This window comes from Allobosea sp. RIT-PG3_2 (assembly GCF_057321085.1).
In genome coordinates this window covers 1-364,090 of sequence record NZ_JBXWCA010000006.1, presented here as the reverse complement: position 1 = coordinate 364,090, position 364,090 = coordinate 1, and the positions used below count along the sequence as shown (strand labels likewise).

Below are 364,090 nucleotides of genomic sequence, written 5' to 3'. Positions count from 1 at the left end.
TGTCACGCCCAACGTCATCATCGTCCGCCTCGTCGGCATCACCCTATTCGAGCCGGGGCAGGCCGCGGTACGCACCGAGTTCCAGCCGCTGATCGAGCGCATCGCCGCCGTGCTGGAGCAGGAGGGCGGCGCGATCAAGGTCATCGGCCATACCGACAACGTGCCAATCCGCACCGCCCGCTTCCCCTCGAACGTCGAGCTCTCGCAGGCGCGCGCCAAGGCGGTCGGCGACGTGCTGAAGACCAAGCTCAGCAAAGCGGATCGCATCAGCTTCGAGGGCAAGGGCGCCGACACGCCGATCGCGCCCAACACCGCCGCCGACGGCCGCGCCCAGAACCGGCGCGTCGAAATCCTGATCCAGCGTCAGGGCTAGGAGGCGCGCATGAACCTCGCCACCTGGCTCCGCATCCTCGCAATCCTCATCGGCGCGCTCGCGCTCGCGGCGCTGGTCTGGTTCGGCGGCCCCTTCCTCGCCTTCGGCGACGTCCGGCCCTTCGAATCCTTCTGGGTGCGCCTGCCCGTCGTCGTGCTGCTGCTGGTCGGGGCGTTCGGCTGGATCGCCTTCGTCGTCATCCGACGCCGCAAGGCGACCGCTGCGCTCTCCGAAGCGCTGGAGAAGGAGGAGACGACCGGCGACGGCGCCGCGATCTCCAATGCGATGCGCGACGCGCTGGCGACGCTCAAGAGCGCGCGCGGCAAGGGCGGCGGCGACTATCTCTACGACCTGCCCTGGTACGTCATCATCGGCCCGCCCGGCGCCGGCAAGACGACCGCGCTGGTCAATTCCGGGCTGAAATTCCCGCTCGCGCGCGGCGCAACGCCGGCCGCCGTCGCGGGCTCCGGCGGCACGCGCTATTGCGACTGGTGGTTCGCCGAGGATGCGGTTCTGATCGACACCGCCGGCCGCTACACCACGCAGGACACCGACACCAGGGCCGAGAAGACGAGCTGGTTCGCCTTTCTGGACCTGCTCAAGACCAACCGCCCGCGCCAGCCGATCAACGGCGTGCTGGTCGCGATCAGCGTCGAGGATCTGCTGACCTCGACGCCGGAGGAGATCGCCGCCCATGCCGACGCGATCCGCTCGCGCCTGCTCGAATTGCACGAGCGGCTGAAGGTCGATTTCCCGGTCTATGCCGTCTTCACCAAGGCGGACCTCATCGCCGGCTTCAACGAGTATTTCGGCGCGCTGACCGAGCCGCAGCGGCGCATGGTCTGGGGCCACACCTTCCAGACCGCCGACAAGACGCGCAACATGATCGGCGACGTGCCGCCGGAATATGACGCGCTGATCGAGCGGCTGAACGAACGTCTCTCAGACCGGCTGCAGGACGAGCACAACCCGACATCCCGCGCCCAGATCTTCGGCTTCCCCAGCCAGATGGCCACGCTGAAGCGCTCCATCGTCGACTTCCTCACCCGCGTCTTCGAGCCGACGCGTTACCACGCCAACGCGACGCTGCGCGGCTTCTATTTCACCTCGGGCACGCAAGAGGGAACGCCGATCGACCAGCTCATCGGCGCGCTCTCCCGCAATTTCGGCTCGGATCATGCCGGCGCCGCCGCCTTCTCCGGCAAGGGCAAGAGCTATTTCCTCACCGACCTCATCCAGAAGGTGGTGATCGGCGAATCCGGCTGGGTCTCGACCGATCTCGGCGCCGCGCGCCGCTCGACCATGCTGCGCATCGCCGGCTTCGCGACGGTCGCGATCTTGTCGCTCGCCGCGCTCGGCCTGTGGTGGACGAGCTTCTCGCGCAACAGCGACCTCATCACCGCGACCAATTACGGCCTGTCCGACTATCGCAGCGCCGCAGCCCCGGTCCTTCAGGAGACCACCGTCTCCGACCGCAATTTCAGCCGCATCCTGCCGCTGCTGCACAAGCTCCGGAACATGCCGGCGGGCTACGCCACCCAGAACGAGCCGACGCCGACGCTCGCCACCCTGGGCTTGAGCCAGCGCGACCGCCTGCAGAACGCGACCGAGATCACCTATCAGCAGGCGCTGGAGCGGATGCTGCGCCCGCGCATCATCTTCCGGCTGGAGGAGCAGCTCGAGGCCAATGCCAACAATCCCGGCTTCGTCTACGAGGCGCTGAAGGTCTACATGATGATCGGCGGCCAGGCTAAGATGGACCGCGACCTCGTCACCTCCTGGATGCGCCTCGACTGGGCCGAGAATCTATTCCCCGGCCCCGCCAACGCCAAGGGGCGCGAGGCGCTGGAGGAGCATCTGGCCGCGATGCTCGACCTCGACGAGGGCTCGGCCGAGCCGATGGTCAAGCTCAACCAGTCGCTGATCGAGCAGAGCCAGCGCACGCTGCGCCGCCTCAGCATCGCCGAGCGCGCCTATGAGCTGCTGCGGACGCAGGCGCGCAGCGAGAGCCAGAAGGACTGGGTCGCATCCCAGCGCGGCGGGTCCGATGTCCGCCTGGTCTTCGAAGGCAGCGGCGGCGAAGACCTCGACCAGATCCGCGTGCCCTATTTCTACACCTATGACGGCTTCCAGACCGCCTTCATCGGCCGGCTCGGCGACATCGGCGACCGAATAGAGAAGGAGCGCTGGGTGCTGGGCGAGAATGTCGACCAGCAGGCGATCACCGCCCAGTACGCGACGCTCTTCCAGGACCTGATGAAGCTCTATGCCCGCGACTATGTCGCCGGCTGGCAGCGCATGCTGAAGCGGCTGAAGCTGCGCCCGCTCAACGCCGACAAGCCGCGCTATGTCGCGCTCAGCGCGATCTCGGCGCCGACCTCGCCGTTCAAGCAGGTGTTAGAATCCCTGCGCGACGAGACACAGCTCACCAAGGAGCGCCCGAACGCGAAGAAAGCCGTGGCGCAGGCCGCCGCCGCTGCTGCGGTGCAGACGCTCGACCAGCGCGCGAGTCAGGCGCTCGGCCGCCTCGGCAGCAATCTCCCGCTTGCCGCGCCGGGGGTCGATCGCGTGCTTGCCGGCGGCACGGACCCGGCGCTGGGAGCCGATATCGAGGGCCAGTTCAAGCCCTTCCAGGTCCTCGTCGACGGCGATCTCGGCCGCCGGCCGGTCGACCAGCTCCTCCAGACCTTCTCAGAGATCAACCAGAATCTTGCCACCGCCGCGACCAATCCGGCGCAGTCGGCGGCGGCAAACGCCGCGCTCGTGCCGCTGATCGCGACCTTGCGCGCCAACTCCTCGCGCTACCCTGCCCCCTTCGACGGCATGATCATCCAGGCTGTCAACGACTTCGAGGGCGATGCCACCGGCGCGACCGTCGCCCTGCTCCGGCAGGCGCTGGCCGAACAGGTCACGCGCATCTGCACCGAGGTGATGAACAACCGCTACCCCTTCACCAAGGCCAGCACCCGCGACGTGCCGCTCGCCGATTTCGCCCGGCTCTTCGCCCCCGGCCAGATCATGGACAAGTTCTACAAGGACCGGCTGGAGCCCTTCGTCGACACCTCCAAGCCGCAATGGAGCTGGCGCGTCGACAGCCGCGTGGCGCGCGCGCTCTCGCCCACGACCTTGCGCGAATTCCAGCGCGCCAGCGAGATCAAGGACGCATTCTTCCCGACCGGCGGCAACCTGCCCTCCTTCCAGATGGTGGTGACCCCGACCGCGCTCTCGGCCGACGCCGCCAACGCCAAGCTCGAGATCAACGGCTTCACGGTGACCAGCCAGCAGGGCGTCAACACGCCGACGCCGGTGATGTGGCCGGGTGGGGGCGTCGGCAAGACGGCGATCACGCTGACGCTCGGCGGCGGCAGCGGCAATTCCGGCGGCATGTTCGGTGGCGGCTTCTTCTCCTCGGGCTCGCAGAATGCAGCGCAGGGCGAGGCCAAGCTCTTCGAGAAGGACGGCACCTGGTCCTTCTTCCGCCTGCTCGATGCCGGCTCGGTGCTGAAGCAGGGCGACAATGTCGGCTTCACGCTGAACGGCGGCGGCCGGCAGGTCGGCTATTCCTTCGGCGTCGGCTCGCTCAAGAACCCGCTGATCCTGCCGGCGCTGCGGGAAATCCGCTGCCCCGCGGGGATCTGACGCGGTGCCCTGCGGCCTTTTCGGCAAGCTCCCCGCCAAGCGCGACTTCATCGCGCTCAACGCCCCCGCAGGCTTCCTGGCCGTCTACGAGAAATGGCTGCAGGGCGGGCTAACCGCGAGCCGGCTCGAACTCGGAAGCCGTTGGCAGGAGGCCTATCTCAACGCCCCAATCTGGCGCTTCTGGCTGGGCGCCGGCCATGGCGGGCAGACGGTGGCCGGCGCCTTCATGCCCTCGGTCGACGGCATCGGCCGCTATTTCCCGCTGACCGTCTTCGCCGTGGCCGCGCCGGGCGCCGCGATCCCCCCGCCGGAACTCGATCCGCAGGACGGATGGTTCGCGGCGATCGAGGATTTCCTGCTGCAGGCCCTGGAACCCGATTCGAGCTACGAGGCCGTCGCACAGCGCCTCGCCGCGCTGCCCGTGCCCAACGACCATCACCTCACCGCCCCACCGCAGGACATGGTGCGGCTCTCGGACGGCACCATCGTCAGCGCCGCCATCTCTTCCGGCTTTCCCGAGCGACTGGCGGCGCTGCGCGTCGAGGATCATTCGCGGGCCTATGCCCATGCCTCATATCTCTGGACCATCGGCGGGCCGAATTTCGAGGCGCTGGCGCTGACCGGCCAGGCCCTGCCCGATCCCTATCTCTTCACCGGCCTGCTGACCGGACGCTTCGATGCCCATCTCGCAGCCGAGCGCGCCGGATAATGAGGGCGATGCCATGAACGATGCTCCGCGCGCGGCCTCCGATTTCGAGACCGGCTGCATCAGCCATACCGGCAAGGTCCGCAAGGCGAACGAGGACAACTTCCTGCTGCGCCCCGAAGTCGGCCTCTGGGCCGTGGCGGACGGCATGGGCGGGCACGAGAACGGCGCGCTCGCCAGCGCCACCGTCGTTGCCGCGCTGGAAGGCGTCGGCGCGACGAACTCGGCATCGGAGCTGCTCGCCATGCTGGAGGGCAGCGTGCTCGAAGCCAACCACACCCTGCGCGAGGAAATCCGCCAGCGCGGCGCGACGATGGGTGCGACCCTCGTTGTCCTGCTGATCCACCAGCGCCATTTCGCCTGCCTCTGGTCGGGCGACAGCCGGATCTATCTCGTCCGCGCCGGACGCATCACGCAGATATCACGCGACCATACCGAGGTGCAGGACATGGTAGATCGCGGCCTGCTGACGCCCGACGAAGCGAAGAACTCGCCACGCCGCCACGTCATCACCCACGCGATCGGCGTGCACGAAACGCCGGAGCTCGACCTCGAAAACGGCGAGATCGCCGATGGCGACGCCTTCCTGCTCTGCTCGGACGGGCTGACCGAGCACGTCGCCGATGCCGAGATCCTGCAGGCCGTCCAGGCTGGCGGCGCGCAGGCCGCCTGCGACACCCTGCTGGCGCTGACGCTGGAGCGCGGCGCGCGCGACAATGTCACCGTCGTGATCGTCCGCTATCGACAGGGCGCGAGCGAGAGAACACGCTGGATGCCGAACCGGCGCGCACCAGGGAGCCCCACGCCATGAGCGACGACTCCGAGCGCACCGTCTTCGCCCCGCGCGCCAATGCCCGCATCGGCACAAGGCTCAACGGCATCTACGAGATCGAGAGCCTGATTGCGGTCGGCGGCATGGGCGAGGTCTACAAGGGCCGCGCCATCCAGACCGGCGACGCCGTCGCGATCAAGATGATCCGCCCCGACATGGCCCGCGACGAGGCCGTGATCGCGCTGTTCCGGCGCGAAGCGGCGGCACTGCACAACCTCTATAACGAGGCCATCGTCCGCTATTACGTCTTCGCCATCGATCCGGTGAGCGAGTCGCCCTACCTCGCCATGGAGTTCGTCGACGGCCAGCCGCTCTCCGAGCGCATCAAGCAGCAGCCGCTGACGATCGAGGAAGCCGATGTGCTACGCCAGCGGGTCGGGCCCGGGCTGCATGCCGCCCATCGCCTCGGCATCGTCCACCGCGACATCTCGCCGGACAACATCATCCTGCCCGGCGGCGATCCCTCCCGCGCCAAGATCATCGATTTCGGCATCGCCCGCTCCAGCCTGCTCGGCGAAGGCACGGTGATCGGCTCCGGCTTCGCGGGAAAATACAACTATGTCTCGCCCGAGCAACTCGGGCTCCATGGCGGCGAGGTCACCGGCCGCTCGGACATGTATTCCTTCGCGCTGGTGCTGGCAGAGGCCGTCACCGGCCGCGCGCTCGACATGGGCGGCTCGCAGGTCCAGATCCTCGACAAGCGCCGCCGCCTGCCCGATCTCTCCGGCGTCGATGCCCATCTGCGCCCGCTGCTCGCACGCATGCTCGCGCCCGACCCCGCAAACCGCCCGGCCGACATGGCCGAGGTCGCCGCCTGGCAATCGCCTGCCGCCGGCAAGAAGGCGGCTGGCCCTGCCGGCCAGAAGACGCAGCGAAAGTCTCCGATGGCGCTCGTCGCGGGCGTCGCGATCCTCGCGCTGCTGGCAGGAGGCGGCTTCTACGCCTGGAAGAGCCTTCAGCCCGAACAGGCGGGCCAGAATGCCCGCCTCCCGAGCGCCGATCCCCCGCCTCTATCCGAGCAGCCTTCCGCAAGCGCCACCGCCAGCAACAACGCGCCATCGCTGACCGAAGCTCCGGCAGAGAAGCCGGCCCAGGCGGCCGCGCCGAGCACCACGGCCCAGACGCCCGCACCGCCGGTCGCGGCCCCGCAGCCCTCGCCACCGCCGCCAGTACCGACCCCGGCGCCTCCCCAGATCGCCACCAACGTCGAGACCGCACCACCGGCGCCGCCTGCGCGCCCGCCCGCAGCCGAGCCCGCCAAGTCTCCGCCGCTACCCGAGGTCAGGCCGGTGGAGAAACCGCCGGTCGCCATCGCAAAACCGCCATCCAGCCCGCCCGTGATCCAGCCCTCGACACAGGCGCCGCCGCCCCCGCAGACCGCCGCGCTCGCGCCGGAGCCTGAGCCGCGCACGCCGGCCGAACGGGTCGAGCGCTACGTTCGCGACTATGACGGCGGCTCCTGTTTCTTCCTGTGGCCTCTGGAAATCGGCGACCGCAAGGCGACGCTGGAAGGCTTCGGGAGCGCATCGGGCCCCTTCGTCACCTTCGACAATGCCTTCAAGGCCGCGCAGGGCTTCGAGGCGCAGATCAATTTGCGCCCCGTCACCAGCGCGCAGTGCCCGATGGTCGAGTTCCTGCGCCAGCCGGGCGTCGGCATCGATCGCTCTCCGCGACTGCAGATCGGCGCGTTCAACATGAAGAGCGGCGAAATCCTCAACGGCTCGGTGGAGGCCGGCGGCGGCCAGAGCCTCGATGTCGTGCTGATCGGCGACGACGGACTCGTCTACAACCTCGAAAGCTTCATGAAGCGCGAGGGCGGCAAGATCACCTTCAACCTCAAGCTCGAATCGACCGGCGGCGCGGCCCGCCCGCAGACTGTGCTCGCCCTCGTCAGCCAGGAACCGTTGCCCGCGCTCGCAGGCCCCAACCCGGCTCCTGCCAGCGAGTTCTTCGCCAATCTCAAGCTCGACCTGGCGCGCCAGCCGGGCAAGCTCGGGCTCGGGATCAAATATTTCCGGATCGAGTGACGGACAGGCGTCATTCTCGGGCCTGACCCGAGAATCTCAGGACCAGCGGGCTCTAGTTCCCGGACGCGCGAGTCAAGCCCCAGCATGACGGAGCATTCGGCTTCGGCCTCTCACTCCTCCCGGTACAGCACGCCCCATTCGTCCTGCCAGACGCCCGCCGCATCCTCGACGACGATCGGTGCCTGGATTTCGTTGGCGAGGCGGATGGCAGTGCGGAAGGCGTCCTTCGCCGCCAGCTCGTCGCTGACGAAATCATTGACGAGATGCCCGCCGGCCAGTTCGGCCGGGCAGAGCACCCGCCCGAAGGCCTCGCCGCTGCGCTCGCTCAGGCTGAGCGTGATCGCGTCGGGCTGCGGCTCGTCGACCTGCTCGAAACGGTTGGCCGGCATGAGCTTTCTCCTCATCGATGCCCGGGAACCGGGCGTGGCTGGCCGCAGGCGGGATCGCGCACGGCGGAAAACGTCATTTCTTCGGTTGCGGCCGGGCGATGCCCGGACCCATCGTCGGCCTGACCGCGCTGTAGCGGTCGAGCCTGACCTTGATCATGTCGTTGAACTTCTTGTGGACCTCGGAGACCGACAGCACCTTCGTCTCGCCGCCGGCATCGGCGTAGAAGATCGGCCGGTTGGCCTGGGCCGGCTTCGGCAGCAGCTCGGCCGCCTTGACGCCCGGCGTCTCCTCCATCGTCTCGATGAAGGTCTGCGCCGCATCCGGCCCGAGGAAGTGGATGAGATAGATCTCGCCGCCGGTGAGGTGGCGCCCCAGAGCGCGCTCCAGCCTCAGCGTGTCGCGCTTCAGCATCTCCGCCGCCAGCAGCGCCGAAACATAGGGTTCGCGCCGCATGTCGAGGATGCGCTGGCGCTCGTCGCCATTGCCGATCGTGAACTGCCTGCCGGAACGGCCTATCAGCTTGGCATCCGCGGCAAGCCCGTGCTTGGCGCCGAACTCGTAGATCACGCCGAGCCAGGTCTGCTCGATGAACTGGTAGAGGCCGGTCGCGGACGAGGTCTTCGCCTTCACCCCGGTGGAGAACGAGGACTCCTTGTCCGCCACCGCCATCAGCAGCGTCGGATCGGCGCCCACGACCTTGCTGGCGCGCACGATCGTATCGACCAGATGCCGGCGGATCTTGATCGGCCCGAAGGTCAGGATCTGGTCGGGATCGCCGCTGGAGATTTGCGGCGGCGGCTGCGGCGCTCCGCTGGGTGCGGTCGGCGCCGTCGGCACGCTCTGCATCTTCGGTGGCACCAGCAGGATGTTGGACGGCAATTGCAGCTGATTGACCGGCACCTGCTGCGTCGGCGCATCCCCCTGCGGCTTGATCGCCGCCAGCGAGGGATCGTTGTCGAGGGCGAACTGGGCCGCCTGCCGCGCCCCCTCCAGATCCTGCTCCACCGAGGACAGGATCAGCGAGGGCCGGGCCGGGCCATCCTTCAGCGCGGGCGCCTCGACCGCCGCGACCTCGTCCGCACCAGCCGGCATGGACCGCTCCGGCTGCTGCAGCCTTGCATAGGCGAGGCCGAGCACGGCCGCCGCCACACAGGCGACGCCCACTCCCACGGCTGCGATCGCCATGCGTCCGGAGAGGCCTTTCCGAGCCGACGAAACCGGATCGAGCGCTTCGCCCGCAGGCATTGCAGACGGCTTATGAGGATGCTTCGGAACGACGGCCGACGGTGGCTGAGCGGCGCCCTGCCGAGATGCAGGCGCAGCACGCGGGCGTCCGGTATCGGGGGTCTTCGCGGGAGGAGCCGCCCCCGCCCTCTCGGTTGCCTTCGCCGGCTGCGCAAGTTGCCGAGCCGGACCGGAAGCTTGCTCCGGTGCAGCAGAGGCGGCACTGTCCGAGACGAGGCGGCGCAGGCCCGCAAGCCAGGCTGCATCGTCGCGCTCGCCTAGCGTCGCAAGCTCGTCGACGAGCCGCTGCGCCGTCATCTGCGGCACGCCCGCGTCCCGCGCGATCATTGCGGCTGCACCCTTGGCGGGATGCTCCGTCACGGTCTTCAGGGCGAAGAACCAGAGCTGGAGCGGCGTGCGCCGGCTTTCCATCGGCGTGCCCGCCGCCGGATGAATCATGTAGTGGCAGTGGTTACAGGCGAAGCCGCGCAGCTTCGGGCGCATCTCGAACGAGGCGGCGCGTCCGCAGGCCGCGCAGGCCATGATCGTGCCGCCATGGCGCAGGCGCATCAATTCGGCGAGGCAAGCCTCCTCCGGAAACAGTGCCTGGAATTGCCGGAAGCGCTCGCTCATTCTGACGGCCCGCGCCTCATCGCCCCTTCCGCAAGGTTACGCCCCGCTCCACGGAGCGACAATCGTCATGCGCGCAGCAAAGCGAGGCGCGCGACATCCCTGAGATGCATCGCCACCTCTGCTGCCGTCGCCCGCTCCGGCAGGTTCGGTACGGCGACGCCGGCGGCCCGCGTCTCGGCCAGGAAGGCGTTCATCTCGTCGAGCAGCATGCGCTGGTCGCGCGAGCCGTCGAGCAGGCTGACGAATTTCCTTACCACGATGCTGTCGAGCTGAACGGTGCGGTGGCGCAGATCCGTCACTTCGAGGGCGGTCGCGGCCTGCCAGCGCGCGATCTCGCTTGCGGCCGGCTTCTCGCTGATTTCCGTCGTCAGCACCGGCGGCTCCAGCCGGATGTCGAGCAGCCCAGCCTTGAAGATCGCGATCAGCGCTTCCTCCAGCCGCCCGATTTCGTGGGCGCGATCGAGCCCCAGCCCATCGCCGACTTCGTCGCAGCAACGCGCGACCAGTTCGTGCCAGGCGATGCTGGCCGGCCAGATCGCGCTCATGACGCCGAGCGCCGCCTTGCACAGAGGCAGATCGACCGAGAGCCGAACCCCCTCGTCGAACTCGAAACGCTCGACGCCGGGCCTTGCATCCTCCGTCACCTGCTGGGCCAGCCGCGCATTGGCGGCAAGGTAATAGGGCCGCAGCGCATCGGGGCGGATGCCCCTTTGCAGGGGCAAATCGGCCCGGCACAGCAACGTCTCGCGAAACGGACGGCCGATCAGCAGATCGAGCGTCTGCTCGCGCCGCGCCACCTCCTCCACCGGAATCTGCGCCAGCAACTGCTGCGCTGGCCCCTTGGCGGCGCCGTAGAGGTTCGGGAACGAGGCCTCCGCCAGGAATTGCAGCCCGTGACGCTCCGCCGTGGACAAGACCTCGTGCAGAGCGAAGGCGCGCGCTCCGGGGTTCAGGTCGTCATGGTAGAAGACGTTGTCGGGAAGCTCGTCGATCTGCTTCAGGCGCTGGCGCAGCGCCGCGCCATGGAAGCTGTCGGGATCGCTGGCTTCGGCGACATCCTTGAGCGCCGCACGCGCCACCCGCACCCGCTCGCGCGGCTCGTCGATATCGCGGACCGCGTAGAGCATGACGTCCCGCGCCAGATCGCGCAGGCGACAGCCCGGCAGCGCGTTGTAGCTGACATAGGCGACGCCCTGCGGCGCCAGCAATTCGCCGAAGAGCGCGACGATGCGCTCCCTCACCGGATCCGGCACCCAGGAAAACACGCCGTGGACGATGATGTAGTCGAAGCGCCCGAGCTCGACCGTCAGCTCCAGGATATCACGCTGCTCGAATGCGACATTCGCAAGTCCGAGTTCGGCCGCGCTGGCGTTCGCCTGGCGGATCGAATCCCCGCTGAGGTCGATGCCGAGGAACTGGCTCCGCGGGTATTGCGCGGCCATCGGAATCAGGTTTCCGCCTCGCCCGCAGCCAAGTTCGAGTACGCGCATGGCGGATGGCAGGGCCGGGCTCATCCCATGGAAATGCGCGATGGTCGCCAACCGCGATGGATGAGTCTGGGAGAATGAATGGCCGGGATAGGCCACGGCGTCATAGGGATTGATCGCTGAAGCGCTCATGGCCGCCTGTCCGCCTCGGTTCGGACCATACCATCCCAGCGACCTCTCCGGCGCCTCCTTCATTTGAAGGAGCGGACGCTCCGGCTGGATTACACCCACTACGATCTCGGCAACCAGAAGCTGACCTTGCAGGACTATACCGGCCTGGCGCCGGGCCAATATGCGCTCATGCGGGCGCGCACCTCCGGCGATATCGTCAAGGCCGGCTTCAACTTCGGCTTCTGAAGCCGATGAGGACCGGGTAACACTGGTCCGGTCGCACCGAGCCGGGCCTCCCATATGCGCAGCAGCAGGATCATCCATGTCGTCGGCTGCCATGCGGCAGGCGAGGTCGGAGACGTCATCGTCGGTGGCGTGCAGCCGCCGCCGGGCGAGACGATCTGGGAACAGTCGCGCTTCATTGCCAACGACGAGACCCTGCGCAACTTCGTCCTCAACGAGCCGCGCGGCGGCGTCTTCCGCCACGTCAACCTGCTCGTCCCGCCCAAGGACCCACGTGCCCAGATGGGCTGGATCATCATGGAGCCGGCCGACACGCCGCCGATGTCCGGCTCTAATGCGATCTGCGTCGCGACGGTGCTGCTCGACACCGGCATCCTGCCGATGCAGGAACCGCGCACCGACCTCGTGCTCGAGGCTCCGGCCGGGCTGATCGAGATCAGCGCCACCTGCCGAAACGGCAAGGCCGAGGCGATCAGCCTGCGCAACGTCCCCTCCTTTGCCGCACGGCTCGACGCGACAATCGAGGTAGCCGGCCTCGGCACTTTGAGTGTCGACATCTCTTATGGCGGCGACAGCTTCGTCATCGTCGATGCCGCCCGCCTCGGCTTCGCGATCGCGCCCAATGAGGCCCGCGAGATCGCCGAGACCGGCATGAGCATCACCCGCGCCGCGAATGAACAGCTCGGCTTCGCCCATCCCGGCGACACCGCCTGGAACCACATCTCCTTCTGCCAGTTCGCCGCCCCGGTCGAGCGCATCGACGGCGTGCTGACCGGCCGCAACGCGGTGGCGATCCGCCCCGGCAAGATCGACCGGTCGCCGACCGGAACGGGCTGCTCGGCGCGGATGGCCGTGCTGCACGCGCGCGGACAGCTCGACGTCGGCGAACGCTTCGTCGGGCTGTCGATCATCGGCTCGCGCTTCGACTGCGAGATCGAAAGCCTCACGCGGATCGGCGAGACCCCGGCGATCATCCCGCGAATCACCGGCAACGCCTGGGTCACCGGCACCTCACAGCTCATGCTCGATCCCGACGACCCGTATCCCGCCGGCTATCGCCTCTCCGATACCTGGCCGAAACTGTGAAGCACGGCGTTTCGGCTGTGGAACGGCGCGGCAGCCCTTGACACCTGCCGGTGCGATAGGGAATTTGGCCGCTGATGCGGGTGTAGCTCAATGGTAGAGCAGCAGCCTTCCAAGCTGAATACCCGGGTTCGATTCCCGGTACCCGCTCCAGCCTTCCTGCATCGTCGCCAATATCGGCCGTGAGTACGGTCTTATTGCACCCCGGAATGGATGCAGCGGCTCATCGAGTTCCTTTCGGATCGGGCTTTCTGACCCCGCTGCGCGGCGGACAAACGGAATTCTCCCGGCAGACGGCCCGCCATGGCGCTTCCACCTACGGCCAGCCCGATCTTTGAAAAGCTGTTTCATTGACCGCAGCCCCCTTCACGGAAACAATCGAAGTATCGAGCGATATTCGTTTCGCTCCTTCGCGGGATTTGCTGGAGCAGCTTGCGCCGCGTCAACAACGCTAAAAGCACCACGATGAAATCGTGGGCTCCGAAGCACGGAGACACGCCGGCGATGCCGATGACATGCACGGTCAATTCTGTCGCGCCACTGCGCAGGCGATGTTCCTGACGGGGTGCCGGCGCGGCTGAGCGCCCGACCACTTCCTTTCCCGGTCTCGTTTTCCCTGCAACGCCGGCCTCCCGGCGAAGGAGGACTCATGTCCCGAGCCGACACCACCGGCAGCCCCGGAACGCGCCACCCGCCTTCGACCGCCACCAGCGGCGGCCAGATCGTCCAGCTGCCAAGGCGCGGCAGCCATCCGCCGATCCACCGGGCACCCGCGCCCGGTACCCCCGATCCGCAGTCCCCTTCAGAGGTTTCCATGGCGCTCGTCTCGCTCGCTTCCCAGGCCCCGCATGCTGTCGGCAGGTCGCCGGCGCGCGTCCAGCCGGCCCTCAACGAGCTGGGGGGCGAGTTCCGTTCGGCGCTGCGTCATCTAGCGGGCGGCGTCTCCGTCATCACCACGGGGCGCGGGGAGGACCGGACTGGCCTCACCGTGACGTCGCTGTCCTCGCTTTCGGCCGAGCCACCGACCGTGATGTTCGGGCTCAACCTGTCGTCCTCCACCTTCCCCGTGCTGAAGCGCCATCGCAGCTTCGGCGTGAACTTCCTGACCGCCGCGCAGAAGGAGGTCGCCGACCGCTTCGCCGGCCGCAACGGCGAGAAGGGCCCCGCCCGCTATGCCGAAGCGCGGTGGAACGAAGGCCGCACCGGAGCGCCGCTCCTCGAAGGCGCATTGGCCGCGCTCGATTGCGAGCTGGAAGAGCTGATCGAGCGGCACTCGCACGCCATCGTCATCGGACGGGTGCGCGAGGTCAGGCTCGGCCGCAACGACGCCGCTCTCCTCTACTGGCGCGGCGATTACGAGCGGCTCGGCTGGATGGCCGAGGAAGCCCGCACCGCGCTCGGCCTCCGCTCCCTCTGACACACTCCCACGGCATCCCGACATGACCTACAGCCTCAGCCTGCTCGACAAGAGCCCGATCCTCGAAGGCGAAACCGCCGTCGCGGCTCTCCAGCGCACCACGACCCTTGTCCAGACAGCCGAAAGGCTCGGCTATCGCCGCTTCTGGCTGGCCGAGCATCACGATTTCCCCGGCCTTGCCAGCTCGGCGCCCGAGGTGCTGGCCGCCTATCTGCTGGCGCGCACCCAGCGCATCCGCATCGGCACGGGTGGCGTCCTGCTGCCGCATTACAGCCCCTATAAGGTCGCCGAGATCTTCAACCTGCTGTCCTCGCTGGCGCCGGGCCGCGTCGATCTCGGTATCGGCAAGGCGCCCGGCGGCCTGCCTCTGTCGACGAAGGCGCTTCGCGTCCTGCACGACCCGGCGCGCGCGCCATCCTTCGAGGCGCTGCTGACCGAGCTCGACGCTTTCCTGACCGCGCCATCCGAGGCGCTCGGCCCACAGGAGAAGGCCCGTGCCTTCCCGGTGCCGCCCGCGACGCCGGAGCGCTTCCTGCTCGGCGCGAGCCCCGACAGCGGCCGCCAGGCCGGCGAGCGCGGCTGGCATTTCGTCTTCGCCGGACATCACAACGGCGACCCCAAGGCGATCGAGGAGAGCCTCGAAGCCTACACCAGGTCCGGCGGCTCATCCGCGCCGCTGCTTGCCGTTGCGGCCTTCGCCGCCCCGACCGCCGAGGAGGCGCTGAGCCTCACGGAGAACCATCGCGTCGTCCGGCTCACGCTCGACAACGGCCAGAACCTCAACCTCGGCAGTGAGGAGCAGGCGGCGGAATATGCCCGCCAGGCCGGCGCCGCCTCCTACCGCACCAAGATCCGCACGCCGCATGTCCTCGCCGGCACGCCCGAGCAGGTGCGCCGCGAGCTGGATGCCCTGCACGCCCGCTTCGGCATCGCCGAGTTCATCATTGAAACGCCGGGCGCCCTCACCGCCAAGCGACTCGCCTCCGTCACGCTGCTCGCCGGCGAGACGCCGGCGCTGGCGGCCTGATCCGCTCTTTTCGAAAGGACGCTCGCATGTCCCGCACCCGCCTCACCTTCGGCCTGATGCTCCAGGGCGCCGGCAGCCACATGAACGCCTGGCGCCACCCGAGCAACCCGCCGGACGCCAGCGTCAATCTCGACTTCTTCATCCGCAATGCCCGCAAGGCCGAGGAGAACGGCATCGCCTTCGCCTTCGTCGCCGACGGGCTCTACATCAACGACAAGTCGATCCCGCATTTCCTCAACCGCTTCGAGCCGCTGACGATCCTCTCGGCGCTGGCCACAACCACCAGCAAGCTCGGCCTCGTCGGCACAGTCTCGACCTCCTACAGCGACCCCTTCACCATCGCCCGGCAATTCGCCTCGCTCGACCTGCTCAGCGGCGGGCGCGCAGGCTGGAACGCGGTGACCTCGCCGCTGGAGGGCTCCGGCCGGAACTACAGCCGCCCGCATCCAGAGCACGCACTGCGCTACGAGATCGCCCACGAATATCTCGACATCGCCAAGGGTCTTTGGGATTCCTGGGACGACGACGCCTTCCCCCGCGACCGCGAGAGCGGCCGCTTCTTCGACCGCGAGAAGCTGCACGCGCTCAACTACAAGGGCCGCTTCTTCCAGGTCGAGGGTCCGCTCAACATCCAGCGCTCGCCGCAGGGCCAGCCGGTGATCTTCCAGGCCGGCGCCTCCGATGCCGGTATCGGCCTCGCCGGTCGCCATGCCGACGCCGTCTTCGCCAACCACGTCCCGCTCGAGGAAGCGCAGAGCTTCTACCGCAGCATCAAGACGAGCGCCGTCGCCCATGGCCGCTTGGCCGAGGAGGTCAAGGTCTTTCCGAGCGCCGGCCCAATCGTCGGGCGCACGCAGGCCGAAGCCGAGGAGAAGTACCGGGCGATCCGAGACCTGATCTCGATCGAGGATGCACTCGCCTATCTCGGCCGCTTCTTCGACCATCACGACTTCAGCGCCTATCCGCTCGACGCGCCCTTCCCGGAGCTCGGCGAGATCGGCAAGAACAGCTTCCGCTCAACCACCGACCGCATCAAGCGCAACGCCGCCCTGAAGGGCCAGACGCTGCGCGAGGCCGCGCTGGAAGCCGCGACGCCGCGAACGGACTTCATCGGCTCGGCCGAGGATGTCGCCGACAGGTTGATCGAGCGTGTCGAGACGCAAGCCGCCGATGGCTTCATCCTCGGCTTCCCGGTGATCGCCCAGGGTCTCGACGATTTCGTCGAGCTTGTCATCCCGGTGCTGGAAGCGCGCGGCGTCTACGACCGCACCTTGCCGGGCGCGACCCTGCGCGACCATCTCGGCTTAGGCCGTCGCGAGAGCCGCTACGCGGTCCCGTCGGATGCGCCCTTCACTCGCCGCGCCGGCTGAGCCGCCCCGCAACGATCTCACGGAAAGGCTCAGCCATGGCCGACGCATTCCTCTACACCACCCCGCTCGATCCGCTCGCCCAGCCGCTGGTCGAGCAGCTCACCTGGGAATACGCCAGCCGCTACGGCGACTATTTCGGCGAGGCGCCCGGTGCCGAGATGAGCCGCTATCCGGCCGAGCTCTTCGCCCCGCCGGACGGCAACTTCGTCCTGCTGCTGCGCGACGGCCGGGCCATCGCCGGCGGCGCCTTCAAGCGCTACGACGAGCGCACCGCCGAAATGAAGCGCATCTGGACCCATAGCGATTTTCGCCGCCAGGGCCTCGCACGTCGCATCGTCATCGAGCTGGAATTGCAGGCCGTGCGGCAGGGCTACGGCAGGATCTTCCTGACCACCGGCTTCCGCCAGCCGGAGGCCAAGGGGCTCTATCTGGAAACGGGCTACACCCCGCTCTTCGACGTCTCGGTCGATCCGGAGACTTACGGCAAGCTGCCTTTTGAGAAGGAGCTCTCCGTCGCGCCGGCTGCGCTGTCGCGACCGCCGGATACTCGCTCGTCGCTCAGCGCTGCCTGACGGCCCGCTCCCTCTCTCACAATAACAAGAGCCAGCCATGACCCTCGCCAGCGACTTCGCGGGCCTGCCCGCGCACGCCCAGACCCCGGCGCCGAACCGCGACTTCAGCCGCTACCGCATCGTTCCGGCTCGTTATCCGGCGCGCATCATCGGCACCATCTTCGCAGGCGTCGTGCTCTTCGCCGTCCTGAACTCGGTGCTTGCGAACCCGCGCTGGGGCTGGGACGTCTTCGCCGAATGGTTCTTCGCCGAGCCGGTGCTGGCCGGGCTCGGCCGCACGCTGCTGCTCACCCTGCTCGGCACGGTCTTCGGCTTCCTGCTGGGCACCGGGCTAGCGCTGGCGCGGGTCTCCGGCTCGCCGCTGCTCGCCTCGCTGTCCTGGGGTTATGTCTGGCTCTTCCGCTCGATCCCCCTGATCGTGCTGCTGCTGATCCTGAACAATCTCGGCTATCTCTACAGCACGGTCTGGCTCGGCATCCCCTTCACCGAGATCACCTTCGCCTCCTGGTCGACGACGCAGCTGATCACGCCCTTCCTCGCCGCCGTGCTGGGGCTGACGCTCAACGCTGCCGCCTTCTCCTCCGAGATCGTCCGCGGCGGCATCCTCTCGGTCGACCAGGGGCAGCTGGAAGCCGCTGCCGCGCTCGGCCTGCCGCGCCGCCGCCAGGTCTCGCGCATCGTGCTGCCGCAGGCGATGCGGTCGATCCTGCCGACCGCCTTCAACGAGGTCATCACCCTCGCGAAAGGCACCAGCCAAGTCTACATCCTCGCGCTGCCGGAGCTGTTCTACACGATCCAGGTCATCTACCGGCGCAATCTGGAGGTGATCCCGCTGCTGATGGTGGCGACGGTCTGGTATCTCGTCATCCTCAGCGTCCTCTCCTTCGTCCAGCATCATATCGAGCGCTATTATTCGCGTGGCGCCCTGCGCAACCCGCCCCCTTCGGTGATCGACAGGGCGCTGCGCTGGCTCGGCCGCAGCCGCGTCCCGGCAGCAGCAGGCAACGGTTTTGCCTCCCCGGCACAGGCGCCGGCCGCGAACGGGGCAACTTCGCTCTCCACGCTCTCCCGGCGCAGCGGCGGCGAGATCCGCATCAGCCACGTCTCGAAGAGCTTCGGATCGCTCAAGGTGCTCGACGATGTCAACCTCGCGCTGCGTCCCGGCAGCGTCACCGCGATCATCGGCCAGTCCGGCTCCGGCAAATCGACCCTGCTGCGCTCGATCAACCATCTGGAGCGGGTGGACGAAGGCTTCATCGCCATCGACGGCGAGCTGATCGGCTACCGGCAGGACGGCGAGACGCTGTACGAGTTGAAAGAGAAGGACATCCTGACCCGGCGCGTCGACGTCGGCATGGTCTTCCAGAACTTCAATCTCTTCCCGCACCTGACCGCGATCGAGAACATCGTCGAGGCGCCGGTGACGGTGCGCGGGCTCTCCCGCGAGCAGGCCCTGGCCGAGGCCCGCGAGCTCCTCGCCCGTGTCGGCCTGGCCGAGAAGGCCGATGCCTATCCGCGCCAACTCTCCGGCGGCCAGCAGCAACGCGTCGCCATCGCCCGCGCCCTCGCCTTGCGGCCGAAGGTCCTGCTCTTCGACGAGCCAACCTCGGCGCTCGATCCGGAGCTGGTCGGCGAAGTGCTCGACGTCATCAAGGAGCTCGCCCGCTCCGGCACGACCCTCGTCATCGTCACCCACGAGATCGGCTTCGCCCGTGAGGTCGCCGACCAGGTCGTCTTCATGGAAGCCGGGCGCATCCTCGAAACCGGCACTCCCGCCCAGGTCTTCGGCAATCCCCATCACCTCCGCACCCGCGAATTCCTCGCCAAGGTGCTCTGACCTTCCGCCCACGCCAGACAAGGAATCCGACCATGATCACGCGACGCGATTCACTGAGCCTCCTCGCCGGCGCCGCCTCGGCTGCCATCCTCCCCGCCCGCACTTTTGCCCAGCAGGCGATCGACCTCTCGCCCGAGCAGGCGGGACGTCCGCGCGCACAGATCGACGAGGCCGCGATCAAGCTCATCGCCAAGGACGCCAAGTTCGTGAAGGACGGCGTCTTCACGATCGCGAACACCGCGGGGCGCCTGCCCTTCGGCAGCTACGCCAACGACACCCGGACGATCATCGGCTCCGAGCCCGATATCGGCCAGCTCATCGCCGATGCGCTCGGCCGCAAGCTCGAGGTCCTGCCGACCGCCTGGGCCGACTGGCCGCTCGGCGTCACCTCCGGCAAATACGACGCCGTCATCTCCAACGTCACCGTCACCGAGCAGCGCAAGGAGAAGTTCGACTTCTCGACCTATCGCAAGGATTTGCTCGGCTTCTACGTGAAGAAGGACAACGAGATCGTCATCCGCGAGCCGCGCGACGTCGCCGGCCTCAAGATCATCGTCTCGGCCGGCACCAATCAGGAGCAGATCCTGCTGCGCTGGAACGAGGCCAATATCAAGGCGGGGCTCAAGCCGGTCGAGCCGCAGTATTACGACGACGACGTCGTGCTCTATCTCGCGCTCGAATCCGGCCGCGCCGACGCCTATCTCGGCCCCAACGCATTGTTGAGCTTCAAGGCGGCGCAGGAGGGCAAGACCCGGCTCGCCGGCAATTTCTCGGGCGGCTGGCCGGTTCTCGCGGAGATCGCGGTGACGACCCGCAAGGGCGCCGGCCTCGCCGACGCGATTACCCACGCGCTCAACGGCCAGATCAAGAACGGCAACTACGCCAAGGCGCTCGCCCGCTGGAACCTCTCGGCCGAGGCGATCGAGGAATCGCGCACCAACCCGCCCGGCCTGCCGAAAGCCTGATCGCCCGCGACCGGCCGCACTTTTTTCAAGAACTGGAGATCACCATGGTTCCGCGACGGACTCTCCTTTCGCTTCTCGTCGGTGCGCTCGGCGTGGCGGGTCTCTCGCCCGCCTTCGCCCAGCAGGCGCCTTTCGACCTCGGCCCCGAACAGACCGGCCGCATCCGCGCCGAGAAGGACCCGGCAGTCGTCGCCGCGGTCCCTAAGGGCTTCAAATTCGTCGAGCCCGGCATCTTCACGGTCGGCATCAGCCCGGGCGGGCCGCCGCTTGCGACCTATGCCACGGACGCGAGGACCGTGGTCGGAGCCGACCCGGACTTCGCCCAGCTCATTGCCGACAGCCTCGGCCTGAAGCTCAACCTCGTGCCGCTCGCCTGGGCCGACTGGCCGCTCGGCCTGACCTCCGGCAAATACGACGCCGTCATCTCCAATGTCGGCGTCACCGAACAGCGCAAGGAGAAGTTCGACTTCTCGACCTATCGCCAGGGCTTGCACGGCTTTTTCGTCAGGGCCGACAGCAAGGTCGCCAGCATCAAGGAGCCGAAGGATGCAGCCGGCCTGAGCTTCAGCGTCGGCGGCGGCACCAATCAGGAGCGCATCCTGGTCGAATGGAGCAAGAGCAACGTCGCCGCCGGCCTGAAACCGCTGGAACTGCAGCTCTTCGACGATGAAGCCGCACGCCTCGTCGCGCTGCGCGGCGGCCGGGTCGATGTCATCGTCCAGCCCCATGCCCAGCTCGTCTTCGTCGCCGCCCGCGACAAGGACATCAAGCGCGTCGGGACGCTCAGCGCCGGCTGGCCGCTGAAATCAGACGTCGCGATCACCACGCGCAAGGGCAGCGGCCTCGTCGATGCACTGACGCTCGCCACCAACAACCTCATCGCCAACGGCAAATATCGCCAGCTGCTCGCACGCTGGAGCCTCGAAGAGGAAGCTCTCGAACGCTCCGAGACCAATCCACCCGGCCTGCCCAAGTACTGAGCCTGCGCAAATACTGACATGACGAAACGACTGACATGACGAAACTCTCGATCAGGCAGATCGCCTTCCTGACTCCCGGCAACTACGACGATGTCGATCCGCGCGCCGGGCTCGAAGACACGCTCAGGCTCTTCGAGCACGGCGAGGCGCTCGGCTTCGACAGTGCCTGGGTGCGCCAGCGCCATCTCGAACCTGGCTTGTCCTCGGCGGCGACCTTTCTCGCCGCCGCGACACAGCGCACCAGCCGGATCGGGCTCGGCACCGCCGTCATCCAGATGGGCTACGAGAACCCGTTCCGGCTGGCGGAGGATCTCTCGCTGGTCGATGTCCTCTCCGGCGGCCGGCTGAACGTCGGGCTCAGCGCCGGGCCGCCACCCTTCGGCAAGCTGCTGGGCGATCGCTTCTTCGACGGTGATCCGGCGGCGATCGACTTCTCGCATGCGCGCGTCGCCAGGCTCGCGGCCAATATCGCCGGCGAGTGGCTCGGCGATCCCGAGACGCGCATCACCTCGGCCGCCGGCGAGCATCGGCCCCGGCTGCGACCGCATGCCCCCGGACTGCGCCAGCGGCTCTGGTATGGCGGCGGCTCGCTGCGCTCGGCGCGCTGGGCCGCCGAGACCGGTTTCCAGCTGCTCGTCGGCAACATCAACACCGGCGAGGAAACGAATGACTTCTTCGAGACGCAAAGGCGCCATATCGAAACGTTCCGCGAGCTTTGGCGCGGCGAAGGAACACCGCGCATCGCCGTCGGCCGGGTCATCGTCCCGCTCGACGGTGCCGATGCGTCAACCCGGCAGCGCTATCGCGACTACGCCGCCAGCCGCCATGCCCGCACCCTCGCCCCGCAGGGCGAGCGGCGGACGCTGTTCGCGCCGGATCTGGTCGGCACCGCGGCCGAGCTGATCGAAAAGCTCGCGGCTGACCCGATCCTGCCGCTCGTCGACACGCTGCGGCTGGAGCTGCCGTATAATTTCCGCATCGAGGATTACCGCCAGATCATCGGCGATTTCGCTAGGCTGATCGCTCCGGCGCTCGGCTGGCGCGGAGGAGCGGAGCTGAAGGGCGCCGCCTGACCGGTCTGGAGCGTCCTGACTATTCTCGGAACCGCGGCGTCATCCCGGGCTTGCCCCGGGAGCCGTCGGAGGGCTCCGAAGCCCCACGATGGATCCCGGATCGGCGCTGCTCTGCAGCTCGTCCGGGATGACGCCCGGTTTCCATCAGAACTCGCCCTGCCCTAGCGCTCCTCGATCGCGAGCACGGCGAAGGTGGCAAGCCAGTGCTCGCCCATATAATCGCCCGCGATATGAGGCAGCCCCGCATCGAGGTGACGCCGCGCGGCGTCCTTGATGATGGGGCGTCGCGCATCGTCCGGCGGCAGGGCCGCGGCGAGCGCGCCCCAGCACCAGGCGCGGCTGAGATTGAGGCCGTCGAGATGCGCGATCTTGCCGTCGGTGCGGTCGGTCACGGTCGCCGGCTTGAACAGGATCGCAGGCTCGCTCCGTGCAAGGTGCGGCAGGAAACGCTCGAACCACGGCAGGAACGCTTCCGGCAGCATCAGGCGGCGCATGCACTCCGCCTCGATCAGGGCGGATGACTGGAAGTCGTCGCCGCTCGGCTCGCCCCAGGCCGGGCAATCGACATCCGCCCCATACCAGCGCAGCGCCGTCTCGCGCAGCAGCGTCAGGAACGCGCCGTCATCGGTCGCCGCCGCATAGTCGGCAGCCATGCGCAGGCCGAAGGCCGTGTTGAAATGCGTGCCGACACGCACCGGATAGGTCGCGATCGGCAGGAAGTCACGGAAGCGCTGGGCGAAGACTTCAGCGAGCGGCGCCAGCGCCCTGCCCCAGCGGCCGTCGTCGAGCCCTTTCAGCTCCGCGGCGAGCTTTAGCAGCCAGCCCCAGCCATAGGGCCGCTTGAAGCCGCGCGCGGTCGGCGCGGCGAGATAGGCGCATTCGATCGCCACCTTGTCCACAACGAGCTGCGCGTCGAACAGCGCCCTGATCTCGGCGGCTGCTTCCATCTTCGGATAGCGCCGCAGCAGGCGGGCCAGCATCCAGTAGCTGTGCACGCAGGAGTGCCAGTCATAGCTCCCGTAGAAGACTGGATGGAGCTCGCTCGGCGTGCGCGCATCCTGCGGCCCGGCCAGCGTATGGTCCGGCTTGTTCGGATATTCCCGGCGGACATGGCCGAGCGCGATCCGGGCGAAGCGGACGGCAATCTCTTCGGTCAAGGCGGAAGCGGTCATGGCTTGGCTGTCTCCGGTTCGGCCCGGCGCATCAGGAAGGCGATCAGGCGTGGGGTCATGTAGATCGGAAACTGCGTCGCCGCGAAGAAAAGCGCCATCGTCGGCGAGGTCGCTGCTCCCATCGCGGACCAGACCAGCCCGACATTGCGGTTGCCGAGGGTCAGCCCGACGGTGAGGCGTTCGCCGAGGCTTCCGGGCGTCAGGACGACGCCTAGCGCCTGCAGCGCGAGGTTGCAGGCGAAGGCCAGCGCGACGCAGGACAATGCCAGCGCCGGGTCCGCCTCGATCTGGGCGCGCACCCCGGCCATCGTCGCGACTGCGAAGACCAGCAAGGCTCCGAAAACGGCTGCATCGACCGCCGCGCCGGTCCGGGCCAGCGCCCGCCTGGCGTAGTGGCGCAGCAGCCCTGCGACCGCTGCGGCTCCGGCGGTCAGGATGAATAGGCGCAGCGCCAGCTCATAGGGATCGAAACCGATTCCGCCGAGCCACTGACCGAGAAGCGGAACCGTCAGCGGCGCAAGCGCCATCGACAGCAAGGTCACGGCCAACGGCAGCGTTGGATCGAAGCCGAGCAGGCGCGCCACCGCCGCGTTTCCCCCGGATGGCGGCGCGCAGACGGAAAGCACCATCGCCAGTGCTAGGTCGGGGCTAAGTCCAGCGCCCCTCGCCGCCGACGTCACCAGCAACGGGCAGACCAGCATCACCATCGCCGGCAGGAAGAGCGAAAGGCGCGGCTGCCGCAGCGTGCGCAGAAAGGCGCTGCCGTCGACCCTGAGCAAGGTGCCGAGAACGATCACGAAGATCGCGACAGCCATGGCCGGACGCGCGGTCTCGGCCAGGGCCGGAAGCGCGATGCCGGTGAACACACCGAAGATCAGCAATGTCGGTCCGCGTGGGATGTAACGCGCAAACGGGAAGGACATCGCACCTGCCGGCAGACCGAGAAGCTCGGGGCAGATCTAGAGGCGAATAGAACATCGTTGAAATCGATTGTTTATATGACCATCATTGGCAGCATGAATTTAGCGGCGGTAGATCTCAACCTGCTCGTGGCGTTCGAGGCGCTGATCGAGGAGCGGCACGTCACGCGCGCAGCCAGCCGCATCGGGCTGGCGCAACCCTCGATGAGCAGCGCCTTGCGGCGCTTGCGCGAGCTGTTCGACGACGAGCTGTTCCTGCGCACCGCGACCGGCATGCATCCGACCGAGAAGGCCCTGGCATTGGCACGGCCGATCGGTGCCGCGCTCGAGCATATCCGGGGAGCGCTCGCGCCGCGGCAGGGTTTCGACCCCGCCACGTCGAAGCGGCGTTTCGTCATCGCCGTGACGGACTATGGCGATCTCGTCGTCGTGCCCGCTTTGGTCAAACGGCTGCGGCGGGAAGCTCCGGGCATCGATCTGGCCGTGCGGCCGATCACCGATGCGCGCGATGCCGTGGCAAGGCTGGAGCGGGGAGAGCTCGATGCGCTGGTCGGCGGCCACCTACCGGATTCGGCGACGGGCATGCGCCGGCGCCTGATCGAGGAGCGCTTCGTCTGCATCCGCGACGCTGCCCATGCCGCAGGATCGGCGGCGCTGAGCCTGAGCGACTACGCCGCCCTGCCGCATGCCTTGTTCTCGGCAGTAGGTGGCGACGGCCTACCGAGCGCGATCGATTCCGCGCTCGATGCGGCCGGGCTGAAGCGCCGCGTCGCCATCACCCTGCCCCATGTGGTGGCGGTGCCCTTCGCGGTGGCCGGGACCGATCTGGTGGCGACGATGGCCGAGCGGGTCGCGCGCCGTTTCGCGGCCGGCGCGGGCGTCGCGGTGTCGCCGCTTCCCTGCAAGGTCCCCGCTTTCGACATCGACCTGCTGCACGCGCGGCGCGCGCTATCGGACCCGGCCCTGCGCTGGTTCACGGATGCGATCGCCGCAGCCCCCGCCCCATAGGCGCAGCATCGCGACCAAGCTCACTCGATCTTCACATTCGCCTTCTGCGCCACCTCGGCCCAGCGCTTCGTCTCGGAGGCGATATGCGCGGTAAACTGCTCCTGGCTCGATCCGACCGGGTCGACGCCGAGCTTCCTGAGCTGCTCGATCACCGCCGGCTCCTTCATGATCGCCTGCGTCTCGATCGAGAGCTTGGTGACGATCTCCTTCGGCACGCCCGAGGGCGCGAAGAAGCCGTGCCAGGAGCTGGCGTCGTAGCCCGGAATGAACTCGGCCAGGGCCGGCAGGTCCTTGGCGACCTCCAGTCGCTTCGGCGTCGCCGTCGCGAGCGCCCTGATCTTGCCGTCCTGCACATGCGGCCAGGCGATGGTGATGTTGTCGAAGGTGATCTGGATCTGGCCGGAGAGCAGGTCCTGCGTCACCTGCCCGCTGGACCGGTAGGGCACATGCGCCATGTCGGTGCCGGTCGCGACCTTGAACAGCTCGGCCGCCATATGGGTCGAGGTGCCCGCTCCGGACGAGCCGAAGGAATACTTGCCCGGATTCTTCTTCAGAAGGTCGATCAGCTCCGGCACCGTCTTGGCCGGCAGGTCGATATTGACCATGAGGATGTTCGGCACGCTCGCCACCTGCGAGATCGGCGCGAAATCCTTGATGTGGTCGAAGGGCAGCCTGGCGTAGACGGCCGGGTTGATCGCATGGGTCGAGACCGTGCCCATGGTCAGCGTGTAGCCGTCCGCCGGGGCGCGGGCCACGGCGGCGACGCCGGTGTTGCCGCCTGCTCCGGCGCGGTTCTCGACGATGAATTTGCCGCCGAGGCGCGCGCCGAGCCGGTCGGCCAGGATGCGCCCGAGCAGGTCGGTCGTGCCGCCCGCGGCGAAGGGCACGACGATGGTCACGACCTGGCCGCCGGGATAGCCGCCCTGCGCGAAGGCAGGGCCTACCGCGGCCAGGCCAGCGGCAACCATCATCGTTCTGCGTGTGATACTCATTGGTTTCGTTCCTCCCGGAGGCGGAAATGCCGCCTTGCGCCTCATGAACGGGCGCTTGTCACGATCGATAGCACAGGATCGCCGTATTGAAATCTGAAATTTCAGATTGCCGTCGAAACCTGATTGTGCTGTTTGATTGCCGACGTTGCTGCGTGGAAGCCGGATCGCGCGGATTTCCGGCCTCGCCATCCTGGAAGGACGAATGCTGCAGGCCGCCATCGAACCCGTCGCGCCCGACCTGCTGCGCTCCCTGCGCGAGCATGTGCATGAGCGCCTTCGCCGCGCCATCGTCGCCGGGCGCTTCCGCGACGGGGAGCGCCTCAACGAGCGCCATCTCGCCGAGATGCTCGGCGTCAGCACCACCCCGGTGAAGGACGCGATCCGCAAGCTCGAGAGCGAAGGGCTGGTCCGAACCGAGGCGCGCAGGGGCGTCTTCGTCGAGTTCTCGGCCCGGCAGGCAATGGAGATGGCGCTCTGCCGCGCCGCACTGGAAAGCGTCATGGCGCATATCGCCGCGAACCGCCTGTCCCAGGGTGGCGAAGCCGAGCTCGCCAGGCTCGTCGCCAAGATGGAGCAGGCGACGGAGCACGGCGCGCTCGAGGATCTGGTCGCGCTCAACGAGGCCTTTCATCGCGCGATCCATCGCATCTCGGGCTGCCCCTATCTGGAGGGCCGCCTCGACGGCCAGCGCATGTATGACCATGCCCAGCGCATCGCGCTGCATTCGCAACCGGCCGAACGCCGCCGGGGCTTCGAGGAACACCGCGCCATCTATGTGGCGCTCGCGGCGCGCGATCCATCGCGGGCCGAACTCACGATGCGCCGTCACATCGTCCGCTCGGCGAAGGCCCATGTTCGGCTGGTCTTCGGCGCGTATGCGGAAGGACTGGACTATGACGAATGACAAGTTGCGGGCCGCGCTGCGCGGCATTTCCGGCGTTCATGTCACCGCCTGGAAGGCCGATGGCGAGGCCGACTGGGCGCTGACGGGCAGGATCGTCCGGCGCATCGCCGAAGCCGGCATCCACAACATCGTCTCGGCCGGCAATACCGGCGAATTCTACCCGATGACGACGGCCGAGGTGGAGCGCTCACACGCCGTTGCAGCCGAGGCCTCCGCCGGCAAGGCGCTGGTCACGGCGGGCATCGGCCGCTCCCTGCGCGAGGCGGTCGCGACGGGCAGGCTCGCGGCCAGGGCCGGCTGCGACGCCGCGATGGTGCACCATCCGCTCGACCCCTTCGCAGCCCCGCAATCCCAGGCCGATTACATCCTCGCCATCGCCGAGGCGCTGCCGCTCCCGCTCGTCGCCTATATCCGCTCCGACGCGATCGGCGTGAAGGACCTGATCCGCATCGCCACCCATCCGAACGTCGCGGGCGTGAAGTTCGCTTCCACCAACATGATGCTGCTCGCCGACTGCGTGCGCGAGACCGAGGGCACCTCGGCCAACTGGATCTGCGGCCTCGCCGAGGGCTGGGCCGCCCCCTTCTATGCGCTGGGCGCGCGCGGCTTCACCTCGGGGTTGATCAATGTCGTGCCCGAACGCTCGCTCGCCGTCTGGCGTGCGCTGGAGGCCGGCGACTACGAGATGGCCCGACGCGAGGTCGATGCCATCGCCGGCTTCGAGAAGCTGCGCACGAAATACGGCAACGGCGCCAATGTGACGGTGGTCAAGGAAGCGCTCGGCCTGCTCGGCACCGATGTCGGCCCGGTCCGCCTGCCGGGACTGCCGGAGCTCAACGAGGCCGAGCGCGCGGAGCTGCGCTGCATCGTCTCGGGCTGGGGTGCCGTGAAGGCCGCGGCCGAGTAGGCTCTCCGTCTTTCCGGGGCTTCGCGTAGCGAAGAGCCCGGAACCCATGAACACTGGCGGCGCAGGATTTGCGCTGCCATCGCCGCGCCCGTCCTCATGGCTCCGTGTTCATGGGTTCCGGGCTCGGCCCTGCGGGCCGCCCCGGAATGACCGAGAGGTTCGCGCGCCAACAACACCGGGAATTCGAGGAAACGCCCATGCCGACCCGCCCCCGCAAGACGCCCGAGACCCTGCGCAGCTGGCGCTGGTTCGGCGCGAGCGACCTGCGCTCCTTCGGGCATCGCTCGCGCGCGCTGCAGATGGGGTTCGGCCATGAGGAGTTCATGGGCAAGCCGGTCATCGGCATCATCAACACCTGGTCCGAGATCAACCCCTGCCACACCCATCTGCGTGACCGCGCCGAGGCGGTGAAGCGCGCGGTCTGGGCCGCCGGCGGTTTCCCGATCGAGATCCCGGTGATGTCCGTCTCCGAGCAATATCAAAAACCTACGACGATGCTCTACCGCAATTTCCTGGCGATGGAGACCGAGGAATCGATCCGCTCGCACCCGCTCGACGGCGCCGTGCTGCTCGGCGGCTGCGACAAGTCCACGCCCGCGCTGATCATGGGCGCCTGCAGCGCCGGCCTGCCCTTCATCTTCGTGCCGGCCGGGCCCATGCTGCGCGGCAACTGGGCCGGCAAGGTGCTGGGCTCCGGCGCCGATGTCTGGAAATACTGGGCCGAGAAGGAAGCGGGCAACATCACCGGCGACCAATGGAAGGACATGGAAAGGGGCATCGCCCGCTCCTACGGCACCTGCATGGTGATGGGCACCGCCGCGACCATGATGAGCCATGCCGAGGTGCTCGGCCTCACCCTGCCCGGCGCCTCCGCCATTCCCGCCGCCGACGCCGCCCATCCGCGCATGGCGGCAGCCGCGGGCAAGCGCATCGTCGAGATGGTCTGGGAAGACCTGACGCCCGACCAGATCCTGACCCGCAAGAGCTTCGAGAACGCGCTGACCGTCCACATGGCCGTCGCCGGCTCGACCAACGCGATCATCCATCTCGTCGCCATGGCCGGCCGCGCCGGCGTGCCGCTCACGCCGGACGATTTCGACGCCTTCTCGCGCAACGTTCCGGTCATCGCGAACCTGCGCCCCTCCGGCGATTTCCTGATGGAGGATTTCTTCTACGCCGGCGGCTTGCCCGCCCTGTTGAAGCAGCTGGAGAGCAAGCTCCACACCGATGCGATGACCGTCACCGGCAAGCCGCTGGCCGAGACGATCGCGCTCGCCAATGTCTATGACGACAATGTCATCCGCCCGCTCGACAGACCCGTATCGACCGCCAACGGCCTTGCTGTGCTGAAGGGCAATCTCGCCCCCGATGGCTGCGTCATAAAGCCCTCGGCCGCCGAGCCCCGCCTGCTCAGGCATTCCGGCCCGGCGCTCGTCTTTGAGGATTACGACGCGATGATGCGGGCCGTGAATGACGAGAGCCTCGACGTCACCGCCGACCACATCATGGTGCTGAAGAATTGCGGCCCGGTCGGCGGCCCCGGCATGCCCGAGTGGGGCATGCTGCCGATCCCGAAGAAGCTGCTGAAGCAGGGCGTGCGCGACATGCTGCGCATCTCGGACGCCCGCATGTCCGGCACCAGCTACGGCGCCTGCATCCTGCATGTCGCGCCGGAAGCCTATATCAAGGGGCCGCTCGCAGCGGTGCGGACGGGCGACATCATCAGTGTCGATGTCGAGGCCCGCAGCATCTCGGTCAACCTGACAGAGGCGGAGATCGCCGCCCGACTCGCGAACTGGTCTCCGCCCGATCGCGATTATCCACGCGGCTGGGGCAAGATGTCGGCCGCCCATATCCGCCAGGCCGACAAGGGCTGCGATTTCGACTATCTGGAAGGCACCGCCAAGGTGCCGGAGCCAGAGATCCATTGACGATGCAGGATATTCGCGACATCGGGCGCGTCGCCATCATCGGCGCCGGCCTGATCGGCAGCAGCTGGGCCGCGCTCGCCATGGCGCACGGGCTGAACGTCTCCGCATACGACCCCGCTCCCGGAGCTGACGAGAAGTTCCGTCAGGCGGTCGAGCGCGCCCGGCTTCAGCTCGCCGAGCTCGGCCTGGCCAACACCGGCCAGTACATCTTCACCCGCGATCTCGACGAAGCGCTGCACGAGGCCGACTTCGTCCAGGAAAACGGCCCCGAGAACGAGGCAATGAAGCGGGAGCTTCTGGCGCGTCTCGACGCCGCTCTTCCAGCGGACATCATCATCGCCAGCAGCACCTCGGCGCTGCTACGCAGCGCGATCGTCGCCGACTGTCGTGACAAGCGCCGCGTCATCGTCGCGCATCCGTTCAATCCGCCGCATCTCGTCCCGCTGGTCGAGATCGTCGGCGAGGATGAGGCGGTCGTTGCGCGAGCCGTCGCGTTCTACCGCAGCCTCGACCGGCGCCCGGTCGTTCTCCAGCGCGAGATGCCCGGCCATGTCGCCAATCGCCTGGCCTCGGCGCTCTATCGCGAGGCGGTCTATCTGGTCGAGCAAGGGGTGGCGAGCGTCGCTGAGATCGACGCCGCGCTCTGCAACGGCCCCGGCCTACGCTGGGCGCTGATGGGGCCGCACATGACCTATCATCTTGGCGGCGGCGAAGGCGGCATCGCCGGCTACCTCGCCCATCTCGGCCCGAGCCAGGAGCGCCGCTGGCAATCTCTCGGGAACCCCTCGCTCGGCCAGGAGGTTCAGCGCCGGATCGTCGACGGCGTCGCCGAGGAAACAGCGGGGCGTTCGATCGCGGAGCTGGAGGAGCGCCGCGACGAAGGGCTGCTCGCCCTGCTGCGCTCCCGCAAGCTCGTCAGCGAGTGAGCGTCACAGCTCGGCGTCGAAGGCGATGGCGTCGAAAGCCGCCCGCACCCGGCCGAGCGCCTGCGCCGTGACATAGGCATAAGCGCGCTCCGGCGATTGCACGAGGACGCCGCGATCGGCGCCCTGCACATTGATCTCCTGCGAGACGGAAAAGCCGACGCTCGGCGTCACCCGCATCGACACCGGCAATCCGATGCTCTGGCGCGACGCAGCGGCGCCAGCCTGATAGGCATCGATCAGCACCTGCCCGTCGGGGCGCCAATGATAGCGCCGGCACAGCATCTGCTCGACGGTGAGCGGGCGCGCCATCCAACCCGTGGCGATCCGGCCGCGTTCGAGCTTGATCCGCGCGAAGCTGACGGCGCCGGCGCTCGGAGATAGCCGGATCTGGAGCGCTCCCGTATCGCCCACGGCCGGCGTCAGCGTCAGCGACCGGCGGCCGGTGCCCGCAGCGATGGTGCCGGTCTGGCTGCCTATCGCGACGGAGAGACTGCCACCGGCCAACTCCTCGACTGACAGCGTCAACGGCAGGCCGGCGAAGGACGACAGGCCCCACAACGCCGGCTCGACCGGCTGAACGACGGCTCCGGAGCTCAAGGTGACGGTGAAGCCGCTGAGCGAGAGATTGGCGCCGCCCGTCGCGGCCTTCCAGCGATCGAAGCCATAAGCGCCCGCCGCCAACACCCCACCGGCGAAGCCACGCTGGTTGATCGCCATGTCGCCATTGACCAGCAGATTCTGCCCGCCGGCCCAGGGTGAGCCCGGCAATGCGACGCCGCCGGTCGCGCGGTCTATGGCGAGCGCATCGTGCCAGGCCGACCCATCCGCGCTGACCTTGACCCGGAAATCGTCGTCGCCGGCAAGGCCGAACTCGGCCCGCCCCGACCAGTTGCTCTGAAACAGCAAGCTGGCCGTATTGCCCGCGCCGGCCTTGTTCAGCTTCAGCCGGTGGTCGCTGCCCGCATGGTTGAACAGGCTGGCCTCGGACGAGACCACGAGCCGATTGGTTGCGTCGGCCGTCGCGTTCACGCCCCAGCGCTCGGCGCCGAGACCGCTGAGCGGGCTGGCGCGGCGCCATTCCGTGCCGGTCCAGAGATTGTGCTCGTTCTCATCGGCCACCCAGGCCTGCCAGCCGCTGCGCGGCGTCAGGAAGGTCCAGCCGCCATCCTCGAAGAGCGCGACCTGATCGGTGCGCCCGGCGAAGACACCGGTGCCGCCGGGTGGCACGATATAGGCGGACAGCTCTGTCGGGGAGGTCGGAGGGGCGGGCTGCGTCCGGCTGCCGACGACGAGATGGATCAGCGCGTCCAGGCGCATCAATGCGTCGTTATGGGTGACGTGTTTCTGCGCCTGGCCGGCAGCGAGCAGCGGCAGCGAAAGTCGGGGCGTATCAGTCATGGAGCCTCGCGGGAGGGGGCAGCGCCATGCTGCCGCGAGGCCGGATTATCCGGCGATACGGACCACCGGGGATAAGTCGGCAGCTTCAAGCGAAACGGCGCGGCCTCAGGCCTGCATGGAACCAGCTGATCAGCGAGTAGATGTCGTAGACCGGCAGCCCCGTCGCCGCCTGCACATCGGCGGCATAGGGCGGCATGTTCGTGCATTCGAGCACGATCGCGCCGACCTCGGGATGCCGTGCGACAAGGGCGAGCGCCGTCTGCACCACATCCTGCCGGGCGAGATCGACATCCATGTCGTCCTTCTCGGCCTTGATCAGCACGCGGAAGAACTCGCGTCCGTTCTCGGTCCCGGCGATCGGCGTATCGAGCGGCACCGCGGCCGCCTCGAGATGCGCCGGCGTCAGGCTCGCAGCCGAGACGGTGACGACCCCGACGCGCTTGCCAAGCGGCAACGTCGCCTGCACCCAGGGCACCTGCATCAGCGACGAGGTCGCGACCGGCACACCGACCGCCGCGGCAAGCTCGCGCTGGAACAGCGAGAGGAAGCCGCAATTGGTGGTGATCGCCTCGGCGCCGAGGCGGACAAGCTCGCGCGCAGCCTCGACGAAATCCGGCAGCAGCCCCGCAGCTCCCTTCAGCACAACCTTCTCGGGACTGGCCCCGCCGACGACGCGATAGAGCACCGGGAAGGGCCAGGTGGTGCCATTGCCCATATCGCCGGGAATACGCGGAAACCGCGCCTCCAGCATCAGTATGCCCAGCGGCACGCCGTAGATCGCCTTGCCGCCCCGCGCGATCCGCGCCGCCGAATCACCCACCATGAAACCTCCCCCGCTCCGGCCGGCATGTTATCCTCGCGCCGGCGCGCCAGCCATCAACTCCCGGGCGAAGGCGCCGCCGATCTCGCCTGTGCCATTGCTTCGCCGTTTTCACCCCGCCATAAGGGCGCAGCCGGGCCTCGGCGCGGCACGATTCTTCCAGTGCTGGCCCACATCTTGCTGAACGTCGCGCCAGCCTTCGGAGCTCCGGTTTGAACGCCTCCCTCGACAAGCTACGCCGTTGCGCCATCATCACGGGCTGGATCGCCCTGCTCGTGATCATCGGCTCGACGCTCTCGCCGATAGACGCCCGGCCCCATCTCTCGGAGCTGGGACCGGATGCCGAACGCTTCCTTGCCTATCTTGCCGCCGGTGCCTTGCTGACCTTCGCCTATCCGCGCCAGCGCTGGCTCGTGCTGCCCGGCCTGGTCGCTCTGGCGGCCGGTCTGGAGTGGCTGCAGACCCTGGAAATGTCCCGTCACGGCATGCCCCATGACGCGCTGGTGAAGATCGCCGGCGCTCTTGTCGGCGCCGCAATGGCAAGTTCTTTCGAATATATGGTCCGGCGCTTCCGCAGCGTCGCCTAAGCTTTGACCGCCCCGATGCCTCGATCCGGTTCAAACGCCGGCGGCATACGCTTTGCCACTTAGCCTTCATTACGGATCCGACGCGATGCCATGTTCCAAAGCGGGACATGCATCGGCCGCGCGGATCGGATCAGAAGGTTGGGATATGAGCGTCAACGATCTGGACGGTGCGCTGCTGGCGACGCCCCAAAGCCGCCCCCGACTCTGGCGGTATTGGCTCGGCCCCTCCACCGCGGCGAGCGACGCGCTCATCGTCGGCACTCTCGTCTATGCGGCGTCGGTCGTCTATCATCTCGCAGTCCAGAACGAATTCGGAATCGATGGCGCGACGCCGGAACTGGCGGCCATGCTGACGACGATCTTCGTCTTCATCAATCTGATGCAGGGGCGCTACCAGCTCGGCAACTACCTCTCGCCGCGTGGGCAGATCGCATCGGCCTTCGTCGTCTGGAACATCACGATGGTCGCGTTCCTGGCGCTGGTCTTCCTCGCCAAGATCGCCGATCACTATTCGCGCACCGTGATCCTCGCGACCTATCTCGCCGGCATTCCCGTCATCGCGCTGTCGCGCTCGCTTCTTGTCCAATGGGTCGCTGCGGGCAGCAAGGCCGGCCGGATCACGGCCGAGCGCGTCTTCCTGATCGGGCGTGAAGAGAACGTCATGTCCTTCGTCGCCCGGCACAAGCCCTGGCATGTCGGCTTCGCGATCGTCGATGTCGCGTTCCTGAGATCGAGCCAGGATGGCAATCCGGCGGACATGGCGGCCGATCTGGCCGCCGCCGCGGCGAATTGCCGGGCCAGGCAGCCCGATGCCGTCTTCATCGTCCTGCCCTGGTCCGAGCAGAAGACGATCGAGGCCTGCGTCGGCGCCTTCACCAATCTCCCGGTCGCCATCCATCTTGCGCCCGAGCCGATCATGGAGCGTTTTGAAACGCCGCATATCGTTCGCACCGGCTCGTTTTCGAGCCTGCGCCTGACGCGCCGGCCGCTATCGGGGGCAGAAATCACCGCCAAGCGCGCCTTCGACGTCGTCGCGGCCTCCCTGGGCCTCGTCCTGACCTTGCCGCTCCTCATCATGATCGCAGCCCTGATCCGGCTCGACTCGCCCGGCCCCGTCCTCTTCCGCCAGCGGCGCTATGGTTTCAACCAGCAGGCATTCCGCATCTTCAAGTTCCGGACGATGACCACCACCGACGACGGCCAGGTCGTGGTCCAGGCCAGGCGCAACGATGTCCGCATCACCAGGGTCGGCCATGTGCTGCGGCGCTACAATCTCGACGAGCTGCCGCAGCTCCTGAACGTCATTGCCGGCAATATGTCTTTGGTCGGCCCGCGCCCGCACGCGCTTGCCCATGACGTCGAGTTCCAGCGCAGGATCGCCAATTACGCACGCCGCCACAACGTCAAGCCGGGCATCACCGGCTGGGCCCAGGTGAACGGCTTCAGGGGCGAAACCGATACGGACGAGAAGATGGCCAAGCGCGTGGCCTACGATCATTGGTACATCGACAACTGGTCGTTCTGGCTCGACGTCGCGATCCTCTTCCGGACCGTCTTCAGCCGAAAAGCCTTCGCCAACGCGCGCTGAAGCCTTCCGAGCGTCCCGCCCGCTCCTCGGAAGAGTCGCTTCTCTCAGGCGAAAAGACGCCAGATCGCGCGCCCGAGCCATGCGACCCAGCCGAGCGTGAGCGCCAGCACCGCGACGATGGTGCCGACGATCAGAGACCGCCCGACGATGAGGCTCGCGATGCTTTCATGAATATCGGCGCCGTTGTCGTTCGCCGCCTGCGGCGCCCGATCCGGGCCGGAGATGCGAAATGGCACCGGAATTGGCTGCACGCGCTCTGGTCGCATGACACTGGCTCGTAGCGTTAAAATTGCGTTAACTCGATATGGTCGAAGATGACTGAAATCGATCCGCAAAAAAAGCTCAAGGTAAATTTCCGGTCAAGTTTATCGCAACGCGGTTAACGCTGCGGCATGCCGCGTCGGCACGCAAGCGCCGCGCCCAAGACCGCCGCGGGCAAAAGCTTACTCCATGACGATTGCATGATCGTCGGCCGGCGCCGCCTGCTGGCGCGGCGTGCGCAGCAGCGCCAGGAATGGCAGCGCGGCAAGGCACAGGATCATCAACAGCTTGAAGTCGTCGATGTAGGAGATGATCGTCGCCTGGCGTGTGACCACCTCGTCGAGCGCGGCGCGGCCGGCGAGCTTGAGCGGGTCCCAGGCCTCCCTGATTGCCGGGATGTCGAAGATGCGGTTGAACGGCGTGACGTAGTTCGCGATTTCCGCGTGGTTCACCTGCACGTTGCGGGTGAGCAGATAGGCCACGAGCGAGATGCCGACGCTGGAGCCGATATTGCGCGACAGGTTGTAGAGGCCGGTGCCGTCGCCACGATATTCCGCCGGCAGCGTTGCGAAGGTGATCGTCGTGAGCGGCACGAACAAAAGCCCGAGCCCCGCCCCCTGCAGGAAGCCGGTCAGCATGATCGTCTGCTGCGAAACGTCCGGCGTCCAGCCGGACATGTCGTACATCGCCCAGGCGCTGACCAGCAGGCCGGAGCCGAGCAGGATGCGCGTATCGACCTTGCCGATCAGCTTCCCCACCAGGAACATGCAGGCCATGGTGCCCAGCCCGCGCGGCCCCATGACGATGCCGGCCGTCACCACCGGATAACCCATCAGCGTCTGCAGATAGGGCGTCATCAGCGCCAGCGACGCCAGATAGCAGATGCCGACGATGAAGATGAAGATCAGCCCGACGCAGAAATTGCGGTCGAGGAAGAGCCGCGGCTTGATGAAGGAATTTTCTGCCGTGAAGGTGTGCACCACCAGGATGTAGAGCGCCGCGACGCAGACCGTCGCCTCGACGATGATCTCGAACGAGTCGAACCAGTCGAGCTGGGCGCCGCGATCGAGGAAGAGTTGCAGCGAACCGATCGCGATGCTGAGCGCGCCGAAGCCGATCCAGTCCAGCTTCGCCGCCGCGCTCGACTTGGTTTCCGAGACGAAGATCGAGACGCCCGCCAGCGCCAGGATGCCGAGCGGCAGGTTGATGTAGAAGACCCAGCGCCAGGAGATGTTCTCGGTCAGCCAGCCGCCGATCACCGGCCCCAGCACCGGCCCGACCATCACCGAGACGCCGAACAGCGCCATCGCCGAGCCGCGCTCCTCGGGCGTGTAGATGTCGAGCAGGATGCTCTGCGACAGCGGCACCAGCGCCGCGCCGAAGAAGCCCTGCATCAAACGGAAACCGACGATCTGCGGCAGCGACTGCGCGGCGCCGCACAGGATCGAGGCGACGACGAAGCCGATGATCGCCACGGACAGCACGCGCTTGCGCCCGAAGCGGGAGGCCAGGAAACCCGAAGGCGGCGTCATGATCGCCGCGGCGACGATGTAGGAGGTCAGGACCCAGTTGATCTGGTCCGCGCTGGCCGAGACGCTGCCCTGGATATAGGGCAACGCGACATTGGCGATCGTCGTGTCCAGCGCCTGCATGATCACCGCGAGGATGACGCAGGCGGTGATGGCGCCGCGGTTGGCGACCGGGGTCACCGCCGCGGCGACGGCGCTAGCCATGGTTGTTCTCGGTCTTCTTGCTCATGCCGAAAGCCGAGCCGATGAAATCCGGCAGGCCGCGCGCATGGCCGGTATCGATGTCGAGCGTCACGCTCATGCCTGCGCGCAGTTGCGGCCGCTCTGGCGGCGTCTCGATCTTCACGCGCATGGCGATGCGCTGGACGACCTTGACCCAGTTGCCGCTGGTGTTCTGCGCCGGCAACAGGGAGAAGCTCGCGGCCGAAGCCGGGCTGATGCTGTCGACCGTGCCGCTCCAGCTCGCGCCCGGATAGCTGTCGACATAGATCTCGGCCTTCTGGCCCGGGCGGACCCAGGTCAGCTCGGTCTCCTTGGGATTCGCCTGGATCCAGACATGGTCGGTGGAAACCAGACTGAAGGCGTTGGTCGCCTCCGCCAGATATTGCCCCTTCTGCAGCGAGGGCACGTTGGTGACGATGCCGTCCATCGGCGCGCGCACCACCGTGTGGTCGAGCTGGCGGGCGGCTTCCGCGCGGGCGGCGACGGAATCTCGGTAGCGCGGGTGTTCCTCTACCTGCGCATCGGGCTTGCCGTTCAAATTGGCGGCGATGCCGGCGAGCTGGTTTTGCAACTGCACCAGCTTCTGCTGCGCGCCGTCGAGGTCGTGCTTGGCCTGGTCGTAGGTCGCCTGCGACGCGACGGACTTCGTGGCGAGGTCCTGCTGGCGCTTGAACGCGGTCTGGTAGAAGGCGATGTCGCTCTCGGCCTGGGCAATCTGGCTCTGCATGCCCTTGTAGCTCGTCTTCAACGCTTCGAGGTCGTTGCGGACCACGCCGATCTGCGCATCCGCCCGTTCGAGTGCGAAGCGGAACGGCTTGTCGTCAAGCCGGAAGAGCGTGTCGCCGGCCTTCACCGGCTGATTGTCACGGACATCGACCTCGCTGACGATCCCGGCGACATCGGTGGAGAGGCCGACGATATCGGCCTGCACATAGGCGTTGTCGGTCGACATCACCTGGCCGCCGCTCACATAGTAATATCCGCCCGCGATCAGTGCGATCGGCAGCAGCGCGAACAGGACCTGGCGCTTGCGATTGCGCGCGGGACGCGCTGCCGTAGGCGCGGACGCGATGACCGGCGCGGCCTCGGACGCCTTCGCGACGGGCGCGGATTGCTGCGCCCCCTTCGCGTCCGCCGCGCGGCGGATCTCGGTCACATTGTCGCGTGGCTCAGGCTCGGGCACGGTTTCCATGCCTGCTTCGGTCTTCCTGACGGCGTCATCCATTGCGGGCCTGCCCTTCGGCCGCCGGCGACTGGCAGGCGGCTGCGAGATTCGTCTTCATGGTTTCGAGGAGGTCGAGAAGCCGCGCCCGCTCCGCTTCCGGAATGGCGCCGAAGGCTTCGGCCCGGGTGATCTCGCCGAGGCCCCGCATCTCGTCGAGCTTCGGCCCCGCCTTTTCCGTCAGATAGAGCTGCCAGACCCGCCGGTCGGTCGGATGGGCCTTTCGCTCGACAAGCCCGCAGCCCTCCAGCTTGTCGACGATCCGGCCGACCGTGATCGGCTCGACATCGATGAGCTCGGCGAGCGCCCCCTGCTGGATGCCGGCATTCCGGTCGAGATAGGCAAGCACCTGCCATTGCGAGCGCGTCAGCCCGGTGTCGCGGGCGTTCTGCTCGAAGCGCTTGCGCAGTAGCCGCGCAACGTCGTGCAGGAGGAAGCCCACGGTCGGCGGCGGCTTGGTAGGCATGCTTGTCATAAGCATGTATATAATATTTTGATACAGCTATGTGCAACCGCCTGGGCCGCAACCCTCCGTCGCTTCACTTGCATTGCCAGCGCAGACATGCGGCGACTACGCTTTGCCAATCGGAACATTGCCGGCGAAGCGGCCGGAATGATCCGAGCGAGGGGGATAAGCAGTCGTGACGCGTTGGATTCGCAGGCAGTTGTCGTCGCTGTCGGGCGTAGGATTGGTTCTGGGAACGCTGCTTTTCGCAGCTGCTCTGACGCCGACCCTCGTGCCGCGCAGCTATCTCACGCAGGGCGCGCTCGCCGGCATCTGCTTTGCGATCGGCTATGGCCTCGGCGTGCTGTCGCGACAGCTCTGGCGCTATCTCGAACTGCCCAAGCCGTCCGACCGACTGCGGCGGCCAACCAATGCCGTGGCCCTTCTGCTGTCCCTGCTGATCGCACTGCTCTTCCTGTGGAAGGCGGCGGAATGGCAGAACTCCGTCCGCGCCGTCTTCAACCTGCCTCATCTGCCGAGCTCGCACCCGACCAAGCTCTGCCTCGTGGCGTTCGCGACCTTCGTGCTCGCGCTGGTCATCGCGCGCCTGTTCAAGCGGCTGGCCGGCTGGCTGGTCGGCATCATCAGGCGTTTCATACCACCTCGGCTCGCCACAGCGATCGGCGTCGGCCTGGCAGCGCTGCTGTTCTGGTCGCTGGCGAGCAACGTGCTGGCGAGCGCGGTCTTCCGCGTGCTGGATTCGTCCTATCGCGAATTGGATGCCCGGCTCGAACCCGAGCGTGCGCAGCCGACCGATCCCAAGAAGACCGGCAGCCCGGCCTCCCTCGTCAGCTGGCGAGAACTCGGCCGCGCCGGCCGCGAGTTCATCGCCGCCGGGCCGAGCGCCGAACGAATCGGAACGCAGACCGGGCATCCTGCCCAGGAACCGATCCGGGTCTATGTCGGACTGCGGGGCGCCGAGACGCCGGAGGCGCGCGCGAAGCTGGCGCTGGAAGAGCTCAAGCGCGTCGGCGGCTTCGCGCGTTCGACGCTCATCGTCGTCACGCCGACCGGCACGGGCTGGGTCGACCCCTCGGCGATGAACGCGCTCGAATATCTTCGCGATGGCGACGTCGCCAGCGTCGCGGTGCAGTACTCCTATCTCAGCAGCCCCCTATCCTTGCTGACCCAGCCCGAATACGGCGCCGAGACCGCCCGCGCGCTCTTCCGCGAGATCTACCGCCACTGGACGGCGCTGCCACACGATGCGCGTCCGAAGCTCTACCTGCACGGCCTCAGCCTCGGGGCGATGAACTCCGAGAAATCCGCCGAGCTGTTCGAGATGATCGGGGACCCGATCGACGGCGCGCTCTGGAGCGGCCCACCCTTCGAAACCCCGGGCTGGCGCTCGATCACCGAGGCCCGCAACCCCGGGACGCCGCAATGGCTCCCGGAATTCCGCGACGGGCGCGTGGTGCGCTTCATGAACCAGAACGGACCGACCGTCCCGGCGGATCGCCCGTGGGGGCCGATGCGGCTGGTCTATCTCCAGTATGCGAGCGATCCGATCGTCTTCTTCGACTACCGGGATGCCTACCGGCAGCCGGCCTGGATGCAGTCGCCGCGTGGCCCCGACGTTTCGGCCGAGCTGCGCTGGTACCCGGTCGTCACCATGCTGCAGCTGGCGCTCGACATGGCCGTCGCGACAAGCACCCCCATGGGCTACGGGCATGTCTATGCGCCGGAGCACTATGTCGAGGGCTGGACGGCCGTCCTCGGCACCGGGCGCTGGTCGGCGGAGCAACTGGCGGCCCTGAAGCAGCATCTGGCGGCGCAGGCCAGAGCTCCGGCCGGCGCGGATGCATCCAAGGACAACGCCTATGACAACAGGGGCGGATAGGGTTGCAGACGAGCACAAGCATAATTGGGGCTTGATCCCGATCGCGTTTGCGGCTGTGCTGTCGAAATCGCTACCGTATCTCTGGCCAGGGGGCCGCCAGGACGCCGATGAACGCCGAGCGATCAGCCGCTGCAAGGTCGATCGCCCGGCAATGCTCCTTTAGCCATCGCGCAGCCGCTCGCCTGACACCACGACGCATCGCTTCGACTTTGACTGCACCGTGATGGAGGACCGATGAGACAGATTGGGTTTAGGGCCGGCGGTGCTGGTTTCGGGGTCGCGTCTCTCGGTGGGAGCGTTCTGGTGGCGCTGCTGCTGGCGGGCTGCGGCGGTGGCGAGGGGCTCTCGCCCCTGGCGAGCGCGACGCAAAGCGCCCCGGCACCGACCAATGTCACCCGTGACGCCCTTATAGGGCGCTGGGGGATCGCCTCCTTCCACACGGAGAAGGACCGCAAGCGCACCGAGTCGGAAGCGCGGGCGCAGTGCAACCAGCCCTACACGATCGCCAAGGGTGCCGGCGACGGGGTGATGATGCATGTCGCCGATGACCCCAAGCCCTATGAGCTCAGGCTCAAGGCCGGGGCTGGCGGCAGGACCTTCCTCGGCTTCGAGGCGCCGGCAGGCGACCCGCAGGACCGCGAGCTGCTCTCGGTCAAGCCGAACGAACTGGTGATGCGCTTCGTCGATCCCGATGCGCACCGGCGTTACGGCACCTTCATCTTCATCCGCTGCCGCTGACCGGAGCTGACGAGACATGATCCTCTCCCGCAAGACCCTTCCCGGTTTCGTCGCGGCCGGATTCGTTGTGACGGCCCTGCTTGGCGGCGCCCTGGCGCAGCCTCGCCCGCCTGGCGCGATGAAGGAGACGATGGAGATCGGCGACGAACCCGGCCGCGTCTCCACCGAGGAGGTCAGCATCACCGACGGACCCTATGCCCGCCAGATGGTGCTGTTCCGCTCCAGCGAGCCGGCGGGCACGGTCGTGATCCATTCGGGCGAGCGTTTCCTCTACATCGTCCAGGGCAATAACCGCGCCCTGCGCTACGGCATCGGCGTCGGCCGCGAGGGCTTCACCTGGTCCGGACAGGTCCAGGTCAGCCGCAAGGCCGAGTGGCCGGACTGGCGCCCGCCGCCGGAGATGCTGCAGCGCCAGCCCTATCTCCCGCGCTTCATGGCCGGCGGCCCCGGCAACCCGATGGGCGCGCGCGCCCTCTATCTCGGCTCGACGGTGTTCCGCATCCACGGCACCAACCAGCCCGAGACCATCGGAGAGGCGATCTCGTCCGGCTGCTTCCGGCTCGCCAACGGCGACATCGTCGATCTCTACGAGCGCGTCCCGCTCGGGACCAAAGTGATCATCCGCCACAAGGCTACGCTGTGACCGGCGCCATCGGCAGCCACATCCTAAGGGGGAAGAATGCGATGTCGAAGGCCTCATGGTTTCGCCTGCCCGGCCTTGCTGCCGGAGCTGCGCTCGCAGCCGTCCTCGTCACGCCGGCGATGGCCGGCACGCTCGATACGGTGAAGCAGCGCGGCACGCTTCAATGCGGCGTCAGCGAGGGCGTGCTCGGCTTCTCCGCCAAGGACGCGCAAGGCAACTGGAGCGGCTTCGACGTCGACTTCTGCCGCGCCGTCGCAGCCGCGATCCTCGGTGATCCCGGCAAGGTCGCCTTCACGCCGCTCTCCGCCAGCGAGCGCTTCGACGCGCTGAAGGCCAGCAAGGTCGATCTGCTCGCACGCAACTCGACCTGGACGCTCGGCCGCGAAGCGGAGCTGGGGCTCGCATTCGCGGGTATCACGTATCATGACGGCCAGGGCTTCCTGGCGAAGCGCTCTTTGAAGGTCGACAGCGCACTGTCCCTCGACAAGGCGAAGATTTGCGTCGAGGCCGGGACGACGACACAGCTCAACCTCGCCGACTTCTTCAAGGCCAATTCCATGACCTATGAGGAGAAGGTGTTTCCGAGCGCAGCAGAGGCCTTTTCAGCCTTCGAGGGCGGCCAATGCGATGTGCTGACCCGCGACCAATCGGCCCTGCACGGCGAGCGCGTCCGGCTGGCAAAGCCCGCCGAGGCGATCGTGCTGCCGGACGTGATCTCGAAGGAGCCGCTCGGACCTGTCGTGCGCTCGGACGACTTCCCCTGGTTCAACGTGGTGAAATGGGTGAACTTCGCCCTGGTCAACGCGGAGGAACTCGGCATCGCCACCGCCAATGTCGACGAGGCCCTGAAGTCGCAGAAGCCCGATGTGCGTCGCTTCACCGGCGCCGAAGGCGGCTTCGGCAAGGCGATGGGGCTTGATGCCAACTGGGCGGTCCGCGCCGTCAAGGCGACCGGCAACTACGCCGAGATCTACGAGCGCAACCTCGGCACCGGCTCGAAGCTCGCCATCCCGCGCGGCCTCAACCAGCTCTGGAGCATGGGCGGCGTGCTCTACGCTCCGCCGCTCCGCTAAACGCCGGGCGTCTCGGATAGCTCGATCGGGCGTCGCCGAATCTGGCGACGCCGTTCCGGCGCGGGGTCCGAAAGCCGATCGATATCAGATCTTTAGGGGAGAGGTGGTGGGGGAAGCAGGACTCGAACCTGCGAAGGCATAGCCAGCGGATTTACAGTCCGCCCCCTTTGCCGCTCGGGACATTCCCCCGCCTGCGCCCTCGATCGGCTCAGCGAGCCGAGGGCCACCGATATGTCACTTTCGCGACGACCGGCAGGCGCGGCCGGACTTATGGTGACCGGGCCGCGCCCTGTCAACGGCAAAACGACCGGAGGCGCGAATTCGTTGTGAGGCGCCCATGAGCCGGAATTCGCTCAGGCCGCGGTGCCGAGACGCTTCAGCATGAAATCGATGCGGGCTTCGACGCTGTCACAGGGCAATTCGACGAGATCGTAGCCAAAGCGCGGATAGGTCCGGGCCATGGCCTCGCAGGCCCGCTCGGCCTCCGCGAAATCCTGCCTCCGCTCCGCATCCTGCCCGAAGATGTCGCGCCAGGGCGGAGCGATGAAGACGGTGCTGCGATAACGGAAGCGCTGCGCCGCCTCCTCGAGAGGCTCAGGCACCGGCAGGCCACACAATGCGAGATAGCCTGCTATATCGGGCAGGCCCCGGTCGAAGAACACCAGCCCGGCCTGCCGGCGCGCTTCGTCATGACTGCGCAGATCCGCCGCGAGCATCAGCCCGGCGAATGCAGCACGGTCTTTCCAGGGCAATCCCTCGCCGCCGATCGCTTGCTGCTCGCGGATGATCGCCCGGCCGGCCTCCGGCCGTGTGGCATGTCCGAGCCCCGCCAGCGCCTCGATCAGCGTCGTCTTTCCCGATCCGGGCCCTCCGGTGATCACGATCAGCCGGTCGGTCTCGCTTGTCATGATCTGTCCTTTCCTCTGAGATCCATCCTGGGAGATCCGCCTTGTTCGGGCGCTTCGCACTGGCCAAGCGCGCCGCGCCATGGCACGGCAATCCGGTGAATTCTGGAGAATGCGATGGCCCCGCCATTTCGCCCGAAACAAGCCCGGCCCGCGGGCGGCAGACCCGGCAACGCCCGCCGCACCGGTGCCCCGCCGCCGCATCGCCCCGGCGACATCGACGAGGCCGTGCTCTATGGCGTCCATCCCGTCGTCGAGGCCCTGCGCAACCCGCAACGCCATCACCGGCGCCTGCTCGCGACCGAGAACGGGCTGCGGCGCCTGGAGGAGCAGGTCGGCACGCTGCCGCTCGAGCCGGAGATCGTGCGCCCTTCCGAGATCGACCGCCTGCTGACGCCCGATTCGGTGCATCAGGGCCTCTATCTCGTCTGCGATCCCCTGCCCTCGCCCGAGCTCGACAGCCTGCCGGACGATGCGGTCGTGCTGGCGCTCGACCAGATCACCGATCCGCATAATGTCGGCGCCATCCTGCGTTCGGCCGCGGCATTCGGCGCGGCAGCCGTCATCGTCACCATCCGCCATTCGCCGGCCGCGACCGGCGTTCTCGCGAAATCGGCCTCCGGAGCCTTGGAGCATGTGCCGCTCATCGCCGTGCGCAATCTCGGCGATGCGCTGGACACGCTGGGCGCCCGCGGCTTCCTGCGCATCGGCTTCGATTCGGATGGCGATGTCGCGTTCGACGATGTCGCGCTGCGGCGCCCCCTCGTCATGGTGATGGGCGCCGAGGGCAAGGGCCTGAGACAGCGCACGCGCGAGCTTTGCGACCATGTCGCGCGGCTCGAAGTGCCCGGCGCGATCACCAGCCTCAACGTCTCCAACGCCACGGCGATCGCGCTCTATGTCGCGAGTCGCCAGCCCTGACAGCCGTCAGCGGCGCGGCACCGTCAGCAGGAGCGCGCCCGTCTCGGCATGCGCGAAACGGCTGCGTGCACCGTCTCGCGCATCGTCGGCACCGGCGATCCGGATGACGCGAGCGGTTGGACGCGAGCGCGGGCCCTCGAGACGATAGATCGTCGGCTCCGGCGTGGGCGAGGGCCGGATGCCGGCTCGCGGCATCAGGTTCTCGAAGGCGTATGGATCGATCGGCTTCGGTGCCTCGGCCTGCCGTTCGATGACGGTGACGCCGCCGGACGCCGTGTCGAAACCGGGCCAGGCCCAGGGATAGTCGAAGCCGCCCCAGCCCAGCTGGCGATGATGCCGGCCATAGGCCCTGCGATCCGCACCACGCCAGGGCCGGACGCCCGGGTGAGGATGGGCGAGGCCCGGCCGCCCGTGGCCAATGCCGACCGGCGCTGCGGGCCCGAAGCTGCGCCCGGCCGCGAACACGCTCGTCGACAGCGTGGCCGCGACGAAAAAACTGCAGGATAGGGTGATGGCAAGCCGCGGCATCGCGCGTCTCCTCGACCGCATCTCGTCAGGCCTCCCGAAGCCGAGTATAGTGGGTTTGCGCGTGCAGGAAAGCCACTGCTTTTCCACAGCTAACCGCCTCTCCCCGCCCCGCCGATAGTCTTAAGACGAACGGTGCAAGACCAAGTGCTTGATTGCCCTGCGACAATCAGGCGCGCAAACCTTCGGTCCAGGCTGGCATGGCAGGATTCGTCCTCCGGCCGGCAGCGCGCTCATCGCCACGTCAGAAACGCGAGACGCGCGGAACGAAGCGGCCGGGACATCCCGGCTTGGAAATTTCACCAGGGGAGACAAGCGCCATGAGCATGGCATCGCAGACATCGGGGTCGGCCGCAGCGCCGCGCCCGATGACCAAGGAAGAAAGGAAGGTCATCATCGCCTCGTCGGCCGGAACGGTCTTCGAGTGGTATGACTTCTACCTGGCAGGCTCGCTCGCCGCCAACATCGCCCAGACCTTCGTGCCCGGCGACAACGACACGGCGAAGTTCATCTTCGTGCTGTTCGGTTTTGCCGCCGGCTTCGCGGTGCGCCCGTTCGGCGCGCTGTTCTTCGGCCGCCTCGGCGACATGATCGGCCGCAAATACACCTTCCTCGTGACGATGACCGTCATGGGCCTCGCCACCTTCGTCGTCGGCCTGCTCCCGAGCTTCGCGACGATCGGCTATCTCGCGCCCACGGCCTTCATCATCTGCCGCCTGCTGCAGGGCCTCGCGCTCGGCGGCGAGTACGGCGGCGCCGCGACCTATGTCGCCGAGCACGCCCCGATGGGCCGCCGTGGCTTCTACACCTCCTGGATTCAGACGACCGCGACGGTCGGCCTGTTCCTGTCGCTGATCGTCATCCTCGGCCTGCGCCTCAGCATGTCGCCGGAGGCTTTCGCCGCCTGGGGCTGGCGCATTCCGTTCCTGCTCTCGATCATCCTGCTCGGCTTCTCGATCTGGATCCGTCTCCAGCTCGCCGAATCGCCGGCCTTCGTGAAGATGAAGGAAGAAGGCACGCATTCGAAGGCGCCGCTCCGCGAGGCCTTCGGCAACTGGGAGAATGCCAAGATCGGCCTCATCGCCCTGTTCGGCGGCACCGCCGGCCAGGCCGTCGTCTGGTACACCGGCCAGTTCTACGCGTTGTTCTTCCTGACGCAGACGCTGAAGATCGACGGCACCACCGCCAACCTGCTGATCGCGCTCTCGCTGCTCGCCGGCACGCCGTTCTTCATCCTCTTCGGCTGGCTCTCGGACAAGATCGGCCGCAAGCCCATCCTGCTCGCCGGCTGCCTGATCGCGGCGCTGACCTACTTCCCGCTGTTCACGATGCTCGCGAACACGGCCAACCCGAAGCTGATCGCGGCCACCGACAACGTGAAGCTGGTCCTCACCTCCGATCCGGCGCAGTGCGGCACGCTCTTCGACCCCGTCGGCGTGCGGACCTTCACCAAGCCGTGCGACGTCGTCCGCCGTACCCTGGCCACCAACTCGATCCACTACGATCTGGTGCCCGGACCGGCCGGCTCGCCGCTCAAGGCGACCATCAACGGTGCGGATGCGCCTGTCGGCGCTGCCGAGCTCGTCGCCGCCGCCCAGACCGCCGGCTATCCGAAGGCTGGTGACGCCACGATCCTGAAGACGCCCTCCATCGGCCAGGTGCTGACCGACGGCCGCGCCATGAAGGCAGTGGGCATCCTCTTCGTGCTCGTCCTCTTCGTTACGATGGTCTACGGCCCGATCGCGGCCCTGCTGGTCGAACTCTTCCCGACCCGCATCCGCTACTCCGGCATGTCGCTGCCCTACCACATCGGCAATGGCTGGTTCGGTGGCTTCCTGCCCCCGACGGCCTTCGCCATCGTGGCGGCCAGCGGCAACATCTTCTCCGGCCTGTGGTATCCGATCATCGTGGCGCTCGGCACCTTCGTGATCGGCCTGCTGTTCCTGCCGGAAACCAAGAACCGCGACATCCTGAAGTGATCATCGCCTGACGGCGATCCTGGCCCCGCCTCGGTTGAGGCGGGGCTTTTTCGTTTTAAGTACCCGGAAAGTCGGGGGGAGGCCGAGCATCGCGCTTGCCCTCGGGGCCATCCGCTGATAACCGCTGCACCGATTGCTTGCGCCGTCCGCGAGCGATCCGGTCCAGCCCCGAAACTGGACGCCACGGCGCCGGCGTAGCACAGCGGTAGTGCAGCGGTTTTGTAAACCGAAGGTCGGGAGTTCGATCCTCTCCGCCGGCACCAGCCATCCTTCGGGTAACCGACAAGCATCGCGTCGAGGAAGCGGGAATGGCAAAGCGAACGAAATCCAAAGCGCTCGACACCGAGTTCACCATGTTCGACGTCGTCTATGAGGATGGCTCCCGAACCTCCAACCGGCGGGTGCCAACCGCATTGCTCGGCGGCCTGGATGGGGACGAGCCTGCGCGCTCGACGATCATGGAACAGGACCAGGCGATTTCGGAGAAATCCGGCAAGCCACCCTTGGCAATCGCGACCATCATGAGGTCGGGCAAGGCGGTGGTCGAGCAGGATAACCGCAAGGATGACCGCAAGAAGCGCTCGGCATAATTGCGGGCTCCCAGTCGCGATGCGACCAAACAGGTTGGATCGATCTGCCTCGGCATCGGGAGCACCAGCGAGCCCGCCAGCCGGTACGGCCTCTTCCTGGCCAAGCATCAGCTTCCGCGTCACCCGAAGATGGCCTCGCAGCTCTCGCTGTGCGGGCCGTTCGGTCTCGACCAGCTTCCTCGCATAGCCCGACAGGCGCCCACAGGCCCCTGGAAGCGCGTTAGCGAAGTTGCACCTTCGAGAACTCGTCGCGCGTTTTCTCGCGGCCGCGCGAAGATTAGAGCGCATCTCTCCCTTTAAATCGCGCGCGATGATCTGCTCAACGACAGAGCGCCCTTGGTCGGTCCCGCCCGCCTCGATCGCCCGTCCCCTCGCCCCGTAGGAGATGGATGTCTATCGCGCGCCCTTCCCGACTCGCGAAAGCCGGCTTCCGGTCTGGCGCCTGCCAAATGAACTGCCGATCGAGCGCAAGCCCGCCGATGTCTGGGACCGGCTGAGCGAGGCCCATCGCGCGCTCGCGGCCTCGACCTATCGCAAGGTGCTTTTCGCGGGCGAGCCCGGAGCGCTGGTTTCGCCGGCTTTCGGTGCCGCCTTCGCCGCAGGCCTGACGAACTGCAAGTTCGTTCTGCTCGGGGCTGGGCGTCACTATCTTCAGGAGGATCACCCCAAGGCCATCGCCGACAAGGTCGCCAGCGAGATCAGATCGATTACCGCGATCACCGGTCCGCTTGCTGGCGTCGCAGCTTGAGCTGACTGTGTGGGGCACTGCTGGGCAGGATTGACATCCATCCTGCTCTGGGAACGTTTTGGCGGGCGGAACGGTTATCCGCCTCGCCAGGCCCGGAGGCTTCGATGAAGGTCATCGCTCTCACGCTCGCTCTTGTGCTGAATGCGGGGATCGCGACCGCCCAGTCACGCCCCTCGACCGTCTCGCGCCCCTGCGCTGCGAGCCAGAGGGACGTCCAGACCCAAGGCGCCATCGTCCTCGGCACGGGCGGCTTCACCTATGACCGCTTCGTTCGCGACCGCAGCTTCTGCCAGTTCGACGAGGGGCTCGACCCGGCCTGGGTGCCGAGCCGCGACCGCGACGCCTGCTTTGTCGGCTATCGCTGCAAATCGCAGTCGCGCTGGTTCGATTGATCGCTGCGCCGCCGGCGGAACCTGAGCCACCAATCAACGTTCAGTGTTTGGGGTGACTGCCTTTTCGGGGGGAGGTTCGCATGCGCCGTTCTCTGCTCGTCGCCGCGTCCATCGCACCATTGCTGCTAGCCAGCGCCACGGAGACCTTGTCGCAACCTCGTTACGGAGGCGGCGGTTTTCGTGCCGGCGGATTTCATGGTGGCGGGTTTCATGGCGGCGGGTTTCATGGCGGCGGATTTCGCACCCATGGAATCGGAATGAGAGCCTATGGGGTGCGCCCCGGTTTCCAGGGCTACGGTTCCGGATGGCGCGGCGGATGGGGCGCGCGAGGCGGCTGGTACGGCGCCGGCTTTTATCCGCGCCGCGCTTGGGGCGGGTATTACCCCTACCGGCGCTATTGGGGCGGCGGCTATTATCCTTATTGGGGCGTGGCGTCCGGCCTCGCCACCGCAGCGGTGATCGGCGCCGCGGCCTCCTACCCCGCCTATGGGTATCCTGCCTACCCGGCTTACGAGGTTCTCCCCGCGGCAAGTGGTGGCCAGTGCAGCACGCCGGTGAAGATCTGCACGCTCTATGAGCCTGCTCCGCTCGGCACAGGCTGCTCCTGCAGGGTTCCCGGAGGCCGCGCTCGCGGCAGTGTCGAGCCCTGACCGGTCGGCTCGAACCCGCCTGCAACGCCGGCCGGAACAGATGGCTGGCCGGCAAGCATCATCCTGGGGTAGATGTCGGGTCGACAGAGCCGCCATCCCGCGGCCTCATCGCTGCTCGATCCCTATGCGAACCGGAATGGACGACCGGACTCATCTCCTGACATTGGCCGCGCGCTGCGAGACCTCCAGCAAGCCCACAAGGGAGCTGGATGCCGATATCTATGAGGCGCTCGGCTACATCGTGCGGCGCAAGCCGACGCGGCTTGCCACGCGCCGCACGCCGGCCGGCGGCATCTATCAGCACGGTTCCTTCTGGAAGACGCTCGGCGCCGTCAGCGCCGATATCGACGTGGCCGTTTCCCTGCTGCGGCAGAAGGCCCCCAGCTGGAGCTGGAGCCTGCAATGCCTCGCCGGCGATGATCCCATGGCTTTCCAGGCCCTGGTCGCCGATTGCTCGGGCCATGGCGTGATGGGTTCTCTCGCTCTGTGTGCGGCCATGCTGCGCGCCCTCGCCCGTCGCGAACCCGTTGCGCGGGCAGAAACGGAAACCGACCAGCTAGCGGCAGCGCCCGCATCGGCTTCCCGCCTCACGGAAACTTGACCCATGGGCAGATCATGGCGGTTGAACAGTCACTTCCCCTCGTTAGTTTGCCTGTGACTTGAGGGGAGAAAACCATGCATGACGTCACTATTTCACGCCGCGCCGCCATCGTCGGCGCGGGTGCTCTCGCTGCCGCTACGACCCTGGACCTTCCCGGGGTTGGTCTGGCCCAAGCCCAAGGAGTTCCCGTGAACCAAGCTCCCGGATTCTACCGCTACAAGGTCGGCGACATCACGCTGACCGCGATCAATGACGGCTTCGGCAAGCGCCCGCTCGAAGGCTTCGTTCGCAATGCCGAGCTGGCCGACGTCAAGAAGGCGATGGAGCAGGCCTTCCTGCCGCAGGATGCGCTGAACATCACCTTCACCACCCTCGCGATCCAGAGCGGCGGCAAGCTCACGCTGATCGACACCGGCAACGGCGATTCCGGCGCGCCGACATCCGGCAGCTGGATGACGAACTTCAAGGCCGCCGGCTTCGATCCGAAGGACGTCTCGACCGTGGTGTTCAGCCATTTCCACGGCGACCACATCAACGGCTTCCGGCTGAAGGACGGCAGCGCCGTCTTCCCGAACGCGGAAGTGATGGTGCCGGCCGCCGAATGGGCCTTCTGGATGGACGACGCCAAGATGAGCGCCGCCCCGGAGGCCATGAAGGGCGCCTTCGCCGGCGTACGGCGCGTCTTCGGCCCCGTCGCGAAGGATGTGAAGCAGTTCGAGCCGGGCAAGGAGATCCTGCCGGGCCTGACTCCGATCGCGGCGCCCGGCCATACGCCCGGCCACACCGTCTTCGCGCTCACCTCCGGCAACGGCAAGCTGATGATCATGTCGGACACGACCAATCATCCCGCGCTCTTCGTGCGCAATCCCGACTGGTCGGCGGTTTTTGACATGGACGGCCCCCAGGCCGCCGCCACCCGCCGCAAGCTGCTCGACATGGTCTCGGCCGACCGGATGCAGGTCGCCTTCTACCATGCGCCCTTCCCGGCCGTCGGCCACATCGCCAGGGACGGCAAGGGCTTCGAAATGGTGCCGGTGCAGTGGAGCCCGGCAATCTGACGGGCTTCGCCTCAGTCCTTTCGATCGAGGCCGGGCACCCAGCCCGGCCTTTTTCGTCCGAGGCTGCCGTTTTGAGACGGAACCACTCCGTCATTCCGGGGCGGACTGAAAGACCGAGCCCGGAACCCAGAACCGATGCCGCCTATCGCAAGCATGACCATCGCCGCGCCTTCATCACCGAGGGCACCGGTTCTGGGTTCCGGGCTCATCGCTGGCGCGATGCCCCGGAATGACGGCGCGGTTCCGTCCATAAACGGCGGGCTCGGGCGGGTTTTATCATCGGCGGAGTCTCGCGGCCTGCGCCCCGGTCGTGTTAAGCCTGCGCCCATGCCGCAAGGCCTGCCGCTTCAGGACACGCTATGACCGAACGTTTCGGCGCGATCTCCTTCGTCGCCAGCGATACCCCTGAAGCGCGGGCAGCGCTCGCCAAGCTGGTCGAGCGCTATGGCAATGCCGCTCCGGCCGAGGCAGACGTCGTCGTCGCGCTCGGCGGCGACGGGCTGATGCTGCAGACGCTCCACCGCTTTCTCGGAACGGGCAAGCCGATCTACGGGATCAATCGCGGCTCCGTCGGCTTCCTGATGAACGAATTCAAGGAGCGCGGGCTGCGCAAGCGGCTTGAAATGGCCGAGCGCAGTGTCGTCCACCCGCTCTCGATGGAAGCGGTCGACCGCAACGGCGTGACGGTGCAGTCCAAGGCGATCAACGAGGTCTCGCTGCTGCGCCGCTCCTACCAGGCCGCGAAGCTGCGCATCTCGGTCGACGGGCAGGTGCGGCTTTCGGAGCTGATAGCAGACGGGCTTCTGCTGGCGACGCCGGCCGGCTCCACAGCCTACAACCTCTCGGCCAACGGGCCGATTCTGCCGCTCGATGCGCCGCTGCTCGCGCTCACGCCGATCTCGGCCTTCCGGCCGCGCCGCTGGCGCGGCGCGCTGCTGCCGGACCATGCCAAGGTCTTCATCGAGGTGTTGGAAGCCGACAAGCGGCCGGTCAGCGCCGTCGCCGACCACACCCAGATCGACGAGGTCAGCTCCGTCTCGATCGAGATCGACCGCGATGTCGATCTCGTCATGCTGCACGACCCCGGCCACAGCCTGGACGAGCGCATCCTGCGCGAACAATTCGGCTACTGAGACCTCGTCTCAGGCTGCGTCGCGCAGGTCGCCGGCTTCGAGCTCTATCAGGAAGGATGGATCGGCCTCGATCAGCAGGGCGAGCGCCGCGTCGTCGGCAAGCGAATCCGCCATGGCCTTCGCCTCCTCGCGGGCAGCCTCCGCATCCATGCGCCGCAGCAGCGCCATCAGCGCATCCGCTTCCGGCCCCGCCATTCCCTCGCAAGCGATCAGGACGTCGCGCAGCAATTCGCGGTCGATGCCGTGCCGCGCGCTGCCGGCATCGAAGCCCCGCGCGTTGAGGGCGAGGATCGCGGCGATGAAAGCCAGTTCGAGCGCTGCCGGCAGCCCGGCCTTGCGGCAGAGCGCCTTGAGCCCGGCGCCACGCCGGTCGCGCAGCAGCGCCGCAACCCGGGCGGCCGGCAGGTCCGACAGCGAAACGAAGGCGGCTTCGGCCAGCGCCGGCTCGCCACTGAGCAGCGAACGCAGCATCAGGCCGGGCGTCAGCCGGCCGGTGGCCCGCAGGACCTCGACGATCGCCGGCGCGTCGGTCGCCTCGCCGCCGGCGGCAAGCGCCACCGCGACTCGCTCGGTCGATTCCCGCGCCAGCCTTGCGCTGCGCTCAGGCGTCAGCCAGCCGCATCCCGCGACGAAGCTCGCCAGCGTCTCGGAAACCCTGGCCGCGATCGCCTGCCGCAAGCCGGCGGGAAGATCGGCCCGCTCCAGCAAGGCCTCACGCAGGCCGCCGCTGTCGCCGAAGCGTTCGACGATACGTTCCAGCGAGAAATCGGGGATTTCGGCGGTGCGATTGCCGGCCAGCGTGACCAGCGCCTCCTCGCAGCCGACCTCGGCCAGCGCCGCACAGACGCTCACCGGCAAGCAACGGCGCATCGCGATGGCGCGTTGCGCCAGCGTGTCGCCGACGGCGGCGGCATCGACGAGGTCGGCCTCGGTGAGCACCGGCGAATGCGCCAGCACCAGCGCCGCGACATCGCCCTGATCGGCGATGAGGCCGAGCGCCAGGTTGCGCGGCGTGCGCATCGACGGCGCCATTTCCTCGGCGATCGCCCGGCGCACCAGCGGCGAAGGATCGTCGATCAAGGCGATCAGCGCGGTTTCGGCTTCGTGACGATCCTCATCCGACATGCCGGACCGCAGATAGGCGCCCGCCAACGCGGCGGCTCCCGCAGCGCGCGCCTCGGCCGGCGCCGTGCGAGCCCAGAGCAGGAAACGGCGAACGATCATGCTCCGCCTCGCCGGGTCATGAAGGAGGAGAGATCGAGCGGCGCGCGGCGGGCCTTGCCCACGGGCTGTGGCGCGGCGGTAACCGTGGATGGCGACAGCTCGCTCGGCCGCGAAGGCGGCAGCGGCGCACTGACGACCTTGCCGGCATCGACGTGCATCGCGCTGGCGGCTGAGGCGTTAGCGTCCGACGCCGTGTTCGCATCGCTCTGGCCAGGGCGCGGGAAATAGCGCTCCCCGCCCGCGAGCGACGCCATGCGCGTGCCGCCCTGGATCGGCGTGGTCCAGAGATTGGCGACGGCTTTCGAGACCGGATCGCGCGAACCGCCCGTCGAGAACAGGCCGACCAGCCCCTTTGCCCGGCCCGGCCGCAGCGCGGCAGCGATCTCGACCTCGGGAATATCGCCCTGCCCCGATTGGGCGCCTTGTGTGGTGGTGGCGGCGACCTGCGTGCTGGCATGGCTTGCGGCCAGCACCCCGTAGACCTCCTGGACGCTGCGCGCCCGGCCCGCCTTGTCGTAGAAGATCGAGCGGTTGGCGGCGGCGGCCTCGGGAAAATCCCTGGCCGCGACCCGGCTCGGATCGCTGGCGGCCGTCCGGATCAGGTCGGAGGCGCCGCGCGCACCCAGCACATGCGCCATATAGAGCTCGCCGCCCTGCGGCGAGCGCCCGAGCGCGCCGGCCAGCTGGTCACGATTCTTTTGCGTCAGGGCCCCGGCCATGACGGCGGCGACCTGGGGATCATTGCGCAGCTGCAGGATCTTCTCCCGCGCCGCCGGATCGGAAACGGTAAGCCGCCCGCCGCTCTCGGAGATGGCGTCGGCATATTGCGAGAGCCCCTGCTTCGGGCCTTCCTGCTTGACCATGGAAAGCCAGGTCTGCTCGATGAATTGGAAGAGCCCCGTGGCGCTCGATGTCTTCGCCTTGGCGTCCGGCTCCAGCGAGGATTCGCGCTGCGCCGTCTTGAGCAGATAGTCGAAGCCCGCACCCGTCTTTTCGGCGCCCTGGCGAATGGCGCTGACGACCGGATTGGCGGGCTGCGCGTCGCGGCTCTGCGGCGTGGTGAAGAGGAACATCGAGACCTTCGGCATGCAGCCGCCGCGCAGCGCGGAAGCGCAGTCCGAAGACTGCTCCATTATGGTAAGCGAACCGTTAAGATGCCCTGCAGGAGCTTAACGCCACGCTTTCCGCTTCCCTCCCGGCGGGCGGCATTCTACGACTTCTCGCGCCGGCTCAGCGGCCGGCCTTTGCGAAGGCGGAGGCGTCTATGGCGGATGTGGTGCGTCACAAGCGTGGCGGGATCTATTTCGAGGATTTCCAGGTCGGCGCGGTCATCGAGCACGGCCTGACGCGCACCGTCACGCAGATGGACAACATGTTGTTCTCCAACATGACCCTCAATCCGCAACCCCTTCATATCGATGCGCATTTCTGCGCGACCGAGACCGAATGGGGCAAGCCGCTGATGAACTCGCTGTTCACGCTTGGGCTGATGATCGGCATATCCGTCAACGACACCACCGTCGGCACCACCATCGGCAATCTCGGCATGACCGATGTCGGCTTCCCCGCCCCGCTCTTCGAGGGCGACACGATCAACTGCACCACCGAGATCGTCGCCAAGCGCGAGTCGCGCTCGCGGCCCGATGCCGGCATCGTCGATTTCCTGCACAAGGCCTACAAGCAGGACGGCACGCTCGTCGCGCAGTGCCGCCGCCAGGCCTTCATGCGCAAGCGGCCGGCACCCGCCACGGTCGCGGTCTGACCCGGATGCGCTCGCTCCTGTTCGTGCCGGGCGACAGCCCCAAGAAGCAGCAGAAGGGCCTGGACAGCGGCGCCGACGCCCTGATCCTCGATCTCGAGGATTCCGTCGCGCTCGACGGCAAGCCGCAGGCGCGCGAGATCACCCGCGCCTTTCTCGATTCGGCACGCGCGCTGCCGAAGCGCCCGCTGCTGATCGTGCGCATCAACGGCCTGACCACCGGAATGAGCGAGGCCGATCTCGACGCCGTCATGCCCGGCGCACCGGACGCGATCATGCTGCCGAAATCGGAAGGCGGGATCGATGTCGGCCATCTCGCCGCCAAGATCGCCGTGCGCGAGGCGGAGTCCGACCTCCCCGACGGCGCGACGCGGATCCTTCCCATCGCGACCGAAAGCGGCAAGGGCATCTTCGGCCTCGGCAGCTACGCCCGCTCCTCGCATCGGCTGATGGCGCTGACCTGGGGAGCCGAGGACCTCTCGGCCGATCTCGGCGCCGAAACCAACCGGCTCGAGGACGGCTCCTATACCGACCCCTACCGCCTTGCCCGCGCGCTCACGCTGTTCGGCGCGAGCGCCGCGCAGGTCGACGCGATCGATACCGTCTTCACCAACTTCCGCGACGATGCTGCCTTCCGGGCCGAATGCCTCGCCTCGCGGCGGGACGGCTTCACCGGCAAGATGGCGATCCATCCGGCGCAAGTCGCGCCCATCAACGAGATCTTCTCGCCCTCGCCCGCTGCGCTCGCCAAGGCCGAGCAGATCATCGCGCTGTTCGAAGCCAATCCCGGCGCCGGCGTGATCGGCCTCGATGGCGAAATGCTGGATCGTCCCCATCTGATCAGGGCGCAGCGGCTCGTCGCGCGCGCTCGGAAACTGGCTGAATAAACAGCCGGAGGCGATTCGAATGACTCAGGTTTTTGAAGTTTCAGGCATGCATTGCGGCGGCTGCGCCTCGCGCGTCCAGCGCGCCGCCACGGCGCTGGCACCGGGCGCGACGGTAACGCTAGACCCGCCGCGCCTGACCCTGCCCGAAGGGACAGCCCTCAACGCAGAAACGATCAACAAGGCGCTGGCGGAACTCGGCGACTATCGCGCCAAGGGTCCGCTGGCGCAGGGCTGAAGCCAGTCGACACAGAGCGTCATGCTCGGGCTTGACCCGAGCATCTCACGCGGAAGGAGGCTCCGGTGCTCTCGCATCCCGAGATTCTCGGGTCTGCGCTTCGCTCCGCCCGAGAATGAACGCCCGCGCGACGGCTGCCCTAGCCGCCCGCCGGCCGCTGGATCGAGAACAGGCTGGTCACCTCGGCATAATCGGCATAGCCGCAGCGCGCGATCGGGTTGGCACCGGCCGTGTCGAAGCGCCCGTCCTTGACGAAGGCGTCGTCGACGAAGGTACCCACGACCTGCCCCAGCACCATCCAGCGCGGCACGGCATTGCCGTCGAGATCCTGCAACTGCTGGATCGAGAGCAGCTTGCATTCGAGCGCAGCCGGCGTGCCGGCGACGCGCGGCGGCTTGACGAAGCGTGACGGCGCCATCTCCAGCCCGGCATGAGGATACTCGCTCTCGCCCCGCGGCAGCGGCGCCGAGGTCAGGTTCATCGGCTGCGCCAACGCCCTGGTCACCAGCGAGCAGGTGAACTCGCCGGTTTCCTCGATGAAGGCGACGGCGTCCTTCTTGTTCTCCGATGAGAACATCACGATGTTCGGCCGCGACGAGATCGCGTTGAAGAAGCTGTAGGGCGAGAGATTGACCTCGCCCTTCGCGCTCAGCGCCGTGATCCAGCCGATCGGCCGCGGCGCCACGATGGCCTTGAACGGGTCGTGGGCGAAGCCGAGATCGTCTTTCGTCGCCGAGTAATAGGTCATGTCAGGCCCCGTAATAGCTGACGATGTCCGACATCACGGGCCGGTCGCGATCGGTGATCGGCGCCGTCGGCGTGCCGATATGGATGAAGCCGGCCATCCGCTCGTCCTCGGCCAGCCCGAACTCGGTCAAAACCACCCGGTCGAACGAGAACCAGTTCGTCAGCCAGGAGCCGGCATAGCCCATCGCATAGGCGGCGACGAGCATGTTCATGCAGACCGCGCCGGCCGAGAGCTCCTGCTCCCAAAGCGGGATCTTGACGTGCTGGCGCGCCCGCGAGACCACGGCGACGATGACGGGCGCGTGCAGCAGGCGTTTGCGCTCGAATTCGACCTGATCGTCATTCGCCTGCGGATTGCGCTCGCGGAAGACGCGGGCGACCACCTCGGCCGCCTCTTCCCGGGCAGCGCCCGTGAAGATGACGAAGCGCCAGGGCGCGAGCTTGCCGTGATCGGGCACGCGGGCGGCGATCGCGAGTAGCTCGTCGAGTTGCGCCCCTTGCGGCCCCGGAGCGGACAGGAACTGCGGCGGCACGGAGCGACGCAGCTTGAGCAGAGAGAGCGTATCGGTCATGAAACATCCTGACGATGGCGATGGAATTGACCTATTCCTTCGCCATGATGAGGACAAGCGAACCTGCTCCACCATCGCCGCAGGGCCGCCGAGGACGAAAAGCATGCTTGAATTGGATGGTTTTGAAGCTGGTCGCCGCTTGGCCGGCGTCGTCTTCGCCGTGGCCGTCCTGTTCTCGCCGGCTTCGGCCCAGACACCGACGCCCGATACCGGTCCGGGTGCCGACGCCCCGGCACCAGCCGCGCCCGGCTCTGCGACCGCCCAGTCACGGCTCGCCGTCACGGCCCAGTTCGCCAGCGATCGCAAGCCGATCCGGTCCGGCTTGAACTGGCGTATCCTCAGCGAGACCGTCGACGGTTCGTCACCCCGGATCGTTGCGCGCTCCACGGAACCCGAACCGAACTTCGCGCTTCCGCCGGGCAACTACATCGTTCACGCCGCCTACGGCTTTGCCAGCGGCACCAAGCGCGTCAGTCTCGGGCCGCAAGGATTGCGCGACCAGGTGCAGATCAGCGCCGGCGCGCTGTCCCTGGCAGGGTCGATCGGCGACGCGCCGATATCCGCCGGGCAGCTCTCCTTCTCCGTTTTCGTGCCGTTGCAGGGCAATTCGGAAGGCCGGCTCGTCACCAGCGGGGCCAAGGCCGGCGAGGTCATCCGCCTGCCCGAGGGCACCTATCACGTCGTCTCCACCTACGGCGATTCTAACGCCATCCAGCGCGCCGACGTGAAGGTGGAGACCGGCAAGGTCACAGAGGCGACGCTCCATCACCGCGCCGCCAAGGTCACCTTGAAGCTCGTCGCCGCCGCTGGCGGCGAAGCCTTCGCCGGCACAGCCTTCAGCGTGCTGACCCCCGGCGGCGACGTCATCCGCGAGGCGATCGGCGCCTTTCCGCAGGTGATCCTGGCCGAGGGCGATTACGTCCTGATCGCCCGGCAGGAGGGGCAGGTCTATTCGCGCGACTTCAAGGTCGAATCCGGCAGCGACCGCGATATCGAGGTGCTTGCGAAATGACCCCCCGTCATGCTCGGGCCTGACCCGAGCATCTCGGAAACCAGCGCCTTCTCCGCGGGAGATTCTCGGATCTGCGTTTGGCTCCGCCCGAGAATGACGCGCCCGGCTCAGTTGGTCGGTTTCACGCCCGGCGCGACCGTCTCGATCCGGACATTGCCGATGCCCGAGACGATGCCGTCGGCGAGGCGCAGGCCCAGGCAGCGATAGCCGGCATCGACCAGATGCAGCCCATCCATGCCGAGGAGCTCCTCCGGCGTGAACTGGCGCGAATTCGACCAGCCCTTCATCAGCGCATAGCGTGGGAAAACCGAGACGCCCTGCTCCTGCGCCGTCTTTGTCAGCACGGCGCGATACTCGTCGTAATGCGGGTAGCGACCCTCGCGCGGCAGCCACGGCAGATCCATCAGGATCATGTCAACCCCCGCCGCGCGCGCCTTGCCGATGCCCTTGCTCAGGATCTTGGCGAGCTTCTCCTCGCCGATGTCGCGGATCGCGTCGTTGATCACGGTCTGCCAGATCACGATGGCCGGCTTCTCGTCGATGACGTCCACCTGCATCCGTAACAGCATGTCGTAAGCCGACTGGCCACCCACACCCTTATTGACGACCTTGACCTCGGCTCCGGGCAGGCGGCGCCGCAGTTCTGCCTGCAGCACGGCCGGATAGCTCTTGTCCTCGGCGCTGGCGCCGGAACCGGCCGTCGCGGAGGAACCGAGCGCCACGACCGTCAGCCGGCCGGTTTCCTGCAGCGCCTTGCGCGCAGCCGGCAGGCTCGGCTGGAAAGCCGGCTTGGCCGCATCGATCCGGCAGCGGGCATCGGCCGGTGCCGGCATCGGCACGCCGGCGGCGAGGGAATTCAGCGCGAGGAGAAGGAAGGCCGCGGCGCCTGCGCGCCACGTGCCGGGGTAGGCTCGGCGCTTGCGCCGCGTTTCGTGATCGAACGGTACCACGACAGGAAAATCCCTAAGCCTGTCAGCACTGTAACGCCGGCGGTGCAGATCAGCAACTGAACGTCCAGAGCGAAGGACGTCTCCGCCAGCACGATCTGGCCGATGATCGACAGCACGATCCCGACACAGAAGACATGGAGGGAGTTCTGCCCGGCGCAAGCCAACGCACGCCCAAGCGCCGATTTCGCCATCGCGCCACCGGCCGGCAGCCAGCGGATCGCGAGCCAGCTCAGCGCCCCGACATGCATCAGCCGGGTCCAGGCGAGGTTCGTCTTGTCCGAGCCGAGCTGGACGGAATCGACCCAGTCGCTCAGCGCGCCGATTCCGGTCGGATTGCCGGCCGACGTCTTCACCACCCAGGCGAAGAGAATGAACGCGACTGCCACGACATCGAGCCAGACCAGCCGGGGCAGGCCGACACCGAGCTGCGCCGCGCGGCCGATGATGATTCCCAGCGTGAAGACGACCTGCCAGGCGAATGGGTTGAAGAACCAGATCCCGGCATTGCCATTCGGCAGGTTGAGCTCGAAGGCGAGCGCCGCCTGCCAGATCGCCAGCGAGACGGCGAGCGTCAGCAGCGGGCTGATCCGCACGGCGTAATAGATCGCCGGAAACAGCGCGAGGAGCACGATATAGAGCGGCAGGATATCGAGATAGGACGGCTGATAGGTCAGCGTCAGCGCGCCGATCAGCGCCTCGACCGTGTCGCGGAAGAAGGGCTGGATGTTGATCGCCTCGATATAGAGCGGGTTCTGCGTCTGCGTCACGGCCGTGGCGACGACGCCGCAGACGATGATGAACACCGCGATATGGGCGATGTAGAGCGTCCAGAGGCGCCCGCCGAGCTTCAGCGCCGCGACCGGGAAGCCGCGCTGCTCGATCAGCCCGCCATAGGCCAGGGTGGCCGAAACGCCGGCCAGCAGCACGAAGATATCGGCCGCGTCCGAGAAGCCGAAATTATGCGGCATATAGGCCGATACGACGTTCCCGGGCATGTGGTTTATGAAGATGATCAGCAGCGCCAGCCCGCGCACCACGTCGATGCGCGCATCGCGGCTGCCCCTCGAACGCGCCGTGCTTTCGGCCGGCTGGCCGAGGAGCAGGAAGCGCCTGAAGGAGGAAATGGACGACACGGACGGCTGTCCTTCAGCAGGCTAGGACGGGCTAGTGCGGAACGCGGCGGCCGATCGCGGGTTCCCCGCCGGCGGCCCCTCAAGATGAACGTTCCCTGTCGAGATCGTTCATCTGCCGTTCATATAACCGAAGGGGAGTCGCGTCACGCGGTGCATTGTCACAAGCGCGTGTGGCGGACCATCAGCGCGCTTTGCGGCAGGGTTGGGACGAAGCGTCGACGACACGGCAATGTGATGCCGGGCCTCAGTCGAAGCCCGTGACGCTCGAAGACAAAATCCCGGGCTTGACCCGGGATCGATGCCGGAGCACGGCCGGCAAAGGTTCAGGAATGGATCCCGGATTTCCGCTTCGCGGCGTCCGGGATGACCCTCGCTTTTACTTGAATGCAGCGCGCTCTGGACGCTGTCGGCCGGCGCGGTCTCAGTATGGCGGCTCGGCGTAGACCGGCTTGCCATCGATCAGCAGGCGCTTGATCGCCGCCTCGCCGGATGCGGAGACGCCAGCGACGACCTCTATACGGGCCTTCTCCGTCGTCTCGATTGCCTTGCCTTCGCCCTGGGGCACGAAATAGCTCTCGAGCCCATAGGCGATACGGAGTCGGTTGCGGTTACCGCTGCAGTCGAAGGCGCCGTCGGCATTGGTGGCGCAACCGCCTGTCGCGGTCACGCGCCCCGCGATCACGACCGCATCGTTGCTGTTCTTCGGCCAGTCGCGCGAAACCCCGGTCGCCCGGGCGAAGCCCTGCTCGTCGCGCCCCAGCGTCACGAAAACGGTCTCCCCGCGCCGATAGGGCTGCGTGCCGTCCTGCCCCGCCTCGACCGTGCTGATCGGGTAGGCGAGCACGACATAGTCGCCGCGGAAGAGATCGCGCGGATCGACCGGAACAGTCTTGAGACGCACCTCCGCGCCGCCACGCAGGATGCGCGCCCGCTGCTCGACGAGCGCGAGCAATGCGAGCCCCAGCAGCAACACAGCCGCAATCGCGCGCCAGAGGAGCGGTATCCTCGTTACGATCGCGTCGGCCGAGAACAGGCGCATCATGCGGCCTCCTTCTCGGCGGGCGGGTTCAACCGCGCGAACAGGCGCCGCGCGCCGGAGGCGACCGCAAGCAGAGCCGCGCCCGCGACGAGGAAGAACAGCGACTGGTCCAGCAGCGTGCCAATCGTCTGCCAGAGCAGGATCAGGATCGCGACGCCGAACAGGATCGAGCCCGCCATCACCAGCCGCCTGACGCCTCCGGCCGCACCTGCCACCATCAGCGCCGTCGCCGAAAGCAAGACGAGGCTCGCCACCGTGATCTTGCCGGCCATGCCGATGGCGCTGCCGCTCCAGAACACGGCGGGTACGAGCAGCGCCAGGACGAGCGCCGCCGCCAGCGGCCAGGTGAAGCGTCGGTCGCGCGCCGTCGCAGCCGCCAGGACCGTCAGCGGAACTGCAACGGCATAGGCGTAGAACACGAACAGGAAGGCACGCCCCGCCCGCGCCTCGTCATTGTCGAGAATGCGGACCAGCTCGAAATTCAGGCAGAGCACGAGCCCAAGCAGGCCCCATGGCAGGCAGGCGGTCAGCAGGCTGGGGCCGCCGCGATCGAGCGCAATCGCACCCAGCGCCACATAGAGAGCCGATACCGCCAGACCATAGGCGAGCAGGCCGTAATCGAAGCGATCGAACAGTTGATAGCCAGGGACCATGCCGATCCAGAGCGCCCCGGCGAGCACGACGAGATGATGAATCAGCCGGTTGCTGCGCGAGAGGGCCAGCCAGAGCGCCGGCAAATAGAGGATGAAGAAGCCGAAATGGGCACCGTCGCGCGCCTCTTCCCAACGCCCGCCGCTCCAGGCGCAGATCGCCACGAGTGCAATCGCCAGCGCCCCGCTCGACCGCATCAGGAATGAGGCAGCGAGCCCGCCGAGCGCGATCAGCACCGCGCCGCCCGGCCAATCTGTCGGCAGATGGTACATCTGACCGACCAGCGCGAGCCCGGCGGCGAAGATCAGCACGCCACAGGTGACGGCCGCATCGCTGCCACGCGGCGAACCGCCCCGCTCAAGCCGGAACGCAATGGCGAAGCACGCCACGATGCCCGCCAGGATCGCCCCGAGTTTCGCCAGCCGTGGGATCGCCTCCCAGTTCGCCGCGACGAAAGCCGCTACGCTCGATGCGATCAGCAGGCCGCCGAGCAAGCCGAGCAGTGCCGGCAGACGGAAGCCGCTGTGCTCGCTGGCGACGGAGCGGCGGATCGCTCCGGCGCTGTCGGCGTTGAGCAGGCCGCCATCGACCCAGCGGATGAGATCGGCCTCGAGCCGCTTGCGATAGGAACCCGTCAGCATCGCCGGCAATCTGGCATGGTCGGAGCGGAATTAGCTAGAGAGGGAATGTCGAGCGAGCGCGCATCACCGCATCCTTCTCCCCTTGCGGGAGAAGGTGCCGGCAGGCGGATGAGGGGTCTCGCGACGCCCGCCGCGAAACGAACACCGAACTTCCAGAACCTGTGCGCCCCCTCATCCGGCCCTCCGGGCCACCTTCTCCCGCAAGGGGAGAAGGAAAGGCGCAGAAGCTTCACGCCGCCCTGACTGCCTGCCGGCGCGCCAGATCCGGCGCCAGCGCCTCCCGCGTCAGAGACGCAATCGCCTCGGACAGCGTCATCACGGTCTGCGCCTGGCTGCCGAGGCGGCGGATCGTGACCGTCTTTTCCTCGGCCTCGCGCTTGCCGACGGCCAGGATGACCGGGACCTTGGCGAGCGAATGCTCGCGCACCTTGTAGCTGATCTTCTCGTTGCGGAGATCGGCGCGGGCGCGCATGCCGGCTCCGAGGAAGGCCATCGTCACCTCCTCGGCATAGGCATCGGCGTCCGAGGTGATCGGCGCGACGACGACCTGCTCGGGCGCCAGCCAGAGCGGGAAATGCCCGGCATGGTGCTCGATCAGGATGCCGGTGAAGCGCTCCAGCGAACCGCAGATGGCGCGGTGGACCATGACCGGCTGCTTCTTCTCGCCATCGGCACCGATATAGAAGGCGCCGAAGCGCTCCGGCAGGTTGAAGTCGACCTGCGTGGTGCCGCACTGCCAGTCGCGGCCGATGGCGTCGCGCAGGACATATTCGAACTTCGGCCCGTAGAAGGCGCCCTCGCCCGGATTGATCTCGGTCTTGATCCGGTTGCCGGACTGGCGCGCGATCTGCTCCAGCACCTTGGTCATCACGTCCTCGGCATGGTCCCAGAGCGCGTCGGAGCCGACGCGCTTCTCGGGCCGTGTCGAGAGCTTGATGACCAGTTCCTCGGTGAAGCCGAAATCCTCGTAGACCGAGAGGATCAGATCGTTGATCTTCAGGCACTCGGCGGCGAGCTGCTCCTCGGTGCAGAAGATATGCGCGTCGTCCTGCGTGAAGCCGCGCACGCGCATCAGCCCGTGCAGCGCGCCTGATGGCTCGTAGCGATGGACATTGCCGAACTCGGCAAGCCGGATCGGCAGGTCGCGATAGCTCTTCAGCCCGTGCTTGAAGATCTGGACATGGCCCGGGCAGTTCATCGGCTTCAGCGCGAAGACGCGATGGTCGCGCTCGGCGTCCTGCGGATTCTCGAAGGCCGCGGCGGACTTAACCGCGAACATGTTGTCCTGGTACCAGCCCCAGTGCCCGGAAGTCTCCCAGAGCGACTTGTCGAGGATCTGCGGCGCGTTCACCTCCTCGTAGTCGGCGGCAAGGCGCCGGCGCATATAGGCAATGATCTCCTGGAACAGCCGCCAGCCCTTGGAGTGCCAGAACACGACGCCCGGCCCCTCCTCCTGGAAGTGGAACAGGTCCATCTCCCGGCCGAGCTTGCGGTGGTCGCGCTTCTCCGCCTCCTCGATCTGCCTGAGATAGGCGTCGAGGTCCTCCTGCTTCGCGAAGGCCGTGCCGTAGATGCGGGTCAGCATCGCGTTGTTGCTGTCGCCGCGCCAATAGGCGCCGGCCGTCTTCATCAGCTTGAAGGCGTTGCCGACCTTGCCGACCGAGGTCATGTGCGGGCCGCGGCAGAGATCGATCCAGTCGCCCTGCGCATACATCTTCAGCGTCTGGTCGGCGGGAATCGCATCGACCAGCTCGACCTTGTAGGCCTCGCCCTTCCCGGCGAAGAAATCCTTGGCCTTGTCGCGGCTCCAGACCTCCTTGGTGAAGGGTTTGTCACGCGCTATGATCTCGCGCATCTTCTTCTCGATCGCCGGGAAGTCCTCCGGGGTGAAGGGCTCGTTGCGGGCGAAATCGTAGAAGAACCCGTTCTCGATGACGGGGCCGATCGTCACCTGCGTGCCCGGGAAGAGTTCCTGCACCGCTTCGGCGAGGACGTGGGCGGTGTCGTGCCGGATCAGTTCGAGCGAACGCGGGTCTTCCCGGTTCAGGAACTCGATCTTCGCGTCGGTGGTGATCGGATCGGCGAGATCGACGACCGTGCCGTCGAGCGCCATGGCGACGGTGCGCTTCAGGAGCGAAGGGGAAATGCCCTTGGCGAGTTCAGCCCCGGTGATGCCGGAGGGAAATTCGCGCTTGGCGCCATCGGGAAATGTCAGGGAGATCGTCATCGATCGGATATCCTGCTCACTCGGGGATACAAGCCCCGTAAGACAAGGCCGGCTACGGATGTGAAGGGTGCGTTCCGCCGCCCGTGGCCGGTTCGGCGGCGGAATCGAAAGCCGCCGGCACATTTGTCCTGCGCCAGCGGCCATAGGCCCACGGCCTATACCACCTCGCGCCCGGCGGCAATTCCTCGCAGACGATGTCGATGCCGCTCGTGCCCCATGGGTTGCAGCGGCATATCCGCGCGCATCCCATCCATCCGCCCCGCCACAACCCGAAGCGCAGGATCGCCTCGTCGGTATAGGCGGAACAGCTCGGCCAGTGCCGGCAATGGCGTCCAACCAGCATGGACAGGCTGAGTTGGTAACCACGGATCAGGATATGGGCGAGCCTGCGCGGTAAAAGTGCAAGCCGGCGCAGGCGCGAAAATCTTTGCTTAACAAAGAGACGCTGGAATAGATCATCTACGTCGTTTCGTTCAGCCGTCACCAGAACCGCTTCCCCTCGCCTGATTCCGGAAACATGATGCCCGCCGTTCGCTTTCGCCATGCCCTGCTCCGCCAGGCCCCCCTGCGCCAGGCTCCCCTGCGCAATGCCCTTGCGGGTCTCGGACTGGCGTTCAGCCTCGTGCTTTCCGTGCCGGCATCAGCCCAGCAACGGCCTTACCTCCTCTGGCTCGACGGTGCCAAGCTCGATGTCGCCCATCTCACCGGGCTGCCGCCGGCGCAGAACAGCCCGGAAGCCAAGGCCGAGTTCGAGCAGGTGCAGCAGCTTTCGCTGAACCGGACGCCCGAGCGCGAGAAGCAGGCGATCGCCGACCAGCGCCAGGGCCTGGTGAACTTCCTGAACGGCATGGAAACCAGCTATGTCGACAACACCCATCGCGAGGTGCGGCTGCTGTTCCGAGAGGCGCAGGTCGAGCTCAGCATCCTGCTGAAGAGCGTCCATCGCCTCACCAGCCGCCCGCGTCCCTTCCAGCTCTGGGCCAAGGTCCGCGTCAAGCCGTGCCCCGGCGCGCGTCCGGAAGGAACCTCCTTCCCTTCGGGCCATGCAGCGACGGCTGCTCTCTATGCGGAGCTGCTCAAGGCGGCCGTCCCCGACATGGCGGACAAGCTGGAGGAGCGGGTGAAGAGCTATGACGAAAGCCGCCTGATCTGCGGCTTCCACTATCCCAGCGACCTCGTCGCGGGTGACAAGGTCGGACGCGCCGTCGCCAAGGCCCTGCTGGCGGAGCGTGCCTTCAAGTCGCGCTTCGACGAGACGATCCCGGAAATCAAGGTCGCCTTCGGCATGAAATGATCAGGCGGCGGCCTCGCGCCGCCGCGTCTCGATCTGGTCGATCGCATCCACGACCGCGTCGAAGGTCAGCATGGTCGAGGCATGACGCGCCTTGAAGTCCCGCACCGGCACGAGCACGGCGAGATCTGCCCATTTGCCTTCGGGCGGATCGGCGTTCTCCTTCAGGATCGCGCGGGCCTGTTCGCGCACCTGCCGCAGTTCCTCCGCCGTCGAGCCGATGACGTGGCCCGCCATGATCGAGGAGGAGGCCTGCCCGAGCGCGCAGGCTTTCACCTCATGGCCGAAGCCGGTGACGACATCGCCCTCCATGGTGACATCGACTGTCACGGTCGAGCCGCATAGCTTCGAGTGAGCCCGCGCCGTGGCGTCAGGAGACGGCAGGCGCTGCAGCAGGGGGATGTTGGCGGCAAGCGAAAGGATGCGCTTGTTGTAGACGTCGTCCAGCATGGCTTGGTCCTAGAGCACGCGCCGATCGGCTTGCAGCGCAAGCTGATCGGACAACGCGTTCTCTATTATGGTTCAGAGACGGATTCACCGATCAGGTTGAACAACCTGATCGGATCCGGCTCTGGCGGCTCTGGAATGACCGGCTCGGAGATCCAATATAGGGTTGATCGCCGTAGAACGGGAGGGCATGGACATCCCTCCCGCCGCAAGGCGTGAAACTTGTCGCAACGGCCTCGTGGCCGCGGCCGCCCGGTCGCAGCGCGGGGCTCCTATCGTCCCAACGGGAGGCACCACATGATCCCTGTGGTTAAGTCCTTGTCCGTCGAGGGGGCCGTCAGCCCCTCCGCCGACAAGTTTCTGGTCCGCAAGCCCACGCAGGAAGAAGCAGAGGCCGCCGTCCGCACGCTCATGCGCTGGGCGGGTGACGATCCGTCGCGCGAAGGCCTGTCCGATACGCCCCGCCGCGTCGCCAAGGCCTACAAGGAATTCTACAAGGGCTATGGCGAGGATCCGCATGACATCCTCGACCGCGTCTTCGAGGAGGTCGAGGGCTATCAGGACATGGTCCTGGTCCGCGACATTCCGTTCTATTCGCATTGCGAGCACCACATGGTGCCCTTCGTCGGCAAGGCGCATATCGGCTACTACCCCTCGAAGGGGGTAGTCGGCCTGTCCAAGCTCGCCCGCATCGTCGACGTCTATGCCCGCCGCCTGCAGACGCAGGAGACGATGACCGCCCAGATCGCCGACGTGATCGAGGAGGCGCTGGAGCCGCGTGGCATCGCCATCCTCGTCGAGGCCGAGCATATGTGCATGTCGATGCGCGGGGTGCAGAAGCAGGGCTCCTCGACCATGACCTCGCAATATCGCGGCCTCTTCCGCAACGATCCGGCCGAGCAGGTCCGCTTCTTCACCATGGTGAAGTCGCCGGGGCTGTGACCCCAGGTTTGGCCGGGCACCACCCTTGCTCTACAAGGCGCGTCGCATGACGCGCCTTTTTCGTGATGGAACCGAGATGAGCCTGTTTCCCTCCGCAGCCGACAAGCATGCCCTCGAGGAGGGCACGGTGCTCAGCCCCCGCTTCGACGCGAACGGCCTGGTGACGGTCGTCGCTACCGAAGCGGACAGCGGCGCGGTGCTGATGGTCGCCCATATGAATGCCGAGGCGCTGAAGCGCTCGATCGAGACCGGCGAAGCCTGGTACTGGTCGCGCTCGCGCCAAGAACTCTGGCACAAGGGTGCGACCTCCGGCCAGATCCAGACCATCGTCGAGATGCGGATCGACTGCGACCAGGACGCGCTATGGCTCAAGGTGAAGGTCGGCGGCGACGGCGGTTGCTGCCATACCGGCCGCTGCTCCTGCTTCTATCGGGTTAAGCCGCTGCGGGAAGACGCGGAGAGGCCGCTCCTCATTTGCACCTGATACTTGTGCGCATCGGCAATGCTGCTGCTGCGCCTTCACGGTCCCGTCAAATCCAGGCGATAATGACCGCCGATTATGCCGTTCACCTTTCGCTCATCAGCTTCTGAGATTCTCTGTCCCTGTGGAGAGAACGGTCCATGCTGTGGAATGGCGTTGCACGGCGAGCCTTTGGCCTTGGCGGGGGTGGTGCCGTAATGAACGACATGCGCTCGATCAACGGGCAACCGGCAGCCGTCAGACCGAAGATCGGCCTGGCGCTCGGCGGCGGCGCGGCGCGCGGCTGGGCTCATGTCGGTGCCATTGAGGTACTGGTCGAAGCCGGTTTCGCGCCCGATGTCATCGCGGGTACCTCGATCGGCGCCGTCGTCGGCGGCTGCTTCGCTGCGGGTAAGCTGCCCGCGCTGACAGAATTCGCCACCAGCCTGACCAAGCGCCGCATCGTCGGCCTGATGGATTTCCATATCGGCGGCGCCGGGCTGATCGCGGGCGGGCGGCTGAAGCGCCTGCTCGACCAGCATCTCGACGGCGTCCGCATCGAGGACCTATCGCATCGCTTCGTCGCGATCGCGACCGAGCTCGGCTCCGGCCACGAGATCTGGCTGACGCATGGCCCGCTGGTCGAGGCGCTCGGCGCCTCCTATGCCCTGCCCGGCGTCTTCGACCCGGTGAAGCTCGGCGGCCGCTGGCTGATGGACGGCGCGCTGGTCAACCCGGTGCCGGTCACGGCCGCGCGGGCGCTGGGCGCCGACATCGTGATCTGCGTCAACCTCAACAACGATCTGTCCGGCCGCGGCACGATCATCCAGAACCATGGCTCCGATCCCGACGAGCTCGTGCCCGAGCTGGAGGTGCGGCCCGAGCCGCGCTGGTATGACGGCATCAGCGGGGCGGCCAAACGCGTGCGCAACATCGTCGGGCGGCCGGCCGAGAATCGCCCCGGCCTCGCCGGTGTGATGATCGAGGCGTTCAACATCACGCAGGACCGGATCTCGCGCTCGCGCCTGGCCGGCGATCCGCCGGACGTGATGATCGGCCCTAAGCTCGGCCGCATCGGCCTGTTCGACTTCCATCGCGCCGACGAGACCATCGAGCTGGGGCGGCAGGCGGCGCAGCGTGCGCTCGACGATATCGCCGCCCTCGTCGCCGCCAGCCATATCGTGCCCCAGGGCTGAGCCGGGGGCGTTAAGGCACGTCAGGCCATCGCGATGTAGTCGCGCATCGCCTGGCTTTCGGCCTCGATCGCCGCGACGCGATACTTCACCACGTCGCCGATCGAGACGATGCCGGTGACGCGTCCGTTTTCGACGACAGGGACATGGCGGAAGCGCCCCGTCGTCATGATCTCCATCAGCTCATCGACGCTGGTTTGGGGCCGGCAAGTCACGACCTTGGAGGTCATCGAGCGCGAGACGGCGCTCTCCAAAGCCTCGCCACCCTGCTCGCCGAGAGCGCGGATGATGTCGCGCTCGGACAGGATACCGACGAGCGCACCGTCGCTCCCCATGACGACGACGGCGCCGATGCGCTTCTCGCTGAGCGTACGGATCGCTTCTGCCAGCGTCCGGTGCGGCTGCACCGAGATGACCTCGCGCCCCTTGCCGCTCAGCAGCTGCTCGACATTCATGGAAGGTCCTCCTCGCAGGCGCGCCGTTGCCGACGCGCGGTTCCGCTGGAACCCTGCGAGCTTACCGGCGGACTCACGACGCCGGATCGGCTCGAAGAGTGCTTCGCAATGCTGCGAGTGTGGGGGAAGAGACCGGTGCAGGCAAGGCTTGCCGGCGATCCGCCACAACTATCCCGCCCGGTTTTCGGCAGCGGCGCTCAGCGGCGCAAGGCACCCCGGTCGAACATCGGAAAAAGCAGAAGCCCGACCACGAATCCCCCGATATGGGCTTCCCAGGCGATGCTCGTCTCCTCGCCGAAGATCGGCACGAGACCGGCCCCGAACAGGATGTTCGTCGCGAACCAGATGCCGATGAACAGCAGCGCCCGGGAATTGCGCCAGAGCTGGCCCAGCGGCTCTGCCGGGATCGCACGGACGACCTCGTCGTTCCCGAGTTCGCCAAAACGCAGCCCCGGCGCGAAGACGAAGCGGATCGCCGCCGCCGTCGCACCGGAAACGCCGGCGGAAGCCCCGACCAGCGGCAGCACGTCGAGATCGCGCGAGAACCAGTGCAGCAGCGCGCCGCCGATCGTCGAGAGCGCCATCAGGTTGAGGAACCGATTCGGTCCGAGCCGTCTTGCGACCGGGCTGCCGAAGGCGGCGAGCCAGACCGCGTTCGAGACCAGATGCAGCCAGGAGCCATGCAGGAAGCCATAGGTGAGCAAGGTCCACAGCCGGACGCCGCCATCGGCCAGCAGCAGCCGCACGAGCTGCAGCCGCTCGACCACGTCCTGCCCCGCCGTCGATTGAGCCATCGCTCCGACGACGTCCTCGAGCCGTCCGGGCGAGAGCCACAGCGTCAGCCGCGCCGGCACGAAGGCCAGCCACGACATCAGCACGTAGTCGTCATAGTCGGAGAGCAGCGACCTGCCGGCCTGGACCAGCGCCAGGGCGGCGAGCAGCCAGACAACGACGGGAGGCAGGTTGAGGGCGGGCTCGCGCGCCGGCCGAGGGGGATCTTGGAACGCCATGGCGCGTCACACTTGCCGAAGCGCCCATGCGGCGCAAGCAAAGGCTGAGCGCCGTGCAACGAAAAAGGGGAGAGGCTCGCGCCCTCCCCTTTTCCGCCGGCTGTGACGCCGCCCGGTTATGCCGGCCGGCATGGTCACGCCCCCTCCACCTCGCTTGCGCACATGACTCGATGCCCGCGAATTCCGAGGCATTTGATACGCATTCTAGCGATCTTCCACAAAGGCAAGGTTTGATTAACCCTAACAATCCCCGTTGCCTCGCCCGACTCAGATGGCGGTGGCAAGACGGCATGGCGAATGCGTCCTCGATCTTCCGAGAGAACGATTCGTCCCTCTTTCGAACGGTTCTGCGCCATTCTCGGTCGCTGCACCGTTATCGGGGACAACCGGCAAATGGGCGCGGGATGAAAAACACGAGCACACGTCTGGTTTTCGAGTATTGGGACGCGCTGCGCGGCGAACGGGCCGCGCCGGAGCGCGGCGAGATCGAGCCCGGAGCGTTGCGTCATGCCCTGGCCGATACCTTCGTGCTGGAGAACGAGCCGATCGGCCCGGTCTTTCGGCTGGCGGGTACCCGCCTCTGTGCGCTGGTCGGGCACGAACTGCGCGGGCGCGCCTTCACTGCGCTCTGGCCGGACGTCGAATCGCAGGGCGACATGCGCCGCCTCGTCCAGACCGTGATGGACGAGAGCGCCGGCGCCGTCGCCGGTCTCTCCGGCGAATCCAGAAACGGCGCGCCGATCTATCTCGAGCTGCTGCTGCTGCCGCTGCGCTACCGCGGCCGGACCCATGCGCGCGTTCTCGGCGCTCTGTCGCCAGCGGTCTCGCCGGATTGGCTCGGCCTCGACACCGTCGAATCGATGCGGATGATCTCCTTGCGGATGCTCTGGCCTGCCGCGGCCTCGCGTCCGCCGCCGACACCGCGGCGGGCGGAGCCGCCCCGCCTCGTCGTTCTCCCGGGCGGCCGCGCCTGACCGGAACGATCCGTTAACCAGAACGCACCTAGGATCGGCCGAAATCCAGGTCGGTTCTTGATGTTGAGCGCGCTCCAAACGCCCCGAACGGCTGCCTTTCCTGCCGAACGCAGGCGGCATCACCGTATGAAGGTGGTGCTGCTGGGTCGCTATATGCTGCCCAACCGCATGGAATATCCCTGCCAGACACTCGACATCTCGCCGGGTGGCGTGCATCTCGCCGCCCCTGCCAAGGCGAAACCCGGCGATCGCGTTATCGCCTACCTCGAACATCTCGGTCGGATCGAAGGCACCTGCGTCCGTACGACGATGGAAGGCTTCGCGATGACCATCACCGCGACCAGCCGCAAGCGCGAGAAGTTCACGGCCCAGCTCACCTGGCTCGCCAATCGCGAAGAGCTCGGCCTTCCCGAAGACCGCCGTCACGAGCGCGTCGTGCCGCGCAACCCGCGCTCGGTGCTGACCATGGACGACGGCTCGGAGCATGTCGTCCGCATCGTCGACATCTCGCTGTCCGGCACTGCCTTTTCGAGCGATCTCGACCTGCCGACCAATACGCCTGTGCGGATCGGCTCGACGCCGGCGCGCATCGTCCGCCGGTTCGATGGCGGCTACGCGGCGGAGTTCCGCTTCCCGCTCTCCGCCGATCTGCTCGACGAGAACCTCGAGCTCTGAGGGTCGGCCCCGGCCCGACTCTTCCCCAGCGAATCCCCGACAGCTTCCAAAACTCAGTTGCCCTAGCTCGCGGCGTGCCGTGATCGCTGAAGCGTGCCGATTATGCGCGGAATCATGCCGTCATCCCGGGCTTGGCCCGGGATCCATGCCGGAGCGCGCCCGCACAAGGTTCAGGCATGGATCCCGGATCTCCGCTTCGCTCCGTCCGGGATGACCAGCCTTCTAAAGCCTGACGGTTGCCGGCAAGTCGGCCCCCTTGGCGCGCAATCGCTGCCTGAGCGCTGCAAACGGGAGCGCGCAGCGCTTTCCGGCGAGCATCGCCCCCCTTAACCGATGCGTAGGTTAATCATCCCCTACAGACCAAGAAAGAATTAACGGTTAACATATCGTTCCACGATCGATACGAATCGTTACTTCCTCGTTTTGGCAAGATTGATGCTGATCTATTCTTCGCCGAGTGCGGGGCCGAATACATAAATTTGTACGTTTCCATTTCAACCGGAATCCATTTGCCAGCACGCATCGTCAGCCCCGGGACAGAAAGGGGACGACATGCTCTCTCGACATCGCAATCTGATTGGTACCGCGCTGACTGCTCTGGTCATCCTTGGCGGAGCAGCTTCCGCCAGCGCTCAAGGCTCCGCCGGCATCCCGGTCGCAAGCGCGCCGGCCGATGCTTCCGGCGACGCCCGTGCGCCCTACGCCTGGACGGATTTCTGCAAGCGCTCCCCGATGGAGTGCCGCACCGATACCCGGGAGCCCGAGCGGATCGAAATGACCGCAAAGCTCTGGAAGACGATCGTTGCCACCAACAACAGCGTCAATCGCGAGATCGAGGCCGTCACCGACGACGAGCATTGGGGTGTCGTCGATCGCTGGGACATCCCGACGGACGGCAAGGGCGACTGCGAGGACTATGCGCTGCTGAAGCGCAAGCGCCTTGCCGAAGCCGGGCTGCCGCGGCGCGCCATGCTGATGACGGTGGTCATCGACGAGGAGAATGCCGGCCATGCCGTGCTGATGATCCGCACCGATCGCGGCGACTTCGTCCTCGACAACAAGCGCAACGCGATCCTGCCGTGGAGCCAGACCGGCTACGTCTACGTCAAGCGCGAGTCGCAATACCGCACGGGCTGGACCTCGCTCGGCGGCGCGCAGACCCCGACGGTCGCCTCGGTGCAGCGTTGATGAAGGTTTCCGCGGCCACGGATCGGCTGCGGCGATAGGACGGCGAGGCTCGGTCACGTCCCCACCCACCCGTCCCCAAGGATCGGGTTTCGCCAGGGCCGGCTTTCCTCCCCGGAAGGCCGGCCCGCTTCTTTTTTAACCGTCAGTCCAGCCGTTCGAGCCCGGCTGCGAATTGCCGCCAGCGCTGGACATAGGCGTTTGCCGAAGCGGTGATGCCGGCCGCAGCCTTGTCGTCCAGCGTCCGCACGGCCCGCGCCGGCGAGCCGACGATCAGCGAATTATCCGGAAACTCCTTGCCCTCGGTCACCAGCGCATTCGCGCCGACGAGGCTGTTGCGGCCGATCTTCGCACCGTTCAGCACGGTCGCGCCCATGCCGACCAGGCTGTTCTCACCGATGGTGCAGCCATGCAGGATGGCGCGATGGCCGATCGTGCAGCGGGCGCCGACCGTGAGCGGGAAGCCCATATCGGTGTGCAGCACGCAGCCTTCCTGGATGTTGCTGCCCTCGCCGATGCTGATCCACTCATTGTCGCCGCGCAGCACGGCTCCGAACCAGATCCCGACATCCGCGGCGAGGCGCACACGTCCGATCAGATGCGCGTCGGGCGCCAGCCACCAGGCGCCGTCGCCGGGCACCTCCGGCCTTGTTCCATCGAGCGAATAGAGCGGCATGGCAGTAAACCTTGATGCGTCAGCTGCCCGAGGATTGCAGAGGATCGGCCCCCGCCGTCAAGCGCCGGCCATATGCAGCAGGTCTAGCACCACCCGGCCGGACGCCATGCTCCAGACCGACGCCGTCATGCTGGCGAGCATCACGAACATGAAGGGGCGCCCTCCGACCTGCCGGCCCTGCACCGTGTTGCGCAAGATCAGGAAGGGCGCGCTGAAGACGACGACCGGCACGCTGGCCACGGCCGCGAACCCGCCCATCTCCAGCAGCTTGAAATCCGCCCGATGCGCAGTGAACAGCTCGAATGCGCTCGCCAGCAGACCCGCGAAGGCGAAGCCGATGAAGAGCGACTGGAGCGCCTCGAGCGCGGCGGGCTGAATGGTCAAGGCGCGGTCCCTCCCCGGAACGACGCGCGGAACCTGCCGCATGGTTTACGAAGAGTGAAGACAAGTCTTCACCAATGGTTAACGCTACCGGCCCGGTTATGGTTTACGCGGTGTTAAGCGGGCGGTGATTCAGTGGTGCAAAGCCGATCCGAGAGTACCCGGAATGACCGCGTCCCTGTCCCATCACCGGCCTGCCCAGCAGGCCGCCCATCTAACGTCGATGGTCCGCATGCGCCTGCAGCGACCGCCCGCGCCGCTGCCGCGGGCCGACGGGGCCCTGCTGAAGGCCGCGCTGACGATCCTGGTGGCCGGCGCGTTGGGGACGGCGCTGGCGATTTACCTCACCCATCGCCGCGTCGAGGAACCCGCAACGTTGCAGCCGGCCCGCATCGGCAATGTCGCGCTGATGATCCCGAAGGATTTGACCGGGGTTGATGAGGACGACGACACCAGCCGGCTCGTCGGCATGGCGCGACTGCGGCTAGATTGGCCGAGCCTCGGCCCGGCCCAGCCGCAGCATCGGAAGCGCCTGCTGATCACACTGAGCCCGCCCGACAAGGTCAACGAGCCGGCCCGCCAGCTCGCGACCTATGCCCGCTTCCTCACGCCCACCGTCTGGTCGAACCCCGGTGGCCTCGTCGTGCGCAGCTTCCGCAAGGGCTCGCCCTATGAAGGCGACGAATTCTATGTCTCGGTGCCGGACGGCAAGGGCTTCGCTGCCCGCTGCCCCACAGAGACGGCCGCCAATCTCGACGAGCCCTGCCGCATCACCTTCCAGCACCGCGGCATGGACGTGAATATCCGCTTCCCGCGCAGCATCATCGCAGACTGGGCGCTGATGCTCGGCGGCGTACGCCGGACGCTCGACGGGCTGATCCGCTGAATTCAACAGGTACGGGACTTCCTGGCATCCTGCGCAGCCCTCATCCTGAGGAGCCGCGCAGCGGCGTCTCGAAGGATGCTCCAGACGGTTCCGGAGCCTCCTGGAGCATCCTTCGAGACGCGCTCGCCGAGCGCTCCTCAGGATGAGGGCTGACAGGGAACGTCAGCCTTCGAGATCGACGTCGAGGATCGCCATGGTGAAGTTGAAGGAGCGGTCGCCGTCCTCGTCGTCGACATGGATGATGCCGATGAACTCTTCGCCCAGATAGACCTCTGCCGAGTCGGTCTTCTTCATGCGGGCGCGCACGCTGATCGCGTGGTTGTTGAAGGTGCGGCGCAGATAAGCCTCGAGTTTGGCGAGTTCTGTCTTGTCCACGGTAAGGTCCTTTCGATTGGCCGGGAGCGATGCCACGGCGGGCCGTGAAGGGCAAGCGAAAGCAGCCGCTACGGGCATGACGGCCCACCGCCCGCGCCGCTTGCCGGACGCCTGCGGAATCGTGCCATGTTCTCGCCCTGCCGCAACCCTGACGGACCCCGACGATGAAGCCGTGGCTAGCCCCCGCCCTCGCCTATGTCGCGAGCTGGCTCGAATTCCAGCGTCGCCACCACGATCAGCCCGGCTGCGCCGTCGCGATCGCGAGCGGCAGCGAAATCGTGCTCGAAGCCGCCTTCGGCAGTGCAAATATCGAAACCGGCGAGGCGCTGACCCCGCGCCATGGCTTCCGCATCGCGTCTCATTCCAAGAGCTTCACCTCGGCCGGCATCCTGCGACTGGTCGAGGACGGACGGCTGCGGCTCGACGACAAGGTCGGCCGCTTCATCGACGGGCTGCACCCCGAGATTACCGCCGCGACCGTCGGCCAGGTTCTTTCCAACAGCGCCGGCCTGACACGCGACGGGCGCGATAGCGGCCAGTTCTTCGACCGCAAGCCCTATTGCAGCAAGGCGGAACTGCTGGCCGACCTCTCGGTTGCCCCGGCTTATCCGGCTTCGCAGCGTTTCAAATACTCCAATCACGGTTTCGCCCTGCTCGGCCTCGTCATCGAGGCGGTGACGGGGCTGAGCTACAGCGAATGGATCACGGACGAGGTCGTCACGAAGGTCGGACTGCTCGAAACCAAGGCCGATATCGAGCTCTGGGGCCACAGGCCGATGGCGAAGGGCCATAGCGGCACGCAGCCTCTCGGCCGGCGCGTCGTCATCCCCGCCGATAATCCCGGCCACGCCATGACCTCGGCCGCCGGCTTCGTTGCCACAGTGGCGGATGTCGCGCGCTATTTCGCGCAGCTCTCGCCGAAGGCCGAAACCAGCATCCTGTCGCCCCTGAGCCGCCGCGAGATGACGCGCCGCCTCTGGCCAGACGACGAAGCCAGCCTCGGCCGGCATTACGGGCTCGGCACGATCTCCGGCGGCGAGGGCGATTGGCGCTGGTTCGGCCATTCCGGCGGCTTCCAGGGTTTCATCACCCGCACCGGCGTCTTCCCGGAGCAGGATCTCACCATCTCGGTCCTGACCAACGCCATCGACGGCCTCGCCCATCCCTGGCTCGACGGCGTCGCCCATATCCTGAAGACCTTCGCCGAACGTGGCGCCCCGCCGGCGGAGGCGCAGGACTGGTCCGGGCGCTGGTGGAGCATCTGGGGTGCCGGCGATCTCGTTCCGGTCGCCAAACATGTGCTGGTCGCCAACCCGGCCCTGTTCACACCCTTCCTCGATGCGGCCGAGATCATGCTCGAAGCCCCGGATCGCGGCCGCATCACCCGCGCCTCCGGCTTCAACAGCCCCGGCGAGCCGGCGGAGCTGCAACGCGATGGCGCTGGCGCCGTGCGCTCGGTCCAGCTCGGCGGAGCACATTTCGTCGACGAGCAGGCGATGCGCGCCGAGATGCTGGCGCGCTACGTCGGGAAGGCAACGGCCTAGCCGCACTCGCCGGCGATTGGAGCCGAGACCAACGCGCCACGCATTCGCCGCCTTCGCACCGCACCTTCAGGCGCGAGGGCTGGCTGATGCGCATGATCGCTCCACTCGCCCTGGCGGCTTTGCTGTCTGTGGGGGCGACACGCGCACTCTCCCATCAGTCTCCAAGCGGCTGGGAATACCCATTCTACTGCTGCTCCGGCGCGGATTGCGCGCCGATCGAGGCGGAATCCGTGCGAGAAAGTCGAACGGGTTTCATCGTGACTATCGCCCCCGGAGAGCATCCGATGTGGCCGAAGGAGCGGCGCGCTTCCTTGAAGCTCGAGATTCCCTACGACAAGGCTACGCCAGCCCCGGACGGCCACTGGCATCTCTGCATCAACGATGCCGGCGAGCTGCTGTGCTTCTTCGCACCGGCCGGAGGTTCGTGATCGTCACCGAGCCGCCAGGAGTCTTTGCCTAACGCATGAAATGCAGCTCGCGGAACCGGGCGCGGAATGCAGTCACATCCTTCGCCACCGCTTCAGCCGGGCGCGAGCCGTTGAGTCCTTCGGCGATGTACCCGGCCAGTTCCGGCATGTCGGCCGCCGTCATGCCGAAGCGGACGATCTCCGGCGTGCCGAGCCTGAGCCCGTTCACGTCGCCCTCGACCGCCGGCAGCGGCAGGCCGATACCGCAGGAGAGGATGTTGGCGGCGCGCAGCCGCTTCGCCGCCGCCTGCCCGCCGCCATAGGCGGCCGCCTCGATCGCGAACTGGTGAGAGGTCGTCATGCCGCGGTCGCGCGCGAAGACCGGCACCTGCCGCTCGGACAGCGCCTCGGCCAGCGCCTTCGCCGTCTTCGCCATCTCCTGCGCATAGGCCCGGCCATGCGCCTTCCAGTCGAGCAGCGAGACCGCGAGCGAGGCCGATTTTGCCGCGTCGAAATTGGCGGTGAGACCGGGATAGGCGATGGCGTCGAGCCGCTTCGCGACGTCGGCATCATTGGTCACGATCAGGCCCGAAGGTGGCCCGCCGAGGCTCTTATAGGTGCTCATCGTCATCAGATGGGCGCCCTCCTCCAGCGGCTGCTGCCAGCCATGGCCGGCGATCATGCCCGACATATGCGCGGCATCGAACAGCACGAGCGCGCCGACCTCGTCGGCGATCGCCCGAATCTCGCGGATTGGATGCGGGAACAGGTTGAGGCTGCCGCCGATCGAGATCAGCTTCGGCCGGAGCCGCAGCGCATCGGCCCGCAGCCGCTCGATATCGACCGTATAGTTCACCGGATCGACCGGTGCCGGATGAGTGACGATGCCGTAGAGCCCGGCCGCCCCCGCGCGGTGATGGGTGACGTGTCCGCCGATCTCGCCCGGCGGCGCGATGATGCAATCGCCGGCCTTCGCTGCGACCATGAATGCATAGAGATTGGCGATCGCGCCCGAAGGCACGCGGATCTCGGCATATTTCGCACCAAAGACCTCGGCCGCAAGCTCGGCGGCGATGATCTCGATCTGCTCGATGGCCTCCAGCCCCATCTCGTATTTGTCGCCGGGATAGCCGAGCGAGGGCCGCGCGCCGATCCCGGCAGAGAGCAGCGCCTCGGCCTTTGGGTTCATCACATTGGTGGCGGGGTTGAGGTTGATGCAGTCACGCTCATGGATGATGCGATTCTCGGTCGCCAGCGCCTCGATCCGCGCGGCGATCGCATCGAGCGGCTGGCTCGCCGTCTCGCCCGCGATCTTCAGCACATAGTCCTCGCTCGCCTGCGGAACCCATTCGCGCCTGCCCAGTGCCGTCATCCCCGTCTCCCGAACATCTGCTGTTGCGTGCCGGCATAACAGCGGTTTGCAGACGCTTGCGCAAACGAGTATTGCTCGCTCGCAGGCTGAGAAAACCTCAACCTCGGCCCGGAAATCCGTCATGCCCGTCAAGCCGCCCCGCCCTCGGCTGCCCTCGCTCAACGCCTTGCGCGCCTTCGAGGCAGCCGCACGGCTGGAGAGCTTCACCAAGGCGGCGGATGAACTCAGCGTCACAGCCGGGGCTATCACCCAGCAAATCAGGCAGCTCGAAGCCGCTCTTGGTTTCCCGGTCTTCCGCCGGCTGGCTCAGGGCGTCGCGCTCACCGAAGCCGCGCGAGAAGCCTTGCCGCGGCTGACGCGCGGCTTCGACATGCTGGGCCAGGCCGTCCAGGCCCTGCGCGAGGCCGAGCCGAACCGGCCGCTCGCCATCGCGGCCCTGCCCTGCATCGCCCAGCTCTGGCTTTCGCCACGCCTCCCGGCGCTCCATCGCGCTTTTCCGGATCTGCAGATTTCGGTTGCCGCGATGGAAGAGCCGCCCGATCCGCGCCGGGAGCCCTACGACCTCTCGCTGTTCTACAGGGAAGCCGCCGAAGCCGGCGCCGTGCAGTCAGGCATCGACGCCATCCTGCCGGTCTGCGCACCCGCCATCGCCGGCAGGCTGGCCTCACCGGCCGATCTCGCGGGAGAGACGCTGCTGCACGATGCCGTCTGGCGCGGCGATTGGGCCCGCTGGCTCGCCTTCGCGGCGCCGGACGCGAAGATCGATGCCGGGCGCGGCCCGGCCTTCTCGCTCTACAGCCTGGCGCTGGATGCCGCCTTGTCGGGCTCGGGAATCCTGATGGGCCGGATGAGCCTCGTCGCGCCTCATCTTGCGGCGGGCCGGCTTGCCGCCCCGTTCCGGCAGGCGATGCCAACGCCTGACAGGCTGACGCTGGCGCCCGCCATGGGCCCCGGCGCGCATGCGCGCCGGCTGGAGATCATGGAATGGCTCGCGCGCTCGGAGGAAGGCGGCGTTCAGATATAGGCGCCGCAATCGCCTTCGAGGATCTGGTCCATCGAGCGCGAAGGCTCGGCACAGCCGGCCTCCCCGACGACCTTGGCCGGCACGCCCGCCACCGTCTTGTTGCGCGGCACAGCCGCCAGCACCACCGAGCCCGCTGCGACGCGGCTGCATTGGCCGACCTCGATATTGCCGAGGATCTTGGCGCCGGCGCCGATCAGCACGCCCTTGCGGATCTTGGGATGGCGGTCGCCGCCCTGCTTGCCCGTGCCGCCCAGCGTGACCGCATGCAGCATCGAGACATCGTCCTCGATCACCGCCGTCTCGCCGACGACCAGGCCCGTCGCATGGTCGAGGAAGATACCCTTGCCGATCTTCGCCGCCGGGTTGATGTCGGTCTGGAAGACCTCGGAGGAGCGGGCCTGCAGATAAAGCGCGAAATCCCGGCGATCCCGCATCCAGAGCCAATGCGCCAGGCGATGGGCTTGCAGGGCATGGAAACCCTTGAAGAACAGCACCGGCTCGAGCACGCGGTAGCAGGCCGGGTCGCGGTCGAGCACGGCCATCACGTCGGCACGCATGCCGACCCCGATCGTCTCGTCATCGGCCATCGCTTCGGTGAAGCCCTGCTCGATCAGGTCGGCCGTCACGGCCGGATGGCCGAGCCGGGCCGCGATGCGATGGGCGACTGCGCATTCGAAGCTCGGCTGGTTCAGCACGGAGGCGACGATCAGCGTGCCGAGCGCCGGCTCGGTGGCGACGGCGGCCTCGGCCTCGTCCCGCAGGCGCGACCAGACGGGGTCGAGCCGGTCGAGGCCAGTTGCAGGATCCCGTGCTTCCACGGCGGAGCGCCCTGACGGCATGATCATTCTCCGGAGATGGTCGTTCGGCGGAAGGACAGCCTAGCCCTAAGCTGGCACCCGCACCAAAGGTCAAGCCGAACGAAGTTGAATCGAAAAGCGAGGCGGCGGAATCAGTTTTTCAGGGAACGTCGACAACACATTGGCGTCGCCTGCTTTTCCAGAGCGCCTCTATTCGCCCGGGACGTTCTCACAAACGCGCGAGAAAGTCGAGAACGGCCTGCTTGTGGCTCTTGTCGCCGACGGCGAGATTGTGATCGCGCCCCTCGATCGCAAAGGATTCCGCGTCGGGAATGAGCTTTGCCAGCTCCGGACCGGAACCGGAAACATCGTCCTTCGTGCCGACGCTGATCAGGGTCGGCATGGCGATCTGCCCGACCTGCGCGGCGGTCAGCGTCTGGCGCGAGCCGCGAATGCAGGCCGCGAGTGCCCTGAGGTCGCTCTTCGTCTGCTCTGCGAAAGCCCGGAACATCCGCTGCATCGGGTCGGTCAGCTCGTCGAGCGACGGTGCCTCCATCGCATCGGCGATGCCAAGCGGCAGCCCCACGCCCTCGACCAGATGGATGCCGAGCCCGCCGAGCAGCAGCGCGTCGAGCCGGCGCGGATGCGCCAATGCCAGATGCGCCGAGATGCGCGCGCCCATCGAATAGCCCATCACCGCCGCGCGCGGGATGTCGAGATGATCCATCAGCCGGCGGACATCCTCCGCCATGATGTCCGACGAGTAAGCCGCGGGATCATAGAGCTTCTCGCTCTGACCATGGCCGCGATCGTCGAGCGCGACCACGCGATAGCCGGCATGGGTCAGCGTCTTCGTCCACTGGGTGTTCACCCAATTCGTCATGTGCGAGGAAGCGAAGCCATGCACCAGCACAACGGTCCGATGCTGCGAGACGTCGCCCGTGGGCGCGAGGTCGATATAGGCGATCTTCACGCCGTCGGAGGAGAAGCTCTGCATGCGGATATCGAGGTCGGACGATTGGAAGGGGTCACTCATCCCTGCCATGGCGAAGCCGCTTTGGGTAGCCGCTGACGCGCAGCTTGCTTATGAAACGTCGCCATGAGCCAGACCGCCTCAAGCGCAACAGTCGTCTCCCCCGCAGACACCCGATCGCCGCGCTTCGCCTTCGTCGACATCGCCCGCGGCGTCGCGCTGCTGGCGATGTTCGTCTACCACTTCTCCTATGATCTCTCCTTCTTCGGACTGATCGAGACCGATATCGTCGCCGAGCCCGGCTGGCGGCTGTTCGCGCGCTGCATCGCCGGCTCCTTCCTGATGATCGTCGGTTTCAGCCTCGTGCTCGCGACGCAAAAGGGCCTGAACCGCCGCGCCTATCTGAAGCGCCTCGCCATGGTCGCCGGCGCCGCCGCGCTGGTCACGCTCGGCACCTGGTTCGCCTTGCCGGGCAACTTCATCTTCTTCGGCATCCTCCACCACATCGCGCTGGCGAGCCTGCTCGCCCTGCCATTCCTGCGGCTGCCTGTGGTCGTCGTGGCGCTGTCGGCAGTCCTGGCCTTCGCCCTGCCACGCTTCATCGCTCACCCGCTGCTCGACGCACCTTGGATGTCCTGGCTCGGCTTCTCGCGCGCGCCATTCCAGACGGCTGATTTCGTGCCGGTCTTTCCGTGGTTCGGCTGCGTTCTGACGGGTATCGTGCTGGCGCGCCTGCTATTGCCGCGCCTTGCCGCTACGGCTTTCGCCCGCTGGCGACCGACCGCGCGACCGGTGCGAATCATCGCCTGGGGCGGGCGCCACAGCCTGCTCGTCTATCTCGTGCATCAGCCGCTCTTCATCGGTTTCCTGACGCTTGTGGTCCAGTTCGTGCCGCCGCCTTCGCCGGGCGAGCGCGCCTTCCGGGCCGAATGCCAGCGCAGCTGCGGTCCCGATGTCCCGCAGCAGCTCTGCCGCGCCGTTTGCGCTTGTACGATCGACGGGCTCAAGCGCGAGAAGCTCTGGCAGAAGGCGCTCGACGACCTGCTCTCGCCGGAGGAAGGCACACGCGTGGCCGAACTCGCCCAGAGCTGCCTGCGCGAGCGCTGATGCGAATCCCGCACTGGCGTCCGGCCGGCTGACGGGATAGGTTGCGCGCGAATTCCAGGCTTTCGAAGAGCGACGACCATGGCCGCGACAGGCATTCCGCATTTCCACAACGATCCCGGCGTCGCCGTCATCCATGTCGGCGCGCATGAGTTCATGTGCATCGGCGCCAAGCCGCCCTTCGACCATCCGCATGTCTTCCTCGACATGGGCGCGGACCACGAGATCATCTGCCCCTATTGCTCGACGCTGTTCAAATACGAACCGTCGCTCAAGGGCTCTCAGTGCAATCCCCCGGAATGCGCCTATCAGGACGCCGCCAAGGCGGCCTGATAACTTACCCAATTCGTCGATGGCGCGGGTTCCTTTCCTTTCGACCGCTCATCAAAGGCATCGACCCCGTGTCCGCTCCTCATTTCGTCATCGCCGGCGCCGGCATCGGCGGCCTGACCATGGCGCTGTCGCTGGCGCGCCGCGGCATCGCCTCCACCGTCGTCGAGAAGCGCACCGGCTTCGGCGAAGCCGGTGCAGGCCTTCAGGTCACCTCGAATTCCGGGCGCGTGCTCGACGCGCTCGATCTCGCTTTGCCGCTGAAGCGCGTCAGCGTCTCCTCGCATGGGCTGATGATCCGGCGCTGGCGCAGCGGCTCGGAGCTGCTGGAAATGCCCTCCAGCCCGGAGCGCATGCCGACGCCGTTCCGGATGCTGAAGCGCAGCGATCTCCACACCGTCCTGCTCGACGCCGCCCGTGCCATGCCGAATATCCGCCTGCTGGTCGGCCGCGGCGTGCAGGAGGTCAGCCAGAGCGAGAACGGCGTCTCGGTCACGATGAGCGGCCAGAGCGGCACTGGCGAGACCATCCAGAGCCTCGGCCTGATCGGCGCCGACGGGTTGTGGTCACGCGTCCGCGATCTCACCGGCGATCCCTCGCCGCCGGTCTTCACCGGCTATGAAGCCTGGCGCGCAGTGGTGCCGGCGCGAGCCGTCGACAAGCCGCGGGTGACGCTCCATCTTGGCCCGGGCCGGCATGCGGTGCATTACCCCGTCGACGGCGGCAAGCAGATCAACATCGTCGTCGTCCGCCAGGCGAAGGAAGCTCGCGAGGGCTGGTCGCGCGACGGCGAGCGCCGGATCGTGACCGAGCATCTCGCCGGCGCCTCACCGCCGCTGCGAGAACTCACCGGAGCTGCCGAAGGCTGGCAGGTCTGGTCGCTGTTCGACCGCAAGCCGGCGGCCATGGCCCAAGGCCGGATCGCGCTGATGGGCGACGCCGCCCACCCCATCCTGCCCTTCCTGGCGCAGGGCGCCTCGCTCGCCATCGAGGACGCCGCAGTGCTGGCGCGGCTGCTTGCCGAGAAGCTCGGCAGCGAAGGCGCAGCCGGCGTGCCGGCGGCGATCGCGAGCTATGCCGCTGCCCGCGCCAGGCGCGTCGCCCGCGTGCAGGAGGAAAGCCGCGGCAACGGCCGCAGCTACCATCTCGGCTGGCCGCTCAGCATCGCCCGGGATTTCGCGCTGAAGCGACTCGGACCCGAGGGGCTGCGCAACCGTTACGGCTGGCTCTACGATTGGCGTGACGAGGGCTGATCTCGCCATCGCCGCATTTCATCCCTATCTCTCCCTGCGGGAAGGAATGAAAACGACATGATCCGCGTCAACCTCTACGACCAGCTCAACGGCCGCACCCGCGCAATGCCGCGCTGGGCCGCATGGCTCGCCATGGCGGCGAGCTTCGTTGTCGGCATCACCCTGTTCCTGGTCGCCGCCAGCCTGGCGCTGATCCTGATCCCCATCGTCGCCATAGCCGGCGCGATCGCGGTCTGGCGTCTCAAGGCCAAGCTGAAGGCGGCGGGCTTCGACCGTGGCGGCCCCTTTGCAGGCAGGCCGCAGCCGGCGGAACGCATCGAGGTGATCGACGCCGAATACCGCATCATCGAGCCGGACGAGCCACGCCGCTGACGGCTACGCCTCGATCCGGCTGACGAGGATCTTGTCGATCCGGCGACCATCGAGATCGACGACCTCGAAGCGCCAATGCCCCTTGTCGAAGGTCTCGCCGACATTGGGGAGGTGGTTCATCTCGGCCAGAATGAAACCGGCGACCGTCTGGAAATCGGCATCGCGCGGCATCTGGATGCCGAGCTCGTGCGAGAATTCATCGACCTGCATCCAGCCTGCGACGAGGTAGGAGCCGTCCGCCCGCGTGACGATGGCCGGCTCGTCCTCCTCTTCCTCCTGGAAGGCGCCGATGATCGCTTCCAGCACGTCGCCGGGCGTGATGATGCCCTCGAAATGGCCGTACTCGTCGAAGACCAGCGCCATGTGCACGCGGCTGGAGCGGATCTCGCGCAGCACATGCAGCGAGTCGGCAGTGTCCATCACCACCGGTGCTTCCTGCACGTGCTGGCGTAGCTGCTCCGTATCGCCCACGGCGAGGAAGTCGATCAGGTCCTTCATCAGGACGACACCGATGATCGAGTCCGACTCGCCGTCCTGGACGGGCAGCCGGGACCGGCGGCTCGCCTTGAGCTGCTCGCGCAACTCTTCAGGAGGGTCCGACAGGTCGATGACCTCGACCTCGCGGCGGGGCGTCATCAGGGCGCGCGCCGAGCGGTCGGCGAGGCGCATCACGCCCGCGATCATCTCGCGCTCGTCCCGCTCCAGCACGCCGGCGGTCTCCGCCTCGGCGATGATGGTGCGCACCTCCTCCTCGGTGACCCTCTCCTCGGACTCGCCCTTCTGTCCGAGCAAGGCGAGCACGGCCTTGCCGGAGATATCGAGCAGGAAGACCAGCGGCGCGCCGACTTTCGACATCAGGGCCATCGCCGGCGCCACGCGCGCAGCCACCCGCTCGGGATCGCGCAAGGCGACCTGCTTCGGCACGAGTTCGCCCAGGATCAGCGAGAGATAGGTGATCGCGACCACGACGAGGCCGACGCCCAGCGTGTCCGAGACCGAGGGCGAAAAGCCGTGGGTGCCCAGCCATTCGGAAAGGCGCGCGCCGAGGGTGGCGCCGGAGAAGGCGCCGGAAAGAACGCCGACAAGCGTGATGCCGATCTGAACGGTGGAGAGGAAGCGGCCGGGATCCTCGGCCAGGCGCATCGCCGTCGTGGCGCCCTTGTTGCCCTGGTCGCTGAGGACCTTGAGGCGTGCCGTCCGCGACGAAACGACGGCGAGCTCCGACATGGCGAGCAGTCCATTGATGACCGTCAGCGCCACGACGACCAGGATTTCGGTTAACAAAACCAATCCGTTTGCTGCGAAGCTGCAACATTTGGCAGCTCGCTTCGAGCCCCCTTATAGCGGATCGTTGCCCCAACGCGATGGGCGCGACGAAAGATTTGTGAGCGAATGATGACCAGGCCCACCTTCTGGCAGCCGACACAAGCGGATCAGGCGGGAGGCGATCGGCGCTGCGAGCCCCGGCCACCCAGCGCAACCGCGACGCGATCCTTCCCATCTTGCGAGACATGCTGCCGCCTTCCGGGCTCGTATTGGAGGTCGCAAGCGGCTCGGGCGAACACATCGTTCATTTTGCCGAGACCCTGCCCGCGCTCTCGTTCCAGCCCAGCGATCCGACGGCCGATGCGCTGGCAAGCATCGCCGCCTGGGCGCGGGAGTCAGGGTTGGGCAACATTCTGCCGCCGCTGATGATCGACGCGAGCGCGCAGGAATGGCCGATCGCTTCAGCCGACGCGATCCTCTGCATCAACATGATCCATATCGCGCCGTGGAAAGCGGCGGAGGGCCTGTTCCGCCAGGCGGGACGCCTGCTGAAGACCGGCAGCCCGCTCTATCTCTACGGCCCTTATCGCCGCTCCGACCGTCCCCTCGAGCCCAGCAATGCCGCCTTCGACGAAAGCCTGCGCAGCCGCGACCCTGAATGGGGCCTGCGCGAGATCGGCGATGTCGCGGCCCTGGCTGCTGCAAATGGTTTCGGCGCGCCGGAGATCATCGAGATGCCGGCCAACAATCTCAGCCTCATTTTTCGGAGGGCCTGAGGCTCGCAGCCGCAAGCGCGGGTCAGCCTGACCCGTGCATGCACCTGCGCCGGCTCAATCTCGCATCCACGAACCGCCTAGACGGTGGCGCTTGTGAATCGTCGCAATGTCGGTTTGGTGCGGACGGCGGGACTCGAACCCGCAAGCCTTTGAAGGCGCAAGATTTTAAGTCTCGTGCGTCTACCAGTTTCGCCACGTCCGCGAGCGCGACAGCGATAGCGGGCGGGCTCGATGCGCGCAAGCCTCTGCGAAGCGGTCGAGAACGATCCTAGTGCGGGCGCGCCGGCTTGTACCACTCGACCCCGTCGGGATCGACATAGAGCCCGGGCTTGACGTCCGATCCGATGCTCTTCTCCTCCATCGGCACGCGCATCGTGTCGTCGCGGTCGCCGCGCTTGACATAGGTGCCGGAGGGCTGCCCGGCATGGCCATGGGAGCCACGGCCGACGCTGCTCGTCAGCCCGATCACGCCCTGCCTGCCCGAGACCTTGTCCAACAGCTCCGTCACCGGCCGTCCGACGAAGGCGACCTTGGTGCCGCCCTCGACGACCGGCAGCGTCGTCCGCCGCGCGGCGCCCTCGCCCGTCACCCTGACGCCGACGAAGCGCGGAACATAGGTCGCGCCGCCCTTGCCGAAGGATTCCCAGCCGCCGGCAGAGACGATTTGCGCCCCGCAGCGCTTGTGGCTGCGCTCGCATGCAGCGCGCGAGGCATAGCGCGGCGCGCGCTGCTCGAATTCGGCCCTGGCGTTGCGATAGGCGAATTCGCATTGCTCCGCCGTCAGCAACCCGGCCGCGATGCACTCGTCGCGGCGCACATAGGTGTTTCCGGGAGCCTGGGCAGCGAGATCGGCAGGGTTCGCGAACGACAGGACAGGTGCAAGCGTGGCGACGCGCAGCGTGGCGAGAATCGAGGCAGGGATCATCATGCGATGCAACAACATTACGATTGTGGCTTTACAGTAGCGAGCGTCGCGAGGCCGCAAGCTCGCGCGTCGCGCCATAGTCGATCTTGCCGTTGCCGAGCACGGGGATGGCCTGAGTCACCAGGATCGCACGCGGCACCCATAGCTCCGGGAAGCCCTGCTCCTTCGCAGCCTCCTGCAGCGTCGCACGGTCCGCGTCGGGCTTCTCGGTGACGAGGATCAGCTGCTCGCCCTTGCGCGCGTCGGGCAGGCCAACGACGACATGGTTCTGGTCCGGCCAGAGCTTGGAGACCATGGTCTCCACAGCCGCCAGCGAGACCATCTCGCCGCCCAGCTTGGCGAAGCGCTTGGCCCGGCCCCGGATCGCGACGAAGCCGTCGTCGAGCACGACGATATCGCCGGTATCGTGCCAGCCCCCTTCGGGCGGGATGACGCGGCCGGGCTGTTCGGGGTCGAGATAACCGGCCATGATGTTCGGTCCGCGCACGGTGAGCCGCCCGCCTTCGTGGATGCCCTCCACCGGCTCCAGATTCGCTTCGATGCCGGGCAGCAGCTTGCCGACCGTGCCGTCGCGGATGGCGGCCGGCGTGTTGACGGCAATGACGGGCGAGCATTCGGTGCAGCCATAGCCTTCGAGGATGGTCGTGCCGTAGGGCTCCCACATCCGCCGCGTCTCGGCCTTGACCCGTTCGGCCCCGGCGACGACGTAACGCACGCTGCCGAGATCGTTCCGCTCTGCAGCGCGGGCATATCCTTGCAGGAACGTGTCGGTCGCGAGCAGGAAGGTCGCCTTCGTCTCGCCGATCAGCTTCGGCACCTGCTTGTAGTGCAGCGGGCTCGGATAGAGCACGACCTTCATGCCGTGCAGCAGCGGCACCATCAGTCCCGCCGTCAGTCCGAAGGAATGGAAGGCCGGCAGCGGGTTCATGAAGACGTCCCGCTCCGAGATCGCCCCGCTGGCATGGGCGAAGACCTGCCGCGCATTCGAGACGATATTGGCATGGCTCAGCACCACGCCTTTCGGCGTGCCCTCGGTGCCCGAGGTGAAGAGGATCACCGCCGCCTCGTCGGCTTGCGCTTCGTAGGAGCGATGGGCGAGCCCCGGCACCAGGCTCTGCAGCGCGCCGAGCGCCTTGTCGAAGCTGGTGATCTGCTTGCGGACATCTTCGAGATAGATGACGCGGCGCCCCTCGCCCAGCACCGCGATCTCGTCGTCGAGCTTGCCCTGGTCGACGAAGCGGCGCGAGGTGACGATGATCTTGAGCTGCGCCAGTTCCGCCGCCGCGCGCAGGTTGCGGACACCGGCGGTGAAGTTGAGCAGCGCCGGCACACGACCATAGGCGATGAGCGAGAACAGCGTCACCGCCATGCCCTGCATGTTCGGCAGCAGCACGCCGACATGCTCGCGCGGCGACGTGAACGCCGCCAGCTTGCGCCCCAGCACCAGCGCGCCCAGCACCAGCCGGCCATAGGTGATCGGCTGGCGTTCGGGGTCCTCCAGTGCGATGCGGCTCTTGCCGTGCCGGGCCGTAGCCTCGAGCAACGCGCGAAAGATCGTGATCCGCGCGGCCGCGGCGTCGAAGCTGGTGGCGGCCATGTCTGGCTCGTCTCCCGGTCGGCGTTTCCCCTGCCGGTCAAACTAATGAGATCGGCTTGGGTTTCAATGTCCGGGACAGGCGTGATGCTCGGGCTTGACCCGAGCATCCCCAAAACCAGAGCTCTCTCGTCACACCGGTGCTACCCGAAAGCGCCGATCTCGTGCTGGATCGCGCCGGAAATCTCGCGGATCAGCTCGAACTGCGCCAGCATCGGTGCGAAGACGTCGCGATGCAGCGCCTCGTAGGTGCCGCCCTCGCGCGGGCCCGGCGGCTCGCCGAAATCGAGCCCGATGGTCGGGTCTGGATCGCGCGGGAAGATGGCGGCCATCTGCGCGAGGCAGGCGGGCACGTCGAGGCGCAGCAACCTTTCGACGAAGTCATCCCGCGTCAGCCCCGCATGCGGGCGGAAATCCGGAATATGGGCGAAGGCGAGCCAGATCCGGTGGATCGCCGCCAGCCTGAGCGCATGCAGCGCGATGAGCCGCGCTGGCATCTGGGGGACATCGTCCGCCGCGGCGCGGAGCTTCAGCGCATCGGCCGAAAGCCGCCAGAACAGGCGGCGCAGCGCCGGCGCCAGTTCCAGCCGCGACAGCGCATCGGCAACCGCCAGCAATTCGTCGCGCCGCCCTTCCCTCACCGTCCGGCGTGCCCGGTCGAACCAGCTGCCGGGGTCGAGCGAGTCGAGATAGGCGCGCAGCACGTCGAGGTCGCTATGCGCCATCGCATGGGCCGCGAGGCGGTAAGCCCGGTCGAAGCGGTCGGAGCGTTCGCGCATCGCGCGGAACAGGTCAGGCGAGCGCGAGGCGGCATGGCCGACGCCGTGCATGCTGTTCGCCATCCAGCCGAGCTGCTGGAGGATGGCGTTGTTGGGAATGGCGCGCAGCTCGCGCGGATGGCGGATTCGAGTCGGCCCACCGGCATCGCTCTGCCGGGCGGCCGGGCGCGAGCCGGTCTTGTCGAGGAGCGAGGGTCCGAAGGTCCCGATCAGTGCGGCATAGCCGGGGTCGTCGACCAGCGCGTTCATCTCTTCGCGCACGGTCTGGAAGAACTCGCTGGCGAAATCCGGCTCGTCATAGATCGGATCGTCGATGCTTTCGACAGGCGCGAAGACCGCCTCGGCGATACGCCCGACCGTTGCGCCCGCGAGCTGCGGCGTGCCGAACAGGAGATATCCGTCGCTGCCCTGGAAGCTCGTCTCGCGCACCGTCCTGATGCCGGCCTGCGCGAAGGCCTGCCGGGCGAAAGCGGGGTCGAGATAGGCCAGCCGGTCGGCCAGGCTGTCGGGATGGGCGCCCCGGCCGACCGACTCGCCATGCGTGTCGAAGATCACCAGTTCGACATCGTCGAGCTTGTAGCGGGCGAGCAGCTCGCAGATGCGGATGCGCAGCCTTTCGACCCAAAAGGTCGAGGCGACCTGCCCGATATAGCGCCCGGAATCGGAATAGCCGAACTGGATGCACAGCCGGCCATGGCGCTTGAGATAGTCCCGGAAATGCGGGCTGCGCAGCGCCTCGTCGATGATGCGCGGCCCCTGCTCCAGCGCGTCCGACGTCTCGAATAGCGGCGAGATCTCGACGAGATCGGCAATGCCGAAGCGGCTGGCGAGCCAGAGCGCGCAAAGCAGCGTGTAGCCGGTCTCGGTCTCCGCAATCAGGAAACGCACCGGCTTCGAGCCGTCGAGATGCTTCACGATCTGCGCGATCGTCATCATCATGCGCGCCGCCGAGGCACGCTCGGCCGCGAGCGCACCGAAATCGACCGCGACCGGCTCGACCTTGCCGAGCGCGGTATTGGCGGCGGCGAGAAAGGCCCGCCTCTGCGCCGGCTCGCCCGGCTCCTCTTCCAGCGGGATCACGGAGCGCAGCGCGTTGTGGAGCTGCGAGGCGTTGAGCCGGAAATGCGGCAGCGCGATCGAAACGCCATGGGCAAGGCATCCGGCCCGGATCAGCGCCAGAGCGAGCCTGGTCTCTTCGTCGGACGCCTCGGCCAGCGCAGCGTCGAGCGCTGCGATCAGGCCTGAGGCCTCCGGCAAAGCGGTCTCGCGCTCATGCACGAGCGCAAGCGCGAAGGCCTGCAAGGCCTGGAGCGAGGGCTGCGTCCCGATCGGCGGCGCCAGCGCGAGCTGCCTCTCGACGGCCGCGAGCGCTTCGCCGACCAGCCTGCGTACGGCTTCCGTGGCGGGAGCCTGCGGCAGTTTTTCGAGAATGCGCGCGAACTGCCCGCTCTTCGATTCCAATCGGTAGCGCAGCGTGTCCCACCAGCCGATATCGGTGCGCCCATCCGTGTCGCAGCCGACCCAGGAGGCCAGCGTCACCGGCTTCGGAGCGAGCTTCGTCCAGTCCTCGGGCCAGCGTGCACGCGCCACCGCGAAGAACGCAGCATTCATCCGGTCGATAGCGTCGCGGGCCTGGCGCACCGCAAAGCGTGCCTGCTCGAACTCGTCCTGCAGGGTGATGCGGCCATCGGGGCGGAAGCTGAGGCCGGGCTCGTCGACAACGGCGTCGCCCTGCGTCCCGCCGGAAGCGAGGTCGGCCAGCGCATGGCAGAGCGGGCGCGTCATGCCGAAGGTCGGATGCGCCGTGAACACCGCGGCGAAACGCGCCCGCTCCAACTGCTGCCGGAAATCCGCGAAGCTGGCGGCCTTGTTCGCCAGGCTCTCGGCCAATGCGGCGAAGACGGCCGCCTCGTCCTTGTCGAGCCCGACATAGCGCGAGACCCGCCCGGCGCGCTGCCGCAGCGCCTGCCGCCCGAGATGGCGCACGAGTTCGCCCGCTTCATCGACGCTCAATTCGCCCCGGTCCATCAGCCGGGTCAGCCAGAGCGTCACCCGCAGCACCGGATTGCCAAAGGGGTCGTCGCGGGAATCGCTGCGTGCCTGCTCGATGCGGGTCAGCAGCTCCGCGGCAAGCGTCTCGATCCCGGAATCCGGCCGATTATCCGTCGCGATCGTCACGGTTATTTCCCCTCCCGCGCGTCCCGTGCTTGCAACCACGAATTCGCATGCGCGGCCATCTCGTGTTGCATTGCATCATCGGACGACGATCACCGCAAGCGGGAACAGAAGCCACCCTTCGGATATTTTTACCCGGATCATATTGCGCGATGAAAAAGACCCGGGTAATAGGGTGGCCGAGCAAGGAGCCCTCATGTCCAACAATCCCTCCAGTGCCTGCACCGCCTTTCGCGGCTCCAGCCGCCTCGCCAGCGGTTCGCTGCTCGATGTCGCGCTCGCCGTGAAGGCGGCACTGGCAGCCGATCCCACCGCATCCATCCTCACCTTCGACGACACGACCGGAAAGGTCGTCGATCTCGACCTGCGCGGCAGCGATATCGAAATCGCTGCGCGCCTCGGTGGAAAGCTGCCGGAAGCCAGCTCTGAGGCGCCGCGCGGCCGCGGCAGGCCCAAGCTCGGCGTCGTCGCCCGCGAAGTCACTTTGCTGCCGCGCCATTGGGACTGGCTCAGCCAGCAGCCAGGCGGTGCCTCGCAGGTCTTGCGACGCCTCGTCGATGATGCCCGCCGCAACGATGGTGGACGCAGCCAGGCGCGGGCAGCGCAGGCCGCGGCCTACGCCTTCATGTCGGCCATGGCGGGCGATCGCGAAGGTTTCGAGGAAGCCTCGCGCGCCCTCTTCGCCGGCGACGGCCAGCGTTTCGCCGAGCACAGCCGGACATGGCCGGAAGATATCCGAACCCATGCGGAAAAGCTGATGACAGGCGCGACCGGCCAGCCGTTGGACTGAATGGGATGAGGGCGGCACGCCGGGGCGGGCTGCGCGCAGCGCCATTGCCGTGACCTCAGCCGAAAGGCATAGCGGCGCCACCGCGCTCGCCGCGCCCTCGCCTCTCAAGTCACGACAAGGCCTCCACGACATGACCTCCCGCGCGCAATGGCTCGGCATCCTCTGCGGATTGCTGACCTCAGTGATCTGGGGCGTCCAGGCGGTCGTATCGCGGCACGCCATGCTGATCGACCTGACGCCGGCCGACGTCACGATCCTGCGCTTCGCCTCGGCTGCCGCCGTGCTGCTGCCGTGGGCGCTCCGCAACATGCGCCCCTTCCCGGTCGGCTCGCTCGGCTGGCCGCGGGCTGGGGTCATGGCGCTTCTGATCGGCCCGCTCTACAGCCTGATCCTTGTCGGCGGCGCCTATTTCGCGCCGGCCCTGCACTCGTCGATCATCTCGCCCGGCCTGATCCCGGTCTTCACCGCGCTGCTGGTCTTCCTCGTCACTGGCGAACGCGCCGGGCGGATGCGGATGGTCGGCCTGGGCATCATCGTATTGGGCATCGGCATCTTCTCGCGGGATGCGCTGGCGGTGACGCCTGCACGGCCCGATGCCTGGATCGGCGACCTGCTCTTCGTGCTGATCGCCCTCCTGTGGGCGATCTTCGGGCTTCTCGCCAAGCGCTGGGGTGTGAGCTCGCTCGACGTCACCGCCGCCTCCTGCCTGCTCTCCGTGCCGCTGCTCGTGATCGTCGCCCTTGTGCTGCCCGTCCACATGATGCGGGCGCCCTTCGCCGAGCTGCTGCTGCAGGCGGTCTATCAGGGTGTGCTGGTTGGCGTGGTCGCGCTCTACCTCTACGCCCGCACCGTGGCGATGCTCGGCGCGGCGAAGGCGACATTGTTCCTACCGCTGGTGCCGATTGCGACCGCCACCTCCAGCGCGCTCTTCCTGGCGGAAAGCCCCTCGCCGACCGAGCTTGTCGGCATGGCGGTGGTGGTCACCGGGATGCTGGTCGCCTTCCGCTCGCCCTCGGTCGGTTGAGCCGCGGAAGCGCAGAAAGCGCCGTCAGTCGGCCGCCGCAGTAAAGCGGCCGGGAAGCTCAGCCCTGATGCCCCTTGGCAATGGGCTCGACATAGGTGAGAGCCATGTCCCAGGGGAAATAGATCCAGGTGTCCTGGCTGACCTCCGTGACGAAGGTGTCGACCGTCGGCACGCCGGCGGGCTTGGCATAGACCGTGGCGAAATGCGCGTTCGGCAGCATCTCGCGCACGACTCGCGCCGTCTTGCCGGTGTCGGTCAGGTCGTCCACGACCAGCACGCCCTTGCCCTTGCCGTCGCCGATCGCCTTGATGTTCGGCGCGATGTCCTTGAGCACCTTGAGCTCGGTCTGGTTGCGATAGTCGTGATAGCTCGCGACACAGACCGTCTCGATCATCCTGAGACCGAGTTCGCGGCAGATGATCGCCGCCGGCACCAACCCGCCACGGGTGATGCAGACCATCGCCTCGAAGGGGCCCTTGTCGGCGAGGCGCCAGGCCAGCGCGCGGGCATCACGATGGAACTGGTCCCAGGAAACCGGGAAAGCCTTGTTCGAGGACGGTTCGGCCATGGCATGCGCTCCGGGCTGATCGCGGCGCGAAGAACGCCGGTTTCCGACCGAAAAGCCTATCGGCGCGCGCCTGACAAGAGGCACGCGCCGAACATCCCCAGGCGAAGCCCTTTATTGCGGCTCAGAATTCAGCCCAGCCATCCGCTCCGCCGCCGGAAGCCACCTTTCGGCCGCGCAGGGGCGACCCGGCAGAAGGCACCGCGCGCAGCATCGGAGCTGCGGCATGAACAAGCTGTGCCACAGGCCTCGAATACTCGCCTCCGAGCCGGAAGGAGCCGGCCATCGTGCTCAGAGCCTCGGTCTCCTGCTGGAGGTCGCGGGCGACGCGGGCGCTCTGCTCGGCCAGCAGCGAGTTCTGCTGGGTGATCTCGTCCATATGCGCGACGGTGCGGGCCATCTCGTCGATGCCGTTGGCCTGCTCGGTCGTCGCCTGCGAGATCTCGCTGACGGTCGAGGCCACCTTCGACGCGGCGGTGACGATCTCGCGCAGCGTCGTGCCGGCATCCTTGACGAGCCCGACGCCAGCTTGAATCTGCTGCGTAGAATTCGCGATCAAGGCCTTGACGCCATTGGCGGATTCACTGCAGCGCGCGGCCAGCGCCCGCACCTCCGTCGCGACCACTGCGAAGCCCCGCCCGGCATCGCCGGCCCGCGCCGCCTCGACCGCGGCGTTGAGCGCCAGCAGATTGGTCTGGAAGGCGATCTCGTCGATCATCGAGATGAAATACTATATAAAAGCAATGATCCGTGTGACGATTAGGACATACCGTACAGCACCGGAGCCAAAAATAAGAAAAACTGCAACTTACTGAAATAATATTGGTATTCGTCATGATTTGGATTTGGATTTTTCAATCGCAATCATAGATTTCACGTCGGCTATCGCCGCTTCGAGTTTGTCTGCTTCGCGGGAGCGGACGACGATATTCGTGTCGGGCCCGGTATCCGACCAGAACGGGTAGGAGCCGATCGAAACCGCTGGATGGGCCTTGGCGATCGCCGCCAGCGGACCGCCAATATCGCCCTCGCGCAGGCCGGCCTGAACCGTATCCGACAGGACCTTCGTCCCCGTCCGCAATGTCGGGGCGACGACATCCAGCATCGCCTGCATGATCGCCGGAACGCCGGCCATCACATAGACATTCCCGATATTGAAGCCGGGAGCCTTGGAGATCGCATTGGCGATCAGTTCGGCCCCGGCCGGAATGCGCGCCATCCGCATGCGCGCCTCGTTGAGATCGGCCGGCGAGAAACGCTCCGACAGCATCGCGACCGCGCGCGGGTCGTAATCGATGGAAACGCCGAAGGCGGCCGCGACCGCATCGGCGGTGATGTCGTCATGGGTCGGCCCGATGCCGCCCGTCGTGAAGACATAGGTGAATCGAGCCCGCAGGGCATTCAGCGCCGCGACGATCTCGTCGGTAACGTCCGGGACGACCCGAACCTCGCGCAGCTCGATGCCGATATTGGTGAGATACTCGGCGATATAGCCGATGTTCTTGTCCTTCGTTCGCCCCGACAAAATCTCGTCGCCGATCACCAGGATCGCGGCCGTGACGATGGCGGCTGACGGGCTGGCTTCACTGGTGGTCATCGCGGCGCTCCTGGCTCTCGATACAAGAGCTAGAGCATCGGCCCGAAAAGTGGAACGCGGTTTTCGGGGAAATGCCGATGCGAAAACAACGGGCTAAGACATTGTCGCGCGCCGCCCGGGCAGCGCGGCGAACGCCCCCCCGACGATGCAACGCGATCGCGCTGCTCAGGCGCGCTTGCGTTCGAAGACCAGATTGAGCCGCGTCTGGGCGACAAGCTTGTAGCCGCTGCGCGTCAAGAGCCCCGCGAGGTCGCTCTGCCAGCGCTGGCGGGAATCCTCGATGATGACGAAACCGGGCCAGAGTGACTCCGGCGCATCGCGCAGGAACGGTTCGAGAATGATGTCCTCGGCCCCTTCGACATCGAGCTTGATCGCATCGATGCGCTCGTAACCCTCGCCTTGGACCAGCGCCAGCAGCGTCATGGCCGGCACCCGGACCGCTATCCCGGCGCTCGAATTGAGGATGCGCACGCTCGACTCGCCGCGATTGGTCTGGTCGATGAACAGGGTCAGCTCGCCGGGCTTGTCCGCCAACGCGCAGGCCACCGCCTTGACCGTCCCGAAAGGATTCTGGGCGATATTGAACGCGAGCCGCGCGAAGATCTCCGGCTGCGGTTCGACTGCGAGGATCCGCGCGCCGCGCCCCGCACGGGCGGCAACGAACAGGGAATAGGCGCCGATATTCGCGCCGACATCGATGAAGGTGAAACCGTCGCGCAGCCGCGCGGCCAGCATCTCGCGCTCGACCGCGTCGAAATATTGCGGCGTGAACAGCACGCGCTTCTCGCAGACATTGCCGTCCGGATAGAGGCGCATCTTGGCGCCGAGCGCCTCGATATCGACCGGCGCGCCATTCAGCGAGCGCAGGCCGAGGCGGCGCAACGCATAGGCGATCTTGCGCCCGAAGAAAGAATCGGAGGCCGCACGCGTCCGCGCGATGATGCGGGCGAGATAGGCTTTCGGAGCGAAGGCGCCGTAGGGCCGCTCTTCCGCCTGGGATTGTTCGATGATCATGGCCATTGCGCCAGCCTGATACACCTCACAGCGCCGCTGCGCCAGCCATCTCCCCGCTTGCGGCCCAAAGCTATGCAGCGTCCGCGAACTGCCCGAAGATCGTTTCGAAGACGGGCGCGATCTCTCGGAAGACATCGATCAGCTCCGGATCGAACTGCCTGCCAGGCTCGCCGAGGATGACCGCGACGGCCTCCTCGTGAGACATCGCCGCCTTGTAGACGCGTTCCGTGACCAGCGCGTCATAGACGTCCGCGATCGCCATCAGCCGCCCCGTCAAGGGAATGGCCTTGCCGGCGAGCCCCCGCGGACAGCCGGCCCCGTCCCAACGCTCGTGATGCGTGAAGGCGATATCCTTGGCCACCTGCAGGAACGAGCTCGATGTGCCGAGATGCCGCTCGGCATTGACGATGGCCTGCCGCCCGAGTTCCGCGTGCGTCTGCATGACGGCCCGCTCGGCCTCGTCGAGCCGCCCCGGCTTGAGCAGGATGCGATCGGGAATGCCTACCTTCCCGATGTCGTGAAGCGGCGCGGATTTGAAGAGCAGATCGATGATCCCATCGTCCAGCTGATCCGCGTACAGCCCGCGCTCGCAGGCCGCCCTCGCCAGGGCCCGCAGGTAATGCTGCGTACGCCGGACATGGTTCGCGGTCTCGTTGTCGCGCGTTTCCGCCAGCGAGGCCATGGCCAGGATGATGGCGTCCTTCGCCCGTTCCGCCTCCTCCAGCGCGACGGACAACGAGTTCACCAGCGCGATGTTGGTCATGGCGACGGCGGCGCTGTTGGCGATCCGCCTCAGAGTCCGGATCACCTCAGGCGCCGGGCGATGGCAATGCGCCCAGTAAGCGCCGATCGCAGCGACAGGGTCTTCGTGCCGCACCGGCACCATGACGAGGCTGCGCACGAAGGTTGGCCGATAGGCAGCATGCGGAATGCGATCATCCGCGTAGATGTCCTCGATGACGACGACCTCACCGCGCTGCATGGCCCAGCCGGAGATGCAGGTCTCCATCGGAAAGCGCTGGCCTTTCCAGAGCGGCGTGATCGCGTCCTCGTCGGCGTAGTAGCAGCGGCCGCTTTCACGCAGGACGAAGCTGATGCCGTCCGCTCCGGTCAGCCCGCGCGCGTTGCGGCGCACGACGCTCATGACCTCCGCGATGCCGCGCGCCATGGCGAGATCGAGAACCAGGGCATCGAGCGCGCTCGGCGCATCATCCCCGTAATAAGCGAACGACGATGTTCTTGCCGGCGCGTGCATGGATCGAGAGGCAGTCGAGCGGATCGAAAACGACGAAAGCATTACCATGACAACGTAATGAAATTCTGAACGCAAGGGCATGTTTGGCGCGCACCTACGTCAGCCGCAGGTGACCTCGACACTGGCGCGGCAGCTCGGCCTCCGCCGATGATGCAAGCGGCTTGCACGCTCCGCCAAACGCAATAGATATGTCGGCAAGGAGTTTCCTGGGCGCGATGACATTCGAAGACACCATCGGCCGGTCGCGCTCACGCGAACCTGCCATCAAGATTCATGGCCCCGAGGCTTTCGCGGCCATGCACAAGGCCGGCCGGCTGACGGCCGAGGGCCTCGACATGCTCGGCTCCTACGTCAAGCCCGGCGTCACGACCCAGCGCCTCGACGATCTCGCCTTCCAGTTCGCCATGGACAACGGCGCCTACCCGGCGACGCTGTTCTATCGCGGCTATACCAAGTCGATCTGCACCTCGATCAACCATGTCGTCTGCCATGGCATCCCCGACGACAAGCCGCTGCGCGAGGGCGATGTCCTCAACATCGACTACACGCTGATCGTCGATGGCTGGCACGGCGATTCGAGCCGGATGTACGCCGTCGGCGAGATTTCGCGGAAGTCCGAGCGGCTGATCGAGATCACCTATGAAAGCCTGCTGCGCGGCATCAAGGCTGTTCGAGCCGGCGCGACCACCGGCGACGTCGGCTTCGCCATCCAGCGCTATGCGGAAGGCGAGCGCTGCTCGGTGGTGCGCGATTTCTGCGGCCACGGCATCGGCCGTCTCTTCCACGATGCGCCGAACATCCTGCACTACGGCAGCCCCGGCGAGGGCATCGAGCTGAAGCCGGGCATGGTCTTCACCATCGAGCCGATGATCAACCTCGGCAAGCCCGGCGTGAAGGTGCTCTCCGACGGGTGGACAGCCGTGACGCGCGACCGTTCGCTCTCCGCCCAGTTCGAGCATCAGATCGGCGTCACGGAGACCGGCTGCGAGATCTTCACGCTCTCGCCTGGCGGCCTCGACAATCCGCTCACCGCGCGATGAGTGTCGGCACCGGCAAGGGGCCGCGCAAGGTGCCCTCGCCTGCCGCCTTTGCCGAAGCCGCCGATGCAAAAGCCGCGACGCCGCATTATCACGGCCATCGCGACCGCTTGCGCGCCCGTTTCCAGGAAACCGGCGCGGAAGCCCTGCCCGATTACGAGCTGCTCGAGCTGCTGCTCTTCCGCTCGATCCCGCAGCGGGACGTCAAGCCGCTCGCCAAGGAGCTGATCCAGCGCTTTGGTTCCTTCGCCGAGGTGCTGGGCGCCCCGATCACCCGCCTGACCGAGGTCAAGGGCGTCGGCGAGGGCGTGGCGCTCGATCTCAAGGTCGTCGCGGCCGCGTTGCAGCGCATGGCGAAGGGCGCCGTCTCGAAGCGGCCGGTCCTGTCCTCATGGTCGTCGGTGCTCGACTATTGCCGCATGGCGATGGCCTTCGCGGAGCGCGAGCAGTTCCGCATCCTGTTCCTCGACAAGAAGAACGCTCTCATCGCCGACGAGGTGCAGCAGACCGGCACGGTCGACCACACGCCGGTCTATCCGCGCGAGGTCATGCGCCGGGCGCTGGAACTCTCGGCCTCCGCCATCATCCTCGTCCATAATCACCCATCCGGCGACCCGACGCCCTCGGGTGCCGATATGCGGATGACCCGCGAGCTCGTCGACATCGCCAAGCCGCTCGGCATCGCCATTCACGACCACATCATCGTCGGGCGCGACGGCCATGCGAGCTTCCGCAGCCTCGGGCTGATCTGAGCCCTGTCGCCCGTCTCGTCGGAGGCCAGAGCATGTCGCAGCTCATCGTGAAGCGTGTTTACGACCCACCCCTGCCGAGCGACGGCATGCGAATCCTGGTCGATCGCCTCTGGCCGCGCGGAATCGCGAAGGACAGGATCGAGATGTGGCTGAAGGATATCGCGCCCAGCGATGTTCTCCGGCATGAGTTCCACGGCCATCCCGACCGCTGGGACGAGTTTCGCGCCGCCTATGCCGCCGAACTCGGCAGCGCATCGGCGCAGGCAGCCCTCGCCACGCTGGAGGAGAAACTGGCGCAAGGGCCGGTGACGCTGCTCTATGCCGCCAAGGACGAGACCCGGAACAATGCCGAAGCCTTGCGGCTTTGGCTGGAAGAACGTCCCAGCGCAGCCAAAAACCGCTAGAAGGCGCCATTTCCCGAAAGCTCGAAGGCGGCAGCGCCTGGTATCGCTGACCGGGTCCTCTTTGCCGGTCCTGCCGAATACGCCGGAGCCCCACTCAATACTGCCTAGGAAAAAGGCAGACCCGACCAATTGGGCATCTTCCTCCCCCCTTCCCGAACGCCAGCGAATGCGCATAGGCTGGCCGAAAAGGGGAAGAGGGCCGCATGGTCGCATTCGATGAAATGACCGGCTCGGGCACGGAACTGAGACCGGCCTATGAAGCTCTCGACCGCTGGCTCAAGGAAGCGCCGCCGGAGACGCTGGCCCTGAGGCGCAGCCAGGCGGAGCTGTTCTTCCGCCGCATCGGCATCACCTTCGCGGTCTACGGCGACGAGGAATCGACGGAGCGGCTGATCCCTTTCGACATCATCCCGCGGGTCCTGACCAAGCCGGAATGGACCAAGCTCGAAGCGGGCCTGCGCCAGCGCGTGACCGCGCTCAACATGTTCCTGGCCGATGTCTACGGGCCGAAGGAATGCCTGAAGGCCGGCATCATCCCGCCCGATCTGGTCTATCGCAACGCCTGCTACCAGCTCGAAATGGTCGACTTCAAAGTGCCGCACGGCATCTACTGCCACATCGCCGGCATCGATGTGGTGCGCGTCGACGCCGACACCTTCTACGTGCTGGAGGACAATGCCCGCACCCCGTCCGGCGTCTCCTACATGATGGAGAACCGGGAGGTGATGCTCAGGCTCTTCCCCGAGCTCTTCTCCACGCATCGCGTCGCGCCGGTCGACAACTATCCCGACCAGCTGCTGGCGACGCTGCGCTCGGTCGCGCCGCGCAGCGCCCCATCCGACCCGACGATCTGCCTGCTCACGCCGGGCCAGTACAATTCGGCCTTCTACGAGCACTCTTTCCTGGCCGACAAGCTGGGCATCGAGCTTGTCGAAGGCTCGGACCTGCTGGTCAAGGACGACGTGGTCTATATGCGGACCACGCAGGGGCCGAAGCGCGTTGATGTGATCTACCGTCGCATCGACGACGACTTCATCGACCCGCTCGTCTTCCGCGGCGATTCCGTGCTCGGCGTCCCCGGCATCATCGGCGCCTACAAGGCCGGCAACGTCACGCTGGCCAATGCGGTGGGCACCGGCGTCGCCGACGACAAGGCGGTCTACAGCTACATGCCCGAGATCGTGAAGTTCTTCACCGGCGAGGAGCCGATCCTGAAGAACGTCCCGACCTTCCGCTGTCGCGAGCCCGAAGCGAACGCCTATGTGCTCGACAATCTCGAGAAGCTCGTCGTCAAGGAGGTCAACGGTTCCGGCGGCTACGGCATGCTGGTCGGCCCGCACGCCAACAAGGCGCAGATCGAGACCTTCCGCCGCAAGCTCAAGGCGAGCCCTGAGGGCTTCATCGCCCAGCCGACGCTGGCGCTCTCGACCTGCCCGACCTTCGTCGCCTCAGGCGTGGCGCCGCGCCATGTCGACCTGCGCCCCTATGTGCTGTCGGGCGCCAACGGCATTTCCTGCGTGCCGGGCGGGCTGACGCGCGTTGCGCTCAAGGAAGGCTCTCTCGTCGTCAATTCGAGCCAGGGCGGCGGCACCAAGGACACCTGGGTTCTCGACGCATGACCGACGCTGCCAGCCAGACCATCATGACCCCGCAATCGCCTGCCACGCTGCGGAAAGGCACTCGCTGATCATGCTTTCGCGTACCGCCGACAGCCTTTACTGGGTTTCCCGCTATGTCGAGCGGGCCGAGTATCTCGCCCGCATCCTCGACGCCACCACCCGCCTGACCAACCTGCCCTCGACCTATGGCGGCGCCGGCACGGAATGGCACAGCGCAGTGTCCACCGCCGGCTGCGAGGACACCTTCGCCCAGGCGTATGGCGAGGCGAACGAGCGCAATGTCTGCGACTTCCTGACCTTCAACCCCGACAACCCCTCCTCCATCCGCAACTGCCTGGCCCAGGCGCGCTCAAATGCGCGCGCGGTCCGCACCGCTCTGACCTCGGAGATGTGGGACGCGCTGAACAGCGCCTGGCTGGAGCTGCAGCGTTTCGAGAAGAAGCGCATGGACCGCGAGGAGTTCGCCCGCTTTCTCGACTGGGTGAAGAACGTCTCGCTCGTCTTCGACGGCTCGGCCTACCGCACCATGCTGCGCGACGACGGCTACTGGTTCTCGCGGCTCGGCGTCTATCTGGAGCGCGCCGACAACACGGCCCGCATCCTCGACGTCAAATACCATGTGCTGCTGCCGGCCAACGAGCAGGTCGGCGGCTCGCTCGACTACTTCCAATGGACCACGGTGCTGCGCGAGGTCTCGGCCCTGACCGCCTATCACTGGGTCTATCGCGAGGCTGTGAAGCCGATCCTGATCGCCGATCTGCTCATCCTCAACCGCCGCATGCCGCGCTCGCTCGCCGCCTGCTACGAGAACATCTCGCGCTTTCTCGACCATCTCGGCGATGCCTATGGCCGGCAGGGCCAGGCCCAGCGCCAGGCGCGCAAGACGCTGGGCAGCCTCAGCAATACCCGCATCGACGATGTTTTCACGCACGGGCTGCATCAGTTCATCGAGGAGTTCATCACGGAGAACAATCGCCTCGGCAACACCATCTTCGAGCAGTATCTCCAATGAATCGCTTGCCTGCTCGCAGGCCGGCGGCCAAAGAGCGGTTGCCGTAACCCCGTCCGGACCGAACCATGCGGATCAGGATTTCCCACGCGATCAGCTACGACTATGCCGAGCCGGCGCGTCACATCACGCAGATCCTGCGGCTGACCCCGCGCGACCATGACGGCCAGCACGTCATGTCCTGGCGCATCGAGCCGAACGTCGACGGCCGTCTGCGCACCACGCAGGACGCGCACGGCAACATCGTTCACAGCTTCTACGCCGAAGGGCCGATCTCGTCCCTCGGCATCCGCATCGACGGGCTGATCGAAACCATCGATCTCGCCGGCGTCGTCCGTGGCGGCCACGAGCGGGTTCCCTGTGACGTCTACCTGCGCGACACGCTGCTGACCGGCCAGGACGAAGCGCTCCGCAACTTCGCCGACGAAGCCGTGCAGGGCGCCGCCACGCCGCTCTCGCGCATGCACGCGCTGATGGCTGCGGTCGAGGAGGAGATAGCCTGCGTCGACGCCAGCGGCCGCACCGGCGTCGGTGCGACCGCCGCCTTCGCGGCCAAGGAGGCGATCGCGCAGGATATCGCCCATGTCTTCATGGCCTGCGCCCGGCATCTCGGCGTGCCCGCCCGCTACGTTTCGGGCTATGTGGCGCAATCCGACGACCTGCCGCACGGCAACGGTGCCCATGCCTGGGCCGAAGCTTACCTTGAAGACTACGGCTGGATCGGCTTCGACTGCGCCAACGGGCTGTGCCCGATCGACACCCATGTCCGCGTTGCCGTGGGGCTCGACTTCACAGACGCCGCGCCGGTCCGCGGCTCGCGCCAGGGCGGCGAAGGCGAAAACCTCAACGTGCTCGTCAGCGCTCAGGAAGCCGAAGGCCGCTTCGCCAACCAGTGATCGTGCCCTCCACGGGAGTGCCGAAGATGCAAGGACAAGTCCCGTGACCTATTGCGCCGGAATCCTCGTGCAGGATGGCCTCGTCATGATCGCCGACACCCGCACCAATGCCGGGCTCGACGACATCTCGACCTTCCGCAAGCTCCACGTCTTCTCCTGGCCGGGCGAGCGGAGTTTCGGCCTGATGACCGCCGGCAACCTCTCGATCACCCAGTCCGTGGTGAGCTTCCTCAATGAGGGCCTGCCCAATTCCGAGACCGGCGAGATCGACACCCTGCAGAACGCCAGCTCGATGTTCCGCGCCGCGCAGCTCGTCGGGCGCTGCATCCGCCATGTACGCGATATCGACGGCCCCGCGCTCGAGGAGGCGAGGGTCAAGTTCGACATATCCATGCTGTTTGGCGGCCAGATCAAGGGCCAGCCGATGCGGCTCTTCATGGTCTATGGCGCCGGCAACTTCATCGAATGCGGCGCGGACGCGCCCTTCCTCCAGATCGGCGAGCATAAATACGGCAAGCCGATCCTCGACCGCGCGGTGACCTTCAAGACGCATCTCTACGATGCCCTCAAGGTCGGCTTGATCTCGATGGATTCGACGATGCGCTCCAATCTCGGCGTCGGTCTGCCGATCGATCTCATGGTCATGCGGCGCGACGCGGACGATCTGGAGCTCAACCGCCGCATCGAAGCCGGAGAGCCTTATTTCCACGATCTGCGGGAGCGCTGGTCGGCCGCCCTGCGCGCGGCCCATATGGCGATCCCGCGCCCGCCCTACGCCCCTCCCGAGCCTTGACGCGCTCGAACGGCAACCGGATGTCAATAATTGCGGCGCTAAGTTGTCGGGCAAGACCCGCCTTGGATAACGCATGTTCCAACCGTTTGCCGCGAAGATGACGAACGCGGGCTCCTCCGCTCGTATGTTCGCGAGCACGGTGGTGACTCTCGGCTGTGCTTTCCTGCTCCTGATGGCCGCCGGCATCGGCGTCGTCATCGCGATCACGCGCGAGGCGAACCGGCTGGAGGCACAGCGCCAGGCGGAGCGTGTCGAGACCGCCTTCAACGCCCAGATTCGCCTCAATGAACTGAGGCTGGAAGGGCTGGTCACCACCGGCGAACTGCCGGAAGCGTTGGAACAGACCGACCCGAAACCGGCGCTGCAAGCCGCTTTCAGGCGCTTGCGCGGCCAGCTTGCCGATTTCGACGGCGCTTATATCGCCTCGGCGAATGGCGTCGTGCTCGCAGGTATCGATACCAACGCGCCGTCCGGCCGCTCGGGATCGGGCGGCCTGCGCCATCTCGAAGCGTTTCTACGCGGCACGAAGGGGCAGCCGGTCGCAGCCATCGGCGAGACGCTTCTTCCGCAGTTCGGAGCGACGCGCTCGACGGTCATCAGGGACGGGGACGAAACCCTGATGCTGACGATCGTCGATCTCGCGCGCGTCGTGCCGTTCAGCGCCACGAGCGCGCGGGAATCGCTCTCGCTCATCGCCTATCGTCACATATCGGAAGGCCTGCTCCCGGAGCTGGCAGAGCGCTATCGCGTTGCCGATATCCACCTGGCGGCCGCGCAGCCGAGCGACAGGCTGACGGGACTGGCCTTGCGCGCCCCGGACGGCACCGTCAGCGGTTGGCTGACCTGGACGCCGGCCCGCCCCGGCGACGTCATGCTCCACCGGTTCCTCTGGGCTTTGATCGCAGTCGCCCTGCTGTTCTCGGCGATCTTCGTTTTCGTCGTCCAGCGCCTGCGCGCCGCCGCCGGGGAGATCGAATTGCGGGAGCGCCAGATCCAGCGCCTTGCAGGGCAGGATGAGCTTTCGCTCCTGCCGAACCGGCGCAGCTTCGACCTGACGCTCGATCAGACCCTCGCCGATCTCCAGCAGAACGGCACGGGGCTCGCGATGATGCTGATCGACCTCGATCGCTTCAAGGCCGTCAACGACACCTATGGCCACACCGCGGGCGACGAATTGATCCGGCAGGTCGCGACGCGGCTCGCGGGCGCGACGCAGGCCACGGACACGGTCGCGCGCATCGGCGGCGACGAGTTCGGCATCATCCAGACGCAAGGCGCCACGCCTGCCAGTTGCACTGCGCTCGCGGAGCGCATTCTGGCGCGGCTCACCGAACCCTTCGTCGTCATGGGAATCGAGGTCACGATCGGCTGCTCGATCGGCATCGCCATCGCCCCGCGCGACGGCGCCGATCGCGAAGCGTTGCTGAGACTGGCGGATATGGCGCTCTACGAGGCCAAGAATGGCGGCCGCAATCGCTTCTCCTTCTTCGAGACGCAGATGAACCGGTCGCTGCAGCTCAAGCGCATGGTCGAGGACGACCTGCGCCGCGCCATCGAGAATGACGAGCTGACGCTGCACTACCAGCCGCAGGTCTCGGTCGACGGCTCCACGATCGTCGGCATCGAGGCGCTGGTGCGCTGGCCTCACCCGGTGCACGGCATGATCCCGCCCTCGGACTTCATCGCCATCGCCGAGGAGCGCGGCCTCATCATGCCGTTGAGCGAGTGGGTGCTGCGGCGGGCCTGCACGGAGGCCCGGCGCTGGACCGGGATTCGGCTGGCCGTCAACGTTTCGCCCATCCAGTTCCGCCACAAGGACTTCGTCGCCAACGTCATCCGCATCATCGAGGAAACCGATTTCGATCCGGCGCAGCTCGAGCTCGAATTGACCGAAGGCGTGCTGATCGAGGATGCCGATGCGGCGGAAACCGCGATGATGGACATCCGCGCTCACGGCGTCGGCCTGGCGCTCGACGATTTCGGCACGGGCTATTCGAGCTTGATCTATCTGCGGCGCTTCGCCTTCGACAAGATCAAGATCGACCGCTCCTTCCTCGAATACATGGAAGCGACCGGGGAATCCGCCATCCTCGTCCATTCGATGGCACATCTCGGCCGGGCGCTCGGCCTGCGCGTCTGCGCCGAAGGCGTCGAGACCGCCGAGCAGCATCGCTTCCTGCAGGCGATCGGCTGTCACGAATTGCAGGGCTTCCTGTTCTCGAAGGCCGTGCCGGCCGAGGAGATCGATCGGCTGCTGGATCTCGACAACCCTTTTGCTGAAATCCTCGTCGCCGCCTGAAATCCGTCTTCAGAGCATTTTCGAGCGAAGCGGACACCGGTTCGCGTGAAGAAAATGCGATAAGATCAAAACCTAGAACAGCAGTTCGTGGATGCCGCTGAAGATCGCGTAGGCGAAGCCGGCGCTGAGCAGCAGCCCCGCCGCCCCGAAGATCGCGCCGATGATCATCAGCAGGCCGTCGCGCTCGACGAGGCCGAGCCCGACGAGGCAGACGGCAAGGCCGAGCGGGATCTGCCCGATGAACGGCGCCGCGACGATCAGCCCCAGCGCCAATACCAGGATGACCAGCCCCAGCACGGGAATGGCGTAGGGGCTGCCGAGCATCGTCAAGCGCGGCTTGGAGAAGCGTTCGAGCCGGATCAAGGCCGGAAGCGCCCGCTCGACGGCACGGTTGAGCTCCGGCTTGCCGATGCTGCGGGCGAGTAGGGCCTTCGGTAGCCATGGCATTCGCCGGCCCATCAGCATCTGCAGCGCGACGAAAGCCAGGACCAGGCCGCAGACCAGCGGGATCGGCGGCGGCATCGGCAGGCAATTCGGCAGGCCGAGCAGAACGACGAGCAACGCATAGGCCCGGTCCTGAAGCGCGGCGATGATCGTGCCGACCGCGATCCGTTCCCCGGGCAGGCCGGCAAGCGCCGTCAGAAGTCCGGAGGTGCGCAGGGAAGATGACAAAGGGACAAAGGCCGTGCCGAAGCGGGAGCGCCCGCGTAGCACGGTCGGCCGCTGGCCAACAAGCACGCCCGGCGCAGGCGTTCAATGCCGGGCGGTCGGGGCCAGCCTCTTGCGCGGCCGTTCAATGCAGCGTCAGCACGCCGTTCAGGCTGCGGATCTCCGCCGGCCGGATCAGGCGCGAATGCGCGACGGTGACCGAATGAAGCGGTCCATCGAGCTCGCGCCGCCAGAATGCGAGGAAATCCTTGAGCACCGGAAAGCGCGGCGCCACGTCGTATTGCTGCCAGATGAAGGTCTGCAGGACGCTGCGGTGATCCGGCATGCGATACAGGATCGTCGCAGTCGTCAGCCCATAGCCTTCCAGCTGCTTGATGAAATCTTCCGAGACCATCGCCACCTCCTCTCCTGATACGGAATGAAAGCTTTGCCGGATGCGTCGAGCCTGCTCCCGCTTGGTTAACAAAGGCTTGCAAGTCTACTGCCAAACTGCTGCAATCCCAATGCATGACGCGGGCCAGCACCTGCGGCGTGGCGGGGGCGTGCGTGGCGTATGGGTGGGGCAAGGCCGGTTTGGCCGGGTTGGCGATCGTCTTCGCCGCCGCTGCGTTCGATTCGGCCAGAGCGGAAGAAGACGAGGACGAGTATTCGCCTATTTCCATGGTGATATTCGGCTCGATGGAAGCGGGCCCGACCAAGACCTTCGTATCGGTCGGCATGAAGCGTGCCATCGGGGGCGGAATTGCCGATAGTGGCTTCCGGCTCTTCCTGAAGGCCGGAGGATCGCAGGAACAGACGCGGCGGTCCTCTCCTCACGGCACCACCTACAAGGCCGAGTCGCAGGCGATGCTGGGCTATGAATGGCGCATCCGCGACAGCTTTCTCGCGGTGTATGCCGGCTCCGACACCGAAAGCGAGCAGCGGATCGAAACCTTTGGTCCCTCGCTGGTTTCGACCCGCTACGGCGCCCGCCTCCAGGCCGATCTCTGGGCCGTGCCTGCCGATGGCATGATGCTGCAGGCCAATGCTTACGGCTCGTCACTCAACGGCCGGCTCTGGGCCCGCCTCGCGCCCGGCTGGCAGATGCCTGCCGGCTTTTATCTGGGTCCGGAAATCGAAGCCTATCGCGAGCGCGATTATCGCAAGCTGCGGCTCGGGCTTCATCTCACCGGCCTGCGTTTCCTCGGCCTCGAATGGCGCCTGTCCGGCGGCTGGCAGAATACGAGCGACCGGCCTTCGGAGGCCTACGGCACGCTGGGGCTGCATTGGCTGCGCTGAGGCATTTTCGAGCGAAGCGGACACCGGTTCGCCTGACGAAAATGCGATGAATTATCCCGAGCTCAGCTCTGCAAGGCTCGCAAGGCCTCGGGCGTATCGACATCGATGGCGATCGCCGGGTCCTCGAACGCGACCTCGACCACCCGCTCGCCGGCCTCGTCGAGCAGCCGCCTCGCACCACGATCTCCCGTGAGAAGCGACACCGCCGGAAAGATTTGCCGCGCCAGCAACACCGGATTTCCGCGCTGGCCGAACAACGTCGGCACCACGGCGAGAGCTTCGGGTCGCATCGTATGGGCTGCGACGAGTTGCTCGATGACCTGGGGAGTCACATTCGGCATGTCGCCGAGCGAAACCACCGCGCCCTGGACCCCATTCGGCAAGGCAGCGATTCCAGACTTCAGCGAGCTTGCGAGACCTGAGGCGTAATCAGGATTGTACACGATCCGGACCGGCAGATCCGCCAGCGCGGCGGTAACGGCGTCCCGTTCATGGCCCGTGACGACGAAGACGGGTGAAAGGCCGGCCTCCAGCTGGGCCTCAGTGGCGTGACGCAGGATCGGCTTGCCGCGCAGCGGCTGCAGCAGCTTGTTCCGGGCCCCCATGCGCGTCGACAGCCCGGCGGCAAGGACGATGCCCGCGACCGAGCCGCCTTCGCTGTGTCCGGGCGCACGTGGTTGCGGCCGCGAGACGATTTCCATCAGCAGCCCGCCGACGCCCATGCGCTGGACATCGGCCTTCTCCACCCGGATGCCGGCAAGGCTGCGCTGCAGCACCCAGTCGAAGCTGTTCTCCTTCGGCGAGCGGGCACAGCCCGGCGCCCCGATCACCGGCTTGCCACCGAGCCTGCCGAGCATCAGCAGGTTGCCGGGATCGACCGGCATGCCGAGATGCTCGACCTCGCCACCAGCTTCCACGAGCGCTTGCGGAATGACGTCGCGCCGGTCGGTGATGGCCGAGGCGCCGAATACGACGATGATGTCGGCCTCGCCCCCCGCCTGCTCGGCGATTGCCCTCGCCAACGGCTCCGGCTCATGCGGCACGCGCTTGTCGGCCGACAGAATGGCCTGCGCCGGCGCCAGCCGGTCCTGCATGATGCGCAGCGTCTTATCGACGACGCTCGGCTTCAACCCCGGCAACAGGGTCGAGATCACCGCCACCCGGGACGGGCGATAGGGCGCGATCGCGATGGCCGGCCCATCGCCGAGCGCCGCGAGCGCCTCGGCCACCCGCGCCTCGGCCACGGCGTAGGGAATGATCTTCACCGTCGCGACGAGTTCGCCCACGACCACCGCCTTGAGCGCCGGCAAGGTCGCGACCGTGATCGCCTCGTCCACCATGTTGAAGGCATCGATGGCCGCGACGTCGAGCCTCAGCACGCCGGCCGTGGCCGCGAACAGGTTGACCCGGCCGGTGAAGGGGGCTTCGGCGGCGATGGCCTCGCCGACCATATGCGAGGCCAGCCGCTCGGCCGCGGCATTCTCGCCGATGTCGCCGGTTTCGAGCCTGACGGCGACGATCTCGGTGATGCCGGCCTCCTGCAGCCGTGCAGCGAGGTCCGCGGTGATGGTCGCGCCTTTCTTCACCGTCGTTCCGCCCGCGCGGATGGTGTGCGCGGCGATGCAGCCGACGGCCTCGGCGCTGGCGACCGGTCCGAATTTCATCGCCTTCGCCTCTCAGGCCGGCTTGCGGCGTGGGCCGCGCAGGGTCGCGACGATCTCGGCGAGGATCGCAAGCGCGATCTCGGCCGGCGAGACCGCACCGATGTCGAGCCCGATCGGCGCATGGATGCGTTCGATGGCGGCGGCGTCGAAACCGGCCGCCGTCAGGCGCTCGACGCGCTTGGCATGCGTCTTCCGGCTTCCGAGTGCGCCGACATAGAAGCAGTCAGAGCGCAGTGCAGCCTCCAGGCCGGGATCGTCGATCTTGGGGTCGTGGGTCAGCGCGACGAAGGCGGTGTAGCCGTCGAGGCCAATCCGGCCGATGGCCTCCTCCGGCCACTCCGCCAGCAGCTCGGTCTGCGGAAAGCGCTCGGGCGTGGCGAAAGCGGTGCGCGGGTCGATAATGACGAGGTCGAGATCGAGCGTCTTCGCTATCGGCGCCATCGCCTGCGAGATATGAACCGCGCCCGTCACGACGACACGCGGATGCGGGGCCTGCACGGTCAGGAAATACGAGGCGCCCTCCGCCTCCATCATGCCGCTCTTGCCCATCCGCAGCTGCCGTTCGAGCGGCTCTGCCAGCGGATCGCCAGCGATATCCGCCTGCTTGACGAGGCGCTGGCTGCCGCTGGCGAGATCGGTGACGAGGATGGTCGCGCGACGCGCCTGCCGCTCGGCATTGAGCGTCGCGAGGACGGAAAGATCCACGCGGCTCAGCCCCTGTCCGTCGCCAGCTTCAGGCCCAGCCCGATCATCAGCGAGCCGCCGATCCAGCGCCCGAAGGCGAAGCCGGCCTTCGTCTTCTTCATCGCGCCCACGACGAGGGAGGCGCCGAAGACGGTGACGAGGTCAGCCGAGGAAAAGGCGAAGTTCACGATCGTCCCGAGGATCAGGAACTGCACCCAGACCGGCAGCGAACCAGTGGGATCGACGAACTGCGGCAGCAGCGCGATGAAGAACAGCGCAACCTTCGGGTTCAGGACCTCTACGATCAGGGAATCGAGGAGCGCGCGCTTCACCGTCTTCGGCGGCAAAACCGGCTGGTCGGGCGCGCCGAGACGCGAGCGGATCATGCCGATGCCGATCCAGATCAGGTAGAGCGCGCCCGCGATCTTCACCGCCACATAGAGTTCCGGCACATGCTTGAACACGGCCGAAAGACCGAAGGCTGCGGCGAAGACATGCAGATAGCAGCCGAGATGGATGCCGAGCATCGCCATCAGGCCGGCCTTGCGGCCGTGGCTGATCGTCTGGGCAGCGGTGTAGAGCAGCGCCGGCCCCGGAAAATAGGCGACGAGGATCGTCACCGTCGCAAAGGCGATCAATGTTTCCCAGGAGGCCATCTCAGTTCACCTTCTCGACATAGACCTTGATGCGCCCGCCGCAGGAGAGGCCGACCTTCCAGGCCGTCTCGTCGGCGACGCCGAACTCCAGCGTCCGTGCCTTGCCGTCGGCGATCACGTCGGCGGCCTCGGCGACCACAGCGCCCTCGACGCAGCCGCCGGAGACCGAGCCGACGAAATTGCCTTCGCCGTCGATGACGAGATGCGAGCCGACCGGGCGCGGCGCCGAGCCCCAGGTCTCGACCACCGTCGCGATCGCGACTTGCCGGCCGGCGCGGCTCCAATCCTCGGCGGCACGCAGGATGTCGGTGTCGGTGCTGATCATGGCCCGTGCCTGTTGCGGATGACGCGGAAACAAATTCGATCTTATGCGCCAATGCCCCGTCGCCGTCGAGCGAGCCGGGCACGGCCGTTATGTGAAGCTGACATATGTGCTAGCGCTCTGCCGAGTTCAAACGCCCTTCCCTCTCCAGACCCGAGGAAACCATGGCCGCAACCGGCCGCCGCGATGGCGTGGTCCTGCTGCACGGCATCCTGCGGCGCGCGGCTTCCATGAAGCTGCTCGAGCAGGCGCTCGCCGGCGAAGGATACCGCGTCCTCAATCTCGACTATCCCTCGCGCCGGCAGAGCCTGTCGGAGATCGTCGAAGGCCTGTCCGGCGCCATCTCCGCCTTCGAGGCTGGGCTGGACGGAGAGCTTCATTTCGTCACCCACTCGATGGGTGGGCTGGTCGCACGCGCCTGTCTCAACCGCTTCCGCCCGGCGCGGCTCGGGCGCGTCGTAATGCTGGCGCCCCCGAACGAGGGCAGCGAGATCTCCGACCTGCTGGCGCGGAACTGGTTCTATCGCAGCGCTTTCGGCCCGGCCGGCGAGCAATTGACGACACGGCGCAGCGAGGAGCTGTGCCAGTTGCTCGGGGCCGTCGATTACCCGCTGGGCGTCATTGCTGGAGACCGCTCGTTGTATGTGTTCGCCTCGCTGGTCCTGCCGGGGGCCAATGACGGGCGCGTCTCGGTCGAGCGGACCCGCGTCGCGGGCATGGCGGACCATATCGTCCTGCCGACGAGCCACCCCCTGATCATGCGCGATCCGGAAGCTGTGGCCCAGACCATCTACTTCCTCCAGAACGGCCGCTTCAGGCGCTGAGCGCCGGCATCTGCGCCCGCTTCAGCCACAGGCGCGGATCGTTCTCGCGTCCCACCTCCTGGGAGAGCGCCGCGCAGAGATCCGTCATCGCCGCGAGGTTGTGGATCGGCCGGAACGAATCGACATGCGGCAGCATCGCCCGGATGCCGCTCGCCCGCGCCGCGAAGGCCTCGTAGCGCAGCAGCGGGTTGAGCCAGACCAGTTGCCGGCAGGACCGGTGCAGCCGGTCCATCTCGAAGGCGAGGCTGTCGTCGAGATGCCGTTCCAGCCCGTCGGTGAAGAGCAGCACCACAGCCCCGCCCGCCAGCACGCGCCGCGACCAGACGCGATTGAACTCGTGCAGCGCGGTGGCGATGCGCGTGCCGCCCTCCCAGTCCGGCGCGGCCTTGCCGGCGAGCGCCAGCGCCTCGTCGGGGTCGCGCGCCCGCAGCATCCGGCTGACATTGGTGAGCCGGGTACCGAAGACGAACGAGTGAACCCGGCGCCGCTTCTCGGTGAGCGCATGCAGGAAATGCAGGAAAATGCGCGAATATTCCGCCATCGAGCCGGAAATATCGACCAGCGCCACGATCGGCGGATGAACCTCCCGCCGCTCGCGAAAAGCGAGATCGATCGAACCGCCCCCGCCCCTGAGCGATTGGCGCAAGGTCTGGCGCAGATCGACATTCCGGCCGCGCGCCGTCGGCTTGAACCGGCGGGTGGTGATGCTGTCGTCCGGCAGCCGCAACTCGGCGATGAGCTGCTTGGCGCGCGCGATCTCGGCCGCGCTCATCTGGGCGAAGTCGCGCGACTTCAACATCTCGCGATCCGAGACGGTGAGCCGCGCCGTGAGCTCGGTCAGCTCGGCGGGCGGCTCGTCGTCGCGTGCCGGCGGCGCGAAGGCCTCCGCCACGCGCAACGCCCCGGCCTCGGCCTTCTCGGGCTGTCTGTCCCCGGCAGGCGAGGTCGGCGTCATCTGCGCCATGATCTTTTCGATCAGGTTGCGCCTGCGCCAGAACAGCCGGAACGCCTGATCGTAGATCGCGCTGTCCTCGTGCTTCTTCACGAAGATCGCATGCAGCGCCCAATAGACGTCGTCGCGCTCGCCGAGCGCGCCTTCGGCCAGCGCCTCCACGGCCTCCACGACAGCGCCCGGCCCGACCGGCAGCCCCGCCATGCGGAGGGCACGGGCGAAATAGGCGACGTTCTCGGAAAGCTTGCCGCTCATCGCTGCCCGCCTGACTTCAACTCCGCGTCTCGGTCATGAACACCTTCTGGACGATCTGCCAGCGGCTCTCGATCTTCAGGAGCGAGAGCAGATCGGTGAAATAGCGCGGCGGCATCTGGCACTTGACCTTGACCAGCGCGAGCGTCGGCCCGACCAGATCGATCGTGAGGATGTGGTCGTCGCGCTGCAGCCCGGCGGACTTCGGCGCGGGCCGGTTGCGAACGGCCTCGAGCCATTCTTCGCGCGGCACGATCTGGATCGTCCCGTCCTCGCGCGCCGTGGTGAGCGCGCTGGTCGGATGGAAGACATGGGAGAGCTTCTCGGTATCGCCCTCATAGAGCCCATCGAGATAGGTCCGCACCGTCGCTTCCACCGCCTTGATGTCCGCGTTCATGGCATCCTCCTCACGCTCTGCTTCGGCGATTTATACGAAAGACAAGCCCGTCAGCGGCCGACCTCGGCCTTGGCCTGATCCAGCAGCTCCTTCACCTTGGAACCCTGCATCGCCTGGATATCGTCCTGGTATTTGAGCAGCGCGCCCAGCGTATCGGAGACGATGGCCGGGTCGAGCGCGACCGCATCGAGCTCGACCAGCGCCGTCGCCCAGTCGAGCGTCTCGGCCACGCCCGGCGCCTTGAACAATTCCTCCTTGCGGATCGCCTGTACGAAACCGACCACCTGCTTCGAGAGCTTCACCGGCGCGTCGGGCACCCGCGCCTTCAGGATGGCGAGCTCGCGGGTGGCATCGGGGTAGCCCACCCAGTGATAGAGGCAGCGGCGCTTGAGCGCGTCATGGATCTCGCGCGTGCGGTTCGAGGTCAGGATCACGATCGGCGGCTCGGCGGCCTTGACCGTGCCGAGTTCGGGGATCGTCACCTGCGCATCGGCCAGCACTTCCAGCAGGAAGGCCTCGAAAGCCTCGTCGGTGCGGTCGAGCTCGTCGATCAGCAGGATCGGCGCCCCGCCCTCCTGCGGTTCGAGCGCCTGCAACAGCGGGCGCTTCACCAGATATTTCTCCGAGAAGATGTCGCCTTCCAGCCGCTCGCGATCCTCCGCGACGCCGCCGGCCTCGGCGAGGCGGATCGCCATCATCTGCCCGGCATAGTTCCACTCATAGACCGCGGAAGCAAGGTCGAGCCCCTCATAGCATTGCAGCCGGATCAGCCGCCGGCCCAGGCCCGCTGCCAGCACCTTGGCGATCTCGGTCTTGCCGGTGCCGGCCTCGCCCTCCAGCAGCAGCGGCCGCTTCATCCGGAGCGCCAGGAACAGCACGGTCGCGAGCGCGCGGTCGGAGACATAGCCCTGGCTCTGGAGCAGGGCGAGGGTCGCGTCGATGGAGGAAGGCAGAGGAGAGGACATCAAGACACAAATCATGCCCGGGGCTACCCCGGGCATCTCTCGGGAATGAACGGTCAGCTAGGCTTGGAAGAGATGGCCGGGTCAAGCCCGGCCATGACGCATGGCAAAATGGCGCTGTCGCCGCTACTTTCCCGTCGCCTGTGCCACGGCCTCCTTGGCCATGACGCCGATCAGATGGGCGCGGTACTCGGGGTCGGCATGGATGTCGCCATTGATCCCCTTCGCCGTATGCTTGAGACCGTCGAGCGATTTCGGCGCGAAGCGGGCCTTGAGCGCGACCTCGGCCTCCGGCCAGCGGAAGACGCCGCCCTCGCCCGCGCCGGTCACCGCGACGCTGATATCGCTGCCGCGCTTGGCGACGAAGACGCCGACCATCGCATAGCGCGAGGCCGGGTTGCGGAACTTGGCATAACCCGCCTTCGAGACCAGCGGGAACGAGATCCTGGTGACGATCTCGCCCTCTTCCAGCGCCGTCTCGTAGAGCCCGGTGAAGAACGCCTCGGCGGAAAGCTTGCGCTGGTTGGTGATGATCGTGGCGCCGAGCGCCAGCAGCGCGGCGGGATAGTCCGCGGCCGGGTCGTTGTTGGCGACCGAGCCGCCGATCGTTCCGCGATGGCGCACATGCGGATCACCGATATGCCCCGCGAGATAGGCCAGCGCCGGGATCGCTTCCCGCACCTCGGCCGAATCCGCGACCTCGGCATGGGTCGTCATCGCGCCGATGACGATGTTGCGGCCCTTGCGCGCGATGCCCTTGAGATCGGCACAGGCGCCGAGATCGACGAGAGCGGTCGGCGCGGCCAGCCGCTGCTTCATCGTCGGCAGCAGGGTGTGGCCGCCGGCCAGCAGCTTGGCGTCCTCCTTCTTGGCGAGCAGCGTCGCCGCCTGCCGGGCGCTGGTGGGCTTGTGATAGGTGAAAGCGTACATTTGCTTGTCCTTTCAGCTCACTCGGCCGCCAGGCGGCTGATCGACTTCTGCGCCGCGCGCCACACCGCCTGCGGCGTGGCGGGCATCGCGATGTCCTCATGGCCGAGCGCGTCGGTGATGGCGTTGATGACGGCGGGCGGCGAGGCGATGGCGCCGGCCTCCCCGCAACCCTTGATGCCAAGCGGGTTCGACGGGCACGGTGTCACGGTCATGCCGACATCGAAGGACGGCAGATCGTCGGCGCGCGGCATGCAGTAGTCCATGAAGCTCGCCGTCACGAGCTGGCCGTCGCTATTGTATCGGGCGCCTTCCAGCAGCGCCTGGCCGATGCCCTGGGCGATGCCGCCATGCACCTGCCCCTCGACGATCATCGGATTGATGACGTTGCCGAAATCGTCGACTGCGGCCCAGCGCTCGATGGTGGTGACGCCGGTATCCGGATCGATCTCAAGCTCGCAGATGTGGACGCCGGCCGGGAAGGTGAAGTTGGTCGGGTCGTAGAATGCCCCCTCCTTCATTCCCGGCTCCAGCTCCTGCCCGTTGAACTTGTGCGCGACATAGGCCTGCAGCGCGCAGGAGCCGAAATCGAGCTTGCGGTCGGTGCCCTTCACCGAGAAATGCCCGTCCGCGAAGTCGATATCGGCCTCGTCGGCCTCCAGCACATGGGCGGCGACCTTCTTGCCCTTGGCGATCACCTTGTCGAGCGCCTTGAAGACCGCGGACATGCCGACCGCGCCGGAGCGCGAGCCATAGGTGCCCATGCCCATCTGCACTTTGTCAGTGTCGCCATGGATGATCGAGACATTGTCGATCGGTATACCGAGCCGGTCCGAGACGAGCTGGGCGAAGGTCGTCTCATGGCCCTGGCCATGGCTGTGCGAGCCCGTCAGAACCTCGACCGTGCCAACCGGATTGACCCGGACCTCCGCCGATTCCCACAGGCCGACGCCCGCGCCGAGCGAGCCGACCGCCGCCGACGGCGCGATACCGCAGGCCTCGATATAGGACGAGAAGCCGATGCCGCGCAGCTTGCCCTTGCGGGCTGAGTCGCGCTTGCGCTTGCCGATCCCCTTGTAGTCGATGATCTCCAGCGCCTTCTTCAGCGAGGCCGGGTAGTTGCCGGCGTCGTACATCATGATGACCGGCGTCTGGTGCGGGAACGTCCTGATGTAGTTCTGCATCCGGAACTTGGCCGGGTCCTTCCCGAGCTGGCGCGCCGTCACCTCGATCAGCCGCTCGACCACGAAGGTCGCCTCGGGGCGCCCGGCGCCGCGATAGGCATCGACCGGCGCGGTGTTGGTATAGACCGCATCGACCTCGCAATAGATCGCCGGGATGTCGTACTGCCCCGACAGCAGCGGCGCGTAGAGATAGGTCGGCACCGAGGAGGAGAAGGTCGAGAGATAGGCGCCGAGATTGGCGGTGGTCTTGACCCTTAGGCCCAGGATCTTGCCCTCCGCGTCGGTCGCGAGTTCCGCATGGGTGACGTGGTCGCGGCCATGCGCGTCGGACAGGAAGGCCTCCGTCCGGTCTGCCGTCCACTTCACCGGTCGGCCGACCTTCTTCGCGGCCCAGACACAGACGGTCTCCTCGGCATAGATAAAGATCTTCGAGCCGAAGCCGCCGCCGACATCCGGCGCGATGACGCGCAGCTTGTTCTCCGGCGCGATGCCGATGAAGGCCGAGAGCACGAGCCGCGCCACATGCGGGTTCTGGCTGGTGGTGAACAGCGTGAAGACGCCGTCGCCCGCATCGTAGTCGCCGACGGCCGCGCGCGGCTCCATCGCATTCGGCACCAGCCGGTTGTTGACGAGGTCGAGCCTGGTGACGTGCTTGGCGGCCTTGAAAGCCTTCTCTGTCGCGTCCTTGTCGCCGAGATGCCAGTTGAACACCGTGTTATCGGGCGCCTCGTCATGGACGACGGTCTTGGCGCCCGCCGCCGTGGCGGTATCGACCACCGCCGGCAGTTCCTGATAGTCGACCGTGATCGCCTCGGCGGCGTCGCGCGCCTGCGCCAGCGTCTCGGCCACCACGACGGCGACATGGTCGCCGACATAGCGCACCTTGCCCTGGGCCAGCGCCGGGTGCGGCCCGGCGCGCATCGGCGAGCCATCCTTGTTGTGGATCATCCAGCCGCAGATCAGGCCACCGATCTTGTCGGCGGCGAGATCGGCCCCGGTGAAGATGCCGAGCACGCCTGGCATGCCGGCGGCGGCCTTGGCATCGATCGACCCGATCTTGGCATGCGCATGGGGCGAGCGCAGGAAATAGGCGTGCGCCTGGCCCGGACGATTGACGTCGTCGGTGTAGCGCCCTTGGCCGGTGATGAAACGATGATCTTCCTTGCGGCGGACTGCGGCGCCGATTCCGGTGACGGACATGGTGTTCCCTCCTCGCACGGCACCTCTGGCGGGCGCCTCACTGCATGGAACGCAAAGACAGACGCGAAACCCGAGCCCATGGGCGCGGGCAGATGCTTCACTCGGCTGCGCGGCGTGGGGCCTCACGGTCCTTCAGCGATCCACCGGCCATGGCTTCGGCCCCGGCGGCGATCGCCTTGACGATGTTGTGGTAGCCCGTGCAGCGGCAGATGTTGCCGTCGAGGTCTTCGCGGATCGTCTTCTCGTCGAGATGGTGGCCACGCCGGTTCACGATGTCGATCGCCGACATGATCATCCCCGGGGTGCAGAAGCCGCACTGCAGGCCGTGATGCTCGCGGAAGGCCTCCTGCATCGGATGCAGCGCACCGTCCTGCGCCAGCCCCTCGATCGTCATGACGGAAGCGCCGTCCACGGAGACGGCGAGCATCGTGCAGGATTTCACCGCCTTGCCGTCGAGATGCACGAGGCAAGCGCCGCACTGGCTGGTGTCGCAGCCGACATGGGTGCCGGTCAGTCGGAGATTCTCTCGCAGGAACTGCACCAGAAGGGTGCGCGGGTCGACATTGGCGGTGACGGCCTTGCCGTTCACCGTCAGCGAAACAGTGGTCATGAGCACATCTCCTGTGACCCGTCTCTGATGCCCGTCCATCCCCCCTGGGCCTGGATCGGGCTGAGCCCTTCGGATTGCTTCGCCCCATCGGGCAGCTTTTCCTTGGAATAGCTCAAAAATGAGTGTGGACCCGCACTTTTTCCGGGTCAAGCCGGATGCGCTTTGAGAATGCCCTGCGTTTCCAGACGAATCCCGGCCGTTTTCAATCCGGAATGCAACGTGCCGGACTTTGGCAGGGGTTTTGGGGCATTGGAGATTTTTTAAGGGTATTCGCGCAGTTTCGGCGCTCGTGCCCGCTTTTCCGGTTACGAACGAGGGTTGCAGCTTGCCCCTGATGATGGAACAGATTCAGCGTAGGCTGCACGCCATCGGCTATGGCGAGAAGCAGCGAGCGCGCCTCCGCCTCTACCGGCCGATCGTCGACGACGTGATCGACAAGCTGGTCGTCGCCGATTTCGAGCGCGCCTTCACCATCCACAGCGATCTGCACAAGAGCGTCGCGCCCGTGGCTGAGGTGCTCTATCCGGCCTCTGCAGCGCATTTCCGCCTGCTGTTCGAGGGCGATCTAGACGAAGCCTATATCGCCTCGATGGAGCAGCTCTGCCGGCTCGAGCGGCAGGCGAATGTCCGCGCCAGGGCACGCGCCTCAAGCGCATTCTCGCTCGTGCGCGAGCTGTGCCTGGAAAGCCGTCGGCGTTCCCTGTTCTCGCCCCGGCAATTCGCCGAGGATCTCTTCCTCATCGAGCGCATCCTGACCTACGACGTCAACACTGCGATGACCGTCAATCAGGAGCTTGAGGAAGACGACGCGCGCCGACGTTCGGCCGCACTCGACCAGGCGGCCGTCACGTTGCGCAGCCGCATCGGCAGCCTCGACGACACGATCAGCGACGCCGTCGAGCAGTTCGTCTCGACTGCCGCCGAGACCGGCCGCACAACGGCCTTCATCAAGGACACGGTCGGCAAGGTCGCCAGCGCTTCGGTGGTCGTGCGGGAAAAATCGATCCAGACCGCCGCAGCGACGGAGGAGATGTCGGCCAACATCGCCGATATCGGCCAGCGCGCGCGGCAAAGCCTGTCGATCACCCATCAGGCCGTCCTCGATGCCGGACAGATGAACGAGGCCATCGCCCGCCTGCGAGAGGTGACCGGCAATATCGGCAAGGTCGTCGGCATGATCGCCGACATCGCGGCGCAGACCAATCTCCTCGCCCTCAACGCCACGATCGAGGCGGCTCGCGCCGGCGAGTCGGGCCGCGGCTTCTCCGTCGTCGCCTCCGAGGTGAAATCGCTGGCGACGCAGACCGCGAGCGCAACGCAGGACATCGCCGGCCAGATCGCCGAGCTCACCGCGAGCGCCGAGGCCTGCAGCGCCCATGCGGCAGCGATCGCCGCCACCGTCGACGCCATCCGGCTGGATTCGGAGGCGATTTCGGAAGCCGTCACCCAACAGAGCAAGGTCACCGCGATGATCGCGCATGACGCTTCACTGGTCGCTGACAGCTCTGATGCCGCGATCGAGAGCGCCAACGCCGTCAACGACAGCCTGGACATGACGCAGGTCGCGCTGGAACGGGCCAATGCCGCCGCGGCGGATGTCGCCCTTCAGGTCGGCGCGGCCGAGACGGCCGTCGCCCAGGCGCTGGACGCGCTGCGCAAGGCTTCGTGAGGCGAAGGCGTCAGCCCTCGCTGACCGCCTTGGCGAAATTGGCGAAGAACTCGTCGGCCAGCTTCTTCGAGACCGAATCGATCAACCGCGAGCCCAGCTGCATCAGCTTGCCGCCGACCTGAGCCTCGACCTCGTAACGTAGCAGCGTCTGGCCGCCCTCGGCATCGCTCAGATGCACCCGCGCCCCGCCCTTGGCGAAGCCGGCGATGCCGCCCTCGCCCTCGCCGGCGATACGGTAGCCGTTCGGCGGATCGAGCTCGCTCAGCTCGACCTTGCCCTTGAAGGTCGCCTTCACCGGCCCGAGCTTGATCTTCACCACCGCCGAGAGATGCGTGTCGTCGTCCTTGCTGAGCTGGTCGCAGCCGGGAATGCAGGCCTTCAGCACCTCGGCATCGTTCAACTTGGCCCAGACCACCTCTTTTGCCGCGGGCAACGTCGCCTCGCCGCTCATCGTCATCGCCATCATGCATCTCCCAGCTCTGCAGCCGCAGCTCGGACGATCACGGCCGGCGCGGTTCGAAGGCTATCCAGTTCCCTATCCATGGTCGCAAAGCGCCTGCCTGCACAAGAGGCGGGAGAACCGGCAGCTGCTACCGGGGCGACACCAGTGCCTCGCCTAGGCCGGCGCACAGCCGCCGCACCTTGCCGACCACTTGGCGCGCCACGCAAAGCATGCTCGTGCCGAGCCGAAGTCCGGGCGCTGCCGAGAAATCAAACCGACCGGAACTGCCGGTCGCGATAGATCAGGCCGGCACCCTGCCCGGCCCCGGCGATGCCCACGACCTCGCCGATCAGGATGCGGTGGCTGGCGATGTCGTAAGTGGAGACCAGCCGGCAGTCGAAGGCGGAAACCGCGTCGAGCAGGACCGGCGAGCCGGTTGCCAGCGTATCCCAGCGCGCCGTCATGAACCGAGCCTCGCCGTCGATGCCGCGCCGGCTCGCGAAGATCTCGGCAAGCTCGACCAGATCGGCCGGCAAGGTGTTGATGCAGAAGGCGCCGCTCGCCTCGATCGCGGCCAGCGTGCGGCTCGTCCGGGCGATGCAGGCGAGCACCGTCGGCGGCGAATCCGACACCGAGGCGATGGCAGTCGCCGTCAGCCCCGTCCGGCCGTCCGGCCCCTGCGTGGTGACGACATGCACCGCGCTGACGACCTGCGCCATCGCATCGCGGAAGGCAGTTGCATCCGGACGCTCCAGAGCAGGCGGCAAGGGGTGAACGGTCTTCGTCATGGACTCGGTCGGCTCGATGTTCCGGATCAGACGGATAGGCTGACGATGTAGAGGCTCGGGGCCCCGAACACCAGACGCAGCGGCGTCGGAATGAGGGGGCGCTCCGTCCATAGATATATCAGGGTCAGCAAGAAGCTCGCCCCTATCGACCGAGCATCACCAGAAGACCTTTGCGGAGATGCGCCATCAGGGCGTCGCTTGCCGCCATGGCCGCGGTGGAATCCGCGCCGGCAATCGCTTGGGCGAGCCCGCCATGAAGCAGCGCGGCAGGCACGAGGTCGTCCTGTCGTTCGAAATAATACCAGGCGCGCCGGATCAGCGCCTGCAGGGGCTCGACGGCGCGAGTGGCATAGGGGCTCCGCGCCGCCTGGCCGACCAGCGTGTCGAGTTCCTTGTCCAGCCGCATATAGCCGGCGGCATCGCCCCCCTCGGCCGCCTGCCGCATGGCCTTTGCCGCCTCCACGATCGCCATGCGTTCATCCGGACCGGCGCGCTTTGCCGCCTCGCCTATGACAAGGCGCTCCAGAACCTCGCGCGCATCGAGCGCGGCGATGATGTCGATGGCGCTGATATCGGCGACGAGGACGCCCTTGCGCGGGAGGATCTCGACCATTCCGTGCTGCGCCAGCCGGATCAGGGCCTCGCGAACCGGCGTGCGGCCGAGGCCGACGAGATCGATCAGCTGGGCCTCGGTCAGCCCGGCGCCGGGGCGCAGCGAAAGCGTCACGATCGCCTCCTCCAGCCGCCGGTAGGCGATATCGGAGAGGCTTTCTCCTGCCTTGGCGCCATGCCCCGCGCCGCGCTTCGCCTCGTCAGCCGCCTTTCGCTTCATCACGTCCCCATTCGCCGCCGCGGCAGCTTGACCGTTGTCGCGAGCTTGATATATCAAAAGAGATATATCAAGCTCGGTGGGCATTGGCGGCAAACCGCCTTGGGACAAATAGGCCGGCTCATTCAGGCGGCATCCGATAGGCGATGCGGGCGGAACGCCGGCCGACGCTCTGGTGAGGAGACTTCTGGATGGCCTTCGCCTGCTCGATTCCCGCCATGCCGACCGTCCAGCAGGACGACGAAACCGTCAGGATCACGCGTTGGGATTTCGAGCCGGGCGCGGTGACCGGCTGGCATGAGCATGGCTGGCCCTATTTCGTGGTGATGCTGGTCGCCGGCACGCTGCGCATCCACAACGGCACCGAGGTCACGGACGTCCCGTTGGCGCAAGGCCAGTCCTATATGCGCCCGGCCGGCATCCGCCACGATGTCATGAACGGCTCCGATCATCCCATCGCCTTCGTCGAGATCGAGGTGAAGCAGCCTTCCGCCCTGAAGGAGCTCGCTCGCTCATGAAGGTCGCGATCGTCGGCGCGGGCATCGTCGGCGTCGCCGCCGCCCACGCGCTCCTCGACGAGGGGCACGAGGTGCTGATCGTCGAGCGCGAAGAGCCGGCCTTCGGTCCCTCGCGCGGCAACGCCGGCTGGATCGCCCATACCGACATCCTGCCGATCGCCAGCCCCAAGGTGCTGCGGCAGGTGCCGAGATTCCTCGCCGATCCGCTCGGTCCGCTCAGCATCCGCCCGGCCTATCTGCCGAAGCTGCTGCCCTGGCTCGCGCGTTTCGTGCTGGCCTCGCGGCCGCAGGCCTATGAGCGCTCGATTATCGGGCTCGCCGCGCTGCAGAAGCTCGCCTTGCCGGCCTGGCTCGCCCGCACTGAACGCACGAAACTCTCCCACCACATCCATCGCAAGGGCGGGCTATACGTCTTCGACGATGCCGGAGCGCTGGCCGCGGCGCGCAAGGTCGCGCAGCGACAGGCCGCCTTCGGGATCAAGGTCGAGATGATCGGCGCAGACGAACTGCGCCAGCTCGAACCTGCCCTCAAGCGCGCCTTTGTCGGCGCCGCCTTTCACCCCGACGCCGCTCATATCAGCGACCCGCATCAGCTCACCCTTGCCCTGTTCGAAGCGGCGCTGGAACGTGGCGCCGTCTTCGAGAAGGCGGAGGTCGGCAACGTCTCGCTGGGTGAGCGCCCTGCCCTGATCGGCCCGGATGGCTGGCAGCGCGTCGTCGATCGCGTCGTCGTCGCGGCCGGCGCCTGGGCGAAGCCATTGGCAGCCGCGCTCGGCGATGCCGTCCCGCTCGACACAGAGCGCGGCTACAATGTCAGCTTCCCGGGCGTCGCCGGTCTGCTGTCGCGCCCGGTCGGCTTCGAAGGCCACGGCTTCGTCGCAACGCCGCTCGACTCAGGCTTCCGCATCGGCGGCGCCGTCGAGTTCGGCGGGCTCAAGGCGCCGCCCAACCATGCCCGCACACGCCGCCTCTACGACAAGGCGGCCGGTCTGATCGACGGGCTGCCGCCCTTCGACAGCGGCAAGCTCTGGATGGGCTTCAGGCCGTCCCTTCCCGATTCGCTGCCGGTCATCGGCCCGGCGCGCCGGAATCCGCGCGTCATCTATGCCTTCGGCCACGGCCATTACGGCATGACGCAATCTCACGCGACGGCAGATCTCGTCGCCGCCCTCATCGCCGGAAGGCAGCCACCGATAGATCTCTCTCCCTTCAGCGCCACGCGGTTCTGACATGACGACGCCCGGCCCGATCATTCACATCAATGGCTGGCCGGGAACGGGGAAGCTGACGATCGTACGCGAACTGGCCAGCCTGCTTGGCGCTCGCCCGCCACGCCGATTGTCGAACGAGCATGGGAAGGTCCCTGGCAGCCCAACCGGCATCTCGAAAACCTATCTCGCGAGCTTGTCTGGCCTCTGGCGCACAGCGGCAGGCCGCGCAACACGCAATCATCATGCGCCAAAACCACGCTACGGCGCAGAGTATTCTGCACAATTTCGAGGCGTTTCGTTCGTAATTGCTTTTGACAGAAATTTGGCGCGGAGCGATTGTCGCTGGCGCAAGCCATTGGTAGCTCTGCATGGAAATCGCATCCCGCATGCGTCAGCGTCATGCTGATGACGAGAACGGGAGCTGGTTCGAGGGGTCGGCGTCGTCAATGGAAGTCTTTCTGCAGCAGCTCATCAACGGGCTGACACTGGGATCGATCTACGGTCTCATCGCCATCGGCTACACGATGGTCTTCGGCATCATCGGCATGGTGAACTTCGCCCACGGCGACATCTTCATGCTCTCGGCCTTCATCGCGCTGATCTTCTTCATGCTGATCACCGCGGTCGTCGGCACCGGGGCGGGCATGGTCATGCTGGCGCTCGTCCTCGTCCTGGCACTGGCGATGTTCTTCACCTCGCTGTGGAACTGGGCGATCGAACGCGTCGCCTACCGGCCGCTGCGCGGCTCCTTCCGCCTCGCCCCGCTGATCTCGGCGATCGGCATGTCGATCTTCCTGATGAACTTCGTGCAGGTCGTGCAGGGCCCGCGCAACAAGTCGATCCCGCCGCTGCTCAACAAGTCGATCACCCTGATCGATAGCGCGACCTACTCGGTGCAGATCTCCTACAAGCAGATCGTCATCATCGTGACGACGGCGGTGCTGCTCGCCGCCTTCTGGTACATCGTCCAGAAGACGCCGCTCGGCCGCGCCCAGCGCGCCTGCGAGCAGGATCGCAAGATGGCCGCCCTCCTGGGCATCGACGTCGACCGCACCATCTCGATCACCTTCGTCATGGGCGCCGCCCTCGCAGCGGTCGCTGGCGTGATGTACCTCGTGCTCTACGGCGTGGTGAACTTCGCCGACGGCTTCACGCCGGGCGTCAAGGCCTTCACCGCGGCGGTGCTCGGCGGCATCGGCTCGCTGCCCGGCGCCGTGATCGGCGGGCTGCTGATCGGGCTGATCGAAGTCATGTGGTCGGCCTATTTCACCATCGACTACAAGGACGTCGCCGCCTTCGCCATCCTGGCCATCGTGCTGGTCTTCATGCCCTCCGGCATCCTGGGCCGTCCCGAAGTCGAGAAGGTCTGACGCCATGGCGAAGCAACAGACCACGGCCACGGCCGCGCCCGGCCGCGATTTCAAAGCCGCCCTCAAGGAGGCCGGCTTCGCCGCCTTCGTCACGCTCGGCCTGTGCATCCCGATCGTCGCCTGGGGCACGCGCCAGAACATGGACAACGTGCTGGTGCTCGATCCGCGCTGGGAGGCTGTCGCCTGGGCGGTCGGCATCGTCTTCGTCGGACGCCTGCTGGTGGCGCTGCGCCAGCAGGGACGCAAGGAAGGCAAGGCCACCGTCCGCATCCTGCCGCACGGCACCATCGCCTTCTTCCAGCGCCATTCGCGCGCCTTCTCGCTCTTCGGCCTCGGCTTCCTCGTCACCTTCCCGGCCATCGCGGTCGGGCTCGCCGGCTGGGGCGGCGCGCTGAAGTGGATCGACAATTTCGGCGTCCAGATCCTGATCTACGTCATGCTCGGCTGGGGGCTGAACATCGTCGTCGGCCTCGCCGGCCTGCTCGATCTCGGCTATGTCGCCTTCTACGCCGTCGGCGCCTATTCCTACGCGCTGCTCGCCAAGAATTTCGGCCTGTCCTTCTGGATCCTGCTGCCGATGGCCGGCATCCTCGCCGCCTTCTGGGGCATGCTGCTCGGCTTCCCGGTGCTGCGCCTGCGGGGCGACTACTTGGCCATCGTGACGCTGGCCTTCGGCGAGATAATCCGCCTCGTCCTGGTCAACTGGACCGAGTTCTCGAACGGCTATGCCGGCATCTCCGGCATCCCCCGCCCGACCTTCTTCGGCATCCCCTTCACCGCGGCGGATAACGGGTTCGCGGCGACGTTCGGGCTCGAATTCTCGCCGCTCTACCGAACGATCTTCCTCTACTACGTCATCCTCTGTCTCGCCCTGCTGACCGCCTTCGTCACGCTGCGGCTGCGCCGCCTGCCGGTCGGGCGCGCCTGGGAGGCCCTGCGCGAGGACGAGATCGCCTGCCGTTCGCTCGGCATCAACACCACCAACACCAAGCTCACCGCCTTCTCGATCGGCGCGATGTTCGGCGGCTTCGCCGGGGCGTTCTTCTCGGCCCGGCAAGGCTTCATCTCGCCTGAATCCTTCGTCTTCATGGAATCGGCGGTCATCCTCGCCATCGTCGTCCTCGGCGGCATGGGCTCGCTCTGGGGCTGCGCCATCGCGGCGATCGCGATGGTCGGCGGCACCGAGCTGCTGCGCGAGCTCGAATGGATGAAGCAGATCTTCGGCAACGACTTCGACCCGACGAAGTACCGCATGCTGATCTTCGGCTTCGCCATGGTCGTGATCATGATCTGGAAGCCGCGAGGCCTGATCTCGACGCGCGAGCCCACCGCCTTCCTTGCCGAGAAGAAGGCGATCTCGGCCGATCTCGTCCAGGAGGGGCACGGCTGATGGCCTCCACCGCTTCCCACGGACGGGCCCTGCTCGAGGTCGAGCAGGTCACCATGCGCTTCGGCGGCCTCACCGCCGTCAACGCCCTCTCCTTCGCCGCCCGCAAGGGCGACATCACGGCGCTGATCGGCCCCAACGGCGCCGGCAAGACCACCGTCTTCAACTGCATCACCGGCTTCTACAAGCCGACGCAGGGCATGATCTCGCTCAACCATGACGACGGCTCGAGCTACCTGCTCGAGCGCATGCCGGACTTCCGCATCTCCTGGAGGGCCAAGGTCGCCCGCACCTTCCAGAACATCCGCCTCTTCGGCGGCATGACCGTGCTGGAGAACCTGCTCGTCGCCCAGCACAACCCGCTGATGGCCGCCTCGGGCTTCACCTTCCTCGGCGTGCTCGGGATCGGCGGCTACAAGGCCCGCGAGAACGAGGCGATCGAGAAAGCCAAGTTCTGGCTCAACAAGATCAACCTCACCCATCGCGCCGACGACCCCGCCGCCGACCTGCCCTATGGCGACCAGCGCCGTCTCGAGATCGCGCGCGCCATGTGCACCGATCCCGTCCTGCTCTGCCTCGACGAGCCGGCCGCCGGCCTCAACCCGCGCGAGAGCCTCGAACTCAACAACCTGCTGCTCTCGATCCGCAAGGACCTCGGGACGGCGCTGCTGCTGATCGAGCACGACATGTCGGTGGTGATGGAGATCTCCGACCACGTCGTGGTGCTCGACTATGGCACCAAGATCGCTGACGGCACACCCGCCGAAGTACAGGCAGACCCGAAGGTCATCGCCGCCTATCTCGGCGTCGACGACGAAGAGGTCGAAGTGGTGGAAGCGGAGGTCGGCATCTCGTGACTGTGGCCCAGCCTCTCCTCGCCGTCCGCGGCGTCAAGACCTATTACGGCAAGATCATCGCGCTGAAGGGCGTCGACATCGACGTCAACGCCGGCGAGATCGTCACCATGATCGGCGCCAACGGCGCCGGCAAATCCACCCTGATGATGACGATCTTCGGCAGCCCGCAGGCGCGCGAAGGCTCGATCACCTATGAGGGCCGCGACATCACCAGGATGCCGAGCCACGAGATCGCGCGTCTGGGAATAGCGCAGTCCCCCGAAGGACGGCGCATCTTCCCGCGCATGACGGTGTTCGAGAATTTGCAGATGGGCGCCGCCGTCCGCAACTTCGCGCATTTCGACGAGGACCTCGAGAAGATCTGCGTGCTCTTCCCGCGCATCAAGGAGCGGCTGCAGCAGCGCGGCGGCACGCTCTCGGGCGGCGAGCAGCAGATGGTCGCGATCGCGCGCGCGCTGATGGCGCGCCCGAAGCTGCTCCTGCTCGACGAGCCTTCGCTCGGCCTCGCCCCGCTGATCGTGAAGCAGATCTTCGAGGCGATCCGGGAGCTCAACAAGACGCAGGGGCTGACCGTCTTCCTCGTCGAGCAGAACGCCTTCCACGCGCTGAAGCTCGCCCATCGCGGCTACGTCATGGTCAACGGCGTCATCACCATGAGCGGCTCGGGCAAGGAACTCCTCGCCAACCCGCAGGTGCGCGCCGCCTATCTCGAAGGCGGACGGCATTGAGCCCCGGCGGCCGGACGATGCGCCGGCCGCTGCAACTTTTTGATGAGAGACGGCTGCACGCCACCCATGCCATCGCTGTGGTGATGTCAGCCGCTTCCAAAGCCGAATGAAGCCGGGAGCAAGAGATGCAGGGCATCCTCTACGAAGAACCGACGGTCTGGCTCTTCCTGCTGGTCACGGTGATCATGGGCGGCTGGCTCGCCTGGATGTCCGGCCGCGCCATCGCGCTGACCTGGCGGCCGAACTGGCAGCTCGTCGTCTACATGCTGATCCTCGGCCTGTTCGTGCGCTTCATCCATTTCGCGCTGTTCCAGGCCACGCTGCTGACGCTGCATTACTACATCGTCGACACCATCGTGCTGCTGATCTTCGGTTTTGCCGGCTGGCGCTACAACCGGGCGAAGCAGATGACGCGGCAATATCACTGGCTCTTCGAGCGCACCGGCCCCTTCGGCTGGAAACCGCGCGCCGGGGCCGAAATTCGACCAGAATTGCTCTGAAGAGCTCACGAGCTTGTCGCGTGACACACCATCGAAAAAGCGCAAGACTGCGGCTTCCGGTGGCGAAAACGCGCCGAGACGGGCGGACCGTCCAGCCCGTTGATCAATCATAGAGGGGAGTTGCATCTCATGAAGAAACTGCTGTTGGGCGGTATTGCGCTTGGCGCGGTCCTCGCCATGTCCGGCGTGGCCAATGCGCAGATCAAGCTCGGCGTCGGCGGCCCGATCACCGGCCCCAATGCCGCGTTCGGCGCGCAGCTCAAGAACGGCGCCGAGCAGGCGGTCGAGGACATCAACGCCGCTGGCGGCGTCCTCGGCCAGAAGATCACGATCTCGGTCGGCGACGACGTCTCCGATCCGAAGCAGGGCGTCTCGGTCGCCAACAAGTTCGTCGGCGACGGCGTGAAATGGGTCCTCGGCCACTTCAACTCCGGCGTCACCATGCCGGCTTCGGAAGTCTACGCCGAGAACGGCATCCTGATGATCTCGCCTTCGGCCACCAACCCGAAGATCACCGAGCGCGGTCTGTGGAACACCTTCCGCACCTGCGGCCGTGACGATCAGCAGGGCAGCGTCGCTTCGGCCTATCTGCTGAAGAACTTCAAGGACAAGAAGATCGCCGTCGTCCACGACAAGACGACCTATGGCCAGGGCCTCGCCGACGAGACCAAGAAGGGTCTCAACGCCGGCGGCGTCAAGGAAGTGCTCTATGAAGGCGTCAACGCCGGCGAGAAGGACTTCTCGGCGCTCGTCTCCAAGATCAAGGCAGCCGGCGCCGACTATCTCTACTGGGGCGGCCTGCACACCGAAGGCGGCCTGATCGTGCGCCAGATGCGCGACCAGGGCCTGAAGACTGTGCTCGTCTCGGGCGACGGCATCACCACCGACGAGTTCGCCACGATCGGCGGCCCCGGCGTCGAAGGCACGCTGATGACCTTCCCGCCGGACCCGCAGAAGCGTCCCGAGGCGGCCGCCGTCGTCAAGAAGTTCGAAAGCAAGAACTTCAAGCCGGAAGCCTACACCCTCTACAGCTACGCCGCCGTCCAGATCATGGCGGAAGGCGCCAAGCGCGCGAACTCCGTCGATCCGAAGAAGATCGCCGAAGCGCTGCATGGCGGCCAGCCGGTCAAGACCGTGATCGGCGACATCGGCTTCGACAAGAAGGGCGACATCACCCGCCCCGACTACACCGTCTACACCTGGAAGAAGGGTGCCGACGGCAAGATCACCTATGTCGAGAACTGATCTCGACGGCTGATACGGCCTGATATGAAAGAGCCCGCTCCGGACCGTCCGGGGCGGGTTTTTCTTAGATAGGCGACGGTGGCGCGGCGCCTGCGATGAATGTCCGCTAGGGGTGAAGGCCGAAGTGGCACACACAAGTGGCGATGTAGGTGTTGATGCCGTTCGCATCAGGTCGATGGTCGTCGGCGATGAGCGGTCGGTGCACGACATCCACAGCGCGTGCCTGACTCAAACGTTGTCGACGCTCTATTCCCCTGAACAGATCGCGGCTTGGATGCAGGGCCGGACGCCCGAGGGATATCTGAAGGCTGCGACATCCGGCGAGATCTTTTTCGTCGCAGAGACGGTCTCGGGCATAATCGGGTTTGCTTCATGGGAAGATGACGAGCTTCTGGCCCTCTTCGTACATCCGGATTTCCAGGGGCGCGGTGTCGGTTCGCAGTTGTTTGAAGCCTGCATATCGGACGCCATAGCCTCGGGCTCCAGCATCACTCGCGTGAAGGCGGCAAACGGCGCGGTGGCATTTTACGCCAATAGGGGATTTGTATCCGTCGCTCGGGGGAGCGTCGTAAAACACGGCGTCACGATCGAGGACACGCGTATGGTCATCGATCCAGTTCGGTTGGCGTCCCCTCGACGCGAACCGAACTGGAGAGGCTGATACGTCCGCGACGGGTGGTTTGCGGACCTTTGACATGCATAGTTTTTGTTTGCTGGCCGCGCCAAGCGTCGAGCGTTCCGGGGCTCAAGATGCAGCGGTGGCGTAAATATCTCATCATAGCTGCGGTCGGTCTGGTCGCTGCCTATTCCGGCTATCTGCTCTTCTTCGCGGCCTTGCACGCTGCTAACGAGCATATCAGTCGGTGCTTGGACAATTCTGCGCCGCAGTATCTTGTCGATGGTGAGCAGCGACGTCGCGAATGCGGCAACGAATGACCGCATGGGGTCGCAAGCGGGCGTCATGCAACGTCTGGGGAACCGACCCTGACCACGCGCCGTTGGTCTGTCGCCCAAGACGACGAGAACCCGGGATGCGCGAGATCACGATGAAACTGTCCGGTGGCTGCAACTGCGGACAGGTCCGCTACGAACTCGACGGCGAGCCCATCCGCGTCGGTATCTGCCATTGCGAGAACTGCCGGAAGGAGTCCGGCTCGGCCTTCTCCTTCTTCGGAATCTGGCCCAAGGTCAGCGCGATCCTGTCCGGCGAACTCAGCTGCTGGCAGAGCCGTGCGGGCGGCGATCGCTTCTGCCCGAAATGCGGCTCATCGCTGTTCTGCTGGAACGACGAGTCGGATGAGATCGAGATCAAGCTCGGCACGCTGGACGGGCCGCCCAGCGCGCTGCTGCCGGCCTATGAACTCTGGACCATCCGCCGGGAGCCGTGGCTGGCGCACCAGAAGGGCGCGGAGCAGCATATGCGTGATCGGCAGGATTCCAGCGCCTGACCCGGTCTGGCGCACTCATGACACGGACGGAAGCCGGGTCTGTGGATCCCGTCCACGGAAAACGGGCACTCAGGCGTACGCCACCCAGCCGCGGAACGCGAACCCCGCATAGAACAGGCTGACATCCCTGAACCCCGCTTCGCGCAGAAGCTGCTCGTCATCTTCGGGAGACAGGATCGGCAGGCGCGCGCCGATCATGGACCGCGCCTTCTGCGCCTGCGTTGGGTCGATGCCGGAAGTGGCTGCGAAGGCGGCATAGCGTGACAGCCAGAGATCGCGATCACCCTCTTCTTGCGGAAAACTGAAATGCGCGACGGCGAAGGGCGCACCGGGCTTAAGGCGCCGGCGGACCTCTCGAAGCGTGCGCAGGCGCTCCTCGCGCTCGACGAAGTGCAGGGTCAGGATGCAGGCCGCGCCATCGAACGGCCCCTCGGGCGCGATGTCGATCAGGCCATGATGCAAATCTGCGCGGGCAGCCAGCGGTCCGAGCGTCAGCCGCGCGAGATCCAGCATCTCGGCTGATGGATCGACACCGTCGAAGCGCCAACCGGGCCGGGCTTCGGCAAACACCTTGATCTCCAGGCCGCCGCCCGCGCCGAGCACCAGGATCCGCGCGTCATCCGGCGCCCGCTCCGCGAGGAGAAGCGTGACCATGCGCTGCAGATCGGCAAAGCCGGGAACTTGGCGCGGAGGGCCTTCGGCATAGCTGGCGACGGCTTGCGGATCAGAGAATGCATCCATGCGAAGGGTCTCCGGTCCGGCGGCGCATCTCGCGGCTATTCGAGAAACGTCGAAGCAGTCTTACTGAATCAGTTTCTGCGGAACCACGCTCAAGCTCTTGAGAAAGCCCGCGAAACGCAGCAGGCCGTCCGGCCAGGGGCCATGCCCGGACTCACTGTTGAGATGGCCGCTGTCGCCAGCGTCGACAAACTCCGAGCCCCAGGCTTCGGCCAATTCGCGAGCCTCGTCCGACGTGCAATAGGGATCGGTGGCGCTTGCGATCAACACCGAGGGGAACGGCAGCTTCTGGCGGCGATGCGCGATGAAATCCGGCCCCATGCCCGGAACCGCTCCCTTCGCCTTTTCCGAAGCCGGCGCGACCAGGAAGGCACCGGCGACCTCACCGGGATGCAGATGCTCCGCGGCAAAGGCGACGGCACTGCAGCCGGCCGAATGGGCGACGAGCACGACCGGCCTGGTTGCGCTGCGCACGGCCTGGACGATCCGGTCAGCCCAGAGATGGCGGGAGGGCTTGTGCCAGTCCGCCTGCTCGACGCGGCGCGCCGTCTTCAGGCGGGTTTCCCAGCGGCTTTGCCAGTGGTCGGGCCCGGAGCCCGACCAGCCAGGAATGATCAGGATATCGACGTCGGAGGATTTCATCAGGCGTAGATAGCCCCGCCGACGCCGAAGTCCAGCCCGTCAGCTCTCGCCGAATACCCGGCGGAAGATCGTGTCGACATGCTTGAAGTGATAGCCTTCGTCGAACATCGACTTGAGTTCGGAAGCTGCGAGCTTCTCCGCCACGTCCTTGTCGGCGAGCAGATTGGTCAGGAAGTCCTCGCCGTGCTCCCAGGTGCGCATCGCGTTGCGCTGGACCATGGAATAGGAATCCTCGCGGCTGGCCCCGGCCTGCGTCAAGGCGAGCAGCACGCGCTGCGAATTGTGCAGGCCGCCGAGCCGGTCGAGGTTCTTGCGCATGTTCTGCGGATAGACCAGCAGCTTGTCGACGACGCCGGTCAGCCGCGCCAGCGCGAAGTCGAGCGTCACCGTCGCATCGGGGCCGATCATACGCTCGACTGACGAGTGCGAGATGTCGCGCTCGTGCCAGAGGGCGACGTTCTCCAGCGCCGGCGTGACCATGCCGCGCACGAGGCGCGATAGCCCGGTCAGATTCTCGGTCAGCACGGGATTGCGCTTGTGCGGCATCGCCGAGGACCCCTTCTGGCCCGGCGAGAAATACTCCTCGGCCTCGTAGACCTCGGTGCGCTGCAGATGTCGGATCTCGGTCGCCAGGCGCTCGATGCAGGAAGCGACGACGCCGAGCGTCGCGAAATACATCGCATGCCGGTCGCGCGGAATCACCTGCGTCGAGACGGGCTCGACGGTCAGGCCCATCTTCGCGGCGACGTATTCCTCCACGCTCGGATCGATATTGGCGAAGGTGCCGACAGCGCCCGAAATCGCGCAGGTCGCGATCTCCGCCCGCGCCGCGACGAGGCGGGCGCGGCAGCGATCAAACTCGGCATAGGCCTGGGCGAGCTTCAGCCCGAAGGTGACCGGCTCGGCATGGATGCCATGCGAGCGGCCGATGGTCGGGGTCAGCTTGTGCTCGAAGGCGCGGCGCCTGATCGCGGCGAGCAGCGCATCGACATCGGCGATCAGGATATCGGTGGCCCGCGCCAGCTGGACCGAGAGCGTGGTGTCGAGGATGTCCGACGAGGTCATGCCCTGATGGACGAAGCGCGCCTCCGGTCCGACGATCTCGGCCAGATGCGTCAGGAAGGCGATGACGTCATGCTTGGTGACGCGTTCGATCTCGTCGATGCGCGCGACATCGAAAACGGCATCCCTGGCCTTGGCCCAGATCGTCGCGGCAGCTTCCTTCGGCACGACGCCGAGCTCGGCCAGCCGGTCGGTCGCATGCGCCTCGATCTCGAACCAGATGCGGAAGCGGGTCTGCGGCTCCCAGATGGCGACCATCTCGGGGCGGGAATAGCGCGGGATCATCGCAAGCCTTTCATACAATGCGCGCCGTCATCCCGGACAAGCCGCGAAGCGGCGCCGATCCGGGATCCATCGAGAGGCATCGCGCCCTGTGATGGATTCCGGGTCTACGCTTCGCTCCGCCCGGAATGACGGAGCCCTTTCAATTCAAACCCACGCGCCGCGCGCGGCTTCCGCCGCCTTGCGGATCGCTTCGATATTGCCGGCATAAGTCGAAGGCCCGCCCTTGAAGACGGCGGAGCCGGCGACCAGCGTGTCGGCGCCGGCCTTGGCGACCAGCGGCGCGGTCTCGGGCGTCACCCCGCCATCGATCTCCAGCGCGATCGGCCGGTCGCCGATCAGCGCCTTCACCTGAGCGACCTTCTCGACCACCGAGCGGATGAAGCTCTGCCCGCCGAAGCCGGGATTGACCGTCATGAGCAGGATCAGATCGACATCCCCGATCAGTGCCTCGGCCGCGCTCGCCGGCGTGCCGGGGTTGAGCACGATGCCGGCCTGCTTGCCCTGAGCCTTGATCGCCTGCAGCGTGCGGTGCGGATGCGGGCCCGCCTCGACATGGAAGGAGATCAGGTCTGCGCCCGCTTTGGCGAAGGCTTCGACATAGGGGTCGACGGGCGCGATCATGAGATGCACGTCGAAGAACTTTTTCGTATGCGGGCGGATCGCCTTCAGCACATCGGGGCCGAAAGTGATGTTGGGCACGAAATGCCCGTCCATCACGTCGCAATGGATCCAGTCGGCGCCGGCCTCGTCGATCGCGCGCACCTCTTCGCCCAGCTTGGCGAAATCGGCCGAGAGGATCGAAGGAGCGATACGGATGGAGCGCGTCATGGCCGGGGGTTTAGCGCCCCGGGACGCCTGCGGCAATCAGGCGGAGCGCAATTTCACCGGAAAGGACAGCCTTCTATCGGCTTCCGCGATCTCCGCCACGACTTGCGCGAAGGCCGGGCGTAGCTTCAGCCGCGCGAACCATCCGGCCAAGGCCTCGAAGCCGTCGAGCGAGGGGCCACCAAGACGGCGGACGAAAAGCACGCTCATGAACAGGGCGATGTCCGCCAAAGAGAGCCGGCCGCCGAAGAATTCGCGGCCCGCCAGCTTCTGTTCCAGCACCTCGTAATGCCGCAGCAGCTCCTCCTCGGCGATCAGCGCATCGGCCTCTTGCGCGATGCGGCGGTCGCGGTCCGGCGATGGCGGCGCCGTGCGGTGCATCAGCGGCCTCAGCGCCTGGAACATGATCTCGTCGCCATAGAGCTCATCGAGACGGCAGCGCGCCCGGTCGACGGGTGAGTCCGGCATCAGCTTCGGCTCGGGATAGGCTTCGTCGAGATACTCGTTGATCACCGTTGAATCGTAGAGCACGAGCCCGCAATCGCTGAGCACCGGCACCTGCCGCTTCGGATTGAGCGCCAGCACCTCGGGATGCCGTGGGTCGTACCCGGTCGTCTGGTTGAACGGCACCATGATGCGCTGGAAGGACAGGCCTTTTTCCTTCAACGCGATCTCGACCTTGCGCGAGAACAGGCTCAGCGGCCCGGAATGGAGTGTGATCATGGCGCGGCTCTCCTGCGACGTCCAAAGCCTCGCAGGGCCCCGCGTCAACGCCCGTCAGCAGCTTCCCGGCGCCGGATACGGGCCGCGACACCGCCCAGCAGCCAGGGCAGCAGGTAGATCGGGAACTGCGCCAGCGCGAAGAACAGAAAGGTCGTAGGCGAGACGCCGGCGCCGAGCGCCGCGACCAGCAGCCCCATGTTCCGCTGCCCGGTGCCATAGCCGATCATGAAGCGTTCGGACGCCGGCAGCCGCCGCAGCACCAGCCATGCCGACAGGAGCCCCGCCGCCGAGACCGCGAAGACGCAGGCCAGCACGAACAGGACGAGCCGGGGATTGTCGAGCGCGGCGCGCGTCACCCCATCCATCGCCGCGATGGCGAAGATGAAGTACATCAGCACCCCGAAGCCATCGAGATTGGCCTTCATCGCCCTGATCCGCTCGACGCCGAGCCAGGACCGCAGCGCGAAGGCGACGGCCATGCCGCCGCCGATGAAGATCAGCAGCCTGAGCGCCAGCACCCAGCGGTCGAGCGGCACAGCGGCCCCCGCGAGCAGTTCCACCAGCAGCGGCGCGACGATCGGACTCACGATCGTGGTGACGATGACGCTGGCGATGATCAGCGACGGCTCGAAGCCGTAGAGGATCGCGACAGCCGGCGACGACATGATCGGCGGCGCCGCGCCCATGATCGCCAGCCCGAGCACGATGCCCGGATCGAGATTTTCCCGCCCGACAATGAGCAGAGCCCCGCCGATGATCAGCACCGGCCCGGTGACGAGCCATAGGCAGGCCGCGGCGAGCTTGGCTGGGCGCCGTAGCAGCCGGGCGGTGACGCCGAGGTCGACCCGCATGAATACGACCGTGGTGAAACAGAAGATGGTGAAGGGCAGTACCGGGCGGGCCGCGGCGGAGAATTGCGGCAGGGCGAGCCCGAGAAAGATCGAGAGCGCGAACCCCTGGGTACCGTAGCGCCCGAGCCAGGCGAGCGCGGCGGCGAGAAAGGCGGCAGGACGCATCGGCACGGCTCTGGAATCATTCGTGAAAGAGCCGCACACTGGCCCATGGCGGATGAAGCGTCACCTGCCTGCCAAGCGGGGCGGTTCTGCGTCGGCATAAAATTGCGCCTGAATCGACCAAAGACTGCCTGAGATCATCGACCGGAGCGAATTGGCGCAGAATTTGCGAAAGATTTGGCCATTCGACGCAAAATACGGTCGCGCCGCTGACAAGCCGCCGCAAACCGGTATTTTTGCAGGGAAAAGCGTTGGCAGGAGCAAGTCATGAAGGTGGATACGATCGTACTCGGCGCCGGGATCGTCGGCATTTCGGTCGCGCTTCACCTGCAGAAGGCCGGGCGCTCGACCCTGCTGGTCGACCGGCGGGGACCTGGCGAGGAGACCAGCTACGGCAATGCCGGCCTGATCCAGCGCGAGGGCGTCTACCCCTACGGCTTCCCGCACGATTTCGGCGCGCTCATCCGCTACGCGATGAACAACACCATCGATGCGCATTATCATTGGCAGGCCATCCCGAAGCTCGCGCCCTTCCTGTTCTCCTACTGGATGCATTCGCGCGCCTCCCACCATGAGGCGATCGCGCATAAATACGCGACGCTGATCGAGCATTGCGTCACCGAGCATGATGCGCTCGCGCAGGAAGCCGGCGCCACCGAACTCCTGCGCCGCAACGGCTGGATGAAGGTCTTCCGCACCGAGCAGCAGCGCGACGAGCGCCTTGCCGAGGCTGCCCGCTGGCACCGGGAGTTCGGCCTGAACTATCGGGCGCTCGACATGGCGGCGCTCAAGGCCGCGGAGCCGCATCTCGATCATTCCAGCCTAATCGGCGGCCTGCACTGGACCGACCCGACCACCGTCATCGATCCGCTGGGCCTCTCGAAGGCCTATGTCGCGCTCTTCGAGAAGCTCGGCGGCAAGCTCGCCATCGGCGATGCGACGACGCTGGTGCAGAACGGCACCGAATGGAACGTCACCCTCGCCGATGGCACCAAGGCACAGGCGAAGGACGTCGTCGTCGCGCTCGGCCCCTGGGCCGACATGCTGACCAACAAGCTCGGCTACCGGTTGCCGCTGGCGGTGAAGCGCGGCTACCACATGCACTACAAGCCTCAGGGCAACGCCGTGCTCAACCATCCGGTGCTCGACACCGAGCGCGGCTATTTCCTGGCCCCGATGCAGCAGGGCATCCGCTTGACCACGGGCGCGGAGTTCGCCGATCGCGACGCGCCCAAGACCCCGGTTCAGCTCGCCCGCGCCGAGCCCATCGCCAAGGCGCTGTTTCCGCTGGGCGAGCGCCTCGACGCCGAGCCCTGGCTCGGCCGCCGCCCCTGCACGCCGGACATGATGCCGATCATCGGCCCGGCACCGAAGCACAAGAACCTGTGGTTCTCCTTCGGCCACGCCCATCACGGCCTGACGCTGGCCGCCGTCACCGGCCGCATGATCGCCGAGATGGTGAGCGGCCAGAAGGTCTTCGTCGATCCGGCGCCGTTTGCGCCCGCGCGGTTCATTTAGCCAGTGCCGTCATTCTCGGGCCGCGCCTGCGCGGACCCGAGAATCTCTTCACGGAAAAAGCGCCCTCCTGCACGAGATGCTCGGGTCAAGCCCGAGCATGACGCCCGGCGGATAGCCGGTCTGCACTGAGCCCCCTCGCCTCGCTGCGCCCGGCCTGTCACGATCCGGCTCCCGATTCTTGACCGAGACCTCGCCATGGCCCTCGCCAAACCACCCGTCCAGGACAATGCCTATGCCGCCGCGCTCGCGCTGCTGGACCGGGTGCCGCTGATCGACGGCCATAACGACCTGCCTTATGTCATCCGCAAGGATGCCAGGGCGAAGGGCGACGTCGCCGCCTATGGCCTCGACAAGGTCCATGCCGAGGGCGACACCGATATCCCGCGCATGCAGGCCGGCAAGCTGGCCGCCCAGTTCTTCGCAGCCTATGTGCCGCCGAAGCAGGCCCGGCCCGCAGGTTTCGCGCTCGCCCAGATCGCGCTGATGCGCGACATCCTCAAGCGCCATGCCGATGTCTTCCGCCCCGGCCTGTCCGCGGCGGACGTCGAAGCCGCCAAGGCCGAGGGCCGGATCGCGCTGTTCATGACCATCGAGAACGGCACGGCGCTCGACAACGAGCTCGACGCGCTCGATGCCTATTACGATCTCGGCGTGCGGCTGATGACGCTCTGCCACAACGACACCACCGACTGGTGCGATTCCGCCACCGACGCCCCGCGCCACAACGGCCTGACCGCGTTCGGCAAGGACGTGCTGCGCCGGATGAACAAGCTGGGCATGGTCATCGATCTCGCCCATGTCGCGCCCCGCGTGATGCATGACGCGCTCGACGTCTCAAGCGCTCCGCTGGTCTGGTCGCACTCCAACGCCTTCTCGCTCTGCGACCATCCGCGCAACGTGCCCGACGACGTGCTCGATCGCGTCGCCGGCAATGGCGGCGTGGTCATGGCGACCTTCGTGCCGGACTTCATCAGCCAGGCCTCGCGCGACTGGCACCGTCCGGCCAAGGATCAATACGGCAAGACACCCGATGGCATGGACTACGCGAAGGTCGAAGCCGAGATCGCACGCAACACCGGCCCGCGCCCGAAGGCGACGCTGGTCGAGTACTGTGACCATGTCGAATATCTCGCCAAGCGCATCGGCCACGACCACATCGGCATCGGCTCGGATTTCTTCGGTTGGGTCAATCCGGACGGGCTCGAGGACACCACGACCTTCCCCTCAGCGATCGCCGAGCTGATCCGCCGCGGCTGGTCGGAGGAGAATCTCGCCAAGCTCGCGGGTGGCAACACGCTGCGGGTGCTGCGCGCGGTCGAGCAGGCGGCGGGCTGAACACCAAGTGTCGTCATGGTCGGGCTTGTCCCGACCATCCACGTCTTTTCTTGTCAGGCGCGGGGTTCAAGACGTCATGCTCGCCACAAGGGCGAGCATGACGTATGAGCTGCCCATCGCGCCCGACCGTCCTGAGCGCGATGTAAGCCTCACCGCAAAGACAAGACCTGACCTCCCCATGACCGGTTCCGGCACCGACCGTACCCGCCCGGCCCTCCACGGCCCCGCCCCCATCGTCATCCTGGTCGAGCCGCAGCTTGCCGAGAACATCGGCATGTGCGCCCGCGCCATGGCGAATTTCGGCCTGTCCGAGATGCGCCTCGTCGCCCCGCGCGACGGCTGGCCCAGCGGTGGCGGCCTCAAGAAGGGCGCGACGGCAGCGGCCTCCGGCGCGACGCACATCCTCGAGAACGCCCGCCTCTTCGCCAGCGCGGCCGAGGCGATCGCCGACCTCAACTACGTGCTCGCCACCACCGCCCGCGAACGCGGCCAGATGAAGCGCGTGCTGACGCCGGCCGAGGCGATGCCGGAGGTCGCGGAGCGTGTCAGCGGCGGCGAGCGCGTCGGCATCCTGTTCGGGCGCGAGCGCATCGGCCTGACCAACGAGGAGATCAGCTTCGCCGATGCGATCCTGACCTTCCCGGTCAACCCGGCCTTCGCCTCGCTCAACCTCGCCCAGGCCGTGCTGTTGAACGGCTACGAGTGGTTCAAGACGACGGGGGGCGAACCGCCCTTCCGCGAGAACAACCCCTCGCCGCCCGCGAGCCGCGCCACGATCCTCTCGATGTTCGACTATCTCGAAGGCGAGCTCGACCTCAGCGGCTTCTTCCCGGCCGGCAAGAAGCCGGTCATGACCGCCAATCTGCGCGACATCCTGCACCGGCTCGACATGACCGAGCAGGAGGCCCGGACGTTGCGCGGCGTCTTCAAGTCGCTGGTCGAGGGGCCGAAGAAGGCGCGCCTCCTGGCGCGGCAGGCCGAGACGCCGGACCAGTCAGAAGAATAAAAAAGCCGGCCCCGAAGGGCCGGCTTGTCTGGTCCGGGGGGTCTCGAAACGCCCGGTCAGAACTGATACTTCAACGTCGCCTTCACGGTGCGGCCCGGCTCGCTGTAATAGTCGCGGGCCTGCGCCAGCACCCCGGTCGGGACGTTGACCGCGTCGAAGTACTTGCGATCGAAGATATTGTAGACGCCGATCTGCAATTCAAGGTCCGCGATCTGCGGCATCGGGCGCCACCAGGCCGAGGCGTTGAAGATCGCGTAGCCCGGTGCCCGGAAGCCCTGAGCGCTACCCGTCGTCGCCGCGACGTCGTCACGCTTGCCGGCGAGTTTGGTCGAGACTTCGGCGCCCCAGTAATCCGTGCCGTAGGCAATCGCGACAATGCCCTGCACCGGCGGAATTGAGTTCAGGAAGGTGTTGTCGGTCTTGTTCACGCCGCGCGTATAGGCGAAGGAGCCACGCACCAGCCAATTCTGCGCGAAGGCGTACTGGCCGTTGATCTCCACGCCCTGGATCTCGGCGCGGGGAATGTTGCGGAAGCTGACGACGCCACCCTGTGGGTAGAGCGCGCTCAGCGGCTCGACCTGAAGCTGCTCGATGAAGTTGTGATACTTCGTGTAGAAGTACGTGATCGACCCGCCGAGCTGCTTGTCGCCGAGGCGGACGCCGACATCGATGCCGTTGCCCTCCTCCGGACGCAGATCCGGATTGCCCCTGCGCAGATAGGTGCCCGGCCCGCCGAAGCGGCCATATAGCTCATTGGCCGTCGGCGCACGGAAGGTCTTCGCCCACTGCGCGAAGAAGGTAACGTCCCTCACCCCGGGCGCGTTCTTGAGGATGTCGTATTCGAGGCGAACGCGCGGCGACCAGCCGGTATCGCTGGACGACGGCGGCAGAGCGGTCGGACGCGAGCCGCCGGCGAAGAAGGCCGGCGTGTTCTGCGGCACTTCCTCGTACCAGTCGAACCGGACGCCGGGCGTGATGCGCAGTCGATTGTCGAGCATGCCGATCTCGTCATGCGCATAGATGCCGACAAGCTTGCCATCGACCTTCGGCTGGTCGGCCTGATTGGTGTGCAGGTTGTTGCAGGTCGTGAAAGCGCCGGTATAGAGGCCCGAGGGGGGCTTGGCTGGGCAGTTGTCAACGCCCGAGGAGAACTGCTCGAGCGTCGACATGCGCAGTTCGGTGCCGACCAACAGGCGATGCGACAGCGCGCCGGTCTGGAAATTCTTGATGACATGGCCGTTGAAGCCGTAGGCGTTCTCATCGTTCTCGTTGTCTCGCACATGCGGCCCGATGATGGTGGTGTAGCGCCAGGCATTGACGAGATCGTTGCGCTTGAGGCGCTGCCAGTAGGCAACGGCATGGGCCTCGTCGAAGAACGACCCGGGCACCTTGTAGTCATAGGTCAGCGAAACGCGGTTGCGCTCGACATCCTCGCCGGTCTGGTAGGAGCCGGGGCGGAAGTTGCCGGTCAGCGACACCGTGCTGGTGCGGGTCTGCACCCGGTCGGCGCGCTTGAAGAGCTCGCCCTGAATGCCGAAGCGGTGATCCCCGACCTGCTGGTAGAGCTTGGCGAGGAAATTGTACTGGTTGAAATCGGACGGGTTGGGAGCCGTGCGCGCTGCACCGATCGACTTGTTGGTGCCCTTGTTGTCGATCTCATGTCCGTCGCGGAAGCCGCCCTGCAGCAGGACGGAGGTGTTGCCCATCTTGGCCGCAGCCGCCGCACTACCGAACCACGCCCGGTCCGTGCTGTCGTAGCCGGTCTTGGCCAGCGCGCCATAGGAACGCCCGTTGCGGAGCAGGTCCTCGGGATCGAGCGTGCGCACTGCCAGCGCGCCACCGAGCGCGCCGCTGCCCAGCGTGCTGGCGCCGCTGCCGCCGCGTAGCAGGTCGAGCGTCGACAGCGAATCGAAATCGAAGGCGTTCTGCGCGCCACGATTGACGCGAGTATCGATGATGAAGGGCTGGCGGATGCCGTCGATCGTCGTCAGCACGCGCGCGCCGTCAAGGCCGCGGATGTTGAGCGAATTGGTCTGGCGGTTGAAGGTGATGCCGGCTTCGACGCGGTTCGAGAGGTCCGTCAGGCTCTGGATCTGCTCGCGGTCCAGTTCCTGGCGTGTCGTGCGCGTCGTCGTGGGGCCGCTCAGCAGCGCGCCGCCGGGCACGCCCTCGCCCTGCACATTGATCTGGTCGAGCACGACCGGGGCATCGCCGACCAAAACCGGCGCTGGCGCCGCCTGGCGGGTCCGTTGCTGCGCCTCAGCGGATGAAGCCAGAAGCACCAATGCCAGGCTTCCAAGCGCCACGCCGCCGCGAAGCCGACCGGAAAGATACCCCATCGCCCGTATCCCGTCCTTGCCGCGCGGCGGTTGAGCCTGCGCAGCAATTTAAAATGAGTAAAAAGAAGGCCCTATACGCTCGAATAAGGCCGATGGACCGATATTGATCGTAATGGATACTGTCAATTATCGAGAAAGATTCAGCAAAACAATAGAGGCGTTCTAATAAAGAACTATTCCAATGTAGAACTGCATCGTTTCTTCCGGGCGACATCACGCATCGCTCCCGAGGTCGTGATCGCCGAAGTCATGCCTGCCGCCGCTCCGGCCATTGCAACGTCGCCGACAGCGCGCATTGTCCTGTCATGAATTCCCGCCACACCAGAACGACCCGCCGCAAGCTGCTGACCGGAGGCAGCGCCATGGCCGCCGCTTTCGCCATCTCCGGCCGCAGCTCTGCTGCGACGGATGCCGATATCGTCATCGTCGGCGCGGGTGCGGCGGGTATCGCGGCCGCCCAGGCGCTGCGCGCAGCGGGACGCAAACCGATCGTTCTGGAGGCGCGCGGCCGCGTCGGCGGGCGCGCCTTCACCGATAATTCGCTTGGACCGGCCTATGATGCCGGGGCGATGTTCATCCATTGGGCGGAGCGCAATCCGTGGGTCCAGATCGCCCGCGAGCTCCGCATCGAGACGGCGGAGGAGTCCTGGGGCGGTGGCTTCCGTGTCTTCGCCAACGGACGCCCCATGGCGGATGCCGATCGTCGCCGCCGGCGCGATACCTTCAACCAGATCGACCGACGGCTTGAGACTGTCGATCTCGCGGCACGCGACATGTCGATCGCGGAACTGCTCGGTGACCTCGGGCCCGACAGCGCTCCCGTTGCGGCATCTGGCTTGCTGCTTTCGATCGGCGAGGAATCCAGCCGGATTTCGGCCCGCGACTATCAACGCCTCTGGTCGGGCGACGATCTCGTCATTCCCTCCGGCTACGGCGATCTCGTCACCCGCTCAGCCGCCGGCCTGGATATCCGGCTGAACGAGCCCGTCGAAGCGATTCGCTGGGACGGCCCCTCTGTCACCGTGACTTCACGCTCGGGCGAGTTGCGCGCCAATGGCTGCATCGTCACCGTGCCGGTCGGCGTCCTCAAGGCCGGCGCTATCCGCTTTACCCCGGAATTGCCCGCCGCGACCCGCGATGCTCTCACGGGCCTGCATATGGGCGCGCTGACCAAGATTGCGTTTCGGGTCGAGGGCGATCGTTTCGGCCTCACGCCGGGGGCGAGCCTGCTCGAGGCCGGAGCGCCCGAGCGCATGATGAATTTCGACATGTTCCCGGACGGCAAGGACATCGTCATCGGCTATTGCGGCGGCGACTATGCACGCAAGCTCTCCGAAGCCGGCACGCAGGAGGCGCGCGCCCATGTCGTCGACCTGCTCGCGACGATGGTCGGCGCCGATTTCCGCAAGGCGGTCAAGGCGGTGTCCTTTCCGGCCTGGTGGACCGACCCCTTCTCGCGGGGCTCCTATTCCGTCTGCGATCCCGGCCACGAGAACGCCCGGGAGGCGCTTGCCCAACCCATCGGCGGCCGGCTCGTCATTGCCGGCGAGGCGACTGCGGGCGGCGGCGCCATGACGGTCGGCGGCGCCACGCTGGCCGGCCGGGCTGCAGCAACGGCGCTCGCGCGGCTCAAGGCCTGACGACAGGGTTTCGTCCCTCTAAAGGATCAGTTCCCAACTCTGCCCGACCAGATGCTGGCCGAAGGAATGGTGCGTTTCCTCGGCCACCAGCCGAAAGCCCTCCGCGAGATAGATCGCGCGCGCGGCATGGAGGATATCGTTGGTCCAGAGCACCATGCGCGTATAGCCCGCATCACGGGCGAAGCCGATCGCCTCGCGCACGAGCGTCTTGCCGAGCCCCAGCCCCTGCGCCCGCCTCTCGACCAGCACGAGCCTGAGCTTGGCCGTAGCCTCATCCTCCTGCACGACGAAGGCCGATCCGGCCGGCGCGCCACCCAGCTCGGCGATGAAGCAGCGCTCGCGCCCCGGCTTGAAATCACGCAGGAACTTGGCCGCGATCTCTGCGACGAGTGCCTCGAAACTCAGATCCCAGCCGTAGTCCTCGGCATAGAGCCGACCATGGGCAGAAATCACCCAGCCGATATCGCCAGCCCGATGCTCGCGGATGACGGGTCCTGAACGGGCTTGCGGCTCGGATGAGAGAAGGCCCTGCGCCACGTCGAGCGCATCGACCAGATTCACCTGCTGCGAGGGGCCGAGCCGGGACAGAATCGCTCGTGCCTGCGTATCGGAAGCCTCATCCAGCACAGCGAAGAACGCCCTGCCCTCCGCGGTCAGCCGCAACTGCCACGCCCGCCCGTCTGCCGATGATCGGCTGCGCTCGATCAAGCCCTGCGCCGCAAAGCGCTTCAGGATGCGCGAGAGATAGGCCGGATCGAGATCGAGCGCCTTCGCCATCTCCGCCGCCTGCCAGTCGTCGCGCTGCGCCAGTTCATAGAGCACGCGTGCCTCGGTCAGCGGCACGCCGGAGCCGTGCAGGCTGCTTCCGAGCGCGCCAACCCAGCGGGTATGAAAGCGATTGAACCGGCGGATCGCCGCTACGGCAGCGTTTTCGTTGGAGTCCATGGCTCACCTCCGCAGCCGGAATCAGTCAACTTAGTGGACCAAGTCAACTAAATTCAGGACACCAATGCAGGGCATCGTTGACTCTCCTTTAACCGGTCTCTGGCGGAGTCGGATTTTGACGTCTCGCGGCGCTGACATGCAGGTCGATCTTCTCGCTGGAACGGAATACCGCCCCCTTGCGGTCCCGCGCCCCCAACCCACCATCCTCGTCTTCGATTCCGGGCTAGGCGGCCTCACCGTGCTGTCGCGGACGACGCAGGCCTGTCCCGGCGCGCATATCGTCTACGCTGCCGACGATGCCGGTTTTCCCTATGGCCGGCTCGGCGAGGATGAGCTCGTCGCTCGTATCCTCGCGGTGATGGAGCGGCTCGTCGCCCGCTATCACCCCGATCTCGTCGTCATCGCCTGCAACACGGCCTCCACGCTGGTGCTGCCGGCGCTGCGGGCGCGCTTCGCCATCCCCTTCGTCGGCACGGTGCCAGCGATCAAGCCCGCAGCGGCGGCGACGCGGAGCGGCATGATCTCAGTCCTCGCCACGCCGGGCACGGTCGCCCGCGTCTATACACGCGAGCTGATCGAGACCTATGCCGGCGCATGCCATGTCACGCTCGTCGGCTCTACACGGCTTGCCGGCCTGGCCGAACAGGCACTCCGGGGCGAACCCGCCGATGACGATGCCCTGCTCGCCGAGATCGCGCCCTGCTTCGTGGAGTCGGGCGGGCGCCGTACCGATGTCGTCACGCTGTCCTGCACCCACTACCCGCTCGTCCTGGAGCGGATGAAGCGGCTCGCGCCCTGGCCGGTCGAATGGATCGACCCCGCTCCGGCGATCGCGCGCCGCGTCGTTAATCTCCTCGGCCCCGTTGCCGAGGGCCCCTGCCCGGACGCAACCGCCGTCTTCACATCGGGCGCCGGGCTGAGCGGCCCGCTGCGGATCGCGCTTGCCGGCTATGGTCTGGCGCGCATCGCGATCGAGCCCGTGCCGCTGGCAAACTGAGCCCTCGGCACGCCACTGCACCGGCCGCCGCACCCATTCGCGTTTGACAAATCAGCCGGCGCATGGTTCTAGAGCGCCGTCGCGCGGCTCCTGACGGGGCCGCGTGGCTTTTTCCGCACCCGTGATCCACTCACTTCAGAGTCGGATCTGTCGCCCCGGAGACGGGGACAGGAGGGCGCGGTCCTCAACTCGCGAACCATAGAGGACACGCGATATGTCGAAGCGCCATGAGGCGAAGTACAAGATTGACCGCCGTCTCGGTCAGAACATCTGGGGCCGTCCGAAGTCCCCGGTCAACCGTCGTGAATACGGCCCCGGCCAGCATGGCCAGCGCCGCAAGGGCAAGCCGTCCGACTTCGGCACCCAGCTGCGCGCCAAGCAGAAGCTGAAGGGCTATTACGGCTCGATCTCCGAGAAGCAGTTCCGCCGCTACTACGCCGAGGCGATCCGCCTCAAGGGCGACTCGGGCGAGAACCTCGTCGGCCTGCTGGAGCGTCGTCTCGACGCGGTGATCTACCGCGCCAAGTTCGTGCCGACCGTCTTCGCCGCCCGCCAGTTCGTCAACCACGGCCACATCACCGTGAACGGCAAGCGCGTCAACATCGCTTCCTATCAGGTGAAGCCGGGCGACGTGATCGCGGTCAAGGACAGCTCGAAGCAGCTCGCCATCGTGATCGAGTCCGCCGGCCTCGCCGAGCGCGACGTGCCTGATTACATCGACGCCGACCACACCAAGTCCTCGGCCACCTTCACCCGCACCCCGACCCTGTCGGACGTGCCCTACGCGGTGCAGATGGAACCGAACCTGGTCATCGAGTTCTACTCGCGCTGATCCGGCTGCGGCCTACTGGTCGCACATAGGCAAGTTTTGGGGGATGGCAGGTTTCTGCCATCCCTTTTTTGTTGCGCATGATCCTGCTGCGTTCGACGCGGGACAGCCGCCTGTTATTGAGCAACAGGCGCGGCTTTCCTCACTGCCCGATGCCGGTGAAGACCACGAGCGTGGATCTTGTTCAGAATGCCGAGATCGGAGCGCGGATATCTGCCCAGCCTTGTTGTCGGGCTGCTCGCTTCCCTGGCGACACTACCGGTCGCTCGGGCCGAGGTGCGGTTCGGCGGCGGTGTCCGTATCGGCGGCCATGATGTCTCGAACCGGACAGGCACGCTCAGGCGCCGGGCGGTCGTTCATCCCTGAGATCGGGCACCAAGCGGCCCCGGCTGCATCTGGCGCTCGGATGACAGGGGCGGAAGGGTGAAGGCCTGTCGTCTGCGCCGGATCAGATGATCGCGATGAGACCGCATCGCCTAGAGATGCGAGCCGACCTCGTCGCGGAAGAAATAACAGCCCACGCCGACGCAACCGATCAGGATCGACAGCGCGTAGGGCCCGAAGAGGCACACGACAAAGACGGACCCGATGAAGGCTCGCATCGCCCATGCTAACCACGTCTGCTTCATGGCTAACCTCTCGCATCGCATTTGCTGACAAAGCGTAAATGGCGACCTGTGAACCCAACCTGAATGGATATGGTGAATTCGGGAAACCCCATTCAGATCCGTGCGTTAGCAAGTCCGGCGAAAGCAAGGCAGCTTCACGATCGACGTTTGCCTTCGGCGTGGGATGCCGTAGCGTCGTCCTCCCATCGAGAGGAGATTCGCATGAAGAGAGCCCTGCTCATCGCGTTCGTCCTGGGCTGCACCGCGGGCGCTGCTCAGGCACAGAGCTGCAACCTCCAGGCTTCCGACAAGAAGCTCGCCGGCGCAGCCAAGACCAGTTTCCTCACCAAATGCCAGAAGGACGCGACCGCATCCTGCGACAAGCAGGCGGCCGACAGGAAGCTGGCCGGCGCGGCCAAGGCGAGCTTCACCAAGAAATGCGTGACTGACACGGTCGGCGGCTGAGCCACTGGAAGCCCTCGAATAGCGGCATCGCATCTGCTCGGAAAGGCAGTGGCCCGCCCGGTCAGTGCTGACGCTGCTCTCCCAGGTGGCGCCGCTCACCGACATCAGGCGCGCCAGCCTGGAGACGATCCGGTCGGATTCCTTGCGATGGGCCGCCTTGCTCATGAGCTGGGCGATAATCTCGCTCTCGTCAGGAACGGCGTAAGCTGGACGGCCTGGATAAACATACGGCTGCAGCTTCATGGCAGGCAGCGGCGATCGCATGAAGATACGCCCCCGGGGCGAGCCGGGGGCGTGATGTCGTCAGGGTTCGGGATCGATCGCCGAATACCGGCGGGGTTTACTCGTCGTCGTCGGAGCCGCCCCGGTCGCGACGGTCGTCCCGGTCGCGCCAGCGGCGCGGCCCGCGATCATCCTCGTCATGCTGCCCGCCGCCGCGCCAGGCGCGCATCTCGCGGAAGCGCTCCTGTCCTTCCGCCATGGCTTCGCGCACCGAACGGCGCAGCACCGTCTTCTGCTCGTCGCTAAGCGTGGTCCAGAGCGGGCGAACCGCATTGGCCAGCTCCTTCGATCGGGCCGCGCGCTCGCTCTGCCGGGCGGCGGCTGCGTCGAGCCGCTCCATCAGATCGGCATGGCGCAGCTTCTCGCGCTCCTCCCGCATCGCCGTCCATTGCTGGACACGCTGCTCGCTGCGCTGTTTGACGAGCGCCTCGACCTTGTCGAAAGCTGCCGTCTGCTCGGGCTTGAGCTTGAGGTCCGTGCGAACCCTAGCCAGTCGCTCGTCGAGACGCGCCTTGGCGCGCTCGGCGCGGCGCTCGCGCCATTCGGTCCGGCGCTGCTCGCGGGTCTCCGAGCGCTCCTGTTTCTGGTCGCCGCCAGCCGGCGGGACCGGTTGCGGCTGTGCCAGGGCGAAGGTGCCGGCCAACATCGCGATCGACGACGCGGCGATGAGAGCGATGGGTTTCATGGGAATCTCCCTTGAGGCAGTCCAGTCGGTATGTCGCTCAGCGGGTCTCGAGGCCGATTGGCGATGGGGTCAGCCTGCCCCCCGCTGTCTGACCCGGCAATGGCCCGAAGATGAAAAGATCGTAATGTGACGACAACGCGCGCCGCGCGATTCGGTTCGCCATCGGACGTCCCATGCATAACCTCATCACCGATGTCCGCGGCGTCCTCGTCGGCCATGCAGATGACGCAACGGCAGCGACCGGCGTGACCGCAGCCATATTCGAACGCCCGACGATCGCTTCCGCCGCCGTGCTCGGCGGCGCACCGGGCACCCGCGACACGGCGCTCCTCCTTCCCGAGATGACGGTCGAGCATGTCGACGCGATCGTGCTTTCCGGCGGATCGGCCTGGGGGCTGGGCGCCGCCGACGGCGTCATGAGCTGGCTGGCGCGCGAAGGGCGGGGCTTTCCGGTCGGCGCCTTGCGCATCCCGATCGTGCCGCAAGCCATCCTGTTCGACCTCGCCAATGGCGGCGAGAAGCGCTGGGCGCGCGGCGAAGGCGAAACGCCCTATCGTGCGCTGGGCGCGCGCGCAGCCGCGGAGGCCTCCACCACCTTCGCACTGGGCACCGCAGGCGCCGGCTTTGGCGCCGCGACCGCCAATCTGAAGGGCGGCATCGGCTCGGCCAGCGCCCGCGCCGCAACCGGGCAGATCGTCGGCGCCCTCGTTGCCGTCAACGCCGTCGGCACCGCCACGATTGGCGACGGCCCGCATTTCTGGGCGGCTCCTTACGAACGCGGCGATGAATTCGGCGGGCTTGGCTGGCCGGCGACGATCACTCCGGCCGACACGGCCCTGCGCTTCAAGGGCGGCACCGGGCAGAACACGACGATCGCGCTGGTGGCCACCGACGCGGTGTTGACCAAGGCACAGGCGCGCCGCCTCGCCCTCGCTGCCCATGACGGCCTCGCCCGCGCCCTTCGCCCGGCCCACGCCCCGCTCGACGGCGACATCGTCTTCGCAGCGGCAACCGGCTACAGCGGCGCGCCATCTGATGCCTTTGCCCTGACCGAGCTCTGCACCACCGCGGCCGATGTCCTGGCGCGTGCAATCGCTCGCGGCGTGCATGCGGCGACGGCCCTGCCCTTTCCGGGCGCCAAGCCGGCATGGCAGGATCGGTTCCGCAGCTGAGAGACTACAACCATCGCGAGCAATCCGGCTCACAGAGCTTGTCGAGGTTACGAAATCGCAAGCCTGCTCCCGCAACCAGGCGGCCGACGAGACGATCGCCGCTGCCGGCAACATCGACATCGTCAGCCGTGTCGCCGCCGAGACCGACGAAGCCGCCAGCCACATCGCCGACTCCGCCGACCAGCTCTCCCTGCAGTCGTCGCATCTCGACGCCGAGGTGGCGCAGTTCCTCGGACGCGTCCGCGCCGCCTGAAGCGGCCGGTTTCAAGCCCGGCGCGAATGCGCTATGGCGAGGCCATGTCCACAGACGATTTCCTCGCCCGCTTCGGTTCGCCCGGCGCCAGCCAGCCGGATCCCGTGGCGGCCGCCCAGCAGGCCATGCGCAACCCCCTGCCCGCGCGCTTCTACAAGGAAGCCGGCGTGCTCGAGCGCGACGGCCTGTTCCATGTCGCGCTCGACGGCAGAACCGCCCGCACGCCGGCCCGCAAGCCGCTGGCTGTCGGCTCCCGCGCTGTCGCCGAGGCCCTCGCAGCCGAGTGGGAGCAGCAGATCGAGCGGATCGACCCGGCCCGGATGCCTCTGACGCGCCTCGTCAACTCGGCGCTGGACGGTGTCGAGGATCAGCAGGAAGCCGTTCGGGCGGAGATCGTGCGCTACTCCGCATCCGATGCGCTCTGCTATCGCGCCGGTGAGCCAGAGGCGCTCGTGACGCGGCAGGATGAAGTCTGGCAGCCCATCGTGAAGGGCGTCGAGGCGCTGATCGGCGGGCGCTTCATCCTTGCCGAAGGCGTCGTCTTCGCCGAGCAACCGGCCGAGACGCTCGCTGGCGTTGCCCGGCAGGTCGAGAAGATCCCGACGCCCGTCGCTCTGGCCGGCGCCCACAATGTCATGACCCTGACCGGCTCGACCATCGTTCTGCTCGCTCTCGCGAACGGGCTGATCGATGCCGAGGCTGCCTGGCAGGCGGCGCATCTCGACGAGGATTATCAGATCTCGGTCTGGGGCCAGGACGGGGAAGCGGCCGAGCGCCGCGCGATCCGCCGGCGCGAATTCGATGCCGCAGTGCTGTTGCTGACGAAGGGTTGAGCTTTCGAACAGGCAGGGGTCGGATCGTCGTTCGATCGCCCTGATGGAAAATTGAGAGGTGGCCACATGGCAATGGGTCCGGCCGCAACCTCACCCGACGGATATGTCGCCGCGCTGGCGGGCTGGCAGCGCGCCCTCGTCGAGCATCTGCGGCAAGGCGTACTGGCCGCGGCCCCGGTCGAAGAGCGCATCAAATGGACCCATCTGGTCTATTTCGCCAACGGCCCCGTCCTGCTGATCCGCGCCGAGGCGAAGCGCGTGCTCTTCGGCTTCTGGCGCGGCAAGCGTCTGCAACAGATCGCGCCACAGCTGAAACCCGGCGGCAAATACGAGATGGCGACCTGGGAGCTGCACGAAGGCGATTCGATCGCGCCAGACACCATAGCCGCTCTGGTGACGGAAGCCGTCCGTCTGAACACCGAACTGGGTAACCCGGCGGAGCGATCGGCATGATGCCGCTCCGCGCTTGAGCAAATGTCGTAATGGACTCTGGCGGTCGCGCCGCTTAAGCCGGCTTCGAGACGCGATTTCCGCCCGGAGCTTGCCGCCATGAAGGACATCCTCGAACAGCTCGAAGACCGTCGCGCCGGCGCGCGATCGGGAGGCGGCGAACGGCGGATCGACGCGCAGCACAAGCGCGGCAAGCTGACGGCTCGCGAACGCATCGAGCTTCTGCTCGACAAGGACTCCTTCGAGGAGTTCGACATGTTCGTGCAGCATCGCTGCGTCGACTTCGGGATGGAGAAGGGCGAAAAGATACCCGGCGATGGTGTCGTCACCGGCTGGGGCACGGTCAATGGCCGCACCGTCTTCGTCTTCTCCAAGGACTTCACCGTCTTCGGCGGCTCGCTCTCCGAGACGCATGCCCAGAAGATCACCAAGATCCAGGACATGGCGCTGAAGATGCGCGCCCCGATCGTCGGCCTGTTCGATGCCGGCGGCGCCCGCATCCAGGAAGGCGTCGCGGCGCTCGGCGGCTATGGCGAGGTCTTCAAGCGCAACGTCCAGGCCTCGGGCGTCATCCCGCAGATCTCCGTCATCATGGGGCCCTGCGCCGGCGGCGACGTCTATTCGCCGGCGATGACCGACTTCATCTTCATGGTCCGCGACACCAGCTACATGTTCGTGACCGGCCCGGAGGTGGTGAAGACCGTCACCAACGAGACCGTCACCTCCGAAGAGCTTGGCGGTGCAAAGGTCCACACCTCCAAATCCTCGGTTGCCGACGGCTCCTTCGAGAACGATGTGGAGGCGCTGCTGCAGGTGCGCCGCCTGATCGACTTCCTGCCGGCCAACAACACCGTCGGGGTGCCGGAATGGCCGTCATTCGACGTGCCCGATCGCGTCGACATGAGCCTCGACACGCTCGTCCCGGACAACCCTAACAAGCCCTACGATATCAAGGAGCTCATCCAGAAGACCGTCGACGAGGGCGACTTCTTCGAGATCCAGGAAGCCTACGCCAAGAACATCGTCACCGGCTTCGCGCGCATCGAGGGCCGCACCGTCGGCATCGTCGCCAACCAGCCGATGGTGCTGGCCGGCGTGCTCGACTCCGACGCCTCGCGCAAGGCCGCACGCTTCGTGCGCTATTGCGACGCTTTCGAAATCCCGATCGTCACCTTCGTCGACGTTCCCGGCTTCCTGCCGGGCACGGCGCAGGAATATGGGGGGCTGATCAAGCATGGCGCCAAGCTGCTCTACGCCTACTCGGAATGCACCGTGCCGCTGGTGACGATCATCACCCGCAAGGCCTTCGGCGGCGCCTATGACGTGATGGCCTCCAAGCATATCGGCGCCGACGTCAACTACGCCTGGCCGACGGCCCAGATCGCGGTGATGGGCGCCAAGGGCGCGGTCGAGATCATCTTCCGCGGCGGCGACGCCGAGACCATCGCGCGCCAGACCAAGGAATATGAGGACCGCTTCATGTCCCCCTTCGTCGCGGCCGAGCGCGGCTATGTCGACGAGGTCATCATGCCGCACTCGACGCGACGCCGCGTTGCCCGCGCGCTCGCCATGCTCAGGACCAAGAACGTCGAGCGGCCCTGGCGCAAGCACGACAACATTCCGCTGTAAAATCACAGGGCGCGTCATGCTCGAGCCTGACCAGAGCATCTCATGCCAGAGCCTCTTTCGGCATGAGATTCTCGGGTCTGCGCTTCGCTCCGCCCGAGAATGACGCCCGGGCGCATTGCCCTCGGGCATGACTCGCACCGGATAATGGTCTAAGGCGGCAGCCATCCTCTGATCTGCCCTGCCCGGATGCTGTTCAACTCCTTCGCTTTCCTGCTTGCCTTTTTGCCGCTGGCGCTCGCGCTGCACTGGCTGGCCGAGCGCTTCGCGCCGCGCTGGCGGCTGCCGGTTCTCGTCGTGCTGTCCTTCGCCTTCTACGGCTATTGGGACTGGCGCTTCCTGCCGTTGCTCGCTCTCTCCATCGGGCTGAACTGGCTGATCGCTGAGGCCTTTCAGAAGACCAAGTCGAGCGGGCTGATCACACTGGCGATCGTGCTGAACCTCGCCGTCCTCGCAGTGTTCAAGTACTTCAACTTCTTCGCCGATCTCGCTGGAATGATTCCCGGATTGCCGGCGCCGAAATTCGATATCGCGCTGCCGCTCGGCATCTCCTTCTTCACCTTCCACCACATCATGTACCTGACGGATCTCAGGCGTGGGCAGGCGCCGCGCTACGATATCGTCCGCTATGCCCTCTACATCGCCTTCTTCCCGCAGGTGCTCGCCGGCCCGCTCGTGCGCTGGCGAGAGATCATGCACCAGCTCGACGAGCGGCCCTATCAGCGCCCCGATGCTGCCGAGCGAATCGCACGCGGCCTGATGCTGCTGACCTTCGGCTTGGCCAAGAAGGTGCTGATCGGCGACCCGCTGGCCGAATACGCCAACCCGGTCTTCGCCGCGGCGGCAGCGGGAAAGGTCGTCAGCATGGCCGAGGCCTGGCAGGGAACGCTCGCCTTCACCTTCCAGATTTATTTCGACTTCTCCGGCTACACCGACATGGCGCTCGGTCTCGCTTTGCTCTTCGGCATCGTCCTGCCGCAGAACTTCGAGGCGCCCTATCGCTCGCCCAGCATCCAGGATTTCTGGCGGCGCTGGCACATGACGCTGTCGCGCTTCCTGCGCGACTATCTCTACATCCCGCTAGGCGGCTCGCGCAGCGGCCTGCCGACGCAGATCTGGGCGCTCTTCGCCACCATGGCCCTCGGCGGCCTCTGGCATGGCGCGGGCCTGACATTCGTCGCCTGGGGCGTGGCGCATGGGCTCGCGCTGATCGTCGCCCTGTTCTGGCGCCGGGCCGGGCTGCCGATGCCCGCCCTGCTTGGCTGGCTTCTGACCTTCGTCTTCGTGATGTTCTGCTGGGTGCTGTTTCGCGCTGCGAATTTCGAGGCCGCGCTCACCATCTACAAGGGCCTGATCGGCCTCGCCCCGACAGGGACGGGCTTCAAATGGCGCGCCCTCGTTCCGGCCGCTGCCTTCGCCATCATCGGCCCCACCGCCTGGAACCTCGTCCACAAGCTGCCGCCGGCGCGCTGGCTCGCCATTCTGGCGGGGCTCCTGTTCGTCATCATCCTGCTGAAGATCGGCGAAGACGCCAATTATGAGTTCATCTACTTCCAGTTCTGAGCCGGCCGGCGCGCCCGCTCAGGCGGCGAGGTGGACGAGCTTCATCGCGACGCTGCTCGTGGCGGCAGCGCTGTTTTCGGTCGCGTTCCTGGCGGTCGCCTTCCTGCTCGACCCTTATGATTCCGGCCGCACGCCGCTCAAACTGAAGGAAGGCGTGCGCCCGCAAGGTCCGCGCACGGCTCTCGCCAGCCGTGGCCGCGATCCGCAATTCACCGGCGCGATCTTCGGCAACTCGCATATCCAGCTCATCTCGCCGGATGAGTTGCGTATGCGAACCGGCATCCCCTTCGTCTCGCTGATTGCGCCCGCCACGACGCCGAAGGAGGTTCTGGCGACAGCCGACTGGTTCCTGCGTCACCATCGTGCCCCCGCGGCGAAGGCGCTCGTGATCGGCATCGACAATTACTGGTGCACCGCGAATCCCGCCCTGCCCAATGAGAAGCCCTTCCCGTTCTGGCTGCTGAGCCGCGGCCTGCCGGACTATGTCGGCGGCTTGATGCGCTTCGATCTGCTCGAGGAACTCTCGCGCCGGATCACCTATCTGACCTCGCGCAAGGCCGAACGCGCCCCGCCCGACGGATACTGGGATTACGAGGCGAACTACCGCGCGCTGGGCTACGACACCAACCCCGAGATTCGCGCCCGGCTCGAAAAGCGCCAGGAAACCGGCGGCGGCAATATCGACGGCCCCTTTCCGGCCGCAGCCGCGCTGGAAAAGCTCATGAGCACCGCATCGGCCGAGACCGCGCTGATTCTGGTGCGGCCACCCGCCTATGCCACGGCGCTGCCTCAGCCCGGCGCGCGCGATGCTGCGGCCGATGCCGCCTGCCGCACAGCTTTTGCCGATCTGGCGGCACGCCGGCCGCGCACGGCGCTCGTCGACTGGCGCACCGACAGGCCTGAATTGCACGACCCGAATCTCTTCTTCGATCACACGCATTACCGCCAGCCGATCGCCCGGCTGGTCGAGGCGGATATCGCCCGCGCCATCCAGACGCTGGATTGAGGCTTATCCGGCTTGAAATCGGGCTGGAACCGCCCTTTTGCCGGCCGAAATCACGAAGCGGTTGAAGTCATGTCGGAAGCGATTGTTCCGCTTGAAACGGATCGCTATAAGGACGCGAAATCGGCTCACCCTCCCGCGGCAAAGCCGAGGGGCGCGTGAGCGGACAACTCAGAGAGCGCGCCCATGTCGAAGCAGATCATCCTCGATGCGGATTATAAACCGAGCGATGACGAGCCGTTCATGAACGATCGTCAACGCGAGTATTTCCGCGGCAAGCTCCTCGCCTGGAAGGATGAGATCCTGAAGGAAGCGAAGGAGACCCTCGTCACGCTCCAGAGCGAGAGTGAGAATCACCCCGACATCGCCGACAGGGCTTCGTCCGAGACCGACCGCGCCATTGAGCTGCGCGCCCGCGACCGCCAGCGCAAGCTCATTGCCAAGATCGAAGCCGCCATCGCCCGGATCGATGACAATTCCTACGGCTATTGCGAGGAGACCGGCGAGCCGATCTCGCTGAAGCGCCTGGAAGCCCGTCCGATCGCCACGCTCTCGCTGGAAGCGCAGGAGCGCCACGAGCGCAACGAGCGCGTCTTCCGCGACGATTGAAGCGCACCGGCCGGCCGCTATCCGGAAAGCCCCACGCCTTAAGTCGTGGGGTTTTTTGTAGGAGAGGCATGAGCTTCGCCTCACCCCCCGTCTTTTCCCGAGAACAGCCGTTCTCGTTCGGGCACGACGGCCGGCTATCCCCAGACCACGCGTCCATCGCCTGACGAAGACATGCCATGAAATGCTCGAATGCGAGCGCGACCTCGTTCGAGCTAGGATGCGGCGCGTAAGACAGCGCCGCCTTGCGCGGCAGTGGCGCTGCTTTCAGCGGTATTCTCTTAGGGAAGCGCGGCGGCTCCTACTAGATTTTCCTCTTCCGGCTTTGCCTCCCTTGGCGTCAATCCGCTTTCTTCTCGCGGCTCCGCTTTCCAGGCTCCGAATCCGCCGCTCTTGAGAAACCGACGACCCGTCCATAAAACTCTGGGTTGCACATCGGAAGTCAGTCCAGACTGCCGGATTGCAGGGGCCAACGGCATGTTCGACCTCGACGCACCGGCAGAGAACATCGGCGTCCTCACGAAATGGCTGGCGGGTCAGCACCGGCCCGAACATCTGTATAGAGGGCAGACGAAGGACTACCCCGTCATGGTGCCGTCCATTTTTCGGCCTCTGGTGGCCGATCTCTCGGACGCTTCGCCCATCGCCAAGATCGATGCGGGCCGGCTCGGCAATTTTGCTCCACAGGCCGCAGCCCGGCTCGAGATGCTGAATCGCGTTATCGGCATAGCCGGCATTGGCCTCGGCAATATCATCGCCCAGCAATATGGCCTCACCTCCGAGTCTCTCGACGTTACTGAAAGCATCGATATCGCGAGCTTCTTCGCGACACGTCGGTACCCGAGCTACACTCACGTGGAAGATGGTATCGGTGTGATCTACCGTTTCGACTCCAGCGCGGGGCGGCGGTTGCGGTTTCCATTCACGCTCTCGAATCTCGATGACCTTTTCGAGCGCGGAAAGTCCGACGCAGGCTTCTTCGACTTCTTCGTCAAGAAAACCGAAATGGACCGCATTTTCGATCGTGATCGATGGTTCGGCTTCCAAGAGGGGGAGGAGAAAGTCGTATCCGCGATATCGTTCGCGACGAGTTGGCAGGACCTCGAAGAAGCGATCGACGCGCGACAGGCCGACCTTGCACGGCCGGGCCAAGCCGCGACAAGCCAACTCGCCCGCACGATAGACGCACTGGATTGGGGACGAACCCGCTTCGCCGCCCAGCGAGGCGGATTCATACGTCCCGCGATCTTCTGGAATTCCCTGGTCCCGAAGGACTACAGCCTCATCAACACACGCCAGGAAATGGCGCGCGCCTATGGCGGCGTGTCTCTCCGGTTTGACGGGGGATCAGATGAGCAGGGACCCATCAACGCTTTGCCGCTCATTATTCCGTCCTCGGCGATCAAGCAGACCATCGTAGGAGTCGAAAACCTTCGTTCACGTGCAGACTGCCAGGCCTTCTTCTTCCAGCATGGGCCGAGACGTGCTGCGCCCGTTTTCCGGCGGGGTCTTTGGCCCGAGCCATCGGAAGATCCCCTCTATGGCGAGCTTTGGAACCTCGCCATTCGAATGCTGATCCGTCGCCATTTTCCAAACGACATACCGCCGGTCGACGACCCCGATCACGGGCTGCTCGACCGCGGGTACCGCGTGGCAGGCGAGAAAGCGACCCGCGACGCGCGTGAGATCGAGGACATCTACCGCGGGCAACTCGAGGACGCGGAAGAGGCAATCGCAGCTCATGGGCCGACATCGACACGTTACGCGGCCAAGGGTTGGGCGTTGTTTCAGCTTGGCCGGCGCAGGGAAGCGCTGAGGGCTCTCGCCGAGGGCCTGCGCGCTGACCGGACCGATATCGATCTGCTCATAGGCTTGGCCGAGCTTCTCCGGGCGGCGAACAAGCCGAGATGGGCGGGGAAGGTCATCGAACATGGCGGTCGGATCGATCCGGACAGTCTTCGCGTCATCGAGGCTCTCGCAGACGCGCAGATGGACGCGTTAGATTTTGCCGGCGCTGCGGGCACGGTCGATCGCGGCTTGGCCCTTGCGGATGAAAGCCTGGACTGGCGAGAGCGAGCTCGGTTCGTCGTCCTGCGGATCGCGCTGGCGGAGCTTCTCGGCGAACAGGCGCTTTCCACACAGTTGCGCGATGTTGCTCGGAAGGCCGACATCGACATCGAAGAAGCCCATGAGCTTGTCCTGAAACTGCGTGCGCTCAAGGCGCGATCAGACAATGCGGGCGCCGGCCCTCAACAATGAGGAGCGGTGCGGCGAGAGCATCTTTATCGTTCGATGGAAAAGCCCCGCGTCGGGAGAACGCGGGGCTTCGGGCCGCCTGCTTGTCGGCTTGGGGAGCGTGGCGGGCGGCCGGGGCTGTCGGCGGCTCGGGAGAGACCGCCGGCCGAACCGGCGCGGAGACAAGGGGGAGCGTTCCGCGCCGTCCGGGTTCCGGAAAAGGGGTTAGAAGGGCAGCAGGATATCCATGACCTGCTGGCCGTAGCGCGGCTGCTGGACATCGGTGATCTGGCCGCGGCCGCCATATGCGATGCGTGCCTGGGCGATCTTGGTCGACTCGATCGTGTTGTCCGATTCGATGTCCTCGGGCCGGATCACGCCCGCGACGATCAGCTCGCGGATCTCGAAGTTGACGCGGATCTCCTGCTTGCCCTCGATCACGAGGTTGCCGTTGGGCAGGTTCTGCGTGACGACCGCCGCGACATTGGTCGCCAGGGTCTCGGAACGGTTCACCGAGCCGGCGCCCTCGCTCGACCCTTCCGAATCCAGCTTCAGCAGCGAGGACGACTTGGCCCCGTCCGGCAGGAACTTGTCGAGCTTGTTCTCGAAGCCGAAGGTGTTGTCGGCGCCGAAATCCTCGCCGTTCTTGCGGCTGCGCTTCGTCGTGTTGTTGAGCTGGGCCTTGTCGGTCACCTTGACCTTGACGGTGACGAGATCGCCGACATTGCGGGCGCGCTGATCCTTGAAGAAGGCGCGCGATCCGGTGCGCCAAAGCGAGTTCGGCGCATAGGAAGCGTGCTCCATCGCCGGCATCGGCATCTGCACCGGCTTGTAGCCCTTGGCGGCGGTCGGATCATCGACCGGCGACAGCGTCGGCGCCTGGCCGACATTGGCGAGGCGGTCGCCGATGCCGCAGGCGCCGAGCGAGGCGGTGAGCATCAGCAATGCGGAGAGCTTGGCGAGACGATGCGCGTACATGGCGGTTTCCATGGCTGTCACTGGGCGCTTGCGATGCGGCCGGCGGCGGAGGGCTGGACGGAAACCCGCCCGGGGCCGCTGACCTTGCCTTGCAGCACGCGCTTGGATTGAGGATTGGTGACGGAGACGACGTCGCCCATCGCGCCGGCCTCGCTGGCCCGGCCACGGAGCGTGATCAGCAGCCCCGGCGCCTCGTAGACGATGGTGACGAGGTCGCCCTTGGCGACGATCTCCTCGCGCTGGACGTCGCCGTTGCGCAGCGGCACGCCGGCGAGCAGGGCCCGGCGCGCGACCTTATCGATGGCGGCGCGGGCGTCGCCGATGATCTCGCCGCCCTGCCCGTCGCGCGGGCGGCGCTCGACCACGACATCGTCCTTGCCGAGCGTCTCGCCGCGGGTGATCAGCCGCTTCGGCACGACGACCTCGACGGTCTCGACGAGCTGGCCGGAGATGCGCAGCGGCTTCAGCCGCATCGCCATGCTGCCGGGCACCGCAAGCCGGGCCTGAAGACGGCGCGAGCGGGCATCGAAGGAGAGGTCGAGGACGCTGACGTCGCCCGTGAGTTCGGGCTCGACCGCGATGGACGGAGCCCCGCCATCGATCGACAATGCGAAGACACGGGCATCGACGCCGAAGCGCTCCTGCAGCCCGACCTTTACTGCCGCCTCGAGGTCCGAGGCGGTGATGCGGCGCGCGGTGCGGGTCACGACGACCTGTGCGAAACCCTGGCTCTCCAGCTCCGAGACCTCGCGGACGATGCCGGCAGCGCGGGCGGCCTCGACGATGCGCGCCACCTGGATGGTGCCGGTCTCGCCCAGGCCCGGTGCCCGGAAGGCGGCGGTCGCGGCGGCTTCGCTGGCGAGGCCCGGAATGAGATCGCCGAAGGTGACGAGGTCGCGCGCCAGATTGATCTCGGGACGCAGTTGCAGCTTGCGCGGCAGCGTGGCGGCGGGAGCCGCGGCGGATGCGGCAGCGGACGCGACCGGCGCGGGTTGCGGATGATGCTGGCTCTGCTGAGGCGCGGCCAGCGCGGTGGCGCTCGACAGCAACAGCGCGGCGAGGGAGAGGCGGATCATGATGCAAAGCCCTCCGTCAGCCACGGAACATCTGGGTCGTCGCCGACATCATCTGGTCGGCGGCAGTGATGACCTTGGAATTCATCTCATAGGCACGCTGCGCCGCGATGAGGGAGGAGAGCTCCGTCACGGCCTGGACGTTGCCCTCTTCGAGGTAGTTCTGCTGCAGCGTGCCGAAGCCCTCGCCGCCGCCGAAGCCGTCGATCGGCTGCCCCGACGCTGCGGTCTCGATGTAGAGGTTGTCGCCGATCGACTCGAGGCCGACCTTGTTGACGAAACGCACGAGCTGGATCTGGCCGAGCTGCTGCGGTGCAGTCTGCCCCGGCATCATGGCTTCGACGATGCCCTGCGCGTTGATGCTGACGCTGGTGGCGTTGTTGGGCACGGTGATGCCGGGCTCGACCTGATAGCCGTCGCGGGTCACGAGCTGCCCTTGCGAGTCGAGGTCGAAGGAGCCGTCGCGGCTATAGGTGGTGCGGCCGTCCGGCATGCGGACGCGGAAGAAGCCCTCGCCGCGGATGGCGAGGTCGTAGGGCTTTTCTGTCGGGCTGATATTGCCCTGCGTCATCACGCGGCCGGTCGAGACCGTCTTGACGCCGGAACCGATGAAGGTGCCGGCCGGGACCTGCGTGTTCTGGTCGGAGGTCGCCGAGCCGGCGCGCCGGAAGTTTTCGTAGAGCAGATCCTGGAAATGGACCTGCTGGCGCTTGTAGCCGGTGGTCCGGACGTTGGCGATGTTGTTGGAGATGACCTGGACGTTCATCTCCTGGGCCATCATGCCGGTAGCGGCTGTCTGCATGGCGCGCATCGTGCTGGCTCCTTTCCGCTATCAGGCCTGCTGGTCCGCCAGGCGCGTGATCGCCCGGCTGCGCAGCTCATCGGATTTGCTGATCATGTTGGCGACGCTCTGGTAGTTGCGCTGCACCTCCATCAGGCGGGTCAGCTCGACCACGGCCTTGACGTTCGAGCGCTCGATCGCGCCGGGCTCGAGCCTCGCCTCGGGGCCGGCCGCCTGGGCGGCGACCGTCGAGGAGAACAGGTTGGTGCCCTCGCTGACCAGCGCGGCCGGATTGGCGAAGCGGACCTGACGGAGCTTGCCGCGCGTGCCCTGGTCGCTGCTCACAGTGCCGTCGGCGGCGATGCGCATCGCAAATTCGCTGGAGCCGAAGGCGATCGGGCCGGCTTCGCCCATCACCGGCAGCCCGGTCTGGGTGACGAGCCGGCCTTGCCGGTCGATGCTCAGCGATCCCGCCCTTGTGTAGCGCTCGCCGTTCGGCGTCTGCACGACGAGGTAGTTGTCGCCCTTCAGCGCGACGTCGAGCGGGTTGCCCGTGAGTTCGACCGCGCCCTGCGACAGGTCGAGCGGCGTGCCGTTGTCGATGACATAGGATAGCGGCCGATCGGTCGGCTTGAACGCATCCGCCTTCGCGACCGGCATGATGAATTCGTTGAAGCGCGCGTTGCGTGCCTTGAATCCATTGGTGCCGACATTCGCCATGTTGTTGGCGATGACGTCCAGCTCGCGCGCCAGGGCCACCTGGCGCGACAGGCCGATGAGAAGCGCGTTCTCCACGGCTCAACTCCCGATCATGTCCCGCGGCAACCTCGACGCTCCCCAGCGCAGTCGCCACGGCAGACTCCCCGCAATCGCCGTGCCAGCATGGTTAATTTCAACAAGATATTGAAATCAAAAAGATTATCCTTCTGGAAGGAGCACTCGAAAGCCCGGCACGACCTGCAAAAATCGGCAAGAACGACCCGGCAAATTCTGCCGCCCTTAACGACGCGTTAACCGTGATTGGCGAAGGTGAGCCATGGACGGCAGAACGCCGCCCGACGGCCGGGATGCGGAAGAGATGGCGAAGAAAGCCAAGACGGAAGAAGGCGCCTCAGGCGAAGCGGCGCCGAAGAGCAAGAAGAAGCTCTTCATCATCGGCGGCGTCGTGCTGCTGGCCGCGGCCGGCGCAGGCGGCTGGTTCTTCCTGAAGAAGCCCTCTGCCGAACAGCTTGCCGCCGCCGAAGCCGCCAAGCCGAAGAAGCCCGCCACCTTCCTCGAGATGAAGGACATGATGATCGGCATGTCCAATGGCGGCCAGCAGGACCGCCAGCCGGTGATGAAGATCAAGGTCGTGCTCGAGATCGGCGATGTGAAGGTCTCGGAAGAGGTCAAGCCGCTGCTGCCGCGTGTCGAGGACGCCTTCCAGGTCTTCATGCGCGAACTGCGCCCCTCCGATCTCGAAGGCTCGGCCGGCATGTACCGGTTGAAGGAGGAGCTGCTGCGCCGCGTCAACCTGACGGTCTACCCGGCCAAGGTCGACGCCGTGCTGTTCAAGGAACTGCTGGTGCAGTGAGCCGGGATACCCTGAGCTCCGGAACGAGATGACGGCGGAACGATGAGCACCGAGCGCGACAACCCCGCACTGGCCGACGAGCCGCTGACGCCGGAAGGCATGGCGGCCGGCTGGACCACGATGCCTGATATCGTCGAGGAGGATGGCGAGCAGGAAGGCGGTACCGACCGCCTGATGTCGCAAGAAGAAATCGACACGATGCTCGGTTTCTCCAGCGGCGACGACAAGGATGGCCGCAACGGCATCCAGGCGATCGTCGATTCCGGCTCGGTCGCCTATGAGCGCCTGCCGATGCTCGAGATCATCTTCGAGCGTCTCGTGCGCCTGCTCTCGACCAGCCTGCGCAACTTCTTCACGGACAATGTCGAGGTCACGCTGGAGAGCATTCGCTCTGTGCGCTTCGGCGACTACATCAACTCGATCTCGCAGCCGGCGCTGCTCTCGGTGTTCAAGGCCGAGGAGTGGGACAATTTCGGCCTGATCACCATCGAATCGGCCCTGACCTATTCGGTCATGGACGCCATGTTCGGCGGCAAGCGTGGCCAGCCGGCGCCGCGCATCGACGGCAGGCCGTTCACCTCGATCGAGATCCGCCTGATCCGCCGCGTCATCGGGCTGGTGCTGAGCGACGCGGAAGCTGCCTTCAAGCCGCTTTCGCCCGTGAGCTTCACCGTCGACCGCGTCGAATCCAACCCGCGCTTCGTCTCGATCTCCCGCCCCGCGAACGCCGCCATCCGGGTCGAGCTGAAGTTCGACATGGAGGGGCGCGGCGGCGCGCTGCACATCCTCCTGCCCTACGCGACCATCGAGCCGATCCGTGAATTGCTGCTCGAAAGCTTCATGGGCGAGAAGCTGGGCCGCGACCCCATCTGGGAGAACCATCTCGCGACCGAAGTCTGGCAGGCCGATGTCGACGTCACCTGCGTGCTGCACGAGACGCAGATGCCGCTGAAGCGCGTGATGAAGCTCGAGATCGGCGACACGCTGATGTTCGACAGCCGCCCGGACTCGACCGTTTCTCTGCGCTGCGGCGACTTCATCGTCACCGAAGGACGGATCGGACGTGTCGACGACAAGATCGCCGTCCAGGTGACCAGTCCGCTCCGGCGTTCGAAGACGACGCTCGCCGCCTTCGACAGCCTCGCCAGCCATCTCGGCGCCACGACCTGAGCAAGGATGCCATGACGATCAATCTCATCGCCGACGTGCTTGTCGCCAGCCTCCTGGTCGCCACCATCATCACCTGCTTCATCCTGACCAGGCGTATCGAGCGCCTCAAGGCAGACGAGGCCGGGATGCGCCAGACGGTTGGTGCCCTCATCACCGCCACCGACAACGCCGAGCGCGCCATCGCCGGTCTCAAGCACACGCTGGGCGACTGTGATCGCACGCTGGAAGAGCGCCTGCGCACGGCCGAGCGCTACGCCGCCGATCTCGCCGCCCAGGTCGAGGCCGGTCAGGCCGTGATGGAGCGCATCGGCCAGATCGTCAGCGCCGCCAGTCTCGTCGGCGCCAAGTCAGGCCCGGACGCCGCACAGGCTGCCGAGCCGGTGCCTGCGCCCGTCTCCCGCCTTGAAAGCGCTGCACAGTCCGCCGCGGCCATCCGCGCCCGCGCCGCCCGCCGCCTCGAGGAACAGGCTGCGTGATCGAAAGACCCCGCCTCCTGCCGGCAGTGATCCTCGGCGCCATGGGACTCCTGGCGCTGAAGCTGCTTGCCTGGACGGCGGAGCCCGCCCCCGGCAAGATTCCGCCCGATCCCCCGGTCTTCGCCAATGCCGCCGGCGGCAAGCCCAAGGCGGAGAAGGAGGTCTGGGGCCTGGCGAAGATCATCGCGCGCGCCCATGCGCCGGACTTCTTCGATCCCGAGACCACAGGTTCCGTTCCAGCTCCCGACCCGAAGAAGGAGCAGGAGAAGAAGGACGCCGAGGCGAAGGCCGAGGCCGCCCGCGCCGCCAATCCCAACAACAAGGCCGGCATCATGAACGGCACGGCCAAGGCCGTGTCGCCGTCGGAGAAGGCCATCCTCGAACGGCTCGGCGAGCGCCGCGAGGAACTCGACAGCCGCATGCGCGAACTGGAGATGCGCGAGCGCCTGCTGGATTCGGCCGAGAAGAAGCTCGATGGCCGCGTCGGCGATCTCAAGACCCTCGAGGACAAGGTCACCCCGGGGGCGAAGGCCGCTGTCGAGGAGACGAAGGCGATCAAGAACCTCGTCATCATGTACGAGGCGATGAAGCCGAAAGATGCCGCACGCGTCTTCGACAGGCTGGGTCTCGAAGTCCTCGTCCCGGTCGTCCAGCAGATGAACCCGCGCAAGATGTCCGAAGTGCTCGCCGCGATGTCTCCGGAACGCGCGGAGAAACTCACCATCGCGCTGGCGACCAGCGGCCGCATGCCGAGCTTCGAGCGCGTGGCGAACGAAGCCGCCCTGCCCGGCAACGAACTGCCCGCGATCGCCCCCGCTCCGCAGCGCTAACTCCTCGAATTCCGGTCGCCCGGACCGGCCCTGTTAAGGGCGCGTTATGGTTGACGCGCTAGCGTGCCCGAGGGCCGTTGCGTCTGCCGGATGCGACGGGCCCGCTGTTGCGTTGGGTCGAGTATTCCGGTTTGCCTTTGTCGCGTTCCCTCGCCTTCGGTATCGGGCTGGCCGCTCTCGCGCTCGCCGCCGGCCTCGACGCGCCCGCGCTCGCCGCCGGCGCGACCTTGCGCGGCGAGACGATGCCGGCGGGCTTCGGCCGCCTGTCCCTTGCCTTCGAGGAGCCGACGCAGACCCGCATCCGCGTCGCAAACGGTGTGCTGATCGTCGCCTTCGGCAGCCCCGTGCAGGTCGATGTCGCGCGCATCGCCCGCGACCTGCCCAACTATGTTTCGGTCGCCCGTATTGATCCCGACGGGCGCGGCATGCGCTTCGCCCTGACCCAGCCCTACAAGGCGAATCTGATCGAGGCCGGCGACAAGGCCTTCATCGATTTGCTGCCGCAGAACTGGGCCGGCGTGATGCCCGGCCCCCCGCCGGAAGCCATCGCCGAACTGACCGAGCGGCTGCGTCTGGCCGAGGCGAAGGCGAAGGCCGCTGCGCGCCAGCCGCCCGCGCCACCGGCCGTGCTGACGATGCGCTCGGCCAGCCTGCCGACGCTGGAGCGCCTGATCTTCAAGGCGCCTTCCGAGACGAATCTCGCCAGCGAGCTTTCGGACGGCACGCTCAAGCTCGTGTTCGACAAGCCGATGAATGTCGAGGCGGCCGAGATCCGCACCGCCTTGCCGCCCGACGTCGCGCTCGCCGGGCTGGATGCCGGCAAGGAGGCGCTGACGCTGACCCTCTCCATCCCGAAGGAGTGGCAGGTCCGCACCTTCAACGACGAGACCGGGCTGGTCGTCGACCTGCTGCGGCCCGCCAAGACGGCAGCGCTGTCGCTCCCGGATATCGACAAGCCCCAGCCTCCCGCCGCGCCGACAGCCGCCCCGTCCTCCGCCGGACCTGCCGCGAAGCCTGCCGCCGCTCAGCCGGCCACGCAACCGGCCGCGCCCGCCCCGCAGCCGGCGGCCGCGACGATCGCTCCAGAGCCGCCTCCGGGGCCCGTCGCCATCACGGCCGAGGATAACCGCCTCGATTTCCGCTTTCCCCGCCAGACCGGCGCCGCAGCGTTCCTCGACGCCGGCCTGATGACGCTGGTCTTCGATACCCGCGACACCATCGATCCCGCCCGCCTCACCGGCTTGCTGCCGAAGCTGATCGAGGACAGTTCGGTGAGCCGCGAAGGCCGGATCACGCTCGTGCGCCTGCGCCTCGCCGGCCAGCCGCTCGCCCGCTTCTTCGACGACGGCAACGCCTGGTCGCTCGATCTCGGCGGGGATGCCGGCAAGGCCGCCGCCCCGGTCGAGCCGCAGCGCAGCATGGACGAACGCGGCCAGACCATCGTCGCCGTGCCGCTCGCCGGCCTGACCGGTATCCATTGGCTGGAATCCGGCCCCGCCGGTCTGCCCGTCGCCGTGGCCACCGCGATCGGCCCGGTGCATCTGACGCCGAAGCCCTATCAGTTCGTCGAGTTCGGCCTGCTCCAGACCGCGCAGGGCCTTGCCGTCCAGCCGCGCTCGGACGATGTCGCCGTCCGGGCCGGCACGGAGCAGGTCCGCATCGGCCGCACCGGCGGTCTCAGCGTCTCGCTCGACGTCGCCGAGCCCGCCAGGCAGCAGGAAGCGAAAGTCGAGAAATCCGAATTGCCTCCGCTGCTCGATGCCGATGCCTGGGCGAAACTGCGCCTCGGCAATCTGCGCGACCGAGCCCGAGCGCTGATGCTCGACGTCACCGACGCTTCGCGCGGCCGCAAATCGGAGGCGCGGCTGACGCTCGCCCGCTTCTACGCCGCCAACGGCATGATGCCCGAAGCCGCTGGTCCGCTTGGAGCGATGCTGGCCGACGACACGGCCATGCGCGCCAACCGGGAGGCGCTTTTCCTGAAGGGCGTCGTCGCTGCGCAGATGCACCGCAATCAGGATGCGATCGCCGCCTTCGATGCCGAGCCGATCAAGGACGACATCGAGACCGGGCTCTGGCGCGCCCTGGTCGAGCAGCGCCTGAACCGGAACGCCAAGGCTCTGGTCGGCTTCCGCAGGGCCGAGGCCACGCTCGACCGCTACCCCGCCGATCTCCAGGGCGAGTTCCGCGAGGCGATGGCGCGGGCCGCACTCGCCATGCAGGACATGGGCATCGCCGAGCGGCAGGTCCAGGCGCTCGCGGACATGCCGCGCGGTAGTTTCGACCAGGAGCGTCTCGCCTTGCTGCAGGCCATGCTGGACGACGCCAGCGGCCGGCCCGAAGCGGCGATGAACGGCTACAAGTCACTGTTCGAGGCCAAGAGCCGGCCCGTCGCGGCGGACGCCCAATTGCGCGCTGTCAGGCTGGCCGACGCCGAGAAGCGAACCGATCTCAAGCCCGAGGAGGCCATCGCCCGGCTGGAAACGGTCTCGGTGATCTGGCGCGGCGGGCGGCTGGAGATCGAGGCGCTGGCCGAGCTCGGCCGGCTCTATGGCGACCAGCAGCGCTGGCGCGACGCTTTCATGGTTGCGCGCCGGGCGAACGAGAACTTCCCCGACGATCCGCTGACCCGGCGCATGCATGACGAGACCGCGCAGCGCTTCGCCGAGCTGTTCAGCGGTTCCGGGCTCGGCAACCTGCCCCGGATCGAGGCCTTGGCGCTGTTCTACGACTTCAAGGAATTCCTGCCGATCGGCCGGCGCGGCGACGAGATCACCCGCCTGCTCGGCGACCGGCTTGTCGAACTCGACCTGCTCGATCAGGCCGCCGAGATCCTGCGCTATCAGATGGATCGTCGCCTGAGCGGGGCTGCCCGCTCCACGGTCGCCGCCCGGCTCGCGATGATCGACCTGATGAACGGCAAGCCGGCCGAGGCCGTCCGTGCGCTCAATGCGACCCGGCTCGTCGAACTGCCCGCCGACGTCAAGCGAGCCCGGCTGCTGTTGGAAGCCAAGGCGCTCTCCGATCTCTCCCGCACCGATCAGGCGTTGGAGATGCTCGAGAGCGAGCGTGGCGTCGAGGTCGACCGGCTGCGCGCCGATATCTACTGGACCGGACGCCGCTGGCGCGAGGCCGGCGAGGCCTATGAGCGCCTTCTGGACGAAAGCTGGCGCGGCGACTCAGGCCTGACGGACCCCGAGCGCGCCGACGTGATGCGGGCCGGCGTCTCCTATGTGATGGCGAACGAGGCTTTGTCGCTCGATCGGCTGCGCAGCAAGTTCGCGCCGAAGATGGCGCGTAGCGCGGATGCCCGGACCTTCGCCTTCGTCACCGGCGCCAATCGCTCCCGCGCCGCCGACATCCGCGAAATGGCGCGCGCCACCGCCAATGCCGATACGGTCTCGGAATTCCTGAAGGCCTATCGCGAGCGCTATCCCGGCCTCTCGGCCGCGATCCGCAAGCCACCGCCGCAGCCCGACACCCTGCCCTCGCCTGCGCAGGGCGCGACGGCAGACCCGGCGACGCCGCAACGCAGCTGAGTTTCCCGTCATGCTCGGGCTTGACCCGAGAATGACGCGCTTTGCCTAGCCCGGCCCGGAATTCGTATCCTCGCCGCGCGCCCTGGCGCGCAGCACGAATTGCAGGTTGCGGATATAGACGAAGACGCCGAAGCCCTGCCCGAGGATGAAAACCGGGTCGCGCCGGTAGAGCGCATACATCAGGAGCAGCGCGCCGCCACCGATCGAGAACCACCAGAAGGTCATCGGCACGACCGAGCGCCCGGCCTTCTCGCTCGCCAGCCACTGCACGACGAAGCGCATGGTGAAGAGGCCCTGCGCGACGACGCCGAGCAGCACCCACCAGTCGATTTTGTTGACGAAGACATCGTGGAAATAATTCCCGATGGTCTGCTGCAGGTCGATCAGCATCACATCGTCTCCGAGATGATCTGCGGCACGCGCTTGCGCCGCCGGATCAGCCACCAGACACCGGCGAGGTCGAGGATGCCGACCCAGAGCCGGTCGAAGAAACCGTAATTCGAGACGCCCGTCAGCCGCGGCCGGTCGCGCACATCGGCATGCAGCACCTGATAGCCCTCCCGCGCCATCAGCGCCGGCATGAAGCGATGCAGCGCATCGAAGTAAGGCAAAGCGAGATAGGCCTCGCGCCGGAAGCACTTCAGCCCGCAGCCGGTGTCGCGCGTATCGTCCTTGAGCACGCGTCCGCGCACGCCATTGGCGATCTTCGACTGCCAGCGCTTGAAGCCGGTATCCTTGCGCCCGACGCGCTGGCCCTGCACCAGCCCGGCATGCAGCCCGCCCTTCTGCAGGGTCGCCACCATCTCCGGCAGGAAAGAGGGGTCGTTCTGGCCGTCACCGTCGAGCGTCGCCACGATCGCCGAGCGCGCATGGCGCACGCCACTGCGCACCGCCGCGCTCTGCCCGCAGGATTGGGCATGGGTGACGACGCGCAGCCAGGGCCGCGTATGCGCCAGTTCCGCGAGCGCATCGGCGGTGCCGTCGGTCGAGCCGTCATTGACGTAGACGACTTCGAAGGGGCCGATCGCCGCGCAGGCCTTCTCGATATCGGCGACAAGCGGCGCGATGTTGCCGACTTCGTTGCGTACGGGCACAACGACGCTGAGCAGCGGGTGGGAAGAGGTTTCGGTCAAAACGGCATCATCCGGAAAAACGGCCCGCAAACTGCGTCAGCTCAGTCGATAGGGCAAGGGTTTCTCAACCCGGCTCCCTGGCGAAGACGGCGATATCGAGCCTGCGGCCGCCATTGAGGTTGAAGCCGCGGATCGTCGTGAGCAGGCGCGGCTTGACCGGCTGCGACGCAATCGCGGCTTCGAACTCACCCGCGTAGCGCTTCTCGACCAAGGCGACGCGGCAGCCGGGCTGGTTCAGGAAGGCGGCGGCCTGCTCGCCGCTGGCCGCCATGGCGAGATTGGTGCCGGTCAGGAAGACGAGGCTCGGCTCGCGATAGCCCAGCGTCAGCACGGCCGGATCGGGACAGGCTGCCCGAGCCGCCTCGGCGAGCCGCGGCGAGAGCTTGAGCGAGCGCAGGCTTTCGATGGCGAAAGGATAGACCGAAGCCGTCAGCAACAGGCTCGCCAGCACGCAACGCCAGAGCGCGCCCTCGAGGTCGAGCCGCCCGAACGCAGCGATGATGCCGATGGCCACGGCCAGCACCAGCGCGAAGCCGGGCAGCGCCAGCCAGGGCAAGGTCTGGTCGAGCGTCCAGTTGCCGTAGAGAATGACGCCCATCAGCGCCAGCGGCACGATCAGGACGAGGCAGGCCGTCGCCACGGCACCGCGCCGGTAGCGGTCGATGCCGCCATTGATCACCGCCAGCAGCAGCAGGGCCGTGATCGCGGGATAGAGCGGCAGCACGTAATGCGGCAGCTTGGTCGGCACCGCCTCGAACACCAGCCAGGACGGCACGATCCAGGCGATCAGGAACAGGATTTGCGGCTCCCTGCGCCTGACCCAGGCGAAGGGCACCGCCATCGCGGCGAAGGCCGCAGCCGGCCAATAAGTCGCGAAGAAGACGAGGAGATAGAGCCCCGGCGGTCCCCAATGCTTCTCCTGCCCCTCGGAGACCTTCCCGAGCATGTCCTGCCCGACGCTCTCGGCAAAGAAACTGCCGCCGGTCTTGAGCATGATCGCGACGAACCAGGGCAGCGCGACGACGAGGCAGAGCAGCAGCCCCGGCCCGAAGCGCAGCGGCTTCAGCCAGCGGAAGGAGCGCTGGCTTGCGCTCAGCACGAGGATGGCGAGCCCCCAGACCATCGGCACGATCGGCCCCTTGATCAGAAGTCCCAGCGCCGTGGCGCCCCAGAACACCAGCCAGTTGCGCCGGTCCGGCACGAAGGCGAGCGAGCGCGTCCAGTCGAGCCAGGTCCGCGCCAGCGCGCCCATGCTGGCGACGGCGCAGGCGGCGAGCACGGCGTCGGTCTTGGCGATCCGGGCCTCGACGCCGAGCAGCACCGCCGCCGCCATCAATGACGCACCGAGCAGCGCGTAGCGCCGCGCCAGGAAGGCGAGCAGCGCCCAATAGCTCAGCAGCACCGTCGCGATCGCGCCGATGAGCGAGGGGATGCGATAGAGCCAGACCTGCGTGCGCGCCTGCGGCACGCCGAGCGCCTCGCCGGCCTTCACCGCGGCACTCTGCAGCCAGTAGATCCCGACCGGCTTCTTGTGGCGGGCTTCGTCCTGGAAGCGGATATCGACGAAATCGCCGGTCTCCAGCATCTGCTTGCTGGCCTGCGCGAAGCGCGGCTCGTCGCGGTCGAGCGGCTGCAACGTGCTGAAGCCCGGCAGGAAGGCGGCGAGCGAGAGCAGCAGCAGGAACGCGCAGACGCGCGCATGACTGGCCGTCAGGAACGTCGTCAGCCGGTCGATCGCTGGCGTGAGCGAAAACATCATCCATCCTCGCGGCCGTCGGGCCGCGCTCATGTCGAAACCGGCATGGCCGGGAACGCCGCGGGGATGCCGGGCCTTTCGGGCACGATCAAGGCGAACCGCGGCGGTTTACGCTGCGGGGCGCGAGCCGGCAAGCATAACGACCCATGCCGCACCATCCCGCTCGTGACACGACGGCGAGATCTAAGGCCAGGGGCGGCGGTTGCGGCTGCTGTTTCGACCGACCCGCCTCCCTCGTCGCCCTTCGACGATCGCGGTGGCGGGCGCCACTGCGGAGCGCTATCGAGAAACATGGCCGCTTCGCGTTCGCTCCTGCCGTATCTGAAGACCACCGCGCTCGTCGCCCTGGCCACGGCACTGGCTGGCATCGCCGTCTGGTTCGCCCCGCTCGACAGCGTCTCGGCGATCTACATGCTGCCTGTGCTCATTGCAGCGGTGCGCTACGGCACCGGCCCGGCAGTCATGGCCGCCTTGCTCGGCGCGTTGATGACGACGCTCTTCTATCCGCCGCTCTTCAGCGTCCTGGTGTTCGAGCCGCCGCAGATCATCGACCTGACCACTTCGCTGGTCGTCGCCCTCACCGTGGGGCAGCTCGCCGGCAAGCTGAGGCGGCAGATGCTGCAGGCGACGGAACGCGAGCAGACGATCAGGCGCATCTACGAACTCAGCAGCACGCTCGCAATCGCTGCCGATGTGGAAGCGGTTTATCGCATCGTTGCCGAGCAGGTGTCGCAGGCGCTCGGCAGGCCGGCGGCGCTGTTCGCCATGTCCGGGCCAAGCCGCCTCGCGACGGTTCATTCGCCGTTCGCTCCGGACAACACCGAAGCCCTGGCCGTGCGGGCCAGGGAACTTCTCCTGAAGGCGCCCGGCCCGTCGTCGACGCTGGCCGTCGAGCTGCCGGACGGCGGACACTGGCTGCTGTGCCGGCTGGCGGGCACGGACGAAGCCCGCGCGGTCGTCGCGGTCGAGGTCGGCACGTCTGGCGACACCCTGGAAGGCCTTCCGGAGCGCCTGCAGACTGTCCTCGCCGAAGGAAACCGTTCGCTCGAACGGCTCGGGCTCTCCCGGATCCTGGAGGAGCGGCGCCTGCGGCAACGCACGGACGCCTTACGGGACATCCTCGTCGAATCGGTCTCGCACGAGCTGCGCACGCCGCTGGCCGGCATCATGGGGTCGGCCAGCGTGCTAGCGACAGCTCCGGGGCTCGACGACCAGCCGGAGCTTCTGGCCTTGGCGGGCGGAATCGAGCAGGAGGCCGGCCGCCTCGACCGGCTGATCCAGAATGTTCTCGACCTCGGGCGCATCCGCGCAGGCGCGCTTCAGCCCCGGCTCGACACGGTCGATCCGCTGGACATCGTCAACAATGCGCTCGATCTTGCTGCGAGCCGCCTGCACGGTCATACCGTCCGGCGTGAATTTGACATGGAACTGCCCCTCGTCAGCGTCGATCCGGTGCTCGTCGCCCAGGCATTGGTGAATGTGCTGGAGAACGCCGCCAAATACACGCCTGCGGGCGGGACGGTCGCGGTTTCCGCGGCGAGGGAAGACGATGCGATCATCCTCGCCATCCGGGACGAGGGCGCGGGCCTCGCCTCGGGCGAGTCCGACATGATCTTCGAGCGCTTCCATCGGGGCGATCGCCATGCCGACATCGCCGGCGGCAGCGGTCTGGGCTTGACGATTGCGCGCGTTTTCGTCGAGGCCTGTGGCGGGCGCATTGCCGCCACGAGCCAGGGGCCAGGATTGGGCACGACCATACGGATGGTCCTGCCGGTTGCGGAAACGGGGCAACGTGACCTTGATGACGAGTGATACGGCCGCCACGACGAACCTCGCGACGGGGCCGCTCGTCCTCGTCGTCGATGACGAGGCGCCTATCCGCCGCTTCCTGCGCACCGGGCTGGAGATGCACGGCTTCCGCGTGGCCGAGGCCGAGACGGCCCGGCAGGCCCAGGAAGAGGCCGTGATGCGCCAGCCCGATCTCGTCGTCCTCGATCTCGGGCTCCCCGACGCCGATGGCGCAACCGTGGTCGATGCGCTGCGCGGCTGGTCGAAAGCCCCGATCATCGTCCTGTCGGTGCGCAAGTCGGAAGCGGAGAAGGTCAAGCTCCTGGAGAGCGGCGCCGATGACTACATCGTCAAGCCGTTCGGCATGGCGGAACTGCTGGCGCGGGCCCGCGTGGTGCTCCGGCGCGCCGTCCGCCAGGAAACGACGGAGCCCGTCGTCAAGGCGGGCGGGCTGTCGATCGACATCGCGCGCCGCCTCGTCAGCCGCGATGGGACGACGATCATACTTTCGCCCAAGCAGTTCGCGCTGCTGCGCATCCTCGCGGTCCATCACGGCAGCGTGCTGACCCACCGCCAGCTGATGCGGGAGCTTTGGCCACAGGAGCCGGACGAGGACGTCCAATACCTGCGTATCCTGATGAAAAAGCTGCGTAACCGCATCGAGCCCGATCCGGCCCGGCCAGCCTACATCGTCACGGAGCTTGCCGTCGGCTATCGCCTGCGCACGCAGGAACAGCTCATAGCCGCCGGCTATGTGGCGGCTATGGATTGAGCAACAACCCGTCATGGAACGGCTAAGCCCGTAACTGCTAGCAGCGGCGTTCGGGGAAGAAACGTCGTCGCCGTGGGGGCTCATGTTCAAGCTTTGGCTTGCGATTGCGACCATTGGCGCCATGGCCGGCGCCGTGGCGATCGCCTGGTATTTCTGCCGGCAGCTGATGCCGCTGGCGCGGCTGATCGACCGCCTCGGCGGCGGGCTCGGCGTCATCGCGAGCTGGCTCGTGCTGCTGGCCTGCCTGGTCAGCGCCGGCAACGCCACGATCCGCTACCTGCTCTCCTATAGCTCGAACGCCTGGCTCGAACTGCAGTGGTACATGTTCGCCGGCATGGTCCTGCTCGGCTCGGCCTATACGCTCAGGGTCAACGAGCATGTCCGCGTCGACCTGTTCTACGGCTCGGTCTCCGATCGGACGCGGCACTGGATCGACCTGCTCGGCGGCGCGGTCTTCCTGCTGCCGATGTGCATCGTGATGATCTGGTTCACCTGGCCGTGGTTCGTCCAGTCCTGGACGCTGAACGAAGCCTCCAACAATGCCGGCGGCCTGATCCGCTGGCCCGTCATCCTGCTCCTGCCCGTCGGCTTCGTGCTGATCCTGCTGCAGGGCATCTCCGAGATGATCAAGCGCGCCGCAGCGCTGCGCGGCTTCCATCAGCACGAATACGCTTACGAGAAGCCGCTGCAATGATCGACACGATCCGCGCCAATCTCGGCCCCATGATGTTCGGGGGGCTGATCGTCTTTCTGCTGATCGGCTATCCCGCCGCCTTCTCGCTCGCGGCCGTCGGCCTGTTCTTCGGCTTCATCGCCATCGAGATGGGGGTCATCACCCATAACTACATGGGCAACCTGACCTTCCAGCTGTTCTCGATCATCTCGAACGACCTGCTGCTCTCGATCCCGTTCTTCACCTTCATGGGCGCGGTGCTGGAGCGCTGCGGCCTGGCCGAGGATCTGCTCGACTCGATCGGCCAGCTCTTCGGCAGCATCCGGGGCGGCCTGTCCTATGCCGTCATCTTCGTCGGCGCGATCCTCGGCGCGATCACCGGCACGGTCGCCGCCTCGGTCATCGCCATGGGCGTGATCTCGCTGCCGGTCATGATGCGCTACGGCTACGACATGCGCCACGCCACCGGTGTCATCGCCGCATCGGGCACGATCACCCAGCTCATCCCGCCTTCGCTGGTGCTCGTGGTGCTGGCCGACGTGATGGGCAAGTCCGTCGGCGACATGTATGCCGGCGCCATCGGCCCCAGCATCGTGCAGGTCGCGCTGTTCTGCATCTGGGTGATGATCCTCTCAATCGTGAAGCCGGCCGCAATCCCGGCCTTGCCGCCGGAAGCCCGCACGCTCCGGGGCTGGGCGCTGGTCTGGAAGTGTATCCGCGGCATCGTCCCCTCCGCCGCCCTGATCTTCCTCGTGCTCGGCACCATCTTCATGGGCCTGGCGACGCCGACGGAAGCCGGCGCGATGGGCGCGGTCGGCGCGCTGGGGCTGGCGGCGCTGTATCGCACGCTGAGCTGGAAGCTGACCTACCAGGCGATGTCCTCGACCATGCGCATCACCGCCATGGTCACGATGATCCTGATCGGCGCGCGTGTCTTCAGCCTTGTCTTCCAGGGCGTGGGCGGCGGCAAGTGGATCGAGCACATGCTCACCGGGCTGCCGGGCGGTCAGGTCGGCTTCCTGTCCTTCACCATGGTGTTCGTCTTCTTCATCGCTTTCTTCCTCGACTTCTTCGAGATCGCCTTCATCATCATCCCGCTGCTGGCGCCGGCGGCGGAAAAGCTCGACATCAACCTGATCTGGTTCGCACTGCTGATCTGCGCCAACATCCAGACCTCGTTCATGCACCCGCCCTTCGGCTTCGCGCTGTTCTACCTGCGCGGCATCGCCCCGCCGACGGTGAAGAGCCGCGACATCTATCTGGGTTCGATTCCCTGGATCGTGCTGCAGCTCATCCTGGTCGCGCTGATGATCGCCTTCCCGCAGATGGTCACCTACTGGCTGGATAAACCGGTGACGCTCGATCCGGCAGCGCTCGAAAAACAGCTGAATTCGATGCCGTCCTTCGGCACGATCGAGCTGCAGGGGCTGACGCCGCCCAAACCGTGAGACGCCGCGCCGAATGGCGAGCGATCGGCGCGCTGCAAAGCAACCAATTCTGAAGAGGCGATCGAGCCCGGCCGCGCGCGGCGGCGGCACGGAGCGGCGTCCCTGCCAGCGATCAGCCGAAGCCGGCGCCCCCGCTCAGGACAAGCGTTGCGCCGCTAGGCGAGCCGCGAAGTTCCGGTCGAGCCGGAGGACTCCTCGTTCAGGCTTCTGCTCTCGGGCCTCGGACAGCCAGCAGCATCGCGTAACCGAGCATGCCGAAGGCGACGATGCCGAGGAGGTTGAGGGCAATGTCGATCTTCATGGCGTGGCCCGTACGGTACAAGGTAATCGTTCCTTAACCGCGCTCGATGGGCCGCGCCAGATCATATGATCTGATACTTACGTCACGCTCTCTGTGGCCAGTTTGAAGGCGTAGGCCAGCGCCGCGAAGCCGATCAGCCCCAGCATGCTAAAGATGTCCATGTCGTCTCCTCGGTGTTCAGCCGGGAGCATGGCCCGCAGGCCCTAAGATTGGCGGATCGATTTCATTCGAATTTTCTGTAATCGCGACGCCCGCCGGATGGGTGCGGACGTGGAATTCCACTGACAGGCGACGATGCTTCTTACCGTTGATAGCGGAGGCGCAAATCAGAATGACGCGCCGGCGCCTCGTCGGAATACCTCGTCGAACAACGAGAATTCCGGAATGAAATCAATGGCGAGCCCGGCTGGATTCGAACCAGCGACCAGCAGCTTAGAAGGCTGCTGCTCTATCCATCTGAGCTACGGGCCCGAGAGGCGAAGGGAAAGTCCCCGCCTGTCGTCTTCAATGCGTCCACTGACCGACGCGGCTATACTTGAAATTATCGGAGTAGGAGAGCGCGCGGCGTTTGGCCTCCTGAGGCTTCTCGACCCGGAAAGGGATGCCGTTGCGCGTGGCGTAGGCGACCGCGTCCTGCTCGTTGTCGAACCAGAGCTTGAGCTGGCTCTTCATGTCCGAGGATGAGGTCCAGCCCATCAGGGGCTCGATCTCGCGCGGCCGCTCCGGCTCGTATTCGAGCAGCCAGCGTTCGGTCTTGGCAGTGCCGGACTGCATGGCGGTGCGGGCCGGGCGATAGATGCGTGCGGTCATGAAAGCGCTCTGCCGTCACCAAATCTCGTGCAGCTCGCGACGCGAACCGCTTCGTAGATTTGGAACGATGGTCGGGGCACCAGGATTCGAACCTGGGACCCTCTGCTCCCAAAGCAGATGCGCTACCGGGCTGCGCTATACCCCGACGAACCATTCCAAACGTTGCGGTTCGCTATCATGCCACGGGCCAGACCCGCAAGCGAAAGCCGTTGACTGAGGATCGATCAACGCTTGAAAAGCGCGTGCTCGACCTTGTCGCCCGGCTTGAGCCCGAGCTGCTTGCTGACGCCACCGTTGATCTCGAGCACCGACAGCACCGGTTCCCCGGATGGAATCGTGCGGGTCGAGAGCGGTTCCGTCCGTTCGGCGATGCGCGCGATCGTGCCATCGGCCCGGATGAACAGCATGTCGAGCGAGATATAGGTGTTCTGCATCCACATCGCGACCGGCTCGCTCGCGCCGAAATCGAACAGCATGCCGCGATCCGCCGGCATGTAGTTGCGGTACATCAGCCCTTTCGCGCGCTGGTCCGGCGTGCGCATCACCTCGACCTGCAGAACGTGGCGCGTGCCGCCGCTGACGATGACGAGCGATTCGAGCCCCGAGCCGGCCGCGGCGGGCTGGCTTTGCGCCGCCGCCGGCACGAGCGCGATCAAGGCAAAAAGAACAGCGGCGAAAGCGGTCTTGACGGTATACATCGCGTCCAACTCCATGGCGGCCATCGCCGCGTGTCAGCTCTAGGTGCGGCCGATGGCGAATCTTCGGCAGATGGCCGCGCCGTCTGTCTTCCGGTCAAGTCTTTCGTCATCATATGAATGCGGGATGCCGCTTCCCGTCGCATGACGGCTTTCTTTCGCCATCGGCTTGCGGCAGTTTCGCCCGGCCAAAGAAGCAGGAGATCTGAATGACCGTTGCGCGCCTTCGTCGGCCGATGCACCTCACTGGAACGGCCCTGACCGCCGTCCTCATCGCCTTCGCATCGCCAGTGTGGGCCGCCGATTTCCAGCTCGACAATGTCCGGATCGATCTCGGCAAGCTGGTGATCAATGCGCCGAAGATCGCAATCAAGGGCTCGACGCTGGAAAAGGACGCCTTCCTCGCGCTGTTCAGCGGCAACGCAGGCGATTCGGCAGCGACGCGTGCGGGCCGGTTGACCGCCAGCGAGATCAGCGCGCCGGAGTTGACGCTGGTGCAGACGGTCGGCGACCAGAAGCAGACCACGACCTATCGCGACATCCGCTTCACCGACATCCGCGAGGGCAAGATCGGCCACGGCGAATCGGCGAGCGGCTCGATCGCCGCCGACGGCGCCGCTACCGGCCCGATGAAGGGCGAGCTGAAGCGCACCGCCTTCGACGCGTTCGATCTGCGCCAGAGCGCGCGCGTGCTGACGGAGAAGGCCGCGCCGGGCACCCAGGAGCCGATGCTGCCGCTGATCGGTAATTTCGAGCAGGACGGCTACAGCCTCGACATGGGCAAGGCCGGCAAGATGTCGCTCGGCAGGACCACCGGGCGCGGCTTCGCCGCCAAGGTCGGGCCGGAGCCGCTGCTCGAGGTCATCAGCCAGCTTGCCGCCGCCTCCGAGGAGCTTGAGAAGAAGGATGGCGACAAGGCTGGCGGAAGCGATGCCAAGCCGGCTGGGAAGAGCGACGCCGAGAAGCGCCTCGGCCTGTCCATGCTGTCGCTGTTCGACATGTTCGAATACGGCAGCGGCGAGGCGCGCGACTTCGTCATGACCGTCTCGGCCCCGCCAAAATCCGATGCCAAGCCCGGCGCCAAGCCCGACACGGTCGACATGAAGATCGCCCGCATGGCCTTCGGCGAGAGCACGCCGGCCAAATCCGGCTTCGCCCTCGAAGGTTTCCAGTTCAGCTCGGGCCCGGCCAAGGGCGGCGTCGATTCGATCAGCTATTCCGGCTTCTCCTTCGCACCGGTCATCCGCGAGCTGCGGGCAGCGCTGACCGAGCCTGACAAGCCGCTCGACGAGGTCGATTTCCGCCGCTTCATCCCGACGATCGGCACGGTCCGCCTCGCCGGCATCTCGATCGATGCCCCCCCGGTCATCACCGGCAAGGACCCGATCAAGATGTCGCTCGGCACCTTCGAATTGAAGGCCGGCGAGCAGCTCAACGGCATCCCGACCAGCATCGCACTGACCATCGACAAGCTGGTGACCCCGATCGTCGACACCAGCGGCAATCCCGCCGCGAAGGACATGATCGCGATGGGCATCCGCTCGCTCGATCTTTCGGCGAAGCTCGACCTCGCCTGGGAGGCAGCGAAGAACGAGATCGCGATCCGCACGCTGTCGCTCGGCAGCGCCGGGCTCGTGCAGCTCGATGCGTCCGGCACCCTCGGCAACGTCACCAAGGACCTGTTCTCCAGCGATCTCGCCCTCGCCCAGGTCGCCATGCTCGGCGCGACGGCGCGCAACCTGCAGGTCAAGCTGCAGAATTTCGGCCTTGCCGAGAAGCTGATCGAGAACGAGGCGCGCAAGTCGAAGCGCAAGGTCGAGGACGTCCGCCAGCAGTTCACGATGGTCGCCAGCCTCGGGCTTGCCGCGATCCTCGGCCCGTCCGACGCGGCCAAGACGTTGACTGCCGCCGTCGCGCGCTTCGTCGCCAAGCCCGGCACGCTCAATGTCTCCGCGAGCGCCAAGTCGCAGACCGGCCTCGGCCTCGCCGACGTCATCACCATGACCGAGCCGACAGAGATCTTCGACAAGATCGACCTCAAGGCCGATGCTCAGTGAGCTAAGCATTTTCAAGCGAAGTGGATGCCGGTTCGCGTGAAGAAAATGCGACCAACTGATGACCGCGTCGCGCCCGAAGATCGCGACTGGCGCCCGTCCGCCCTGCAAGCCTGGTGGGCGGGGCTGTCATCCGTCCCGCGCGGCTGGCTGCGCAAGCGGCTGAACCCCGACAATCAGACCCGGCTGCATCTGGCGCATCTCATCGCCCGGCGGCCGGGCCAGTTCGTCGCCGGCGCCTATACCTATGGCCGGCCGAAGGTGCGCTTTCCGGAAAGCGGCGCCAGGCTCGCCATCGGCCGCTACGGCTCGATCGCGGACGGCGTCGAAATCCTGCTCGGCGGCAACCACCGGCTCGACTGGGCGACGACCTATCCCTTTCCGGCCCTGCCGGGCCTCTGGCCTGAAGCCGCGAGCACGACCGGCCACGACACGACGCGCGGCGACGTCCTGATCGGCCATGACGTCTGGCTGGGATCACAGAGCATGATCCTGTCCGGCGTCCGCATCAGCCATGGTGCCGTGGTCGCGGCGCGAGCGGTGGTGACGCGCGATGTGCCGCCCTACGCGATCGTCGCCGGCAACCCGGCGCGCCTCGTCAGGCTGCGCTTCGACGAGGCGACGGTCGCAGCACTCCTCGAAACCCGCTGGTGGGCGTTGCCACGCGAGGAGCTCGTTCCGCTCCTGCCGTTGCTGATGAGCGAGCGGACCGAGGCGTTCGTCGCCGCGCTCAGGAGCCGCGCAGCAGCCGGCGCTTGACGCCGAGCGCGGGTTTCTCGACCAGGAACCACGACAAGGCGGCGATGACGACGGTCGCGGCGAGCGACGGCCAGAGCAGCGCGACAGCGCCAAGGCTCGGGAACAGCGCGTGCAGGGTCTGCTGCACTGGCCAGCCGTAGAGATAGACACCGTAGGACAGGTCCGCCGGCGGCTCGAGCGAGCGGCGCGTCAGCGCCGGTGCGAGCGCGAGCACCAGGGAGCCCCAGGCCGTGACTAGGTAGAGCGCAGCCTTGTAGAGCGGGGTGAAGCCTAGCGGCAAGAGCGCGAGCACGGCGAGCACCAGCAGTGGCAGCGAGAGCGTCACCCGCTCGCGATAGAGATAGATCACGCCGCCTGCGAGAAAGATCAGCGGCAGGCGAAGCGCGGTCTCCAAGCCCTTAGATCCATGGGGCGCCAGCACTTCGCGCAGGACCACCGCCAGCGAGAGCACCACGAGGGCCGCCAATGCGATCCGCGGCTTTGCCAGCAGCCCGGCGATGCCCGCGACGAGCACGCCCAGATAGCACAGCGTCTCGTATTTCAGCGTCCACACCGTTCCCATCGGGAACTGCAGCGGGTTGCCCTCGAATACGCCTGGCAAAGCGGCGGCGCTCTTGAAGGTGGTCAGCGTCGCGCTGATGAAGCGCCAGAGTCGTGGGTCGCTCAAATAGGCGGCCTTGTCGAGCGTCGTCATCAGCCCGCCGATCAACAGCGCCACGACCAGCGTCGCCGCGATCAGGCCGGGCGCGATCCGCAACAGGCGCGCCAGCACGTAGTCGCGCCAGCCGCGGCGCAGGAAGCTCATCGTGACCAGAAAACCCGAGATCGCGAAGAAGCCGTTGACCGCATGCTCGCCCAGCGTGAAGCCGGTGGTCTGGAACCAGGGCTCCTGCTCGACCCGTCCATCGGTGACGCTGAAGGCATGCGAGATCACCACGGCCACCGCCATCACCAGCCGCAACAGCCCGAAATTGTTGTGCGGATGAGCGAGCGCCTCGGCGACGCGCGGGGCACGCCCGATCATGGCAACATCTCCAGCCCCTCATGCGCCAGCGCGGTCTCGCCCCGCCGCCAGGCCCGCGCGCCCGCGACCGAGCCGGCATGTGCGTAAAGCTTCTCGCGGTTGAGAAGGAGGCCGTAGCCCACCGCCTTGCCGAGATTCTCCAGCATCCGGATCGGGCTGGGCTCCGTCAGGCCGTATTTGCGGGCGATGTAGCGCTCCGACCAGGCGAGATGCCAGCGCGCCTTGAAGCGGCGTTGCGGCGACGGCGTGCTTGAGCGGCCACGACCATGCCGCGCCTCCGCCTCGTGGACATGGATCAGCGAATGGCCGGCATCGCGCATGCGCCGGCACAGATCGTCATCCTCGTAGAACAGGAAGATCGCCGGATCGAAACCGCCAAGCGCCATGAACAGCTCGCGCCGGATCAAGAGGCAGGCGCCCGAAAGGAAAGGCAGGCAGGCATCGCCCTCCGGCACGGCCATGGCCCCGCTGCGGTTGAGATGATCAGGCGAGAGCAGCGAGCGCGGCTGCAGGAAGATCCGCCCCGACGGCTCGACGATGCGCGGCGCCAGCATGCCGGCATCGGGATAGCGCTCTGCGGCGGTAAGCAGGGCCGCAGCGGCACCGGTCCCCAGCTCCAGATCCGGATTGACGATCAGCACAAAGGGAGTTTCGGCTGCCGCGATACCGATGTTGTTGCCGCGCCCATAGCCTTCGTTCCGGGCATTGGCGATGACGCGCTCGCCGCGTTGTCCGGCGATAGTCCGGCTCTCGTCGCCGCTCGCATTGTCGACGACGATCGCCGGCACGCCCTCCCCCGCCAGCGCATCGAGGCAGGCGGGAAGGACCTCGGCGCTGTCATAGCTGACGACGATGGCGGTGATGGCGGCGGCGGGCATCGCGGCCTTGTGGCCTCGTCATGTCGCCGGACGCAAGCGAATTTCAGAGCACGCCACGTTTCCAAGGCAACGCGCCGTCATTCCGGAGCGGCCTGAAAGGCCGAGCCCGGAACCCAGAATCGATGCCGCCCGTCATGAAGCAGTCTCTTCCCCGCGCCTTGCATGGCCGAAGACATCGGTTCTGGGTTCGGGGCTCAGGCCTGCGGCCTGCCCCGGAATGACGGCGCGGGTCCGTCGATAAACAGCAGGCTCTAGAGCGTGCTGCTTTTGCACGGAATCACGCCGTCATCCCGGGCTTGACCCGGGATCCATGCCGGAGCGTTGCCAATCAAGCTTCAGGCATGGATCCCGGCTCTTCTCTTCGCTCCGGCCGGGATGACCAGCCTTTCCACCAAAACGCAGCAGGCTCTAGCGGCGGGCGAGCGTGCCGATCTCGCCCTGCACGCGCTCGCGCTCGCTCGCGTCGCAGCGATGCGGCGCCTTGTAGGATTTTACCGCGTAGCCGGCATTGGCATCGACGAAGCGCTGGCGATCCTGCCGGTCGAGCCGGGCGATGATCCGGCTGCGGTCGACACGCAGGCCGCAATCATAGGCGCGCGAAACCGTCGCGGCGGCATATTCGACAGTGCCGGGCAGCGGCCCAGCCGCGGTCGTGCAACCAGCAAGGCCTATGAGCAGAAGCCCGGTGGCGAATGGCTTGAAGGTCGTCATGGGCATGGCAGCGGCTCAGGAGGCGTCGAAATTTCCGGCGCGGATGCGGCCCATACGCTCCTTCAGTTCGGCCCGTTCCTCGGCCGTGCAGGGCTGCGGGCGGACACCCTGATTGATCGTCTCGGCTTCGGAGACGCTGATATAGGCCGAGCGCGCCGCGGCCAGCTGCTCGTCGCTCGCCCCGCGCGCCTTCTCGGCCGAGAGGAAGCGATCGAGCGTCGCACGCTGCGGTGTTCCGGCCCGGCAGGCGCTCGCCCGCGACACCGTCGTCGCCAGCGCCGAGGCGCGTCCGGCGCTGGTGTCGGCATGGCCGGCGACGCAGGCGCCGAGCGACAGCGCAAGGAGGCAGGCGAGCGGAAGCGCCCGCCCGGTAGGCAGAGAGGCCATCGATGTCAGCCGTTCTTCTCGGGAGCGTTGATCCGCAGATGCGCCTCGCGAAGCTGCTTGGGCGACGCCTCGGCCGGTGCCCCCATCAGCAGGTCGACCGCCTGCTGGTTCATCGGGAACAGCGCGACCTCGCGCAGGTTCGTCGCGCCGGCCAGCAGCATGATGATGCGGTCGATGCCGGCCGCCATGCCGCCATGCGGCGGGGCGCCGTACTGGAACGCGCGATACATGCCGCCGAAGCGCTCGACCACCGTCTCCTCGCCATAGCCTGCGATCTCGAAGGCCTTCACCATCGCCTCGGGGCGGTGGTTGCGGATGCCGCCGGACGCCAGCTCGTAGCCGTTGCAGGCAATGTCGTACTGGAAGGCCTTGAGCGAGAGCGGGTCTTCCTCGGTCAGCGCCTTCAAGCCGCCCTGCGGCATCGAGAAGGGGTTGTGCGAGAAATCGACCTTCTTCTCGTCTTCGTTGTACTCGAACATCGGGAAGTCGACGATCCAGGCGAAGGCATAGGCGTTCTCGTCGATCAGCCCAAGCTCGGAACCGACCTTGTTGCGGGCGTTGCCGCCAAACTTGTAGAACTTCTCCGGATCGCCTGCGACGAAGAAGCAGGCGTCGCCGCCCTTCAGCCCCATCTGCGCGACGATGGCAGCGACCCGCTCCGGCCCGATGTTGTTGGCGATCGGCCCCTGGCCCTCGCCGTCTTCCTTGATCATCAGGTAGCCAAGACCCGGCTGCCCCTCACCCTGCGCCCAGGAGTTCATCCGGTCGCAGAAGGCTCTGCTGCCGCCGCCCGGCGCCGGGATAGCCCAGACGCGGTTCTTCTCGCCTTCGAGGATGCGCGCGAAAACCTTGAAGCCCGAACCGCGGAAATGCTCGGAAACGTCCTGCATGATGAGCGGGTTGCGCAGGTCCGGCTTGTCGGAGCCGTATTTGGCGATCGCCTCGGCATAGGGGATGCGCGGCCAGTTGCGGGTGACGGATTTGCCCTCCGCGAACTCCTCGAACACCCCGGTGATGACTGGCTCCATCGTCGCGAAAACGTCCTCCTGCTCGACGAAGCTCATCTCGACGTCGAGCTGGTAGAACTCGCCGGGCAGGCGGTCGGCGCGCGGATCCTCGTCGCGAAAGCAGGGCGCGATCTGGAAGTAGCGGTCGAAGCCCGCCATCATCAGGAGCTGCTTGTACTGCTGCGGCGCCTGCGGCAGCGCGTAGAACTTGCCGGGATGCAGGCGGCTCGGCACGAGGAAGTCGCGCGCGCCTTCCGGCGAGGACGCGGTCAGGATCGGGGTCTGGAATTCGGAGAAGCCCGAATCCTTCATGCGGCGGCGCATGGAGTCGATGACCTTGGTGCGCAGCATGATGTTGTTGTGCAGCTTCTCACGACGCAGGTCGAGGAAGCGGTATTTGAGGCGGGTATCCTCGGGATATTCGAGATCGCCGAAGACCGGCAGCGGCAGTTCGGCCGAAGGACCGAGCACCTCGATCCCTGTCGCGAAGACCTCGACCGCACCGGTCGGCAGATTGGCGTTCTCGGTACCGGCGAGACGGGCCTTGACCTTGCCGTCAATGCGCACGACCCATTCCGAGCGCAGTGTCTCGGCATCGGCGAAGGCCGGAGAATCCGGATCGATCACGACCTGCGTCATGCCGTAATGGTCGCGCAGATCGATGAAGAGCACGCCGCCATGGTCGCGGATACGATGGCACCAGCCGGACAGGCGCACGTTCTGGCCGATGTCGCTCTCACGGAGCGCGCCGCAGGTGTGGGAACGATAGCGATGGAGGGTCACGGGATCGGTCTTTCGGAAATGCGTCGGGTGCCGGCGCGAACGCCAGCCGAAACTTGAGGCTAACCACACGCGCGGGCGCGGAATGTCAAGAACGCCCGCGACATGCGGCCTCGCTGTCTGCTAAGAGCCGAAAGCCATGCATCTGATCTCCGACACCGCTGAACTCTCCGCCGCCTGCGATCGCCTTGCCGCCCATCCCTTCGTGACGGTCGACACCGAGTTCCTGCGCGAGACGACCTATTATCCGAAGCTGTGCCTGATCCAGCTGGCTTCGCCGGAAGAGGCGGTTCTGGTCGACCCGCTGGCGCCGGATCTCGATCTCGCCCCCTTCTTCGGGCTGATGGTCAACGACGCCGTGGTGAAGGTCTTCCACGCCGCCCGGCAGGATCTCGAGATCGTCTGGCTGCTCGGCCGGGTGCTGCCCGTCCCGCTATTCGACACGCAGGTCGCCGCCATGGTCTGCGGCTATGGCGACTCGGTCGGCTACGAGCAGCTCGCCAACGACCTCGCCAAGGCCCGCATCGACAAGTCCTCGCGCTTCACCGACTGGTCGCGGCGCCCGCTGACCGAGGCTCAGTTTTCCTATGCCGAGTCGGACGTCACCCATCTCCGCGATATCTACCTCGCGCTGCAGGCCGATCTCGATGCCAGCGGCCGCGAGAGCTGGGTTGCCGAGGAAATGGCGGTGCTGAGCTCGCCCGGGACCTACGAGGTCAAGCCGGAGAATGCCTGGCTTCGCCTGAAGGGCCGCGTCCGCAAGCCGCGCGAGCTGCCGGTCCTGATGGAGCTCGCCGCCTGGCGCGAGCGGGAGGCGCAGACCCGCGACGTGCCGCGCCAGCGCGTGCTGAAAGACGACGCGCTGATGGATATCGTCCAGCGCGGCCCGCGCACCACGGAAGGGCTGGCGGAATTGCGCTCGGTCCCCAACGGCTTCGAGCGCTCGCGCAACGGCGCCGAGGTCCTTGCCGCGATCGAACGCGCCGCGGACATCGATCCGAAGACCCTGCCTCGGCTGGAGCGCGAGCGCGGCCGGCCGACCAACGGTGCCGTGCTCGACCTGCTCAAGGTGCTGCTCAAGGCGGTTGCCGATGCCGAGCGCGTCGCGCCGAAGATCATCGCCACCAGCGACGACCTGGAGGCCATCGCGTCCGACGAGCTTTCGGACGTGCCCGCGCTCAAGGGCTGGCGGCGGGAAGTCTTCGGCGAGAAGGCGCTGGCGCTCAAGAACGGCTCGCTCAGCCTGCGCGTCCAGCGCGGTCGTGTCGTGGTGAGCTGAAGGACTCGGCCGAACCTAAATAGAGCGCTACATAGGTCTAAATTTCGTGCTATATAAAACTCCTGCTTCAGGATAGCCGGAGGTCGGACCATGCAACGTGTCGAAGCGGAGATCGCGGTCAGCGTTTCCGATCTCAAGAAGAATCCGACCGCCGTCGTCGCCGGCGCGCGGGGCAACCCCATCGCGATCCTGAACCACAATCGTGTCATGGCCTATATGGTACCCGCCGAGACCTATGAGGCGATGATGGACGCGCTTGACGATCAGGCACTCATAGAGGTCGCCAAGGCGCGGGCGAACGAGAAGAGCAAGCCCGTCAGCCTTGACGACCTATAGGCTCGCATTCCTGCCCTCGGCACGGAAGGAGTGGGACAAGCTTGGCGCGACCCTGCGCGAGCAGTTCAAGAGGAAACTGGCCGAGCGGCTGATGAATCCTCGCGTGCAGGCCGATGCTCTTCACGGCCTGCCCGACCATTACAAGATCAAGCTACGCGCCGCCGGCTACCGGCTGGTCTACCGTGTCGAGGACGAAGAGGTTCCGATCGTCGTCGTCGTGATCGGCAAGCGCGAACGGTCGCGGGTCTATGAAATCGCAAGGAAGCGCTGACGACCCTGCTCGTCACCCCCCGACGCCGTAGCTCTTGACCAACGAACTGGTCACCAGCCCCCAACCGTCGACCAGCACGAAGAAGATCAGCTTGAACGGCAGCGCCACCGTCACCGGCGGCAGCATCATCATGCCCACCGACATCAGGATCGAGGCGACGACGAGGTCGATGATCAGGAAGGGCACGAACAGCAGGAAGCCGATCTCGAAGGCACGCCGCAGCTCCGAGATCATGAAGGCCGGCACAAGCACCTCGACACCGACATCCTGCGGCTGCTGCGGCCGCGGGCCCTGCGACATGTCGAGGAAGAGCGACAAATCCTTCTCGCGGACATGCCGGAGCATGAAGGTCTTGAAGGGCACCACGCCGCGGTTATAGGCCTCCTGCGGCTGAATCTGCCCCGCGACCAGCGGCTGCACCGCATTTGTGTAGGCCTCGCGCAGCGTCGGCGCCATGACGAAGCCGGTCAGGAACAGCGAGAGCCCGATGATCACGGCATTCGGCGGCGCGGTCTGCGTGCCCAGCGCCGAGCGCAGCAGCGACAGCACCACCACGATCCGGGTGAACGACGTCACCATGATCAGGATCGACGGTGCCAGCGACAGCACCGTGATGACGGCGATGAGTTGAAGCGCCCGCTCGGCGACGCCTCCGCCTTGCCCGAGATCGAGCGACAGCGTTTGCGCCAGCGCCGGGCTGGCCTGCAGGGTGAGCAGCACCATCGCAGCCAGCGCGGCGCGGCCGTATCGATAGCGTCTCACGGGTCTGGAACTGGGTGTCACGCGCGGCCGTCGCTACGTCCGACTCACGCGATCGGACAGCACGAAGCTAGTCGCGCGAAAACGCCGCGCAACGGTTGCGCGGCGCCTGCAGGCCAGAGGCCCGACATTCCTGTTGATGGTCGCCGCCGCCAGACTGGCGACAGCCTTCAGTCCGCTATCCGCTCAGGATTTCGCCTTGGGATCGCGCCCAAGCAGACGAGCGAACTCGGCTTCGATGGCATCGACCGAGAACGGGTCGATTTCCTTCGATTCCGTCTCGGCCGGCTTGTCGGCCTTCGGCTTCGCCTCGGGCGTGGGCTTCTCGACGGCGGCAAAGGCTTCATCGAGTTCGTCAGTGTCGATGAGCGACGCAGACTCGCCGGGCACCGGCTTGGCCTCGACGGCAGGCTCGGGAACGTCCGCCGGCTGTGGCTCCGGCTTGGCCGGCTCCGAGACCTTCGCCTCGGCGGGCTTGGGTTCGGGCGTATTCACTTCAGCAGCCTTGGCTTCGAGCACCTTGGCTTCGGATGCCTTGGGCTCCGGCACCTTGGGAACGGGTGCGAAGGCCGTCGGAGTCGCACGCTCCGGCGTCAGGCCAAGCGCAGCCGCCAGCTCTGCCTCGACGTCGCTGGCGAGCATCGGCTGGCGCGGCGCAGGGGCAAGGGGTGGGGTCGGCGTCGGGATGGGCGCAGGCTCCGGCTTGAACTCGGTCTTCGGCTCAGGCCTGGGTTCCGGCTTGAACTCCGGTATCGGTGGCTGCGCCACGTGCTGGAACGGCTCGAGGGCAGGCTTCGGCGCTTCGACGATGGGCTTCTCGGCAGGCTTGACCGCTGCGGCGGGCGATCTCACCGGCGGAGCCATGCTTTCCTGCGGGGGCTCGCCTGGAAGATTGGCGGGGCGCACGGCCGAGAAGGGGCGCTTCAGCGCCTCCTCGAGCTGGCGCGTCATGTCGTCGAGCTCACCGGCGCTGACGGCCGGGGCCGGAGCATGCTCGCGTGCGAAGCTCGGCGCCGGCCCGGTCGTGACGGATGTCACCGGCAGCGGCGGCGGAGGCGCCACAGGCTTTGCTGGTGCCGGCGGCGGTTCCGAATCGGGGAAGCCGAGAGCAGCGGCAACACCGGCGCTGGCTGCTGCAGCGGCGGCAATGTCGCCGTGAGCCGAGGACGGGCGGCTCGGCAACGGGGGCAGGACATCGGGCGCTTCGACGATCGCGCCGGCCTTGCGGACATCCTCGCCGGTTCGCAGCGCGGGCTCGGCCGGAGGAACGAGCGTGTCGAATGGCGGCAGCGGGCGGTCCGGCATCGCCGTGTCGACGTAGCTCGGGGACGCCGCCCTGCCCCCGCTGCGCATGATATTCGTCTCGACGACGACGTCGGAGGCGCCGCCAATCATGACGAGGTGTTCGATGTTGTCGCGCCGGATCAGTACGAGCTGCCGCTGGCGGTCGAGATCGTAAGTGTCGACGACGCCGAGCCGGGGTTGGCGCTGGCGCCCCCCGGCCTGGCCCCGCAGGCGCAACCGGCCGCCCTGGATCTGTCGCACGAAAAGTCCGAGCAGGGCGAGAAGTACAAGGATGACGACAGAGGCGACGATCACCTTCTGCGCGGTCGAGAGTTCCAATCCGAACAAGCTCTGCAAGGTCTGCCTCATCTTCGACGACGGCCTCGGGCGGCCGAAGTTCCGCACGAGGTTCAACACCTTGGCTATAGCATAACGCTTTCACTATCGGGAAACATGGTGAACGCGTGGTTAACCGGACCTGCGAAATGCAAGGAGGTTAACCCGCTGTTAACCATGAGCCCGGCAGGATTTGCCTAGTAACCGGCAGCGGAACGAGGGGCTGGAGCCATGGCGAATGACGGCTTGAGCATCGGCGGCGGCCTGATGCAGGCGCTGAAGCTGCGCATGCAATACCAGCAATCGCGCCAGAAGATCCTCTCCGAAAACGTCGCCAACGCCGACAGCCCCGGCTTCCGCCCGGCCGACCTCAAGCCGCCGAGCGCCGACCCGGCTCGCGCCGGCGTCGCGCTTGCCCGCACCAGCGTCGGGCATATGAGTCTGTCCACAGCCAATGGCGGCTTCGATGGCACCGGCGCCCCCCGCTTCGAGACCACCCCGAACGGCAATGCCGTGAACCTCGAGGACGAGATGCTCAAGGTCGCGCAGAACCAGTCCGACTACCAGCTGGCCGCCTCGCTCTACAGCAAGGGTCTTGGCCTAATGAAGATCGCGATCGGCAAGGGTCGCTGAGTCATGGACCTGATCAAGAGCATCGCCATCGCCGCCTCGGGCCTGCGCAGCCAGTCCGGCCGGATGCGCGTCATCTCCGAGAACATCGCCAACGCCGATTCCGGCCCCGAGCGCGCCGGCGCCGACCCCTACCGCCGCAAGGTCCCGACCTTCCAGCGTCATTTCGACCGCAGTCTCGACGCCCAGCTCGTCGCGCTCGGCAAGGTCCAGCGTGATCAGAGCGCCTTCAAGGTCAAGCACGAGCCGGGCAACCCGGCCGCCGACGCCAAGGGCGACGTCGCGATGCCCAACGTCAACTCGCTGGTCGAGATGGTCGACATGCGCGAGGCCCAGCGCAGCTACGAGGCCAACCTCAACCTGATCTCTTCGACGCGCCGGATGATCCAGCGCACCATCGACATCCTGCGCGCCTGAAGGGTTAGCACGCCATGGCCACGTCCAGCTTCGCCGCGGGCGCCTATGCCTCCATCCAGGGGATGGGCGCCGGAAATCTGATGCGCAAGCCGCCCGCACTGGGCGGCGCGGAAGCTGGCGGGCCGGATTTCTCCGCTCTGCTTGGCAAGGCGATCGACGCCACCGCCGATGCCGGCCGCAAGGCCGACACCCAGACGGCGAGCGTCGCCGGCGGGCGGGCCGACATCGTCAATGTCGTGACCGCGGTCGCCGAGAGCGAGGCTGCGATCGAGACGCTGGTCGCGGTGCGCGACCGCGTCATCGCGGCCTATGAGGAAATCATGCGGATGCCGGTCTGACGGCCGGGAAACCCAACAAACCTATGCACACAGCGATCGGACGAACATCATGACCTCCGGAGCCATTCTCGACGTCGCCCGCGACGGCATCGTCGTCTTCCTCAAGGTCGGCGGACCGCTGATGGTGATCGCGCTCGTCGTCGGCCTCGTCGTCTCGCTGGTCCAGGCGCTGACGCAGATCCAGGAGCAGACGCTGGTCTTCGTTCCGAAGATCGTCGCGGTCTTTGCCGCGCTGCTGCTGTTTCTGCCGTTCATGGGTGACGCGCTGGCGGGTTATATGGGGCGAGTCGCCGTCCGAATCGCCACGGGCGGATGAGCCTGTCGCGACTGCAGCCGGCCCTGGCCGGAGCAGCCTCGCGGCACCCGCGCTGGCGTAAGGGTGCCTGCGGCACGATGCAGATCGCGATCCTGCCCGAGCTCAGCGCCATTTTCGTGCTCGTCTTCGCGCGCGTCGGCACGCTCGTCATGCTGATGCCGGGCATCGGCGAGCGCTTCATCTTCTCGCGCGGCCGGCTCTCGCTCGCCTTTTTCATCGCGCTGATGATCCTGCCCGTGGCGCGCCCTTCCCTGCGTATCCCCGCCGACATCTCCGGCGTCGTCACGCTCCTGATCGGCGAATTGCTGGTCGGCCTGATCATCGGGGTCTGCGCCCGGCTGGTGATGGCCTGCCTGCAGACGGCCGGCACGCTCGTCGCGCAGACCATGGGCCTCGGCTTCGCCATGACGGTCGACCCGACCGGCGGCATGCAGAACCCGTCGATCGGCAACTTCCTGACCATGCTCGGCATCACGCTGGTCCTGACGACGGACCTGCACCACGTCGCCATCGCCGCGATCCACGAGAGCTACCGCCTGCTGCCGCCCGGCGGCGTGCCCGATCTCACGGACATCCTGACGCTCGCGGTGCAGTCGGCGGCGCGCGGCTTTGCCCTGGCGATCCAGATATCGGCGCCCTTCCTCGTCTTCGGCCTGCTGTTCAATCTCGGGCTGGGCGTGCTGGCGCGGATGATGCCGCAGTTGCAGGTCTTCTTCCTCGCCGTGCCGGCCTCGATCATCGGCGGCATGCTCGTCCTGCTCGTCGTCGTCAGCGTGATGATGAGCGTCTTCCTGAACGATCTCGGCGCCTTCCTGCGCCAGTTCACCGGCAATTGAGGGCGCCATGTCCGAAGATGCCGAAAACGAAGACAGGACAGAAGACCCGACACAGCGAAAGCTGGACGAGGCCACCGACAAGGGCGACGTACCCAAATCGCAGGAAATCGGCACCTTCTTCGTGCTCAGTGGCTTCACCCTCGCGTTGCTGGTGGCCGCCGGCTGGTCGGCCCGTGACGCCATGCTGTCGTTGCGCTCCTTCCTGATGAACGCCCATCAGGTTCCCTCCGATGGCGCAGCCTTCATGCAGGTCACGCGGCAGGGCGTGCTGACCGGCTTCATGGCGCTCGGCATGCCCTTCGCGTTCATCCTCTGCGCCGGGCTCGTGGGCGCCATGCTCCAGCACAAGCCGCTCTGGACCTTCGAGCCGCTGATGCCGAAGTTCAGCCGCCTCTCTCCGATGGCCGGCGCCAAGCGCATGTTCGGCAAGGAAGCCTGGGTCAACTTCGCCAAGGGCCTCGCCAAGACGGCGCTGATCGGCGCCGTGGTCTGGTTCACGCTCTGGAACCAGCACGACCGGCTCGAAGCCTTCGTGCAGATGAACGTCGCTGCCCTGATGCCGGCAACGCTCACGCTCGCCATCAAGCTGATGGGCTCCGTGCTCGCGCTCTTCGCCATCGTCGCCATCGGCGACTTCGGCTGGCAGCGCTTCTCCTGGTATCAGCGCCAGAAGATGACGAAGCAGGAGCTCAAGGACGAGTTCAAGAACTCCGAAGGCAATCCCGAGATCAAGGCCAAGCTGCGTCAGATCCGCTCCCAGCGCGTGCGCAAGCGCATGATGGCGGCCGTGCCGAAGGCGACCGTGATCATCACCAACCCGACCCACTTCGCCGTCGCCCTGCAATACGAGCCCGGCATGGCCGCCCCGCTCTGCCTGGCCAAGGGCGTCGACACCGTGGCGCTGAAGATCCGCGAGGTCGCCGGCGAGCATCGCGTGCCGATCATCGAGAACCCGCCGCTGGCGCGTGCGCTCTATGCTACCGTCCGCATCGACGAAGAAATTCCTGTCGAACACTACCAGGCGGTGGCGGAAGTCATCGGTTACGTCTTGCGCCTGAAGGGTCGGCGCGCCTAACTCGGCACGGATGCGAAGGAAGGTTGGCCGCGAATTTTCGGCGCGGCCGCAAGGGAACGGACTTCACCGCATGAGCGGCACCACGGCGACCACAACGATCGATCGCTCCGACAAGCCGGGCCATATCGGCGTCATCCTGCTGGTCGCGGGCCTGCTGGTCGGCGCCGCCATCGCGCTCGGCTTCATCGCCAACGAATGGGCGCAGCCGCTCATCCTCGGCCTGCTCGCCATTCTCTCCGTGGTCGGCGTCTTCGGCCTCTTCGCCTTCGCCATCGGCCTGGTCCAGTTCTCCGGCCGCGCCGCCCGCAACGACCTGACCAAGACGATCGTCGACGCCGCCGATGAAGGCATCGTCGTGACCGAAGGCGAGAACGACATCGTCTACGCCAACGAGACCTACCTCGCGCTGGCGGGCGCCACCGGCGCGAACGACATCAAGCCGGTCGGGCGGCTGCTCACCGGCCGCGCCGATGTCTCGGAGGCGATCTACCGGCTTGCGGCCGCAGCCCGCGAGAACCGCCGCCTGATCGAGGAGGTCCGCCTCGAGCCGGCCCTGAACGGGCGCGGCGAGGTCGGCTGGTACCGCGTGCGCGTCTCGCCGGTCCGTCGTGAGGCGGGCAATGCGACGCTCTGGTCGGTCACCGACATCACGCCTGAGCGCGAGCGGCAGGAGAACGCCTTCCAGGAACTCCAGCACGCGATCGACTATCTCGACCACGCACCGGCGGGATTCATCTCGATCGATGCCGATAGCGAGGTCTCCTACCTCAACGCCACGCTGTCGAGCTGGCTCGATTTCGATCTCGCCCGCTTCGGCTCGGGCGGCCTGCATCTCGACGACATCTGCACGCCCGCCGCCGCCGCGCTGATCCAGGCGATCCGTGGCCAGCCGGGCGATGTCCGCGTCGAGGTTCTCGACGTCGACCTGAAGCGCCGCAACGGCGCGCCCCTGCCCGTGCGCCTGCATCATCAGGTCGCGTTCGGGCAGGATGGCCGGGCCGGCCCCTCCCGCACGCTCGTCCTCAACCGGGCCTCCGGCGAGGCCGGCATCGACGTCGGCAGCGATGCCGAAGTCCGTTTCGCCCGATTCTTCCACTCGACGCCGATGGCGATCGCGACCGTCGACAAGACCGGCGCGATCCTGCGCTCCAACGCGGCCTTCGCCCGCCTGACGCCGGCCGGTGCCCAACCCCAAACGATCCACGATCTGGTCGCGCCAGAGTCCGGCCTCGAACGCGCCCTCGCGGAGGTCGTGGACGGCAGCGCCGGCGTGAACCCGCTCGACCTGACGCTCGCCGGGGAGGATGGCCGCTCGGCCAAGCTCTACCTCACCCCCGTCGCGGCCTCGGAGGACGGCGACGGCGAGCGCGCCATCGTCTACGCGCTCGAGACCACGGCCGAGCGCAAGCTGCGCGACAACATGGACCAGGCCGGCAAGATGCAGGCGGTCGGCCAGCTCGCCGGTGGCATCGCGCACGACTTCAACAACGTGCTGCAGGTCATCATCAACGCCTCCGAGTTCCTGCTCGCCAGCCACCGGCCGACCGACCCGTCCTTCCCGGACATCATGCAGATCAAGCAGAACGCCTACCGCGCCGCGGCGCTGGTCAGGCAGCTGCTCGCCTTCTCGCGCCGCCAGACGCTGCGCCCGCAGGTGCTGGAGCTCGGCGAGGTGCTCTCCGATCTCTCGCTGATGCTGAAGCGCGTCGTCGCCGACAAGGTGACGCTCGACGTCCGCCAGGGCCGCGACCTCTGGCCGGTCAAGGCCGATCTCGGCCAGCTCGAGCAGGTCATCGTCAACCTCGCCGTCAACGCGCGCGATGCCATGCCCAATGGCGGCAAGCTGACGGTGCGCACCCGTAACGTCGCCCGTGAGGACTGCGTGAGCTTCGGGCATGCCGCCCTGCCCACCGACGATTATGTGCTGCTCGAGGTCGAGGACAGCGGCACCGGCATCCCGCAGGAGCATCTCGACAAGATCTTCGAGCCCTTCTTCACCACCAAGGAAGTCGGCAAGGGCACGGGCCTAGGCCTCTCGATGGTCTATGGCATCGTCAAGCAGACCGGCGGCTACGTCTTCGTCGACTCCACCGTCGGCAAGGGCACGGCCTTCCAGATATTCCTCCCGCGCCACGTCCCGAGCCAGGAAGAGATCGCCGCCGAGGCCGCCGCCAAGGAAGCGCCGAAGAAGCTCGCTGCCGATCATACCGGCGCCGGCGTCATCCTGCTGGTCGAGGACGAGGACGCGGTGCGCGCGCTCAACGCCCGCATGCTGGTGTCGCGCGGCTACACGGTCCACGAAGCCGCCTCCGGCGTCGAGGCGCTCGACATCTTCCTGAAGAACGACGGCCGGATCGACCTCGTCGTCTCGGACGTCGTGATGCCGGAGATGGACGGCCCGACCCTGCTGGGCGAGCTGCGCCAGCGCAACCCGAACACCAAGGTCGTCTTCGTCTCCGGCTATGCCGAGGAGGCCTTCCGCAAGAACCTGCCGGAGGGCGAGAGCTTCCACTTCCTGCCCAAGCCCTTCACCATGAAGCAGCTCGTCGAGACGGTGAAGGCGGCGATGGGCTGAAAGGCCCCCTCCCATGGAACGTCATTCTCGGGCGAAGCGAAGCGCAGACCCGAGAATCCGAGGCAGAATAAGGCGCAGAACCGCTGCGTCATCCCGGACAGGCGGCGAAGCCGCGCAGATCCGGGATCCATCGAAGAGCGCCGAGCCCCATGATGGATCCCGGCGCTACGCTTCGCTGCGGCCGGGATGACGAGGCGGTCCTGCGCCTGCTCCTACAAGAGATGCTCGGGTCAAGCCCGAGCATGACGGCTGACCTGGCTCAGTGCGCCGCCGGCACTGTACTGGCATCTTTGGCGTCACGCCCGGCCAGCGCCCCGACCCCGAGCAGCGCCAGGATCGTCACCGCGGCCGAGAGGCTGAGATAGTAGCCGACATAGGCGAGCCCCTTCTCCGTCGCGAGCCAGGTCGCGACATAGGGCGCGAGCGACGCCCCGACGATGCCGCCGAGATTGAAGGTGAGCGAAGCGCCGGTATAGCGCACCGCCGTCGGGAACATCTCGGCCAGCGCCGTGCCCAGCGGCCCGTAGGTGAAGCCCATCAGCGACAGGCCGACCACGAAGAAGGCGAGCACGCCGAGCGTGCTGCCCGAGCCGAACAGCGGCTCCAGCAGGAAGCCGAAGATCGCGATGCCCAGCGTTGTCGCCAGCAAGGTCTGGCGGCGGCCGAAGCGGTCCGCCAGCACCGCCGAGACCGGGATCGTCAGGCCGAAGAACACGACACCGATCATCTGCAGCGGCAGGAACTGGTCGCGCGAGAAGCCGAGCTTGGTCGTGCCCCAGCTCAGCGAAAACACGGTCATCAGGTAGAACAGCACGAAGGTCGCCAGCGCCGCGAAGGTGCCGCAGAGCAGCGCGAGCTTGTGCTCGGCGAAGATGCTGACGAAGGGCACCTGCACGCGCTCATGCTTCTCCATCGCCTTGCGGAAGGCCGGCGTCTCGCTGATGCGCAGACGGACATAGAGCCCCATGAAAACCAGCAGCGCGCTGGCGATGAACGGGATGCGCCAGCCGAAGGTGAAGAACTGCTCGTCGGTGAGGAGCGCATCGAGAGCCAGGAAGCTGCCGGTGGCGCAGATGAAGCCCACGGGCGCGCCGAGCTGCGGGAACATGCCGTACCACGCGGATTTTCCGGGAGGCGCGTTTTCGGTGGCAAGCAGCACCGCCCCGCCCCATTCGCCGCCGAGCCCGAGGCCTTGCCCGAGCCGGCACAACGCCAGCAGCAGCGGCGCCAGCACGCCGACCGCGGCATAGGTCGGCAGCAGGCCGATCGCGACGGTCGAAAGCCCCATCGTCATCAATGCGGCGACGAGCGTGGCCTTGCGGCCGATGCGATCACCGAAATGGCCGAAGATCGCCGCGCCGATCGGCCGCGCGAAGAAGGCGATGGCGAAGGTCGCGAAGGACTGGAGCATGGCGGTGGTCGGATCGCCGCCCGGGAAGAACAGCTTCGGGAACACGATCACCGCCGCCGTCGCATAGATGTAGAAGTCGAAGAACTCGATCGTCGTGCCGATCAGGCTGGCGAGCAGGATGCGGCGCGGCGAGTTCAGGGCGGCAGGTGCAGGGGCGGGAGACACGTTGGCAACTTTCGCGAATAAATGCGGAAGCCGGGCGCAATAACAGGAAACGAAAGGCCGCGGCATGGGAAATGCCATGGCTTGATATGCATCAAACGCATAATAGAACGAGAACAACTATTGGTGTCAGCTCCATGAGCATGGCGCGACCATTACTCGGCTCCTCCTGACACAAACTGACAGAAGGAACAAAAAAAGAACTTGCTGCCTGGAACAAAGCGTGACCATCCTCCTGTCAAGACGCATTGAGATGTCCCCGTAGCCCTGCCATAAGGAGCCCGAACCGTGAATCAGGCAAATCTCAAGCTCGTGGAAGGCTCCTCGATGGACAAGGCCAAGGCGCTCGATGCGGCGCTCTCCCAGATCGAACGCGCCTTCGGCAAGGGCTCGATCATGCGCCTGGGCAAGAACTCGCCCTCGATCGAGATCGAGACCATCTCGACCGGCTCGCTCGGCCTCGACATCGCGCTCGGCGTCGGCGGCCTGCCCAGGGGCCGCGTGATCGAGATCTACGGGCCGGAATCCTCGGGCAAGACCACCCTCGCGCTCCACACCATCGCCGAAGCCCAGAAGAAGGGCGGCGTCTGCGCCTTCGTCGATGCCGAGCATGCGCTCGACCCGATCTATGCCCGCAAGCTCGGCGTCAATCTCGACGATCTCCTGATCTCGCAGCCCGACACCGGCGAGCAGGCGCTCGAGATCACCGACACGCTCGTCCGCTCCGGCGCGATCGACGTGCTCGTGGTCGACTCCGTCGCCGCGCTCACGCCCCGCGCCGAGATCGAGGGCGAGATGGGCGATGTCCAGCCCGGTCTGCAGGCCCGCCTGATGAGCCAGGCGCTGCGCAAGCTCACCGCCTCGATCTCGCGCTCGAACTGCATGGTCATCTTCATCAACCAGATCCGCATGAAGATCGGCGTGATGTACGGCAGCCCGGAGACCACCACAGGCGGCAACGCACTGAAGTTCTATGCCTCTGTCCGCCTCGACATCCGCCGCGTCTCGACGCTGAAGGAGCGTGACGAGGCGACCGGCAACCAGGTTCGCGTCAAGGTCGTCAAGAACAAGGTCGCGCCGCCCTTCAAGCAGGTCGAGTTCGACATCATGTTCGGCGAGGGCATTTCCAAGGTCGGCGAGTTGATCGACCTCGGCGTCAAGGCCGGCATGGTCGAGAAGGCAGGCGCCTGGTTCTCCTTCGACAGCCAGCGCCTCGGCCAGGGACGCGAGAACGCCAAGACCTTCCTCAAGGCCAATCCCGACATGGCCGCCAAGATCGAGGCCACGATCCGCCAGAACTCCGGCCTGGTCGCCGACCGCATCCTCGACGAAGCCACCCCGGGCGCGGACGATCTCGACGAAGGCGAAGCCTGAGAAGTCCAGTTTCGTCCTGCTCGGCCTCGACCCGAGCATCTCCTGCAAGAGATTCCCGGGTATCGGCTTTGCCTCGCCCGAGAATTACGTGCTGAGAAACGCGGGCGGCCTTCGGGTCGCCCGTTTTCGTTAGCAGATGAGGCCTTGCGGCCTGTGCGCTGCAACCAGCTTTCTGGACAGGGGCGAGCCGCCTGACTAGAACCGGTCGTTCCCGCCGGGCGCACCCGGCCCTTTGCCCGTGTTGAGAAGCGCAAGAACCGATGAGCGGCGTCAACGATATCCGGTCGACCTTCCTCGACTACTTCAAGTCCAACGGCCACGAAGTCGTGCCGTCGAGCCCGCTCGTGCCGCGCAACGACCCGACGCTGATGTTCGCCAATTCGGGCATGGTGCAATTCAAGAACGTCTTCACGGGCCAGGAAAGGCGCCCCTATTCGCGCGCCACCACCGCCCAGAAATGCGTGCGCGCCGGCGGCAAGCACAACGACCTCGACAATGTCGGCTACACCGCGCGCCACCACACTTTCTTCGAGATGCTGGGGAACTTCTCCTTCGGCGATTATTTCAAGGACCAGGCGATCCATCACGCCTGGACGCTGGTCACCCGCGAATTCGGCCTCCCCAAGGACAAGCTCATCGTCACCGTCTATTCCGAGGACGACGAGGCGCATGCCCTCTGGAAGAAGATCGCCGGGCTGACCGACGACAAGATCATCCGCATCCCGACCTCGGCCAATTTCTGGCGCATGGGCGACACCGGCCCTTGCGGCCCCTGCTCCGAGATCTTCTTCGATCACGGCGACCATATCTGGGGCGGCCCGCCCGGCTCGCCCGAGGAAGACGGCGACCGCTTCATCGAGATCTGGAACCTCGTCTTCATGCAATACGAGGAGGCCGCGGGCGGCGTCCGGACCAACCTGCCCCGCCCCTCGATCGACACCGGCATGGGCCTGGAGCGCATCGCCGCCGTGCTCCAGGGCACCCATGACAATTATAACATCGACCTGTTCCGCGCCCTGATCGGCGCCATCGCCGACCTGACCTCGGTCGATGCGGACGGACCGATGAAGGCGAGCCATCGCGTCATCGCCGACCATCTGCGCTGCTCGTCCTTCCTGATCGCCGATGGTGTGCTGCCGTCGAACGAGGGCCGCGGCTATGTGCTGCGCCGGATCATGCGCCGCGGCATGCGCCATGCGCAGCTGCTCGGCGCCAAGGAGCCGCTGCTCTACAAGCTCGTGCCGGCACTGACCCGCGAGATGGGCCGCGCCTATCCCGAATTGCTGCGCGCCGAGGCGCTGATCACCGAGACGCTGAAGCTGGAAGAGACCCGCTTCCGCACCACACTGGCACGCGGGCTCACCCTGCTCGACGACGCCTCGAAGGATCTGACCGCCGGCCAGAGCCTCAAGGGCGACGTCGCCTTCACGCTCTACGACACCTATGGCTTCCCGCTCGATCTGACGCAGGACGCGCTGCGCGCCCGCGAGATCACCGTCGATACGGAGGGCTTCGATGCAGCCATGCAGCAGCAGAAGGCCAAGGCGCGCGCCGCCTGGGCCGGCTCCGGCGAGGCCGCGACCGAGACGCTCTGGTATCCGCTGCGCGACAAGCTCGGCGCTACCGAGTTCCTCGGCTACGACACCGAGACCGCCGAGGGCGTGGTCACCGCGCTGATCCGCGACAACGCCGAGGTGCAATCGCTCAAGGCCGGCGAGAGCGGCTTCCTGCTGGTCAACCAGACGCCGTTTTACGGCGAGTCCGGCGGCCAGGTCGGCGATGCCGGCCTGATCAAGGCGCCGGGCACGTTGGTCGAGGTCGGCGATGTCCAGAAGAAGCTCGGCGATGTCTTCGCCCACAGCGTCACCGTCAAGGAAGGCGAGCTCAAGCTCGGCCAGGCCGTCGAGCTGATCGTCGACCATGACCGGCGCACCGCCATCCGCGCCAACCATTCGGCGACGCATCTGCTGCACGAGGCGCTGCGTCTCGTCCTCGGCGACCATGTCGCGCAGAAGGGCTCGCTCGTTTCGCCCGATCGCCTGCGCTTCGACTTCTCGCATCCCAAGCCGATCAGCGACGAGGAGCTGCGCGAGGTCGAAGAGATCGCCAACGCCATCGTGCTCAGGAATGAGCCGGTCACGACCCGGCTGATGAGCGTCGACGAGGCGATCGAATCGGGTGCCCGCGCCCTCTTCGGCGAGAAGTACGGCGATGAGGTCCGCGTCGTGGCGATGGGCACGAATCCGGCAGGCCGGGCCTATTCGGTCGAGCTCTGCGGCGGCACCCATGCCGCACGCACCGGCGATATCGGCCTCGTCAGCATCGTCGGCGAAGGCGCCGTCGCGGCCGGCGTGCGCCGCCTCGAAGCCATGACCGGCAACGGCGCGCGGCTCCGCCTCAACGAGGAATCGCGCCTGCTCGACGGGCTGGCAGGCCTGCTCAAGGTTCCGGCTTCCGAGGCCGGCAACCGCCTCGCCGCCCTGATCGAGGAGCGTCGCAAGCTCGACCGCGAACTGACCGAGGCTCGCAAGAAGCTCGCCATGGGCGGCGGCGGTGCGGCCGAGGATCCGGTACGGGAGATCGCCGGGGCGAAGCTCCTGGCCCGCGCCGTCACCGGCATCGAGATGAAGGATCTTAAGAGCCTCGCGGACGAGGCCAAGGCCCGCGTCGGCTCCGGCGTCGTCGCCATCGTCGGCGTCGCCGATGACGGCAAGGCCGGCGTCGTCGTCGGCGTCACGCCCGATCTGACCGAGCGCTTCGACGCGGTCGCGCTGGTGCGCGCGGCGTCCGAGCAGCTCGGCGGCAAGGGTGGCGGCGGCCGTCGCGACATGGCCCAGGCCGGCGGGCCGGATGGCAGCAAGGCGCAGGCCGCGCTCGACGCCGTCGCGGCCGCGATGGGCTGATGACGGCCGGCGGGCAGCGCCAGACCGGCGCCCTCTCCCGCCGTGCCCTGCTGCTGGCGGCCGGCCTCTGGCCGGCGCTCGCTGCGGCACAGACCAGGCCGACACCGCGCAAGGCCGAAGGCCCCGCGCTTTCGGCGGCGCGCACCATCGTCGCGGGCGCGCCGCTCAGCGTCTTCCTGAGCCGCCCGCCGCAGGGCGCCCGCCTCGCCATCGCCCGCCCGGATGATCCGGATGCCACCGCGATCGTCGTGATCGAACCGAGGAACACGGTTCCCGTGCTGCCGACGCCCGGCTTGGCCGGAACCTACGAGCTGCGCCTTACAGTCGAGAAGGATGGCGCGCCGGCCATCCTGTTGCGCCAGCCGCTCGTCACGACCGAGCCGAGCGCTACGCTCGCGGCGCCTGCGCGCGTCAGTCGGGGCCAGGGATTGCCGGTCCGAGGCATCGGCCCGAACGGCGAACTCGACCGCGTCGCGCTGGTCTTTCCCGATGCGCCTGTGGATGCGGAAGGGCCGCGCTTCTTTCCGGCAGAAAATGTCGAGGCCGTGCTGGAGGCGCCGGACCAGCCCGGCATCTACGAGTTGCGCTATGTGATGAACGCGCCGGTTAGCGGGCTGCGCATCCTCGCGCGCCATCGCGTCATCGTGGAATGACGGGATGTGGGCTCTGCCCCGCAAAGGCGCTCGGGCTGACAAGCCGGGCTCCTAGAGCTTGCTGCGCGTTCTTCGAAACGCGGGTCGTCCCGGACAGAGCGAAGCGGAGATCCGGGATCCATGCCTGAACCGCTATCGGCAGCGCTCCGGCACGGATCCCGGGTCAAGCCCGAGATGACTGCGTGTCTCCGTGAAAGGTCGGCAGGTTTCAGCCCATCGCCTCGCGCTTCTTCAGCAGGTCGTTGAGCAGATCCTGCTGCTCGTTGAGCCGCGTGGCGAGGCTCTCCTCGACGGCAGCGCCGGATGCACCGGTCGCCTGCTCCATGAGCTCGGAGATATTCTTCCTGGCGATGGCGATCCGGTCGTCGAGTTCCGAGGCGTTCTCAGGCATCTTTGCTTCTCCGTATCCGCCGGTCGCCAGAGGATTGCTGCCGGCTCGAACAGCATAACGCTACCGGTCGGGATAAGGTTCGCCGTTCTTGTGTAGGAAGCGTCCGTCAGCGTTGGCGCTGATCATATCGACATCGGAACAGGTGGTCACGTCGGCGGGCCAGCGCGAGCCCACTTCGAGATAGACCGCCGTCGCATCCGAGCGATTGATCAGGTGATGGCCGTTGCCGCTGTTCTTTGGAAAGGCGGCACAGTCGCCGGCGCGCAACAGCGTCTCGCCGTCGTCCTCGACAAGAACCAGCTCGCCCATCAGCACATGCACGAACTCGTCCTCATGCGAATGCCAGTGGCGCTGCGAGGACCAGCCGCCGGCCGGCAGATGCATGAGGTTCACGCCGAAATCCTGCAGTCCGCCGGCATTGCCCAGCCGCTGCCTGACCCGCTTCGCACAGGGTTGGTCGAAGGGCGGCGGATAGCCCGCACCTTTTACCTCGGGCACGACGGCGAGATCGATCTTCGGCATGGCGTGCCTCCGGCGTTCGTCTCCCACAAGGTCGGTGAGCGATAACGCCGAGCCGACCCGCACGTTCCGAGTGGCTCAGTCGCCGACAAAAAAGCCCGGCCTCGCGGCCGGGCTCCGATGATATCTGCAGGAAAGGCAGCCTCAGGCCGCCATCGCCTTGCGCATGTTCTCGCTGACCTTCTCGAGGAAGCCGGTCGTCGAGAGGAACTTCTGGTCGGGACCGACCAGCAAGGCGAGGTCCTTGGTCATGTCGCCGGCCTCGACCGTATCGACCGTGACCTTCTCGAGCAGGCTCGCGAACTTGGCGAGCTCGGCATTGTTGTCGAGCTTGGCGCGATGGGCGAGGCCACGGGTCCAGGCGAAGATCGAGGCGATCGAGTTCGTCGAGGTCTCCCGGCCCTTCTGGTGCTCGCGGTAGTGGCGGGTCACCGTGCCGTGGGCGGCCTCGGCCTCCACGGTCTTGCCGTCCGGCGTCATCAGCACCGAGGTCATCAGGCCGAGCGAGCCGAAGCCCTGCGCCACGGTGTCGGACTGCACGTCGCCATCATAGTTCTTGCAGGCCCAGACATATCCGCCGGACCACTTCATCGCCGACGCCACCATGTCGTCGATCAGGCGGTGCTCATAGGTGATGCCGAGCTTGTCGAATTCGGCCTTGAACTCGGCCTCGTAGATCTCCTGGAAGATGTCCTTGAAGCGGCCGTCATAGGTCTTGAGGATGGTGTTCTTGGTCGAGAGATAGACCGGGTACTTGCGCATCAGGCCGTAGTTCAGCGAAGCCCGGGCGAAGTCCTTGATCGACTCGTCGAGGTTGTACATCGCCATGGCGACGCCGGCGTCGGGGGCCTTGAAGACCTCCTTCTCGATCACCGCGCCGTCCTCGCCGACGAACTTGATCGAGAGCGTGCCCTTGCCCGGGAACTTGAAGTCGGTCGCGCGATACTGGTCGCCATAGGCATGGCGGCCGATCACGATCGGCTGCGTCCAGCCCGGCACGAGGCGCGGCACGTTCTTGCAGATGATCGGCTCGCGGAAGATCACGCCGCCGAGGATGTTGCGGATCGTGCCGTTAGGCGACTTCCACATCGACTTGAGATTGAACTCCTTCACGCGGGCTTCGTCCGGCGTGATGGTGGCGCACTTCACGGCGACGCCATGCTTCTTGGTGGCGTTCGCGGCGTCGATGGTGACCTGGTCGTCGGTCGCGTCGCGGTTCTCGACCGAGAGGTCGTAATAGTCCAGCTCGAGGTCGAGATACGGGAAGATCAGCGTGTCCTTGATCTTCTGCCAGATGATGCGGGTCATCTCGTCGCCGTCCATGTCGACGACCGGGTTGGCGACCTTGATCTTGCTCATGCGATGATCCCTGTGCTCTCCAGATAGAACAATCCGAAACCGCAGCATTTTGGCCGCGGTTCGCGGCTGGTCGCTTCCTAGCGGGTTCGGGGCCGAGGGGGAAGCGCCGCTTTTGGGCAATGTGCGCCGCAGCCGGCTATGCTGCACTGCCGCAAAATCGGCACCTTCCCACCCTAGCCTGACCTACCGCTCGTCATAGCGACAGGACGAACGACGTGTTCAGATTCATCATTGCCGGCAACGCCGCGATGCCGCCGGCCGCGCTGCTTCTCGCAGTCATTTTGCTCCCGGGTGCGGCCTCCGCTCAGGCCTCCCCGCCGGATGCCGTGCAGCTGCCGATTCCGCGCGCGGCCTTGCAGGATCTGGACGCCGACGAAATGGACGCCGCCCCGCCCACTGCGGGCGATGCCGACGCGATCGTCTTCAATCCGGCGCTGGCCGCGATCGGCCGCGCGAACGCAGCCTCCGGCGCGCATCTGCGCGCCCGCACCCCCATCCCCGTCGACATTGTCCGCAACGGTTTCGCCGCGCGGCAGGATACGATGAGCGCCGCCCAGGATCGCTCCGTCGGCTTCAAGCTCGGCAAGGATGTCTTCTCGCTCTCGACCACGCTGTCTGCCCCGGCGAGCGTGGGCGCGACGCGCGATGCGCGGCTGAACTGGCGGCTGGCCCAGCCGGTCGGCTCGGGAGCGGGTTTCATCTGGGGCATCGCGACCGGCGGCGGCAGCTCGCTCTACTCCAACCCGGAGCAGATCGGCGAGGCGCTGATCGGCTACCGCCAGGAACTGCTGCCGCATCTCACGCTGACATCGCAGCTCGCCATGGCCGGCAATTACGTCTTCGCGCCGGGCGATGGCCTGCATTCGGCGCTGACCCCGGAGATGAAGCTCTCCGTCGATCTCGCCAAGCTCGCGGACCTGCCCTGGCAGACCTCCTTCGATGTCACGCTGGCGCGCAAGCTCCCGCTCGTCGCCAGCGATTACGAGACACGCGGCCGGGCCATGCTCTCCCTGAAATACGAGTGGCGCTGACGCGCCCGGCCGTGGCGACATGCCGGCCTGCGGGCAGCGCCCTTTCCCACAGGTGCCTGCCGCACTAGCCTCCGGGCCATGACACACTCGACTTCGACCAAATTCGCTCTCGTCACCGGCGGCACGCGCGGCATCGGCGCTGGCGCCGCCCGCTCCCTCGCCCAGGCCGGCTACGAGGTCCTGGCCACCGGTTTGACGGAGGAGGAGGTCGTGGCGGCTCCCGCCCATCCCGCCATCCGCCATGCCCGGCTCGACGTGACGCGCGACGATCAGGTCGGCGCCATCGTCGCGGCCTGTCCGCGCCTCGATGCGCTCGTGAACTGCGCCGGCATGATCCAGCGCGGCGGCAAGGAATTCGAGATCGACGCCTTCCGCCTGACGATCGAGGTCAACCTCAGCGGCAGCATGCGGATGTGCCTCGCCGCAAAGGACAAGCTCGCAGCCAAGGCCGATGGCAAGGCAGGTGGCGCCATCGTCAACATCGCATCGATGCTGACCTTCCATGGCTCGGCCTTCGCGCCGGGCTATGCGGCCTCGAAGGGCGGTATCGGCCAGCTCACCAAATCGCTCGCCGCCGCCTGGGCGACTGACGGCATCCGCGTCAACGCCGTCGCGCCCGGCTGGATCGAAACCGAACTGACAAGGCCGTTGGTCGAGGACGCCGAACGCTCCGCCCCGATCCTCGCCCGCACGCCGATGGGCCGCTGGGGCCAGCCCGGCGACGTCGGCGGCGCCATCGCGTTCCTGCTTTCGGATGCGGCGCAGTTCATCACGGGCGCGATCCTGCCGGTCGATGGCGGCTATCTCGCAGTCTAGAAAACCGATCCCGCTCAAAGGGTTCGGCGAAAGCGTTGAATCAGATTGAGCACCACTTGAATCAGAAGATCAGCACGGGAGAGACGCCATGAACACGACGAGCCCGATACCCGTCGCAGCCACGCAGGAAGAGCGCTGGACGCCCTATCGCCACCCGCAGCCGAAGGAATCTCCGCCAGAGCTGATCGTCCCCAACGTCATCCCGACCGACGAGCGCGTCTGGGTGCCGGTCGACGACAATGTCTGGTTCCGCCCGCTGCTCCTGTGTGTTTCGCGCGGCTACTGGATGAATCTGCTCAAGGTCCGGCGCGCCGGCGTGCTCTCGCGCCATCGCCATCCGCTGCCGGTCCATGGCTATGTGCTGAAGGGCAAGTGGCGCTACCTGGAGCATGACTGGATCGCGACCGAGGGCTCGTATGTCTACGAGGCGCCGGGCGAGACGCATACGCTGGTGGTCGATCCCGATGTCGAAGAGATGATCACCATGTTCCAGGTCAATGGCGCGATGATCTATGTCGACCCGGACGGCAAATGCCTCGGCTACGATGATGTCTTCACCCGCATCGACAAATGCCGTGCCCACTACGCGCAGAACGGGCTCGGCGCGGAGTATGTCGACCAGTTCATTCGCTGAGCCAACATTTGCTTAAGCGTCATTCTCGGGCGAAGCGAAGCGCAGACCCGAGAATCTCGTGACGGCGAATGCTGGTTTCCGAGATGCTCGGGTCAAGCCCGAGCATGACGCCATTACCGCTTCAGCTTCGCCAGCTCGACGGCGGCGCGCAGCTCGATATGGGCCAGCACCTCGTCGAGGCGCGGATCGTCGGTCGTCTCGCGCCGCAGCGCCAGCGTCGTGCGCAGGCGATCGAGTTCGGAGGGTAGCACGCGGCCGGCGAGCAGCGCCGCCTTGAGCCGGTCGAGCCCGTCGAGCAGATCGTTCCCGCGGCGAGCCTGCCGGCGCTTGCGCTCCTGCGGATCCTCCTGCGCCTGCACGGCCAGCAAAGTATCGAGCGGCCCGGTCGCGCCGACGCCGGCACTGCGGGTCGCGGTGGCCGAATCCTCTGTCGGAAGCGCGAAGGAGGCGCCGCTCGAGCGCCTCGCGGAACTGGCCGGGCCGGCATTCGAGACCGGCGCGCGCTGGTCGATCCTGATCATGGCGGCCTTGTGTGAGAGTAGCCCAAGCCTCGCTCGGCATGGTTAACAGCCGGTAAATAACCCGGCAGAAACTGCCGCCCCGGCAGGAAGCGCAGCCCGCGAAAGCCTGCCCCGAGGATGCTGCAAAACTCCAAATGACTGACAAACAAGGCTTTTCAATTTTGACCCGAATGGCACGCGGCTCGCAAGGGACGGTGGACTTGAACCTGTCCCCTGGTGCCGAAGCATGTTCCGCAACTCCGCCCTGACGACGCTGCTGAAGCCGCTGGCCGCCCTGCTGGCCGTGGCAGTCGGCCTGTCGGCACAGCCGGTGTTCGGGCTGTCTCGGATCAAGGATCTCGCCGCGGTCGAGGGCGTGCGCACCAACCAGTTGCTCGGTTACGGCATCGTCGTCGGCCTCAACGGCACGGGCGACACGCTGAACAACACGCCTTTCACCAAGCAGTCGCTGCAGGCGATGCTGGAGCGCCTCGGCGTCAACACGCGCGGCGCCAACATGCGCACCGCCAACGTCGCCGCCGTGATGGTCACCGCCAACCTGCCGCCCTTCTCGACGCAGGGCACCCGCGTCGACGTCACCGTTTCGGCGATGGGCGACTCCAAGTCGCTGCAGGGCGGCACGTTGCTGGTCACACCGCTGCTCGGCGCCGATGGCGAGGTCTACGCCGTCTCGCAGGGGCCCGTGGCGATCTCGGGCTTCTCGGCCGAGGGCGACGCCACCAAGATAACCCGCGGCGTGCCGACCGTCGGCCGCATCGCCAATGGCGGCGTGGTCGAGCGCGAGATCGATTTCGCCCTGAACAAGCTCTCGACGCTGCGCCTCTCGCTGCGCAACCCGGACCTCACCACGGCCCGCCGCATGGCCGCCGCGATCAACGACTTCGTCGGCGGCGACTCGGCCGAGCCGACCGACCCCTCGACCGTGGTCCTCCAGATCCCGCCGCGCTTCAAGGGCAACATGATCCGGCTGCTGACCGATATCGAGCAACTGCGCATCGAGCCCGACCAGCTCGCCCGCATCGTCATCGACGAGCGCTCAGGCATCATCGTGATGGGCAAGGATGTCCGCGTCTCCACTGTCGCGGTGGCGCAGGGCAACCTGACCGTCACCATCAGCGAGACGCCGCAAGTCTCGCAGCCCAACGAATTCGCCCGTGGCCGGACGGTGGTGACGCCGCAGACCAGCGTCAAGGTCGATACCGGCGGCGGCAACAAGCTCGCCCTCGTCAAGGAAAGCGTGACGCTGGCCGAGCTCGTCGACGGGCTCAACGCGCTGGGCATCGGCCCGCGCGACCTAATCTCCATTCTCCAGGCCATCAAGTCGGCAGGTGCGCTGCAGGCCGAAATCGAGGTGATGTGATGACTGCTGCCCTCGCGCTTCCCGCCGCCAACCTCGCCCTCGGTATCGCCGGCAAGGTCGCCAGCGGCATCGCCGATGCGCTCGATCCAGCCAAGGCCAAGGCGAAGAAGCAGGCCGACGACTTCGAGACAATGTTTCTCGAACAGATGACCGACCGCCTGACTGCCAGCGACGGCACCGAAGGTCCGCTCGGCGAAAACGGCACGGGCGGCGGCATCTGGCGCTCGCAGCTCAGCCAGCAATACGCCAAGCAGATCCAGAAGGCCGGCGGCATCGGCCTGTCCGACCAGATCATGCGCGACCTGATCAGCCTGCAGGAAAAGGCTGCCGGCGGGGCACAGAATGTCGGCGGCTAAGTTGATCCTGGATGAGAGGCCGCGCGTCGCCGATGCGCTGAGCGCCCGCGCGCTGGTCGAGGCCGTGCTCGAGGCGCTGGGTTCCCTGTCGCATCTCGTCGGCGAGGAGACCGAGCTCGTCCGGGCCGGCCGCCTGCCGGAGGCGATGAGCCGTGAGCCGCGCAAGACCGAACTCGCCGGCATCTATATGCGCGGCGTCGAGCAGGTGAAGCTCAATGCGGTCGCACTCGCCCGCTTCGTGCCCGATCAGGTGAAGCGCCTGAAGGAAGCCCACCTCGCCTTCCAGGGCCTGATCGAAACCAACCAGATCGTGCTCGCGACGGCCCGCGCCGTCTCCGAATCCGTCATCCGCGACCTGGCAGCCGACGCCAACAAGCCGATGCGCGCCAACGGCTACGGCCCCGCGGCCTCGGTCGGCGCCGGCGCCTTCGCCCGTCCGAATTCCGGCCCGCTCGTCGTCTCGCGGCGCCTGTAGCCAGCCTCCCCCAGCCCGGCTCTCCACGATACTTTCCGGCGCGGCTGCGTCGGAAACCCTCAATATTTACCTAACTTCCTAACGGCGGATTCAATCTTTTCTGTCATGTTTTCATCGTCGGGCAGGTCTGTCCTGTTACCGGCGATCGACGAACGCGGCGCGACGGTGCCGTGAAAGCTCCAGAAGGAGTGGCTGTGGAATTTGGCAACGCACCCCGGATCGTGGCCGCGCCCGGCGCGCCGGCCGTCACCCGTTCCGACGTCACCGCCCAGCCGGGCAGCGTCGCCGTCGATCTCCCGCCCGAGAAGACCGTCCAGTCGGCATCCGCCGGAGCGGCCGTTAATGTCGAGGTCCGGGCCGAGGCGCGCGATGCGCAGAGCCGCGCGAACGGGGAGCGCCGCGCCTTGATCAATGATCAGAACGGGCGCGCCGCCAATCGCACCGTCGACGAAACCGTCGAGCGCAAGTTGATCATCGACCCGCAGACCCGCGCGATCGTCCTGCAGAAGAAGGACCGCGAAACCGGGGAGACGGTCTCGCAATTGCCGGACGAAACCCTGCTGAAGCTGCGCGCCTATTCGCGCGAGCTTACAGAGCGGGCTCGCGAAGCCGAGGACACCCGCCATCAGGTCGAGCGCACGGCCTGACGTCTTCCCTCTTCCTTACCGCTCTTGAACACACCGCCCGCGCCCCTGCGCGGGCGGTTTGCGTTTGAGCTAAAGCCTGACTCTCCTGGCACCGCGAGCCGTTAGCGGGCGCTTAACCATAGCCCTACAAGGCCGGCCCTCTCTGCAATTCGCCCGCTGAAATTTACCGGTTGTTACCGGCTGGGCCGCCAGGGTCGCCCCGTCCTGGCCAGAACGGCCGGGGCGCCAGAAGGCACCATACCAGAAGGTAAAACACAGATGGCCGTCTCTATCTCCTCGGGCGTTCGCGCCGCTCTCTCGTCCCTGCAGTCGACCGCCGCCCAGGCCCAGGCCTCCCAGTTCAAGCTGGCGACCGGCAAGAAGGTCAACAGCGCAGTCGACAACCCCGTCAACTACTTCACCGCCGCTTCGCTCGATCAGCGTTCCAGCCAGCTCACCGGTTTGCTAGACGGCATCTCGAACGGCATCCAGACCGTCCAGGCCGCTTCCAAGGGCATCGACGGCATCACCAAGCTGGTGAACTCGCTCCAGTCGACGATCAAGCAGGCCCAGTCGGACGCTGCCCAGAACCGTCCGACCAAGGCCGGCACGGCTATTGCCACTGCGGCCGAGCAGGTCGCGACCTCGAAGAGCCTGAAGGACGTCGCCCTCGACAAGAAGATCGTCGACGACAACCTCGCCGTCGCCAACGACGCGACCGCGACCTACGCCGGTAACCTCGGCGTTGCCGACGACGCCGACGGCGTCCGCGCTGCGATCTCGATCAAGGCCGGCTCGACGACCTACACCGCCTCGTTCGACGCCAAGACCGCCACGGTCCGCGACGTCGTCAACGAGATCAACAAGTCGGGCATCGCCACCGCCTTCGTCGACGAGAAAGGCCAGCTCAACGTCAAGGGCACCGGCTCCGACAACGTCGAGTTCGGCTTCGGCACCGCCGCCGTGACCGCCGCCGCGCCGGGCGCTCCGATCCCCTCGGAAATCACCACCGCCAACGACGCCGCGGTCACCGCTGCCGGCACCGGCGGCAGCAACACCGCCATCGGCTTCCTGGCGGCTGACGCCACCACGCTCGGCGCGATCAAGGGTCAGAGCGTCACCTCGGCGGTGCGTTCGAACCTGATCGATCAGTACAACGACCTGCGCGGCAAGATCGACGACCTCGCCAAGGATGCCAGCTTCAACGGCGTCAACCTGCTGAAGGGCGACCGTCTCTCGATCCAGTTCAACGAGAAGGCCGGCAAGAACCAGACCAAGCTTGACATCCAGGGCTCGGACGTCACGTCCGACAACCTCGGCCTCGTCAAGGCTGGCAACACCACGCTCGCCGGCCAGGTCAACTTCCAGAACGACACGGATCTCGAGAACGCCACGCAGTCTCTGACCGGCGCCCTCACCTCGCTGAAGTCGCTGTCCTCGACCTTCGGTGCGAACCTCTCGGTCGCGCAGACCCGTCAGGACTTCACCAAGGACATGGCCGACGTGCTCAGCACCGGTGCCTCGAACCTGGTGAACGTCGACGCCAACTCGGAAGCTGCCGGCCTGCTCGCGCTGCAGACCCGTCAGCAGCTCTCGCAGACGGCTCTATCGCTCTCCAACCAGAGCGAACAGGCGGTCCTGCGTCTGTTCTGATCTTCGGTCCGCAGAAGCGGATCCACCCGCAGAACGCGGGACGAAGTCAAAGAGCGGCGGAGCTACGGCTCCGCCGTTTTCGTTTCGGCGTAGGCGATTGCATCTGCACCCGCGATTAACTTTTTATTATCCTTAACGAGTGATGATCTCCCCTGAAATCAGGTTGCATCGCGCCGGAATTGCGCGTTCAGGGGACCGAAGATGGCCAGCACGATCCTTTCCAGCGGCGTTCGCAACAACCTGCTGACGCTCCAGCAGACCACGGCGCAGCAGAGCGTGATCCAGAACCGCCTCGCCACCGGCAAGAAGGTCAATTCCGCGATCGACAACCCGGTGAACTACTTCACCGCGCTCTCGCTGAACGATCGTTCCAGCCAGCTCACGGGCCTGCTCGACGGCATCTCGAACGGCATCCAGACCATCCAGACCGCCTCCAAGGGCATCGACGGCATCACCAAGCTGGTGGGCTCGCTGCAGTCGACGATCAAGCAGGCCCAGGCCGACGCGGCCCAGAACCGCCCGACCAAAGCCGGCACAGCGCTGGCGACCGCCGCCGAGCAGGCGGTGACCTCGAAGAGCCTGAAGGATGTCGCGCTCGACAAGCGTCTCGTCGACGTCGCTGGCGGCACCGCTGCCACCGCTGACGCCGCGACCGCCACAAGCTCGGGCGACCTCGGCCTCCCAACCGACGCCGATGGCGTGCGGATGGCGATCTCGATCAAGGCCGGCTCGACGACCTACACGGCCTCGTTCGACGGTGCGAACACCACGGTTCGCGACGTCGTCAACGAGATCAACAAGTCGGGCGTCGCCACTGCCTTTATCGACGAGAAGGGCCAGCTCAACGTCAAGGGCGCGGGCTCTGACGATGTCCAGTTCGGCTTCGCCTCGGTCGGCGTGACCGCCGCCGCTCCGGGTGCGCCCACCCCGGCGGAAATCGCCACTGCCAACGCGGCGGCCATCACCGCCGCCGGCACCGGCACGAACAACACCGCCATCGGCTTCCTGGGCGCCGACGCCACCGCCTTGGGTGCGATCAAGGGCCAGAACATCACCTCAGCGGTGCGTTCCAACCTCATCCAACAGTACAACGATCTGCGTACGCAGATCGACCAGCTCGCCAAGGATTCGAGCTTCAACGGCATCAACCTGCTGCAGGGCGACCGCCTCTCGATCCAGTTCAACGAGAAGACCGGCCAGAACCAGACCAAGCTCGACATCCAGGGTTCGACCCTGTCCGCTGATAACCTCGGCATCAGCCAGGCGATCAACACCCAGCTCACCGGCTTGGTCAATTTCCAGAACGACAATGACCTGGACAAGGCTGCCTCGGCCCTCACCGGCGCGCTGACCTCGCTGAAGTCGCTGGCCTCGACGCTGGGCTCCAACCTCTCTGTCGCGCAGACCCGGCAGGACTTCACCAAGGAACTCGCCAACGTGCTGACCACCGGCGCGGGCAACCTGGTGCTGGCCGATCCGAACGAGGAAGGCGCGAGCCTGCTGGCGCTCAACACCCGCCAGCAGCTCTCGCAGACCGCGCTCTCGCTGGCGAACCAGGCCGACCAGGGCGTCCTGCGTCTCTTCGGCTGACGCTTCCGCGATCGCCGCCCTCCCCTCGCCAGAAGGCAGCACAGACATGGCCCTCAAGGTCGAGCTCAAACCGCGCGAACGGATCATCATCGGCCAGGTGGTGATCCGCAACGACGAGCAGCGCACGCGCTTCTTCATTGAGGGCGACGCCCCGATCCTGCGCGAGAAGGACATCCTCACGGCCGCGACCGCGGACAGCCCGGCCAAGAAGATCTATCTCGCCATCCAGCTGATGTATCTGGCTCAGGACCCGACGCATCAGCACGAGACCTATTTCCAGCTGGTGCGCGATTTCATCACCGCGGCGCCCAGCGCTTTGCCGCATGTTCATGAGATCAATAACCGCATTTTAAGCGACGACCTCTACAAAGCTCTCAAGGCGGCCAAGAAGCTGATCGGCTACGAAGCGGAATTGATCGAGAATGCAAAACGGGTTTAACGCCTACGCCGCCGCTGCCAAGACAGCTCAATCCGTCGTTTCGCCTCGCGAGCTCGAAGCCTCCCTCCTGATCAAGGCCGCCACCCGGCTCCAGGCCGTCGCCGACGACTGGAGCATGCGCGAGCGGGAGCTGGACGAGGTCCTCACCTATAATCGCCGCCTCTGGACGTTGCTGGTCTCGGCCGTGATCGCCGAGGACAATCCGCTGCCGGTCGGCATCAAGCAGAACATCCTCGGCCTCGCGAATTTCATCTTCAACCAGACGTTCCGGATTTCGTCCGATCCGCAGCCGCAAAGTCTCGGAATCCTCATCAACATCAACCGCGACATCGCCGCCGGCCTGCGCGGGCGCTGAAACGCCCCGGCCTGAGGGATCGCTCGTTCCAACGAAAAACGCCGCCCCGAAAGGGCGGCGTTTGCTATTTGCGCTGCTTGCGCAGTGCTCAGAGGAAGTTCGTCAACGACAGCTTCGAGAGCATCGACGTCACCTGATAGCTCGCCTGCAGCTGCGTCTGCAGCGCCAGGATCTGCGTCGCGACCTCTTCCGTCGTGACGTTCTCGATGCCCTCGAGCGTCGTGGTCAGATAGCCCTTGGTGGCCTGGTGACGTTCCTTGGCGCTGGCGAGCGCCGTCTGGGCCGAGCCGAATTCGGTGATGATCTCGGCAGGCTTCTGCGTGCTGCCGCCGAAACCCAGCTTCTCGCTGACACGCGATGTCATCGCCTCGTAACGCGCCTGCGAATTCGTGTCGCCGGCCGGGTAATTCTCTGCCGACATGATCGCGAACTGGGCGAGGCCGACGCGGAAAGCCTCCTCATTGGCGCGGGCACCCGTGCCGACGATCTGCCCCTGGTCGATCTGCACCGTGGCCGTGCTGCGCGCCGGGTCTGCCCCATCGTCACCGCGATACCAGATCACCGTCGTGGCCGCCGCGCCGGCATTGGTCGGCGGCAAGGTCGCGGTGTCGAAAGGCGGTCCCGGAACACGCTTCGGCGGGTTGCCGAGGCTGCCGGCGAAGAAGTCCTGCGCCGCCACCTGTGAGGAAGCGGCCGAAAGCGTCGTCTTCGCCTCCTTGCCGAGCCCCGCCGCGATCGAGGCGCGCAGATTGGCGGCCGTCGCGTTCGCATCGGCGCCGATCTCGAAGGAATCGGTGTCCGAACCCGTGGTGCCCGCCGCACGGGCCGTCAGCACCACCTCCTCCTGCGTCCCGTCGGGCAGGTTGAGCTTGATCCGCACCGTGTCGCCGGCCACGGGCTGCGACGCGACATTGACCGCGACATCGGCCGGCGGGCCGGCATTGAAGGTCGTCGTCATCGCGGCCGTGCTGCTGGAGGCGCCGGCGATCTTGAAACCATAGGGATGAACCGTCGCTTCCTCGGCGATGGTCGCCGTCGCGCCGGTGCCGCCCGTCGTCAGCCGGCCGAGGCCGGAGCCGAGATCGGCCTGCCGGCGTTCGTCGATCAATTGCTTCAGCCCGGCCTTGCCGGCCCCGTCCCCGTTCATGATCTCGCCGAAGCCGGCCGTCGGTTGGGTGTCGGAGGTCTTGCCGGAGAAGAGGTAGCGGCCATTGACCGCGATGTTCAGCAGGTCGAGCGTCTGCTTGAACTTTTCCTCGGCCAGGACCTGCGGCGAGGAACGGCCGCTGGCGCTCGGCACATAGCTGTTGGAGCGCGTGTCGTTGCGGGTTTCGCTCGCGAGCTTCGCGAAGTTCTCGACCGATGTCGTCTGCAGCTTCACGTTCACATTGCTGAGCTCGATGCCGCTCAGCCAGGAATCGATCGTCGAGACTTTGGCGTTCAGGTCGAGGCTGACGCGCCGGTCGATGCCGAGGTCGCCATAGCTGGTGCTGCGCTTCTTCGTGTCGAGCTGGCGCTGGAGATCGTCGAACTGGGCGCGGGTCGAGGCGAACTCGTTGGGCTTGGCTGTGCGATAGGCACCGGTTCCATAGGAGGTGATGGTCATGGCGGGCTCACACTCTCAGCAGCACGTCCATCATCTCCTTGACGGTGGAGATGATGCGGGCATTGGCGGCGTAGGCGGTCTGCAGCTCGATCAGCATGGACATCTCCTGATCGACATTGACCTGCGCGGTCGCTTGAAAACGGCTCTGGATCGAGGCAAGCGCGACCTGCTGGCCCTCGTCGAGGCGCTGGGCCGCCTCGACCGCCTGTCCCTGCGACGAGACCACGCGCTGGACGAAGTTGGCCATCGTCGTGCTGGAGGTCGCGCTGTTGCCGTCGAGCCCGACCGCATTGGTGAAGGAGCGCTGGCTCTGCGTCAGCCGCTCTAGCATCTGCTTGGGCCGGGTCGCGTCGCCCTGTGCCGTCGGGGGCGAGGTGTTGTAGACGGTGAGCAGCGAGCGATCGGCCACGAGCGCCGGGTTGATCGCGATCCGCCCCGCGAAGCCGACGGTCTGCGAGCCGCCTTCATAGGAGCCGGTGAAGGGCGTCCCGGCCGAGCCATCGACGAAGAAGGGCAGCTCCGGCGTTCCGCCGGCCGATGACAGCGCCGTGTTCGTCGGCCGCGAGGTCAGGCCGAGCACGTCGCGCGTGCCCGCGGCGCCGTCGTCGACGATGCGTAGGGTGGAGCCCGTGTTCGAGACCGTGAAGCCGCCACCCACCGCGGCCTGGATCTGGGCCGCGACCGAAGCCGGACCGCCGGAGAAGTCGATGCCGATGACGCGATTGTTGGCATCGCCGCCGGCCGATGCCGGCAGCGGCAGCGAAGCGGCGGAATCGACCCTGACGAAGGTGAAGCGCTGCGTCTGGCCGCCCGGCGTCGCCTTGTAGTCGAGCGTGACCGTATTGCCGGATTGCAGACCTGCCAAATCGACATCGAAGCCGGAGGCGGCGCCCGCCGTCACGGCCGTGCCGGCGATTTCGCGGTCCGAGAGCGCCTTCGACATCTGCGCGGCGATCTCGTCGAGCTGGGCCTGCGCCTGCACCAGCGTCTTGTCGCGCAGCTCGATGTTGGCGGCGATCTCGCCCGAGCGGAAGATCTTGTTGGCGATCGCATCCGAGGCATTCCCGGATGCGTCCTTCATCGTGATCGTGCCGACCCCGCGCTTCGCCGGGTCGATGTTCCACTGATCGTCGGGCCCGAGCCCGGCATGCTCGTCGAAGCTGAAGGTGACGGCCGGCTTGCCGTCGAAGAGCTGCGTGCCCGAGCCGGTGACGACGCTGATCGAGCCGCGCGCATCTTCCGTGGTCTTGATGTCGATGTATTGCGACAGCTCGGACAGGATCAGGTCGCGCTGGTCGCGCAGGCTGGCGGTCGCGCTGTCGTTGGGGCTCGCGACGATGCGCGCATTGACCTTGGTCAGCGCGCCGAGCAGGTCGTTGACCTTGGTGACGCCGTTGGCGATGCCGCTCTCGGCCTGGCTGCGCAGTGCCTGCACGCCGTTGGAGAGCGTATTGAGCTGCCTCGCGAGCTGCGTGGCGTTGTCGATTACCTGCGAGCGCAGGCTGTAGGAAGACGGGTCGTTCTGGAGCGCCTGCAGCGCACCGGTGAACTTGCTGAAGATCGTGTCGAGCGCCGTCGCGCTGCCAGGTGCGCCGTAGAGCTTGTCGAGGTTCGACATCGCGCTCGCCCGCGTCGAGGTGTAGGCGGCGCCCGAGGACTCCTGCCAGAGCTGGTGCTGGACGATCTTGTCGAGCAGCCGCTGCACCTGCGTGTTCTGCACGCCGATGGTTAGCCCGGACAGGCTGTCATTGGTCGAGACCGACCGCCGGACATAGCCCGTCGTCCCCGCATTGGCGACGTTCTGCGAAACGACGCCGATGCCGACCTGCGTGGCGTTGAGTCCGCCGATCGCCGTATTGAGGGAGGTACTCAGACCCATCGCCAACTCCTGTCGCTAGCAGCGGCCCTCCTGGGCCGCGCCGACCTTGCCGAAACGGCTCAGCGGATGATGTTGAACACCGCGCTCAGCATCTCCTGCGCGGTGGTGATGACCTTGGTGTTGGCCGAATAGGCCTGCTGAGTGACGATCATCTTCGAGAATTCGTCGGCGATGTCGGTGTTCGACTGCTCGACGCTGCCGCCGACGAGCTGCGAGGTGCCGAGGCCGATGATCGGCGGGCCGGATTCGATCGTCTCCTCGAAGGCGCCGCCATCGAGCCGCTTGAGCGAATTGTCGGCATTGAAGCGCGCCACCGAGAGCTGGGCCAGCGCCACCACCTGGCCGTTGCTGAACGTGCCGATGACCTGCCCTTCCGCTGAGACGGAGACGCGATCCAGCGTGCCGGCGGTGTAGCCGTCCTGGCGGATGCTGCGGGCGTCGATCTGGCCGCTGACGTCGCCGTTCTGGGTCAGGCCGTTGCCGCCCGTCGTCAGGTTGATGCCGGTGATCGTCGTGCCGCCGATCGTCATGGTCGGGATCGGGATGTCGCCGCTGGCCGGGTTGGTCATCTGCCCGGTCGAGCCGAAGGTGACGCTGACATTGGCGTTGCGATAGGCGACGGCGGTGCCGGTCGCGCCGGTATTCTCGGCGACGAACAGGTTCCAGGTGTCGGTCGTCGCCGGCGGGCCTGCCGAAGCGTTGGTGGTCTTGGCCCAGCGCAGCTCGACGCTGGTCGCCCGGCCAAGCTGGTCATACACCGTGACCGAGCCGCCCGGGATCGAGCGGCTGAGGAAGTTCGTCACCTCGCTGCCGACGACGATGCCGGTGCCGCCCTGCGTGGTCGAGAGCGGGTTGCTCGCCGGGAACGCGGCAGGGCTGAGCAGTTCCGAGCCCGGAACCGTGCTGTCGGCATTGTTGGTCTTCGGATAGGCCGGGATGTTGGCGCGGTACTCGATCGAGGTCGTCGCCTTGGCCGGGAATTGCTCCTTGGTGATGCGCAGCACCTCGGGCTGGGTGCCCACGAGCTGGCCGGTCACCTGGTCGATCTTCAGGCCCTTGAGGTAGTAGCCCGCGCCGTTGACGAGATAGCCGTTGGCGTCGAAATCGAAATCGCCGCGGCGGGTGTAGAGGTTCTGGTTGGCGAACTGGGTGTTCGCGCCGACGCCGCTCGCCCGCTGGTCGACCACGAAGAAGCCGTCGCCGTTGATCGCGACGTTGGTGTCGATGCGGGTGGCGTTGAGGTCGCCCTGGATCGAGTTCGTGGCCTGGCTGAAGGCCGCGACGGAGCCGGCGATTTGCCGGTTCAGCGCCGCATCCGGCACCAGATCGGCGAAGGTCGTGTCGACGCGCTTGTAGCCGGTCGTCCGCGAATTCGCGATGTTTCCGGAGATGTTCTCGAGCGCATAGGACTGCGCCGTCATCCCCGAAACCGCCGTCGTCAGCGCACTGAAAACACCCATGGAACCCTCACCTCGACCGGCCGCCCCCCAAGGGCTGCCACAACTCGAGGCCTGATCTGCACGGCCCATGCCATGCGAGTGTTCGTTTAATTTCAGAGGGTTATATCGTTTACGAAGGGTTTTCGGACACTCTTGACCGGGCAGATTCGCCCAGGCCCGGCAGATTCTGCCGGGCTCAGCCGTCGGAGTCCTTGCTCCCGCGCCAGGAGGCCAGATCGCCCGCGACTTCGGCCAGCGTCGGCGGCCTCGCTTCGACGAAGGGCAAAGGCCGGCAGACCTCGAGCGCCGCGAGCCCGATCCGGGCCGTCAGCATGCCGTTGATGACGCCTTCGCCGAGCTTGGCCGAAAGCCGCGCGGCGAGCCCCTGCCCCACCACCTGCTGGATCACCGCGTCACCCGCCGCGATGCCGCCGGTCAGGACGAGATGGTTCAAGACCTGTCGAGCCAGCCGCAGCAGGCCGAGCGTGCCCGGCCGCCCGGCATAGATGCCGGCGATCGAGCGCAACAGCCGCGCGCAGGCGACCAGTACGAAGACGACATCGACCAGCGCGCGCGGGCTGACCGCCGTGACAAGCGAGACGCGCCGCGCCGCGATCGCGATCTGCGCCTGCGCCATCGCATCGAGCGGCGTGAGCAGGCTGCGCTCCGCCACCGTCAGCATGTCACGCGCCGCGAAGAGCTGCGGCAGCGCCTCCTGCAGCGCCGCGCGGCCTTGTGCCGTCTGCGCGCGGCCTTTGTAGAGCCCGACGAGTTCCTCCGCGATCGCCCTGCCCTCGTCCGGCGTTCCGCCCACAAGCGCCAGGATCGCGCGCTCGCGCAGGGCTTCGACCTTCCGCTCGCGCAGAATGTCGCGGAGCACCCGCGCCAGCATGACGAGGAGCGCCAGCGCGGCAGCGGCGGCACAGGCCAGAGCCGCATAGCCGAGCGCCGGATTCTGGCTCATCAGCGACCGAATCGTGTTCTCGACCCAGACGCCGGCCGCCAGCGCCAGGAAGCCCGAGAGACCGGTGACGAAAAGCGTGCCCCATGAGAAGCGGCGCCTGGCAGCGGGCGCCACCACCGGCTCGACGGCATCGATCGGCTCGCTCTCGGGCAGGATCGCGACCTCGCCGCGGCGAAGGGCTCCATCGTCGACAGCCACAGCGTCCGCGGCCTTGTTGCCGAGAAGGATCGCGCGCGGTGCCTTGCTCATGGGCGCAACCTCCTCATGCCAGCCGGTCCCCGATCAGGAACTCCAGCGCACGGTCGAGGCGGATCTGCGGCGGCGGCTTCGATCGCCCGCCTGCGTCGGGCTCGACCAATGGCGGCCTGAAGCGCGGTGCCCTGACCTGCCAATGCGCCTTCTGGTCGAAGATCGCCTCCGGCCGCTCCGGCAGATCGCCGGGAAAGATGGCAGCCTCAGTGAGGCCGTCGAAGACCTGCCCGTCGATCTCCTCGCCGGCTTCCGGCACGCCGGCGATGGCCGGCAGTTCCTCGCGACCCTGCCTGATCCGCACCTCATGCGTCGCGCGCACGGCGGCAAGCGCCATCGCCTCGACGCGCGCGCCCGCACCCTGCGCCCGCCCCATCGCCCGCCCGACCAGATGCGACATCACCGCCGCGAGCCTGTCATGGCTGCTGTGGTGGATATGGTCGGCCTTGGTGGCGGCGAACAGCACACGCTCGATGCGCGGCGCGAACAGGCTCGACAGCCAGGAATTGCGGCCGACCGAGAAGGCGGCGAGCGCCTGCCCCAGCGCCGTTTCGAGATCGGCCAGCGCCGGGGCGCCGGCGTCGAGCGCGGCGAGCACGTCGACCAGCACGATCTGCCGGTCGAGCCGGGCGAAATGATCGCGGAAGAAGGGGGTTACGACGACGCGCTTATAGGCCTCGAAGCGCTCCGCCATCAGCCCGGCGAGTGTGCCGGGCTGCGGCTCGTGGTCATGGCCGAGATCGAGCGGCGCAAAGGTCAGCGCCGGCGAGCCTTCGAGATCGCCCGGCATCAGGAAGCGCCCGGGCGGCGTCACCGCCACGGCCTCCGGATCGGCCCGCAACCGCGCGAGATAGTCCTTGAACACATCGCTCGCGGCCTCGGCGGCGAGTTCGTCCGGCGGCCCACCCGGGTCGCGCTTGGCCAGATCGGCGAGCCAGGCTTCGGCGGCCGCGCGCCGGTGCGGCTTGCGCGCATCGGCCGCGGCCTGCGCCGACCAGCTCTTGTAGTCCTGCCCGATCAGGGCGAGGTCGAGCAGCCATTCGCCGGGATAGTCTACGATGTCGAGCGTCAGCGTCGCCGGCCCCTTGAACCAGCCGGCGGCGCGTTCGTAGTCGATCTCGACGCGCAGCTCCGCGATGCGCCGCGTCGATTCCGGCCAGCGCCGATCCCGCCCGTTCATGGCGGCGCGATGGGCCTCGTAGGGAAAGCGCGGCACTTGCGGGTCGGGCTGCGGCACCAGCCGCACGCGGGCGATCCGGCCTTCCGAGGCCGCCTTCAGCACCGGCAGCTTCGCCCCCTCGATCAGGTTCTGGATCAGCGCCGTGGTGAAGACGGTCTTGCCCGAGCGCGACAGGCCGGTGACGCCAATCCGCAGGCGCGGCCGCGCCAGGCCGAGCAGGCTGTCTCCGAAAGCCAGCGCCGCGTTGCGGGCATTGTCGAGATAGGAGAGGTCGCTCACGACGCCGCCGGCATCACTCGTCGGGCCCTTCGCCGAGCGAAGCCGGCGTTACGAAGCGGTCGAGCCGCCCGCCGCGCGCGGCCACGTCGCCCCAGTCGTCGACCGCGAAATCGAGCACCGCGAGGCCGCTGGTCGGGTATTTCTGGCTCATGCGCGCTGCCGCGTATCGGTCGCCATGGCCCGTGAGCAGCGTCGCGAGTTCGGCGAAGCCGGGATTGTGGCCGACCATCAGCAGGGTCCGGACATTGCCCTCGATATCCTGCACCACTTCCAGCAGCCGCTCCATCTTGGCCTCGTAGATGCGGGGCTCGAAATGCATCGGCGGTTTTTCCGGCAGCATCGGAACGACGAGCTCCCAGGTCTCGACGGTCCGCCGTGCCGGCGAGACCAGCACAAGGTCGGGCAGCAGCAGTTCATCGGCGAGATAGCGCCCCATCACGGGCGCGGCTTCATGCCCGCGCGTGGCGAGCGGACGGTCGCGGTCGGCCACACCGGTAGGCCAGTTCGACTTGGCGTGGCGCAGAAGCATGAGGCGTCGCATGGGAAGAACCTAGCGATGCCGTGCAGGATTTGCGAGGGGTCAGCCGCCGTCGATTTCGGCGTCCGGCTCGTAGCGCAACAGATCGCCCGGCTGGCATTGCAGAACCACGCAGATGCGCGCCAGCGTGTCGAAGCGCATGCCGCGCACCTTTCCCGATTTGAGCTGCGACACCTGCTGCTCGGTCAGGCCGATGCGCTGGGCGAGTTCCTTCGAGCGCATCTTGCGACGCGCCAGCATGACATCGAGTTCGACGACGACGGGCATGGCGTTGCGTTACACGAAACTTTGATTTTCGTCCGAAAGCCGGATCGCTTCCCTCCGTGAAGCGAGCGAGCTCGCGAAGCTGCCGACCATGACAGCTCCCGGGCGCCGCTTCAGCGTGTTCAGGCTGAGCGAGAGCGACGCCATCCGCATCGGCGCCTTCCGGGAAGAAATGTTCGTAGGGCCGCAGAACAGCGGCAATCGCGGCAGCTTGGCCCTGACGGCCTAAAAGGCCTGCCGGCTCGGCGACCTCTCGGGCAAGCCGATCCTGATGACGAGCTATCTGAAGACATCCGAGACGCAGGACTATGTCCTGCTGACGCGTGATGTCGACCTCGGCGAGGCTGTCCGTGCGGTCGCGCCGGGGGTCGATCTGGCAGCGGCGATCCCGCCCTGCGAAACCGTCGCCGGCCTCAGCGGCTCTCGCGCCGCGCCATGAAGGCGAGCTTCTCGAACAGCGAGACGTCCTGCTCGTTCTTGAGCAGCGCCCCGTGCAGCGGCGGGATCAGCTTGCGCGGATCGCGCTCGCGCAGCACCTCGGGGCCGATATCCTCCGCGACGAGCAGCTTCAGCCAGTCGAGCAGTTCGGAGGTCGAGGGCTTCTTCTTCAGGCCCGGCACCTCTCGCACCTCGAAGAACAGCCTGAGCGCCTCCTCCATCAGCCGCTTCTTGATGCCGGGGAAATGCACCTCGACGATCTGCTGCATCGTCTCCGCATCGGGAAAGCGGATGTAGTGGAAGAAGCAGCGGCGCAGGAAGGCGTCCGGCAATTCCTTTTCGTTGTTGGAGGTGATGATCATCACCGGCCGCTGCGCCGCCTTGATCGTCTCGCCGGTCTCGTAGACGTGGAATTCCATGCGATCGAGTTCGAGCAAAAGGTCGTTGGGAAACTCGATATCGGCCTTGTCGATCTCGTCGATCAGCAGCACGGGCCGGACGGGCGAGGCGAAAGCCTCCCACAGTTTGCCGCGCTTGATGTAGTTGGCGATGTCGGACACGCGGGGATCGCCGAGCTGGCTGTCGCGCAGGCGGCTGACAGCATCATATTCGTAGAGGCCCTGCTGAGCCTTGGTCGTCGACTTGATGTGCCAGGTGATGAGCGGCGCGCCGAGCGCGGCGGCGATCTCCTCGGCCAGCACGGTCTTGCCGGTACCGGGCTCGCCCTTGACCAGCAGCGGACGCTCAAGCCGGATCGCGGCATTGACGGCAACGGTCAGATCCTCGGTCGCGACGTAGTTCTCGGTGCCGGAAAAGCGCATGGACGATCCTTCTGAGCGAACCGGCGGACGCTAGCCCATCCTGCCTCGGGCCGGAAACCGCTTTTGTCGACGCGGATCGAGACCTCCGGCGTAAAGCCTCATCAGGCAACGCGAATTTCTTTCCGCCGACGCGATTCCAAGGTTGTGTTGCGCCGCCGCGAACCGCAAGAATTATCGGCATACCTCACTTCTCGAATCGTAAGGTCAGGCCTTGGCCGGAACAGTCGATCCTTCCGCCTATAGGGACGTCGTCGTCGTGCTCGCGACGGCGGGCGTGATCGTGCCTCTCGCCAAGAGCCTCAAGGTCAATTCGATCATCGCCTTCGTCGCATGCGGCGCCCTTCTCGGCCCCTTCGGACTGGGCGGCCTCGTGTCGAAGGTTCCGCTTCTCGGCACGGTCACCATCTCGAGTCCGGAAGCCCTGGCCGGGCCGGCCGAGTTGGGCGTCGCCTTCCTGCTCTTCGTCATCGGGCTGGAATTGTCCTTCGAGCGCCTGATGACGATGCGGCGCCTCGTCTTCGGCCTCGGTCTCGGCCAGGTCGGGCTGAGCGCCGCCGCGATCGGGCTCGTCGCCTATGCCGTCGGCCAGCCGGCGGCGGCCGCCCTCATCATCGGCTTCGGCCTCGCCCTCTCCTCGACCGCGATGGTGGTCGAACTTCTCGCCGCCAAGAAGCGGATGACGACCTCGGCCGGCCGCGCCAGCTTCGCGATCCTGCTCTGCCAGGACCTCGCGGTCATCCCTCTGCTCTTCCTGATCAGCGTCCTCGACGCGCAGAACGGCACGGGTTCCCTGCTCGCGGGCCTCGCGCAGGCGTTCATCCAGGCCTTCGCTGCGATCGCCACCATCATCGTCATCGGCCGGCTGGCGCTGCGGCCGCTCTTCCGCCTCGTCGCCTCGACCGGCTCGACCGAGAGCTTCATGGCGGCGACCTTGCTCACCGCGCTCGGCACCGGCCTGATCGCGGCGACGGCCGGGCTCTCGATGGGGCTGGGCGCCTTCATCGCCGGGCTGCTGCTCGCCGAGACGGAATTCCGCCGCGCCATCGAAGTCACCATCGACCCGTTCAAGTCGCTGCTGATCGGCGTCTTCTTCATCGCCGTCGGCATGAGCGTGAACCCGGGGCAGATCGCGGCACATCCCGGAGCGATTCTCGGCGCGTCGGCGGGTCTCATTCTGGTCAAGGCGGCCATCACCTTTGCGCTCGCCCGCCGCTTCCGGCTGTCCTCGGCGACCGCGCTCGAAACCGCGCTCATGGTCGCGCCCGGCGGCGAGTTCGCCTTCGTGCTGCTCAATGCCGCGACGGGTGCGAGACTGATCGACCAGAGCGCCACCAGCATCGTTCTCGCCGCCGTCTCGCTGACGATGGTCGCGCTGCCCTTGCAGGCCAGGATCGCCCGCAACCTCGCCCAGAAGTTCGCGCGGCCGGTCATCCTACCGGACGAGGCCTCCGTGCTCCCGCCCGACGACCATGCGCCGCGCGCCATCGTGGTCGGCGGCGGGCGCGTCGGCCGGCTCGTCGCTTCGATGCTGGACGAGCACGGCAAGTCCCACATCATCATCGATTCCGATGCCTCGCTGATCACGACGCAACGCCGGGCCGGCCGCCCGGCCTTCTATGGCGACGCGACCGAGCCGGAGTTCCTGCGCCTCTGCGGTCTGGAAGATGCGACGGCGCTGATCGTGACGATCGACGGCTCCCGCGCCGTCGATGCAATCGTCCAAGCCGCCCGCACCCTGAGGCCCGACATCGTCATCGTCGCCCGCGCCCGCGACGCGGCCCATGCCCGCCATCTCTACGAGATCGGCGTCAACGATGCCGTGCCGGAGACGATCGAAGCCAGCCTGCAGCTGTCGGAGGCGGCGCTGGTCGGGCTCGGTGTGCCGATGGGCCTCGTCATCGCCTCGGTCCACGAGCGGCGCGACGGCTTCCGCGCCCAGCTCAAGCCGGCAGGCGCCGCGACAGCCCCCGCCGTTCCACGCCACGCCCGTTCGCGAAGGCTGTGAAACTGGACGGCGACACCGCGCCCGCCTCGCGCGGTACATAACCCGCCTGCTGCGCCACCCGCTTGATATGCCCGTAGAACTGCGCCGCGCTGTGCGCCCAGCTATGGCGGGCGGCGAGTTCCAGGCAGATCTCGCGCGGTACTCGCAGCGCCTGCATGGCGGCACTGCGGAGATCCTCGTCCAGCACGCCAGCGTCGCTGCCGGCGAAGACGTCGCGCGGCCCCTGCACCGGGAACGCCGCGACCGGCAGTCCGCTTGCCGCAGCTTCCAGCAGCACGATGCCGAAGGTGTCGGTCAGGCTCGGGAAGACGAAGACATCGGAGGAGGCGTAGATTCCCGCCAGTTCCTCGCCTTCCTTGATGCCGAGGAAATGCGCTTCGGGATAGGCGCGCTGCAGATCGGCCCGTGCCGGCCCATCGCCGACGACGACCTTGCTGCCCGGTAGGCGCAGCGAGAGGAAGGCGTCGAGATTCTTCTCGACCGCCACGCGTCCGACACTGAGGAAGATCGGCCGCGGCAGGTCGAGCAGGCTCTGCGGGCGCGGATGGAACTGGCCGAGATCGACCCCGCGCCCCCAGCGCACCAGCTGCTGGAAGCCGTGCTGGCGCAGTTCCTCTTCCACCGTCGCTGTCGAGACCATCACGGCTGCGGCGGGACCATGGAAACGGCGCAGCAGCCCGTAGCTCCAGCTCTCCGGAATCGGCCAGCGGGCGGCGATGTATTGCGGAAAGCGGGTGTGGTAGCTCGTCGTGAACGGGCGCTTCTGGGCGAGGCAGACGGCGCGCGTCAGCCAGCCGATCGGCCCCTCCGTCGCGATATGGATATGATCCGGCGCGAACTCCGCGATGCGGGCGGCAAGCGCGCGGCGCGTCGCCAGCGCCAGGCGGATATCGGGATAGCTCGGCAGGCCGATCTGGTGGAAGCCTTCCGGTGTCAGCGCCTGCGCGGTCACCCCGAAATCCGGCGCCGCCGCGATCATCCGCTCCAGCGAGCGGACGACCCCGTTGATCTGCGGGCGCCAGGCATCGGTGGCGACGAGGACGCGCATCAGCGCGCTTTCCGTTCAGCCGTTTCCGGCCGAACGCCAAGAATGCGCGCCAGCTCAAAAGGCCCGAGCTTGCTCCGGGCCGCCTCGACCAGTTCCGGCACGGCGACCGGGCGCACCGGCACGACGACCGGCGCGGCGGCCTCGCCCCTCAGCCGGTCCTGCGGCCAGCGGATCAGCTCGAAACGCCCGTCATGGTGCTCGACGAACGCCGTGCAGCTTTCGACCCAGTCCCCAGTGTTGATGTAGGTCAGCCCTTCGATCTCGCGATGGGCCGCGTGGTGGATATGGCCGCAGATCACGCCGTCGGCATGGTGCCGGCGCGCCTCGGCGGCAAGGCAGGTTTCGAACTCGCCGATATAGTTCACGGCGTTCTTGACCTTGTGCTTGGCCCAGGCCGAGAGCGACCAGTGCGGCAGCTGCAGCCAGCGGCGCACCTTGTTCAGCGCCATGTTGAGTCCGAGCGCCAGCGTGTACGCCCAGTCACCCAGCAGGGCGAGCCATTTGGCGTTGCGCACGACGAGATCGAACAGGTCGCCATGGATGACGAGCAGGCGCTTGCCGTCGGCGGTCTCGTGGACGATGTCGTCGACCAGCGTGATGCCGCCGAACTGCAGGCCGGTGAAATCGCGCAGGAAGTCGTCGTGGTTGCCGGTGACGTAGATCAGCTTCGAGCCCTTGCGCACCTTGCGCAGCAGCTTCTGGATCACGTCGTTATGCGCCTGCGGGAAATACCAGCCGCTCTTCAGCCGCCAGCCGTCGATGATATCGCCGACGAGATAGATCTGCGGCGCGTCGTAGGCGCGCAGGAACTCCAGGACGAGATCGGCCTGCGCCCCGCGTGTCCCCAGATGCAGATCCGAGATGAAGATGCTGCGGACCTGCTTCGCGTCGTCCTCGTCGCCCATACCGGACAGCCCCTGCTGTTGCGATGCTCGGGGCGTGTGTCTGATTTGCGTTGCGCTTTGATGACGGCGAGGCCAATCCATGGTCTGGGTGAGGGCCTCGAAAGCCTCCCTGCTCATCGGAGAACGCAATGGATCTCGGAATCGCCGGCCGTACGGCCATCGTCTGCGCCTCCAGCAAGGGGCTCGGCCGCGGCTGCGCCGAAGCCCTGGCGGAAGCCGGCTGCACCGTCGTGATCAACGGCCGCAACGCCACGACCCTCGAGGCCACCGCAAGCGCCATCCGCGCCGCGACCGGCGCGACGATCATCGCCGTCGTCGCCGATGTCTCGACCCGCGCCGGACAGGACGCCCTGCTCGCCGCCGCGCCCAACCCCGACATCCTCGTCAACAACAATGGCGGCCCGCCGCCCAAGCCCTTCCGCGACGTGACGCGCGACGGACTGCTGGAAGGCGTCGTGCAGAACATGGCGACGCCGCTGGAGCTGGTTCAGCGCGTCATCGACGGCATGATCGAGCGCCGCTTCGGCCGCATCGTCAACATCACCTCCGCGAGCGTGGTGACGCCGCTGACCGGCCTCGACGTTTCCTCCGCCGCCCGCGCGGGCCTGACCGCCTTTCTCTCCGGCGTGGCCCGCGAGGTCGCGCATGCCAACGTCACCATCAACAACATCCTGCCCGGCGTGTTCGACACCGACCGGATCAAGACCGCGACCACCAAGGTCGCCGAAATGCAGGGCATCAGCATCGAGGAGGCCACGAAGAAGCGGCTCGCCGCGGTCCCGGCCGGCCGCCTCGGCACGCCGAACGAATTCGGCAAGCTCTGCGCCTTCCTCGCCAGCGACCATGCCGGCTACATTACCGGCCAGAATTTCCTGATCGACGGGGGCTCTTTCCGCGGCACGTTCTGAGCCGCGCGCCGCGGGCTTGGCGGGGTTGCAGAGTTCACGCTTCGCCGCCCTGCCTGGACATGGTCTAAGCACAGGAACGGTTTCGCTCGAAACCGTTCCTGCTCCCCTGGCGCACCGTTCCGTTGTCCCCTTTTCTCGGCATCACCCTCAAGCTGGTTTCGGCACTGGCCTTCACCCTGATGTCGGCGGCGATCAAGTCGATCTCGACGCGCTATCCGACGGGTGAGATCGTCTTCATCCGCTCCTTCTTCGCGATGATCCCCCTGCTCATCTGGCTGGCCTGGCGCTCCGAGCTGCCGGCGGCGCTGAAGACGAGCAATCTGCGCGGCCACCTCAAGCGCGGCATCATGGGCTCGACCGGCATGTTCTGCGGCTTCGCGGCGCTGCAGTTCCTGCCCTTGTCGGAAGCGGTGGCGATCGGTTACGCCGCGCCGCTCGCCGTCGTCATGCTCGCCGCGCTCGTCCTCAAGGAACGGGTCCGCATCTATCGCTGGAGCGCGGTGGCGATCGGTTTCGTCGGCGTGCTGATCATGCTCTCGCCACATCTCGGCGCCGGCGCCCATCCGATGGGCACGGGCTCGGCCATCGGCGCCGCGCTCGGCCTCGCCGGCGCCTTCTGCTCGGCCTTCGCCTCGGTCGAGGTCCGGCTCCTGACCCAGACCGAGCGCACCGGCGCCATCGTCTTCTACTTCATGCTGCTGACCAGCCTGCTCGGCTTCTCGACCATCCTGCTCGGCTGGAACATCCCCGATCTCCAGGACGCCCTGCTGATGGTCGTCATTGGCATCCTCGGCGGGCTCGGCCAGATCCTGATCGTGCAGGCCTATCGCTACGGCGATGCCTCGCTGATCGCGCCGTTCGAGTACTCGACGATGCTCTGGGCCGTGGCGATCGGCTGGTTCTGGTTCGGCGAATGGCCACCGATGACGATCCTGATCGGCGCCTTCATCGTCATCACCTCCGGCATCTATGTGATCCTGCGCGAACGCCAGCTCGGCCTCGCACGGCGCGAGCAGCGCGAGGTCGGCCCCAGCCGCATAACCTGACGCCCGCATGGGCATTGTTCGCTTGTTCAAACGATCGTCCGCCGTTACAAACGACACATCAGTCGAAACGGGGCCGGATGCATGGGAATCGAGACGAAAGAGCGCGGCGGGCGGGAGCTTGAGTCCGGAGCTCAGGTGATCTCGGGCCAGCTCGGCAAGACGATCCAGCGCCTGCGCAAGGCCTATAATTTCTCGCTCTCCGATCTCGCCGAGCAGTCCGGCGTCGCCAAGTCGATCATCAGTCAGATCGAGCGCAACGAGACCAACCCGACGCTGGCGACGATCTGGCGGCTCTCGCAGGCGCTCGACATCTCGATCGAGCGCGTGCTCTCCAGCGGCGAGGAAGAGCCCTTCATCGACAAGACCACACGAGCCGACACGCCGATCCTCGTTTCCGAGGACGGCAAGCTCAGGCTCGCGATCGTCGGCTGGATCAAGACGGTCGAATGGCTGCAATGGTACGAGGTCTCGTCCGAGCCCGGCGGGGAGCTCGACTCCGAGGGGCATCAGCGTGGCTCGATCGAGTCGCTCTCGGTCACCGCCGGCGAGTTCGAGGTCGAGGTCGGCGACATCGTCCAGCGCGCCAAGGCCGGCGAGACGCTGCGCTACCGCTGCGACCGCCGCCACGTCGTCCGCTGCGTCGGCAACGAACCCGGCCACGCCCTGATGGTCTGCATCCTCAAGGCGGCGGTGATGGAGTAGGCAGACGCTCCGCTCCCATGCACGCATCTTCCCGCCCGCGCATCGCGCGGGCGTTTTATATTCGAGGGGCAACGGAGCGCTGCGAGCCGCCGGGCGCGGGATTTGCTCCTCCTCTCGATCAGCCGGCGACGCGAACGCCCCCCGCCAGATAGACCGCGACAACGTTGAAGCAGGCCTCGACCAGCCGGGCGCGAAAGGCCGACGCAGGCCCTCGGCCATGCAACGAGAGCCTCGCGCCCGCCGGACACAGATTTGTCAGGCAGGCCGCAAAGCCGTCTGCAGCAAGCCGACTGCCGCCCTCTTGAGACGCCACAGCGCGTAGAAGGCTCGATAGCCGATCACGCTTTCAAGCTTCGCAAAAGGCGAAATATCAACCCTGCGCCAGTATGGCGTCATCTTCAGGTATCTGACGAAAAATGAGGAGCGCGGTTTTTTGTAGTCAGCATTCCATGGTTTGTACTTGCCGTCATAGTGCACGATGAAAGGGCTGTTCCTGGAAGAGACCCATTCGGCACGGCTGTAGGCTGGCGCAACCCATCGCTCCGGAAGCAGGGAGGTGGACACCTGGTTCCAGCGCTGATCAAGGCGGAACCAGTCATCGAAGAGGACTGCGTTGAGCGCGCCTTGATCGAGAAACTGAACGCGGTCCTTGTGCTCGGCGAGATAATGAAACACGCGCTCCGACACGTTACGTTCTCGCCAGAGCTTCAGATTAATGACGAGTACACCGCTTTGAAAATAGCGGTTTGATGGCGGGATGCCGAGCTCGGCATAGTTGAACACAACAGGATCGGATTCCGATGTCGACGACGTATCCAATGCCGGTGGCGCATCCAGCTTCGAGGATACGTAGGGATACCAAACGTTCGATACAGCCGAAATCGCGAATTCAGGGTTCGCTGCATCGCTGAGCGAAGCGAGGTCCGCCAGGACGACGAGATCGCAGTCGAGATAAATGACCTGCTCGCAGTCGGCCGGCAGGACATGGGGGGCCAGCAGTCGCGAATAGGCGTCTGGCGAGATGTACTTCAGATCCCCTTGCGAGAAAAACGCCTCGAAAGAAGAGAGATCGACGGGCGACCAGTGGAAGGTGATCTCGACCTTCTCGCGCGCCATCTCGCCGATCACCCGCTCTAGCTCAATCTGCGCAGCAGCCTCGATATCGGAGGTCAGAACATGGATATGCAAGGGCCGATCTGATTTGTAGTTGCATACTACTGACGTCAACATCACGGTGAGCGGCATGATATACCGGGTATTGGATGCGCAAAGAAGGTGAACATCTTCCTTTCCAGCCACTATTCACCCTCCCGAAGATTTGGCCCGACGGGGTAAGTCTAGTCCGAGCCAGGAGAAAGGATAAGTCGATGCGAGGCACTCAAAATAGGGAGCGCCATGCGCAAAGGTGGCATACGACTGCGACCAGCGGCGTTCGCCAAAGCTAGCTTTGCCACTCTCGCGACGGCGCTCGATCGAAGCGCTCTCGGTCACCGCAGGAGAATTCGAGGTCGAGGTCAGCAACATCGTCCAGCGCGCCAAGGTCGGCAAAACGCTGCGACCGCCGCCACGTCGTCCGCTGCGTCGGCAACGAACCCGGCCACGCCTTGATGGGCTGCATCTCAAGGCGGCGGTGATGGAGTAGACGGACCGCAATCGGCCGCCTGTTCCATCAAGGCAGTAACCGATCGCGTCCCATTCCACAAAGCCGCACTCCACCCCCTCGCATGTGCTGCATCGACGTTGGCCTGCTTATCGTCGATGAAGAATATATCCGAAGGAGAAAAGCCGCTTTTTGCTTCTACCGCGCGAAAGAAGCGCTCATCGGGTTTGGCGCAACCAAGCTCTGCCGCGTAGTGCATATCGTCGAAGCTGCGCTTCAGCTCCAGCCCGTGCCAGATGTGCCGGGCTCGTTGATGCTCCTGCACCGTGGCGAGGTGAAGCTTCACTCCGGCTGACCTGATCGGGTCAAGTTGCGCAAGCAGGCTATGATTGAGGTGAGCATCGTTTTCGAACCAGTATCGCGTTAATGTCTCCGCGCTGAGATGCGGCGCGATCTCGGCAAGTACCGGTTCGAGACGCGCTCGCAGATCGGCGCGTCCCAGAATGATGTCTTGCCAGTGCGGCTGGAAGAAAGCCGCATGCAACAGCTCGCTTGACAGGTCGAGGTCGCGTTCGAGATGCGCCGACCAGCCGCGGGGATCGGGATGCACGATTACGACTCCGTCGACGTCGAGCATTAAGGCCTTGAAGCGCATCCTCCGATGATAGGGCGAATGCTTCTTTTCACCGATAGCGGCCTCTGCGCCCGGGGGTTGTTCCAGCCGGGCTCTCCTCACTTCGCCTGCGGCCGTGCCGGCCCTTCAACCGGCGGCAGCGATTTCAGGTATTCCGCCATTGCCATTCGGTCGGCGTCGGGGAGTTGCGCGATGTTGCGCACCACTGCCGCCATCGTGCCGCCGACATTGTCGAAGCTCGGCGTGAAGCCGGTCTTCAGCAGCTCCGCGATCTCTTCCTTCGACCATTTGGCGAGGCCGTTTTCGGACTGCGTAATATTCGGCACCCAGCCCTTACCTTCAGGATCGGGGCCGCCAGCGAAGCGGGTCGCCGGGATGATCGCGCCGAGCGCGTTGCGAGCCGAGTGGCATTCGGCGCAATGGCCGGGGCCGTTGACGAGATAGGCGCCGCGATTCCACGCCTCGCTCTTCGCCGGGTCCGGACGGAAGGACGCCCCTTCGAAGAACAGCAGCTTCCAGCCGCCGACCAGACGGCGGATGTTGAACGGGAACGGCAGGTCATGCGCCGCCGCCCGGCCCTCGACCGGCGGCAGGGTGCGGATATAGGCGAAGAGATCGGCCAGCGCCCGCGGCGGCATCAGCCGGTAGGAGGTGTAGGGGAAGGCTGGGTAGAGATGCTGCCCCTTCGGCGAGACGCCGGCCGCCATCGCATCGACGAAGTCCTGCACACCCCAATTGCCGATGCCGTCGCGCGTATGCGGCGAGATATTCGGCGCATGGAAGGTGCCGAAGGGCGAGGCGAGCGCGAGCCCACCGCCGAGCCGGAGCTTGTCGTCCTGCCCCGGCGTCGCATGGCACGAGGCGCAACCTCCCGCCGCGAACAGCAGCTTGCCGTTCTCGATATCCGCCGCCGGCAGCGCGCCGACCTCCGGCGAGGGCGAGACCACTCGCGGATCGGTCAGGACGTAGAAGCCGGCGAAGGCCAGCGCCACGAACACGACGAGGGTCACGAACAGGCGGCGCAGCAACAGCATCGGCATCTCCACAAGGCACGTCCGCCAGATTGGACGGGCCGGCGTCTCATCGGCAACCCTCAAAACGCAGCAATTCCAAACTGATCGTGACGATCTTCCATAGAACCACGCTGCCGCCCGGCAAAAGGCGTCATTCTCGGGCGAAGCGAAGCGCAGACCCGGGAATCTCATGACGACAAGGCGCTGGTTTCCGAGATGCTCGGGTCAAGCCCGAGCATGACTGCGAGGGAGCAGCCAAGGCTGCCTCGGTCACGAAAAAGCGGGCGGCCATCACTGGCGCCCGCTTCGGTGCACGTCACAAGTGGCCGGGTCGGCCTATTTCTTGACGCGATAAGCCTCGTGGCAGGTGCCGCAATTCTTCGTCGCCGCACCGAAGGCCGGGCGAAAACCGTCGAGGCTGGTGACGGCGGCGCCCGCCGCGGCGTCGGCCTCGAACTTGGCAAAGGCCGCCTTGAACCCGGCCTGATCCTCCCAGATCTTCGGCGAAGCCGTGGTCTCGCCGGTCTTGGAATTGTCGGGGAACAGCCCCGGCACTTTCTTCGCCGCGTCGGCATAGGTCTTGAAGACGGCCTGCGCCTTGGCAGCGTCGAAGGGAACGTCTCCCTTCGCAATGGCCGCGCCTTCGCGCGTCGCGGCGCCGATCGCCTTCATCGCCTGCTGGCGCTCCGCGATCGGGTTCGACTGCGCCGTCACGGCGGAGAGGCCGAGCGCAAGGCCGGCGAGCACTAAAGCAGTGCGGATCATCCCTATCCCCTTTGAGGCAAGCCGGCGCCGGACGACGCCGTTTTGAACTCTTCCAGATCAAACGATGATCGCGACGTAAGCCAGTCGCTTTTGCGTGAACGGATTTGCACCTGCGCAAACCCGCCCTTGCATCAAAGCGGATAGCCCGCTTCCTTGAGCGCGTTGAAGACCTTGAGCGGCGTCGCCGGCATGTCCATGGCCTTGATGCCGGCAGCGCGATCGAGCGCATCGACCATCGCGTTCATCACCGCTGGGCAGGCACCGATCGCCCCCGCCTCGCCCGCGCCCTTCACGCCGATGGCGTTGGTGACGCAGCGGACATTGCGCGTCTCGAAATGGAAGTTCGGGATGTCGATCGCGCGCGGCAGGGCGTAATCCATGAAGGTCGCGGTCAGCATCTGCCCATCGGGATCGAACCGGATTTCCTCCATCAGCGCCTGGCCGATGCCCTGCGCTGCGCCGCCATGCACCTGTCCCTGCAGCATCAGCGGGTTCAGCGTCACGCCGAAATCGTCGACCACGACATAGTTTAGGATCTCGGTCGCCCCGGTGCCCGGATCGATCTCCAGTTCGCAGACATGCGTGCCGTTCGGATAGGTCGCCTCCGGCGGCTGCCAGCTCTGGTGCACCTTGAGCAGGGCTGGAGACGCGCCCGGCAGCGCGGCGATGGCCGCGAGGTCGAGCGCCTTGTCGGTGCCGACGATCCTGACCGCGCCATCGACGAGTTCGAGATCGCCGACCGCCGCCTCCAGCTTCTCCGAGGCGAGCTGCTTGAGGTTGTCGGTCAGGATTTCGGTCGCCTTGTTGAGCGCCGCGCCGCCGACGGGGATAGAGCGCGAACCGCCTGTGCCGGAGCCCGTCTCGACGCGATCGGTGTCGCCCTGGATCACACGAATGCGGTCCATCGGGATGTCGAGATGCTGCGAGACGAGCTGGGAGTAGGCCGTCTCATGCCCCTGCCCGTTCGACTGCGTGCCGATCAGCACGGTGACCGTGCCGTCCTTCTCGAGGATCACGGTCGAGCTTTCCGGCCCGCCGCCGCCGCAGGCCTCGATATAGCAGGCCAAGCCGATGCCGCGGATCCTGCCGGCCTTGGCCGAGGCCTTGTGGCGCGCCTTGAAGCCCTTCCAGTCGGCCACGTCCATGGCGCGGCGCATATGGCCCTCGAACTCGCCGGAATCGTAGACCGGCCCGGTCTGCGTCTTGTGCGGCATCTCTGTAGGCTTGACGAAGTTCTGGATCCTCACCGCTTCCGGCGTCTTGCCGGTCTCGCGCGCGATGGCATCGACCAGCCGTTCGATCAGATAGGCCGCCTCCGGGCGCCCCGCGCCGCGATAGGCGTCGACCGGTGTCGTGTTGGTCAGCACGCCGCGGAACAGCACGTGCACGGCCGGGATGCTGTAGCAGCCCGGCGTCATCGTCGTGCCGACCCAGGGAATGAAAGGCCCATATTGCGAGAGATAGGCGCCCATCTCGGCCGAGAGATCGACCTTGAGGCCGATGAACCTGCCCTTCGCGTCGAGCGCCATCGTCGCCTTGGCGAGATTGGCCCGGCCATGCGTGTCCGCGAGGAAATGCTCGTTGCGGTCGGAGACCCAGCGCACCGGGCGCTTCAGCTTCTCGGCCGCGATCATCGCCAGCGGATATTCGCGGTAGAGGAAGATCTTGGTGCCGAAGCCGCCGCCGACATCGGGCGTCACCACGCGGATGCGCTTGGGATCGACCTTCAGCACATAGTTCGCGATCAGGTCGCGCATGCCATGGCTGCCCTGGCTGCCCAGCGTCAGGGTCCAGCGCTTCTCGGCCTTGTCGTATTCGGCGATGCAGGCGCGCGTCTCCATGTAGTTGGAGGCGAGGCGGTTGTTGACGACGGTCAATGAGACCGTGCGCGCCGCCTTGGCGAAGGCCTGCTCGGTCTTCTCGCGGTCGCCCTGCTCGGCTTCGAAGGCGACGTTGCCCGGCCGGTCCGCCCAGACCTGCGGCGCGTCCTCGGCCAAGGCCTCTGCGATGCCGGTCACAGCCGGCAGCGGGCCCCAGTCGATCTCGATCGCTTCGGCCGCGTCGCGCGCCTGCGCCAGCGTCTCGGCGACGATGAAGGCCACGGCCTCGCCGACATGTCGCACGGTGTCGGTCGGCAGGACCGGGACCGGCAGCGGCTTCACCATCTCGCCGGAGGTGGTCTTGATCACCCCCTTGCAGGGCAGGTCGCCATAATCGGCCACGTCCTTGCCGGTCAGGATCAGCTTCACGCCCTTCAATTGGCGGGCGGTCCCGGTGTCGCCGATCGTGAAGCGGGCATGGGCATAGGGAGAGCGCAGCACGAAGGCGTGCAGAGCCCCTTCCGAGGCGATGTCGTCGGTATACCGGCCCGTGCCGGTCGTCAGGCGTTGATCCTCGACCCGCCGCACAGGCTGGCCGAAACCGAATTTCATGGGACGCATGAGGCATATCCTCAGTTAGGGTCTGTACGCACTATGGACGCTGTTCTGATCGGGCCAAAACGGCCGACGCCCAGGAGGCGCCCGATGCCTCAGGCATCGGGCAAGGGACCGACGCAGCCATCGGCCGTTTTCGCCCGACCCCGAAGGGGCGCGGGCCTTTTGGTCGGCTGCGGCGTCGCGCGGCCTTGCAAACCGGGCGGTTTGCGGCGTCCACGCTCCTGGCCGCCGACCAAAATGCCCAGCGTCAGAGCAACGTCCATAGTGCGTACAGACCCTTGGTCTGATGAAAGACTGGAACAGAAACGGCGCTACGTCAGCCCCCGGCACGTGGCGCGGGGGCTGCGTTCAGCGCATTACTCTCAGCGCGCGGTCCGGATTGCCGTCTCCGAGAGCGAGACCATGGTGTTATAGTTGTTGACGATCCAGTTCGCGTCGCTCGCGGCGCCACGCCGGACATCGCCCTTGCTCTTGGCCAGCTTGTCGCTGAAGTCGCGCAGCTTGCCGAGCCAGGAGCTCGCCTGGCTCTCGATGAAGGGCACGCCGGACGGGTTCTTGTCCTTGAACGCGTCCATCTCGCGCACCGCGCCGGCATAGTCGGCGATGGCGGCATTGAAGACCTTCAGGTCGACGACCGGGCTCTCGTTGCTCGGCATCAGATCCATCACGGCGCGCGCATTGATCATGATGTTGCGCACCTGCCAGCGCGCCGAGCGCCCTTCCCGCTGCTCGACCGAGGCAAGCTCGCGCTGGTCCAGCCCCTTCTTGTAGACGCGCATCAGCGCATCGAGCTTGGCCCGCTCCTCCAGGAAGGTCTTGGCGGCCGGCACCATCAGCGCGTGCAGCCTCTGCCCCTCCGCGAGGTTGTCGTCGCGATAGTCCTTGCGGTCGTAATAGCGCTCGGCCCGGGTGATCGACGGCGCCAGCTCCTGATAGGCCTTGATGTAGTTCCCGACGGTGGCGTCGATCGCCGGCAGCTTCGGCTCGCGCGCCATCGCTTCCTCCGCCTTCTTGATCTCGCCCGCCACGTCATAAAGGCTGTAGAGCCCGTAGGTGATGTAGCGCTCCTTGCCGGTCGGACCCTTCTTCATGTCGACCCAGCTCGCATAGCGCTGCCAGGACTGGATCGCGCGCAGCGTGCGGTTCATCAGCGCCGTATAGGCGTTCGACTTGGTGATCGCGGCCTGGAGATCCTCGTCCCCCGCCTTGCTCGCGCTGCCGGCCGGGACGGTCGCGGCCGGCTGGGCCAGGGTGGCATTCGGCGCGGCAAGAAGGGCGGCGGCGGCGCAGGCAGCGCCGAAGAAGAACGCTCGGGTCAACATGGTCCGATCCCTGGTAGGCGAAATCTCGGGAGAGCGCGGCATGCGCCGTCAATCCTGCACGACCGGCTCGCCATGCATCAGCCAGTCCTTGAAGCCGCCGGCATAATGGCTGTCGATGTCTAGACCGGCCGATTGCGCGAATTCCAGCGCCCGCCGTGAGCGCACTCCGGCGGCGCAGGACAGCACGAGTCGCTTGCCCGGCTCATTCGGCAGATCCGCCGGGTCGAACTGCGAGAGCGGCCGCGAGACCGAGCCGGGGATATGGCCGGCGGCGAATTCATACGGCTCACGGACATCGACGAGCAGGATCGAGCCGTCGCTCAGGCCCGCCTTGATGTCGTCGATGTCGAGGTCGTTCACGATCATGGGCAGCTCTTTCGCGCAGACTCGTCGTACCGCCCAGATAAGGCGGCGCGACGGCCATGGCCAGCGCGAGGCGCTCCGGGAAACCGAACAAATGAAAACAGCCGCGGGACCGGCCCGCGGCTGCGCCGATGCGAAATCCTCAAGCCTTCGGCGGGATGCGCAGGACCCAGCCGGGCTGGATCAGGTCGGGGTTCTTCACCGGCGGCGTGTTGGCCTTGACGATCTCGGTATATTTCGCGCCCTGGCCCTTGCCGTAATGCTCCTCGGCGATCTTCCAGAGCGTGTCACCCTTCTTCACCGTGTAGAACACGGCGGCCGGCGCCTCCTTGTTGACGGCGAGGTCGGATTCGACCTGCGCGACGCCGGTGGTGTTGCCGAGCGCAAGGATGATCTTCTCCGCCTCTTCCGTCGAAACGGCCTTGCCGGACACCTTCACCTTGTCGCCGTCGATCTGGATATTGACGTCGGATGGCAGGCCGTGCCCCGCCAGTTCCTTCTGCAGGTCATCGGCGGTGGCCGCCTTCGCCGCGCCCGATCCGAAGATCTTGGCGCCGGCTTCCTTGATGAAACTGAACAAACCCATGGTATGCCCTCCTTGTCTCGGGTGACTATCAAGCCCTGTCGTGGCGTCGCACGCAAGCAGCCGACGTTTCTAGAGAGACGGTCGCGCGCGACAGCCCGGCGAGAGGGCTCTTCCCTGCCCGCCCGGCGACTGGCAAGAACGCCGTATCGAAACGGGAGTTCCCCATGCTGACCCTCGCCCAGGCCCAGACCATCCTCCAGGCAGCCCTCGCCCACGGCGAAGCCAATGGCTTCAAGCCGCTCGCCATCGCGATCCTGGACTCGCGCGGCGCCCAGAAGGTCTTCGCAGCCCAGGACGGAACCAGCCTGAAGCGCGGCGAGATCGCGCTCGGCAAGGCTCATGGCGTGATCGCGCTGGGTATCGGCTCACGCGCGCTGCACAAGATGGCGCTGGACCGGCCCTACTTCGTCGAGGCGGCGACGCACGCCGTCGGCGGCTCGCTCGTGCCGGTACCCGGCGGCGTACTGATCCGCTCGCCCGAAGGAGCGGTTCTCGGCGCCATCGGCATCTCCGGCGACACCTCCGACAATGACGAAGCGGCCGCCTGCACGGGCATCGCGGCAGCCAGCCTCAGCGCCGATACGGGGGCCTGATCCGCGTTTTTGCACTTGTCATCCGGCCATCGAGGGCTCATCTCCTCACCGTCACCAGGTTCGTTAAATCGGACAGTTTGGACCGGATCGAAGGTAGATCATGAGCGAAACGGCTGCCGCCAACGAGAATGAGGTCATCACCACCGACGTCGTCATCATCGGCGCCGGTCCGTGCGGCCTCTTCACCGTCTTCGAACTCGGCCTGCTCGACATCCGCGCGCATCTCGTCGACATCCTGCCCAAGGTCGGCGGGCAGTGCGCGGAGCTCTATCCGGAGAAGCCGATCTACGACATTCCGGGCTTCCCGATGGTGACGGGCCAGGCGCTGGTCGACAATCTGCTCGAGCAGATCAAGCCGTTCGGGCCGACCTTCCACCTCAACCAGATGATCGAGACGCTGGAGTCGACAGGCACCGCCGCGGCGCCGCGCTTTCGCGTCGTCACCGATGCCGGCACGGTCTTCGACACCAAGACGGTGATCATCGCCGCGGGCGGCGGGTCCTTCCTGCCGAAGAAGCCGCCGATCCCCGCCATCGAGACCTATGAGAACGGCTCCGTCTTCTACGCCGTGCGCAAGATGGAAACCTTCCGCGGCCGCAACATCCTGATCGTCGGCGGCGGCGATTCCGCCCTCGACTGGACGCTCAACCTCCAGCCCATAGCCAACCGCGTCACGCTGATGCATCGCCGCGACGATTTCCGCGCCGCGCCGCACTCGGTCGAACAGATGCGCAGCCTCGTCGCCGAGGGCAAGATGGACATGAAGCTCGGCCAGGTCACCGGCCTGAAGGGCGCGGACGGCAAGCTCGAAGCTGCCATCTGCCGCGGCACCGACAACGAAACCTTCGAGATCGCCTGCGATACGATGCTGCCCTTCTTCGGGCTGACGATGAAGCTCGGCCCGATCGCCGACTGGGGCCTGAACCTGCACGAGAACCTGATCCCAGTCGACACCGAGAAGTTCGAGACGAACGTGCCCGGCATCTTCGCCGTCGGCGACATCAACAGCTATCCGGGCAAGCTGAAGCTCATCCTCTCCGGCTTCCACGAGGCCGCACTCTGCTCTCAGAAGGTCCACCGCTACGTCTATCCGGAGAAGCGGCTGACCTTCCAGTACACGACCTCCTCGTCGAGCCTGCAGAAGAAGCTCGGCGTCGCCTGAGCAGGCCTCTTTCGGGCAGGTACGATCAAGCCGCGGCGTAGGCCGCGGCTTTTTCATTGTGCCGTGATGTCGCTCGGGATGTGAGCAGCAGCCGTCCCGCTCCGCGCCGGCGTATTCTGCGCCGGGGCGAGGCCGAGCGAATTGCGCACGCTCTGAGACGGACCGGCCAGCATCGGCCCCTCGCCCGGCGCGGTGACGATCTGAGGCTCGTCATGCATCGGCGGCAGCGGGAGATTATCCTCCGGCTCCTGCGGCTCAATGCGCGCCTTGAGCTCGGCAAGCGCGCCCGACAGCGGCTGGAAGCTGAAGCGCACCTTGTGCGTGCCGGCCGGAACCTGCACGGCGCGGAACAACACGTTCGCCTTTAGGATCTCCGTCTCGACGCCGTCGACCTCGGCCTTCCACCAGGGGTGCCAAATGTCGTTGAGCACCACGAAGCCGGCTGAAGGCGTCGTCACCTCGATCTCGACCTCGGCATTGCGATACCGCGTCAGCTTCACATCGGCCTGCACCGCGACCGGCCCTTCCGCCGCCACGACCGGCGGCTCGACATCGAGCAGCACGGCCTGCTGCGGATCGGTCTCCGGCCAGCGGCCCGAGAGCTTCATGCTCTCGAAATCGGCGAACTGCCAGCCGCCGACGAACTGCACGCGCGGCAGCGCATGCGGGTTCTCGTAGACATAGCCTTCCTTCGTCCGGGCGATCAGGTTGAGATCGCCGCCGCGCAGCGCATGGTCCACCTGGTCGATCGGGACCGGCGAGGCGATGTAGCGGAGGCCCAGCAGGTTCGCGAGCCGGCAATGATAGGACGGGAAGAGCGGCGTGAACTTGCGCTCTGACGGCGAGGCGATGCCGTCGCGCGTGCCCACCGCTTCGGAGAAATCCTCCAGCCGCAGGGGGTTGTAGCCCAGCGTGTGGTCGAAGCCGTGGACCATGCCGGCATTCGGCCATTCGAAGCCCAGGCCGAGCAGCTCGACCCGGTCGCGACGCGGTGAATCGGCCGTTTGCGCCGTCAGATGCTTCAGCAGCGCGATGGTCTCGTTCTTCGTGCCCGGCTGCAGCACGTCGTAGAGCTGCGGCGACAGGGCCGTGGATTCGTTGGGGCCGTTGTTGACGCCGAGGTCGGCTGCCACCACGCCCGTGACGAGGATAGCGGCCGCGGCCGTGCCGAGCGCGCCGCGCCAGCGCTGCAGCATGAAGAAGGCGCCGCCCGCGACCGCGAACCAGCCGATCGCCAGCGCCACGGGCTTCCAGGCATCGCCGAGATGCCCCTCGCCGCGCGACACCAGAAGCGCAACCGCCAAGCTTGCGAGAACGAGCCCGGCACCGATGAGGAGATCGCGCCGGAACGAGGTGCCCGCCTCGGCCGTCAGGATGCGATGCAGCACATAGCCCGACAGCACCGCCGCCAGCCCACCGATCAGGAAGGTCGCATCGGCCGGCCGGCGGAACACCTTGATGCCCGGCAGATAATCATAGGCGAACTGGAACAGCGGCGTGTAGCGCCCGAGCGCGAACAGCACCATGAAGGCGAACATCAGCGTCAGCGGCCGCACCGCCTTGTCCCAGAGCCAGCCACGCGTCAGCCCCGGCGCCAGCAGCAGCAGCAGCGGCAGTGCGCCGAAATAGACCTGCCCCATATTCTGCGACAGGAAGAGCTCCTTGGCCCATTGCGGATTGTTGTACGGGCCCCAGAACTCGACATTCGGGTCCTTGGCGCCGAACAGGTCGCCGATGAAGGCGGTCAGCAGCGAGACCGGATGCAGCGAGCCGCGCCCGGCTTCGGTCAGGTCGATCTCGGGCCGGGTCGTCGCCTCGGCGAAGAGCCAGGTCCAGATCAGCGGCAAGGCGATGACGGCGAGCCCCGCGACGCTGGCGGCGGCGATCGGCAGCAGGCTGGTGCGGAAAGCGGGCCAGCCGCCCGAAAGCCAATGCGCCACGACCATGCCGAAAAGCACATAGCCGCCGAGCAACGCGACCTGATCGGGCTCGAGCACCATCAGCCCGGCGGCAAGCCCGGCGAAGACGCCGGAAAGTATCGACGACCGCTGCAGCATGCGCGCCGTCAGCCAGAAGGCGATGGCGAAGAAGGCGAGGCTGGCGATCTGCCCGACATGCTGCACCCGCCAGGCGGCTGAGGCGCCGAAGGCGAAGACCAGCGCCGCCATCAGCCCGCCCGCCGGATGCCAGTTGCGATCGCGGAAGAACACGATGAGCGCCAGTCCGCCGGCCAGGAGATGCGCCAATATATAGGCGTCGACCTCGCGGAAGCTCGGTGAAGGCGAGAGCAGCGCCAGGAGGATCGCGGGCGAGAAGATCAGCGATTGCGGATCGGCGATCTGCGGCGAGCCGCCGAAGACGTTGTGGTTCCAGAACGGCGATTGGCCGGAATGGAGCGCGTTCGCAAGGAACTGGACCTGTGCCTGGAAATGCGCCTTCGCATCGAACGGAATCGTCACCGAACCCGAAAGCCAGGGCCAGCACAGGACCACCCATGCCACGACGAAACCCGCGGCCGCCAGCAGGTAGCCGGCGCCCCTTGCATCCAAACGTCTCAACTGGACCCCCACGGTCCTCGGCACGAACGGTCCCGTTCTGGGATCCTGTCTTCAGCCCTGTCAGTGGACTGACGATGCTGCGGCGCACCTGAACCGAATCTGAACGCGATCACGCATCCGTGAGCACGGCTGAGGACAAGCTGAAGAAAGACCAAAGGGGATGCGCCTGCGCGCCGATGTGTGATGGAGCCGCAGCGTCATCCCGGACAAGCTGCGAAGCGGCGCAAATCCGGGATCCATCGGAGGGCTCGGCGTTCCGCGATGGATCCCGGGTCAAGCCCGGGATGACGCGCGGTTCCTTGCGAACTCCCTGTGCTAGCGCCCGGCGGCGAGCCAGCCGGCCAGCACCTTGCGCTCCGCCGGTGTCATGCCGGAGAGGTTGTTCGGCGGCATGGCGTGCGTCATCACCGCCTGCATGCGGATGGCGCGGGCATGGGCGGCGATCTGCTCCGGCTCGTGCAGCAGCACGCCTTTCGGCGCGATCTGGATACCGGGCCAGGACGGCTCGGGCGCATGACACATGGCGCAACGCCCGGCGACGATGTTGGAGACCTCCACCGGCGGCAGCGTCATGCCCGCCAGCAGGAAGGGCTTGCCCGCCTCGCGCGGCTTGAGGCCGAGCTGCTCGCGCCCGCCCGGCGAGGACGACATCGCCACCCAGAAGGCGAGCCACAGCGCCAGGATCGCCACCGCCCAGCACCACCAGGGCGATTTCGCGTGGTTGGCGTGGCGGACGTTGAAGAAATGCCGGATCAGCGCGCCGGCCACGATCACCAGCGCCACCAGCAGCGGGATCGCAGTCGAGTTGGCGTAGGTCACCGGATAGTGGTTCGACAGCATCAGGAACAGCACCGGCAGGGTGATGTAGTTGTTGTGCGTCGAGCGCTGCTTGGCGGCCTTGCCGTATTTCGGATCGGGTTTCTCGCCGGCCGTCAGCGCCGCGATCACCTTCCGCTGCCCCGGCATGATGTTGAAGAAGACGTTGGCGGTCATGATCGTCGCCATCAGCGCGCCGGTATGGATCAGCGCGCCGCGCCCCGAAAAGACGCTGGCGAAGGCCCAGCTCGCCGCCACCACATAGCCGAAGCCGACGAGCCCGAGCAGGACGTCGTGCTTGCCGAGCGGGGACTTGCATAGCAGGTCGTAGATCAGCCAGCCCGCGACCAGCGCCGCGATGCCGATGGCGCCGGCCGCAAAGGGCGAAAGCTGCATCACCGCCGGGTCGATCAGATAGAGCTCCGACTGCGCGTAATAGACCCAGACCAGCAGGAAGAAGCCCGAAATCCAGGTCCAGTAGCTCTGCCATTTATGCCAGGTCAGCTCGGCCGGCATCACGGCCGGCGCGACCATGTATTTCCGCATCTCGTAGAAGCCACCGCCATGCACCTGCCAGGCGCGCCCGCCGGTGCCGGGCGGAATGTCATCGGCCGGCTTCAGCGAGGCGTCGAGATGAATGAAGAAGAAGGAGGCGCCGATCCAGGCGATCGCCGTGATGACATGGAGCCAGCGCAGCATCATGCCGCCCCATTCCATCAGATAGGCTTCCATCATCGGCGGTCACCATCCTCGATTCGGCCGGGCCGGCGCGACGCGCCGTTGGAATTGGCCTTCCGGCAAATTACGGTTGAGGCAAGCCGGCATGCAAGTTGCTGGCCTCGACACGCGAACCGACGGGAACCGCGACATGGCTGGGCTGACGACGCATATCCTCGACACCCATGGCGGACAGCCCGCCGCCGGGGTCGCGATTTCGCTGCGCCGCGTTAGCCCGGAAGGCAGTGAGACGCTCGTCGAGACGCTCACCAATGCCGATGGCCGCACGGACGCGCCACTGCTCACGCCCGAAGCGACCCGGCCCGGCATCTACGAGATCGACTTCGCGATCGGTCCTTATTTCCGCGAGCGCGGCGTCACGATGGCTGAGCCCGCCTTCCTCGATGTCGTCACCGTGCGCTTCGGCATCTCGGAGGTGACGCGGCATTATCACGTCCCGCTCCTCGCCTCGCCCTATGGCTATACCACCTACCGGGGAAGTTGAGTTTACCAACCCTCCGCCGTCATTCCGGGGCGGGCCGAAGGCCCGAGCCCGGAACCCAGAAACGATGCGTTTGCACGGCAAGCGCGTCGGCCGAAACAGCTTTGCTTGAGAGGGTATCGTTTCTGGGTTCCGGGCTCATCGCTGCGCGATGCCCCGGAATGACGGAGAGTTTCCGCATCAAATAGAGTGATCTAGCATCATCGTCTGAATCGAATTGTGGGCAGCCGCACATGACCACCACCGCCTATCCGCGCGACCTCAAGGGCTATGGCCGCACCCCGCCGCACCCGCACTGGCCGGGCGAGGCGCGCATCGCCGTCCAGTTCGTCATCAACTACGAGGAAGGCGGCGAGAACAACATTCTGCATGGCGACGCCGCTTCGGAAGCGTTCCTCTCCGAAATCGTCGGCGCAGCGGCTTGGCCCGGCCAGCGCCACATGAACATGGAGTCGATCTACGAATACGGCTCCCGCGCCGGTTACTGGCGGCTCTGGCGGATGTTCACTGAGCGGAACCTGCCCGTTACGGTCTTCGCCGTGGCCAGCGCGCTCGCCCGCTATCCCGAGATCGTCGGCTCGATGCAGGAGGCCGGCTGGGAGATTGCGACCCACGGCCTGAAATGGATCGACTACCGCGATGTGCCGAGGGAGCGCGAGCGCGCAGACATCCTCGAAGCTATCCGCATCCAGACCGAGCTCACCGGCGAGCGCCCGCTCGGCTGCTATCAGGGCCGCACCTCGCAGAACACGATACCGCTGACGATGGAGGAAGGCGGCTTCCTCTACACGGCGGATGTCTATGCCGACGAACTGCCCTACTGGCTTGCGGGACCGCAGGGCCCGCAACTCGCCGTGCCCTACACGCTCGACGCCAACGACATGCGCTTCGCCACTCCGCAGGGCTTCAACAGCGGCGACCAGTTCTTCGCCTATCTGAAGGACACCTTCGACACGCTCTATGCCGAAGGCGAGACCGCGCCGAAGATGATGTCGGTCGGCCTGCACTGCCGCCTCGTCGGCAGGCCGGGCCGCGCCGCGGCGCTCACCCGCTTCCTCGACTATGTGAAGAGCCACGAGAAGGCCTGGGTCGCGACGCGTCTCGACATCGCCCGCCACTGGGTCAGGACACATCCTCCGGCCGGCGGCTATGTGCCCTCGAAACTGCCGAAGGCCCTCTTCGTCGAGGTCTTCGGCCGCGTCTGGGAGCATTCTCCTTGGGTCGCCGACGCGGCCTACGATGCCGGGATCGGCACGGCGCAGGACACTGCCGAGGGGCTGCATGCGGCGATGGTCGCCGCCATGCGCAAGCATTCGCCGGAGCGCCAGAAGGCCCTGCTCAACGCCCATCCCGATCTTGCCGGCAAGCTCGCGGCGGCCGGCGAGATCACGCCGGAATCGACGCAGGAACAGGCCTCGGCCGGGCTCGACCGCCTCACCAGCGACGAGCGTGTCCGCTTCACGGCGTTGAACGAGGCGTACAAGGCCCGTTTCGGCATTCCCTTCATCATGGCGGTGAAAGGCGCGACCAAGGCCCAGATTCTCGCCGCTTTCGAGGAGCGGTTGAAGAACACGCCCGAGCAGGAATTTGCGACGGCACTGACCCAGGTCGAGAAGATCGTCCTGCTCCGGCTGAAGGAGCTGCTGCCCGCCGATTGAGGCTGTTCAGGCCGCCCGCTCCAGCCGAAGCGCCGGAACGCGCGAACCGACGCGCTTGAGATCGGCGACGAAGCGGGCATATTCGCGCCGCTTCGCCTCCTCATCCGGCAGGCGCAGCAGGAAGGACGGGTGCACGGTGGCGACCAACGGCGTGCCGTCGTCCAGGACCAGCTCCCGCTCGCGCGCCTGGGCGAGAGGGCCGGCATGGCCGGTGAGCGAGCGCAGGGCCGTCGCCCCGAGAGCGACGACAAGCCCGTGCTTGACGAAGCCGCGCTCCAGATCGAGCCAGAACTTGCAGGCCTTGATCTCGCCGACATTCGGCTTCTCGTGGATGCGGCGCTTGCCGCGCAACTGGAATTTGAAGTGCTTCACCGCATTGGTGACATAGGCGCGCCGCCGGTCGAGCCCGGCTTCGGCCAGAGCTTGATCGAAGAGCCGCCCAGCCAGCCCGACGAAGGGCCTGCCGGCAAGGTCTTCCTGATCGCCCGGCTGCTCGCCGACGAAGATCACCGGCGCGTCGAGCGGCCCCTCCCCGAACACGACCTGCGTCGCATGGCAATGAAGCTCGCAGCGGGTGCAGCCTTGCGCGACTGCCGCCGCATCCTGCCATGACGCGATCGCGGCTTCGTTCGCCGGCTGATCCGCTTGAGACGACCGCCGCTCCTGCCTGATATGTCGCTCCGGAGGTTCTGTCGGAGTGCGCATCACCATCTCCTCCGCCCGCCGGTTCGCACTGGCGATCAAGGGAGCAATCAGTTCGGCCTCGGGTAGGTTCCGCCAATACTTCATCGGCATCTCGGCCCGCATCGCCCTGACCTTCAAACGCGCGGGATTGAAGATGCTGGCGTAGTAGGTGCGCCAGTAATCCTCCATCCGGTCGTCATCGGGAACCTCGGCTCGCCGGGCCGGTGGACCGTGCAGCAGCGTCTCGCCATCCCAGTGAAGCGAGCCTTGCGGGGTCAGGATCGACCAGCACATCGCCGCGAAGCGCGCGGTGAAGAAGGTGGCGGCGGGCGCCAGGATGAAATGCTCGGGCTCGAACCAGGCGACGAAAGGGCCGTCCTCGCACGCCCCGGCCACCGCCCGGAAGCGGACGAAAGCCGTCATCTTGTGAAGGTCGCGCCGCACCGAGCGCGCCATCGCCTGCGCCCGGGCGACATCGGCATCGACGCTGTCGTCGAGCAGCGCCGGCTCCTGCTGCAGGCGCAGCAGCATGCGGTAGAGCAAGGCGAAGCGGCCACCGTCCCGGTGGCAGATCACCGTCTCGGCCAGATCAAGGAAGCGCCTGGGCACCGTGAGATCGCAAGGCTGCGCCTGCGCCGGTGCCAGCGCATCCCCGGCTCCAAACAGGCCGCCCCCGCCTTCGCCCCAATTCCATTCCACGTCCTCGGGCGCTGCGCCCGCCTGCGCCAGCCGGCGCGCCTCGGCACGCCAGCCTGCGAAGTCGGCGGGCCCTGAAAGCCGCGCCGCGATCATGCGAACAGTGAGAGCTGCTGCGGCCGCGGCGACAACCGCTCCCGCAGCCCTTCACGGTCGAGGCTCCGGCCCGGAGACCATCCCTCGGCTGCGATGAAATGGCGGATGGTGGCGAGCGAACGCGTCAGCCGCCCGACATCCTCAAGCCTCAGACGCCGAAAGCGCCGGGAGGTCAGGATGCGGTCGACGCTGCGGGTTCCGAGCCCCGGAACGCGCAGCAGCGTTTCGCGGTCGGCCCGGTTGACGTCGACGGGAAAGCGCGCCCGGTGTTTGAGGGCCCATGCGAGCTTGGGATCGATGTCGAGGTCGAGCATCTCCCCTTGCGCGATGATCTCCTCGGCCTCGAAGCCGTAGAAGCGCGTCAGCCAATCGGCCTGGTAGAGCCGATGCTCGCGCATCAACGGCGGCGCGATGAGGGGCAGTTGCCGCGAGGCGTCCGGGATTGGGCTGAAGGCGGAGTAGTAGACCCGCTTCAGCCCAAAGCTTCCATAGAGCAGCGCGCTGCGCCTCAGGATCGTCCCGTCGCTCGCGCCGTCGGCCCCCACGATCATCTGGGTGCTCTGCCCGGCAGGCGCAAAGGCCGGCGCCTTCGCGCTCGCCTCCCGTTCCTCTGCGGCCTCCTCGATCTTCAGCTTGAGCCCGCCCATCGCGCTTCGAATGGCGACGGCGCTCTTCTCCGGCGCAAAACGCGCCAAACCTGCCTCGCTGGGCAGTTCGACATTCACGGAGACCCGGTCTGCGAACCGCCCGGCCCGCTCGATCAGCTCCTGGCTGGCGCCGGGGATCAGCTTGAGATGGATGTAGCCGCGGAAATCATTCTGCAGGCGCAACGTCTCGGCGACGCGGACGAGCTCGGCCATCGTATAGTCGGGAGAGCGGATGATGCCCGAGGAGAGGAAAAGCCCCTCGATGTAATTCCGTCGATAGAAGCTCAGCGTGAGCTTCACCACCTCCTCCACCGAGAACCGGGCGCGGCGCACATTGCTCGACGAGCGGTTGATGCAGAACACGCAGTCGAAACTGCAGAAATTGGTCAGGAGGATCTTGAGCAGCGAGATGCAGCGGCCATCCGGCGCATAGGAATGGCAGATGCCGGAACCCGTCGTCGAGCCCAGCCCGCGACCGTCGCGGGAATCGCGCCGCGTCGTGCTGCTCGACGCGCAGGACGCGTCGTATTTGGCGGCGTCGCTCAGAATCTCGAGCTTCTCCATCGTGGTGAGCTGAGCCATGGCGTTTCCTTATGTTCACTATTTGTTCTATCAGACGGCTTCCGCCTCTGGCAAGCTTTGTCGGCAGCGGGAACCGCGTCGCGCGGGCGGGCGTTGTTCGGCGGAAACCCCATGGAGTGTCCGGTGTTCCGCCTGCTGCTGGTCATCATCATACTGGTCGTCGGATACGACGCCGTCGTGCATCAGGGCGCCTACACGCGTGACGCCTGGAACAGCATCGTCCGGCTGACGAGTGCGTCGGTCGAGGGCGCCAAGGAACTCGGCGAGCGCGCACGCAACTGAGCGGCCCTCGGGTGGCTCAGGCGGCCGCCCTGCCCTCGACGATTCCCGCAATCGCCTCCAGCATCCGCGTATCGTCCCCGGCGAGCCCCTCCATCGCAGCCATGCGCTGGATCACGGTCGCGGCGATGGCTTCCTCCACCGTGTCCTCGGCATAGGCGTAGAAGATCGTCGCATGCTGGCCGTCTCGATGGCAGCGCCCCTCGATCTGCTGGAGCTGGATCGCGCTGTGGCGCATGTCGTGAACCACCAGCGCCCGCTCCCGCTCCCCGCCCGGCATCTCGCCGCGATGCAGCGAAATCGATTCGGTGACGGTGAAGATCACCGCATCGAGCTGCCCCGTCTGGAAAGCGATGCGCGTCTCCTCGTTCTGCGTGCCCGAATGTCCTCCGTTGATCTCGGCCGTGCGCCAGCCGCGCCCGCGCAGCGTCTCGGCCAGCATCGCGCTGGTTTCGAGGAAGGCGACGGAGATCGCGACCTGCTCGTCATTGCCAAGCAGGTCTTCGCAGAAATCCGCGGTACCGGGGATGCGCAGCAGGCTCGCCTTCTGGCGGAAGCGCAGATCGGCCGCCCAGCCCTGAGGCTTGCGCGTCGAGCCGCCGGCGAGGCCGAGTTCCTTGCGGAACTCGCGCCATGTCGCGTCGTAGAGCTTGCGCGAGGCGGTATCGAGCGCGACGGGAGCAAGCTCGCGCTGCACCTCCGGCCAGCCGGCGATCTCCTCCGGCCGGCGCCGCAGCCCAATGGCGTTCGCGCCGCGATAGAGCAGATCGGCCATCGCCTTCCGGTCGGCCTCGTTCGGCTCCCAGCTCCAGTTCTTCCAGCGGCCCTTCGCCCGGCCGATCTTCAGCCGCTTCATCAGCAGGCGGAAGCCGTCGAGATCGGCTGATGGCATGCCCGCCGCCTTGGCCAATAGCGGCGCGAGATAGGACAATTCATGCGGGGACTGGCCTGCGGTCGCGCTCATATAGATCGTGAAATCGGCAGCCTCCGCCATTTGTCGGCATACCAGCCCCTGCTGCGAGTTGGGGTTGCGGATGCGGTGCGCCTCGTCGATCACCACCAGCGGCCAGGTCCGCTTCGGCTTGCCGTGCTTGGCGATCTCGTTGTTCTTGGCCCGCGTCGAGCGCTTCTTGCTGTCGGTGGGCGGCGCGAGCAGCGACTTCGTCTTCTCGAAATTCATCAGCGTCACCCGCTTCGCCGGCAAACCCGACAGCGCCATTGTGCGCCGCCATTGCGGGATCGCGCCCTTCGGGCAGATCACCAGCACCTCCTCTTCCGGCATCGCCGAAAGCGCGAGCCAGGCCGACAAGGTCTTGCCGAGGCCCGTCAGGTCGCCGAGCAGGAAGCCGGCCGCGCCCTTGGCCCGCGCCGCGAGGATCGCATCGCGCGCGACGATCTGGTGGGGATGCGGGACAAAATTCATGGGAGGGCAGCGCGGATTCCGTTCATCGGGCACGCCATGCCCGTTCCGCTCTCTTGGCACTGGCGCGCCACGGCGTCCACCGGCACTGTGCCGGCCTCGAATCCGGGAGACCCAGACAGATGACCCGCGCGCAGGCGATCGCGAAAGCACAGGATTGTTTCGATTCAGGCCGGCTCAAGAGCGATCTTGCCCGCCTTATCGCGATGCCGACCGAAAGCCAGAATCCCGATCGCGCCCCGGTGCTCTCGCAATATCTCGACACCGAGATGCGCCCACTGCTGGAATCGCTCGGCTTCACCTGCCGCGTCCTGACCCATGCCAAGGCCAAGGGCCCCTTCCTCTACGCCGAGCGTATCGAGGATGCAGCCCTGCCGACCATCCTCGGCTATGGCCATGGCGACGTGATCCGCGGCCTCGACGCGCAATGGAGCGAAGGCCTCTCGCCCTGGGCGCTGACCGAGCGTGACGGCCGCTGGTACGGCCGCGGCGTCGTCGACAACAAGGGCCAGCACCTGATCAATCTGAGCGCGCTCCGCGCCGTGCTGGAAACGCGCGGCAAGCTCGGCTTCAACGCCAAGTACCTGATCGAGATGGGCGAGGAATCGGGCTCGCCCGGCCTGCGCGAGCTTTGCGAGGAACAGGCGGAGCTGCTCAGGGCCGACGTGCTGATCGCCTCCGACGGCCCGCGCCTCAACGCCGAGCGGCCGACGGTCTTTCTCGGCGCCCGCGGCGTCATCACCTTCGATCTGCAGATCACCGCGCGCGAGGGTGGCCATCACTCCGGCAACTGGGGCGGCATTCTCTCCGATCCCGCCATCCAGCTCGCCCACGCCATCGCCTCGATCACCTCGCCGACCGGCCAGATCCGCATCCACGAATGGGTTCCGAAGGAGCTGCCACCGGCCGTGCGTCGCGCCGTCGCCGATTGCGAGATCGACGGCGGACCGGACGGCCCGACCATCGATCCGAACTGGGGCGAGCCCGGCCTCTCGCCCGCCGAGCAGGTCTTCGGCTGGTGTTCCTTCGATGTGCTGGCGATGAAGTCGGGCGTGCCGGAAACGCCGGTCAATGCGGTGCCGCCGAGCGCCTGGGCCCGCGTCGCGCTGCGCTTCGTCGTCGGCATCGACCCGCGCGACGTCGCGCCGGCGCTGCGGCGCCATCTCGATCGCCACGGTTTCCCGATGGTAGAGATCATCATGCCCGGCACCGAGCGCTTCGGCGCGACACGGCTCGATCCGGACGATCCGTGGGTCGCCTTCACGATCGCTTCGATTGCCGAGAGCACCGGCAAGAAGCCCGCGCTCCTGCCCAATCTCGGCGGCTCCCTGCCCAACGACATCTTCGCCGAGATCCTGAAGCTGCGCACGATCTGGGTGCCGCACTCCTATCCAGGCTGCTCGCAGCATGCGCCGGACGAACACCTCCCCGTCGCCATCGCCCGCGAGGCGCTGACGGCAATGGCCGGGCTCTACTGGGACATCGGCGCGGGAAGCACGCCGCCCGTCTGAGGCTCACTCCTGCGGCTGGCGCGGGTCGCGTCCCGGCGGCAGGTCGATCGGCGTCGCCGGGGGCGCCTCCGGCGGTGCGTTCGGCGGCAGTTCCGGTGGTGGCTCGGTCGGGATGCCCTGCGGCTCCTCGTCCGGCGGCGATTCGACCGGCGGGGCCGGCGGCACGTTGCCGGGTGTCAGCGGCGGCACCTCTGGCGGTGGGTTCGGCACGGCCGGCGTATTGCCGGGGCCGGCTTCTAGGCTGCGATTGAATTGCATCATGCGGAAACTGCCCTTTCAGGACAGCAACGCCGCAGTCGCCGAAAGGCTCCGCCCGATCGAAGCAGGCAGGGCTACTCCCGCTGGTCCGCACCTCGTTTTTCGTCTTTCGGCAGCGGATGCCGCGCCTGGATCCAGCTCTCCAGCGAGTGATCGAGCGCGAGCAGGACGAGGGCCAGCACCGTGGCGGCAAGCGTGACGAGCCAGTGCCCCAGCCCGGCGGCACATCCCAGCGCAGCCGTGACCCAGACCGCCGCCGCCGTGGTCAGGCCGTGAGGCATCATGTCGTCGTTGCGGCGGATGATCAGCCCGGCGCCGAGAAAGCCGACGCCGGTCAGCACGCCCTGCACCACGCGGCTCGCCGCATCGGGATGCAGCGCCTCGCTGAACAGGCTTGCAGCCACCGCAGTCCCTAGCCCGACCAGGCCGAAGGTCCGGATGCCGGCGCTCTTGCGCTGGACAGTCCGCTGCCAGCCGACCGCCACGCCCGCCGCGAGCCCGGCAAGCAGCCGAAGAAGCAGTTCGAGTTCCGCCACGCTGCTGCTCGCTCCGCCTTTAATTGGGGGCCAACGATAGCACAGCCGCGAAGCCGGCGAAGATGCCGCGTCGGCCGGTAACGGCAACAGGCCACGACCGGGCTGCTGCGCCCCAGGCGCCAGCCGCTCGCCTCAGCGAAAGTACGATCCGGAGATTTTCAGGAAAACCGTGGTGGGTGATGTAGGGCTCGAACCTACGACCCGCTGATTAAGAGTCAGCTGCTCTACCAACTGAGCTAATCACCCATACGCCACGAAGCGCCGCCGTTCGGCGGCGTGGACCGCGTCAGGCAGGGGGCGTGTAGCAAAGGCCCTGCCCCCTGTCCACCCGTCCATGACAGTTTTTTCAAGGCTCGCCCGAAAACACGGGCGAGCCTGTGGATGGTCAGGCCGCGCGGCGGTTCAGCAGGTGATAGAGCACGATCGCGCCGAAGGTCGCGGTGCCGATGCCGCCGAGCTCATAGCCGAAGATCGGCAGCTTGAGATCGCCCGCGCCGAGGATCAGCGCGGTCGCGACCGTGATGAGGTTCTTCGGCTCGGAGAAGTCGACCCTGTTCTCGACCCAGATCCGGCCGGCCGTCGCGGCGATCAGGCCGAACACCACGACCGCAAGGCCACCGAGCACCGCGACGGGGATCGTGCCGATCACCGCGCCGAACTTCGGCGAGAAACCGAGCAGCAGGGCGATGATGCCGGCCGCGACGAAGACCAGTGTCGAATAAACCCGCGTCACCGCCATCACGCCCATGTTCTCGGCATAGGTCGTGACGCCCGTGCCGCCGCCCGAGCCGGCGATCATGGTGCCGAGACCGTCGGCAAAGAAGCCGCGGCCGATCAGGTGGTCGAAGCTGCGCCCGGTCATCACCGAGATGCCCTTGATGTGGCCGAGATTCTCCGCGACCAGGATGATTGCGACCGGCACGATCAGGGTGATCGCCTTCATCTCGAAGACCGGCGCCACGAATTGCGGCAGGCCGAACCAGGCAGCGGCGCCGACCTTGCCGAAGTCGATCGGCGGCGCACCGAAGCTGGCCGCCGAGATCGCATAAAGGATATAGGCCGCGAGCCCACCGATGAGGATGGGCAGGCGCTGCGGCAGCCCGCGCCCATAGACAGCGACCAGCGCCACCGAGACCACCGTGAACAGCGCGATCCACTTTGTGTACGGGCTGGCCGAGATCATGCTGATCGCGACCGAGGTCAGGTTGAGGCCGATCGCGGCCACGACCGCACCGGTGACCACCGGCGGCAGCAGCTTCTCGATCCAGGCCGTGCCGACGCCCTGCACGATCAGCCCGATCACCGCATAGACCGCGCCGCAGGCGATGATGCCGCCGAGCGCCACGCCGATATTCGGATTGGGGCCGGAGCCGGCATAGCCGGTCGCCGCGATGACGACGCCGATGAAGGCGAAGGAGGAGCCGAGATAGCTCGGCAGCTGCCCGCGCGTGATGACGAAGAACAGCAGAGTCGCGATGCCCGAGAAGAAGATCGCGACGTTCGGGTCGAAGCCCATCAGCACCGGCGCGAGCACCGTCGAGCCGAACATCGCGACGACGTGCTGCATCCCGGCAACGACCGTCTGCCCGGTCGGCAGCCGCTCGTCCGGCATCACCGCGCCGGAAGTCTTCAGGGTCCAGTTCGGAAAATAGCCCATCATATCGCTCCCCAGGGCCGCCGGGGGAGCGACCGCACCGGAAGAGCAGATGAGGGCAAGATGCCGGCCAGCGCCAGATCGCGGCGGCGTCATCCACCGGAATCAGGGGACGAAAGCGTCATGCTCGGGCTTGACCCGAGCATCTCGTGCCGAACGAGGCTCCGGCGCCTTCGCGTCCGGAGATTCTCGGGTCGGCGCGATGCGCCGCCCGAGAATGACGGCGGGTGGCTCTTACTCCGCCGCCTGCGCGTGCAGGCGCCCGCCCCGCGCGATCAGCTTGTTGAGCGCGGCCAGATAGGCCTTGGCCGAGGCCACCAGCGTATCGGGATCGGCACCGCGCCCGGTGACGGAGGAGCCGTCGCGCGCGAGCCGTACCGTCACCTCGGCCTGGGCGTCGGTGCCCTCGGTCACGGCATGGACGTCGTAGAGCTCCAGCGCCACCTCATGCGGCACGATCGCCTTGATCGCGTTGAAGACGGCATCGATCGGCCCGTTGCCCTCGGCCTCCTCGGTGACGAAGCGGCCGTCGACATTGAGCTTCATCGTCGCGCGCTGCGGGCCGCGCGTGCCGGCGATCACGGTCAGCGATTCCAGCTTGATGCGGTCATGGGCGGTGGCGATGTTCTCGTCGACCAGCGCCTCGATATCCTCGTCGTAGACGTGCTTCTTGCGGTCGGCCAGCGCCTTGAAGCGGGTGAAGGCGTCCTCGAGCTGGTTGTCGCCCAGATCGTAGCCCATCTCCTTCAGCTTGGAGCGGAAGGCGGCGCGGCCGGAATGCTTGCCCATCACCAGCGAGGTCTTGGTCACGCCAACCGATTCCGGCGTCATGATCTCGTAGGTGGACTGGTTCTTCAGCATGCCGTCCTGATGGATGCCGCTCTCATGGGCGAAGGCGTTCCGGCCGACGATCGCCTTGTTGTACTGCACCGGGAAGGAGCAGGCGGTGGATACCGCCTTGGACACGCGCATCAGATGCGACGCATCGATGCCGGTCTCATAGGGCAGGACGTCGCCGCGCACCTTCAGCGCCATCACGACTTCTTCCAGCGAGGCGTTGCCGGCCCGCTCGCCGATGCCGTTGATCGTGCATTCGACCTGACGCGCGCCGCCCTCGATGCCGGCCAGGGAATTGGCGACGGCCAAGCCTAGATCATTGTGGCAATGCACCGAGAAGATCGCCTTGTCGGCGTTGGGCACGCGCTCGCGGATCGACTTGAACATGAAGCGATATTCGTCCGGCGTGGCGTAGCCGACCGTGTCGGGCAGGTTGATCGTCGTCGCACCCGCCTTGATCGCGGCTTCGACCGCGCGGCAGAGATAGTCGATCGGCGTGCGCGTGGCGTCCATCGCCGACCACTCGACATCCTCGACCAGGTTGCGGGCCTGCGTCACGGTGGCGGTGATGATCTCCAGCACCTGCTCCTGGCTCTTGCGCATCTGGTGCTCCAGATGGATCGGCGAGGTCGAGACGAAGGTGTGGATGCGCGGCTTCACGGCATGGCGCACGGCTTCACCGGCCCGCGCGATATCGATGCTGACGGCGCGGGCAAGGCCGGCGATCGTCGCGCGCTTGGTGCGGCGGGCGATCTCGGACACGGCCTCGAAATCGCCCTCCGAGGCGATCGGGAAACCGGCCTCGATGATGTCGACGCCCATGATGTCGAGGGCTTCGGCAACCTCCAGCTTCTCCTCGAAGGTCATGGTGGCGCCGGGGCACTGCTCGCCGTCGCGCAAGGTGGTGTCGAAGATCAATACGCGGTCTTTGGCGGAGCCCGTCTGGGTCGGATTGGTCATGGTCTGCTTCCGGTGTCGGTGCGCCGCGAGATCGGAAAAGGCGGGCGCTGGGTTTGCTGTCGGCGGTTCTCGTCACTCCCCTGAGCGCCCAGGCAGCATGCCCGGCCGGCCCTCAGGGGCAGCTAAGGAGAAGAAGGCCAAGAAGCGAGAACGGAGCACGAGCGAGGGGAGCGCAAGCGCGCATGCCGACGAGCTGCGCAGCGGCGCAGTCCTTCGTCAGGTCATGGCGGGCGGTCGAAACCACGGGCGTTCCTCAAATCGACGGGACAGGATGTAACCGAAAGCGCGGGCGAAGCGCAAGCATATGTCTCATGCGTCGCGAAATAACGACGGTCGCCATCTGTGGATTATCATCGCAGCGCGCGATTCGGCCGCCAATCGCGCTCCGCGACGGCCAGGCTGAAAACACTCGGAGTCACGCGCCGATGATGCGTTACGACCGCCCTGACATGGGGCTCGCCTTCTGCCTCTCCGGGCTCGCCGGCTTTGTCGATGCTCTCGGCTTCCTCAGCCTCGGCGGATTCTTCGTCTCCTTCATGACCGGCAACACCACGCGCCTCGGCATCGAGTTGGCCGGGCGGCATGCGGGTGGCATCGTCCTGGCCGCGACGATCCTCGGCCTCTTCGTCCTCGGCGTCGTCTGCGGCTCGCTGGTCAGCCATTTCGGCAAGAGGCAGCGCGAGGCGGCGGTGCTCGCCTTCGTCACGCTCGTGCTGATCCTCGCGGCCGGTCTCGACACCATCGGATTCGGCACAGCCGCAGCCGGCGTTCTCGCCCTGGCGATGGGCGCGGAGAATTCAGTCTTCCAGCGCGACGGCGAGGTCACGATCGGCCTGACCTACATGACCGGCACGCTGGTGAAGATGGGCCAGCGCCTCGCCGGCGCCCTGCTCGGCGGGCCGAAGCTCGCCTTCCTGCGCCATTTCGCGCTCTGGCTCGGCTTGCTCAGCGGTGCTGTCGTTGGAGCCGCCGCGCATAGCCGGATCGGCCTCGACGCAATCTGGTTGGCGGCGGCGGGGGCCGGCTTCTTCACCGTCGTCGCCCTCTTCATGCCGGATCGGGGCTAACCCCCCGGCCCATGCGGGACGCCTTTGCCCGCGGGATGGAATCGGTCATGGTTCCGGCTCGAAGATACGGAGCCTCCCCGATGCGCGCCACACCGATCCTCGCCGCGGCCTTCGCGGCGCTGCTGCTGTCTGCCTGCCAGACCTCGACGGTCAGCGCGCCCCCTGCCCCGCGGCCTGAGCAGGCCGCGCCCGGCGTGACGCCAAGCACCTTCCGCATGCCCTCGGGCACCGGCTGCTCCGGCGAGGTCGAGCGCTTCCAGGCCGTGATGGACAACGATCTCGCCACCGGCCACACGACCAAAAGCGTGCATGACCGCGTCAGCGGAGAGATCTCCCGTGCCCGCTCGACCTGCTCGGCCGGCAACGACGCGGGTGCGATCAGCCAGATCCGGGCGACGAAGACGAGGTTCGGCTATCCGGGCTGAACTTTGCGCGTCATGCTCGGGCTTGACCCGAGCATCTCGTAAACCACCGCCTTCTCGTCACGAGATTCTCGGGTCGAAGCTTTGCTTCGCCCGAGAATGACGCCCTGGCCTACGCGGCCAGCCCCCGCTTTTCGAGCAGCGCATCCGGCGTCGGCAGCCGGCCGCGGAAGAGCGTGTAAGCCTCTGCCGCGTCGCGGGTGTCGCCGGCCGAATAGATGTAGCGCTTCAGTTTCTCCGCCACCTCGGCTGAGAACACGTCGCCGGTCTCGGTAAAGGCGTTGAAGGCGTCGGCGTCCATCACCTCGGACCAGAGATAGCTGTAATACCCCGCCGAATAGCCGTCGCCCGAGAAGACATGGGTGAAGTGCGGCGTGCGGTGGCGCATGGTGATCTCGTCGGGCATGCCGATGCGCTTCAGCTCCGCCGCCTCGAAGGCAAGCGGATCGACCTCGGCCGGCGCCTCCAGCGAATGGAAGGCGAGATCGACCAGCGCAGAGGAGGTGTACTCCACGGTGGAGAAGCCTTGATTGAACGTCTGGGCCTTCTCGATCTTTTCGATCAGCGCTTCCGGGATCGGCTCGCCCGTCTCGGCATGCAGGCAATATTGCCGCATCACATCGCGCGTCAGGAACCAGTGCTCGTAGAGCTGCGACGGCAGCTCCACAAAGTCGCGCGCCACCGCCGTGCCGGCGAGCGAGCCATAGGTCACATCCGAGAGCAGACCGTGCAGAGCGTGGCCGAACTCGTGGAAGAGTGTGCGCGCGTCGTCGATCGAGAGCAGCGCGGGCTTGCCCTCGGCCGGCTTGGCGAAATTGCAGACATTGACGATGATCGGCCGGGTCTCGCCATCAAGTTTGCGCTGGCCGCGGAAGGCGCTCATCCAGGCGCCCGAGCGCTTCGAGGAGCGGGCGAAATAGTCGCCGATGAACAGCCCGATATGCCGGCCGCTCGCCGCTTCCGTCACCTCGAAGATGCGCACATCCGGGTGATAACCGGCAAGTTCCGGCCGTTCCGCAAAGGTGAGCCCGAAGAGCTTGCCGGCGACATCGAACGCCGCCTGCCGGATACGATCAAGCTGCAGATAGGGCTTCAGCACGGCCTCATCGAGCGCATAGGTCTTCTGCCGGACCTTCTCGGCATAGTGGCGCCAGTCCCAGGGGCGGATCGGCCCGTTCTCGCCCTCGTCCTGAGCGAGCGCCGCAAGATCGGCAGCCTCGCGCGCCGCCCGCGCCTTGGCCGGCTTCCAGACCAATTCCAGCAGCCCGCGCACATGCTCCGGTGTCTTGGCCATGGCATCGTCGAGCTTGAAATGCGCGAAAGTCGCATAGCCCAGAAGCTTCGCCTTCTCGGCGCGCAGCTTCACCATCTCGGCGACGATGGCGCGGTTGTCGCTCTCGCCGCCATTCTCGCCGCGCTTGCTCCAGGCGATGAAGGCTTCCTCGCGCAGGTCGCGGCGGGTCGAGAAGGTCAGGAACGGCTCGATGATCGAGCGCGACAGCGTCACCGCATGCTGGCCGGGCTTGCCGCGGTCGGCCGCCGCGCGCGCCATCGCAGCCTTGACGAACTCCGGCAGCCCGGCCAAGCCCGCCTCGTCTTCGATGAAGAGCGCATAGGAGGATTCGTCCTTCAGCACGTTCTGGCTGAACTGCGTGCCGAGCCCCGCCAGCCGCTCGTTGATGGTGGCGAGACGCTTCTTGTCGTCCGCGCCGAGCTTCGCGCCCGAGCGGATGAAGCCCTTGTAGGTCCGCTCCAGCAGCCGCGCCTGCTCGGCATCGAGTCCAAGCTTGTCCTGTCCGGCGAAGACCGCATCGACGCGAGCAAACAGCCCTTCATCCATCATGATCGCCGACCAGTGCCGCGAGGTGATCGGCGACATCTCGCGCTCGATCGCCTGCAGCGCCTCGTTCGTGTCGGCACCGGTCAGGTTGTAGAACACGCCGCCGACGCGGCTGAGTGCCCGCCCTGCCCGCTCCAGTGCCTCGATGCTGTTGGCGAAATCGGGCGCGGCCTTGTCCGCAACGATCGCCGCGATCTCGCCCTTGTGCTTGGCGAGCGCCGCGTCGAAGGCCGGGCGGATATGCTCGGGCCTGATCGCGCCGAAGGGCGGCAACCGGAACGGCGTCTCCCAGCGCGTGGCGAAGGGGTTCTCAGCCGGCAGAGGCAGGGCTTCGGGATAGGCGGTCTCGGCAGAGTTCATCATATCGCTTTCGAAAAGCCGGGTGGATCACTCGCCATCGAAGATATGCGCGAGATAGCGGCGCATGAAGGGCGGCATGTCGAGCTTTTCAGTCTCGGGCAGGCTGCGGACGATCACGATGTCGGCGAGTTCCTCCTCCTCGAGGTCCTTCATCCGCTCGATCATCAGCGCCCGCGCCTCGCTCGCCGGCAAATCGATCGCGACCTCGCGCATGAAGGCGATGCGCCCGTGCTCGATCACCGCGGTCCAACCGCCGCCGACGCTGAGCTCCTCGACGCTTAAGCCTGTTTCCTCGCCGAGTTCCCGCGTGACGCTGCCGGCGAGGTCGAGCGTACGGTCGGGGCGGACATCCTCGCGGTCGGGCGTGCCGGCGGCGAAATAGACCTTGCCGGCATTGGCGGTGTGATCGCCCATCTTGCCGCAGAGGAAGGCGCCGTCCTTGGCCCTCAGCGCCGCCATGGCGAAGCCGTTGCGGATGACGGCGCCCGGATGGCCCGCATCGCGCCAGCTCATGAAGGCGGCATAATCGGTCTCGAAATAACCGGCCTCAAACACACCGTCGCGGATCGCTGCACGATGCTGCAGCATGATGCGCCCGTTGAACATCGCCGGCTTTCCGGCGCTGATCTTCGCCCAATGCGCTTCGATCGCCTCGGCGTTCTCGCGTGCATAGGCCCAGTCATAGGGCTCGACGCGGGCATCGACGCCGGTCAGCCGGACGATCGTGCCGTTCTCGACGCCGTCACTCACAGAAGCACGCCCTCGCTGACGACGATGGCCGAGCCGCCGATGCGGGCCGAAACCAGCGCGCCGTCCCGCACGCTCAGTTCCAGCGTGATCTGCGATGGCCGCCCCATCTCGTAGCCCTGCTCGATGACGAGGCGATGGTCGCCATCGGCCGGCTTGTCATAGGCCATGATCGCGCCGGCGAAGGCGGCGGCGGCGCCACCCGTGGCAGGGTCCTCGCCGATGCCCGTTCCCGGCCAGAACATGCGGACATGGAAGTCGTGCCCGGTCTCCGCCGTCTCGCGGCCGTAGAGATAAGCCCCGCCTGCCCCGAATGCCGCCTGCCAGCGCGCAAGATCGGGGCGTGCACGGCCGATGGCATCGCGTGTCGCCACCGGAACGAAGTGGAAGGACACGCCTGCCGAATAGACCGCCGGAGCATGGTTCTCGAAGCCGATCTCGCTGGCATCGAGGCCGAGCGCCGCGGCCAGCACCTCCGCCGCAGCCGCCTCTCCCACCCGCTCCGGCAGGCGCGGCAAGGTGAAGACGGCGTGCCCGGCATGGCTGCCTTTGACCTCCACGGCGCAAGAGACTGGACCGACCTTCTCCTCCAGCACCAGCAGTTCGGCGGGCCGCCCTTCGGCATCGTCGGTGAGCGCGAGCCAGACAGCCGTGCCGACCGTCGGATGGCCAGCGAACGGCAATTCGCCGCCCGGCGTGAAGATGCGCACTAAAGCGCGATGCCCGGGCTTTTCGGGAGGCGAGACGAAGACCGTCTCGGACAGGTTGAACTCCCTGGCGATGGCCTGCATCGCCTCGGTGTCGAGCCCCTCCGACTGGAGCACCACCGCCAGCGGATTGCCGGTATGGCGGCGCGTGGTGAAGACGTCGAGCGTGACGAAGCGGCGTTTCATCGGGTCATCCTGCCGGGATTTCGAGATCGCTCGTGAGCGGGCAATGGTCGGACGCCTTCGGCCGGTCCCAGCCGACGCGCGGATAGCGATCGGCGCACGTCGCCAGCCGCGCCATCGAGCGGTCCGGCTCGCGCGGATCGAGCGGCACGCGGTACGGCAGGCCGCGCCGGATCATCTGCATCGGCGGTGTCGGATTGGCCGCCGCCAGCGAAGGCGAGAGCAGGATGTGGTCGAGCGGCATATGGCTGTCGATCAGCCTCTCCTGGTTCTCGGACCAGTAGCGCCGGAAATGCGTCCAGCGCTCGTGCAACGGCAGCGTCTCCATCGGCTCGACGGCGAAATCGTCGAGCAATGGCTCGATGCCGCTGTCGCCTTCGTCGACCACTTCGGAGCGCGGGCCAAGCCCGTGGCGGTAGCCGTTGAGATCGCCGAGCACGATCCAGTTCGCCTCGCGCCAGCCACCGCCGAAGCGTTGCTGAACCAGCCATTTGACCGCCCGCGCCTCGGCCCGGCGCACGGGCAGCGTCATCTCCCGCCCATCCTCGCGGCCATTGTTCATCGACTTGAAGTGGCAGCCGAACAGGCTGAGCCGCCGTCCGTCGAGGGTCAGTTCGACCTCCAGGCAGTCGCGCGCGAAGACCTTGCCATGCGGGCCGATGCCGAGCATGGCGAGCTCGCGGTCATGCACGCCGGCCTCTGCAAAGGTCAGCTCCTTGTGCGAGCGAACCGTGACCTGCCCCAAGAGATCGCGCCGCGCCGCGAAGCCGATATCGATGTTGCGCCGGTCGTTGCCGTCGATCAGCGTGAAATGGCCGTAGCGGTGGTCGGCGATGCGGTGGACGTAGTTGGCGAAGAAGGCCTGCAGGCTCGCCAGCGAATCGACCTCCTGTAGCATCCACAGATCGGCCTGCGCCTCGGCGATGGCGAGCGCCGTCATCTGGCGTTTGTCGTCTTCCAGCGCCACCGCGAGCGAGCGCTCCACCGCGTCGCGCTCGTCGGCGCGCGGGAAATGGAACAGCGACATCGCGGCCGCCGTCTCGGTGCGCCCGCCCGGTTCGAAGCGGTGGCGGGTCAGTAGGTTCTCGACGTTGAAGGTGCCGACGCGCAGCTTCATCGCGACGCCCCTCCCCACCGCCAGCCATCCTCCCCGAAGCCCTCATCCTGAGGAGCGCCGCAAGGCGCGTCTCGAAGGATGCTCCAGGAGGCTCCGGAAACATCTGGACCATCCTTCGAGACGCCGCTTCGCGGCTCCTCAGGATGAGGGCTGGTGAAAGGACCGGCCACGAGCGTCAAATCGCTTCCGGTTCGAAGACCTGCGAGGGCGTGACGAACTCGTCCTGCGCCGCCACGGTCAGGATCTCGCGCGAGCCCGCCTCCTTGGTGCGCTTCAGCAACCCGTAGATCGAGGACGAAGCCTTCCAGAGCGCCGAAGCGGCTGATTCCTCGCGCAGGTAATGGGTGAAGAACAGCGCCGCGATGGCATCGCCCGCGCCATTGACGCTGACGTCGAGCTTCGGCGTCCGCACCCGCCAGCTGCCGGTGGCGTCCGCCGCCATCAGGTCGATGGAATCGCCCGGCGTCTCCTCGGTCACCAGCGAGGTCACCATCACCACCTTGGGCCCGGCATCGCGCAGCGCCTCCACGGCGCGGTGCGCGTCGGCGAGGGTCTTGATCTCGATATCGGTCAGCAGCTCGAGCTCGAACTGGTTGGGCGTCACGATATCGGCGGCCGGCACAGCCTGCTCGCGCATGAATTCGGGGATGCCCGGCCGGACGAAGACGCCGCGGCCGACATCGCCGATCACCGGGTCGCAGCAATAGAGCGCCTTGGGATTGGCGGCCCGCACCTTTTCGACCGCGGAGAGGATCGCATGGCCGATATCGGCCGAGCCCATATAGCCGGAGATCACGCCGTCGCAATTGGCCAGCACGCCGCGCTCGGCAATGCCTTCCATCACCTCGTCGATCATGCCGCCGTCGAAGACGCGGCCCTTCCAGCTGCCATAGCCGGTGTGGTTCGAGAACTGCACCGTATGGATCGGCCAGACATCGACGCCGAGCCTCTGCATCGGGAAGGTCGCGGAGGCGTTGCCCACATGGCCAAAGGCAACGTGGGACTGGATCGAGAGAATATTCATGGTCCGAAGCGATACCCCGTTCGCGATAGGCCCGCGAACCTAGCGGCTCCCGCGCGTGGCGCAAATCGAAAGCGGTGATGGCTGCGATCAGCCCGGCATCAAGCGCTCGAAAGCCGCGCCACGCCGGCCGTGTCGGTGAACTGGGTCACGCTCTTCAGCTTGCCGTCGGCGATGGTGAAGATATCCATGATCTCGAAGGAGCCGCTGCGCCCGGTCGGCCTGCATTCGACATCGGCGCGCCAATGCAGCGTCGCCTTGTCGCCGTCGACCGTCAGCGCCAGTTCCTCGATATTTTTGAAGACATAGGTCGCGATCAGCCCGGCCATCTGCTCGCGGACGGCGGAGTGCCCATCCGGCTGCGCGAAAATTGCGGCCGCTTGCGGCCCGCCAGCCAGCCGATAGCTGCAGTCAGGATGCATATAGTCCATGAGGGCTTCGAGATCGCCGCGGTGACGGGCGGCATAGGCATCGCGAATCAGGGCTTCGACGGCGGCGCGCTCGGTCATCTCGCCTCTCCTTGCGTCAGCACCTCAGTCTTGCGCTGCCGCGGCTGCGAGTCCAGCGCGGTGCCGGAACGGTCATTCCCGCGGCGCGACCTGCGCCATCGTCGTGGCCAGCACGTAGCGCAGCCCCTCGGGCTGATAGTCCAGCGCGACCTCGCCATGGAACTTCTGCGCCATGACGCGCTCCACCAGCCGCGAGCCGAAACCCACCCGACGAGGTGGGACGACGAGAGGCCCGCCGCTCTCGGTCCATTCGAACCGGAAGGCATCCTCGCTCTGCGGGCGTCCGGTCGACCAGCCGATCGCGACTTCGCCGGCTTCGACCGACAGCGCGCCGTACTTCATAGCATTGGTCGCGAGCTCGTTGACGGCAAGCGCCAGCGTCATCGCCTGATCCGCCGGCAGCTGCAGCGGCGGCCCGCCGATTCGGATCGTGCCGAGGCCGGCGCGATGCGGCGCCAGCGCCCCTTCGACCACCGCGCGGATCGGGGCGCTGCTCCAGCTCGACTGTGTCAGGATCGAATGCGCTTCCCCAAGCGTCGCGATGCGCTCGCTCAGGATCGATTGCGCCTCCTTGAGCGTCTCGGCGGAACGGAAGGTCTGGCTGGCGATCGCGGCGATCATCGCCAGCGTGTTCTTCATGCGGTGAGCGAGTTCCGCATTGAGCAGGCGGCCGTTGCGCTCGGCCTGCATCTTGCCCGTCGTCTCGATCACCGTATCCATCATGCCGAGAACCCTCCCGGCCTCGTCGCGGATCGGGCTGTAGCAGAAGGTGAACCAGACCTCCTCGGGATGATCATAGCGATTGATGGTGAGCGGGAAGTCCTCGATGAAGGTCGCCTCGCCGGCGAGAGCCTTGGACACGATCGGGCTGATCTCGTCCCAAACCTCCAGCCAGACCTCCCGGAAGGGTTGCCCGAGCGCCGATGGCTTGTTGCCGAGAATCGAGCGGAAGGCATCGTTGTGGATGGTGATCAGCTCGGCGCCCCAGGCGAGGCATTTGGGGAAGCGCGAGTTGACCATCATGCTGACGGCCGTCTTCAGCGCAGCCGGCCAGTCGCCGAGCGGCCCGAGCGGTGTCGCCTCCCAATCATAAGCACGGATGGCGGCGGCCATATCGCCACCGCCATCCAGAAAAGCCGTTTCGCCGTTCAAGCGACACCCCCAGCGCGAATCCGCACAACATGCACCGAGCGCGGATCGTGCGCGACGTCAAATCACGGTCCGATGCCTAGGCAAAAGGATGGATCGTCACGCCGCGTCCGAAAGGACGCATGGCGATCCATCCCGGGTGCAGGACGTCAGGAGCCGGAAGCCGCCTTCTTGGCGAAGGTGTCGATGAAGGTCTTCGACAGGTCGACATTGGAGTTGGTCAGCTCGGGATCGAGCAGCTTCAGCGAATCGTACATGCTCTTCATGCCGTCAAGCGTGGAGATGCCGGTCCGCGAATAGCTCTCCTGCGAGTTCTTCACCGCCTGGAGGTAGAGCGGCTTGTCGCCGAGCAGATACTCTTCCGGCACCAGTGCCGCGACATCCTCGGGCTTCGCCGTCTCCAGCCACTTCAGCGACTTCATCAGCGCGTTGACCAGCTTCTGCGTCGTCACCGGGTTCTTCTCGGCGAAGTCGTTCTTGAGATAGAGCACGGCCGCCGGGTTGGCGCCGCCGAACAGAGCCTTGGTGCCGGCCTCGGTGCGCGTGTCGATCAGCGAGACGATATCGCCGTCGGCTTCGAGCTTCGAGGTGACCGGGTCGAGATGCGAGATCACGTCGACCTGCTTCTGCTTGATCGCGGCGACCGCGCTCGCGCCGGCGCCGACGCCGATGATCGCCGCGTCCGTCGCCTTCAGCCCGGCCTTGACCATGGCGTATTGCGCGGTCAGCGCGGTGGAGGAGCCCGGCGCCGTCACGCCGATCTTGAGGCCCTTGAAGTCCGCTGCCGACTTGACCTTGTCGGCGAGGTCCTTGCGCACGGCGATGGTGATCGCCGGGAAGCGGCCGAGCTCGATCACCGCCCGGATGTCCTGCCCCTTGGCCTGCATGCGGATGGTGTGCTCATAGGCGCCGGTCACGACATCGACCGAGCCGCCGACGAGGGCCTGCAGCGACTTCGCGCCGCCGCCGAAATCGTTGATCTCGACGTCGAGGCCCTGATCCTTGAAGAAACCCTTCTTCTCCGCGATGGTGAGCGGAAGATAGTAGAGCAGTTGCTTGCCGCCGACGCCGAGCGTCAGCTTGGGCTTCTCGGCGTTCTGGGCGACGGCATGGGACGCCGCGCCGAGCGCGGTCGAAAGAGCGAGCGCGGCCAGCGCGCCGCGGCGGGACAAGAGCATGGACATTCCTCCGGTTTGGATCCTGCTGGCGCTTCTGACGGGCGCGCATTCCCCGGGAACATAGGCTAGATTGAAGCGCGGGAGCAACAATCCCGCACCGGCGACGAGGCCGGAGCCTCCCGGCCTGTCCACGCATGTCTACCTGCTGCAACGGCAAGGCGAGGGCCGCCCGTGAACGAAGTGCGCATCGCGATTTTCGTCTTCTTCTGCCTGACCGCGGCTTCGCTGGGCGCGCTGTTCTCCTACCAGCGTCTCCCGGAGCATCAGCGGTTGGACGACACGCAGAAGGTCCTGCATCTCATCGCCAACATCTTCGTCGTGATGACCTCCCTCGTCCTGGGCCTGATGATCACTTCGGCGAAGAGCAGGTTCGATGGGGTCAACCAGGACGTTCACAGCTACGCCACCGAGTTGATCCTGCTCGACCGGATGCTGTTCCTCTATGGCCCGGAAGCCGGCGAAACCCGCCAGAAGCTTCTCGTCTATGCCGAGCGCGCCGCGAATGGCCACTGGACTGCCGAAGGCGGGCTTTCGGACAAGACCTCCGAGCGAATGATCGAGGATGTCGGAACCGGCCTGCGCACCCTCGAACCGAACCGCGATCCTCAGCTCTCGATCTGGAACGACATGCGCGAACAGTACCGCAAGGTGCTGGAGTTGCGCTGGAGTCTGGTGGAACAGGCCGAGGGCTCCCTGCCACGGCCGCTGATGCTGATGGTCGTCGCCTGGCTGGTTCTGATCTTCGCGATCTTTGGATTCCGGGCGCCGCGGAACGCCGTGGTCGTGACGGGTTTCGTCGCTGCCGCGGCCCTGATTGGCGGAGCGATCTATCTGATCGTGGACATGGATGTCCCCTTCGAAGGGCCGATCCAGGTCTCGCCCGCCCCCTTGCAGCGAGCCCTCACCGAGATGCGCCGGTAAACCCGGATTGCTTGTTGCGTTTCGGCCGCCAGATCGCCGGCATCGCGCACTACACTATCTGGACTGGATCGCGGGCGCGGACATCGGCATCATGAAGGCTGGAGGACGCCCTGATGTCACAGAAGGGCTACAACCAGTTCTGCCCGGTCGCCAAGGCCTGCGAGGTCATAGAGCCGCGCTGGACGCTCCTGCTTCTGAGCGAGATGCTGGCGGGCTCGACGCGCTTCAACGAGATCGGCCGGGGCGTCCCCGGCATGTCGCCGACACTGATGTCGCGACGCCTGAAGGAGATGGAGGAGCGCGGGCTGATCGTCCGCTCGGAGCATCCGGCCACGGGCGAGATTCATTACAGGACGACGCCTCTCGCCGAAGAGCTCGGGCCGATCATCAAGGCTCTGGGGAACTGGGCGCATCGCCACATCGATGCCGAGGTGACGCTCGACAACCTCGACGCCCGCCTGCTGATGTGGAACATGCGGCGCAAGATCGACATCAGTGCGCTGCCGCTCGCCAGGCGCACGGTGATCCAGTTCATCTATCCCGAGCTTTGCGCCGCCGACCGGAACTTCTGGCTGATCGTGAAGCCGGGCACGCCCGTCGACCTCTGCTCGACCGATCCGGGCTACGACGTCGATCTCTTCGTCACCGCCAAGCTCGAGGCGTTGACCGCGGCATGGATGGGCCATTCCAGCCTGAAGAAGGAAATCGAGCAGGAACGAATTTCGCTGACCGGCGACACACGCCTGGCAGCGTCCATCGAGCACTGGATGGTGCGCAGTTCCTTCGCCGCGGCCTGAGCGCGAACCACAGCGCTCCAGTTTCTGTATCGGGATCGCTACAGAAACTACACTATGGCCGCCCGGCCTCCTGTCGCACGATCAATCCCGCTGATCGGCATCTCCGTTGGCATCATCCTGCGCGCTGACGGACCGTCCTTCGCGACGACGCCTTTCGGCAGGCCGGCACAGCCGGCGTCGATGGCTTCCCACCACATGACAGCGCATGAGGCAGAACCATGGATGAGACACTCACGATGACTCCCCCGCCCGCCGCAGCGACGCCCGATCTCGCCGCAGTCAAGGCCCGCCAGCAATCGACCTGGGCATCGGGCGATTACGCCGTCATCGGCACGACCCTCCAGATCGTCGGCGAGAATCTGTGCGAGGCCGTCGATCTGCGCAGCGGCGAACGCGTTCTCGACGTCGCCGCCGGCAACGGCAACGCGACATTGGCCGCCGCCCGCCGCTGGGGCGACGTCACCTCGACCGACTATGTCCCCGCCTTGCTGGAACGGGGCCGCGCCCGTGCCAAGGCCGAGGGCCTCGACGTGACTTTCCAGCCGGCCGACGCGGAGGCCCTGCCCTTCGCCGATGCCAGCTTCGACGTCGTGCTCTCGACCTTCGGCGTCATGTTCACGCCCGATCAGGAGCGCGCCGCCTCGGAGATGATGCGGGTCTGCCGGCCCGGCGGACGGATCGGGCTGGCGAACTGGACGCCCGAGAGCTTCATCGGCCAGGTCTTCAAGACAATCGGCAAATACGTCCCGCCCGCGCCGGGTGTCCGGTCGCCGGCGCTCTGGGGCACGGCCGAGCGCCTCAAGGAGCTGTTCGGCGCCGGTTCGCCGTCCTGGAACGAACGCCACTTCACCTTCCGCTATCGCTCGCCAGCCCATTGGCTCTCGGTGTTCCGCACCTGGTATGGCCCGGTGCAGAAGACCTTCGCGAACCTTCCCGAGGACAAGGGCCGCGAGCTCGAGCAGGACCTGCTCGCCCTGATCGGTCGGCTCAATATCTCCGGGGACAGCACGATGGTTCTACCGAGTGCCTATCTGGAAGTCGTCGTGACCAAGCGCTAGGCCAGCCACAGGCGGGAAGGCTACAGCGAAGCGACGGGTTGCCCGTCGCTTCGCCCTGCAGGGCTACAACGGTCCGTCGCTCAGCCCGCCGGCACTGCGGGAACGAGGCCGTGGCGAAGCATGAGCTCCTTCACCGCGACAGGATCGGGCGGACCGCCAGCGCCCAGCAAGCCGGCGATCTCGCGAAAATAGCCGGGCCCGAGCACGCCGGGCGACAGGATGCAGAGGCAGCTCGCCGCCTCGTCGCTGTCGTTCCGGAAGCCGTGGACCACGCCGCGCCGGATGAAGGCCGACTGCCCCTGTTGAAGAGCGACATCCCGGCCGTCGATCGTGAACGTCAAGGTCCCGTCGAGACCATAGACCGTCTCGTCCCAGCTCTCATGATAGTGGGGCACCGGGACCTTCACCTTCGGAGCCACGGTCATCCGAAAGACGTCGATGCTGCCCTCGGTCTCATCCTTGTCGTACAGGAACTCCAGCAGCAGCCCACCCATCCTGATCGTTTCGGCCACCGGAACCTCCCCACCCGCGCGTGATGATGCGACCCTAGCGAACTGACGTTGCGGAAGCCACCGTTTCCGTCCCGCCTCCGTCGCGTCAGGCCGTCGTCGTCGAGCTCTGCCCGGGACGCCAGACCAGCAGCCGCTTCTCGACCAGCGTCACCAGCGCGTCGATGGCGATGACGAAGATCGCCAGGATCAGCATGCCCGAGAAGACGCCGGTGACGTCGAAGACGCTCTCGGCCTCGTGGATCTTGTAGCCGAGCCCGGCGGACGAGCCGAGATATTCGCCCACGACCGCGCCGACCAGCGCGAAGCCGACCGAGGTATGCAGCGAGGAGAACATCCAGGTCAGCGCCGACGGCCAGTAGACATGCTTGAAGAGCTGGCGCTCGTTCATGCCGAGCATGCGCGCATTGGCCAGGATCGTCGGCGAGACCTCTCGCACGCCCTGGTAGACGTTGAAGAACACGATGAAGAAGACGAGCGTGAAGCCGAGCGCCACCTTCGACCAGATGCCGAGCCCGAACCAGAGCGCGAAGATCGGCGCCAGCACGACGCGCGGCAGGGCGTTCGCCGCCTTGATGTAGGGGTCGAACACCGCCGAGAGCAGCTCGCGCCGCGCAAAGGTGAAGCCGAACAGGATGCCCGCGAGCGAGCCGATGACGAAGGCTAGCACCGTCTCGGTCAGCGTGATGCCGAGATGCCAGTAGATGTCGGCGCTGGTGAGTTGCTTGAAGGTACGCGTCAGCACCGCGACCGGCGTCGAGAAGAAGAACTGGATCGTTTTGACGTCGCCGAACAGGCTCGTCGTGGTCACCACATGCCAGATCAGCAGGAAGGCCAGCATCACCAGCACCTGGAGCGAAAGGAGCTTCACGCGCTTCATGATGCGTCTCCCCCGACCAGCTCGCGCCCCTCGCCCATCGCATAGGCCTTCTGCACCTCGACGCGCAGCGAGGTCCAGATATCGCGATGGATCTCGTGGAAGGCCTTCTCCAGCCTGATGTCTGCGATGTCGCGCGGGCGCGGCAGGTCGACCTTGTAATCCGCGACGATCCCCGCCGCCGGCCCGGCCGACATCACCACGACACGGTCGGACAGCGCGATCGCCTCTTCGAGATCGTGCGTAACGAACATCAGCGCCTTGCGGTCGCGCGACCAGAGATCGAGCAGGAGATTGCCCATGATCTGGCGGGTCTGCGCGTCGAGTGGACCGAAGGGCTCGTCCATCAGCAGGATCTCGGGATTGCGGATCAGCATCTGGGCGAGGCTGACGCGCTTGCGCTGCCCGCCCGAGAGCATGTGCGGGTAGCGATCAACGAAGGTCCGCAAGCCCACGCGCGCCAGCCATTCGCGCGCCCGCTGGTCCGCCTCGCGCTCCGGCACGCCCATGGGCTCGAGCGCGACCTTGACGTTGTCCAGCGCCGTCTTCCACGGCATCAGCGCGTCCTGCTGGAAGAGATAGCCGGCGCGGCGGTTGAGACCCACAAGCGGCTTGCCGAAGATGCCGACCTTTCCGGCCGACGGCGAAAGCAGCCCCGCCGCCGCGTTGAGCAGCGTGGACTTGCCGCAGCCGGTCGGCCCGACGATCGAGACGAACTCGCCGGGATGGACCTTGAGGTCGATCCCCTTCACGGCCTGATAGCGGCCTCCATCGGCGAGATGGAAGGTGATGTCGATGCCGCAGAGCGCAACGGCCGGCTCATCCGGCGACATCGCTCCTGCCCCCGCATGCGCCTGCGGGCGATCCTGCAACTCCATGAAACCCGTTTCCCATCGACCGCCGTCCCGGCGGTGCCGTCAGCTTGTTCTGCGTTGCGGAGATTAATAGGCGATCAGTCCGCGAAGGCAACGCCGTCGCGTGGTGCGGCCGCGCGTCGCTTGCATCGATCCGCCGCCACGGCCATATGCCAGAACCGATCCGTGCCAAGACCGATCTGCGGGAGCTGAACCGAACGCCATGGCCGACCTCGAACAAGCCATGCACGCGCTCGTGGAGTTCATGCGCATCCACCAGCAATGGGCGATCCCGATCGTCTTCATGGTCGCCTTCGCCGAATGCGTCGCGATCCTGTCCTGGCTGGTGCCAGCGACCGTGTTCTTCACCACCTTCGGCGCCGTCGCGGGCGCTTCCGGCCTCAATCTCGTCCCGCTCGCGCTCGCGGCTTCGCTCGGCGCCGGCAGCGGCTTCTGGGTGTCGTACTGGGCCGGCCTTCTGCTCGGCCCGCGCGTTCACGACTACTGGCCCTTCACCAAGAACCCGCAGCTGCTCGATCGCGGCCACGCCTTCTTCGAGAAATGGGGCATCGCCAGCATCCTGATCGGGCACTTCTTCGGGCCGCTCAGGGCGGTGATCGCGATCGTTGCCGGCATCGTCAACATGCCGTTCTGGCAGTTCCAGCTCGCGAACTGGCTCGCCTCCTTCGCCTGGGGCTTCGGATTGCTCTACGGCGTCGGGCGGGTCAGCGAGTTCTTCGCGCGCTGAAGGCGCCGGGAACCTGACTGCCCGGTGAACGCGGCATTGTGCGGCCGTTCAATTCCAAAGGCGCCTATTCGCGTCGTCGCATCGCGGCACGCCACTTTCATCGGCGAGCCCGGCGCGACACGCCGAACGGCCCTGAGCCGCCGGCGTCGTCCGTCGGCGGGACCCGGCCCCCGGCGGATGCGATGATCCGGGCCGACCCTGTGAGGTCCATGCCATGACGATGTCCCGTTTCCTGATCCCCCTCGTCGCGCTTGCCGCCATGGGCGGTCAGGCTTTCGCCCAGACCGCGACGCAGCCTGCGCCCTCCGCCAAGCCGGCAGCGCCCGTCACCGCGCCTGCCGCTCCCGCTGCACAGGCAGCCCCGGCAGCCAAGCCGGCAACCCCTGCCGCCCAGCCCGCCGCGGCGCAGGCCAAGAAGATCAATATCAACACGGCGACCGCCGCCGAACTCGACACGCTGAAGGGCATCGGCGAGGCCCGTTCCAAGAAGATCATCGAGGAACGCGGCAAGGCGAAATTCAAGGATTTCGCCGATCTGGTGAAGCGCGGCACCCTGCCGTCGAATGTCGAGGCCGAGATCAAGGACAAGGTCACCTTCTGATCGGCTTCGGGCACAGCGGAAAATGGAACCGCGCGGCCGCGCTGACTTATCAGGCGAGGCCGAGCACGACGGCGAGCATCATCGCCAGCGACAGCCCCAGCACCACACGGATGACTGCAGGCGTTTCAAGGATTCGCAGAAGTTCCATCGCAGCCTCCTCTGATGAGCGGGCAAACACGAACGACCGACGCAAATCTCAATAGGCAAACATTTCGAGCGCGATCCACGCGACCACGGCGAGGACTAGCCCGGAAATCAGCACCGTCAGAACCGGCCGTCCGAGGAAGCCCTGCCGCGCCTCGACTGGCGTCTCGACGGCCGGGCTGGCATCGCTATGATCGTCGGCGCGCATCGGCGGCACCGGATCGCCACCGCGAAGCTGCTCGACATCCTGCGGCGGCACTCTGGGTCGGGTATCGACCGTCATGACCGTCTCCCTGCGTTCAGCCGGACAGAAGACCGGCACCGCAACGGAAACGCCCGCGCATCAGGAGGGTTCCTGCCAGCGCCCGAAAGAAAACGGGCGGCAGCCTTACAGCCACCGCCCGCAAACAGAAAGAACCTTTGATATCAGATTGTTGCAAGTCATTCCGGAATCAGATCCGGAACGACTTGAATCAATCCGGGAAGTCCGCGCCTTTGACGTCATTCTCGGGCGCCGCGAAGCGGCGACCGAGATTCTCTGCCGAAAAGTGCGCCCTTCCTTCACGAGATGCTCGGGTCAAGCCCGAGCATGACGGGTGTGAAAGGCCTCGGTTCTTCGCCTTGTCGACCAGGGCCTCTGCCTTGATCCCAAAGGCCCGGCGGAAGCGGGGCCGTCGCGGAACAAAAGTCCCGGATCGATCCTCAGTTCTTGGTCTTGTCGACCAGCGCCTTGGCCTTGATCCAGGGCATCATGTCGCGGAGCTTGGCGCCAACTTCCTCAATCGGATGGGCGGCGTAGCGGGCGCGGGTCGCCTTGAACGAGGTCTGGTTGACCTTGTTCTCGAGCATCCAGTCGCGCGTGAACTTGCCCGACTGGATGTCGGTCAGCACGCGCTTCATCTCGGCCTTGGTGTCGGCGGTGATGATGCGCGGGCCGGTGACGTACTCGCCGAACTCGGCGGTGTTCGAGATCGAGTAGTTCATGTTGGCGATGCCGCCCTCATAGATGAGGTCGACGATCAGCTTCACTTCGTGCAGGCACTCGAAATAGGCCATCTCGGGGGCGTAGCCGGCCTCGGTCAGCGTCTCGTAGCCGGCCTTGATCAGCTCGACCAGGCCGCCGCAGAGCACGACCTGCTCGCCGAAGAGATCGGTCTCGCACTCTTCCTTGAAGGTCGTCTCGATGATGCCGGCGCGGCCACCGCCATTGGCCGAGGCGTAGGACAGGCCAAGGTCATGGGCGTTGCCGGTCGCGTCCTGGTGGATCGCGATCAGGGTCGGCACGCCGCCGCCGCGCTGATACTCGGAACGGACGGTGTGGCCGGGGCCCTTAGGGGCGACCATCAGCACGTCGAGGTCCTTGCGCGGCTCGATCAGGTTGAAATGGACGTTGAGGCCGTGCGCGAACAGAAGGGCAGCGCCTTCCTTCATGTTGCCGTGCAGCTCGTCGCGATAGATGTCGCCCTGCAGCTCGTCCGGGGTCAGCATCATCATGATGTCCGAGACCTTGGCGGCCTCCGACGGGGTCATCACCTTGAAGCCGGCTTCCTCGGCCTTCTTGCGCGTGGCCGAGCCGGCCTTGAGCGCGATGATGATCTCCTTGACGCCGGAATCGCGCAGGTTGAGCGCATGGGCGTGGCCCTGCGAGCCGTAGCCCACGATGCAGACCTTCTTGCCCTTGATCAGGTTGATGTCGGCATCACGATCGTAATAAACGCGCATGGGTGTCTCCTTTGTCACGCGTTGGACTTGTCCCGGCCCGGATCGTTCTGTGCCGTGCCGTAGAGGGTGAAGAACTGCTCGGCCGCGCGCTCCGCGTCGCCCGTGATCTCGGCCTTGCTCAAGGTCAGCGTATCGCCGAGCAGGAGCCGGATCTGGACGTCGCGGCCGGCGAGGCCGAAGAAGGTGCGGAACGCCGTCTCGGTATCGTCGAAGGCCAGCAGCCCAGCCTCGCGGCCCGCATCGAGCACGGGCTTCAGTCGCTCGCCGATGGCGAAGCGACCATTCGCCAGCACGATCGAGCCGAGATTGCCGTCGCGTGAGGCCGCCTGGCTGATGCCGATGCGGTTGAGCGCAATCGAGGTCGGACTGGCGATGACTTCGAGCCAGTTCGCGGCGAAGCGCTTCAGGCTCTCGCGCAGCGCGCCGGCATCGAGCGTCTGGCGGTCGAAATTGCCCGCCCTCACCTTCGAGGCCTGCCACTGCACCGTCGCGGTCAACAGGCCGTCGCGATCACCGAACCATTTGTAGAGCGTTTCCTTGGAGCAGCTCGCACGCCGCGCCACGGCGGTCATGGTGAGGCCACTGCCCTTCTCGACCATCAGGCTCAGCACGGCATCGAGCACGGCTTGCTGGCGCGCGGTCAGCGCCTCGCCTTGCGTCTCTGCGGCAGCCGGCGTCATGGTCGGTAGAAATCTCCAGTACCGTACGTTACGGTTCAGGCATCTAGCGCAGCCACAGATCGCGGGCAAGCGTTATTCGGGGTGGCGGCGCGCCAGAGAAGAATTATCTCCGGAGTTCGATGGCCTGATGAACGGAGAGACCTATGACCTTGCCCACCGCCGCCGATATCGTCGCTTTCTGGCGCCAGGCCGGGCCTGAGAAATGGTTCGCCAAGGACGAGGCCTTCGATGCCGAGATTATCAGGCGCTTCCTGCCCGCGCATGAAGCCGCGGCGGCGGGCGAGCTCGCCGATTGGGAGGAAACGCCCGAGGGCGTCTATGCCCTGCTGATCCTGCTCGACCAGTTCCCGCGCAACATGTTCCGCGACAGTCCGCGTGCCTTCGCCACGGACGCGCAGGCCCTCGACATCGCGGGGCACGCCATCGCAGGCGGATTCGACGAAGCCTATCAGGCACCCGAGAAGCGCTTCTTCTACATGCCCTTCATGCACTCCGAGAAGCTGGCGGATCAGGAGCGCTGCATCGCGCTCTGCGCCGCGGCCGATGACCCCGAAGGGGTCAGATATGCGGAGGTCCATCGCGACATCATCCGCGATTTCGGCCGCTTCCCGCATCGCAATCCGGTGCTGGGGCGCGATACCACGGCCGAGGAAAGGAGCTTCCTGACCGAGGGCGGTTTCGCAGGCTGAAGCTCATTCAATCAGCCCGGGAAACAACCCGTCATCCCTGGCTTGGCCCGGGATCCATCGTGGGGCGCCGCGCTCTGCAATGGATCCCGGATCGGCGCCGCTTCGCGGCTTGTCCGGGATGACGGCGGGTTTCCCGATCTTATCCTGTCAACCCTGCTGGCTCGCCATACGCTGCAGGAAGATCGCCGCGATCGTCAGAAGGAAACCGACCCACCATAGTGGCGAGCGCAGACTCGAACCGCTGCCGAGCGGCTCAGCCTTGGCCCGGCCGGACAGGCGCAACAGCACCGGGCCGGCGAGGCAGAGAAAGCCGACGACGCCGAGCCCGAGCGCGATCAGGCTGAGCTGGTCGGGCCTCAGCGCCATCATCACATCGCCTCCGGCCCGCGGCTCATCGCCGCGATGCCGGTGCGCGAAACTTCCGTGAGGCCGACCACCGTCATCATCTTGATGAAGCGCTCGATCTCCTCGGTCGAGCCTGTCAATTCGAACACGAAGGAGGTCAAAGAGGCATCGAGCGTCCGCGCGCCGAAGGCCGAAGCCAGCCGCATCGCCTCGACGCGATGCTCGCCCTTGCCGACCACCTTGATCAGCGCGAGCTCGCGCTCCAGCGCCTCGCCCTGCTCGGTCAGGTCGACGACCCGGTGCACCGGCACCAGACGGTCGAGATGCGCCTTGATCTGGTCGATCACATTGGCGGTGCCCGAGGTCACGACCGTGATGCGCGAGATGTGCTTGTCATGCTCGGTCTCGGAAACGGTGAGGCTCTCGATGTTGTAGCCGCGCCCCGAGAACAGCCCGGCGATGCGGGCAAGAACGCCCGGTTCGTTGTCGACGATCACCGCCAGCGTATGGCGGGCGACCGGCTGGGACTTCGGAGCGTTCGGGTAATGGCTGGCGGGCTTCGACATGACGGACCTGCAGGCGGGTTGGAGCGAAAGATTGGCGGAGAGTAAGATTCAGGACTGGCGCAGATCGACGAGGGCGGACTCGTCCACCTCGTCATGGGCTACGATCCAGGGCTCGTCGAGCGCGGCCGCGAGCCATTCGCGATAGGCCGGCAGCGCTAGCACAGCGCGCATGTAGTCCTGCGAAACCGGATCGATGGCGATGCCATAGGTGTCGAGGCGGGTGACGACCGGCGCGTACATCGCGTCCGCCGCCGAGAAGGCGCCATAGAGGAAAGGCCCCTCGCCTGCCCCGCCGAAACGCTCGCGCGCCTGCCGCCAGATGCCGGTGATCCGCTCGACATCGCGGGCCACATCCGCGCCGCGATCACGCGCCGCATAACGCTTGCCGAGGTTCATCGGGCAGGCGCCGCGCAGCGCCGTGAAGCCCGCATGCATCTCGCTGCAGGCGGCGCGGGCCTGGGCGCGGGCGGCGGGGTCGCTCGGCCAGATGCCTGCATCGGGATGCGTCTCATGGAGATACTCGATGATCGCCAGCGTCTCCCAGACCGCGAGATCGCCATCGATCAGCGTCGGCACGGTGCCGCCGCTGCCCGGCGCCTCAGCGAAGACGGTCTGCTTGAAGCCGGGCTCGTCGAGCAGGACGAGCTTCTCCGAAAAGGCGATGCTCTTGACGCGCATTAGCAGCCAGGCCCGGAGCGACCAGGACGAATAGCACTTGTTGCCGATCAGCAGCTTCATGCGGCGACGCTCTCGGTTTCGCCGACGAAATCAAGCGCCGCAGCGACATGCAGCGCGGTGGTGTCGAAGACGGGCATCGCGAAATCCGCCTGCGAGACCAGAAGCCCGATCTCCGTGCAGCCGAGGATGACGCCGTCGGCGCCCTCCTCCCGCGCCGCACGCTCGACGATGGCGCGATAGCGCTCGCGCGAATCCGGCTCGACGCGACCGCGGCACAATTCCTCGTAGATCACGCGATGCACCTCGTCGCGCTCCTGCGGCTGCGGCACCAGCGCCTCGACGCCGAAGGCCTTCAGCCGGTCGCGATAGAAGCTCTGCTCCATGGTGAAGCGCGTCGCCAGCAATAGCGGCCGGCGCGCGCCGGAGGCGAGGATTGCCCGCGCCGTCACATCGGCCAGGTGCAGGAAGGGTAGCTTGGTCGCGGCGGTGATCTGGTCCGCCACCTTGTGCATGGTGTTGGTGCAGAGCACGAGGCAGGAGGCACCGGCGCGCTCCAGCCGCCGCCCGCTCTCGGCCAGCGCCGCACCGGCTGCCGCCCAATCGCCCTGCGCTTGCATCTCGGCGATGCCAGCGAAATCGACCGAATGCAGCAGGACATCGGCCGAGTGCAGCCCACCCGAGCGCGCCCGCACGCCTTCATTGAGCAGCCGGTAGTAGACCGCGGTCGATTCCCAGCTCATGCCGCCGATCAGGCCAATGGTATTCATGCTGTTCCCCTTGCCGTGCCGCCAGCGTCATTCTCGGGCGGAGCAGAGCTTCGACCCGAGAATCTCTTTCAGAGCGAAACGCCCTTCGTCCTGAGATGCTCGGGTCAAGCCCGAGCATGACGATGCCTCGTCAAACGAGCTGCTTGCCCTTGGCGTCGATGATCTGGCCGGTATCGCCTTCGAAATCGGGCAGGATCATCTCGTTATGCGCCTTGCCCGATGGGATCATCGGGAAGCAGTTCTCTTCCTTGGCGACGACGCAATCGAAGATCACCGGCTTCGGCGTATCGATCATCTCCATGATCGCGGCGTCGAGTTTGGCCGGGTCGTCGCAACGAATGCCATGGCCGCCATAGGCCTCGGCAAGCTTCACGAAGTCCGGCAGCGACTGCGAATAGCTCTCCGAATAGCGCCCGCCATGCAGCAGTTCCTGCCACTGGCGCACCATGCCCATGTATTCGTTGTTGAGGATGAAGATCTTCACCGGCAGCCGGTACTGCACCGCCGTCGACATCTCCTGCATGTTCATCAGAATCGAGGCTTCGCCCGCGATGTCGATGACCAGCGCCTTCGGGTGCTTCATCTGCACGCCGATCGCCGCCGGCAGGCCATAGCCCATGGTGCCGAGCCCACCGGAGGTCATCCAGCGGTTCGGCTCCTGGAAGTGGAAGTGCTGCGCCGCCCACATCTGGTGCTGGCCGACCTCGGTCGTGATGAAGGGATCGCGGTCCTTGGTCAGCTGGTAGAGCCGCTCGATGGCGTATTGCGGCTTGATCACCGTGTCGGACTGCTTGTAGGCGAGGCTCTTGCGGCCGCGCCAGCCCTTGATCTGCGTCCACCAGGCGGCGAGCGCGGTCTTGTCGACCTGCGCACCGGTCTCACGCCAGATCCGGACCATATCCTCCAGCACATGGGCGCAGTCGCCGACGATGCCGATATCGATCTTGACCGTCTTGTTGATCGAGGACGGGTCGATGTCGATGTGGATCTTCTTCGAGCGCGGCGAGAAGCCGTCGATCCGCCCGGTGATGCGATCGTCGAAGCGCGCGCCGATATTGATCATGACGTCGCAGTCATGCATCGCCAGATTGGCCTCGTAGGTACCGTGCATGCCGAGCATCCCGAGCCACTGCTTGTCCGCAGCCGGGAAGGCGCCGAGCCCCATCAGCGTCGAGGTGACCGGGAAGCCCGTCAGCCGCGCCAGCTCACGCAGCAGCGCCGAGGCGTGCGGACCCGAGTTGATCACGCCGCCGCCGGTGTAGAAAACCGGCTTCTTGGCGCCGGCGATCAGCTCGACCGCGGCCTTGATCTTGTTCAGGTCGCCCTTGACCACCGGGCGATAGGTCTTGTGCTGGTTGTCGCGCGGGCGGGTATAGGTGCCGGTGGCGAACTGGATGTCCTTCGGGATGTCAATGACGACGGGACCGGGCCGGCCATTGGCCGCGACGTAGAACGCCTCGTGCAGGACACGCGGCAGGTCGTGGATGCTCTTCACCAGGTAGTTGTGCTTGGTGCAGGAGCGGGTGATGCCGACCGTGTCGCATTCCTGGAAGGCGTCCGAGCCGATCAGATGCGTCGGAACCTGGCCGGTGATGACGACGAGCGGGATCGAGTCGAGCAGCGCGTCGGTCAGGCCCGTGACCGCGTTCGTCGCGCCAGGGCCGGAGGTCACGAGAACGCAGCCGACCTTGCCGGCGGTCGAGCGGGCATAGCCTTCGGCGGCATGGACGGCGCCCTGCTCGTGGCGGACGAGCACATGCTTGACCTTGTCCTGCTGGAAGATCGCATCGTAGATCGGGAGTACGGCCCCGCCGGGATAACCGAACAGGTGCTCGACACCCTGGTCCTGAAGCGCGCGGACGACCATCTCGGCGCCGGTCATCATCTCGCTCATAACGCTCTCCTGAGGCTGATCTACTGGTCTGTCTGGGGATTTAGGCAATAAAAAAGGCCCTCGGAGGGGCCTGGGCGTGCGCTGGCGTCGGGGACGCCCGGTTGTTAAACCGGCCCCTACCAGCGCACCTGTACGATAATAAGCTTGCGCATCGCGCGTTCGATCCTTGGCGGAAGTTGCGGAACGCTAGCGGAGAGCGCCCAGCCGGTCAAGCGCCAACCAACATGGTTACCGGTCGGTCTGCGGCGCACCCGAAAATCAGGTGCCGTAACGGAACGATTTCTCAATCCGCCGTCCCTAGGATTCGCGGCGCTCGAACCGGGACGGACATGTACTACGAAGTCCATAGCGAGAATATCGCGGCGCGCAGCCATGCCCCGCAGATTGCAGAGATCCTGCGCCGCTTCGCCTCGCGCTACCGCGAGGACGGCCCGGTCGCCTATGAGGAATTCACCGCCGAGATCCTGCCCCTTTTCGGCAAGGATCTGATGATCCTGGAACCCACCGGCGACGGCGACTATTGCTGGCTTCACTTCGGGCGCGAGATCGTGCGCTATTCCGGCGCCACGCGCCTCGGACAGCGCGTCTCGGACATGCGTCCGCAGGTCGCCCGCTTCACCATCGCCGCCCTCGACCAGGCGTTGGCCGAAGATCGGCCGCTCTATACCGTGCACCGATCGAGCGGCACGGTACGCGTCGCCCTGTGGGAGCGGCTGCTCCTGCCGACGCTTGCCCAGGACGGCCGTCGCTACGTCATTGCCTTCGCCCGGCCGCTGCAGTTCCGCGAGGACCTGCTCAACGCCGTGCTCGAAACCTCACCCAGCGGGATCGTGGCGTTGCGCGCCATCCGCGACAACGCCGGCCGGATCGAGCAGGCCGTCATCGTCACCGCCAACAAGCGCGCCGCCGTGCTGAGCGGAAGCCCCGAAGCCGAACTCCTCGACACCGATGGTCGCGAGAGCCTGCCCTTCCTGTCCGATCTTTCGATCTGGCAGCGCTGCGTCTATGCGATGAACCTTCAGCGTGCCGACGTGCTGGAGACATCCTTCACCCAGGAGGGCAAGACCCTCTGGCTGAGGATCGCCATCGCTCCGCTGGGCGACGGGCTGCTGCTGACGCTGACCGACGTCACCGATCTCACCGTCGCCAACCAGACCCTGCAGCTGCGCGCGGCCACGCTGGCGCTGGAGATCGGCCGCGAGCGCGCGACGCGGCGCGCCCTCTCCGAGGAGATCGGCCACCGCGAGGAACGCGAGCGCGAGCTGCGCCGCCTGGCCGAGACCGACCCGCTCACCGCGCTGCTCAACCGCCGCTCCTTCACCGAGAAGGCCAACGCCGCCATCGCGGCAAGCGAGGCGGATGGCAGCGATATCGCGCTGATCATCGTCGACCTCGATCATTTCAAGCAGGTCAACGACAGCTATGGCCATCCGGCCGGGGATGCGGTGATCCGCGCCTTCGCCGATCTTCTGCTCGGGCAGTTCCTCAACGAGCACAATCTCGTGGGACGCTTCGGCGGCGAGGAGTTCGGCATCCTGTTGCCGGATTGCGACCTGGCCTCTGCCGCGTCGAGCGCCCGTCAGATCCAGGACACCCTGCTCGCCCGTTCGATGCCCGTCTCCGAGACCTTGGCGCTGCGGGTGACCGCGAGCCTCGGCGTCGCCGCGCGCGATCGCGGCGAGACCCTCGCATCCCTGACGGGGCGGGCGGACCAGGCGCTCTACCGGGCCAAGAACGAGGGGCGCAATCGCCTCGGCTTGGCCCCGCCGGAAGCAGTCGCCGCCGCAGCGGCCGCCGCCTGATCAGATTGCGAGCGCCTCGCAGGCGACATCCAGCGCTTCGAGCGGCGCGACCGCCCGCCATCCCGTCATCTGATGCCGGAACCATGTCACCTGCCGCTTGGCATAGGCGCGCGTATCGGCCTGCCCGCGCCGGATCGCCTCGGCAAGGCTGATCTCGCCGTCGAGATGAGCGATCAGCCCGGGGACGCCATGCGCCCGCATGATCGGCAGCAGCGGATCGAGCCCGCGCGCCTTCAGCCGCACGACCTCATCGAGCGCGCCGGCCTCGATCATCTGCTCGAAACGGCGGTCGATCTGCTGCCGCACCACCTCCCGCTCGGGATGAACGAACAGGCGTAGCAGCTCGCTCTCGCCGAGCGGCCCGGGCTCGCGTTCGCCCTGGAAGCTCGCGAGCGACCGCCCCGTCGCCCGGAAGACCTCGATCGCCCGCATGATCCGCATCCGGTCGCTCGGCTTGAGCCGCTCCGCCATCGCCGGATCGCAGGCGGCGAGCTCGGCATGGAGCTTGGCCGTGTCGAGCCCGTCGGCATGGGCACGAAAGCCAGCCCGGACGCTCTCGGGAACAGCCGGCATCGCCGAGAACCCCTCCGTCACCGCCTTGAAGTAGAGCCCGGTGCCACCGACGAGGATCGGCAGCGAGCCGCTAGTCCGCAAGTCGTCGAGCAGCTTCGCCAGATCGGCCGCGTAGCGCATCGCCGAATAGTTCACGGCGCCATCGACATGCCCGTAGAGACGATGCGGCACCATCGCCTCCTCCGCCTCGCTGGGACGCGCGCTCAGGGTGCGCAGGTCGGCATAGACCTGCATGGAATCGGCGTTGACCACGGTGCCGCCGGTGCGGCGCGCGATCTCCATCGCCAGCGCGGACTTGCCGCTGGCGGTCGGACCTGCGATGAGCACCGCCCTGAACTGTCCTTCGGCCTGCCCCACCCGGTCCTCACATGCTCGTCGCCACACTCGTATCCGCCCACGGCCAGGCGCTGGTCGGCGAAGCACTGCTGGCCCGCCTTGCCCGCACCGTTCCCGGCACCGTCCGCACGGCCGTTCTCGACGGCGCGGTCGCTGCCGACCTCTTCGCGGAAGCAGCCGATGCACGCAAGCTCGAAGCCGATATCGGCGCGGAGCTGGATGGCGCGGCGATCGACATCATCGTCCAGCCGGCGGCGACCCGCCGCAAGGCGCTGTTTCTGGCCGACATGGACTCCACCATGATAGGCCAGGAATGCATCGACGAGCTCGCGGCCTATGTCGGCCTCAAGGATCTCGTCGCCGGCATCACCGAGCGGGCCATGCGCGGCGAGATCGCCTTCGAGCCGGCTCTGCGCGAGCGCGTCGCACTGCTCAAGGGCGTGCCGCTATCGGTCGTCGACGAGATCATTCGGGACCGCATCACGCTGACGCCGGGCGGACGCGAACTCGTCCGGACCATGCGCGCGAATGGCGGCTATACCGCCCTCGTCTCGGGCGGGTTCACGGTCTTCACCGGCCCGATCAGCGCCGCGATCGGCTTCGACGAGCACCGCTCCAACGTCCTGCTCGCCGATGGCGGCATTCTGCGCGGCGAGGTCGCCGCTCCCATCGTCGGCATGCAGGCCAAGCTCGATGCGCTCGTCGAACTGCGCACCCGCTTCGGGCTGGCGCCGGAAGCGACTATGGCCGTGGGCGACGGTGCCAATGATCTCGCCATGCTCGGCGAAGCCGGGCTGGGCGTCGCCTTCCGCGCCAAGCCGGCGGTCGCGGCCGCGGCCGGCGCCAGGCTGAACCATGCCGATCTCACCGCCCTGCTCTATGCCCAGGGCTACACCGGCAGCGAGATCGTCCGCGCCTGATCAGTCGACGATGAAGAGTTTCGCGCCGGTCTTCGTCGCGGAGCGATGGGCCTCGGCGCCATCGGCGACCTGATAGCTCATGCCGGCCTTGAGCGGCATCACGCGGCCATCGGCGAGCGTGGTGTCCATCTCGCCGTCCAGGCACAGGATGATGTGACCCTTGGAGCACCAGTGGTCGGCGGAGTAGCCGGGCGAGTACTCCACCATGCGCACGCGGATGCGGTTCTCCTCCGGGCCGAAATACTGGACGCGCCAGATCGCCTCGCCGCTGTCGCCGGCATGGCGCTCGGGAGCGATCGTCGACCAGTCGGTGGTGACGAAGGGAATGTCACTGATCTTCATCGGGTCTCTCCCGGCTTGTCCGGTCTCGGGATGCCGGTCACTCGACAGGCTCTAGCCCTGCCGCGGGCCGTTGCGCCAGTGCGATACCCGGCCCCCGGCCTGCGATGGCGGCATGAAAAAGGGCGGCCCGGTTGGGCCGCCCTTCGAAATCTCCGGCCTGGATCGTCTCAGTTCATCGAGACGGCGACGAAGCGAACTTCGCCCTGCCCGTTCGAGACGAGCAGAAGGACGGACTTCTTGCCTTCCTTCTTCAACGCATCGAGCCGCTTGGTCACGTCCTGCGGCGCGTTGACCGGCTCCTGACCGACCTCGACGATCAGCTCGCCGACGAGGATGCGCTTGTCGGCGGCGTTCGAATTGGCGTCGACCTTGGTGATGATCACGCCCTTGAGGCCGTCCTTGATCGAATAGCGCTTCTTCAGCTCGTCGGTCTGCGGCGAGAATTCGAGGCCGAGCGCGCTCGTCACCGCGGGCTTGGCAGGCTCTGCCGCCGGCTTGTTCGCCGAGGCCGACTGCACCTTCTCGCCATCCTCGAGGCGGCCGAGCTTGACCGTCTTGATCTCTTCCTTGCCCTTGCGGATCACCGCGATCGGCACGTCCTTGCCGACCGGCGTCGCCGCGACGATGCGCGGCAGGTCGCGCGAATCCTTGACGTCCTTGCCGTCGAACTTGACGATCACGTCGCCGGTCTCGAGCCCGGCGGGCTTGGCAGGGCCCTTCTCGTCGATGCCGGCGACAAGCGCGCCGCGCGCCGTGCCGAGCCCGAGAGCCTCGGCGGTGGCGTCATCGACGCTCTGGATGCGCACGCCGAGCCAACCGCGCCGCGTCTCGCCGAATTCCTTGAGCTGGTCGACGACGTTGGTCGCCAGCGTCGAGGGCACGGCGAAGCCGATGCCGACCGAGCCGCCCGTCGGCGACAGGATCGCCGTGTTGATGCCGATGACCTCACCGGCCATGTTGAACAGCGGGCCGCCCGAATTGCCCTTGTTGATGGCCGCGTCGGTCTGGATATAGGTGTCGTACGGGCCCTGGCTGATGTCGCGGTTGCGGGCCGAGACGATGCCCGACGAGACCGAGCCGCCGAGCCCGAACGGGTTTCCGATCGCCATCACCGGGTCGCCGATCCGCATCTTGTCGGAATCGCCGAACTTGACGGCGGGCAGCGGCTTGTCGTGCTTCACGCGCAGCACGGCGAGATCGACCTTGGTGTCCTTGCCGATCACCTCGGCCTTGAGCCGCAGGCCGTCGTTGAAGATCACGGTGATCTCGTTGGCATCGCCGACGACGTGGTTGTTGGTGACGACGATACCCGAGGGATCGACCACGAAGCCCGAACCGGCCGACTGCGAGCGGCGCTGCTGCGGCGCCTGGCGCTCGCCCTGCTGGTTGCGGCGGTTGAAGAATTCCTCGAACAGGTCGCCGAAGGGCGTGTCGGGGCCGAGCTGCGGCAGCTGCGGCAGGTTGCGGCCCTTCTGATCGTTGGTGGTGACGGCCGCGATGTTGACCACTGCCGGCATGACCTTGTCGACGAGGTCCGCGAGCGAAGTCTGCCCTTGCAGCAGCGGCGTGTTCGCCTGCGCGTGCCCCGGCGCCAGCACCGGCGAGGCCAGCAGCGCGAGACCGGCGACGCCGGCAGCGAAGGCGATGCGGACGGACCGGACTGCGGGAACGGTTTTCGATGCCATATGGATCCTCATGTCGGAAAGATGCGGGCTGATCGATGCAAGCCAGTCGCGCCCGATGATTGAACTCCGAAATGCGGCGGAAGGGCGACGCACGATCATGTCATCGAACACGATCGCGTGCCAGTTCCGCAAAATCTACCGGTTCAAGCCTACCAACTGCCCCGCGCGGCCCATACCAGGACCACGCCCAGAACCGCCGAGCCGATGCCGATCAGCCGCATCCGGTCCACCGGGGTTTCCGCCGCGCTGCGGAGGGCATCCTTCGCCAGATGCGGGATCGCGGCGAAGAGGATGCCCTCGATGGCGAAGACCAGGCCGAGCGCCGCGACGAAATCAAGCATTCGCGTCGCTCGCCATGATCAGGGACGTGCCGGCGCGGGCACGGCAGGCGCCGCCGGGGTTCCGGCCTGGCCATCCTGACGCTGCGCGTTCGGTCCGTTGAAGAAGCGGAAGAACGGCGAATCCGGCGTCAGCACCATCCGGGTATCTCCTGGCTTGATGCTGGCTTCATAGGCCTGCATCGAGCGGTAGAAGGAGAAGAACTCAGGATCCTTGCCGAAGGCTTCGGCGAAGACCTTGTTGCGTTCCGCCTCGCCCTCGCCTCGGATCTCGTCGGAGCGCTGCTGCGCTTCGGCGACGATCACGGTCGCGTCCCTGTCGGCCCGCGCCCTGATCTCCTGCGCCTGCTGGCCGCCGAGCGCGCGGGCTTCCGCCGCCTCGCGCTGGCGTTCCGTCTGCATGCGCTGGAACACCGCCGCCGAGTTCGCCGCCGGCAGATCGACGCGGCGCAGCCGGACATCGACCACCGTCATGCCGAAGCGCGCCGCCTCGCGGTTCACGTCGTCGCGGATGCGGTTCATCAGCCGCGAGCGCTCGGTGCGCACCATCGCCGTGAAGCTCGCTTCCGCCAGTACCGAGCGGACATTGCCGTTCACGATCGAGGCGAGCTGCGAATTGGCCCGCGGGATGTTGTTGACCGCCTGATAGAAGCGCAGCGGATCGGAGATCCGGTAGCGCGTGAAGGCATCGACCACGAGACGCTTCTGGTCCGAGGCGATGATTTCCTGCGACGACAGGTCGAGGTCGAGGATGCGGTTGTCGAGCAGCGTCACCGTCTCGACCGGGGCGAACCACTTGAAGTAGAGGCCCGGAGCCGTCTTGACCGCGCGCACCGCGCCGAGCCTGAGCACGATCGCCGACTGCGTCTGCGAGACCACGAAGGTGCAGGCGTAGAGCACGACCGCGACGGCGGCGACGACGACCAGCGCGGCCGCGCGAAGGAAGGAGCCGTTCATCGGGTGGCTCCCTGCTGACGGGCGCCCGGGACCTGACGGCCCGCATTGAGCTGATCCAGCGGCAGATAGGGCACGACGCCCTGCCCGCCGACCGGGTTGTCGAGGATGATCTTGTCGGTGCCGCCCATCACGCGTTCCATCGTCTCCAGGAACAGACGCTCGCGCGTCACGCCCGGAGCGTTCTTGTACTGCTCGTAGACCGCGTTGAAGCGGCTCGCCTGACCACGGGCTTCGGCGACGGTCTGCTCCTTGAAGGCCTCCGCCGCCTGCACGAGCTGGGCCGCCCGGCCGCGCGATTCCGGCACGACGCGGTTGGCATAGGTCTGCGCCTCGTTGCGCAGGCGTTCCTGGTCGGCGCGGGCCGCCTGGACGTCGCGGAACGCGTCGATGACCTGCTGCGGCGGGTCGACCTTCTGCAGCTGGACGAGGCGGATCTGCACGCCGGCATTATAGCCGTTGAGCGTCTCCTGCATCAGCTGGCGCACCTCGTTCTCGATCGCGCCGCGATCGGTCGTCAGCACGGGCTGGATGTTGCGGCGGCCGATCACCTCGCGCATGGCGCTCTCGGCCACGGCCTTCACGGTTCCCGGCGGGTCCTGGATGTTGAAGACGTAGTTCTCGGGCGCGGCCGGGTCGATCTGCCACTGCACGATGAAATCGATGTCGACGATGTTCTCGTCGCCGGTGAGCATCAGGCTCTCTTCGGTCACGTCGGTCTGGCGCGCGCTGCGCACCGATTCCACGGTCCGGAAGCCGACCTCGGTGGTGATGACGTTCGTCACCTGGGGCTTGATCACGTTGCCGATCGGATAGGGCCAGTTCCAGTTCATGCCTTCGCCGGTCTTGCCGGCGAAGCGGCCGAACACGACGTTGAGGCCGACCTCGTTGGGGCGGACGAAATAGACGCCCGAACCGAGCCAGATCAGGATCAGCGCGAGAAGGCCGAGAATGAGCCCGCGCCCGCCGATATTGCCGCCCGGAACAAGGTTCTTCAGCCGGTCCTGGCTGCGCCGCAGGATCTCTTCGAGATCGGGCGGGTTGCCGTTGCCTCCGCCTGAGCCGCCGCCCCAGGGGCCTCCGCCGCCGCTACCTCCGCGCTGGCCCCAGGGTCCACCCCCGCCGCTGCCACCGCCGCTCTGATTGCTCCAAGGCATTCTCGAGCCGTTCCCTTCCGTTCCGTAGAGGCCGAGCCATAGGCGAATAGCGGCCGCTTGTCAGCGCCTTCGGCTGAAGGCGCTGGGCTGAGTTGGTCATGGGCCACGGATTCGTCAACGGCGCAAGCCATTCATCGTGAACGGAAAGCGGCGATCAGCCGCGCCTGTGATGGGTGACGAAGGTATAAGGATGCTCGTTATCGGCATCGGCCGGATGGGGCTCCTTCGCACCGGGAAGGAAGGCGTAACGCTCCCAATCGGGAAAAAGCGCGTCTCCCGGGGGCTTGGTGTGAACCAGCGTGAGCTCGAGCCGATCAGCCAAAGGCAGCGCCTGCCGGTAGATCTCGGCGCCGCCCGCAACAATGACGGAATCGGCTCCGCTCGCGGCGGCGACCTCTTGCCCGAGCGCCAGCGCCTCGTCGAGCGAATGCGCGATCCTGACCCCTTCGGCCGAGAAGCCGGCATCGCGGGTCAGCACGATCGTCTCGCGCCCCGGCAATGGCTTGCCGATCGAGAGGAAGGTCTTGCGCCCCATCAGCACGGGGCGGCCGAGCGTCAGGCTGCGAAAGCGCCTGAGGTCCGTCTTGAGCCGCCAGATCAACCGGTTGTCGTCGCCGATCACGCCGTTGTCGGCGATGGCTGCGATCAACACGATCGGACGTTTCTCCATGGCTTCAGTCCTCCGCGCCCAGCTGACTGAGCGCCTCGCCTTCCAGCCGCTTGACCGTCCACTCGTCCTGCGCCCTGGCCCCGATCGCGCGATAGAAAACGCGCGAAGGCTCGTTCCAGTTCAGCACCCACCAGGCCAGGCGCGGCAGTTTCTCCGCGACGCAGCGGCGCGCCAGCCCCGCGATCAGCCCCTTGCCGATGCCGCGTCCACGCTGGCCAGGCCTGACGTAAAGGTCCTCCAGCCAGATGCCGTGGCGGCCCGAGAAGGTCGAATAGGTGTAGAACCAGACGGCGAAGCCGACCGGCTCGCCCTCCCATTCGGCGATGTCGCAGAAGGTTCGGGGATTCGGGCCGAACAGCGCCGCGTCGATCTCCGCTTCGGTCGCAACGACCTCGTGCAGCAGCTTCTCGTATTCGGCCAGTTGCTTGATGAAGCCGAGCACGAGCGCGGCCTCGCCGGGCCGGGCGGAACGGATGGTCAGCGTCATACGGCGATCGGAGCCTTGATGGAGGGATGCGGATCGTAAGCCGTGATCGTCACGTCCTCGAAGCTGAAATCCTCGAGCCGCGTCACGGCGGGGTTGAGCGAGAGCTTCGGCAGCGCTCGCGGTTCACGCGAAAGCTGCAGCCGCGCCTGATCCAGATGGTTCACATAGAGGTGCGTATCGCCGAAGGTGTGCACGAAATCACCGACGCCGAGGCCCGTGACCTGCGCCACCATATGGGTCAGCAGCGCATAGCTCGCGATGTTGAAGGGCACACCGAGGAAGACGTCGGCCGAGCGCTGGTAGAGCTGGCAGGAGAGCTTTCCGTCCGCCACGAAGAACTGGAACAGGCAGTGGCAGGGCGCCAGAGCCATCTTCGGAATATCCGCCGGATTCCAGGCCGAGACGATCAGGCGGCGCGAATCCGGGTTGCGCCTGATCTCGTTCACCAGCCAGGCGATCTGGTCGATGGTCTGCCCGTCCGGCGCCGGCCAGGAACGCCATTGCCTTCCATAGACGGGCCCGAGATCGCCGTTCGCATCGGCCCACTCATCCCAGATCGTGACGCCGTTCTCCTGCAGGTAGCGCACATTGGTGTCGCCGCGCAGGAACCAGATCAGTTCGTGGATGATCGACTTGAGATGCAGCTTCTTGGTCGTGACCAGCGGAAACCCCTGCGACAGGTCGAAGCGCATCTGATGGCCGAACACGGCGATGGTGCCGGTTCCGGTGCGGTCGTCCTTGCGGGTGCCCTCGGTCAGGACGCGTTGGAGCAGGTCGTGATACTGGCGCATGGTGAATCTCTGGGAAGCGGGCGAGCATAGCGGCTCGGCGGCGCCTTGGCCCCCTCGCCGTCGCATGCATCCCCAGCCTTTGCACACCCTCCCGCCAATCCATGGCCGGAACAATGGCGAAGGCCTCCCGTTGCCTCTCAGACAATCGAAAACAGGGAGGCAGTCCATGCTTTCGCGCAGACCGATCCTGGCGCTCGCCTGCATAGGTCCGTTCTGGCTTCACGGCCAACTGGCCCAGGCGCAGGCGCCCGCGCCCATCACCCCCGCGAAACCGGCCGTCTCGATGGACGAGGCCCGTCGTATCGCAGCCGATCATGGCGTCGTCCGCATCGAGGAGATCAAGCTCGACGACGACAAGTGGAAGGTCGAGGGCCGCGACAGCACCGGCGCCGAGATCGAAATCGATCTGCGGGCCAGCGACGGCGTCGTCATCAAGATGGAGCGCGAACGGCCCGCCTCGGCCAAGGCCGGCCGAAGCTGACGCATCTTCGAGCGAAGCGGAAACCGGTTCGCGTCAAGACAATGCGATGAAACAACGAGTCCGTGCTTCCTCGAAGCGCGGGCATGCCCCAAGCCTCACGCCATCGCGACCGGCCGTGAGCAACTGCATCCGCAAACCCGCCTCAATCCGGGCCGCACATCGCGGCCCGATTCGTGGGGGATTGAGACGATGCAGGCGAAAGCCGCGATGGTCCGTTTGCTGGCTGCGCTCGCGCTGAACGGATTTGTCATTGCGGCCGGACAGGGCGCGGAGCCCAACCCGGGCGCGACGATTTCGGAAAGTCAGGCGCGCGACATCGCCTGGAGAGCGGGCCTCGTCCATGTCGAGGAAATCACCCGATCCGACGACCGCTGGGAGATCGCCGGCCGCAGCCTCGACGATGGCGAGATGGTGCTCGATATCGACATCAGAAATGGTCGCATTCTCGATTGAGGCCGTAATGCCGCACAACCCACGGAAATCGGCGCAGCGCTCTTTCCCCGCGCCGATACTGTCCCTATATTCGTCGGTGCCGCTCGCAAGAACGGCTATGGCGATAAACGGATTTCGGAATAAGCCTTTCGGACCCGGGGGCGGTACCCGGCGCCTCCACCCCAGCCCTGCGGCGCGAGCAGCAGGAACTTGCAACCCGACGGTTGCAGGGCTGCGGCGGGGGCGAAATAGGATCGACGAGGGTGTAAAGGTCTTCCTTTTGCTCGGCATGGTTCCGCCGTTATCGGGCCAAAAGCATAGTTGCCAACGACAACAATGCTCGGGTCGCCGTCGCCGCGTAAGCGGTGCTGGTTCCCAAACCAAAGCCCTTGCGTTTAGCCGCGTAAGGCGGGGCTCGGAGGCGCCTGGCAACAGAAGCCTCCACTTTCATTTTGGCCTGCCGGCTGTTCCCGCCGGAGCAATAAGCGGAAACATCGACCTGATGTCCAAGGATGTGCTGCGTTACGATCTGATGGTTCAGGAGGCGCTGAAAGGCGTCGTCCGCAAGATCCTGACGGAGGCGGCGCGCGACGGGCTGCCGGGCGAACATCATTTCTACGTCACCTTCCGCACCGGTGCGCCGGGCGTGCGCGTGTCGCAGCGTCTGCGTGAGAAGCACCCGGACGAGATGACCATCGTGCTCCAGCATCAGTTCTGGGATCTCAACGTCGGCGACCATTCCTTCGAGGTCGGGTTGTCCTTCTCCGGCGTGCCCGAGCGGCTGCTCGTTCCCTTCGATGCGGTGACGACCTTCTTCGACCCTTCCGTGCAATTCGGCCTGAAGTTCGAGACCCAGGATCAGGCCGAGGACGCAGCCGACGCGCCGCAGCCCGAGCCGGCGGCCGCCCCCAGCGCCGTCCCGGCCAAGGTCGTGCCGGCGGGTGTGCCCGCGCTGAAGACCCGTACGCCAGTGGCCGAAACGGCCGACAAGGACGGCGACACGGCGACGCAGGACACCGATGACGACGGCAAGAGCGGAGCCGAAGTCGTCAGCCTCGATTCCTTCCGCAAGAAGACCTGACGGACCTCCCATGACCGAGACGCGCACCGAAACCGATTCGTTCGGCCCCATCGCCGTGCCTGCGGATCGATATTGGGGCGCGCAGACGCAGCGCTCGCTGGAAAACTTCAGGATCGGCGGCGAGCGCGAGCGCATGCCGCTGCCGCTGGTACACGCCCTCGTGCTGGTCAAGAAGGCTGCCGCTCACGTCAACGCCCGCCTCGGCCTGCTCGACCAGCGCGTCGCCGGCGCCATCGGCCAGGCCTCGGACGAGGCGCTCGCCGGCAAATTCGACGGCCATTTCCCGCTCGTGATCTGGCAGACCGGCTCCGGCACCCAGTCGAACATGAACGCCAACGAGGTGCTGGCGAACCGCGCCAATGAACTGCTCGGTGCCGGCCTCGGCGCCAAGAGCCCGGTCCACCCCAACGACCACGTCAATCGCGGCCAGTCCTCGAACGATGCCTTCCCCACCGCGATGCATATCGGCGCGGTGCTTGAGATCACCCGCAAGCTGCTGCCGGCCCTGCGCAGCCTCGAGAAGGCGCTGAACGCCAAGGCCGAGGCCTTCAGGCATCTCGTCAAGATCGGCCGCACCCACCTGCAGGATGCGACGCCCGTCACGCTCGGCCAGGAATTCTCCGGCTATGCAATGCAGCTCCATCTCGGCATCGGCCGGATCGAGGCGGCACTCGGCGGGCTCTATGCGCTGGCGCAGGGCGGCACGGCCGTCGGCACCGGCCTCAACACCCACCCGGATTTCGCCGTCCTCTTCGCCAAGGAAGTCGCGACGCTGACCGGTCTGCCCTTCCGCACGGCCGAGAACAAGTTCGAGGCCCTGGCCAGCCACGGCGCGCTGGCCGCGGCCCATGGCGCCCTGGCGGCGCTCGCCTCCGACCTCTTCAAGATCGCCAACGACGTCCGCCTGATGGGCTCCGGCCCGCGCTCGGGCCTCGGCGAGATCAGCTTGCCCGAAAACGAGCCGGGCTCCTCGATCATGCCGGGCAAGGTCAACCCGACCCAGGCCGAGGCGCTGACGATGGTCGCGACCCAGGTCCACGGCAACCAGGCGACGATCGGCTTCGCCGCGTCCCAGGGCCATTTCGAGCTCAACGTCTTCAAGCCGGTGATCGGCGCGGCCTTCCTGCAATCGGTCCGGCTGCTGGCCGACGCGGCCGACAGCTTTTGCACCAACTGCGTCGAGGGCATCGAGGCCAACGAGACGCAGCTCAAGGAGCTGCTCTCGCGCTCGCTCATGCTGGTGACGGCGCTCGCTCCGGCGATCGGCTACGACAAGGCTGCGAACATCGCCAAGTCCGCGCATCACAACGGCACGACGCTCCGCGACGAGGCGCTCAAGGCCGGCGTCGACCCCGATCTGTTCGACAAGACGGTCAAGCCCGAGCTGATGCTCGGCCCGGCCTGACGGGAGCCTCGCTCATGGCCGAGATCATCAACCTCCGCCGCGCCCGCAAGCAGAAGGCGCGCACGGAGGCTGAGAAGACGGCCGAGCAGAACCGCATCAGCTTCGGCCTGAGCAAGGCCGAACGCAGCCTTGCCGAAGCCGAGCGCGCCAAGAGCGCCCGCCATGTCGACGGGCACAGGCTCGGCGGCGACGACAAGGACCCGGAACCGGCATGAAGCCCGAGCGCAAGCGCTCGCTCAGCATCGCCGGCCATCGCACCAGCATCTCGCTGGAGGATGCCTTCTGGGATGCGCTGAAGGAGATCGCCGCGGCGGAAGGCCGCCCGGTCGCCGCCCTGGTCGCCGACATCGACTCCGGCCGGGGGGAGCTCAATCTCTCCTCCGCCCTGCGCCTGCACGCCCTCGCGCATTACCGCCGCTTGGCAGGCCGCCCTTAGACCCTGCTGATATTTACGAAACCGCGCCATCATCCCGGGCTCCCGGGATCCATCGTAGAACGCAGCGCCTTACGATGGATCCCGGATCTCCGCTTCGCTGCGTCCAGGATGACCCGCTTTTCCGTGAAAACGCAGCAGACTTAAGCCGTGTGGCAATTGCTGGATCGCTCCTGATCGGAGCCCCCTGTCGTTCCGGGGCGTGCCGCAGGCGCGAACCCGGAACGACAGGGGGTTTTGGCGGAAAGCGACACGTCCGACAGCGGCGCACCGGCAGCTAAAAAGCACACCGCCTCAAATACTTGCGCTGAAACCCTGAATCAACCTGCCAACCAGTTGAATCAGAATCTCAATTCAGCGGCGCGTTGCGTGGCTGCGGCACCGGCGCGATCTGGAAAGGCGGCGGCAGTTGTGGCGCGGCCCCCCCGGTCGGAGGCTGGACCGCACCTTCCGGGGAGCTGCTGCGCGGCGCGCCCGGCAGGACCAAAGGGCCGGGCTGCGGCTGGGGCGGCGCCGATTGCGCGGCCGCTCGCTCGGCGGCACGCGCACGCTCCTCGGCATCCGCCCGGCGACGCGCCTCCACTTCGGCCCGTGCCTGCTCGACACGGCGCACGTCTTCGGCCCGTTTCTCCTCGGCCTGGCGACGCTGCTCCTCGACTCGACGCGCCTCTTCCTGCCGCTTCTCTTCGGCCAGGCGGCGCTCTTCCTCGGCCTTCACGAACTCGTTGAGCTTGCGCTCGTTCTCGCGCATCTCACGCTCGGCCCGCAGCCGGCGAGCATGGATCGCCCGTTCGCGGGCATCGGCCTCGAAGGCTTCGACACGCTCGATCTCGCGCGCCAGCGCCCGGGCCGCCACGGTGTTTGACAGGGCGCTGACATCGCTCTCGCGCCGCAGGTTCGAGAGGGGCCCGCGCCAGGCGATCCCGATCTGCGGCGCATCGCCCGGCCAGCCCTTCGGCAAGGCGCCGAGCGGCTTGAGGCCGAGCCTGAGATCGGCATTGAGCGCGCGCAGATCGACGGCGCCGCTCGCCTCGGCGCGCAACCCGTTGCGCTCGAAGCTGAACGGCTGCAGCCGGACCAGCCCGCCCGCCAGCGTGAAGGGAAGTGCCACGTCGCTAAGCGCCCAGGCGTCGCGGTCGAGGGCCGCGGCGATCCTGTCCTGCAGGCGCGACGCATCACTCTCGGAGGCGTCCTCGCCGGTGCTGGCGATGACGCGCGCATACGCGTTCGGGTCGAAGCGGGCGAGGCGCGTCTCCGACAGCGCGAGGCTGCCGGCCCCGCTCAAGCCGGCGATCAGCCTTGCCGGGGTCTCGCCCGAGCCGCCGAACTCGATCTGACCCGAAGCCTTGCCGCCGACCGCGCCCTTGGTCAGATCGCCGAGATCGATCGCCATCACGCTCAAGCGCCCGTTGAGCTGCGCAAGCCCGCCATCGCGCCGCAGGCTGAGCCTGCCCGCCAGCTGCCCGCCGCCGAAGGCGCCCCGGATGTCGTCGACCCGCAGGCCGTCCTGGTCCGAGCGCAGGGCGAAGCTCGCATTGCGGATCGTGCCGCCGTCGAAAGCGGCAAGCGAGCCGGCCTCGACGGCGATGTCGATATCCGGCAACCCGGCGACGCGACCGAAGCGGGCGGTGGACCAGATCGACCCCGGCGACGACGGTGCAGGCCCCAACGACGCCGCGATCAACTGGCGCAGATCGGCTGAGGGGATCGCGATCCGGCCGGTGTAGCGCCCCTCGCGCGGCAGGGTGAGGACGCCGCTGGCAGCCATGCCGCCGAGATTTGCCCGGATGGCGTCGAGCTTCACCGCCTCGCTGGTCACCTCAAGGCGAGCATGCGCATCGAGGATGCCGTCGGGCAGCAGCCTTGCGGGTCCCTCGGCCAGGATCTGGCCCGGCCCCTCGGCTTGGACCGAGAGCTGCGGCCCGCTTGCGCCGTCCTCCACGACGATGGAAAGCCCCGGCCCGGCGAGAGAGCCGACGGCCCGCCCTTGGCCCAGTTCGAGCGCCAACCTGCCGGCCCCGCCCTGCATCGGCGTCGGCAGGCCGAGCGCCGTGAAGGCCTGCCGACGGTCAGCAAGGTCGAAGCCCAGATTGGCACGGCTCCAGTTGCCCGCGCGATCGAGCAGGCCGCTGATCGACAGCTTTCCCGCTGCGGCTGTGCCTTCGGCGGAGAGCGCCGTCTCGCCGGACGCTGCCCGCGTCAGGCGGAAGCTGGCATCGAGCCGCGCCAAGCCTTCCCCTGCCCGTATCAGGGCCTGCGTGGCCGCTTCCGGCAGCAGCGGCCCGGCCAATGCCGTCAGGGTCTCGAACCGCGGCGCACGGACTCGCCCGGTGATCTCCCCGCCCTCGGCCAGAAGCGAGCCGGCGCCGGTGACACTGACCCCGCCGAAACCGTCCACTGAAAGCCGGCTGAGCCGCCAGATATCGCCCTCCCGGCGCAGATCGAGGCTGGCCGACCCCGGCGGGGCATTGCGGAAGCGCGCATTGGCGAGCGTCAGGTCGAGGGCGATGTCGCGCTGCCTGAACAGGCCACCGAGGCTCGCGCCCGGCGGCAGGGCGTCGAGCGCGAGCCCGCTCACCGTCGCCTTGGCGGCAAGCCGGGCCGGACCAGCCTCGCCAGAGGCGTCGAGCCGCAGGCCGGAGGAGCCGACGACCAGCAGACGCTGGAATGTGGCACGTTCGCCCGCCCATGAACCGAGCGCGTCGGCATCGATCCGCCCGAACCCCGCGACGAAATCCGCTAGCGCCGGATCGAGGCCAGCACGCGCCAGCACCAGCGCGACCCGGCGCGCATCCTCGGCCTTCAGATTGATGCGCCCGGAAGCCCCGTCCGCATTGATACTCCCGCTCGCACCGGCAAGCGCGCCGGCGACGCGCACCGACGCGGAGGCATCGCTCAGTCCCCCATCATGCAGGCGGCCGCGCAAGGCAAAGCCCGAGAAATCCTCGCCGCGCCAGATGACCTGGTCGAGGTCGAGCCCGACATCGACCGTGCCCGGCAGGCCCTGCAGGGCCCGTTCGAAGCCCTGGCGCTCGGCCAGCGCCGCCATCAGCGCATCGGCATCGAGCCGGCGCGCGCGCAGCGCCAGCGAACCGGCGCCCCTTCCGGGCAGATACTGGCCCTCGCCCTCCAGCCGCGCGGCGCCACCGGCGAGATCGAGCGTGAGCCCGGCGAGATCGAGCTGGCGGCTGCCGCCCTTGACCCTCCCCGAGAGCGCGACGGCCCCGCCCGGCGAGAGACCGAAGGCGCCATCGAGCTCGACGCCGACACGACCCTGCCCCGATGGCAGAACCAGCGAACCGTCGAAATTGAGCTGCAGATCCTCGCCGGTGAGAAAGGCTTTGGTGCGCAGCCGGCCGCCCTCTTCCAGTTCGCCCGTGGTCACGCGCAGCGAGGCGCCGGCCACCTCGCCTTCGAAGCGCCAGGGGCCGGCGAGGCTGACCGCGGACACCTCGGCGGCGATGGGCGACAGCGAGACCGCCGGCTTGCCGGGTTCCCGCCAGACCAGGGCCGAACGGCCGATCCGGAGACGATCGAGCCGCGCCTCGGTTGGGAGACCCTTGCCCGTTCGCGCGGGCATCTGGATTGCGCCGGCATCGTCGAGAACAAGTGAGATCGCGGCGCCGTCGATCTCGGCCTCGGAGAAGCGGAACTCCCCGCGCGCCATCGCGGCCAGCGCCAGCTCGACGGTCACCTGCTCGGCCGTCGCCGAACTCGTGGCGCCGTTGCCGCTGCCGATCCTGACGTTCTCAAGCGAGATGCGCGGCGAAGGCAGCAGGCGCAGGCCGATGGCGCCGCCGATCTGCGTCTCGACGCCAAGCGCCTCGCTCAGCCTGGCCTCGATCTGAGGCCGGTAGGCCCGCCAGTCGACGAAGCCGGGGCCGATCAGGGCCGCCAGCAGCGCCAACACCAGCAGGCCGGCCAGAACTGTCAGGCTTTCACGCAACGTTCGCTTTCTGTCCCTGTCGCCGAGATGGCGTAGCGCCGGTTGGAAACCGGCAGCCGCGCGCGATCATGCCTGCAAGTCGCGGCGGGATCACGACATTTTCGCGAAGGGCGCGGGCAGCGCAAGCCGCGCCGATGTCACAGGACGACGATTTTGCCGGGATTGAGGATGTTCTGCGGATCGAGCGCCCGCTTCAGCGTCCGCATCACCGCGAGCGCCTCCGGCCCATGTTCCTGTTCGAGATACTTCATCTTCTTCTGGCCGACGCCATGCTCGCCGGTGCAGGTGCCGCCCATGGCGAGCGCGCGCTTGACCAGCCGGTCGATGAAGCCCTGCGCCCGCTCGACCTCGCCTGCGTCGTTGAGGTCGACCAGCGGCTGGGTGTGGAAATTGCCATCGCCGACATGGCCCGCGATCGGCGCGATCAGCCCGGAGGCCTCGATGTCGCGCTTGGTCTCTTCGACGCATTCGGCGAGCTGCGAGATCGGCACGCAGACATCGGTCGCCACCGACTCGAAGCCGGGCCTCAGCGCCTTGGCCGCCCAATAGGCGTCATGGCGCGCCTGCCAGAGCTTGGAGCGGTCCTCCGCCTTGGTCGCCCAGTCGAAGGGGCCGCCGCCGAATTCGGCAGCGATCTCGCCGAAGCGCTCGGACTGCTCGGCAACGCCGGCTTCCGTGCCGTGGAACTCGACGAACAGCATCGTCGTCTCCGCCAGGCCGAGCTTGGCATGCAGATTGACGCCGCGGATCATCACGTCGTCGAGCAATTCGATGCGAGCCACCGGCAGGCCGGTCTGGATGGTCAGGATCGTCGCGTCGCAGGCCGCCTTCACCGAAGGGAAGGGGCAGACGCCGGCGGCGATAGCCTCCGGGATGCCGTGCAGCTTCAGCGTCACCTCGGTGATGATGCCGAGCGTGCCTTCAGAGCCGACGAGCAGGCGCGTGAGATCGTAGCCGGCCGAGGTCTTGCGGGCCCGCGTCGAGGTCTTGACGACGGAGCCATCAGCCATCACCGCCGTCAGCGCCAGAACATTGTCTTTCATCGTCCCATAGCGGACGGCATTGGTGCCGGAGGCGCGCGTCGCCGCCATGCCGCCGATCGAGGCGTCCGCGCCGGGATCGATCGGGAACATCAGGCCCTGGTCGCGCAGATGCTCGTTGAGCTCCTTGCGGGTCACGCCAGCCTCAACCAGCACGTCGAGGTCCTCGCCATGGACGGCGATGATCCGCTTCATCTGCGACATGTCGATGCAGACGCCGCCGAAGGGCGCGTTGACATGCCCTTCCAGCGAAGTGCCTGTACCGAAAGCGATAACCGGCACGCCATGCGCGGCGCAGAGCTTCACGATCTCGGAGACCTCTTCCGTGCTCTGCGGGAAGACCACGGCATCCGGCGGCTGGTTCGGGATCCAGGTCAGGGTGTGGCCGTGCTGCTGGCGCACCGCGAGGCTGGTGACCAGCCGGTTGCCGAAGCGCGCGGCCAGCGCCTGCGTCACGGCTGCGACGGCATCGGGAGAAGGCGGCAGCACTGCGGCGGAGGCAGGGCTGTCATGAAGGGCGGCGGCAGGCAGGCTCATTGTCAAGATCCGGTTTTGGCGCTTAGACTTGGAACAGATCGGTTTCGCAATTGGTTACGGTCTGACATCATCCTGGCTGCAACAGCCGGGTCGAAGTGCTGACGCTGATTGCGATCGATGCATAGTAGATCATGCGACGACAAAATGGGCATCCGCAATAATGCGGCCGTCCCTTGATCGAGGCGCCTGACAGGGAGGCGATCATGAAACACGATACACGCGCCCCGGCGCTGTTCTTCGCACCCTTCGTCTCCTCGGCGATGCGGGTCGAGCCGCAGTGGATCGACTATAACGGCCATCTCAACATGGCGTACTACCATGTCCTGTTCGATCGCGCGGTCGACGAGGTTTTCTCGCTGGTCGGCCTGACGCGGGACTATGTCGAGACGCGGCACGCCTCCACCTTCACGGCGGAATGCCACATCCTCTACAAGCGCGAGCTGACGGAAGGCGATCTCGTCCGCGTCACCGCCCAGCTCATCGGCTTCGACGACAAGCGCCTGCACTATTATCTCGAGATGCGCCACGCCCATGAGGGCTGGCTCGCCGCGACGAGCGAGAACCTGTCGCTTCACGTCGATATGCTCCATCGCAGGGTCGTGCCCTTCCCGGCCGACATTCTCGCGAACATCGCCCTGATGAAGGCCGCCCATGGCATGATGCAGGTGCCCGCCACGATCGGGCGCATCATCGGCATGCCCAGGAAGTCGGCGATCCGCGTCGGCGAGATGGCTGAAGAGCGCGAGACCGAGATCGAAACGCGCCACTGAGCGGCCCGCGCCTCAGACATCCTCGTCGGGAATCTTCAGCTTGTGCCCGCAGGCCTTGCAGTAGACCGCGTCGGGCTCATGCCGTTGCAGCGCGCATTCCGGGCAGGGAAACAGCACCTTGTTGGGGCGAAACAGCGCCTGCGCCAGCCGCACGAACAGCGTGATCCCGACGATCATCACCACGATCGACGTCAGCTTGCCGGCGACACCGGGCAACGTCACGTCGCCGAACCCGGTCGTGGTCACGGTGGCGACCGTGAAGTAGAGCGCCTGGACGTAGCTCTCCAGCCCGCCCGCCTGCCGGAAGAAGAAGGTGTAGACGAAGCCGGTGACGACGAAGAGGAAGGTCGCGATGTTGCTCAGCGCCCGCACCACGTTCTCCCACTCGCGGAAGCGGGTGGAGCGGAACTGAGACCAGACGATGCCTTTATGCGAGAGCGACCAGAGACGCAGGATGCGCAGGAAGCCGAAATTCTCTAGCCATTGCGGCGCCAGCAACGTCGACAGGATGAACAGGTCGAGCAGCATGGTCGGCTGGCGCAGCAGCCGCAGCATGTTGGTCGAGGCGAGCAGCCGGGCCCCGATCTCCGCCACCATGATCACCGCGACCGAATAATCGATCCAGAGGAATGCCGGCTGCTCCCGTAGCAGCGGCGTGGCGACGAAGAAGGCGATGATCAGCAGATCGACGATCGTGGTGACCGCCTGGAAGCGCAGGGCCGCCGGCGTCCGGCCGTGATAGAGCTGGCGCAGCCGGTCGCGAAGGCTTTCGAAACGGCTCTCTTCGGGCGGGGCGTCGGCGGCATCCATTGCGGCGAGCATAGGCGCTCGCCGGATGAGCCGCTACCAGCGCCGCCGCCGGCCGGGCTGCATATCAGCGGCGCGTCGCGACGGCGTGGACCGCATAGCCACGATAGGGCGCGGCGAGCCGGCAATCGGCGCCGGCCGCCTCCGCGAGCGCCCGCACGGTTCCCGGCAGATCCTCCCGCGGCGTGACATGGAACAGGCCGAGCCAGCGCAGCAGCACCGCCTTGAAGGCGGCGGGCAAGCCATCCTGATCGCCGAAATCGACGATGTGCAGCGCCCCGCCCTCGTCCAGACGGCGCAAAGCCTCGGCGATGACGCCCTGCCAGGGCGGGATCATCGACAGCGCATAGGAGATCACGATCCGGTCGAAGCCGGGAAGGCCGAACAGGGCCTGCGGATCGAAATCAGTGGCATCGGCCTGCGCAAGACTGACCCGATCCTCCAGTCCCGCACGCGCTACCGACGCGCGCGCCGTCGCCAGCATCGCGCCGGAGACGTCGAGCCCGTAGCAGGCGCAGTCCGGATAGCGCCGCGCGATCCGGATCAGGTTGCGCCCGGTGCCGCAGCCGATTTCCAGAACGGTCGCGCCGGATGGCGGCCACAGGCCATCGATCAGCTGGTCGCGGCCGAGCAGGTAGAATTTCCGGCTGGCATCGTAGATATGGCGCTGGTGCCGGTAGATCCGGTCCATCAGCCCGGCGGCGGTAACGGCCGATGCCTCGGCCGCGCTCATCGGGCCTGCCCCTTCAGGACATAGAGGTGGAAGCCGCCATAGATCGCGGAACGGTCCTGCCGGCACAGTTCGCGGCTGCGCTCTTCCTCGTAGCGCCACTGGTCGAGGATCGCGGCCGGCACCCGCCCCGGCAGCAGGCGCTCGTCGGCAGCCGTGCGGAAGATCACCCGTGCACCCGGCCGGGCCGTGCGCGTGATCTGCGACCACAGCGCCGTCAGGTCGGCATCGTTCATCCAGTCCTGCGCATCGAGCAGCACATAGGCGTCGCAGCTCTCGGCCGGCTGGTCCTCCAGCAACGCCGTGACCGGGGTCTGGCGATAGGACACGTTCGAGGCGCGCGCCTTGACCGTCGCGAAATGCCCCGGCTGCAGATAGGGCGGCAGCGCCGCATCGGCGCCTTCGGCATAGCGCCGGCCGAAGGCCTGCTGCGCGAAGTAGTTGCCCTTGAGGTCGAAATCGCAGGCGAGCCGTTCGAGCCGCAGCTTCAGCGCCCCGAGGATGCCATCCTCGCCATCGGCGGCCAGCGCCTTGTACTGCGCCGGCGGGATGCCGAGCCCATAGAGCGAGGCCGGCTGCCGCACCAGCCAGCGTACCAGCCTGCGCTCGAAGACCGGCGCGAGGTGCCGCTCGTAGAGCGCCCTCTGCTCCGCGAGGTCGCGGGCGGCGAGCATCGCGCGGGGATTGCCCCCGAGCAGCCGCGCCAGCACATGGCCCGTGCCGATGAAGCGGCCGAGCAGCCCATAACGGTAGAAGCCGTTGGCGAAGAGGTTGATCCGGCGCCGGGCACTGAGCCCCCGGCCTTCCCAATAACCGCGCGAGACGGCATCGAGATGCGGCGCGATCTCGCGGTCGTAGAGCGCGATGTTGTCGCGCGCGTTCGCCCGGCCGAAGAAGCGCAGGAACGTCTCATGGCTTTCCAGCCGTGCCAGCGCCGCGAGCTTCAGCCGGCCGAGCGCGATATGCGCCCCGTTGAGGTCGACGGCACTCACGCGGACTGGCGCCGCCGTTAGATAGGAGAGGATGTTGCAGGACCCCGAGGCGATCGCCACGACGTGGTCGTCGGCCTTGAGCTGCAGCGCCGCCATGTCGACGACCGGGTCCTCCCAGATCTGCGGATAGACCAGACCCGAGAAGGCCCGCGCGAACAGCCATTCCAGCATGCCGGCCTTCGAGAGCGTCTTGCTGCGCCGGACCGCCGAGCCGAGCCCCGAACTGGTCATGCGGCGCGCGGCACGCGCCGTCTGTGTCGCTTGTTGCGTCACGGTTTCCTCCCTCTGCGGGTGGCGGGGCTGCTAGAGGAGTCGCGTGACGGTCAGGTGACGAAGCCCGCCAAAGTGCCACAGCATCGTGAAATAGCGGGGCAGGCCGAGGGGTGAAATCCGGCCGGCGAGTCGCCATATTGCGAGGCACGAGACGGATGGCGGCCCCACCGCCCGCTGAAAGGAGATCGCAATGGGTCTGATGAGCATGTTCGGCGAGCCGAAGAAGGCGGACGAAACCTTCCCGTTCCAGCTGACCGACGCAGAGTGGCGCGCGCGGCTGACGCCGGAGCAGTACCAGATCCTGCGCGGCCATGGCACGGAGCGGGCCGGCTCCTGCGCGCTCAACTTCGAGAAGCGCGCCGGCACCTTCTCCTGCGCCGGCTGCGGCCAGAAGCTGTTCAAATCCGGCAAGAAGTTCGAGAGCGGTACGGGCTGGCCGAGCTTCGACCAGCCGTTGGAAGGCGCGGTCGAGACCAGCGAAGACCGCAAGTTCGGCATGGTCCGCACCGAGGTGCATTGCGCCAATTGCGGCGGCCATCTCGGCCACGTCTTCCCGGACGGCCCGCCGCCCACCGGCCTGCGCTACTGCATCAACGGCGTGGCGATGAACTTCGAGGCGGCGGAAGCGGCTTGAAGCCTACTGCCGTCATTCCGGGCTCAGGCCTTCGGCCTGCCCCGGAATGACGGTGCGCTCTATGAAGCCCGTGGCACCGCCCTTCGCGCCAGCGCAGCCGCATCGACCGAAACCGGCAGATCGCCGAACTGCCCCGACCAGCCATCCCCGAGCCGCGTCGCGATGAAGGCATCCGCGACCTCCCCCGGAGCATGCCGCAACAGCAGCGAGCCCTGCAACAGCAGCGCCAGCCTCTCCGTCAGCCGCCGCGCCTGTCCCTCGTTGCGCATCAGCTCCGGCAGATCGCCCTCCAGCCGCTTCAGCGCCGCGTCATAGCGTCGATCCGCCCCGGCAGCCGTCAGCAACTCCGCCCGCAGCACATCCACCACCCCCTCCTCCCGCATCAGCGAGCGCAGCACGTCGAGGCAGATGACATTGCCCGAGCCCTCCCAGATCGCGTTGAGCGGCGCCTCCCTGTAGAGCCGCGCCATCGGGTTCTCCTCGATGAACCCGTTGCCGCCATGGCATTCCAGCGCCTCGGTGACGACGGCGGGCGCCCGCCGCGTGATCCAGTATTTCGCGATCGGCGCCCCGACCCGCGCCAGCAGGCGCTCGCTCTCGGACGTCTCCTGCCGGTCCAGCGCCGCAAAGAACCGGAATGCGAGCCAGGCGGCGGCCTCGGCCTCGATGGCGAGATCGGCGAGCACGTTCTGCATGATCGGCTGGTCGATCAGCGCCTTCTGGAAGGCGCGCCGGTGCTGCGCATGATGGGCCGCGAGCGACACCGCCATCCGCATCAGGCCGGAGGACGCCGCCGCGATGTCGAGCCGCGAATTATGGTTCATCGAGAGCCCGGTGCGGATGCCACGTCCCGGCTCGCCGATCAGGTGCCCGATGGCTCCCCGGAACTCGACCTCGGACGACGCATTCGAGCGGTTGCCGACCTTGTCCTTGAGCCGCTGGATCGCGACGCCGTTGCGCGCTCCGTCAGGCAGCCATCCCGGCACGACGAAGCAGGAGATGCCCTCCGCCGTCCGCGCCAGCGTCAGGAAGACGTCGGAATGCGGCACCGAGAAGAACCATTTCCGGCCATGCAGCGAGAATGTGCCGTCGCGATTATCCTCGGCCACCGTCTGTGTCTGGCGCAGATCCGAACCGCCTTGCGTCTCCGTCATCGCCGTGCCGACCGTCGCGCCGGTCTTCAGATGCGCTGGCCCCTGCCTCGGATCGTAACGGTTGGACGTAACGAGCGAACCCCACTGCTCCCAGAGCGCAGCATCCTGCTTCAGCACGGGCACAGCGGCATAGGTCATGCTGATCGGGCAGCAGATGCCGCTCTCCGCGCCGTACCAGAGATATTGCAGGGCGGCCCGCGCCACCTGCGCGCCGGGTTCGGGCTGGTTCCAGGCCAGCGCATGCGTCTCCTGCCCGATGGCAAGGCCCATCAGTTCATGCCAGGCCGGATGGAAGGCGATCTCGTCGATGCGGTTGCCGAAGCGGTCGAAGGCCCGAAGCTCCGGCGTATGGCGGTTGGCGAGATAGGCGAGCTCCTGCACGCGGCCGGAGCCGACCGTGCGCCCAGCCTCATGCAGCCGGGCGCTGGCCCAATCGGCACCGAAGACCGCGACGATGCGAGGCAGCACCGGATCGGCGGCGAAGACATCGTAATCCGCCAGCACAGGCACCTGATTGGTGACCTCCCAGCGCCCGTCGCTGCCATGCTCGACCATTGCTGCCACCTCCCTGTGGAACGGGATATAAAATGATCGCTCCGGCAGGGCGCAATCCTGACATCGACGCCCTATATTTGCCGGAGAACGAATCACGCACGAGCAGCTTAGACCCTTGTCCGATACCGACGCCTTTTCCGCTCCCTTGCCCCGCCCCGGCGGACTGGCCGCGCGCGCCGCGGCGCAGCCGGCGGCCGGCTATCTCGCGGGTCTGAACCCGGAGCAGCGCCAGGCTGTCGAGGCGACGGAAGGCCCGGTGCTCGTGCTCGCCGGCGCCGGCACCGGCAAGACCCGCGTGCTCACCACCCGCATCGGCCACCTCATCTCGACCAGCCGCGCCTACCCTTCCCAGATCCTCGCCGTCACCTTCACCAACAAGGCGGCGCGGGAGATGAAGGAGCGCGTCGCCCATCTCGTCGGCCCGGTCGCCGAGGGCATGCCCTGGCTCGGCACCTTCCACTCGATCTCGGCCAAGCTGCTGCGCCGCCATGCCGAGCTGCTCGAGCTGCGCAGCGACTTCACCATCCTCGACACCGACGACCAGATCCGCCTGATGAAGCAGGTGATCCAGGCCGAGGGCATCGACGAGAAGCGCTGGCCCGGCCGGATGCTGGCGGGCTTCATCGACAGCTGGAAGAACCGCGGCCTTAGCCCCAAGGACGTCGCGCCGGGCGAAGCCGCCGTCTTCGCCAACGGCAAGGGCGGCAAGCTCTACGCCGCCTATCAGGAGCGGCTGAAGGCGCTGAATGCCGTCGATTTCGGCGATCTCCTGCTGCACTGCCTGACGCTGTTTCGCGACTATCCGGACGTACTCCAGACCTATCACGACCGCTTCCGCTACATCCTCGTCGACGAGTACCAGGACACCAACACGGCGCAGTATCTCTGGCTGCGCCTCTTGGCGCAGGGCCGCCGGAACATCTGCTGCGTCGGCGACGACGACCAGTCGATCTATGGCTGGCGCGGCGCCGAGGTCGACAACATCCTGCGCTTCGAGCACGATTTTCCGGGCGCGACCGTGATCCGGCTGGAGCGCAACTACCGCTCGACCGGCCATATCCTCGCCACCGCCTCCAAGCTCATCGCCCGCAACGAGGGCCGCCTCGGCAAGACGCTGCGCACCGAGGATGAGCTCGGCGAGAAGGTCACCGTCACCGGCGCCTGGGACAGCCAGGAGGAAGCCCGCCTCGTCTCCGACGAGATCGAGGCGATGCAGTCCAAAGGCCAGGACCTCGGCCAGGCCGCGGTGCTCGTGCGCATCTCCGCGCAGATGCGCGAGATCGAGGAGCGCTTCGTCCAGGCCGGCGTGCCCTATCGCGTCATCGGCGGCCCGCGTTTCTACGAGCGCGCCGAAATCCGCGATGCGCTCGCCTATCTGCGCTGCGTGGTATCGCCGACCGACGATCTCGCCTTCGAGCGCATCGTCAATGTGCCCAAGCGCGGGCTGGGCGACGCGACGGTCCAGCTCCTGCACAACCACGCCCGCGCCACCGGCTTCTCGCTGATGCAGTCCGCCCGCGCCGCGGTCGAGAGCGATGAGTTGAAGCCCAAGGCGCGTACGGCGCTGCGCGAGCTGGTCGAGGCCTTCGGCCGCTGGTCGGCCCGCGCCGAGCATATGCCACAGGGCGAGCTCGCCGAACTGGTGCTGGAGGAATCCGGCTACACCGAAATGTGGAAGAAGGACCGTTCGGCCGATGCCGCCGGGCGTCTCGAAAACCTCAAGGAGCTCGTGCGCTCGCTCGACGAGTTCCCGGACCTGCCGGCCTTCCTCGAGCACGTCTCGCTGGTGATGGATGTCGCCGACGGCGAATCCGGCGCCCGCGTCTCGATCATGACGCTGCACGCCGCCAAGGGGCTGGAGTTCGACACCGTCTTCCTGCCCGGCTGGGAGGAAGGGCTCTTCCCCAACCAGCGCGCGCTCGACGAGAGTGGCCGTGCCGGCCTCGAGGAGGAGCGCCGCCTCGCCCATGTCGGCCTGACCCGCGCCCGCAAGAAGCTGAAGCTCTATTTCGCCTCGAACCGGCGCATCCACGGCCTCTGGCAAACCAGCCTACCCTCTCGCTTCATCGACGAGCTGCCGGAGGAGCATGTCGAGGTCGAGCAGGCCCCGAACAGCTATTCGCAGGGCGGCTACGGCGCCTCGCGCTTCGACCGGATGGAAAGCTTCGGCTCCAGTTACAATACGCCGGGCTGGCAGCGCGCGCAGGAGAACCGGGCGAAGAACGGCGGTGGCAGCAGCGGTTTCTCCGAAAGCGGCCGCGGCTTCAGCTCGGGCGGTTTCGGCTCAGGCTCGCGCCAGCGCGGCCCGCTGCTGATCGAAGGCGAGCTGACGGCGAAATCATCCGGCGAATCCGCCTATGGCGAGGGCGCCCGCGTCTTCCACGTCAAGTTCGGCCCCGGCTCCGTCGCCAGCGTCGACGGCAACAAGCTCACCGTCGATTTCGACAAGGCCGGGCGGAAGATGGTGCTGGATAGCTTCGTGCAGAAGGCGGGGTGATGGCGGCGAGGCGTCACCTAGCGATGGCGCGCCGTCGCTAGGGGCCAAGTCCGCTGATTGTTGTAAATCCTCGCAGGAACAGCTTGTCGCGGGTGGTCGACGCAGCTTCGGCCGGTTCCTTCACGTAGAAGTACGGGCCGTAGCTATATGAGATCGGCCCCCGATCGGCATAGCCGAACCTCAGCGCATAGATGTTTGCCGTCGGCGCGTCGGGGGAAAACTGCAGCACGACCGGCAAATAGCTGAAGCCGTTCTTGTCGGTGATGATGTCGCCATTAATGATCGTATAGTGAGCGCTCGATCCCCCGATCTCCATCCCGTTGACGTCGACGACCGAAACCCGGATCTGCTTGTCCGGAATGCCGGTGTCGAGCCGGTCGAAGAAGACCGCCCGCGTCCATACGGAGACCGGCTCCAGCTTTCGGACGACGGCGATCTCGTGGAACTTCATGTCGATGCAGCATTTGTTGTTCACGCAAGGCGGTGGCAGCCCGACGCCGGACTGCACGAAAGCCTCGAGCTTGTCGGGGATGCGGCCAGCGCCGAAAATCCTGCATTGCTGGGGCGCGTCCGCACCGATCGCCAGGCTGCACGACAGCAGCCAGGCGATCGACGCAACGGCAAGTCCGGAGCCGGGCTTCCCGTGCGAAGCGGTCATTTGCTCAATGCCTTGACCGCGTCCTTGACCGAGCTTCCCCTCGCGACCAACCGCTCAAGCTGCTCGAAGAAGTCGTCCGAAAGACCGATGAAATACTCAGACGTCGGCGCCGTCTTAAGGATGCTGGCGCTGTCCTTGCTGGAAAGGCCGCTAGCCGCAACCTTCATGGCGGAATCGCTGAGCGAGATCTTGCTGTAGAATTTGACCAGATCCTTCTTCTGTTTGTCCGACAGATTCGGATTGGTCATAACCTCGATCAGCTTGGCCTGCTTGAGTTCGTTCTCGCGGCTGGTCCACTCTTTGATGAACTTTGCCTTCTTCGTGGTTATGCAAGGCTCGGATACTTCAAGCTCCTTGAAGTATTGCTCTGTATTCACATCGCATTTCACCGCCAGCGTGAGCGAGACCGGCATATCGCGTTCGACGGTCGGATTGAACGTGAAGGTCTGCTTCCATTCGATCTTGTCCTTCAGGCTGGCGGAGCTGTAGGCGAGGTTCAGCGAGACCAGCCACGGTCCTTGCGCAGCCCCGCCATTGGCCGCAGCCTGCGGATTGGGTTGAAAGCGGAAGAATTCGTTGTCGGGGTCGTTGATCGATGTCAGCGCGTCCTTCGCGATCTGGAACAGCTGGGCGCCTTTTTCCTTCGCCTCCAGGTCTCCTTCCTTCAGATCGCAATCGATGAGCTTGCTGCGGAACAGATCCTGCTGGATCGACTGATAGTCGGCCGTCATGCCGAACCATCCGTACCCGCCCGAGCCGTTATAGCGCTGCCGCACCTCCTTCCAGACCTTCTGGAGATCCGCCTTGCAGCTGACGCTCCACGGAGCGCCCCTGAACTGCGAGGTGGCAACCAGGTTCACACCGAAGCTCGAATCCGGCGTGATGTCGGGCTGGTCGCGAATGCGTTGCGCCACATAGGACGCGAAGGTGTGGCTGTCGGGCGAACCCACGACGAAATTGAAGGACGAACCGAAGCGAAACGCGGGCGGAAAGACTGAATCTCCGTTGCCTTTGATGCCGAGCGAGGTGGCGGCGTAAACCGGCTCGATGCTCTTGGTCTTGCCATCGAGATTGGCGAGCTTCGGCGTGTCGACCTCGAAATCGCGTTTGATGGCAGCGCGGATCGCAGTTTCCTGATCGGGTGTGATCGTGACCGTGGCCAGACCCGAGATGGTTGCCCCGACGATCGGCACATAAAGGCCGTACTCGGGATCCTTCTGCCTGAATGGCGCTCCGATGCCCCAGTATTTCACCGAGGGATCGGACAATGTCAGGCCGAGCACGAGCGGAATTCGCTCAGGATAGATATGAAACTGCTTGGGATCCGCCTCGTCCTGAAAGGCGACCACTCCGTTCGCCCGTGTCGAGGATTCGATCTTCGGCAGAGCAATCGCGGGAGCCGTCGCAAAAGCGACGAGACCTGCAGTGGCTGCCAACGCAAAAGCTCTCATCATGTTGCCCCCTTTTCCAGAGCGACGATGATTACGAGCCCAATGTCAAAAATACAATTATAAGTTGCATGAACCTTTGTGATGCAACCCGGCACCGACATTTACGTCAGGCATCGCATAGACACGGAATCGACTTGTACAACGATCCGACCGGAGATCGCTGGCGACCGTCGGCTTGAACCGACACCGGAGGCATCCCGGCCGAGACCCGGCACGCCATCGCCCTGATCCCGGCTCCGGATGTATCGCTACAGCCAGCAGCGGAGTAGAAGCGGCGCCTAAGCTGCCGATTCTCTGAAGAAGCAACCGACTATGACTCCCCTGATCGCGCTGACCGACGCCGAGGACGATGCTCTTCGCGACGTCCTCCATAACGGCCTGCGAAACTACAACGACGAAAAGATCGGCCGGAACGATCGCCAGACGCTGACGATCCGCGTCGATGATCCCGAGAGCGGCGAGCCGATCGGCGGGCTCATGGGCCGCAGCTCGCTCGGCCTGCTCTTCATCGATTTCTTCTATCTGCCGAAGAGCCTGCGCGGCTCGGGCGTCGGCAGCCGCATACTCGCCATGGCGGAGGAGGAAGGCCGGCGGCGCGGCTGCAGCAAGGCCGTGCTCTACACCATCAGTTTCCAGGCGCCCGAGTTCTACAAGAAGCTGGGATGGCAGGTTTTCGGCGAAATCGCACCGAAGCCGCCCGGCGCGACCCGGGTCTACCTGACCAAGGACCTCTGAGCGCTCAAGCGCCGTTCTCCCGCTCGCGAAAGGCCTTCCGCGCCGCCGAGACCTGCGGATAGTAGGTCTCCGCCCAGACCCAGACCCCGCAGAAGGCGGCGCTGAGCTCGCGGCCGAGCTCGGTCAGCGTGTAGTCGACATGCGGCGGGATCACCGGATGGACGGTGCGTACGACCAGCCCGTCGCGTTCCATCTCCCGCAGCGTCTTGGTCAGCATCTTCTGGCTGATGCCGCTGACACTACGCCCCACCTCGGTGAAGCGCAGCGTGCCCCGCTCCTCCAGCGCTTCCAGCACCAGCATCGTCCACTTGTCGGCGATCTGCGCGATCACCTGGCGCACCAGCGACTCCACGGCCGGGCTCACCGGCGGCAGCGCGTCGCTCCTGGCATGAATCGCCCCCATGGCACTGCGGATCGCCTGCATCCGACACTCTCCTTTTGGTGCGTATGGAACTTCTACGCGCCTTCTTTCCATTGAAGAGTAAGGGTGCCAACTGGTGTCACGCAACCACGAAAGGGACTTGCGATGCACATCACCGGAAACACCATCCTGATCACCGGCGGCGGCTCCGGCATCGGCCGGGCGCTGGCCGAGGCCCTCCACGCCAAGGGCAACCAGGTCATCATCGCGGGGCGTCGCGAAAGCGTCCTCGACGAGGTCACCGCAGCCAACCCCGGCATGGCATCGATGCTGCTCGACATTCAGGACAAGGCCGATATCGAGGCCTTCGCCAGGCAGATCGTCGAGCGCTTTCCGAAGCTCAACGCTGTCCTCAACAACGCCGGCATCATGAAGCCCGAGAACGTTCCGGCCGCCGATAATCTCGCCATCGCCGAGGAGACGATTGCGACCAACCTGCTCGGTCCGATCCGCCTCACCACGGCGCTGCTGCCGCATCTGCTGAAGCAGCAGAATGCGACGGTCCTGACCGTCTCCTCCGGACTCGCCTTCGTGCCGCTGGCGGGAACCTTGACCTACAGCGCTACCAAGGCCGCGATCCATTCCTGGTCGATCGGCCTGCGCGAGCAGCTCAAGAGTACGTCGGTCGGGGTCATCGAGATCGCCCCGCCCTATGTGCAGACCGAACTCCTCGGCCCGCACCAGGCCGTCGATCCCGCCGCGATGCCGCTGGCCGATTTCATCGCGGAAGTGATGACGATCCTCGAGACCCGGCCGGACGCCGCCGAGGTGATCGTCGAGCGCTGCAAGCCGCTGCGCTACGCAGAGGCGACAGGCACCTTCGCCAATGTCTTCGCCGCGCTGAACGCCCAGCACGCCTGAAAACAAGCGCAACCTTAGGGAAGGGGCGTGGCGAACCCTCTCCTGCACGGAGAGGGGCAGGGCTGAGGTGTCGGCCGCTGGACCGGCAAAGCGGGGCTTACCGCTGCGCGGCAATGGGTTAGCGGCCTACCCCTCACCCTGCCCTCTCCCTCCAGGAGATGGTTTCCCGCGCTGGCCGAGCCTGTACTTTCTCCGAAGGACCCTTCGCCGGCAGCGCATGACAACCCTGCCCCGCCCTGCTAATGCCACCGCATGCGCGAAGGCCTCCTGCCAGCGACGGTTGCGACCGTCTTCGAACTCTCCACCTCGGGCGAGAAGGCTCGGGCCCTGACCGAATTGCTCGGCGAGATCTTCGACCCGACCGAGACCGCGATTTCGGCCTTCGAGATCGAGGACGGCGTCACCACGCTCTCGCTGAATGCGCCCTGGAAGGTCGAGATCTACTTCGCCCAGCACCCGGACGAAGAGGCGGTGCGCGACCTGCTCAGGCCGATCGTCGGCGGTCTGGTCGACACGACACCCTTCACCACCGTGAACACGCGCGATTGGGTTGCGGCGAGCCTCGACGGGCTGAAACCCGTGCGCGCCGGCCGCGTCCTCGTCCACGGCGCCCATGACCGGGAGACCGTGCGCGTCAACGACGTCGCGATCGAGATCGAGGCGGCGCTCGCCTTCGGCACCGGCCATCACGGCACCACGGCCGGCTGCCTGCTGGCGCTCGATGCCGAAATGAAGAAGCGCCGGCCGCGCTTCGGCATCGATGTTGGCACCGGCACCGGGATTCTGGCGTTGGCGCTCGCCAAGCAGATCAAGCGCAAGGTCGTCGCCGGCGACATTGATGCCGTCGCGGTGGAGGTCTCCGCCCATAATGCCCGGCTCAACCACGCGCCCCGTGCGCTCGATCTCTATGTCGCGCCGGGCCTGCGCCATGCCAAGGCGAACCGACCGGGCCGTTTCGACCTCGTCCTCGCCAATATCCTGGCCGGGCCGCTGAGGCGTCTCGCGCCCTCGATCGCGCGCGTGCTGGCGCCGCAGGGCACGCTGATCCTGTCCGGGCTGCTCGCCATGGACGTTGCCGGCGTGGTCTCCGCCTATCGGCATCAGGGCGTCTATCTCGCAAGCCACTCGCTGCGCGAAGGCTGGGCGACGCTGGTCATGAAAAAAGGCGGCGCAGCCCCGAGGCCCCGCCGCCCTGCCTGACCTCCTGCGCCAGAGCACCGGACCGAAGAGGCGAAGCCCCTTCCGATCCACTGCCGCTAGAAGCGCGAGGTCGTTACCCGTTCAGTTCAGAAGCCGATATGGCCGTACTTGCGCTCGGCCTCGGCCTGCAGGCTGCGGGCGTCATGCCAAACGGCAGCGGTGAACTTCGCCGCGTCGGCGATTTGTTCGGCGATATGCTTGATGATGGCGATCATGGTTCGGATCCTGAAAGTTGCCGGCGCGCGGCAGGGCCGCAGCAGCCCGGAATTCAGCGGTTGAAAGGCAGCGAGACGTCGCCCGACAGCGTCGCGGACGGGTAGCCGCCCAGGACCATCTCGGCCTCGTTGACGAGGAGGTTGCGGGCGCGCAGCTCGCGGGTGGCGGAGCGCATGCGGCTCTCGATCAGCGCGGCATAGAGGCGCTGCATCAGGCTGGGCGTATCGGCCTTGCGATTTCTGGTCTCGGCTACCACCGGTACGGGCAGCACGTCGGCATTGTTCAGCACATAGGTCATGGGTCTATCTCCGAAAAACGAAGGACAGTCCCGGCCGCTTCCTCGTTCTCTTATGCGACTAAGGTGGGGTCATTTCGCACTTGCGAGAAGATATGTTCGCATATGCGAGATATGCGTAAAACGCATGAGATCCGTCCATATCCATTAACGTTTGCGTAGATTGCATAACCAATCGGCACAATGCGGAAATGGCGAGGCAGGCTCGCCCCACCGAATGGGCATCGCCGAAACGATGCATTTGCGCTGGCGCTTTCGCTGGCGGGGCGCGACGATGGCGCCACGCTATGCCGGACCCTGCCATGACCGAATCGACCCTGCCGACCTGCCGCTTCCAGTCCTTCTCCGAACCCAGCGATCCCGCCGAGGTCGCCGGCCGCGTCGCGGCATTGCGCGGCGCCCTCGCGTCACAGGGCCTCGCCGGCTTCGTCATCCCACGCGCCGACGAGCATCAGGGCGAATATGTCCCAGGCCATATGGCCCGCCTCGCCTGGCTGACGGGCTTCACCGGCTCGGCCGGCAGTGCCGTGGTGCTGGCCGACAAGGCCGCGCTGATCGTCGACGGCCGCTATACCATCCAGTCGGCCGCGCAGACCGACACGAAGATCGTCACCCCCGTCCGCATGGAAGAGACGCCGCTGGAGCGCTGGATCGAGCAGAACCTGCCGGCCGGCGGCAAGCTGGGCTACGATCCCTGGCTCCACACGGTCGATGGTGTCGCGAAGCTTGAGAAGGCGGCGGCCGCAGCCGGCGGCAGCCTCGTCGCTGTCCCGGTCAATCCCATCGACGCGCTCTGGGCGGACCGTCCGGCCCCACCCGCTGCCCCGGTGAAGGCACACCCGGCCGCCTATGCCGGCGAGGATACCGCCTCCAAGCTCGACCGCATCCGCAAGGCGCTGGCCGAGGCCAAGGTCGACGCGCTCGTCGTCTCCGACCCGCATGCGCTGGCCTGGGTCTTCAACATCCGCGGCGGCGATGTCGAGCACACGCCGTTGCCGCTCGGCTATGCCATCGTCCCGCGCGAAGGCCGCCCGACCGTGTTCCTCGCGCCCGAGAAGATCACCAACGAAGCCGGCGACGCGATCGGCGCCGTCGGCGAGATCGCCCCCCCGGCCCAGCTTGAAAACCAGTTGAAGACGCTCGGCGCTGCCAAGGCCAAGGTCCGGCTCGATGCCACCACCGCCGCCGCCGCGCTGGCGACGCTGATCCGCGACGCCGGCGGCACGCCCGATGCCGGCACCGACCCGATCGCGCTGATGAAGGCCCGAAAGAACGGGGCCGAACTCGCCGGCACGCGCGCCGCCCATCTGCGCGACGGCGCGGCGATGACGAACTATCTGAGCTGGCTCGCAAGCGAGGCCCCAAAGGGCAAGCTGACCGAGATCGACGCCGTCGCCGCGCTCGAAACCGAGCGGCTGAAGACCGGGCTGCTGAAGGATGTCTCCTTCACGACCATCGCTGGCGCCGGCCCCAACGCCGCCCTGCCGCATTACCGGGTCAGCGAAGCGACCAATCGCCGGTTGGAGCCCGGCATCTTCCTGGTCGATTCAGGAGCCCAGTACGAGGACGGCACCACTGACATCACCCGCACCATCGTCATCGGTGAGCCCACCGCTGAGATGCGCGACCGCTATACTCGCGTGCTCAAGGGCCATGTCGCGATCTCCCGGCTGGTCTTCGTCAAGGGCACGTCAGGCGCACAGCTCGACGCCTTCGCGCGGCTGCCGCTCTGGCAGGGCGGTTTCGACTTCGACCACGGCACCGGCCATGGCGTCGGCAGCTATCTCTCGGTGCATGAGGGGCCGCAGCGGCTCTCCAAGCTCGGCACTACGCCGCTGGAGCCGGGCATGATCCTCTCCAACGAGCCCGGCTACTACAAGCAGGGCGAATACGGCATCCGTATCGAGAACCTGATCGTCGTCGAGGAGCGGCAGATCCCCGGTGCCGAGCGTACGATCTACGGCTTCGAGACCATCACCTGGTCTCCTTATGAGCGAGCGCTGATCGAGCCGTCCCTGCTCGATGCCGGCGAGATCGCCTGGATCGACGCCTATCACGCCACGGTCTGGGAGAAGCTCTCCCCGCTGGTCGAAGGCGAGGCGAAGGCTTGGCTGGAGCAGGCTTGCCGGCCGTTGTGACCTCACCCGTCATTCTCGGGCGAAGCGGAGCTTCGACCCGAGAATCTCCTGCCGAAAAAGGCGCGAAACCGCAGCCCGCTGGTCACGAGATGCTCGGGTCAAGCCCGAGCATGACGGGGGTGGATCACATCACCATTCGGAACGCCACCACGGCCACGACACCCACGGCCACCACGCCCAGCAGCGGCAGACGCGTCGCGGCCAGAGCCGTCACCGCCGCCGCCGCCGTCTCGGCCCAGCCCGTCGCGAGCGCGCTCGGCGCGATCACCGCGATCAGCACGGCCGGCGGGATTGCGTCGAACGCCGCCTGCGCCCTTGGCGACAAGCTGAGGCGCCCGGCAAGCGCGAGCCCTGCGACGCGCGTCGCATAAGTCACGATCGCCATGCCGAGGAAGGCGAGGAGGTTGATCGGATCGACGCTCACGCCTCGGCCTCCTTCGCCACGGGCTGCGGATCGGCGCCGGCGGCCAGCCACGCGGCCAGAAGTCCGCACACCGCACCCGCCGCGACATGCCAGGGCGGCCCGGCCAGTCGATAGGTAACCGCCGAGGCGATGCCGGCGGCCGCCACCGTCCAGAACGTCACCCGCCCCTTCCAGAAGGCTGCGACCAGCGCGATGAACAGCGCCGTGAAGGCGAAATCGGCGCCGAGCCGCTTCGGATCGCCCAGCACGGCGCCGATGCTCGCGCCCAGCGTCGAGTTCACCAGCCAGCCGGCGACGAAGGGAACGACCATCGCGAACCAGTAGGCCGGCGTGAGCCGATGCGTGCGGGCCCGCTTCTCGGCCAGAGCCCAATTCTCGTCGGCCATGTAATAGAGCCCAAGCAGCTTCTGCCAGCGGCTGAAGCCCTCGAGCTTGGGCGCGAGCGATGCCCCCATCAGCACATGGCGGGCATTGATCAGCAGCGTCGAGAAAACCAGCGCGGCGATAGGTGCCGGAGTCGCCCACAGCTCCACCGCCGCGAACTGCGCCCCGCCGGCAAAGACCATCACGCTCATCAGGAAGACTTCGAGCGGCGACAGCCCCTTGCTGGCGGCGACCGCCCCGAAGAGCAGGCCGATCGGCGCCGCAGCCACCGCCGCCGGCCAGATGTCGCTCAGGCCGCGCCTGATGTCGTCGCGCATCGTGGACATGGGTTGGCTCTCTCGAAAGGCGCTTGGCTCAGCCGGCATGCGCCGCACGGAAGGCGCCGGGGGTCACGCCGAAGCGGGCCTTGAAGGCGCGGGTCAGGTGAGGCTGGTCGCAGAAGCCGGTCGCCGCCGCGACATCGCCCGGCATGTCGCCGCGCCGCAGCCGCTCGCGGGCGCGCCGGACGCGGACATCGATGAGATAGGCATGCGGCGTCAGCCCGGTTTCCCGCCGGAAGGCACGGATCAGATGGTGGCGCGGCAGGCCGGTCAATCGCGCGAGATCGGCGAGCGACAGATCCTCGTCATAGCGCGCCTCGAACAATTCGCGCGCCTTGGCGACGGGCCCGCCCTCCGCTCCGACGGAGCGAACCGCCAGATCGGCATGGCGGGCCAGGCAGCGAGCATAGAAGCGCAGCAGCATCTCCTCGCCTGCGAGAAGATCGTCGCCATCCTCGATGGCTCGGTGCGCCCCAGCGAAGAGGGCCGCGCCCCCGGCATCCTCGACCAGCGGCTGCCGAAAGAACGGTGTGCCCGACACGTCCCGGCCGCTGAGGGAGGCCGCGACCTCGCGGATGAGCCCGATCTCGGGATAGGTCATGCGATAGCTGTAGCCCGGCCCATAAGGCTCGCCGTCATGGGTTTCGAGCGGATTGACGAAGGTGATCTGGTTGGGGCGGGCATAGTGCCGCTCACCGCGCACCCGAAACGTCTCGCAGCCGGCCTCGATCGTGCCGATGACATAGCTTTCATGGCGGTGCGGGGCATAGGCATGCCGGCGGAAGGTCGCGGCGAGGCAATCCAGCCCGTCGAAGCGCTCGGCCGGAAACAGCTTCGCCCGCTCGCCGGCGACGAGCGGTTCGAGGCACAATGTCTCGCCCTGTGTGATCGCTTCCATGGGGCGAGCATAAACTCTCTCGCCGCATCGCTGTCTTGAAGAAAAGTGATCGGGCGCATCACGCGCCCGATGTGTTCTGGTCATTCGGAACGGCGTTAGATGGCGTGGGAGGCGCTGCCGGCTCCGACCCGCTCGGGGCTCTTCGATCCCAGCGCGAGCACGCCGAGCCCGCCGACCAACGTCGCGACCATGGCATAGGCCATCACGCCAAGCGTCCCGAAGCCGTCGACCAGAAGCCCACCGAAGATCGCGCCGCTGGCGATCGCGACCTGGAAGGCGGCGACGAGCAGGCCACCGGCCGACTCGGCCTCCTCTTCCGGCGCGACGCGCACCAGCCAAGTCTGGAACCCTACCGGCAGCGCACCAAAGGCGAAGCCCCAGAGCCCGACGGCGACGGCGGAAGCCACCGGCGAAGAACCGACCAGCAGCAGGCCCAGGCCCATCAGCGCAATCGTCAGCGCACCGAAGATCACGGATGCCTTGGCGCTGCGGGCGGTGATGGCGCCGCCGACCAGGTTGCCGAAGAAGCCGCCGACGCCATAGGCCAGCAGGACGAGCGAGATCGCCTCGACCGAAAGCTGCGGGATCTGCTCCAGGAACGGCCGGACATAGGTGAACCCGGCGAAATGCCCGGAGATCACGACGACAATACCGGCCAGGACCAGCGCGATGCTCGGCCGGCCGAGCAACCGGAAGAGCGTACGGATATCGGGCGAGCCGCGTGCCGGCAGGCGCGGCAGCACGGCCATCTGGATGACGAGCGTCGCGACGCCGATGAGAGCCGCGATCCAGAAGACGACGCGCCAGCCCAGCAGGTTGCCGACATAGGCGCCGATCGGCGCGGCGCTCACCGTGGCGATGGAGACGCCGGTGAAGATCAGCGACATCGCCTTGGGCATGGCGCTCGGCGGCACCAGCCGCATCGCGATCGCCGCCACCATCGACCAGAAGGCGCCGAGCCCGATGCCGAGCAGGACGCGGGCGACGAGCAGCGTCGGGAGAGTGGTGGCGACGGCGGCGAGCGCGCTTGAGAAGATCAGCAGGCTGGTCAGCGACCAGATCACGATGCGACGGTCGATGCCGCGGGTCACGATCGCCGCGGCGAGGCCGGCGATGGCACCCACGACCGCCGTCGCGGTCACCGCTTGTCCGGCCGCTCCGACCGAGACGCCGATATCGGCGGCCATCGGCGTCAGCAGGCTGGCGGGCAGGAATTCGGCGGTGACGAGGCCGAAAACGCCGAAGGTCAGCGAGACGACGGCGGCCCAGGCAGGCTTTTCGCGCGCGTCGTCGCGGACGTCATCGAGGTCGAGTGCAGTTGCAGACAGGGAATCTGACATGGGGGTCTCCACGAGGTGGCCGGAAGATGGGCGTGGCGCCGTGGAGTTTCCATGCTATATAATCCGCATTCCTTGACCGTTCGTCCAGGACTGCAATGACCGCTTCAATCGATCACCTGACCGAGATGCTGCGCGGCCTGAGGCTCGACGGCGTCGACTACAGCCGTTGCCAGATGGCCGCGCCCTGGGGCGTCGTCTTCCCGCAGAGCCGCGAGGCCTGCTTCCATTTCATCTCCCGCGGCGGTTGCTGGCTGAAGACGCTGGCCGGCGAATGGGTGGAGTTGCGCGATGGCGATGCCGTCCTGCTGCCACATGGCGGCGGCCATATCCTGGCGAGTTCCCCAGAGGTCGTGCCCTCCCCGCCCTGCGACTGCCGCGTGCGCGAGCTCTACGGCAATGTCTTCGATGTCGAGGGCGGCGGCGCGGGCGAGCACATGCTGGTCTTCACCGGGCGCATGACCTTCAATGTCGATATCGATCATCCGCTGCTGCGCCTGATGCCGGATGTGATGCGGATCTATGATTTCGCCGCCAACGAGCCGGGCCTTCCGCATCTGCTGGAGGCGATGGGCCGCGAGGTCGCGATGGACCGCGTCGGCGCTGGCGGCATCCTCGCCCGCCTTGCCGATGTCGTCGCCGCAACGATCATCCGGAATTGGGTCGAGTTCGGATGCGGCACTGCCAAGGGCTGGATCGCAGCGGCGCGCTGCCCGCAGATCGGGAAGGTGCTCGCTGCCGTCCACGCCCATCCGGAAACCGACTGGACGGTCGAGAGCCTGGCGGCATTGATGGGCGCCTCGCGCTCCGGCTTCGCCGAACGCTTTGCCGAGGTCGTCGGCGAGACGCCGGCACGCTATGTCGCGCAGGTCAGGATGCACCAGGCCCGGCAATGGCTGGCCCGCGACAAGCTGCGCATCACGGTGGTGGCGCAACGTCTCGGCTACGAATCCGAAGCCTCGTTCAGCCGCGCCTTCAAGCGCATCACCGGCTCGGCGCCGAGCCAGGTGCGGGCGGCAGGCGGGCAGCAGCCAACAGCGATGTTCGCGCCGTCTGCGGCAGCGGCGGAGTAGCCTAATTCCCGCCGTCATGGTCGGGCTTGACCCGACCATCGCGGAGACCAGCGCCCTCTGGTCACGAAATTCCCGGGTCTGCGCTTCGCTCCGCCCGAGAATGACGAGCAAACTCAACCACCCACAAGATTGAACCAGCCGGCCTCGTCGATCACCTCGACGCCGTGCTTCGCCGCATCCTTGAGCTTCGAGCCGGCGCCGGGCCCAGCGACGAGCAGGTCGGTCTTCGACGACACCGAACCCGCCACCTTGGCGCCCAGCCGCTCGGCCATCGCCTTGGCTTCGTCGCGCGTCATCCTCTCCAGCGCACCGGTGAAGACCACGGTCTTGCCGGCGACCGGGCTCGCGGAGGCCACCGCCTCCAGCGGCTGCGGCGACACCTGCGCCAGCAGACGGTCGAGCAGCTCCTCGTTATGCGGTTCGCCGAAGAACTCGATCAACGCCTCGACCACGGTCGGCCCGACACTGTCGATGGCGTCGAGTTCCTGTCGCTCGGGCGAGGCCTCGTCGGCCGCCGCGATGCTGGCCACCCGCAGCGCCTCGAACGAGCCGTAATGCCGCGCCAGGAGCCGCGCCGTCGTCTCGCCGATATGGCGGATGCCGAGGCCGAAGATGAAGCGGTTGAGCGGCGGGGTGCGCCGGTCCTCGATCGCGTCGAAGAGCTTCCTGGCGCTGACCGCGCCGAAGCCTTCCTTGTCCTTGAGCTTCTTGAAGTTGGCGGCGTCGCGCTCGGCCAGCGTGAAGATATCGGCCGGCTCCTTCACCGGCAGCTCGGGGTCGGAATGGAAGAACTCGATCTGCTTGTCGCCGAGCCCGTCGATATCCATCGCATCGCGCGAGACGAAATGCTTGAGACGCTCGACCGATTGCGCCGGGCAGATCAGCCCGCCGGTGCAGCGGCGCACCGCATCCTCTTTTCCGGTGCGGGGGTTGAGCTCGCGCGTCGCATGGCTGCCGCAGGCCGGGCACAGCGTCGGGAACTCATAGGGCTTCGAATCCGCCGGACGCTTGGCGAGATCGACGGCCTCGACGCGCGGGATGACGTCGCCGGCGCGCTTCACCGTCACCGTGTCGCCGATGCGGATGTCGGTGCCGTCGCGGATCGGCAGCCCCTTGGAATCGAAGCCGCGGATATAGTCCTCGTTGTGGAGCGTCGCGTTGGTCACGACGACGCCGCCGACCGTCACCGGCTTCAACCGCGCCACCGGCGACAATGCGCCGGTGCGCCCGACCTGGATATCGATCGCCTCCAGGATGGTGGTTGCGAGTTCGGCCGGGAATTTGTGGGCGATCGCCCAGCGCGGCGCCCGCGAGACGAAGCCGAGCCTTGCCTGCAGAGCGAGATCGTCGACCTTGTAGACCACGCCGTCGATATCGTAGCCGAGCGTTGCGCGCTGGCTCTCGATCAGCCGGTAACGCTCCAGCAGCTCCGCCACGCTCTCGCAGCGCTTCATCAGCGGATTGGTGCGGAAGCCCCAGCGCCGAAAGATTTCGACCACGCCCATCTGGGTCGGCGCCGGCAACACCGGCATCTCGCCCCAGGCATAGGCGAAGTAGCGCAGGGGCCGGGCCGCCGTGATCGTCGCGTCGAGCTGGCGCAGCGAGCCCGCCGCTGCGTTGCGCGGATTGGCGAATTCGGTGAGCCCCTTCTCGCGCTGGCGCTCGTTGATCCCAGCAAAATCGGCATGGCCGAGATAGACCTCGCCGCGAACCTCGGCGATCTCCGGAATGTCGCCCCCCTCCAGCCGGTGCGGAATCTCGGAGATGGTCCGGGCGTTGACGGTGACGTCCTCACCCTCCTCGCCGTCACCGCGCGTCGCGGCAGAGACGAGTTCGCCCTTCTCGTAGCGCAGCGAAAGCGACAGCCCGTCGATCTTCGGCTCGGCGGTAAAGGCGATGCCGTGTTCTTCCTTGCGCCCGAGGAAGCGATAGACACGGCTGACAAACTCGGCGACCGCCTCGTCGGAGAAGGCGTTGTCGAGCGAGAGCATCGGCACGCGATGGCGAATCTTGGCGAACTTGCCCGAAGGCTTGGCGCCGACCTTGCCGCTGACGCCGGCGGCGTCCTTCAGCTCGGGAAAGGCCTCTTCGAGCGCGACCAGCCGCTGACGCTTCGCGTCATAGGCCGCGTCATCGATGATCGGCTGATCGTCCTGGAAATAGGCGTCGTTCGCCGCCTGCACCTCGGCGGCAAGCCGCTTGTGCTCGACCTTCGCCTTGCGCGGCGTCAGCTCGGCAACCGGGGTTTCGGAGAGGGCGGTGTCGTCGGCGTCGCTCATGGCACAGCATTAGGCGAGATGCGCGTGACGAGAAAGGGCAGCAGCCGATGCGGCTTACCACTCCAGCCGATACTCAGCCCTCATCCTGAGGAGCCGCGCAGCGGCGTCTCGAAGGGTGCTTCAGAAGGTTCCCGAACCATCTGGAACATCCTTCGAGACGCAGCCTTCGGCTGCTCCTCAAGATGAGGACTATGATCGATAAGCCTCTCACATCCGCGAGAAGGCTTGCGACAAATCCGGCTTTCGCGCGTATAGTTTGGAGGCTGGGAATTGGAAGCTCGACGCCGCAGGCCGTTGACGCCAGGGACATGTCGACAGCCGTGGTGAACCGGGCCAGGAACCGGGAGTCACGCCATGGCTAATGTCGACGGCACCGTACATGACATCGTCACGCTCTCGCAGCCACGCATCAAGACCATCACCACGATGGACTTGCGCGAAGCGCTGCGACGCGGCTGGGAGGACTTCATGGCGCAGCCGAGCCATCTGGTCTTCATCGCGGTGATCTATCCCATTGCCGGCATCCTGCTGGCGCAGCTCACCGTGAGCTACAACATCTTCCCCCTGCTCTTCCCGCTGCTCAGCGGCTTTGCGCTGATCGGCCCGTTCGCCGCGATCGGGCTCTATGAGGTGAGCCGCCGCCGCGAGAAGGGCCTCGACTCTTCCTGGAGTCACGCACTCGAAGTGCTGCGCTCGCCCTCGATCGGACAGATCATCCTGCTGGGCGCAATCCTGACCGGGCTCTTCCTCGCCTGGCTATTCAGCGCCTGGTTCCTTTATCGCGGCATCCTCGGTCTGCCGGCCGATGTCTCGACCACTGATTTCCTGCGGGCCCTCTTCACCACGGCCGACGGCTGGATCATGATCGTCATCGGCAACTCGCTCGGGCTGCTCTTCGCGATCCTCGCCTTCTCGATCTCGGTGATATCCTTCCCGCTGATCATCGACCGGCATGTCGATGCGCCCACGGCGATCCGCACCTCGATCGCCGCCGTCGAGGCCAATCCGCGCGTGATGATGTATTGGGGGTTGATGGTGACCGGGTTGCTCGTGCTCGGCTGCCTGCCGGTGCTGGTCGGCCTGATCGTGGTGATGCCGGTGCTCGGCCACGCGACCTGGCATCTCTACCGCAAGATCGTGGTCTGAACCCGGGTCGGGATCGGGCGCTCCCCGGGAGCGCTGCCGTCGTCGCGGGAACCTTTGGCCCCTAAATGGGGTTCACCCCCTGTCAAATCGAGCCTGATGGCTCATTCAGTCAGGGGGTTTTTCATGAACAACATCATTTATATCGTCGGCCTGATCGTCGTCGTCCTCGCCATTCTCTCCTTCCTCGGCTTGCGCTGAGAGCGAAGAGAAGGCGGGTTGCAGACGCCGGCCGCTGAGGCTCAGCCGCGGCGCGGCTTGCCCTTTCCGAACGGCTTACCGCCGCCGGCGGGGCGCCCGCCCTCAGTACGCTCCGGCCTGGCGGCGAAGGGCTTTCCCTTCGCAGCGAACGGCTTCTTGAAGCCGCCACCGGCGGGCTTGCCATCGTCCCGGCGCGGGCGAGCGTCGTCGCGCTGGGGCCTGCCTTCCGGGCGATAGGGCTTGCGGTCCTCGCCGCGCGGCTCGCGCTCTCCGCCGTCCTTGGGCTGATAGCGCGGGCGCTGCGGCGCATCGCCCGTCGCCTCGGCACCGTCCCAGCTCTTGCGCGGCGCAGCCGGGCGCTCGGCCTTGTCGCCAAAAGATTTGGCCGGCCGCCGCTCGGCCTCGGTCGTCGGCTCGATCGTGATCCGGTCCCGATCCGGCACCTTCGCCGATTCGTAGAAGCGGTCGGCCACGTCGGCATCGATCTCGACCTTGGTCTCGCGGTCGAAGATACGGATGGCGCCGACCTCGTCGCGCGTGATCCGGCCGCGGCGGCACAGCATCGGCAGGAGCTGGCGCGGATCGGCGCCCTGCTTGCGGCCGATGTCGAGCCGGAACCAGACGGTGTCGCCGCGCGGGCCGGCCGGCTTGCGCGGGCGTTCGCCCTCCTCGCCCTCGTCGCGTCCGAACGGACGGCGCTTGGCAGCGTAATCCTCGTTCGTGCGGACCGGGCGGCGCTCGTCACGGCCGAAGCCGGGATCGCCGACCTCTTCCGCCGCTGGCAGCCGGGTACGGTAGAGACGGACCAGGGCCGCCGCGATGTCACGGGCCTCGCGGCCCGCCATCAGCGCCTCGATCATGCCGGCATCGTCCTCGGAGCCGTCGCCGCTGAGCAGCGGATCGGATAGCAGGCGCTCCTGGTCGAGCACGCGGATTTCCTCCGCCGTCGGCGGGGCGATCCATTCGGCCTCGACCTTGCCCTCCATCAGGAGGCGCTCGGCCTTGCGCCGGCGCGACTGCGGCACCAGCAGCACGCTCGTGCCCTTGTTGCCGGCGCGGCCCGTGCGGCCCGAACGGTGTTGCATCACCTCGGAATCGTTCGGCAATTCGGCATGGATGACGAGGTCGAGCCCCGGCAGGTCGATGCCGCGCGCCGCGACATCGGTCGCGACGCAGACCCGCGCCCGGCCGTCGCGTAGCGCCTGCAGCGCGGCGTTGCGCTCGTTCTGGCCGAGTTCGCCCGAGAGCGCGACGGAGGTGAAACCGCGCTCCAGCAGGATCGCCTCGAGGTGGCGCACGGCGTTGCGGGTATTGCAGAAGACGAGCGCCACTGGCGCATTGTGGAAGCGCAGCAGGTTGACGACCGCGAGTTCCGCCTCCTTGGGATAGACGCGCACGGCCTTGTAGGCGATGTCGGCATGGCCGCGCCGCGTCGCTTCCACCTCGATGCGCAGCGCGTCGCGCTGATAGCTCTGCGCGAGCTGGACGATGGCCTTCGGGAAGGTCGCCGAGAACAGCAGGCTGCGCCGCCCCTCGGGCGTCGTCTTCAGGATGTATTCGAGATCGTCGCGGAAGCCGAGATCGAGCATCTCGTCAGCCTCGTCGAGCACGACCGCCTTCAGCGCGGAGACATCGAGGCGGCGCCGCTCGATATGGTCGCGCAGGCGGCCGGGCGTGCCGACGACGATATGGGCGCCCTCGTCGAGCAGCATGGCCTCGCGGCGCGGGTCCATGCCGCCGACGCAGGAGATCACCCGCGCCCCGGTCTGGGCATAGAGCCAGGCGAGTTCGCGCTGCACCTGCAGCGCAAGCTCGCGCGTCGGCGCGATGATCAGCGCCAGCGGCTCGGCGGCGGGGCCGAGCTTTTCGGCGTCGCCCAGCAGTGTCTCGCCGATGGCGAGGCCATAGGCGATGGTCTTGCCGGAGCCTGTCTGCGAGGAAACCAGAAGATCGCGCCCGCGGGCGTTCTCCTCCAGCACAGCGCTCTGCACCGGCGTCGGTTCGGAATAGTTGCGATCGGCGAGCGCGCGCGCGAGCGGCGGGCTCGTGAGGGAGAAGGACATGCGATAACGGGCCTGAGGTTGCGGCGTGGTCGGCGGAACGACGCGAAAGCGTGGACGATGGGCTGAAGCGCTGACGGGCAGGCTGCGCCATCGAATGAAACCGGCTCATAGAGCAAACCGAGGCAAAAGGGAATGCATGGCGCCCGGCGCGGCACGCAAAGCCGCACGAAGCCAGACGCGCCTTGTCGGCCATCCGCCGGTGCCACTAGCTTCCAGCCCTGATCGCCGAAGCATCATGCCTGACGGAGAACGGTTCATGGAGCAGCAGTCACGCCGCATCGGCGCCTATGAGGTCTCGATTCTGCACGACGGCACCTTCGAGGCCCCGCTGGACGTGCTGATCCATGCCGGCGGCCAAGCCGCTCGCGACGACGCCGTCGCACGCTGGAGCCAGCCGAAGGTCAGAATCCCGGTGAATTGCTTCGCTTTGAAGAGCCCAGACGGGATCACGCTGGTCGATGCCGGCACCGGTCCGTCCTGGGGCGAGGCGATGGGTCACGCGCCGGCCGCCCTGGCGGCTGCGGGGATCGCACCCGACGAAGTCGCGCGCATCCTGATCACCCATCTCCACGGCGACCATGCGCTCGGCCTCTTCGACGGCGACCGCGCCTTCTTTTCGAACGCCGAGATCATCGTTCCCGAAGCCGATTTCGGCTTCTTCGGCGACGAGGGCAATCGTGCACGGACGCCGGAGAAAAAGCAGGGTGGCTTCGCGATCGCGGCAAGCGTGAAGAAGCACTATGCCGGGCGCATCCGCACCGCCGCGGCCGGCCCGGCGCTGCCCGATATCGAGCTCGTCCCCCTGCCCGGACACACCTTCGGCCATAGCGGCTATCTGATCGAAGGCGAGAGCGAGAGCCTGCTGCTCTGGGGCGATGCGCTGCATCTGTCCGACCTTCAGACGACCGACCCCGACATCGGCTTCGTCTATGATTTCGATGCCGCGACCGCGGTGACCTCCCGTCGCGCCATCCTGGAGCGCGCCGCGCGCGAGAATTGGCTCGTCTCGGGCGGCCATGTCGAAGGCTTCAAGCAGGTAGTGGCTAAGGGCATCGGCTACGAATTGGCGGCGGCGTAGTCAGGACATTTCCACCGAAACCGCGCCGTCATTCCGGGGCGGCCTGACAGGCCGAGCCCGGAACCCAGAACCGATGATGTCCATCATGAAACGGAGTCTTCCCCGCAGTTTTTGCGATCGAGGGCATCGGTTCTGGGTTCCGGGCTCATCGCTGCCGCGATGCCCGCAATGACGGTCAGGAGATTCCGTCTCGACCGCACCAAGCGGCCTCAGCCGCGCAAACCCGCCGCCTGCAGCAGGCGCCCGGCCGCGGCCCGCGCCTCCTCGGTGATCGAGGCGCCGGCCAGCATCCGCGCGATCTCCTCGCGCCGCGCCTGATCCTCCAGCACCGTGACCCGCGTCACGGTGCGGGAAGCCGCGTCGTCAACCGCCGATTTGGCGATCAGGAAATGCTGCCCGGCCTTGGCGGCGACCTGCGGAGCATGCGTCACCGAGATCACCTGCACCCGTCCCGCGAGCCGCGCCAGCCGCTCGCCGATCGCATCGGCGACGGCGCCGCCGACGCCCGTATCGATCTCGTCGAAGACCAGCGTCGGCGCGGAGCCGCGCTCGGCCAGCACCACCTTGAGCGCCAGCATGAAGCGCGAAAGCTCGCCGCCGGACGCGACCTTCATCATCGGCCCCGGCCGCGTGCCCGGATTGGTCTCGACCCAGAACTCGACCCTGTCGAAGCCCTCCGGGCCGCGCGCGCTCTCGTCGCTCTCGATCCGGGTGATGAAGCGGGCGCGCTCCAGCTTGAGCGGCGGCAGCTCGGCCTTCACGGCCTCATCGAGCCGCGCCGCGGCCGCTTTGCGGGCCTCTGACAGCGCCTGCGCCTGTGCGAGAAAAGCTGTCTCCGCCTCGTTCAGCTCGGCCTCGAGGCGCGCGAGCGACGATTCGCTTTCGTCGAGCGCGGCGAGATCGCTCGCCATCGTGGCGGCAAGGACGGGCAGCCCATCGACCGGCACGTCGTATTTGCGGCCCGCCGCCCTGAGCGCGAAGAGCCGCTCCTCGATGCGCTCCTGCTCGCGCGGATCGTACTCTGCGGCGCGCATCGCGGCAGCGAGCGTCTCGCCCGCCTCCTCGAGCGCGATGATGGCGGTGTTGAGCGAGGCGAGCGAGGGATCGATCAGCTCCGGCGCCTGCCCGGCCCGGCGCTCCAGCCGGCGCAGCACGGCCGCCAGCCCCGCGACCGGCGACGCCTGCCCTCCGACGGCTTCATGGGCATCGATCAGGTCGCGCGCGACCTTCTCCGCCTGCATCATCGATTGCCGGGTTGCGGCGAGTGCATCCTCCTCGCCCGGCTGCGGCGCGAGCTTGCCGAGTTCCTCGACCGCGTGGCGCAGGAAATCGGCTTCCTTGCGCGCCGCCTCGACCCGCATCCGCTGCGCCTGCAGGGCCTGCCGCGCGCGCTTCAGCGTCTCGCTGGCCGTGGCGACGGCCTCGGCCTGCTTCTCGAGCCCGCCGAAGCCGTCGAGGATGGTGCGGTGCTGGGCCGGGTCGGTCAGGGCCCGGTCGTCATGCTGGCCGTGGATCTCGACGATCGCCGCGCCGACCATCCGCAGGATCTGCACCGAAACCGGCTGGTCGTTGATGAAGGCGCGCGTGCGGCCATCGGCATATTGCACGCGGCGCAGGATCAGATCGCCGTCGGTGTCGAGTTCCTGGGCCTGCGCCAGCTTGCGAGCGGCATGCTCGAGCGGCAGGTCGAAGACGGCGCTGACCTGTCCCTGCGCCTCGCCATGGCGCACGAGGGAACCATCGCCGCGCCCGCCGAGCGCCAGCGCGAAACCGTCGAGCAGGATCGATTTGCCGGCGCCCGTCTCGCCCGTGAGGACGCTGAGGCCCTCACGGAAGCCGAGATCGAGCCGGTCGATCAGGACGATATCGCGGATGGAGAGCTGCGCCAGCATTGGCGCTCAGCTCGGTTTGCGGAGCCGGCAGGGTCGTCCGGGGTCCGTCATGCAAGCCCCGTCAGAGACCGCCGAACCCGAAAACGCCGCCGACCGTGCGCGAGAAGCCCTGGAAGGCGCGGCTGATATAGGAGCCACGATCCTCGCGCGGCTCCAGACCGCCGCTTTGCAGCAGCTTGTAGGCGTCCTTGTACCACGGGCTATCCGGGAAGTTGTGGCCGAGCACGGCCGCGGCAGTCTGGGCTTCGTTGGAGATGCCCATCGCCATATAGGCCTCGGTCAGGCGCATCAGCGCCTCCTCGACATGCCGCGTCGTCTGGTACTTGATGATGATCTCGCGGAAGCGGTTCACCGCGCCGGTGTAGTTGCGCTTCTCCAGATAGTAGCGGCCGACGTTCATCTCCTTGCCGGCGAGCTGGTCGCGCGCCACCAGGAGCTTCTCCTTGGCGTCCAGCACGTATTCCGACTTCGGATAATTCGCGATCAGCTGCTCGAAGGCCTGGATCGCCTGAGCCGTCCGCTCCTGATCACGGGTCGTGTCCGGGATCTGGTTATAATAGGACATCGCCAGGATGTACTGCGCATAGGCAGCGTCGGGGCTGGCGGGGTTCTGTGCGATGAAGCGCTTGGACGCAGTGATCGCCTCCTCCCACTTCGAAGCCTGGAAATTGGTGTAGGCCGTCATCAGCAGGCCCTTGCGGGCGTAGGGCGAGAACGGCTCCGCCTTGTCGATGCCTTCGAACTTCTTGGTCGCGCCTTCGCTGTCGCCGGTCTGCAGGCGCGCAAGGCCCTCGTTATAGAGCTTGTCGGCCGGCTCGGGCGGGGTGAGGTCCGGCTTGTAGACCTCGGGCTTGTCGAACGGGTTGAGCGAGGACAGCGTATCGCAGCCGCCGAGCAGCATGGCGGCGCCCAGCGCCAGGGCGATGCCCTTGCGTGGATAGGAGCCACGATGAATTGCCGGAAGGCTATGCCGCTTCACGCTCACGTCGTCCGTCCTCTTTCGATCGTCTCTGCCGGCGGGAAGCATGCCTTACCTCAGACGCTTCCCCCGCGCCACTGCCGAAAGCCGGTCAGGGCACGATTCCGCAGCCTTGCGGCATCTGGGACAAAAACCTGGCGAAGGAAAGGCAGAAAGCGCCGCCCTGCGACTTTTCAGTGCAGATCCGGCGCGTAGGCTGCCGGCGCGGACGCAGCCATCTGAACGGCGCGCGGCGCGGCGAAGACCGGCTGGGATTCGACGATCGCGAAATTGGCACGGTCGGCGAAGAGCGCTTCCAGGATGCGGACATTCATGCGGTGACCGCCGCAATAGGAGCGGAACTCGCCGATGATCGGATAGCCGGCGAGCGCCAGATCGCCGATCGCGTCGAGCACCTTGTGGCGCACGAACTCGTCGCCGTAGCGCAGGCCCTCGGGGTTGATGACCTTGTCCTCGCCGATGGCGACGGTGTTGTCGAGCGACGCACCGAGCGCGAAGCCCGCCTTCCAGAGCTGCTCGACATCGCGCATGAAGCCGAAGGTGCGGGCCTTAGAGATCTCGCTGGCATAGGCCTTCGCGTCGAGATCGAAGATCTTGCGCTGGCGGCCGATGACGGCGGTATCGAAATCGATCTCGACGTCGAGGCGGAAGCCCTGCTCGGCCGGCATCAACTCGGCGAAGGCACGGCCGTTCTCGATGCGCACCGGCTGGAGAATCTTGAGGTAGCGACGGGCAGCGCCGAGCATGACCATGCCGGTCGCCTCGATCGCCGCGACGAAGGCGGTGGCGCTGCCGTCCATGATCGGCATTTCCGGCCCGTCGATCTCGACGAGAACGTTGTCGAGGCCGAGACCGGCGCAGGCCGACATCAGATGCTCGATCGTCGAAACTGAGGCCGGGCCGCGATCGCCGATCACGGTGCAGAGTTCGGTGGCGCTGACCTTGGTATGCTTGGCGTGGATGAGCTGGGGCGGCATGCCCTCGATGCCCGTCCGCAGGAAGACGACGCCCGAATTGGCGCTGGAAGGCTTCAGGCAGATGCTCGCGGGCGCCCCGGAATGGACACCGATCCCGGCGAGGGTCACGGCTGCGCGCAAGGTCGTCTGCCGATCGAAGTTCATTCCGCTATCCAATCCTGGTCGCGGCAACCGGGGCCGCTTCATATGCGACGGTCGGCGGCGACATATCCAAATTCGGCATCAAGCGACCCAGATGGGCTAATCCTCTTGATGCGGCTGCAACATAAGTCTTTGCCGCAGCCTCTCAAAATCACTCTTTCTTTCGCTGTGTTACAGCGGGAAAGCTTTGGCCCCGATCAATAACACGCTGAAAGATAACGATTTTCTAACACGCAAAAATCCCGCCGCGGCTGGCCGCGACGGGATCGGTTACAACGCCGTGAAAGGCGCGGTCGTTCAGTTCGCCTGGCGACGCAGGAAAGCGGGAATCTCCAGGTGATCTTCCTCGCTGCTGCGGGGCGGTGCGAGTCGGCCATGCGGGTCGAGCTGGCCCTGCGCCGGGCGCGAGGCCGGCTGCTGTGCCGGACGGCGCATATACTCGGCATGGGCGGCGCTCGGCGCAGCCGCCTGCGGCATCGGGGCCTGCGGAGCCTGGCGGACCGGAGCCGGCGCCGGCGCATGCTCGGCCTCATCCTCCTTGCGGCCGAAGCCGACCGAGGCGAGGCGCTGCATCAGCGACATCCGCTTCTGCTCGATGGCGTTCGGCGGCACGGGCGCGGGCTGGGCGCCGCGCTGGGCGTTGAGCTGGGCCTGGCCGGGGGCCGGAAGGTCCTCGACGCGCGGCATGCGGGTCGGGCGGACCACCGCGCGCTCCGGCATCGGCGGGATGAAGCTGTCGTCGAAATGCAGGCTAGGCTCGGCATGGGCGATCGGCTCGGGAGCCGGGGCGGCCATGACCGGGCGCGGCTGGACCGGCTCGATCCGGATATCCTGCGCCATCGGCGCCGGGGCGGGCTCCGCCATCGGGGCCATGCGGGCGGTCTCGATGACCGGCACATGCGTGGCCTGGGCAACCGGACGGGTCGCGGCGGCGGCAGTGCTGCGCAGGCGCGCTTCCTGCTTCAGACGCTCGGCGACCTGGGCGATGCGGGCCTCGGTGTCGTCGACCTCGGCCTGCGTCGAGATCGGCTTGTCGATGCCGGTGGCGACGACGGAGACGCGGACCGTGCCCTCGAGCGATTCGTCGAAGGTCGCGCCGACGATGATGTTGGCCTCGGAATCGACCTCCTCGCGGATGCGGGTGGCGGCCTCGTCGACCTCATAGAGCTTCATGTCGCGCCCGCCGGTGATCGAGATCAGCAGGCCGCGCGCGCCCTTCATCGAGACGTCGTCGAGCAGCGGGTTGTTGATCGCGGCCTGGGCCGCGGTCAGCGCGCGCTTCTCGCCCTGCGCCTCGCCGGTGCCCATCATCGCCTTGCCCATGCCGCGCATCACGGCACGCACGTCGGCGAAGTCGAGGTTGATCAGGCCGGGGCGGACCATCAGGTCGGTGATGCAGGCGACGCCCGAATAGAGCACCTGGTCGGCCATGCCGAAGGCATCGGCGAAGCCGGTGGTCTCGTTGGCGACGCGGAACAGGTTCTGGTTCGGGATGACGATCAGCGTGTCGACGGCTTCGTTGAGCTCGCCGATGCCGGCCTCCGCCATGCGCATGCGGCGCTGGCCCTCGAACTGGAACGGCTTGGTGACGACGCCGACGGTCAGGATGCCCATGTCACGGGCGACGCGAGCGATGGCCGGGGCCGCGCCGGTGCCGGTGCCGCCGCCCATGCCGGCGGTGATGAACACCATATGGGCACCCGCCAGATGGTCACGGATCTCGTCGATGACCTCCTCGGCCGCCGCGCGCCCGACTTCCGGCTGCGAGCCGGCGCCGAGACCCTCGGTGACCTGAAGACCCATCTGGACGATGCGCGAGGCGCGCGAAAGGGCGAGAGCCTGAGCGTCCGTGTTGGCGACGACGAAGTCGACGCCGTCGAGGCCCGCCTCGATCATGTTGTTGACCGCATTGCCACCGGCGCCACCGACGCCGAAGACGGTGATCCGGGGCTTCAGTTCCCGGATGTCCGGGGCTTGCAGATTCATCGCCATGGTTGCCTCTTTTGATCCGTTTGTCCGGCGCCTGGCGGGAGCCGTCCCGATTGCTACGTTTGACGCCGTGGCACGCCCTTTCGAACGCGCCGGTACTCACTCAAATTCCGGATATGCTCGCGAAAGGCTGGTCTCCGCCCTTTCGCGCCATGATCTAGAAACTGTCCTTCAGCCACTGCCCGACACGCGAGAAGTAGCCGTCCGTCCCGGTTGCGAAATAGCGCGCACCGGCGGCGCGCGGTTCGAAGTGCTCGACATGGGCGACCTGCGGATAGACCAGCAGGCCGACCGCCGCCGAAAAGGCCGGGCCCTTGCCCGCTTCCGGCAACCCCTTGATTCCCAGCGGGCGCCCGGTGCGGACCTGGCCCCCCAGCACACGCCGCGCCACTTCCGGCAGGCCGGTGAGCTGGCAGGCGCCGCCGGTCAGCACGACGCGCCGCCCGGCCTGGGCCGAGAAGCCGGCATTGGTCAGCCGGTCGCGCACCAGCTCGAGGATTTCCTCGACGCGGGGCTTGATGATCCGCACCAGATGCGACTTCGCCAGATGGTTCGGCATGTCGCGCTCGTCGTCGTCGACCTGCGGCACCGCGATCATGTCGCGTTCGTCGGAGGCGCTGGCGATGCAGGAGCCGTGCAGCGTCTTCAGCCGCTCGGCCGCCGAGACGCGGGTCGAGAGGCCGCGCGCCACGTCCATGGTGATGTGGTTGCCGCCGACCGCGATCGCGTCGGCATGGACCATGTGCCCGCCGGAGAAGACGCCGAGGCTGGTGGTGCCGCCGCCGAGATCGACGACGACCACGCCCATCTCGGCCTCGTCGTCGACGAGAACCGAAAGGCCGGAGGCGTAGGGCGTCGCCACCACGGCCTCGACCTCGAGATGGCAGCGCTCGACCGCCAGCATGACGTTGCGCGCCGCCGCCGCCTCGCTGGCGACGACATGCATGTCGACGGAGAGCTTGCCGCCAATCAGCCCACGCGGATCGAGCACGCCCGGCACGCCGTCCAGCGCATAGCCGGTCGGCAGCGCATGGAGCACGGCCTTGCCCGGCCGGATCGCATGGGTCGCGGCGGTGGCGAGCACGCGCTTGACGTCGCCGTCGCCGACCGAGCCGGAGCGCAGGTCGACGCTCGCTGCATAATGCTGGGAGCCGATGCGCCCGCCGGTCAGGTTCACGATGACCGACTGCACCTCGACCTTGGCCATGCGCTCGGCCGCGTCGACCGCGGCACGGATCGCGCGCTCGGCGCTTTCGAGATCGATGATCGCCCCGCCCTTCAGGCCAAGCGAGCGCTGGTGGCCGATGCCGATGATGCGGGCGACATGGGTGCGTCCGCGCAGCCGCTCATTGGCCTCGGCCGGGTTGAGCTCGGCGATCAGGCAGACGACCTTGCTGGTGCCGATGTCGAGAATCGACAAGGTCGCGCTCTTGCGCGACGACAGCGGACGCATGCGCGGGGTCAGGCCCTGGGAGGTGACGTGGTTCATGCCTCGCCTCCCTTCTTCTTGCCCTTGCTCTTGAGCAGGTCGGCCCGGGCGGCGGCGGCCTCTTCGGAGAGGCGCATCACCACGCGGTCGGGCTGGCGCAGATCGATGGCGAGCACGTCCTTGTCGAGGATGCGGTAGTCGCTCTCCATCGAGACGAGGCGCTGTACGGCGGCTTCCGGCTTGGTCTCGGGCAGGCGCACATCCATTCCGTTGTCGAGCTTGAGGTTCCAGCGGCGGCCGGAGATCAGCGTCGCCGCGCGGATATGCTGGGCGAAGGGGCCCGCCTGGTTGCGCAGCGCGAGATACTCGCCCGCCCGGTTGTTGGCGTCCTTGCCGACGACCAGCGGCAGATAGGCGAAGCGGCCGTCATCCATCTTGTCGATCACCGTCCCGTCGGCCGCGATCACGAAAAGCTCCCCTTTGACCTGCCACAACGCGAAGGGCTCGCGCTCGGTGAGCGCGATCGAGACCTCGCCCGGATAGAGCTTGCGCACCGTCGCCTCGCGAATCAGCGGCGTGGCTTCGAGCTGCTTGCGAGCCTCGTCGGCGTCGAAAAACACCAGCGACGTCTTCGAATCGATGCCGGCCGCGACCAGCACCTCCTGCTCCGAGAGCCCCGAGAGGCCCGAGATGGTGACGCGGTCGATGCCGAAGCCGAGTGCGCGAGCCAACATGTGGCGCGGCTCGCCGTAATTGTCCTGCATGGTCTGCCAGTGGCCGCCCATCACGAAGCCGGTGCCCAGGCTCAGGGTGAGGAAGCCGATCGCGAGCCAGGTGCCGAGGCTGCTCGGCAGGCGCTGCGCCAGCGGCACGGCGATGGCGCTGCGGCGCGAGCGGCGCAGCCACTTGCCCTGCCGCTCGCCGACGAGCAGCTGCGGGCCGGCATGCTGGACCGGCAGGCGCGAGACAGGTCTCGCCACCGGCGCGCGTCTTGCCACTGAAACGGGTTTCGCCGTCATCGCATTCACCGATCGAGGGAGGCGTCCTCCACCATCCATTTGACGAGCTCACCGAAGTTCAGGCCCGCGTGGGCAGCCAGTTCGGGCACCAGGCTGGTCTCGGTCATCCCGGGTTGCGTATTGACCTCCAGCCAGACGAGCGTGTCGGTCTCGTCGTGGTAGCGGAAGTCAGATCTGCTGACGCCCCGGCATCCGATTGCTTGATGCGCCGTTAACGCACACTCTTCGATCTGCTGGTAAATTTTCGGTAAAATTTGAGCCGGACAGATGTGGATCGAGCCACCTTTCGCGTACTTCGCGTCGTAGTCGTAAAACTCACCGGTTGCGGCTTGTATTTCCGTCACACCGAGGCTGCGCTCGCCCATCACCGCGCAGGTCAGCTCGCGGCCGGCGATAAAGGTTTCGGCCAGCAGCATTTCGCCGCAGGGCCAGTCCGGCCGGGCGATTTCCTGCGGCGGATGCTCCCGGCCCTGCTTCACGATCACCACGCCGACGGAAGAACCCTCGTCGATCGGCTTGAGCACATAGGGCGGCGGCAGCACATGCTGCTTCGCCGCGGCGAAGCGAGAGACGTTGACGCCATGGGCGACGGGCACGCCGGCCGCCTTCACCACCGTCTTCGCCCGGTCCTTGCGGATCGCGAGCGCCGAGGCCAGCACGCCGGAATGGGTATAGGGAATCCGCAGGATCTCGAGCACGCCCTGGATCGTGCCGTCCTCGCCGAAGCGCCCATGCAGCGCGTTGAAGGCGACGTCGGGCTTCAGCCGCGCGAGAATCTCGGCGATGTCGCGCTGCACGTCGACGCGGGTGACGCGGTAGCCGACGCTCTCCAGCGCTCGCGCGCAGGCCGCGCCGCTATTGAGGCTGACCTCCCGCTCGACGGACCATCCGCCCATCAGCACTGCGACGTGTTTGCTCATGCCGGTCCCCGCTCGATGCGATGGCCGAACCTCTGCCCGCAATGGTTAACAGCGCGTTAACCATGACGAACCGGGCGTTAACGAGGGTCGCCGGCCCGACGCTCCGGACCCTGAGAAGGCCGTTACGGCTAGGCCTGAAGGCCTATTCACGAAAATCCGGGTCATCCCGGCCGGAGCGAAGCGCAGAGCCGGGATCCATGCCTGAACCTTCGTCGGAAGCGCTCCGGCATGGATCCCGGGTCAAGCCCGGGATGACCGCGTGATTCCGTAGAGAATCAGCAGCCGCTAGCCGATCTTGGCGATAAGCCGTCGCAGTTGCGTCCGCTCCTCCGGCGAAAGGGCGCCGACCAGCCGCTCCTCCGTCGCGACATGCGAGACGACGATTCGGTCGGCGAGCGCGAAGCCCGCCTCCGTCAGCACGATGCGCAACGCTCTGCGATCGGCAGGATCGGCCTGCCGCTCGATCAGCCCGCGCTTCTGCAGGCGGTCCAGCCGATTCGTCATCGCCGAGGTCGAGATCATCATGTCCTGCGCGAGTTCGGACGGTGAGAGCGCCCGCCCCTTGCCCTGCCGCCGCAGGGTCAGCAGCACGTCGAAACCGGCGAGATCGAGCTCGTCGGCCACGAGATTGGCGGAAACGCCGTCGCGCACCCGGTCGGCCGCGCGCCAGAGATCGCCGCAGACCGCCATGACGCTGGTGTCGAGGTCGGGACGCTCCCGCCGCCACTGCGTCAGGATCGAATCCATTGCCCCGCCCTGACCACCGGGCCGCTCCTCGCTCATCCCCGCTCCTCGCCAAGTAATTTCATGTAAGATAATTTGATATCGAATTATCTTACATCAAATCAAACTAGCATCAGCGCTGTCGGAGCCAAGCTCCACGCGCATCGGAGGCCGCCATGCCGAGCCTGAACAGAACGCTGCTGACCACGATCCTCGTGCCCTGCCTCTGGGGTTCCACCTACATCGTCTTCACCCAGACGCTGCCGGTGGATCACCCGCTGCTGGTCGGAGCTCTCCGCGCCTTGCCGGCCGGCCTCCTTTTGATGGCGCTCGGGCCGGGACTGCCGCCGCGCGACAAGCTCCTGCCGCTAGCGGCACTCGGTCTCGCCAATATCGGGCTGTTCTTCGCGCTGCTCTTCGTCAGTGCCGCGCGCCTGCCGGGCGGGCTTGCCGCCACGGTCGGCTCGATCCAGCCGCTGATCGTCGGCCTGCTGGCCTGGCCGCTGCTCGGCCGGCGTCCCGGCCGGGGACAGATCGGCGCCGCGCTCGCTGGCCTCGTCGGCGTGGCCCTGCTGGTGCTCGATCCGCATGCCCGGCCCGATGCCATCGGCCTGATCGCCGGCCTCGCCAGCGCCGCCTCTATGGCAACCGGCACCGTGCTGATCGAGCGTTGGGGCAAGATGGGCTCGCCGCTGGCCCTGGCGGCTTGGCAGCTCACGCTGGGCGGGCTGATCCTGCTGCCCGTGGCGCTGCTGGTCGAAGGGCCGCCGCCGATGCCGACCGCCCTGAACGGCCTCGGCCTGGGCTATCTCGTCCTGATCGGCACCGCCCTCGCCTACTGGCTCTGGGTCCGGGGCATCACCACGCTCGGCGCCAGCGTCGCCTTTCTCGGGCTGCTCAGCCCAACGGTCGCGACCATCCTCGGCGCCGTCCTGCTCGGCCAATGGCTCGGCGGGCTCCAGCTCCTCGGCATCGCGATCATCCTGAGTTCGACGATCGCCGGCATGCTACTCTCGCGCCGGGCCGCCGCGATGGCCACGGCTACGCCGCAACCCCGAGCCGCTTGATCTCCCAGTGCAGCTCGAAGCCGGAGTTGTCCTTGACCCGGCGGCGCACTTCCTCGCCCAGCCCCTCGACATCGGCCGCCGTCGCGCCGCCGGTGTTGATCAGGAAGTTGCAGTGCATCTCCGAGACCTGCGCCCCGCCGACGCGCAGGCCACGGCAGCCGGCAGCATCGATCAGCTTCCAGGCCTTGCCGCCATCGGGATTCTTGAAGGTCGAGCCTCCCGTGCGCTCCTTGATCGGCTGGGCCGCCTCGCGCGCCTGCGTCACCCGGTCCATCTCGGCCTGGATCGCCGCCTTGTCGCCCCGCCGCCCCTGGAAGAGCGCCGAGGTGAAGATGATGTCGCGAGTCGCCTCAGCGCTGTTGCGATAGGTGAAGCCCATCTGCGCGTGGCTGAGCGTGACGATCTCGCCCTTGCGGGTGACGCCGCGCGCCTCGACCAGCACGTCGGTCGTCTCGCCACCATGGGCGCCGGCATTCATGCGCAGCGCCCCGCCGATCGAGCCGGGGATGCCGCGATAGAAGGCGAGCCCGTCGAGCGAGGCATCGACCGCCGCCCGCGCCACCTTGACGTCCGGCACTGCCGTGCCGGCCCGCAGCCGGTCGCCGGGCTCGATCGCGATCTCGGCGAAGCCCTTGCCGCCGAGCCGGACCACGACACCAGGGATGCCGCCATCGCGGACGATCAGGTTGGAACCGAGCCCGATCACGGTGACCGGGATGTCCTCCGGCAGCTTCGAAAGCAGATAGGCCAGATCCTCGTCATCGGCCGGCGTGAACAGGATCTGCGCGGCACCGCCGACGCGGAACCACGTCAGACCGGAAAGGTCCTGGTTCGCAAGGAGCCGCCCCCGCAGATCGGGAGCCGAGGCGCGGATGTCGGAGGTGAGGTCTGCAAAGGGCATGGCGTCGCTTTAGAGCATGATGATCCGGGACGGAACAGGTCGTCATGCTCGGGCTTGACCCGAGCATCTCTTGCCGAAGGAGTTTCCGTTGCCTTTTCCTGCCCGAGATTCTCGGGTCTACGCTTCGCTGCGCCCGAGAATGACGGCGGAGAGTGCGGTGCACATTCACCCCAGCGCCTTGAGCTCCCCCGGCAGCGCATAGGCCCATTGCGTGATGTTGCCGGCGCCGAGGCAGACGACGTAGTCGCCCGGCCCCGCCAGTTCCGCTACGATGCCGGCGAGCTTCTCGGGCCCTTCCAGCGGCAGCGTGTGGCGATGGCCGCGCGCCTTGATGCCCGCCACGAGCGAATCGCGGTCGGCGCCGGGGATCGGCGCCTCGCCGGCCGCATAGGTATCGGCCACGATCACGGTGTCGGCGTCGTTGAAGCAGGCGGCGAAATCGTCGAACAGGCTGGAGAGCCGGGTGTAGCGATGCGGCTGCACGATCGCGATGACCTTGCCCTTGGTCGAGGCGCGCGCGGCCTTGAGCACGGCGGCGATCTCCACGGGGTGATGGCCGTAGTCGTCGAAGATCAGCGCGCCGTTCCACTCGCCAGTCTTGGTGAAGCGGCGCTTGACGCCGCCGAAGCCGGCCAGCGCCTCGCGGATAACAGGCACGGGAATGCCGAGATCGTAGGCGACTGCGATAGCGGCCGTGGCGTTGAGCGCGTTGTGATGGCCGGGCATCGGCATGACGAGATCGCGGATCACCTCGTCGCGGCCCGATTTGCGGTCGCGGATAAGAAGCGTGAACTTTGCCTGCCCGCCCGCGAGATCGATGTCGATCAGGCGGAAATCGGCCTGCGGGTTCTCGCCATAGGTGACGACGCGGCGGTCCTCGATCTGGCCGACCAGACCCTGCACCGTCGGGTGGTCGATGCACATCACCGCGAAGCCGTAGAAGGGCAGGTTCTCGACGAAGGACCGGAACGCGGCCTTGATCGCGTCGAAGGTGCCGAAATGGTCGAGATGCTCCGGATCGATATTGGTGACGATCGCGACGTCGGCCGGCAGCTTCAGGAAGGTGCCGTCCGATTCGTCGGCCTCGACCACCATCCAGTCGCTCTCGCCCATGCGGGCGTTAGTGCCGTAGGCGTTGATGATGCCGCCGTTGATGACGGTCGGGTCGAGCCCGCCCTTCTCCAAGAGCGTCGCGACCAGCGAGGTCGTGGTCGTCTTGCCATGCGTGCCGGCGATGGCGACGCAGCTCTTCAGGCGCATCAGCTCGGCCAGCATCTCCGCCCGGCGCACCACGGGCAGGCGCAGCTCGCGCGCGGCGGCAAGCTCGGGATTGTCGCGCTTGATCGCGGTCGAGACCACGACGACCTCGGCCTCGCCGAGGTTTTCCGCCTTGTGGCCGACGAAGGTGGTGATGCCCTTTTCCGCAAGGCGCTTGACGTTGGCGCCGTCGGAGGCATCCGAGCCCTGCACCTTGTAGCCGAGATTGTGCAGCACCTCGGCGATGCCGGACATGCCGATGCCGCCGATGCCGACGAAATGGATGGAGCCGAGCTTCGGCGGCAGCTTCATGGTCCGTGAATCCTGTCAGTTCGAAGAATGGACCGTGGCGATCACGAGATCGGCCAGGCGGTCGGCAGCGTCGGGGATGCCGGCGCTCTTCGCGTTTGCGGCCATCGTCGTCAAGTGCGCCGGCTGCGCGATGAGCTGCGAGAGCTCGCTCGCCAGCCGCCGCGGCGTGAACTCCGGCTGGAGGATGCGGATCGCTCCCCCGGCCCCCTCCAGGAAGGCGGCATTGGCGGCCTGGTCCTGATCGAGCGAGCCCGGCAGCGGCACGAGAATGGCCGGCCTGCCGATCACGGTGAGCTCCGCCACGGTCGAGGCACCCGAGCGTGCGATGACCAGCTGCGCCGCCGCCATCTGCGCCGGCAGGTCCTTGAAGAAGGGCGCGATCGTCGCCTTCACGCCGAGCTTCTCGTAGATGCTGCGCACCCGTTCGTCGTCCTCTGCCCGGGCCTGCTGGACGATCGCCAGCCGCGCCCGCTCGGCGTCGGTCAGGAGCTGGATCGCCGGCGGCACGATGTCCGCCATGATGCGTGCGCCCTGGCTGCCGCCGAAGACCAGGAGCTGGATCCTGCCCTCGCCCGGCCAGTCATAGCCGCGTCCGGCAGCCTCGATCACGGCCGGGCGAACGGGGTTGCCGACATGCCGGCATTTCGCCTGCTGGGCCTCGGTGAGACCACCCACCTTGGCGAAGCCCGTCGCGATCACGTCGGCACGGCCGGCGAGGAAGCGGTTGGCGCGGCCGATCACGGCGTTCTGCTCATGGATGAGGGTGCGGACCCCGGCAAGCGAGGCGCCAAGCACCGGCGGCACGGTCGGATAACCGCCGAAGCCGACGACGACGGCGGGCTTGACCTGCCCGATGATCCGCCGCGCGGCGAAGGTGCCCTTGGCGATGCGGAACAGCGCCGCGGCCTTCTGGAAGGGCGAGCGGCCGGACGGTGTCGCCGCCGGCACGGCATGCACCGCTTCGGCCGGGAAGCTGCCGGCGAACTCGGCCGCGCGCGTATCGGTCATGAGCACGACGCGCATGCCCTTGGCATGGAGCGCGTGGCTCAGCGCCTCGGCCGGGAAGAGATGGCCGCCGGTCCCGCCGGCGGCCAGCATGACGAGCTTGCCCGCTGCCATCGTTCAACGTCCGTAGGAGCCGAAATCGACCGAGCGCGGCCTGCGCCGGGTCAGCGCCAGCAAAAAGCCGGTGCCGATCGCGAGCGAGAGCAGCGACGAGCCGCCATAGGAGATGAACGGTAGCGTCATGCCCTTGGCCGGCATCATGTGCAGGTTGACCATCATGTTGATCGCCGCCTGGATGCCGAAGAGCAGCGCGAGCCCCGTTACGGCGAGGCGGATGAACGGGTCCTCCGCCTTCTGCGCCACGAAGAGCGACCGGATCACGATGGCCGCGAACAGCGCGACGAGCAGCATGCAGACGAGGATGCCGAACTCCTCGGCCGTGACGGCGAAGATGAAGTCGGTATGCGCGTCCGGCAGGATGCGCTTCACCGTGCCCTCGCCCGGTCCCTTCCCCAGCCAGCCGCCCTGCGCGAAGCTCTCCAGCGCGGTGTCGACCTGGAAGGTGTCGCCCGAGCCCTTGTCCATGAAGCGCTCGATGCGGGCGCGGACGTGCGGCACCAGCTCATAGGCGACGAGGATGCCGGTGGCGCCGATGCCGCCGAGCCCGATCACCCAGAACCAATGCAGGCCGGCGACGAAGAACAGCCCGCACCAGACGAGGCTGACCAGCATGGTCTGGCCGAAATCGGGCTGCAGCACGAGCGGCACGATCGTGATCGGCAGGAGCAGCAGCGCCATGATCGTGCCCGGCAGGTCCGGCCGGCGCGTGCCTTCGGCGAAGGCCCAGGCGGCCAGTACGACAAAGGCCGGCTTCAGGAATTCGGAAGGCTGGACCGAGCCTAGCGGGCCGAGCGTCAGCCAGCGCTTGGCGCCCTTCACCTCGACGCCGAAATAGAGCGTCGCCACCACCATCGCGAGCGAGACCACGTAGATCAGCAGCGCCGCGCGCCTCACCTGGCGCGGCGTCATCAGCGAGACGCCGAGGAAGATCGCCAGCGCGACGGCGAGATAGGCGGCCTGCCGGTTGACGAAATGGAAGGTCGAGAGCCCGAGCCGCTCGGCCACCGGCGGCCCGCCGGCCATCAGCAGCACCACGCCCGAGACCATCAGCGCGACGAGCGCGGTCAGGATCAGGCGATCGATCGACCACCACCAGCGGCCACTGAGAGAAGGTTCCGCGCGCGAGACCATGACGGCATCCCATCGACAAATTCTGCGCGGCCGAAGCCACGCCTTGCGTGACGAATCACTCTGTCAATGAATGGTTAACCGATTGATTCCGATGCCGTGGTTTGCCGGACTTGCACACGGCGAACGACCGGCTTGCCGGACGGCACTCCGAAGCCCGCTGTTTTAGGACGGAACCACACCGTCATTCCGGGGCGGGCCGAAGGCCTGAGCCCGGAACCCAGAACCGATATCGCTCGTCGCGAAGGCTCAGGTTGGCCAGCTCTTTCGTCGCATGCGTCGGTTCTGGCTTCCGGGCTCTTCGCTTCGCGAAGCCCCGGAATGACCGCGTGGTTGCATGCAGAGCCGGCAAGCCTATCCCGTCGTCACCGCGGCCGCGAAAACTCGCGCGATCCCGGCTAGCCGCTCGGCATAGACCTGGGCACCCGGCGGCTCGCCCGTCTTGGCCCCGGCAGCAGCGAACATCAGCCCGGAGATCCAGTCCTCGATGGTGATGGAGCCACGGTTCAGGGCGATCTCGCCCTGGGCTTCCGCTTCCCGAAGCAGTTGGCGCGCGAAGCTGGCGAAGATCTGCTCGAACGCCTGCAACTCCCGCGTCGCGATGGCGTTCATCACTGCCTTCAGCTCGACGAGATGCTCGCCTGTGCCGAAGCTCGCATAGGCCTGCCCATGATGAGCCTGGAGCAGCGCGGCGAGGCGTTCCGGAAACGGCCCCCTCCTCTCGACCACCTCACGGCAACGTGCCTCGACGCGGCGCGCCAGCAAGTCCAGCATCGCCCGGAAGACGTCGTCCTTGCCTTTGAAGTGGAGGTAGAGAGTCGCCTTGGCGAGACCGGCCTCTTTGGCGATGTCGTCCATCGAGCTGCGCTTGTAGCCATAGCGGGCGAACAGCCGCAGCGCCGCATCGGCGATCTGGTCGACGCGGGCATTCGCCTCGTCGACAGGGAGAGGGCTGGAACTTTCGCTTTCGTCCGGCATTTGCAGCGTCGGTAGTCTTGACAAAATCCAAACTGCGCGCGACCATCCTAGTTAGACTCAAAACGTCTAACCAGTCCAGTCGCGCGACCCAGGGCTACGGATCCATCGCCCGCCATCTGATATGTCAGATCGGGCCATCGAGGGCGAGCCCTCGATCCGCACCAGGTGCCGCGCTGCGTCTTGCCAGCATCGGAGGCAGCCATGGTCTCTCTCAAGGTCAACGGGACGACGCATAGCGTCGACATCGACGACGAAACGCCCCTGCTTTGGGCGATCCGCGACAATCTCGGCCTCACCGGCACCAAATTCGGCTGCGGCGTCGCCCAATGCGGCGCCTGCACCGTCTTCATCGACGGGCAGCCGCTGCGCTCCTGCGTGACGCCGGTCTCGGCGGTCGGCACCAGCGAGATCACGACCATCGAAGGTCTCGCCGGCAAGGAAGCCGACGCCGTGCAAGCCGCCTGGACCGCCCGCGACGTGCCGCAATGCGGCTACTGCCAGTCCGGCCAGGTGATGAGCGCCATCGCCCTGCTCAAGGAGAACAAGAAGCCGAGCGACCGCGACATCGACCTCGCGATGAACGGCAACATCTGCCGCTGCGCCACTTACGTCCGCATCCGCGCCGCGATCCATGACGCCGCCCGCGCGCTGGAGATCTGAGCCATGACCGCGCATGATCCCAAGTTCTCCCGCCGCGCGCTGCTGAAGGGCGCCGGCGCCCTCGTCATTGGCCTGCACCTGCCGCGTGGCGCCAAGGCCCAATCCGGAGCCGGCGCGGCCTACCGGCCGGGCGGCAACGCCACCTTCGCGCCCAATGCCTTCATCCGCGTCGCGCCCGACTCCACCGTGACGGTGCTCGTCAAGCACATCGAGTTCGGCCAGGGGCCGTTCACCGGTCTCGCTACTCTCGCCGCCGAGGAGATGGACGCGGCCTGGAGCCAGATGCGGGCCGAGCATTCCCCGGCCGACGTCAAGCTCTACGCCAATCTCCTCTTCGGCGTGCAGGGCACCGGCGGCTCGACCGCAATCGCCAACAGCTGGGAGCAGATGCGCAAGGCGGGCGCCGCGGCGCGTTCCATGCTCGTTCAGGCGGCAGCCGATGCCTGGAAGGTCCCGGCTGGCGAGATCACCGTCTCCGACGGCGTCATCGCCCATGCCTCCGGCAAGAAGGGCTCTTTCGGCGAGTTCGCGGAAGCCGCCGCGAAGCTCCCCGTGCCGGAGAACCCGCCGCTGAAGCCCGCTGCGGCCTACAAGCTGATCGGCAAGGAAGGCGCGGTAAAGCGCCTCGACAGCGCCGACAAGGCGCGGGGCAAAGCGCAGTTCACCATCGACATCCACGTGCCCGGCATGCTGACGGTGGTCGTCGCCCGCTCGCCGCGCTTCGGCGGCAAGGTCGCGAGCTTCGACGCCTCGGAGGCGCTCAAGATCAAAGGCGTGGTCGACGTCAAGCAGATCGGCTCGGGCGTCGCGGTCTATGCCAACGGCATGTGGCCGGCGCTGAAGGGCCGCGAGGTCCTCAAGGTCACCTGGGACGACAGCGCGGCCGAGAAGCGCGGCAGCGCCGAGCTGATCGCTGAATACCGCAAGCTCGCCCGGCAACCCGGCACCGTCGCCGGCAGCCACGGCGATGCCGAGGCCGCGCTCGCCAAGGCCGACCGCGTCATCGAGGCCGAGTTCGTCTTCCCCTATCTGGCGCATGCGCCCATGGAGCCGCTCGACGGCTATCTGGAATGGGACGGCGAGCGGGCGCTCGCCCGATTCGGTAGCCAGTTCCAGACCACCGAACACCAGACCATCGCGACCATCCTCGGCCTTCCGCCCGAGAAGGTGAGCCTAGAGACCATGCTGGCTGGCGGCAGCTTCGGCCGGCGCGCGCAGGTCAGCCAGCATCTCGCCGCCGAGCTCGCCATGGTGGCCAAGGCGATCGGCCCGAACCGCCCGGTCAAAATCGTCTGGACCCGCGAGGACGATCTCACAGGCGGCTACTACCGGCCGCTCTTCGTGCATCGCCTGAGAGGGGCGGTGAAGGACGGCAAGGTCATGGCCTGGTCGAACACGCTGGTCGGCCAGTCCTTCTTCCTGGGCACGCCCTTCGAGGCGATGACCGTCAAGAACGGCATCGACGCGACCTCCGTCGAGGGCGCCAACGAAATCTTCTACGAGGTGCCGGACTTCCACTGCGAGGTGCACAATCCCAAGGTCGGCGTGCCCACGCTGTGGTGGCGCTCGGTCGGCCACACCCATACCGGCTATGCCGTCGAATGCTTCATCGACGAGTTGCTGCAGGCCGCGGGGCAGGACGCGCTGCAGGGCCGGCTCGCCCTGATGGGCGACAGGCATCCCCGCGCGGCCGGCGTCCTGAAGGCGGTCGGCGAACTGGCGAACTGGAAGGGCGCCGGCCCGTTCGATGGCCGCGCGCGCGGCATCGCCGTGGTCGAGAGCTTCGATTCCTTCGTCGCCCAGGTCGCCGAGGTCTCGATCGGCCCTGAGGGCGAGCCGAAGGTGCACAAGGTCTGGTGCGCAGTGGATTGCGGCGTCGCCGTCAACCCCGACATCATCCGCGCCCAGATGGAAGGCGGCATTGGCTTCGGCCTCGGCCATGCGCTCTATGGCGAGATCACGCTCGATCAGGGCCGGCCGGTGCAGACCAACTTCCACGAATACCGCTCCCTGCGCATCCACGAGATGCCGGAGGTCGAGGTCAGGATCATCGCCTCCACCGAGAAACCGAGCGGGGTCGGCGAGCCCGGCGTGCCGCCGATCGGCCCCGCCGTCGCCAATGCGCTCGCCGCGCTCGGCCATGGCCGGCCGCGCCAGCTGCCGATGCAGGGAGGAACCGTCTGATGAGCAGGAATCTCATCCTCGCTGCCGCCGCCGCGCTTGCGGTCTGCGTCACCGGCAGCGCGCTGACGCTGGCGCAGAACGCCGGGCAGGCTCAACCCGGCGGCGCGACCTTGAGGCCGGCATCGAGCTTCTCGTCCATCGCCAATCAGCGCGATCGCTCGGTCGCGGTCTTCAACGAGATGGGCAAGGTGCTCACGCATCCGCGCTGCATGAACTGCCATCCGGCGACGGAGCGGCCGCGCCAGGGCGATCTGCGCAAGCTGCACGAACCCCTCGTCGTGCGCGGCAAGGACGGGCGCGGCGCGGCCGGCCTGCATTGCGCGACCTGCCACGGCAAGGAGAACTTCGATCCCGCCCGCATCCCCGGCAACGAGCATTGGGCGCTGGCGCCGGCCTCCATGGCCTGGGAGGGCAAGAGCCTCGCCCAGATCTGCGAGCAATTGAAGGACCAGAACCGCAACGGCAGCCGCGATCTCGCCGCGCTGGTCAAGCACGTCACCACCGACAGCCTCGTGCTCTGGGGCTGGAAGCCCGGCAAGGGCCGCGAACCGGCTCCGGGCACCCCGGCCGAGTTCGGCGCGCTGATGCAGGCCTGGGCCGACAGCGGCTCCGCCTGCCCGGCGTCCTGACGCCGATCAGCCCAGCCGGATTTGAACGTCCGTGCCGTCGTCCCGGACGCAGCGAAGCGGAGATCCGGGATCCATGCCTGAACAGTTCCGGCATGGATCCCGGGTCAAGCCCGGGATGAGCACGCTTTTCCGGCTCACATCAGCAGGCTCTACGGAGCGGTAGATTTTCCGGGTGCCCCGAAGGGCTCGAAACCCGGCAGCGCTGCGACAAGCTTGCGGAACGTGTCGCCGCGCACCTCGAAATTCGGGAACTGGTCGAAGGAGGCGCAGGCCGGCGAGAGCAGCACCGCGATCTCGCCCTCGCCCGGCTTGGCGAGCGCATCGCGCGTCGCGTCAGCCACCGCCTGGTCGAGAGTGACGCTGCGCTCATAGGTGACACGCCCATCCTCGTCGAAGGTCGCGGCGAAGAGATCGCTCGCGGCCCCGATCAGATAGGCCCTGGCGATATTCGGGAAATAGCGGCGCAGGGACTCGATGCCGCCATCCTTGGCCTTGCCGCCGAGGATCCAGAAGATGTCGCGGAAGGAGGTCAGCGCCTTTTCCGTGGAATCCGCATTGGTCGCCTTGGAGTCGTTGATGAAGACGACGCGGCCGATCCGGCCGAGCTCCTCCATGCGATGCGCGAGACCCGGATAGCTCTTGAAGCCGGCCTCGATCTCCTCGGCGCTCAAGCCTACTGCCGAGCAGGCGGCGAAGGCCGCCGCCGCGTTCTGTGCGTTGTGCGAACCGCGCAAGGAACCGATGCCGGCGAGATTGGCGACGACCTTGGGCTTGCCGTCCTTGACCTCGACGATGCGGGTATCGAGCCGGCCGTGATTGGCGGTGACGCCGGCGAAGACGCCTTCGTCGAGCGGCTGCTCGCCGCTGATCTTGACGAGCGGGCGGCCCCCCGCGGCGCGGCGGCGCGCCATCTGCTTGGAGGCCTCATCGTCGACGCCGACGACGGCGATATCGGCCGCGGCGACCAGCCGCTCCTTGATCGCCGCATAATTCTCCAGCGAACCGTGCCGGTCGAGATGATCCGGCGTCAGGTTCATCTGGATGCCGACCGTGGGCTTAAGCGATGGCGCGAGGTCGATCTGGTAGCTCGAGCACTCGATGACGTGGACGCGCCCGGCCGCGGGCGGCTCCAGCGCCAGCACCGCAGTGCCGATATTGCCGCCCATCTGCACGTCGCGCCCGGCCTGCTTCAGCACATGCGCGCTCAGCGCCGTCGTCGTCGACTTGCCGTTGGTGCCGGTGATGCAGACGACCGGAGAGCCTGGCGCGATCCTGGCCCGCTCCAGAAAGAACAATTCGACATCGCCGATGATCGCGACGCCCGCAGCCTTCGCCTTCGCCACGGTCCAGTGCGGCTCCGGATGCGTCAGCGGCACGCCGGGCGAGAGCACGAAGGCGGCAAAGCCCGACCAATCGTCGCTGGCGAGATCGACGACGGCGATGCCCTCGGCCGCCGCCTTGTCGCGGCTCGTCTCGTTGTCGTCCCAGGCCGCGACATCCGCGCCGCCGGCCCTGAGCGCGCGTGCCGTGGCGAGCCCCGAGCCGCCGAGGCCGAACAGGGCGACCTTGCGCCCGGCGAAGACCGTGACGGGGGTCATGTCAGCGCAGCTTGAGCGTGGAGAGGCCGACCAGCGCCAGCACGACGGAGATGATCCAGAAGCGGATCACGACCTGCGGCTCGGTCCAGCCCAGCTTCTCGAAATGGTGGTGGATCGGCGCCATCAGGAAGACGCGCTTGCCCGTGCGTTTGAACACGGCGACCTGGATGATGACCGAGAGGGCCTCGACGACGAACAGACCGCCGACGATCGCCAGCACGATCTCGTGCTTGGTCGCGACCGCGATGGTGCCGAGCAGGCCGCCGAGGCCGAGCGAGCCGGTATCGCCCATGAAGATCTGCGCCGGCGGCGCGTTGAACCAGAGGAAGCCGAGGCCGGCGCCGATCACTGCGCCGCAGATCACCGCAAGCTCGCCCGAGCCCGGCACATGGTTGATCTGCAGGTAGTTGGCGAAGATCGCGTTACCGACGAGATAGGAAATGAAGCCGAAGGTGCCGGCCGCGATCATCACCGGCACGATGGCGAGCCCGTCGAGCCCGTCGGTCAGGTTCACCGAATTGCCGGCGCCGACCACGACGAAGGCCGTCACCAGCGGGAACAGGATGCCGAGCGGGATGATCGCGTCCTTGAGGAACGGCATGGCGAAGCCCGACGAGATCGCCGGCGGCTGCGTCTGCATCACGAGGTAGCAGGCGATCAGCGCGACCACGACCTCGATCGCGATGCGCGCCTTGCCCGAGAAGCCCTTATGCGACTGCTTGGTCACCTTGAGATAGTCGTCATAGAAGCCGATGGCGCCGTAGCAGAACGTCACGCCGAGCACGATCCAGACATAGGGGTTGCGCAGATTGCCCCAGAGCAGCGTCGCGGCGAAGAGCCCGCCCAGGATCATCAGCCCGCCCATGGTCGGCGTGCCGCGCTTGGCGAGATGCGATTCGGGGCCGTCGGTGCGGATCGGCTGCCCCTTGCCCTGCTTGATCCTGAGCCAGGAGATCGCCGCCGGGCCGAAGAAGAAGACGAAGAGCAGCGCCGTCGCCGTAGCCCCACCAGCCCGGAAGGTGATGTAGCGGAAGACGTTCAGGATCGGGAAGGTGCCGGAGAAGTCGGCGAGCCAGACGAGCATGCTGATTGATTCTCTTAAATCACGATGATTTTGGATCGATTCGATCCCAAATCATAAAACGTGATCGATTCCAAAAGATGAGAGTGGGATTGGTGCGAAAAACCGGCTTCCACTTTTTCGCATCCCGCTCTCAGGGTCAGTCTTCGGCAGGCATGGCGGGGAAGCGCGCGAGGATCGCCTTGACGATCGGCCCCATGCGCGAGCCGAGCGAACCCTTGACCGTGACGACATCGCCGGCGCGGATCGCATCGAGCACGAGCGGTTCCAGTTCGCTCGCCCCGGGGGCATAAGCCCCCCGCATGGCGGAAGGCAAGCTCTCATAGAGCCCTTTCATCAGCGGGCCACAGGCGAAGACCTTGTCGATCGTGTTGGCCACGAGGGGCTCGGCGAGATCGCGATGGAGGTCGCCGCCGCTCGGTCCGAGCTCCAGCATGTCGCCGAGCACGGCGATGCGCCGGCCGCGCCCTTCCACCGGCAAGCGACCGAGATTCTCGATCGCGGCGCGCATCGAGGCGGGGTTGCCGTTGTAGCTCTCGTCGAGCAGCGTGATCGCGCCGCCCCGCGCCTGCAGGATCTGCCGCGCCCCGCGCCCGGCCGGCGGCCTGAGGTCGCCGAGCGCGAGCGCGGCCAGCGCGAGATCGGCACCGAGCGCATGGACGACGGCGAGCACGCCGAGCGAGTTCAGCACGATATGCTTGCCCGGGCTGCCGAGGCGATAGGTGACGGGCTCGCCGAAGACGCGGGCCTCGACCACGGACAGGTCCGGCTTGAGCGCGCAGGAGATCAGCCGGACATCGGCATCCGGGCTTTCGCCGAAGGTGATGATCCGCCCGGCCGGCCCGGACTTGGCGATATCGCGCAGCAGCTCCGATTGCGGGATGTCGGCGTTGACGATGGCCGTGCCGCCTTTTTCAAGTTCCCAGAAGACGCCGGCCTTCTCCTCGGCGATCCCCTCCAGCGAAGCGAAGGCGGCGAGATGCACCGGCTGGATCGTGGTGATGATCGCGACCTGCGGGCGCACCATCCGCGCCAGCGGCACGATCTCGCCGGGGCTGTTCATCCCGATCTCGTAGACGCCATAGGCGATATCGGCAGGCGTCCGGCAGAGCGTGAGAGGCACGCCCCAATGGTTGTTGTAGGAGGCGACCGGCGCATGGGTCTTGCCCTGCCGCGAGAGCACGAGGCGCAGCGCCTCCTTGGTGCCGGTCTTGCCGACCGAGCCAGTGACGGCGACGATGCCGGCCTTGAGTTCGGCCCGGCGCGCGGTGCCGGCCTGCTCCATCGCCTTCAGCACGTCGGGCACGATGGCGAGCGCGCCGGCCCCGGCGAACTCTGCCGCGTGCTCCTCGTCGATGACGGCCAGCGCCGCGCCCTTGTCGAGCGCGCCCTTGACGAAGTCATGCCCGTCGCGGGCCTCGCCCTTGATGGCGAAGAAGACGTCGCCCGGCTCGAGCGTCCTGGTGTCGATCGACGCGCCGGTCACGACAGGCGGCACAGCACCTTCGGGTCGCGCGCCCAGCGCCGCGATCAGCTTGTCTCCGGTCCAGAGCGGGGCGCTCATCACTTGATCTCCGATAGCGCTTTCCGGACCACGTCGTGATCGGAGAAGGGTAGCGTGCGGTCGCCTATGATCTGGCCGCTTTCATGGCCTTTTCCGGCCACGACCAGCAAATCCCCAGGCTTGAGCATCTTCACGGCGGCGCGGATCGCCTCCTCGCGGTCGCCGATCTCGGAAAGCTCTGGCGAGGCGGCCATGATCTCGGCCCGGATGGTCGCCGGGTCCTCGCTACGCGGATTGTCGTCGGTGACGATAGCGATATCGGCCTTCTCGGCCGCGATCGCGCCCATCAGCGGCCGCTTGCCCTTGTCGCGGTCGCCGCCGCAGCCGAAGACGCAGATCAGCCGCCCGGTCGCATAGGGGCGCAGCGTCGTGAGCACGGCCGCGAGCGCATCGGGCTTGTGGGCATAATCGACGACGACAAGCCCGCCATTCGCCTCGCCGACGCGTTCGAGCCGTCCGGCGACGCCGGTGAGCCCGGCCATCGCCTGCAGCGCCGCCGCCTTGTCCGCGCCCGTCGCGATGGCGAGCCCGGCGGCGACCAGCGCATTGCCGGCCATGAAATCGCCGACCAGCGGCAGGGCGACGGAGAGTTTCTGCCCGTCGAAGCCGACCGTCAGGCGCTGCGAGAAGCCCTCGCGCTCGTTGGCGAGCAGTGTCAGCGTCTCACCCTTGCGGCCGATGCCGAGCACCGGATGCCCCGCTGCCTCGGCGGCCTGCGCCGCCTCTCCCGCATAGGGCTCGTCGCGGTTGATCACGACCGGCGCGCCGGCCGGCAGCAGCGTCCAGAGCCGGAGCTTGGCGGCGAGGTAGTCCTCGACGCTCGGGTGATAGTCGAGATGGTCGCGGCCGAGATTGAGGAAGGCGCCCGCCTTCAGCCTGACGCCGTCGAGCCGGCGCTGGTCGAGGCCGTGCGAGGACGCCTCCATGGCGAGATGCGTGATGCCCTCGCCCGCCAGCTTGTCGAGCGAGGCGTGCAGCGAGAGCGGATCGGGCGTCGTCAGAGAGCCGTAATCGGCGCCCTTGCGCGTCACCACGCCGATGGTGCCGACGCTCGCCGCCTCATGGCCGAGCGCCTGGAAGATCTGCCGCGTGAAGTCCGCGACCGAGGATTTGCCGCTGGTGCCGGTCACCGCCACGATCGTTTCCGGCTGGCGCGGATGGACCTTCGCGGCGGCCAGCGCCAGCGCGAGCCGGGGGTCGTCGACCTGCGCGAAGGCGACGCCGGCCGGCAGGTCCGCCGGGCGCGGTCCGCCCGAAACGATCGCGACGGCGCCATGCCCCACCGCATCCATGATGAAGCGCGCGCCATCCGCCTTTGCGCCGGCGAGCGCGACGAAGACGTCGTCTCCCGTCACCTTGCGGCTGTCGAAGGCGACGCCGTGCACCTGCTGGCTGGCAGCCTCGGCCTCGAAGGTCTCGGGGAAGAGGTCTCCGAGGCTGTATCCGGTCATCGAACTCATGCGACCTCCGTCATTCCGGGGCTTCGCGCAAGCGAAGAGCCCGGAACCCAGAACCGATACCCTGGTATGTCGAAGCGCACCGGCTGATCCTGATCGTCCTGTGTTTCTTGGTTCCGGGCTCAGGCCTGCGGCCTGCCCCGGAATGACGGCGCGGCAGCGGCGCCGTCAAGATGTCACCGCGAACCCCAGGCCCCCAGCTTCGCCATCAGCGGGAAGGGCGAGGGCGGCGGGTCGAAGCGCGGGTTGAGCCCGAGGATCGGTGCCGCGCGCTCGATCACCCTGCCGGTGGTCACGCCGGCATTCCAGGCCGCGGTCGAATAGCCGCCGCTCTCGGCATAACCCTTCGGCTCGTCATAGATCGCGAGGAAGAGGTATTTCGGCTTGTCGGAGGGCGCGATCGCCGTGAAGGTCGTGAAGTTCTTGTTCTTGGCGTAGCGGCCGTTGATGACCTTCTCGGCCGTGCCGGTCTTGCCGCCGACGAAGTAGCCGGGAACGTCGGCCTTGCGAGCCGAACCCTTCTCGCCGTTGAGCCGCATGATGAAGCGCATCGCCTCGGAGGTCTCCGGCTTGATCACCCGGGTCGCCACCTTGCGCGCATCCTCCTCGGAGCGCTTCAGGAAGGTCGGCTTCATCAGATAGCCGCCATTGACCAGCGCGGCGACGGCGGAGAGCGCCTGCAGCGGCGCCACCGCGAGACCGTGGCCGAAGGCGATGGTCGCGGTGTTGATCTCGCCCCAGCGCTGCGGAACGATCGGGGCTGCGCTTTCCGGCAGCTCCGTCGTCATCCGGTCGAGCTGCATCATCTTCCGCAGGAACGCCTTGTGGCCCTCGACGCCGACGGCCAGCGCCATCTTGATCGAGCCCATGTTCGACGAGTGCAGGAAGACCTCGGGCACCGTCAGCGTGCGGCCGGTGCCGTGGTATTCCTTGATGACCTGGCGGCCGAACCGCATCATGCCGCCGGCGGTCGAATAGCTCGAATTGATGTTGGCCTTGCCGGAATCGAGCGCCATCGCGATGGTCAGCGCCTTGAAGGTCGAGCCCATCTCGTAGACGCCGACACTCATCCGGTTGATGCGGTCCTTCTCCAGCGCGTCGACCGGGTTGTTCGGGTCGAAATCCGGCAGCGAGGCGAGCGCGATCACCTCGCCCGTGGTCACGTCGATGATCGCGCCGGCCGCCGCGATGGCCTTGAAGCGCTCCATGCCCTTGAAGAGCTCGTCGCGCAGCAGATGCTGCACGCGCAGATCGATCGAGAGCTGGACCGGCTTGAGGTCCGAGGCTTCCGTCGCGAGCCCGGCGCCGTTGAGGTCCTGCAGCCCCTGCGAGTCGATGTATTTCTCCATGCCGGCGATGCCGACATTGTCGATATTGGCGAAGCCGAGCACATGGGCGGCGGCGGTGCCGTTGGGATAGACGCGCTTGTTCTCGGGCACGAAGCCGACGCCGGGGATGCCGAGCCGGTGCACCTCGGCCTGCTGGCGCGGCGTGATCTCGCGCTTGACCCAGACGAAGCCCTTCTTGGTGTTGAGCTTGTCGCGCAGATCCTTGGCGTCGAGGTCCGGCAACACGGCCGTCAGCAGCTCGGTCGCCTCGTCCTTGTCGAGGATCTTGCGCGGCTCGGCGAAGACCGAGACCGTGCGGATGTCCGTGGCCATCACCTCGCCGTTGCGGTCGACGATGTCGGGGCGTGCGGCGGAAATGGCGGTGGAGGTCGCGCGGCGCAGGCCGACCTGCTCGTTCGGCAGCGCCCCAAGCATGACGAGCCTGCCGGTGATCGCGATGAACAGGGCGGAAAAGCCGAGGATGACGAGGCCGACGCGGGGCTGGCTCTTCTCCCCGCTCATGCGGAAGACGTCGCGCAGCCAGGCAAGGCGCGCGCGCTTGGTGATGGTCTCGGCCGCCTCGCCCTGCTGCTCCATCGGCGCCCCGTTCGGTGTCGGCTCGGTCATGGCATCGGTCCCGGCGTCGTCGCGCTCGACTTGGCGTTCTTCGGCGTCTCGGTCGGCACGCCGAGCCCGAGATCCGCGAGCTTGCGGCCGATGGTGTCGACCTTCGGGCCGCGATTGGGGATGTCGGACGGCTTCACCACCTGCGTCACGACGAAAGGCTGCAGGTCGAGATGCCGCTCGGCCAGCGCCTGGACGCGGTCGGGGCGGTTGAGGAACTGCCACTCGGCCTTGAGCACCTGGATCGCGTCGCGCTCGCGCTGGGTCTTGCCCTTGAGCTTCTGGAGATGCTCGGCCGCCAGCGTCGTTTCGTATTTGATCGAGTAGGCATAGACCGCCGAGGAGACCAGCGCGCCGATGGCGATGACATGCAGGAGCTTGATCACGCTCAGGGTCTCCGGCGCGGCTGCGGGTCGGGAACGGTGGAGAGCGCGACGAGCCCGGCATCGGCCCGGCGCGCCGGCGCCTCGTTGCGCTCTGCGGCGCGCAGCTTGGCCGAGCGCGCCCGCGGATTGGCCCGCATCTCGGCTTCGGAAGGCGCGATGGCGCCCTTGCTGATCAGCCGGAAGGTCGGCTGTTCGGAGGCCACGGCCGGCGCATGGCGCGAGCCGGACGGCACGCGGCCCGAGCGCTCGGCGAAGAACTGCTTGACGATGCGGTCCTCCAGCGAATGGAAGGTCACGACGACCAGCCGCCCGCCGGGCTTCAGCACGGCTTCCGCCGCATGCAGCGCCCGCACCAGCTCGCCGAGTTCGTCATTGACTGCGATGCGCAGCGCCTGGAAGACGCGCGTCGCCGGATGGGCCCCGCCCGGCTCGCCCCGCACGATCCCGGCGACGAGGTCGGCGAGCTGCTTTGTCGTCGCCAGCGGCGCCTTGCGGCGCGCCTCGATCACGGCGCGGGCCACGGCGCGGGAGCGGCGCTCCTCGCCATAGTGATAGAAGATGTTGGCGAGCAGCCCTTCCTCGGCCTCGTTGACGATGTCGGCGGCGCTCTGCCCTGCCCCGCTCATGCGCATGTCGAGCGGCCCGTCGAAGCGGAACGAGAAGCCGCGCTCGGCCTGGTCGATCTGCATCGAGGAGACGCCGATATCGAGTACGACGCCGTCGAGCGGCGTCATTCCGAAGCGCTCGGCCTCCTCGGCCAGCTCGCCGAAGCAGGCCTGCGACAGCGTCAATCGCCCGGCCATCGCCGCGACGAGGTCCGCCCCGCCGGCGATCGCGCTCGGGTCGCGGTCGAGCCCGAGCAGGACCGCATCCGGCGCCGCGTCGAGGATCGCCTTCGTGTAGCCGCCAGCGCCGAAGGTGCCGTCGAGATAGCGCCCGCCGGGCCGCAGGGCGAGCGCCTCCAGCACCTCGGCCAGCAGCACGGGCACATGACGAACCGGTCCGCTAATGGCCGCACCGGAACGGTCGCCATGATCCGTCATGTGCCCGCGCCTCCGGCTGGAACCCCCAAGCCACCCAGGGTGCGCTTGACGTCGCGAAGCCGCGTCCGCGCCGCATCGAGATGTGCGCGGAACCGTTCCGGCTCCCAGATCTGGAATTTGTGCCCGTGCCCCACGAAGGTCACGGTATCGCCGATGCCGGCATGCGCCCTGAGCGCCTCGCTCAGCACCATCCGCCCCTCCGTATCGACCTTCAGCACCTCCGAGGTGCCGTTGAGCGCCGTCGAGAGCAGCTCCCACTCGTCGGAGAACGGCGAGAAGCGCGCGAGGATGTCGTCGATCGTCGCCCGCAGCGCGTTGCCGCCGGCATCCAGCGCCGGCAGATCGAGCGCCTGATGGACATAGAGCCCCTCGTACCCGTCCTTGGCCAGGACGGCCCGAAAGCTCGAAGGAATGGAAACGCGCCCCTTGGCGTCGAGGCGATTGGTGAAGTTCGAGACGAAGCGGTCCATCAACGCCGCCTCCCGGCCTGCTCTTCACGACGCCGCGGCGCACCGAGGCGGGCGGCGAAAAATCCCTCCGTCGAAGCGGGCAAAGCACGCCTGCAAGCCAAAATCCGCGCGGCACACGGAGCCTGACCCTTGGATTGCCTGCCGGCTTCGACGGGATGATTTGGGATAGCATGGGCCATTATGGGCGTCAATGGAATCACAGGCACGGAACCGCACCTGCAAGGACTCTCCGCCATCACAGCTCGTTAAGGTTAAGTATCCGTAAACCATGTGGAATCCGCCTTGTGCCGCTGCGGGCGAGGCCGCAGCAGACGACAAATGGACGGAGAAAAAATATCAGGCGCCGCGGCGCGTCATGCCGGGGCTTGCCCCGAGCATCTCCGGCAATACGAGATGCCGGAGCTTCTGCGTTGCGGGAGTGCCGGGCCTCGGAACGCTCAGCCGTCCTTGGATGCCGTCAGCAGCGCATCGCGGACGAGATCGAGCTGGTCGCGCAGCCTTGCGGCGTCCTGAGCCGTCCGGCCCAGCGCCTGGCCGATCGCGTCCTGCACGCAGCGCCCCTGCACGCGCATCCCCTCGCCTTTTTCGGCGAGGCGGATACGGACCTGGCGCTCGTCGCGGGCGTCGCGCTCGCGCCGGATGATCCCGGCGCCTTCAAGGCGCTTCAGCAGCGGGGTCAACGTGCCGGAATCGAGCATCAGCTTCTCGCCGAGCTCCTTGACCGTCAGTCCGTCCTGCTCCCACAGCACCAGCATCACGAGATATTGCGGATAGGTCAGCCCGAGCTCGGCCAGGATCGGGCGATACGCCCGGTTGAAAGCGTGGCCGGCCTGATAGATCGCGAAGCAGAGCTGCTGCTCCAGCCGCGACATGCCGTCCCTGGCTTCATCCCGCTGTGCCATCGCGCCCTCTTGCACCGTCATTCCCACGCAACCTGAAAGCAGCCTCCTAATCAACCGCCCGCTTCATTTCCCGGAGCTGTCGATTCTGCACGGAATCACGCCGTCATCCCGGGCTTGACCCGGGACTCATGCCGGAGCGCGTCCGCTCAAGGTTCAGGCCTGGATCCCGGATCTGCGCTTCGCTGCGTCCGGGATGACCAGCGTTTACATGAAAGCGCAGCGAGTCACAAATTAATTGTTGACAATCTAATTGTGCACAATCTAAATAGCAGGCATTGGTTGACCCCACAGAGAAGGAGCCCTCCCATGAAAATCCTCTACACCGCTCATGGTTCCGCCACCGGCGGCCGCGAAGGCCAGGCCGCGACTGACACCGGCAACGTCAAGCTCGTCCTGAACACCCCGAAGGAACTTGGTGGCGGCGGCGGCGAAGGCACGAATCCCGAGCAGCTCTTCTCGATTGGCTATTCCGCCTGCTTTCTCGGCGCGCTGAAATTCGTCGCCGGCAAGGAGAAGGTGAAGATCCCCGACGAGGCGAAGGTCTCGGCCGATGTCGGCATCGGCCCGCGCGACGACGGCCAGGGCTTCGGCATCGCCGTGAAGCTGACAATCTCCGTGCCCGGCGTCGACAAGGCCGTGGTCGAGGACCTCGTCCAGAAGGCCCATGTGGTCTGCCCCTACTCGCACGCGACGAAGGGCAACATCGACGTCGACCTTCAGGTTGCGGCCTGAGTTCCGGCGACCCATCTTGTTTCCGCGGCCGGGTTCGCCCCGGCCGCGAGACGATCAAGCCCCGCGCGATTGGCGCGGGCGTCGTTTCCGGAAGCCTCGCCCTCTAGCCTCTGG

357 protein-coding genes, 7 tRNA genes and 1 other RNA gene are annotated in these 364,090 nt (G+C 66.8%); 176 read left to right on the top strand and 189 right to left on the bottom strand.

Annotation, left to right across the window (positions count from 1 at the left end):
• The 5 genes from tssL to AC2FAN_RS19325 form a co-directional block, all read left to right on the top strand.
• On the top strand, positions 1-373 hold a 373-nt coding region (gene tssL, locus AC2FAN_RS19345; RefSeq protein WP_485175930.1), incomplete at its 5' end, for a type VI secretion system protein TssL, long form.
• 9 nt (positions 374-382) lie between these two features.
• Entirely contained in the window at positions 383-4,012 is a 3,630-nt protein-coding gene (gene tssM / locus AC2FAN_RS19340; protein WP_485175929.1) for a type VI secretion system membrane subunit TssM, read from the top strand.
• A 4-nt stretch (positions 4,013-4,016) separates the two neighbouring features.
• Entirely contained in the window at positions 4,017-4,721 is a 705-nt protein-coding gene (tagF, locus tag AC2FAN_RS19335; RefSeq protein ID WP_485175928.1) for a type VI secretion system-associated protein TagF, read from the top strand.
• Positions 4,690-5,529 (top strand): PP2C family protein-serine/threonine phosphatase, encoded by an 840-nt coding sequence (locus AC2FAN_RS19330; RefSeq protein WP_485175927.1) that lies wholly within the window; start codon positions 4,690-4,692, stop codon positions 5,527-5,529. The genes tagF and AC2FAN_RS19330 overlap by 32 nt, the downstream gene beginning before the upstream one ends.
• Positions 5,526-7,577, top strand: coding sequence for a serine/threonine protein kinase (locus AC2FAN_RS19325; protein WP_485175926.1), 2,052 nt, complete (start codon positions 5,526-5,528; stop codon positions 7,575-7,577). The genes AC2FAN_RS19330 and AC2FAN_RS19325 overlap by 4 nt, the downstream gene beginning before the upstream one ends.
• A 110-nt stretch (positions 7,578-7,687) precedes the next feature.
• Here AC2FAN_RS19325 and AC2FAN_RS19320 read toward each other — a convergent pair whose 3' ends face one another.
• The 3 genes from AC2FAN_RS19320 to AC2FAN_RS19310 all read right to left on the bottom strand — a co-directional run bounded on the left by AC2FAN_RS19320 (position 7,688) and on the right by AC2FAN_RS19310 (position 11,443).
• The gene (locus AC2FAN_RS19320; protein WP_265053824.1) at positions 7,688-7,966 is read right to left on the bottom strand and encodes a hypothetical protein; all 279 of its coding nucleotides are present in this window, start codon (positions 7,964-7,966) and stop codon (positions 7,688-7,690) included.
• Between the two features lie 73 nt (positions 7,967-8,039).
• On the bottom strand, positions 8,040-9,824 hold the full coding sequence (locus AC2FAN_RS19315; protein WP_485175925.1) for a transglycosylase SLT domain-containing protein: 1,785 nt from the start codon (positions 9,822-9,824) through the stop codon (positions 8,040-8,042).
• Between the two features lie 65 nt (positions 9,825-9,889).
• Positions 9,890-11,443, bottom strand: a complete 1,554-nt coding sequence (locus AC2FAN_RS19310) for a methyltransferase regulatory domain-containing protein (RefSeq protein WP_485175924.1) — start codon at positions 11,441-11,443, stop codon at positions 9,890-9,892.
• Between the two features lie 63 nt (positions 11,444-11,506).
• On the opposite strand from AC2FAN_RS19310, the gene AC2FAN_RS19305 reads away from it, so the two are divergent.
• The 11 genes from AC2FAN_RS19305 to AC2FAN_RS19255 all read left to right on the top strand — a co-directional run bounded on the left by AC2FAN_RS19305 (position 11,507) and on the right by AC2FAN_RS19255 (position 21,989).
• Positions 11,507-11,668 (top strand): hypothetical protein, encoded by a 162-nt coding sequence (locus AC2FAN_RS19305; RefSeq protein WP_485175923.1) that lies wholly within the window; start codon positions 11,507-11,509, stop codon positions 11,666-11,668.
• A gap of 54 nt (positions 11,669-11,722) precedes the next feature.
• Positions 11,723-12,751, top strand: a complete 1,029-nt coding sequence (locus AC2FAN_RS19300) for a trans-3-hydroxy-L-proline dehydratase (protein WP_485175922.1) — start codon at positions 11,723-11,725, stop codon at positions 12,749-12,751.
• A gap of 76 nt (positions 12,752-12,827) precedes the next feature.
• Positions 12,828-12,901 (top strand) — tRNA-Gly (locus tag AC2FAN_RS19295).
• 496 nt (positions 12,902-13,397) lie between these two features.
• A complete protein-coding gene (locus tag AC2FAN_RS19290; protein ID WP_485175921.1) occupies positions 13,398-14,165 on the top strand; it encodes a flavin reductase family protein in 768 nt (255 codons plus the stop codon).
• 22 nt (positions 14,166-14,187) lie between these two features.
• Positions 14,188-15,192 (top strand): MsnO8 family LLM class oxidoreductase, encoded by a 1,005-nt coding sequence (locus AC2FAN_RS19285; RefSeq protein WP_485175920.1) that lies wholly within the window; start codon positions 14,188-14,190, stop codon positions 15,190-15,192.
• A 26-nt stretch (positions 15,193-15,218) separates the two neighbouring features.
• Entirely contained in the window at positions 15,219-16,562 is a 1,344-nt protein-coding gene (locus tag AC2FAN_RS19280) for an LLM class flavin-dependent oxidoreductase (protein WP_485175919.1), read from the top strand.
• Between the two features lie 35 nt (positions 16,563-16,597).
• The gene (locus AC2FAN_RS19275) at positions 16,598-17,134 is read left to right on the top strand and encodes a GNAT family N-acetyltransferase (protein WP_265053832.1); all 537 of its coding nucleotides are present in this window, start codon (positions 16,598-16,600) and stop codon (positions 17,132-17,134) included.
• Between the two features lie 37 nt (positions 17,135-17,171).
• Positions 17,172-18,971, top strand: coding sequence for an amino acid ABC transporter permease/ATP-binding protein (locus AC2FAN_RS19270; protein ID WP_320109557.1), 1,800 nt, complete (start codon positions 17,172-17,174; stop codon positions 18,969-18,971).
• A 32-nt stretch (positions 18,972-19,003) separates the two neighbouring features.
• Positions 19,004-19,936 carry an ABC transporter substrate-binding protein gene (locus AC2FAN_RS19265; protein ID WP_485175918.1) on the top strand — a complete coding sequence of 311 codons (933 nt, stop codon included), beginning with the start codon at positions 19,004-19,006 and terminating at the stop codon, positions 19,934-19,936.
• Between the two features lie 44 nt (positions 19,937-19,980).
• The gene (locus AC2FAN_RS19260; RefSeq protein ID WP_265053834.1) at positions 19,981-20,916 is read left to right on the top strand and encodes an ABC transporter substrate-binding protein; all 936 of its coding nucleotides are present in this window, start codon (positions 19,981-19,983) and stop codon (positions 20,914-20,916) included.
• 35 nt (positions 20,917-20,951) lie between these two features.
• Positions 20,952-21,989 carry an LLM class flavin-dependent oxidoreductase gene (locus AC2FAN_RS19255; protein WP_485175917.1) on the top strand — a complete coding sequence of 346 codons (1,038 nt, stop codon included), beginning with the start codon at positions 20,952-20,954 and terminating at the stop codon, positions 21,987-21,989.
• A gap of 161 nt (positions 21,990-22,150) precedes the next feature.
• On the opposite strand, the gene AC2FAN_RS19250 is transcribed toward AC2FAN_RS19255, so the two are convergent.
• Positions 22,151-23,161: a DUF2891 domain-containing protein gene (locus AC2FAN_RS19250; protein ID WP_485175916.1), complete on the bottom strand. Its 1,011-nt coding sequence runs from the start codon at positions 23,159-23,161 to the stop codon at positions 22,151-22,153.
• Positions 23,158-24,084 carry a hypothetical protein gene (locus tag AC2FAN_RS19245; RefSeq protein WP_476805750.1) on the bottom strand — a complete coding sequence of 309 codons (927 nt, stop codon included), beginning with the start codon at positions 24,082-24,084 and terminating at the stop codon, positions 23,158-23,160. Before AC2FAN_RS19245 ends, AC2FAN_RS19250 begins: the two co-directional genes overlap by 4 nt.
• A gap of 75 nt (positions 24,085-24,159) precedes the next feature.
• Between AC2FAN_RS19245 and AC2FAN_RS19240 the strand changes: the two genes are divergently transcribed.
• Complete coding sequence (locus tag AC2FAN_RS19240) at positions 24,160-25,089, top strand: LysR family transcriptional regulator (protein ID WP_485175915.1); 930 nt, start codon at positions 24,160-24,162, stop codon at positions 25,087-25,089.
• Positions 25,090-25,109: 20 nt separating this feature from the next.
• Here the strand turns inward: AC2FAN_RS19240 and AC2FAN_RS19235 are convergent, their stop codons facing one another.
• On the bottom strand, positions 25,110-26,081 hold the full coding sequence (locus AC2FAN_RS19235) for a Bug family tripartite tricarboxylate transporter substrate binding protein (protein ID WP_485175914.1): 972 nt from the start codon (positions 26,079-26,081) through the stop codon (positions 25,110-25,112).
• Positions 26,082-26,283: 202 nt separating this feature from the next.
• Here AC2FAN_RS19235 and AC2FAN_RS19230 point away from each other — a divergent pair, with 202 nt between their 5' ends.
• From AC2FAN_RS19230 to AC2FAN_RS19215, 4 genes are all read left to right on the top strand, one after another.
• Complete coding sequence (locus AC2FAN_RS19230; RefSeq protein ID WP_265053840.1) at positions 26,284-26,985, top strand: GntR family transcriptional regulator; 702 nt, start codon at positions 26,284-26,286, stop codon at positions 26,983-26,985.
• Positions 26,975-27,892 carry a dihydrodipicolinate synthase family protein gene (locus tag AC2FAN_RS19225; protein WP_485175913.1) on the top strand — a complete coding sequence of 306 codons (918 nt, stop codon included), beginning with the start codon at positions 26,975-26,977 and terminating at the stop codon, positions 27,890-27,892. The genes AC2FAN_RS19230 and AC2FAN_RS19225 overlap by 11 nt, the downstream gene beginning before the upstream one ends.
• 197 nt (positions 27,893-28,089) lie before the next feature.
• Entirely contained in the window at positions 28,090-29,823 is a 1,734-nt protein-coding gene (gene araD / locus AC2FAN_RS19220; RefSeq protein ID WP_485175912.1) for an L-arabinonate dehydratase, read from the top strand.
• A 2-nt stretch (positions 29,824-29,825) separates the two neighbouring features.
• A complete protein-coding gene (locus AC2FAN_RS19215; protein ID WP_485175911.1) occupies positions 29,826-30,749 on the top strand; it encodes a 3-hydroxyacyl-CoA dehydrogenase NAD-binding domain-containing protein in 924 nt (307 codons plus the stop codon).
• A gap of 3 nt (positions 30,750-30,752) precedes the next feature.
• Here the strand turns inward: AC2FAN_RS19215 and AC2FAN_RS19210 are convergent, their stop codons facing one another.
• Both AC2FAN_RS19210 and AC2FAN_RS19205 read right to left on the bottom strand, forming a co-directional pair.
• Positions 30,753-32,147, bottom strand: coding sequence for a DUF2793 domain-containing protein (locus AC2FAN_RS19210; RefSeq protein ID WP_485175910.1), 1,395 nt, complete (start codon positions 32,145-32,147; stop codon positions 30,753-30,755).
• 85 nt (positions 32,148-32,232) lie between these two features.
• Positions 32,233-32,970 carry an aspartate/glutamate racemase family protein gene (locus AC2FAN_RS19205; protein ID WP_485175909.1) on the bottom strand — a complete coding sequence of 246 codons (738 nt, stop codon included), beginning with the start codon at positions 32,968-32,970 and terminating at the stop codon, positions 32,233-32,235.
• 209 nt (positions 32,971-33,179) lie between these two features.
• Here AC2FAN_RS19205 and AC2FAN_RS19200 point away from each other — a divergent pair, with 209 nt between their 5' ends.
• Positions 33,180-33,554 carry a VanZ family protein gene (locus AC2FAN_RS19200; protein WP_476805759.1) on the top strand — a complete coding sequence of 125 codons (375 nt, stop codon included), beginning with the start codon at positions 33,180-33,182 and terminating at the stop codon, positions 33,552-33,554.
• A 145-nt stretch (positions 33,555-33,699) separates the two neighbouring features.
• Entirely contained in the window at positions 33,700-35,142 is a 1,443-nt protein-coding gene (locus AC2FAN_RS19195) for an undecaprenyl-phosphate glucose phosphotransferase (protein WP_485175908.1), read from the top strand.
• A 44-nt stretch (positions 35,143-35,186) separates the two neighbouring features.
• Here AC2FAN_RS19195 and AC2FAN_RS19190 read toward each other — a convergent pair whose 3' ends face one another.
• From AC2FAN_RS19190 to AC2FAN_RS19175, 4 genes are all read right to left on the bottom strand, one after another.
• Complete coding sequence (locus AC2FAN_RS19190) at positions 35,187-35,408, bottom strand: hypothetical protein (RefSeq protein WP_476805761.1); 222 nt, start codon at positions 35,406-35,408, stop codon at positions 35,187-35,189.
• A gap of 177 nt (positions 35,409-35,585) precedes the next feature.
• Complete coding sequence (locus AC2FAN_RS19185) at positions 35,586-37,136, bottom strand: DHA2 family efflux MFS transporter permease subunit (protein WP_485175907.1); 1,551 nt, start codon at positions 37,134-37,136, stop codon at positions 35,586-35,588.
• Positions 37,129-38,346 carry an HlyD family secretion protein gene (locus AC2FAN_RS19180; RefSeq protein WP_485175906.1) on the bottom strand — a complete coding sequence of 406 codons (1,218 nt, stop codon included), beginning with the start codon at positions 38,344-38,346 and terminating at the stop codon, positions 37,129-37,131. The genes AC2FAN_RS19185 and AC2FAN_RS19180 overlap by 8 nt, the downstream gene beginning before the upstream one ends.
• A 25-nt stretch (positions 38,347-38,371) precedes the next feature.
• Positions 38,372-38,842: a MarR family winged helix-turn-helix transcriptional regulator gene (locus tag AC2FAN_RS19175; protein ID WP_476805764.1), complete on the bottom strand. Its 471-nt coding sequence runs from the start codon at positions 38,840-38,842 to the stop codon at positions 38,372-38,374.
• A 175-nt stretch (positions 38,843-39,017) separates the two neighbouring features.
• Here AC2FAN_RS19175 and AC2FAN_RS19170 point away from each other — a divergent pair, with 175 nt between their 5' ends.
• The 4 genes from AC2FAN_RS19170 (at position 39,018) to AC2FAN_RS19155 (ending at position 43,175) form a co-directional block, all read left to right on the top strand.
• Positions 39,018-40,721, top strand: a complete 1,704-nt coding sequence (locus AC2FAN_RS19170) for an alpha/beta hydrolase (protein WP_485175905.1) — start codon at positions 39,018-39,020, stop codon at positions 40,719-40,721.
• Positions 40,722-41,024: 303 nt separating this feature from the next.
• Complete coding sequence (locus AC2FAN_RS19165) at positions 41,025-41,459, top strand: hypothetical protein (protein WP_265053853.1); 435 nt, start codon at positions 41,025-41,027, stop codon at positions 41,457-41,459.
• Between the two features lie 16 nt (positions 41,460-41,475).
• Positions 41,476-42,102: a L,D-transpeptidase gene (locus AC2FAN_RS19160; protein WP_265053854.1), complete on the top strand. Its 627-nt coding sequence runs from the start codon at positions 41,476-41,478 to the stop codon at positions 42,100-42,102.
• A gap of 41 nt (positions 42,103-42,143) precedes the next feature.
• A complete protein-coding gene (locus AC2FAN_RS19155; protein WP_485175904.1) occupies positions 42,144-43,175 on the top strand; it encodes an amino acid ABC transporter substrate-binding protein in 1,032 nt (343 codons plus the stop codon).
• 104 nt (positions 43,176-43,279) lie between these two features.
• Here AC2FAN_RS19155 and AC2FAN_RS19150 read toward each other — a convergent pair.
• Together AC2FAN_RS19150 and AC2FAN_RS19145 are read right to left on the bottom strand one after the other, a co-directional pair.
• Positions 43,280-43,364, bottom strand: a tRNA-Tyr gene (locus AC2FAN_RS19150).
• 164 nt (positions 43,365-43,528) lie between these two features.
• A complete protein-coding gene (locus tag AC2FAN_RS19145; RefSeq protein WP_485175903.1) occupies positions 43,529-44,083 on the bottom strand; it encodes an AAA family ATPase in 555 nt (184 codons plus the stop codon).
• Positions 44,084-44,197: 114 nt separating this feature from the next.
• On the opposite strand from AC2FAN_RS19145, the gene rlmB reads away from it, so the two are divergent.
• Positions 44,198-45,001, top strand: a complete 804-nt coding sequence (rlmB, locus tag AC2FAN_RS19140) for a 23S rRNA (guanosine(2251)-2'-O)-methyltransferase RlmB (protein ID WP_485175902.1) — start codon at positions 44,198-44,200, stop codon at positions 44,999-45,001.
• Positions 45,002-45,007: 6 nt separating this feature from the next.
• On the opposite strand, the gene AC2FAN_RS19135 is transcribed toward rlmB, so the two are convergent.
• Entirely contained in the window at positions 45,008-45,529 is a 522-nt protein-coding gene (locus AC2FAN_RS19135; protein WP_265053858.1) for a hypothetical protein, read from the bottom strand.
• 317 nt (positions 45,530-45,846) lie between these two features.
• Between AC2FAN_RS19135 and AC2FAN_RS19130 the strand changes: the two genes are divergently transcribed.
• The 9 genes from AC2FAN_RS19130 to AC2FAN_RS19090 all read left to right on the top strand — a co-directional run bounded on the left by AC2FAN_RS19130 (position 45,847) and on the right by AC2FAN_RS19090 (position 52,677).
• Positions 45,847-47,505, top strand: a complete 1,659-nt coding sequence (locus AC2FAN_RS19130) for an MFS transporter (RefSeq protein ID WP_476805771.1) — start codon at positions 45,847-45,849, stop codon at positions 47,503-47,505.
• A 188-nt stretch (positions 47,506-47,693) separates the two neighbouring features.
• Positions 47,694-47,768: transfer RNA gene (locus tag AC2FAN_RS19125), tRNA-Thr, on the top strand.
• Positions 47,769-47,813: 45 nt separating this feature from the next.
• Entirely contained in the window at positions 47,814-48,095 is a 282-nt protein-coding gene (locus tag AC2FAN_RS19120) for a hypothetical protein (protein ID WP_485175901.1), read from the top strand.
• A 385-nt stretch (positions 48,096-48,480) separates the two neighbouring features.
• Positions 48,481-48,843, top strand: a complete 363-nt coding sequence (locus AC2FAN_RS19115) for a hypothetical protein (RefSeq protein ID WP_485175900.1) — start codon at positions 48,481-48,483, stop codon at positions 48,841-48,843.
• Positions 48,844-48,947: 104 nt separating this feature from the next.
• Positions 48,948-49,235 (top strand): hypothetical protein, encoded by a 288-nt coding sequence (locus AC2FAN_RS19110; RefSeq protein ID WP_485175899.1) that lies wholly within the window; start codon positions 48,948-48,950, stop codon positions 49,233-49,235.
• Between the two features lie 257 nt (positions 49,236-49,492).
• Positions 49,493-49,885 (top strand): hypothetical protein, encoded by a 393-nt coding sequence (locus AC2FAN_RS19105; protein WP_485175898.1) that lies wholly within the window; start codon positions 49,493-49,495, stop codon positions 49,883-49,885.
• Positions 49,886-50,021: 136 nt separating this feature from the next.
• Positions 50,022-50,486, top strand: a complete 465-nt coding sequence (locus AC2FAN_RS19100; RefSeq protein WP_265053864.1) for a hypothetical protein — start codon at positions 50,022-50,024, stop codon at positions 50,484-50,486.
• A 188-nt stretch (positions 50,487-50,674) separates the two neighbouring features.
• The gene (locus AC2FAN_RS19095; protein ID WP_485175897.1) at positions 50,675-51,544 is read left to right on the top strand and encodes an MBL fold metallo-hydrolase; all 870 of its coding nucleotides are present in this window, start codon (positions 50,675-50,677) and stop codon (positions 51,542-51,544) included.
• A gap of 359 nt (positions 51,545-51,903) precedes the next feature.
• Positions 51,904-52,677 (top strand): NAD kinase, encoded by a 774-nt coding sequence (locus AC2FAN_RS19090; protein ID WP_485175896.1) that lies wholly within the window; start codon positions 51,904-51,906, stop codon positions 52,675-52,677.
• Positions 52,678-52,686: 9 nt separating this feature from the next.
• Here AC2FAN_RS19090 and AC2FAN_RS19085 read toward each other — a convergent pair whose 3' ends face one another.
• Positions 52,687-53,901, bottom strand: coding sequence for a DUF2336 domain-containing protein (locus AC2FAN_RS19085; RefSeq protein WP_485175895.1), 1,215 nt, complete (start codon positions 53,899-53,901; stop codon positions 52,687-52,689).
• Positions 53,898-54,989 (bottom strand): lytic transglycosylase domain-containing protein, encoded by a 1,092-nt coding sequence (locus AC2FAN_RS19080; RefSeq protein ID WP_485175894.1) that lies wholly within the window; start codon positions 54,987-54,989, stop codon positions 53,898-53,900. The genes AC2FAN_RS19085 and AC2FAN_RS19080 overlap by 4 nt, the downstream gene beginning before the upstream one ends.
• Before the next feature lie 176 nt (positions 54,990-55,165).
• Between AC2FAN_RS19080 and AC2FAN_RS19075 the strand changes: the two genes are divergently transcribed.
• Genes AC2FAN_RS19075 through AC2FAN_RS19065 form a run of 3 tightly spaced genes read left to right on the top strand, consistent with a single transcriptional unit; the run spans position 55,166 to position 56,782 of the window.
• Positions 55,166-55,663 (top strand): MaoC family dehydratase, encoded by a 498-nt coding sequence (locus tag AC2FAN_RS19075; RefSeq protein WP_265053869.1) that lies wholly within the window; start codon positions 55,166-55,168, stop codon positions 55,661-55,663.
• Between the two features lie 5 nt (positions 55,664-55,668).
• Positions 55,669-56,547 carry an HpcH/HpaI aldolase/citrate lyase family protein gene (locus AC2FAN_RS19070; protein WP_265053870.1) on the top strand — a complete coding sequence of 293 codons (879 nt, stop codon included), beginning with the start codon at positions 55,669-55,671 and terminating at the stop codon, positions 56,545-56,547.
• Between the two features lie 19 nt (positions 56,548-56,566).
• Positions 56,567-56,782, top strand: a complete 216-nt coding sequence (locus tag AC2FAN_RS19065; protein ID WP_265053871.1) for a heavy-metal-associated domain-containing protein — start codon at positions 56,567-56,569, stop codon at positions 56,780-56,782.
• Positions 56,783-56,921: 139 nt separating this feature from the next.
• On the opposite strand, the gene AC2FAN_RS19060 is transcribed toward AC2FAN_RS19065, so the two are convergent.
• Together AC2FAN_RS19060 and AC2FAN_RS19055 are read right to left on the bottom strand one after the other, a co-directional pair.
• Entirely contained in the window at positions 56,922-57,530 is a 609-nt protein-coding gene (locus AC2FAN_RS19060) for a flavin reductase family protein (protein ID WP_265053872.1), read from the bottom strand.
• Between the two features lies 1 nt (position 57,531).
• A complete protein-coding gene (locus tag AC2FAN_RS19055; RefSeq protein WP_265053873.1) occupies positions 57,532-58,101 on the bottom strand; it encodes a nitroreductase family protein in 570 nt (189 codons plus the stop codon).
• 103 nt (positions 58,102-58,204) lie between these two features.
• Between AC2FAN_RS19055 and AC2FAN_RS19050 the strand changes: the two genes are divergently transcribed.
• A complete protein-coding gene (locus AC2FAN_RS19050; RefSeq protein WP_265053874.1) occupies positions 58,205-59,113 on the top strand; it encodes a hypothetical protein in 909 nt (302 codons plus the stop codon).
• Positions 59,114-59,220: 107 nt separating this feature from the next.
• Here the strand turns inward: AC2FAN_RS19050 and AC2FAN_RS19045 are convergent, their stop codons facing one another.
• From AC2FAN_RS19045 to yidD, 6 genes are all read right to left on the bottom strand, one after another.
• A complete protein-coding gene (locus AC2FAN_RS19045) occupies positions 59,221-59,946 on the bottom strand; it encodes an SGNH/GDSL hydrolase family protein (RefSeq protein WP_265053875.1) in 726 nt (241 codons plus the stop codon).
• A gap of 23 nt (positions 59,947-59,969) precedes the next feature.
• Positions 59,970-61,196, bottom strand: coding sequence for an OpgC family protein (locus tag AC2FAN_RS19040; protein ID WP_265053876.1), 1,227 nt, complete (start codon positions 61,194-61,196; stop codon positions 59,970-59,972).
• Positions 61,197-61,617: 421 nt separating this feature from the next.
• Complete coding sequence (locus AC2FAN_RS19035) at positions 61,618-62,238, bottom strand: GDYXXLXY domain-containing protein (protein WP_265053877.1); 621 nt, start codon at positions 62,236-62,238, stop codon at positions 61,618-61,620.
• A complete protein-coding gene (locus tag AC2FAN_RS19030) occupies positions 62,235-63,527 on the bottom strand; it encodes a DUF2157 domain-containing protein (RefSeq protein WP_485175893.1) in 1,293 nt (430 codons plus the stop codon). Before AC2FAN_RS19030 ends, AC2FAN_RS19035 begins: the two co-directional genes overlap by 4 nt.
• Positions 63,528-63,756: 229 nt before the next feature.
• The gene (gene thrS, locus AC2FAN_RS19025) at positions 63,757-65,754 is read right to left on the bottom strand and encodes a threonine--tRNA ligase (RefSeq protein ID WP_265053879.1); all 1,998 of its coding nucleotides are present in this window, start codon (positions 65,752-65,754) and stop codon (positions 63,757-63,759) included.
• A gap of 52 nt (positions 65,755-65,806) precedes the next feature.
• Positions 65,807-66,169: a membrane protein insertion efficiency factor YidD gene (gene yidD, locus AC2FAN_RS19020; protein ID WP_265054843.1), complete on the bottom strand. Its 363-nt coding sequence runs from the start codon at positions 66,167-66,169 to the stop codon at positions 65,807-65,809.
• Positions 66,170-66,274: 105 nt separating this feature from the next.
• Here yidD and AC2FAN_RS19015 point away from each other — a divergent pair, with 105 nt between their 5' ends.
• Positions 66,275-67,048, top strand: coding sequence for a phosphatase PAP2 family protein (locus AC2FAN_RS19015; protein WP_265053880.1), 774 nt, complete (start codon positions 66,275-66,277; stop codon positions 67,046-67,048).
• On the opposite strand, the gene AC2FAN_RS19010 is transcribed toward AC2FAN_RS19015, so the two are convergent.
• Positions 67,049-67,495: an iron-sulfur cluster assembly scaffold protein gene (locus AC2FAN_RS19010; protein ID WP_476805790.1), complete on the bottom strand. Its 447-nt coding sequence runs from the start codon at positions 67,493-67,495 to the stop codon at positions 67,049-67,051.
• 294 nt (positions 67,496-67,789) lie between these two features.
• On the opposite strand from AC2FAN_RS19010, the gene folE reads away from it, so the two are divergent.
• The 3 genes from folE to AC2FAN_RS18995 all read left to right on the top strand — a co-directional run bounded on the left by folE (position 67,790) and on the right by AC2FAN_RS18995 (position 70,090).
• Positions 67,790-68,434, top strand: a complete 645-nt coding sequence (gene folE / locus AC2FAN_RS19005; protein WP_485175892.1) for a GTP cyclohydrolase I FolE — start codon at positions 67,790-67,792, stop codon at positions 68,432-68,434.
• A gap of 76 nt (positions 68,435-68,510) precedes the next feature.
• Entirely contained in the window at positions 68,511-68,918 is a 408-nt protein-coding gene (hisI, locus tag AC2FAN_RS19000) for a phosphoribosyl-AMP cyclohydrolase (RefSeq protein WP_265054844.1), read from the top strand.
• A 194-nt stretch (positions 68,919-69,112) separates the two neighbouring features.
• The gene (locus tag AC2FAN_RS18995) at positions 69,113-70,090 is read left to right on the top strand and encodes a patatin-like phospholipase family protein (protein ID WP_476805792.1); all 978 of its coding nucleotides are present in this window, start codon (positions 69,113-69,115) and stop codon (positions 70,088-70,090) included.
• A gap of 20 nt (positions 70,091-70,110) precedes the next feature.
• Here AC2FAN_RS18995 and AC2FAN_RS18990 read toward each other — a convergent pair whose 3' ends face one another.
• Positions 70,111-70,542, bottom strand: a complete 432-nt coding sequence (locus AC2FAN_RS18990; RefSeq protein WP_265053884.1) for a CBS domain-containing protein — start codon at positions 70,540-70,542, stop codon at positions 70,111-70,113.
• A 197-nt stretch (positions 70,543-70,739) separates the two neighbouring features.
• Positions 70,740-71,552, bottom strand: coding sequence for a rhomboid family intramembrane serine protease (locus AC2FAN_RS18985; protein WP_265053885.1), 813 nt, complete (start codon positions 71,550-71,552; stop codon positions 70,740-70,742).
• A gap of 404 nt (positions 71,553-71,956) precedes the next feature.
• On the opposite strand from AC2FAN_RS18985, the gene AC2FAN_RS18980 reads away from it, so the two are divergent.
• The 3 genes from AC2FAN_RS18980 (at position 71,957) to AC2FAN_RS18970 (ending at position 74,389) form a co-directional block, all read left to right on the top strand.
• Positions 71,957-72,526, top strand: a complete 570-nt coding sequence (locus tag AC2FAN_RS18980) for a PAS domain-containing protein (protein WP_265053886.1) — start codon at positions 71,957-71,959, stop codon at positions 72,524-72,526.
• 60 nt (positions 72,527-72,586) lie between these two features.
• Complete coding sequence (locus AC2FAN_RS18975; protein WP_265053887.1) at positions 72,587-73,201, top strand: PilZ domain-containing protein; 615 nt, start codon at positions 72,587-72,589, stop codon at positions 73,199-73,201.
• A 552-nt stretch (positions 73,202-73,753) separates the two neighbouring features.
• Positions 73,754-74,389 (top strand): transglutaminase-like cysteine peptidase, encoded by a 636-nt coding sequence (locus AC2FAN_RS18970; RefSeq protein WP_265053888.1) that lies wholly within the window; start codon positions 73,754-73,756, stop codon positions 74,387-74,389.
• 142 nt (positions 74,390-74,531) lie between these two features.
• Here AC2FAN_RS18970 and AC2FAN_RS18965 read toward each other — a convergent pair whose 3' ends face one another.
• Both AC2FAN_RS18965 and AC2FAN_RS18960 read right to left on the bottom strand, forming a co-directional pair.
• Entirely contained in the window at positions 74,532-75,062 is a 531-nt protein-coding gene (locus AC2FAN_RS18965; RefSeq protein WP_265053889.1) for a gamma carbonic anhydrase family protein, read from the bottom strand.
• A gap of 57 nt (positions 75,063-75,119) precedes the next feature.
• A complete protein-coding gene (locus AC2FAN_RS18960) occupies positions 75,120-75,446 on the bottom strand; it encodes a DUF6949 family protein (protein WP_476805797.1) in 327 nt (108 codons plus the stop codon).
• Positions 75,447-75,609: 163 nt separating this feature from the next.
• On the opposite strand from AC2FAN_RS18960, the gene AC2FAN_RS18955 reads away from it, so the two are divergent.
• Positions 75,610-76,329, top strand: a complete 720-nt coding sequence (locus AC2FAN_RS18955) for a hypothetical protein (RefSeq protein WP_265053891.1) — start codon at positions 75,610-75,612, stop codon at positions 76,327-76,329.
• Between the two features lie 162 nt (positions 76,330-76,491).
• Here AC2FAN_RS18955 and AC2FAN_RS18950 read toward each other — a convergent pair whose 3' ends face one another.
• Positions 76,492-76,704 carry a DUF3126 family protein gene (locus AC2FAN_RS18950; protein ID WP_265053892.1) on the bottom strand — a complete coding sequence of 71 codons (213 nt, stop codon included), beginning with the start codon at positions 76,702-76,704 and terminating at the stop codon, positions 76,492-76,494.
• 164 nt (positions 76,705-76,868) lie between these two features.
• Between AC2FAN_RS18950 and AC2FAN_RS18945 the strand changes: the two genes are divergently transcribed.
• Positions 76,869-78,248 (top strand): serine hydrolase domain-containing protein, encoded by a 1,380-nt coding sequence (locus AC2FAN_RS18945; protein WP_265053893.1) that lies wholly within the window; start codon positions 76,869-76,871, stop codon positions 78,246-78,248.
• An 86-nt stretch (positions 78,249-78,334) separates the two neighbouring features.
• Positions 78,335-78,676 (top strand): hypothetical protein, encoded by a 342-nt coding sequence (locus AC2FAN_RS18940; protein WP_265053894.1) that lies wholly within the window; start codon positions 78,335-78,337, stop codon positions 78,674-78,676.
• 28 nt (positions 78,677-78,704) lie between these two features.
• Here the strand turns inward: AC2FAN_RS18940 and AC2FAN_RS18935 are convergent, their stop codons facing one another.
• Positions 78,705-80,027 (bottom strand): aminotransferase class I/II-fold pyridoxal phosphate-dependent enzyme, encoded by a 1,323-nt coding sequence (locus tag AC2FAN_RS18935; protein ID WP_485175891.1) that lies wholly within the window; start codon positions 80,025-80,027, stop codon positions 78,705-78,707.
• Positions 80,028-80,148: 121 nt separating this feature from the next.
• Here AC2FAN_RS18935 and AC2FAN_RS18930 point away from each other — a divergent pair, with 121 nt between their 5' ends.
• Positions 80,149-81,051 (top strand): LysR family transcriptional regulator, encoded by a 903-nt coding sequence (locus AC2FAN_RS18930; RefSeq protein ID WP_485175890.1) that lies wholly within the window; start codon positions 80,149-80,151, stop codon positions 81,049-81,051.
• Here the strand turns inward: AC2FAN_RS18930 and cysE are convergent.
• Positions 81,042-81,890: a serine O-acetyltransferase gene (gene cysE, locus AC2FAN_RS18925; RefSeq protein ID WP_485175889.1), complete on the bottom strand. Its 849-nt coding sequence runs from the start codon at positions 81,888-81,890 to the stop codon at positions 81,042-81,044. The genes AC2FAN_RS18930 and cysE overlap by 10 nt on opposite strands.
• Positions 81,891-82,077: 187 nt before the next feature.
• Positions 82,078-82,845 carry an alpha/beta fold hydrolase gene (locus AC2FAN_RS18920; RefSeq protein WP_485175942.1) on the bottom strand — a complete coding sequence of 256 codons (768 nt, stop codon included), beginning with the start codon at positions 82,843-82,845 and terminating at the stop codon, positions 82,078-82,080.
• 102 nt (positions 82,846-82,947) lie between these two features.
• Here AC2FAN_RS18920 and AC2FAN_RS18915 point away from each other — a divergent pair, with 102 nt between their 5' ends.
• From AC2FAN_RS18915 to AC2FAN_RS18900, 4 genes are all read left to right on the top strand, one after another.
• Entirely contained in the window at positions 82,948-83,928 is a 981-nt protein-coding gene (locus AC2FAN_RS18915; protein WP_485175888.1) for a heparan-alpha-glucosaminide N-acetyltransferase, read from the top strand.
• Between the two features lie 78 nt (positions 83,929-84,006).
• Complete coding sequence (locus tag AC2FAN_RS18910; RefSeq protein ID WP_265053899.1) at positions 84,007-84,258, top strand: zinc-finger domain-containing protein; 252 nt, start codon at positions 84,007-84,009, stop codon at positions 84,256-84,258.
• Positions 84,259-84,326: 68 nt separating this feature from the next.
• A complete protein-coding gene (locus tag AC2FAN_RS18905; RefSeq protein ID WP_485175887.1) occupies positions 84,327-85,508 on the top strand; it encodes an FAD-dependent monooxygenase in 1,182 nt (393 codons plus the stop codon).
• 57 nt (positions 85,509-85,565) lie between these two features.
• Positions 85,566-85,880 (top strand): hypothetical protein, encoded by a 315-nt coding sequence (locus AC2FAN_RS18900; RefSeq protein ID WP_265053901.1) that lies wholly within the window; start codon positions 85,566-85,568, stop codon positions 85,878-85,880.
• A gap of 3 nt (positions 85,881-85,883) precedes the next feature.
• Here AC2FAN_RS18900 and AC2FAN_RS18895 read toward each other — a convergent pair whose 3' ends face one another.
• Positions 85,884-87,149, bottom strand: coding sequence for a hemolysin family protein (locus tag AC2FAN_RS18895; protein ID WP_485175941.1), 1,266 nt, complete (start codon positions 87,147-87,149; stop codon positions 85,884-85,886).
• A 185-nt stretch (positions 87,150-87,334) separates the two neighbouring features.
• On the opposite strand from AC2FAN_RS18895, the gene AC2FAN_RS18890 reads away from it, so the two are divergent.
• Positions 87,335-87,922 carry a DUF938 domain-containing protein gene (locus AC2FAN_RS18890; RefSeq protein ID WP_485175940.1) on the top strand — a complete coding sequence of 196 codons (588 nt, stop codon included), beginning with the start codon at positions 87,335-87,337 and terminating at the stop codon, positions 87,920-87,922.
• 115 nt (positions 87,923-88,037) lie between these two features.
• Here the strand turns inward: AC2FAN_RS18890 and AC2FAN_RS18885 are convergent.
• The 4 genes from AC2FAN_RS18885 to AC2FAN_RS18870 form a co-directional block, all read right to left on the bottom strand.
• Positions 88,038-88,124, bottom strand: a tRNA-Leu gene (locus AC2FAN_RS18885).
• Between the two features lie 66 nt (positions 88,125-88,190).
• The gene (locus AC2FAN_RS18880) at positions 88,191-88,850 is read right to left on the bottom strand and encodes a DUF1190 domain-containing protein (RefSeq protein WP_485175886.1); all 660 of its coding nucleotides are present in this window, start codon (positions 88,848-88,850) and stop codon (positions 88,191-88,193) included.
• A gap of 28 nt (positions 88,851-88,878) precedes the next feature.
• Entirely contained in the window at positions 88,879-90,444 is a 1,566-nt protein-coding gene (locus tag AC2FAN_RS18875; protein WP_485175885.1) for an AMP-binding protein, read from the bottom strand.
• 140 nt (positions 90,445-90,584) lie between these two features.
• A complete protein-coding gene (locus AC2FAN_RS18870) occupies positions 90,585-93,398 on the bottom strand; it encodes a phosphoenolpyruvate carboxylase (protein ID WP_485175884.1) in 2,814 nt (937 codons plus the stop codon).
• Between the two features lie 193 nt (positions 93,399-93,591).
• Between AC2FAN_RS18870 and AC2FAN_RS18865 the strand changes: the two genes are divergently transcribed.
• Together AC2FAN_RS18865 and AC2FAN_RS18860 are read left to right on the top strand one after the other, a co-directional pair.
• Positions 93,592-94,185 carry a DUF2239 family protein gene (locus AC2FAN_RS18865; protein ID WP_485175883.1) on the top strand — a complete coding sequence of 198 codons (594 nt, stop codon included), beginning with the start codon at positions 93,592-93,594 and terminating at the stop codon, positions 94,183-94,185.
• 49 nt (positions 94,186-94,234) lie between these two features.
• Positions 94,235-95,209, top strand: coding sequence for a DMT family transporter (locus AC2FAN_RS18860; protein ID WP_485175882.1), 975 nt, complete (start codon positions 94,235-94,237; stop codon positions 95,207-95,209).
• Positions 95,210-95,267: 58 nt separating this feature from the next.
• Here the strand turns inward: AC2FAN_RS18860 and gpt are convergent, their stop codons facing one another.
• The 5 genes from gpt to AC2FAN_RS18835 all read right to left on the bottom strand — a co-directional run bounded on the left by gpt (position 95,268) and on the right by AC2FAN_RS18835 (position 99,640).
• Positions 95,268-95,777: a xanthine phosphoribosyltransferase gene (gene gpt, locus AC2FAN_RS18855; RefSeq protein ID WP_265053908.1), complete on the bottom strand. Its 510-nt coding sequence runs from the start codon at positions 95,775-95,777 to the stop codon at positions 95,268-95,270.
• Between the two features lie 121 nt (positions 95,778-95,898).
• Positions 95,899-96,492 carry a methyl-accepting chemotaxis protein gene (locus AC2FAN_RS18850; protein ID WP_485175881.1) on the bottom strand — a complete coding sequence of 198 codons (594 nt, stop codon included), beginning with the start codon at positions 96,490-96,492 and terminating at the stop codon, positions 95,899-95,901.
• Positions 96,493-96,606: 114 nt separating this feature from the next.
• The gene (locus AC2FAN_RS18845) at positions 96,607-97,371 is read right to left on the bottom strand and encodes a competence/damage-inducible protein A (RefSeq protein WP_265053910.1); all 765 of its coding nucleotides are present in this window, start codon (positions 97,369-97,371) and stop codon (positions 96,607-96,609) included.
• Between the two features lie 165 nt (positions 97,372-97,536).
• Entirely contained in the window at positions 97,537-98,385 is an 849-nt protein-coding gene (locus AC2FAN_RS18840; RefSeq protein ID WP_265053911.1) for an FkbM family methyltransferase, read from the bottom strand.
• A gap of 70 nt (positions 98,386-98,455) precedes the next feature.
• Positions 98,456-99,640 (bottom strand): GAF and HD-GYP domain-containing protein, encoded by a 1,185-nt coding sequence (locus tag AC2FAN_RS18835; protein ID WP_485175880.1) that lies wholly within the window; start codon positions 99,638-99,640, stop codon positions 98,456-98,458.
• Positions 99,641-99,855: 215 nt separating this feature from the next.
• Here AC2FAN_RS18835 and map point away from each other — a divergent pair, with 215 nt between their 5' ends.
• The 8 genes from map (at position 99,856) to AC2FAN_RS18795 (ending at position 108,449) form a co-directional block, all read left to right on the top strand.
• A complete protein-coding gene (gene map / locus AC2FAN_RS18830) occupies positions 99,856-100,680 on the top strand; it encodes a type I methionyl aminopeptidase (protein ID WP_485175879.1) in 825 nt (274 codons plus the stop codon).
• Positions 100,677-101,429: a RadC family protein gene (radC, locus tag AC2FAN_RS18825; RefSeq protein ID WP_485175878.1), complete on the top strand. Its 753-nt coding sequence runs from the start codon at positions 100,677-100,679 to the stop codon at positions 101,427-101,429. Before map ends, radC begins: the two co-directional genes overlap by 4 nt.
• Before the next feature lie 32 nt (positions 101,430-101,461).
• On the top strand, positions 101,462-101,833 hold the full coding sequence (locus AC2FAN_RS18820; protein ID WP_265053915.1) for a DUF488 domain-containing protein: 372 nt from the start codon (positions 101,462-101,464) through the stop codon (positions 101,831-101,833).
• 203 nt (positions 101,834-102,036) lie between these two features.
• Positions 102,037-103,452, top strand: coding sequence for a circularly permuted type 2 ATP-grasp protein (locus AC2FAN_RS18815; protein WP_265053916.1), 1,416 nt, complete (start codon positions 102,037-102,039; stop codon positions 103,450-103,452).
• A gap of 70 nt (positions 103,453-103,522) precedes the next feature.
• Positions 103,523-104,464 (top strand): alpha-E domain-containing protein, encoded by a 942-nt coding sequence (locus AC2FAN_RS18810; protein WP_265053917.1) that lies wholly within the window; start codon positions 103,523-103,525, stop codon positions 104,462-104,464.
• A gap of 65 nt (positions 104,465-104,529) precedes the next feature.
• Positions 104,530-105,357 carry a transglutaminase family protein gene (locus tag AC2FAN_RS18805; protein ID WP_485175877.1) on the top strand — a complete coding sequence of 276 codons (828 nt, stop codon included), beginning with the start codon at positions 104,530-104,532 and terminating at the stop codon, positions 105,355-105,357.
• Positions 105,358-105,400: 43 nt separating this feature from the next.
• Complete coding sequence (locus tag AC2FAN_RS18800; protein WP_265053919.1) at positions 105,401-106,150, top strand: proteasome-type protease; 750 nt, start codon at positions 105,401-105,403, stop codon at positions 106,148-106,150.
• A 73-nt stretch (positions 106,151-106,223) separates the two neighbouring features.
• On the top strand, positions 106,224-108,449 hold the full coding sequence (locus AC2FAN_RS18795; RefSeq protein WP_485175876.1) for a putative bifunctional diguanylate cyclase/phosphodiesterase: 2,226 nt from the start codon (positions 106,224-106,226) through the stop codon (positions 108,447-108,449).
• Positions 108,450-108,521: 72 nt separating this feature from the next.
• Here AC2FAN_RS18795 and AC2FAN_RS18790 read toward each other — a convergent pair whose 3' ends face one another.
• Positions 108,522-109,121: an exopolysaccharide biosynthesis protein gene (locus AC2FAN_RS18790; RefSeq protein ID WP_265053921.1), complete on the bottom strand. Its 600-nt coding sequence runs from the start codon at positions 109,119-109,121 to the stop codon at positions 108,522-108,524.
• A 121-nt stretch (positions 109,122-109,242) separates the two neighbouring features.
• Positions 109,243-109,512 (bottom strand): usg protein, encoded by a 270-nt coding sequence (locus AC2FAN_RS18785; protein WP_265053922.1) that lies wholly within the window; start codon positions 109,510-109,512, stop codon positions 109,243-109,245.
• A gap of 113 nt (positions 109,513-109,625) precedes the next feature.
• On the opposite strand from AC2FAN_RS18785, the gene bcsS reads away from it, so the two are divergent.
• A complete protein-coding gene (gene bcsS, locus AC2FAN_RS18780; protein ID WP_485175875.1) occupies positions 109,626-110,396 on the top strand; it encodes a cellulose biosynthesis protein BcsS in 771 nt (256 codons plus the stop codon).
• 62 nt (positions 110,397-110,458) lie between these two features.
• On the opposite strand, the gene AC2FAN_RS18775 is transcribed toward bcsS, so the two are convergent.
• From AC2FAN_RS18775 to AC2FAN_RS18760, 4 genes are read right to left on the bottom strand one after another with little or no spacing between them, the layout of a single operon-like run.
• Entirely contained in the window at positions 110,459-112,060 is a 1,602-nt protein-coding gene (locus tag AC2FAN_RS18775; RefSeq protein WP_485175874.1) for an NTP transferase domain-containing protein, read from the bottom strand.
• A gap of 12 nt (positions 112,061-112,072) precedes the next feature.
• Entirely contained in the window at positions 112,073-112,765 is a 693-nt protein-coding gene (locus AC2FAN_RS18770; RefSeq protein ID WP_485175873.1) for an XdhC family protein, read from the bottom strand.
• 5 nt (positions 112,766-112,770) lie between these two features.
• Entirely contained in the window at positions 112,771-113,400 is a 630-nt protein-coding gene (locus AC2FAN_RS18765) for a LysE family translocator (protein ID WP_485175872.1), read from the bottom strand.
• A 1-nt stretch (position 113,401) separates the two neighbouring features.
• The gene (locus AC2FAN_RS18760) at positions 113,402-113,725 is read right to left on the bottom strand and encodes an XdhC family protein (RefSeq protein ID WP_265053927.1); all 324 of its coding nucleotides are present in this window, start codon (positions 113,723-113,725) and stop codon (positions 113,402-113,404) included.
• A gap of 161 nt (positions 113,726-113,886) precedes the next feature.
• Here AC2FAN_RS18760 and AC2FAN_RS18755 point away from each other — a divergent pair, with 161 nt between their 5' ends.
• Positions 113,887-114,546, top strand: coding sequence for an alpha/beta fold hydrolase (locus AC2FAN_RS18755; RefSeq protein WP_485175871.1), 660 nt, complete (start codon positions 113,887-113,889; stop codon positions 114,544-114,546).
• Here AC2FAN_RS18755 and AC2FAN_RS18750 read toward each other — a convergent pair.
• The 6 genes from AC2FAN_RS18750 to AC2FAN_RS18725 form a co-directional block, all read right to left on the bottom strand.
• On the bottom strand, positions 114,536-115,753 hold the full coding sequence (locus AC2FAN_RS18750; RefSeq protein ID WP_485175870.1) for a vWA domain-containing protein: 1,218 nt from the start codon (positions 115,751-115,753) through the stop codon (positions 114,536-114,538). The genes AC2FAN_RS18755 and AC2FAN_RS18750 overlap by 11 nt on opposite strands.
• 16 nt (positions 115,754-115,769) lie before the next feature.
• Entirely contained in the window at positions 115,770-116,147 is a 378-nt protein-coding gene (locus AC2FAN_RS18745; protein ID WP_265053930.1) for a nuclear transport factor 2 family protein, read from the bottom strand.
• A gap of 50 nt (positions 116,148-116,197) precedes the next feature.
• Positions 116,198-117,112 (bottom strand): AAA family ATPase, encoded by a 915-nt coding sequence (locus AC2FAN_RS18740; protein WP_485175869.1) that lies wholly within the window; start codon positions 117,110-117,112, stop codon positions 116,198-116,200.
• Between the two features lie 123 nt (positions 117,113-117,235).
• Positions 117,236-118,039, bottom strand: a complete 804-nt coding sequence (locus AC2FAN_RS18735; protein ID WP_485175868.1) for an FAD binding domain-containing protein — start codon at positions 118,037-118,039, stop codon at positions 117,236-117,238.
• A gap of 17 nt (positions 118,040-118,056) precedes the next feature.
• Positions 118,057-120,420 carry a xanthine dehydrogenase family protein molybdopterin-binding subunit gene (locus AC2FAN_RS18730; RefSeq protein ID WP_485175867.1) on the bottom strand — a complete coding sequence of 788 codons (2,364 nt, stop codon included), beginning with the start codon at positions 120,418-120,420 and terminating at the stop codon, positions 118,057-118,059.
• Between the two features lie 97 nt (positions 120,421-120,517).
• Positions 120,518-121,030 carry a (2Fe-2S)-binding protein gene (locus AC2FAN_RS18725; RefSeq protein ID WP_265053935.1) on the bottom strand — a complete coding sequence of 171 codons (513 nt, stop codon included), beginning with the start codon at positions 121,028-121,030 and terminating at the stop codon, positions 120,518-120,520.
• 334 nt (positions 121,031-121,364) lie between these two features.
• On the opposite strand from AC2FAN_RS18725, the gene AC2FAN_RS18720 reads away from it, so the two are divergent.
• A complete protein-coding gene (locus AC2FAN_RS18720; RefSeq protein ID WP_320109558.1) occupies positions 121,365-122,699 on the top strand; it encodes a methyl-accepting chemotaxis protein in 1,335 nt (444 codons plus the stop codon).
• A 10-nt stretch (positions 122,700-122,709) separates the two neighbouring features.
• Here AC2FAN_RS18720 and AC2FAN_RS18715 read toward each other — a convergent pair whose 3' ends face one another.
• The 3 genes from AC2FAN_RS18715 to AC2FAN_RS18705 all read right to left on the bottom strand — a co-directional run bounded on the left by AC2FAN_RS18715 (position 122,710) and on the right by AC2FAN_RS18705 (position 124,761).
• Positions 122,710-123,162, bottom strand: coding sequence for an SRPBCC family protein (locus AC2FAN_RS18715; RefSeq protein WP_265053936.1), 453 nt, complete (start codon positions 123,160-123,162; stop codon positions 122,710-122,712).
• 248 nt (positions 123,163-123,410) lie between these two features.
• Complete coding sequence (locus tag AC2FAN_RS18710) at positions 123,411-123,929, bottom strand: flavin reductase family protein (protein ID WP_265053937.1); 519 nt, start codon at positions 123,927-123,929, stop codon at positions 123,411-123,413.
• Positions 123,930-124,071: 142 nt separating this feature from the next.
• Positions 124,072-124,761 carry a GntR family transcriptional regulator gene (locus tag AC2FAN_RS18705; RefSeq protein ID WP_485175939.1) on the bottom strand — a complete coding sequence of 230 codons (690 nt, stop codon included), beginning with the start codon at positions 124,759-124,761 and terminating at the stop codon, positions 124,072-124,074.
• A 188-nt stretch (positions 124,762-124,949) separates the two neighbouring features.
• On the opposite strand from AC2FAN_RS18705, the gene AC2FAN_RS18700 reads away from it, so the two are divergent.
• The 10 genes from AC2FAN_RS18700 (at position 124,950) to AC2FAN_RS18655 (ending at position 134,022) form a co-directional block, all read left to right on the top strand.
• A complete protein-coding gene (locus AC2FAN_RS18700; RefSeq protein ID WP_265053938.1) occupies positions 124,950-125,276 on the top strand; it encodes a cupin domain-containing protein in 327 nt (108 codons plus the stop codon).
• Positions 125,273-126,505, top strand: coding sequence for an NAD(P)/FAD-dependent oxidoreductase (locus AC2FAN_RS18695; RefSeq protein WP_485175866.1), 1,233 nt, complete (start codon positions 125,273-125,275; stop codon positions 126,503-126,505). The genes AC2FAN_RS18700 and AC2FAN_RS18695 overlap by 4 nt, the downstream gene beginning before the upstream one ends.
• 428 nt (positions 126,506-126,933) lie before the next feature.
• On the top strand, positions 126,934-127,857 hold the full coding sequence (locus AC2FAN_RS18690; RefSeq protein WP_265053940.1) for an ABC transporter permease subunit: 924 nt from the start codon (positions 126,934-126,936) through the stop codon (positions 127,855-127,857).
• 4 nt (positions 127,858-127,861) lie between these two features.
• Complete coding sequence (gene livM, locus AC2FAN_RS18685; protein ID WP_476805827.1) at positions 127,862-129,247, top strand: high-affinity branched-chain amino acid ABC transporter permease LivM; 1,386 nt, start codon at positions 127,862-127,864, stop codon at positions 129,245-129,247.
• Complete coding sequence (locus AC2FAN_RS18680; protein WP_265053942.1) at positions 129,247-130,101, top strand: ABC transporter ATP-binding protein; 855 nt, start codon at positions 129,247-129,249, stop codon at positions 130,099-130,101. The genes livM and AC2FAN_RS18680 overlap by 1 nt, the downstream gene beginning before the upstream one ends.
• Positions 130,098-130,829 carry an ABC transporter ATP-binding protein gene (locus AC2FAN_RS18675; protein ID WP_265053943.1) on the top strand — a complete coding sequence of 244 codons (732 nt, stop codon included), beginning with the start codon at positions 130,098-130,100 and terminating at the stop codon, positions 130,827-130,829. The genes AC2FAN_RS18680 and AC2FAN_RS18675 overlap by 4 nt, the downstream gene beginning before the upstream one ends.
• Before the next feature lie 125 nt (positions 130,830-130,954).
• Positions 130,955-131,329, top strand: coding sequence for a DUF6867 family protein (locus tag AC2FAN_RS18670; protein WP_265053944.1), 375 nt, complete (start codon positions 130,955-130,957; stop codon positions 131,327-131,329).
• A gap of 129 nt (positions 131,330-131,458) precedes the next feature.
• Positions 131,459-132,574: a branched-chain amino acid ABC transporter substrate-binding protein gene (locus tag AC2FAN_RS18665; protein WP_265053945.1), complete on the top strand. Its 1,116-nt coding sequence runs from the start codon at positions 131,459-131,461 to the stop codon at positions 132,572-132,574.
• Between the two features lie 175 nt (positions 132,575-132,749).
• Positions 132,750-133,235, top strand: a complete 486-nt coding sequence (locus AC2FAN_RS18660; RefSeq protein ID WP_476805828.1) for a GNAT family N-acetyltransferase — start codon at positions 132,750-132,752, stop codon at positions 133,233-133,235.
• Positions 133,236-133,605: 370 nt separating this feature from the next.
• On the top strand, positions 133,606-134,022 hold the full coding sequence (locus AC2FAN_RS18655) for a GFA family protein (protein WP_485175865.1): 417 nt from the start codon (positions 133,606-133,608) through the stop codon (positions 134,020-134,022).
• A gap of 69 nt (positions 134,023-134,091) precedes the next feature.
• Here the strand turns inward: AC2FAN_RS18655 and AC2FAN_RS18650 are convergent, their stop codons facing one another.
• The 6 genes from AC2FAN_RS18650 to AC2FAN_RS18625 all read right to left on the bottom strand — a co-directional run bounded on the left by AC2FAN_RS18650 (position 134,092) and on the right by AC2FAN_RS18625 (position 139,313).
• Positions 134,092-134,763 (bottom strand): class I SAM-dependent methyltransferase, encoded by a 672-nt coding sequence (locus AC2FAN_RS18650; protein ID WP_485175864.1) that lies wholly within the window; start codon positions 134,761-134,763, stop codon positions 134,092-134,094.
• Positions 134,764-134,823: 60 nt separating this feature from the next.
• On the bottom strand, positions 134,824-135,402 hold the full coding sequence (locus tag AC2FAN_RS18645; RefSeq protein WP_485175863.1) for an RBBP9/YdeN family alpha/beta hydrolase: 579 nt from the start codon (positions 135,400-135,402) through the stop codon (positions 134,824-134,826).
• Between the two features lie 39 nt (positions 135,403-135,441).
• A complete protein-coding gene (gene purB, locus AC2FAN_RS18640; RefSeq protein WP_485175862.1) occupies positions 135,442-136,749 on the bottom strand; it encodes an adenylosuccinate lyase in 1,308 nt (435 codons plus the stop codon).
• Between the two features lie 144 nt (positions 136,750-136,893).
• Positions 136,894-137,577: a ribulose-phosphate 3-epimerase gene (rpe, locus tag AC2FAN_RS18635; protein WP_265053951.1), complete on the bottom strand. Its 684-nt coding sequence runs from the start codon at positions 137,575-137,577 to the stop codon at positions 136,894-136,896.
• A 36-nt stretch (positions 137,578-137,613) separates the two neighbouring features.
• Positions 137,614-138,297 (bottom strand): glutathione S-transferase family protein, encoded by a 684-nt coding sequence (locus tag AC2FAN_RS18630; RefSeq protein ID WP_485175861.1) that lies wholly within the window; start codon positions 138,295-138,297, stop codon positions 137,614-137,616.
• A 44-nt stretch (positions 138,298-138,341) separates the two neighbouring features.
• The gene (locus tag AC2FAN_RS18625) at positions 138,342-139,313 is read right to left on the bottom strand and encodes a hypothetical protein (RefSeq protein ID WP_265053953.1); all 972 of its coding nucleotides are present in this window, start codon (positions 139,311-139,313) and stop codon (positions 138,342-138,344) included.
• Positions 139,314-139,577: 264 nt separating this feature from the next.
• Between AC2FAN_RS18625 and AC2FAN_RS18620 the strand changes: the two genes are divergently transcribed.
• The 3 genes from AC2FAN_RS18620 (at position 139,578) to AC2FAN_RS18610 (ending at position 143,169) form a co-directional block, all read left to right on the top strand.
• Positions 139,578-140,828 carry an NAD(P)/FAD-dependent oxidoreductase gene (locus AC2FAN_RS18620; RefSeq protein ID WP_265053954.1) on the top strand — a complete coding sequence of 417 codons (1,251 nt, stop codon included), beginning with the start codon at positions 139,578-139,580 and terminating at the stop codon, positions 140,826-140,828.
• A gap of 195 nt (positions 140,829-141,023) precedes the next feature.
• Positions 141,024-142,163 carry a dipeptidase gene (locus AC2FAN_RS18615; protein ID WP_265053955.1) on the top strand — a complete coding sequence of 380 codons (1,140 nt, stop codon included), beginning with the start codon at positions 141,024-141,026 and terminating at the stop codon, positions 142,161-142,163.
• A gap of 178 nt (positions 142,164-142,341) precedes the next feature.
• Positions 142,342-143,169 (top strand): RNA methyltransferase, encoded by an 828-nt coding sequence (locus AC2FAN_RS18610; RefSeq protein ID WP_485175860.1) that lies wholly within the window; start codon positions 142,342-142,344, stop codon positions 143,167-143,169.
• Between the two features lie 56 nt (positions 143,170-143,225).
• On the opposite strand, the gene AC2FAN_RS18605 is transcribed toward AC2FAN_RS18610, so the two are convergent.
• Complete coding sequence (locus tag AC2FAN_RS18605) at positions 143,226-145,508, bottom strand: TonB-dependent hemoglobin/transferrin/lactoferrin family receptor (RefSeq protein ID WP_485175859.1); 2,283 nt, start codon at positions 145,506-145,508, stop codon at positions 143,226-143,228.
• A 362-nt stretch (positions 145,509-145,870) separates the two neighbouring features.
• Here AC2FAN_RS18605 and AC2FAN_RS18600 point away from each other — a divergent pair, with 362 nt between their 5' ends.
• Positions 145,871-147,148 (top strand): flavin monoamine oxidase family protein, encoded by a 1,278-nt coding sequence (locus AC2FAN_RS18600; protein ID WP_485175858.1) that lies wholly within the window; start codon positions 145,871-145,873, stop codon positions 147,146-147,148.
• A gap of 18 nt (positions 147,149-147,166) precedes the next feature.
• Here the strand turns inward: AC2FAN_RS18600 and AC2FAN_RS18595 are convergent, their stop codons facing one another.
• Complete coding sequence (locus AC2FAN_RS18595; protein ID WP_485175857.1) at positions 147,167-148,093, bottom strand: bifunctional helix-turn-helix transcriptional regulator/GNAT family N-acetyltransferase; 927 nt, start codon at positions 148,091-148,093, stop codon at positions 147,167-147,169.
• 136 nt (positions 148,094-148,229) lie between these two features.
• Here AC2FAN_RS18595 and murI point away from each other — a divergent pair, with 136 nt between their 5' ends.
• The 3 genes from murI (at position 148,230) to AC2FAN_RS18580 (ending at position 150,285) form a co-directional block, all read left to right on the top strand.
• Complete coding sequence (murI, locus tag AC2FAN_RS18590) at positions 148,230-149,090, top strand: glutamate racemase (protein WP_485175856.1); 861 nt, start codon at positions 148,230-148,232, stop codon at positions 149,088-149,090.
• A 214-nt stretch (positions 149,091-149,304) separates the two neighbouring features.
• A complete protein-coding gene (rpsD, locus tag AC2FAN_RS18585; RefSeq protein ID WP_265053961.1) occupies positions 149,305-149,922 on the top strand; it encodes a 30S ribosomal protein S4 in 618 nt (205 codons plus the stop codon).
• 186 nt (positions 149,923-150,108) lie between these two features.
• Positions 150,109-150,285, top strand: coding sequence for a hypothetical protein (locus AC2FAN_RS18580; protein WP_485175855.1), 177 nt, complete (start codon positions 150,109-150,111; stop codon positions 150,283-150,285).
• Positions 150,286-150,395: 110 nt separating this feature from the next.
• Here the strand turns inward: AC2FAN_RS18580 and AC2FAN_RS18575 are convergent, their stop codons facing one another.
• Positions 150,396-150,548 (bottom strand): hypothetical protein, encoded by a 153-nt coding sequence (locus AC2FAN_RS18575; RefSeq protein ID WP_265053962.1) that lies wholly within the window; start codon positions 150,546-150,548, stop codon positions 150,396-150,398.
• A 201-nt stretch (positions 150,549-150,749) separates the two neighbouring features.
• On the opposite strand from AC2FAN_RS18575, the gene AC2FAN_RS18570 reads away from it, so the two are divergent.
• Positions 150,750-150,992, top strand: a complete 243-nt coding sequence (locus AC2FAN_RS18570; RefSeq protein WP_265053963.1) for a hypothetical protein — start codon at positions 150,750-150,752, stop codon at positions 150,990-150,992.
• Between the two features lie 340 nt (positions 150,993-151,332).
• Here AC2FAN_RS18570 and AC2FAN_RS18565 read toward each other — a convergent pair whose 3' ends face one another.
• Entirely contained in the window at positions 151,333-151,959 is a 627-nt protein-coding gene (locus AC2FAN_RS18565; protein WP_485175854.1) for a hypothetical protein, read from the bottom strand.
• Positions 151,960-152,132: 173 nt separating this feature from the next.
• Here AC2FAN_RS18565 and AC2FAN_RS18560 point away from each other — a divergent pair, with 173 nt between their 5' ends.
• The gene (locus tag AC2FAN_RS18560) at positions 152,133-153,131 is read left to right on the top strand and encodes a P1 family peptidase (protein WP_485175853.1); all 999 of its coding nucleotides are present in this window, start codon (positions 152,133-152,135) and stop codon (positions 153,129-153,131) included.
• A gap of 4 nt (positions 153,132-153,135) precedes the next feature.
• Here AC2FAN_RS18560 and AC2FAN_RS18555 read toward each other — a convergent pair whose 3' ends face one another.
• Positions 153,136-153,399: a hypothetical protein gene (locus AC2FAN_RS18555; protein WP_485175852.1), complete on the bottom strand. Its 264-nt coding sequence runs from the start codon at positions 153,397-153,399 to the stop codon at positions 153,136-153,138.
• A gap of 29 nt (positions 153,400-153,428) precedes the next feature.
• Here AC2FAN_RS18555 and AC2FAN_RS18550 point away from each other — a divergent pair, with 29 nt between their 5' ends.
• From AC2FAN_RS18550 to AC2FAN_RS18520, 7 genes are all read left to right on the top strand, one after another.
• Positions 153,429-154,217, top strand: coding sequence for an ATP12 family chaperone protein (locus AC2FAN_RS18550; RefSeq protein WP_485175851.1), 789 nt, complete (start codon positions 153,429-153,431; stop codon positions 154,215-154,217).
• 66 nt (positions 154,218-154,283) lie between these two features.
• Complete coding sequence (locus AC2FAN_RS18545; RefSeq protein WP_265053968.1) at positions 154,284-154,670, top strand: DUF1801 domain-containing protein; 387 nt, start codon at positions 154,284-154,286, stop codon at positions 154,668-154,670.
• A gap of 96 nt (positions 154,671-154,766) precedes the next feature.
• The gene (locus tag AC2FAN_RS18540) at positions 154,767-156,296 is read left to right on the top strand and encodes an acyl-CoA carboxylase subunit beta (protein WP_265053969.1); all 1,530 of its coding nucleotides are present in this window, start codon (positions 154,767-154,769) and stop codon (positions 156,294-156,296) included.
• A gap of 186 nt (positions 156,297-156,482) precedes the next feature.
• The gene (locus AC2FAN_RS18535) at positions 156,483-157,856 is read left to right on the top strand and encodes an MBOAT family O-acyltransferase (protein WP_485175850.1); all 1,374 of its coding nucleotides are present in this window, start codon (positions 156,483-156,485) and stop codon (positions 157,854-157,856) included.
• Complete coding sequence (locus AC2FAN_RS18530; protein WP_485175849.1) at positions 157,831-158,862, top strand: hypothetical protein; 1,032 nt, start codon at positions 157,831-157,833, stop codon at positions 158,860-158,862. Before AC2FAN_RS18535 ends, AC2FAN_RS18530 begins: the two co-directional genes overlap by 26 nt.
• A 183-nt stretch (positions 158,863-159,045) precedes the next feature.
• A complete protein-coding gene (gene dksA, locus AC2FAN_RS18525; protein WP_265053972.1) occupies positions 159,046-159,468 on the top strand; it encodes an RNA polymerase-binding protein DksA in 423 nt (140 codons plus the stop codon).
• A gap of 474 nt (positions 159,469-159,942) precedes the next feature.
• Positions 159,943-161,724, top strand: coding sequence for a hypothetical protein (locus tag AC2FAN_RS18520; RefSeq protein WP_476804787.1), 1,782 nt, complete (start codon positions 159,943-159,945; stop codon positions 161,722-161,724).
• Between the two features lie 201 nt (positions 161,725-161,925).
• On the opposite strand, the gene flgH is transcribed toward AC2FAN_RS18520, so the two are convergent.
• From flgH to flgF, 4 genes are read right to left on the bottom strand one after another with little or no spacing between them, the layout of a single operon-like run.
• Positions 161,926-162,678, bottom strand: coding sequence for a flagellar basal body L-ring protein FlgH (gene flgH, locus AC2FAN_RS18515; RefSeq protein ID WP_265053974.1), 753 nt, complete (start codon positions 162,676-162,678; stop codon positions 161,926-161,928).
• 17 nt (positions 162,679-162,695) lie between these two features.
• A complete protein-coding gene (flgA, locus tag AC2FAN_RS18510) occupies positions 162,696-163,754 on the bottom strand; it encodes a flagellar basal body P-ring formation chaperone FlgA (protein ID WP_485175848.1) in 1,059 nt (352 codons plus the stop codon).
• A 16-nt stretch (positions 163,755-163,770) separates the two neighbouring features.
• A complete protein-coding gene (flgG, locus tag AC2FAN_RS18505) occupies positions 163,771-164,562 on the bottom strand; it encodes a flagellar basal-body rod protein FlgG (RefSeq protein WP_485175847.1) in 792 nt (263 codons plus the stop codon).
• A gap of 21 nt (positions 164,563-164,583) precedes the next feature.
• Positions 164,584-165,327, bottom strand: coding sequence for a flagellar basal-body rod protein FlgF (flgF, locus tag AC2FAN_RS18500; RefSeq protein ID WP_485175846.1), 744 nt, complete (start codon positions 165,325-165,327; stop codon positions 164,584-164,586).
• A gap of 283 nt (positions 165,328-165,610) precedes the next feature.
• On the opposite strand from flgF, the gene fliL reads away from it, so the two are divergent.
• The 5 genes from fliL to AC2FAN_RS18475 all read left to right on the top strand — a co-directional run bounded on the left by fliL (position 165,611) and on the right by AC2FAN_RS18475 (position 172,120).
• Positions 165,611-166,105 carry a flagellar basal body-associated protein FliL gene (gene fliL, locus AC2FAN_RS18495; protein ID WP_265054851.1) on the top strand — a complete coding sequence of 165 codons (495 nt, stop codon included), beginning with the start codon at positions 165,611-165,613 and terminating at the stop codon, positions 166,103-166,105.
• Positions 166,106-166,147: 42 nt separating this feature from the next.
• A complete protein-coding gene (gene fliM, locus AC2FAN_RS18490; protein ID WP_442864997.1) occupies positions 166,148-167,275 on the top strand; it encodes a flagellar motor switch protein FliM in 1,128 nt (375 codons plus the stop codon).
• Positions 167,276-167,286: 11 nt separating this feature from the next.
• Positions 167,287-167,751, top strand: a complete 465-nt coding sequence (locus AC2FAN_RS18485) for a DUF6468 domain-containing protein (protein WP_485175845.1) — start codon at positions 167,287-167,289, stop codon at positions 167,749-167,751.
• On the top strand, positions 167,748-168,581 hold the full coding sequence (locus AC2FAN_RS18480; protein ID WP_485175844.1) for a MotE family protein: 834 nt from the start codon (positions 167,748-167,750) through the stop codon (positions 168,579-168,581). The genes AC2FAN_RS18485 and AC2FAN_RS18480 overlap by 4 nt, the downstream gene beginning before the upstream one ends.
• Positions 168,582-168,658: 77 nt before the next feature.
• Complete coding sequence (locus tag AC2FAN_RS18475) at positions 168,659-172,120, top strand: ATP-binding protein (protein WP_485175843.1); 3,462 nt, start codon at positions 168,659-168,661, stop codon at positions 172,118-172,120.
• Between the two features lie 45 nt (positions 172,121-172,165).
• On the opposite strand, the gene AC2FAN_RS18470 is transcribed toward AC2FAN_RS18475, so the two are convergent.
• The 3 genes from AC2FAN_RS18470 to AC2FAN_RS18460 form a co-directional block, all read right to left on the bottom strand.
• On the bottom strand, positions 172,166-172,510 hold the full coding sequence (locus AC2FAN_RS18470) for a lipid-A-disaccharide synthase N-terminal domain-containing protein (RefSeq protein ID WP_265053981.1): 345 nt from the start codon (positions 172,508-172,510) through the stop codon (positions 172,166-172,168).
• Complete coding sequence (locus AC2FAN_RS18465; RefSeq protein ID WP_476804793.1) at positions 172,510-173,253, bottom strand: glycosyltransferase family 2 protein; 744 nt, start codon at positions 173,251-173,253, stop codon at positions 172,510-172,512. The genes AC2FAN_RS18470 and AC2FAN_RS18465 overlap by 1 nt, the downstream gene beginning before the upstream one ends.
• 64 nt (positions 173,254-173,317) lie before the next feature.
• Entirely contained in the window at positions 173,318-175,009 is a 1,692-nt protein-coding gene (locus AC2FAN_RS18460; protein ID WP_485175842.1) for an ArnT family glycosyltransferase, read from the bottom strand.
• Positions 175,010-175,300: 291 nt separating this feature from the next.
• On the opposite strand from AC2FAN_RS18460, the gene AC2FAN_RS18455 reads away from it, so the two are divergent.
• The 4 genes from AC2FAN_RS18455 (at position 175,301) to AC2FAN_RS18440 (ending at position 179,690) form a co-directional block, all read left to right on the top strand.
• Positions 175,301-176,821, top strand: a complete 1,521-nt coding sequence (locus tag AC2FAN_RS18455) for a sensor histidine kinase (protein WP_476804795.1) — start codon at positions 175,301-175,303, stop codon at positions 176,819-176,821.
• Positions 176,811-177,569 (top strand): response regulator, encoded by a 759-nt coding sequence (locus AC2FAN_RS18450; protein WP_265053985.1) that lies wholly within the window; start codon positions 176,811-176,813, stop codon positions 177,567-177,569. The genes AC2FAN_RS18455 and AC2FAN_RS18450 overlap by 11 nt, the downstream gene beginning before the upstream one ends.
• Before the next feature lie 121 nt (positions 177,570-177,690).
• Positions 177,691-178,263, top strand: coding sequence for a TRAP transporter small permease subunit (locus AC2FAN_RS18445; RefSeq protein ID WP_265054853.1), 573 nt, complete (start codon positions 177,691-177,693; stop codon positions 178,261-178,263).
• Positions 178,260-179,690 (top strand): TRAP transporter large permease, encoded by a 1,431-nt coding sequence (locus AC2FAN_RS18440; protein ID WP_485175841.1) that lies wholly within the window; start codon positions 178,260-178,262, stop codon positions 179,688-179,690. The genes AC2FAN_RS18445 and AC2FAN_RS18440 overlap by 4 nt, the downstream gene beginning before the upstream one ends.
• A gap of 199 nt (positions 179,691-179,889) precedes the next feature.
• Here AC2FAN_RS18440 and AC2FAN_RS18435 read toward each other — a convergent pair whose 3' ends face one another.
• From AC2FAN_RS18435 to AC2FAN_RS18415, 5 genes are all read right to left on the bottom strand, one after another.
• Positions 179,890-180,012: a hypothetical protein gene (locus AC2FAN_RS18435; protein WP_485175840.1), complete on the bottom strand. Its 123-nt coding sequence runs from the start codon at positions 180,010-180,012 to the stop codon at positions 179,890-179,892.
• 373 nt (positions 180,013-180,385) lie between these two features.
• A tRNA-Arg gene (locus tag AC2FAN_RS18430) sits at positions 180,386-180,462 on the bottom strand.
• Between the two features lie 33 nt (positions 180,463-180,495).
• Positions 180,496-180,801, bottom strand: coding sequence for an ETC complex I subunit (locus AC2FAN_RS18425; protein ID WP_485175839.1), 306 nt, complete (start codon positions 180,799-180,801; stop codon positions 180,496-180,498).
• A gap of 68 nt (positions 180,802-180,869) precedes the next feature.
• Positions 180,870-180,946, bottom strand: a tRNA-Pro gene (locus AC2FAN_RS18420).
• A gap of 79 nt (positions 180,947-181,025) precedes the next feature.
• Positions 181,026-181,499 (bottom strand): DUF192 domain-containing protein, encoded by a 474-nt coding sequence (locus tag AC2FAN_RS18415; protein ID WP_265053988.1) that lies wholly within the window; start codon positions 181,497-181,499, stop codon positions 181,026-181,028.
• Between the two features lie 206 nt (positions 181,500-181,705).
• On the opposite strand from AC2FAN_RS18415, the gene AC2FAN_RS18410 reads away from it, so the two are divergent.
• Both AC2FAN_RS18410 and AC2FAN_RS18405 read left to right on the top strand, forming a co-directional pair.
• Positions 181,706-183,553: a hypothetical protein gene (locus tag AC2FAN_RS18410; RefSeq protein WP_476804797.1), complete on the top strand. Its 1,848-nt coding sequence runs from the start codon at positions 181,706-181,708 to the stop codon at positions 183,551-183,553.
• A gap of 45 nt (positions 183,554-183,598) precedes the next feature.
• Entirely contained in the window at positions 183,599-184,309 is a 711-nt protein-coding gene (locus tag AC2FAN_RS18405) for a CatB-related O-acetyltransferase (RefSeq protein WP_485175838.1), read from the top strand.
• Here AC2FAN_RS18405 and AC2FAN_RS18400 read toward each other — a convergent pair.
• From AC2FAN_RS18400 to aspS, 5 genes are all read right to left on the bottom strand, one after another.
• Positions 184,281-185,333, bottom strand: a complete 1,053-nt coding sequence (locus AC2FAN_RS18400; protein ID WP_265053990.1) for an acyltransferase family protein — start codon at positions 185,331-185,333, stop codon at positions 184,281-184,283. The genes AC2FAN_RS18405 and AC2FAN_RS18400 overlap by 29 nt on opposite strands.
• On the bottom strand, positions 185,330-186,211 hold the full coding sequence (locus AC2FAN_RS18395; protein WP_485175837.1) for a glycosyltransferase family 2 protein: 882 nt from the start codon (positions 186,209-186,211) through the stop codon (positions 185,330-185,332). Before AC2FAN_RS18395 ends, AC2FAN_RS18400 begins: the two co-directional genes overlap by 4 nt.
• A 408-nt stretch (positions 186,212-186,619) precedes the next feature.
• On the bottom strand, positions 186,620-186,928 hold the full coding sequence (locus AC2FAN_RS18390; protein WP_485175836.1) for a hypothetical protein: 309 nt from the start codon (positions 186,926-186,928) through the stop codon (positions 186,620-186,622).
• Between the two features lie 9 nt (positions 186,929-186,937).
• Positions 186,938-187,309: a hypothetical protein gene (locus AC2FAN_RS18385; RefSeq protein WP_485175835.1), complete on the bottom strand. Its 372-nt coding sequence runs from the start codon at positions 187,307-187,309 to the stop codon at positions 186,938-186,940.
• A 5-nt stretch (positions 187,310-187,314) separates the two neighbouring features.
• A complete protein-coding gene (aspS, locus tag AC2FAN_RS18380) occupies positions 187,315-189,099 on the bottom strand; it encodes an aspartate--tRNA ligase (RefSeq protein ID WP_265053994.1) in 1,785 nt (594 codons plus the stop codon).
• Between the two features lie 136 nt (positions 189,100-189,235).
• On the opposite strand from aspS, the gene rnd reads away from it, so the two are divergent.
• The 3 genes from rnd to AC2FAN_RS18365 all read left to right on the top strand — a co-directional run bounded on the left by rnd (position 189,236) and on the right by AC2FAN_RS18365 (position 190,982).
• Complete coding sequence (gene rnd / locus AC2FAN_RS18375) at positions 189,236-190,375, top strand: ribonuclease D (protein ID WP_265053995.1); 1,140 nt, start codon at positions 189,236-189,238, stop codon at positions 190,373-190,375.
• A gap of 90 nt (positions 190,376-190,465) precedes the next feature.
• Positions 190,466-190,711: a type II toxin-antitoxin system Phd/YefM family antitoxin gene (locus AC2FAN_RS18370; RefSeq protein WP_485175834.1), complete on the top strand. Its 246-nt coding sequence runs from the start codon at positions 190,466-190,468 to the stop codon at positions 190,709-190,711.
• Positions 190,698-190,982, top strand: a complete 285-nt coding sequence (locus AC2FAN_RS18365) for a type II toxin-antitoxin system RelE family toxin (RefSeq protein ID WP_265053997.1) — start codon at positions 190,698-190,700, stop codon at positions 190,980-190,982. Before AC2FAN_RS18370 ends, AC2FAN_RS18365 begins: the two co-directional genes overlap by 14 nt.
• A 12-nt stretch (positions 190,983-190,994) precedes the next feature.
• On the opposite strand, the gene fliP is transcribed toward AC2FAN_RS18365, so the two are convergent.
• Together fliP and AC2FAN_RS18355 are read right to left on the bottom strand one after the other, a co-directional pair.
• Positions 190,995-191,765 carry a flagellar type III secretion system pore protein FliP gene (gene fliP / locus AC2FAN_RS18360; protein WP_442864998.1) on the bottom strand — a complete coding sequence of 257 codons (771 nt, stop codon included), beginning with the start codon at positions 191,763-191,765 and terminating at the stop codon, positions 190,995-190,997.
• A gap of 162 nt (positions 191,766-191,927) precedes the next feature.
• Positions 191,928-193,382, bottom strand: coding sequence for a hypothetical protein (locus tag AC2FAN_RS18355; RefSeq protein WP_485175833.1), 1,455 nt, complete (start codon positions 193,380-193,382; stop codon positions 191,928-191,930).
• A 210-nt stretch (positions 193,383-193,592) separates the two neighbouring features.
• On the opposite strand from AC2FAN_RS18355, the gene AC2FAN_RS18350 reads away from it, so the two are divergent.
• The 7 genes from AC2FAN_RS18350 to cckA all read left to right on the top strand — a co-directional run bounded on the left by AC2FAN_RS18350 (position 193,593) and on the right by cckA (position 199,548).
• On the top strand, positions 193,593-193,994 hold the full coding sequence (locus AC2FAN_RS18350; RefSeq protein ID WP_485175832.1) for a flagellar basal body rod protein FlgB: 402 nt from the start codon (positions 193,593-193,595) through the stop codon (positions 193,992-193,994).
• Positions 193,995-193,997: 3 nt separating this feature from the next.
• Positions 193,998-194,408, top strand: a complete 411-nt coding sequence (gene flgC, locus AC2FAN_RS18345) for a flagellar basal body rod protein FlgC (RefSeq protein WP_265054000.1) — start codon at positions 193,998-194,000, stop codon at positions 194,406-194,408.
• A gap of 14 nt (positions 194,409-194,422) precedes the next feature.
• Positions 194,423-194,746 (top strand): flagellar hook-basal body complex protein FliE, encoded by a 324-nt coding sequence (fliE, locus tag AC2FAN_RS18340; RefSeq protein ID WP_485175831.1) that lies wholly within the window; start codon positions 194,423-194,425, stop codon positions 194,744-194,746.
• A 49-nt stretch (positions 194,747-194,795) separates the two neighbouring features.
• Positions 194,796-195,062 carry a flagellar biosynthesis protein FliQ gene (gene fliQ, locus AC2FAN_RS18335; protein ID WP_265054002.1) on the top strand — a complete coding sequence of 89 codons (267 nt, stop codon included), beginning with the start codon at positions 194,796-194,798 and terminating at the stop codon, positions 195,060-195,062.
• 77 nt (positions 195,063-195,139) lie between these two features.
• Positions 195,140-195,898: a flagellar biosynthetic protein FliR gene (gene fliR, locus AC2FAN_RS18330; RefSeq protein ID WP_265054856.1), complete on the top strand. Its 759-nt coding sequence runs from the start codon at positions 195,140-195,142 to the stop codon at positions 195,896-195,898.
• Between the two features lie 7 nt (positions 195,899-195,905).
• The gene (gene flhB, locus AC2FAN_RS18325; protein WP_485175830.1) at positions 195,906-196,973 is read left to right on the top strand and encodes a flagellar biosynthesis protein FlhB; all 1,068 of its coding nucleotides are present in this window, start codon (positions 195,906-195,908) and stop codon (positions 196,971-196,973) included.
• 70 nt (positions 196,974-197,043) lie between these two features.
• Positions 197,044-199,548: a cell cycle histidine kinase CckA gene (gene cckA, locus AC2FAN_RS18320; protein WP_476804805.1), complete on the top strand. Its 2,505-nt coding sequence runs from the start codon at positions 197,044-197,046 to the stop codon at positions 199,546-199,548.
• 259 nt (positions 199,549-199,807) lie between these two features.
• Here the strand turns inward: cckA and AC2FAN_RS18315 are convergent, their stop codons facing one another.
• A complete protein-coding gene (locus AC2FAN_RS18315; RefSeq protein ID WP_485175829.1) occupies positions 199,808-201,124 on the bottom strand; it encodes an MFS transporter in 1,317 nt (438 codons plus the stop codon).
• 285 nt (positions 201,125-201,409) lie between these two features.
• On the opposite strand from AC2FAN_RS18315, the gene recA reads away from it, so the two are divergent.
• From recA to AC2FAN_RS18300, 3 genes are all read left to right on the top strand, one after another.
• Positions 201,410-202,495, top strand: a complete 1,086-nt coding sequence (gene recA, locus AC2FAN_RS18310) for a recombinase RecA (RefSeq protein ID WP_320109561.1) — start codon at positions 201,410-201,412, stop codon at positions 202,493-202,495.
• Between the two features lie 260 nt (positions 202,496-202,755).
• Positions 202,756-205,398 (top strand): alanine--tRNA ligase, encoded by a 2,643-nt coding sequence (alaS, locus tag AC2FAN_RS18305; RefSeq protein ID WP_485175828.1) that lies wholly within the window; start codon positions 202,756-202,758, stop codon positions 205,396-205,398.
• Positions 205,398-206,051: a hypothetical protein gene (locus AC2FAN_RS18300; protein WP_265054006.1), complete on the top strand. Its 654-nt coding sequence runs from the start codon at positions 205,398-205,400 to the stop codon at positions 206,049-206,051. Before alaS ends, AC2FAN_RS18300 begins: the two co-directional genes overlap by 1 nt.
• 208 nt (positions 206,052-206,259) lie before the next feature.
• On the opposite strand, the gene AC2FAN_RS18295 is transcribed toward AC2FAN_RS18300, so the two are convergent.
• The 3 genes from AC2FAN_RS18295 to AC2FAN_RS18285 form a co-directional block, all read right to left on the bottom strand.
• Positions 206,260-206,442, bottom strand: a complete 183-nt coding sequence (locus tag AC2FAN_RS18295) for a hypothetical protein (RefSeq protein ID WP_476804809.1) — start codon at positions 206,440-206,442, stop codon at positions 206,260-206,262.
• 60 nt (positions 206,443-206,502) lie between these two features.
• Entirely contained in the window at positions 206,503-206,964 is a 462-nt protein-coding gene (locus AC2FAN_RS18290) for a cupin domain-containing protein (protein ID WP_485175827.1), read from the bottom strand.
• Between the two features lie 141 nt (positions 206,965-207,105).
• Entirely contained in the window at positions 207,106-208,320 is a 1,215-nt protein-coding gene (locus AC2FAN_RS18285; RefSeq protein WP_485175826.1) for an NADP-dependent isocitrate dehydrogenase, read from the bottom strand.
• 215 nt (positions 208,321-208,535) lie between these two features.
• Between AC2FAN_RS18285 and AC2FAN_RS18280 the strand changes: the two genes are divergently transcribed.
• From AC2FAN_RS18280 to AC2FAN_RS18270, 3 genes are all read left to right on the top strand, one after another.
• Positions 208,536-209,351, top strand: coding sequence for a hypothetical protein (locus AC2FAN_RS18280; protein WP_485175825.1), 816 nt, complete (start codon positions 208,536-208,538; stop codon positions 209,349-209,351).
• A 78-nt stretch (positions 209,352-209,429) separates the two neighbouring features.
• Positions 209,430-210,167 (top strand): SDR family NAD(P)-dependent oxidoreductase, encoded by a 738-nt coding sequence (locus tag AC2FAN_RS18275; protein WP_485175824.1) that lies wholly within the window; start codon positions 209,430-209,432, stop codon positions 210,165-210,167.
• 88 nt (positions 210,168-210,255) lie between these two features.
• Positions 210,256-210,801 (top strand): 2,4'-dihydroxyacetophenone dioxygenase family protein, encoded by a 546-nt coding sequence (locus AC2FAN_RS18270; protein ID WP_485175823.1) that lies wholly within the window; start codon positions 210,256-210,258, stop codon positions 210,799-210,801.
• 113 nt (positions 210,802-210,914) lie between these two features.
• Here AC2FAN_RS18270 and AC2FAN_RS18265 read toward each other — a convergent pair whose 3' ends face one another.
• Positions 210,915-211,322: a flagellar assembly protein FliX gene (locus tag AC2FAN_RS18265; RefSeq protein WP_485175822.1), complete on the bottom strand. Its 408-nt coding sequence runs from the start codon at positions 211,320-211,322 to the stop codon at positions 210,915-210,917.
• 226 nt (positions 211,323-211,548) lie between these two features.
• On the opposite strand from AC2FAN_RS18265, the gene AC2FAN_RS18260 reads away from it, so the two are divergent.
• The 8 genes from AC2FAN_RS18260 (at position 211,549) to flaF (ending at position 218,176) form a co-directional block, all read left to right on the top strand.
• Positions 211,549-212,682: a flagellar basal body P-ring protein FlgI gene (locus AC2FAN_RS18260; RefSeq protein ID WP_265054014.1), complete on the top strand. Its 1,134-nt coding sequence runs from the start codon at positions 211,549-211,551 to the stop codon at positions 212,680-212,682.
• Positions 212,682-213,038 (top strand): rod-binding protein, encoded by a 357-nt coding sequence (locus AC2FAN_RS18255; RefSeq protein WP_265054015.1) that lies wholly within the window; start codon positions 212,682-212,684, stop codon positions 213,036-213,038. The genes AC2FAN_RS18260 and AC2FAN_RS18255 overlap by 1 nt, the downstream gene beginning before the upstream one ends.
• On the top strand, positions 213,025-213,513 hold the full coding sequence (locus AC2FAN_RS18250) for a hypothetical protein (protein ID WP_485175821.1): 489 nt from the start codon (positions 213,025-213,027) through the stop codon (positions 213,511-213,513). The genes AC2FAN_RS18255 and AC2FAN_RS18250 overlap by 14 nt, the downstream gene beginning before the upstream one ends.
• Before the next feature lie 194 nt (positions 213,514-213,707).
• Positions 213,708-214,160 carry a hypothetical protein gene (locus tag AC2FAN_RS18245; protein WP_265054017.1) on the top strand — a complete coding sequence of 151 codons (453 nt, stop codon included), beginning with the start codon at positions 213,708-213,710 and terminating at the stop codon, positions 214,158-214,160.
• Positions 214,161-214,418: 258 nt separating this feature from the next.
• A complete protein-coding gene (locus AC2FAN_RS18240; RefSeq protein ID WP_476804816.1) occupies positions 214,419-215,792 on the top strand; it encodes a flagellin N-terminal helical domain-containing protein in 1,374 nt (457 codons plus the stop codon).
• A gap of 201 nt (positions 215,793-215,993) precedes the next feature.
• Positions 215,994-217,382, top strand: coding sequence for a flagellin N-terminal helical domain-containing protein (locus AC2FAN_RS18235; protein ID WP_485175820.1), 1,389 nt, complete (start codon positions 215,994-215,996; stop codon positions 217,380-217,382).
• A 46-nt stretch (positions 217,383-217,428) separates the two neighbouring features.
• Complete coding sequence (gene flbT, locus AC2FAN_RS18230) at positions 217,429-217,821, top strand: flagellar biosynthesis repressor FlbT (protein ID WP_476804818.1); 393 nt, start codon at positions 217,429-217,431, stop codon at positions 217,819-217,821.
• On the top strand, positions 217,805-218,176 hold the full coding sequence (gene flaF, locus AC2FAN_RS18225) for a flagellar biosynthesis regulator FlaF (RefSeq protein ID WP_265054021.1): 372 nt from the start codon (positions 217,805-217,807) through the stop codon (positions 218,174-218,176). The genes flbT and flaF overlap by 17 nt, the downstream gene beginning before the upstream one ends.
• An 88-nt stretch (positions 218,177-218,264) precedes the next feature.
• On the opposite strand, the gene AC2FAN_RS18220 is transcribed toward flaF, so the two are convergent.
• The 7 genes from AC2FAN_RS18220 to AC2FAN_RS18190 all read right to left on the bottom strand — a co-directional run bounded on the left by AC2FAN_RS18220 (position 218,265) and on the right by AC2FAN_RS18190 (position 226,577).
• Entirely contained in the window at positions 218,265-219,782 is a 1,518-nt protein-coding gene (locus AC2FAN_RS18220; RefSeq protein WP_485175819.1) for a flagellin, read from the bottom strand.
• A gap of 7 nt (positions 219,783-219,789) precedes the next feature.
• The gene (gene flgK, locus AC2FAN_RS18215; RefSeq protein ID WP_485175818.1) at positions 219,790-221,661 is read right to left on the bottom strand and encodes a flagellar hook-associated protein FlgK; all 1,872 of its coding nucleotides are present in this window, start codon (positions 221,659-221,661) and stop codon (positions 219,790-219,792) included.
• A 59-nt stretch (positions 221,662-221,720) separates the two neighbouring features.
• A complete protein-coding gene (locus tag AC2FAN_RS18210; protein WP_265054024.1) occupies positions 221,721-223,121 on the bottom strand; it encodes a flagellar hook protein FlgE in 1,401 nt (466 codons plus the stop codon).
• A 175-nt stretch (positions 223,122-223,296) separates the two neighbouring features.
• Entirely contained in the window at positions 223,297-224,313 is a 1,017-nt protein-coding gene (locus tag AC2FAN_RS18205) for a YcjF family protein (RefSeq protein WP_485175817.1), read from the bottom strand.
• Between the two features lie 13 nt (positions 224,314-224,326).
• Complete coding sequence (locus AC2FAN_RS18200) at positions 224,327-225,772, bottom strand: YcjX family GTP-binding protein (RefSeq protein WP_485175816.1); 1,446 nt, start codon at positions 225,770-225,772, stop codon at positions 224,327-224,329.
• Positions 225,773-225,785: 13 nt separating this feature from the next.
• The gene (locus AC2FAN_RS18195) at positions 225,786-226,313 is read right to left on the bottom strand and encodes a SixA phosphatase family protein (protein WP_485175815.1); all 528 of its coding nucleotides are present in this window, start codon (positions 226,311-226,313) and stop codon (positions 225,786-225,788) included.
• Positions 226,314-226,352: 39 nt separating this feature from the next.
• On the bottom strand, positions 226,353-226,577 hold the full coding sequence (locus tag AC2FAN_RS18190) for a helix-turn-helix domain-containing protein (protein WP_485175814.1): 225 nt from the start codon (positions 226,575-226,577) through the stop codon (positions 226,353-226,355).
• A gap of 88 nt (positions 226,578-226,665) precedes the next feature.
• Between AC2FAN_RS18190 and AC2FAN_RS18185 the strand changes: the two genes are divergently transcribed.
• Positions 226,666-226,803: a hypothetical protein gene (locus tag AC2FAN_RS18185; protein ID WP_485175813.1), complete on the top strand. Its 138-nt coding sequence runs from the start codon at positions 226,666-226,668 to the stop codon at positions 226,801-226,803.
• 42 nt (positions 226,804-226,845) lie between these two features.
• Positions 226,846-227,013 carry a hypothetical protein gene (locus AC2FAN_RS18180; RefSeq protein ID WP_485175812.1) on the top strand — a complete coding sequence of 56 codons (168 nt, stop codon included), beginning with the start codon at positions 226,846-226,848 and terminating at the stop codon, positions 227,011-227,013.
• Here the strand turns inward: AC2FAN_RS18180 and AC2FAN_RS18175 are convergent.
• Positions 226,988-227,833, bottom strand: coding sequence for an AAA family ATPase (locus tag AC2FAN_RS18175; RefSeq protein ID WP_265054029.1), 846 nt, complete (start codon positions 227,831-227,833; stop codon positions 226,988-226,990). The genes AC2FAN_RS18180 and AC2FAN_RS18175 overlap by 26 nt on opposite strands.
• A 211-nt stretch (positions 227,834-228,044) precedes the next feature.
• Here AC2FAN_RS18175 and AC2FAN_RS18170 point away from each other — a divergent pair, with 211 nt between their 5' ends.
• Positions 228,045-229,838 carry a cation:proton antiporter domain-containing protein gene (locus tag AC2FAN_RS18170; RefSeq protein WP_265054030.1) on the top strand — a complete coding sequence of 598 codons (1,794 nt, stop codon included), beginning with the start codon at positions 228,045-228,047 and terminating at the stop codon, positions 229,836-229,838.
• Here the strand turns inward: AC2FAN_RS18170 and AC2FAN_RS18165 are convergent.
• Together AC2FAN_RS18165 and AC2FAN_RS18160 are read right to left on the bottom strand one after the other, a co-directional pair.
• The gene (locus tag AC2FAN_RS18165) at positions 229,774-230,886 is read right to left on the bottom strand and encodes a glycosyltransferase family 4 protein (protein ID WP_320109562.1); all 1,113 of its coding nucleotides are present in this window, start codon (positions 230,884-230,886) and stop codon (positions 229,774-229,776) included. The two genes, AC2FAN_RS18170 and AC2FAN_RS18165, sit on opposite strands and share 65 nt — an antisense overlap.
• Positions 230,886-231,791, bottom strand: coding sequence for a UDP-2,3-diacylglucosamine diphosphatase (locus AC2FAN_RS18160; RefSeq protein ID WP_265054031.1), 906 nt, complete (start codon positions 231,789-231,791; stop codon positions 230,886-230,888). Before AC2FAN_RS18160 ends, AC2FAN_RS18165 begins: the two co-directional genes overlap by 1 nt.
• 128 nt (positions 231,792-231,919) lie before the next feature.
• On the opposite strand from AC2FAN_RS18160, the gene AC2FAN_RS18155 reads away from it, so the two are divergent.
• The 3 genes from AC2FAN_RS18155 (at position 231,920) to AC2FAN_RS18145 (ending at position 234,447) form a co-directional block, all read left to right on the top strand.
• Positions 231,920-232,699 (top strand): SDR family oxidoreductase, encoded by a 780-nt coding sequence (locus tag AC2FAN_RS18155; protein ID WP_265054032.1) that lies wholly within the window; start codon positions 231,920-231,922, stop codon positions 232,697-232,699.
• Positions 232,700-232,821: 122 nt separating this feature from the next.
• On the top strand, positions 232,822-233,745 hold the full coding sequence (locus AC2FAN_RS18150; RefSeq protein ID WP_265054033.1) for a DMT family transporter: 924 nt from the start codon (positions 232,822-232,824) through the stop codon (positions 233,743-233,745).
• A gap of 81 nt (positions 233,746-233,826) precedes the next feature.
• Positions 233,827-234,447: a helix-turn-helix domain-containing protein gene (locus tag AC2FAN_RS18145; protein WP_265054034.1), complete on the top strand. Its 621-nt coding sequence runs from the start codon at positions 233,827-233,829 to the stop codon at positions 234,445-234,447.
• Positions 234,448-234,702: 255 nt separating this feature from the next.
• On the opposite strand, the gene AC2FAN_RS18140 is transcribed toward AC2FAN_RS18145, so the two are convergent.
• From AC2FAN_RS18140 to lysM, 8 genes are all read right to left on the bottom strand, one after another.
• Positions 234,703-235,746 (bottom strand): glycosyltransferase family 8 protein, encoded by a 1,044-nt coding sequence (locus AC2FAN_RS18140; protein ID WP_485175811.1) that lies wholly within the window; start codon positions 235,744-235,746, stop codon positions 234,703-234,705.
• Positions 235,747-236,066: 320 nt separating this feature from the next.
• Positions 236,067-236,684 (bottom strand): HAD-IA family hydrolase, encoded by a 618-nt coding sequence (locus AC2FAN_RS18135; RefSeq protein ID WP_485175810.1) that lies wholly within the window; start codon positions 236,682-236,684, stop codon positions 236,067-236,069.
• Between the two features lie 95 nt (positions 236,685-236,779).
• On the bottom strand, positions 236,780-237,709 hold the full coding sequence (locus AC2FAN_RS18130; RefSeq protein WP_485175938.1) for a c-type cytochrome: 930 nt from the start codon (positions 237,707-237,709) through the stop codon (positions 236,780-236,782).
• A gap of 321 nt (positions 237,710-238,030) precedes the next feature.
• On the bottom strand, positions 238,031-238,459 hold the full coding sequence (locus AC2FAN_RS18125; RefSeq protein ID WP_485175809.1) for a c-type cytochrome: 429 nt from the start codon (positions 238,457-238,459) through the stop codon (positions 238,031-238,033).
• Positions 238,460-238,590: 131 nt separating this feature from the next.
• Positions 238,591-240,900, bottom strand: coding sequence for a xanthine dehydrogenase family protein molybdopterin-binding subunit (locus AC2FAN_RS18120; protein WP_265054039.1), 2,310 nt, complete (start codon positions 240,898-240,900; stop codon positions 238,591-238,593).
• Between the two features lie 359 nt (positions 240,901-241,259).
• Positions 241,260-242,219, bottom strand: coding sequence for a YiiG family protein (locus AC2FAN_RS18115; protein WP_485175808.1), 960 nt, complete (start codon positions 242,217-242,219; stop codon positions 241,260-241,262).
• 48 nt (positions 242,220-242,267) lie between these two features.
• Positions 242,268-242,585 carry a rhodanese-like domain-containing protein gene (locus AC2FAN_RS18110; protein ID WP_265054041.1) on the bottom strand — a complete coding sequence of 106 codons (318 nt, stop codon included), beginning with the start codon at positions 242,583-242,585 and terminating at the stop codon, positions 242,268-242,270.
• A 139-nt stretch (positions 242,586-242,724) separates the two neighbouring features.
• Positions 242,725-243,168, bottom strand: coding sequence for a peptidoglycan-binding protein LysM (gene lysM / locus AC2FAN_RS18105; RefSeq protein ID WP_265054042.1), 444 nt, complete (start codon positions 243,166-243,168; stop codon positions 242,725-242,727).
• Positions 243,169-243,332: 164 nt separating this feature from the next.
• Here lysM and AC2FAN_RS18100 point away from each other — a divergent pair, with 164 nt between their 5' ends.
• Positions 243,333-243,761, top strand: a complete 429-nt coding sequence (locus AC2FAN_RS18100; protein WP_485175807.1) for a GlcG/HbpS family heme-binding protein — start codon at positions 243,333-243,335, stop codon at positions 243,759-243,761.
• A 100-nt stretch (positions 243,762-243,861) separates the two neighbouring features.
• The gene (locus AC2FAN_RS18095; protein ID WP_485175806.1) at positions 243,862-244,923 is read left to right on the top strand and encodes an NAD(P)/FAD-dependent oxidoreductase; all 1,062 of its coding nucleotides are present in this window, start codon (positions 243,862-243,864) and stop codon (positions 244,921-244,923) included.
• 53 nt (positions 244,924-244,976) lie between these two features.
• Here AC2FAN_RS18095 and AC2FAN_RS18090 read toward each other — a convergent pair whose 3' ends face one another.
• Entirely contained in the window at positions 244,977-247,481 is a 2,505-nt protein-coding gene (locus tag AC2FAN_RS18090) for a hypothetical protein (protein WP_485175805.1), read from the bottom strand.
• 315 nt (positions 247,482-247,796) lie between these two features.
• Positions 247,797-249,029, bottom strand: coding sequence for a urate hydroxylase PuuD (locus AC2FAN_RS18085; RefSeq protein WP_485175937.1), 1,233 nt, complete (start codon positions 249,027-249,029; stop codon positions 247,797-247,799).
• A 136-nt stretch (positions 249,030-249,165) separates the two neighbouring features.
• Here AC2FAN_RS18085 and uraH point away from each other — a divergent pair, with 136 nt between their 5' ends.
• Positions 249,166-249,519, top strand: coding sequence for a hydroxyisourate hydrolase (gene uraH, locus AC2FAN_RS18080; protein ID WP_485175804.1), 354 nt, complete (start codon positions 249,166-249,168; stop codon positions 249,517-249,519).
• Positions 249,520-249,749: 230 nt separating this feature from the next.
• A complete protein-coding gene (gene puuE, locus AC2FAN_RS18075) occupies positions 249,750-251,174 on the top strand; it encodes an allantoinase PuuE (RefSeq protein ID WP_485175803.1) in 1,425 nt (474 codons plus the stop codon).
• Between the two features lie 6 nt (positions 251,175-251,180).
• Here puuE and AC2FAN_RS18070 read toward each other — a convergent pair whose 3' ends face one another.
• Positions 251,181-252,650 carry a UdgX family uracil-DNA binding protein gene (locus tag AC2FAN_RS18070; RefSeq protein WP_485175802.1) on the bottom strand — a complete coding sequence of 490 codons (1,470 nt, stop codon included), beginning with the start codon at positions 252,648-252,650 and terminating at the stop codon, positions 251,181-251,183.
• Positions 252,647-253,879, bottom strand: a complete 1,233-nt coding sequence (locus AC2FAN_RS18065) for a putative DNA modification/repair radical SAM protein (RefSeq protein ID WP_485175801.1) — start codon at positions 253,877-253,879, stop codon at positions 252,647-252,649. Before AC2FAN_RS18065 ends, AC2FAN_RS18070 begins: the two co-directional genes overlap by 4 nt.
• Positions 253,880-254,002: 123 nt before the next feature.
• Between AC2FAN_RS18065 and AC2FAN_RS18060 the strand changes: the two genes are divergently transcribed.
• The gene (locus AC2FAN_RS18060) at positions 254,003-254,161 is read left to right on the top strand and encodes a hypothetical protein (protein WP_265054050.1); all 159 of its coding nucleotides are present in this window, start codon (positions 254,003-254,005) and stop codon (positions 254,159-254,161) included.
• A gap of 16 nt (positions 254,162-254,177) precedes the next feature.
• Here AC2FAN_RS18060 and AC2FAN_RS18055 read toward each other — a convergent pair whose 3' ends face one another.
• Positions 254,178-255,581 (bottom strand): SNF2-related protein, encoded by a 1,404-nt coding sequence (locus AC2FAN_RS18055; protein ID WP_485175800.1) that lies wholly within the window; start codon positions 255,579-255,581, stop codon positions 254,178-254,180.
• Positions 255,582-255,700: 119 nt separating this feature from the next.
• On the opposite strand from AC2FAN_RS18055, the gene AC2FAN_RS18050 reads away from it, so the two are divergent.
• The gene (locus AC2FAN_RS18050) at positions 255,701-257,089 is read left to right on the top strand and encodes a M20 family metallopeptidase (protein ID WP_485175799.1); all 1,389 of its coding nucleotides are present in this window, start codon (positions 255,701-255,703) and stop codon (positions 257,087-257,089) included.
• 3 nt (positions 257,090-257,092) lie between these two features.
• Here AC2FAN_RS18050 and AC2FAN_RS18045 read toward each other — a convergent pair whose 3' ends face one another.
• From AC2FAN_RS18045 to AC2FAN_RS18025, 5 genes are all read right to left on the bottom strand, one after another.
• Positions 257,093-257,350, bottom strand: a complete 258-nt coding sequence (locus tag AC2FAN_RS18045) for a hypothetical protein (RefSeq protein WP_485175798.1) — start codon at positions 257,348-257,350, stop codon at positions 257,093-257,095.
• Between the two features lie 71 nt (positions 257,351-257,421).
• The gene (locus AC2FAN_RS18040) at positions 257,422-257,883 is read right to left on the bottom strand and encodes an MgtC/SapB family protein (RefSeq protein WP_265054054.1); all 462 of its coding nucleotides are present in this window, start codon (positions 257,881-257,883) and stop codon (positions 257,422-257,424) included.
• A 170-nt stretch (positions 257,884-258,053) separates the two neighbouring features.
• A tRNA-Lys gene (locus AC2FAN_RS18035) sits at positions 258,054-258,129 on the bottom strand.
• A 139-nt stretch (positions 258,130-258,268) separates the two neighbouring features.
• A complete protein-coding gene (locus tag AC2FAN_RS18030) occupies positions 258,269-259,540 on the bottom strand; it encodes a solute carrier family 23 protein (RefSeq protein WP_265054055.1) in 1,272 nt (423 codons plus the stop codon).
• A 231-nt stretch (positions 259,541-259,771) separates the two neighbouring features.
• The gene (locus tag AC2FAN_RS18025) at positions 259,772-261,334 is read right to left on the bottom strand and encodes a 2-isopropylmalate synthase (protein ID WP_265054056.1); all 1,563 of its coding nucleotides are present in this window, start codon (positions 261,332-261,334) and stop codon (positions 259,772-259,774) included.
• Positions 261,335-261,759: 425 nt separating this feature from the next.
• Between AC2FAN_RS18025 and AC2FAN_RS18020 the strand changes: the two genes are divergently transcribed.
• Together AC2FAN_RS18020 and AC2FAN_RS18015 are read left to right on the top strand one after the other, a co-directional pair.
• A complete protein-coding gene (locus tag AC2FAN_RS18020; RefSeq protein ID WP_485175797.1) occupies positions 261,760-262,401 on the top strand; it encodes a YoaK family protein in 642 nt (213 codons plus the stop codon).
• Between the two features lie 80 nt (positions 262,402-262,481).
• Complete coding sequence (locus tag AC2FAN_RS18015) at positions 262,482-262,826, top strand: hypothetical protein (protein WP_265054058.1); 345 nt, start codon at positions 262,482-262,484, stop codon at positions 262,824-262,826.
• 109 nt (positions 262,827-262,935) lie between these two features.
• Here AC2FAN_RS18015 and AC2FAN_RS18010 read toward each other — a convergent pair whose 3' ends face one another.
• From AC2FAN_RS18010 to AC2FAN_RS17975, 8 genes are all read right to left on the bottom strand, one after another.
• A complete protein-coding gene (locus AC2FAN_RS18010; RefSeq protein ID WP_485175936.1) occupies positions 262,936-265,023 on the bottom strand; it encodes a M3 family metallopeptidase in 2,088 nt (695 codons plus the stop codon).
• 27 nt (positions 265,024-265,050) lie between these two features.
• Positions 265,051-265,773 (bottom strand): NUDIX hydrolase, encoded by a 723-nt coding sequence (locus tag AC2FAN_RS18005; RefSeq protein ID WP_485175796.1) that lies wholly within the window; start codon positions 265,771-265,773, stop codon positions 265,051-265,053.
• A complete protein-coding gene (locus tag AC2FAN_RS18000) occupies positions 265,770-266,663 on the bottom strand; it encodes a PhzF family phenazine biosynthesis protein (RefSeq protein ID WP_485175795.1) in 894 nt (297 codons plus the stop codon). Before AC2FAN_RS18000 ends, AC2FAN_RS18005 begins: the two co-directional genes overlap by 4 nt.
• A 4-nt stretch (positions 266,664-266,667) precedes the next feature.
• On the bottom strand, positions 266,668-267,777 hold the full coding sequence (locus AC2FAN_RS17995; protein WP_485175794.1) for an endonuclease/exonuclease/phosphatase family protein: 1,110 nt from the start codon (positions 267,775-267,777) through the stop codon (positions 266,668-266,670).
• Positions 267,778-267,952: 175 nt separating this feature from the next.
• Positions 267,953-268,801, bottom strand: coding sequence for a pyridoxal kinase PdxY (pdxY, locus tag AC2FAN_RS17990; RefSeq protein WP_485175793.1), 849 nt, complete (start codon positions 268,799-268,801; stop codon positions 267,953-267,955).
• A gap of 98 nt (positions 268,802-268,899) precedes the next feature.
• On the bottom strand, positions 268,900-269,307 hold the full coding sequence (locus tag AC2FAN_RS17985) for a nuclear transport factor 2 family protein (RefSeq protein ID WP_485175792.1): 408 nt from the start codon (positions 269,305-269,307) through the stop codon (positions 268,900-268,902).
• A 72-nt stretch (positions 269,308-269,379) separates the two neighbouring features.
• Positions 269,380-270,420, bottom strand: coding sequence for a sensor histidine kinase (locus tag AC2FAN_RS17980; protein WP_485175791.1), 1,041 nt, complete (start codon positions 270,418-270,420; stop codon positions 269,380-269,382).
• Between the two features lie 185 nt (positions 270,421-270,605).
• Positions 270,606-271,634 (bottom strand): ABC transporter substrate-binding protein, encoded by a 1,029-nt coding sequence (locus AC2FAN_RS17975; protein ID WP_485175790.1) that lies wholly within the window; start codon positions 271,632-271,634, stop codon positions 270,606-270,608.
• A gap of 171 nt (positions 271,635-271,805) precedes the next feature.
• Here AC2FAN_RS17975 and AC2FAN_RS17970 point away from each other — a divergent pair, with 171 nt between their 5' ends.
• The 3 genes from AC2FAN_RS17970 to AC2FAN_RS17960 all read left to right on the top strand — a co-directional run bounded on the left by AC2FAN_RS17970 (position 271,806) and on the right by AC2FAN_RS17960 (position 274,410).
• A complete protein-coding gene (locus AC2FAN_RS17970) occupies positions 271,806-272,555 on the top strand; it encodes a bestrophin-like domain (RefSeq protein WP_476804840.1) in 750 nt (249 codons plus the stop codon).
• 113 nt (positions 272,556-272,668) lie between these two features.
• Positions 272,669-273,352: a winged helix-turn-helix transcriptional regulator gene (locus AC2FAN_RS17965; RefSeq protein WP_476804841.1), complete on the top strand. Its 684-nt coding sequence runs from the start codon at positions 272,669-272,671 to the stop codon at positions 273,350-273,352.
• A 218-nt stretch (positions 273,353-273,570) separates the two neighbouring features.
• Entirely contained in the window at positions 273,571-274,410 is an 840-nt protein-coding gene (locus AC2FAN_RS17960; protein ID WP_476804842.1) for a class I SAM-dependent methyltransferase, read from the top strand.
• An 80-nt stretch (positions 274,411-274,490) separates the two neighbouring features.
• Here AC2FAN_RS17960 and AC2FAN_RS17955 read toward each other — a convergent pair whose 3' ends face one another.
• From AC2FAN_RS17955 to AC2FAN_RS17945, 3 genes are all read right to left on the bottom strand, one after another.
• Entirely contained in the window at positions 274,491-274,922 is a 432-nt protein-coding gene (locus AC2FAN_RS17955; protein ID WP_485175789.1) for a cupin domain-containing protein, read from the bottom strand.
• An 85-nt stretch (positions 274,923-275,007) separates the two neighbouring features.
• Positions 275,008-275,799, bottom strand: coding sequence for an ABC transporter permease (locus tag AC2FAN_RS17950; RefSeq protein WP_265054092.1), 792 nt, complete (start codon positions 275,797-275,799; stop codon positions 275,008-275,010).
• A complete protein-coding gene (locus AC2FAN_RS17945) occupies positions 275,796-276,629 on the bottom strand; it encodes an ABC transporter ATP-binding protein (protein WP_485175935.1) in 834 nt (277 codons plus the stop codon). The genes AC2FAN_RS17950 and AC2FAN_RS17945 overlap by 4 nt, the downstream gene beginning before the upstream one ends.
• Before the next feature lie 244 nt (positions 276,630-276,873).
• Between AC2FAN_RS17945 and AC2FAN_RS17940 the strand changes: the two genes are divergently transcribed.
• A complete protein-coding gene (locus AC2FAN_RS17940) occupies positions 276,874-277,398 on the top strand; it encodes a DedA family protein (RefSeq protein ID WP_265054094.1) in 525 nt (174 codons plus the stop codon).
• 214 nt (positions 277,399-277,612) lie between these two features.
• Entirely contained in the window at positions 277,613-277,999 is a 387-nt protein-coding gene (locus AC2FAN_RS17935) for a ComEA family DNA-binding protein (RefSeq protein ID WP_485175788.1), read from the top strand.
• 196 nt (positions 278,000-278,195) lie between these two features.
• Here the strand turns inward: AC2FAN_RS17935 and AC2FAN_RS17930 are convergent, their stop codons facing one another.
• Positions 278,196-278,426 (bottom strand): hypothetical protein, encoded by a 231-nt coding sequence (locus AC2FAN_RS17930; protein ID WP_485175787.1) that lies wholly within the window; start codon positions 278,424-278,426, stop codon positions 278,196-278,198.
• On the opposite strand from AC2FAN_RS17930, the gene AC2FAN_RS17925 reads away from it, so the two are divergent.
• Positions 278,425-278,736, top strand: coding sequence for a hypothetical protein (locus AC2FAN_RS17925; protein ID WP_485175786.1), 312 nt, complete (start codon positions 278,425-278,427; stop codon positions 278,734-278,736). The two genes, AC2FAN_RS17930 and AC2FAN_RS17925, sit on opposite strands and share 2 nt — an antisense overlap.
• 109 nt (positions 278,737-278,845) lie before the next feature.
• Here AC2FAN_RS17925 and ilvC read toward each other — a convergent pair whose 3' ends face one another.
• Both ilvC and AC2FAN_RS17915 read right to left on the bottom strand, forming a co-directional pair.
• On the bottom strand, positions 278,846-279,865 hold the full coding sequence (gene ilvC, locus AC2FAN_RS17920) for a ketol-acid reductoisomerase (protein WP_485175785.1): 1,020 nt from the start codon (positions 279,863-279,865) through the stop codon (positions 278,846-278,848).
• 14 nt (positions 279,866-279,879) lie between these two features.
• Positions 279,880-280,545: a TetR/AcrR family transcriptional regulator C-terminal domain-containing protein gene (locus AC2FAN_RS17915; protein WP_485175784.1), complete on the bottom strand. Its 666-nt coding sequence runs from the start codon at positions 280,543-280,545 to the stop codon at positions 279,880-279,882.
• A 143-nt stretch (positions 280,546-280,688) separates the two neighbouring features.
• On the opposite strand from AC2FAN_RS17915, the gene AC2FAN_RS17910 reads away from it, so the two are divergent.
• On the top strand, positions 280,689-281,234 hold the full coding sequence (locus AC2FAN_RS17910; RefSeq protein WP_485175783.1) for a DUF924 family protein: 546 nt from the start codon (positions 280,689-280,691) through the stop codon (positions 281,232-281,234).
• Positions 281,235-281,381: 147 nt separating this feature from the next.
• Here AC2FAN_RS17910 and AC2FAN_RS17905 read toward each other — a convergent pair whose 3' ends face one another.
• The 5 genes from AC2FAN_RS17905 to AC2FAN_RS17885 all read right to left on the bottom strand — a co-directional run bounded on the left by AC2FAN_RS17905 (position 281,382) and on the right by AC2FAN_RS17885 (position 285,484).
• Complete coding sequence (locus AC2FAN_RS17905; protein WP_485175782.1) at positions 281,382-281,600, bottom strand: hypothetical protein; 219 nt, start codon at positions 281,598-281,600, stop codon at positions 281,382-281,384.
• 2 nt (positions 281,601-281,602) lie between these two features.
• Positions 281,603-282,145 (bottom strand): acetolactate synthase small subunit, encoded by a 543-nt coding sequence (gene ilvN / locus AC2FAN_RS17900; RefSeq protein WP_265054102.1) that lies wholly within the window; start codon positions 282,143-282,145, stop codon positions 281,603-281,605.
• A gap of 48 nt (positions 282,146-282,193) precedes the next feature.
• Positions 282,194-282,883: a glutathione S-transferase gene (locus AC2FAN_RS17895; protein ID WP_265054103.1), complete on the bottom strand. Its 690-nt coding sequence runs from the start codon at positions 282,881-282,883 to the stop codon at positions 282,194-282,196.
• Positions 282,880-283,590, bottom strand: coding sequence for an aspartate/glutamate racemase family protein (locus tag AC2FAN_RS17890; protein WP_485175781.1), 711 nt, complete (start codon positions 283,588-283,590; stop codon positions 282,880-282,882). Before AC2FAN_RS17890 ends, AC2FAN_RS17895 begins: the two co-directional genes overlap by 4 nt.
• 130 nt (positions 283,591-283,720) lie before the next feature.
• A complete protein-coding gene (locus AC2FAN_RS17885; protein WP_485175780.1) occupies positions 283,721-285,484 on the bottom strand; it encodes an acetolactate synthase 3 large subunit in 1,764 nt (587 codons plus the stop codon).
• A gap of 329 nt (positions 285,485-285,813) precedes the next feature.
• Between AC2FAN_RS17885 and AC2FAN_RS17880 the strand changes: the two genes are divergently transcribed.
• A complete protein-coding gene (locus AC2FAN_RS17880) occupies positions 285,814-287,286 on the top strand; it encodes a GGDEF domain-containing protein (RefSeq protein WP_265054106.1) in 1,473 nt (490 codons plus the stop codon).
• Here AC2FAN_RS17880 and miaA read toward each other — a convergent pair whose 3' ends face one another.
• Positions 287,287-288,141 carry a tRNA (adenosine(37)-N6)-dimethylallyltransferase MiaA gene (gene miaA / locus AC2FAN_RS17875; RefSeq protein ID WP_265054862.1) on the bottom strand — a complete coding sequence of 285 codons (855 nt, stop codon included), beginning with the start codon at positions 288,139-288,141 and terminating at the stop codon, positions 287,287-287,289. It lies immediately after the preceding gene.
• Positions 288,142-288,227: 86 nt separating this feature from the next.
• Between miaA and serB the strand changes: the two genes are divergently transcribed.
• The gene (gene serB / locus AC2FAN_RS17870) at positions 288,228-289,115 is read left to right on the top strand and encodes a phosphoserine phosphatase SerB (RefSeq protein ID WP_485175779.1); all 888 of its coding nucleotides are present in this window, start codon (positions 288,228-288,230) and stop codon (positions 289,113-289,115) included.
• Here the strand turns inward: serB and AC2FAN_RS17865 are convergent, their stop codons facing one another.
• The 8 genes from AC2FAN_RS17865 to AC2FAN_RS17830 all read right to left on the bottom strand — a co-directional run bounded on the left by AC2FAN_RS17865 (position 289,116) and on the right by AC2FAN_RS17830 (position 295,539).
• Positions 289,116-289,457, bottom strand: coding sequence for a DHCW motif cupin fold protein (locus AC2FAN_RS17865; RefSeq protein ID WP_476804853.1), 342 nt, complete (start codon positions 289,455-289,457; stop codon positions 289,116-289,118). It abuts the gene before it with no gap.
• Positions 289,458-289,624: 167 nt separating this feature from the next.
• A complete protein-coding gene (locus tag AC2FAN_RS17860) occupies positions 289,625-291,142 on the bottom strand; it encodes a DegQ family serine endoprotease (RefSeq protein ID WP_485175778.1) in 1,518 nt (505 codons plus the stop codon).
• A 149-nt stretch (positions 291,143-291,291) separates the two neighbouring features.
• Positions 291,292-291,483 (bottom strand): DUF2065 domain-containing protein, encoded by a 192-nt coding sequence (locus AC2FAN_RS17855; protein WP_476804854.1) that lies wholly within the window; start codon positions 291,481-291,483, stop codon positions 291,292-291,294.
• 18 nt (positions 291,484-291,501) lie between these two features.
• On the bottom strand, positions 291,502-292,437 hold the full coding sequence (gene hflC / locus AC2FAN_RS17850) for a protease modulator HflC (RefSeq protein WP_265054111.1): 936 nt from the start codon (positions 292,435-292,437) through the stop codon (positions 291,502-291,504).
• Entirely contained in the window at positions 292,434-293,591 is a 1,158-nt protein-coding gene (hflK, locus tag AC2FAN_RS17845; protein WP_265054112.1) for an FtsH protease activity modulator HflK, read from the bottom strand. Before hflK ends, hflC begins: the two co-directional genes overlap by 4 nt.
• Before the next feature lie 154 nt (positions 293,592-293,745).
• Complete coding sequence (locus AC2FAN_RS17840; RefSeq protein ID WP_485175777.1) at positions 293,746-294,261, bottom strand: dihydrofolate reductase; 516 nt, start codon at positions 294,259-294,261, stop codon at positions 293,746-293,748.
• A 4-nt stretch (positions 294,262-294,265) separates the two neighbouring features.
• A complete protein-coding gene (locus tag AC2FAN_RS17835) occupies positions 294,266-294,748 on the bottom strand; it encodes a GNAT family N-acetyltransferase (RefSeq protein WP_485175776.1) in 483 nt (160 codons plus the stop codon).
• Complete coding sequence (locus AC2FAN_RS17830) at positions 294,745-295,539, bottom strand: thymidylate synthase (protein WP_476804858.1); 795 nt, start codon at positions 295,537-295,539, stop codon at positions 294,745-294,747. The genes AC2FAN_RS17835 and AC2FAN_RS17830 overlap by 4 nt, the downstream gene beginning before the upstream one ends.
• Positions 295,540-295,705: 166 nt before the next feature.
• Between AC2FAN_RS17830 and AC2FAN_RS17825 the strand changes: the two genes are divergently transcribed.
• From AC2FAN_RS17825 to AC2FAN_RS17795, 7 genes are all read left to right on the top strand, one after another.
• Entirely contained in the window at positions 295,706-296,020 is a 315-nt protein-coding gene (locus tag AC2FAN_RS17825; RefSeq protein ID WP_485175775.1) for a PepSY domain-containing protein, read from the top strand.
• A 189-nt stretch (positions 296,021-296,209) separates the two neighbouring features.
• Positions 296,210-296,473 carry a PepSY domain-containing protein gene (locus AC2FAN_RS17820; RefSeq protein WP_485175774.1) on the top strand — a complete coding sequence of 88 codons (264 nt, stop codon included), beginning with the start codon at positions 296,210-296,212 and terminating at the stop codon, positions 296,471-296,473.
• A 38-nt stretch (positions 296,474-296,511) separates the two neighbouring features.
• Positions 296,512-296,898, top strand: a transfer-messenger RNA (tmRNA) gene (gene ssrA / locus AC2FAN_RS17815).
• Between the two features lie 56 nt (positions 296,899-296,954).
• Positions 296,955-297,533 carry an SspB family protein gene (locus AC2FAN_RS17810; RefSeq protein WP_265054118.1) on the top strand — a complete coding sequence of 193 codons (579 nt, stop codon included), beginning with the start codon at positions 296,955-296,957 and terminating at the stop codon, positions 297,531-297,533.
• Between the two features lie 10 nt (positions 297,534-297,543).
• Positions 297,544-298,938, top strand: coding sequence for a class II fumarate hydratase (gene fumC, locus AC2FAN_RS17805; RefSeq protein WP_485175773.1), 1,395 nt, complete (start codon positions 297,544-297,546; stop codon positions 298,936-298,938).
• A gap of 14 nt (positions 298,939-298,952) precedes the next feature.
• Entirely contained in the window at positions 298,953-299,153 is a 201-nt protein-coding gene (locus tag AC2FAN_RS17800; protein ID WP_476804862.1) for a DUF4169 family protein, read from the top strand.
• Entirely contained in the window at positions 299,150-299,374 is a 225-nt protein-coding gene (locus AC2FAN_RS17795) for a ribbon-helix-helix domain-containing protein (RefSeq protein WP_265054121.1), read from the top strand. Before AC2FAN_RS17800 ends, AC2FAN_RS17795 begins: the two co-directional genes overlap by 4 nt.
• 346 nt (positions 299,375-299,720) lie before the next feature.
• Here the strand turns inward: AC2FAN_RS17795 and AC2FAN_RS17790 are convergent, their stop codons facing one another.
• Both AC2FAN_RS17790 and AC2FAN_RS17785 read right to left on the bottom strand, forming a co-directional pair.
• A complete protein-coding gene (locus AC2FAN_RS17790) occupies positions 299,721-303,317 on the bottom strand; it encodes an AsmA family protein (protein WP_485175772.1) in 3,597 nt (1,198 codons plus the stop codon).
• Between the two features lie 137 nt (positions 303,318-303,454).
• Positions 303,455-304,894, bottom strand: coding sequence for an FAD-binding oxidoreductase (locus AC2FAN_RS17785; protein ID WP_485175771.1), 1,440 nt, complete (start codon positions 304,892-304,894; stop codon positions 303,455-303,457).
• 203 nt (positions 304,895-305,097) lie between these two features.
• Between AC2FAN_RS17785 and AC2FAN_RS17780 the strand changes: the two genes are divergently transcribed.
• A complete protein-coding gene (locus AC2FAN_RS17780) occupies positions 305,098-305,664 on the top strand; it encodes a thioesterase family protein (RefSeq protein ID WP_265054124.1) in 567 nt (188 codons plus the stop codon).
• Positions 305,665-305,676: 12 nt separating this feature from the next.
• On the opposite strand, the gene AC2FAN_RS17775 is transcribed toward AC2FAN_RS17780, so the two are convergent.
• The 3 genes from AC2FAN_RS17775 to AC2FAN_RS17765 form a co-directional block, all read right to left on the bottom strand.
• On the bottom strand, positions 305,677-306,474 hold the full coding sequence (locus AC2FAN_RS17775) for a potassium channel family protein (protein ID WP_485175934.1): 798 nt from the start codon (positions 306,472-306,474) through the stop codon (positions 305,677-305,679).
• A 64-nt stretch (positions 306,475-306,538) separates the two neighbouring features.
• Positions 306,539-307,204 carry a class I SAM-dependent methyltransferase gene (locus AC2FAN_RS17770; RefSeq protein WP_485175770.1) on the bottom strand — a complete coding sequence of 222 codons (666 nt, stop codon included), beginning with the start codon at positions 307,202-307,204 and terminating at the stop codon, positions 306,539-306,541.
• Positions 307,201-308,466: a BtaA family protein gene (locus tag AC2FAN_RS17765; RefSeq protein WP_485175768.1), complete on the bottom strand. Its 1,266-nt coding sequence runs from the start codon at positions 308,464-308,466 to the stop codon at positions 307,201-307,203. The genes AC2FAN_RS17770 and AC2FAN_RS17765 overlap by 4 nt, the downstream gene beginning before the upstream one ends.
• Positions 308,467-308,665: 199 nt before the next feature.
• Between AC2FAN_RS17765 and msrB the strand changes: the two genes are divergently transcribed.
• Positions 308,666-309,100: a peptide-methionine (R)-S-oxide reductase MsrB gene (msrB, locus tag AC2FAN_RS17760; RefSeq protein ID WP_485175933.1), complete on the top strand. Its 435-nt coding sequence runs from the start codon at positions 308,666-308,668 to the stop codon at positions 309,098-309,100.
• A 59-nt stretch (positions 309,101-309,159) separates the two neighbouring features.
• Here msrB and AC2FAN_RS17755 read toward each other — a convergent pair whose 3' ends face one another.
• The gene (locus tag AC2FAN_RS17755; protein ID WP_485175766.1) at positions 309,160-310,809 is read right to left on the bottom strand and encodes an acyl-CoA dehydrogenase family protein; all 1,650 of its coding nucleotides are present in this window, start codon (positions 310,807-310,809) and stop codon (positions 309,160-309,162) included.
• 115 nt (positions 310,810-310,924) lie between these two features.
• Between AC2FAN_RS17755 and AC2FAN_RS17750 the strand changes: the two genes are divergently transcribed.
• Positions 310,925-313,306, top strand: a complete 2,382-nt coding sequence (locus AC2FAN_RS17750) for an ATP-dependent helicase (RefSeq protein ID WP_485175764.1) — start codon at positions 310,925-310,927, stop codon at positions 313,304-313,306.
• A gap of 37 nt (positions 313,307-313,343) precedes the next feature.
• Here the strand turns inward: AC2FAN_RS17750 and AC2FAN_RS17745 are convergent, their stop codons facing one another.
• Positions 313,344-313,964: a hypothetical protein gene (locus tag AC2FAN_RS17745; protein ID WP_485175762.1), complete on the bottom strand. Its 621-nt coding sequence runs from the start codon at positions 313,962-313,964 to the stop codon at positions 313,344-313,346.
• Positions 313,961-315,415, bottom strand: coding sequence for a hypothetical protein (locus AC2FAN_RS17740; protein ID WP_485175760.1), 1,455 nt, complete (start codon positions 315,413-315,415; stop codon positions 313,961-313,963). The genes AC2FAN_RS17745 and AC2FAN_RS17740 overlap by 4 nt, the downstream gene beginning before the upstream one ends.
• A gap of 312 nt (positions 315,416-315,727) precedes the next feature.
• Here AC2FAN_RS17740 and AC2FAN_RS17735 point away from each other — a divergent pair, with 312 nt between their 5' ends.
• Positions 315,728-316,150: a GNAT family N-acetyltransferase gene (locus tag AC2FAN_RS17735; protein WP_485175759.1), complete on the top strand. Its 423-nt coding sequence runs from the start codon at positions 315,728-315,730 to the stop codon at positions 316,148-316,150.
• A 4-nt stretch (positions 316,151-316,154) separates the two neighbouring features.
• Here AC2FAN_RS17735 and AC2FAN_RS17730 read toward each other — a convergent pair whose 3' ends face one another.
• Positions 316,155-316,574 carry a winged helix-turn-helix transcriptional regulator gene (locus AC2FAN_RS17730; protein ID WP_485175757.1) on the bottom strand — a complete coding sequence of 140 codons (420 nt, stop codon included), beginning with the start codon at positions 316,572-316,574 and terminating at the stop codon, positions 316,155-316,157.
• A gap of 102 nt (positions 316,575-316,676) precedes the next feature.
• Between AC2FAN_RS17730 and AC2FAN_RS17725 the strand changes: the two genes are divergently transcribed.
• Positions 316,677-317,432, top strand: coding sequence for an SDR family oxidoreductase (locus AC2FAN_RS17725; protein WP_265054130.1), 756 nt, complete (start codon positions 316,677-316,679; stop codon positions 317,430-317,432).
• A 252-nt stretch (positions 317,433-317,684) separates the two neighbouring features.
• On the top strand, positions 317,685-318,632 hold the full coding sequence (locus AC2FAN_RS17720; RefSeq protein WP_265054147.1) for a 50S ribosomal protein L11 methyltransferase: 948 nt from the start codon (positions 317,685-317,687) through the stop codon (positions 318,630-318,632).
• An 86-nt stretch (positions 318,633-318,718) separates the two neighbouring features.
• Here AC2FAN_RS17720 and AC2FAN_RS17715 read toward each other — a convergent pair whose 3' ends face one another.
• Together AC2FAN_RS17715 and AC2FAN_RS17710 are read right to left on the bottom strand one after the other, a co-directional pair.
• Complete coding sequence (locus AC2FAN_RS17715; RefSeq protein ID WP_265054148.1) at positions 318,719-318,847, bottom strand: hypothetical protein; 129 nt, start codon at positions 318,845-318,847, stop codon at positions 318,719-318,721.
• A gap of 53 nt (positions 318,848-318,900) precedes the next feature.
• Entirely contained in the window at positions 318,901-319,146 is a 246-nt protein-coding gene (locus AC2FAN_RS17710) for a hypothetical protein (protein WP_485175754.1), read from the bottom strand.
• 299 nt (positions 319,147-319,445) lie between these two features.
• On the opposite strand from AC2FAN_RS17710, the gene AC2FAN_RS17705 reads away from it, so the two are divergent.
• On the top strand, positions 319,446-321,281 hold the full coding sequence (locus AC2FAN_RS17705) for an aminopeptidase P family protein (RefSeq protein WP_485175753.1): 1,836 nt from the start codon (positions 319,446-319,448) through the stop codon (positions 321,279-321,281).
• Between the two features lie 124 nt (positions 321,282-321,405).
• Here the strand turns inward: AC2FAN_RS17705 and AC2FAN_RS17700 are convergent, their stop codons facing one another.
• The 4 genes from AC2FAN_RS17700 to AC2FAN_RS17685 form a co-directional block, all read right to left on the bottom strand.
• The gene (locus AC2FAN_RS17700; RefSeq protein ID WP_265054151.1) at positions 321,406-321,705 is read right to left on the bottom strand and encodes an AzlD family protein; all 300 of its coding nucleotides are present in this window, start codon (positions 321,703-321,705) and stop codon (positions 321,406-321,408) included.
• Positions 321,702-322,415: an AzlC family ABC transporter permease gene (locus AC2FAN_RS17695; protein ID WP_485175751.1), complete on the bottom strand. Its 714-nt coding sequence runs from the start codon at positions 322,413-322,415 to the stop codon at positions 321,702-321,704. Before AC2FAN_RS17695 ends, AC2FAN_RS17700 begins: the two co-directional genes overlap by 4 nt.
• Positions 322,416-322,443: 28 nt before the next feature.
• Positions 322,444-323,307: a helix-turn-helix domain-containing protein gene (locus AC2FAN_RS17690; RefSeq protein WP_485175749.1), complete on the bottom strand. Its 864-nt coding sequence runs from the start codon at positions 323,305-323,307 to the stop codon at positions 322,444-322,446.
• A 95-nt stretch (positions 323,308-323,402) separates the two neighbouring features.
• Complete coding sequence (locus tag AC2FAN_RS17685) at positions 323,403-324,647, bottom strand: MFS transporter (RefSeq protein WP_265054154.1); 1,245 nt, start codon at positions 324,645-324,647, stop codon at positions 323,403-323,405.
• A gap of 95 nt (positions 324,648-324,742) precedes the next feature.
• Here AC2FAN_RS17685 and AC2FAN_RS17680 point away from each other — a divergent pair, with 95 nt between their 5' ends.
• Positions 324,743-325,717, top strand: a complete 975-nt coding sequence (locus AC2FAN_RS17680; protein ID WP_485175747.1) for an AraC family transcriptional regulator — start codon at positions 324,743-324,745, stop codon at positions 325,715-325,717.
• Positions 325,718-325,830: 113 nt separating this feature from the next.
• Here the strand turns inward: AC2FAN_RS17680 and ligA are convergent, their stop codons facing one another.
• Positions 325,831-327,996: an NAD-dependent DNA ligase LigA gene (gene ligA / locus AC2FAN_RS17675; RefSeq protein WP_485175745.1), complete on the bottom strand. Its 2,166-nt coding sequence runs from the start codon at positions 327,994-327,996 to the stop codon at positions 325,831-325,833.
• A 354-nt stretch (positions 327,997-328,350) separates the two neighbouring features.
• Between ligA and AC2FAN_RS17670 the strand changes: the two genes are divergently transcribed.
• Positions 328,351-329,142, top strand: coding sequence for a DUF2189 domain-containing protein (locus tag AC2FAN_RS17670; protein ID WP_265054157.1), 792 nt, complete (start codon positions 328,351-328,353; stop codon positions 329,140-329,142).
• A 239-nt stretch (positions 329,143-329,381) separates the two neighbouring features.
• Here AC2FAN_RS17670 and AC2FAN_RS17665 read toward each other — a convergent pair whose 3' ends face one another.
• Positions 329,382-331,403, bottom strand: a complete 2,022-nt coding sequence (locus AC2FAN_RS17665; RefSeq protein WP_485175743.1) for a DEAD/DEAH box helicase — start codon at positions 331,401-331,403, stop codon at positions 329,382-329,384.
• Between the two features lie 256 nt (positions 331,404-331,659).
• On the opposite strand from AC2FAN_RS17665, the gene aidB reads away from it, so the two are divergent.
• Entirely contained in the window at positions 331,660-332,481 is an 822-nt protein-coding gene (gene aidB, locus AC2FAN_RS17660) for an AidB family quorum-quenching N-acyl homoserine lactonase (RefSeq protein ID WP_485175741.1), read from the top strand.
• 209 nt (positions 332,482-332,690) lie between these two features.
• On the opposite strand, the gene recN is transcribed toward aidB, so the two are convergent.
• The 8 genes from recN to AC2FAN_RS17620 form a co-directional block, all read right to left on the bottom strand.
• A complete protein-coding gene (gene recN / locus AC2FAN_RS17655; protein ID WP_485175739.1) occupies positions 332,691-334,373 on the bottom strand; it encodes a DNA repair protein RecN in 1,683 nt (560 codons plus the stop codon).
• 61 nt (positions 334,374-334,434) lie between these two features.
• On the bottom strand, positions 334,435-335,358 hold the full coding sequence (locus AC2FAN_RS17650; protein ID WP_442865001.1) for an outer membrane protein assembly factor BamD: 924 nt from the start codon (positions 335,356-335,358) through the stop codon (positions 334,435-334,437).
• Positions 335,359-335,525: 167 nt separating this feature from the next.
• Positions 335,526-336,473 carry a UDP-3-O-acyl-N-acetylglucosamine deacetylase gene (gene lpxC / locus AC2FAN_RS17645; RefSeq protein WP_485175737.1) on the bottom strand — a complete coding sequence of 316 codons (948 nt, stop codon included), beginning with the start codon at positions 336,471-336,473 and terminating at the stop codon, positions 335,526-335,528.
• Positions 336,474-336,767: 294 nt separating this feature from the next.
• The gene (gene ftsZ, locus AC2FAN_RS17640) at positions 336,768-338,462 is read right to left on the bottom strand and encodes a cell division protein FtsZ (protein ID WP_485175735.1); all 1,695 of its coding nucleotides are present in this window, start codon (positions 338,460-338,462) and stop codon (positions 336,768-336,770) included.
• Between the two features lie 154 nt (positions 338,463-338,616).
• Entirely contained in the window at positions 338,617-339,948 is a 1,332-nt protein-coding gene (gene ftsA / locus AC2FAN_RS17635) for a cell division protein FtsA (protein ID WP_485175733.1), read from the bottom strand.
• Positions 339,945-340,907 carry a cell division protein FtsQ/DivIB gene (locus AC2FAN_RS17630; protein ID WP_265054164.1) on the bottom strand — a complete coding sequence of 321 codons (963 nt, stop codon included), beginning with the start codon at positions 340,905-340,907 and terminating at the stop codon, positions 339,945-339,947. The genes ftsA and AC2FAN_RS17630 overlap by 4 nt, the downstream gene beginning before the upstream one ends.
• 5 nt (positions 340,908-340,912) lie before the next feature.
• On the bottom strand, positions 340,913-341,827 hold the full coding sequence (locus AC2FAN_RS17625; RefSeq protein ID WP_485175731.1) for a D-alanine--D-alanine ligase: 915 nt from the start codon (positions 341,825-341,827) through the stop codon (positions 340,913-340,915).
• Positions 341,828-342,112: 285 nt separating this feature from the next.
• The gene (locus AC2FAN_RS17620; RefSeq protein ID WP_485175729.1) at positions 342,113-342,610 is read right to left on the bottom strand and encodes a MarR family winged helix-turn-helix transcriptional regulator; all 498 of its coding nucleotides are present in this window, start codon (positions 342,608-342,610) and stop codon (positions 342,113-342,115) included.
• A gap of 116 nt (positions 342,611-342,726) precedes the next feature.
• Here AC2FAN_RS17620 and AC2FAN_RS17615 point away from each other — a divergent pair, with 116 nt between their 5' ends.
• Positions 342,727-343,617 (top strand): EamA family transporter, encoded by an 891-nt coding sequence (locus tag AC2FAN_RS17615; RefSeq protein WP_485175727.1) that lies wholly within the window; start codon positions 342,727-342,729, stop codon positions 343,615-343,617.
• Here the strand turns inward: AC2FAN_RS17615 and murB are convergent.
• From murB to AC2FAN_RS17590, 5 genes are all read right to left on the bottom strand, one after another.
• On the bottom strand, positions 343,592-344,518 hold the full coding sequence (gene murB / locus AC2FAN_RS17610) for a UDP-N-acetylmuramate dehydrogenase (RefSeq protein WP_485175725.1): 927 nt from the start codon (positions 344,516-344,518) through the stop codon (positions 343,592-343,594). The genes AC2FAN_RS17615 and murB overlap by 26 nt on opposite strands.
• A gap of 165 nt (positions 344,519-344,683) precedes the next feature.
• Complete coding sequence (gene murC, locus AC2FAN_RS17605; protein ID WP_485175723.1) at positions 344,684-346,087, bottom strand: UDP-N-acetylmuramate--L-alanine ligase; 1,404 nt, start codon at positions 346,085-346,087, stop codon at positions 344,684-344,686.
• A gap of 15 nt (positions 346,088-346,102) precedes the next feature.
• Positions 346,103-347,206 (bottom strand): undecaprenyldiphospho-muramoylpentapeptide beta-N-acetylglucosaminyltransferase, encoded by a 1,104-nt coding sequence (gene murG, locus AC2FAN_RS17600; RefSeq protein ID WP_485175721.1) that lies wholly within the window; start codon positions 347,204-347,206, stop codon positions 346,103-346,105.
• A gap of 3 nt (positions 347,207-347,209) precedes the next feature.
• Positions 347,210-348,343 (bottom strand): FtsW/RodA/SpoVE family cell cycle protein, encoded by a 1,134-nt coding sequence (locus tag AC2FAN_RS17595; RefSeq protein WP_485175719.1) that lies wholly within the window; start codon positions 348,341-348,343, stop codon positions 347,210-347,212.
• A 351-nt stretch (positions 348,344-348,694) separates the two neighbouring features.
• Complete coding sequence (locus AC2FAN_RS17590; RefSeq protein WP_485175717.1) at positions 348,695-349,318, bottom strand: TetR/AcrR family transcriptional regulator; 624 nt, start codon at positions 349,316-349,318, stop codon at positions 348,695-348,697.
• A 201-nt stretch (positions 349,319-349,519) separates the two neighbouring features.
• Here AC2FAN_RS17590 and AC2FAN_RS17585 point away from each other — a divergent pair, with 201 nt between their 5' ends.
• Genes AC2FAN_RS17585 through AC2FAN_RS17575 form a run of 3 tightly spaced genes read left to right on the top strand, consistent with a single transcriptional unit; the run spans position 349,520 to position 352,791 of the window.
• Positions 349,520-349,978 (top strand): (2Fe-2S)-binding protein, encoded by a 459-nt coding sequence (locus tag AC2FAN_RS17585; protein ID WP_485175715.1) that lies wholly within the window; start codon positions 349,520-349,522, stop codon positions 349,976-349,978.
• 3 nt (positions 349,979-349,981) lie between these two features.
• On the top strand, positions 349,982-352,162 hold the full coding sequence (locus AC2FAN_RS17580) for a xanthine dehydrogenase family protein molybdopterin-binding subunit (protein WP_485175713.1): 2,181 nt from the start codon (positions 349,982-349,984) through the stop codon (positions 352,160-352,162).
• Positions 352,162-352,791 (top strand): Isoquinoline 1-oxidoreductase subunit, encoded by a 630-nt coding sequence (locus AC2FAN_RS17575; protein WP_485175711.1) that lies wholly within the window; start codon positions 352,162-352,164, stop codon positions 352,789-352,791. Before AC2FAN_RS17580 ends, AC2FAN_RS17575 begins: the two co-directional genes overlap by 1 nt.
• Before the next feature lie 149 nt (positions 352,792-352,940).
• On the opposite strand, the gene murD is transcribed toward AC2FAN_RS17575, so the two are convergent.
• The 9 genes from murD to AC2FAN_RS17530 all read right to left on the bottom strand — a co-directional run bounded on the left by murD (position 352,941) and on the right by AC2FAN_RS17530 (position 363,244).
• Entirely contained in the window at positions 352,941-354,389 is a 1,449-nt protein-coding gene (gene murD, locus AC2FAN_RS17570) for a UDP-N-acetylmuramoyl-L-alanine--D-glutamate ligase (RefSeq protein ID WP_485175709.1), read from the bottom strand.
• Between the two features lies 1 nt (position 354,390).
• Positions 354,391-355,473: a phospho-N-acetylmuramoyl-pentapeptide-transferase gene (mraY, locus tag AC2FAN_RS17565; protein ID WP_265054178.1), complete on the bottom strand. Its 1,083-nt coding sequence runs from the start codon at positions 355,471-355,473 to the stop codon at positions 354,391-354,393.
• 136 nt (positions 355,474-355,609) lie between these two features.
• Positions 355,610-357,034: a UDP-N-acetylmuramoylalanyl-D-glutamyl-2,6-diaminopimelate--D-alanyl-D-alanine ligase gene (locus tag AC2FAN_RS17560; RefSeq protein WP_485175707.1), complete on the bottom strand. Its 1,425-nt coding sequence runs from the start codon at positions 357,032-357,034 to the stop codon at positions 355,610-355,612.
• Positions 357,034-358,485 carry a UDP-N-acetylmuramoyl-L-alanyl-D-glutamate--2,6-diaminopimelate ligase gene (locus AC2FAN_RS17555; protein WP_485175932.1) on the bottom strand — a complete coding sequence of 484 codons (1,452 nt, stop codon included), beginning with the start codon at positions 358,483-358,485 and terminating at the stop codon, positions 357,034-357,036. Before AC2FAN_RS17555 ends, AC2FAN_RS17560 begins: the two co-directional genes overlap by 1 nt.
• A gap of 182 nt (positions 358,486-358,667) precedes the next feature.
• Entirely contained in the window at positions 358,668-360,446 is a 1,779-nt protein-coding gene (locus tag AC2FAN_RS17550; protein ID WP_485175705.1) for a peptidoglycan D,D-transpeptidase FtsI family protein, read from the bottom strand.
• Positions 360,443-360,829 (bottom strand): cell division protein FtsL, encoded by a 387-nt coding sequence (gene ftsL, locus AC2FAN_RS17545; RefSeq protein WP_485175703.1) that lies wholly within the window; start codon positions 360,827-360,829, stop codon positions 360,443-360,445. Before ftsL ends, AC2FAN_RS17550 begins: the two co-directional genes overlap by 4 nt.
• A gap of 2 nt (positions 360,830-360,831) precedes the next feature.
• Positions 360,832-361,839, bottom strand: a complete 1,008-nt coding sequence (gene rsmH / locus AC2FAN_RS17540) for a 16S rRNA (cytosine(1402)-N(4))-methyltransferase RsmH (protein WP_485175931.1) — start codon at positions 361,837-361,839, stop codon at positions 360,832-360,834.
• 29 nt (positions 361,840-361,868) lie between these two features.
• A complete protein-coding gene (locus AC2FAN_RS17535) occupies positions 361,869-362,342 on the bottom strand; it encodes a division/cell wall cluster transcriptional repressor MraZ (RefSeq protein ID WP_265054182.1) in 474 nt (157 codons plus the stop codon).
• A gap of 437 nt (positions 362,343-362,779) precedes the next feature.
• A complete protein-coding gene (locus AC2FAN_RS17530) occupies positions 362,780-363,244 on the bottom strand; it encodes a MarR family winged helix-turn-helix transcriptional regulator (RefSeq protein WP_485175700.1) in 465 nt (154 codons plus the stop codon).
• Positions 363,245-363,550: 306 nt separating this feature from the next.
• Here AC2FAN_RS17530 and AC2FAN_RS17525 point away from each other — a divergent pair, with 306 nt between their 5' ends.
• Positions 363,551-363,976, top strand: a complete 426-nt coding sequence (locus AC2FAN_RS17525; protein WP_476804888.1) for an organic hydroperoxide resistance protein — start codon at positions 363,551-363,553, stop codon at positions 363,974-363,976.
• The last annotated feature ends 114 nt before the right edge of the window (positions 363,977-364,090 follow it).

What these genes read in the sequence shown, in the direction of transcription:
- tssM (WP_485175929.1), top strand. Translation starts at nt 383, where the DNA reads ATGAACCTCGCCACCTGGCTCCGCATCCTCGCAATCCTCATCGGCGCG.
- AC2FAN_RS19330 (WP_485175927.1), top strand. Translation starts at nt 4,690, where the DNA reads ATGCCCATCTCGCAGCCGAGCGCGCCGGATAATGAGGGCGATGCCATG.
- AC2FAN_RS19325 (WP_485175926.1), top strand. Translation starts at nt 5,526, where the DNA reads ATGAGCGACGACTCCGAGCGCACCGTCTTCGCCCCGCGCGCCAATGCC.
- AC2FAN_RS19320 (WP_265053824.1), bottom strand. Translation starts at nt 7,966, where the DNA reads ATGCCGGCCAACCGTTTCGAGCAGGTCGACGAGCCGCAGCCCGACGCG.
- AC2FAN_RS19315 (WP_485175925.1), bottom strand. Translation starts at nt 9,824, where the DNA reads ATGAGCGAGCGCTTCCGGCAATTCCAGGCACTGTTTCCGGAGGAGGCT.
- AC2FAN_RS19310 (WP_485175924.1), bottom strand. Translation starts at nt 11,443, where the DNA reads ATGAGCGCTTCAGCGATCAATCCCTATGACGCCGTGGCCTATCCCGGC.
- AC2FAN_RS19300 (WP_485175922.1), top strand. Translation starts at nt 11,723, where the DNA reads ATGCGCAGCAGCAGGATCATCCATGTCGTCGGCTGCCATGCGGCAGGC.
- AC2FAN_RS19290 (WP_485175921.1), top strand. Translation starts at nt 13,398, where the DNA reads ATGTCCCGAGCCGACACCACCGGCAGCCCCGGAACGCGCCACCCGCCT.
- AC2FAN_RS19285 (WP_485175920.1), top strand. Translation starts at nt 14,188, where the DNA reads ATGACCTACAGCCTCAGCCTGCTCGACAAGAGCCCGATCCTCGAAGGC.
- AC2FAN_RS19280 (WP_485175919.1), top strand. Translation starts at nt 15,219, where the DNA reads ATGTCCCGCACCCGCCTCACCTTCGGCCTGATGCTCCAGGGCGCCGGC.
- AC2FAN_RS19275 (WP_265053832.1), top strand. Translation starts at nt 16,598, where the DNA reads ATGGCCGACGCATTCCTCTACACCACCCCGCTCGATCCGCTCGCCCAG.
- AC2FAN_RS19270 (WP_320109557.1), top strand. Translation starts at nt 17,172, where the DNA reads ATGACCCTCGCCAGCGACTTCGCGGGCCTGCCCGCGCACGCCCAGACC.
- AC2FAN_RS19265 (WP_485175918.1), top strand. Translation starts at nt 19,004, where the DNA reads ATGATCACGCGACGCGATTCACTGAGCCTCCTCGCCGGCGCCGCCTCG.
- AC2FAN_RS19260 (WP_265053834.1), top strand. Translation starts at nt 19,981, where the DNA reads ATGGTTCCGCGACGGACTCTCCTTTCGCTTCTCGTCGGTGCGCTCGGC.
- AC2FAN_RS19255 (WP_485175917.1), top strand. Translation starts at nt 20,952, where the DNA reads ATGACGAAACTCTCGATCAGGCAGATCGCCTTCCTGACTCCCGGCAAC.
- AC2FAN_RS19250 (WP_485175916.1), bottom strand. Translation starts at nt 23,161, where the DNA reads ATGACCGCTTCCGCCTTGACCGAAGAGATTGCCGTCCGCTTCGCCCGG.
- AC2FAN_RS19245 (WP_476805750.1), bottom strand. Translation starts at nt 24,084, where the DNA reads ATGTCCTTCCCGTTTGCGCGTTACATCCCACGCGGACCGACATTGCTG.
- AC2FAN_RS19240 (WP_485175915.1), top strand. Translation starts at nt 24,160, where the DNA reads ATGACCATCATTGGCAGCATGAATTTAGCGGCGGTAGATCTCAACCTG.
- AC2FAN_RS19235 (WP_485175914.1), bottom strand. Translation starts at nt 26,081, where the DNA reads ATGAGTATCACACGCAGAACGATGATGGTTGCCGCTGGCCTGGCCGCG.
- AC2FAN_RS19230 (WP_265053840.1), top strand. Translation starts at nt 26,284, where the DNA reads ATGCTGCAGGCCGCCATCGAACCCGTCGCGCCCGACCTGCTGCGCTCC.
- AC2FAN_RS19225 (WP_485175913.1), top strand. Translation starts at nt 26,975, where the DNA reads ATGACGAATGACAAGTTGCGGGCCGCGCTGCGCGGCATTTCCGGCGTT.
- araD (WP_485175912.1), top strand. Translation starts at nt 28,090, where the DNA reads ATGCCGACCCGCCCCCGCAAGACGCCCGAGACCCTGCGCAGCTGGCGC.
- AC2FAN_RS19215 (WP_485175911.1), top strand. Translation starts at nt 29,826, where the DNA reads ATGCAGGATATTCGCGACATCGGGCGCGTCGCCATCATCGGCGCCGGC.
- AC2FAN_RS19210 (WP_485175910.1), bottom strand. Translation starts at nt 32,147, where the DNA reads ATGACTGATACGCCCCGACTTTCGCTGCCGCTGCTCGCTGCCGGCCAG.
- AC2FAN_RS19205 (WP_485175909.1), bottom strand. Translation starts at nt 32,970, where the DNA reads ATGGTGGGTGATTCGGCGGCGCGGATCGCGCGGGGCGGCAAGGCGATC.
- AC2FAN_RS19195 (WP_485175908.1), top strand. Translation starts at nt 33,700, where the DNA reads ATGAGCGTCAACGATCTGGACGGTGCGCTGCTGGCGACGCCCCAAAGC.
- AC2FAN_RS19190 (WP_476805761.1), bottom strand. Translation starts at nt 35,408, where the DNA reads ATGCGACCAGAGCGCGTGCAGCCAATTCCGGTGCCATTTCGCATCTCC.
- AC2FAN_RS19185 (WP_485175907.1), bottom strand. Translation starts at nt 37,136, where the DNA reads ATGGCTAGCGCCGTCGCCGCGGCGGTGACCCCGGTCGCCAACCGCGGC.
- AC2FAN_RS19180 (WP_485175906.1), bottom strand. Translation starts at nt 38,346, where the DNA reads ATGGAAACCGTGCCCGAGCCTGAGCCACGCGACAATGTGACCGAGATC.
- AC2FAN_RS19175 (WP_476805764.1), bottom strand. Translation starts at nt 38,842, where the DNA reads ATGCCTACCAAGCCGCCGCCGACCGTGGGCTTCCTCCTGCACGACGTT.
- AC2FAN_RS19160 (WP_265053854.1), top strand. Translation starts at nt 41,476, where the DNA reads ATGATCCTCTCCCGCAAGACCCTTCCCGGTTTCGTCGCGGCCGGATTC.
- AC2FAN_RS19155 (WP_485175904.1), top strand. Translation starts at nt 42,144, where the DNA reads ATGTCGAAGGCCTCATGGTTTCGCCTGCCCGGCCTTGCTGCCGGAGCT.
- AC2FAN_RS19145 (WP_485175903.1), bottom strand. Translation starts at nt 44,083, where the DNA reads ATGACAAGCGAGACCGACCGGCTGATCGTGATCACCGGAGGGCCCGGA.
- rlmB (WP_485175902.1), top strand. Translation starts at nt 44,198, where the DNA reads ATGGCCCCGCCATTTCGCCCGAAACAAGCCCGGCCCGCGGGCGGCAGA.
- AC2FAN_RS19135 (WP_265053858.1), bottom strand. Translation starts at nt 45,529, where the DNA reads ATGCCGCGGCTTGCCATCACCCTATCCTGCAGTTTTTTCGTCGCGGCC.
- AC2FAN_RS19130 (WP_476805771.1), top strand. Translation starts at nt 45,847, where the DNA reads ATGAGCATGGCATCGCAGACATCGGGGTCGGCCGCAGCGCCGCGCCCG.
- AC2FAN_RS19120 (WP_485175901.1), top strand. Translation starts at nt 47,814, where the DNA reads ATGGCAAAGCGAACGAAATCCAAAGCGCTCGACACCGAGTTCACCATG.
- AC2FAN_RS19115 (WP_485175900.1), top strand. Translation starts at nt 48,481, where the DNA reads ATGGATGTCTATCGCGCGCCCTTCCCGACTCGCGAAAGCCGGCTTCCG.
- AC2FAN_RS19110 (WP_485175899.1), top strand. Translation starts at nt 48,948, where the DNA reads ATGAAGGTCATCGCTCTCACGCTCGCTCTTGTGCTGAATGCGGGGATC.
- AC2FAN_RS19105 (WP_485175898.1), top strand. Translation starts at nt 49,493, where the DNA reads ATGAGAGCCTATGGGGTGCGCCCCGGTTTCCAGGGCTACGGTTCCGGA.
- AC2FAN_RS19100 (WP_265053864.1), top strand. Translation starts at nt 50,022, where the DNA reads ATGGACGACCGGACTCATCTCCTGACATTGGCCGCGCGCTGCGAGACC.
- AC2FAN_RS19090 (WP_485175896.1), top strand. Translation starts at nt 51,904, where the DNA reads ATGACCGAACGTTTCGGCGCGATCTCCTTCGTCGCCAGCGATACCCCT.
- AC2FAN_RS19085 (WP_485175895.1), bottom strand. Translation starts at nt 53,901, where the DNA reads ATGATCGTTCGCCGTTTCCTGCTCTGGGCTCGCACGGCGCCGGCCGAG.
- AC2FAN_RS19080 (WP_485175894.1), bottom strand. Translation starts at nt 54,989, where the DNA reads ATGCCGAAGGTCTCGATGTTCCTCTTCACCACGCCGCAGAGCCGCGAC.
- AC2FAN_RS19075 (WP_265053869.1), top strand. Translation starts at nt 55,166, where the DNA reads ATGGCGGATGTGGTGCGTCACAAGCGTGGCGGGATCTATTTCGAGGAT.
- AC2FAN_RS19070 (WP_265053870.1), top strand. Translation starts at nt 55,669, where the DNA reads ATGCGCTCGCTCCTGTTCGTGCCGGGCGACAGCCCCAAGAAGCAGCAG.
- AC2FAN_RS19065 (WP_265053871.1), top strand. Translation starts at nt 56,567, where the DNA reads ATGACTCAGGTTTTTGAAGTTTCAGGCATGCATTGCGGCGGCTGCGCC.
- AC2FAN_RS19060 (WP_265053872.1), bottom strand. Translation starts at nt 57,530, where the DNA reads ATGACCTATTACTCGGCGACGAAAGACGATCTCGGCTTCGCCCACGAC.
- AC2FAN_RS19055 (WP_265053873.1), bottom strand. Translation starts at nt 58,101, where the DNA reads ATGACCGATACGCTCTCTCTGCTCAAGCTGCGTCGCTCCGTGCCGCCG.
- AC2FAN_RS19050 (WP_265053874.1), top strand. Translation starts at nt 58,205, where the DNA reads ATGCTTGAATTGGATGGTTTTGAAGCTGGTCGCCGCTTGGCCGGCGTC.
- AC2FAN_RS19045 (WP_265053875.1), bottom strand. Translation starts at nt 59,946, where the DNA reads ATGCCGGCACCGGCCGATGCCCGCTGCCGGATCGATGCGGCCAAGCCG.
- AC2FAN_RS19035 (WP_265053877.1), bottom strand. Translation starts at nt 62,238, where the DNA reads ATGATGCGCCTGTTCTCGGCCGACGCGATCGTAACGAGGATACCGCTC.
- AC2FAN_RS19030 (WP_485175893.1), bottom strand. Translation starts at nt 63,527, where the DNA reads ATGCTGACGGGTTCCTATCGCAAGCGGCTCGAGGCCGATCTCATCCGC.
- thrS (WP_265053879.1), bottom strand. Translation starts at nt 65,754, where the DNA reads ATGACGATCTCCCTGACATTTCCCGATGGCGCCAAGCGCGAATTTCCC.
- AC2FAN_RS19015 (WP_265053880.1), top strand. Translation starts at nt 66,275, where the DNA reads ATGCCCGCCGTTCGCTTTCGCCATGCCCTGCTCCGCCAGGCCCCCCTG.
- AC2FAN_RS19010 (WP_476805790.1), bottom strand. Translation starts at nt 67,495, where the DNA reads ATGCTGGACGACGTCTACAACAAGCGCATCCTTTCGCTTGCCGCCAAC.
- folE (WP_485175892.1), top strand. Translation starts at nt 67,790, where the DNA reads ATGATCCCTGTGGTTAAGTCCTTGTCCGTCGAGGGGGCCGTCAGCCCC.
- hisI (WP_265054844.1), top strand. Translation starts at nt 68,511, where the DNA reads ATGAGCCTGTTTCCCTCCGCAGCCGACAAGCATGCCCTCGAGGAGGGC.
- AC2FAN_RS18995 (WP_476805792.1), top strand. Translation starts at nt 69,113, where the DNA reads ATGAACGACATGCGCTCGATCAACGGGCAACCGGCAGCCGTCAGACCG.
- AC2FAN_RS18990 (WP_265053884.1), bottom strand. Translation starts at nt 70,542, where the DNA reads ATGAATGTCGAGCAGCTGCTGAGCGGCAAGGGGCGCGAGGTCATCTCG.
- AC2FAN_RS18985 (WP_265053885.1), bottom strand. Translation starts at nt 71,552, where the DNA reads ATGGCGTTCCAAGATCCCCCTCGGCCGGCGCGCGAGCCCGCCCTCAAC.
- AC2FAN_RS18980 (WP_265053886.1), top strand. Translation starts at nt 71,957, where the DNA reads ATGAAAAACACGAGCACACGTCTGGTTTTCGAGTATTGGGACGCGCTG.
- AC2FAN_RS18975 (WP_265053887.1), top strand. Translation starts at nt 72,587, where the DNA reads ATGTTGAGCGCGCTCCAAACGCCCCGAACGGCTGCCTTTCCTGCCGAA.
- AC2FAN_RS18970 (WP_265053888.1), top strand. Translation starts at nt 73,754, where the DNA reads ATGCTCTCTCGACATCGCAATCTGATTGGTACCGCGCTGACTGCTCTG.
- AC2FAN_RS18965 (WP_265053889.1), bottom strand. Translation starts at nt 75,062, where the DNA reads ATGCCGCTCTATTCGCTCGATGGAACAAGGCCGGAGGTGCCCGGCGAC.
- AC2FAN_RS18955 (WP_265053891.1), top strand. Translation starts at nt 75,610, where the DNA reads ATGACCGCGTCCCTGTCCCATCACCGGCCTGCCCAGCAGGCCGCCCAT.
- AC2FAN_RS18945 (WP_265053893.1), top strand. Translation starts at nt 76,869, where the DNA reads ATGAAGCCGTGGCTAGCCCCCGCCCTCGCCTATGTCGCGAGCTGGCTC.
- AC2FAN_RS18940 (WP_265053894.1), top strand. Translation starts at nt 78,335, where the DNA reads ATGCGCATGATCGCTCCACTCGCCCTGGCGGCTTTGCTGTCTGTGGGG.
- AC2FAN_RS18935 (WP_485175891.1), bottom strand. Translation starts at nt 80,027, where the DNA reads ATGACGGCACTGGGCAGGCGCGAATGGGTTCCGCAGGCGAGCGAGGAC.
- AC2FAN_RS18930 (WP_485175890.1), top strand. Translation starts at nt 80,149, where the DNA reads ATGCCCGTCAAGCCGCCCCGCCCTCGGCTGCCCTCGCTCAACGCCTTG.
- cysE (WP_485175889.1), bottom strand. Translation starts at nt 81,890, where the DNA reads ATGCCGTCAGGGCGCTCCGCCGTGGAAGCACGGGATCCTGCAACTGGC.
- AC2FAN_RS18920 (WP_485175942.1), bottom strand. Translation starts at nt 82,845, where the DNA reads ATGCAGAGCTTCTCCTCCGACGGCGTGAAGATCGCCTATATCGACCTC.
- AC2FAN_RS18915 (WP_485175888.1), top strand. Translation starts at nt 82,948, where the DNA reads ATGAGCCAGACCGCCTCAAGCGCAACAGTCGTCTCCCCCGCAGACACC.
- AC2FAN_RS18910 (WP_265053899.1), top strand. Translation starts at nt 84,007, where the DNA reads ATGGCCGCGACAGGCATTCCGCATTTCCACAACGATCCCGGCGTCGCC.
- AC2FAN_RS18900 (WP_265053901.1), top strand. Translation starts at nt 85,566, where the DNA reads ATGATCCGCGTCAACCTCTACGACCAGCTCAACGGCCGCACCCGCGCA.
- AC2FAN_RS18880 (WP_485175886.1), bottom strand. Translation starts at nt 88,850, where the DNA reads ATGATGATCCCTGCCTCGATTCTCGCCACGCTGCGCGTCGCCACGCTT.
- AC2FAN_RS18875 (WP_485175885.1), bottom strand. Translation starts at nt 90,444, where the DNA reads ATGGCCGCCACCAGCTTCGACGCCGCGGCCGCGCGGATCACGATCTTT.
- AC2FAN_RS18865 (WP_485175883.1), top strand. Translation starts at nt 93,592, where the DNA reads ATGTCCAACAATCCCTCCAGTGCCTGCACCGCCTTTCGCGGCTCCAGC.
- gpt (WP_265053908.1), bottom strand. Translation starts at nt 95,777, where the DNA reads ATGGCCGAACCGTCCTCGAACAAGGCTTTCCCGGTTTCCTGGGACCAG.
- AC2FAN_RS18850 (WP_485175881.1), bottom strand. Translation starts at nt 96,492, where the DNA reads ATGATCGACGAGATCGCCTTCCAGACCAATCTGCTGGCGCTCAACGCC.
- AC2FAN_RS18845 (WP_265053910.1), bottom strand. Translation starts at nt 97,371, where the DNA reads ATGACCACCAGTGAAGCCAGCCCGTCAGCCGCCATCGTCACGGCCGCG.
- AC2FAN_RS18840 (WP_265053911.1), bottom strand. Translation starts at nt 98,385, where the DNA reads ATGATCATCGAACAATCCCAGGCGGAAGAGCGGCCCTACGGCGCCTTC.
- AC2FAN_RS18835 (WP_485175880.1), bottom strand. Translation starts at nt 99,640, where the DNA reads ATGCACGCGCCGGCAAGAACATCGTCGTTCGCTTATTACGGGGATGAT.
- map (WP_485175879.1), top strand. Translation starts at nt 99,856, where the DNA reads ATGACATTCGAAGACACCATCGGCCGGTCGCGCTCACGCGAACCTGCC.
- radC (WP_485175878.1), top strand. Translation starts at nt 100,677, where the DNA reads ATGAGTGTCGGCACCGGCAAGGGGCCGCGCAAGGTGCCCTCGCCTGCC.
- AC2FAN_RS18820 (WP_265053915.1), top strand. Translation starts at nt 101,462, where the DNA reads ATGTCGCAGCTCATCGTGAAGCGTGTTTACGACCCACCCCTGCCGAGC.
- AC2FAN_RS18815 (WP_265053916.1), top strand. Translation starts at nt 102,037, where the DNA reads ATGGTCGCATTCGATGAAATGACCGGCTCGGGCACGGAACTGAGACCG.
- AC2FAN_RS18810 (WP_265053917.1), top strand. Translation starts at nt 103,523, where the DNA reads ATGCTTTCGCGTACCGCCGACAGCCTTTACTGGGTTTCCCGCTATGTC.
- AC2FAN_RS18805 (WP_485175877.1), top strand. Translation starts at nt 104,530, where the DNA reads ATGCGGATCAGGATTTCCCACGCGATCAGCTACGACTATGCCGAGCCG.
- AC2FAN_RS18795 (WP_485175876.1), top strand. Translation starts at nt 106,224, where the DNA reads ATGTTCCAACCGTTTGCCGCGAAGATGACGAACGCGGGCTCCTCCGCT.
- AC2FAN_RS18785 (WP_265053922.1), bottom strand. Translation starts at nt 109,512, where the DNA reads ATGGTCTCGGAAGATTTCATCAAGCAGCTGGAAGGCTATGGGCTGACG.
- bcsS (WP_485175875.1), top strand. Translation starts at nt 109,626, where the DNA reads ATGACGCGGGCCAGCACCTGCGGCGTGGCGGGGGCGTGCGTGGCGTAT.
- AC2FAN_RS18775 (WP_485175874.1), bottom strand. Translation starts at nt 112,060, where the DNA reads ATGAAATTCGGACCGGTCGCCAGCGCCGAGGCCGTCGGCTGCATCGCC.
- AC2FAN_RS18765 (WP_485175872.1), bottom strand. Translation starts at nt 113,400, where the DNA reads ATGGCCTCCTGGGAAACATTGATCGCCTTTGCGACGGTGACGATCCTC.
- AC2FAN_RS18760 (WP_265053927.1), bottom strand. Translation starts at nt 113,725, where the DNA reads ATGATCAGCACCGACACCGACATCCTGCGTGCCGCCGAGGATTGGAGC.
- AC2FAN_RS18755 (WP_485175871.1), top strand. Translation starts at nt 113,887, where the DNA reads ATGGCCGCAACCGGCCGCCGCGATGGCGTGGTCCTGCTGCACGGCATC.
- AC2FAN_RS18750 (WP_485175870.1), bottom strand. Translation starts at nt 115,753, where the DNA reads ATGAGCGGCAAGCTTTCCGAGAACGTCGCCTATTTCGCCCGTGCCCTC.
- AC2FAN_RS18745 (WP_265053930.1), bottom strand. Translation starts at nt 116,147, where the DNA reads ATGAACGCGGACATCAAGGCGGTGGAAGCGACGGTGCGGACCTATCTC.
- AC2FAN_RS18740 (WP_485175869.1), bottom strand. Translation starts at nt 117,112, where the DNA reads ATGTCCTCTCCTCTGCCTTCCTCCATCGACGCGACCCTCGCCCTGCTC.
- AC2FAN_RS18735 (WP_485175868.1), bottom strand. Translation starts at nt 118,039, where the DNA reads ATGTACGCTTTCACCTATCACAAGCCCACCAGCGCCCGGCAGGCGGCG.
- AC2FAN_RS18730 (WP_485175867.1), bottom strand. Translation starts at nt 120,420, where the DNA reads ATGTCCGTCACCGGAATCGGCGCCGCAGTCCGCCGCAAGGAAGATCAT.
- AC2FAN_RS18725 (WP_265053935.1), bottom strand. Translation starts at nt 121,030, where the DNA reads ATGACCACTGTTTCGCTGACGGTGAACGGCAAGGCCGTCACCGCCAAT.
- AC2FAN_RS18720 (WP_320109558.1), top strand. Translation starts at nt 121,365, where the DNA reads ATGATGGAACAGATTCAGCGTAGGCTGCACGCCATCGGCTATGGCGAG.
- AC2FAN_RS18715 (WP_265053936.1), bottom strand. Translation starts at nt 123,162, where the DNA reads ATGGCGATGACGATGAGCGGCGAGGCGACGTTGCCCGCGGCAAAAGAG.
- AC2FAN_RS18710 (WP_265053937.1), bottom strand. Translation starts at nt 123,929, where the DNA reads ATGACGAAGACCGTTCACCCCTTGCCGCCTGCTCTGGAGCGTCCGGAT.
- AC2FAN_RS18705 (WP_485175939.1), bottom strand. Translation starts at nt 124,761, where the DNA reads ATGAAGCGAAAGGCGGCTGACGAGGCGAAGCGCGGCGCGGGGCATGGC.
- AC2FAN_RS18700 (WP_265053938.1), top strand. Translation starts at nt 124,950, where the DNA reads ATGGCCTTCGCCTGCTCGATTCCCGCCATGCCGACCGTCCAGCAGGAC.
- AC2FAN_RS18695 (WP_485175866.1), top strand. Translation starts at nt 125,273, where the DNA reads ATGAAGGTCGCGATCGTCGGCGCGGGCATCGTCGGCGTCGCCGCCGCC.
- AC2FAN_RS18690 (WP_265053940.1), top strand. Translation starts at nt 126,934, where the DNA reads ATGGAAGTCTTTCTGCAGCAGCTCATCAACGGGCTGACACTGGGATCG.
- livM (WP_476805827.1), top strand. Translation starts at nt 127,862, where the DNA reads ATGGCGAAGCAACAGACCACGGCCACGGCCGCGCCCGGCCGCGATTTC.
- AC2FAN_RS18680 (WP_265053942.1), top strand. Translation starts at nt 129,247, where the DNA reads ATGGCCTCCACCGCTTCCCACGGACGGGCCCTGCTCGAGGTCGAGCAG.
- AC2FAN_RS18670 (WP_265053944.1), top strand. Translation starts at nt 130,955, where the DNA reads ATGCAGGGCATCCTCTACGAAGAACCGACGGTCTGGCTCTTCCTGCTG.
- AC2FAN_RS18665 (WP_265053945.1), top strand. Translation starts at nt 131,459, where the DNA reads ATGAAGAAACTGCTGTTGGGCGGTATTGCGCTTGGCGCGGTCCTCGCC.
- AC2FAN_RS18660 (WP_476805828.1), top strand. Translation starts at nt 132,750, where the DNA reads ATGGTCGTCGGCGATGAGCGGTCGGTGCACGACATCCACAGCGCGTGC.
- AC2FAN_RS18655 (WP_485175865.1), top strand. Translation starts at nt 133,606, where the DNA reads ATGCGCGAGATCACGATGAAACTGTCCGGTGGCTGCAACTGCGGACAG.
- AC2FAN_RS18650 (WP_485175864.1), bottom strand. Translation starts at nt 134,763, where the DNA reads ATGGATGCATTCTCTGATCCGCAAGCCGTCGCCAGCTATGCCGAAGGC.
- AC2FAN_RS18645 (WP_485175863.1), bottom strand. Translation starts at nt 135,402, where the DNA reads ATGAAATCCTCCGACGTCGATATCCTGATCATTCCTGGCTGGTCGGGC.
- purB (WP_485175862.1), bottom strand. Translation starts at nt 136,749, where the DNA reads ATGATCCCGCGCTATTCCCGCCCCGAGATGGTCGCCATCTGGGAGCCG.
- rpe (WP_265053951.1), bottom strand. Translation starts at nt 137,577, where the DNA reads ATGACGCGCTCCATCCGTATCGCTCCTTCGATCCTCTCGGCCGATTTC.
- AC2FAN_RS18630 (WP_485175861.1), bottom strand. Translation starts at nt 138,297, where the DNA reads ATGATCACACTCCATTCCGGGCCGCTGAGCCTGTTCTCGCGCAAGGTC.
- AC2FAN_RS18625 (WP_265053953.1), bottom strand. Translation starts at nt 139,313, where the DNA reads ATGCGTCCTGCCGCCTTTCTCGCCGCCGCGCTCGCCTGGCTCGGGCGC.
- AC2FAN_RS18620 (WP_265053954.1), top strand. Translation starts at nt 139,578, where the DNA reads ATGAAGGTGGATACGATCGTACTCGGCGCCGGGATCGTCGGCATTTCG.
- AC2FAN_RS18615 (WP_265053955.1), top strand. Translation starts at nt 141,024, where the DNA reads ATGGCCCTCGCCAAACCACCCGTCCAGGACAATGCCTATGCCGCCGCG.
- AC2FAN_RS18610 (WP_485175860.1), top strand. Translation starts at nt 142,342, where the DNA reads ATGACCGGTTCCGGCACCGACCGTACCCGCCCGGCCCTCCACGGCCCC.
- AC2FAN_RS18605 (WP_485175859.1), bottom strand. Translation starts at nt 145,508, where the DNA reads ATGGGGTATCTTTCCGGTCGGCTTCGCGGCGGCGTGGCGCTTGGAAGC.
- AC2FAN_RS18600 (WP_485175858.1), top strand. Translation starts at nt 145,871, where the DNA reads ATGGCCGCCGCTTTCGCCATCTCCGGCCGCAGCTCTGCTGCGACGGAT.
- AC2FAN_RS18595 (WP_485175857.1), bottom strand. Translation starts at nt 148,093, where the DNA reads ATGGACTCCAACGAAAACGCTGCCGTAGCGGCGATCCGCCGGTTCAAT.
- murI (WP_485175856.1), top strand. Translation starts at nt 148,230, where the DNA reads ATGCAGGTCGATCTTCTCGCTGGAACGGAATACCGCCCCCTTGCGGTC.
- rpsD (WP_265053961.1), top strand. Translation starts at nt 149,305, where the DNA reads ATGTCGAAGCGCCATGAGGCGAAGTACAAGATTGACCGCCGTCTCGGT.
- AC2FAN_RS18580 (WP_485175855.1), top strand. Translation starts at nt 150,109, where the DNA reads ATGCCGAGATCGGAGCGCGGATATCTGCCCAGCCTTGTTGTCGGGCTG.
- AC2FAN_RS18575 (WP_265053962.1), bottom strand. Translation starts at nt 150,548, where the DNA reads ATGAAGCAGACGTGGTTAGCATGGGCGATGCGAGCCTTCATCGGGTCC.
- AC2FAN_RS18570 (WP_265053963.1), top strand. Translation starts at nt 150,750, where the DNA reads ATGAAGAGAGCCCTGCTCATCGCGTTCGTCCTGGGCTGCACCGCGGGC.
- AC2FAN_RS18565 (WP_485175854.1), bottom strand. Translation starts at nt 151,959, where the DNA reads ATGAAACCCATCGCTCTCATCGCCGCGTCGTCGATCGCGATGTTGGCC.
- AC2FAN_RS18560 (WP_485175853.1), top strand. Translation starts at nt 152,133, where the DNA reads ATGCATAACCTCATCACCGATGTCCGCGGCGTCCTCGTCGGCCATGCA.
- AC2FAN_RS18550 (WP_485175851.1), top strand. Translation starts at nt 153,429, where the DNA reads ATGTCCACAGACGATTTCCTCGCCCGCTTCGGTTCGCCCGGCGCCAGC.
- AC2FAN_RS18545 (WP_265053968.1), top strand. Translation starts at nt 154,284, where the DNA reads ATGGCAATGGGTCCGGCCGCAACCTCACCCGACGGATATGTCGCCGCG.
- AC2FAN_RS18540 (WP_265053969.1), top strand. Translation starts at nt 154,767, where the DNA reads ATGAAGGACATCCTCGAACAGCTCGAAGACCGTCGCGCCGGCGCGCGA.
- AC2FAN_RS18535 (WP_485175850.1), top strand. Translation starts at nt 156,483, where the DNA reads ATGCTGTTCAACTCCTTCGCTTTCCTGCTTGCCTTTTTGCCGCTGGCG.
- AC2FAN_RS18530 (WP_485175849.1), top strand. Translation starts at nt 157,831, where the DNA reads ATGAGTTCATCTACTTCCAGTTCTGAGCCGGCCGGCGCGCCCGCTCAG.
- dksA (WP_265053972.1), top strand. Translation starts at nt 159,046, where the DNA reads ATGTCGAAGCAGATCATCCTCGATGCGGATTATAAACCGAGCGATGAC.
- AC2FAN_RS18520 (WP_476804787.1), top strand. Translation starts at nt 159,943, where the DNA reads ATGTTCGACCTCGACGCACCGGCAGAGAACATCGGCGTCCTCACGAAA.
- flgH (WP_265053974.1), bottom strand. Translation starts at nt 162,678, where the DNA reads ATGTACGCGCATCGTCTCGCCAAGCTCTCCGCATTGCTGATGCTCACC.
- flgA (WP_485175848.1), bottom strand. Translation starts at nt 163,754, where the DNA reads ATGATCCGCCTCTCCCTCGCCGCGCTGTTGCTGTCGAGCGCCACCGCG.
- flgG (WP_485175847.1), bottom strand. Translation starts at nt 164,562, where the DNA reads ATGCGCGCCATGCAGACAGCCGCTACCGGCATGATGGCCCAGGAGATG.
- fliL (WP_265054851.1), top strand. Translation starts at nt 165,611, where the DNA reads ATGGCGAAGAAAGCCAAGACGGAAGAAGGCGCCTCAGGCGAAGCGGCG.
- fliM (WP_442864997.1), top strand. Translation starts at nt 166,148, where the DNA reads ATGAGCACCGAGCGCGACAACCCCGCACTGGCCGACGAGCCGCTGACG.
- AC2FAN_RS18485 (WP_485175845.1), top strand. Translation starts at nt 167,287, where the DNA reads ATGACGATCAATCTCATCGCCGACGTGCTTGTCGCCAGCCTCCTGGTC.
- AC2FAN_RS18470 (WP_265053981.1), bottom strand. Translation starts at nt 172,510, where the DNA reads ATGCTGATCGACCTGCAGCAGACCATCGGGAATTATTTCCACGATGTC.
- AC2FAN_RS18460 (WP_485175842.1), bottom strand. Translation starts at nt 175,009, where the DNA reads ATGTTTTCGCTCACGCCAGCGATCGACCGGCTGACGACGTTCCTGACG.
- AC2FAN_RS18455 (WP_476804795.1), top strand. Translation starts at nt 175,301, where the DNA reads ATGGCCGCTTCGCGTTCGCTCCTGCCGTATCTGAAGACCACCGCGCTC.
- AC2FAN_RS18450 (WP_265053985.1), top strand. Translation starts at nt 176,811, where the DNA reads ATGACGAGTGATACGGCCGCCACGACGAACCTCGCGACGGGGCCGCTC.
- AC2FAN_RS18445 (WP_265054853.1), top strand. Translation starts at nt 177,691, where the DNA reads ATGGCCGGCGCCGTGGCGATCGCCTGGTATTTCTGCCGGCAGCTGATG.
- AC2FAN_RS18440 (WP_485175841.1), top strand. Translation starts at nt 178,260, where the DNA reads ATGATCGACACGATCCGCGCCAATCTCGGCCCCATGATGTTCGGGGGG.
- AC2FAN_RS18425 (WP_485175839.1), bottom strand. Translation starts at nt 180,801, where the DNA reads ATGACCGCACGCATCTATCGCCCGGCCCGCACCGCCATGCAGTCCGGC.
- AC2FAN_RS18415 (WP_265053988.1), bottom strand. Translation starts at nt 181,499, where the DNA reads ATGTATACCGTCAAGACCGCTTTCGCCGCTGTTCTTTTTGCCTTGATC.
- AC2FAN_RS18410 (WP_476804797.1), top strand. Translation starts at nt 181,706, where the DNA reads ATGACCGTTGCGCGCCTTCGTCGGCCGATGCACCTCACTGGAACGGCC.
- AC2FAN_RS18405 (WP_485175838.1), top strand. Translation starts at nt 183,599, where the DNA reads ATGCGACCAACTGATGACCGCGTCGCGCCCGAAGATCGCGACTGGCGC.
- AC2FAN_RS18400 (WP_265053990.1), bottom strand. Translation starts at nt 185,333, where the DNA reads ATGATCGGGCGTGCCCCGCGCGTCGCCGAGGCGCTCGCTCATCCGCAC.
- AC2FAN_RS18395 (WP_485175837.1), bottom strand. Translation starts at nt 186,211, where the DNA reads ATGCCCGCCGCCGCCATCACCGCCATCGTCGTCAGCTATGACAGCGCC.
- AC2FAN_RS18390 (WP_485175836.1), bottom strand. Translation starts at nt 186,928, where the DNA reads ATGCCCATGACGACCTTCAAGCCATTCGCCACCGGGCTTCTGCTCATA.
- AC2FAN_RS18385 (WP_485175835.1), bottom strand. Translation starts at nt 187,309, where the DNA reads ATGGCCTCTCTGCCTACCGGGCGGGCGCTTCCGCTCGCCTGCCTCCTT.
- rnd (WP_265053995.1), top strand. Translation starts at nt 189,236, where the DNA reads ATGCATCTGATCTCCGACACCGCTGAACTCTCCGCCGCCTGCGATCGC.
- AC2FAN_RS18370 (WP_485175834.1), top strand. Translation starts at nt 190,466, where the DNA reads ATGCAACGTGTCGAAGCGGAGATCGCGGTCAGCGTTTCCGATCTCAAG.
- AC2FAN_RS18350 (WP_485175832.1), top strand. Translation starts at nt 193,593, where the DNA reads ATGGCGAATGACGGCTTGAGCATCGGCGGCGGCCTGATGCAGGCGCTG.
- flgC (WP_265054000.1), top strand. Translation starts at nt 193,998, where the DNA reads ATGGACCTGATCAAGAGCATCGCCATCGCCGCCTCGGGCCTGCGCAGC.
- fliE (WP_485175831.1), top strand. Translation starts at nt 194,423, where the DNA reads ATGGCCACGTCCAGCTTCGCCGCGGGCGCCTATGCCTCCATCCAGGGG.
- fliQ (WP_265054002.1), top strand. Translation starts at nt 194,796, where the DNA reads ATGACCTCCGGAGCCATTCTCGACGTCGCCCGCGACGGCATCGTCGTC.
- fliR (WP_265054856.1), top strand. Translation starts at nt 195,140, where the DNA reads ATGCAGATCGCGATCCTGCCCGAGCTCAGCGCCATTTTCGTGCTCGTC.
- flhB (WP_485175830.1), top strand. Translation starts at nt 195,906, where the DNA reads ATGTCCGAAGATGCCGAAAACGAAGACAGGACAGAAGACCCGACACAG.
- cckA (WP_476804805.1), top strand. Translation starts at nt 197,044, where the DNA reads ATGAGCGGCACCACGGCGACCACAACGATCGATCGCTCCGACAAGCCG.
- alaS (WP_485175828.1), top strand. Translation starts at nt 202,756, where the DNA reads ATGAGCGGCGTCAACGATATCCGGTCGACCTTCCTCGACTACTTCAAG.
- AC2FAN_RS18300 (WP_265054006.1), top strand. Translation starts at nt 205,398, where the DNA reads ATGACGGCCGGCGGGCAGCGCCAGACCGGCGCCCTCTCCCGCCGTGCC.
- AC2FAN_RS18295 (WP_476804809.1), bottom strand. Translation starts at nt 206,442, where the DNA reads ATGCCTGAGAACGCCTCGGAACTCGACGACCGGATCGCCATCGCCAGG.
- AC2FAN_RS18290 (WP_485175827.1), bottom strand. Translation starts at nt 206,964, where the DNA reads ATGCCGAAGATCGATCTCGCCGTCGTGCCCGAGGTAAAAGGTGCGGGC.
- AC2FAN_RS18285 (WP_485175826.1), bottom strand. Translation starts at nt 208,320, where the DNA reads ATGAGCAAGATCAAGGTCGCCAACCCGGTCGTCGACATGGACGGCGAC.
- AC2FAN_RS18275 (WP_485175824.1), top strand. Translation starts at nt 209,430, where the DNA reads ATGACACACTCGACTTCGACCAAATTCGCTCTCGTCACCGGCGGCACG.
- AC2FAN_RS18270 (WP_485175823.1), top strand. Translation starts at nt 210,256, where the DNA reads ATGAACACGACGAGCCCGATACCCGTCGCAGCCACGCAGGAAGAGCGC.
- AC2FAN_RS18265 (WP_485175822.1), bottom strand. Translation starts at nt 211,322, where the DNA reads ATGATCAGGATCGACCAGCGCGCGCCGGTCTCGAATGCCGGCCCGGCC.
- AC2FAN_RS18260 (WP_265054014.1), top strand. Translation starts at nt 211,549, where the DNA reads ATGTTCCGCAACTCCGCCCTGACGACGCTGCTGAAGCCGCTGGCCGCC.
- AC2FAN_RS18255 (WP_265054015.1), top strand. Translation starts at nt 212,682, where the DNA reads ATGACTGCTGCCCTCGCGCTTCCCGCCGCCAACCTCGCCCTCGGTATC.
- AC2FAN_RS18250 (WP_485175821.1), top strand. Translation starts at nt 213,025, where the DNA reads ATGTCGGCGGCTAAGTTGATCCTGGATGAGAGGCCGCGCGTCGCCGAT.
- AC2FAN_RS18240 (WP_476804816.1), top strand. Translation starts at nt 214,419, where the DNA reads ATGGCCGTCTCTATCTCCTCGGGCGTTCGCGCCGCTCTCTCGTCCCTG.
- AC2FAN_RS18235 (WP_485175820.1), top strand. Translation starts at nt 215,994, where the DNA reads ATGGCCAGCACGATCCTTTCCAGCGGCGTTCGCAACAACCTGCTGACG.
- flbT (WP_476804818.1), top strand. Translation starts at nt 217,429, where the DNA reads ATGGCCCTCAAGGTCGAGCTCAAACCGCGCGAACGGATCATCATCGGC.
- flaF (WP_265054021.1), top strand. Translation starts at nt 217,805, where the DNA reads ATGCAAAACGGGTTTAACGCCTACGCCGCCGCTGCCAAGACAGCTCAA.
- AC2FAN_RS18220 (WP_485175819.1), bottom strand. Translation starts at nt 219,782, where the DNA reads ATGACCATCACCTCCTATGGAACCGGTGCCTATCGCACAGCCAAGCCC.
- flgK (WP_485175818.1), bottom strand. Translation starts at nt 221,661, where the DNA reads ATGGGTCTGAGTACCTCCCTCAATACGGCGATCGGCGGACTCAACGCC.
- AC2FAN_RS18210 (WP_265054024.1), bottom strand. Translation starts at nt 223,121, where the DNA reads ATGGGTGTTTTCAGTGCGCTGACGACGGCGGTTTCGGGGATGACGGCG.
- AC2FAN_RS18205 (WP_485175817.1), bottom strand. Translation starts at nt 224,313, where the DNA reads ATGAGCAAGGCACCGCGCGCGATCCTTCTCGGCAACAAGGCCGCGGAC.
- AC2FAN_RS18195 (WP_485175815.1), bottom strand. Translation starts at nt 226,313, where the DNA reads ATGCGACGCCTCATGCTTCTGCGCCACGCCAAGTCGAACTGGCCTACC.
- AC2FAN_RS18190 (WP_485175814.1), bottom strand. Translation starts at nt 226,577, where the DNA reads ATGCCCGTCGTCGTCGAACTCGATGTCATGCTGGCGCGTCGCAAGATG.
- AC2FAN_RS18185 (WP_485175813.1), top strand. Translation starts at nt 226,666, where the DNA reads ATGACAGCTCCCGGGCGCCGCTTCAGCGTGTTCAGGCTGAGCGAGAGC.
- AC2FAN_RS18180 (WP_485175812.1), top strand. Translation starts at nt 226,846, where the DNA reads ATGACGAGCTATCTGAAGACATCCGAGACGCAGGACTATGTCCTGCTG.
- AC2FAN_RS18175 (WP_265054029.1), bottom strand. Translation starts at nt 227,833, where the DNA reads ATGCGCTTTTCCGGCACCGAGAACTACGTCGCGACCGAGGATCTGACC.
- AC2FAN_RS18165 (WP_320109562.1), bottom strand. Translation starts at nt 230,886, where the DNA reads ATGCGCGTCCTCGTCGCCACCGATGCCTGGCGCCCGCAGATCAACGGG.
- AC2FAN_RS18160 (WP_265054031.1), bottom strand. Translation starts at nt 231,791, where the DNA reads ATGGGCGACGAGGACGACGCGAAGCAGGTCCGCAGCATCTTCATCTCG.
- AC2FAN_RS18155 (WP_265054032.1), top strand. Translation starts at nt 231,920, where the DNA reads ATGGATCTCGGAATCGCCGGCCGTACGGCCATCGTCTGCGCCTCCAGC.
- AC2FAN_RS18145 (WP_265054034.1), top strand. Translation starts at nt 233,827, where the DNA reads ATGGGAATCGAGACGAAAGAGCGCGGCGGGCGGGAGCTTGAGTCCGGA.
- AC2FAN_RS18135 (WP_485175810.1), bottom strand. Translation starts at nt 236,684, where the DNA reads ATGCTCGACGTCGACGGAGTCGTAATCGTGCATCCCGATCCCCGCGGC.
- AC2FAN_RS18125 (WP_485175809.1), bottom strand. Translation starts at nt 238,459, where the DNA reads ATGATCCGCACTGCTTTAGTGCTCGCCGGCCTTGCGCTCGGCCTCTCC.
- AC2FAN_RS18120 (WP_265054039.1), bottom strand. Translation starts at nt 240,900, where the DNA reads ATGCGTCCCATGAAATTCGGTTTCGGCCAGCCTGTGCGGCGGGTCGAG.
- AC2FAN_RS18115 (WP_485175808.1), bottom strand. Translation starts at nt 242,219, where the DNA reads ATGTTGACCCGAGCGTTCTTCTTCGGCGCTGCCTGCGCCGCCGCCGCC.
- AC2FAN_RS18110 (WP_265054041.1), bottom strand. Translation starts at nt 242,585, where the DNA reads ATGATCGTGAACGACCTCGACATCGACGACATCAAGGCGGGCCTGAGC.
- lysM (WP_265054042.1), bottom strand. Translation starts at nt 243,168, where the DNA reads ATGGGTTTGTTCAGTTTCATCAAGGAAGCCGGCGCCAAGATCTTCGGA.
- AC2FAN_RS18100 (WP_485175807.1), top strand. Translation starts at nt 243,333, where the DNA reads ATGCTGACCCTCGCCCAGGCCCAGACCATCCTCCAGGCAGCCCTCGCC.
- AC2FAN_RS18095 (WP_485175806.1), top strand. Translation starts at nt 243,862, where the DNA reads ATGAGCGAAACGGCTGCCGCCAACGAGAATGAGGTCATCACCACCGAC.
- AC2FAN_RS18085 (WP_485175937.1), bottom strand. Translation starts at nt 249,029, where the DNA reads ATGGAAGCCTATCTGATGGAATGGGGCGGCATGATGCTGCGCTGGCTC.
- uraH (WP_485175804.1), top strand. Translation starts at nt 249,166, where the DNA reads ATGGCTGGGCTGACGACGCATATCCTCGACACCCATGGCGGACAGCCC.
- puuE (WP_485175803.1), top strand. Translation starts at nt 249,750, where the DNA reads ATGACCACCACCGCCTATCCGCGCGACCTCAAGGGCTATGGCCGCACC.
- AC2FAN_RS18070 (WP_485175802.1), bottom strand. Translation starts at nt 252,650, where the DNA reads ATGATCGCGGCGCGGCTTTCAGGGCCCGCCGACTTCGCAGGCTGGCGT.
- AC2FAN_RS18065 (WP_485175801.1), bottom strand. Translation starts at nt 253,879, where the DNA reads ATGGCTCAGCTCACCACGATGGAGAAGCTCGAGATTCTGAGCGACGCC.
- AC2FAN_RS18055 (WP_485175800.1), bottom strand. Translation starts at nt 255,581, where the DNA reads ATGAATTTTGTCCCGCATCCCCACCAGATCGTCGCGCGCGATGCGATC.
- AC2FAN_RS18050 (WP_485175799.1), top strand. Translation starts at nt 255,701, where the DNA reads ATGACCCGCGCGCAGGCGATCGCGAAAGCACAGGATTGTTTCGATTCA.
- AC2FAN_RS18045 (WP_485175798.1), bottom strand. Translation starts at nt 257,350, where the DNA reads ATGATGCAATTCAATCGCAGCCTAGAAGCCGGCCCCGGCAATACGCCG.
- AC2FAN_RS18030 (WP_265054055.1), bottom strand. Translation starts at nt 259,540, where the DNA reads ATGGGCTATTTTCCGAACTGGACCCTGAAGACTTCCGGCGCGGTGATG.
- AC2FAN_RS18025 (WP_265054056.1), bottom strand. Translation starts at nt 261,334, where the DNA reads ATGACCAATCCGACCCAGACGGGCTCCGCCAAAGACCGCGTATTGATC.
- AC2FAN_RS18020 (WP_485175797.1), top strand. Translation starts at nt 261,760, where the DNA reads ATGATGCGTTACGACCGCCCTGACATGGGGCTCGCCTTCTGCCTCTCC.
- AC2FAN_RS18015 (WP_265054058.1), top strand. Translation starts at nt 262,482, where the DNA reads ATGCGCGCCACACCGATCCTCGCCGCGGCCTTCGCGGCGCTGCTGCTG.
- AC2FAN_RS18010 (WP_485175936.1), bottom strand. Translation starts at nt 265,023, where the DNA reads ATGAACTCTGCCGAGACCGCCTATCCCGAAGCCCTGCCTCTGCCGGCT.
- AC2FAN_RS18000 (WP_485175795.1), bottom strand. Translation starts at nt 266,663, where the DNA reads ATGAAACGCCGCTTCGTCACGCTCGACGTCTTCACCACGCGCCGCCAT.
- AC2FAN_RS17995 (WP_485175794.1), bottom strand. Translation starts at nt 267,777, where the DNA reads ATGAAGCTGCGCGTCGGCACCTTCAACGTCGAGAACCTACTGACCCGC.
- pdxY (WP_485175793.1), bottom strand. Translation starts at nt 268,801, where the DNA reads ATGAATATTCTCTCGATCCAGTCCCACGTTGCCTTTGGCCATGTGGGC.
- AC2FAN_RS17985 (WP_485175792.1), bottom strand. Translation starts at nt 269,307, where the DNA reads ATGACCGAGCGCGCCGCCGTCGAAGCCCTGATTCGCGATGCCTATGCC.
- AC2FAN_RS17980 (WP_485175791.1), bottom strand. Translation starts at nt 270,420, where the DNA reads ATGGCCGCCGCCATCCGTGCTTATGATTGGGAGGCGACACCGCTCGGG.
- AC2FAN_RS17975 (WP_485175790.1), bottom strand. Translation starts at nt 271,634, where the DNA reads ATGCTCTTGTCCCGCCGCGGCGCGCTGGCCGCGCTCGCTCTTTCGACC.
- AC2FAN_RS17965 (WP_476804841.1), top strand. Translation starts at nt 272,669, where the DNA reads ATGTCACAGAAGGGCTACAACCAGTTCTGCCCGGTCGCCAAGGCCTGC.
- AC2FAN_RS17960 (WP_476804842.1), top strand. Translation starts at nt 273,571, where the DNA reads ATGGATGAGACACTCACGATGACTCCCCCGCCCGCCGCAGCGACGCCC.
- AC2FAN_RS17950 (WP_265054092.1), bottom strand. Translation starts at nt 275,799, where the DNA reads ATGAAGCGCGTGAAGCTCCTTTCGCTCCAGGTGCTGGTGATGCTGGCC.
- AC2FAN_RS17945 (WP_485175935.1), bottom strand. Translation starts at nt 276,629, where the DNA reads ATGTCGCCGGATGAGCCGGCCGTTGCGCTCTGCGGCATCGACATCACC.
- AC2FAN_RS17940 (WP_265054094.1), top strand. Translation starts at nt 276,874, where the DNA reads ATGGCCGACCTCGAACAAGCCATGCACGCGCTCGTGGAGTTCATGCGC.
- AC2FAN_RS17935 (WP_485175788.1), top strand. Translation starts at nt 277,613, where the DNA reads ATGACGATGTCCCGTTTCCTGATCCCCCTCGTCGCGCTTGCCGCCATG.
- AC2FAN_RS17925 (WP_485175786.1), top strand. Translation starts at nt 278,425, where the DNA reads ATGACCGTCTCCCTGCGTTCAGCCGGACAGAAGACCGGCACCGCAACG.
- AC2FAN_RS17930 (WP_485175787.1), bottom strand. Translation starts at nt 278,426, where the DNA reads ATGACGGTCGATACCCGACCCAGAGTGCCGCCGCAGGATGTCGAGCAG.
- ilvC (WP_485175785.1), bottom strand. Translation starts at nt 279,865, where the DNA reads ATGCGCGTTTATTACGATCGTGATGCCGACATCAACCTGATCAAGGGC.
- AC2FAN_RS17915 (WP_485175784.1), bottom strand. Translation starts at nt 280,545, where the DNA reads ATGACGCCGGCTGCCGCAGAGACGCAAGGCGAGGCGCTGACCGCGCGC.
- AC2FAN_RS17910 (WP_485175783.1), top strand. Translation starts at nt 280,689, where the DNA reads ATGACCTTGCCCACCGCCGCCGATATCGTCGCTTTCTGGCGCCAGGCC.
- AC2FAN_RS17905 (WP_485175782.1), bottom strand. Translation starts at nt 281,600, where the DNA reads ATGGCGCTGAGGCCCGACCAGCTCAGCCTGATCGCGCTCGGGCTCGGC.
- ilvN (WP_265054102.1), bottom strand. Translation starts at nt 282,145, where the DNA reads ATGTCGAAGCCCGCCAGCCATTACCCGAACGCTCCGAAGTCCCAGCCG.
- AC2FAN_RS17895 (WP_265054103.1), bottom strand. Translation starts at nt 282,883, where the DNA reads ATGAAGCTGCTGATCGGCAACAAGTGCTATTCGTCCTGGTCGCTCCGG.
- AC2FAN_RS17890 (WP_485175781.1), bottom strand. Translation starts at nt 283,590, where the DNA reads ATGAATACCATTGGCCTGATCGGCGGCATGAGCTGGGAATCGACCGCG.
- AC2FAN_RS17885 (WP_485175780.1), bottom strand. Translation starts at nt 285,484, where the DNA reads ATGAGCGAGATGATGACCGGCGCCGAGATGGTCGTCCGCGCGCTTCAG.
- AC2FAN_RS17880 (WP_265054106.1), top strand. Translation starts at nt 285,814, where the DNA reads ATGTACTACGAAGTCCATAGCGAGAATATCGCGGCGCGCAGCCATGCC.
- miaA (WP_265054862.1), bottom strand. Translation starts at nt 288,141, where the DNA reads ATGGAGATCGCGCGCCGCACCGGCGGCACCGTGGTCAACGCCGATTCC.
- serB (WP_485175779.1), top strand. Translation starts at nt 288,228, where the DNA reads ATGCTCGTCGCCACACTCGTATCCGCCCACGGCCAGGCGCTGGTCGGC.
- AC2FAN_RS17865 (WP_476804853.1), bottom strand. Translation starts at nt 289,457, where the DNA reads ATGAAGATCAGTGACATTCCCTTCGTCACCACCGACTGGTCGACGATC.
- AC2FAN_RS17860 (WP_485175778.1), bottom strand. Translation starts at nt 291,142, where the DNA reads ATGGCATCGAAAACCGTTCCCGCAGTCCGGTCCGTCCGCATCGCCTTC.
- AC2FAN_RS17855 (WP_476804854.1), bottom strand. Translation starts at nt 291,483, where the DNA reads ATGCTTGATTTCGTCGCGGCGCTCGGCCTGGTCTTCGCCATCGAGGGC.
- hflC (WP_265054111.1), bottom strand. Translation starts at nt 292,437, where the DNA reads ATGAACGGCTCCTTCCTTCGCGCGGCCGCGCTGGTCGTCGTCGCCGCC.
- hflK (WP_265054112.1), bottom strand. Translation starts at nt 293,591, where the DNA reads ATGCCTTGGAGCAATCAGAGCGGCGGTGGCAGCGGCGGGGGTGGACCC.
- AC2FAN_RS17840 (WP_485175777.1), bottom strand. Translation starts at nt 294,261, where the DNA reads ATGGAGAAACGTCCGATCGTGTTGATCGCAGCCATCGCCGACAACGGC.
- AC2FAN_RS17835 (WP_485175776.1), bottom strand. Translation starts at nt 294,748, where the DNA reads ATGACGCTGACCATCCGTTCCGCCCGGCCCGGCGAGGCCGCGCTCGTG.
- AC2FAN_RS17830 (WP_476804858.1), bottom strand. Translation starts at nt 295,539, where the DNA reads ATGCGCCAGTATCACGACCTGCTCCAACGCGTCCTGACCGAGGGCACC.
- AC2FAN_RS17825 (WP_485175775.1), top strand. Translation starts at nt 295,706, where the DNA reads ATGCTTTCGCGCAGACCGATCCTGGCGCTCGCCTGCATAGGTCCGTTC.
- AC2FAN_RS17820 (WP_485175774.1), top strand. Translation starts at nt 296,210, where the DNA reads ATGCAGGCGAAAGCCGCGATGGTCCGTTTGCTGGCTGCGCTCGCGCTG.
- AC2FAN_RS17810 (WP_265054118.1), top strand. Translation starts at nt 296,955, where the DNA reads ATGTCCAAGGATGTGCTGCGTTACGATCTGATGGTTCAGGAGGCGCTG.
- fumC (WP_485175773.1), top strand. Translation starts at nt 297,544, where the DNA reads ATGACCGAGACGCGCACCGAAACCGATTCGTTCGGCCCCATCGCCGTG.
- AC2FAN_RS17800 (WP_476804862.1), top strand. Translation starts at nt 298,953, where the DNA reads ATGGCCGAGATCATCAACCTCCGCCGCGCCCGCAAGCAGAAGGCGCGC.
- AC2FAN_RS17795 (WP_265054121.1), top strand. Translation starts at nt 299,150, where the DNA reads ATGAAGCCCGAGCGCAAGCGCTCGCTCAGCATCGCCGGCCATCGCACC.
- AC2FAN_RS17785 (WP_485175771.1), bottom strand. Translation starts at nt 304,894, where the DNA reads ATGAGCCTGCCTGCCGCCGCCCTTCATGACAGCCCTGCCTCCGCCGCA.
- AC2FAN_RS17780 (WP_265054124.1), top strand. Translation starts at nt 305,098, where the DNA reads ATGAAACACGATACACGCGCCCCGGCGCTGTTCTTCGCACCCTTCGTC.
- AC2FAN_RS17775 (WP_485175934.1), bottom strand. Translation starts at nt 306,474, where the DNA reads ATGGATGCCGCCGACGCCCCGCCCGAAGAGAGCCGTTTCGAAAGCCTT.
- AC2FAN_RS17770 (WP_485175770.1), bottom strand. Translation starts at nt 307,204, where the DNA reads ATGAGCGCGGCCGAGGCATCGGCCGTTACCGCCGCCGGGCTGATGGAC.
- msrB (WP_485175933.1), top strand. Translation starts at nt 308,666, where the DNA reads ATGAGCATGTTCGGCGAGCCGAAGAAGGCGGACGAAACCTTCCCGTTC.
- AC2FAN_RS17755 (WP_485175766.1), bottom strand. Translation starts at nt 310,809, where the DNA reads ATGGTCGAGCATGGCAGCGACGGGCGCTGGGAGGTCACCAATCAGGTG.
- AC2FAN_RS17745 (WP_485175762.1), bottom strand. Translation starts at nt 313,964, where the DNA reads ATGACCGCTTCGCACGGGAAGCCCGGCTCCGGACTTGCCGTTGCGTCG.
- AC2FAN_RS17740 (WP_485175760.1), bottom strand. Translation starts at nt 315,415, where the DNA reads ATGAGAGCTTTTGCGTTGGCAGCCACTGCAGGTCTCGTCGCTTTTGCG.
- AC2FAN_RS17735 (WP_485175759.1), top strand. Translation starts at nt 315,728, where the DNA reads ATGACTCCCCTGATCGCGCTGACCGACGCCGAGGACGATGCTCTTCGC.
- AC2FAN_RS17730 (WP_485175757.1), bottom strand. Translation starts at nt 316,574, where the DNA reads ATGCAGGCGATCCGCAGTGCCATGGGGGCGATTCATGCCAGGAGCGAC.
- AC2FAN_RS17725 (WP_265054130.1), top strand. Translation starts at nt 316,677, where the DNA reads ATGCACATCACCGGAAACACCATCCTGATCACCGGCGGCGGCTCCGGC.
- AC2FAN_RS17720 (WP_265054147.1), top strand. Translation starts at nt 317,685, where the DNA reads ATGCGCGAAGGCCTCCTGCCAGCGACGGTTGCGACCGTCTTCGAACTC.
- AC2FAN_RS17715 (WP_265054148.1), bottom strand. Translation starts at nt 318,847, where the DNA reads ATGATCGCCATCATCAAGCATATCGCCGAACAAATCGCCGACGCGGCG.
- AC2FAN_RS17710 (WP_485175754.1), bottom strand. Translation starts at nt 319,146, where the DNA reads ATGACCTATGTGCTGAACAATGCCGACGTGCTGCCCGTACCGGTGGTA.
- AC2FAN_RS17705 (WP_485175753.1), top strand. Translation starts at nt 319,446, where the DNA reads ATGACCGAATCGACCCTGCCGACCTGCCGCTTCCAGTCCTTCTCCGAA.
- AC2FAN_RS17695 (WP_485175751.1), bottom strand. Translation starts at nt 322,415, where the DNA reads ATGTCCACGATGCGCGACGACATCAGGCGCGGCCTGAGCGACATCTGG.
- AC2FAN_RS17690 (WP_485175749.1), bottom strand. Translation starts at nt 323,307, where the DNA reads ATGGAAGCGATCACACAGGGCGAGACATTGTGCCTCGAACCGCTCGTC.
- AC2FAN_RS17685 (WP_265054154.1), bottom strand. Translation starts at nt 324,647, where the DNA reads ATGTCAGATTCCCTGTCTGCAACTGCACTCGACCTCGATGACGTCCGC.
- AC2FAN_RS17680 (WP_485175747.1), top strand. Translation starts at nt 324,743, where the DNA reads ATGACCGCTTCAATCGATCACCTGACCGAGATGCTGCGCGGCCTGAGG.
- ligA (WP_485175745.1), bottom strand. Translation starts at nt 327,996, where the DNA reads ATGAGCGACGCCGACGACACCGCCCTCTCCGAAACCCCGGTTGCCGAG.
- AC2FAN_RS17670 (WP_265054157.1), top strand. Translation starts at nt 328,351, where the DNA reads ATGGCTAATGTCGACGGCACCGTACATGACATCGTCACGCTCTCGCAG.
- AC2FAN_RS17665 (WP_485175743.1), bottom strand. Translation starts at nt 331,403, where the DNA reads ATGTCCTTCTCCCTCACGAGCCCGCCGCTCGCGCGCGCGCTCGCCGAT.
- aidB (WP_485175741.1), top strand. Translation starts at nt 331,660, where the DNA reads ATGGAGCAGCAGTCACGCCGCATCGGCGCCTATGAGGTCTCGATTCTG.
- recN (WP_485175739.1), bottom strand. Translation starts at nt 334,373, where the DNA reads ATGCTGGCGCAGCTCTCCATCCGCGATATCGTCCTGATCGACCGGCTC.
- lpxC (WP_485175737.1), bottom strand. Translation starts at nt 336,473, where the DNA reads ATGAACTTCGATCGGCAGACGACCTTGCGCGCAGCCGTGACCCTCGCC.
- ftsZ (WP_485175735.1), bottom strand. Translation starts at nt 338,462, where the DNA reads ATGGCGATGAATCTGCAAGCCCCGGACATCCGGGAACTGAAGCCCCGG.
- ftsA (WP_485175733.1), bottom strand. Translation starts at nt 339,948, where the DNA reads ATGAACCACGTCACCTCCCAGGGCCTGACCCCGCGCATGCGTCCGCTG.
- AC2FAN_RS17630 (WP_265054164.1), bottom strand. Translation starts at nt 340,907, where the DNA reads ATGACGGCGAAACCCGTTTCAGTGGCAAGACGCGCGCCGGTGGCGAGA.
- AC2FAN_RS17625 (WP_485175731.1), bottom strand. Translation starts at nt 341,827, where the DNA reads ATGAGCAAACACGTCGCAGTGCTGATGGGCGGATGGTCCGTCGAGCGG.
- AC2FAN_RS17620 (WP_485175729.1), bottom strand. Translation starts at nt 342,610, where the DNA reads ATGAGCGAGGAGCGGCCCGGTGGTCAGGGCGGGGCAATGGATTCGATC.
- AC2FAN_RS17615 (WP_485175727.1), top strand. Translation starts at nt 342,727, where the DNA reads ATGCCGAGCCTGAACAGAACGCTGCTGACCACGATCCTCGTGCCCTGC.
- murB (WP_485175725.1), bottom strand. Translation starts at nt 344,518, where the DNA reads ATGCCCTTTGCAGACCTCACCTCCGACATCCGCGCCTCGGCTCCCGAT.
- murC (WP_485175723.1), bottom strand. Translation starts at nt 346,087, where the DNA reads ATGAAGCTGCCGCCGAAGCTCGGCTCCATCCATTTCGTCGGCATCGGC.
- murG (WP_485175721.1), bottom strand. Translation starts at nt 347,206, where the DNA reads ATGGCAGCGGGCAAGCTCGTCATGCTGGCCGCCGGCGGGACCGGCGGC.
- AC2FAN_RS17595 (WP_485175719.1), bottom strand. Translation starts at nt 348,343, where the DNA reads ATGGTCTCGCGCGCGGAACCTTCTCTCAGTGGCCGCTGGTGGTGGTCG.
- AC2FAN_RS17590 (WP_485175717.1), bottom strand. Translation starts at nt 349,318, where the DNA reads ATGCCGGACGAAAGCGAAAGTTCCAGCCCTCTCCCTGTCGACGAGGCG.
- AC2FAN_RS17585 (WP_485175715.1), top strand. Translation starts at nt 349,520, where the DNA reads ATGGTCTCTCTCAAGGTCAACGGGACGACGCATAGCGTCGACATCGAC.
- AC2FAN_RS17580 (WP_485175713.1), top strand. Translation starts at nt 349,982, where the DNA reads ATGACCGCGCATGATCCCAAGTTCTCCCGCCGCGCGCTGCTGAAGGGC.
- AC2FAN_RS17575 (WP_485175711.1), top strand. Translation starts at nt 352,162, where the DNA reads ATGAGCAGGAATCTCATCCTCGCTGCCGCCGCCGCGCTTGCGGTCTGC.
- murD (WP_485175709.1), bottom strand. Translation starts at nt 354,389, where the DNA reads ATGACCCCCGTCACGGTCTTCGCCGGGCGCAAGGTCGCCCTGTTCGGC.
- mraY (WP_265054178.1), bottom strand. Translation starts at nt 355,473, where the DNA reads ATGCTCGTCTGGCTCGCCGACTTCTCCGGCACCTTCCCGATCCTGAAC.
- AC2FAN_RS17560 (WP_485175707.1), bottom strand. Translation starts at nt 357,034, where the DNA reads ATGAGCGCCCCGCTCTGGACCGGAGACAAGCTGATCGCGGCGCTGGGC.
- AC2FAN_RS17555 (WP_485175932.1), bottom strand. Translation starts at nt 358,485, where the DNA reads ATGACCGGATACAGCCTCGGAGACCTCTTCCCCGAGACCTTCGAGGCC.
- AC2FAN_RS17550 (WP_485175705.1), bottom strand. Translation starts at nt 360,446, where the DNA reads ATGACCGAGCCGACACCGAACGGGGCGCCGATGGAGCAGCAGGGCGAG.
- AC2FAN_RS17535 (WP_265054182.1), bottom strand. Translation starts at nt 362,342, where the DNA reads ATGGACCGCTTCGTCTCGAACTTCACCAATCGCCTCGACGCCAAGGGG.
- AC2FAN_RS17530 (WP_485175700.1), bottom strand. Translation starts at nt 363,244, where the DNA reads ATGGCACAGCGGGATGAAGCCAGGGACGGCATGTCGCGGCTGGAGCAG.
- AC2FAN_RS17525 (WP_476804888.1), top strand. Translation starts at nt 363,551, where the DNA reads ATGAAAATCCTCTACACCGCTCATGGTTCCGCCACCGGCGGCCGCGAA.